Below are 458021 nucleotides of genomic sequence, written 5' to 3'. Positions count from 1 at the left end.
CCGGGCGATGGTCGCCTCGATCTGGTCGGGGGTCATCTCGGTGGGCTGGGCCAGGCGCTTGCTGTTCTTGCCGATGTCGACGCGGATCGGCGACGGACCCCATGCCACGCCGGGCATGTCGGCCATGACTTGGCGGCCGGGGTGGTTGATCTGCATCCAGACCTGCGCCCCGCCGCTCTTGGCCGCCTTGGCCCACTCCCGGAAGGGCTCGATCGGTGAGTTGGCGTCCAGGACGACGCCTGCCGGCCCGGTGAGCGCCTCGGCATGCACCATCACGTTCCCGGTGATGATCAGCCCGACGCCCCCCTCGCTCCAGCGACGGTAGAGCGCGAAGAGCTCCTCGCCCGGGAGCTGCCCGGGGGCGGACATGTTCTCCTCCATGGCGGCCTTGGCGAGCCGGTTGGGAAGCACGGATCCGCTGCGCAGGACGAGCGGGGTGTAGATCGGCGACGACATGGGGCTTCTCCAGTAGTGAATGTTGACAATGTTCACATAGAGTACGAAGCTGCTGTGAGCAGTGTCAACATCGCACCGTAACGAGGAGCACTCATGTCAATCACCCAGCCGGCCGAGAGCGTCACGATTGAGCTCGGGAGACGCACCGTGACCGTCCCGAAGGGCGGCTACTACGACCGCTTCCGGATGGATCCCGACCTCGATCAGGTTGCGGCCGACCCGCGCGTCAGCAACGTCGACTTCTTCCGTGGCCTGTCCAAGACCAAGGTCGGCTCGCCGATCGGCGAGACGTACACGCCCAACTTCTACTACCGGATGTCGTCGGCGCGGCTCACCATGCTCGCCCGCTCCTCGGCGATCCGCTCACGGCTCCCCGAGGAGCTCGAGCCGCTCGAGATCGCGCCGGGCATCGGCCTGGCCTCGGTCATCTTCTTCCGGTACGACGTGTGCGACATCGACTTCTACACCGAGGCTGCCGTCGGCGTCGCCGTCAAGCCTGCCCGCCACGGCGGGCTCGGCTTCCTGGACCTCGTCACCGACCTGAAGAACGACCACCTGCACTCCTACGTCTTCGCCCTTCCCGTGAACACGGAGATCGCCCAGGTCCGTGGCCACGACGGCTACGGCTTCCCCAAGTGGGTGACCGAGCTCGACGTGGACATCGACAACGAGACCACCACCGCGCGCGTCGCCAATGACGCAGGCGGGGTCGACATCGCCTTCGCCGCCCCGACGCCCAAACAGTCCAGGTTCCGCTCCGGCGAGCGGGTCTCGTCCCTGACGTCCTACACGAAGGTCAACGGCATCTGGCAGTCGACGTTCAACCAGACCAACCTGCTCAGTGCCGGCAGCGTCAGCCTGCCGCGTGGCCTCAAGCTCGAGCTCGGCGAGGGCCGGATGTCCGACGACCTTCGTGCGCTCAAGCCGATCAAGACGCTCCGTCTCGATGTGGCGACCGAGGCCCAGGCGGCCCTCCACATGCCCGTAACGACCTCTCTCCGACCGCGTGAGGCCGCGCCCGAGAGCCGCTGACCCGGTCATTCGCAAACCTGTGTCATCAGCGAGGTGCACCGAAACTGGGCGGGCGCGGTCAGTGCGGGGGAGAATGATCGCGATGTCTCCCAGCTCCGCCGCCGCCCCCGCGCGGACTCCGCGCCTCGTCGCGACCGACCTCGACGGCACCCTCATCCGCACGGACGGGTCGGTGTCGGCGTACACGGCCTCGGTGCTCGCGGAGCTCGACCGACGCGACGTGCCGGTGGTCTTCGTGACCGGCCGGCCGCTGCGCTGGGCGCGTGAGGTCTTCGAGTACGTCGGCAGCCACGGTCTCGCGATCGTCACGAACGGTGCGATGGTGTGGGACGTGGCCACCGACGGACCGCGACTGGAGCGGGCGATCCAGCCCGACGTCGCACTGTCCGTCGCGAGCACGCTGCGCGAGTCGATGCCCGACGTGCTCTTCTCCGTGGAGACGGTGGAGGGCTGGTCGGTCGAAGAGGGTCTCGTCCACGGACGCCGGATCGCCCCGGTCCGGGTCGGCTCGCTCGAGGAGATCCTCGCCGGCCCGGTGCTCAAGCTGATGGCGAGGCGCGACGGCGCGAACCCCGACGAGTTCGTCGCCTCGGCGGTCGAGCTGGTGGGGGAGGTCGTCGAGGTGACGCACTCGTCCTTCCCGCTGCTCGAGATCAGCGCCCGTGGCGTCACCAAGGCGTCGACCCTGGCCATGCTCTGCGAGGACCTCGGCATCGCCGCAACCGACGTCGTCGCGTTCGGCGACATGCCCAACGACCTGCCGATGCTGACGTGGGCCGGGCTCTCCTACGCGATGGCCGATGCGCATCCCGATGTCGTGTCGTGCGCCTCGCGCCTCGCGCCCGGGCATGACGACGACGGCGTGGCCACGGTCCTCGCGGAATTGCTGGGTCTGTGAGGATGGGCGCCATGCTCCGTCGTCTACTGGCCCTCCTCGTCCCGAGCGCCGCGCTCGGGATGCTGGTTCTCGTCGCGCCGGGCATGGGCGGCGTCGCGAGCGCGGCGCCCGCCGCCTGTGCGAAGCCCCTCCCGGCCGCGGCCATGGACCGGGCCTCGGCGGTCTTCACGGGCGTCGTCGCCTCGAGCACGACCAACGCCGACGGATTCGTCTCCACCGTCAATGTCGACCGCGTCTACAAGGGCACAGTCGCCAACGCCTCCGTGCTGGTCACGACCCCTGCCGGGCGGTGCGGCCTCGGCAAGCTCACACCTGACGAGCGCTACGTGCTGATGGTGACCGTCAAGGGCGACCGCCTCGTCGCCGGCGCCGCCTCCGGCAGCGCCCTGGCGAGCGACCAGCTCCTCGCCCGCGTGCAGGCGGTCCTCGGTGCGGGCGAGCCTGTCGGTGCCACGCCCGCCGCCCCGACGGTTGAGCTGAAGCGCGTCGGCGAGGCCAATCCCACGCCGTTCCTCAGGGCTGCGGCACCCGGCCTCGCGCTGGCGCTGGTGGGGCTCCTCGGCTGGGCCGCCGCCCGCCGCTACGCCCACTGACCCCGCCGAATCCGGGCTCTCCCACCGTCGAACTTTGGGCTCAGGTCGTGAGCAGGAGCTTTCCGGTGTGGTCACCGGACTCCATGTGCCGGTGGGCCTCAGCTGCCTCTGCCAGCGGGAACGTCCGGCTCACCTGCTCCTTGACCCGGCCGGACTCGATGAGCGGCCAGACGTACTCGACGACCTCGGCACAGATGGCGGCCTTGCCACGCGGTCCGTCGGTCGGGCGTGAACGGAGGGTGGTGCCGATCACCGCCGCCCGCTTCCGCATCAGCGCGTTGATGTCGAGCTCGGCCTTGGCCCCACCCTGCAGGCCGATGATCGCGAGCCGACCGCCGTCAGCGAGGGCCTCGACGTTGCGCATCAGATACTTCGCGCCCATGTTGTCGAGGATGACGTCGGCCCCGCCGAGCCCCTGGGCGATCTCGACGAAGTCCTCCTCGCGATAGTTGATCGCCCGCTCCGCACCCAGACTCTGGGCGTACGTCGCCTTGTCGGCCGATCCGACGGTGGTGATCACCCGCGCACCGAGGGCGGAGGCGAGCTGGATGGCGAAGGAGCCGATCCCGCCTGCCCCGCCGTGCACGAGGAACAGGTCGCCCTGCTCGAGGCCCGCATGCATCACGATGTTCGACCAGACCGTGCACGCTACCTCGGGCAGCGCGGCAGCCTCGACGAGGTCGACACCGGCCGGGACGTGCATGACCTGGCCCGCAGGCACTGCCACCGTGGTCGCATAACCGCCCCCAGCCAGGAGGGCGCAGACCTCGTCGCCGACCTGCCAGCCGTCGACGTCCTCGCCGACCGCGGAGATCCGGCCGCTGCATTCCATGCCGATGATGTCGGAGGCGCCGGGCGGAGGTGGATAGAAGCCCTGGCGCTGCAGCAGGTCGGCGCGGTTGAGCCCGGCGGCGACGATCTCGATGACGACCTCACCGGCGCCTGGCGCCGGATCGGTCACCTCCTGGACCTCCAGCACCTCCGGCCCACCCGGCTCCCGCGCGATCACAGCCCGCATGAGCTCCAACCTAGCCTCACTACAGTGGGCGGCATGAGCGAGCAGCCGTCGTACGCCCCGGACGTGACCATCGTCGAGCCGCAGTCCCCCGGCAACTCCACCCAGGCGGAGGAGTCCGAGGAGAAGTCGATCACCGACCTGGTGGAGCAGCCGGCGAAGGTGATGCGCATCGGGTCGATGATCCGTCAGCTCCTCGAGGAGGTGAAGTCGGCTCCACTCGATGAGGCCAGCCGCGCTCGGCTGAAGGAGATCCACGAGTCGTCGATCAAGGAGCTGGAGCAGGGCCTCGCCCCCGAGCTGGTCGAGGAGCTCGACCGGCTCGCGCTGCCGTTCTCCGAGGAGGCGCCGAGTGAGGCCGAGCTGCGGATCGCCCAGGCCCAGCTCGTCGGTTGGCTCGAGGGGCTTTTCCACGGCATCCAGACCGCGATCTATGCGCAGCAGGTCGCTGCTCGGGCGCAGTTCGAGCAGATCCGCCGCGGCCTGCCGCCGGGCGTGAGCCTGCAGGGCGGGGCACCCGACGGTGAGCAGCCCGCCCCCGGGCAGCCCAGCGGGATGTACCTCTGACCGCTGGTGTCAGGCCTCGTCGAGGTCGCGCAGGTCGGTCCAGGTGTCGATGTCGCGGTGCTCGTCGCCGACGGCCGGGACGTCGGCGAGCGAGAGCGGCGACAGCAGGGCGTGCAGCGCCATCGAGTGCTGTGCCTCGTAGCTCGGCCGCACCTCCAGCAGCCGGTCGCGTCGCAGCACCATCGCGAGCTGGCGCCGTCCGGTCGGGTCGACGAGGGCCGCTCCGTCACCGCCCGCGGACTCGGCGGCGTCCGTCAGACGTCGCATCGTGCCCATGGTCAGGTGCGGCATGTCGACCGCCAGCACGCCGACGTACGCCGGGCGACGGAGCAGCGCGTCGACACCGGTCAGGAGGCCGGCCACGGGCCCGCCGAAACGTGGTGACTCCCGTGTGAAGGTCACCGGCCGGTCGGTCGGCACATGTTCGCCGACGACCACGACCTCGGAGGCGTCGATGCACGCGTCGAGGCTCCATTCGAGCATTGTCCGGCCGGCGATCTCGATGCCGGCCTTGTCGACGCCGTCAAGGCGGCTTCCGCGTCCACCGGCGAGGATGATCGCCGCCCACGTCTCGAGCACCACGTCACACTAGTGAGTTCTAGGCTGGACGTCATGGGGTGGGAGAAGCTCGATGTCGCACTGGTGCAGGCCGCCTCTGGTCTCGACCCTGCCGCGAACACCGCCCGGCTCGCCGAGCTGACCCCCGCCGGCGCCGACCTCGTCGTGCTGCCGGAGGTCTTCCAGCGCGACTTCGGTCCGGTGACCGACTCCCTGATCCCGTACGCCGAGCGGCTGGACGGTCCCTTCGCGACCGAGCTCCGCCGCGTGTCCTCCGAGAGGGCGACCACGATCGTCGCGGGCATGGCCGAGGCGACCGACGGGCCGCCGTACAACACCCTCCTCGTCGCCGACGGCGTCACGCCCGCGACCGGGCACTATCGCAAGATCCACCTCTACGACTCCTTCGGCTACAAGGAGTCCGAGCGGCTCAGCGCCGGCCCGTTGACGCCGACCGTCGTCGAGGTCGCGGGCGCGAGGGTCGGGCTGATGACCTGTTACGACCTGCGCTTCCCAGAGCTGGCCCGCGCCCTCGTCGCCGCCGGCGCGGAGGTGCTGGTCGTCCCGGCGGCCTGGGTCGCCGGCGAGCGGAAGGTCGATCACTGGCGCACCCTGGCCCGCGCCCGGGCGATCGAGAACACCGTCTATGTGGCGGCGTGCGGCCAGCCGGCGCCGCGCTACTCCGGGCACTCGGTCGTCGTCGACCCGCTCGGTGACGTCCTCGCGGAGGCCGGCGACGGCGAGGAGACGATCACCGCCACGCTGGCCGCCAGCCGCCTCGCCGAGGCCCGCGCGACCAACCCCTCGCTCGCCAATCGCCGGCTCTGAGCCCGTGACCCGCCGCGGTAAGGTCACCGACCGTGAGTGAACCTGGGGGACGTCGCCGCGCCGCAACGCCGGCGCCACGTTCCAGCAGGCGTCCGAAGGGCGGCAAGCGCGCTGCGCGACCGGCCGACACGCAGTCGATCCCGGCGTTCGTGGAGCACGATGACGGCATCCCGACGCCCGCCCCTGCGCCCGCTCCCGCCCCGGAGCCCGTCGTCACGCGGGAGCCGACCCGCATCCCGAGCGCGGACACCATCACCCGCGGTGTCCCGCCCCTGGCGCCGGCCACGCCGCGTCGACAGACCGCCCTCGAGGGCCCGACCCCGATGGCGGTCGAGCCGACCCACACCCCGAAGGCGCCGCTGGTCGAGATCGTCCTGTGGGTCGTCGTGATCCTCGTGGGCGGGGCCGCCCTCGTCCTGGGCAACGGCCTGGATCGTGGCCCCGAGTGGCTCGGCGGCGCCGGCAGCGTCGTCATCGGTGCCGCCTACGTGTGGGTGCTCTCCGCCCGCACGGGTGGCCGGCCCCTCGTCTTCAGTGTGCTGACTGCGGTGGCCGGGGTGGTCACCCTGGTGGCCGACCGGCCCGTGCTGGACACGGGAGCGGCCGCCGTACTGGCAGCGATCGCCTCGGTCCTCGGCGTGGTGATCACCGTCCCGGCGGTGCGGGTGCTCGCGGCGGTCCGGGAGACCTGCCTGGCCATCGTGGTGGCGGCCGGTGGCGCCGTGGCGGCGCTCGGGTTCAGACCGCAGGTCGACGTCGACCGCTTCGGATACGCCGTCCTCGTCCTCTCCCTCGTCTGCGCCTTCACCCTGGTCTACCGGCTTGGCGCGGGCCTGCACGGGCTCGGTCGACGCGGCGTCGTCATCGTCCTGGTCGGGGCGATCGTGCTCGTCGCGACGCTGCTCTACGCCGAGGCACTGCGCCGCTATGCCGACTCCGGACTCGTCGAGAGCGGTCTTGACCTCGTCCGCTGGTGCCGTGACCACGTCGGCGCCTTCCCGCGCCCGGTCGAGGCGCTCCTCGGCGTACCGGCCCTCGCGTGGGGCACCCACATGCGCGCCCGCCGCCGGCAGGGCTGGTGGGTCTGCGCGTTCGGCACGGCCGGCACCGCGGCGGTCGCCTCCTCGCTCATGAACCCCGGGATCGGCGTCATCGAGGTCGTCCTCTCCGTCGGCTACGGCCTCGTGATCGGCCTCATCCTCGGGTACGTCGTCATCCGACTCGACCTCGCGCTCACCGGCACGACCGCCGGTCGCAGGGCGGTCGGCCGTCGCGGCCGTCTCCTCGAGGAGCGCGAGAAGGCTGTGCGCCCGGAGCCCAAACGCACCGGCTCATTGTTGTAGGAAACGTGCACGCCCCCGCGGTGGGCGCGGACCTAGCGTCGGAGCATGTCCAGCACCTCCAGGGGCCAGCGTCCCGTCGCGGCCGAGCTCGTCGCCGTCGTCCTCGCCGTCGAGGTGACCGAGGGGCAGCGGGTCGAGGCGGGGGAGACCCTGGTGCTGCTGGAGTCCATGAAGATGGAGATCCCCGTCCTGGCCGAGGCGCCGGGCGTCGTCGAGCTGGTCAAGGTCACCCCGGGTGACAAGGTGCAGGACGGCGACGTCCTCGTCGTGCTTGCCTGAATCGCCGCCTCGACGCCGAGCCCGATATCCTCTGCGGGTTCAGGGTGGTTGGCAGAGTGGTCGATTGCGTCGGTCTTGAAAACCGAAGTTGTGAAAGCAACCGGGGGTTCGAATCCCTCACCACCCGCGTGTCTGACAGCGCTGCCGAGATGACGTACTACCGCCTCGCCCCCCAGGTCCGGGTGCGGTTCATCGGCCTCTACCTCGTGGCCCTCGCGATCGTCGTCTTCGCGTTGACGGTGGTGTTCGTCGCCGCCGATCTCACCCCCGACGTCATGATCGTCATCGCGGTCCTCGGTCTGATCGGCCTCGGCGTCCTCGCGTGGTGGCTCTCCAGCCGTGCGTACGTCGTCAGGGCCACGCCCGACGCCTACGAGGTCCGCCTCGTACGCGGCGCCGGGACCCGTTCGGCCCGCTGGGCCGCCGTCGAGGACGCGGTGACGACCTCACCGCACGGCATCGACTGCGTCGTGCTCCGCCTCAAGGACGGCACGACGACGACCATCCCGGTCGAGCTCCTCGCGGTGCAGAAGGACGAGTTCGTCCGCCAGCTCCAGGGCTTCCTGCAGCAGGGCCAGTTGCGTCGGTAGGGACCGGGTCCGAGCCCGATTGGTGACCGGGGCCACCGGCCCGGTAACCTCGGACGCGCTGTCGTGGAGGTGTCGCCTAGTCCGGTCTATGGCGCCGCACTGCTAATGCGGTTTGGGGTAACCCATCGCGAGTTCAAATCTCGCCACCTCCGCCAGCACGATGGAGATCAGCACCATCGGCGAGGCCCGGATCCGCTCACGCGGGTCCGGGCCTGCGGCATTTCGCGGATCCGCTGAGATCAGGCGACGGCGTGCTGCGCACGGCCGGCCGACTTGGCGGCGTACAGCGCCTTGTCGGCGCGGTCGAGCAGCTCGCGACCACCCTCGCCGCCCTGGTGCACGGCGATGCCGATCGAGCAGGTCTGGGCGTCAGGGACGTCGACGAGGATCTCCGACGCCACGGCCTGCGCGGCCGGGAGGTCGGCGCCGATCAGCGCCACCGCGAACTCCTCGCCGCCCCAGCGGGCCACGAGGTTGCCGGGCCCGGCGACGGCCGTCAGGCGGTGGCCGAACTCGCTGAGCAGGTCGTCGCCGGCGAGGTGTCCGTACCGGTCGTTGTACTCCTTGAAGTGGTCGAGGTCGACGAGGAGGACGGCGAAGGGCCGGCGACCGGTCGAGAGCGCGGCGATCTCGGTGTCCCACTCGCGGCGGTTCGGCAGGCCGGTGAGGGCGTCCGTGGCGGCCAGCTTCACCAGCGACCGGCGAGCCTCGGCGAGGTTCGCGATCAACCAGGCCGGCAGCTCGGAGACCGACAGCCAGACCACGATGCTGAGCGAGAGTCGTACCGCCAATTGGTCCAGAGGCAGGTCGACGACGAGGCAGTAGGCCACGATCGCCACGGGAAGCTTGACGAGCGACCCTCCGCGCGGCTGGGTGAAGCCGACGTAGAGGAAACCCACGGCCATCGCGGCGATCGAGAGGACCGCGGCCGTGGGGGCGAGCCGGGAGGCGCCGATCATGCCGAGGCAGTCGAGCAGTGGCCAGACGTAGAGCATGGGTCGCCTCAGCCAGCGGAGGCCCAGCAGCCAGACGAGGACGATCGCCGCGAGGCTCGCGAGGTAGTACGTGGTGACCTCGCCGGAGACCTCGGACGTCGTGAACGTGGCGAGGTAGCAGATCGAGGCGACGATGCAGAGACCGACGGCGCCGCGGAAGTGCCACTGGCGGACGTCGAACTCCATGGGCCCCACCCCTCTTCGCGATCGCGTCGTCACCAAGCCTGCCATGCCGCGCTGCGACAGACCGACTTTATGCGTCAGATCTCACGACGAGGCCTGCACCATCACGCTGGTCGCCTTCACGACGGCGGTCGCCGGTACGCCGGGCTCGAGTCCGAGCTCCTCGGCGGCCTCCCTGCTCATCAGCGAGACGACGCGGTAGTCACCGCAGGCAAGCTCGACCTGGGCCATGACACCGTCCTTCGTGACGGCGACGACGATGCCCTCGAAGTGGTTGCGCGCACTGGTGCCGCGCTGTGTCGGCGCGAGGGAGGCTTTGAGCTCACTCAACCGGTCCGCGGGCAGCACGCGCTGGTTTCCGCGCCGCTCGAAGGTGACCCGGCCCTCGACCTCCCATCGGCGCAGCGTGTCGGGGCTGACGCCGACGGCCTTCGCCACCTCGCCGATCCGCAGGTATTCCATGGGCCGAATCCTAAGACCGGCTTTCTGCTTAGGTATTTCCTAACTATGGTGCGGACATGAAATCGCTCGCAGTGATCGCCGCCGGCCTCGTTCTGTCGCCCCTCCTCGCCGCCTGCGGCAGCAGCTCCGACACCGGCGCCACGGAGGGTGATCTCGCCGGCACGATCACGGTCTTCGCGGCCTCGTCGCTCACGGGGACCTTCACGGAGCTCGGCAAGGAGTTCGAGCAGGCGCATGACGGTGCCAAGGTCGTCTTCGAGTTCGGGTCGTCCGGGGATCTGGCCACGAAGATCACCGAGGCCGGGGGCGCCGACGTCTTCGCGTCGGCGGCTCCGAAGAACATGGACGCCGTGGTCGCTGCCGACCTCGTCGCAGGCACGCCGGAGACCTTCGCCGGCAACACGGCCGAGATCGCGACCGCCCCGGGAAATCCGAAGGGCATCACGTCACTGGCAGACCTGGCTGAACCCGGTGTGAAGCTCGCGCTCTGTGTGACGACTGCTCCCTGTGGTGCGCTCGCAACACAGCTCGCCACTGACAACGGGCTCACCTTCACGCCGACCGCATCAGAGCCGGACGTGAAGTCAACGCTCGCCGTCGTCCAGTCGGGTGAGGTCGATGCCGGCATCGTCTACGTGACCGACGTCAAGGCGGCAGGTGACAAGGTGACGGGCGTGCCGCTCACCGAGGCGCAGGCCGAGGGTGCGACGACGTCCTATCCCATCGCTACGCTCAAGGACTCGAGGAAGTCCGCGCTCGCGAAGGCCTTCGTCGCCTTCGTCCGCGGAAAGGCCGGTGTCGCGGCACTGACCGAGGCGGGCTTCACCACACCATGAGACCGTGATGCCGACTCGTCCCCCATGGATGCTGCTCCCGCCGGCCCTGCTGGCGGCGCTGGTCCTCGTCCTGCCCACCGTCGCGCTGCTCATCCGGGCGCCGTGGGCGGATCTGCCGACGATCTACGGCCATGCCGACTCCGCGGACGGCGTGGATGTGGGCGCCGCCGTACGGCTGTCGCTCATCGCGGCGGCGATCACCACGGCGATCGCCGCAGTCCTCGGGGCGCCTCTGGCCTGGTTGCTGGCGCGGATCTCCTTCCCGGGCCGTGGCCTCCTCCGCGCTGCCGTAACCCTGCCGATGGTGCTGCCGCCCGTCGTCGGCGGTCTCTCGCTGCTGCTGGCCTTCGGTCGCCGCGGCGTCTTCGGCCAGTGGCTCGACCAGTGGTTCGGCATGTCGCTCGCCTTCACACCGGCGGCCGTCGTGCTGGCCCAACTCTTCGTCGCGATGCCCTTCCTCGTCGTCACCCTGGAGGGGGCCTTCCGGGTCGGCGACCGGGTGCACGAGGAGGCGGCCGCGACGCTCGGCGCCAGCCGGATGCAGGTCTTCCTCCGGGTCACGGTGCCGATGGCGCTGCCCTCACTCGGCGCCGGCATGGTGCTCTGCTGGTCGCGAGCGCTGGGGGAGTTCGGCGCGACCGTGCTCTTCGCGGGCAACGTCATCGACCACACCCAGACCGCCCCCACCGGTGTGCTCACGGCCTTCCAGTCCAGCCCCGAGGAGGCGATCGCCCTGTCGCTGCCGATGATCCTGATCGCCGTGGTCGTCCTCGTCGCGCTGCGCGACCGCTGGCTACGGGCACTCCTCCGCTGACGCCGTAACCTGTACGCATGGCCACCGTGACTGTCCGCTACTTCGCGGGGGCGAAGGCGGCGGCCGGCGTCGAGAGCGAACAGCTGGTGGCCTCGACGCTCGCCGACCTGAAGGCCGAGCTCTCGTCGCGGCCCGACCTCCGCGGTGTCTGCATGGCCAGCTCCTTCTTGGTCAACGGCGCCCAGGCGGAGGCCGATCAGCCGCTGCCGGACGGGGCCGAGGTCCACGTACTGCCGCCCTTCGCCGGCGGGTGAGGAGCCCCGGACTCGACGGTAGGAGACCCCGGATTCGGCGTCAGGGAAGCCGGGATTCGACGAAGCGGCGGAGGTCCTCGGGGGTGTCGAGGTCCGTGGCGACGCCGGGAACCTCGATCTCGTCGACCAGGTCGGGATGGGAGGCGAGGAAGCGTCGGGCGCCCTCGTCGGGACCAGCGAGACTGAGCGCCTCGTGCCACTCGTCGATGGCCATCACCACGGGGTGGACACGGCGACCCTCGATCGTGCCGACGCTGACGCGTCCGGGTCGCCAGGCGGAGACCACCGAGCGGGTGCCCTCGACGGTCAACCCCGGCTGGTCGACGAGCATGACGGCGACGATGCCCGGCCCGCAGCCGTCGGCCGCCTCAACGCCGATCTGCAGGCTCGAGCGCAGTCCGTCCTCGGGGTCCTCGTTGTGGAAGACCAACGCCTCCGGATAGGCGAAGGACGCCTGCCCGACGACGATCACCGGATCGCATCCGGCCTCCTCGAGGAGGCGTACCGCCCGGTCCATCAGCCGCTCGCCGTCGACGACGAGCTCCGCCTTCGGACCGCCCATCCGTCGGCCGAGACCGGCGGCGAGCACCAGCCCGGTGACCTCGGGGAAGTCGTCGTCCGCCACGACCGCCACCCTAGGCCGCGCGCCGTCGACGGGACCGCGAAATGGAAGCGACCCGCAGACCGTGCCTGGCGGCTTCACCGAGGACGATGCCGGTGCGTCTGCGGGTCGGGTGACTGCGGTGGATTCGCTGACGCGAACCTCGGCAGCCGGAGCTTCCGGGATGCGCTAGCGCGCAGCCACCTCACTCGTCCGAAGAGAAATCATGCTTCGGATCACCTCCTTTCCGTGTCCTACGAAGGTACGCCCGCTGACCCCATCAGCCAACGGGTTTTCGTCGTCCGCAGCCGGTCGCTGTGCACGACGCCCTAGGCTCGTCCCATGCGGGAGGTGAGCGAGGCGCTGGCGCGGTGGAACGCCGACCGCACGGCGTACGCCCTCGCCCGCGTCGTCGAGACCTGGTCCTCCGCCCCTCGCCTCCCCGGCGCCGCGATGGCGGTGAGCGCGGACGGCGAGGTGGTCGGCTCCCTCTCCGGCGGCTGCGTCGAGGGCGCGGTCATCGAGCTCGCGCAGCAGGTGCTCGTCACGGGTGAGGCCGTGCTCGAGACGTACGGCGTCACCGACTCCGACGCCTTCGCCGTCGGCCTGACCTGTGGCGGTGTCATCAGCGTCCTGGTCGAGCCGGTGACCGACGACCACGTGCTCCGTGACCCCGCGGTGCTCGCCACCCTCGCCGAGGGCCGCGACCTGACCCTGCGCACGACGCTGGCCGACGGACTGATCACGACGACCGCCGCACAGCAGGTGGGTGAGCCCACGGGAACGACCGACGGCGTCTTCGTGCACGCCGTCCCCGCGCCGCCTCTCATGGTCCTCACTGGGGCCAACGACTTCGTCCGGGCGGTCGCCGGCCAGGGGAGGGCGCTCGGCCACCGCGTCGTCGTCGTCGATCCGCGGCCCGCCCTCGCGACGCCCGAGCGCTTCCCCGACGCCGACGCGGTCGTCGTCGACTGGCCGCACCGCTATCTGGAGCAGATCGAGCTCGACGAGCGCTCGGTGATCTGCGTGCTGAGCCACGACCCGAAGTTCGACGTCCCCGCCTTGCAGGTGGCGCTCGCCAGCCGCGCCGGATACGTCGGCGCGATGGGCAGCCGACGGACGGACCGTGAGCGCCGCGAGGCGCTGGCATCCGCAGGTGTCTCTGCGCAGGACCTGGAGCGACTCAGCTCCCCGATCGGCCTCGACCTCGCCGCTGCGACTCCGCAGGAGACCGCGGTGGCCATCGCCGCCGAGATCGTCATGCTCGCCCGCGGCGGCACGCCGCAGCGACTGATCACGACCACCGAGGCGATCCACCGATGACCGGGCTCCTCGACACGTTCGGCCGGCGGGCCACCGACCTGCGCGTCTCCCTCACCGACAAGTGCAACCTGCGCTGCACCTACTGCATGCCGGCCGAGGGCCTCCCGTGGCTGCCCAAGGACGAGCTGCTGACCGACGACGAGATCGTGCGGCTGGTGCGCATCGCGGTCCAGGACCTCGGTGTCAACGCGATCCGGTTCACCGGTGGCGAGCCGCTGATCAGGCCCGGGCTGCCCGACCTGATCCGGCGCACTTACGAGCTCGGTGACGACCTCGACCTCTCCCTGACCACCAACGGACTCGGCCTGGAGCGCATCGCCCCCGCGCTCAAGGAGGCCGGGCTGCGGCGTCTCAACGTCTCGCTGGACACCCTCGATCGCGCCCGGTTCCATCAGCTCACGCGACGGGACCGGCTGGACGACGTACTCACGGGGCTGGAGGCCGCCCAGAGTGCCGGCCTGACGCCGGTGAAGGTCAACGCCGTGCTGATGCGAGGAGTGAACGACGACGAGGCGCCGGCACTGCTGAGGTTCGCGCTGGAGCGTGGGTACGAGCTGCGCTTCATCGAGCAGATGCCGATCGACGCCGACCACCAGTGGACGCGCGACAACCTGATCACGGCCGACGAGATCCTCGACAGCCTCCGGACGGAGTTCGAACTCTCGCCGAGTGTGGCTCCTCGTGGCAGTGCCCCGGCGGAGCGATGGCTGGTCGACGGCGGCCCCGCGACGGTGGGCGTGATCGCGTCGGTGACCCAGCCCTTCTGCCGCGCCTGCAACCGCACCCGGCTGACCGCCGACGGCCAGATCAGGGACTGCCTCTTCGCCACCACGGAGACCGACCTGCGGGCGCTCCTGCGCGACGGGTCGGATGACGCCGAGATCGCGGGGCGCTGGAGAACCGCGATGTGGGGCAAGGCTCGGGGCCATGGCCTGGACGAACCGGTCCGACTGGAGGAGTTCGCCGCGGCGAGCCGCTCCATGAGCGCGATCGGCGGCTGACCACCCGAGGTCTTGGACTGCAACTTTGTGCAATGCAAAGATATGAGGGACTAAGGTCCTAACTCGGCCTCTTGCGCACTCGGCAGACTTCTCGTTGCAGGCACCACCACTCGGGACCCACGACAACCGCACTAGCAAGGACACCATCATGAAGCTCGCACGGATCATCGCGGTCACGGTCGCCTCGGGCGCCGTCAGCCTCGGCCTGCTCGGTCTCACGTCACCGGCGGCCCACGCCAAGGACTACAGCTGGGGTTACAGCGTCCCCACGGCTCCGGTGAAGACGCTCAAGTGAGCATCTGACACCGTTTCTGGAGCGGTCACGCCCACCGCCCCCCACTGGTGGGGCCGCTCCAGCGAGAAAGGCAGCGGATACTCGGATCCGCTGCCTTTCGCGCATTTGTCAGTCGGTGGAGAGCGAGTCGGGCGTGATGCCCTGCTGGCCGATCGTGTACCCGAGCTGGAAGCGCGTCTCCGCCTCGAACTCCTCCTTGAGGTCCGAGATGTAGCCGGCGTACGTGCGAGGGCTGACCCCGAGGCGCTTTGCCGAGACCGGGTCCGAATAGCCCTCGATCAGCATCCGCATCGTCATCGCCCGCTGCTCCACCGCGATCTGGCGTACGGCCTGGTCGTCGCGGGCGTTGAACGGCCGCGCCCGCTCCCACGAGCGCAGGAAGACGTCGACGAGGTAGGCCACCACGGTCGGCTCTCTCACCGCCATCGCGACGGAGAGGTCGTCGGGAGCCGGGATCACGGCGATCCGGCGGTCGACGACGATGATCCGGTTGAAGAACTCGTCGAGCGTACGGATCTCGCCGCCGAGCTCGGTGACCGCGGCGACGTACTCCCGCGTGGCCGAGCTGCGCCGGGCGCTGTGCTGGTAGAGCGTCAGGAGCTTCGCGCCGCGGGCGAGCAGGTCACGCTCACCCTGCGCGACCTGGACGGTATAGCTCGGGCTGGTGTCGCGGCCGGTCTGCGGCTGCGCGGTGAGCAGTTCCTCCTGGCACTCTGCGACGAGGCTCTCGAGGTAGGGCCCGATCGCCCGTCCGCGCATGTAGGTGAACGGCCCGCGCTCGTCAGCGGCGGAGGAGGAGCGCCAAGCCTGCGCCAGCGACGAGAAGCCCCGCGTCCAGTGCGACGACTCCTCCAGGAGTCGCGCACCCTCGATCGACATCGGGCTGACCACCCGCGCCTGCGCCGCTGTCGGGTCCTCCGGGAGCCAGCGGCCCGCCTCCTCGTCGAGGTGGACGAGGCTGAGCTCCGCAAGCAGGTCGAACGCCGGCCGGGCGCTGCTTCCCGCCACGAGCCGCGGATCATCCGTCTCGATACCGCCCTGCGCGACGATCTCCTCGTAGAGCGGAATCGATTCCGCTTCGAAAAGGGCGCGCTGATCAGCGGAGTAGTCTCCCACGTCCGCCTCCTCCCACCGTCGAGGTCCCCACGACCGAGACCATGATCCCATACCTGCAATGACCGGCTCGTGTCCCGGATTTCGGGAACTCCTCGACTGTCCGCTACTCTCTTCGAGTCCACGTGACACGCGGCTGTAGCTCAGCTGGATAGAGCATCTGACTACGGATCAGAAGGTCTGGGGTTCGAATCCCTACAGCCGCACATTCAGAAGGCCCTCGCAGACGCGGGGGCCTTCTCTCATGGGAGCGACCGCAGCGCCGACTGGGCGGCGAGCATCCCGGACATGCCATGCGCACCGGCTCCGGGCGGCGTGGCGGCCGAGCAGAGGTAGGCGCCGGGCGCGCCGGTGAAGTACGGGTCGAGGCCCGCCCGGGGGCGGAAGACGATCTGGCGCAGGTCGGCGGCGCCGGTGGCGATGTCGCCGCCGACGTAGTTCGGGTTGTGCTGCGCCATCGCCGTGGCCGAGCGGACGTACGTCGCCCGGACGATGTCCCGGAATCCGGGAGCGAACCGCTCGAGCTGTCCGATGATCGCCTCCGTCGCGTCGCCCCGGAAGCCGGCCGGCACGTGGGCGTAGGTGTAGAGCGGGTTGAGGCCGTCGGACGGTGAGGCAGAGCGGGTCGGGTCGGCGACGTACTGCTGTCCGACGAGGACGAACGGTCGCTCGGGCATGACGCCACGCGCCACCGCCGCCTCGCTGGCCGCGATCTCGTCGAAGGTGCCGCCGAGGTGCACCGTGCCGGCGGAGCGGGCGGGCTCGAAGGCCCACGGCACGCCGCCCTCGATCGCGAAGTCGACCTTGAACGCTGCTGGGCCGTGGCGGTAGCGCCGGTAGGCGCGGCGGGCGCGGGCGGACTGGCGGCCCCCGAGGATGCCCGCCGCGGCGCCGGGGGCGGTGTCGAGCATGAGCAGGTCGGGCTCCCCGAGCTCCGAGGCGGAGGTGACGGTGCGGCCGGTCTCGATCCGCACGCCCAACGAGGTCAGGCGTGCGACCAGCGCAGCGGCGATCGCCTGCGAGCCACCTTCGGCCACCGGCCAGCCGTAGCGGTGGGCGGACGTGGTGAGGGCTACGCCGATCGCCGAGGAGAAGGGCAGGTCGAGGCGGGTGAACCCGTGCGCGGCGACCCCGCCGAAGAGACCCTTCGCCTCCTCTCCGGACCAGCGACGGGCGAGTACGGACGCCGGGAGGGCGGCGTATGCACCGAAGCGGGCGAGGTGGATGGGGTGGCGGGGGACGTGGATGACGGGCTGGAGGAACTCCTCGGAGATCGTGTCGAAGCGCTCCGTCAGCGGGCCGAACATCCGGCGCCAGCTGGCGCCGTCGGTGCCCAGCCCCTCGGCCGTCACGTCGACGGACCGGTCGAGCACCGCGCCCCGGCCGCCGTCGAGCGGGTGGGCCAGCTGGTGGGGCGCCCAGCGCCACGTGACGTCGTGATCGAGCCCGGCGGCGAGGGCGAAGGGCGAGGAGGTCGCGAACGGGTGGAAGCCCGAGCACTCGTCGTGCAGCAGTCCCGGCAGGGTCAGCTCGGCCGAGCGCACGCCGCCGCCCACGACGTCGGCCCCCTCGATGATCGTCACCGAGACGCCGGCCTCGGCGAGGGTCAGTGCGGCAGCGAGCCCGTTGGGCCCGCTGCCGACGACGACGGCGGTCACCCCTGCATTGGTCACGGGTTCACGGTAGGGGCAGCGACCGAAGCTGTCGCGGGTGCCGCCCCTACCGGCGCGGCGGGCCGCCACGTGACGGTGAGCGGGATCGGCCCGTTCGGCAGCCACGGCTGCTCGGCGACGGCGTCGTCGACCCGCCACGTGCCGCGCTCGATGACGCCGAGGGCGGCGTCGATCACGCGGTAGGACTGGGTGCCTCGGTGGATCGGCTGGGACTCGGCGTACACGACGACGAGCTCACCGGGCTCGAAGCCGATCCGCTCCTGGACGGCGGCGACGAGACGCTCGTCGTGCAGGTGGCCGTCGCCGAAGTTCCAGCCGCGGATGAGGTTGACCTGGAACTCGCCCTCACGGATGGTGCGCTGCTCGATGTCGTCGAGCTGCAGGAGTCGGGAGTAGAGCCCACGGCCCTGGCTGTGCATGGAACGCCACGAGCAGATCAGGCTCATCGCCAGTTCGGCGGTGTCGTGGTCGTACTTGAGCAGGTCGCGCATCTGCGTCGTCATGTCCTCGACCGGGAGGCCCAGCTTGGCGAGCTTCGCCTCGGCGCCGGGAGCGTAGGCCCAGACCGAGGTGGCCCAGTTGCCGGCGTACTGCCGCATGGAGGGGAGGAACGAGACCAGGTCCGGTCGGAGGTTGCCGAGCACCGGGAAGAGGACGAGGCCCGCGGCGATGGGGATCAGCGCCCACGGGTGCGAGAAGTCCGCGAGCGCCCAGCCGTCGCCCGCCGCGTGGCCGACGAAGAGGTAGACCGCGAGGAAGCCGAAGAGGACGTTCCACTCCAGCGGCACGGCCAACGGGAAGGCGACGGTGATGAAGGCGTGAAAGACGACCATCAGGATGACGGCGAGGACGACGACCGTGCGGTTGGTGGTGAAGAGCAGCACCAGCGGGGTGAGGATCTCCACGGTCGTGCCACCGACGTGGGCCATGAACCAGGCCAGGCCGGAGGGCCGCAGGTCGCCCTCGGCGACGTTGCGGTAGTGCAGGCGGCGGACCGTGCGGCCGGGAGTGAACGGGCCGTTGGAGATCATCGCCGGGACGACGTTGACGAAGTGGTGGCCGAACTTCGAGCAGCCGGCGCCGATCCAGACGACGACGATGATGAGCTTGGCGGCGATGATCAGGTCGGTCTCGCCGAGGATCACGCCGAGGATCATGGCCGGGACGTACTGCTCCCCTCGGCCGGCGAGGAAGATGATCGAGTCGCGCAGGCCGTTGAGGGCGAAGAGGACCACCGGCAGTGCGAGCAGCCACGGCCGCACCATGCCGTCGTTCGGTGGCGCGACGAGCGCAGCGACCAGCGACAGCAGCAGGGCGGCGTAGAGGGCGACGTCGACGCCGCTGCGTCGGGTGTCGCCGGTCAGCGGAAGACGCCACGGTGCCACCCGGATCGTGCCGGTGCGAAGCCAGTAGCGCGCGCCGCCGGTCATCGGCTTGAAGTGCCCGCAGAGCGGCCCCCAGGCGCCGCCGATCCCGACCACCTCGATCAGGGCGGTCCAGACGATCGCCTTCTGGTAGACCACCGTCTCCTTCCACCAGTCCCCGATGTGCCACACCGAGCCGACGTCACTGGTCAGGCCGATGACGAGCAGTCCGAGGGCGACGTACAGCACGAGGACCTTGAGGATGTAGACCACGTGGACGTAGCGGGGCGTGCCGAATCCCTCGTCGGCCCAGAAGGTGCTGCCGATACGGAGTCGCTCCCGCAGGGGCAGTGCGTTGAAGGCGGCCGGGTCGACGTCGGGGAGGACGGGGTTGAGGAAGGGCATCTCAGGCTCCTGTGGTGACAGTGCTGGTGAGGGTGGTGAGGCGGGCGCGGAGCGCAGGCTTGTCGACCTTGCCGACCGGGTTGAGCGGCAGGGCGTCGAGGATCTCGATCCGGGTCGGGAGCTTGACCCGGGTCAGGTGCTGCGAGGCGGTGCGCAGCAGGTCGTCCTCAGTGACGGAGGCATCGGGACGGATGGTGACGAAGGCGACCGGCACCTCGCCGTACACGGGGTCCGGAGCGCCGACGACCGCGGCGGCCACGACGCCCGGGTGGGTGGTGAGCGCGGCCTCGATCTCCTTGGGATAGAGGTTCTCGCCGCCGCGGATGATCATGTCCTTGATCCGGTCGACGAGCGTGAGATAGCCGTCGTCGTCGAGTACGCCGACATCGCCGGTGTGCAGCCAGACATCGCCGTTCGCGTCGGGCCGGAGTGTCCCGGCGGTGGCGTCCGGCCGATTGAGGTAGCCGCGCATGACGGTCGGTCCCTGGATGACGACCTCACCGCGTTCGCCTGTCGGGGCGAAGGTGCCGTCCTCCCGCATGATCGCGACCGTCTGGCCGGGCAGGGCGACGCCGACGGTGCCGAGCTTCCGCGGTCCGTGCAGGGGGTTGACCGTGCTGGCACACGTGCCCTCGGTGAGGCCGTAGCCCTCGATCAGTCCGATGCCGAAGGTCTCCTCGACCGCGGTGAGCAGCTCCCTGCTGGCCGGCGCGGCACCGCAGATCGCGAAGCGGAGGGAGCTGAAGTCGGCCTGCACGGTCGCGGCCTGGGCGACGAGCATCTGGTAGATCGTCGGGACGCCGGAGAAGTACGTCGGCCGGATCTCGCCCACGCGCTGCAGGAACTCGGTCGGGTGGAAGCGGCCCATGATCGTCAGCCGGCCGCCCGCGCGGATGGGGGTGAGGAAGCTGACGAAGATCGCGTTCGCATGGAAGAGCGGGAGGATCAGCAGGCAGTGGTCATCGGGTGTGATCTCCATGTGGTCCGCCATCTGCGACGACATCGCGTCGAGGTTGGCGTGGGTCAGCTCGACGCCCTTCGGCCGCCCGGTCGAGCCGCTGGTGTAGATCAGCATCGCCAGCGCGTCGGGGTCGCTCGGCGGCTCGGGGAGCGCGCGGGTGGCGAGCGTCCCCGGCTCCGGCAGCTGGGCAGCGTCGTCGATGACGAGCACCGCGCCCGAGTCGGTGATCTGATGGCCGGCCTCCGTCTCCGTGAAGGCGGGGTTGACCGGCGTCGCGGCGGCCCCGAGGCGCCAGGCCGCGAGGATCGTGATGAGCAGCTCGATCCGGTTCGGCAGCCTCACCGCGACCACGTCACCGGCCGTGACGCCGCGCTCCGCGAGCTCCGCGGCGGTGGCATCGACCCACCGGGACACCTGGTCGTAGGTGAGGGCACGGTGGTCGTCGCTGACGCAGTCGCGGTCGGCGTACGTCGACGGCCACTGCCACGGGAGATAGGTCATGGGGCTTTCCTTTCAGCTCTTGACGCCGACGCTAGGACCGCGATGTGATGCCCGTCACTGTGTTGGGAGCACGAAAGATCGCGAGGAACCTGTGATGGCGACCCGTCAGGAGTCGATCGGGACTGGTTCGACGGCCCAAGAGGCGGCCGACGTCGTCGCCGAGGTCGGCCGCGAGCTCAGCCGACGGCTGACCGAGCTCACGGTCTTCCTCAAGGCGGACATGGAGGGCAGGATCCCCGAGCTGCAGGAGGCGCCGGACTTGACCGGGCTGCTGAGCGCAAGCGTCGAGAGCAACCTCGAGGCGGTCTCGTTGATGCTGCGCGGACAGCTGGACCGCGAGCACATCGCGGCGCCGCAGGGTGCGCGGGAGTATGCGCGCCGGCTCGCCCAGCGCGGTATCGCGCCGACGGCGCTCGCACGCGCCTACCGACTCGGCCACCAGCGGATCATGGACTGGGGCCTGCGGTTGATCCCCGAACTCGTCCCCTCACCGGAGATGACCGGTGAGGCGTCGTGGTTGATGGCGGAGATCGCGTTCGGCTACATCGACGAGGTGAGCGAGCAGGTGCTGCGGGAGTACCAGGCCGAGCGCGACCGCTGGCTCGCGCTCCGCAACGCGGCCCAGGCCGACGTGATCGAGCAGCTCCTGAGCGGGACGGGGGTCGCCGATCTCGGTGCGGCGGAGAGGACCCTCGACCACCGGCTCGGTCAGCACCATCTCGGCGCCGTGATCTGGACGAGTGAGGAGGCCGCCGACCTCTCCGCGCTCGAGCACGTGGTCGGCGCGCTGGCCCGGGCGGTGGGGTCCCGGGGCCGGCCGCTCTTCTGGCCCGCCGACCTCACGACGGGCTGGGTGTGGTTCGGGCTCGGCACTCGCACCGACCGGCCGGACGTCGACTGGTCGGCCCTCGAGAGCGCGGTCGCTGACGCGCCCGCCCCGGTCCAGGTGGCGTTGGGCTCGCCGGGTCGGGGCATCGAGGGTTTCCGCTCCTCACACCTGGAGGCGCTGCGCGTGCAGGGTGTGGCGCGACTCGGCGGCGGCGCAGCCCGGGTGACGTCCTTCGGTGAGTCCGACGTCCGCGCCGCGGCCCTCCTGGCCGTCGACCCCGAGGAGACCCGTCGGCTCGTCGCCCGCACGCTCGGCCCTCTGGGTGCTGACACTCCGGCGCTCGAAGCGCTCCGCCAGACCCTGCTCCTCTTCGTGCAGACGCAGGGCTCGTACGTCGCCACCGGCGAGCGACTCCACCTGCACAAGAACACTGTGAAGTACCGCGTCGACAAGGCCCTCGCACTCCGCGGCCGGCCGTTGGAGGACGATCGGCTCGACCTCGAGCTCGCCCTCATCGCCTGCCAGCGACTCGGGGTCCGCTCATGAGTGCGCTCGTCATCGGGGAGGCCTTGGTCGACCTCATCCGCCGCGCCGGAGAGCCTGACGACGCACGGGTCGGCGGCAGTCCGCTCAACGTGGCCGTCGGGCTGGCGCGCCTCGGGGTGGAGGCCACCCTGGTGGCGCCCGTGGGCGGCGACGACCACGGCCGGCTCGTGCGCGACCACCTCGCGGAGAACGGGGTCGAGCTCGTCGGCGCCTCCTCCGACGTGCGTACGTCGACGGCAGTGGCCACCATCCAGCCCGACGGCTCCGCGCTCTACGACTTCGACATCGCCTGGTCGACCCCTCTGCTACCTGCCGGTGGTGCGGCCACGCTCGTCCACACCGGCTCCGTCGCGGCGGTGCTCGGTGCGCGTGAGCTGCTCCCGCTCCTGACCGGGCTGCGGGAGGACGCGATCGTCTCCTACGACCCGAACGTCCGGCCGCAGCTGCTCGGCCCGGTCGGCGACGCGGGGCCGGTGATCGAGGCGTTCGTCGCCTCGGCCGACGTGGTGAAGGCGAGCACCGAGGACCTCGAGTGGCTCCATCCCGGACGCCCGCTCGGCGAGGTCGCCGAGGAGTGGCTGGCCCTCGGTCCGGCGATCGTCGCCGTCACCGACGGTGGGCGGGGTGCCTTCGCGATGTGCGGGGCGGGGCGGGTCGACGTACCGGCGGTAGAGGCGGAGGTGGTGGACACGATCGGCGCTGGCGACTCCTTCATGGCAGGGCTCCTCGCGGCGCTCTCCGGTGTCAATCGCGAGGAGCTGCAGCGGATCGACCGCGTCGGCCTCGAGCGGGCACTCGGATTCGCGGCCCGCTGCGCGGCGGTGACCGTCTCCCGGCCGGGCGCGGATCCCCCGTACCGTGGGGAACCATGAGCACCGCGTGGTGGCAGGACGCCGTCGTCTATCAGGTCTACATCCGCTCCTTCGCCGACGGGAACGGCGACGGCATCGGCGACCTTGCAGGCCTCCGGTCCAAGATCGACTATCTGGCCGGACTCGGCGTCGACGCGCTGTGGATCAACCCCTGGTACCCCTCGCCGCAGGCTGATGCCGGTTATGACGTCGCCGACTACCGCGACATCGAGCCGGACTACGGCACGCTGGCCGAGGCCGACCAGTTCCTCGCCGAGGCGCACGCCGCCGGCCTCAAGGTCATCCTCGACATCGTCCCGAACCACACGTCGTCGGAGCACGCATGGTTCCGCGCCGCGCTCGAAGGTGACGAGGCGGCGCGGGCGCGCTACATCTTCCGGCCGGGTCGCGGAGAGGCCGGCGAGGAGCCGCCGAACGACTGGGAGTCCGTCTTCGGAGGACCGGCCTGGCGGCGTACGACGAATGCCGACGGCACGCCCGGTGACTGGTATCTCCACCTCTTCGCGCCCGAGCAGCCCGACCTCGACTGGTCCAACCCGGAGGTGCGCCGCGAGTTCGAGGACATCCTGCGGTTCTGGTTCGACCGCGGAGTCGACGGGTTCCGGATCGACGTCGCGCACGGCATGGTCAAGGCCGACGGCATGCCCGACGCGGGGCGCCGCGACAGCCTCAGCAACAACACCGAGCCGCACCCGGCGTGGGACAACGATGGCGTCCACGAGATCTACCGCGCCTGGCGTGAGGTCGCCGAGGAGTACCCGCACAAGCCGATCTTCGTGGCCGAGGCGTGGGTGCCGAGCAACGAGCGGCTCGCGCTGTACCTCCGTCCCGACGAGCTTCACACGGCGTTCCAGTTCGACTTCCTGCGGGCGCCTTTCGAGGCGGCGTTCATGAAGGAGACCGTCGACGACGCGCGCTCGGCGGTCGCCGCGGCCGGCGGCGTCAGCACGTGGGTGCTCTCCAACCACGACGTCGTCCGCCACGTCACCCGCTATGCCCGCTCGCAGCCGGACGGGCCGGTCGAGTCGGTCTGGGACCGCCTTCGGTGGTCGTCCGAGCCCGCCGAGCTCGAGCTGGGCGTACGCCGGGCGCGGGCCGCCACGCTCTTCGTCCTCGCCCTGCCCGGGACCGTCTACCTCTATCAGGGCGAGGAGCTCGGCCTCCCCGAGGTCGAGGACATCCCCGATGAGGCTCGGCAGGACCCGATCTTCCTGCACGCCACCAACGGCGACGTCGGCCGTGACGGCTGCCGGGTGCCGCTGCCCTGGGGGTCCGGCACCTCGGCCGGGTTCAGCCCCGTCGGCGCGGCCACGGAGCCGTGGCTGCCGCAGCCCGACTGGTGGGCTTCGTACGTCGCCGACGGCCAGTCCGCCGATCCTTCGTCGGTGCTCAACCTCTATCGCGCGGCGCTGGCGCTGCGCCGCGCGCGGCTGGGCGAGGACGACACGTTCGAGTGGGTCGCCGGTGGCTCGCCCGGGGATGGATATGTCGCGTTCCGCCACGGTGCGGTCGAGTGCTGGATCAACACCGGCAGTGCCGTCGTACCGCTGCCGGCCGGCGACGTGCTCCTCGCCTCGTCACCGCTCGGTGCCGACGGAAGCCTTCCGGCCGACACTGCCGTCTGGTTGATCAGGGGCTAACTGAGCGCGAGCACCAGGCCGACGATGCCGGGGATCGTGCCGAGCAGGAGCCACGGCGCGTGCCGCCGGTCGAACGGCGGCTTCCGGTGGATCGCGATCCCGGCGGCGACACCGAGGATGCCGAAGACCATGGCGATGATGTTCAGGCCGATCCGCGCGGCCGTCGCGTCGTCGTTGACGAACTGTGCGGCGATCGCGACGCCGACCGCGAGGTGGGCGATCGTGAAGACGACCAGCACCGAGAAGACCCAACGCTGCACGTTGGTGAGGCTGCGGTCGTTGACCGGTCGCTGCAGGTTGTTCGGGTCCATCAGGTGACGCGGGCGCTTCACCGGCCGCGCTTCCACCGACTTGCCCGCTGACTTGGACGTCACCCCTTCAGTGTGGACCTTGCGGCCAGTCGCGCCCCAATCGGCTCCATCAGCCGCGGCATCATCGGGCCGACGACGGCAAGGATGAGGACGTACGCCGCCGTGGTGGTGCCCAGCTCCGGCGTGACCGCTCCGGCCACCAGCCCGGCGACGATGATCGAGAACTCTCCCCGGGGCACGAGGGCGGCTCCGGCCCGCAACCGCGCCCGGGGTGTGACCTTCGCACGTCCGCCCGCGAACCAGCCGGTCGCGATCTTGGTCAGGACGCCGACGATCGCCAGCAGGACCGCGGGGAGCAGGACGCCGGGCAGCTTGCTCGGGTCGGTCGAGAGCCCGAAGAAGACGAAGAAGACCGCGGCGAAGATGTCGCGCAGCGGCTCGAGCAGGCGGTGGACCGTCTCGGCGATCTCGGAGGAGAGGCCGATGCCGAGGAGGAAGGCGCCGACGGCGGCGGAGACGTGCGCGGCCTCGGCGAGCCCCGCGACGAGGAGCGCCAAGCCGACGACACGCAGGAGCATCACCTCGTTGGTACCGCCGGTGACGAGTCGGGTCACCTGGGCGCCGTACCGCAGCGCGACGACCAGCACGACGGCCAGCACCGCGAGGGCGATGGCCACGGCCCTGATCGTCGACCAGCCGCCGGAGGCGGCGGCGAGCGCGGTGATCAGCGGCAGGTAGACGGCCATCGCGAGGTCCTCGAGGACGAGCACGCCGAGGATCGCGGGCGTCTCCCGGTTTCCGAGTCGGCCCATGTCGGTGAGGACCTTGGAGATGATGCCCGAGGAGCTCACGGCAGTGACCCCGAACATCGCGACCGCCGCGGTGGTGCCCCACCCCAGGACGATCGCGAAGAGCGCGCCCGGCAGGCCGTTGAGGACAAGGTCGACGAGGCCCGACGGCGCCTGGGTGCGCAGGTTGTCGACCAGGTCCTCGGCGGTGTACTCGAGCCCGATCAGGAGGAGGAGCAGCACGACGCCGATCTCGGACCCGGTGTGGAAGAAGCCCTCCGGTGCGTCGAGCGGAACCAGTCCGCCGTGGCCGAAGGCGAGCCCCGCCAGGAGGTAGAGGGGGATGGGGGAGAGGCCGAAACGCCCGGCGACACGGCCGAGCACGCCGAGCGCGAACAGGACGGCGCCGAGCTCCAGCAGGAGCTGCGCTGTGGGGCTCACGAAACCGGGGCTCAGGCTTCGAGGATGGCGGAGGCGGCGCGTACGCCGTCCTCCGTGCCGACGACGACGACCTTGTCGCCCTGGCGGAAGACGAAGTCGGGCGTAGGCGAGGGCGTCACCTCATCACCACGGAGGATGGCGACAATCGAGGCGCCGGTCCGGCTGCGGATCTCGGCGTCGCCGAGCGTCCTGCCGGCGAGGGAGGCGCCGAGGGGAATGCCCGCGGTCTTGATCCCCTCGACCTGCTCGGCCAGTTTCGCCAGCCGCTCGATGACCCGAGGAGCACCGAGCAGCTCGGCCAGCACACTGGCCTCCTCATGGTCGAGCTCGATGCTCGCCTTGACCGCGTCCTCGTCGTCCTCCCGATAGATCGACAGGTGCCGGGAACCGCTCTTGGTCGAGATCACACCGATCCGTCGACCGGACGCCGTGACGAAGTCGTGGCGTAGTCCGACACCGGGCAATTTCGTCTCTTCGACCTCCATTTTTCGACCCTATCCCGGCCTCTCGACGCTTGGATCGATCCACTGGCCCTCGACGTGACGTACCACTCACGCTGGGTCATGGACCGCACCTCAACAGCGTCGTTGAGTCAGGTAGCGTGCCGGAACATGTCCGCAGCCCCGAGGGGTGATGGCGGATGCCGGGTGAATCTGTGAAGGGCGTTTTTGATGGTTGACGTGGACAAGGTGCTCGACGAGGCAGGGCTGACGAATCCCCATGTGCGGGAGTTCGTCGCGCAGTGGGCAGCGATCACCACGCCCGACCGGATCCAGGTCGTGAGCGCCGAGGACGACGCGCGGCTCCTCAAGGAGTCCGTCGACGCGGGCGAGCTGCTCCCCGTCAGCGGTGACCGCTACTACAGCCGCTCCTACTACAAGGACACCGCCCGCTCCGAGGAGCGCACCGTCGTGGCGACGTCCAACCCGGCCGACAAGGGCATCTACAACAACTGGAAGCCCGCGGAGGAGACGGTCGCGACGCTCACCGAGCGCATGACCGGCGCCAGCAAGGGCAAGACGATGTACGTCATCCCCTACCTGATGGCCCCCGCCGGCTCGCCGCTCGAGGCCTGGGCAGCCGGCGTCGAGCTCACCGACTGCCGCCCGGTCGTCCAGCAGATGATCCGGATGGCCCGCGTCGGCATCGACCACATCAACAACCTCGCCGACCCGTCGTCCTTCGTGAAGGCCGTCCACGTCACCGGCGACCTGCCCAACCTCGGTCAGGGCACCGAGAACGACCAGCGCCTCTTCGCCACCGTGGCCGACCAGCGCACGATCCTGCACTTCGGGTCGTCGTACGGCGGCAACGCACTGCTCGGCAAGATCGCCCACGGCCTGCGCCAGGCCTGCTACGACGGCAAGGCGAGTGGCAAGTTCCTCGCCGAGCAGTTCCTCCTGCTGGGCATCAAGGACAAGGAGACCGGCAAGACGTTCCACGTCGTCGGTGGCTTCCCGTCGGCCTCGGGCAAGACAAACCTCTCGATGACGCTGGCGCCCGACGCGCTCGGCGACCGTTACGAGGTCACCTTCTACGGCGACGACATCGCATGGCTGTGGGTCGACGAGGACGGCAAGATCCGTGCCTTCAACCCGGAGAACGGCGTCTTCGGTGTCGCCAAGGACACCAACGAGGAGACCAACCCGGGCGCCGTGAAGGCGATCCTGCCCGGCTCGGGCGCGATCTTCACCAACGTCGCCTACAACGAGAAGACCCAGGACGTCTGGTGGGAGGGCAAGACCAAGCACCACCCCGACGACCTCGACGGCTGGCTGGACTGGAAGGGCGAGCGTCTCTCCGAGCGCAACCCCGACGAGCTCAAGGAGCCGTGGGCGCACCCCAACAGCCGCTTCACCACGACCATCGCGAACGTCCCGAACGCAGCCGACGACTACAACGACCCGGCCGGTGTCGTGATCAACGCGATCATCTTCGGTGGCCGCACCCGTGACCGCGAGCCGCTGATCCGCGCCATCACCGACATCGCCGAGGGTGTCTACGACGGCATGACGCTCGGCGCCGAGGCGACTTTCGCCGCCGAGGGCGTCGAGGGCCAGCTCCGCTACGACCCGATGTCGATGCGCCCCTTCATGGCCTACGAGGAGGGCGACTACGCCCAGCACTGGCTGGACATCATCGGCTCCTCCACGAAGCCCCCGGTCTTCGCCCACGTCAACTGGTTCCAGCGTGACCCGGAGGACGGCCACTTCCTGTGGAACGGCTACCGCGACAACGTGCGTGCGCTGCTCTGGCTGCTGCAGTTCCAGGCCGGTGAGGTCGAGGGCAACCCGACCGCCGTCGGCATCCTGCCGAAGGCCGACGAGCTCAACCTCGAGGGCATGTCCTTCAAGGACGGCGACCTCGAGAAGCTGCTCTCCATCGACGCCGACCGCTGGCGCCAGGAGATGAAGTTCCGCGAGGAGCACCTCTCGCAGTTCAAGCTGCCCGAGGCGATCTGGGAGGCGCACCGCCGCGTGGCTTCCGACCTCGACAAGGCGTGAACCTCGCCCTGACGTAGTCAGGTAGTGGCCATGTGACCGGACCTAGCGTCCGGCGCATGGCCACTCGTCATTTCGCAGCGCCGAAGGTCCCCGAGATCTTCGCGCTCTTCTGGATCATCAAGCTGCTCACCACCGGCATCGGCGAGACAGCCTCGGACTTCATGGGCACCAAGAGCCTTGTGCTGGCGGGCGTCGTCGGAGTCGGCGGGTTCTTCCTCGCGCTCGCCTGGCAGCTGCGGTCGTCGACGTACCACCCGGTGAGGTACTGGCTGACGGTCCTCATGGTCGCCGTCTTCGGCACGATGATCGCGGACGGCCCGCACGTCGCGCTGGGGACGCCGTACTACGTGGACTCGGTGATCTACGCCGTGCTGTTGGTGGGGCTGCTCACCTGGTGGCGTCGCTCAGAAGGCACTCTCTCGGTGCACTCGATCGTGACGCCGCGACGCGAGCGGTTCTACTGGGGCACGGTCCTGCTCACGTTCGGGCTCGGCACGGCACTGGGCGACACGACGGCCGAGAACCTTGGCCTTGGCTTCTGGCCGTCGGCGTTGATCTTCGGCGTCCTGATCCTCGTCCCGCTCGCGATCTGGGCGGCGGGCCGTCGCCGGACCAGGGGAGAGGTCCGTGCCGTGATCTGCTTCTGGATCGCCTACGCCTTGACCCGCCCACTCGGGGCGAGCGTCGCCGACGGTCTGGGCTCGCATCACCACGACGGCCTCGGGTTCGGCACCGGACCCGTGACGGCGGTCGGGCTGCTCGTCTTCGCCCTGCTCGTCGCGTACGTCGGTGTTACCCACTCCGACGAGGGGGGTGCCCACGCGCGGCATCGGCTCGAGGGTGCCGACGGTGGTGGGAAGCCGGACGAGAACGAGTTCGTTGTCGACGCGGTGATGGACTGACGCGGGTCGCGGTGCGCCCTGCGAAGCCTGACGCTTGCGCGGCTCCGTCCGCAAGCCGCCGGATGGTCGGAGGCATTCCTCCGGCAGTCCGACCACGTCGGCGCTCTGATCTCCAGACCCGCCAAGCCCTGGCGCCTCTAGCTCGGGTTTCGACAAAAGTCGACGACGAATAGTCAAAAGCGGTTGCGCCTTCTTGGCCTTGCTGATAGGATCGGCGAAAGCGCAAGCAACCACGCCGACCTCGGGAGAAGCGATGGCAGACACCCCCACCACGGACGACATCCGCGGCTTCGGGATGTCCATCGCCGGGCCGATCGACGGCGACCTGGACAGCATCTGCACCGAACTGGGCGAGCTCGAGACCCTCAAGCACCAGATCGAAGCCCGCCAAGCACGCTTGGCTCTCGCAGTCGACCGATTGATGCGCGAACGCGCTGCCGCGCAGGGTGTGCCCGTCGAGCGGCAGGGCAAAGGCGTCGCTGAGCTGGTGGCTCGCTCGCGTCGGATCTCACCCGCCCACGGCCGGACCGTGACGGCCCTGGCGAAGCAGCTCCGGGCGCTGCCACAGACGTTCGCCCGCTACACAGCCGGTGACCTGTCGGAATACCAGGCCACGTCGGTCGCGCGTGAAGCCTCCATCCTCGAAGGCCACGATGTCTCGGCGTTCGACCAGCGGTTCGCCGCCACACCGGGGTTGAAGGAGCTGGGCAACCGCAAGACCGCCCACCGCGCCCAGGCCATCGCGCTCGCCCTCGACGAGGAGGCGGTCGTACGGCGTCGGGACAGGGCCGTCGCCGACCGTCACGTCTCCATCCAGCCCACCGACCGTGGCGACGGGATGGGTTGGCTCAAAGCACTCATGCCCATCGAGCAGCTCGCGGCTGTCAAGGACAGTCTTGGTGCTGCTGCGGACACCGCGATCGCGCTGGGGGTCGATGCGACCCGGAGCCAGGTCATGGTCGACACGTTGATCGCCCGCCTCACCGGTGCTGGCAGTGGCACGCCCGCCACGGTGGCGTTGGAGCAGCCGGCCCACCCAGTGAGCATCGGCCTCCTCATGACCGACAGGGCACTCCTCGACGGCGACCACACCCAGCCCGCCCTGCTCGCCGGACACGGACCCATCCCTACCGCGCTGGCGAAGCGACTGATCCAGACCGCGGTGCTCGATGTGCAGAAGGTCGAACTCCGTCGCCTCTTCACCGCCCCTGAGACCGGGGAGCTGGTCGCGATGGAGTCCAAGGCCAGGCTCTTCCCCAAGGCCCTGGCCCAGTTCATCCGACTCCGCGACCAGCTCTGCCGAACACCCGGCTGCGGTGCCACCATCGCGCACATCGACCACATCACCGACTGGGCCTCAGGCGGTCAGACCTCAGCAGTCAATGCCCAGGGCTACTGCCGGCAGTGCAACTGGGCCAAACAGGTCATCGGCAACCAGCCCAGCCACCCACCACCACTGCTCGGACCCTCGGCCTCGACCGGCCCCGCCATCCCGCGACGGCCCCACTTGGTCATCGGCTACGACGCCGACCTCGAACTCGCCGCCTGACCGGACACGGGCAGGCGGAGGACGAACTCCGTCTCTCGGCCGTTGCCGTCTCCGTGACGGGCGAGGGTGACGTCACCGCCGAGCGAGCGGGCGATGCGGCGGCTGATGCCGAGCCCCAGCCCGGTGCCCTCACCGGCCGTGGTGCCCGGCTCGAAGAGCGTCGCCTGCAGGGCCGCCGGTACGCCGGCGCCGTCATCACGGACGACGAGCTCGACCCCTCCTTCGGTACGTCGTGCGGTCAGTGTCACGGCGCTGCTGGCGTGACGGCCGGCGTTGTCGATGAGCGGAGCAAGGGCTCGAACGACCAGCTCCGTCGGGGCTGCGACCTGAGGCAGACCAGCCGCGAGATCGGCGCTGAACCGGACGTGCGGCGGCACCAGCACCTCGAGCGCCGGGGGGACCTCGTACAGGCTGCTGGATCCGGCGACGGTGCCTCGGCGCGCCAGCTCGAGCAGGGTGGTGATGGTGTCGGACATCCGGGCGGCCGCCGTCGCGATCTCGGCGAGGTCGTCGCGCAGCTCGCGGTCTGCGTCGGCGCCGAGGCGGAAGAGCGCAATCTCGGCCGAGCCCTGGATCGCGGTCAGGGGCGTGCGCAGCTCGTGGGCGAGTTCGGAGGTGAGCCGTTGTTCGTCGCGTATCGCCTGGGCGACACGGTCCAGCAGGTGGTCGAGCGTCTGTCCCAGTTGGGCGAACTCGTCGACCGGCGCACCGAGCGCGAAGCGATGGCCGAGGTCGCGGGCCGACCACTCCTCGGCGCGCTCGGCCATCTGCCGCACCGGGTCGAGCACGCGTCGGGTCGTGACCCATGCGACGACGCCGACGAGGGCGACAGTCACGGCCGCCATGACGAGCATCGTGTAGAAGACGTGGTCGGAGGCGTACTTGCGCTGCTCGCCCTCGGTCAGCTCCAGCGCGACCCGCAGGACGAGGACAACGCCCACCATGACGGCACCGACCAGCAGGACGGTGGACAGCACCAGCCGGGTGCGGAAGTTCCTCATCTCAGCTCGAAACCGACACCGCGCACGGTGGCGAGCTCCAGTGGCGAGCCGACCTCCTTCAGCTTGCGGCGGATCCGCGCGGCGTAGGCGTCGATGGTGTTCTCGGCGACGATCGCCCCATCTGGCCAGGCAGCGGCGACGACGGCGCGGCGGCGTGCGACCTCGCCGGGACGTGACGTGATGGCGGCCAGCATCCGGAACTCCGTGGGCGTCAGCTTCACCTCATGCTCGCCGCAGCGCACCGCGTGGCGACCGGGGTCGAGCACGAGCTCGTCGCCGGCCGTCGTCGGAGGCTGGGCCGAGCGGCGCCGGGTCAGCGCCTCGACCCGGGCGACGAGCTCGGCGACGGAGAACGGCTTAGCGAGGTAGTCGTCGGCTCCCGCCGCGAAGCCCGCCAGCCGGTCATGGAGCTGCCCAAGGGCGGTGAGGAAGAGGATCGGCGCGGGTTGTCCGTTGCTCCGCAGCGCCAGGGCGACGTCGCGGCCGTCCGCGTCGGGCAGTCCGATGTCGAGGATCAGGGCGTCCAGGGTGAGGTCGTGGGAGAAGCGGCGGACGGCTTCGCCGCCGTCGTACGCCGTGACCACCTCATGCCCGTGGAGGCGCATCCCCTCGGCGACGACGCGCCTGATCGCAGGGTCGTCCTCACACAGTCCGATGCGCGCCACGGACTCCAGTCTCGTGCTCGAACCTGACCGCAGCCTGACCAAACCCGTGATTCGTCCACAGTTCAGTAAAAATCGGCGAAGTTGCGGGACGTCGGCGTGGGCGAGGTCTACTGTTCTCGTCAGACCCCCTGCTGACCCGAGACGGCAGGGGGTCTTTCCATGTCCGCTCCCTCTCCGGCTGCAGTCGTCCAGTCATTCAGGTTGCGGTCAGCAGCGCGTCACTACGTTCCGCCGTATGACAGAACCCATTCCCCTGGCGGTGGACGCGGAGCGGCTCGTGAAGTCCTTCGGCAACGTCCGCGCAGTCGACGGCGTCTCCTTGCAGGTGTCGCCCGGAGAGGTCTACGGGATCCTCGGGCCGAACGGCGCCGGGAAGACCACGTTCCTCCGGATGCTCTTCGGTCTCATCCGGCCCGATGCGGGCACGCTTCGCGTCCACGGTCGCGAGTGGGCCACCGAGGGCACAGGCGTGCTCGACGGCGTCGCGGGCTTCATCGAGGCGCCCCGCTTCTACCCCTACCTGACCGGCCGCCAGAACCTCGAGAGTATGGCCCGGCTCGACGGCAACACCCGCCCGGGCCTGATCGACGAGGTCCTGTCCACCGTGGACCTCCTTGACCGTGCTGACCGCAAGGTCGGGGGCTGGTCCTACGGCATGCGGCAGCGCCTCGGCGTGGCCGCGTCGCTGCTGCGCGAGCCCAAACTGCTTGTGCTGGACGAGCCGGCCAACGGTCTCGACCCGGCCGGCATCCGCGATATGCGTGCACTGGTGAAGGACCTGGCCTCCAGCGGCCTCACCGTCCTGCTCTCCTCGCACAACATGGAGGAGGTCGAAGAGATCTGCGACAACGTCACGATCATGAAATGCGGCACGGTCGCCTTCCACGGCTCGATCGCCGACCTACGGGCGATGGCTCCCGACCCCGGGCACGTGCTCGACACCACCTCCAACCTGCAGGCCCTGTCCGTCGCCGCGGGGCGGCCGGGCCTCGTCGTGGACCTCGACGAGTCTGGCCAGCTCCATGTCGTAGGCGCGGAGGAGCCGGTGGCGGCGTACGTCGGCGCGCTGGTGCAGGCGGGGATCGGGCTGCGTCAGCTCACGCCCACCCAGACGCCGCTCGAGTCGCTCTTCTTCCTGCTGACCGACTCGGGCCTGCCCGAGAATGAGGGAGCTGCGGCATGAGGACCCTCGGCTTCGAGCTGCTCAAGCTCCGTGCCCAAGTCCGCACGCGCGTGCTGCTGATCAGTGCGCTGGTCGCGCCCATCCCGATCGCGTTCGCGATCCATGCCCAGGGCAACCCGCCCAAGGACACGCTCTTCGGCCGCTACGCGACGACCAACGGCTTCGCACTCGGCCTCCTGGTTCTGGCGTTCGCCGCCCAATGGATCCTGCCGCTGCTGACGTCGATCGTCGCGGGGGACATCTTCGCCAGCGAGGACCACCACGGGACGTGGAAGACGATCCTCACCCGCTCGGTCAGCCGCTCGTCGATCTTCATCGCGAAGACCCTTGCTGCACTGGGGTTCGGTGTTCTCGTACTCATCGTTCTAGGGATCTCGACGATCGTCGCGTCGGCACTGGTGGGCGGTCGCGGCGCCCTGATCGGCCTGACCGGTCAACTCATCCCCGCTGCACATGCGTGGCGTTTCGCCGCACTCGCATGGCTCACTGCCATTCCGCCGGTCATCGCCTTCACCTCGCTCGCAGTGCTGCTCTCGGTGTGGTCGCGCAATGTCGCCGTCGGCGTCGCGACACCGGTCGTCCTCGGCATGGTGATGCAGCTGGTCGGCGCCATGGGCGGAGCCGAGGCGCTCCGGCCCTACCTCCCCACCACCGCCTTCGAAGCGTGGCACGGGCTCTTCGCCTCCCCCTCCTTCCTCGGACCCTTCGTCACCGGGCTGATCACCTGCACAGCCTGGACCGCGGCCTCACTTGGTCTGGCCTGGTCCATCCTTCGCCGTCGCGACATCACAGGAGGCTGACATGCGACGAATCATCCTGACCCTTCTCCTCTCCGTCCTGGTGGCCGTGGGCCTCGGCGGCGTCGCTGTCGCCACCTCGAGCGGGAGTCCGCTCACGCAGGCTCGCCTCGAGCGCTCGGTCACCGCATCCTTCGCCAACGTCTACGCCCAGCAGGCGGCGATCCTCGGCCATGAGGGCGTCACTGCGGCGTCGGCCGCACCGAAGGCCATGTGTGACAAGGGGCCCGGTGTCACGCAGAGCGGGCCGGGCACGAGTTGGAACTGTCTGATGTCGTGGAGCGACCCCAACGTCCCGATGCCGTCGACCGGCTACGGAAAGTTCGAGATCACCCTGCACAGCAACGGCTGCTACACGGTGGGCTCGCCCTCGACGCTGGTCGGGTACCAGACGATCACCGACCGCCGGGGCCGCACGGTCAGCAACCCGGCGTACGAGTTCGACGCCTGCCTCGACCCGAAGTCACCAGACACGCCGACGGGGGTGAGCTTTCCGTCGGCCGTCGCCATCACCACGACGACGGCCACTCCCGCCGCCGACGGCACACTCTCCGACGGGCTGGCGTGCGGTGTCGGCAGGGGTGGATGCGTCGGGACGATCACAGCGGTGGCCACAACGCCGAGCGGCGACGTGCCGATCGGAGAGGGGTCGTTCCGGATGAGCGAGCAGGCGACGCGCAATGTGCCGATCTCCGGCACGCTGCCGGCCGGGGCGACCCGGGTGACCTACACGGTCGACACGACGACCGGTGTCGCGCCATCGCCCCTGACGGTGCCCGTCGCCCGATGACGATCCGGCTCGTAGTCTCGGCAATGTGAAGCGTCTGCTCCTCGAGGGCGCCGGCTGGATCCTGGTGGCTGCAGGGATCGCGGCGCTGGTCCTGCCCGGCCCGGGCCTGTTGATGCTCTTCGCTGGACTCGCGCTCCTCTCCCGCCAGTACACGTGGGCCGAGAAGCGGGTCGAGCCGGTCAGGTTGCGGGCGCTGCGCAGCGCCGCCGACGGTGTCAGCACGAACCTGCGGGCAATGATGTCGACGCTCTTCGCACTCGCGCTCGGCGCAGTGGGCGTCCTGTGGATCGTGCAGCCGCCGGCTCCGAGCTGGTGGCCGCTGCGGAGCGCCTACTGGCTCCTCGGCGGAGCGTGGACGGGTGTGACCCTGCTGATCTCGGCACTCCTGGCCCTCGCGCTCGTCGGCTACTCCTACCGTCGTTTCCACGGCCATCCCGAAGCGGTCGCAGAGCTGCGAGGAGAGATCCGCGCCGCCGATGACGCCGACGAGTGACGGGCGTCTCCCTCGGGTCGGTAAGTCCGCCCACATCCGATCCACACTTAGGACCGGGACGATGTCCCGGAAAATCCGCGCCACCTGCGGAAACGCTGCCCTGTTACCGGATTGTGGATCATCCACGGTGCTTCTGATGCGGGCCAGAATCTCCGTCTGAGGGGGATTCACATGGGAGACAGCTCTGCTCTGGGCCCGCGCGTGAGTGTCGTTGTACCGGCACTCAACGAGGCCATGAACGTGCACTTCGTGCTCCGGCAGTTGCCGACGGTGCACGAGGTGATCCTCGTCGACGGAGGATCCGTCGACGGCACGGTCAGCGCCGCCCGCCAGGCGTGCCAGCACCTGACCGTCATCCGTCGCCTCGGCGCGGGCAAGGGCGCCGCGCTCGCCGCCGGCGTGACCTCGGCGACCGGCGACGTCATCGTCACCCTGCCGGTCGACGGCACCGTGGACCCGTCGACCATCCCGGCGCTGGTCGGTGAACTGGTCGCAGGCGCGGGCTTCGTCGCAGGCTCCCGGCGACTGTCGGGCGGCGGCTCCGCGGAGATGACGGCGCTGCGTGCGCTCGGGGACCGCCTCGTCAACCTTCTCGCCAATCGGCTGTACGGCAGTGGTACGACCGACATCGGCTTCGGCTTCTACGGGTTCTGGGCCGACCGGCGCGACGTGCTGGACCTCCCGGTCGCCAGCCAGGGCCGATGGGCCGACGGGGATCAGATCGACGTGCTCCTCACCGCCCGCGCCGCCCGCGCGGGGCTGACCGTGGCCGAGGTGCCGGTCGTCGAGCGCTTCCGGATCTTCGGTGAGCAGCCACGCACCGGCCTGCGGGACCTGGTGAACGCGCTGCGTGCGCTGTGGTCGGAGCGGCGCCGTCCCGTGTCCGTCGCGCAGAGCATCGAGGTGCATCCGGCGCATGCGCTGCAGATGCTCGAGCGAGCACTCGCGTCGTAACGCCGTGCCGGCTGTCGGCGCGGGCAGATAGGTTGCGACGGTGGTCCTCCACCTCCATCGCGCCGCGCGTTCGGACCTGCTCGTCGCAGGTCTGGCGGAGCTGCTCGCCGTGCCCGGGGAGGACCCCTTCGCGACCGAGGTCGTGGTCGTTCCGGCCCGCGGGGTCGAGCGTTGGCTCTCGCAGAAGCTGTCGGACCGCCTCGGTGTCTGTGCCGGCGTCGACTTCCGCACCGCACCCTCGCTGATCGCGGAGATCCTGGGGACCGGTGACGAGGATGCGTGGGCCCCCGAACGCCTCACCTGGCCGCTGATGTCGGTCATCGACGCCACCCTCGGTGAGTCCTGGGCGTCGCCGTTGGCCCGTCACCTGGCCCAACCCGGTCGTCGCCTCGCGCTCGCCCGTCGCCTCGCCCGCCTCTTCTCCTCGTACGCCGGCCAGCGTCCGTCCCTCGTCGCCGACTGGACCGCGGGCGGGTCGTCGGACGGCCTCGGCGGGGTGGTCCCCGAGGACCTCGCATGGCAGCCCGAGCTGTGGCGGCGCCTGGTGGCGTCGGTGCCGGTCATGGCGCCGCACCTGCGGCAGGCTGCGGTGGTCGCGCATCTGCAGGACGGTCCCGCCGGCGACCTGCCGTCGCGCGTCTCGCTCTTCGGCCACACCCGGCTGTCCGCCTCGGAGATCGAGCTGCTCGGCGCGCTCGGTGAGCACCGCGAGGTGCACCTGTGGTTGCCGCATCCCTCGGCCCCCTTGTGGGCGGCGCTCGACGATCTGGGCGGGCCGGTCGTGCGGGCCGAGGACCGCTCACACGAGCACGTCGGGCACCCGCTGCTCGCCTCACTCGGGCGCGACGTACGGGAGCTGCAGCGGTCGCTGTCCCGGGTGGAGCTCGTCGACGAGCCGGTCGCGGCCGGCGTCGAGGCTCCGCCGACGCTGCTCGGCTGGCTGCAGTCGGACCTGCGGGCCAACGTCGTCGAAGTGACCTCGGATCGGGTGGTGGCCACGGGCGACCGGTCGGTGCAGCTGCACGCCGCCCATGGGCCGGCGCGCCAGGTCGAGGTGCTGCGCGAGGTGGTGCTCGGGCTGCTCGCCGACGACCCGACGCTCGAGCCACGCGACGTCCTCGTGATGTGCCCCGACATCGAGACCTATGCACCGTTGTTGGAGGCCTCCTTCGGGCTCGCCGACGTGGTCGGCCCTGAGGGACATCCGGCGCACAAGCTGCGCGTTCGCCTGGCCGACCGCTCGCCCGAGTCGACCAACCCGCTCCTCGGCATCGCCTCGACGCTCCTCGACCTCGCGGGTGGCCGTGCGGGTGTGGGTGAGGTGCTCGACCTGGCCCATCTCGAGCCCGTGTGGCGGCGGTTCGGACTGCGCGACGACGACCTCGAGCAGCTGGCGACCTGGGCCGCGGAGACCGGCATCCGCTGGGGTTTCGATGCGGCGCACCGCGAGCCGTTCGGCCTCGGCGACTACGCCGCCAACACGTGGGAGTTCGGCCTCGACCGGCTCCTGACCGGCGTTGCGCTCTCCGACGACGCCGGCGCCTGGCTCGACGCCACCCTGCCCCTCGACGACGTCGGCAGCGGCTCGATCGAGCTGGCGGGCCGGCTCACCGAGCTCGTCCACCGCCTCCGTGACGTCACCGACCGTCTCGTCGGTGAGCACCCGCTCGGGCACTGGCTCGACGCCCTGGTCGAGGGTGTCGATGCGCTCACCTCCGTGAAGGGGGACGACGGATGGCAGTACGGCCAGCTGGTCCGCGAGCTCGGGCGGATCCGCGCCGCAGCGGACGGGGTGGATGCCGGGACGCTGGGCATCGCCGACGTGCGTGCGCTCCTCGCCGACCGCTTGGCCGGGCGGCCCACGCGTGCGAACTTCCGCACCGGATCACTCACGGTCGCCACGCTGGTGCCGATGCGCTCGGTGCCGCACCGGGTCGTCGCCGTACTGGGACTCGATGACGGCGTCTTCCCGCGCGCGCGGGCCGTCGACGGGGACGACCTGCTCGCCCGGACACCGATGACGGGGGAGCGCGACCTGCGCACCGAGGACCGGCAGCTGTTGCTCGATGCGATCCTCGCGGCGAAGGACACCCTCGTCGTCACCTGGACCGGTGCTGACGTCTACTCCGGCCAGCCGCGCCCGCCGGCCGTGCCGCTCGGTGAGCTGATCGACGCCCTCGACCTGACGGCCACCGCTCCCGACGGGCGGCGGGTCTCCGAGGTCGTGACCGCGCGACATCCGCTGCAGCCGTTCGACGCCCGCAACCTGACGCCCGGAGCGCTCGTGCCCGGCCAGCCGTTCACCTTCGACCGCTCCGCGCTCGCCGGCGCCCGCTCCGCCCTCCAGGAGCGGACTCCGGTGCCTCCGTTGCTCGATGCGCCCCTGCCCGTCGCCGGCGACCGTGACGTCGGACTGGAGGAGCTGCTGGCGTTCTGGAAGAGCCCTGTGCGCGGGTTCTTCCGGCAGAGCCTCGATCTCGCCCTGCCCCGGGACGAGGAGTCGCTCGACGACGGGTTGCCCGTCGAGGTCGACCAGCTCGTGCAGTGGGGTGCGGGCGACCGCATCCTCGGCGACCTGCTCCGCGGCTTGCACCCCGACCAGGCGCGCCAGCGGGAGTTCCGCCGCGGCGTGGTGCCGCCCAAGTGGCTCGGCTGGCGGCTCCTCGACGAGGTCGTCGCCAAGGCGAAGCCGATCGGCGCCGAAGGCCTCCGGCTCCGCGGCAGTACGCCGTCGCGGACCGTCGACATCGATGTGGACCTGGGCGGCGGCCGCCGCCTGCGCGGCACCGTGGGTGACCTCTTCGGCGACCGGATGGTCACCGTCCACTACAGCCGGTTGGGTGCGTCCCACCGGCTCCAGTCGTGGATCAGGTTGCTCGCCCTGGCGGCGACCGACGAGGACCGGGCTTGGTCGGCGCTGACCCTCGGGCGAGCCGGCGGCGCGCGCGGCGCGGCCTTCTCGCTGTCCCAGCTCGGCCCACTCGACCACACCGCGCGCGCCGTGCTCCGCGACCTCGTCTCGCTGCGCGAAGAGGGGCTCGCGATGCCGTTGCCACTGCCGCTGAAGACCTCCCTCACCTACGCGCGCCATCGCCGCACCGGCATGGATCACGACGGTGCCCTCGAGAAGGCCGGCTGGGACTGGCGCGACGGGAAGTTCCCCGGCGAGCAGTCGGCGGCCGAGCATGCCCGCGCCTGGGGCGCCCGGGCGCCGCTGCCCGAGCCGGATCGCTTCGCCGATCTCGCGCTGCGGCTCTGGAGCCCGTTGCTGGTGGCAGAGCAGGGGTCGTGGTGATGGTGCCCTTCGACCTCGCCGGGCCGCTGCCGACCGGCACCACGCTGCTCGAAGCCAGTGCCGGCACGGGCAAGACCTTCGCCCTGGCCACGCTGGTGACCCGCTATGTCGCCGAGGGCGTCGCGACGCTGGACCAGATGCTGGTCATCACCTTCGGCCGGGCCGCGACGCAGGAGCTGCGCGAGCGGGTGCGCGAGCATCTCGTGGTGGCTTCTCGCACGCTGGAGGATCCGGTCCAGCGAAGGCGGGTGCTCGACGCCCTCGCCTCCTTCGACGGCGCGACGATCGCGACCACGCACCAGTTCTGCCAGATCGTGCTCCGCTCCCTCGGTGTCGCGGGTGACTCTGATCCCGGCACGACCCTCGTCGACTCGGTGGACGACCTCGTGGTCGAGATCGTCGACGACCTCTACCTCGGACGCTACGGCTCGGTGAACGCCACTCCGCCGATCTCGCGCGACGTCGCCCTGACCGTGGCGCGGGCGGCGGTGGAGGATTCCCAGTCGGTGCTGGCGCCCTCGGCCGGCGATGCCCCTGGCGAGGCTCGGGTCTCCTTCGCCTGCGCGGTCCGTGACGAGCTCGAGCGCCGCAAGCGCCGCCTCGGCATCCTGTCGTACGACGACCTCCTCTCCCGTCTCGCCGACGCACTGTCCGACGAGCACTCGCCGGCCCGGCTGCGGATGCGGGAGCGCTGGCGGATCGTGCTCGTCGACGAGTTCCAGGACACCGACCCCGTGCAGTGGCAGGTCCTCTCCCGGGCCTTCGACGGGCACGCGACGCTGGTGCTGATCGGTGATCCGAAGCAGGCGATCTACGGCTTCCGCGGTGGTGACGTCGCGACCTACCTCGCTGCGGCTTCGACCGCAACCACGCGCGCCACGCTGGCGGTCAACTGGCGCACCGACGCCGACCTGATCTCCTCGCTCCGCGTCGTCCTCGACCAGGCGCAGCTCGGCGACCCGGAGATCGCGGTGCTGCCGATCGAGGCCTCACGGCCGGGCACCCGCCTCGTCGGGGCGGGCGCACCATGGCGGATGCGGCAGGTGCGTCGCGAGGGTTTCAAACTGCGCAAGGGCGACATCGCGGCCGCTGACGCCCGCTCCTTCGTCGCGCGTGACTGCGCGGCTGACATCGCCCGTGTCCTCTCCGAGGGTGCGAGCTGGGACGGCGAGCCGGTCCGCGCGGGGCAGATCGCGGTCATCGTCTCCCAGCGGGCGCACGGCGCCCTGGTCGCCCGGGCGCTCGCCGCACGCGGAGTGCCGGCCGTGACGACCGGCGGCGGTGACGTCTTCCAGACCGAGGCAGCTGATGCCTGGTGTGCACTCCTCGAAGCCCTGGAGTCACCGCACCGCACCGGCCTCGTCCGGGCCGCGGCTGTCACGCCGTTCTTCGGCCTCCGGGCGTCCGAGCTGGTCGCCGGCGGAGAGTCGCTCACCGCCTCGCTCGCCGACACCCTGCGCGGCTGGGCCCTCCTGCTTCGCGGCCGTGGTGTCGCCGCCCTCGTCGAGGCCGCCGAGGAGCGAGGACTGACGGCCCGGATCCTCGGGCAGGTCGACGGCGACCGGCTGCTGACCGATCTCCGCCATCTGGGGCAGTTGCTGCACGACGTACAGACGACGGAGGGGTTCGGGCTCACCGGGCTGCTGGAGTGGTTCCGCGACGAGCGCCGGCGGGTGGCGGCGACCGAGCGGCCGCGGCGGCTCGACTCCGATGCGGCGGCCGTGCAGATCGTGACGATCTGGGGAAGCAAGGGGCTGGAGTACCCGATCACCTATCTGCCCTTCGCCTACGACAACTGGGTCAATGACCGGCCCGACGTCGTGCGCTTCCACGACCGCGACGTCTCCGGTCTGCCGGTGCGCTCCCTCGACGTGTCCGGCTCGGGTGCACACCTGGCGGCGCACCTCAGTGAGGGCCTGGGCGAGGAGCTGCGCACCCTCTATGTCGCGCTCACCCGGGCGCAGTCACAGGTGGTCACGTGGTGGGCGCCGACCTTCAACACGCCCCCGTCCGGCCTGCATCGACTGCTCTTCGGCCGTCGACCCGGCACGGCCGAGGTGCCGGAGCGGATGGACCTCCGCGACGACGACGGCGCCGCCGCGGTCTTCACCGCATTGGCGCAGATGGGCGGTCCCTCTCACGAGATCGCGGCGATCGCACCGGCGTCGGCCCCTGCGGTCCGGGCACCGGTCCCCGAGCTGGCCGTGCGCCGCTTCGACCGCTCCATCGACCTCGACTGGAAGCGGACCTCCTACTCGGCCCTCATCCGGGTCGAGGAGACCGTCCCCTCGATCGGCTCGGAGGCGCCCGAGGCCGGCAAGGACGACGAGCCCGACCCCGCCGAATCGGCGGTCCCCTCCCCTCGAGTCGGGGAATCCCTGCTGCCGAATCCGGACCTCCCTGACGACGAGCTGGGGCTGAGGTCGCCGATGGCCGACCTGCCGGCCGGGGCCGGCTTCGGCTCACTCGTGCATGCGGTGCTCGAGCACGCCGACCCCGAGGCGCCGGACTTCCGCGCCGAGCTGGTCCGCTGCCTCGAGGAGCAGCTGCGCTGGTGGCCGGTCGACGCGTCGGTCAACGAGCTCGCCGACGGGCTGCTGCCGCTCAACCAGACCTCCCTCGGCCCGGTGGCCGGCGGGTTGTCGCTGCTCGGGATTCCGTTGCGCGACCGGCTCCGAGAGCTCGACTTCGAGATCCCGCTCACCGGCGGCGACGAGACGCGCAGCGAGGTCCGGCTGCGCGACCTGGCGGGTGTGCTGCGGCAGCACCTGCCCGCGGACGATCCGCTGTCGTCGTACGCCGACAGGCTGGAGAGTCCGGCGCTGGGCGACCAGCTGCTGCGCGGCTATCTCTCGGGCTCGATCGACGTGGTCCTTCGCCTTCCCGGTGATGACGGCGGGCGCTTCGTGATCGTGGACTACAAGACCAACTTCCTCGGCGAGACGGTGGGCGACTACACGCAGCCCAAGCTGGCCGAGGCGATGCTGCACTCGCACTACCCGTTGCAGGCGATGCTCTACGGCGTCGTGCTGCACCGCTACCTCTCCTGGCGACTTCCTCTCTACTCACCTGAGCGTCATCTCGGCGGGGTGCTCTACCTCTACGTCCGCGGCATGGCCGGTGCCGAAACGCCAGTGCTCGAAGGGGATCCGACCGGTGTCTTCCGCTGGGAGCCGCCGGCGTCGCTGATCGTCGCGCTCTCGGAGCTGATCGAGGGGGAGACGCCGTGATCGAGACCTGGGAGCCGGTCGATGCCTTCGACGCGCGCTACGCACGCGGCACCGTCGGGGCGTTGCGGGTGTTCAACGAGGCGGGCGTGCTCACCGCCGCCGATGTGCATGTGGCGGCGCGGCTGGGCGAGCTGGTCCGCGAGCCTTCCGATCAGGCGCGGCTCGCGCTGGCACTCGCTGTCCGCGCGGCGCGGCAGGGATCGGTGTGTGTCGACCTCGCGGCACTGATGGCCGAGGCACCCGAGCTGCCGTGGCCCGTCGCGTCTGGGGAGGAGTGGCTGGAGCTGTGTCGCGGGTCCAAGCTCGCCGAGCAGGTCCTGCGCTTCGAGGACGGCCTGCTCTACCTCGACCGCTACCACCGCGAGGAGGGGCAGATCCGCGACGACCTCCTGGCGCGACTGTCGGCGCCCGTCCGCGAGGTCGATGCCGCCCAGCTGGAGGCGAGTGCGGCACGGATCTTCCCCGGTGAGGGGTACGCCGACCAGCGGGCCGCTGCGCTCTCGGCCGCTCGCCAGTCGACGACCGTGCTGACGGGTGGGCCCGGCACCGGCAAGACGACGACCGTCCGTGGTCTGCTCGAGCTGCTCGAGGAGCAGGCCGCTGCTCCTCTGCGCATCGCCCTGACAGCACCGACCGGCAAGGCGGCGGCGCGGTTGCAGGAGTCGGTCGGCCGGACTGACCTCGTCGCCTCGACCCTGCACCGCCTGCTGGGCTGGCGACCGGGCTCGTCGACGCGGTTCCGGCACCACCGCGGAAACACCCTGCCGCACGACGTGATCATCGTCGACGAGACGTCGATGGTGTCGCTCACCATGATGGCGCGGCTGCTCGAGGCCGTGCGGCCCTCAGCGCGGCTGGTGCTGGTCGGGGACGCCGACCAGCTCGCGTCGGTCGAGGCGGGAGCCGTGCTGGCCGACCTGGTCGAGGGCCTGCGGAGCCGTGCGCCGGAGGCGGTGGCGGCGCTCCGCACGTCGAAGCGGTTCGGCGCGGAGATCGGTGCCCTGGCCTCGGCGCTGCGAGCAGGTGACGCCGACACGGCCCTCGAGCTGTTGGGCTCCGGCTCTGCGGCGCTCTCGCTCATCGACCCGGAGGACGCCGTGGCGATGGGTGTCCTGCAGGCGCGGCTGACCGCCCACGCCGTCGGCCTGCATGAGGCCGGCGCGCGCGGAGACGTGGCGGGAGCGCTCACCCTGGCCGACGAGCACCGGCTCCTCTGCGCCCACCGCGACGGCCCGGCCGGAGCGGCCTTCTGGAACCGCCGCATCGAGCGCGCGCTGGCCGATGCGCTCGGGCTCGTGCACCTGCCGGAGTGGTATCCCGGACGACCGATCCTCGTCACTGCCAATGACTACGGGCTGGAGCTCTTCAACGGCGACACCGGCGTGGTGGTCTCGTCGTCGACCGGGTCGAAGCTCGAGGTGGCGATGTCGGGCGCCCACCCGTCGACGTACGCACCGTCGAGGCTGGCCGAGGTCGAGACCCTCCACGCGATGACGGTGCACAAGTCGCAGGGCTCCCAGGCCCGCGCCGTGACGGTCCTGCTGCCGCCGGCCGACTCGCCGCTGCTGACCCGCGAGCTCTTCTACACGGCTGTCACGCGGGCGCAGGAGCGGGTCACGGTGGTGGGTTCGACCGACTCGGTGAGGGCGGCGATCGAGCGTCGTGCGCAGCGGGCGACCGGTCTGGTCCAGCGGCTCCGATGACCGTGGGCGTGACGCGGGAGAAGTGTCTCCGTCACACCCATCCGGTAGGTTCGTTCGGTGCCTTACCTGCTGCGCGTCGAGCTTCCCGACGTCCCCGGCTCGCTCGGTCGACTCGCCTCGGCGATCGGTGAGGCCGGCGGCGACATCGAGGCGATCGAGATCGTCGAGAAGTCCCACGAGGGATGGGCGGTCGACGATGTGCTCCTCGAGACGGCGCCGGGATCGATGCCGGACTCCATCGTCTCGGCGTGCAACCAGCTCGACGGCGTGCGGGTCATCTGGATCTCGCGGTACGCCGCCGGCGGCAACCTCTTCCTCGACCTCGAGGCCGTCGAGAGCCTGACCGAGGAGCCCGCCCAGGCGCTCACGCGTCTGGTCGAGGTGCTGCCCCACACGTTCCGCTCCGACTGGGCGGTCCGGATCCACCGGGCGAGCGGCACGATCGACACCACCGAGTCGGCACCGCAGGACCTTCCGTTCGTCGAGATCGAGCGGGCCTGTGCCCTCGAGATGGACGTCGACGACGAGCATCCCGACGACGAGGCGATCTACGCCGGGGCCCGCATCGACGGCAACGAGATCGTCGTCATCGGCCGCCGCGGGGGACCGGACTTCCTTGACTCCGAGCTGGCGCGGCTGGGGCACCTGGTCAGCCTCGCGGCCTCGATCGCCCGGCCCTAGTCACTGGTTCCTCGTCACCGGCCCTCGACGACCTGGAAGGTCGCCAGCGTCGGGTCGGCGGCATAGGCGATCCGTACGCCGGCCGCGGCTGCGGCCTGCAGCAGGTCGATCGTCGACGCCGTGATCTCCTCGCCCGGCACGAGGACCGGGACGCCCGGGGGATAGGGCGCGATGACCTCCGCGCTGATCCTGCCGATCGCGTCGGACGCCGGGACTGTCGACGTACGGGCGAAGAAGGCGTCGCGCGGGGTCATGGGGGCGGGAGGAAGCGCCCATTCGGCGGTGAGCGACTGCCCTTTCGGGCGTGAGGGAGTGCCCTTTCGGCGGAGGACGACCTCGACGAGGCGCTCGATGTCGGAGGGGCGGTCCAGCAGGGTGAGGATCGGGATGAGCGTCGTCTCGTCGGCCTGCTCGGGAGCGAGTCCGGCAGCGATCAGGTCCTGCTCGATCTCGAGGCCGCCGCCGGGGAGGCGGATGACGAGCTTCGTCGGGTCGATTGAGTGGGTGTCGGGGCCCGGGACCTCGAGCCCCGCGGCCCGCAGTCGGGTGCGGGCGGCGGCGACGGACTCGACGAGCTCGCCGAGGAGACCGCGACCGATCTCGCTGTCGAGCAGCGTGACCGCGGCATCGGTGGAGGCGAGGATCGATCCGGCCGGGCTCGTCGTGAACGAGAGGTCGAAGGCCCGCTCGAGCCGGTCGGCCGAGAGTCGCTCGGTCCGGGCGAGCACGAGGGAGGCCTGCGAGTAGGCGGGCAGGTTCTTGTGGGCGCTGGTGACCAGGGCGTCGGCGCCCAGGGACAGCGCATGCGGCGGCAGCGAGGGATGGAAGCCGAGGTGGGCTCCCCACGCCTGGTCGACGACCACCGCGAGTCCCGCCGCGTGGGCGATCTCGATGAGGGACTCCCGGTCCGACAGTGTCCCGAGGTACGACGGCTCGACGAGGAAGAGTGCGCGCGCGGCGGGCCACTCGGCAACGGCCGAGCGCAGCTGGGCGGGCGTGATCCCCGTGATCAGCCCGTCCGTCACGGCGGGTGAGATCCACCGCGGCGTCAGGCCCGCGAGGAGGAGCCCGGAGAGCACCGACCGGTGAGCGTTGCGGGCGACCAGCACCTCATCGCCCGGCGATCCGACCGCGAGCGCCAGCACCTGGTTGGCGTGCGTCGACCCGCCGGTGGAATAGCGGCACCAGTCCGCGCCCCAACGGACCGCGGTGCGGGCCTCGGCCGTGGCGAGCGCCGAGACGGCGGTCTTCACCGGAGCCAGCCCGCCGAAGAGCGGGACGTCACCCTGGTTGACCTCGCCGAGCTCGGGCCAGATCTCGCCTGAGCGCTGCTTGTGGCCGGGGATGGTGAACGGGTGTCCGGGCCTGGACACGAAGCGGGACCACGCGTCCAACAGCTCGGAGTGCATGGCGTCAGTATTCTCGAAAGCATGACCTCCTCTGACTACATCCCCAGCCCCGCCGAGTGGGTCCGCGACCAGGTCGAGGCGTTCGAGGCCTCCAACGGCGCTGAGGCCAACACACTGCGCGACACCGGCGACCCGATCATCCTGATCACCAACCGTGGCGCGAAGACCGGCGCGATCCGCAAGACCCCGCTGATGCGCGTCGAGCGCGACGGCAAGTACCTCGCCGTGGCCTCCAAGGGTGGCGCCGACGAGAACCCCGTCTGGGTCAACAACTTCCGCGCCTACCCCGACGTCGAGCTCCAGGACGGAGCGACGAAGAAGAAGTACGTCGCCCGCGAGCTGTCCGGTGACGAGCGCGCGGAGTGGTGGGACTACGCGGTGCAGACGTGGTCGACGTACGGCGAGTATCAGAAGAAGACCGAGCGGCAGATTCCGCTTTTCCTGTTGGAGCCCGTCGGCTGACCTCCGCGTCGGGCCGATAGCCTCGCAGGCATGAGTGCGATCGAAGGCGTCAGCGAGATCTTCGACCCGGCGGACTGGGACGTGGTGCCCGGCTTCGACGACCTGACCGACCTCACCTACCACCGGGCTCGCGCGCATGGAACTGTCCGGATCGCCTTCGACCGCCCCGACGTGCTCAACGCCTTCCGGCCGCACACCGTCGACGAGCTGCTGCGCACCCTCGAGCACGCGCGCCAGTCGGCCGACGTCGGGTGCGTGATCCTGACCGGCAACGGACCGAGCGCCAAGAACGGCAAGTGGGCCTTCTGCACCGGCGGGGATCAGCGCATCCGCGGTCGCGCCGGCTACCAGTACGAGGACAAGCTGATCGGCGCCGACGAGACCGGAGGCGAGGAGCCGTCGGTGATCGACAAGGCCAGGCTCGCGCGGCTGCACATCCTCGAGTGCCAGCGACTGATCCGCTTCATGCCCAAGGTCGTCATCTGCGTTGTCCCCGGCTGGGCCGCTGGTGGCGGTCACTCACTCCATGTCGTCTGCGACCTGACGCTGGCCTCGAAGGAGCACGCGCGGTTCAAGCAGACCGACGCCGACGTCGGCTCGTTCGACGGTGGCTACGGCTCTGCCTATCTCGCCCGGCAGGTGGGCCAGAAGTTCGCCCGCGAGATCTTCTTCCTCGCCGACGAGTACACCGCGCAGGACATGCACGACATGGGTGCGGTCAACCGTGTCGTCGAGCACGCGCAGCTCGAGAAGGTCGCGCTCGAGTGGGGCCGGAAGATCAACGGCAAGTCGCCCACCGCGCAGAGGATGCTCAAGTACTCCTTCAACCTCCTCGACGACGGCCTCGTCGGCCAGCAGCTCTTCGCCGGCGAGTCGACGCGCCTCGCCTACATGACCGACGAGGCCCAAGAGGGTCGCGACCAGTTTCTCGAGAAGCGCGAGCCCGACTGGAGCCCGTACCCCTGGTACTACTGATCAGCGGGCTGCGCGGGCGTCGCGCAGATCACCAGGCGACGCTGAAGTACTGCGTCTCGGTGAACTCCTCGAGCCCGGCTCGAGCGCCCTCGCGTCCGAGGCCGCTCTGCTTCACACCGCCGAACGGGGCGGCGGGGTCGGAGACGAGGCCGCGGTTGACGCCGACCATGCCCGCCTCGAGCCTCTCGGCCAGGTGGAGTGCGTCGCCGAGGTCACCGGCGTAGACGTACGCCGCGAGGCCGAGTTCCGTTCCGTTGACGAGTTCCAGGAGCTGGTCGGTGTCGGTCCAGGTCACGATCGGAGCGACCGGGCCGAAGATCTCCTCCTGGACGACGTCGGCGTCAGGGGGGACGTCGGCGAGCACGACCGGACTGTAGAAGTGTCCGTCGGCGGTGGCGGCTGGAGCACGGTGGGCGATGCGCGCGCCGCGGGCGAGTGCATCGTCGACCAGACGGGCCACTCCGTCGACGGCCTGCTTCGAGATGAGTGGGCCGATCTCGGCCCCTCCGTCTGCAGGGCCGACGGTCAGCGCCTCGACCCGGGCCCCCAGCTGGGCGGTGAACTCGGCCGCGACGTCGGCGTGGACGTAGAACCGGTTCGCCGCGGTGCACGCCTGGCCACCGTTGCGGAACTTCGCGATCATCGCCCCCTCCACTGCCGCCGGTACGTCGGCATCGGCCGTCACGACAAAGGGAGCGTTGCCACCCAGCTCCATCGAGGTGTTGACGACCCGGTCGGCCGCCTGGCGGAGCAGCAGTCTGCCCACGCGGGTCGAGCCGGTGAAGGAGAGTTTGCGGACCCGCGGGTCATCCAGCCAGGCCGAGACGATGGCACCCGCGTCGGTGCCGGGGACGACGTTCACGACGCCGTCGGGCACGCCCGCTTCGGAGAGGAGGCGGGCGATGGCCAGCGCCGTGAAGGGGGTCTCGGCGGCCGGTTTCAGCACGACGGTGCACCCCGCCGCCAGGGCGGGTGCGATCTTCCGGGTCGCCATGGCGGCGGGGAAGTTCCACGGCGTGACCAGCGCGGCCACGCCGACGGGTCGGTGGGTCACGATGGTGCGCGTCCCACCGGCCGGCGAGGAACCGAAGTCGCCACCGGGGCGGACGGCCTCCTCGGCGTACCAGCGGAAGAACTCGGCGGCGTAGACGACCTCGGCCTTCGCGTCGGCGAGGGACTTGCCGTTCTCGGCCGCGATGAGGGCGGCGAGGTCATCGGCGTCGCGCAGCATGAGCTCCCGGGTTCGCGAGAGCAGCTCGCTGCGCGTCCGTGGCGGCACCACCGCCCATCCCGGGAAGCGTGCGTCGGCCGCATCCACGGCTGCGATCGCGTCGCTGCGGTCGGCGTCGGCGACGTAGCCGAGGACTTCGGTGGTGGCCGGGTTCTCCACTGCGAAGACCCCGGAGCCGCCGGAGCGCCACAGGCCACCGACGAGGAGACCGGTGTCGGGTTCGAGCGCTTCGATGAGCCCCGAGATGGGGGAGATGTCGGTCACGGGTAGAGCCCTCGCAGTTCGTGTGCTCGATAGACGCGCTCCACCGCCATGCACGTGGCGGCGAGGCGCAGGGACAGGTGCTTGCTGTCGGCGTAGGCGACGACGTCGTCCCAGGCCTTGTTCATCCGGCCGACGAGGCGGTCGTCGACCTCCTCCTCGCTCCACCAGTACGACTGGTTCGCCTGGACCCATTCGAAGTACGAGACGACGACCCCGCCGGCGTTGGCGAGGATGTCCGGTACGACGAGGACCCCCTGCTTGGAGAGGATGCCGTCGGCCGCGGAACTCACGGGGCCGTTGGCGCCCTCCACGATGACCTTGGCCCGGACCGCGGCGGCGTTGTCGGCGTGGATCACGCCCTCGATCGCCGCCGGGACCAGCAGGTCGACCTCGAGGGCGAGGAGCTGTTCGCCGTCGATCGGCGCGGAGCCCGGAAATCCGACCACCGTCCCGGTGGCGTCCACATGTGCCTCGAGGGCCGCGATGTCCAGCCCTTCCGGCGCGTGCACCGCTCCGTCGACGTCGCTGACCGCGACCACGGCGAGGCCCGCCTCGGCCAGGAACCGCGCGGCACCGCGGCCCACCTTGCCGAAGCCCTGCACCGCGGCGGTCGCGCCTTCGGGCGCGATGCCGACGTGACCGAGCGCACGCAGCGCCACCGCTGCGACGCCGCGCGAGGTCGACGAGGCACGGCCCAGGGAGCCACCGGCGTCGATCGGCTTGCCGGTGACGACACCCAGGACCGTGTAGCCCATGCCCACCGAGTAGGTGTCCATCATCCAGGCCATGGTCTGCTCGTCGGTCCCGACGTCGGGGGCGGGGATGTCCTGGTTGGGACCGATCAGTGGCGAGATCTCCGACGTGTAGCGACGCGTGATGCGCTCGAGCTCAGCCCGGCTGTAGGCGCGCGGGTCCACCCGTACGCCGCCCTTCGCGCCGCCGTACGGCACGTCGAGCAGGGCGCACTTCCAGGTCATCCACATCGCCAGGGCGCGGACCTCGTCGAGGTCGACACGTGCGTCGAACCGTACGCCGCCCTTGCCCGGACCACGGGAGTAGTTGTGCTGCACGCGGTAGCCCCTCAGGACCTCCACCGTGCCGTCGTCACGTCGCAGCGGAATCGAGACGCTCAACTCCCGACGGGGCTCGGCAAGAAGGGCGTGCACGTGGGGACGGAGGCCGAGGACCTCGACCGCCTGGGCGAGCTGCTCGCGGGCATCGTCGAGCGGGGAACGGGTCGACGCAGGGGTCGACGCGGCGGTCGGCACGACGGTGTCGCTCATCGCGCGGCCTCCAGTCCTGCGGCGACCACGTCGATTCCCTCGTGGAGGAGCGCATCCGAGATCGACAGAGGCGGGAGGAAGCGCAGGACGTTGCCCCAGGTGCCACAGGTCAACGTGATGACGCCCTCGCCGTGGGCGTACGCCGCCACGGCCCTCGCCAGCGCGGCATCCGGGTTGCCGCTCGTCGGATCCACGAGCTCCACGGCGATCATCGCGCCGCGACCGCGCACGTCGCCGATCCGGGCGTCCGCCTCCTGCAGCTTGCTGAGCCGCTCGCGGAAGACCGACTCGATCTCGCGGGCGCGGCCCAGGTATCCCTCGCCCTCGATCGTCTCGATCACGGCCAGCGCGGCGGCGCAGGCCAGCGGGTTGCCGCCGTACGTGCCGCCGAGACCGCCGGCATGGACGGCGTCCATGATCTCGGCGCGACCGGTCACCGCGGAGAGCGGCAGGCCACCGGCGATGCCCTTGGCGCTCACGATCAGGTCGGGCACCACGTCCTCGTGCTCGATCGCGAACCAGGTGCCGGTCCGGCCGAAGCCCGACTGCACCTCGTCGGCGACGAAGAGCACGCCGTTGGCCCGGCACCACGCAGCGACGTCCGCCAGGAACCCCGGTGCGGGGACGATGAAGCCGCCCTCGCCCTGGATCGGCTCGATGATGACGGCGGCGAGGTTGTCGGCGCCGACCTGGGCCTCGACCATGGCGATCGCCCGGCGGGCGGCCGCGGCGCCATCGACGTCGGCGACGTCCCGGAACGGGTAGGACATCGGTGCGCGGTAGACCTCACCGGCGAACGGACCGAAGCCATGCTTGTAGGGCATGTTCTTCGCCGTGAGCGCCATCGTGAGGTTCGTCCGGCCGTGATAGGCGTGGTCGAAGGCGACGATCGCGTCCTTGCCGGTGAAGGCGCGGGCGATCTTGACGGCGTTCTCCACGGCCTCGGACCCGGAGTTGAAGAGGGCCGAGCGCTTCTCGTGGTCCCCCGGCGTGAGCCGAGCCAGCTGCTCGGCCACCGCGACGTAGCTCTCGTAGGGGGTGACCATGAAGCAGGTGTGCGTGAACGACCTGACCTGGTCCACCACCGCGTCCACCACGAGAGGCGCGCTGCTACCGACGCTGGTCACGGCGATACCGGAGCCGAGGTCGATGAAGCGGTTGCCGTCGATGTCCTCGACGATGCCGCCCTCGGCGCGGCGGGCGAAGACGGGCATGGTGGTCGCGACGCCGGCGCTCACCGCGGCCTGCTTGCGTGACATCAGGGCCTGGGAGCGCGGTCCCGGAACGGCCGTCGCCAAGTGGCGAGTCTGGGGGAGAGAAGTCATGCCTCCACCATGCTCCCGCGACAGCTATGACGTCCAAGACTTGTTCGGCACTAGAATCATGCCTTGTGAGCATGGATCTACGCCTGATCGATTACTTCGTCGCGACGGCGGACCACGGGTCGGCGACGGCGGCCGCAGCGGCGCTGCACCTCACCCAGCCCTCGTTGTCCCGACAACTGCGCCATCTCGAGCGGCAGCTCGGCGTGACCCTCTTCGACCGCGATGAGCGCAGGCTCGTCCTGTCCCGTGCGGGAGAGCAGTTGCTGCCTCTCGCCCGTGAGCTGCTGACCCGCGCGGACGCCTTCGTCACGGCCGGCGCCGACCTCGCGGCGGGACGGCTGCAGCAGGTCCACCTGGCGGTGCCTACCACGACGTTCACCGACGTCGTCGCGCCCTTCCTGGCCACGCTCGGTGATGATGATCCGGTCGCCGTCGTACGCGAGCTCGACCCGCGCGGTGCGGAGGCGGCCATCGCCTCGGGCGCCGACCTTGCCATCGTCGGCAACCCGCCGGGCCGGCAGGTGCGGTCACTGTCCTTGGCGCGCCTCCCGATCTGGGCCTACGTCCGACCCGACGATGAGTGGAGCGGGCGTGCCTCCGTGGGTCTGGCGGACCTGGTCGCCAGACCGCTCGTGCTGATGAGTGAGCAGTTCCGCCCTCGCGTGCTGCTGGACGCCGCCGTCTCCGGAGCCGGGCTCGCCTACACCGAGGTCGTCGAGTGCGGGAACGCCCAGATCGCGCAGGCCTTGGCGGCGGCCGGCCGGGGCGTCGCGGTCGTGTCGGACGACCCTCGCTTCGACCTCGTCGCGGTGCGGGTGGAGGCCCCCGAAGGGGACCTCCGGCTCCGGTTGTACGCCGCCTGGGACCCGCGCCACCACGCCGCGGAGGCCCTCGCGACACTCGCGGGGCGCATCGCCGCCTTCTGTGCCGAGCGCTACGGCGCCGTCGGCGCCGTGTAGACGCACTCGCCGCCGACCCAGGTCTCCAGGACGTCGATCTTCGCGAGCGACTCCGGCGCACAGGTGACGGGGTCGTCGGCCAGCACCACGAGGTCGGCGAGCTTGCCCGGCGTCAGCGTGCCGCGGTCATCGTCGGCATGCACGGCGTACGCGCTGCCGACGGTGTAACCGCGCAACGCGGTGACGACGTCGATCGCCTCCTCCGGCATCCAGGGCTCGCCGCCGTCGAGCGGCGCACGGGTGACCGCGCACTGGATGCCGACCAGGGGCTCCATCTCGGCGACGTTCCAGTCACTGGAGAGGGCGAGGACCGCACCGGTCTCAGCCAGGGAGCGCAGCGGCCAGGCCTGGTGCCAGCGCTGTTCGCCGATGGCGTCGGCCCACGCATGACCCGGCCCGGCGATCTCGGGGCTGGCGTGGCGGGGCTGCATGCAGGCCACCACGCCCAGCTCGGCGAAGCGGCCGACATCCTCGGTCCGCAGGCACTCGACGTGCACCACCTGGTGACGGGCGTCGCGCGGACCGTTCACCGCCTGTGCGCGGGCGACGGCATCGAGCACCGTGGTGATCCCGCGGTCGCCCGTGGCATGCACGAAGAGCTGGAACCCGTCGGCGTCCAACGTCGTGACCAGCTCGGCGAACTCCTCGGCCGGCACGTAGGTCGCGCCCAGGTGCCCCGGCTCGTTGGCGTAGGGCGCATGCAGTGCCGCGGTGTGTGGCTCCACGACGTCGTCGATGTAGAGCTTGAGCGGCCCGACGCGCAGCCGGTCGTCGGCGTACGTGCGGGCGAGCTCACTGAACTCGCGGCGGTCCTCCTCCGTCGTGCCCGGGCCGTGGAACATGGCCAGGACCAGGCGTGAGCGGAGTCGCTGCTCCGTGCGCGCTCGCAGGAAGAGAGCGAGGTCGTCGGGGGAGTTCTGCGGCTCGACCACGGTCGTGATGCCGCACGCGATGGCGTGGTCCAGGCTGGCGGCGAGACGGCCGTACTGCCGGCCGGTGTCGGCCCAGGGCAAGCCTCGAGCCGCGAGCCCGGCCAGGCCGGCACGGGAGAGGCCCTTGACCGCGAAGTCGGCGACGAAGCCGGTGGGCCGTCCGTCCGCGTCGAGCTCGGCGGTGCCGAACGGCAGCTCGGCGCCGTCCACCCCGAGCGCCGTGAGTGCGGCGGAGTTCAGCCACAGCGTGTGGACGTCGTAGCTGAAGACGACGGCCGGGAGGTCGGGCACCAGCGCGTCGAGCTGGGCGGCGGTCGGATGGGCACCGTCGGCCAGTCCCGTGTAGGAGTACCCCTCGGCCTCGACCCAGGTGGCGTCCGGGTTGTCGGCTCGCCACGCCTCCAGCCGTGCGCCGATCTCCTCCATGGAGGACGCTCCGGCCAGCTGTGCGCACGCAGCGTCGGAGCCCAGCCGGACGTGGTTGTGCGCGTCGACGAAGCCCGGCACGACGGTCCGGCCCTTGAGCGGGATCACGCGTGTCGCGTTCCGCACGGCCTCGGGCGCGTCCTCGTACCTCCCGGTCCAGGCGATGCGGTCACCGGTGAGGGCGATGCTGTCGGCGTGTGGCGTGGCCGCGTCGAGCGTGTGCACGACGCCGCCGGTGAGGAGTACGTCGATGCTCACTGGTCGTCCCGGGCGTCGACGAGGAACCGGGTGGTGCCGCGGGGGCGGAGGTAGCCCACGTAGTAGACCAGCGCGAGCACGACCAGCGCGCCCGTGATGAGGAGGTCCGACCACGCGGACTCGAACAGCGCATAGCCCACCCCGACGATGACCAGGATCGGCGCGGCAGGCCACAGCGGCATTCGCCAGCCGGCGTGCGGACGCCGTCGGACGACGAGCGCGGAGGCGGCCAGCGTCAGGTAGACCGCCGACACGATCACGGACGTGATGCCCAGCAGCGACTCGATGTTGACCAGGTAGGCGAGCAGTGCACCGGGGAGTGCCACCGACAGCGTGGCGACCACCGGGGTGGACAGCCGAGGGTGGAGGGTGCTGAGGGCCTTGTTGACCGGGGCCGGCCATGCCTGGTCGCGGCCGGACGCGTAGATGACGCGGCCGTTCTGGAGCACCATGACGATGACGGCGTTGAGGATCGCGATGGCGATGCCGACGCTGATCGCCGCCGAGACGCGTGAGCCCGCCCACTCGGAGACGAAGTCGGGGAACGTGTGGTCTGCGAGCGACTCGATGCTTCCGGCGCCCAGCACGGTGGCGATGGTGGGGACGAGGATGATCACGGCACCGAAGAAGAGGGACCCGAAGACGGCCTTCGCGACGTTGCGACGGGGGTCGATGATCTCCTCGGCGAGGTAGGAAGCGGTGCCGAACCCGTTGACCACGAAGGTCGCCACGGCCAGACCCGAAAGGGCCACGCCCGCGGTGAGCGGCGTCAGGCCTGAGCCGTCGAGGACCTGGGGATGCCAGAGCGACTCGACTCCCCGGTGGGCATGGGAGAAGCCGAGGTAGGCGACGACCGCGGCCGCCACCGTCTCGACGGCGAGGAAGCAGCTGGTGACATAGGCGTTGGACTTGATGTCCAGCAGCCCAGTGACGGTCGCGAGCAGCATCACCAGGGCACCGGTGGTGGGTCGGTCGAGGTTGATGACCGGGGCGAGGTAGTCGGCAGTGCCGAGGGCGATGACCGGGGGAATGACGATCAGCGTGGCGGCGGTCAGCACGAAGGTGATCCAGCCCATCGCGCGGCCGAGGGTGTGGGTCACCATCACGTACTCGCCGCCGCTGCTCGGCGTGCGCGTGCCCAGCTCGGCGTAGCAGGCTCCGACACCGATCGAGATGACGATGCCCGCGACGAGCGCGAGAACCACGCCCGAGCCCTGACTCGCCAGCAGCTCGGGAACGATGATGAAGAGACTCGAGGCGGGAGTGATGCAGGAGATCGTGAGCATGATCGCGGCCGCGACGCCGAGCACGGGTTGGAGGCCCGCGGGCTTTCCGGGCGCCGTCAGGTCCTCGGCGACGGCAGGGGCGGACTCGCCGGACAGTGTGGGCAATGTGGACACCTCGTCGTGTGATTTGAACAACATACAAAGTTAGATCTGCAGCACTATGACCCCGATCACGTCTAGGGTCAAGGGGTGGGTGAGATGCAGCGACGGAACCGGCGGCTGGACCGCCCGCGCGAGCGGGTCCTCGAGGTCGCATGGGAGCTCCTCGTCGAGAAGGGTCTGGCGGATCTGACGCTCGCCGAACTGGGCCGCCGGGTTGACACCAGCGCGAGCCACCTCCTCTACTACTTCGGCAGCAAGGACGAGCTCCTGCTCGAGGTCCTGCGCTGGAGCGAGACGCAGCTGTGGACCCGCTGGCAGCGGATCCTTGCCGAGGAGAGCGACCCGGTGGAGCGCATACGCCGGTTCTGCGCGCTGTATCTCCCGCCTCGCGCCAAGGATCCCCGGTGGTTGCTGTGGATGGAGATCTGGCCGCGAGTCCTGCGCCTGGAGGTCCTGCGCGAAGCGCACGCCGGACTCGACGAGCGCTGGCGCGTCTCCCTGGCCGGTCTCCTGGTCGATGCCGGCGTCGCCGACGCAGGGCCGCTGGCGCGCCGCATCTGCGCCCTCCTCGACGGCCTCTCCGTCGCCCTCACCCTCGATGAGGCCGGGCTGACGATCAAGGAGGCATGTGACCACGCGATGGCGCTGCTTCCGAGCGAGACGCGCGCGCTCGACTGACGGCTCGTTTGCGCAATGTGATCGGCACCACTACTTTTGAACAACGTTTTGAGTGACGTTCAAAAGTGAGGAGGTCGACCATGTGGTCGATGCCTGCCGAGACAACCCGGCATGACGCCACCTGGATGGCGTGGCCGGCGGGGTCCTACACCTTGGGTGAGACCACCGCCGAGGCCGACGAGGCGCGCGGGACCTGGGCGGCGGTCGCGAACGCGATCGCTGGCTACGAGCCGGTCCACATGCTCGTGCCGCCGACGGAGCGGGACGCGGCCCGCCGGCTGCTGAGTTCCGCCGTGACGTGTCACGAGGTCCCGCTGGACGACGCGTGGTACCGCGACATCGGCCCGACATTCGTGCTCGGGCCCGACGGCAGGGGCGGGCAGCTGCTGGGTGCCGTGAACTGGACCTTCAACGGCTGGGGTCAGCAGTCGTGGGCCGCCTGGGAGCACGACGCCGTCGCCAGTGTGGTGGCGACCGAGGCGAGCGGTGCGGTGCGGATCGACTCCGCCATGGTGAACGAGGGTGGCGGCATCCACACCGACGGTGCCGGGACGTTCCTCGTGACCGAGACCGTCCAGCTGGACCCCTGGCGCAACCCCGGATGGACGCGGGAGCAGGTCGAGGCCGAGCTCACGCGCACCGTCGGCGCGGAGCGGACGATCTGGCTCGACCGGGGCCTGACCCGTGACCACGAGCGCTACGGCACCCGCGGGCATGTCGACATCGTCGCGACCTTCGCCGACCGCGGCCTGCTGCTGGTGCATGACCAGCGCGACCCCGCCCATCCCGACCACCTCCTCTGCCGCGACACGGCGCAGGTGCTCGCCGGTGCCGAGGACGCGGACGGCAAGCCGGTCGACGTCGTCTACCTGCCGGCGCCGACCGTCCTCCGTGACGACGAGGGCTGGGTCGACTTCAGCTACGTCAACCACTACATCTGCAACGGCGCCGTCATCGCCTGCGCCTTCGACGACCCCACCGACGCCGAAGCGCGCGCCGTACTCGCCGACGCCTATCCCGGCCGTGAGGTCGTCCAGGTGGACGCCCGCCCGCTCTTCGCCCGCGGCGGCGGCATCCACTGCATCACCCAGCAGCAGCCCTCCGTCCCCGGAGCAAACCCGGAAGGAACCCGATGAAGCTCATCTCCGCCCCCGCGCCGGAGTCACTCGCCCGCGTCACGCCCGGCCCCGGCCGACGGCTCAGCGTCGGTGTGGTCCAGATGCACTGGCAGGCCGATCCGGCCACACACGCCGCCACGCTCGCAGAAGGCATCGGGCAGGCGGCCTCGGCCGGTGCCCAGGTCGTCTTCCTGCCAGAGCTCACTCTGTCGCGCTACCCCGCGGACACCCGGCCGTCCGGCCGCCCCGCGGACCTCGCCGAGCCGCTCGAGGACGGGCCGACCCACCGCTTCGCAGCTGCTGCGGCCGCGGAGCACGGCGTCTTCGTGCACGCCTCGCTCTATGAGCGGGCCGAAGGGCCGCGCGGTGAGGACGGCCTCGGCTACAACACCGCCGTCCTGGTCGCGCCTGACGGCCGGATCGTGGCGCGGACCCGCAAGCTCCACATCCCGGTGACCGAGGGCTACTTCGAGGACCTCTACTTCCGGCACGGTCCGGCCGACGAGCCCTACCCGGTCCACGAGGTCGACCTCCCCGGCCTGCCTCGTCTCGGGCTGCCGACCTGCTGGGACCAGTGGTTCCCCGAGTTGGCCCGGGCCTACTCGCTCGGGGACGCCGAGGTACTGGCCTACCCGACGGCCATCGGCTCCGAGCCCGACCACCCCGACTTCGACACGCAGCCGCTGTGGCAGTCGGTCATCGTGGGCAACGGCATCGCCAACGGCCTCTTCATGGCCGTCCCGAACCGGTGGGGCGAGGAAGGACGGATCAGCTTCTACGGCTCCTCCTTCATCTCCGACCCCTACGGCCGGATCCTGGCGCAGGCGCCGCGCGAGGGTGACCACGTCCTGGTCGCCGAGCTCGATCTCGACCAGAGGCGGGAGTGGCTGACCCTCTTCCCGTTCCTGGACACCCGGCGTCCGGACACCTACGCAGCGCTGGCCTGAGCCCGCCCCACCAGACACCTCCCCAAGAAGGATTCGAAAGAGATGACCAGCTCGTACGACACCGTGGTCGTCGGCGCAGGCGTGACCGGCCTGATGACGGCGTACCGACTGACACAGGCGGGCCAGCGCGTGCTGGTCCTCGAGGCACGCGACCGGGTCGGGGGTCGGCTCCGCACCGAGAGCCACCACGACTCCGACTTCGAGATCGGCGGCCAGTGGGTCTCGCCGGACCAGACCGCGCTCATCGGCCTGCTCGAGGAGCTCGGCCTGGAGACCTACGCTCGCTACCGCGAGGGTGACTCCCTCTACGTCGACCGGGCCGGCGCGGCCCTCCGCTTCGCCGGTGAGGACCTCCCTCTCGAGGAGCGGACCGCGAAGGAGATCGACCGGCTCATCGGCGTGCTGGACGAACTCGCCGCCGACATGGACCCCGACCGGCCGTGGAACCACCCCCGGGCCGAGGAGCTCGACCACGTCACGTTCGGTCAGTGGCTCGAGCAGCAGTGTGACGACCCCGAAGCACGGGACAACGTGGCGCTCTACATCGGCCCCGCCATGCTCACCAAGCCGGTCTGGTCCTTCTCCGCCCTGCAGGCGGTCCTCATGGCGGCCAGCGCCGGCTCGTTCACCCATCTCGTCGACGCGGACTTCATCCTCGACCGACGCGTCATCGGCGGCCTCGCCTCCGTCCCGGCCGCGCTCGCCGACCGTCTCGGCGACCGGGTCCGCCTGGGTGCCGACGTCGAGCGGATCGAGTGGGACCCCACGGCCCCGGACGCCGGCGCCGACGTGCAGGTCGGCGGTGAGAGGATCCACGCCGACCGGGTCGTCCTCGCGCTGCCGCCGACCCACGTGCAGCGGATCAGGATCGCTCCCGAGCTGCCCGCCGAGCACCGGCACGCCCGCGAGCACCAGTCCTTCGGCCTGGTGATCAAGGTGCAGGTCGAGTACGCCACGCCGTTCTGGCGCCAGCACGGCCTCTCGGGCACCGGTTTCGGTCCCTATCAGCTCGTCCACGAGGTCTACGACAACACCCTCCATGACGCGACGAAGGGCACCCTCGTCGGCTTCGTCTCCGACGTGCGCGCCGACGAGGTCGGTCGGCTCGACGCCGGTGAGCGGCAGGAGCGGATCCTCGCCTCCCTCGCCGCCTACTTCGGTGAGGAGGCACTGCACCCGATCACGTACGTCGAGAGCGACTGGCAGCACCAGGAGCTGACCGGCGGCGCCTATGCGACGAGCTTCGACGTCGGTGGCCTGACGCGCTACGGCGCCAGGCTGCACGAGCCCGTCGGCCCCCTGGAGTTCGGCAGCAGCGACATCGCCGGTCTCGGCTTCCAGCACGTCGACGGCGCCGTCCGCATGGGCGAGCGGCTCGCCGCCCGCGTGCTCGGCGACCCGACCGCCGTCTGAGGAGGAGGACACGATCATGATCGCCAACGTCATCGACGGCCGGCTCGTGGAGGCGGCCGACGGTCGCACCAGCGAGGTGGTCGACCCCAGCACCGGGAAGACCTACGACGTCGCCGCACTCTCGGGCGCGGCCGACGTGGATGCGGCGTACGCCGCCGCCGAGCGCGCCGTCCGCGAGTGGCGCCGCACCACACCGGCAGAGCGGCAGCGACAGCTGTTCGCACTCGCCGACGCGCTCTCCGCTCGACTCGACGACCTCGTCGAGGCAGAGGTCGCGAACACCGGGAAGCCGGTCTCCCTCACGCGGTCCGAGGAGATCGAGGTGGGCATCGACCAGCTGCGCTACTTCGCCGGTCTCGCCCGCTCGCTCGAGGGAGCGGCTGCGGGGGAGTACCTGACCGGGCACACCTCCTACGTCCGACGCGAGCCGGTCGGCGTGATCGGTCAGGTGGCGCCCTGGAACTACCCGTTCATGATGGCGATCTGGAAGATCGCGCCCGCCCTCGCGGCCGGGAACACCGTGGTGCTCAAGCCGTCCGACACGACGCCCGCATCGGCGGCGCTCGTCGGGGAGATCGCCGCGTCGGTGCTGCCACCCGGCGTGCTGAACGTCGTCTGCGGCGACCGTGACACCGGGCGTCTCGTCGTCGCCCACCCCACCGCGGCGATGGTCTCGATCACCGGCTCGACGGCGGCAGGTCGCCAGGTCGCCACCGCTGCCGCGGCGGACGTGAAGCGGGTCCACCTGGAGCTGGGCGGCAAGGCGCCTGCACTGGTCTTCGCCGACGCCGACCTCGACGCGACGATCGAGGGAATCGTGACCGGCGCGTTCTTCAACGCCGGCCAGGACTGCACCGCTGTCACGCGGGTGCTGGTCGCCTCAGAGATCACCGAGCTGTTCACCGAACGGCTGGTCGCCGCCGTCGCGGACATCCACACCGGCCCGCCGGTCGACGAGTCGGCCTTCTACGGCCCGCTCAACAACGCCGATCAGCTCGCCCGCGTGACGCACATCGTCGACTCACTGCCCTCCCATGCCCGCGTGCTGGCGGGTGGTCACCGAGTCGGGGAGACCGGATTCTTCTATGCTCCGACGGTCGTGGTCGGCGTACGGCAGGACGATGCGATCGTGCAGCAGGAGACGTTCGGGCCCGTCGTCACGGTGCAGACCTTCGACTCCGAGCAGGAGGCGATCGAGCTTGCCAACGACGTCGACTACGCGCTCGCCGCAAGCGTATGGACCCAGAACCATGGCGTCGCGCACCGGTGCTCGGTCGAGCTCGACTTCGGCTGTGTGTGGGTCAACACCCACATCCCGCTCGTCGCCGAGATGCCGCACGGTGGTTTCAAGCAGAGCGGGTATGGCAAGGACCTGTCACGCTACGGGCTCGAGGACTACACGCGCATCAAGCACGTGATGCACGCCTTCGGCTGAGCTCAGGGCGGCGCGAGATCGCGATGAATCCCCAGGCCAGCAGCAGGGCGACACCGAGGATGACGACGACGTACGCACTCACGCCGAGCCAGCCGAGATCGCCTCGGCGGTCGAGGAAGTCGTAGGGGACACGGGACGTGCCGTGCGGCCGCTCGAAGCGCGGGTTGCTCACCTCGGCGCGCACCAAGGTGTAGATCAGCCAAGCGATCGCCCAGGCGAGGAACCACCACGACCGTGGACCGAGCCACGTGCGCGGGCGCGCCAGGAGGAAGCCGAGGACGGCGAGCACCGGGATGACCTGGTGCAGGAGCGCGTTGTAGACCACGTCGATGCCGTGCAGGTCGACCGTGCCGGCCAGCAGCAGGTTGAAGACCACGCCGGTCACGGTGATGCCGACCAGTCCTGCCAGCCGCAGGGCCTCGAAGAACGGGCCCCGGCGGAGCGGATCGAGCGCCACCAAGAGTGCGCCGACGCCGACCAGGATGTTGGACTGGATGGTGAAGAAGCTGAACGTGTTGGCCAAGCTGCGCCCGACGTGGATGTTCTGCACGACCTGACCGACGATCGCATAGGTCACGAGCACGGCGACCACGGCATGCCAGCCGCGGACCACTCCGTTGTGGTTCGGCATGGGCACACCCTAGGGCTGGGCTAGGTTCGGGCCGTGCACCGAATCTTCGCCACGCCCTTCTCCGACGTCTATCCCCACTTCGTCACGAAGGTGGAGAGGAAGGGCCGGCCGATGGAGAAGGTCCTCCGGTGACCGGGAAGGAGCCGGCGGACGCTGAGCCGAAGAACCGCACCGGTGAGAACCGCCTTCCGCCGGCAGCAGCGGTCGTCGTCGCGATCGTCGTCTATGCACTGCTGCCCAGCTCGCTCCTGCTGACCGGGCGGCTGCTCACCCCGATCGTGGAGGCGCTGCTCCTGATCGCCCTCATCGCGACCAACCCGCGCCGGATGAATCGTGAGACCCGCTGGTCGCGCGGCGCCTCGATCGCCCTGGCGGCGATCATGATCCTCACCAACCTGGCCTCCCTCGGACTGCTGGTCTCCGCCATCACCGGGTCGAAGCCCGACGGGGCGCGCCTGCTCGTTGCGGCGGTCCAGATCTGGGGGACGAACGTCATCGGATTCGCCCTCATGTACTGGGAGATCGACCGCGGAGGCCCGGTGGTCCGGGCGCGCCGCAAACGGTCCGACCTCCCGCTCGCGGACTGGCGCTTCTCCCAGGACGAGGACCGCGACACCGTGATCGAGGTGCAGCGCGGCTCCAGCGAGACCAGCGGGTGGCTGCCGACCTTCGTCGACTACCTCTACGTGTCCCTCACCAACTCCAGCGCCTTCAGTCCCACGGACACGATGCCGCTGAGCCCGCGCGCCAAGCTCCTGATGGGCACCCAGGCGTCGACTGCCCTCTTCACCTCACTCGTGCTGGTGGCGTTCGCCGTCAGCTCACTGGGCGGCTGAAGAGTGACCCTCCCTAGGTCTCCAGCAGTGCGCGCCGGGCGGCATCGGCGTGCAGCTCGGCGATGGCCTGCTGCTGATCGCGCGCCTGCTGGGCCAGCCTCTCCAGCTCGGCGCGGTCCAACCGAGGTTCCTGGTCGACGATCGCGAGCAGCGATTCCCACCCGGCCAGCTTGCCGGCCAGGGCGACCCGCATCGTCTCGAGCTCCACGTGCTCGGTGCCCGAGCGGTCGTACACGAGCCGGGCGAGCGACCGGACGCGGCTCACGCGCTCGCTTGCGCTGGCGGCCATCACGCTGATCGGGTTCTCCCGTACGCCGACGGCGGCCATCATCCGGCGCAGCGTGGCCCGCTCCTCGACCAGCTCGCCGTGGATTCGCCGGATGACGTCGGACGCGCCGCCGAGGTGCTCGTCGGCCGCCCGGTCGAAGAGGCCGACGCCCGCGGTCGAGCCGGCCAGGTGGGTCCGCATGTAGTGCGCGAGGTGGGACATGGTGAGGCGGTACCCCGCTAGGTTCGGGACATGACGGCGTCCCGGGAGCCGGTCACCGCTGAGCTGACCACCTATCGCTACGTGCGGTTCGCACTACTCGCCCTCCTGCTGGCGCTGGCGATCTCGGTCGCGGCCGAGACGGTGCGTGACGGCTGGCAGACCTCGATCAGCGCCTACTACTACACCGCCGCCGGTCCGGTCTTCATCGGAGCGCTCACGGCGATCGGCGTCTGCCTGATCGCCTTGCGTGGCTTCACCGACGCGGAGGACGTCTGCCTCAATCTCGCCGGCATCTCCGCGCCGATGGTCGCGTTCGTGCCGACGCCCGAGGAGGGGCGCAGCCCCGACGTGCACGCGATCGTCAACAACGCCTCCACCTTCCTGGCCGTCCTCGCGATCGGATACGTCGTCGTGCTGGTCGCCCTCGCGCGGAAGCCCACGCGGCCCAGTCGATGGGCTGCCCTCGGCCTGGTCGCTACGGCCGTGGCGTGGGGCGTCGGGGCGATCTGGCTGGCGAGTGACCGCGACTTCTTCGCGGCCCACGCCCACGGCCTGGCCGCCGTCTTCACCTTCGTGCCGTTCGCCGGCGTCGTACTGCTCAACACCGACTGGGGTGTCCGTGTCCTCGCCACGGAGGCGGACGCGAGCCGCACCCGCTTCGACGGCGCCTACTGGGGCGTGATCGCCGCCATGGCCGTGGTCTGTGTCGGAGCGCTCGCGCTCCACAGGTGGGAGTTCGTGCTGCTCGCCACCGAGGTCGCCCTGCTCAGCCTCTTCGCCCTCTTCTGGCTGCTGCAGAGCATCGACCTGATGGACCCGCGCCGCGATCAGGCGTCGGCGAGCAGTCGGTAGATCGCCTGGCGGGCCGTCTTGACCGCGGCCACGGCCTGGTCGGTCAGCTCGTCGTTGTCGGTGAGGCCGACCTGCTTGACCGCGAGATGCAGCTGGGCGAGCTCCGTGCGGAGCTGGTTGCCCGCGCCACCGCGGCCTTCGGCGAGCCTGTCGAGGGCGGAGGCATCGGCCTCGGCCGTGCCGGACTCGGTGAGGACGAAGGTCTTGCGGCCGCCGTCCTCGGTCGAGGAGATCAGGCCCTCGTCCTCGAGCTGCTGCAGCATCGGGTAGACCGAGCCGGGGCTGGGGCGCCAGCGTCCCTCGGCCTTCTCCTCGAGCCGTTTCATCAGCTCATAGCCGTAGGCCGGTCCCTCGATGAGGCCGGCGAGCAGCAGGGGACGGATGTCGCCGCGTCGGCGCCGCCCCCCCATGCCGCCCATGCCTGCCATGCCGCGCGGTCCGTCGGGTCCGCCGCGACGACCGCGGCCCTCTCCGTGACCACCGGGGCCACGTCGGCTCTGTCGGTTGCGTCCGGGGCGCTGACCCCAGTCCATGTCGTTTCGTGATTCCACGATGAGCTCCTTTCATTGATGCTCGAATGAACCGTATCACGATATATCGCGATAGTTCAAGAGGGAGGGACCCGAGTGAATCGCCGTGGAGGTCAGGCCCTAACCTGAGGAGGGTGATCGTCTTGGCCAGTGACGCCGCCACCGACCTGAGCACCTGGGCTCGTGGGTCGGGGCTGGAGATCGTCCTGTGGATCACCGGCGCCGTCCTCTTCGCCCGCTTCGTGACCTGGGTCGGCGAACGTCTCGAGGCGCGCCTCGAGGTCGATGCGAAGGGCCCCGACAACCTCGTCCGTTCCGAGGAGGCCAAGCGCCAGCACGCGCTCGCGCAGGTGATCACATGGGTCCTGGTCGTCCTCTTCGACATCCTCGCCGCCGTCAAGGTGCTCGAGGCCCTGGGCGTCGAGCTCTCCGCCGTGGTGCCGGCGGCGACCGTCGCCGGCGTCGCCCTCGGCTTCGGCGCGCAGAAGATCGTCGGCGACCTGCTCTCGGGCTTCTTCCTGCTGGCCGAGCGGCAGTACGGGTACGGCGACCTCATCCGCGTCTCGGTCGTCGGCCTCGGCACGCCGATGATCGGGACGGTCGAGGACGTCAGCCTGCGCATCACGACGATCCGCACGCCCGCGGGTGAGGTGGTGATGACGCCGAACGGCCAGATCGCCCAGGTCACCAACCTCTCGCGCGGCTGGGCGCGCGCGGTCATCGACGTGCCGATCCCGGTGACCGTCGACGTCAACCGCGTCACGGACATTCTGCGCGAGGTCGGCGCGAACGCCTTCCGCGACGCCGACCTGCGCCCGCTGCTCCTCGACAAGCCTGCGGTGATGGGCGTCGAGTCGATCGAGGTCGACCAGTTCCAGGTCCGCGTCGTCGCCCGGACCCTTCCGGGCCGGCAGTTCGACGTCGGCCGCATGCTGCGCCAGATGATCACCCGTGCCCTGCTCGCCGAGGGAATCCGACTGCCGACCCAGCTCGCGACGGGAGAGCCGACCAGCTCATGACCGAGACGTCCCGCATGACCTGGCCCGCCTGGGCGCCGCGACCGTCGACGGTTGTCCTCATGGTGGTCTTCGTGGCCGCCCTCGTGACGTGGCTCTTCGTCCGGCCGCCCACGTCCGACACCGGGGGCACGCCCCAGCCGGCGGTGACCTTCACGCCCAAACCGACAGCCACCCCGACCCGGCAGCCGTCGCGGACACCGACGCCGAGCGCCGGGGTCACGCCGAGCAGTTCGCCGATCCCGGTGCCGACCACCACCACGGCGGCCCCGGCTCCCGGTCACACCGCGAGCACGACGCCGAGCGTCCCCGTGACGACGACGCCGCCGGCCACGACGCCTGCGCCGACGACCACGGCGCCACCGGCCGTTCAGGACACGACCGCACCCGCGCCGACCGACACCGCCACGCCTTGACCGTCCGCGGCCGCCGGACGCGGGAATACATACGTGCCCTATCGAGTTGCGCCCCCACGTGACCACCGCCGAGACCGTCTCCCGTAAGTCCGTCGGCCTGCGCAGCGAGCGGGGTCCGATCCTCCTCGGCGTGATGCTCAGCGTCGGGCTGGTCGCGATCGACTCGACGATCCTCGCGACCGCGGTGCCCAGCGTGGTCGACGACCTCGGCGGCTTCACCCAGTTCCCGTGGCTCTTCTCGATCTACCTGCTCGCGCAGGCGGTGACGGTCCCGATCTACGGCAAGCTCACCGACGTCCTCGGACGTAAGCCCGTCATGCTCGCCGGCATCGCCGTCTTCCTGCTGGGCTCCCTGCTCTGTGGCCTCGCTTGGGGGATGGTGCCACTCATCATCTTCCGCGCGCTCCAGGGCCTCGGCGCCGGCGCCGTGCAGCCGACCGCGATGACGATCATGGGTGACATCTACACGCTCGAGGAGCGGGCCAAGGCGCAGGGTTACATCGCCTCCGTGTGGGCCGCCGCCAGCCTCATCGGCCCGACGCTGGGCGGTGTCTTCTCCGACTACGTCAGCTGGCGTTGGATCTTCTTCGTCAACCTGCCGCTCGGCCTCGTCGCGATGTTCCTGATCAACCGCGACTTCCACGAGTCCTTCAAGCGTGCTGCGCACAAGTTCGACCTCGGCGGCGCCGCCCTGCTCACCGGCGGCGGTGTCCTGCTGCTCCTCGGACTCCTCGAGGGAGGCCAGCGCTGGGCGTGGGACTCGACCATGGGCGTCGGGATCTTCGTCGTGGCCGCGGCCATGCTCGCCGCCTTCGTCTGGGTCGAGGCCCGCGTCGCAGAGCCGGTGCTGCCGCTCTGGGTCTTCCGTCACCGCACCCTCAACGGCGCCAACCTCGGCAGCTTCGCAGTCGGCCTCGTGATGCTCGGCCTGTCGTCGTACGTGCCGCTCTTCTGTCAGGGCGTGCTCGGTGCGGGCGCGATCGTGGCTGGGCTCGTCCTCGCGGCGATGACGATCGGCTGGCCGCTCGCGGCCAGCAACTCCGGACGCTTCTACCTCACCGTCGGCTTCCGGGCGACCGCCACCGTCGGTGCCCTCTTCGTGATGGCCGGCGGACTCCTGCTGCTCACGATCGACCAGCACAGTCACCTGTGGTGGGTCGCGGTGCCCAACTTCCTGATGGGACTGGGCTTCGGCTCACTGGCCAGCCCCGGCCTGGTCGCCGCTCAGAGCAGCGTCGGACGGTCCGAGCGCGGCGTGGCGACCGGGGCCAACATGTTCGCCCGTAACGTCGGCAGCGCCGTCGGCGTCGCCATCTTCGGTGCGGTCGCCAACGGCGTCGTCAAGCACCGCACCGGTTCGGTGCCGACCAGCCTCGAGCACCTGCCCGCCGACGTCCTGAGTCCTGCCATCCATGAGGTCTTCCTCGTCGCGGCCGTGCTGACCGTCCTGCTGCTCCTCTCCGCGCCACTGCTCCCGAAGCGGGTGACCGCGGCCGAGTAACGGCGAGTAACGTCGCCGGCATGACGTGCCAGCACGAGTCGGCGTACACCATCGACGCCTCCCGCGTGACGTTCGGCGAGGGCGCACTGCGCGAGGTGGGGGAGCGTCTGCGGCAGTACGCCGGCGAGCGGGTCGCCCTCGTCACCGACCCCCGCGCGGGTGAATGGACCTGGCACCCCCAGGTGCTCGAATCACTCACCTCCGCGGGCTTCGACGTGGTCGAGTTCAATGACGTCGAGGTCGAGCCGACCGACCGCTCGATGCAGGCCGCCGTCGAGTGGGCCCGCGACGCCGAGCCGGACCTCTTCGTCTCGCTCGGTGGTGGCTCCGTCATCGACACCGCGAAGGTCGCGAACCTCCTCTCGACCCACGACGGCGAACTGATCGACTACGTCAACGCACCACTCGGCGGCGCCCGCCCCGTGCCCGGCCCACTGAAGCCGCACCTCGCCCTGCCCACCACGTCGGGCACCGGCTCGGAGGTCACCGGCATCGCGATCTTCGACCTGCTCGACATCCACGCCAAGAGCGGTATCTCGTCGGCCGCGCTGCGCCCGACCGAGGCCATCGTCGACCCCGCCGTGACGGAGACACTGCCGCCGGCCGTCGTGGCCTCGAGCGGTCTCGACGTGCTCTGCCACGCGCTCGAGTCCCTGACCGCACGGCCCTTCACCGCCCGCCCGGTGTCCTCGCCGGCCACGAGTCGGCCTGCCAGCCAGGGCCACAACCCGTGGAGCGACCTCGGCTGCCGCGAGGCCCTCACGCTCATCGGCCGCCACCTCCGCGACGCCGTGGCCGGTGACCCTCACGCCCGCCACCAGATGATGTGGGCCGCCACCCTGGCCGGCATCGCCTTCGGCAACGCGGGCGTCCACGTCCCGCACGCGATGGCGTACGCCGTCGCCGGCCGGATCCACGACACGAGCAGCTACCGCCCCGAGGGCTATCCGGGCGACGAGGCCCTGGTGCCGCACGGCTTCGCGGTGGCGGTGAACGCTCCGGCCGCCTTCCGCCTCCTCGCGGAGACCAGCCCCGAGCGACACCTCGAGGGTGCCCGCCTGCTCGCACCCGCCCACATCGCCGACGCGGCACCGTCGGAAGCAGGAGAGGTGCTCTCCGAGACCCTGGCCACCCTGATGCGCGACGTCGGCGCGCCCAACGGTCTCAGCGGCGTCGGTTACACGACGGACGACATCCCGGGTCTGGTCGAGGGCGCGAGTCCCCAGCGCAGGCTTCTCGACAACGCCCCCGCACCGATCCACGACGACGAGCTCACGCAGATCTTCGAGCAGGCAGTGAGCATCTGGTGACCGCCGACAGCACCGCAGGCAGCAGCTCCGAACGCGCAGACACCGAGCGCGCCGTCATCCCGACCCTCGCCGACTACCCCCACCACATGGCCCTCCAGACCCGCTGGATGGACAACGACATCTACGGCCACGTCAACAACGTGACCTACTACAGCTACTTCGACACGGTCGCCAATGCCTGGATGGTCGCCCACGGGCTCGACATCCAGGACGGTCCGGTCATCGGTGTCGTGGCCGAGTCGACCTGTCGCTACCACCGCGAGATCGCCTTTCCCGACGCCCTCATGCTGGGTCTGAGGATCGACAAGCTGGGCAACCGCGCCGTCACCTGGGGCATCGGCATCTTCCGTGAGGGCGAGTCGCAGGCGGTCGCCCATGGCACCTTCGTGCACGTCTTCGTGGGGCGGGACGACCGACGCCCCGTCGTACCCCCGGAGCCTCTGGCCACGGCGCTCAAGGAGCTGGCCGAGGCGTCAGGTCGGGGGAGCGATCCGGGGAGGGTTACCGGCCGGTAACTTGCTGACGTAGACTCGACGGTATGGCACTCAAGCGCGACATCTACACCGAGGATCACGAGGACTTCCGGGCCTCCGTGCGTCAGTGGCTCGAGCGTTCGGTCATCCCGAACTCCGAGCAGTACATCGCCGACAAGGCGCTTCCGCGCGAGTTCTGGCTCGAGGCCGGCAAGAACGGCTTCCTCGGCCTCGCCCTCGACGAGGAGTACGGCGGCGCCGGCGACTTCCGCTTCAATGCGGTCCTCGCCGAGGAGCTCGCCAAGGTCAACGCGGCGCTGCCGACCTGCGTGGGCATCCACTCCGACATCACCGCGCCCTACATCAACGAGCTCGGCACCCCGGAGCAGAAGGAGCGCTGGCTCCCGGGCGTCGCCGCCGGCGAGATCCTCCTCGCGATCGGCATGACCGAGCCGTCCGGCGGCTCCGACCTCGCCGCGCTGAAGACCACCGCCGTTCGCGACGGTGACGAGTGGGTCATCAACGGCTCCAAGACCTTCATCACCAACGGCTTCTCCGCCGACCTCGTGGTGACCGCGGCCCGCACCGACCCGGAGAAGGGCCCGAAGGGCATCACCCTCTTCGCGATCGAGGCGACCAAGGAGGGCTTCAGCCGCGGCCGCAAGCTCGACAAGGTCGGCATGGAGGAGTCCGACACCGCCGAGCTCTTCTTCGAGAACGTCCGGGTCACCGACGCCGAGATCATCGGTGAGCTCAATATGGGCTTCATCCACATGATGCAGAAGCTCCAGCAGGAGCGCCTCTCCTGCGCGGTCGCCAACCTCGCGCACGCCAAGCAGATCCTGATCGAGACGCTGCAGTACACCAAGGACCGCAAGGCCTTCGGCCAGTCGATCGGCCAGTTCCAGCACAACAAGTTCCTCCTCGCCGAGCTCTTCACGCAGGTCGAGGTCTCCGAGGCGTTCCTCGACCGCTGCGTTCTCGAGCACTCGAAGGGCAACCTCTCCCACGTCGAGGCGTCCAAGGCCAAGTGGTGGACGAGCCAGGTGCAGAGCGAGGTGCTCGACCACTGCGTCCAGCTCCACGGTGGCTACGGCTTCATGAACGAGTACCGGGTGGCCCGCGCCTGGCGCGATGCCCGCGTCACGAAGATCTGGGCCGGTTCCAACGAGATCATGAAGGAGCTCATCGGCCGCGATCTGGGCCTCTGACGCTCGCTGTCCTCTCCTTCGGCAGTACGACGCCGCCCACTTCTCCGGGAGCGGGCGGCGTTGCCGTTCCGTGACCAAAATTTGCCTTACGCGGCGACGTTCCGCCATGGCACCATCCCGAGCACGTGTGGTGCGCCCGCACCCCACGAATCTCGGGAGTATTCGTGAACAAGTTGACACGTCTGTCTGTTGCCGCGCTCGCGGCAACGACACTCGGCGCCGGAGCACTGATCGTGCCGGCCCTCGCACCGGCGGCCTCGGCCGCGCCCCTCACCCACAAGCAGGGCGACTTCGTCGCCTCGACGGGGATGGGCAAGTCCGTCGCCGTCAGCAAGTACGACAGCTATGTCGTGCTGCTCAAGTCGGATCCGCTGCTCGGTAAGTTCTCGAAGGACCAGCTCGACACCGAGGCGGCGAGCAAGGCGCAGGCCGCGATCGTTGCGGACCACGACGCGGTCCTCGAGGACGCCGGCGTCGCCACCTCCACGGTCACGCAGGACCTGACCGTCGCCGCCAACGGCTTCGCCGTCGCCGGCGTCGACCACGCCGACGCCCTCCGACTGGCCGCCGACCCGAAGGTCGCGGCCGTCGTACCGAACGAGCTCCGCCAGGCCGAGGACTCGACCGCGGCGCCGGCCTCCTTCAAGGCCGGCCCGGTCCGGAAGCACGACCGTGAGCAGACGACCCTCCCGAGCAGCACGCAGAAGACCCGCCCCGGCGGGACCAAGGCGCCGTCGGCGTACACGCCCACGGCGAAGGGGAAGGTTCCGACCGAGGAGCAGTTCCTCAACCTGACCGACAAGGGCGAGGCCTACGCCTCAGGCATCAACGGCGAGGGCGTCCTCGTCGGTGTGATCGACACGGGCATCTGGCCCGAGCACCCGAGCTTCGCCGACGACGGCACCTTCCCCGCCGCGCCGGACCTCGGCCCGGACTCCTGCCAGTTCGGCAACACCGCCGCGAACCCCAACGACAAGCCGTTCACCTGTAACAACAAGCTGGTCGGTGCGCGCGACGAGACCACGACCTATCGCGCGGTCGAGGGTGCGGAGCCCGACGAGTTCGTCTCCGCACGTGACGACGAGGGCCACGGCACGCACACCGCCTCGACCACCGCCGGCGACGCCGACGTCAAGGCCTACATCCAGGGCCGGTACGTCGACACCACGACCGGCATCGCGCCGCGGGCGCAGATCATCGCCTACAAGGCCCTCGGCAACGGCGGCGGCTTCACCTCCGACCTGTCAGCCGCGATCGACCAGGCCGTCGCAGACGGCGTGGACGTGATCAACTACTCGATCGGTGGTGGTGCGAACCTCCTCGGTGCCGACGCGGTCTCGTTCCTCTTCGCGGCTGACGCGGGCGTCTTCGCCTCCGTCTCCGCGGGCAACTCGGGCCCCGGCCCGGAGACCATCGGCGGCCCCTCCGACAGCCCGTGGGTGACGTCGGTCGCCGCCGGCACCGAGCCGCGGTTCTACCAGGGAACGCTCAAGCTCGGCAACGGCCGGACCTACACCGGCGCCTCCGTGACGGCCACGCTTCCGTCGAAGCCGATCGTCGACGCCGCTGACCTCGGCAACCCGCTCTGCCTCGTCGACACGTCGTTCACCGCCAGCGTGAAGGGCAAGATCGTGGAGTGCCACCGCGGCTCGAACGGCCGCGTCGAGAAGAGCCTGACCGTCTCCAACGCCGGTGGCGTCGGCATGATCCTCGCCAACGTCGACACCCCGGAGCAGGACAATCTCTTCACCGACACCTTCTTCGTGCCGACCGTGCACGTCGACCAGTCGGTGGGCGACAGGATCACGGCGTACATCCACTCCGCCAAGGGCACGGCCACGGCCGCGATCACGGAGACCTCGACGATCGTGACGGAGCCGTGGAAGGCGCCGTCGGTGACGGTCTTCTCCTCCCGCGGTGAGTCGCCGACGGCGGCCTCGATCATCAAGCCCGACATCACCGCACCCGGCATCCAGGTGCTGGCCGGTGCCTCGCCGTTCACCGATGAGGGCTTCGTCCAGGGTGAGACCTTCCAGGCGATCGCCGGCACCTCGATGGCCGCTCCGCAGATCGCGGGCATCTACGCGCTGCTCAAGCAGGCCCACCCCGACTGGAGTGCGGCCGAGGCCAAGTCGGCGCTGCAGACGACCGCCTCGCTCGACATCCGGGACAACGACCGTACGACGCTCGCGGGCCCGTTCGATCGCGGTGCCGGGGAGGTCAACCCGGGCGTGCTCACCAAGCCCGGCCTCTTCAACCCCGGCCTGGTGTACGACGCAGGCTTCAACGACTACCTCGGCTTCTACTGCGACGCGGCCCCCGGCCTCTTCGCCGACGCGGCCAAGACGTGCGGATCCCTTGCGGCGGCAGGTGTCCCGACGAAGACCGAGGACCTGAACCTGGCCACGATCGGCGTCTCAGCGCTGGTGGGCTCGGAGACGGTGAAGCGCACGGTCACCAACGTGAGCTCCAAGTCGATCACGGTCACGGCCGACACGTCGGGTGCCCCGAAGGGCTACGCCCTCGCGGTCTCGCCGTCGACGCTGACCGTCGGTGCGGGGGAGTCGGCCTCCTTCGAGGTCACGATCACCAACACCGGCTCGGCTCCTGAGGGTGAGTGGCGCTTCGGGAACCTGACCTGGAACGGCTCGGGCTACCGGGTCAACAGCACGATCGCGGTCAAGGCCTCCGCGCTCGGCACGGAGGCGGCCGTCTCCGGGTCGGGTGCCTCGGGCACCGCCGAGATCCCGGTGAAGTTCGGTGACACCGGCACCTACTCGGCGGTCGCGTCCGGCCTGGTGGCCTCGGCGCCGCTCACCGGCTCCGTCGCGCAGGACCCGGACCAGACCTACCCGAGCTCGGACGACGATCAGGGCGGCGTGGTGAAGGTCCCGGTCACGATCGGTGACACGGCCTACTGGCGGATCGCCTACGCGGTGCCCGGCGAGGACGACATCGACCTCTACCTCCTCGGTCCCGACGGCACGGTCGTCGCGAAGTCGACCAACGGCGGCACCGACGAGGAGATCGACCTGTCCCACCCGGCGGCGGGCGCCTACACGCTGGTCGTCCACGGCTGGCAGGTCGGCGCGGCCACGCACGAGTTCTCGATCGACAACTGGATCGTGCCCACCGCTGGCGGCAGCCTGACCGTCACCTCGGCACCGGCCTCGGCGACCGTCAACACCAGCGGCACCGTCGGCGTCAGCTGGAGCGGCGCCTCGCCGGCCGGTGAGTACCTCGGCGTCGTCGATCACACCGACGGTTCGAGCGTCCTCGCCCAGACGGTCGTGGACGTGACCGGCACCGACTGATCGGGTCGCGGTCGACGTACCGACTAAGCCCCGCCTTCGTGGAATCTCCACGGAGGCGGGGCTTACTGTTCCGGCATGGCGGAGCTGATCGATCTCCACGAGCACGCGCACGGCGATGTCGGCGAGGGGCTCAGCAACAGACTGAACTGGCTTCGGGCCGGTGTCCTCGGGGCCAACGACGGCATCGTGTCGGTCGCGGGCATCGTCATGGGTGTCGCGGGCGCCACCAGCAACCGCAGCGACATCGTGATCGCGGGTGTCGCGGCACTGGTCGCCGGTGCGCTGTCGATGGCGGCCGGTGAGTACGTCTCGGTCTCGACCCAGCGCGACGCCGAGCTCGCGCTCATCGACGCCGAGAAGCACGACCTCGCGCACATGCCCGAGGAGGAGTTGCATCACCTCACGCACATGCTCGAGGAGCGCGGCCTCACGCCCGAGACCGCCGCCAAGGCCGCTGTCGAGCTGACCGAGTGGAACGACCTGCGTGTCCACGCGAAGCTCGAGTTCAACATCGACGTCGACGACGTGACCAACCCATGGGGCGCGGCGCTCGCCTCCGCCGTCTCGTTCACGATCGGCGCGCTGCTGCCGGTCCTCATGATCCTGCTCCCGGCCGGTGTGCGCATCTGGGCCACGCTGGCGGCGGTCGCGGTCGCGCTCGCCATCACCGGATGGGTCTCCGCCAAGGTCGGCTACGCCAAGCCCGGCCGCGCACTCGTTCGCAACGTCGCCGGGGGAGTCTTGGCGATGCTCGTCACCTGGGGGATCGGCCACCTGCTCGGCACCACCGTCGTCTGACGCATGAGGGTCTTCGCCGCACTCGTCCCGCCCGCTGACGTCATCGAGCACCTCGATGACTTCCTGGACGTACGCCGTGAGCACGGTGATCTGCGCTGGGCCGGGGCCGAGCAGTTCCATGTGACGCTCGCCTTCGCCGCCTCCACCTCGGAGACCGTGGTCGACGACTGGGCCGAGCGCCTGTCTCAGTCGCTGGGTCGACGTACACCCTTCGAGGCGGCGCTCGGCGGAGGCGGCGCCTTCCCCGACGCGGCCCGCGCCAAGGTCCTGTGGGTCGGCGTCACCGCCCCCGAGGGCGCGGTGGAGGCGCTGGCCGTCAACGCCCGCAACGCCGCCAATGCCTCGGGCATCGCCGTCGACGGAGCCCGGTTCCGCCCACATCTCACCGTCGCGCGACTCGGTTTCCCGATCGACGTCACCCGCTGGATCCGGATCCTCGACTCCTACGAGGGTCCGGCCTGGACCGTCGACACCGTCACGCTGCTGCAGTCGCACCTCGGCGAAGGCCCCCGCCGCCGCCCCCGCTACGAGCCCCTTGCCGAGCTCCCGCTCGGCGGTTGAGGCCTACTCCGCGAGGCCGTAGAGGCGGTCGCCGGCATCGCCGAGACCGGGGACGATGTAGCCCTTCTCGTTGAGCCGCTCGTCGACGGCGGCGGTGACGACAGTGACGGGCACCGACACCCCGGCGAGGCCGGACTCGAGCGCGGTCAGGCCCTCGGGGGCGGCGAGCAGGACGATGCAGGTGATGTGGTCGGCGCCCCGGTCGACGAGGAAGCGGATCGCCGCGGCGAGGGTGCCGCCCGTCGCCAGCATCGGGTCGAGCACGTAGCACTGGCGACCCGTCAGGTCGGCGGGAAGGCGCTCGGCATAGGTGATCGCCTCGAGCGTCTCCTCGTTGCGCGCCATGCCGAGGAAGCCGACCTCGCCCGTCGGCACGAGCCGCATCATCCCGTCGAGCATGCCGAGGCCGGCCCGCAGGATCGGTACGACGAGGGGCGTGGGTGATGACAACTTGGTGCCCGTCATCGGGGCGACCGGGGTCACGACCTGGACCGGCTCGACACGCACCTCACGCGTCGCCTCGTAGGCCAGGAGGGTGACCAGCTCGTCGGTCAGGGAACGGAACGTCGGGGAGTCGGTGCGCTCATCGCGGAGCGTGGTGAGCTTGTGGGCGACGAGCGGATGATCGACGACGACGGTCTGCATAAGCCAGACCCTAATAGGGGTTTGTTTCCCTTGGCTTGTCTGCGACGCTGGACCACATGGCAGGGAGCGCTGACGACATCGAGGGCATCGACTTCGCCCTCGCGGTCTACCGCGAGGAGGGCGCCTGGCAGGTGGCCGAGCTGGCCCACGACCTGCTCAACGACGTCGAGTCGTTGACCGCCGCCCTGCGCCGTTTCCCCGGTGACGGCGGTGCCGCCGGCCTGATCGGCGTCGACGAGGACTTCTTCATCGTTGCCCGCGTCGCGGGCTCGAGCGTGCGACTCCTGCTCAGTGACGTCACCGCCGCCGAGGACTGGGAGCTGGCCGAGTCCGTCCTCGACCACCTCGGCCTGCCCGACCCGGATGACGACGAGGATCCCCAGCCCGCCGGCGATCTCGGCATCTTCGCCGACGCCGGCTTCTCGGCCATCGACATGGGCATCCTGCTCGACGACGACCTCTACCCCGACGAGGCCCTCTCGGAGATCGCCCGCAAGGTGGGCTTCGGGGAGCTCTTCGACGACGCGGTCGGCCTGACCAACGCCTGACACCTTGCCGCTCTCCGACGTCGACGCGATGGGCCTGGCCCTCGACGAGGCACGCCTGGCCCTCGCGACGGACGACGTCCCGATCGGGGCGGTCGTCGTGTCGCCGTACGGCGAGGTGATCGGGCGCGGACGCAACATCCGCGAGGCGACCGGCGACCCGACGGGGCACGCCGAGGTCGTCGCGATCCGGGAGGCGGCGGCCACGCTCGGGGAGTGGCGCCTCGCGGGCTGCACCCTCGTCGTGACGCTGGAGCCCTGCACGATGTGCGCCGGCGCGATCGTGCTCTCCCGCGTGCAGCGCCTCGTCTTCGGTGCGTACGACGACAAGGCCGGTGCGGTCGGCAGCCTGTGGGACGTCGTCCGTGACCGCCGGCTCAACCACCGCCCGGAGGTCCACTCCGGGGTCCGCGCCGACGAGGCGACCGGGCTCCTGACCGACTTCTTCACCGCACAGCGGGCGGCCGGCGGCTCAGGCCAGGGTTGAGGCCCGGGCGACCAGCTCCGGAGTGAAGACCACCTGCTGGTGGTGGTGATGGATGTTGGTGGCTTCGTCGATGACGAGCTCGGAGGCGACCCTGCCCAGCTCCTGACGCGGCTGGCGGACCGAGGTCAGCGGCACGGCCGCTGCTGCGGCGAACTCGATGTCGTCGTAACCGACGATTGCGAGCTGTTCCGGCACCCGCAGGCCGGCGGTGGTGGCCTGCTGAAGGATGCCGAGGGCGACGAGGTCGTTGGCGCAGAAAGCCGCCGTGGGCCTGCGTCCCGACGGGATGCCGGTCAACCGCTCGCCGGCGGAGCGCCCCGCAGCGACGGTCAACGACTCGACGGCGATCAAGGTCAGGTCCTCAGGGGCGAACCCGGCGGCAGCCCAAGCCTCCTGGGCGCCCTGATAGCGGTCGGCCACCTGGCCGATGCTCAACGGTCCGCCGACGAAGGCCACACGTTGGTGGCCCCGGTCGATCAGGTGCTCGACGGCCAGCCGCCCGCCCAGGATGTCGTCGACGGCGACCGAGCAGAACTGCTCACCCTTGCGGATCCGGTCGACGATCACCAGCGGCGTGCCGCGCTCGGCGATCGCGTCGAGCGCGGCACTCTCCGGATCGACCGGTGTCATCAGGATCCCCTGGACCCGCTGCGCCTGAAGATGGTCGACATGGGTCGCCTCGCGGACGGCTCGGCCCTGGCTGTTGCACAGGAAGAGCGAGAGCCCCGCATCCTCAGCAGCCTGCTCGATGCCCTGGGCGACATCGGTGAAGAAGGGGTTGCCGGCATCGAGCATCACGTAGGCGAGTGCGCGGGTGCGACCCGCCCGCAGAGAGCGGGCCGACTCGTTGCGGACGAACCCGAGGTCAGCCATCGCACGCTCGACCCGCTCTCGGGTCGAGGCGGTGACCCGGTCTGGCCGGTTGAGGACGTTCGAGACGGTGCCGAGGGAGACGCCGGCGGCAGCGGCGACGTCCTTGACGGAGACGGACGCGGGCGGACGGGCCATGCCACCTCCCTCTCGAATTGAAATGAATTGAAACGGTTCAGGCACTGACGTGTCAACACGGCCGTAGAAAATGTAGACGCAAAAGACGCCGAAGTGCTTGACGAGTGTGAGGTTCGTCACATACGTTCTGTCCGTCGTATTGAAACGTTTCAAAGGAGCGAGTATGCCGGACACGGCCGCGAGCCCTGTGGTGCTGGAACTGCGGGACATCGCCAAGTCGTTCGGGGCGGTCACCGCCCTCCGCTCGGGCAGCCTCGTCGTCGAGCGAGGTTCCATCCACGCCCTCGTCGGTGAGAACGGCGCGGGCAAGTCGACGCTGGTCAAGATCGTCGCCGGTGTCCATCGCCGCGACTCCGGGGTGTTCCGCTTCCTCGGCGAGGACGTCGACTTCGCGTCCACCGCCGCCTCGAAGGCGGCCGGTATCGCGGTGATCTACCAGGAGCCGACGCTCTTCCCTGACCTCTCGGTGGCGGAGAACATCTTCATGGGCCGCCAGCCTCTGGGGACGGCACGCCGGATCGACTACACCACGATGTACGACGACGCCGAGCGTCTCTTCACCCGCCTCGGCGTGCGGATCGATCCGCGTCGACCGGCGCGCGGGCTCTCGATCGCCGACCAGCAGGTCATCGAGATCGCGAAGGCGATCTCGCTCGACGCCACGCTGCTCATCATGGACGAGCCGACTGCCGCCCTGAGTGGTGTCGAGGTGGAGCGCCTCTTCTCGATCGCACGGAGCCTGCGCGACGAGAACCGCGGGCTGGTCTTCATCTCGCACCGCTTCGACGAGGTCTTCGCGCTCTGCGACACCGTCACCGTGATGCGCGACGGCGCCTACATCTCCACCGACCCGATCGCCTCGACCACCGTGGACGAGATCGTCGCCCGCATGGTCGGCCGGGAGGTCTCCGAGCTCTTCCCGAAGACAGCCGCCCCGATCGGTGAGGTCGTCCTCGACGTCCGAAGTCTCGGCTCCGCGGGCCTCTTCCACGACGTCTCCTTCCAGGTGCGCGCGGGGGAGATCGTCGGTCTCGCCGGGCTCGTCGGCGCCGGCAGGTCGGAGATCGCCCGCGCCGTCTTCGGCGTCGATTCGTACGACGACGGCTCGGTGCGCCTCGATGGCAGGGACGTGCCGCGGCGCAATCCGAGAGCTGCGATCCGCGCCGGTATGGCCTTCGTGCCGGAGGACCGCCGCAGCCAGGGACTGGTGATCGACGAGTCGGTCGCACGGAACATCGGCTCGGTGATCCGCCGCGGGCTGGGCCGGGCCGGCCTCCTGACCGCGTCCGCGGAGAACCGCGCCGCGGCCCCGTGGGCCGGTCGGCTCGAGGTCAAGACCTCGGCGCTCGACATGCACGCGGCCACCATGAGCGGCGGCAACCAGCAGAAGGTCGTCATCGCCAAGTGGTTGGCCACCCAGCCCAAGCTGCTCATCATCGATGAGCCCACCCGGGGCATCGACGTGGGGACCAAGGCGGAGGTGCACCGGCTCCTCTCCGACCTCGCGGGTCAGGGCCTCGCCATCGTGATGATCTCCAGTGAGCTGCCCGAGGTCCTCGGGATGGCCGACCGGGTGCTGGTCGTCTGCGAGGGCCGGATCACCGCCGAGCTCGACCGCGAGCAGGCCACCGCCGAGTCGGTGATGCGCGCCGCGACCCGCACGGCCGCCGAGCTCGCCTCCCAGGGAGCGGAGGTGCCGGCATGAGCGAGCTCTTGATCGAGCCGAGCCGGACCTCCCCGGCTCGCCGGATCCTCGGGACGCTGCTGCGCTCCCGCGAGATCGCTGTCGCCGTCGTGCTCCTGCTCATCGTGCTGCTCACCACCCTGAAGAGCCACAGCTTCCTCATGAGTTCCGACGGCTGGCGCAACCTCTGGGTCAACCCGTCGCTGCTGCTGGTGCTCGCCGTCGGTCAGGCAGTCGTCATCGTGACCAGGAACGTCGACCTGTCGGTAGGCTCGACGCTCGGCCTGACGGCGTACCTGGTGGGCAAGATCTTCATCGCCCAGCCGCAGCTCCCCGTGCCGCTGATCTTCCTCATCGGGCTCGCGTTCGGTGCGGGGCTCGGTCTCGTCAACGGGGCCCTCGTCGCCTACGGGCGGGTGCCGGCCATGGTGATCACGCTCGGCACGCTCTACATCTACCGCGGCATCTTCCTGACGTGGGCCGGCAGCAACCGGGTGAACGCCTCGGACTTCCCGAGCTCGTTCAACAAGCTCGGCACGAGCGAGATCCTCTCGCTCCCCGTGCTCACCCTGATCGCGCTGGCCGTGATGGCGCTCGTGGGCTACTACCTGCGTACGGCGCGCAGCGGTCGTGAGCTCTACGCGATCGGCTCCGACCCCGCCGCGGCCGAGCTCTACGGCCTGCCTGTGACCCGCCGGGTCCTCGTCGCCTTCGCCTTGAGCGGCGCCATGGCCGGACTTGCCGGAGTGATCTACGCGGCCCGCTACGGCACCGTCTCCTCGGGAGCCGGCTCGGGCATGGAGCTGCAGGCCGTCGGCGCGGCCGTCATCGGTGGCGTCGCCATCGCGGGCGGCGTCGGCACCGTCTGGGGCGCGGCGCTCGGCGCACTTCTGCTCACCACCATCAACCAGGCGCTGCCGATCGTCGGCATCTCCGACTTCTGGCAGCGAGCCGTCGTCGGCGCCCTGATCATCGCCGCCATCGTGCTGGACCGCGTGCTGGCCGCACGCCAGCAGCGCCAGCTGGTCGCCGCCCGCGACCGCGTCCGACGCGAGACCGTCCGGCGCGGCCCGGCCGACGCCGTACACCAGGCAGGGAGCCCCGCATGAGCAACGCCACTCTCCTCCAGCCCGATGCAGCCCCGGCCCGCACGTACGCGGCGTATTCACGCCCGCTCTGGCGTCGTGCACTGCTCACGCGGGAGTTCGCGATCATCGCCCTGCTGCTGGTCGTGTACTTCTACTCGCTGGGCAATGTGCCGAACTTCGACGGCCCGCTCACGCTCTACTACCTCTTCCTCGACATCGCCCCGATCCTGCTGATCGCGCTGCCGATGGCGATGGTGATGATCACCGGCGAGATCGATCTGTCGGTGGCCAGCGTGGTCGGCCTGTCGAGCGTGCTCGTCGGCCTCCTGCATCAGGACGCGCACCTGTCGATCCCGGCCGCTGCGCTGGTCGCGATCGTCGTCGGGGCCGTCTGCGGAGCCGTCAACGGATTCCTGGTCGCCTACGTCGGCCTGCCGTCACTCGCGGTCACGATCGGCACGATGGCGCTCTATCGAGGCATCGCGGTCGGTCTCCTCGGGACCCGTGCCGTGACGGACTTCCCCGAGAAGTGGACCGATCTCGCCAAGCAGCGCATCTTCGGGGACGGCACCAGCTACCCGATGATCCTCATCCCGTTCCTGGTGCTGCTCGCTGTGTCGGTGTGGCTGCTGCACTTCTCCGGCTTCGGACGGGGAGTCTTCGAGATCGGGCTCAACCGCGAGGCGGCGCACTTCTCCGGTGTCAACGTCGAGCTCACCAAGTTCTGGCTCTTCGTGATGGCTGGCGCCGTCTCCGCCTTCGCCGGGGTCTACTACACGTTGCGCTACGGCAGTGCCCGAGGCGACAACGCGACGGGACTCGAGCTCCAAGTGATCGGTGCGGTCGTGCTCGGCGGCATCTCGGTCTTCGGCGGCCGCGGCGCCCTGCACGGGGTGATCGCCGGGGTCATCCTCATCGGCGTCATCTCCAGTGCGATGCGCCTCGAGGGCCAAACGGTCAACGTCATCAACATCGTCATCGGCGCGCTCCTGATCGCCTCGGTGATCTCCTCCAGTCTCCTCGCTTGGGCCACTCGGCAGCTCCAGGCCAGGTCGCGGGGCCTCGGCTCCGCCTCACGCCGGCGTGCGGTCGCCGCAGGCATCCAGAGTGAAAGGGAAGAACAATGAAGTTCCGGAATGGGCGGATCACCGCGCTTGTCGCGGTGGCACTGTCCGCCAGCCTCGGCCTGACCGCATGTGGCGGCAGTGACAGCAAGAGCAGCAGCGACGGGAGCAGCAGCTCCGGCGGGGACGTCTCCGTCACCTTCCTGCCCAAGAACCTCGGAAACGCGTACTTCGACACCAGCGACGCGGGTGGCAAGAAGGCGGTCAAGGAGTTCGGCGGGACGTACGCCGAGGTCGGTCCCGACGCGGCCAGCCCCGACGCGCAGGTGCCGTTCATCAACACCGCCGCGCAGCAGGGCGTGAAGGCCCTCGTGATCTCGGCCAATGACCCCAAGGCGATCTGTGACGCGATCGACGAAGCGCGGGACGCGGGCACCAAGGTCGTGACCTTCGACTCCGACACCAGCGCGGACTGCCGTGACCTGTACATCAACCAGGCCACCGCAGAGGGCATCGCCAAGGTGCAGGTCGACCAGATCGCCGAGCAGATCGGCGACTCCGGTGAGGTCGCCATCCTCTCTGCTGCGGCCAACGCGACGAACCAGAACGCGTGGATCGAGCTCATGAAGAAGGACCTCGCCGCCGACCACCCGAACATCAAGCTCGTCGACACCGTCTACGGCGACGACGACGACCAGAAGTCGTTCGACCAGACGGCGGCACTCCTGCAGAAGCACCCCAGCCTCAAGGGCATCATCTCGCCCACGACCGTCGGCATCGCCGCCGCAGCCCGCTACCTCTCGACGTCCTCGTCGAAGGGCAAGGTGGCGCTCACCGGTCTCGGCACCCCCAACCAGATGCGCGACTACGTGAAGGACGGCACCGTCACGTCCTTCGCCCTCTGGAACCCGGAGGACCTCGGCTACCTGGCGGCCTACGCCGCCAAGGCCCTGGTCGACGGTGACATCACCGGCAAGTCCGGCGACACCTTCACCGCCGGCTCCCTCGGAGACTTCACGGTCGGCGACAACGGCGAGGTCCTGTTGGGCGACCCGTTCGTCTTCACCAAGGACAACATCGACCAGTTCAACTTCTGACCGGACCGGTGCCTGCCAGGAACCTCCTCGCCTGGCAGGCACCTCGGAAGGAACCAACGACATGACGGACGAGATGACGCGAGTCTGCTTCCAACTGCAGGTCCGGCCCGACCGGATCGACGAGTACCGAAGGCGGCATGCCGCCGTATGGCCCGAGATGCTCCAGGCCCTGCACGAGACCGGTTGGCACAACTACTCGCTCTTCCTCCGCCCGGACGGACTCCTCATCGGTTATCTCGAGACACCGTCCCTCGCCGAGGCCCAAGCAGGCATGGCCGCACGCGAGATCAACACCCGCTGGCAGGCCGAGATGGCCGAATTCTTCGTCGACCTCGGCGATGCCGCACCCGACACCGGGTTCGTGGAGCTGCAGGAGGTCTTCCACCTCGAGGACCAGCTCTCCTCGACTATTCGCGAGACAGAAGTGAAGTGACATGACACAGGCAACACGGTTCGACCGGATCGCGCCGTTCCTCGACGGCCAGGCCATCGAGGTCCCCTCGTGGGCCTACGGCAACTCCGGGACGCGGTTCAAGGTCTTCGGCTCCGCCGGAACGCCTCGCACCGTCGAGGAGAAGATCGCCGACGCCGCGGCCGTGCACCGCTTCACCGGCCTCGCACCGGCGGTCGCCCTGCACATCCCCTGGGACAAGGTCGACGACTACGCCGCCCTGCGGCGGTACGCCGAGGATCTCGGCATCCGGCTGGGCACGGTCAACTCCAACACGTTCCAGGACGACGACTACAAGCTCGGCGCCCTCACCCACACGGATCCGAAGATCCGGCAGAAGGCGATCGACCATCACTTCGAGTGCCTCGACGTGATGGACGCGACCGGCTCGCGCGACCTCAAGATCTGGCTCGCCGAGGGCACCAACTATCCCGGTCAGGGCGACCTGCGCGGACGGCAGGACCGCCTCGCCGAGTCGCTGGCGACCATCTACGAGCGGGTGGGCGAGGAGCAGCGGCTGGTCCTGGAGTACAAGTTCTTCGAGCCGGCGTTCTACCACACCGACGTCCCGGACTGGGGTACGTCGTACGCCCATGTGGCCGCGCTCGGCGAACGTGCCTTCGTCTGCCTCGACACCGGCCACCACGCACCCGGCACGAACATCGAGTTCATCGTCGCCCAGTTGCTGCGGCTCGGGAAGCTCGGCTCCTTCGACTTCAACAGCCGCTTCTACGCCGACGACGACCTCATCGTCGGTGCCGCGGACCCGTACCAGCTCTTCCGGATCCTCTTCGAGGTCATCCGCGGAGGCGGCTTCGGGCCGGAGGCGACTGCGGACGTCGCCTTCATGCTCGACCAGTGCCACAACATCGAGAAGAAGATCCCGGGCCAGATCCGCTCGGTGCTCAACGTGCAGGAGATGACCGCACGGGCACTGCTGGTGGATCGCGACGCGCTCACCGCGGCGCAGGAGGCGGGCGACGTACTGCTCGCCAACGAGATCTTCATGGACGCCTTCTACACCGACGTCCGACCGCTCCTCGCTGCATGGCGCGAGGAGCGAGGTCTGCCCGCCGACCCGATGCGGGCCTACCTCGCCAGCGGCTACCAGGAACAGATCGAGGCCGACCGTATCGGCGGCACCCAAGCAGGATGGAACTGAACACATGAGTACGACGGCAGCAGAGCTGATCGCTCGATCGAACCGTCTCGGCGCTGACCCGAAGAACACCAACTACGCGGGCGGCAACACCTCGGCGAAGGGCACGGAGACCGACCCCGTGACAGGGGAGCCGGTGGAGCTGGTCTGGGTCAAGGGCTCCGGGGGAGACCTCGGCACCCTCAAGGAGTCCGGGCTCGCCGTGCTCCGCCTCGACCGGATGCGTGCCCTGGTCGACGTCTACCCCGGCGTGGAGCGCGAGGACGAGATGGTCGCCGCGTTCGACTACTGCCTGCACGGGAAGGGCGGCGCTGCCCCGTCGATCGACACCGCCATGCACGGCCTCGTCGACGCTGCGCATGTCGACCACCTTCACCCCGACTCCGGCATCGCCATCGCGACCGCCGCCGACGGAGAGAAGCTGACCGAGCAGATCTTCGGCGACAAGGTGGTCTGGGTGCCGTGGCGCCGTCCGGGCTTCCAGCTCGGCCTCGACATCGCCGAGATCAAGGCCGAGAACCCGCAGGCGGTCGGTTGCATCCTGGGTGGCCACGGCATCACCGCGTGGGGCGACACCAGCGACGAGGCCGAGAAGAACTCGCTCTGGATCATCGACACCGCCGCCGCCCACATCGCCGAGTACAGCAGGGCCGAGCCGTTCGGACCGGCGCTCGACGGGTACGCCGCCCTTCCCGAGGCCGAGCGTCGCGCCAAGGCCGCCGCCCTGGCGCCGACGATCCGCGGGATCGCGTCGGCGGACCGTCCGATGGTCGGTCACTTCACCGACTCCGACGTCGTGCTCGACTTCCTCGCCTCCGCCGAGCACCCGCGCCTCGCCGCGCTGGGGACGTCCTGCCCTGACCACTTCCTGCGGACCAAGGTGAAGCCGCTCGTCCTCGACCTGCCCGCCTCGGCGAGCGTGGAGGAGTCGATCGCCCGGCTCAAGGAGCTCGCCGTCGCCTACCGCGAGGACTACCAGGGCTACTACGACCGCAACGCGACGCCGGAGTCCCCGGCCATCCGTGGCAAGGACCCGCTCATCGTGCTGGTCCCCGGCGTCGGCATGTTCAGCTACGGCAAGGACAAGCAGACCGCCCGCGTCGCGGGTGAGTTCTACGTCAACGCGATCAACGTGATGCGCGGTGCTGAGGGACTGTCGACGTACGCGCCGATCGACGAGGCCGAGAAGTTCCGCATCGAGTACTGGGCGCTGGAGGAGGCGAAGCTCCAGCGGATGCCGAAGCCGAAGCCGCTCGCGACCCGCATCGCCCTCGTCACCGGTGCCGCCAGCGGCATCGGGAAGGCGACCGCCGCCAAGCTCGCGGCCGAGGGCGCCTGCGTCGTCATCGCCGACCTCGACCTGGCCAAGGCCGAGTCAGCCGCCGCCGAGCTCGGCAGTGCCGACGTCGCCGTGGGTGTCCAGGTGGATGTCAGCGACGCGGCTGCGGTGCAGGCGGCGGTCGCCGCCGCCGTACTCGCCTTCGGCGGTCTCGACCTGGTGGTCAACAACGCCGGCCTGTCGCTGTCCCGGTCCCTCCTCGAGACCACCGAGCGCGACTGGGACCTGCAGCACGACGTGATGGCGAAGGGCTCGTTCCTCGTCGCGAAGGCGACTGCCAAGGTGATGATCGAGCAGGAGCTGGGCGGCGACATCGTCTACATCTCCAGCAAGAACTCGATCTTCGCCGGCCCGAACAACGTCGCCTATGGTGCCGCCAAGGCCGACCAGGCCCATCAGGTCCGGTTGCTGGCCGCCGAGCTCGGCGAGCACGGCATCAAGGTCAACGGCGTCAACCCCGACGGCGTCGTGGCGGGCTCGGGCATCTTCGCCAGCGGCTGGGGAGCCAACCGTGCCGCGGTCTACGGCGTGGAGGAGAAGGACCTCGGCAAGTTCTACGCCCAGCGGACGATCCTCAAGCGTGAGGTGCTCCCGGAGAACATCGCCAACGCCGTCTTCGTGCTCTGCTCGCCGGAGCTCAGCCACACCACCGGCCTGCACATCCCCGTCGACGCGGGCGTGGCGGCGGCCTTCCTGCGATGACGTCCGACCTCCGGCTCGCGGCCGTCGACCTGGGTGCGACCAGTGGCCGCATCATGGCGGCGGTCGTGGGCCCGGACCGGCTCGAGGTCACCGAGGCGCACCGCTTCCCCAACGGGGCGGTGCGGGTCGGCGGCGAGCTGGTCTGGGACGTGGTCGGCATCCACCGCGAGATGCTCGCCGGCATCCGGAAGATCGCGGCGGAGGGGCCGATCCACGGCATCGGCATCGACTCGTGGGCCGTCGACTACGGCCTGCTGGACCGTGACGGGCGGCTCCTCGGCAACCCCGTGAGCCATCGCGACCAGCGGACCAAGGGGGTCGCCGACCGCGTCCGCGCCGTCATTCCGGCCGAGGAGATGTACGCCGTCACCGGGCTCCAGGAGCTGCCCTTCAACACGGTCTACCAGCTCGCCGCGGCCGAGGGCACCGCAGCGCTCGAGGCCGCCGAGACCATGCTCCTGCTCCCGGACCTGCTCGGCTACTGGCTCACCGGCCGGATCGGTGCCGAGCGGACCAACGCGTCGACGACCGGCCTCTACGACGCCACGCGGCGCGAATGGGCGCTCGACCTCGCCACGCGGATCGGCCTGCCCTGGTCGATCCTGCCGCCGTTGCGCAACCCGGGTGACGTCGTCGGCTCGGTCGCCCCCGCGGTCGCGACCGAGCTCGACCTGGACCACGACGTGCCGGTCATCGCCGTCGCCTCGCACGACACCGCCTCGGCGGTGGTCGGGGTCCCAGCCGACACCGACTCCTTCGCGTACATCTCCTCGGGCACCTGGTCCCTCGTCGGCCTCGAGCTCCCCCGGCCGGTGCTGACCGAGGAGGCGCGGCAGGCCGACTTCACCAACGAGGCCGGCCTCGACGGCACCATCCGGTTCCTCAAGAACGTGATGGGCCTGTGGGTCCTCTCCGAGGCCCTGCGCACCTGGCGCGAGCGTGGCGAGGACGGCCTCGAGCTCGGCGACCTGCTCGCCGAGGCCGCCGATGAGCCGGCACTGCGCACCGTGGTCGACGTCAACGACCCCCGCCTGCTCGGCCCGAGCACCGCGGCGGATCCCATGCCGGAGCGGCTCCTCACGCTCGCCGCCGAATCCGGCGAGCCGGAGCCCGAGGGCACGACCGCCCTGGTGCGCTGCATCCTCGACTCCCTCGCCCTCGCCTACCGGCGTCACGTCCGTACGGCCGCGGAGCTCGCCGGCCACGCGGTGGACGTGGTGCACGTCGTCGGTGGAGGGTCCCAGAACGCCTTGCTCTGCCAGCTCACGGCCGACGCCTGCGAGTTGCCCGTCCTGGCCGGCCCGACCGAGGCCGCAGCGCTGGGCAACGCCCTCGTCCAGGCACGAACGCTCGGTGCCGACCTGCCCGACCTGGCGGCGATGCGGTCGCTCACCCGGCGTACGCATCCCACTGTCCGCTACGACCCGCGGCCGGGGCTCGACTGGGAGGCCGCGGAGCGACGCCTCGCGTCCCAGCGGGCAGGATGGTGAGCATGCGGGTCGCGCTGATGGTGACGTGTATCAACGATGCGCTGTATCCCGGGACGGGGAAGGCGGTCGTCGCACTGCTGCGCCGACTCGGTGTGGAGGTCGACTTCCCGGCCGCACAGACCTGTTGTGCCCAGCCGATGGTCAACACCGGCTATCTCGACGAGGCCGTCCCGGTGGTCCGCACCTTCGTCGACGCCTTTGCCGGGTACGACGCCGTGGTGACTCCGTCCGGGTCCTGTGCAGGCTCCGCGCGTCATCAGCACGGACTCGTGGCCCGACGCTCCGGCGACGCCGGGCTGGCCGCAGCCGTGGCGGAGGTGTCGCCACGGGTCTACGAGCTCTCGGAGTTCCTCGTCGACGTCCTGGGCGTGACGGACGTCGGCGCCTACTACCCGCACACCGTCACCTACCACCCGACGTGCCACTCCCTGCGCATGCTCGGGGTGGGCGACCGTCCTCGCCGACTGCTGGAGAGCGTCCGCGGCCTGACGCTGATCGACCTTCCCGGCGCAGACCAGTGCTGTGGCTTCGGCGGGACCTTCGCCGTCAAGAACGCCGACACGTCCGTCGCGATGGGGGCCGACAAGGTCCGTCACGTCCGTGACACCGGGGCCGAGGTGCTCGTGGCCGGCGACAACTCTTGCCTGACCCACATCGGCGGTCTGCTCTCACGCCAACGGGCCGGCGTGCGCACCGTCCATCTCGCCGAGATCCTCGCCTCCACCGAGAGCGCCGTGCTGCGGGCCGGAGCTGGCCGATGAGCGGCACCTTCGTCGGCATGCCTGCGTTCCCCACCGGCGCGCGTGCAGCGCTGGCCGATGCCCAGCTGCGCCACAACCTCGCGCACGCCACCGGCACGATCCGCGGCAAGCGAGCCCGTCTCGTCGACGAGGTCGACGAGACCGGCGACTGGGAGGCCCTGCGGCTGGCCGGCGCGGGGGTGAAGGAGTCGGCGCTTCTCACCCTCGGTGTCCAGCTGCGCCGCCTCGAGGAGATGCTCGTCGCCAACGGCGCGATCGTGCACTGGGCGCGTGACGCCGGGGAGGCCAACCGGATCGTCGCCGACCTCGTGAAGGCGCACCGCGTTGACGAGGTGGTCAAGGTCAAGTCGATGGTCACCCAGGAGATCGGCCTCAACGAGGCGCTCGCCGCCGAGGGCATCGCCGCGTGGGAGACCGACCTGGCCGAGCTCATCGTCCAGCTCGGCGACGACCTGCCCTCCCACATCCTCGTGCCTGCGATCCATCGCAACCGGGCGGAGATCCGGGAGATCTTCCTCCGCGCGATGAAGGAGGTCGGCAGGCCCGCGCCCGAGGATCTCACCGATGAGCCGGCCGTGCTCGCGGCCGCGGCCCGGGCGCACCTGCGCGAGAAGTTCCTGCGTGCCAAGGTCGGCATCTCGGGCGCCAACTTCGCGGTCGCGGAGACAGGCACGCTCGTGGTCGTCGAGTCCGAGGGCAACGGCCGGATGTGCCTCACCCTCCCCGAGGTGCTCATCTCGGTCGTCGGTATTGAGAAGGTCGTCTCGTCGTGGCAGGAGCTCGACCCCCTACTGCGGCTGCTTCCGCGCTCCTCGACGGGGGAGCGGATGAACCCCTACACCTCGATGTGGTCAGGCGTCACGCCCGGCGACGGGCCGCAGGAGGTTCACGTCGTGCTCCTGGACAACGGCCGCACCAACGCGCTGGCCGACGAGGTCGGCCGGCAGGCGCTGCGCTGCATCCGCTGCTCCGCCTGCCTCAACGTCTGCCCGGTCTACGAGCGCACCGGCGGGCACGCCTACGGCTCGGTCTACCCCGGCCCGATCGGCGCGATCCTCAATCCGCTGCTCCGCGGTGTCGGCCGACCCGGCGCCGAGGGTGAGCAGCTGGACTCCCTGCCGTACGCGTCCTCGCTGTGCGGGGCCTGCTTCGAGGTGTGCCCGGTGCGGATCGACATCCCCTCGGTGCTGGTCGACCTGCGTGCGCAGGTCGTCGACGCGCATCGCGGTGGGATCCCCAAGGCCGGCCACCGGGCCGAGATGCTCGCCATGAAGGGCGCGGCTGTCGGGCTGGGTGACGCTCGCAAGCTGGCGTTCGGGGAGCGCTTCACCAAGGTCGGCCTCCGCCTCGCCACGCGCTTCGCCGGCTTGGCGGGCGTGCCCGGCCTGTCGAAGTGGGGCTCCGCGCGCGACCTGCCCTCCGCGCCGCAGGAGTCGTTCCGGGCGTGGTGGAAGCGGACCGACGGAGGACGAGATGAGTGAGTGGCGAGGCGGGTCGAGCTCGCGCGAGGAGATCCTCGGTCGGGTCGACCGGGCGCTGGACGGCGTCGGCCCCGTGGCCGCACCGCCTCTGGCACCGCGCCGTGCGCAGCTCGTGGGACCTGAGGCGCTCGTCGAGCTCTTCGCCGAGCGGGTGGCCGACTACCGCGCCACCGTCGTCCGCGCCGACCCGGACACGGTCGCCGACGCGATCGCCGCCGCGCTGGTCGGCGCCGAGTCCGTGATCGTGCCGTCCGGGCTGTCGGTGGATCTCGCGGGCGTCGTACCGCAGGTGATCGTGGACGACGCCACCCTCGGCGCCGCGGAGCTCGATCGCATCGACGCTGTCGTCACGGACGCCACCCTCGGCATCGCCGAGACGGGCACCATCGTGCTCGACCACGGCCCCGGACAGGGCCGCCGTGCGATCACCCTCGTGCCCGATGTCCATGTCTGCCTCGTCCGTGTCGACCAGGTCGTGACCGACGTCCCCGACGCGGTTGCGGTCCTCGGTGACCCGGTCCGCGGCGGCAGCCCCCTCACCTGGATCAGCGGCCCCTCGGCCACCAGCGACATCGAGCTCCATCGGGTCGAAGGCGTCCACGGACCTCGCCACCTCACCGTGATCCTGATCGGCCCGGCTGACCGCTGAGCCGATTTCTTCACGACCCGACGGCTCCGGTAACGTTCCCCTCGGTGTCGTGTCCGAGCGGCCTAAGGAGAACGCCTCGAAAGCGTTTGTGGGTGTGAGCCCACCGAGGGTTCAAATCCCTCCGACACCGCGTGTACGGCCCCGCTGGTCCCGACCGGCGGGGCCGTTTCCCTTTCCCGCCAACGCGGTTAGCGGCGCCTGTCCTCCTCGAGCAGCCGGTCGACCGCCCAGGTGACGACGGTGATGACAAGTGCGCCACCGACCGCTGTCCCGAGGCCCTCGACGTGGAAGCCGATGCCGAGACCGCCGGCGAGCCATGAGGTCAGCTTGAGCATCAGTGCGTTGATGATCAGCAGGAAGAGGCCGAGCGTCAGGATCACGACCGGCAGGCTGATGAAGGTGAGCACGGGCCGCACGATCGCGTTGACCACGCCCATCACGATCGCCACACCGAGCAGCGGCAGCAGCTTGTGGCGGATCTCCGCCATCCCGGAGTCGGGCCCGTCGAAGGCGATGCCGTCGAAGAGCTGCGCGGCGACGGCAAGGGCGACGGCGTGGGTGAGGAGCCAGGCGAGGAAGCGCACACCACATTGTTACCGCGTTGCACGGTCGTGTTCGACCGTGACATGAGTGACTGCTGGTGCAAGATTCCCCTGTGCCTCGCGCCCTCGCCCTTTCCGCCATGCTGGTGGCGCTGCTCGTGGCGACCGCATCGCTGGCGGGTTGCGGAGATGCACGGCCGAAGGCGGACGCATCCCCGACCATCATCACGGCGAGCCAGCAGCAGCCGCTCGTGTACGTCGCCCTGGGCGACTCCTACACCGGGGCACCGAAGCTCGGCACGACGCTGACCCGTGCGTGTCGGCGTACCGACCAGAACTATCCGCACCTCGTGGCGGCGGACATGGGGCTCACCCTCGTCGACGTCAGTTGTGGCGGGGCCAAGGTCCGCGACCTCTCGCACCGCCAGAAGGCCGGCGTACCGGCCCAGGTCGACGCCGTCCGGTCCGACGCGGACCTCGTCACCGTCTCGGTGGGCGGCAACGACGTCGGCATCGTGAAGGTCGTCTCCTCCTGCGTGGCCGCCCCGGCCGCATGCGACGGCGCGGTGGCCGCCGTCCACGGTGGTGTCCGGCAGATGCGCGGGCGGCTCACGCGCGTGCTCAGGCGGATCGGCAGGGTCGCGCCGCACGCCCGCCTCGTCGTGATCGGCTACCCGGAGATCCTCCCGGCCAACGGACGCTGCCTCGGCGCCGACCGCGCGAGAGTGAAGAAGGCCGCGAAGGCGCTCAGGCTGATCGCCACCGCGCAACGGCAGGCCGCATGGAACGCCGGTGCCACCTTCCTCGACGCGCGGAGCTTCACCCGGGGCCACGGTCTGTGCACCACCGCGCCGTGGATCGCCCGGCGCACCACGGCGACCAGCAAGCGCTACCACCCGGAGGCGCCGGAGCAGCGCGCCATCGCCACTGCGCTCGACGGAATCGTCTCCACCCTGCGCTGAGCAGGGCCCCGGTGCCGGCGTGACCCGCGCCTTCTCCAATTTTTTGCTCTCGGTATCGCAGGCCCTGCACCGTCGCGCCGATAGGGGGCCCGTGAGCACACGGGTGGCTCACGCAAGGAGGCCCCCATGGAACGGATGCGACGTTGGTGGGGTATGCCCACGACTCACCGCCCCGACGCCGTACGTCGACAGCTCGATGAGGTCACGGGGCTGCCGCGCTACAGCCCGGCCGACGGGTCCCTCGCGGCGAGCGCGACAGGGTCGGCCATCGTCATCGAGGTCGACGGCTATCTGATGACCTCCCAGATCAAGGGCTTCCGCAGCGCTGAGAGCCTCCTGATCGACGCAGCCTCCTGCGTCGCCGCCGTGGTCGAGCCGGTCGAGGGCCGGGTGCGGCGGATGACCGGGCCGCAGCTCGTGGTGCTCCTGCCGACGCGGGACCCCGAGATGCTGGCTGACCTCGCGAGCCGGCTCGCCCTCGTCGACGACCGCCCGACGCCGGCCTACCGCACCGGCCTCACCCTCGGCTACGCCGTGAGCCCGGTCGGTGGACGGGATGTCCCGGCGCTGGTGCGCTCCGCGATCGTCGCCCTGGCCCACGCACGGCGCGAAGGCGCCGGTTCCGCGGTCGCCTTCCAGGAGGGCTTGGCCGACGACGCGCGCGAGCGCTTCGCCTTCGCCCGGGTATCCCGGGCCGCGGAGCGCGACGTACGGGAGCCCTCGCCCCTCTGAGGCGCCCTGACCGCGGCGGGGTCAGGAGGCGCGACGGCGTCCGCGGGCGGCGATCCGCGGCGCGAACTCTGCGGCCGCCTCCGGCCAGCGCGCCTCGAGCTCGGCCATGGCCTGTGCCAGGACCGCGCGGTCGAGGAGCTCCGGATGGTCGGTCGAGGTGAACAGCAACGTCTCGATCGACTCCACGAGTGTGTGGAAGTCCTCCTCCTCGGCACGCTCGGCGGCGTCGGGACGAGACTGCGGCCGCGGGATGAGCAGTGACAGGGCGTTCACGTCGGGGTCAACGACGGCCCCCCGCGGGCGGTTACGGTGATCTGGAGCTCGCACCCGCTTGAGCGGAAACATTCGTCTGGCACCCTGTGGACATGTCGATCAAGGTCGCTCTGGAGCACCGGACCACCTACGACTTCGCCCATCCGGTCGCGGTCGCCCCTCACGTCGTCCGCCTGCGGCCCGCGCCGCACAGCCGCACCCCGATCGAGGCCTACAGCCTCAAGGTCGAGCCTGAGAACCACTTCCTCAACTGGCAGCAGGATCCCTTCGGCAACTGGATGGCCCGGCTGGTCTTCCCCGAGAAGGTCTCGAAGCTGGACATCACCGTCGGCCTGGTCGCCGACATGATGGTGATCAACCCCTTCGACTTCTTCGTCGAGGAGTACGCCGAGACCTTCCCCTTCGACTACGAGCCCTCGCTCCTCGCCGATCTGGCGCCCTACCTCCGTCCGGTCGAGAACTCGGCGGCTGCGGCGGAGTGGAAGGCGGCGCGCGACGCCAGGGTCGCGGCCACTCTGCCCGAGGGCGGGGTCCCGATCGTCGACTTCCTGGCCGGCCTCAACTCCGCGGTCTATGCCGACGTGGCCTACGACGTCCGGATGGAGCCGGGCGTGCAGACGCCCGACGAGACGCTGACGCGCGCGATCGGTTCGTGCCGCGACTCGGCCTGGCTGCTGGTGTCGTTGCTGCGCCAGTACGGCCTGGCGGCGCGCTTCGTGTCGGGCTACCTGGTCCAACTGGCGGCCGACCAGGAGGCGCTCGACGGGCCCTCGGGTCCGGCAGCTGACTTCACCGACCTGCACGCCTGGTGTGAGGTCTTCATCCCCGGCGCGGGCTGGGTCGGCCTCGACCCGACCTCGGCGCTCTTCGCGGGAGAGGGTCACATCCCGCTCTCGGCCACGCCGCATCCGTCCTCTGCCGCGCCGATCACGGGGGCCACGGAGCCGGTCGAGGTGACCTTCTCCTTCCACAACGAGGTGCGCCGGATCCACGAGGACCCGCGCGTGACCAAGCCCTACACCGACGAGGCCTGGGCACGGATCGACGCACTCGGCACGTCCGTCGACGAGCGGCTCGCCGCCGGTGACGTGCGGCTGACCATGGGCGGCGAGCCCACCTTCGTCTCCCTCGACGACCAGGTCAGCCCGCAGTGGAACACCGAGGCCGACGGACCCCAGAAGCGGGAGCTGGCAACCCGACTGGCCGAGCGGCTGCAGGCGGTCTATGCCAAGGGCGGCGTCGTCCACCGCGGTCAGGGCAAGTGGTATCCCGGCGAGCCGCTCCCGCGCTGGAACATCGCGCTCCAGTGGCGCACCGACGGCGAGGCGCTCTGGGACGACCCGTCGCTGCTGGCCGACCCGTGGGCGAGCGATCACGGGGGTGCGCACAGCGAGGTCGCCGAGCGGCTGGCCCGCGAGCTCACCGCGGTGCTCGGCCTGCCGGAGGAGCAGCTGTTGGCGGCGTACGAGGACCCGCTGGCGATGCTGGCCGCTGAGGTGCGCCAGCCGCAGGGTGAGCGTCCGAAGGCGGCGATCGACGAGATCACCGCTGACTCGCTGAGGGAGATCGACGGCGACGTCCAGACGCCGACCGGCTGGGTGCTGCCGCTGACCACAGGTGAAGAGTGGACCAGCCCGTCCTGGTCGTTCCGGCGTGGCCGACTCGTCCTCCTGCCGGGCACGTCGGCGGCGGGGTTGAGACTGCCCTTGGATGCGATCAGCTGGGTCGACCCGGAGTTCACCGGCGAGCCGTCGTACCTCGAAACCGGGCCGCCGCTCGTCCCCGAGGTGCCGACCGTCGAGGTCGTCGACCCCGAGGGAGCTCCGACCACCGCGGTGGCGGTCGAGGAGCGCGGCGGATACGTCCATGTCTTCCTGCCGCCGATGGACCGGCTCGAGGACTACACCTCGCTGCTGAAGGCGATCGAGCTCGCGGCCGTCCGCGCCGGGACCACCCTCGTCATCGAGGGCTACGGCCCGCCGCCGGACGCGCGCCTCACCCAGCTCGTCGTCACGCCCGACCCCGGAGTGATCGAGGTCAACGTCCAGCCCACCGCCTCGTGGGCGGAGCAGCGTGAGCTGACGACGACGCTCTACGAGGAGGCCCGCCTCGCCCGCCTGAGCACGGAGAAGTTCGACCTCGACGGCCTCCACACCGGCACCGGTGGCGGCAACCACCTCACCCTCGGCGGTACGACGCCCGCCGACTCCCCACTCCTGCGCCGGCCCGACCTGCTCGCCAGCCTGATCACCTACTGGCAGCGACACCCCTCGCTCTCCTACCTCTTCTCCGGCCGCTTCATCGGACCGACGTCGCAGGCGCCGCGCTTCGACGAGGGCCGGCCCGAGGCGGTCTACGAGATGGAGATCGCCCAGCGCGAGCTGGCCCGCCTGACGAGGGAGCAGGAGGAGCTCGACCTCGAGCCGCGACCGTGGCTGGTCGACCGGCTCTTCCGCCACCTGCTCACCGACCTGACGGGCAACACCCACCGCAGCGAGTTCTGCATCGACAAGCTCTACTCACCCGACTCCTCGCGCGGACGACTCGGGCTGCTCGAGCTGCGCGGCTTCGAGATGCCGCCGCACCCGCAGATGGCGCTGCTGCAGGCCCTGCTCGTGCGCTCCATGGTCGCGATGTTCTGGGAGAAGCCGCTCACCGCACCGCTCGTGCGCTGGGGCACGACGCTGCACGAGGACTTCCTCCTGCCGCGGGGCTGCATCAACGACATCCGGACCGTCGTGGCGGACCTGCGGGCCGCCGGGATCCCCTTCGAGGAGTCCTGGCTCGACCCCTTCACGGAGTTCCGCTTCCCGCGGATCGGCTTCACCCGGGTCGCGGGCATCGAGCTGGAGCTGCGTCAGGCGATCGAGCCGTGGCATGTCCTCGGCGAGGAGGCCACAGGCTCCGGCACGTCACGCTACGTCGACTCCAGCGTCGAGCGGATCCAGGTCCGCGTCACCGGCCTGGACCCCGCACGGCACCTCGTCACCTGCAACGACGTGCCGCTGCCACTCACCGCGACGGACACTCCCGGAGAGTTCTACGCGGGTGTCCGTTACAAGGCGTGGGCGCCCTGGAGTGCACTGCATCCGACGATCGAGGTCCACTCACCGCTGCATGTGGATATCGTGGACACCGTGTCGGAGGTGAGTCTGGGTGGGGCGACGTACCACGTCGTGCACCCCGGTGGCCGCTCCTACGACACCCCGCCGATCAACGCCAACGAGGCCGAGGCCCGCCGGGCCGGGCGCTTCGAGCCACGTGGCTTCACCGCCGGTCGACTGGACGTCGCCGCGATGACGGAGCGTGGACGGCAGGCCGTCTCCGCGGAGTACCCGCACATCCTCGACCTCCGTCGCGCCTGACCCCGCTCCTCCCAGCCGTACATGACGATTCCCATGCGCCACTCGCACGCCGCCATCCGGGCCTCGCTCGCTGGCGCGGGCCGCCTGCGGCGGCCGGTTCCCTCGCTCGCCGCGCGCACACGCGCAAGCGCGGTGCGGCGGCTCGCTCAGTCACAGCCCTCGTGTCCTCCGGCGGCGGCTTCGTGACGATCTTCCGCGACTACGCAGCGTCCGTCGCCCAGCCCATGCTCGGCACGGGCGAGGCGTCGGCACGCTTCGACGAGGTCATCGCTCCGGACGGCTCCTTGCGGCCGGCGTGGAAGGGCATGGCCGAGGTCGCGGTCTCGATCACCGAGGCGGACCTGCAGCGGGTCAGCGGCGACATCGCCCGCTTCCTCGCCGACGACGGCGTCTCCTACGCCCGACCGGGGGAGGGCGTCGGCCCGTGGCGCCTCGACCCGATGCCGCTGGTCATCGACGCTGCGCAGTGGCAGCCGCTCGAAGTCGGACTGGCCCAGCGCGCCGAGCTGCTCAACGCCATCCTCATCGACCTGTACGGCGACCAGCGGCTCCTCTCCGAGGGGATCGTGCCGGCGCCGGTCGTCTTCGGTCACCCGGGCTTCAACCGGGTCGTGGCCGGCCTCGGGCCGCACCGCGCCGACCCGCGTCCCCTGGTCCTCGCCGCGACCGACCTCGGCCGCAACGCCGACGGTGAGTGGCTCGTCCTCGGCGACCGGGCCCAGGCACCGTCCGGCATCGGTTACGCGATGGAGAACCGCCGTGTGATCTCGCGCGTGCTCCCCGAGCTCTACCGCGAGGCCGGCCTGCACCGCATGGAGCCCTACTTCTGGGCGCTCCGCTCGGCCCTCATCCAGTCCGCCCAGGGCGACCGCTCGGACCCGCGCGTCGTCGTACTCAGCCCGGGCACGCACTCCGAGACCGCCTACGACCAGGCCTTCCTCGCCTCGACCCTCGGCTTCCCGCTCGTCCAGGGCGGCGACCTCACCGTCAAGGACGGCTGGGTCTACCTCCGCACCCCCGGCGGCCGGCTCGAGAAGGTCGACGTGATCCTGCGCCGCGTCGACGCCAGCTGGTCGGACCCGCTCGAGCTCCGCGGCGACAGCCAGCTCGGCGTCGCGGGACTCGTCGAGGCGGTCCGCCGCGGACGGGTCCGGGTGGTCAACGGCTTCGGCGCCGGTGTACTCGAGAATCCCGGCCTGCTCCCGTACCTCCCCGCCGCCAGCGAGGCGCTCCTCGGTGAGTCGCTGCGACTGCCGAGCGTTCCGACGTGGTGGGCCGGCACCGCCGACGGGCTGGTCGCGATCCTCGACAGCATTGGCCACGACAACTTCATGGTCCGCACCCTCGACGGCCCTGCCCAGAGCCTCGCCGGCCTCTCCCGCGACGAGCTGCACACCCGCGTCCAGGCCGAGCCGTGGCGGTACGTCGGCCAGCAGCTGCCCCTCCTCTCGCAGGCCCCCACGTGGTCGACCACCGGCGCGATCGCGCGGCCGGTGACGCTGCGCACCTTCACGCTCCGCTACGGCTCGGCCTATCGGCCGCTTGTCGGTGGCCTGGCGTCGGTCCGTGACGCGGCGCCGCTGAGCAAGGACGTCTGGGTGCTCAAGCAGACGCCCGGCGAGCCGGATCAGGGGCTGTCCGACGTCCTGCCGATGACCCACGCCCGCTCGACGACGGTGCTGGTGCCACGTGCACTCGAGGACATGTTCTGGTCGGGGCGCTACAGCGAGCGGGCCGAGGACCTGCTCCGGCTCATCCTCGCCACCCACGTCATCGCGGAGGACTACCGCACCCGACCGCGGTCGACCGGTGGCGCGGCGCTCGGCGTCATGCTGACCGTCATCGCACGACTCTCGCCGTGGGCACCGCCGGGGACGGACGAGCTCGACCGCCTGGACGAGGACTTCCGCTCGCTGCTCCTCGACGAGCATCGCGGCGGCTCCGTCGCCCAGTCGATCGAGGGCATGCGCGAGGCCTTCGCCGGTGTCCGCGACCAGCTCTCCAGCGACATGTGGCGGATCTTCGGCTCGACCGACCGCGCCGCCGGCGAGCTCCGCGACAACCCGTGGAGCCACCAGATCGAGGAGTCCGCCGGCCGCATGCTCACCGGCATCCTCGCGATGCAGGGCGTCACGGCGTCGATGATCCGCGACGCCGGCTGGCACTCGATCCGCACCGGCCGCTTCCTCGAGCGCTCGCTGCAGCTGTGCCACCTGCTCCGCACCACCGCCACCGTCCGCCGCGGCATCGACGTCGACCGCGAGGTGCTCAACGCGGTCCTCGCCTCCTCGGAGTCCTCGGTCACCCACCGCCGGCGCTATCGCGGCTATGTCCGCCCCGCCAACGTCCTCGAGCTGCTCCTGCTCGACAAGGAGAACCCGCGCTCCCTCGCCTTCAGTCTCGCCGATCTGAAGCGGCACCTCAGCGCCCTTCCCGCCTCGACCGGGTCGTCGCGGCCCGAGCGGCTCCTCGACGACCTGATCGCCACCGTCGAGAGCGCCGACATCGCGGCCCTGGTCGCGATCGGTGGCTCCGGACGCCCGAACCTCGAGGCCTTCCTCGACCACGTCCTCTACGGCCTGGAGCGGCTCGCCGAGGCCATCGGCGAGGTCCACTTCGCCTCGGGCCCGGCACCCCGTCCGCTCAACGCCATGGCGCGGAGCGCAAGGCCCGTCGCATGAAATACCTCGTCACGCACCGCACCATCTACACCTACGACGACGACGTCACCGACTCCCTCGGCATCGCCCACGTCGTGCCGCGCTCGCTGCCGTGGCAGCACGTCACGGACCCGGCGGTCACGGTCTCGCCGGTCCCGGCCGATCAGTCGAGCGATGCCGACTTCTACGGCAACACCGTCACCTACTTCCAGGTGCTGACGCCGCACAAGGAGCTGGAGGTCGACGCGGTCTCCCACGTCGAGGTCTCGGCGCCGGCGTACGACGACAGCGGGTTCACCCAACCGTGGGAATCCGCACGCCCGCTCGACGATCCGTCCCTTCCGGGCGCCTGGCGTGCCTGCGACATGGCAGTCGTCTCGCCACTGATCGAGCACACCGCCGAGGCCGCCGCCTATGGCGCGGAGTCCCTCACGCCGGGGCGTCCGCTCGTCGAGGCGGCGGCCGAGCTGATGCATCGGATCCACGCCGACTTCGCCTACGACAAGACGGCCACGACGGTGACGTCGACGATCGACGAGATCTTCTCGGCACAGGGTGGGGTCTGCCAGGACTTCGCCCACCTGATGATCGCCTGCCTGCGCACCCACGGGCTCGCCGCCCGTTACGTCTCCGGTTACCTCGCCACCACGCCGCCGCCGGGCACGCCGCGCCTGGTCGGCGCGGACGCGTCGCATGCCTGGGTCGCCGTCTGGGTGCCCGCCCCGGTCGGTGAGGGCGAGTGGGTGATGCTCGACCCCACCAATGACCAGTGGGTCGACGAGCGGTACGTCACCGTGGCGTGGGGCCGGGACTACGCTGACGTCCCTCCTGTGAAGGGCGTGATCTTCACCGAGGCCAAGAAGTCCACACTCGCCGTCTCGGTCGACGTCGCCCCGGTGGTCTGAGCCGGCCCTTGCGCCCGCTGCCATGATCGGCCTGTGAAGGCCTTCCGCTGTCGCGCCTGCGACAACCCGCTCTACTTCGAGAACTCCGTCTGTGTCTCCTGCGGCACCTCGCTCGGCTTCTCGAGGGCGGAGCGAGCCATCGTCCCCGTCGATGAGACCGGTCGGTACGTCGACGCCCAAGGCCTCGTCTGGTGGGTCTGCTCCAACCTCAACCTGTCGGGCTGCACGTGGCTCGCAGCCGTCGAGGGCGGCCAGTGCGAGGCCTGCGACTTCACCCGCACCCGGCCGGCCGACGAGGACACCACCGCCCTCGCCGCCTTCCTCCAGGCCGAGCAGGCCAAGCGCTACCTCCTCGTCGAGCTCGACACCCTCGGCTTCCCGATCCGTTCGAAGGTCGAGGACCCGGAGCAGGGACTCTGCTTCGACCTGCTCGCGAGCGCCAACCTCGACGGCGCCGACTCGGACGAGAAGGTCGTCATCGGCCACGACAACGGCGTGATCACCATCGACCTCGCCGAGTCCGACCCGGTCTACCGCGAGAAGGTCCGGGAGTCGCTCGACGAGCCCTACCGCACGATGCTCGGCCACTTCCGCCACGAGGTCGGCCACTACATCGAGTGGCAGTACGTCGTCGGCGACCTGATCGAGCAGGCCCGCGAGCTCTTCGGCGACGAGCGCGAGTCGTACGCCGACGCGATCGAGCGCCACTATGCCGAGGGTGCCCCGGCGGGATGGGAAGCGAGCTACCTGTCGACGTACGCGACGATGCACCCCTTCGAGGACTTCGCCGAGACCTTCGCGCACTACCTCCACATCTCCGACACGATCGAGTCGGCAGGGGAGTACGGCCTCACCGCGGTGGCGCCCGTGACCGCGTTCAGCCAGTTCCGCGACGTCGTGACGGGCATCTGGGTGCCGCTCTCGATCGCGCTCAACGTGATCAACCGGTCGATGGGCAAGGGCGACCTCTACCCGTTCGTCATCCCGCCGCCGGTGCTGGACAAGCTGGACTTCGTCGCCGCCCTCGCCCCAGGAGCAAGCCATGAGTGACCACACCCCGTCGTACGTCGAGAAGGGCAAGTCCTTCGAGCGCGACATGACGTACATCCCCGACCGGATCACCGCTGATGGGGGAGCGGCGGTCGACCAGCCGTCCGATGCGCCGACGTGGCCGGTCGAGCCGGGCCGCTACCGCCTCATCGCGGCCAGGGCGTGCCCGTGGGCCAACCGGGCGATCATCGTCCGGGAGCTCCTCGGTCTCGAGGAGGTCATCTCCTGGGGTGCGCCCGGCCCGACCCACGACGCCCGCTCATGGACCTTCGACCTGGACCCCGACGGCGTGGACCCGGTGCTCGGCATCCACTTCCTGCGCGACGCCTACAACGCCCGGATCCCCGACTACCCGCGCGGCGTGACCGTGCCGGCCATCGTCGAGGTCTCGTCCGGCGAGGTCGTCACCAACGACTTCCCGTGGATCACGCACGACTTCTTCTTCGAGTGGCGCGAGTTCCATCGCTCCGGTGCTCCCGATCTGTGGCCCGAGGACGTGCGCGACGAGATGGAGACCGTGATGAAGCGGATCTTCACCGAGGTCAACAACGGCGTCTACCGCTGCGGCTTCGCCGGCTCGCAGGAGGCGTACGACGCCGCGTACGACCGGCTGTGGGCCGCGATGGACTGGCTCGAGGAGCGCCTCGCCGATCGCCGGTATCTGATGGGGGACGAGATCACCGAGGCCGACGTACGCCTCTTCACGACCCTCGCCCGCTTCGACCCGGTCTACCACGGCCACTTCAAGTGCAACCGCAACAAGCTGACCGAGATGCCCAACCTCTGGGGCTACGCCCGCGACCTCTACTCGATCCCCGCCTTCGGCAACAACACGGACTTCGACCAGATCAAGGCGCACTACTACGTCGTCCACAGGGACATCAATCCCTCCGGCATCATCCCGAAGGGCCCCGACCTGTCCGGCTGGACCGCACCCCACGGCCGCGCCTGACCCGCCGAAAGGGCCCTTCCTCACCGCCGAATCCGGGCTTTCCTCCCGCCGAATCGGGAGTTTCCTTCCGTCGAGTCCGGGGTTTCCTCTCGCCGTAGCGCGCTGCGCGCTCAGGCGTAACGCGCGGCGCGGTCGGCCGGGCTGCCCGGCCCCTTCTGCCGTACGCCGGTCAGCTCGTGACCAAGGGCTTCCGCGATGCCGGTGAGGAAGGCCTCAGGCTCGTCAGCCGCGTCGGGCATCTCGCCGATGACCCGGTCGACGATGCCGAGCTCGGCAAGGTCGATCGCCAGCACACGTTGGGTATTCGCGATCTCAGCGGCATGTTCCGTGTCGCCGTGGACGATCACCGACGCGCCTTCGGGGGGCAGTGGCGTGAGCCAGGCGTTCTCCGCCGCGATGATGCGGTCGCCGGGGAAGAGCGCCAAGGCTCCGCCGCCGTTGCCCTGGCCGAGCATGAGGGTGAGGGTCGGCGTACGGACGGCGACGAGGGCTGCCAAGGTTCGGGCGATCTCACCGGCGATGGCGCCGTTCTCGGCGGCGCCGGAGAGCTCGGCGCCGGGAGTGTCGATGACGGTCAGGAGGGGCAGCCCCAGGGACTCGGCCAGGGCGATGCCGCGCTGGGCCGTGCGCAGCCCGGCGGGACCGAACGGGCGCTTCGACTGAGCCGCGCGGTCCTGTGCCACGACGACGCAGGCCTCCTCGCCGAATCCGGCCAGCGCGAGGAGGATTCCGCTGTCCCGCTCTCCCCGAGTGGTGCCCTGCAGCGGGACGACCGTCGACGCATGTCCCAGGAGCTCACGGATCCCCGGTCGCTCGGGCCGACGCGTCCGCTCGATCCTCGTCCAGGCATCGACGTCCCGCCCCCCCACGGTCACCGTGACGCTTTGCGAGGTCGGTGACCCTTCGGAACCGTCACTTTCACCGCCAACGGTCACGGTGACCCTTTGCGTGCGCCGGGCCAACAGGTCCAGCACCTGGGTCGCCACGTCACGGAGCTCCTCGGGGAGGAGGACGCCGTCGATGATGCCGTTGGTGCCGAGGTTCTCGGCCGTCTGTACGTCGGGGGGCAGGGGCGACCCCGTGACGAGCTCGACCACCTTCGGGCCCAGGAAGCCGAGCAGGGCACGGGGTTCGGCCACCGTGATGTGTCCGAGTGAGCCCCAGGTGGCCATCACTCCGCCGGTCGTGGGGTGCCGGAGATAGACGAGATAGGGCAGGCCCGCGGCCTTGTGCGCGAGCAGTGCCTCACCGATGCGCACCATCTGGACGAAGGCCGGCGTGCCCTCCTGCATGCGTGTCCCGCCGGAGGAGGGAGCACCGATCAACGGCAGCCCCTCGTGCGTGGCCCGCTGGATCGCTGACACCAGCCGGTCAGCGGCGTCCCGGCCGATCGAGCCGGCCAGGAAGCCGAACTCGCTGATCAGCACCGCCACGCGGTGGCCGTTGATCGAGCCTGCGCCGGTCAGCACTGACTCGTCGGTGCCGGCCTTCTCCTGCGCGGCGGCGAGCTCGGCGGCGTACGTCTCGCTGATCCCGACCCTCGCCGGCGGGGTGTCCCACGACTCCCAGCTGCCCTGGTCGAGGACGAGGTCGAGCAGCTGTCGAGCATTCAGGCGCGCCACGTCGGCACCCTATCCGCAGGAAACGCCCCATTCGGCGCGAGGAAAGCGGACTCGGCGGGAGGGAAGCCCTATTTCGGCGAGGTGGGGCTCATCAGCCAGCGGGTCATCAGCGGTTGCAGGTCCACCCCGGACTGCGTGGAGAGCCACGAGAGATAGTCGGCGCGGGTCACTGACGTCCCCGAGCGCGCGGCGGGCCAGTCGCGGACGAGCTTCCAGAACTCGGTGTCGCCCACCCGTCGACGTACGCGGTCCCACATCAATGCGGGCCCGGCATAGACGTTGTCGTCGGCGAAGTGGTCCGGCTTGTAGTCGCCCGGTGGCCCGGCCTTGCGGCGGTCCTCGGCCTCGAAGAGCCCGAAGTCGCTGAGCGAGTCCCCGGGCGAGCGGTCCCAGGCTTCGTCGGTCCAGGTCAGTTGGAGGTACGTCGCCATCCCCTCGTTCATCCACACGTCGCTCCAGTCCGCGGGCGTGACGAGGTCGCCGTACCACTGGTGTGCCATCTCGTGCAGGAGCGTGTCTGCGGAGTAGTCGTCGGGGAGGTCGCCGAGGGTGAGCGTCGTCTGCGTCTCCATCGACGACTCGGCCGGCACGATCACCATCGACAGCGAGTCGAACGGATAGGGACCGAGCCGTTTCTCCAACCAGGCAAGGAGATCCGGCGTCTTCTCGAGGTCCTTGAGCGGCTGCTGGTCGTCGGTCGGGACCCAGTAGGTGAGCGGCACGCCGGAGGCCGACGTGGCGTGGGTCGGCGTGTACCGGCCCACCGCCAGGGTGGTGAGGTAGGACGCCATCGGCGCCGACGAGTGCCACCGCGTGGTGGTCGTCGTGCTTCCGGACGGTCCCTCGACGAGAGTGCCGTTCGAGATGCCCACCATGCCCGCGGGCACGGTGATCCGCACGTCGTAGAGCGCCTTGTCCGACGGGGTGTCGTTGACGGCGTACCAGGTGAAGGCGCCGTACGGCTCCTGCATCGTCCAGAGGCCGCCCTCGGGCGTCCGGGTGAGCCCGAGCGGCTGGACGTCGGACCGGCGGGACGGATCAGGGACGGGCTGCGCCGTGCCCGTGTAGCTCAGCGACAGGGTGTGGCGGGTGTCCGCCTCGACCGGGTGGGCGAGGGTCAGCGTGTCTCCGGTGTGGCTCGACTCGACGGGCGTCCCGTCGAGCATCACGGCCCCAGGCGTGAGCGCGGACCCGAGGTCGAGCGAGATCCTCGCGGACGCCCGGCTGGCCCGGAACTCCAGGGACTCCTCGCCGCTCAGCGTGGTGCCGTTCCAGGTCAGGTGGAGCTCGTAGTGCAGGGCATCGACCTCCGCGTGTCCGTGCTGCGGGTAGACGGAGTCCGGCTGCGGGGTCGAGACCGCGTCGTCGTACGCCGCCACCGCGCTGCCCGACACCGCGGGGGAGTGCTGCGGGGTGGTCGAGGCGTGGCCACCACAGCCGCTCAGCAGCGCTGCACTCAGCGTCGCTGCGGCCGTCAGGAGAGGGAGGCGACGCATGCCCCGATCATGCCGCCCCGAGACCCACGGTGAGGGCCAACACCCAGGCAGGATCGTCCAGTCGGTCGCCGTACAGCTCGCGCAGCTGACCCATCCGATAGCGGACGGTCTGCGGGTGCACGAAGAGCGCCGCGGCCACGTCGTCGCGACGGCCCTGGTGGAGCAGCCACGAGCGGAGCGTCTCGACCAGCTTCTCGGCGGTCGACGGACGGACGTCGGAGAGCGGATCGAGCACGGCGGCGCGGAGATCGCCGAGTGCGTCGGGGTCGGCGCCGAGGACGAGCGCCACGAGGTGGTCCTCGGTGTCGCCCGTCCAACCGGCCTCATGGACACGGACCGCCCGGAGGAAGGAGAGCCGGGCCTCGCGCCACGGTTTCGGTGGGCCGACGATCGCGCCCCGTCGGACCGCCGCGGAGAGGAGGGACGCGCGACGGTGCCCCTCGACGTCGGGGACCAGCAGCGTCGTCATCCCGTCGAGACCGGCCTGGCTCTCCAGCTCCAACGTCGCCTGCGGGATGCCCGAGAGGACCGGCGCGAGCTGCGGCGTGGGCACGAGCGCGGCGGTCAGAGTGGTCGGCGCGGTCCACTCGGCCTGCGCGGCTGCGTTCTCGAGCGTCTCCGAGGTCGCGCCGTCGACGAGCAGCTGCCCGAGCCGGGCGAGCAGGCGCCGCCGGACACGTCCTGCCGAGGCGAGCTCCTCGGCATGCCCGGCGACCGACGCGTCGGAGACCTCGTCGATCCACGCGAAGACCAGCGCCGCGAACTCGACCAGCGCCTCCGGTGGCAGCCCGGCCTGCAACGCCGTCGAGGAGAGCTCACGCCACGCGGTGCGGGCGCCGATCCGGTAGGCCGCGAGGAGCGCCTCGGGCGTGCGGCCGCTACGGGCCTCGCCGCGGCCGAGCTCGAAGGCGCCCTCGAGGGCCTCGGGCGTGGCGGAGGCGAGCTCGGCGAGGTTGCCCGACGCGACCGACAGGAAGCCGGACAGGGCGACCTCCACGGCGGTCTGGATGACCTGCGCCATGTTCCCGTGGGCCCAGGCGTCCTGGTAGCTGGGCACCTCGGCGATGACGGCGTTGACCACGTCCTCACCGATGGTCGGCAGGATCTCCTCGAGGCTCGCGACGATGCGCGGGGTGAGCCTGATCTCCGGCGTGGCAGTGGAGCGACGAGGGAACATCCGGGCCATCGCGAGTCCTTTTATCCGATCCGAACAATTCGGATGCGAATCTTCACGTCCGACGCACATGAGTTTAGCCCTGAAAGCAGTCACGATGGTGGGGTGAGCACATGGATCTCGGAGCGTGCCGGCCAGGTGGCCGCGCTGCTGGCGACCCCGCTCGTCCCGGACGACTACCTCGACCTCTTCCACCCCCTGCGGAAGGGCGCCGCCCTGCGCGCCCGCGTCGTCGAGGTCCACCCGGAGACGGCCGACGCCGCCACGCTGCTGCTCAAGCCCGGTAGGGACTGGGTCGGCCACATCCCCGGCCAGTACCTCCGCATCGGCGTCGACGTCGACGGCGTTCGGCACTGGCGGGCGTACTCCCTCACCCACGGGCCGCGCCGCGACGGCCTGATCTCGATCACGGTCAAGGCGGTCGCCGACGGCAAGGTCAGCCCCTATCTCGTGCATGGGACGAAGCCCGGCACACTGGTCCACATCGAGCAGGCCCAGGGCGACTTCGTGCTGCCCGCGGCGCTCACCGACCAGAAGTTCCTCTTCGTCACCGCCGGCTCGGGCATCACGCCGGTCATCGGCATGCTCCGCAACCTCTTCCCCGCCACGGACGCCGGCGTGGTCAACCACCACGATCAGCTCGACATCACGCTCGTCCACCTCGCGCCGAGCCACCCCGACACGATCTTCGTCAAGAACCTCGAGGCCCTCGCCGAGTCCGGCGCGATCCGGCTCATCAGCTGGTACGACGACGAGCGCGGCACCTTCGACATCGAGAAGCTCGACGAGCTGGTGCTGGACCTGCACGATCGCGAGACCTTCGCCTGCGGGCCGACCGGCCTCCTCGACGCGCTCTCCCTCCACCACGCCGAGCGAGGCAAGGAGCTGCACACCGAGCAGTTCCGCACCTCGACCGTCGTCATCGGCGACGGTGGCACGGTCACCTTCGACGGCGTGGCCAACGCCGGCACCGCGGTAGACGTCGACGCCTCCACCTCCATCCTCGACGCCGCCGAAGCCGCCGGCGTCCTCATGCCGAGCGGCTGCCGGATGGGCATCTGCTTCGGCTGTGTCCTGCCCCTCAAGGAGGGCGCGGTCCGCGACCTGCGCAACGGCGACCTCATCGTCGCCGTGCCAGGTGAGACCGACGGCCTGAACGTCCAGACCTGCATCAGCGCGCCCGCGGGCGCGTGCGTGATCGACCACTGATTCGGAGACCCCACATGACCATCGCCGATGACCCCACCCTCGCCCTCAAGAACGACCCCCACAACCCGATCGCCCACCTCTCCCGGGAGGACATCGAGGCGATCGGCGCGGAGCTCGACGCGATCCGCGCCGACGTCATGTCCTCCAGGGGAGCCAGGGACGCGGCCTACATCCGCAGGGTGATCAAGACCCAGCGCTACCTCGAGCTGGGCAGCCGCGCCGTCCTGCTGGCGTCGGTCTTCCCGCCGGCCTTCATCGCGGGCACGCTCGGCCTGAGCGTCGCCAAGATCCTCGAGAACATGGAGATCGGCCACAACATCCTCCACGGCCAGTGGGACTGGATGCGCGACCCCAAGATCCACTCGACCACTTGGGAGTGGGACAGCGCCGCGACCGCCGAGGGCTGGAAGAAGAGCCACAACGAGGAGCACCACACCTACACGAACATCGTGGGCATGGACAACGACCTCGGCTGGGGCCTCGTCCGTGTCGACGAGGCGCAGGAGTGGTCGCCCAAGTGCCTCTACCAGCCGGCGTACAACTTCCTGAACATGCTCTTCTTCGAGTACGGCATCGCCGCGTACGACCTGAAGCTCGGCGACTTCCTGCGCACGCCGAAGGAGGAGCGCGACCCGGCCCAGCTCCGCGACGTCAAGGCGACGCTCGCCAAGGTCAAGAAGCAGGCGCTCAAGGACTACGTGATCCACCCGATCCTCTCGGGCCCGTCCGCCCCGTTCACCCTGCTCGCCAACGTGCTGGCCAACATGGGCCGCAACGTCTGGTCCCACGCCGTGATCATGTGCGGCCACTTCCCCGAGGGCGTCGAGACCTTCGAGCTCGACGAGATCCCGGCCGACGAGACCCGCGGTGACTGGTACCTCCGGCAGATGCTCGGCTCGGCCAACATCTCCGGCTCCAAGGCGGTCCACCTCATGAGTGGCAACCTGTCGCACCAGATCGAGCACCACATCTGGCCGGACCTGCCCTCCAACCGCTACGCGGAGGTCGCCCCGAAGGTGCGCGACCTCTTCCAGCGCTACGGCCTGAGCTACAACACCCGTCCACTTCCGCTGCAGGTCGCCAGCGCCTGGCACAAGACGATCCGGCTCTCCTTCCCCAACGGCTGGTGGGAGAGCACCACACCGCGCAACCTGCCGAGCCAGCTCCGGGTCCTGGGCCGCGTCGTGAAGGCCAAGGGCAAGGACCGCCTCCGGATGCTCAAGGAGATCGAGGCGCGCGCAGCGACTCGCTGACCGGCGCCCGCCGGCGGGACGTGTTTTGGAACGCGTTCCTAGGCTCGACGCATGCGTCATCTCGGGACGACGCTGAAGGGCGTCCTCGCCGTCGTCGCAGCGCTTGGGGTCTGCGCGGCGATCTTCGTCGTGTCGGGAGTCCTCGGCGGTGACGGCACGTCGTCGCCGTACGCCGGCACGGGGCTGCCTCCGAGTCAGAGCCCGGCCTCGGCGGTGCCCGAGCTGGACCCCTCGGCCGCCGGGAGCGTCGCACCGACCCGCGGCCTGCCGCCCGAGCGTCAGGCCCAGCCCCGTCCTGAGACGGCGGCCGGCTCCGGTCCGGTCGACACCGGGCTGAGCCGACCTGTCCATGGCGCAAAGGCGGTCTCCGAGCTCGGCACCAGCCTGCCCGCGGTCGCGACCAACGCCGGCCTGACGTCCGCGCAGCTCGAGGGCGTGCTCAGGAGCGACCCGACGGCCTGGGTCAGCCGGGACGGCCGGGTCTTCTACAAGGAGGAGGTGCCCACCGCCCCGAAGCCGGTCGCCGGCCTCAGCAAGACCGCCGGCACGGCGCAGGCGCCCTATCCGCTGAGCAGCACGTTCGCCCTGCACAGCCTGCCCGGCTCCCACCACACGCTCTTCCTCGACTTCGACGGCGTCTCGGTCCTGAGCACGAACGCGTGGGTGACGCAGGCCGGCGTGACGGCCGGCACCTATGCCGGCTGGGACCCGGCCGGCAACGGTGCCGGCTTCACCGACGACGAGCGCGCCGCGATCCAGGGGATCTGGGCGCGCGTCGCCGAGGACTACAGCGCGTTCGACATCGACGTGACGACGCAGGACCCGGGCAGCGCCGCGCTGTCGATGAGCACGGCCACCGACGTCGACTTCGGCACCCACGTCGTCGTCACCGACTCCGCCGCCCCGGAGACCGCGATCTGCGGGACCGGTGGCTGTGGGGGTGTCGCCTGGACCAACGTCATCGACTCGCCCGTCTCGAAGTGGGGCGGCGCCGCCGACCTCAACGAGATCGCCTGGATCTTCCCCAACTCCCTGACCGACATGTCATCGAGCGTCGCCGAGGCCGCGGCGCACGAGGCGGGGCACACCTTCGGCCTGGTCCACGACGGCAACAGCGCCACGGGCGACAGCTACTACGAGCCGGACAATGGTGACGGCAGCAAGGTCTGGGCGCCGATCATGGGCGCCTCGTACTACAACGCGATCTCGCAGTGGTCGAAGGGCGACTATCCCGGCGCCACCAACTGGGGCACCAGCTCGCTCGGGAAGTCGATCCAGATCGCCAAGCAGGACGACGTCGCCCTGATCCGCGCGATCGCCGGCACCCGGGCGACACCCACGAGCTCGATCGCCTCGCCCCTCGCCGTCGATGGCACCACCCGTTACCGGACCCGCAGCACCGACACCGACACCTACCTGCTCGGCGCCTGCGGGGCCGGCGCCACGATCAGCGCCAACGGTGCCCTCGTCGGGCCCGACGTCGACCTTGCGCTCAGTGTCGTGGACAGCTCCGGACGGCCCGCTGCCGGCACCAGCCTGGACACGAACCCCACCACCACCCAGGCACTCGCCGCCGATCCGGATCCCTGGAACCGCTCGTACGGCGTCGAGGTCCCCTCCGGGGCGAGCTCGTCGATCACGCTGGGCTCGGCCGGCGGTCCGTACTTCGCCGTCGTCCGGCCCGGCGGCAACCTCGGTGGCGTCTGGGCCTCGGGGGGCTATGACGCCTACGCCAGCCTCGGCGCGTACGTCCTCACCCAGAGCGGCTGCAGCGCCGCAGCGGCCGCGTCGTCCGATGCCGGGACCACGTCGTCGGCCGCGCCGTCCACCACGCCGTCCACGCCGTCCACACCGGCGACGTCCGTCTCGTCAACGGTGGCCGCGACGACGCCCGGCTCCATGACCACGGCACCGAACGCGGCGCCGGTCACCTCGTCGTCCGCCCCGATCGGCGCCCCCTCGGTGACGCCCCGCGTCCCGGCGACGCCGGCCGCCGCCATCCGCCCGGGCCGTCCGGGCGGCCGCCGCACCGTCGTCGTCTCGTGGGTCCCCGGCGCGAGTGGCACCCGTCCGATCAGCACCTTCCGGATCACGCTGTACGTCGTCCGCAACGGTCACACCCGCGTGCTGCGACAGTGGGTGGTCGGGCCGACGCTCCGCCGCCGCGAGCTCCGTCTCGCCGCCGGCGGCAGGCGGTACGCCGTCAGCGTGACGGCCGTCAGCGCCGTGGGCTCGAGTCCTCCCAGTCGCCGTACCCGCGCCGCCGCTCCGCGTTGATCTCATATTTTCCGCACGCCGGCCGTAACCTCCTGATGTGAAGCTGCCCGGTCGCCTCGGAATGGGTATCGCCGCGCTCGCCATCACCGTGACCGGTGCGGCGACCCTGGCGTCCGGATCGGAGCACTCAGCCACCGCTCACAGCGGCCTGGCGCAGGCCACTGTGACCACTCTGCAGCCCGTCGTCCCGGGCATGGAGCTCTCCACGAACGCTCCGACCTCGACCTCGACCGCTTCCGCGTCGGGGACGCCCGTGCGCCCGACGCCGGTCTCCACCGGTCTCGAGAAGCCCACGCACGGCCATGCCGCCGTGGAGGCCCTGGGCGCCGCGCTCCCGGCCGTGGCCGAGAAAGCCGGGCTCTCGTCCGTCGAGCTCACCGGCGTGCTGGACTCCGACCCGACCGCGTGGGTCAGCCCGGCCGGTCGGGTCTTCTACAAGGAGGAGGTCCCGACAGCGCCGACGCAGGCCTCGAGCTTCGTCGCCGATCCCACAGACACGCCCTATCCGCTCGCCGACACCTTCACGCTGCACAGCCTGAAGGGATCGAAGCACACGATCTTCCTCGACTTCGACGGCGTGGACCTGTCATCGACCACCGGCTGGGCCGCCGACGATGACCTCGCTGCGGGGCCTTACGGGGGCTGGGATCCTGCCGGCGACGGGTCCACCTTCAACAACCAGGAGGAGGCGGCGGTCCAGGAGATCTGGGCGCGCGTCGCCGAGGACTACAGCGCCTTCGACGTCGACGTCACGACCGAGGACCCGGGCGACGCTGCGCTCGAGCGGACCAGCACGGGCGACCAGACCTTCGGAACCCGCGTCGTGGTGACCGACTCGCAGCTGCCGATGCTCGTCATCTGCGACAACCCCGCCACCCGTGCCCTCGACGGGGAGTGCGGCGGCGTCGCCTGGACCGGCCTCATCGACCTCCCGACCAGCGAGATGTCGGCGGCCCAATGTGGCGCGGCGGACTGCAACCAGATCGCCTGGGTCTTCCCGAGTGCGCTCAGCGACATCCCCTCGTCCATCGCCGAGGCGGCCGCTCACGAGGCCGGCCACACCTTCGGCCTGGTCCACGACGGTGACAGCACCACGGGCGACAGCTACTACGCGCCCGGTGAGTCCGACTGGAGCAAGGCTCGCGTCTGGGCACCGATCATGGGAGCCAGCTACTACAACGCCGTCAGCCAGTGGTCCAAGGGCAGCTATCCCGGCGCGACGAACTGGAGTGACGGCGAGCGGATCGCGCTCCAGGACGACGTCGCGATCATCCGCTCGATCGCCGGCACGAGGTCGACCGAGACGGGCACGCTCGCCAAACCGCTGGAGGTCGACGGCGCCACCCGATACATCACCGCCTCCAACGCCGCGGCCTACTACTCCTTGGGGTCCTGCGCCGCCGGTGCGACCGTCAGCACCGACGTCGCCCGCATCGGCCCGGATCTCGACGTGGACCTCACGATCGCCGTCGCAGGGAGTGGCGCGCCCGTCCAGTCCGCCGACCCGACGACGACGCAGTCGCTCGACCAGGCGACCTGGACCCCCGTCACCACCGGGCAGGGCAGCAGCGTGACGCTCGACTCGGCGGGCGGCCCCTATGTCGCGATCGTGCGCGGCGGCGGCAACCTCGGCGGCAACTGGGCCTCGGGCGGCTACGACGGCTACGCCAGCCTCGGCGCCTACTCACTGACCGTCGCGGGCTGTGACGCCGCCGGCGACCAGGCCGCCCAGGTCCGTGGCCTCTCGGCAGCGGTCACGCCCCGCTCCGGCCAGATCTCCGTGAGCTGGAAGGCGCCCGCCAAGGACACGGTGAGCAGCTACGACGTCGTCCTACGACGCGGGTCGACCCTCGTCGCCGAGCATGACGGCCTGACCCCGTCGGCGACCAGCGCGACCTTCACCGGTCTCCCGGCTGCGACCTACTGGGTGATGGTCATCGCCCACTCCGACGCCGGAACCAGCACCACCGCGGTCAGCACCGTCCTGCCGGCGTACGTCGTCCCGCGGGTGCCGAGTGCGCCGCGGGCCGGGATCCGGGCCGGCCACAAGGGGGGACGGAAGACGGTGGTCCTCTCGTGGGCGCCGGGATCGGCCGGGACGAAGCCGGTCACGGGCTACCAGCTCACCGTCTACGCCATCCGGAAGCACCGCGCGACGGTGGCTCGCCGCCTGGCGGTCCGCGCCTCGGTCCGGGCGACCGAACTCGCCCTCAAGGCCAGGAAGGGCGTGACCTATGCGGTCGCCGTCCAGGCTCGCAACGCGGTCGGCTGGAGTCCGTTGAGCGCGCGGACCAAGGCAGTTACTCCCAAGTAACTTACGGCTAGACTCGAGCGCATGGCTCTCGTCACCTGCACGATCACCGACGGCATCGCCCACGTGCGCCTCGCGCGCCCGGAGAAGCTCAACGCCCTCACGCTGCCACTCCTCGAGGAGCTGACGGCCACCGCGCGCCGCCTGGCGAAGGACACCACGCTCCGCGCCGTCGTCCTCGCCGGTGAGGGTGACGCCTTCTGCGCCGGCCTGGACTTCGCGAGCGTTCTGAAGAAGCCGGCCGCCGTCGCCAAGGCCTTCACGCCGCGCCCGTGGCGCAAGGCCGGCACCAACACCTTCCAGGCCGCCGCCTGGGCGTGGCGGGAGGTGCCCGTTCCCGTGATCGCGGCGGTCCACGGCCACTGCCTCGGCGGAGGTGTGCAGATCGCGCTGGGCGCCGACTTCCGGATCGCGACGCCGGACTCGAGCTGGTCGGTGCTCGAGGGCAAGTGGGGGATCATCCCCGACATGTCGGGCATCCAGTCGCTCTCCGAGCTGATCGGCATCGACCGCGCCAAGCTGCTCACCATGACCGCCGAGACGATCAGTGGCACCGAGGCCCACGAGCTCGGCCTCGTCACGCAGCTCGACGCCGACCCCGTGACGGCCGCCACGGCGCTCGCGCAGAAGCTCGCCACCAAGTCGCCCGACGCCCTCGCGGCCGCCAAGCGCCTCTTCGACGACACCTGGGGCCGCTCGCCCCGCCGCACCTTCTCGCGCGAGCGGATCGAGCAGCTGCGCCTGCTCTTCAGCACCAACGCCAAGATCGCCCGGGAGGCCGCTTTCAGCCGTACGCCGGCGGCGTACCGCCCGCGCGCCAAGCGCTGATACTCAGCGGTTGAAGCGTGGCTTCAGCCAGCGGTCGACCATCGGGAAGCCGTGCTTCGTGAAGCCGAGACGGAGGCCGTAGACGGCCCGCACGGGTGACCGTCGTGGGTTGAGCGGCGCGTCGCAGGTCTGGTACCGGTGTCGACACGTCCACGCATGGAAGTAGACGAGCAGATTCTTGCCGTTCGTGACGACGTCCGCGCCGCCCGGGCCACACAGCCCCTGCTTGCTGGTGCTGAGGAAGAGGTGGGCGGCCTGGTGCTGCCAGCTCGTGAGCGGGCTCTTCGAACGTCGCCACACAGTGCGGTAGCTGCACGTGGCATAGCTGCCCTCGGAGGTGAGCAGGTACCAGAAGGGGCCGTGCCGGAAGATCACGGGATTCTCGACCACGCCCGATGAAGTGAGGAGCTGGCGGCTGGCCGCGGCCGCGTGGAGGCCGTCACCGCTCAACGGGAGCAACCGGATCGTCGAGGGCGATCCGTCTGTCTTGTAGAGCAGGTAGGAACGTCCTCCGAGGATGGTGAACGATGGGTCGATCGCCCCATGTGCCGTGGCTGGGTTGGACGTCGTCGCGCCCGGGGTGTCGATGAACTGGTCCTCGGCCGGCGGAGTGTCGAGCCCGGCCGGGCAGACCAGTGGCGCGTCGTCCAGCGGCGTGAAGGTGCCGTCGGGTCGGGCGCCGGTCGCGACGCCGATGCAGTGGCTCGAGGACTTCCCCCCGCGCACCGGCGCGGCGAAGTAGAGCACCCAGCGGGCGCCGCGCTGAACCAGGTCCGCGGCCCACATGCCGACGCCGCGCGCCCAGGCGGGCGCCCGGGTGAGGGCCGGAGCGGCGGCCTTGAAGGCCAGGCCGTTGCGGGACGTCATCCGGGGCAGGTTGGGACCGGTGCCGACGACGACGTAGCCGTTGGACGTCTTGACGACGCTCGGATCGGGAAAGTCGTTCGTGGTCAACGACCGCGGTGGCTTGGGCCCGTGCTTCTTGTGCTTCTTGGCAGCCTCGGCGGGCTGCATGAGGCCGGCGAGAAGCACGGCGGTGATGAGAAAGAGAAGGCCCGCCCGGTACCCGCGGATGCGGGCTGCCGGACGGGCCGCTCGTGGTGCTTGGGATCTCAGAAGATGTCCTCGCTGAACTCCATGAGCGAGTTGTCGACCGCCTCCGCGATCGCTCGCTCGGCGGCAATCTTGGGGAGAGTGTAGGAAGCGAAGAACTTCGCCGCGGCGACCTTCCCCTGATAGAACGCTGTGTCCTTCTGGGAGGCACCTGTGGCAAGCGCGTTTGCGGCGATTTCCGCCTGCTTGAGGAGTAGCCAGCCGATCACGACGTCACCGATGCTGAGCAGCAGGCGCGAGGTGTTCTGCGCGACCTTGTAGATGTTGTTGATCTCGTCCTGGGCGGACATGAGGTCGGTGAACATGTGGCCGACGATGCCCTCGACGTCCTCGAGGCCCTTGGCGAGCAGGTCCTTGGATGCCTTGAGCTCCGCGTTGCCGTCCTCGGCGAGGAAGGCCTTGATGTCGGCGGAGAGTTGGCCGATGGCCTTGCCCTGGTCCTTGACGATCTTGCGGAAGAAGAAGTCCTGGCCCTGGATCGCCGTGGTGCCCTCGTAGATCGAGTCGATCTTGGCGTCACGGACGTACTGCTCGATCGGGTACTCCTGCAGGAAGCCGGAGCCGCCGAAGGTCTGGAGCGACTCGGTGCCCAGGAGCGTCCACGCCTTCTCCGAGCCGTAGCCCTTGACGATCGGGAGCAGCAGGTCGTTGACCGCGACGGCCAGCTTGGCCTCCTCGGAGTCCGTGGTGCCGTCGGCCTTGTGCTGGAGGATCTTGTCCTGCCACGAGGTGGTCAGGTAGATGAGGGCGCGCATGCCCTCGGCGTACGACTTCTGCACGAGTAGGGAGCGACGCACGTCGGGGTGGTGGGTGATGGTGACGCGCGGGGCGTCCTTCGCCGGGTTGGTGAGGTCGGCGCCCTGGACGCGGGTCTTCGCGTACTCGAGTGCGTTGAGGTAGCCGGTCGACAGCGTCGCGATCGCCTTGGTGCCGACCATCATGCGAGCGTTCTCGATGACGTCGAACATCTGGCGGATGCCGTCGTGGACCTCGCCGAGGAGCCAGCCCTTGGCCGGCTCGCCGCCACCGATCTGCGGGTCGCCGAAGGTGACCTCACAGGTGTTGGAGACCTTGATGCCCATCTTGTGCTCGACGTTGGTGACGTACGCACCGTTGCGCTCGCCGGTCAGGTCACCGGTCTCGTGGTCGAAGTGGTACTTCGGGACGAGGAAGAGCGAGAGGCCCTTCGTGCCCGGGCCGCCGACGCCCTCGACGCCGCGCGGACGCGCGAGCACGAGGTGCATGATGTTCTCCTGCAGGTCCGACTCGGCGCTGGTGATGAAACGCTTGACGCCGGAGATGTTCCAGGAGCCGTCCTCGTTGGGGGTGGCGTAGGTCTTGCCGGCGCCGACGTCGGAGCCGGCGTCGGGCTCGGTCAGCACCATGGTGGCGCCCCAGAGCTTCTCGACCATGATCTCGGCGATGCGCTTGTCGCGCTCGTTGCCGTTCTCGAAGACGACGCGAGAGAAGAAGGGGCCGGCGCCGTACATCCAGATGGGGGCGTTGGCGCCGCAGATCATCTCGGCCGTGGCCCACACCAGGGAGGACGGGGCGGGGGTGCCGCCGATCTCCTCGGGGGCCTGCAGGCTCCAGAAGCCCGACTCCATCCAGGTGTCGTAGGACTTCTTGAAGGACGCCGGGACGGGCGCGGTGTTGGTCGTGGGATCGAAGACGGGCGGGTTGCGGTCGCTGTCCTCGAAGGAGGCCGCAAGGTCCTCGCGGGAGATGCGCTCGACCTCGGCGAGGATCTCCTTCGCCGTGTCGATGTCGAGCTCGGCCCAGGGACCGGTGCCGAGCAGCTTGTCCGTGCCGAAGACCTCGAAGAGGTTGAACTCGATGTCTCGCAGGTTGCTCTTGTAGTGGCTCACGGGAACATGCTACCCGTCGGTAACTTAACTGCCTAGCGGCAGGGCACGCTCATGGCCGGATCACGGCCAGGCGAGGCAGGTGACCTCCTCCGAGAGGCTCCAGAGGCGTGCTGCGGCGTCGGTGTCGTGGGACAGCCTCGTCGACCGGACGATCCTCGGAGCGCCCGCGATCTCGGCGGGCCCGCCCGGGCCGACGTAGGTGCCGCCGGGGAGTTGCGCGGTCGCTGCCATCAGGGTCGGCCGGGCGCCGCCGGCGGCGTCCTGGGCCATGATCCGGTAGGACTTGTTGAGCATCCGGGAGAGCGGCCCGAAGGTCTTGCCGTTCGCGACGATGTGCGTGTGCGCGAAGCCGGGGTGCGCCGCCAGCGCCGTGACCGTGCTGCCCTTCGCGCTGAGCCGTCGGTCGAGCTCGTAGGTGAAGAGCAGGTTGGCCAGCTTGGAGCGGCCGTACGTCGGCCAGCGGTGGTAGCCCGGGATGTCGGCGCGCGGGTCGTCCAGCGGCGGCGTCCTGACGAGCGTGTGGGCGAGGCTCGCGACAGTGACGACCCGTCCCGCCGGTGCCGCCTCGAGCTGCGGAAAGAGGAGCCCCGTGAGCAGGAAGGGACCGTAGTGGTTGGTGCCGATCTGCTGCTCGAGACCGTCCTTCGTCCGGCCGTGCGGTGTGGCCATGATGCCGGCGTTGTTGAGCAGCAGGTCGATCGGCCCGAGGGCGGCGAGCTCGCCGGCCGCACGACGTACGGACTCGAAGCTCGTGAGGTCGAGGGTCGTCGCGGTGAGCTGTGCCGCGGGGGCTTCGCGCCTGATCGCCGCCGCCGACTCGTCGAGCTTCGCCTGGCTGCGGCCGGCGAGGATGACGTGCGCGCCCTTGCGTGCGAGCTCGAGGGCGGTGAAGTACCCGATGCCGCCGAGGCTCGGGCCGGTGATCACGGCGACCCTCCCGGTGAGGTCTGGGATGTCGGCGGGGGTCCACTTCGCGGCGGTCATGCGCCGCACGGTAGCGGATCAGGAATAGAACGTGTTCTGATATCGGCATGACGGTGGAGAGCCTTCCCGCAGCGATCATCTGGAACGCCCCCAACGACCCCCATCCTGCGCGGACGGCCTCGCAGCGCTCCTACGCGGCCGTGGCGCGCGGCGACCTCGCCGAGTGGCTGACGGTGTACGCCGAGGACGCGGTGCTCGAGGACCCCGTCGGTCCGTCGATGTTCGACCCCGAGGGACGCGGCCACCACGGCCACACCGGGATCTCCGCCTTCTGGGAGGCGGCGATCGCGCCGATCGACTCCTTCGAGTTCCGGATCAACGACTCGTTCGCGAACCCCGGCTCGAACACCTGCGCCAACATCGGCCAGATCCGGACCGCCTTCGCCGACGGCTCCTTCACGGTGACGGACCTGATCATGGTGTACGTCGTGAACGACGAGGGCCGGGTGACCTCGATGCGGGCGTACTGGGAGCCGGAGCGCACGATGGGATCGTTCACCGCTGCTCCCTGAACCATCGGAGGTATCCCCATGGCCGCCCTCAAGGCGCTGCTCCTCGCGCTGACCGTCTCGTCCGCACTTGTCGTCTCCGCTCCGGCGCACGCCAGCGGCTCGGGCGCCTTCAAGCCCCGCAAGGAACAGAATGCGAAGGTGATGAGGGCCTACCGCGCTGAGATCCTGCGCCTGGTCAACCGGGAGCGCACGAGCCGGGGGCTGCGGGCCCTCCGGCCCCTCAAGTGCGCCAACCGATTCGCGGCCGAGCTCGCGAACCAGATGGACCGGGAGAACAGCTTCCACCACTCCAACCTGGCCAGCCTGCTTCCGCGCTGTGGTCTTCAGGAGGCCGGCGAGAACATCGAGATCGGCGCCCGTTCGGCGAAGGCGACCGTCCGTGCGTGGATGCACAGCCCCGGCCACCGCGCCAACATCCTCACGGCGTCGTACCGGCTGAGCGGCATCGGCCTGGTCTACGACAACTCGCGGCGTCGCTGGATCGCGGTCCAGGACTTCGGGGCGCGCTGACGCCGGAGGCTGTCGTATCCCGCCGGTTGGTGCGGGATGCGAGACTACGGCCTCATGATCTTCAAGACGTTCGGCTGGGCCTTCGGCATCACGGTGCTGGGGCTCGTCGCCGCCGCCCTCTATGGAGGCGTGACCGGCCTGACCGTCACCGCCATCCTCATCGTGCTCGAGGTGTCCCTCTCCTTCGACAATGCGGTCGTCAACGCGCGCGTGATCGAGCGGATGTCGGCGTTCTGGCAGAAGTTGTTCCTGACCGTCGGCATCGTGATCGCGGTCTTCGGGATGCGCCTGCTCTTCCCGCTCGTCGTCGTCGGTATCACCGCGCACCTCTCGCCGCTACGGGCGTGGAACCTGGCGATGGAGAAGGGCGATCCGGACGTACCGGGCACCTACGGCCACATCCTGCATGACGCACACCCGTCGATCGCGGCCTTCGGCGGCATGTTCCTCTTGATGATCTTCCTCAACTTCGTCTTCGACGATGAGAAGGAGTTGCACTGGATCGACCCGGTCGAGCGGGTGCTGCAGAAGTTCGGATCGCTGGAGGAGGCATCCATCCTGGTCGCGCTCGCGACACTCTTCGGCTTCGCGCTCGGCTTCCGTGAGCACGCCGAGGACGTGCTGCTCTCCGGCGTGGTCGGCCTCATCACCTACCTGGTCGTCAACGGGCTGGGGAACTTCTTCGACGTCGAGGAGGAGCTCGACCACGCCACATCGGGTGCCAGTGCCGGCCAGACGGCCATCGCGGTCGGCAAGTCCGCCTTCTTCCTCTTCCTCTACCTCGAGGTCCTCGACGCCAGCTTCAGCTTCGACGGCGTCATCGGCGCCTTCGCCATCACGTCGGACCCCGTGATCATCGCGCTGGGCCTCGGCGTCGGCGCGATGTACGTCCGATCACTCACCATCTACCTCGTCCGCAAGGGCACCCTCGACGACTACGTCTTCCTCGAGCACGGTGCGCACTGGGCGATCGGTGCCCTGGCGATCCTGCTCCTGGTGACCATCGGCCACGAGATCCCCGAGGTCGTCACCGGCCTCGTCGGCGTCGGCTTCATCGCGGCCGCCTTCTTTTGGAGCGTCCGGCACAACAGGCGTCAGGAGACCGGCGACCTGTCGTCGAGCCAGGCGATCGAGTCGTAGCCGAAGGCCACGCACGCGCTGCGCACCGAGTCGGCGGAGTCCAGCTCGGTGCGCAGCGCGATCTCGCCGCGCACCTGGTAGAGGCTCACCGCCGCCAGCGCAACGCCGTCCGTGGCGGCGTCGAGCGGCGCCTCGACCCGGGCGCCGGCGTGCGTGGTGATCACGAGCGTGCCGTTCCAGTGGACCGGCGTCCGTGAGGCGGAATGTACGACGACCAGCAGCCGCTCGACGTCGTGGATCTGGCGCAGGTCGACCGCGATCCGGCCGAAGCGGCCCCTGCTCCCCACCAGGACCGGCAGCATGGCTCCCTGCGGGGCGGTCGGCTTCCCGCTGTCGACGTTGAGGAACGACGAGAGCCCTGAGGCGAGCTGGTAGGCGCACCCCACATGCACGTCCCCCAGCTCCGGCGAGATCGCGGCCTCGATCGTCAAGGTCCCGATGCCGCTCGCCACGCGGGAGAGCACGACGCTGGGCGTCGCCGGGGCGAGGAGGACTCGACCGCTCGTCTCCGGCAGCCGCCTGCCGGGCAGGCTCGGCAGGGCGGTTCGCGAACTCCGGGCTGCGACGGTCGGTGCGGTGGGCGCTGCAGAGGGCAGGGCATCGAGGTCGAGCACGGACGATGCGGCGCTGACCGGCGTCGGCGTGGATGCGGGGCCGGGCGCGTCGTCGAGGTCGAGGAGTGACGAGCCTGATCGGAGTGGGGCTGCCGGCACGGCGGGTGCAGCCGGAGCGGCCGGAGGCGGCGGCGTGCGCGACGAGCGGACGGTGAGGAATCCGAGGTCGGGCCGAGGTCGGGCGCGTGCCGGGTCCAGTGTCATACCGAGAGTCCGAAGTCCCTGGCCATGGCGCTCACGCCGCCGGCGTACCCCTGCCCGAGCACCTTGAACTTCCAGCCCCCGTCGTGGCGGTACATCTCGGCGAGGGTCAGGGCGGTCTCGCTGGTGAGGGCGGGCGCGAGGTCCTCGGAGCGGACCAGCTCGGCACCGTCGGCGGCGTTGAGGACCCGCACCTCACAGGAGCGCAGCTGCCCGAGGGTACGTCGTGGGCCCGGCCCCTCGTTGACATAGACAGCCACGACGATCCGACTGATGTCGTCGGGCACGCCGGCGAGGTCGATCTCGACCTGCTCCGTATCGCCGTCGAGGGCGGTCTCTCGTTGGCTGACCGACTCGTCGGGGCTGGTGAGCTGGTTGAAGAAGACCAGGTGCTCCTCCGACGGCACGTGATGGGGCCGGTCGCAGAGCAGGGTCGCCATGACGAGGTTCCGGTCGAGCGCGGTCTCGGCACCGGCGTTCCAGCGGACGCCGATGACGACGCCGGTGAGGGACGGCACCTCCCGGGTGAGCGCGACATTGGCGCCGCGTTGCATCAGGGCCATCAGAGGTCCAGGTCCGATCCGGAGAACTTGGTGCGCAGGAAGTTGCCCTGGGTGAGGAGGTCGTCCGCGTCGCGGCTCCGGGTCGCCGTCAGCACCTCGTCGGCGGCGAGGGCGAGTGCATCGAGCTGCTCGGTGACCTGCTCGGCATGCTCGGGATCCGGCTGGAGCGCGAGGTACCGGTTGAGCGTGGTGGGCAGGTAGTCGCGCACGATGCCCCGGACCGACACGATTGCCTGGATGTCGGGATCCTGATCGTCAGCGAGGCTCTCGAGGATGTCGTCGACCAGATCGGTGACCCGCCGTGCAGCCACGACGGCCGCGACGGGTAGGCGCCCTGCATTGCGGTTGATCATCCTGACGAGCTCGGCGTGCGCGGCCTCGAGTGCCTCGGGACTGTCGGGATCAGGCTCCGTAGCCACCGACTCGGTGTTCGCGCGGTGGCGGAACCAGGACCTCATGGCGCCAGTATCGCAAGGCTATGAACGTGCCTCGCCGGCGCGGGTGCGCTCGAGGTAGGGCCGCGCCCGCTGGATCTGGCCCTCGAGGGCGTTGACCGTCTCGGCCATGCTGTCGACCGCCTGAGCGCGGAACGTGTCGAGGGCGTCCATGGTCGCGAAGACGTTGTCGAAGGCGGCCTGAAGCTTGGCGATGTCGATCGTGCTCGACGCGGCCTGCTGGTTGATCTGAGCGCCCTGCATCTTGAGCTGCTGTGAGGTCGACTCGATCAGGTTCGAGGTCGTCGTGTTGAGGGCGTTGATCTGGTCGAGGACCAGCTTCTGCCGCGACAGTGCCTGGGAGACGATGACCGCCGTACGGAGTGCTGCGACGGTGGTGGTCTGGGCCCGGTCGACGCCCTTGATCAGCTCGAGGTTGTTGCGCCGGATCAGGTCGAGGGCCATGTAGCCCTGAACCGAGACGGCCAGCTGGGTCAGGATGTCCTGGTGCCGCTGGCGGATCGCGAAGAGCACGTCGGAGCGCATGGTGTTCGCGTCGTCCGTGCGCCCCGCGGCCTCGAGCTGCGCGATCTTCTGCTCGACGGCGCCATCGAGAGCGGAGGCGAGGGTCTGGTACTCGTTGAGCCTGCCCATCGCGGCCCACATGTTGGCCTTCTCGGTCTCGATCGCCGCGTTGTCCTTGCGGAGCTCGTCCTGGCCGGACGCGAGCGACTTGATGATCCCGTCGAGGTGGCTCTGGGCGGACTCGTACTTCGCGAAGTAGCGCTGCACCTTGTCGCCGCCGGGGATCCACTTGAGGACCTTCTTCACGCCGGTGAGGTCGGCGCGGTTGGGGTCGAGCTCCGTGACGGTGTTGCGCAGGTCGACCAGGGTGTTGGAGACCCGCGTCTGGGCGTCGCCGCTGGGTGTTCCCTTGGCGCCCTTCACGATGGCGGCCGGACGCTCGAGCATCCGGTTGGAGACGCTCGCGGTCGCGCGAATGTCCTTGTCACCCATCGAGGTGATCGACTCGACCTTCTTGGTGAACTCCGGGCTCCGGGTGTCCATCGCCGCAAGCTCCTCGGCGAAGGCCGCAGCCCGGGCCTGGAGCTCCGTCTGCTTCGCCGGGTCGACGGGAACCGAGCCGGCGGCCTGCTCGGGCTCGACCACGGCGACCGGAGCCGGCGGTGCGAGCACGAGGTTGCTCGTGGCCGCCTGGGCGGGCGGCGTCAGCGGGATGCCGGCCGCCGCGGGGGCCGGCGTCGTGACGTCGAGGTCGAGCTCGTCAGACATGAGAATCCTTGGTTCAGAGGGACGGCTGGATGGCCGGGAGCAGGTCCTTGAACGTGCGTCCGTTGGCGATGTTGCCGATCGCCGTCATCGACCAGCCTGCACCCTCCCGGCTGACCTTGGCCATGACCTGGGCGGTGTGCGTACCGGAGCCGGTGAGCTCGTACTTGGCGATCTCGGTGCGGGTCGTCTCGTCGACCAGCCGGCAGAAGGCGTTCTCGATCTGGCTGAAGTTCTGGCCGGTGAAGGAGTTCACGATGAAGACGATCGTCTGGACCTGGGCGGGCAGCCGGTCCAGGAAGACGGTGATCGACTCGTCGTCACCCTCGCCGGCGCCGGTCAGGTTGTCGCCGCTGTGTTGCACGGCGCCGTCCTTGCTCTTGAGCTGGCGGAACCAGACCTGGTCGACGACGTTCTTCGCCGCGTCGTAGAGGACGGCGCTCGCGTCGAGGTCGATCGACTGCGACTTCGAGCCCCCGAAGAGGCCCTTCTTCTTCACGGCGTCCCAGCCGAGGCCCATCCGGACGTGCGTGAGGCTCCCGCCGTCCTTCTTGGCGAGAGAGACCGTCTGGCCCTTGGAGAGTGAGACTGACATGCGAGAGCTCCTAGTGTGGTGGCTGGTCAGCCGAGGTTGACGCCGTAGTCGGTCACGATGCCGACCAGGCCGGAGGCATAACCCTGGCCGACGGCCCGGAACTTCCAGTCTGCCCCGTTGCGGTAGAGCTCACCGAAGATCATGGCGGTCTCCATCGAGGCGTCCTCGGAGAGGTCGTAGCGGGCGATCTCGTTGTCATCTGCGCGGTCCACGACGCGGATGTAGGCGTTGGAGACCTGGCCGAAGTTCTGCCCCCGCTGCTGGCCCTCGTGGATCGTGACGGCGAAGATGATGCGCTCCGACTCGGGCGTGAGGGACGAGAGGTCGACCTCGATCGCCTCGTCGTCGCCGGCCACGGCTCCGTCGCGGACGTCACCGGTGTGGCGGACGGTCCCCTCGGGCGAGGTCAGGTTGTTGTAGAAGATGAAGTGGGCGTCGCTGAGGACCTTGCCGTTGGCGCCGAGCACGAGGGCGCTCGCGTCGAGGTCGAAGTCCTGGCCCGTCGTCGTACGGGCATCCCAGCCGAGTCCCACGGTGACATTGGTCAGGCCCGGCGCCTCCTTCGTGAGGCTGACGTTTCCACCCTTGCTCAGGGAGACGGGCATGGTTCCTCCTCGTTGCCGCAACTATCTGCGACCGTGGTCCGTTCTGGGTGTGGGACGGCGCGATCGGGCGTCCATCCCCACGATGGTTGTATACCCCATGACCGGGTAGCCAGGAGGAAGAGATCTCCCATGCGGCACTTCGAGTTCCTCAGTCCGCCCGAGGCTGAGACCCTCTTCGCCGTCCCTCCGGTGGCGTTCGACCGGGCGGCCGACCGGGAGACCGTGGCGGACGCACTCGGCGCGACCCTCTACTCGCCCGCCACGCGGCCCAGGCTCGTCGACGACCTGGTCCGGTCGAGGGCGCGCGGAGTGGTCAGCTCCGTCGTCTGCCTCGAGGACTCGATCCGGGACGCCGACGTCGAGTCGGCGCTCACCCACCTGGTCACGGTCCTCTCGGCGTTCGCCGGCCGGGCCGACGAGGCGCCGCTCGTCTTCGTCCGTGTCCGCTCGCCCGAGCAGATCGACCACATCACGCGCGAGCTGGGGGACTCGGCGGATGCGCTCGTCGGGTTCGTGCTCCCCAAGTTCGCCGAGGACTCGGGCGGCGACTACCTCCGGGCGGTCGAGTGCGCTTCCGAGCGACTGTCCCGTCGGCTCTGGGCGATGCCCGTCATCGAGACCCCCGAGGTGATGTACGCCGAGTCCCGCTCGGAGGCGCTGGGCGGCATCGCACGCGTGCTCCGTCACCATCGCGACCACGTGCTGGCGGTGCGCACCGGCGCGACGGACCTCGCGGCGGTCTACGGTCTGCGCCGCCCCCGGGAGCTCACGGTCTACGACGTCCGGGTGGTCGCCGCGGTGCTCACCGCCGTGGTGAACATGCTCGGGCGGCCCGGCGACGAGGGCTTCGTCGTGACCGGACCGGTCTGGGAGTACTACTCCGACTCCGAGCGCCTCTTCAAGCCCCAGCTGCGGGAGACGCCGTTCCTCGGTCGCGACGACCGCGCGCTGCGGGCCCAGCTCATCAGCGAGGAGCTCGACGGCCTGATCCGCGAGGTCGTCCTCGACCGGGCCAACGGCCTCGTCGGCAAGACCGTCATCCACCCCAGCCACGTCCCGGTCGTGCATGCGCTCTCGGTCGTCTCGCACGAGGACCACAGCGATGCGGTGGCCGTCCTCGGTGCCGACGCCGGGGGAGCGTTCCGATCGGAGTACGGCAACAAGATGAACGAGACCAACCCGCACCGCGCCTGGGCCGAGCGGACCGTCCGGCGCGCTCGGGCCTTCGGTGTCGCGGCTCCCGGCGTCTCGTTCGTGGACCTCCTCGCTGCGGTCGACCGTGGCTGACCTCGTCGACTCCTCGCTCTGGTCGGCGGAGTGGGTCGCCGAGCGGCTGGGCGTGCGGTTGCTCGACCATCCTGACTCGGAGCTCAGTGTGGGCGAGCTGGCCGGGCTGGCCGTGCGTCGCAATCCGCGTCGGGCTCATCTGATCGTCTCGCCCGTGCTCGGCAAGCACGTGCCGGTCGATCCTCGGCTTGCGCGGGAGACGGCCGAGTCGTTGGGACGCCGGGTCGTCGGCGTACTGGAGGCGGAGGGGGTGGTTGTCGGGACGGCCGCGGTGATCGGGTTCGCGGAGACCGCGACCGGGCTCGGGCACTGCGTCGCCGACGTGCTCGGTGCGCCCTATCTGCACTCGACTCGGCGGGTGCCCGCCGGGTGGTCCTCGCTGCTCGTATTCGAGGAGGCGCACAGTCACGCGTCCTCACACCACCTGCTCCCGAGGGATCCCGCGGTCTTCGACGGGTCGGGGGCGATCGTGCTCGTGGACGACGAGCTGACCAGCGGCGCAACCGTCGCCAACATCGTCCGCGCGCTGGAGCAGCGGAGCCACCGCGGTCTGTACGTCGTCGCCGCACTCCTCGACCTGCGGCCCGCCGCTTCTGTTGCCGAGCTCGATCGTTGCGCGGCCGAGCTGGGCGTGCGGATCGAGGTGGTGTCGCTCGGGCGCGGCGAGGCAGAGCTGCCTGACGACGTACTCGAGCGGGGGCAGGCGCTGGTTGCCGGCCTGGACCCGCCTGCTCCGGTCGCCAGTGTGGGCGGGGTGACTCGGCGCGTCGAGTTGGCTCCCGTTGCCGGCGTCGCGCGGCAGGGTGGTCGGCACGGCTTCGACGCTGCTGACCGGGCCGCGCTGGACGGGGCCGTGCTGGAGTGGGCGCGAGCACTTGCGGAGCTCTTGGTTTCGGGGCTCGCTGGCGCTCGCACCTCGACCAGTGACCGCGTCCCTACCATTCACGTCCTCGGGACCGAGGAGCTCATGTACCTCCCGCTGCGTCTCGCGCGTGAGCTCGCCGAGCTGCTACCGGAGTCGACGCTGACCTTCTCGTCCACGACCCGCTCGCCGATCGCGGTGGTTGACGATCCGGGATACGCGATCCGGAGCCGGGTCACCTTCACCGGCCATGACGGCACCGACGACGCACCCCGGTTCGCCTACAACCTGGGCGCCGGACGGTTCGACCACATCGTCGTGGTCCTCGACAGCGCTGCCGACACGGCCGAGGCCTCCGCTCCCGGTGGCCTCCTCGACGCGCTCGCGTCGGTGACCGACGATGTGGTCGTGGCCGTGCTCCCTCCCGAGGCGGTCCTGTGAGCCAGGAGCCGCTGCGCGGCCCGTCCTTCGGGAGCTACCGCAGCGATGAGGTCGGCTGGCTGCTCAAGGACCTCTCAGACGTGGCCCTCGAGGCACCGACGGAGGAGCGCGAGGAGGCGATCCAGTCGGGGCGCGGGCACTACGCGGAGTCGCTGCCGATCGAGTTCACGCCCGATGCCGCCTATCGCGCGCTCTTCGAGGAGTCGCTCCACCAGGCGGCCAGGCGGGTGGCCGTGTGCGCGGCCGTCGTCACGGAGCTGGTGCTGGAGGCGCGGGGGTCGACGGCGGTACTGGTCTCGCTGGCGCGCGCAGGCGTGCCGGTCGGCATCCTGATGCGGCGCTGGGCCGCCCACCGGCACGGATATCTGGCCCCCCATTACGCGATGTCCATCGTCCGTGGCCGTGGCATCGATCGCGTCGCGCTCGAGTGGCTGGCTGCGCACCACGACCCGGTCGACGTCATGTTCATCGACGGCTGGACGGGCAAGGGCATGATCACGCGCGAACTCGCCGACGCCGTCGCGGCGGCCAACTCGGCGCTCGGAACCTGTTTCAGTGACCAGATGGCCGTCCTCGCCGACACGGGCCACTGTGTCGACATCTTCGGGACGCGGGATGACTTCCTCATCCCCTCGGCCTGCCTCAACTCCACCGTCTCCGGGTTGGTCTCGCGCACGGTGCTCAACGCCGACCACCTCGGGCCGGGGGAGTTCCACGGCGCGAAGTTCTATGCGTCGTTGGCACCTGATGATGTCTCGGGTCTGTTCCTCGATGCGGTCTCGGCACACTTCCCGTCGATCGATGCGGAGGTCGACACGCAGGTCGCGCTGCTGCGCTCGGCTGATCGGAGTCGGACGTGGAGCGGCCGCGCGATCGTGAAGCAGATCGGGTCGGCGTACGGGATCGGGGAGGAGAACCTGATCAAGCCCGGCGTCGGGGAGACCACGCGGGTGCTGCTACGGCGGGTGCCGTGGCGGGTGCTCGTGCGCGAAGGTTCCCTGCCCGAGGTCCCGCACATCGTGCGCCTGGCCGAGGCGCGCGGCGTACCGATCGAGGAGGTGCCCGGCCTCGGGTACACGACCGTCGGCCTGATCCGGCCGCGGGAGCTCGCATGACCCGGGTCGTGGCCAGCGACCTCGACCGGACCCTGATCTGGTCGGCTGCCGCCGGCGGGAACGTGAGTGGCGCCGTCTGTGTCGAGGAGTACGACGGCGCCCCGCTCTCCTATGTGAGTCCTGCTGCCGCGGCGGATCTCGCGTTGCTCGTCTCGGCAGGGCTGGTGGTGCCGGTGACGACCCGCACGGTGGTGCAGTACCAACGTGTCCGGCTGCCCGGCGGCCCCGCGTCTTTCGCGGTCTGCGCGAACGGCGGCCGAGTCCTGGTGGACGGCGTCGAGGACGAGGCGCACCGGGGCGAGGTGCGGGCCGCGGTCGTGCTGTCCGCGACGCTGGAGGAGGTCATGGCCGTCTTCGGCTCCTGGTGCCTCGCGTCGACGGTCGCGGGCGCTGGTCACTTCGCGCCGCGACTGCGGGATGCCGAGGGCCTCTTCTGCTACGCCGTCTTCCCCGACGGGGCACCGGGCGGTGATGAGGTGGCGGAGCTCGTCGGGACGCTGGAGCCGCTCGGCTGGCGCGTCTCCGTCCAGGGGCGCAAGGTCTACTGCGTGCCCTTCAGGCTCTCGAAGGAGGCGGCGCTGGAGTACCTGGCGGCCTCCCACGGCCTCGAGGTGGTCGGCTCCGCCGGCGACTCCCTGCTCGATGCCGGCATGTTGCGCGCCCATCCCGTCGGGTGGATGCCACGTGACTCGGAGCTGCTCCGCAACGGCTGGTCCGCTCCTGGTGTCTCGATCACCGCGGGTTCCGGCCTCGATGCAGGCGAGGAGATCGTGCGGGGCTTCCGGGACCTGTTGGGCGTTTAGACCGCCGCGTGCTCGGCGATCCAGTCCGTCACCGGGCGGATGGCACGCCAGTCCTTCCGGACGAGATCGAGGAGCTCACCGGTATGGATGACGGGCTCGAACCCGATCATCCGGCCCAGCGTCAGTGACTTGTGCTTGAGCAGCTCGATGCGAGGGTGGTCGGCGTCGTACCCCCGCGGCTTGGTCTTGAGCCGGTCCCCGCCCACCTCGTAGCCCTTGCGCACGGCGGTCTTGAGCAGCTTCTCGAGGTCCGGTCCGAAGCGGTCGTGGTCGATCGCCTCGCGAAACGCGGCCAGCCGCGGCGGCTCGAACCAGTAGCAACCGCCGCCGGTCCGTACGCCGCGTGGCGACACCTCGATGTAGAACCCGGTCTGCGGGGCGACCGCGACGAACGCACCCTGGTGCGTCTTGTACGGCGTCTTGTCCTTGGAGAACCGCACGTCCTTGTAGGGCCGGAAGATCTTCGCCGTGCCGAACTCCATCTCGAGCGCGCCGGTGAGCTCCTTCATCGGCGCGAGCACCGACTCCTTGTAGATGTGCTGGTGCGCCTCCCAGAAGGACTTCGTGTTGTCGACCTCGAGGTCGTCGTAGAAGTCCAGTGCTGCAGCGGGAAAGCCCTCGAAACTCACGGCGCGAGCCTACGTCGGCACTCGGCTGGGTGATGCGGCACCGGCAGTAGCGTCAGCACCGCCACGATCACACAAATGCACGGTTACGCGCCGCGCGGCGGGCCGAGCGCCCGCGCGTAACCGCACAAGTGCGCGGTTCGATGGAGGCGGAGGGGCGGATGGAGCCTGCTACTGGCTGATCGCTCCCCAAAGTCTGTCAGCGAGCGACCCGGTCCAAGAACCTCGTCATCAGCGCGGTGACGGCCTCGGGCTGCTCGACCGTGCTGGAGTGGCCGGCCGCGGGGACGACCTCGTGCTGGGCTCCGGGGATCCCGCTCGCGATGGCGGCGGCCTTGGCCGGCACGGTGGCGGCGTCCTCGGCGCCCACGATGACGAGGGTCGGGGTCGCGATCTGGGCGAGCAGGTCGGCGACGGCCGGGCGGTGACACACGCCGAGGATCGCCTGCTTCATCGCAGCGCGGTCGACGCCCGTCATGGCCTCGACCAAGGAGGAGACGATCTCGCCCGCGCGCGGCCCGGCGAGGCTGGTGGAGCCGAACATGATCTTCGCCACCGGCTTCATCAACGGCCGCATCCCGACCAGGCGGTAGACCGCGGCGAGCAGCTGGTACTCGCGGACGTTGCCCGGCTCCTCCGGGTCGGCACTGGTGTCGAGCAGCGTGAGCGAGGCCAGGCGCTCGGGATGGCGGGCTGCGAGTCGGATGCCCACGAAGCCACCCATGGAGAGGCCGGCGTAGTGCACCGGCCCGGCGTCGAGTGAGTCGATCAACGCGACCGCGTCTTCGGTGAGGGCGTCCATGTCATAGCGGCCGTCGGGCGCAGGGCCGGAGCGGCCCTGCCCGCGCCAGTCGATCGTGACACAGCGGTAGCGGTCGCGGAGCGCGGCCACCTGGGCCTTGAACATCCGGCCGCTGAAGAGGAGGCCGTGCCCGAACACGATGGTCTCGGCCTCGGGTGTCGGAGCCCCGGTGTCCTCGATGAAGACCTGGGCGCCAGTGGAAAGTGTCGTCAGCACATCGTGAGTGTGCCGCACATGGACGGTGGTGGAGCGGATGACGAGGCTCGAACTCGCGACATTCAGCTTGGGAAGCTGACGCTCTACCAACTGAGCTACATCCGCAGTGCGGTGACACCATACAGCGGTGGGAACCTTCAGAGGCAGTCGGGGCCAGCGGATGGCGATGCTCGTGATGGGCGTCGTCCTGATGGTGGCGGGATGCGCGAGCTCGGGTGGCGAGGCGGGCCCCGCCGCCTCCTCCTCGGTGATCCCGTCGGCTACGCCGAGCTCGCCCGGCGCGACCATCACGTCGACGCCGACCCCGTCGCGCACGCCCACGCCGACCGGCCCGCCGCTGCAGGTCAACAGCATCGCTCCGCTGGACGGGAGGACGGTCGGCGTGGCGATGCCGATCTCGATCGTCTTCACCCATCCGGTCGCCGACTCCGCCCGGGCGAAGATCGAGAAGCGGCTCACCGTCACAACCTCGACGCCGGTCACGGCCGCGTGGCACTGGTTCAGCGAGCGCCGTGTCGACTTCCGGCCGCAGTCCTACTGGACGCCCGGGACGCAGGTGTCGCTGGTGGCCGACCTCCTCGGCGTCGGTGACGGGCACGGACGGTACGGCAGGAAGAGCTACACGCGGCACTTCACCATCGGCGCCGACGTCCGCACCCACGTCGACGTCAAGCGCCACCGGACCACCGTCACCCGTGCCGGCAAGGTCATCCGCACCATGCCGAGCGACGCCGGCAGCCCCGACTGGCCCTCGTGGGACGGGACGATGGCCGTGGTCAACAAGTCGCCCACCGTCCGGATGGACTCGTGCAGCGTCAACATCAGCTGTGACAGGAACAGCCCCGACTACTACGACCTCACCCTTCCGTGGGACGTCAGGATCACGTGGTCAGGCACGTTCCTGCACTACTCGCCCGCCGATCCGCAGCCCGGCACGAGCTACGGCTCGCACGGCTGCGTCCATCTCTCGCTGGCCGACGCGAAGTGGTTCTACAACCTGGCGAAGGAGGGTGACCCGGTCACCATCACGGGCTCGCCGCGCGGCAAGGCCGACGGCGACAACGGGTACGCCGGCTACAACCTGTCGTGGGACAGGTGGGTCCGCGGCAGCGCCACGGGGCAGTTCGTGACGGCTACGCCAGCGGCGTGAGGGTCGGGTACTTGGCCGCCCCGGTGAGGTCGGGCGCGGCCCGGCGGAGGCGTCGTCCGACCCACGGTGCGAGGTGGTTACGGGCCCAAGCGAGGTCCTCGGCGCGCTGCTGCCGTCGGCTCTTGGGCGGCCCGTCGGGAAGCGCGTAGGGCACCAGGTCGTGCTCGATCCCGAGGGTGTTGAGCACGTTGATCGCGACGCCCTGGTGGCCGATCGAGTTGAGGTGCAGGCGGTCGTCGGCCCAGACCCGCAGGTCATGGCCGTCCTTCAGTCGCCAGTTGTCGACGAGGACGATGCCCTCCGGGCCGAGCGGCCCGTCGGCGATGAAGTCGCGGACCAACTCGTTGAAGATCGCGACCCGTCCACGGATGGCGCCGAAGACGCCCGAGGAGCCGCCGTCGCCCTGGGTGAACATGATGACCGTCGCACCCTGCGCGCGGAACTCGTCGACGGCCGCTCCGATCCCGGCGACCAGCTTGTCGATGTCGACCTTCGGGCGGATCAGGTCGTTGCCGCCGGCGTGGACGGAGACCAGGTCGGGCCGCAGGGCGAGCGCGGGCTCCAGCTGGTGGCCGAGGATGTGGTGGGTCTGGGCGCCGCTGGTCGCGAGGTTGGCATAGCGGAAGTTCGGGTTGTGGGTCGCGAGGACCTCCGCGACCCGGTCCGCCCAGCCGCGCCAGCCCTGCGGTCGCGCGGGGTCGGCATCGCCGACTCCCTGCGTGAACGAGTCACCGATCGCGACGAACCGGTCGAAGCTCATGCGCCCACAGCCGTCCAGTCGGGGAAACGAGGGCTGAGGCTGTCGCCCGACGACGTACCGGTCAGGCGCCGCTTCACCCAGGGCGCGAGGTGCTCCCGGGCCCAGGCCCGGTTGTGGGCGCGCTGCTCCCGCGGCGAGAGGACGGGATACGCGAGCGGCGCCGGCGCGTCCGCCGCGTGCGGGACGCCCAGTACGTCGAGGACCTTGTGGCTCATCAGCTCATGCCCCGCCGAGGACATGTGGAGCCGGTCCACGTCCCAGTAGCCCCAGTCGTCGAACTCGTCCATCCGCCAGTAGTCCACCAGGCGCATGTCCGCACCGCTCGCTGCATGGCGATCGTGGATCTCGCGCACGCACTCGTTGTAGTAGGCCCAGCGTCCACGCAGCATTGCGAAGAACCGGGACTTCTTGGCAGCGAAGGCGGTGAACATGACGACGGTGGCGCCGGTGGCGGCCAGATTTGTGATGGCGTCGTCATACCGCGCCATGAGCACGTCGATGTCGACGGAAGGGCGGAGCATGTCGTTGGCGCCGGCGTAGATCGTCACGAGGTCCGGCTCGAGGGCGAGGGCGGGTGCGAGCTGCTCGTCGAGGATGGCGGGCAGCTTGCGACCGCGGATCGCGAGGTTGGCGTAGCGGAACGTCGGGTCTTCGGTGGCGAGCACCTCGGCCACGCGATCGGCCCAGCCGCGGACTCCGTTGGGCCGGCTCGGGTCGGTGTCCCCGACCCCCTCGGTGAACGAGTCGCCCAGGGCGACGTACTTTGCAAAGGCCACGAATGCATTCTGCGACTCTCGGGACGCACCCGGCGAAGCGGGGTCACCGATAGGGTGCCGACATGCTGCTCAGCGACCGCGACATCCTCGCCGAGATCGAGTCGGGCCGGATCGCCCTCGACCCGTGGGATCCGCAGATGCTGCAGCCGTCCTCGATCGATGTCCGGCTGGACCGCTTCTTCCGCGTCTTCGACAACCACAAGTACGCCGCCATCGACCCGTCCGCGGACCAGTCCGACCTGACACGCGAGGTCGAGACGATCGACGACGAGCCGTTCATCCTGCACCCGGGGGAGTTCGTGCTGGGGTCGACGTACGAGACCGTGACGCTGCCGGCTGACATCGCCGCGCGCGTCGAGGGGAAGTCCTCGCTGGGCCGTCTCGGGCTGCTCACCCATGCCACCGCGGGCTTCGTGGACCCGGGCTTCTCGGGGCATGTGACGCTCGAGCTGGCCAACGTCGCGACGCTGCCGATCCTGCTCTACCCGGGCATGAAGATCGGGCAGTTCTGCTTCTTCCGCCTCACGAGCGAGGCGGAGCACCCCTACGGTTCGGAGAAGTACGGCAGCCGCTATCAGGGGCAGCGTGGCCCGACGCCGTCACGCAGCTTCCAGAACTTCCACCGCACCAGCATCTGAGGGCCGCGGTCGGCCCAGCCGGCGTCGCACCCACGAGTCGAAGACCAGCCCGATCCCCAGGAGGGCAAGGGCGACGATGCCGTCGAGCCACCAGTGGTTGCCGGTGGCCGCGACGGCGTACATCGTCAGCGGCAGGTGGAGGAAGACCATCCAGCGGAGCCAGCGCCACCGGCCGGTGGCCGTCGCCAGGACGCCGAAGGCGACGACGGCCGCCCATGCGACGTGGATCGACGGCATCGCCGCGTACTGGTCGCTGACGCCGGCGCTCGGATCGCTGCCGTAGACCGCGAACCCCATCCGCGAGGCGAGGTCGACGAAGTGCAGTTCGGGCAGGAAGCGCGGGGGCGCCACGCGGACGAACCGGATGATCAGGCAGCCGAGCGTCACGTAGGCCAGGCCGTTGCGCCAGTGCGGGTAGCGGTCGCGCTGCCAGATCCACAGCCAGACGAGGAAGGCGATCAGGAAGGGCACGTGCACGGTGCCGTAGTAGGCGTTCGCGAAGTGCGCCAGCCACTCGTGCCGGAGGGCGAAGTGCTGCAGCCCGATCTCGCTGGGGAGATGGAGATGGTGCTGGAGGCGATCGATCTCGCGTGCCCGCCGGATCGCGCCGTCCTCGTGGGTGAACGGTAGCTCACGGGCGATCCGCCAGATCGAGTAGAGCGCCGAGATGAGCGCGAACTCGAGGAGTGCCGCGGACGACGTGAGGCTTGCGCGCGACGGTCGCAGTCGGCGTACGGCGACCCCGGCTGTGACCGCGACGACGGAGGCGATCGCCGCCTGGTCCCAGGACGGCCACGGGAGCTCGTCCCAGACCGACATCACGCCCATGGGCCGATCCTAGGAGTGCGCCTTGGTGCTCGGTGGGCGGGGCGCAGCCGCGGAACGGGGAGTGGCCGTCGGACCGAGGATCGGTTGCGCAACATCGCGTCGATATGGTTAGGCTGTACTTACTTAGTGTTACCTAACAAGAGAGACGGGTTCCCGTGTCCCCTCGCAGCCTTCTTCGCGCCCTGGCCGCCGTCGTGGCGGTGCTGCTCGCCGCCGTGGCCCTCGCGTCCTGCAGCACCGGCTCCACCGACGCCGACGACAAGCCGTCATCCGGCTCCTCGGTGACGGGTGGTGTGGACGCCGACGCGTTCCCGGTGACGATCAAGCACGCCTTCGGCGAGACCAGGATCGAGAAGGAGCCGAAGCGGATCGTCTCGATCGGCTCCAGTGACCAGGACATCCTGCTTGCGCTCGGCGTCGTGCCGGTCGGGATCCAGAAGGTGACCTGGGGTGGCAACGAGCAGGGCACCACGCCGTGGTTCGACGCCAAGCTCGAGGAGCTCGGCGGCGCCACGCCCACCCTGATCGACGAGACCGACGACATCCCGGTCGACGAGGTCGCCAAGCTGAGCCCCGACCTCATCCTCGCCACCCTCTCCGGGATCACGCAGGAGCAGTACGACAAGCTCTCCAAGATCGCCCCGGTCGTCGCCTTCCCGGGCAAGCCGTGGATGACGACGTGGCAGCAGTCGCTGGAGCTGACCGGCAAGGCCGTGGGTCGCTCGACCGCTGCGACCGACCTCGAGAAGCAGGTCGACGACGAGTTCGCCAAGGCCCGCGAGGACTACCCCGAGCTCCAGGGGAAGACCTTCATCTGGGGCGCTCTCGAGACCTCCGACCTGTCGCAGCTGTATTACTACACGCCGACCGACCTGCGCCCGGTCTTCCTCACCTCGATCGGGATGAAGAACGCCCCGATCATCGAGAAGATCAGCCCCAAGGACGCCTTCTACGGCCAGATCTCGGCCGAGCGCGCTTCGGAGCTCGACTCCGACTTCTTCTTCACCTATGCGGTGAAGGAGACCGACGCGAAGACCTTCGCCGACGACAAGCTGATCGGTCAGATCCCCGCGATCAAGGCCGGCCACATGTGGGCCTCCACCGACAACATCGCCTCCAACGCCGCGGGCGTCCCCACGCCGCTCTCGGTGCCCTACGCGATCGAGCACTTCGTCCCGAAGGTCGCTGAGGCGGTCGCCGGCAAGTGAATGGCTCCCTCACGGGTGCCTCAACCCCCGCACGTGCCCCGGCCCGGAACGCCACGCCGGGCCGGGGTCCGAGGGTGCACGCCGCCGCATGGTGGCTGCTCCTCGGGCTCCTTGCCGTCGCGATCGTCACCTCGGTCCTGCTCGGATCGAGGCTCGTCGCACCCTCGGAGCTCTTCCACGACGGCAGCAGTGGCCAGGCGATCCTGCAGACTCGCCTCCCGCGCACGGCGCTCGGGTTGCTCGTCGGCGCGGCGCTCGCCCTCGCCGGCGGCTGCCTGCAGGGCCTGACCCGCAACCCGCTCGCCGACACCGGGCTGCTCGGTGTCAATGCCGGTTCCTCCTTCGCCATGGTCCTCGCGGTGTCCGCCTTCGGAGTGAGCTCGCTCCACACCTACGTGTGGTGCGCCCTGCTCGGTGCTGCGGTCGCGGCCGTCGGGGTGCACGGGATCGCCTCCTTCGGCCGTGACGGTGTCACCCCGGCGAAGCTCGTCCTGGTCGGTGCCGCCGTCTCGGCGGGTGTCGCCAGCTGGACCAGCGCCGTGCTGCTCACCGACAAGGAGACCTTCGACGTGATCCGGCGCTGGCAGGTCGGCACCATCGGCGGCCGTGACTGGGACGTCGTCCTCACCGGCCTGCCCTTCCTCGCCGTCGGTGCGCTGCTGGCCCTCGCCGGCGCACGCACCCTCGACACCCTCGCCCTCGGCGACGACCTCGCGGCGGGCCTCGGCCGTCGCACCGCCGTCGACCGCGCCGTCATCGGCCTCGCCGTCGTCCTCCTCGCCGGCACCGCCACCGCGCTCGCCGGCCCGATCGCCTTCGTCGGCCTGATCGTGCCGCACGCGGTCCGCGTCCTCGTCGGCAGCGCCTACACCCGGGTGCTCCCGCTCTCCATAGGGTACGGCGCCGCGCTGGTGCTCCTCGCCGACGTGATCGGACGTGTCGTGCTGCCTCCGACCGAGGTGCAGGTGGGGATCATGACCGCGGTCGTCGGTGTCCCCGTCTTCTGCTGGTTCCTCCGACGCGGACGGATGGCGGGCCTGTGACCGCGCTCGAGGCGCCCCGGCCGGTCGACGTCGTACGACGTGCGCGGAGAGTCCCGCAGCGCCGGCTCGCCCTCGTCGTCGGCGGACTCGTCGTCGTGCTGGTCGCGGTCTTCTTCGCCCGCGTCCTCGGTGGCGACTACACGATCACCTTCCCCGACTTCCTCCGGATCCTCGGCGGCAAGGACATCCCCGGCGCGACCTTCATCCTCAAGGAGTCGAAGCTGCCGCGGGCGGTCATGGGTCTGCTCGTCGGCGTCGCGTTCGGCACCGCGGGTGAGATCTTCCAGAGCACCCTGCGCAACCCGCTCGCCAGCCCCGACATGGTCGGCGTGAGCATGGGCGCGAGCGCGTCGGCCGTCTTTGCGATCGTCGTCCTCGACCTCTCGGGCACGTCGCTGTCGATCGCCGCGGTGATCGGAGCAGTGCTCACCGCGGCGGCGATCCGGCTCGTCGCCGGACCGGACGCCACCTACCGTCTCGTGCTCGTCGGCGTCACCGCCGCCGCCGCGCTCATGGCGGTGATCGAGTATCTCTTCACCCGTGCCGACGAGTACGACGCCCAGCTCGCGCTGCGCTGGCTGACCGGCAGCCTCAACGCCGCCGACTGGCCCGCGATCCGGAGCCTCACGCTCTTCCTCGTCGTCCTGCTGCCGCTCGTCGCGTGGGCCGCGCAGGCACAGCGCTCCCTCGAGCTCGGCCGCGACGTGGCCTCGGGGCTCGGCGTCAGTGTGGCCTACGCCGACGGACTGCTGCTCGCCGCGGTGCTGCTCACGGCACTCGGAGTCGCCGCGGCCGGCCCGGTCGCATTCGTCGCCTTCGCCGCCGGCCCGATCGCACGCACGCTCAACGGAGGTCGCTCGACGCTGCTCGGCGCGGCCCTCGTGGGCGCCACGGTCGTGGTCGGGGCCGACTATCTGGCGGCGTACGGAATCCCGGACGTGAACCTGCCTGTCGGCGTCGTCACCGGCGCGTTCGGCGCGCCGTTCCTGCTTTGGCTGCTCGCGAGCGGCCGCACCGGAAGGAGATCCGCATGAGGCTCGAGGCTGAGGGCGTCACACTCGGCTACGGCGGCGCTCGGAGGCATCGCACGATCGTCGACGAGGTCACGCTGGGCATCCCCGACGCGGCGACGACCGTCATCGTCGGGCCCAACGGCTGCGGCAAGTCGACGCTGCTGCGGGGGATGGCACGTCTGCTGCGTCCCCTCGACGGCGCCGTGCTGCTCGATGGTGAGGCGGTGCACACCCGGCCGACCAAGGAGGTCGCCAAGGTCCTCGGACTGATGCCGCAGTCGCCGATCGCACCGGAGGGCATCACCGTCGTCGACCTCGTGGGTCGTGGCCGGCAGCCGCACCGCAGTGCGCTCTCGCGGTGGAGTTCGGCCGACGAGCAGGCGGTCGCCGAGGCGCTCACCCTGACCGGGACGCTCGAGCTCGCCGAGCAGGTGGTCGACGAGCTCTCCGGCGGCCAGCGGCAGCGGGTCTGGGTCGCGATGGCGCTCGCCCAGCGCACCGACCTGCTCCTGCTCGACGAGCCGACGACCTTCCTCGACGTCGCCCATCAGATCGACCTGCTCGACCTGCTGTACAGCCTGCGCGCCGACCGCGGCGCGACCGTGGTGATGGTGCTGCACGACCTCAACCTCGCCGCGCGGTACGCCGACCACCTGGTCGCCATGCGCGACGGCCGGATCGTCGCCGAAGGTGCGCCGGCCGATGTCGTGACGGAGCAGATGGTCGCCAACGTCTTCGGTCTGGCCTGCCGGGTCGTCCCCGATCCGGTGTCCGGCACGCCGCTGGTGGTGCCGATCAGCCGCCACCACACCGCCCCCTCGACTGCCACTCCACCAGAGGAGAACTCCTGATGCTGCTCACCCGACTCGCCGTCACCGAGATCACCCGGCCCTCACCGTCCTTCGCTCGGATCGTGCTGGGCGGTCCGGAGTTGGCCGACTTCGGTGTCGACGGACCGCTCTTCGACCAGCGGATCAAGCTGCTCTTCCCGGGGCCCGCCGGCCTGCCGGAGCTGCGTCCGGAGTCATGGTGGACGGACTTCACCGCGCTGCCGGAGGAGACCCGCGGATGGGTCCGCACGTACACGATCGCCGATGTCCTGGGCTCGGACGAGGAGACCCGGATCGTCGTCGACTTCGTGCTGCATCCCGGCGCCCATGGCCCCGGCTCCGGCTGGGCCCTTGCCGCCGAGGCCGGGGACGAGCTGCTCGCCGTCGTACCGCGGCGAGGCACGCCGATGGGTGGGATCGAGTTCGCCCCGGGGGGCGCCACCCGGGTGCTGTTGATCGGCGATGAGACCGCGCTGCCCGCCATCGTCCAGATCCTGCGTGAGCTGCCGGCGGGTATGGCCGGCTCTGTCTTCATCGAAGTGCCGTTGGACGGTGACTGCGTGGAGCTGCCGCGCGTGCCGGAGGTCGAGGTCACGTGGCTGCCGCGCAACGGTGCGCCGATCGGCGAGCTGGTGGTCGAGGCCGTCGGCGCCCATCTCGGTTTCGCGGCCACCCCTGAGGAGGTCGTCGGGCTCGAGGTCGATCCCGATCTCTGGGAGACGCCGGTCCACTCATCGTCGGGGGAGGAGCTTGTCTCGGAGCCCGTCGACGATCGCTATGCCTGGATCGCGGGGGAGTCCTCGCTCGTCGCGCGGCTCCGTCGGCATCTCGTCGGTGAGCTCGGCCTGCCCCGTGCGCAGGTTGCGTTCATGGGCTATTGGCGTGAGGGCGTCGCGATGAGGGGTTGAATGATCCACCGCGCGGGAACACTCGATTCATGACTCAAACTGAATCAGGGCATGGCGTCGTACGGATCGCCTCCGTCGCCGCCTTGGGCGGGCTCCTCTTCGGGTACGACTCCGCGGTGATCAACGGTGCGGTCGACGCCATCGACAGCCGCTTCGACATTCACGGTTACACTTCCGGGTTCGCCGTCGCCTCAGCCCTGTTGGGTGCCGCCGCCGGCGCCATGTACGCCGGCCGGGCGGCCGACCGCTTCGGCCGCATCTTCGTCATGAAGATCGCCGCCGTCGCCTTCCTGATCAGCGCGATCGGCGCGGCCGCTGCGCCGAGCCTCTGGCTCCTGATCGTCTTCCGACTCGTCGGTGGTGTGGGCGTCGGGATGGCGTCGGTCATCGCGCCGGCGTACATCGCCGAAGTCGCCCCTGCCGGCATCCGCGGCCGGCTCGCGTCGCTGCAGCAACTGGCGATCGTCCTCGGCATCTTCCTCTCGCAGCTGGTCAACTACCTGATCCAGCAGATCGCCGGCGGCGCGGATGCCGACCTCGCGCTGGGCATGGACGCGTGGCGCTGGATGTTCCTCGTGATGGCCGTGCCGGCGGTGGTCTACGGCGTGCTCTCGTTCACGATCCCGGAGTCTCCGCGTTTCCTGATCGCCAACGGCGACGTCAGCACGGCGCGACGGGTGATCGCACGGCTCTTCGGCACCGCCTCGGTCGACATCAGTGTCGCGCGCATCGAGAAGTCCGTCGCACGCGAGACGCCGCCGTCGTGGCGTGACCTGCTCAACAAGGCCGGCAAGGTCCACCCGATCGTCTGGGTCGGCCTGGCGCTGTCGATCTTCCAGCAGTTCGTCGGGATCAACGTGATCTTCTACTACTCCAACTCGCTGTGGCAGGCCGCCGGCTTCTCGGAGTCGGACTCGTTCCTCATCTCCATGATCACGTCGGTCACCAACATCGTCACCACGTTCATCGCCATCGCGCTCGTCGACCGCTTCGGCCGCCGCCCGCTGCTGCTCATCGGCTCCGCCGGCATGGCCGTCTCCCTCGCGGTTCTGGCCGCTACGTTCGGTACGGCGACCATCGACTCCTCCGGCGCCCCTGCACTCAGCGACACCGCGGGTGTGGTCGCACTCGTCTCCGCGAACGTCTTCGTCGTGGCCTTCGGAATGTCGTGGGGCCCGATCGTCTGGGTCCTGCTCGGCGAGCTCTTCCCGAACCGTTACCGCGCCGCCGCGCTCGCCTTGGCCGCGGGCGTCCAGTGGATCGCCAACTGGGGCGTGACGGTCTCGTTCCCGGGGCTGTCGGACGCGTCGCTCCAGTTGCCCTACTGGCTCTACACCGGCTTCGCCGTCCTCTCCCTGGTCTTCGTCTACCGCTTCGTGCGTGAGACGAAGGGTCGTGAGCTGGAGGACATGGACGAGACCCTCGCCGCCTGAGGCGACGCCCGAGGTGCCGACTGGGCGCGGGTCAGGTTACGGGAGCACTACGGCATCGGTCGCGAGCGCTACCCACTCGGCTCGGCAGTCGGTCGAGGTTGTGACCGATGAGTCAGTGCTGCGACCCAAGGAGGTTCCGGGGCCGAGGGTCGGTCCCCAGACCGACAACGCAGTGGGTCATGGTTCTGACCCATGCGTCAGTGTCGCGTGCACAACGAACAGTGCGGTGGATCCGGATCAGGTGACCCGAATCCACCGCACTATCGGTGGTGCTTCTGCCTAGAGGTCGAAGAGGCTCTCGGCGCCGTGGATGTCGACGTCCGTGCGGGGCTCGTGCGTGGCGCCCGAGGACTCACCGATCGTCACCGACGGCGTCGACGGCGTCGACGGAACCGGGGCGGCGGGTGCCTCGTCGGACTCAGCAGGCTCGGCGTCCGCCTCCGACACGCCAGCCTCCGGCTCGGCAGTCGGCGTGGCCTCCGTCGCCGGAGCCTCGGCCACCCCGGCGGCCTCGGTCGCGGCCGGCTGTGCCGCGGCCTGAGCAGTCTCAGCGGGCGCTGCCTGAGCGGGTGACGTGACGGCCGCGGGGGCCGAGCCGGGCTCGACACTGACCGCACCCTCGGGGGCGGGGATGTCGAAGAGGCTGGAGACCTCGTCGATCTTCACGTCGCTGTGCGGCACGGAGGCCGTACCGGACGACGGACCGGCCGGAGCGGCCGAGACCGGCGCGGCCGGAGCCTGCGGCACCGTCGCCTCGGTGGCCGGGGCCTCCGAGACGACGGCCGTCTCGGTGGCGACCGGCGACGTCGTGCCGGTGGACGTGTCAGCGTCCTCGACGACCGTGTCGACCGTCGGTGCCTCGGGCGCCGCCGGGGTGGTGGCCTCGGTCGCAGGCACCTCGGAGACGTCCGCGGCTTCGGTCGCCACAGGCGTGTCGCCACCGGACGAGTCAGCCGTCGCCGGGGGAGCTGCGCCAGCGGCCGCCGCCGGTGCGACCGTTCCGGCCGCGACAGAAACGGAGCCCGACGGAGCTTCGATGTCGAACAGGCTGGAGACCTCGTCGATGTTGACGTCCGTGCGCGGCTCCGACGCGGTGCCCGACGGAGCGGCCGCGGGCGCGGGCGCGGCGGGAGCCTCCGGCGTGACTGCCTCGTTTGGCGCAACCTGCGCCTCCTCCGCGGGACTCGCCGACGCTGCCGGCGTGTCGGCCTCGGAGTCCGCAGGAACGGACGCCCCGGCGGGTTTCGCGGCGGCTGGAGCAGCAGCGGTGGAAGCCTCGGCCGCAGGAGCAGCCTCAGGCGCCGGCGTGGCCGGGATGTCGAAGAGCGAGCCGCCGGCGTTCAGGTCGACGGCTGGCTCCGCCGGGGCAGCCGGAGCGGCCGGCTCTGCAGGAGCAGCCTTGGCCTCGGGTGCAGCCTGAGCAGCTGGCTCGGCCGGAGTGGCGGGCGCTTCACCCGCGGGGATGTCGAAGAGCGAGCCCCCCGAGCCGAGGTCAGGCTTCTCGGTCGCAGGCGGGGCGGCCTCGGCGGGAGCGGCCTTGGCTTCGGACGCCGCAGGCGCCTCAGCCTCGCCACCGACGTCGAAGAGTGAGCCGCCGGAGCCCAGGTCGCCGTCCTGCTTCGGGGCCTCGGCCGGAGCAGCCTTCGCCTCCGGCTCGGACGGAGCCGGGGTGTCGAAGAGTGAGCCGCCCGACGTACCGCCGGAAGCAGGCTCGGACGGAGCCGGGGTGTCGAAGAGGGACGAGGCGTCGTCGGGCGCCTTCTCCTCGGTGGACGCCGGAGTGTCGAACAGACTGCCGGCGGAGCCGGACGTAGAGGAGCCGCCGGAGGCCTTGGCCGCCGGACCGACGTCCTCGGTGTCGACGACGGTGTCGCCCTGGGCCGTCACGTCACCTGCAGACGGCTCAGCGGCCGTCGCGACGGCGGCGGCGTTGGCCGCACCCGCACCGGGAGCGAGCTTGGTGGCCTGCTCACCCTTCACCGAGGCGAGCAGCATCTGCGCGACGTCGAGGACCTCGACCTCCTCGCGGGCCGAGCCGGCGGCCTGCGCCGCCGTAAGCCCGTCGGAGAGCATGACGCGGCAGAACGGGCAGCCGACGGCGATCTGGTCGGCGCCGGTGGCGACGGCCTCGTCGGTGCGGTTCTGGTTGATCCGGGAGCCGAGCTTCTCCTCCATCCACATCCGGGCACCACCGGCGCCACAGCAGAAGGACTTCTCGGAGTTGCGGGGCATCTCGACGTACTCCGCACCGGGGAGCACCTGGAGCAGCTCCCGCGGCGGGGTGTAGACGCCGTTGTGGCGACCGATGTAGCAGGGGTCGTGGTACGTGATGGAGCGCTTGTGGGCGCCGGCGCCGTCGTTCACGGGAGTGAGGCGGCCCTCGCGCACGAGCTTGTTGAGCAGCTGCGTGTGGTGCACCACCTCGAGCTCGATGCCGAACTCCTTGTACTCGTTCTTCAGCGTGTTGAAGCAGTGAGCACAGGTGGTGACGGCCTTCTTGACCTTGAACTCCTTGAACGTCTCGACGTTCTGCTGGGCAAGCCCTTGGAAGAGGAACTCGTTGCCGGCCCGACGGGCGGAGTCACCGCTGCAGGTCTCGCCGTTGCCGAGCACGCCGAAGGAGATGCCGGCGATGTCGAGCAGCTCGGCGACAGCACGCGTGGTCTTCTTCGCGCGGTCCTCATAGGCGCCGGCGCAGCCGACCCAGAAGAGCCAGTCGACCTCGTCCAACGACTCGATGTCCTCGCCGACGACCTTGACGTCGAAGTCCAACCCCTTGGCCCAGTCCATCCGGGCCGTGGAGGACATGTTCCACGGGTTGCCCTTGTTCTCCAGGCCCTTGAAGAGGCCGTTGAGCTCGGACGGGAAGTTCGACTCGACGAGCACCTGGTAGCGGCGCATGTCGACGATGTGGTCGACGTGCTCGATGTCGACCGGGCACTGCTGCACGCAGGCGCCACAGGACGTGCAGGACCACAGCACGTCCTCGTCGATGACGAACCCGCCGTCTTCGGGGTTGTAGAACCAGTCGAGCACCTCGGTCGAGGCGCCGGACTCGGCAGGCTTGTCGGTCTTGCCGATGAGCGGCTTGGTGAGTACGTCGCCCTCTGGCGCTTCACCGTCGGCGAGCATGTAGGGCGCCGCGGCGTAGGCGTGCTCGCGCAGGCCCATCACGAGGAGCTTCGGGGAGAGTGGCTTCTCGGTGTTCCAGGCCGGGCACTGCGACTGGCAACGCCCACACTCGGTGCAGGTCGTGAAGTCGAGGATGCCCTTCCAGGAGAAGTCCTGGATCGAGCCGGCACCGAGCTTGGCGTCCTCGTCGAGGTCGTCGACATCATCCAGGGTGATGACCTTGCCGTCGGAGATCAGCGGCTTCAGTGCACCGAGCGCGAGAGTCTTGCCGTCGGTGTCGCGGCCGACCGACTCACGCTTGTAGAAGATGTTGAACCACGCGGTGAAGCGGTGCCACGCGACACCCATCGTGAGGTTGGTGGAGATGACGATCAGCCAGATCATCGCCGACGCGATCTTGAACGCGGCGATGGCGTAGATCCACTGCTCGCTGCCGTGCTGACTCGTGGGGAACAGGTGGCTGAAGTACTGCGCGAGCGGGAAGTGGAACGCGTCCGCGTGCTCCGCATGCTCGCTGGCCTTGGTGTAGTTGTACTCCGCGCCGCGGATGAACAGGATCGCGCACGACTCGAGGAGCACCATCGCCTCGACGAAGAACGCCTGCCACATGGTCGAGCCGAAGAAGCGGGTCGTGCGGCCCTGGTCCTTCGGCATGTGCGTGAGCCGGTAGATGATGAGCGGGATGATGCCGAGCGTGCCCAGCAGGCCGAGGCCCTCGCCCAGCCACTCGTAGACGAACCACTTGCCGATGATCGGCCACGCGAACTCCGGCGAGAAGAGCTGGAAGTACGCCGACGCGACGGCCGTGCTGAGGAAGAGGAACGCCGCGAAGGCGAACCAGTGCAGGATGCCGACCCATGTCCACTGCAGCATGCGGGTGTGGAGGACGGTCTCCTTGAGCATCGTCGCGAGACGCCTGCCCGGGTTGTTCGTCCGACCCACCGCGGGCTGGCCGAGGCCGAGCACCTGGAGCATCGAGCGCACGGCCCGGACGGTGAGCGCGACCGCGACGACCGTCAGGGCGAGACACAGCACAATGGCGATGACCTGCAGCATGTGCGCGATCCTACCCACCAGTTACCGGCGAGTAACCTCCCCGTGTCAGGTGCGGTGCGCGGATCCACCCTGTCGGCCTCGCGGAAGGTGTCCTCCTGCTTGGCCTCCTCGAACATCGAGGAGTCTCGGGCCTGACGGGCCTGCTCCTCGGCACGCTCGGCCTCGGCACGGGCGAGCTGCGCCTTCGCCTCGGCCTCTTGGGCCTGGCGGCGCTGCTCGTCCAGGTCCTGCTCCCGCTGCGCCGCCTCGGTGCGGAGCTCGGTGGCGTGCTCGACGAGCTTGTGTTCGCGGCGACGGCGCGCCAGTGCGACGAGGACGCCGACGAGGACCGCCACGATGATGACGGCCACGATGATCCAGATGATGGTGCTGGTGTCCATGAGAGATCCCTTCCCTTTCTTGCGGAAGGGCGTACCCACGTGAGGCGTGGTTAGCCGGTGGTCAGCCCACGGGACGTTCGTGGCGCAGTGGCACCAGGCCGATCGCGACGAGAGGGAACGCCGCCGCGAGGGTGAAGGTCCATGGGAAGCCGACCGCTCCGACGAGGGCGCCGCCCAGCGGCGGCACGAGCGAGCTGGTCAGGAACTGGGCGGTGTTCTGCACGCCCATCGCGCGCCCGCTCCAGAAGGGTCCCGCGCGCTCGGCCACGGCAGTGAAGGCCAGTCCGTTGTCGGCCACCGTGAGCACGGTGGCCACCAGCATGAGGGGTACGGCGACCCACCAGTCGGCCTTCGCCGTGAGGCCGAGCAGCGCCATCACCACTCCCGCTCCGATCGCCACCCAGAGCAGCGGACGCATCCGGCTGCCGACCATGTCGGAGAGCTGTCCGGCGGCGATCCGCCCGAAGGCGCCCGCCACCTGGGCGACGGCGACGAGCGTGCCCGCGGCCGCCGCGGACCAGTGCCGGTCCTGTTCGAGCCACACCAGCGAGAAGGTCCACACCACGAACTGCGGCACGACCAACAGGACCGAGACGCCGTGGATGCGCGCGAGGAAGCTGTTGCCCCGATAGGGGTTGGCGCTGTGCTCGACGGTCCTCTCCGGACGCGGCGGATCCATGACGACGAGCGCCACGGCCACTGCGGCAAGGGCGCAGGCGATCGTGGGGATCGCGATCGCGGCACGGATCCCGTGGGCATCGGCCGTGACCGCCATCGAGATGGCCGCGATGCCGACGCCGACGGGCTGGGCCATCTGCCGGATCCCCATCGCGAGGCCGCGCCGGTGGGGCGGGAACCAGCCGACCACGACCCGCCCGCTCGCCGCGGGTGTGCTGGCCGCAGCGGCACCTGCCACGCCGATGGCGATCGTGAAGAGCACCAGCGAGTGGGTGCTCATGGCGACGACGCCGGAGAGGGTCGCGAGCACAAGTCCTGCGAGCAGCACCCGCTTCTCGCCGTACGCATCGGCCAGCGAGCCCCAAGCCACGAGCGCGAGCATCACGCCGGTGGTCGGCGCCGCCGCGACGATCCCCGCCTGACCGAGGGAGAGGTCCTCCTGGCTGTGGAGCGCAGGGATGAGGAACGCCGCCCCGTGCATCATCACCGCGGCGCAGGCCTGCGCCGCGGTGCTCGCGCCGAGCATCGCCCAGCGGCGGGCGGGCGAGACGGCGGGAGGCGAAGCGGCGGTGGTCATGTGACCGTTCTACGCCTCGAGCCGTCCATAATGTGGGACATCTCGTCCCATGGAATGAGACTTTGGAAACAGTCAGACGACCGGCTTGTCGGCGTCCGCGTCCGTGGTGTCGACAGCGTCCTTCTTGGCGTCGGCGTACGCGTCCCGCCAGGCGGCCTTGATCTTCTCGGCGTCACCGACCGCGGAGAGGGCGCGCTGGAAGCCCTGCCACGGCTTGGTCTCGCCGTAGGTGCAACCTGTCCCGCAGTCCTCCGCGGCGAGGGCGACGTTGTGCCCGGCCACAGCAGCGGCACGCGCGCGGCGGGCGAGGGCGACGAGTGCGTTGTTCCGTGCGACGAGGGCGTCGGGCGAGTTCTCAGGCAGTTTCACGCCGTCGAGCTCACCCACGGCCCGGCCGAGGGCCTGGGACGTGCGATAGAACTTCGTCGTCAGGTCGAACTCGGGCTGCTGGCGGGAGGTGACCTTCGGGAGGCTGGCCCACGCCTTCGTCCAGTCCTTCATCGCGGCGACCACCTTGTCGTTGTACGTCGACAGCGCAGCCTTGTCGACACCGGAGTGCAGCTCGGTCCATGCCTTCATGAGGAGCGTCGCCGCGTCGATCATCTTGTCGACCTTCGCCAGCGGCGCGGTGCTCTGGCCGAGACCGGTGAGCTGCTGCTTGAGCGTCGCGCCGGTGGTCTTCCACTGGTCGAGGTGGTCGCCGTCGATGGTCTTCATCGAGACCAGCGCGGCCACGGCCCGCTGGAGGAGCTGGGCGCGTTCGCCGGACTTCCCGCTCTCGCCGAGGACTGCGCTGGTGTCCTCGGTCGCAACGCGGAGCTGGAAGGCGTCGGCGGCGATCTCGCGGAGGTCTGCGGTCTTCGAGGCGGCGCCGGCCCGGCGTACGAACGTCGTGAGCTGCGAGGTGAGGCCGTCGAGGGCGAGAGGTGCGACGAGGTGGACGACATGGTCGACGGCAGGCGAGGTGTCGGTCGACGGATCGCTGCCCGGGATCGCCTTGCGCGCCTTGGCCACCGAACTCGAGGACCTCTGGAGCGTGGACATCAGGGCCGGGAACTGAGCCGCCGCGTTGTCGGGCGTGAGGGCGTCGAGTGAGCTGAGGGACTGCAGGACGGCGGTCTCGGCGTTGATCAGGACCTGCCCGGCGCTGGTGCCGCCCCGGAGCGTCGCGAACGTCTGGCCGAGGTCGGTGGCCTTGTCTGCGGCAGCCGACAGCGAGGCCAGGTCCTTGGAGCCCGTCACCGCCGCGAGCACGGCGGCGTAGGCCTCCTGCTGTGGTGCGACCTCGACGGACGGCAGGCCCGTCGAGGCGCTGGGGGACGGAGTCGGCGCCGGGTCGGAGGCGGAGCGTGCGAGCGGGCCGCGCGTGATCGCCCAGCCGGTGCCGGTCATGAGTGCCAGGACCACGACCGCAGCGACCGCCTTGAGCGCCCAGGCCCGCATGCGTCGGTGGGTCGGTGCCTCCTCGTCCTCCGTCTCCCCGAGCTCGGGTTCGGCCGTGAGCTGCTCAGGCTCGACGTGGGGAAGCGGAGGCTCGATGGCTCCATGAAGCTCTGTCGGCTCGACGTCCTCAGCGGCCTCAGACGCCTCGAGCTCCGCCGGATCCGTGGAGGGCTCCGGCGCCTCGGGCGGGGCGAGGAGGGCCTCGCGTTCGGCCTGCTGGGTGGCGAAGGCCGCGAGTACGGCGGCGGCCGCATCCGTCTGGGGATCCGGGATGACCTTCGGCGGGGGCGGGGGGACGGCGCGATGCGTGTGGGGCGGTGGCTCGGGTGGAGGGGCGTTCTTGTTGCGGAGCTCGGTCGGGCGGGGAGCCGGCCGTGCCGTTGGCTCCATGAGGACCGCCAGCACGTTCGGCGGCACGACCTCGCCGGGCTCCGGGACGATCACGGGCGCCGGAGGGGCGGGCTCCTCCTTGCTCTCGTCCACCTGCTCCGGGATCACGGCTGCGGTGTCGGCGGCCTCCTCGTCCGGCGCTTCGACGACCGGTTCTGGGGCGGCCTCGACAACAGCCTCTGCTTCGGCGGTCTCCTCAGGTGCCTCGGGCTCGGCCGGGGGAGCGAGGAGCGTGTCGACGTTGTCCGTCGGAAGGTCGAAGCTGGCCAGCAGCGCCGCAAGTGCGGCGGGGTCGATCGGTGCAGCCTCCACTGTCACGGGAGCAGGCGGGGCTTCGCCGTCGATCTCGGCGATCGCCGCCGACGCAGCGTCGATGATCGCCTGCAGGTCGGTCAGCTCCTGGGTGGCTGCCGCCGGAGGGGTGACCGGGGAGGCCACGGGCGGGGTGAGCTCGAGATCTGGCGTTGGCTGCGGTTCGGGGACCGGCTCCGGCTCTACCGGCGGCTCGACGACAGGCTCGGGCGCGGTGGCCGGCTCCGGCTCGACCTCAGGCTCGGGCTCGGGAGCCGGCTCAGGAGCCGGTGGTGGCGTGACCATCGGCTTCGCCCGCGGGCGAAGCGGGGGAGGGGTGGTGGGCGGCGCAGGGACGGGGGGCGCAGCGATCGGAGGCGCAGCGATCGGCGGAGCCGCAGAAGGTGGGGGTGGCGGAGGAGGGTCGAGGACCGGCCCGCGAAGGATCGCCTCGAGGTCGAGCGAGGCGGCGGTGGGGTCGGGCGCCGTCGTACCTGTGGCGGCGATCTGCCTGACGATGTCGAGGATGTCTGTGAACGGCTTGAGCGGGTCGCGCACCTCGAGGTTCGAGGGCGCTGCCTGACCACCGCGGTCAGGTTGCTCGGATGACTCAGACACAGGACCTCAACGAAAGACAGAAAGGGGCGTCACGGTCACCGAGCTGACCCTGACGCCCCCATCCTGCCTCAGGGCGTACGCCGACGATCAGCCGAGCTGGGCGATGGCGGCGGCGATCGCCAGCGTGCGTCGGGCCGACTCCACGTGGAGCGACTCGACCATCTTGCCGTTGTAGGTCACCACGCCACCGTTGCCGGAGTTCCAAGCCTCGATCAGGCCGTTGGCTCCTGCGACGGCCTCCTCCGACGGAGCGAAGCCTTCATTCGCGCCGGGCACCTGCGCGGGGTGGATCAGGGTCTTGCCGTCGAAGCCGTACTGCACGCCCTGCAGCACCTCGGCGGCGTACCCCTCCTCGTTCTTCACGTCGTTGTAGACGCCGTCGAGGACGACCTTGCCGGTGGCGCGGGCGGCCAGCACGGCGAGCTGCAGCGACGTGCGCAGCGGCTCGCGACCGGGGACGTGGTCGATGAAGAGCTCCTTGACCAGGTCGTTGGTGCCGAGGACGGCGACGGTCAGTCGCTCCGAGGCGCCGAGGATCTCCTCCGCATGCAGGATGGCGTACGGCGACTCGATCATGGCCCAGAGCTTCGTCTTGTCCGGGGCCCCGGCGGCCTCGAGTGACGCGACCAGGCTCTTCACCGCAGCGGCGCTGTTGACCTTCGGGACGACGATGGCGTCCGGACCGACCGCGGCAGCAGCGCGGATGTCGTCCGCGTGCCATTCGGTGTCGGCGCCGTTGATCCGGATGGTGAGCTCCTTGGCGCCGTACTCACCGGACGCGACGGCGGCGACGGCGTTCTCACGCGCGGTGTTCTTGGCGTCGGGGGCGACGGCGTCCTCGAGGTCGAGGATGAGCCCGTCGGCGGCGATCGTCTTCGCCTTCTCCAGCGCCCGCTCGTTGGAGGACGGCATGTAGAGGACGGAGCGACGGGGGCGGAAGAGCGAGGAGTCGGTCATCAGGCGTCCTCTCCCTCGAGCTCGATGGAGTCGTAGAGCTCCTTGAGCTTGGGATCGATGGCGGCGAGCTCGTCGGCGAGCGACACCAGGACGAGGCACTGCTTCAGGGACGCGTCGTCCTCCATCTTGCCGTCGAGCATGACCGCGCCGGTGCCGTCGCCCATGGCCGCGACGACCCGTCGGGCGTGCTTGATGTCCTCGGCAGACGGCGAGAAGACGCGGTTGGCGATCTCGATCTGCTTGGGGTGGAGCGACCAGGTTCCGACACAGCCCAGGAGGAAGGCGTTGCGGAACTGGTCCTCGGCGGCGACGACGTCTGTGATGTCACCGAACGGGCCGTAGTAGGGGTAGATCCCGGCCGCGGCACAGGCGTCGACCATCTTGGCGATCGTGTAGTGCCACAGGTCCTGCTGGAAGATCGCGCGGTCCCCGTTGATGTCGCCACTGACCGGGTCCTGGCGGACGAGGTAGCCCGGGTGGCCACCGCCGACGCGGGTGGTCTTCATCTTGCGGTCGGCCGCGAGGTCCGCCGGGCCGAGCGAGATGCCCTGCATGCGCGGCGACGCCAGCGCGATGTTCTCCACCTCGGCCACGCCGCGCGCGGTCTCGAGGATGGCATGGATAAGGATCGGACGGGTGATCCCGGCGCGGGCCTCGAGCTGGGCGAGCAGGCGGTCGACGTAGTGGATGTCCTCGGCGCCCTGCACCTTCGGGACCATGATCACGTCGAGCTTGTCGCCGATCTCGGTGACCAGCGTGATCAGGTCGTCGAGCACCCACGGGGAGTCGAGCGAGTTGATCCTGGTCCAGAGCTGGGTGGGACCGAAGTCGGTGCCCTTCGCGATCTGCACCAGCCCCGCGCGGGCAGCCTCCTTGTTGTCCGCCTTGACGGCGTCCTCCAGGTTGCCGAGGAGTACGTCGACCGTGCCGACCATCGCCGGGATCTTGTCGACCATCTTCGGATTCGAGGGATCGAAGAAGTGGATGGCTCGGCTGGGCCGAGCAGGGATCTCACGCAGGGGAGCGGGGGCTCCGACCGCCAGCGGGGCGAAGAACGACTTGGGGCTCTTGAGACTCACAAACCTTGAACCTAACAGCCGTTCCGGAGGGCGGAATATGACCGATTCAACACCGGAACGATCCAATTCAGCGCCGGCGCCGCTGCCACCATCGACGTTTCGGCTGTGCCGCGTCGGCAACCTGCTGCTCGGCGGCTGCGAGCCGCTCGGCCCTCCGCTCCCGCCAGCGCTCCACCTCGCGGTCCACATCGCGCAACTGCGTGATGAACGGCGGCCCCTCGGTGTGCAGCCTCGCGGAGCGGACACGGGAGTTGAACGCCTCGACCGCCTCGCGCACGAGCTTCTCGGCCGCCAGCTTGTCGAGCTGGCCGTCCAGCTCAGCGTCCTCCTTGCGCATCTGCAGCGACGGAGGCAGGACGACGAGCCGTTCACGCTCGATCAGGCGCTTGAGCCACCAGTCCGGGTCGTGCTCGTCGCCGAGGTCGTCGATCGGCTTGCCCGCGCCGCTGAGGTTCTCGAACTCCCCGCGCTCGATCGCCTGACGGATCTGCAGGTCCACCCAGGACTGTTGCTGCTGGATCCGGGCGGCGGCCGCGGCACTGCCCTCGCGTCGCTGCCACGGCGGCACCGGGCGTCCCCGCTCGGGCCTTCCTTCGGGCCACTCCTCGCTCTCGGCCATGGATCCAGTGTGCCGCGGACCTACCAACGGCCGCGGTGCACGACCTCCGCGACCGCCTTCCTCGTACGCCGACGGGGGCTGCCCTGCGCCCCGCCGGTGTCGGGGTGGCCGATCGAGACGACGCCGATCGGGTCCCACTCGTCCGGGATCCCGAACGCCTCCCTCACCTCACCGAGGTGCCGCGGCGGGATGCCGAAGTAGCAGGCGCCCAGCCCCTCGTCGACGACGGTGAGCAGCATGTTCTGCACCGCCATGGCGGTGTCCATGTGCCAGAAGGGCATCGGCCACTTCTCCCGCACGGCGTCGTCGCTCAGATCTGTCCAGCCCTTGTCCGGCTCGGCGTAGCGCGACAGGTAGGCGGCCTTCGACGAGCACGGGATCACCAACACGGGAGCGGTCATCATGCCGCGCAGCCAGCCATCCGCTTCCCACTCGGCGTCGCCGCGGAAGATCTCCCAATACCGGGAGACGTCCTCCGGCGTGGAGAGGACGAGGAACGACCAGCCCTGCGAGAAGCCCGCAGAAGGGGCCCGCACGGCGTTGTCCAGGATGCGCGTCAGCGACGTCTCGGCCACCGGAGAAGCGGTGTAACGACGGACCATGCGGCGACGACGTACGACGTCCTGGAAATCCATGGTGGCTAGTCTGGCGCTATCTCGGAAGGATCTGTTCTGTGCCCCTGAAGCTCCCTGCGCAACTCTCCGCGCTCCGCAAGGAGGAGAGACACCCGGTGGTCGCCGGCCTCATCGCGCTGGCCACCGTTGCTGTCGCGCTCGGCCTCATCGCCGGCCTCTTCGCCTTCGTCGCCGCCGGTGTCTTCGGCCTCGGCGGCGACACGGAGCAGGCGGCCCAGGCAGCCGACGGCCAAGGTGGGGCCTCGCTCTACCTGCCGACGCCGAAGCCGACCGCCTCCGACACCGGGCCGCTCATCACCCTGAGTTCGGAGCCGCTCGCCGACGACAGCGCCACGGCCAGCGAGAACCCGGCCACCGAGACGCCCGCCCAGGAGGTCAAGCAGATCACGCTCCAGGTGGGCTCCAGCACCGTCGGCTCGATGGAGCGGATCGATCTCAGCGGCGCGTACACCGGGGGTGAGGGAGCCGTGCTCCAGGTGCAGCGCCGCGAGGGCGGCAAGTGGACCGACTTCCCGGTGACCGCGAGCGTCTCGGGTGACACCTTCTCGACGTACGTCCAGACAGGGCGCACCGGGAAGCAGGAATGGCGCGTCATCGACACCGACTCCAAGCTGGCCTCCAACTCCGTCACCGTCACGATTGATTGACTGGCGCCTGTGAGCCTTCCCGATCCCGCGCCCGAGCCGGCGCTGCCGCACTACACGGACTACGACACCCGGCTGGCGGCGTACGCGGTGATCGTGCAGGGCGAGGAGGGGAGTGAGCAGATGCTGCTCGCCCTCTGGAACGAGGAGACCCGCAAGCGCTGGACCCTGCCCGGCGGGGGCGTCGAGCTGCACGAGTCGCCCGAGGAGGGCTGTGTCCGCGAGGTGCGCGAGGAGACGGGGTACGACGTCGAGCTGACCGGCCTACTCGGGATCGAGACCGACGTCTTCTCCGAGGAGGAGCGTGCTCGCGGCGAGGGCGCCTACGGCGGCCGCTCGCTCAAGGCGGTCCGAGTCTTCTACTCCGCAGAGATCGTCGGCGGTGAGCTGAGGCCGGAGGTCGACGGCACCACCGACGAGGCGCGCTGGTGGCCGCTGGCAGAGACCGACGAGCTGCCCCGCGTCAGCATGGTCGACACCGGTCTGCGCCTCCTGAGGGGCGCCGGAATAGATCGTTGAACCCTGCGTTAGAGTAAGTGAACGAAGTTGAGTCGGATGGACTCAACTAGAGATCCAAGACTCTGCGGAGGTTTCAACCATGGCACGTGCGGTCGGTATCGACCTCGGCACCACGAACTCGGTGGTCGCCGTTCTGGAGGGTGGCGAGCCCACCGTCATCGCGAACGCTGAGGGCGCCCGTACGACGCCGTCCGTCGTGGCGTTCGCCAAGTCCGGTGAGGTGCTGGTCGGCGAGGTGGCCAAGCGCCAGGCCGTCACCAACGTCGACCGGACGATCAAGTCCGTGAAGCGCCACATGGGCACCGACTGGACCATGGAGGCGGACGACAAGAAGTTCACCGCCCAGCAGATCAGCGCCTTCATCCTGCAGAAGCTGAAGCGCGACGCCGAGGCCTACCTCGGTGAGACGGTCACCGACGCGGTCATCACGGTGCCGGCGTACTTCAACGACGCCCAGCGCCAGGCGACCAAGGAGGCGGGCGAGATCGCCGGCCTCAACGTCGCGCGCATCGTCAACGAGCCGACCGCGGCCGCGCTGGCCTACGGCCTCGACAAGGGCGATGACCAGACCATCCTCGTCTTCGACCTCGGTGGCGGTACGTTCGACGTGTCCCTGCTCGAGATCGGTGAGGGCGTCGTCGAGGTCAAGGCGACCTCCGGTGACAACCACCTCGGTGGTGACGACTGGGACAACGCGATCGTCGAGTGGATGGTCAAGAAGTTCAAGGACGCCAACGGCGTCGACCTGTCGAAGGACAAGATCGCCGCGCAGCGCCTCCAGGAGGCCGCGGAGAAGGCGAAGATCGAGCTCTCCTCGAGCCAGAACACGACGATCCACCTGCCCTACATCACCCACGGCGAGTCCGGCCCGCTCCACTTCGAGGAGACCCTGACCCGCGCCGAGTTCCAGAAGCTCACGCACGACCTGCTCGAGCGCACCCGTATCCCGTTCCAGAACGTCCTCAAGGACGGCGGCGTCGCGATCAAGGACATCGACCACGTCGTCCTCGTCGGCGGCTCGACCCGTATGCCGGCCGTGACCGACCTGGTCAAGGACCTGCTCGGTGGCAAGGAGCCCAACAAGGGCGTCAACCCGGACGAGGTCGTCGCCGTCGGCGCCGCGCTGCAGGCCGGTGTGCTCAAGGGTGAGGTCAAGGACGTCCTGCTCCTCGACGTCACGCCGCTCTCCCTCGGCATCGAGACCAAGGGTGGTGTCTTCACGCCGCTGATCGAGCGCAACACCACGATCCCGACGAAGCGCTCGGAGATCTTCACGACCGCCGACGACAACCAGCCGTCGGTCGAGATCAAGGTCGCCCAGGGCGAGCGCTCCATCTGGGCGCAGAACCAGCCGCTCGGCAACTTCGAGCTCACGGGTCTGCCGCCGGCGCCGCGTGGCATTCCGAAGATCGAGGTCACCTTCGACATCGACGCCAACGGCATCGTCCACGTCTCCGCGAAGGACCAGGCGTCCGGCAAGGAGCAGTCGATGACGATCTCCGGCGGCTCGGCCCTTTCCAAGGACGAGATCGACCGGATGGTCAAGGAGGCCGAGCAGTACGCCGAGGAGGACGCCAAGCGTCGCGAGGCCGTCGAGGTCCGCAACCAGGCCGACTCCCTCGTCTACACGACCGAGAAGTTCCTCGCCGACAACGACGAGAAGATCCCGGCCGACGTCAAGGACGAGGTCAAGGCCGACCTCGAGTCGCTCAAGACCACGCTCGCCGACGAGGAGGCCTCCAACGAAACCCTCCAGGCCGCCATCACCAAGCTCGGTGAGTCCTCGCAGAAGATGGGCGCCGCGATGTACGCCGCCGCCGAGGCCGAGTCGGCCGCCGCCGGTGGTTCCACCGGCGCGACCGGTGAGGCTGACGACGACGTGGTCGAGGCCGAGATCGTCGACGAGGACGAGTCCAAGTGACCGATGAGCCGCTGCCCGACCGTGAGCCGGAGACCCCTGAGGAGGCGGCCCCCGAGGTCGTCTCCTTCGGGGAGGCACCCGAGGCGGACGCTCCGGCCGAGGCCGGCGACGTCGCTGCCGAGCCGTCGGTCGATGACCGGATCTCGGAGCTGACCACCGACCTGCAGCGCCTGCAGGCCGAGTACGTCAACTACAAGCGACGTGTCGACCGCGACCGCGAGCTGGTCGCCGAGAACGCGACGTACAAGGTCCTCGCGCCCATCGTCGAGGTGCTCGACACCATCGACCGGGCGAAGGAGCACGGCGAGCTGGACGGCGGCTTCAAGGCCGTGGCCGACCAGCTCGAGCGGATCGTCTCCGGCCTCGGCCTGTCGAAGTTCGGTGAGCCCGGCGACGCATTCGACCCGCAGGTGCACGAGGCGCTCTCGCATCTGGGCACCGACCCCGAGGTCAGTGAGACCACGGTGAAGGTGCTCGCCAAGGCCGGCTACCGCATCGGAGACCGCGTGGTTCGCGCGGCTCAGGTGCTGGTGGTCGATCCCGAATAAACCCGAGATCCGGGTTCTTGCCCTCCGAGATCCGGACTTTGGTCCGGACACGAGGGCTGGAACCCGGATCTCGAAGGGCAAGAACCCGGATCTCGGGGAGAGGAAGGAGGACGCGTGGCCGACAACGACGGCATCCGGTCGGACTGGGTGAACAAGGACTTCTATGCCGAGCTCGGCGTCGCGAAGACCGCGACGGCCGACGACATCAAGAAGGCCTACCGCAAGCTGGCGCGCGCCAACCACCCCGACTCCAACCCGGGCGACACCGCCAAGCACGAGAAGTTCAAGAAGGTCGCCGAGGCCTACGACGTCATCGGTGACCCGGAGAAGCGGAAGAAGTACGACGAGGTCCGCTCGCTCTACGCCGGTGGCGGATTCCCTGGCGGATTCGGCGGGGCCGGCTTCGGTGGCCGGTCGACGTACGGCAACACCGGCGGGGCCGGTGCTGGCGGTTACAACTTCGACGACCTCTTCGCACAGGCGACGGCCCAGCAGGGCGGCGCCGGCGGGGGAGGCTTCGCCGACATGTTCGGTGACCTCTTCGGCGGAGGCCGTTCGCAGCGGCGGGTTCGTCCGCAGAAGGGCGCCGACATCGAGACGACCGCGACGGTCGGCTTCGTCGACGCGCTCGAGGGTGTGACGATCCAGCTCCGCCTCACCTCCGACGCTCCGTGCCCCGACTGCAACGGCACCGGTGGCAAGCCGGGCACTAAACCCCATGTCTGCAACGTCTGCGGCGGTCAGGGCTCGGTCATCCAGGACCTCGGCGGCTTCCAGGTCTCCGAGACGTGTCCTGCCTGCGGCGGCCGTCAGGTGGTCTACGACGAGGCCTGCCCGACCTGCCACGGCAGCGGTCGCGGGCTCTCGGGCCGCACGATCAGCGCGAAGATCCCGGCCGGGGTGAAGGACGGCCAGCGAATCCGCCTGCGTGGCAAGGGTGCGGTCGGCGAGGCCGGCGGCCCCAACGGTGACCTCTTCGTCGTGGTGAAGGTGACGCCGCACCGCGTCTTCTCCCGCTCGGGCGACAACCTGACGATCGACGTGCCCGTCTCCTTCGACGAGGCGGCGCTGGGCTCCGAGGTCCGGATCCCCACCCTCGGCGGGTCTCCCGTCACGCTCAAGGTCCCTGCCGGAACGCCCAACGGCCGCACGTTCCGCGTGCGTGGCCGTGGCGTGAAGAAGGCCGACGGAACCTCGGGCGACCTGCTCGCCACGGTCGAGGTGCAGGTCCCCGCCGTGCTCTCGCCGGAGGCTCGTGAGGCTCTTGAGGCCTACCGTGCCGCCACCGGCGGAAAGCCGCTGCGCGAAGGGTTGTTCGACACTGCCGCGAGTGAGGCGGCCTCGGCATGAGCACGTCGCCACTGGGTCCGGGCCCCGCGCCTGACGCGGCGGTCTACGTCATCTCGGTCGCGGCCGAGCTCACCGGCCTGCACCCGCAGACCCTGCGCACCTACGAGCGCCTCGGCCTGATCACCCCCGGCCGCACCGGCGGCGGTGGCCGCCGCTACTCCTCGCATGACATCGACCTCCTGCGGTTGATCGCGTCCCTCACGTCTGAGGGCATCGGTATCGAGGGCGTACGCCGGATCCTCGATCTGTCGAACCGGGTCGACGCCCTCGCCGCCCGCAACGCCGAGCTCGCCTCCGAACTCGAGGCGACCCGTGAGGCGCTTCGCCTCGCGACCGCCGGACGCCCCGCCGCTGCCGTGGTCAGCCGTGTCCCCGCGGTCCGGCCTCCCGAGGTGGGTCAGTCGATCGTCGTCTGGCGCCGGCAGTAGTCGAACCGCTCAATTCGTCGTGCCGGCGACTGTGTTGCACGCGAAGCCGGAAGCACCGGTGACTCCGATGCTCAGGTTGGGCAGAGTGATGTCGCCCTGGATCTCCACCGAGTAGAGCTTGCCTTTCAGCCCGCTCAGGGTGCCCTTCGAGGCGTCGATGCCGACCCATCCGGCGCCGTAACCACCGGTGGGAGCGCCCAGCGGATTCGTGTCGAAGGTGCCGCCGGTCTTGGTGGTGGTCATGTCGGCGGTGGCCTGCCCTACCTGATCCTTGCCTTCGAGATTGATGGTCGTGCCTCGGAGTTCAGTCAGGTCGAAGGAAGCGTTGCTGGCGACGATGTCGTCCCCCGCCGCCCCGTTGCCCGAGGTCACCTTCAAGGTCACGTCGAAAAGACCGAGGACATTCTCGGTCTTGGAGACGCAGAAGCCATCGAGTGTTGCGGAGGCGAATCCAGCACGGAGCACCGGCTTGATGGTGCCGTTCACGTCCGACTGCACCATGCCGAAGGCGACGTCCTGCCCCGTGAGCTTCGAGGTGTTGAACTCCGACGGTTTCGACTGGGAGCTGACCGTGACGTAGGCGGCGAGGGCGTTGGTGGTCACCAGCGCCGTCATCGATCCGAGCAACCCGAGGCTCACGCCCGCCACTGCTCCGGCACGCCCCCAACGGATGCCGTAACGAATGGGCTCGGCCGCGGCCCGTGCGTAGCGCGCCATCAGCTGCTGTCCTTCGCCGTGATGAGCGTGTTCGGAAACTGGAATGCGGCGCCGCTCGGGTCTCCACCGGAGGTGTTGTGGGTGACGATGTAGTAGATCTTCAGGTCCATCTGGCGGATGCTGAACGACGAGATGCCGATCGCGTTGGCCAAGCTCACCAGATCTTGGCTGATGTTCTTCACCTGCACCGTGCATGTGCTGCTGCCAGACCCGCCCAACATGCCGCACGTCCCGAGGAAGGAGACCGGCATGTCGTTGATGACGATGGTGCTGTCTCCGTCGACCAAGAGGTCAGTGACGACGTCGCCGCCGCCGAAGACCGCGCCCGCATCGGGCGCCAGTTTCAACTCGTAGCTGCCCACCGTGCCGGCGGTGGTCTTCAACGTGACGTTGGAGGCGGTGGAGTTGATGGTGAAGCCCTTGAAACCCAACTGATAGACGTTCGGGATCGTTGTCCCGTCGGCAATCTTGATGTTCTGAGCCCCCGTCAGCCGCTGCACGCTGGAGATGGTGGCCGAGTTGTCCTTCGCCGGGATCGTCAGCGTGAGTGCCGTGCCGGACAGGCAGGGCTTCATCGCCGTCCCGACCCACGTGGGGCTGCTGCTGATGGAGCCGTTCCACTGACTCACCGACTGGCGGTTCTGGTCGCTCGATCCGCACGAGAACGGCGCGTCGGGAAGCGCGGCGTCAGCCCGGCCGGGACGGCCGTCAAGGCCGGTGGTCAGAAGGCAGGCGATGGCGAGCGCCGCAACCGCCGCGAAGACGCAGGCTCGCTGTAGCCGCGGAGATCGCGTCGGAGTGAGGGTCACCGCTCCTCCGAACTGCGACGCATGCCTCGGGGCCGCTTCTCGCCCCACGACCAGATCATCGACGATCCGAAGATGCCGACGACGCTTCCGATCAGATATCCCCCGAGGTTGGCCATCGGGAAGGCGAGTAGCGACAGCGCCAGGCAGAGCAGGCCCAGCAGGCCGCGGTAGATCGGAGCGAACCACGCGACGAGTCCGAAGAGAACGAGTCCCCCTCCCACCAGGAACCCGGCGATGTAGGGCCAATTGCTGGTCAGGGCGATCCCGATCGAGAAGCGCATCGCCCGGATGATCCACACCCCCGCCAGCATCGTCAGGAGTCCTCCCCAGAACGGACGCGTGCGCCGCCAGGCACGGAAGACCAAGCGGGCCTCACGGAGGATCGCTCGAGCCCGGGTGGGGATGTTCGAGGTCGTCGTGCTGCTCATCATCCGGCCGCCGTCGGGCAGTAGCTCTGCGTCTTGGCGCCGGGCACCACCCGGATCTTCAACTTGGGAAGGACGATGCTCCCCTTGAGTTGGAGCCCGTACCCAGCGGCACCCGCTGGAATGGCAGGGGTGTCGGGGCCGGCCGGGACCCCCGGGACATATGGAGTCCCGGGCACGGTCACCGTCGTCGTGCCCGTGTTGAGCATCCAGTCGGCGATTTGGAGGCGATAGTTCTTGGTGTTGCTGAACGCGCTGAGTGATGCGTCGCTGTTCTCGGTGGATCCGAGGAGTGTGGTCGACGCGTACGGCGTTCGAATCCGGGTGACGGTCAGCCGGTAGTACTTGTATGACGCCGGACTGGAGAGGCTCCTCGTGACTATCGAGTTGTTGCCGCTGAACCCGGCGTCGTCCTGGCCGTCTGTCACCGTCCGGGTGTCCAGCGAAATCCAACCGGTCGGCTGACCGCTGCTGTCGGTCGCGTTCGTGCCCTCGAGCGTCCAGTTGCGCGGGTTGCGGTTCTTGTAGCTCGCTGAGTCCGCGCCGCTCCGCAGGGTGTAGGAGGTCACCTTCGCCGGGTCGTTCAGCACATAGACGACCTGGAAGTTGGGGTTCATGTACGAGACGCCGGAGCCGCTCGTGCTTCCGTAGTCGTTGTAGAACTTGGTCCCGCCGTTCCCGTCCATCAGCATCCGATAGTTCTCGCCGTTGCTTGCGACATAGGAGGCGGACTGAGCTGGGTTGGCGCTCGAGGAGCCGATCACGCCGATGCCATTGAGCTTCCAGTCGGAGAGCTGCAGGCCCGCGGCGCCCGCGTTGTCGGTGATCGCCAACTGGTAGTACTTGTAGTAGCCGGGGGAGTCGACGGTGTAGCTGTTCCACTCTGAGGTCGACGGGTACGAGGCCGCCACCGTGTCGATCGGCGTCCAGGTCGTGCCGTCGTTGGAACCCTTGAGGGTCCACGTCTTGGGTTGGGTGTTGGCGGTCGGCCCCGTCCCGATCTGGTAGGACGTCACCTGCCACTTCTGCGACAGCTGGTAGGTCACGGTCGCGGTCTTCGAGACCGTCACGCCGTTGTTGGTGCTCACCATCCAGTAGGTGTTGAGGTCGCCGTCGACGATCCGGCCGACTTGATTCTTGTAGGTGTTGTCGCTGGCGGTGTTGGCGTATGCGGAGCCGGGCGCGTCTACTGTCAGCCCCACGATGGCGGGTGGCCCGTCGCTGACTCCGGTCTCGTCGTGCGCAGGCACGGCCAGCTGCTCGGGGACCGCCGGCGTCCCCGGGATCATGGGGCTGCCGTAGGTGTACAGCATGCCGCCGGCCAGGTTGAGGTGGTCGACCCGGAGGCCGAACCCGCCCGGGGTCGCATCGGCAGGCGAGGGAGCTCCAAGGCCTGAAGGCCAGGTCACCCCGGCGTTGGGCCCGACGTCCTGGGCGCGTTCGCCGAGGTAGAGACCGTTGACGCGATAGCCGGTTCCTTGGATGGCGCTGGCCGTCAGGTAGAGGTCGGTGGCGGTCACAGCATTGGTCTTCCGGGTCCCCTTGAGCGCCCCGATGTACTGGTCGGCGTCCGAGCCGGCGGTGCTCCACACGTCTGTGCCGGCCGTCCAACCCGTCGGCAGGTAGTAGTTCGGGTCCGTCAGCGCGACGCCGTTCTGGAAGGTCGTCGTCGCGGGCACGGCGTCACCGGAGGTGATCACCACCGAGTAGGCCCCGAGAGACCCCGGCAGCGTCTCGGTCGAGATCATGCACAGGCCGGCGAGCGAGGCCTTCTTGACGCCCAACTCGGCGACGGGGTAGTTCACGCCGTCCTGACGGGAGGTCGAGTTGAGGTAGGCCGCGACCTCTTCGCCCTGGAGGTAGTTCGTGTAGAGCTGGAACGACGAGTTCATCGTGGTGAAGTTGACGGCCAGCACGTTGGCGGAGACCAGTTGATACATGCTCGCCAGGCCGAGGAGTCCGCCGACGGCCATGATGAGCCCGCGCCGCCGGCTTCCGTGTCGAGTCTCCTCGGCGGCAAGGAGCTCATCGCGTCGCCGGCGGTATCGGTCCCGCACGCGCTCGCGGAAGGTTGAGGCGCGGCGACGGGAGGTGCGGTCCTTCACCCAGCCCTCCGCGCGCCCTGGTGGTGGCCCGTCGCTGCACTTTTCGGACTCCGCAGCCTCTTCTCGCCCCAGGCCCAGATCATTGACGAGCCGATGATGCCTGCCACCGAGCCGACGAGGTAGCCGCCGAGGTTGGCCGCGGGAAAGGCGCCGAGGGCGATCAGGAAGGCGGCGATGCCGGCGAGACCTCTGTGGGAGGGCGTCACCCAGGCGACGAGCCCGAACAGGACGAGGCCGCCGCCCATGATGTAGCCGGCCGAATACGACCAGCCGCCCGTGAGGGCGAGCCCGATGGAGAAGCTCATCGCCCTGATGATCCAGACGCCCGCGAGGATGGTCCACAGCCCGCCCCAGAACGGCCGGGTGCGACGGAAGGCGCGGAAGGACAGCCGAGCGTCGTTGAGTGAGCGCGGGATCTCGAAGTGGTGAGCGGCCATGGCTAACCGCACGCGGACTGGGAGATACCGTCGGTCGATCCGAGCCCCCACGGCAGACCGACCACCGAGAGCTTCAGCTTCGGCAGCGTGATTGCGCCGGCGAGGTTGAGCCCGTACGTGTCGCCGTTGAGTCCGGCGACGTTGAGCTGTTGGGCGTAGAGGCCGAAGTTGCCGGCTGTCGGAGTCTGGCTGATGTCGACTCCGGCACTGGCCTCGACCGTGTCGGCGCTCTGGCCGAGATTGAGGCCGCTGATCAGGTTGCCGTAGCCGCTGAGGGCGTCGGCATTGATGTAGAGGTTGGTAGCGGTGATGGCGTTGGTCAGAGACGTGCCTGTCAGCGCGCCGGCCTTCTCATCGGGGCTGTCACCGACCGCGGTGCCTGCGTCGGAGCCGTCGGCGTCAATGGCACGGGTCGCGACGCCGTCGGGGACCGACGTCCCGCTGTACGTCGCCGGGATGGTGTCGCCGGCAGTGATCTTGAGGGCCAGCCCGCCGAGGATGTTGTCCTTGGCGATCGCGCACAGGCCCGCAAGTCGGGCGGACTTGATGCCCAGTTCGGCGACCCCCGCACCCGTGCCGTCCTGGCGTGTGGCACTGGTCAGGAAACCGGCCGCGGACTGGGCGTCGAGGTAGTTGGAGTAGAGCCGGAACTTGTTGTTGCCCGTGGTGAAGTTCACCGCGAGGACGTTCTGGCTCACCGCAGTGAACATGCCTGCCAGACCGAGGAGTCCGGCGACGACCGGAAGCAGGGCACGCTTGCGCGTGCCGCGGCGCCCGACGACCGAGAGGTCGAGCATCGTCTGGTGGCGCTCGGCGACGAGATCGCTGATCTCAGCCGCCTTGTCGCCGGCGCGGCCGATCAGAAGGTCGCGCAGGCCGGTGGCGAGTGAACCGCGTTGCGTCGAGCGTCGCTTGGCGGCGCCTCTGGTGCTCTTCATGGTGGTGCTCCCTCGAATGTGGAGCCTGACCCCCCGTCAGGCTCCGGTGGCGATCAGGCGACTGCGCGTCGCTGACCTCCGTCGCGCAACGCGGCCTTGACCGCCTTGCGCTGTGCCTTGCGCGCGTCCCGATCCGCAAACTTGGCGAGTTGCTTCGGTGAGAACGGCGCCCAGGCGAAGACCATGCCGGCACCGATGATCGACACGACGGTGCCGATGATCAGCCCCCCGAGGTTGGCCAGCGGCAGTGCCGCAACGGCCAGTGCCGTGGCCATGATCGCGGGGAAGTGGCGCTGCGACGGTAGGAACATGGCGACGCCGGCAGCCGCCAGGAGGCCGATGGTGATGAGCACCGGGACGATGCTGCGGACGCCGACGTTGGCATAGGCGGCGAAGCTGCTGCCGAAGACGGGGTTGCCGATCATGTAGGCGCCCCAAGCGAGCAGGATCGCGCCCCAGAACGGACGCGTGCGACGGAAGTGGGCGAAGCGCGCCCAGGCGCGTGACGTGAACGACTTCTTCGCGGGTGTCGCGGCGGAACTCTCGACCGAGTGGAGCATGTCAGTCATGGATGGGTCCTCAGAACGTGAAGGGTGGATGGTGTGGTGGGTGCCGAAGCGTCGAAGCGCCAAGGCACCCACCGGGTGCTCTCTGGAGAGCAGGACTGTCAGTCGGCGTGAACGCCGAGCGATAGGTTGTTCAGGCTCAGCGAGCCGAGTGTGATCGCGTACGCCGTCGAGTCGACGCCCGGGAGCACCTGCGAGCCGGCACCGCCGGACGCGGTGAGCGAGAAGGCGTCGGCCTTGTAACCGGTGTCCTCGTCCTGACCGTCAGTCGAGAAGCCCGCCTCGGACTGGGCCTGGCCCAGCTTCACGGTCGACAGCGTGGCGCCGTCGGTGTCGAGTGTTGCAGCGTTGAGCGCGACGTCGCCGAGGTCGATGTCGGTGTCGGTCGAGCCGATGCTCAGGTGGACGCTGAGGCCGGGGACGATCTGGACGGTGGGCGTCTGGACGTCGAGGCCGTCGGCATGCGAGCCAGCGGCCTCGGCGTAGATGGTCTCCTTGGCACTGTCGGCAGTGCCGACATCGGTTGCACCGGCGCGGACCTTGAGGCTCGACGCGGTGAGGTCGGTTTGCAGTTGGAACCCGTCCGTCGACGACAGCACCGCGCCCACCATGCCGGACATCACTGCGAAGCCCATGCCTGCTGAAGCCACGGCGGCGGGGATGGTGATGGCAGCGAAACGAGTAAGGCGGGTACGACCCTCGCCCTCGATCTTCTTCATTGAATTTGCTCCCTCGTAAGCGCCTCTCCCTCAAGAGGCGATCTAGTGCCACCCGCACAAACGACCGAAGTACGAGATACACGTGTGACGGGTAACACCGTGTCGCAGGTCACACGTTACCGTCAAGTAGCTAACGGCAAAGTCCTCAGACAGGGCGTTGGCCGGTCGACTGTTCGGTCCTCGCCCGGTCGCTACAGTTCCGGCGTGATCACGAGGCATCAACGCGGCTCGGCGGCCGGAATCGTCAGCGGAGTACTGGTTGTGCTTGTTCTCGTCGTCCTGCTTGTCGTCGTCATCGGACTGACGTTCTCTGTAACGGTCAGCGGAGACAGCATGCAGCCCACGCTGCACCCGAAGGATCGGCTCGAAGTCGACCTCCTGCACCGCAAGGATGTCGATCGTTTCGACCTCGTCGAAGCGGTCGAGCCGGGCGAGGCGAAGTTCGGCGGCGGAACCGACATCGTGAAGCGCGTGATCGGCCTGCCCGGCGACCAGGTGTCCATCCAGGGCGGGGCAAAGCCGCGGGTGCTGATCAAGCCGGCCCGGACCGACGAGGTCTTCGAGGTCAGCAACCCCACCTGGCCGTCGCAGATTGGCAGCAGCACCTCGTCGTGCTGCACCGCCACCGGTACGGCGTCGCCCGAGCGGGCATGGAAGACGGTGCCGCCGAACTCCTACTGGCTGCTCGGGGACAACTGGGGCGGCTCGACAGACTCGCGGGTCTTCGGGTTCGTCAAGGAGAGCGCGATCAAGGCCAAGCTCAGCTTCCGGATCCTGCCCAAGGACCGCTTCGGGAAGCTCACCACCGACGCGAAGCTGGTGCCGGCGCAGTAATGAGAAGGAACCCCTCGCGCAAGAAGTGACTTGCGAGTAACCTCCGACCCCGGAGTTAGCGTGTCACGCGTCACACCAACCGTGGGGCGGGGCGCAGGGGGAGAGAGCGTAGGCAATGGGGGAGTTCTTCTCCGACATCAACTGGGTGCACTTCTGGTCGGTCCCGATCTTCACCGCTGTCATCGGCTGGCTGATCAACTGGACCGGCCTGTGGATGCTCTTCCAGCCGATCCACCTGCACGGTTTCCGGATCAAGGGGCTCAAGGAGCTCGCCGGGTCGCTGCCCTACAAGATTCAGGAGATCCCCGGGATCCTGCACGGAACCCTCGGCTGGCAGGGGATCGTGCCAGCTCGCGCGGCGAAGATGGGCTCGATCGCGGTCGACCGCGCGCTCTCACAGATGGCCAGCGCGAAGGACTTCTACGACCACCTCGAGCCCGAGGTCATCGCCGCGCACATCGTCGACGTCTTCACGCCCGAGGTCCCGGCGCTCGTCGAGGAGATCATGTGGCGCGAGCACCCGCGGCTGTGGAAGGACCTGCCCCGCGGCGTACGGGCAACCATCATCGAGCGCGTCCAGGGCCAGCTCCCGACCATCGTCAAGCGGGTCACCGACGAGATCGGCGACCACATCGAGCAGATCCTCGACCCGAAGGTCATGGTCATCGACAACTTCGAGAGGCACCCCGAGATCGTGGTGCGGATCTTCAAGGACTTCGGTGCCCGCGAGCTGCGGATGATGATCATCTTCGGCTTCATCTTCGGCTTCGTGCTCGGCATCCCGGTCGCGTTCGTCGACCAGCTCTTCGGCCAGTGGTGGCTTCTCCCGCTGATGGGGATCGTCGTCGGATGGGCGACCAACAAGCTGGGCATGTGGTTGATCTTCGAGCCCGCAGACCCTTGGAAAATAGGGCCTTTCAAGATCCAGGCGCTCTTCGCGCGGCGCCAGTGGGAGGCCTCCGATGTCTATGGCAAGCACATCGCGATGGACGTCATCACCCTCGAGCGGATCGGCGACCACCTGCTCAACGGGCCGTCGGGCGACCGCACCCGGCAGATGCTGGCCGAGGCCCTCGCGCCCGCGATCGAGAAGGCGATCGGACCCGCCTCTGGTGCAGTCCGCGTCGCCGTCGGCGCGCGGAGGTTCGATGCCATCCGTACGTCGGTGGCGGAGACCGCCGTCGACTACACGCTGACCCCCTTCAAGGACGCGGCGTTCTCAGAGGCCCAGTCCCACAAGATCCGCAGCCTCATCGCCGAACGATGCCGTCAGCTTCCGGCTCCGGTGTTCGTCGAGATGATGCGGGCCGCGATCATCGAGGACGAGTGGCTCCTCTACGCGCACGGCGCGATCATGGGCTTCGTCGGTGGACTCGTCCACCTCTGGATCTTTGGAGTGGGATGAGCATCGCGAGCAATGCAAGGCCTGTTGTACGTCGACGACGCGGCCCTCTTCGCGGGGCACTCGCCAGTCTCCCCGGAGTCGCGCGGATCGGGGCCGAGACCATCGTGCACACCACGACCTGGTCCGCGACGCAGTACGCGAAGGGTGTCGTCCGGGTGGCCCGTTCGGTCGTGGACCCTGACGCAGCGGCGAGTCTCGCCGACGACCTCGCCATGGCGGCGGACTCGATGCTGGAGGTCACGCGGGTCGTGACACGGGGTGGTCCCTTGCTCAGCGCCGTGGGGAAGCTCGCCGTCCCGGCCCTCGAGTCGGTCCGGGACACGCTCGAGGCCAGTGGCACGCAGGGCAAGGAGAGCGAGGAGGAGCGACTGCGTCGCTCCGGCACCGAGCTGCTCCGCCGCAGCCGGGACGTGTGGAGTGACGAGGCGCGCCACCCGGCGTACGAGTCGATCCTGCGCGAGTTGGCACCCGACGAGGCGCGGATCCTGCTGTTGATGCTCAAGCAGGGCCCTCAGCCTTCGGTGGACGTCCGGGCCGCCGGCGTACGCGGCCGCATGCAGCCCGAGGTCGTCGCCCGAGGACTCACGATGATCGGCTCGTGGGCGAGCGTGCGCTTTCCCGAGTCGATCCCGTCGTACCTCAACAACCTCACCCGCCTGGGGTTGATCTGGCAGTCGCCCGAGCCGCTCAAGGACCTGCTCCGCTACCAGGTCGTCGAGGCCCAGCCCGACGTGCTCGAGGCCAAGCGCTCCGTGAGGCGTGCTGCGACGGTGCGCCGCTCGATCCACCTGACGCCGTTCGGCCAGGACTTCGCCCGGATCTGCTTCGCGACGGCGGAGGAGTCGGACGCCGACCTCTTCCCTGGCCACGCGGCTCCGCCCGAGGCGGCGACCATCGAACCCATGGACGACTGAGACTCCTGTCACAGTAACTTCGAAACGCTGTTAGGGTCCGGGCAGGGAGGGACGACCGAAAGGCTGTCTTGCGTGGACTGGCTCATCAACGAGCTGACGAAGTGGGCGGACCAGGTGCACTGGGTCGCCTTCGCGACGATCCCGCTCTTCACCGGCGTCATCGGCTGGCTGATCAACTGGTCGGGCCTGTGGATGCTCTTCAACCCGACGTATTTCAAGGGCGTCGCCGTGCCCGGCATGCGCGAGCTCGTCGGGCTGCTGCCGCGCAAGGTTCAGGAGGTGCCGGGCCTGCTCCAGGGCGGTCTCGGCTGGCAGGGCATCATCCCCGCGCGCGCGGCCAAGATGGGCTCGATCGCGGTCGACAAGGCGATCGCCAAGCTCGGCACGCCGTCGGACTTCTACCAACAGCTCGAGCCGGACAAGATCGCCGAGCACATCATCTCGACGTTCGGCCCGGAGGTTCCCGAGCTGGTCGACCAGGTGATGCGTCAGGAGCATCCCCGGCTGTGGCGGGACCTGCCGCCAGCAGTGCGTGCCGGCATCGTGGCCCGCGTCCAGGCCCAGCTGCCGGGGATCGTCTCCCATGTCACCGACGAGATCGGTGAGCACATCGATCAGCTGTTGGACCCCAAGTACATGGTGATCGAGCACTTCCGTACCCACCCGGCGCTCGTCGTGCGCATCTTCCGTGACTTCGGACAGCGCGAGCTCAACCTCATGGTCGCCTTCGGCTTCATCTTCGGCTTCCTGCTCGGCATCCCGGTCGCGATCGTCGACTCCGTCTTCCACCACTGGTGGGTGTTGCCGGTGCTCGGCGTGGTCGTCGGGTGGGTCACCAACGCGCTCGGCATGTGGCTCATCTTCGAGCCGCCCGCGCCGCGCCGTGTGCTCGGTGTGAAGGTGCAGGGTCTCTTCCCTCGGCGTCAGTCCGAGGCGGCCGAGGTCTACGCGCGGATCATCGCGGACGACGTCATCACGCTCGAGCGGATCGGTGACCACCTGCTCAACGGCCCGCGCGGCGATGCCACCCACAAGCTGCTCGGCGACGCGCTGCGCCCGGCGATCGACCAGGCGGCCGGGCCGATCCGCGGCGCCGTCCGGGTCGCCGTCGGGACCGAGCGGTTCGACTCGATCCGGGAGTCGGTCACGAAGCAGGCTGTCGGTCGCACGCTCGAGCCCTTCCAGGACCTCGCGTTCTCACGGAAGCAGGCCGAGCGGATCCAGGCGCTGGTCGCGGTGCGGACCCGCGAGCTCCACCCCGCCGAGTTCGTCGACATGATGCGCTCGGCGATCAAGGAGGACGAGTGGATGCTCTATGCGCACGGCGCCATCATGGGACTCGCAGGCGGCTTCCTGCACTACGTCATCTTCAGCTTCTTCGAGTGAGTCTTTGAGTGAGTCTTCGAGTGATCGCGAGCACCCATGTCTGACCTGACGCCCCGACGCTCCCGCCTCGGTGGTGGGCTCTCCGTTGTGCCCGGCCTGGCCCGGGTCGGTGCGGGTGCCTATGTCAACGCCCTCGGGTGGGGCGCGCGCACCGCGTTGCGCGGCGGAGCCCGCGTCGCTCGTGCCGCGACCGATCCGGTGGAGGCGGCCGAGCTCGTTCGCGGTGTGCTGCGTACCGCGGAGGTCCTGCGCGACACCGCCGTGGCCGTGGCCAACGGCGTGCCCGTGGGCACAGCGATCACGTCGGCGGGGGAGTCCTTGTCCGAGGCGGCTTCACCGGCCCCCGTCGTCGGGGAGATCACCGCTCGCTCCCTGCGTGAGCGCGGTGCGGACCTGCTCGAGCGCTCCCGTGACGTCTGGTCCACCGACGAGGGACACCCCGCCTTCGCGCGGATCCTGGAGGAGCTGGCGCCGGACGAGGCCCGGGTCCTGCTGTTGCTGCTCCGCGGCGGGCCGCAGCCGTCGGTCGACGTACGCACGGGCGGGCCGCTCGGTGTGATGTCGTCGCAGCTGATCGCACCGGGCCTGTCGATGATCGGCATGCGCGCGGGCGTGCGGCGTGCCGACCACGTGCCGTCCTACCTCAACAACCTCTTCCGCCTCGGCCTGATCTGGTTCAGCAAGGAGCCGATCGCCGACGCCGAGGACTACCAGGTCGTCGAGGCGCAGCCTGACGTCCTGGCGGCGCTCCACTCGGTGAAGTTCGCGAAGGTCGTACGTCGGTCCATCCACCTCACGCCCTTCGGTGAGGAGTTCTGCCGTGCCTGCCTGGTCTCCGAGCGCCAGGCCGCGACGGAGGAGTACCCCGAGCACGCCGACCCCGACGACGGCGACGCGACGGTGCCGCCCACGGTCTGACCGCGTCGCGGAGGTCAGCGGTCAGCGGGCGAGGGCCGTCGACTCCTGGTGCTGCTCGGCGCGGACGGCCTCGACGAGGTCGTCGATGATCCGTTCGCCTGTGCCGTGGACCTCCGATGCCTCCGGGAGAGCCGTGGCTGCCGGGCGGACCGAGTCGAGGAACGCCGTGAGCTCCGTCGGGCCCGTGGCCCTCGGAAGGTCGGCGGTGAAGCCCTCAGGATCGTTGATCAGGATGCCTCCGGGCGGGACGGTCAGCAGCGTCGGGCGGTTGAGGACGGCGTACTCGGCGACGAGGGAGCTGACGTCACTGATGAGGGCGTCGGCAGCAAGCATCGCGGGCGCGGGATCGGGTGACTCGTCGAGGACGACGTTGCCGAGGGTGCGGCAGAGCTCACGGAAGCGGGCGGCAGAGGCTGCGCCCTTCGGCGTGCTCTCGAGCTCCGGCATCAGTCGTGGGTGCGGCCGCACGATCAGGCCCTCCTGTGGCCAGCGCACCGCCCGCTCGAGCAGGAGGGGCGCGAACGTCGCGAAGGTGAAGGTTCCGTCCGCGTCCGGGAAGTGGGGGTTCCAGAGCGTGATGGTCCTGCGCCCGACCCGGCGGCGCAGGCGCTTGGCCTCCTGCTGTGCCGTGCGGCTGCTGAGCAGTCTCTCCTGCTTGGCGTAACCGAGGAACCGGATCCGCTGCCGTGCCTCGTCCGGCTCGTCGTCCGCGAGGGAGCGGAACATCTCGGCCTGCCCGGCGCTGGGAGCGTAGATCCGCCAGGCGGCGTGGTGGAACGGCAGGTCGAAGAGCATCCGCCTGATCTCCGGGCTGCCGTGCAGCGCGAGGGCGTACGGCGACAGCACCACGCGACTTCCCGCCGACACGAGCTCGTGACCCAAGCCGCCGGGCTCCATCCAGTCGCCGAGATAGGGGTCGTGGAAGACCAGCACGTCGAGCATGCCGATCTGCTCCCGCAGCCAGCCCTCATCCCGGAGCCTGACCGTGCCGAGGAGGCGGGCGATCGTCGCGCGCTCGTGCGACTGGAAGTACGACGGACTGTCGACGAGCACGACCTCGGCCTCGACGTCCACATGGGCCCGTGCCGCCTGCACGAGCGTCTCGAAGGCGCCCCACAACTGGACGCGGGTCAGGATGAAGGCGACCCGGACCGGTCGCTCGAGGGTGCTCACGCCGGGACCATCGGCCCGGCCACGTCCGTCCTGAGGACGGACGCCGGACGTTACTGGCCGAGCAGGCCGCCGATGACCGAACCCAGTAGGTCACCACTCTGGGATGCCGCTGCTGTCGGCGAGGATGAGCTGCTCGGAGTGGCAGCGGCGGAACCACTGGCTGTGGCGCTGGGCTTCGTCGTGGAGGGGGTGGTCACGTCGTCGGCCCGGTGCTTGGCCGGCGCCTTGTGTGAGGTGCGGGTCTCCGTGGCCTGGCCGGTTGCGCGATGCTTCGGTGCGGTGAGCGCCGCGGCGGTGTCCGCGATGGTCGGAGTCGCCTCGGTGGTCGTCGTCTGCGTGGTGGCCGACGGCGAAGCGTCGAACGCCGCCGGGCTGATCACGACGGCCTGCTGTGGAGCGCCCGGGGTGATCGTGGCAGCGGGGGTCGGCGTACCGCCGGCCTGGGGGTCCTGGGCGGCGTCCACGCCGACGCGTGCAGTGAGCGCGAGCGCACTGGTCGTCGCGCTCGCCGCCACCAGTACGCCGACGGGGATGACCCGCAGCACGCGCTGGCGCTCGAACGGCCACCGAGGCATGAACGCAGCGCGGCCGGCGCTGTGCTTGCCGGGCCGCGCGACCGCCTGCTCGGTGTGAATGACGTGGGACATCTCGGGACTCCTCGCACCAAGGTGGGATTGATCGGTCTAGACCACCTGAGCACAGTTTGCGTGCGGTGCCCAAATCCGCACAAGCGCCGGGATTGTTCAGAGTTGAGTGGAATGGACTCAACTTTGGATGTGTTCCATCCTGTGACCGGCGCACTTCCCACGCCGCCGGCCCGAGACAGGAGAGCATCACACCCATGAGTCAGTTCGGTCTGGACAAGTTCACCAACCGCAGCCGCGAGGCGATCGAGGCTGCCCAGCTCGCTGCGACGACGGCGGGCAACTCCACCATCGAGCCGATCCACCTGCTCGTCGCCCTCCTCCTCCAGGAGGACGGCACGGCGGCGTCGCTCGTCGCCAAGGCGGGCGTGGACCCGTCCGTGCTGGTCAAGGCCGCCGCCGCCGACCGCGACACCCTGACGAAGGTCTCCGGGGCCACCGCTCAGGCGCCCTCCGCCTCCGGTGCGCTGACCCGGGTGCTGGCCTCGTCGATCGAGCTCGCCGGCTCGATGAAGGACGAGTTCGTCACGACCGAGCACCTGCTCATCGCGCTGGCCACGATCGAGTCGAGCGCCCGCAAGGTGCTCAACTCGGAGGGGCTCACGCACGACAACCTCACCATCGCGCTCACCCAGACCCGCGGCAACCGCCGCGTCACCTCTGCGGACGCCGAGTCGAGCTTCGAGGCCCTCGAGAAGTACGCCGTCGACCTCACCGAGCGCGCGGAGGAGGGCCGGCTCGACCCGGTCATCGGCCGCGACGCCGAGATCCGCCGCGTGATCCAAGTGCTGTCGCGGCGGACCAAGAACAACCCCGTCCTCATCGGGGACCCCGGTGTCGGCAAGACGGCCGTCGTCGAGGGCCTCGCCCAGCGCATCGTCGACGGCGACGTGCCCGACTCCCTGAAGGGCCGGCGCGTGCTGGCCCTGGACCTCATGAGCATGGTCGCCGGCGCGAAGTACCGCGGCGAGTTCGAGGAGCGGCTCAAGGCCGTCCTCGACGAGATCAAGGGCGCCGAGGGCCAGGTCATCACCTTCATCGACGAGCTCCACACCGTCGTCGGCGCAGGCGCCGGCGGCGACTCCCAGATGGACGCCGGCAACATGCTCAAGCCGATGCTGGCCCGCGGCGAGCTGCACATGATCGGTGCGACCACGCTGGACGAGTACAGGGAGTCGATCGAGAAGGACCCTGCGCTCGAGCGCCGCTTCCAGCAGGTCTTCGTCGGTGAGCCGTCCGTCGAGGACACGATCCAGATCCTGCGCGGCATCCAGGAGAAGTACGAGGCACACCACGGCGTGCGGATCACCGACGCCGCGCTGATCGCCGCCGCCTCCCTCTCCGACCGCTACATCACCGGACGCCAGCTGCCGGACAAGGCGATCGACCTCATCGACGAGGCCGCCTCGCGCCTCCGCATGGAGATCGAGAGCTCTCCGGAGGAGATCGACCAGCTCCGCCGTGCCGTCGACCGGCTCAAGATGGAGCAGTTCGCGCTCGAGCGTGAGTCGGACGAGGCCTCGGTCGAGCGGCTCGCCGCGCTGCGCGAGGACCTCGCCAACAAGGAGGAGGAGCTCCGCGGGCTCGAGGCCCGCTGGGAGGCCGAGAAGGCCTCGCTCGAGGGCGAGGGCGAGCTGCGCAAGCAGATCGACGCCCTGCGCGTCGACCTCGACCGCCTCACCCGCGAGTCCATGCTCGCCCCCGAGGGTGAGGAGAAGTGGGCGCTGCTCAACCGGCGCTACGAGACCGAGACGCAGATCAAGGGTCTCGAGGCGCGCATCGAGGCGGCCAAGTCCACTGACTCCGAGCTCCCTGCGGGCGAGAAGCTCGTCGGCGAGGAGGTCGGCCCCGAGCAGATCGCCGAGGTCGTCGAGGCCTGGACCGGCATCCCGACGGGCCGGATGCTCGAGGGCGAGACCGCCAAGCTCCTGCGCATGGAGGACGTCATCGGGGAGCGCCTCATCGGGCAGTCGTCGGCGGTGAAGGCAGTGGCGGACGCCGTACGTCGCTCGCGGGCCGGCATCTCCGACCCGAACCGGCCGACGGGATCCTTCCTCTTCCTCGGCCCCACCGGTACCGGTAAGACCGAGCTCGCCAAGTCGCTCGCCGACTTCCTCTTCGACGACGAGCGGGCGATCGTCCGGATCGACATGTCGGAGTACTCGGAGAAGCACAGCGTCGCCCGTCTCGTCGGTGCCCCTCCCGGCTACGTCGGCTACGACGAGGGTGGCCAGCTCACCGAGGCCGTACGCCGACGCCCGTACTCCGTCGTGCTCCTCGACGAGGTCGAGAAGGCGCACCCCGAGGTCTTCGACATCCTGCTGCAGGTGCTCGACGACGGCCGGCTCACTGACGGTCAGGGCCGCACGGTGGACTTCCGGAACACGATCCTGATCCTCACGTCCAACCTCGGCTCGCAGTTCCTCATCGACCCGCTGCTCGAGGAGACCGTGAAGCACGAGTCCGTCATGGCGGCGGTGCGGGCGAACTTCAAGCCGGAGTTCCTCAACCGGCTCGACGAGATCGTCATGTTCGACGCCCTCTCGAAGGACGAGCTCACCCGGATCGTCGACATCCAGCTCGCGGCGCTCGAGCGTCGGCTCTCGGCCCGCCGGATCTCGATCACCGTCACGCCCGCCGCCAAGACCTGGCTCGCGGAGACGGGCTACGACCCGGCGTACGGCGCCCGCCCGCTGCGCCGCCTGATCCAGTCCGCCATCGGCGACCCGCTCGCCCGGCTGCTGATCGGTGGCGACGTCAAGGACGGCGAGAGCGTCACCGTCGACGCCGGCGCGGACGGCCTCGTCCTGACGACATCCTGACGACCTGACGCCGCTGGACCACAAGAACCCCACCGAGGTGGGGTTCTTGTGCCTTCCGGGTGCGGTCGGACCGCAATCTGCCCACCTGGGTGGGGAAGTGGTCGGCCTGTGGATTGGCTCCGGCGGCGAGAGGCGTTCCGGGGCACACTCCCAGCATGACTCTCGAGGCGATCACCACCCTCGACACCCGCGTCCCGTTCACCCGCGCAGATGCGCTGAAGGCAGGGATCACCGCCTCGCAGCTGCGCTCGTCGGCGTACGTCGCCATGCACCAGGGCATCTATGTCGCGAGCGACGTGGAGGTGACGCCCAGGATCAGGGCGTTGGCCGCGTTACAGGGGTTCCCGGCGGGCGCCTTCGCCTCCCATGCCACCGCCGGTCGGCTGTGGGAACTTCCACTGCCGACTCTGCCCGACGAGCACGTGACGGTGGCTGACCGCAAGCATCGTCGGCGACGGCCCGGGATCGTCTGCCACTCCCCTCGTCGCGCGGTGATCGGCACCAAGGGCGAGGTTCCGTGCACCAGCTCGGCGCAGACGTTCGTCGACCTCGCCGACCAGCTGAGTCTCGTGGACCTCGTGGTCGTCGGTGATCATCTCGTCCGTAAGGGGATCTGCAAGGTCCGCCAGCTCGTCGAGGCGGCAGCGAGGGCGACGGGCTCGAGTGCCGAGCACGCCCGGCTGGCCGCCTCACTCGTCCGTCCCAAGGTCGACTCCCCGATGGAGAGCCGGCTCCGCCTCCTTCTCGTCCTTGCCGGCCTGCCCGAGCCCGACGTCAATCCGCTGGTCAGTACCGATGGCGGCCTGACGATGCGCAAGTACGACCTGTGCTGGTTGAAGGCCAGATTCATCGTCGAGTACGACGGCCGACACCACATCGAGCGCGTCGAGCAGTGGGAGTCCGATCTGACACGGCGGGAGGCGATTGACGACGACGGGTGGCGGATCATCGTCGTGACCGCTGACGGGATCTACAAGAACCCCGGCGAGACGGTGGCGAAGGTCCACCGGCTGTTGCGCGAGCGTCGCGTGCCGGGCACTCCCGTCATGACTGACCCCGGATGGCAACGCCACTTCCCGGGACGCTCCTGAGTCGCAAGAACCCCACCGACGTGGGATTCCGGTCGTCTCCGGCGCCGGCTGGGGCGCAACTTTCCCACCTGGGTGGGGAAGTGGCGACGCCGATGGCCCCGGGGGTGTCAGTGACCGGCGACGGCAGCTGCCTCGGGCGTCGCATCGGCGCCGGCGTAGCCGGCATGCTTGGGCCGCTCGTAGAAGAGCACCGCGATCAGGCCGACCACGAAGAGCCCGGCCGGCAGCATCATCGCCTGGGACATCGAGCTGGCGAATGGGTCCGCGAGCTTCGCGGGCAGCGAACCGCCACCGGTCTCCGGCGAGAAGCCGGTCGGCAGATGGTGCGCCTCGAGCCGGGCGTCCATGAGGACGGCGATGGCGGCCGAGCCGATGACGGAGCCGACCTGGCGCGTGGCGTTGTAGACGCCGGAGCCGGCACCGGCGAGCTGCATCGGCAGGTTGCGCGTCGCGGTCGCCGCCGTGGGGGCCCAGATGAACGCGTTGCCGACACCGATGACCACCATCGACAGGCAGATCAGCACGAGGCTGGAGTCGGGGTCGAGCTGCAGCGCGAGCGTCCCCATGCCGATGAAGCTGGCGGCGAATCCGAAGGACATGATCGCGCGCGGGTGCAGCCGGTCGGTCAGCCCACCGACGAACTTCGCGAGGATGATCGACATCACCGCCATCGGGAACATCAGCAGCGCCGACTGGGTCGGGCTGTAGCCCCGGACGACCTGCGCATAGAGCATCAGCGGGTAACCCATCGAGGCACCGACGCCGCCCATGACGGTGATCGCCACGTTGGAGACCGAGAAGTTCTTGTCGGTGAAGAGCCCCAGCGGCACCAGCGGCTCGCGCCTGTTGCGGGCCTGCCACAGCACGAAGAGGCACATCAGCAGCACGCCGCCGACGATCATCCCGATGATCCAGCCGGCCCAGTGCTTGTCGTGACCCTCCTGGATGCCGAAGGCGATCAGGAAGAGGCCGATGCCCGACAGCGCCACGCCGAGCCAGTCGAAGGAGTGCTCGTGGGTCTCCAGCGCGGGCACCAGGCGCCACGCCAGGACGAAGCCCACGATCCCGACCGGGATGTTGACGAAGAAGATCCATTCCCAGCCGAGCCAGTCGACGAGCACGCCGCCGAGGATCGGGCCGACCACCATGGCCACGCCGGCGGTCGCACCCCAGACCGCCATGGCCTTGCCACGCTCGGCCGGCGCGAAGATGCGCGTGATGATCGCCATCGTCTGCGGCGTGATCATCGAGGCGCCGAGCCCCTGCACGACGCGGGCGATGATGAGCATCTCGATCGAGCCCGTCAGGCCACACCAGAGCGAGGCGAGCGTGAAGACCACGAGACCGGCGAGGTAGAGGTACTTCGAGCCGAAGCGGTCACCGAGTCTGCCGGTGATCAGCACGGGCACGGCGTACGCCAGCATGTAGGCGCTCGAGACCCACACGACCTGGTTCACGCTGGCGTCCAGCTTCTCCATGATCGTCGGCACGGCGACCGTCACGATGGTGAGGTCGACCAAGATCATGAAAAAGCCCAGGACGAGCGCGAAGAGGGCAGGCCAAGGCCGGATGTTCTGGGTCACGGAAACATCCAACACCAATGCACCGACAATAGATTCCATGACCTCTCACCAGGACCTCATGGCCGGCCCGCCGCCCACCCTGCTCCCCGTCGACCCCGCCGCGGAGGAGATCGCTGCCGGGACCGACCCGGTCGACGTCGTACGACGTCATCCGGCCTCCCCCGCGGCTTGGGCCGCGCTCGCCGCCGCAGCCAAGGAGCAGGGCGTCGACGAGGTGACCGTCTACGCCTACGCCCGAGTCGGCTACCACCGCAGCCTCGACATGCTCCGCCGCAACGGCTGGAAGGGTCACGGCCCGGTCCCGTGGGAGCACAAGCCCAACCGCGGCTTCCTCTCCTGCCTCGCCCTGCTGTCGCTGGCGGCTGAGGCCATCGGCGAGACCGACGAGGCCCAGCGCACCGCGGAGTTCCTCAAGGACTCCAGCCTTGAGGCCTACGCCGAACTGCTCAGCTGAAAGACGAAGGACCCCGCCGAGGCGGGGTCCTTCTCAGTTCAGATGGCTCAGCCGATGGTCTTGCCGGCCGAACCGAGGTGCTGGGTGGCCTCGACGACGCGAGCGGCCATGTTCGCCTCGGCGACCTTGCCCCAGGTGCGCGGGTCGTAGGACTTCTTGTCACCGACCTCGCCGTCCACCTTCAGGACCTTGTCGTAGTTCGACAGCATGTAGCCGGCGATCGGGCGGGTGAAGGCGTACTGCGTGTCCGTGTCGATGTTCATCTTCACCACGCCGTAGGAGACCGCGGCGGCGATCTCCTCCTCCGACGAGCCGGAGCCGCCGTGGAAGACCAGGTTGAACGGCTTGGAGCCCTCGGCGAGGCCGAGCTTGGCGACGACCGCCTCCTGCGCGTTCTTGAGGATCTCCGGGCGCAGCTTGACGTTGCCCGGCTTGTAGACACCGTGCACGTTGCCGAAGGTGAGCGCCGTCAGGTAGACGCCGTCCTCACCGAGGCCGAGCTTCTCGACGGTGGCGAGGGCGTCCTCAGGGGTGGAGTAGAGCTTCTCGTCGATCGCACCGACGATGCCGTCCTCCTCACCACCGACGACACCGATCTCGACCTCGAGGACGACCCGCGCAGCCTTCGCCTTGGCCAGCAGCTCCTCGGCGATCTCGAGGTTCTCGTCGAGGGGGACGGCCGAGCCGTCCCACATGTGCGACTGGAAGAGTGGCTCCTCGCCGCGTCCCACCCGCTCCGCCGACAGGTCCAGCAGCGGACGGACGAAGCCGTCGAGCTTGTCCTTGGGGCAGTGGTCGGTGTGGAGCGCGATGTTGACGTCGTACTTCTTCGCGACCTCGCGGGCGTACGCCGCGAAGGCGACCGAGCCGCTGACCATGTCCTTGATCGTCGGGCCGGAGAGGTACTCCGCGCCGCCGGTCGAGACCTGGACGATGCCGTCGGAGCCGGCCTCGGCGAAGCCGGCGAGCGCTGCGTTGAGCGTCTGCGAGGACGTCACGTTGATCGCGGGGAAGGCGAAACCCTTCTCCTTGGCTGCCGCCAGCATCTCGGCGTACTTCTCTGGGGTCGCGATAGGCATGGGGCGGAGACTACCCACGCCATGTAGCAGCCGAGTGAATGTCTGCGTGCTGAACGATCCAACTGTGCATGGCGATGGCAGCGGCCGCGGAGGCGTTGATCGAGCGGGTCGAGCCGAACTGGGCGATCGAGAAGGTCCCGTCCACGACCTCGCGGGCCGATTCGGAGAGGCCGGGGCCCTCCTGCCCGAAGAGGAAGCAGACGTCCCGCGGGATCGCCATCGTCTCCAGGTGCTCCGAGCCCGGCAGGTTGTCGATGCCGAGCAGACGTACGTCGCGCTCGTGCAGATAGGCGGCCAGGTCGGCGACCGAGGCGTGATGCCGGATGTGCTGGTACCGGTCGGTGACCATCGCGCCGCGACGGTTCCACCGGCGGTTGCCGACGATGTGGACCTCGGCGGCGAGGAAGGCGTTCGCGGTCCGCACGATCGTGCCGATGTTGAAGTCGTGCTGCCAGTTCTCGATGGCGACATGGAACGCATGGCGGCGCAGGTCGAGGTCAGCGACGATCGCCTCGAGCGTCCAGTAGCGGTAGCGGTCGACCACGTTGCGCCGATCGCCCGCCTCGAGGAGGGTCGGGTCCCACTGCGGACCGGTCGGCCACGACGTACGACCGCCCGGCCACGGGCCGACGCCGACCTCCGGCTGCCCGTGCGGCATCGGGTCGTACGGCGCCCGCGAGTCCTCCTCGCCCTCTGATTCCATCGGGATGAACGGTAGTCACCCTCCGTTCAGGCGACGGCGGATAGGGTTGGTCCGTGCACGACCTCATCGCCGCAGCGGCGACCCAGCTGGCGCCACTGCTCTCGGTGCACGACTTCACGCAGTGGCTCAGCCCCGACTTCCTGCTCGGCAAGTTCGGTGCGGCCCTCTTCTGGGTCGGCATCGTCGTGCTCTTCGTCGAGTGTGGTCTCTTCTTCCCGTTCCTGCCGGGTGACACCCTGCTCTTCGCGATGGGCCTCTTCATCGCCGAGGGCAAGGTCGAGATCATCCCGGGCGGCCACTTCACCAACCTGGTCTTCGCACTGATCGTCTACGTCATCGCCGCGTTCGCGGGCAACGTCGTGGGCTACGAGATCGGGGCCCGGATCGGCCCGCGGATCTATCACCGCGACGGCAGGATCATCAAGCGGAAGTACCTCGACCAGACCTCGGACTTCTTCGAGAAGCATGGCTCGCCGGCCTTGGTGGCGGGACGGTTCGTACCCTTCGTCCGGACCTACATCACGCTGGTCGCCGGCGTGACGCGGATGGACCGGCGCAAGTTCTTCGTGTGGAGCGCGCTGGGCGCGGCCTTCTGGGTCGTCTCGATCACGCTGGTGGGCTACGTCCTCGGTAAGACCTTCCCCTCGCTCGGCAAGTACATCGACCTGCTGACCTACGGCCTGCTCGCCGTGACGGTGGTCGTGCTGGGCATCGAGTTGCTGCGCAAGCGCCACGAGGACGACCCGGGTCTGCCGGCGGCGTACCGGGACGAGATCGGCGCCGACGACGACAAGGCTGCTGACCACAGCCGGTGAGCGGCCTCTGAGCGAAGCTCAGGACTGCGCGACGGCGTCCAGCTCAGCCTTGGTGAGCACAGGCCGGATCTCGAGGTCGACATCGCGCAGCGACTCACCCGTGACGGGGGAGCGGTCGATCGCGCAGACGACGGTGTCGATGACCGCGCCGGCCGGGCGGAGCTCGTTGACCGCGTCGCGGACCGCGCCGCCTGAGGTGATGACGTCCTCGATGAGCGTGACCCGCTTGCCGTCGAAGGAGGGCCCCTCGGCGAGCTTCGCGGTGCCGTACTCCTTGGCCTTCTTGCGGATGAAGAGCACCGGGATCCCCGTCTTCGCGCTGACGATCGTGGCGATCGGGACGCCACCGAGCTCCAGGCCGCCGAGGAGCTCGGTGCCCTCGGGAAGCAGCTCGACCATGCGGGTCGCGATCCGGTCCAGCAGCCGAGGGTCGGACTCGAAGAGGTACTTGTCGAAGTAGGTGTCGCTCACCTGGCCCGAGCGGAGCGTGAAGGTGCCGTGCAGGCGGGCGACGGCGTCGATGTCTGCGGCAAGTGTCGGGTCGAGATCGGGATCGGTCACGGTGACTAGGTTATGGCCATGGTGGCTTCCCGGTTGAGCGGCATCCCGCCCACCGTCTTCGGCGAGATGTCGGCCCTCGCGATGCGCACCGGTGCGATCAACCTGGGCCAGGGCTTTCCCGACGTCGACGGCCCGAGCGAGGTGCTGGATGCGGTGGAGCGTGCCCTCCGCTCCGGCAGTGCCAACCAGTACCCACCGGCCCGCGGCATTCCCGCCCTGAGGTCTGCGATCGCCGCCCACCAGGAGCGCCACTACGGCCTCGCGCTCGATCCCGACACGGAGGTCGTCGTCACCACCGGCGCGACCGAGGCGATCGCCGCCGCCCTCCTCGGCCTCGTCGAGCCGGGGGACGAGGTCGTCGTCCTCGAGCCGTTCTACGACAGCTACCCCGCCGTGCTGCAGATGGCCGGCGGCGTACGTCGACCGGTGACGCTGCACGCTCCCGACTTCCGTCTCGACGTGGACGCACTGCGTGCCGCGGTCACCGACCGCACCCGGTTCGTGCTGCTCAACACCCCGCACAACCCGACCGGAGCCGTGCTGACCCGCGGTGAACTGACGGCCGTGGCCGACCTGGCGATCGAGCACGACCTGGTCGTGATCAGCGACGAGGTCTACGAGCACCTGACGTATGGCGAGGCGACGCACGTGCCGATCGCGACGCTGCCCGGCATGCGGGAGCGGACGCTCACGATCTCCAGCATCGGCAAGTCCTTCTCCTTCACAGGCTGGAAGATCGGCTGGGCCAGCGGCCCCGCTCATCTGGTCGACGCGGTCAACAGCGCCAAGCAGTGGCTGACGTTCGTCTCCGGAGGACCGTTGCAGCCGGCGGCGGCGTACGCCCTCGATGAGTGCGACGCCTGGCCTCGCGCGCTCGCCGCCGACCTCCGTGAGCGACGCGACCTGCTCGTCGACGGCCTCAACCGGGTCGGCCTGTCGACGCGCTCGCCGGAGGGCACCTACTTCGCCATCAGTGACGTGAGCGGACTGGGCTGGCGCGACGGGCTCGAGCTCTGCCGCGCGCTGCCCGAGCGGGCTGGCGTGGTGGCCATCCCCCTGCAGGTCTTCTACGACTCCACGGCCGGCGACCAGCTGATCCGCTGGGCCTTCTGCAAGCGTCCCGAGGTGCTGGGCGAGGCGTTGGAGAGGCTCGCTGGCGCGGATCTGAGGTGTGGTCAGCGACAATGACCGGGTGACCCCAGCTCGACCCCGCCAGATCACGATCGCCGCGTGGCTCATCATCGCCGGCTCGATCTTCACCGTCCTCACCATCGCCGAGCAGTTCCAGAGCCTCGGCTCGATGCAGATGGACGACGCCATCGAGCGTACGCTGGGCCGGCCGCCGTTCGACACGCTGGACGTGAGCGTCGACCAGATCGAGTCGATGATGCGTGTCCTCGGGATGGTCGCGGCGGCGTGCGCGACGGCCGCGGCGATCCTCGGCTGGCAGGTCCTCCAGCACCGCTCGACCACCGCGCGGCTGTGGCTCTCGATCCTCGCGCTCCCGCTCCTCGTCGCGGGATTCGCCAGCGGCGGCTTCACCTCCACGATGGTCGTCGTGGCGACGGTGATGCTCTGGCTGCAGCCTGCCCGCGACTGGCTCGCCGGGACGTGGAAGCCCGCCCCCGCTCCCGCCGAAAGGGCGGTCCCTCACCTCCGAGAGGGGACTTCCTCGCCGCAAGCTCCTGCCCATTCGGACGTGAGCGAGCGCCCTTTCGGCGAGAAGGCGGGCCCGGAGAGGCCGACGGCGCTGCTGAGTGCGGTGATCCTGACGTGGATCTTCTCCCTCCTCGCGGCGGCCGGATTCGTGCTCGCCGCGGGCGTCCTGATCGCCGACCCGGGTTGGGTGATCGACCAGCTCGAGCGGACCAACCCTGACCTGATGGCTCAGGAGGGCATGACCGAGCGCCTCATCCAGGTGATCTTCGTGCTGATGTCAGGCGTGGTCTTGGCGTGGTCGATCAGCGCCTGTGTGCTGGCCTTCCTGGTGCTCCGCCGCGTCGCCTGGGCGCGCATCGTCCTCATGGTCTGCGCCGGCTGCGCGGGGCTCGTCCTCATCGTCGGCGCGGTCGCCAACCCGCTGCTGATCGCGCCGCTCGTCGCCTCGGCCGTCACGATCGGGCTGCTCGCCCGCCGCGACGTGGCCGACTACCTCAGGCGCTGAGCAGGTTCCTGACAGTCCCGTCGCCCAGGGCGAGGAAGAGGGTCGGGAGACGCGGGCCGCGCTCGGCGGCGACGAGCAGGTCGTAGAGCAGCGCGAAGAAGGCCTTCTGGTCGGCCTTCACCTCGTCGGTCGGCTGGTCCTCGAGTGCGAAGCCGCGGGCGAGCTTGGGTACGCCGTAGATGACGGTCGTCAGCTCCTCCAGCGTGTACGTCTCCGGCAGGTGCTCGAGCAGGAGTGAGATCCACTCCGACTCCTGCGGCGTCAGCTCCTGGAGGCGTGAGGCGGGCGAGAGCCGCACGGTGGTGCGGTCCTCGGCGGGGACGTACTCAGACATCCACGCCATCGCGCGGCGCAGTCGCGGCTCGAGGTCATCGGCTGACGTCACGGAGTAACCGGAACCTGCGACCACCGACGTGATCACGTCGACGTTGCCCGCGGTCACGTCGGCGACCGACGACAGCAGGCGGAAGGGCGTGACGACGGCGGGCGTCGGCAGCGTGCCCGCGGCAGCCGTGGAGGAGGCGCGCTCCCACGCGAGCACAGCCGCGTCCCGCTTCTCCGGATTCGCAGCCTTGCGAGTGAGCGAGTCCCACTCGTCGTACAGCCGCACGACCTCGGGACCGAAGTCGATGTTGAAGGCCTGCTTGGGCTGCCGGCGCACGTAGAGCCAGCGCACCATCGGCGCCTCGAGGATCTTGAGCGCGTCCGCCGGGATCGGAACCCCGCCCGCGGACGACGACATCTTCTGCCGGCCGGCGAAGCCGACGAAGGCATAGGCGACGTACGACGGCGCCTTACCGTCGAAGATCTCGGCGACGAGCTCCTTGCCGACGGTGTAGGACGAGCCGGGGGTGGAGTGGTCCAGGCCACCGGGTTCGAAGTTGACGCCCTCGTAGGCCCACCGCATCGGCCAGTCGACCTTCCAGACCAGCTTGCCCTCGAACTGCGTGCGGACGTTGGTCACGTGGGACTCACCGCACGAGTCGCAGGTGTAGGCCAGATCGGTCGTCTCGTCGTCGTACGCCGTGATGGTGGTGGTGTCCTTGCCGCAGCCGCGGCAGTAGGGCTTGTAGGGGAAGCGCGCGAAGTCACCTGCGCCAGCCGACTCCTCGTCGGCGGTGACGGAGTCAGCCAGCGCCTCGGCCTCCTGTTCGGACTCGGCAGCCACAGGCTTGGTCCGGTAGCGGGACAGCACGTCCTCGATCCGGTCGCGGTGGGCGATCGCGTGCAGCACCTGGTCGACGTACGCGCCGGCCTGGTAGCGCTCGGTCTGGGAGATCTCCTCCATCTCGACACCCATCTCCGCAAGGGCGTCACGGAGGGGAGCCTTGAAGTGATCCGACCAGTTGGCGTGGCACTCCCACGGATCGGGGACGGCGGTGAGCGGCTTGCCGATGTGCTCGACCCACTCGGCGGGCACGCCCGCGGGCACCTTGCGGTAGCGGTCGTAGTCGTCCCAGCTGTGCAGGTGCCGCACCTCGACGCCACGACGGCGGAGCTCCTCGGCGACGAAGTGCGGGGTGAGGAACTCGCGCAGGTTGCCGAGGTGGATCGGACCGCTCGGAGAGGCTCCGGAGGCCACGGTCACCGGCTTACCCTCGCCGGCGTGGCGGATGGCGTCGTCGGCGGCGCGGGTGACCCAGTCGATCGGGTCCTTCTGAGGAGCGGCAGGCATGGGCGCAAGGCTATCGAGAGCCCCGGGAAGGCCACGATTCAGTAACGTGCCGCCCATGGCCATGCGGTCGTCCCAGACGCTTCTCACAGCGCTCGGCTTCTCGCGCCCGGTCGCCCATCTCTACGAGCGCATCCTGATGATGGACGGCCGCCCGGTGGTGGAGGTCGCAGGCAGCTTCGACCTGACGGTCGACCAGGTCACCGAGCGGCTCGGGCCGCTGCTCGAGGCCGACGTCGTCGCGGTCTCCGACGGACGCCTGCTCGTCCGCCCGCCTGCCGAGGTGGTGGGGAGACTGCTCCAGACCGCGGCCGCCAATGCCACCCTGGCCAGTCAGCGGCTCCAGGAGATCGCGGGCGCGCTTCCGCACCTGGCGGGCGTGCAGGGGCTCGAGCCCGCCGACGAGGCCGAGCCGATCGACGGTGAGGTCCAGTCCGGGCCGGACGGCCCCATGATCGCGCGGACCATCATCCGACAGAGCAGCGGGGACCTGCTCTGGCTGCGGCCCGACCAGTGGAAGCTCCCGTGGGAGGACGAGATGTCCGCCGCCGTGGCGCAGGCGATCCGCGACGGACGTCAGTGTCGCGCGCTCTATCCGGTCCGGGTGCTGGTCGAGGCGCCGGACGTCGTACGCCACCGGCAGTCGATCGGCGAGGAGATCCGCCTCCTGCCCGAGCTGCCGACGCGGATGATCGTGCTGGGCACCTCGCACCTGCTGCTGCCCGAGCCGCTCGGCTACGAGAACACGCCGCGCTCGATCATCCGCCAGCGCGGGCTGATCGAGCTCGCCACGCTCTACTTCGACGCCCTCTGGGCCGAGGCCACTCCGGTCGCCGATGAGCCGGCGGCCGACCCCGACGAGCTCCGCCGCTTCCTCCTCGCCGAGCTGGCCCGTGGGGCCCAGGACGAGCAGATCGCACGGCGCCTGGGCATCAGCCTGCGCACCGTCCGGCGCCGTGTCGCCGAGGTGATGGACGAGCTGGGCGCGCAGTCGCGCTTCCAGGCGGGCGTCGAGGCCGCTCGCCGCGGCTGGCTCTAGATGGGCATCTCCGGGAGTTCGCCGGTAAGGTGCCGTCAGTGCCAGCTATCGCGATCATCGGTGCCCAATGGGGCGACGAGGGCAAGGGCAAGGCGACCGACCTGCTCGGTTCGTCCGTCGACTACGTGGTCAAGTTCAACGGCGGCAACAACGCCGGCCACACCGTGGTCATCCCGCAGCCTGACGGGTCCACGGAGAAGTTCGCCCTCCACCTGCTGCCGTCCGGCATCCTGACGCCCGGCTGCACGCCGGTCATCGGCAACGGAGTCGTGGTCGACCTCAAGGTCCTCTTCGAGGAGATCGACGGCCTCGAGGCCCGGGGCATCGACACCTCCGACCTCAAGCTGTCGGCCAACGCGCACGTCATCGCGCCCTACAACCGCGAGATCGACAAGGTGACCGAGCGGTTCCTCGGCTCGCGTCGCATCGGCACGACCGGTCGCGGTATCGGGCCGACGTACGCCGACAAGATGAACCGCATCGGCATCCGCGTCCAGGACCTCTTCGACGCCTCCATCCTGCGCGGCAAGGTCGAGGGCGCCCTCGAGCTCAAGAACCAGATCCTCACCAAGGTCTACAACCGCCGCGGCTTCACGGTCGACGCCATCGTCGAGGACCTTCTCTCGTACGCCGACCGGGTGCGGCCCTACGTCTGCGACACCGCTCTGCTCCTGCATGACGCGCTCGTCGCCGACAAGACGGTGCTCCTCGAGGCCGGTCAGGCGACGCTGCTCGACGTCGACCACGGCACCTACCCGTTCGTCACGTCCTCGTCGGCCACCGCCGGCGGTGCCTCGACCGGCTCCGGCATCGCACCGGCCCGGATCAACCAGGTCATCGGCATCGTCAAGGCCTACACGACCCGCGTCGGTGAGGGCCCGTTCCCGACCGAGCTGCATGACGACAAGGGCGAGTTCCTGCGCAAGGCGGGCTGGGAGTACGGCACCACCACCGGCCGCCCGCGCCGCTGCGGCTGGTACGACTCCGTCGTCGCCCGCTACGCCGCCCGGATCAACGGCGTCACCGACTTCGTGCTGACGAAGCTCGACTGCCTCACGGGCCTGGAGGAGGTCCCGATCTGCGTCGCCTACGAGGTCGACGGTGTCCACCACGACGAGATGCCCGTCAACCAGAGCGACTTCCACCACGCCGTGCCGGTCTACGAGTACCTCCCCGGCTGGTTCGAGGACATCTCCGGCGCCCGGTCCTTCGACGACCTGCCCGAGAACGCGAAGGCCTACGTCGAGCGCTGCGAGGAGCTCTCCGGCTCCCGCATCTCCGTCATCGGCGTCGGCCCCGGCCGGCACGAGACCGTCGTCCGCCACCCCCTGATCTGAGGGCCCGTGAAGATCCTCGTCATCGGCACCGGCGGCCGTGAGCACGCGCTCGCCCTCAAGCTCCAGCGCGACGGCCACGAGGTCCACGCCGCGCCCGGCAACCCCGGTATCGGGGAGGTCGCCACGCTGCACGCCGTCGACCCGATGAACCCGGTCGGCGTCGCCGAGCTGGCTCGGTCGATCCGGGCCGAGCTGGTCGTGGTCGGGCCCGAGGCGCCACTCGTGGCCGGTGTCGCCGACGCCGTCCGTGACGCCGGTGTCCGTGTCTTCGGACCGGGCCGGGAGGCCGCGCGGCTCGAAGGCTCCAAGGCTTTCAGCAAGTCCGTGATGGAGGCGGCGGGCGTGCCGACCGCCCGCGCGATCGTCGCCCGCTCGCGCGAGGAGGCGGCTGCCGCGCTGGACGAGCTCGGGGCGCCGTACGTCGTCAAGGATGACGCGCTCGCCGCCGGCAAGGGCGTCGTGGTGACCAACGACCGCGACGAGGCGCTCGCCCACGCCGACACCTGTGACCGCGTGGTGATCGAGGAGTTCCTCGCCGGCCCCGAGGTCTCGCTCTTCGTGCTCTGCGACGGCTCGACCGGACGGCCGCTGCAGCCGGCGCAGGACTTCAAGCGGATCTTCGACGGCGGCCGTGGTGCCAACACCGGCGGTATGGGCTCCTACTCGCCGCTGCCGTGGGCCGACCCGACGCTGGCCGACGTGGTGATGGAGCAGGTCGTCCAGCCCACGCTCGACGAGATGGCCCGCCGTGGCGCGCCGTTCGTGGGCTGTCTCTATGTGGGCCTCGCCCTGACCGACAAGGGGCCGCGCGTCATCGAGTTCAACGTGCGCTTCGGAGACCCGGACATCCAGCCCGTGCTGGCGCTCCTGGAGTCCGACCTCGGTGAGCTGCTGCTCGCTGCCGCGACCGGGCGCCTCGCCGACGTACCCGCGCCCACGTTCGCCTCCGGTGCCGCGGTCACGGTCGTGCTCGCCTCCGCCGGCTATCCCGAGTCGTCCTCGAGCGGTGACGTGATCCAGGGCGTGGACCGCGCCGCGGCGATCCGCAACGTCGATGTGATCCACGCCGGCACGAAGCTCGTCGACCACTCACACGCCGATGAGCCCGACCACTGGCATCTCGTCACCGCGGGTGGCCGGGTCCTCGCCGTACGCGCCACCGGCTACGACATCGACGACGCCCGTGCCCGGGCCTACCAGGCGGCGGACCTGATCACCTTCCCCGGACTGCAGAGGCGCTCGGACATCGCCGCCGAGCCGCTCGGAGTCGTGGAAGGTGCAGCGGTTCTGGGAGACTGACCGTCGTGCCGAACAACACCGTGCCCAACGTTCTCGCCGGTCGCTATGCCTCGGAGGAGCTCGCGCAGATCTGGAGCCCCGAGCACAAGATCGTGCTCGAGCGGCAGCTCTGGATCGCGGTGCTCAAGGCGCAGCGGGATCTGGGGATCGACGTCCCCGACGGTGTGATCGAGGCCTACGAGGCCGTCGTCTCGCAGGTGGACCTCGCGTCCATCGCCGCCCGCGAGAAGGTCACCCGCCACGACGTGAAGGCCCGCATCGAGGAGTTCTCGTCGCTGGCCGGGCATGAGCACATCCACAAGGGCATGACCTCGCGCGACCTCACCGAGAACGTCGAGCAGCTCCAGATCCTCTCCTCGCTCCAGCTCGTGCGCGGTCGTGCCGTCGCCGCGCTGGCCCGTCTCGCGCGCCTCGCCGTCGAGCACGAGACCACCGTCATGGCCGGCCGCTCCCACAACGTCGCCGCCCAGGCCACGACGCTCGGCAAGCGCTTCGCGACCGTCGCCGACGAGATGCTCGTCGCCTTCCAGCGACTCGAGGAGCTCATCGCGCGCTACCCGCTGCGTGGCATCAAGGGCCCGATGGGCACCGCGCAGGACATGCTCGACCTCCTGGACGGTGACGCCGACAAGCTCGCCGCGCTCGAGACCTCGGTCGCCAAGCACCTGGGCTTCGAGCACGTCTTCACCTCGGTCGGTCAGGTCTACCCCCGATCGCTCGACTTCGACGTCGTCGCCGCCCTCGTCCAGCTCGTCAGTGGGCCGTCCAACCTGACGACCACGATCCGCTTGATGGCCGGCAACGAGATCGTGACCGAGGGCTTCAAGGAGGGTCAGGTCGGCTCCTCGGCGATGCCGCACAAGATGAACTCCCGCTCCTCCGAGCGCGTCAACGGTCTCGCCGTGGTGCTCCGTGGCCACCTGTCGATGATCAGCGAGCTCGCCGGTGACCAGTGGAACGAGGGCGACGTCTCCGACTCCGTCGTACGCCGCGTGGCCCTGCCCGACGCCTTCTTCGCGACCGACGGGCTCTTCGAGACGTTCCTGACGATCCTCGACGAGTTCGGTGCCTTCCCGGCGGTGATCCAGCGCGAGCTCGACCGTTATCTGCCGTTCCTCGCCACCACGAAGGTCCTCATGGCCGCCGTGAAGCAGGGCGTCGGACGCGAGGTCGGGCACGAGGCGATCAAGGAGGCCGCCGTCGGCACCGCCCTCGACATGCGCAAGGGCCAGGCTCAGAACGACGTCTTCGAGCGCCTCGCCGCCGACGGCCGCCTCGGGCTGTCCCTCGACGAGCTGCATGCGCTGGTGAAGGAGCCGATCGAGTTCACCGGCGCCGCCGTCGCCCAGGTGCAGCTGGTCGCCTACCAGGTCGAGGAGGTGGCCGCGCGCTACCCCGACGCGGCGACGTACACACCCGGCGACATCCTCTAGACCGGATCGAGGCTCAGCCGCGCGAGCGACGCAGGTCGCGCACCGCCATCGTGAGCGAGGCGGCGAGCAGCACGAGACCGACGCCCATCGCGAGCCGGAGCGCGGCGGCCGACGAGACATGGGCCGCGCCGAGCGAGAAGGTCGTCATCACCAGCGCGGAGCCCACCGAGGCGCCGATGCGCTGGCTCGTCTGCACCGCACCGCCTGCGGCACCGCCCATGCGGGGCGGGACGTCGGCGAGCGTCAGCGTCATGTTCGGGGAGACCACGGCGCCGCTGCCGAGCCCGGCGACCACCAGCGCGGCCACCAGCAGCACGACGTCGACTGTGCCGTGCCCGGGGGCCAGCAACGCCACGAGGCCCATGCCGATGAGCATCACGGAGAGTGCGGCGACCGTCACCCGGCGGCCGATGACGCTGACCGCCCGGCCCGAGAGCGAGGCGGAGAGGGCGGCCGCCGCGGCATTGGGTGCGAGCAGCAGGCCGGTCTGGAGCGGGCTCAACCCACGCTCGTCCTGCAGGAAGAACGACAGCACGAGGATGAGGCCGGTGTAGCCGGTGAAGTACAGCCCGCCGATGACCAGGCCGCTGGCGTAGCCCGAGACCCGACGCAGCAGTGCGATGTCGAGCAGCGGCGCACGACCCGAGCGGACCGTACGTCGCTCCCACCGGATGAAGGCAGTGGCGAAGACAGGGGCGAGGAGCAGCAGGAGCAGCCGGAGGTCGGCGCCGGTCTCCAGGCTCACCACCGGGTAGAGCACCGTCAGTACCAGCAGGCCGAGCAGCAGCGCCCCGACGACGTCGATGCTGGACCCCCCACTGCGCACGCTGCGTTGCGGGATCAGACGAGCGACGAGCACGAGCGCGACCAGGCCGATCGGCACGTTGATCAGGAACAGGTAGCGCCACCCGTGCTCCTCCCCGGCCACAGCAAGGATCAGGCCACCGAGCACCGGCCCGATCGCCGAGGAGGCAGAGACGGTGAGGCCGAAGAAGCCGAAGGCCCGGGCCCGCTCCGGGCCGCGGAAGAGATGCTGGATGAGGCCCGAGTTCTGTGGGGTGAGCAGGCCCGCCGTCGCTCCCTGCGCCAGCCGAGCGGCGATGAGGACGGTGATGTTCGGCGCGAGCCCCACAGCCGCGCTCGTCGCGATGAAGCCGACCAGCCCGACCAGCATCAGGCGTCGCCGGCCATAGGCGTCACCCAGGCGTCCGCCGGCCACCAGCGTGAGGCCGAAGGCGAGGGTGTAACCGGAGACCACCCACTGCACCGTCCCGGTCGAGACGTGGAGCCCCCGCTGCATCGAGGGCAGCGCCAGGTTGACCACGGAGACGTCGAGGAGCGCCATGAAGCCGATCACCAGCGAGACGGTCAGTGCACGCCAGCGCCGCGGGTTGGGCACGTAGTCGTCCGGCATCGCCGCGAGCCTACGGGGCCGGTGTGGAGGGCCTGACGCGTAGGGTCTGGGAACCATGGCGGCTGAGGCAACGGGTGACGGGGCCGGACACCTCGTGATCACAGTCGCGGCCGTCGTCTTCCGCGACGGTGCGGGCCGCCTGCTCTCGGTCCGCAAGCGGGGGACCAGTCGCTTCATGCTCCCCGGCGGCAAGCTCGAGCCCGGCGAGGCGCCGGTCGACACCGCGGTCCGCGAGATCGCGGAGGAGCTCGGCCTTCGGTTGTACGCCGACCGGCTGGTCGTCCTCGGCGAGTTCGAGTCCGACGCGGCCAATGAGCCGGGCCATCTTCTGCGCAGCACCGTCTTCACCTGGCCCGACGTGATCGCCCATGACGCACCTCAGGTCGCGGCCGAGATCGAGGAGCTTCGCTGGGCGACCCTCGAGGAGCTCGAGTCCGATCCGCGCACGGCACCGATGACCGCCCTCAACGTGATCCCACTGCTCCGCTGAACGTTCCTCTAGGTAGGCAGCGAAACGCGCGCATCCCTAGCGGAGTTCCACGAGGGAAGTGAGCATCTGCCCGCCTACCTAGGTGAACGTACGTCGGCGTCCGCCCCGCCCCGCGACGGCTAGGCTCGGGCACATGGCAGTCGTGAAGATCAACGCGATCAAGGTCCCCGAAGGCGCTGGCGCCGAGCTCGAGAAGCGTTTCGCCGCGCGAGCCGGCACGGTCGAGAAGTCCCCGGGCTTCCTCGGCTTCCAGCTCCTGCGCCCCACGGCCGGCGACGAGCGCTACTTCGTCGTCACGCAGTGGGAGTCCGAGGAGGCCTTCGCCGCCTGGCGTGACGGGTCGGCCGCCGCCGCCCATGCGGCGCCCGAGGGTGAGGCCCCGCGCAAGCCTGTCGCGACCGGAGCGGACCTGCTCGAGTTCGAGGTCGTCCTCGACGTCAAGCCTGCCTGAGTCACGGCACGGACTTGATCCGGTAGACCATCAGCGCACCCACGACGGCGAGCACTCCGGCCATGCCGAAGAGCCAGCCGTATCCGCCGACGGTGATCAGGCCGACGGCGACGAGCGGGCCGAAGGCCTGCGGACCGACGGAGCCGATGTTCATGATGCCGAGGTCCTTGGCGCGATCGGCCGCATCGGGAAGCACGGCGGTGATGAGCGCCTGGTCGACCGCCATGAACATCCCGTAGCCCGCACCGGTCAGGGCCGAGGTCACGACCGCGGTCCCCATCGAGGGCCAGAAGGCCAGGAGGAAACCGGCGACGGCCTGCAGCACCACGGCCAGCGCGACGAAGAACCGACGACGGCCGGTCCGGTCGGAGAGCAGGCCGCCGGCGTACGTCGCCGTGAGGGTGAAGACGAGGTAGACCAGCGTCAGGACGATCAAGGACTGGTTGGCATCGGACTCCGACTGCCCGAGTCCGTCCTTGAGGAAGAAGAAGAGCTCCGTCGTGCCGAGTGCGTTCGACGTGTTGACCAGCAGGCGGCCGCCGAAGCCCCACGCGAAGTCGGGATGCGTGCGCGGTGAGATCCACAGTCCGGCCGCGACCGCCCGCCACGACAGCGACGAGCCCGACGGCAGGGGCGAGAGGTCGCGGTGACGCAGGAGGTACGGCAGCGCAAAGGCCAGCAGGAGCAGTGCCGTCACGAGGTAGCGCGGAGACGTCGACAACCCAGACACGATCACCAGCCCGACGATGATGCCGACCGCCTGCGGACCGTAGATCGCCGCAGAGACCAGTCCTCGTTGGGATTCGGGCACCTCGTCGGCGATCACCGCGGTCAGGCCCGCGTTGATCATCGTGTAACCGAGCGTCACCACGACCCACCCGGCGCCGAGCACCACCACGGAGCCGGCAGCACCACACAGCACCAGGCCGACGACGAAGACCGCGACACCGGCCGCAGTCCAGACATGACGCCGCCCGAGCCGCGACCGCGTCCTGTCACACAGGGCCCCGAAGACCGGCAGCGCGAAGATCGACACCAGTCCGCCGACACCGTTGATCAGCCCGAAGGCGAGCACCTTGTGCTCCGGCACCAGATCGGACAGCTGATCCGGCAGTGCCAGTTGGATCGGCACCAACCAGGCGAGCCAGACGCCCAGCCAGATCAGGCTGAAGAGCGTCGTCCAGCCACGCGTCACCGGGGCCCGAGGAGGCGTCACGACGGTGGTCATGGCGTCACCCTCCCACGGGCGGCGTAGGTTCGGCCGCATGACCGCGACACCCGTGCGATGGGGGATCCTCGCCACCGGCAAGATCGCCCACCAGTTCGCCGCCGACCTGCTCCTCGTCCCGGATGCGCGCCTTGTCGCGGTCGGCTCCCGGAGCCTGGAGAAGGCGCAGGCCTTCGCCGATCAGTACGCCGACCACGGCCCGGTGCGCGCCCACGGCTCCTACGAGGACCTGGTCAGCGACGAGGACGTCGACGTGGTCTACATCGCGACCCCGCATGCCCTCCATCTCGATGACACGAAGCTCGCGCTCGAGGCTGGCAAGCACGTCCTCTGCGAGAAGCCCCTCACCCTCCGGACATCTGACGCCGAGGAGCTCTTCGCCCTCGCGGCCAAGCAGGAACGCCTCCTCATGGAGGCGATGTGGACCGCCTGTCACCCGACGATCCATGCTCTGGCTGCCCGCCTGAAGAAGGGGGAGTTCGGCACCCCACGTCACCTCCACGCCGAGCTCGGCTTCGTCGTGCCGCCCGACCCGACGAGCCGGATGCTCGACCCCCGACTGGGCGCAGGAGCCCTGCTGGACATGGGGATCTACCCGTTGACCTTCGCGCACCTCATGCTCGGCGAGGCCGAGCAGCTCACCGGGCTCGCCGACGTGGTCCACACCGAGCACGGCGACTACGACAACAGCATCGTGATGACCGGCCGCTATCCGGGCGGCGCCCTCGCGACGATGGTCGCGAGCATGACCTCCTGGTCGAGCCGCCGCGCCGCGATCGCCACGGATCAGGGGAGGATCGACGTCGACGACTTCCACCACCCGAGCCGTGTCACCTTCACGCCGAACACCGCGAAGGCGGAGTGGACCGACCCCGATGACGCTGCCGGCGCTCCGGTCCTGATCGAGCCCGAGACTGCGGTGATCGGCCGCGGCTACGCCCACGAGGCGATCGAGGTCAACGCCTGCCTCCAGGCCGGAAGGACCGAGAGCAGCCAGGTACCCAGTCAGCAGACGCTGACGATCATGCGACAGATGGACGCGCTCCGTGAGGAGACCGGCATCGTCTATCCCGAGGCATGACGCCGCCGGCGTACCTCACGAAGGTCAGTGCTTGAGGATCCGGTCCAGGAACTGCTGCGTCCGCGGGTGTGACGGGTTGTCCAGCACCTCTTCCGGAGCGCCGGACTCGACGACCACGCCGCCGTCGAAGAAGACCACGTGGCTGGCAACCTGACGGGCGAAGCCGAGCTCGTGCGTGACGATGACCATCGTCCAGCCCTCGGCGGCGAGGCCGCGGATGACCGAGAGGACCTCGCCCACGAGCTCGGGGTCGAGTGAGGACGTCGGCTCGTCGAAGAGGATCAGTCGCGGCTTGAGCGCGAGCGCCCGCACGATGCCGACGCGCTGCTGCTGACCGCCGGAGAGCTCGTGCGGGTAGGCGTCCTCCTTGCCGACCAGTCCGACGCGAGCGAGCAGCTCGCGAGCCGCCGCCTCGGCAACAGGACGAGGAACCTTCTGCACCTGCACGGGGCCTTCGATGACGTTCTCGAGCACCGTCTTGTGGGCGAAGAGCTGGTGCTGCTGGAAGACCATCGCCGACTGGTCGCGCAGCCGGAAGCGGACGGCATCGGGCAGCGGATGGGAGAAGTCGATCTCGACGACGCCCGGCACCCGCACCACGCCGGCGTCGGGCGTCTCGAGCCCGTTGAGCGAGCGGAGCACCGTGGTCTTGCCCGAGCCTGACGGGCCGAGCAGCACGACGACCTCGCCGCGGTGGACGGTCAGGTCGATGCCCTTGAGCACCTCGTTGTCGCCGAAGCGCTTGTGCAGGCCACGGGCCTCGAGCACGACCTCACGGCCGACGGCGGGGGACTCAGATTGCGACTCCACGCTCCAGCCTCCTCTCCAGCTTGTCCTGCCCGAAGGACAGGAGGGTGCAGATCACCCAGTAGACGACGGCGGCCTCGGAGTAGAGCAGGAGGAACTCGCTCGTCGAGTAGGCGATCTTCTGTGCCTCCCTCGTCAGCTCGGTCACCAGGACGATGGCCGCGAGCGAGGTGTCCTTGACGAGCGAGATGAAGGTGTTCGACAGCGGCGGCACCGCCACCCGCATCGCCTGGGGCAGCACGATCCGGGTCAGGGTCTGGGTGGAGCTCAGGCCGATGGTGTACGCCGCCTCCCGCTGTCCCTTGGGAACCGAGAGGATCGCCGCGCGGATCACCTCGGCCGCATACCCGCCGACGTTCAGCGAGAACGCGATGATCGCGCTGGGCCACGGTGAGAGGGTCAGCCCTAGGTTGGGCAGACCGAAGAAGATGATGAAGAGCTGCACCAGCAGGGGAGTGCCCCGGATGATCGAGACGTAGGTCCGGCCGAGCCACTGCAGCAGTCGGTTCTTCGAGATCCGCATCAGCGCGATCCCGAGGGCGATCGCCAGCCCGAGGGCGAACGAGATCAGCGACAGCGGGATGGTCCCGAGCAGCGCTCCTCGCACGATCGGCCACAGCGAGTGGAGGACGAGGTGGCTCTTGCTCTCCACCTCCACCTCCCTCGCGAGGCCGGCGACCGCCAGGTGGATCACTTCGAGATGTCCTCGCCGAAGTACTTCTCGCCGATCGACGCCAGGGTGCCGTCAGACTTCAGAGCGTCGAGCGCCGTGTTGATCTTCTCGAGGTCCGCCTCCTTGCCCTTGCGCAGCAGGAAGGCCTGCTCCATCGTCTCCGGCGACGTGGCGACGATCTTGATGTTCGCGTCGGGGTTCTTCTTCAGGTAGTCCAGCACGGCGAGCTTGTCGTTGACCGCGAGGTCGACACGGCCGGTCGCGATCGCGTCGGCGGCCAGCGCCCACTCGTTGACCGGCTGGATCTTGGCGCCGGCCTTCTTGGCCTCGTCGGCCCAGTTGCTGGTCAGCGACTGTGCGGCCGTATGGCCCTTGATGTCGTCGAAGGACGTGATGTCGGTGTTGTCCTTGGCCACGACGAGGACACCGGTCGAGACGGAGTACGGCGTCGACATCAGGTACTTCGCCGTGCGGTCGTCGTTGATCGTCACCTCGTTGGCGACGGCGTCGAAGCGGCCGGCGTCGATGCCGGCGAAGATCGAATCCCACTGGGTCTGCTTGAAGGTGAACGTCAGGCCCGCCTTCTTGGCGACGGCCTTGGCCACGTCGATGTCGTAGCCGGTGAGCTTGCCGTTCTCCTGGTAGGAGAACGGGGCGTAGGTGCCTTCGGTCGCAACGACGAGCTTGCTGCTGCCGGAGCCTGCCTTGTCGTCGTCGCCACCCTTCGCGACCAACCAGATCACGAGGGCGGCGAGGATCACGACGATGACGCCGCCGATGATCCACGGCGTCTTCGACCGGGACGAGCCGGCGTTGCCGCCGGGGGTGTTGGAGAGGACGGTGTCGGACATGGGCTGTGCTCCTCGTTGAGTCAGATCCGGGTCATGAAGGCGACCCGGAGGATGTCCACCAGTCTCGTGGACAATTCGGCGATCTCAGGAATCGAGACGTCGCAGCAGCTGGTCGAGCTTGGCCTCCAGTCGTGCGATGTCGGCCTGCGTGGCGCTCTCGTACTCCGGCTTGAGCGTGGCGACGAGGGAGCCGCCGGGCTCGATGGTCAGCTCCTTCACCTCCTCGACCTTGTTGGCTCCTTGGCGCCGCAGTGCCGCGTCGACGTCGGCTCGCCGCAGACCCTCATCGGCCATCCCGCGGTCGTCCCACTCGCCGTCGCGCACCAGCGTCGTCGGCGTACCCTCGAAAAGGCGGGCGATCCGGTTGTGTCGGCGGATGAGTCGTACGACGACGGAGTTCGCTGCGACGAGTACGACGGCGCCGATCGCCCCGCCGAGGAAGGAGTTGTCCGGGCCGATGATCGCGTTCTGCACGACGTTGGAGAGCAGCAGCATGACGACCAGGTCGAAGGTGTTGATCTGCGCCAGATCGCGCTTCCCGACCAGCCGCAGGATGATCACGAGCACGGCGTAGACGAGCACGGTCCGGAGCACCTTGTCGGCCAGTGACACCTGGACGTGCATGAGGTCGTTCCACATGCGGCCAACTCTGGCACCGCCCGACGGCCGATAGTCTGAGGCTCGTGCTCAACATCCCGGAAGCCCCGGCCATCGCAGGCGCCACGCATCTCCACTCCGGCAAGGTCCGCGACCTCTACGAGATCACCGACGGTCCGCACACCGGCGAGCTGCTCATGGTGGCCAGCGACCGGATCAGCGCGTTCGACCACGTCCTCGAGAGCACCATCCCTGACAAGGGCGAGATCCTCACGCGGATGAGCCTGTGGTGGTTCGAGCAGCTGGAGCCGCTGGTCGCCAACCACGTCATCTCGACCGACGTCCCGGCCGAGGTCGCAGGTCGCGCGCTGATCGTGCAGAAGCTCCAGATGTTCCCGGTCGAGTGCGTCGCCCGCGGTTACCTCACGGGCTCGGGCCTGATCGACTACGACCAGACCGGAGAGGTGTGCGGGGTCCCGCTCCCGCACGGTCTCGTCGACGGCAGTCGCCTGCCCAAGCCGATCTTCACGCCGGCCACGAAGGCCGAGCTCGGCGACCATGACGAGAACGTCTCCTACGAGGCCGTCGCCAAGCAGATCGGCCCAGATGATGCGTCGATGCTCCGTGAACTCACGCTCGACGTCTACGCACGCGCCGACGAGATCGCCCGCGGCGTCGGCCTGATCCTCGCCGACACGAAGTTCGAGTTCGGCGTGCGCCACGACGACCTCGGAACCCGGACGATCGTGCTCGCCGACGAGGTCCTCACCCCTGACTCCTCGCGTTACTGGAGTCTCGATGAGTGGGTGCCGGGCGGCACGCAGCCGTCGTACGACAAGCAGATCGTCCGAAACTGGCTGCTCTCGCCGGAGTCGGGCTGGGACAAGGGCAGCGACGCGCCGCCCCCCGCGCTGCCCAGCGAAATCATCGAGCGCACCCGCGCGCGGTACGTCGAGGCCTACGAGCGCCTCACCGGCACAACGTTCTGATCGAACCGCGCCTGATCGCACCACCTGATCGAGTCACGATCTATCTGCGACGCCTGTCTCAGACAGGGGCGGTATGTTGTGGCTCACACCACCCATGACGTGTTGGAGGACACCCGTGCCGTCGTACAACCTTGCCTCGCTCCTCGAGGACTCCGCCGCCAAGTATCCCGAACGCACCGCGCTCGTGATGGGCGAGACCCGGATCAGCTACCCGCAGCTCAACGGGGCGGCCAACCAGGTCGCGAACCTGCTGGTCGAGCGTGGCCTCCAGCCCGGTGACAAGGTGGCGCTGATCAGCCCGAACCTGCCGTACTTCACCGTCATCTACAACGGCATCCTCAAGGCGGGTGGCGTGGTGGTCCCGCTCAACGTGCTGCTCAAGTCGCGCGAGTTCGCCTACCACTACGACGACGCAGACGTCCGGTTCGTCTTCGCCTTCCAGGGAACGCCGGAGTTGGCGATCGGCGCGGAGGCGCATCTGGCCTTCCAGCAGACCGACTCCGTCGAGCACTTCTTCCTCGTCACCGCCGACCCTGCAGCCCCGAGCCCGATCGAGGGGGCCGAGACGTTCGGTGCGGCCGTCGCCGGCAAGGCGCCGACCTTCGAGACCGTCCAGACCGACGAGGACGACACCGTCGTGATCCTCTACACGTCGGGCACGACCGGCCAGCCGAAGGGTGCCGAGCTGCGCCACCGCAACCTGCGCGACAACGCGCTCGTCGGCACGGAGCTCTTCGGCGCCGACGCCGAGCGTCCCGACACCTACCTCGCGGTGCTGCCGCTCTTCCACACGTTCGGCCAGACCGTCATCCAGAACAGTGGCCTCGCGTTCGGCGGCACGATCGTCTTCCTGCCGCGCTTCGAGCCGGCCGCCGCGATCGCGACCCTGCTCAAGGAAAAGGTGACGTTCTTCGCGGGGGTCCCGACGATGTACTGGGGCCTACTGGGCGCGCTCGACGAGACGGTCGACGTCGCCGAGATCGCCCGGAACCTCCGTGTCGCGGCCGCCGGTGGCTCCGCGCTGCCGGTCGAGATCCACCGCGAGTTCGAGAAGCGCTTCGGCGTGATCATCCAGGAGGGTTACGGCCTCTCCGAGACCTCGCCCGTCGCCGCGTTCAGCCCGGCCGGCCAGCCGGTCCGCGCCGGCTCGATCGGCCAGGAGATCCCCGGCGTCCAGCTCAAGCTGATCGACCCGGCGAGCTGGGACGAGATCGAGTGGTCGCCCGACGCGATCGGCGAGATCGCGGTCAAGGGCAACAACGTCTTCAAGGGCTACTACAACCGTCCCGAGGCCACGGCCGAGGTGCTGCACGAGGACGGCTGGTTCCGCACCGGCGACCTCGCCAAGCGCGACGAGGACGGCTGGTACTACATCGTCGACCGGGCCAAGGAGATGATCATCCGCGGTGGCTTCAACGTCTACCCGCGTGAGATCGAGGAGGTCCTCCTGACCCACCCGGCGATCTCGCTGGCCGCCGTGATCGGCGTGCCCCACGAGTCCCACGGCGAGGAGGTCAAGGCCGTCGTCGTACTCAAGCCGGGTGCCTCGGCCACGCCCGAGGAGCTCGTCGAGTGGTCGAAGCAGAACATGGCGGCGTACAAGTACCCGCGCATCGTCGAGATCGTCCCCGCCCTGCCGATGACGGCGACCGGGAAGATCCTCAAGCGCGAGCTGAAGTAGCCGGCAGCACCGCCGGACCCCGGGCGCCTCAGGCGAAGGGGTTCGGCAGTGCCCCCGGCAGGCCGGCCAGCAGCTCGCGCGCCTGGGCGGCCACCTTGTGCTCCACGAGCACCTCGTACTTGGTCGCCACCACCTGGGTGACCGACGAGAAGTCGCGCTGCCCGCGCGTCGCCGCGTAGCCGACGAGCGCCCAGATCAGCCCGAAGAGTGCACCGAAGACCATGGTGCCGAGGATCTGCCCGAGCACGCTGCCGCTCGTGAACATCGTGAAGAGGATGCCGATGAAGAGGCCGAGCCAGAGTCCGGAGAAGGCGCCGGCGAGCGCGACCTTCCCGGTCGTGAGGCGACCCGTGATCCGTTCGAGCTGCTTGAGGTCGGTGCCGACGATCATGCAGTTCTCGACGGGAAAGTGGTGGTCGGAGAGGTGGTCCACCGTCTTCTGGGCCGCGGCGTAGTCGTCGTACACGGCCAGGGACTGGGGGAACTGGAGCTTGAACTGCGCAGCGGCGAGCGCTTGCACCTGTGGATTGCTCATGGTCCCCAGTGTGCCCGGTAGGATCACGCCGTGCCTCGCGTCGTAGTTGATGTCATGCCCAAGCCGGAGATCCTCGACCCCCAGGGCAAGGCCGTGCTCGGTGCGCTGCCGCGTCTGGGCTTCACGGGCGTGGAGTCGGTCCGCCAGGGCAAGCGCTTCGAGCTCGAGGTCGAGTCCGCCGACGATGCGACGCTCGCCAAGGTCAACGAGCTCGCCGAGACCTTCCTGGCCAACACGGTGATCGAGAACTTCACCGTGCGGATCGAAGGCTGATCCCCATGCGTGTCGGTGTCATCACCTTCCCGGGCACGCTCGACGACGTCGATGCCGCCCGCGCCGTCCGGCTGACGGGCAACGAGCCCGTGAAACTGTGGCACGGCGACCACGACCTGCAGGACGTCGACGCCGTCATCCTGCCCGGCGGCTTCTCGTACGGCGACTACCTCCGCTGCGGTGCGATCAGCCGCTTCGCGCCGATCATGACGGAGGTCATCGCGTCGGCGAACGCGGGGATGCCGGTGCTCGGCATCTGCAACGGCTTCCAGATCCTCGTCGAGTCCCACCTCCTGCCCGGCGGGCTCCTGATGAACGAGTCCCTCAAGTTCGTCTGCCGTGACCAGACCCTGCGGATCGAGAACACCTCGACCGCTTGGACGTCGGCGTACGAGAAGGATCAGGAGATCGTCGTCCCCCTCAAGAACGGCGAGGGCCAGTACGTCGCCGACTCCGAGACGGTCGCCCGCCTCGAGGGCGAGGGCCTCGTCGTCGCGCGCTACCTCGGCTACAACCCGAACGGCTCGGTGAACGACATCGCCGGCATCACCAACGAGCGCGGCAACGTCGTCGGCCTGATGCCCCACCCCGAGCACGCGGTCGAGGCCCTGACCGGCTCCGGCACCGACGGCGCCGGGTTCTTCACGAGCATCTTGGAGTCGGTCCTTTCCTGATCTGTGTAGCTCCAGGGTCACCAGGTGACTCTGGCCCTACACGGTCGGCGGTCGGATCGCGCAGGTCGGGCCGCACGACGTCGGGACGGTCCGCCACCCGCGTGCCCAGAGCGCCCTGGCCAGGAGGCGAGCAGTCTCGCAGGACTGGACCATGACTTGGGTCCACCTCAGCCGGAGGACCGTCCCACCCTCGGCGACGTCGGCGAGGTCGCGGCCCGCGTCACGGTTCCCTGCCGTCCATGACTCGTGGTTGAGGCGGCCGTCGAGTTCGACGACTAGCCCGAACTCCTCGTAGTCGAGGTCCCTCCTCTCCGCGCCATCGCGGCGGACCGCTTGCCGAGTCGGAGTGGGAAGGCCGTGCGGCCGTTCCACCCGATTCAGGAAGCCGTGTTCGAGCACGGACTCCGTCCCGCCCTCGATGTCATCGAGCAAGGCGAGGACGAGGCGCCGTCGGGGGACTCGGGGATGTCGTTCGAGAGCGCGTCGCACTGCCGCCGCGGTGGTTCCGAACCGCCCGACCGTATCGGCAAGCATTCCCACCATCTCGGTCTCGTCGCGGGCCGCGGCCAGTCTGATGGCCAGATCGTCCTCGAGCGTGAGACGCGGTGGGCTCGTGTTGACCCGGATCATGGTGTTCAGGCCTGCCACTCGGTGGACGGTCACACCACTCGGAGGCGTCAACGAGCGGGCACGGTCGATTGCGACATGCACGGTTGTCGCCCCAGCGGGGACGCCGGTGAGCGATTCCAAGCAGAGTGCCGCGGGCTCGGCCCAGAGCACAGCTGCCCATGCGCGTTGTTCCGGCGAGAGAGGTCCGGTGTGGTCGACGTAGACGCGCGGATACACGCGGACCAGATCCCGTCGACGTACGGCTCGACGAACTTCGGATCGGGTCCAGCCGCCGCCGAGGAGCTGTGCCCACGTGAGCACGCCGGACTGCCGGGTGCGCTCGAACTCGAGCTGTTGCTTGAAGATCGGGACGAGCTCTGGCTCCATGGTCGAACCTCACCAAAGGTCGGGAGGCGCGACAACCCGCGTGCGAGGAGCCTGTGGACAACCGATCTGTGTAGCGGCGGGGTCACCAGGTGACGCTGGCGCTACACGGTGCAACTGGAGTGGTTGGTGCACCGGACTCAGCGACGACCGGCCGCGAGGGCCTTCCACTGCACCGGGCCGAAGTCACCGCGCGAGACCCCCGCGCGCTTGCGCCACGCCTTGACCGCGGCGAGGGTGCGGCTGTCGAAGGAGCCCGTCACCGCCAGACGCACGGTCGGTGCCGAGGCGTTGAGGGCGCGCTGCAGGTCGCGGACGCGGGTGCCGGTGGACTTCGCGGTGAGCGTCACCTTCGGGCCCTTGGCGAGCAGCCACATCCACTGCGTGGTCGTCCACCGTGCGTTGGCGGCGAGATGGTGCTGCGTGCGCCAGAGCCGCACGAACGCCTGGACTTTCGCGCTGTACGTCGGGCCGACCGGGCCACGGTACTTCGTCCGCTCGCGCAGCAGGCAGGTCAGTGCCCTCACCGCTGCGGCCCGCGGGGTGAACGTCGACGTGGGCCGCCGCAGTTGCTGGTACGTCGACAGGTCGACCTTCACGCCACCGGAGACGAACGTGCAGTGCTTCTCCGGTGCCACGGCCACAGAGGCCGAGGACGCTGCAGTCGACTTGGAGGTTGCGGTCGGCTTCGCCACTGCGGGCTTCGGCGCGGCGGTCGGGGTGGTGAGCTTGAGGTAGTTGCGGTCGATGTTGATCGTCACGCCGCCGTACGTCTCGTTGTGCCCGCCCTGGAACTGCTTGACGCGGTTGCCCTGCCAGCCCGCATCCGAGATGTAGTCGGTGGCGCTGGTGTTGGCCTTGCCGTCGTACCGCGCGAGCCAGAGGACGTCGGGGAGCGTGATCCCGGCGGTGTGGGCCACGCGCGCGGCCTCGACCATCTTGATGCCGGAGCCGGCGCTGGAGTAGAAGCCGGCGCGGTAGCCGAGGGCCTTCACGCGAGCCGACCAGGCGGAGACGAAGCGGAGTGCGGACTCGCGGCAGGCGGTGTTCGTGTAGGTGAAGCCCTCGAGGTCGTAGAAGAGGGTGCTGCCCGGCACGATGCCGATCGCCTTGGCCTCGGCGATGCCCTTCGTGGCCTCGGCCGTGCCCTGCGCGATCGCCGCGGCATAGCCCTTGGTGCTGGACGGGTTGATCGTGACGTCGCCCTTGTAGCGGGGGAAGCGACCGTTGCACGAGGCCTGCGGGCCGAAGTCGATGGGCAGCAGGTGCCAGCCCTTGGCGAGCTGTGTCGCGACCCAGGTGGGGGTGAGGTAGGTCTGCGTGCGGCAGCCGCGCTCGTTGCCGGTGACGTAGATGCCCACTGCGCGGAAGGGGCTCTTCGCGAGCCACGTGTCCATGGAGGACTGGCGCGGTGCCTGGCACTGGTCGAAGCCGAGCCCTGTGTAGACGCCCGGTGTGATCGGGTTGCCGGCAGTGGGCTGGGCGCGGTCGTGGTCGAGCACCTTCGGCAGCGCGAGCAGGGCGACCATGAGCGCCAGCATGGTGGCGGCGATCAGCGGCGTCCGAGGGCTGCGGACCCCGCGGAGCAGCGGGGCGAGGCGCGGTGACATGACATGACTTTAACCTCAGAAGTCACACAGGTCACAGGCCCGCGAGAGTGCGGGACCTGTGACCTGGGTGTGGCCTCGGGCGGTCGCCCGCTGGGGTCAGGCGGCGTCCGGGACGGCCGCCGGTCGACGTACGACCAGGGTGAGGGCCGACAGGCAGCCCAGCCCAGCCAGGATGGCTGCCGTCCAGAAGCCCGCGCGGGCTCCGTGGACGAAGCCGCTCTCGCCAAGGCTCGCGTGCGCGGCGAAGACGCTGGTCACGATGGCGAACCCGATGGCGCCACCGAGCTGCTGCATCGTCTGCAGCAGGCCCGAGGCCGAGCCGGCGTGCTCGGGCTCGACGCCGCGGAGCACGGTCGCGGTGACCGGCATGAACGACAGCCCGATGCCGATGCCACCGACAAGGAGCGACGGCATCACGAACCAGTAGCCGGCATGCGTGCCCAGGGTCGCGAGATGGGCGAAGGCGAGGACGAGGAGGGCCACGCCGGTGGCCATCAGCCGTCCTGCACCGAAGCGCGCGACCAGGCGAGGCATCACGCGGGAGAGGGTGAAGATCGACAGTGGCCAGGGGAGGAAGCCCAGGCCCGCCTGCAGCGCGGAGAGGCCGATCTGGTCCTCGAGGAACTGGACGGTGAGATAGAACATGCCCAGCATCGAGCCGAACATCGCTGCCGCGGTCACGAGGGCCGCCACCCGCGCCTGGTTGCGCAGCAGGCCGAGGCGCAGCAGCGGGTGTGGGTGGCGCTGCTCGGTGAGGACCAGGCCCGTGAAGAGCAGGATCGAGATGACGATCAGCCCGATGGTGCGGGCGTCGCCCCAGCCCCAGTCGGGGGCGTTGACCAGCGCGTAGACCAAGGAGACCGCGCCGCCCGTGGCGGTGATGGCACCGACGAGGTCGAACTTCCCGTGGCGGCGCGGGGTCTCCGCGACGAGCCGGGAGACGCCGAGGATCACCGCGATGCCGATCGGCACGTTGACGAAGAGCGTCCAGCGCCACGAGATGGCCTCGGTGAGGACGCCGCCGAGGATGAGGCCGAGACCGCCGCCACCCGAGGAGACGGCAGCGAAGGCGGAGAGTGCCCGGTTGCGGGCGGCCTCGTCGGGAGCGTTCGTGGTGATCAGTGCGAGCACGCTCGGGGCGGCCAGTGCGGCGCCGACGCCCTGCAGGGCCCGGGCCGCGACCAGCATGGTCGGGTCAGCGGCAAGCCCGCCGACGAACGAGAAGACGGTGAAGACGGCGACGCCGGTGAGGAAGATCCGGCGACGGCCGAGCACGTCGCCGAGTCGGCCGCCGAGGAGCAGCAGGCCGCCGAAGGCGAGGGTGTAGGCGTTGAGCACCCACGAGAGGGACGCCGGGCCGAAGCCGAGGGTGGCGATGTGCGGGAGCGCGACGTTCACGATGGTGGCGTCGAGGACGATCATGAGCTGCGCGAGCAGCACGATGTAGAGGCCGAGGGGCGACTGGGTGCGGGGTGCCGCGGTCGCCGTGGAGGCAGGGGGCATGGAGGTGGTGGTCATGAGGGATGTCCTGTTCTGGCGCGCCGTGCGTCCATGAGTTGCATGAGCGCCGCGCCGACGTAGACTGATGTGGAGAGATGCTCCGGTTAGAACTATATGGAGACGGTCTCCGCTTTGCAACGGTGCTGGAGGAACCCATGACTGTGAGCGCTGACACGCAGGCGCCTCGTCCGCTGCGCGCCGACGCGCAGCGCAACCGCGACAAGATCATCGAGGCGGGTCGCACGCTCATCCGCGAGAAGGGCATCGACGCCACCTCGATGGACGAGATCGCGAAGGCGGCCGGCGTCGGCGCAGGCACGCTCTACCGGCACTTCAAGACCAAGGACGAGCTCTATGAGGCCGCCACGGCCCGGTGGGCCGAGACGGTCAACGGTGCGGCCGACGCGGCGCTGGCGATCGAGGGCACCGACCGTGATCGCCTGATCGCCTGGCTCCGGTCGTACGTCGACTTCCTGACCGCCCACAAGGGCGCGGCATGGCGCATCACCGCCGCGATGGGTGACGAGGAGTCGCCGTACGCGATGAAGTGCCGGACCTACCTCCACGCCAACGAGCGCGTCATCGAGGGCCTCGGCAGCCTGCGCTCGGACGTCGATGCGATGGAGCTGGTGCGACTCGTCGGCGGGATCGCCGCGGTCGTCGACAACAGCGAGCTCAGCGAGGATGCGGTGCGTCCGCTGATCGCCGTGCTCGCAGACGGTCTGCTCAAGTAACTCTCTGAGCCTGCGCGCCGGTAGATTGACGGCCGTGACCTCGGCTCAGATCGCTGCCCTCGACACCGTCTCCGTCGCCGCCGGTGACCCTGACAAGGCACTGCCGTGGGCAGAGCTGGGGCTGAAGGAGGACGAGTACGCCAGGATCCGCGAGATCCTCGGCCGTCGTCCCACCGGCGCCGAGCTCGCGATGTACTCGGTGATGTGGTCCGAGCACTGCTCCTACAAGTCCTCCAAGGTGCACCTCAAGCAGTTCGGTGAGGTGCCGCAGGAGACCCCCGCCGGCCCGCTGCTCGCGGGTATCGGCGAGAACGCCGGCGTGATCGACATCGGTGACGGCTACGCCGTGACCTTCAAGGTCGAGTCGCACAACCACCCGTCGTACGTCGAGCCCTACCAGGGCGCCGCGACCGGCGTGGGCGGCATCGTCCGCGACATCCTCGCCATGGGCGCGCGGCCGGTCGCGGTCATGGATCCGTTGAGGTTCGGGCCGTTGGATGAGCCGGACACGCACCGCGTGCTGCCCGGGATCGTCGCCGGAGTCGGCGGTTACGGCAACTGCCTCGGCCTGCCGAACATCGGCGGCGAGGTCGTCTTCGACTCGACCTATCTCGGCAATCCGCTGGTCAATGCGCTGGCCGTCGGCGTACTGAGGCACGAGGACCTGCACCTGGCCAAGGCCTCCGGCGCAGGCAACCTCGTCATCATGTACGGCGCCCGGACGGGTGGCGACGGCATCGGCGGTGCCTCCATCCTCGCGAGTGTCGAGTTCGACGAGGACGGCCCCGCGAAGCGCCCGTCGGTGCAGGTCGGCGACCCGTTCATGGAGAAGCTGCTCATCGAGTGCACGCTCGAGCTCTTCGCGAGCGGCATCGTGCGCGGCATCCAGGACTTCGGCGCCGCTGGCATCTCGTGCGCCACCTCGGAGCTGGCCGCGGCCGGTGACGGCGGCATGCACGTGCACCTCGAGCGGGTGCCGCTGCGCGACTCGACGCTGACTCCCGAGGAGATCCTCATGAGCGAGTCGCAGGAGCGGATGATGGCGGTCATCGCGCCGGAGGACGAGGCGACCTTCTACGCCATCTGCGCGAAGTGGGACGTCGAGGCCGCGACCATCGGTGAGGTGACCGAGGACGGCCGGCTGGTGATCGACCACCACGGCGAGACGATCGTCGACGTCGACCCGCGGACCGTCGCCCACGAGGGCCCCGTCTACGAGCGTCCCTTCGCGCGCCCCGAGTGGCAGGACGCGCTGCAGGCCGATGCGGCCGAGGCCCTGGCTCGCCCCTCGACGACTGAGGAGCTCCGCGCCACTTGGCTGCAGCTCGTGGCCTCGCCGAACCTGTGTGACAAGACGTGGATCACCCAGCAGTACGACCACTACGTCCGCGGCAACACCATCCTCTCCAAGGGTGCCGAGGCCGGCATGATCCGGATCGCGGAGGACTCCACGGTCGGCGTCGCCCTCTCGACCGATGGCAACGGCCGCTTCGCGAAGCTCGACCCCTACCGCGGCGCGCAGCTCGCGCTCGCGGAGTCCTACCGCAACGTCGCCACGGTCGGGGCGACGCCGCTCGCCATCTCGGACTGCCTCAACTTCGGCTCGCCCGAGGACCCCGACGTGATGTGGCAGTTCGCCGAGGCGTGCCGCGGCCTGAAGGACGCCTGCCTCGCGCTGGGCGTCCCGGTCACCGGCGGCAACGTCTCGCTCTACAACCAGACGGGCGACGTGGCGATCCTGCCCACGCCGGTCGTCGCCACGCTCGGCCGCATCGATGACGTGACCCGTCGCATCCCGTCGGCCTTCGTGGCCGAGGGAGAGCGGATCTTCGTGCTCGGAGAGACCCGCGAGGAGCTCTCGGGCTCGGAGTGGGCGCACGTCGTCCACGGCCACCTCGGCGGGTTGCCGCCACGCGTGGACCTCGCCGCCGAGCAGCGCAACGCCTCGCTGTTGCGTGACGCCCGCGACCTGATCACCTCCGCCCACGACCTCTCCGACGGCGGCCTCGCCCAGGCGTTGGCCGAGGCCAGCTTCGGCCGGGGCGTCGGCGCCGAGATCGGGGTCTTCGAGGACCCGTTCCTCGCCCTGTTCAGCGAGAGCGCCGGCCGGATCATGGTGACCACGCACCTGCACGACGGCGAGGCCTTCCTCCGCGCCGCCTCCGCTGCTGGTGTGGCGGTCACCGAGATCGGCATCACCGCGGGCGAGACGCTCACGCTCGAGGGCCAGTTCGAGATCCCCGTCGCCGAGCTCAAGCAGGCCTGGCAGGCCACCCTGCCTCAGGCCCTCGACGGCGACACCACCGTCGTCGCGATCCAGCACTGACCCCCGCGCTTTTAACTGCTGGTCAACGGTCGCTCCTGACGGTTTCCGGGACCGGTTGACCAGCAGTTAAGCGAGCGGTCGTGCCAGACACGTCACGTCAGTCCCAAACCGGACCGTCGTGCGTGTCCGACGAACAGCCAGGGCGCGGCACTCCACAACCCGGCGCGGAGGCTGGTCGCACTACTCCCCGACGGTGCGAGCCTCCCCGTCGTGCATCCAACAGCCCTCCATCCGAGCCGCGGCGTCTGGATCCAGCCGCCGCCGTACGTCGACCCGCAGCCGTTAACTGCTGGTCAATCGGCCTCGGGGAAGCGCCCGAGACGGTCTTCACCAGCAGTTAAGTCAGTGGAGCAGGCCACGGCGTTGGCGGTCATGCGTGCCTGGCAACCGGTGCTGCCCGAGGGCGCCGCGTTCACCGGGTTGTCAGCCGCCCAGGCGCATGGGCTGTGGACGCCCCGCCTGCCGACCGACATGCCAGTCATGACTGCCTTGGCCCGTCGCCAGTATGAGACCACTCCGGTTCGCGACGGACTCCTGGTCATTCGCCATCCTGTGGCGCCGGCCTCAGTGGATGTGGACGGTGTCCGGATCGTCACGATCGGGGAGACGTTGGTCTGTTGTTGCCGCTACCTCGGTCTGCTCGACGCGGTGATCCTGATCGACGCTGCCCTCCACTTCGAGCTGTGCACGAGGGCGGAGTTGGAGGGGATCGGCCGCCGGAAGCGTCGCGGCGTGGTCCGCTTCCGCGAGGCGTTGGCCCTTGCGGACGCGAGATCGGAGTCACCGTGGGAGACGAGGCTGCGGTTGCTGCATGTCTCGGCAGGCCTGAGCGTCACGCCCCAGGTCGAGATCCTCGACGAGTTCGGCCGGTTCGTTGCCCGAGCGGATCTTGTGGTCGACGCGACCGGGCAGATCCAGGAGTACGACGGCGCACAGCACCGCGCTGCCGAGGTACAGCGGAAGGACCTGGTGCGCGACCGGCAGCTTGCGGACCTCGATCGTCCGCGGCGGGCCTATGTCTCGAGGGATCTGCTCGACTCCCCGCAGGAGGTCCTGCGGCCGATCGAGGCGGTGCTGGGTCGGAGTCTCGATCCCTGGCCGTGGGTCCATCTCCTGACCGCAAGCCTTCACCGAGGAGCCGGGCGCCGGGAGTTCGAGCGAAAGTTGGGCCTCGGGCCGCTCGCGTGGGCTTAACTGCTGGTCAACGAGCCCTCGAGAGGGCCTCGGGCGAGCGTTGACCAGCAGTTAAGTGAGGGGTGGCGACGAGGAGGGTCACTCCTGGCCGATGTTGACCATCCACGGGATGCCGTACTGGTCCACGAGCTGGCCGAAGATGTCACCCCAGACCTGCTTCTCCAGCGTCATGTGCACGGTGCCGTCGGCGGCGAGTGCGTCCCAGTAGCCGCGGAGCTCCGCCTCGTCGGCGAGTGGGCCGGAGAGCGAGATGGTGATGTTGGAGCCGGGCGTGGTCGTCATGCCCGGCGGGGTGTCGGAGGCGAAGAGCGTGTAGCCGCTCGGCGTGACGAGCGAGGCGTGCATGACGAGGGTCGCGGTCTCGTCCTCGGCGCCCATGTCGCCGAAGGTGAAGACGTTGAGCTCGCCGCCGAAGATGGACTTGTAGAACTCCATCGCGTCGCGCGCGGTGTTGGTGAAGGAGAGGTACGGGTTCAGTTTCGTGGCCATGCCACCGAACCTAGGCCGCCATCCTTTCGACGCGCCAGACCGCCGGCCGCGGCACCGACCTCACGGAGGTCGACAGGGTGGGGATGAGGGCGACCCCGACGAGCAGCAGCGCCATCACCAGCACCGAGTCCCGTCCGCCGAAGTGCGTCAACAGCCCACCGGCAACCAGGGGCGCGAGCGGCATCGCGGACATCGAGACGAACTGCATCGCCGACCGCGTCCGCCCGAGCAGCTCGCGTGGCGTGATCGCGGTCCGGTAGGCACCGATCCCGGCATTGCCGGCGGGGTTCACCAGCAGCACCAGCACGAGCATGGCCCCGACGACGATCGGCGAGTTCCAGAAGGCCAGCGGCACGAGCAGCGGCACCGAGAACCACGCGAGCACGACGGAGAGCATCCCCGTCGGGATCCGCTCGATCAGCCACGGCGCGATGACCGCACCGAGGATGCCGGCGACCCCCGCCGCAACCTCGACGAGCGCGATGGTCGCAGGCGCCGTCCCGGCCTGCACGAGACGGAGGATCGCCAGCAGGGCAACGGCGTTGGCGACCAGGTTCATCAGCGGCGCCCACACCATGAGGACGCGGAAGAACGGCGTCGACCAGCTGAAGCGCAGCCCCTCGGCGACGTCCTGCAGCGGCCCCGAGGTTCCTGTGGCGAGGCCCGGCAGGGGAGTCCGCAGCCGGTGCAGCAGCACCCACATGAAGGCGTAGGAGAGCGCGTCGGCGAGGAACGGCAGCCACCGGGCGACGCCGTAGAGCACCCCTCCGATCGGACCGCCGAGCAGGGAGGCGATGTGCTCGCGCGCCTGCATCTGGCTGTACGCCGTCGGCAACTCCTCATCGCTGACGAGCGATCGGATCGCCGAGGACTCAGCGGGCTCGAACAGGCCGGTCGCCACGCCCGCCGCCAGTGCGGCGACGAGCAGGTGCGGCGTGGTGAGGTGACCCGAGACTCCTGCGACGGTCACCGAGGCGTACGCCGCAAAGCCCAGCAGGGTGGAGGTCCGCATCAGCCGTGCGCGATCGAGGCGGTCGGCCCAGAGACCACCGGGCAGCAGCATGCCGACGATGCCGAGGAGATGGACCGCCTCCACGCTCGCCGCCCAGAAGGCGCTGCCGGTCAGCGCGAAACCGATGATCGGGAAGACGAAGCTGCTCATCCGCGCCCCGAGCTCGGAGACCGTCTGCCCGATCCAGAGCACGCTGAAGTCGTGGTTGCGAGCGAGCTCCCGGAAACCGGCCATATCCCGCACCATAGGTTGCGCAAGAGATGTTGCGCAATACAGCGTGCGGATTCCTTTAGGATGAGTCCTGTGACGACGTACGACGACCCGCGCATCCTCCGCGCGATCGCGCACCCGACCCGCAACCGCATCCTCGCGGAGCTCGGTGCAGCCGGGACGAGTCGCGCCGCCGACCTCGCGCAGGCCCTCGACATCCCCGCCAACCAGGCCAGCTTCCACCTCCGGCAACTGGCGAAGTACGGACTCGTCGAGGAGGCCCCTGAGGAGGCGCGCGACAGGCGCGACCGGGTCTGGCGCCTGGCCGACGAGTCCGGCATCAGCTTCCGCACGAAGGACGTGCTCAGCCAGCCTGGCGGTGCGGCTGCGGTGGAGGTCTTCCGCCGCAGCGCGAGTGCCCGTGGTCACATGCTGGTCGAGTCGGCCTACGCGGACACCGAGGAGAAGGACGTCGAGCGGGTCATCACGGAGGAGGCCGTCCGGCTCACCGTCGAGGAGATGATGACGATGACCCGCGAGCTCGCCGACCTCGTGGAGGCGTGGCGGCGCCGGGCCCGCGAGACGGACGCCGAGCGGTCGACGTACTCCGTCTACCAGCTCATCCAGCCCTATCCCGATGTCCTGGCGGACGTCCCGGAGCCGACGCGCGTCCAGGGCTTCAGCACGCCGGAGTGAGGTGAATGGATCCCGCACCCAGGGGTGCCCGGATCATTCACCCCAGCGTCCTCAGGAGCCGAGGTTGCGCAGCAGCAGCGCTTCGGCGAGCAGCACCCGCTCGAACTCCGCGAGGTGCAGGCCCTCGTTCGGGCCGTGGGCACGGGTGTCGGGGTCCTCGACGCCGGTGACGAGGACCGACGCCTCTGGGAACGCCTCGAGGAACTCCGCGATGAACGGGATCGAGCCGCCGACGCCCATGTCGATCGGGGCCGTGCCGTCCCAGGCCTCGGTGAAGGCGGAGCGCGCGGCGTCGTACGCTGGCCCCTCGGCCTTCAGCGCGATCGGCTCGCCCGCGTCGACGACGGTGGTGGAGAGCGAGGCGCCCCACGGCAGGTGCTTCTCCAGATGGGCCTGGAGCGCAGCCACCGCGTTGGCCGACGTGTCGCCCGGCGCGATCCGGATCGTCACGCGGGCTCGTGCGGAGGGGACGAGCGTGTTGGACGCACCAGCGACCTTCGGGGCGTCGAGGCCGGTGACCGTGATGGCCGGCTGGGTCCACATCCGCTCGACCGCCGAGCCGGTGCCGATCCACTCCAGGCCGGGCAGCGCACCGGACTCCGCCCGCAGCCGCTCCTCGGGATAGTCGACCGGCGCGGCCGGGCCCGACACGAGCCCGGAGACGGCGGGCGAGCCGTCCTCGTTCCACAGCGAATTGAGGAGTCGGACGAGAGCCATGAGGCCGTCGGGCGCGAGACCGCCCCACATGCCGGAGTGCACGGCGTGGTCCAGGGTGGAGACCGAGACATCGACGCGGATCAGGCCACGGAGCGAGGTGGTGAGGGCGGGCACGCCGATGTCCCAGTTGCCGGAGTCGGCGATCACGATGACGTCGGCGCGCAGCTCCTCCTGGTACTGCGCGAGCAGCTGGGGGAGTGTCGCCGAGGCGACCTCCTCCTCGCCCTCGATGAAGAGCCGCACGGTCACGGGCAGGTCGTCACCCAGGACCCGCAGTGCAGCGACGTGGGTGAGGACGCCTGCCTTGTCGTCGGCGGCACCGCGGCCGTAGAGCCGCCCGTCGCGCTCGGTCGGCTCGAAGGGGGCGGAGTCCCAGTCGGCCGGGTCGTTCTCCGGCTGGACGTCGTGGTGGGCGTAGAGCAGCACCGTCGGGGCGCCGGCGGGGCCCTGCTTGGAGCCGATGATTGCCGGCGGGGCGCCGTCGAAGGCACGCACGATCCGGGCCTCCACACCCTCGGCGCGGAAGAGCTCGAGGGTGGCTGAGGCCGACTTCTCGACCTCGGTCAGCCGCTCGGGGTCGGCTGAGACGGACTGGATCCGCACCAGCGCCTTGAGGTCCTCGAGGACTCCCGGCAGAGCGGCCTGGATGCGGGACTTCAGCTCGTCGGTGCTCAGCATGCGGACAAGCCTAGTCAGGCCACATGGCAGGCTTGACGGGTGCCTGCCCGCCTCAAGCCCGCCGATCCGGGGGCCGTCACGGAGGCCCTCACCCGCTTCCGCGCCGACGCTGCGGAGAGGGCCGATCTCAAGCTGCTGACCAAGCACTTCCTCGCCCTCCTCGAGTCCCGCGCACCCGGCCGTAGCGTCGAGGTCCGCGTCCCCCCGTACGCCGCCATCCAGTGCATCGAGGGGGTCAGGCACACGCGTGGCACCCCTCCGGCGGTCATCGAGACCGATGCGATCACGTGGATCCGCGTTGCCACCGGCGAGCTGGACTGGTCCGACACCGGCCCCGCGGTGCGGGCCAGCGGTGAGCGCACCGACCTGTCGGCGTACCTGCCCCTGAGCTGAGTCCGCGGGTGAATGGTTCCGGCAGCCATCGCTGCCGGAACCATTCACCCGCGGGCTCAGGGCGCGAGCGGCAGGTTGATCCGCACGGTGGTGCCCACGCCGAGCTCGGAGGCGAGCATCACCCGGCCGCCGTGACGCGCGGCGATGCGCGAGGCGATCGGCAGGCCGAGCCCGGAGCCAGGCAGGCCCAGGGCGTTGCCGCCTCGGTGGAACTCGTCGAAGACACGCGACTGGTCCTCGACCGGAATCCCGATGCCGGTGTCGCGGATCGTGATCTCGGCCTCCGCCGCACCGCGGGCGACGGTGACGGCCGCCGAACCGGCAGGAGTGAAGCGCACGGCGTTGGAGACGACGTTGAGCAGCATCCGGGTCAACTCGGACTCGTCGCCGCTCACCAGGGGATCGACGCCGTGCACGCGCACGGTCAGGGCGAGCCCGTCGCGCTCGGCCATCGGGGCGATCAGGTCGACGGCCCGCCGCGCGACGGAGGTGAGGTTGACCGTCTCGACCTCGCGCGAACGCCGAGGGTCGGTGACGCGGGAGAAGAAGAGCAGATCGTCGACGAGCTGGTTCATCTCCTGCACGTCCTGGTCGATGCCGGAGACCTCGTCGGCATCCGGCGTGACCGGGAGCGTCTCGAGCTGGCTCTGGATCCGGCCGAGCGGTGCGCGGAGCATCGTCGTCACCGTGCTCACCAGCTGGTCCTGATAGGCGTCGATCGCCTGTAGTTCGGCGACGAACTTCGCCTGCTGATCGAGTGTCCGCCGGGTGAGGATGACGAGGCCGAGGTCGGCCCCCAGGGCGGTCGCCCCCTGCAGCTCGGTCTCGCTCCACTCGTGGGCGCCCGCGCGTCGGCTGATCACGAGAGTGCCGAGGAGCTCCTCACCGGCGCCGATGGGGACGAGCAGGACCGAGCCCACCCCGCCCCGTTCGAACCAGCTCAGGATCAGCGCCTCGACGTCGCCGCCGAAGCCCGCTGCGGCTACGGTCGCCGGGCTGATGACCTGCACCTCCCCGCGCGCCCAGGCAGCTCGCCCGCGGGCCGTCAGGTGGTCGAGGGCCGCCGGCACGTCGATCGCCGCGGCATGGGTCGTGGCGATCCGCCACCCGCCGTCCGCCCTCACGCTGTGCACGAAGACCTCGTCCGCCTCGTAGGCCTCCGCGACCTGGCTCAGCACCCGCGGCCACTCCGCATCCAGGTCGTCAGCGTTGGCGAGGGCCCGTACGGCGGCGCGGCTGTTGTCCGACACCCGGATCTGCCGCAGGTCGTCCCGTAGGCCCAACGAGACGCGGATGGCCGTCCCGGCCTGGGCGGCGTATCGGCGGACCAGGTCGACCTGGGCGGGGGTCGGCGTTCCGGCAGGCATCACGGCGGTGAGCATGCCGACCGTCTCGTGCGACTCGTCCCACAGCGGGAGCTCGAGCGGGCGAAGCCCGAGCCCGTCGTCGGGCGGATCACCCGCCGTGGCCATCACGACCATGCGGTCGCCGTCGCGCAGGCTGATGACGCACTGCTGGAAACCGAGCAGTTCCGCCACCGCATCCGCGGTGAACTGGAGGAACGGCAGCAGTCCGGTGTGGACCTTCAGCAGCGGATGCCGGTCAACCATCGAGCTGCCCGTCGGGGTGGGTGTCATCGGGATGCGTGTACAGCGGCAGCCCGACCCGGAAGGTGCTGCCGACGCCGACCTCCGACTCGACCTCGATCGTGCCGCCGATCCGGCGGACGATGCGTGCCGCGATCGTCAGCCCGAGACCGGTGCCGGGGCGATCACGCGCGTTGGTCCCGCGGAAGAACTCGTGGAAGAGCCGCCTCTGGTCCTCGGCCGGGATGCCGATCCCGGTGTCGCGCACGGTGAACTCGGCCGAGTCGGCCTCGGTCCGCAGCGTGACCTCGACCAGACCACCGGTGTCGGTGTACTTCACCGCGTTGCTGATCAGGTTGACCACCAGCCGGTCGAGCGAGCCGGTGTCCCCGGCCACCAGCACCGGCGCGGAGGGCGTCCTGACGCGCAGCCGCAGGCCCTGCCCGCGCGGGTTCACGAGGTAGCACGCCTCGCGCACCATCAGGCCGAGGTCGTTCGGCCGGGAGAGGGCGTGCTCACCGGAGGCCTGGGTGAGGGTGGTCAGGTCATCGACGATCCGGGCCATCCGCTGGCTCGCCGCCTGCATCCGCGTCACCGCGGAGTCGGCCTCGGGGGGCTCGAGCCCGCCCATCTCGAGCAGCTCGAGGTTACCGCCGATGATCGTCAGCGGGTTCTTCAGCTCGTGCGCGACCGTCCGGACCAGTGTCGAGCGGAGCATGTCGAGCTCACCGAGCTCCCGGGCGAGCATCTGCTGCTCCTGCGCGAGGTGGGCGTTGATCAGCACCCGGCCGAGATCGCGACAGATCTCCTGCAGCGCGACCTGCTCGACCTCCGACCACAGCTGCGTGCGACTGTCCCGGATCAGCGTGATCTGCCCGAGCGACTCGTCCCCGACCCCGATCGGCGCCGCCATGAACGACCCGGCGCCCATCGCGTCGAGATAGCCCTGGATCCGCTCCCACACCTCCGCCGGTACGTCGCCGGCCCGCTGCTCCGCGGAGACGACCAGTGTCTGCTGGAGCTCCCACAGCATCCGCCCGGTCTCCTCGGAGCGCTGCGCGACCAACTGGTGGGGGATCGGGGCGATCCGCCCGTGGTTCAGGAACGTCACCGGACCGCCGTCACGGTCGTGGATGGTGATCCACACGGCGGTGAGGTCGAAGAGGCGCATCAGTCGCCCCGACAGCGACTCGAAGTCGTCCTCGAGCGGAGCGCTGACGGTCGCCTCGTTGACCAGCACCCGCGCGGCCTGCGCGAGACGCGCCTGCTCGGTGTGCCGGCGGCGCTCGATGGCCGCCACGATCGCCCGGCTCGCCTGCTCCGCATAGCGGTTGAGCAGGTCCCGCGTCGCCTGCCCCGGACGCCGCCCGTCGAGCGGAAGGTCGAGGCTGAGGGTGCCGATCGGTGTGCCGGCGTCGTCGTACAGAAGGGCGAGCAGGACGTCGAGCGGGTGCCAGGCTTCGGGGTCCGGGCTGGCGTCGATCGGAGGGATCCACCCCCAGTCCTCACCTCCCTCGGTCTCCGCGCCCGAGACGAACGTGAAGCGGCCCCACTGCTCGCCGCCGCGGAGCGCGTCCAGCACGGTGGTGAAGGGCGTCCGCAGCGTCCGGATCTCGCCCTCCTCCTCGGGAGTCGCACCGCCGACGGCGGCCGCGTGCAGGGCGCCGTCCTCGCGCAGCACCGAGACGACGGCCATCCCGAAGCCGGCGAACTCGATCAGCCCGTCGACGAAGACCTTGAGCGACATCCGGGTCAGCTCGTCCGGCCAGGAGGACGTCGCAGGCGGGGTGACGTAGGGCGTGGCCGGGAGACGCGGCAACAGGTCGGGCACGGGGCACCTTGGGGTTCGGTGGGTCTTGCCTGTGGAATCGGTGTATCCCGGCGGCGACCGTAGACTAATCGACGTGTGCGGCGTATTCGGCGTATGGGCGCCGGGCGAAGAGGTCTCCAAGCTGACGTACTTCGGGCTCTACAGCCTGCAGCACCGTGGTCAGGAGTCCGCTGGCATCGCGGTGAGCAACGGCCGACAGATCCTCGTCTACAAGGACATGGGCCTGGTCTCCCAGGTCTTCGACGAGACCACGCTGGACTCGCTCAAGGGCCACATGGCCGTGGGTCACGCGCGCTACTCCACCACCGGAGCCAGCACCTGGCAGAACGCCCAGCCGACCTTCCGCCCGAGCTCGCACGGCTCGATCGCGCTCGGCCACAACGGCAACATCGTCAACACGCACGAGCTGCGCGAGATGGTCGACCTGCTGCCCTCGCCCGCTGACGAGCTGGAGATGCAGCGCTCCAACGGAGCCGGCGCCGTTTCCACCAACGACACCAGCCTCCTCACCGAGCTCCTCGCGCACCACCCCGACGAGTCCGTCGAGGAGCGCGCGATGGCGCTGCTCCCGCAGATCCGCGGCGCCTACTGCCTCGTCTGGATGGACGAGGACACGCTGTACGCCGCCCGAGACCCCCACGGCATCCGGCCGCTCGTCCTCGGCCGACTCGACAACGGCTGGGTCGTCGCCTCCGAGGACGCCGCCCTCGCGACCATCGGTGCCAGCGTCGTCCGCGAGGTCGAGCCCGGCGAGCTGATCGTGATCAACTCCGACGGTCTGCGCTCGCGCAAGTTCGCCCAGCCCGACCGCAAGGGCTGCGTCTTCGAGTACGTCTACCTCGCCCGCCCCGACGCGGACATCGCCGGCCGCGGCGTCCACGAGGCCCGCGTCGAGATGGGCCGCCAGCTCGCCCGTGAGTTCCCGGTCGACGCCGACCTGGTCATCCCGGTCCCTGAGTCCGGCACCCCCGCCGCCACCGGGTACGCCGAGGAGTCCGGCATCCCGTTCGGGCAGGGCTTCGTCAAGAACTCGTACGTCGGCCGCACGTTCATCCAGCCCTCGCAGACCCTCCGCCAGCTGGGCATCCGACTCAAGCTCAACGCGCTCGAGCACATGATCCGCGGCAAGCGCATCGTCGTGGTCGACGACTCGATCGTCCGCGGCAACACCCAGCGTGCCCAGATCCGGATGCTGCGCGAGGCCGGTGCCGCCGAGGTCCACGTCCGGATCTCGTCACCTCCGGTGAAGTGGCCGTGCTTCTACGGGATCGACTTCGCCACCCGGGCCGAGCTGATCGCCAACGGCCTCGAGGTCGACGAGATCGCCTCCTCGATCGGCGCCGACTCGCTGGGCTACATCTCCCTGCAGGGCATGGTCGACTCGACCCGGCAGCCGAAGTCGTCGCTGTGTGCCGCCTGCTTCACCGGCGAGTACCCCGTCCCGCTGCCCGACGAGAGCCAGCTCGGCAAGCACCTGCTCGAGGTCTCGCTCCAGTCCCCGACGATGGGCAAGGCCCTTCCCGTCCTCAACAACCCGTGATCTCGATACGCGCTGCGCGCTACTCGATCGACGAAAGGCCCAGCCAGTGACGAATGCCTACGCCCAAGCCGGTGTCGACATCCACGCCGCGGATGCGGCGATCGAGATGTTCAAGGCGGCTGTCGCGAAGACCCGGCGGCCTGAGGTCATCGGCGGCCTGGGCGGCTTCGCCGGCCTCTTCGACGCCAGCGCGCTCAAGCGCTTTGACAAGCCGGTCCTGGCGACCAGCACCGACGGCGTCGGCACCAAGGTCGCGATCGCGCAGGCCCTCGACCTCCACGACACGATCGGCTTCGACCTGGTCGGCATGGTCGTCGACGACCTCGTCGTCTGCGGCGCCGAGCCGCTCTTCATGACCGACTACATCGCGACCGGCAAGGTCGTTCCCGAGACGATCACCGCCATCGTCACCGGCATCGCCGACGCCTGCGCCGAGGCCGGTGTGGCCCTCGTCGGCGGCGAGATCGCCGAGCACCCCGGCCTGCTCAAGCCGGGGGAGTACGACGTCGCCGGCGCGACGACCGGTGTGGTCGAGGCCGACGGCATGCTCGGCCCCGACAAGGTGCAGTCGGGCGACGTCGTGATCGCGATGGCCTCCAGCGGCCTGCACTCCAACGGCTACAGCCTCGTGCGGCACGTCCTGCTGACCAACGCGCAGATCCCGCTCGACAAGCACATCGACGAGCTCGGCCGGACCCTCGGCGAGGAGCTCCTCGTGCCGACCCGGCTCTACACCAAGCCCTCGCTCCGCCTGGCTCGCGAGACGGCCACGCACGCGATGAGCCACGTCACCGGTGGCGGCCTGGCCAACAACCTCGAGCGCGTCCTGCCGACGTCCGTGAGCGTCACCATCGACCGCTCCACCTGGACCCCGGGTGCGATCTTCGACCTCGTCCGCCGCACCGGCGACGTGCCGCAGCCGGACATCGAGGCGACGCTCAACATGGGTGTCGGCATGGTCGCGCTGACCGCGCCCGAGGCGGTCGAGCAGGCGCTCGGCGTACTCAAGGAGAGCGGTATCGACGCCTGGGTCGCGGGCGAGGTCACGACGGCCTCGAACGGCCTCGAGGGCCGCGTGACGCTCACCGGCCAGCACGCCGGCTGGTAGTTCTTTGTGATGTAGAACACGTTCGAGCGTTACTTTCGCCAGAGGCGAACACAGATTCGGACGTCGGTGTGCGTTGGTGGCATCCGAACAGGTACCGTGGGCCTCACGAAAATACTGTGATCGTCCGGGAGCCTGTGGCCCCGGCCTACGTGCGAGGGGGCTGACCCTATGGGGCGCGGCCGAGCGAAAGCCAAGCAGACGAAGGTCGCACGCGACCTCAAGTACCGCACTCAGGACACCGACTTCGGTGCCTTGGCGCGCGAGTTGCACGGCGGAAGTGAGCATCCTGTAGAGAGCGAGCAGGACGTCGACTACGGCGTCTGGTCGGATTACTCGGAGGACTCGCGCGACTGAGGTGGCTCGCGGACGTGCGCGGAACGTTCCGTCACACGTCTGTTGCAGAACCTTCACGCGGTCGTCGTGAATTTCCTTCGCCGGGATGGTTTGCATTCGGGTCGACATTGGTAGGGTCGTTCATGCAACAGGTGCAGTTCCGTCGTTTGGCGAAGGCAGCATGAGTTGTGAGGCTGCCGAAGCTGGCAGTCTCTCGCCCAAACGAAGGAGAACAGAGCACATGGCTCAGGGCACCGTTAAGTGGTTCAACGCTGAGAAGGGCTTCGGCTTCATTGCGCAGGAGGACGGCGGCGACGACGTCTTCGTGCACTACTCGGCCATCCAGACCAATGGCTACAAGTCCCTCGACGAGAACCAGAAGGTCGAGTTCGACGTCACGCAGGGCCCGAAGGGTCCGCAGGCGGAGAACGTTCGCGCCCTCTGATCTCATCTGAGACGACGAAGGCCGGTGTCCCCACGGGGGCACCGGCCTTTGGCATTTCCTCCTGTTGTCCCTCCGTTCGGTGTTTGCGCACCGTCGGAATGGGGTAGACAGGTCCCCGTGACCGAGTCGTTCGACTCCTCGCTCGAGGACACTGAGTTGATGCATGAGGTGGAGCTCACCACCAACCTGATCGTGGCCGCCTCAGAGACCGACGAGCACCTGTCCCAGAGCGAGATCGACGAGATCCTGGGGCTCGCGCGCTGACCTCAGCACGACGCCCACAACACGGGGCCGCTGGAGAGGTCGGACAGGACCGACTGGCCCTTCTTCGGCTTCAGGTCCATGGTGACGCGGGAGCCGTGCGCCTCGACCCGGCCGAGCGTGAAGCGGTCGCGGAAGCTGCCGCCCTGTCCGGGCGCATCCCCTGAGGCGAGCGTGGCACGGGCGTCGGCGTTGTGCTTGGCGACGTCGTCGTTCTCGAACTCCATCGAGACCCGCGCGTCCCCGTCGGGTGCATAGGCGAACGCGAAGGCGTCGATCGGATCGACGGTCCCGGCGGCCTTGAGCAGCACGCGTGCCTGGGCCTGGTCGACGTCGTCGGCCTGGCTCATCGCGAGGTGGCCGCAGGTGTAGTCGCCGCTGAAGACGACGCCGGCGACCGGGGAGTCGAGGCCCTTCGCGGCCTCGACCATGGAGGCCGAGGGCGGGATGAAGTCCTGGTCGGCGACCTTCACCGCGTAGTCGGGGTTGTCGCTGGCGACCAACACGTCACCGCGTCGCGTCACGTAGGTGAGCTCGGGCGTGAGGTCCAGGTCGGGAACGACGTTGGAGCCGTCGTACACGCCTCCGGACTTCGTCCACCCGGCCTGTGCCAGGCGCGACTCCCAGCGCGAGGCGTCGGCGAGGTGGAGGAGCTCGACCGCGCCGTCGTCGGCCTGGGCGAAGAGCTCCCAGTCGACGTCGGTGAGCGGCAGGCCGAGCTTGTCGAGGGCCGGCGCCGAGGTAGTCAGCGCCGAGACGGCGGAGAGGTCGGCGTCGTACGCACGCGACAGGACCCCCTCCGTGCCGCCCTTGGTGCCGACGGAGTCGGTGACGGCGGACCAGTCGGTCCAGGAGACGCGCTGCGCATCGCCCGGCACCAGCGACAGGCCGCGCACGAGCTGCGAGCGGTGCGCGGCACTCCACCACGAGGCGCCGCCCCAGATCAGCAGCAGCACGACGACCGCGGCCACGACGACCGCCAGCCGGCGCCGCGCCTCCACAGTCCTGAGCATGATCAGACACACTATTGGGGTGACGCTGCGGAAGACGGACATCATCGCGGCCGGTGCGGTCGTGTTCCGCCCCGGCAGCAAGGGTGGCGAGGTGCTGTTGGTGCACCGCCCGCGGTACGACGACTGGTCCTTCCCCAAGGGCAAGCGCGACCGTGGCGAGCTCGCGGTGGCCGCCGCGGTGCGCGAAGTCGAGGAGGAGACCGGGCTCCGGATCCGACTGGCGCGCCCCCTCGCCTCCCAGCGCTATCGCACGAGCCGGGGGATGAAGCAGGTCTTCTACTGGATCGGCCGCGTCCGCCCCGACAACGTCGTCGACATCGACGACTACGTGCCCAACGACGAGATCGACGAGGTCGCCTGGGTCCCCGTCGACAAGGCGCGACGCCGGCTCACCTATCCGCACGACCGCGCCACCCTGAGCGAGGCGCTCGTGCAGCCCAAGCGCACCGAGACCGTGATCGTCGTCCGGCATGCGCTCTCCCGTGCGCGCCGGACCTGGCACGGGGACGACCGGCTCCGACCCCTGCTCGCGACCGGCCGCGTCCAGGCCGCCCAGCTCGTCGCCGTCCTCGAGGCGTACGGCGTCGCCCGACTCGTCACGAGCCCCAGCACGCGTTGCGTGGAGACCTTCGCGCCCTACGCCGGCGCTGCCGACCTCCCGATGGAGCGCGAATCCGCGCTGACTGAGGAGCTCGAGGACCCCACCGCGATCCACCAGCTGGTCGCGACGCTGCCGGGCCGGAGGCCCGTGGCGGTCTGCAGCCACCGGCCCGTCCTCCCCGAGGTCTTCCGTGCTCTGGGGATGAAGGATCCCGGCCTGGAGAAGGGGGAGGTCGTCGTCGTACACCTCCGAAAAGGCGTTGTATGCGCCACCGAGCGGCTGTGAGTCAAGGTCCCGGCTGCCTTGTTCACGTGAGCTTCGCCGCGCCTCCCGCTCGCCGTTACTGAGACGGCATGCCCGGTACACCTCCCGTTCACCTTGGCCTTCCGTGAGGTCATCTCGGCTACCTACGGTCAGCCGCGACAACCTCGAAAGATCTAGGAGTCCCGAAGTGACCACCACTTCCCTCCGCCGGGTGCTCATCCCCGGCGTCGCCGCCCTCGCGGCCGTTGCCAGCCTCGCCGCCTGCGGCTCCTCCGACGGCGATTCCGCCGGTGACTCGGGTTCCGGCTCGTCGGGCCTCTCGGGCACGGTCGCCGCTGGTGGCTCGTCCGCGCAGGAGAAGGCCCAGGAGGCCTGGCGTGCCGGCTTCGGTGCCGACAACCCCGACGTGACGATCACGTACGACCCGGTCGGTTCCGGCACGGGTCGCGACAACTTCTACTCCGGCGCCTACAAGTTCGCCGGTTCCGACTCCGCGATCCCGGACGAGGACATGTCCAAGGCCACCGCCGCGTGCGGCGGCTCGGACCCGATCGAGGTCCCGGTCTTCGTGTCCCCGATCGACATCGCGTTCAACCTCACGGGCATCTCCACGCTCAACCTCGACGCCTCGACGATCGCGAAGATCTTCGCCGGCCAGATCAAGACGTGGAACGACCCGGCGATCACCGCGCTGAACCCTGACGCCAAGCTTCCGGCCACCGCCATCTCGCCGGTGCACCGCAGCGACTCCTCGGGCACCACCGACAACTTCACCGACTACCTGTTCAAGGCGTCGGGCGGTGCCTGGAAGACCGAGCACAGCAGCGACTGGCCCGTCCAGACCGGTGAGGCCGCTGAGGGCACCTCCGGTGTCGTCGGCGCCATCCAGGACGGCGAGGGCACCATCGGCTACGCCGACGACTCCGCCGTGGCCTCCACCAAGCTCGGCAAGGTCTCGGTCAAGGTCGGCGACTCCTTCGTCGCCCCGTCGGCCGACGGGGCTGCCGCCGGTCTCGCCGCGTCGACCGTCGTCGACGGCGCCGACTCGCAGCTCGTCTACGACATCAAGCGTGACGGCACCGACGCGTCGGTCTACCCGGTCTTCCTGGTGTCCTACCTGATCGCCTGCCCGACGTACGACGACAAGGCCACCGCCGACATCGTCAAGGGCTTCGGCGAGTTCGTCGTCTCCGAGACGGGTCAGAAGGCGGCTGCGGCCAACGCCCTCTCGGCTCCGCTCCCGTCGGACGTGGCTGACAAGGCCAACGCGATCCTCGAGAAGATCGCTGCGAAGTGACCACCGCGCCAACCGTTGACTCCACCGAGCTGACGGCTGGCGGGTCCTACGGCAAGGGCGACCGGGTCTTCTCCCGTGTCGCCCTTGCCTCCGGCCTGACCATCCTCGTCACCCTGGCAGCGGTCTTCATCTTCCTTGCCATCAAGGGTCTTCCCGGCTTCGCGGCCGATTCCGAGGTCTATGGTCCGTCCTCCACGAACGCGTGGGGGTACGTCGGCCGGCTCCTGTTCGGCACCACGCTCGCGGCGCTGATCGCGCTGGTGATCGCGGTGCCGTTCTCCTTCGCCCTGGCGCTCTTCATCACGCACTACGCGCCGAAGCGGATCGCGACTCCTGTCGCCTACATCATCGACCTGCTGGCCGCCGTGCCGTCGGTCGTCTTCGGCCTGTGGGGAGCCCGCTCGCTCGCGGTCTCCTCACAGCCCGTGCAGCGCTGGCTCGACGACCACGCCGGCTGGCTGCCGTTCTTCAAGGGCCCGGCCTCGTCGACGGGCCGCACCATCCTCGTCGCCGGCATCGTGCTGGCGATCATGTGCATCCCGATCATCACCGCGATCAGCCGTGAGGTCTTCCTGCAGACGCCGCGCCTCAACGAGGAGGCGGCGCTCGCGCTCGGCGCGACCCGTTGGGAGACGATCCGGCTCGCGGTCTTCCCAAACGCCCGCTCCGGCATGATCGCCGCCGTGATGCTGGGCCTGGGCCGCGCACTCGGCGAGACGATGGCCGTGGCGATGGTCCTGTCGGCGACGCCGATCGTGACGCTCAACCTCATCTCCTCGACCAACCCGGCGACGATCGCCTCCAACATCGCGGCGAACTACAAGGCCGAGGACAACCGCATCCAGACCGTGCTGCTCGCCACCGGTCTCGTGCTCTTCCTCTTCACCTTCCTCGTGAACTTCTCCGCCCGCTTCATCGCCTCGCGGAGGGATGCCCGATGACGACCTCGCAGCTCTCCCCGACCGCCACGCTGGGCGGCGCCCGGCTGCCGGCGTACGCCATCTGGCTCGCGCTGATCGCCTCCTTCGCGGTGGCCGGCCTGCTGGCGCTGCTCCTCGGCTGGGGCCCGGTGCCCTTCGTCCTCATCGGCGGCCTGATCACGCTGGTCGTGATCCCGCTGTGGGCAGGCATCGTCGAGAACCGCCGCGCCGCCATGGACCGCTTCGTCACCGCCGTCATCTGGGCGGCCTTCCTGGTCGCCCTGGTGCCGCTGATCTGGTTGCTCTACACGGTGATCAAGAACGGCGTCCCCGGCGTCAACACCGACCTGCTGACGCACGACATGGTGCAGCGGCTCAACCCCGAGACGGGCAAGCTCGAGGTGGGCGGCGGTCTCTATCACGCCCTGATCGGCTCGCTCATGGTCACGCTCGGCGCGATCGTGATCTCGGTGCCGATCGGTCTCTTCACCGCCATCTACCTGACCGAGTACGCCGGCAGGAACCGGATCGGCCGGATCATCACGTTCCTCGTCGACGTCATGACGGGCATCCCGTCGATCGTCGCCGGTCTCTTCGCGCTGGCGCTCTTCTCGCTGGTCTTCGGTGTCGGCACGCGGATGGGCCTGATGGGCTCGATCGCGCTGTCGCTGCTCATGATCCCGACGGTCGTCCGCTCGGCCGAGGAGATGATGCGGCTCGTCCCGGCGGACCTGCGGGAGGCGTCGTACGCCCTCGGTGTGCCGAAGTGGCGGACGATCACCAAGGTCGTCATCCCCACGGCGTTCGCCGGCATCGTGACCGGCATCGTGCTCGCGATCTCGCGTGTCATCGGCGAGACCGCGCCGCTCCTGGTGGCGGTCGGCACACTCGAGCAGGTCAACTGGAACCTCTTCGACGGCCGCATGATGACCCTGCCGGTCTTCATCATGACCCAGTACTCGACGGCTACCCCGCAGGGCTACCAGAACGCCTGGTCCGCGGCCCTGATCCTCATCGTCATCGTGATGCTGCTCAACCTCGTGGCCCGCATCATCTCATCGATCTTCGCTCCGAAAACCAAGCGCTGACGAAGCGTCAGAGAAGGACTCCTATTCCATGGCCAAGAGCATCGACGTCTCCGACGTCAACATCTACTACGGCGACTTCAAGGCCGTCGAGGGCGTCAACATGACGATCAAGGCCAAGTCGGTGACGGCCTTCATCGGCCCGTCCGGCTGTGGCAAGTCGACCTTCCTGCGCACCCTCAACCGGATGCACGAGGTGATCCCGGGCGCCCACGTCCAGGGCAAGATCACCGTCGGTGGCCAGGATCTGTACGACGACGCCGTGGACCCGGTCGCGGTGCGCCGGATGATCGGCATGGTCTTCCAGCGGCCCAATCCGTTTCCGACGATGTCGATCTACGAGAACGTGCTCGCAGGCAACCGGCTCAACTCCAAGCGGCTCTCGAAGGCCGACGCCGACGCCATCGTGGAGAAGTCGCTGCGGGGCGCGAACCTGTGGAACGAGGTCAAGGACCGGCTCAACAAACCGGGCATGGGCCTCTCCGGTGGTCAGCAGCAGCGGCTGTGCATCGCCCGCGCGATCGCCGTCGAGCCCGAGGTGCTCCTGATGGACGAGCCGTGCTCCGCGCTCGACCCGATCTCGACGGCTGCGGTGGAGGACCTGATCCACGAACTGAAGTCCGAGTACACGATCGCGATCGTCACGCACAACATGCAGCAGGCTGCGCGGGTGAGTGACGACACCGGGTTCTTCAACCTCAAGGCGACCGGCGAGCCGGGGCACCTGGTCGAGTTCAACCCGACCAAGAAGATGTTCACCAACCCGGACAACGAGGCGACGGAGCAGTACATCTCCGGCCGCTTCGGATAATCGGGGACCTTCCCCTAGTGTTTGCCGGGTGCGATTCCGAATCCGCCCGGTCGACACCTCGTTCTACGACCTCTTCACCGAGTCGGCCAACCACCTTCTGGTGGGAGTGGCACTGCTGGCCGAGATGCTCAGCGAGACCGCTGACCGCGAGGACGTCGCGCGCCGCATGCGGGAGGCCGAGCATGCGGCCGATGAGACGACCCACGCGATCGTCAAACGGGTCAACTCGGTCTTCGTGACACCGTTCGACCGCGAGGACATCTACGCGCTCGGCGGCGGTCTCGACGACGTCATGGACGAGATGGACGAGGTCGTCGACATGATCCTCGTCTACGGCGTGAAGGTCCTGCCGGCCGAGCTCGGAGACCAGGTCGCCGTACTCCAGCGGTGTGCGGAGCTGACCGCAGCGGCGATGCCGAAACTGCAGTCGATGAAGTCGCTCGAGGAGTACTGGATCGAGATCAACCGCCTCGAGAACACCGGCGACAAGAACCACCGCCGGATCCTGTCCCAGATCTTCTCCGGTGACTTCAAGGCCGTCGAGGTGCTGAAGCTCAAGGACATCGTGGAGAAGCTCGAGTCGGCGATCGACGGCTTCGAGCGGGTCGCCAACACGATCGAGCAGATCGCACTCAAGGAATCCTGAGTTGACTCTCGCGATCGTCATCGCGGTCGTCGTCGTTGCGCTCGCCTTCGACTACACCAACGGCTTCCACGACGCCGCCAACGCCATCGCCACCTCGGTGTCGACCCGGGCGCTGACCCCTCGCGTGGCACTCATCCTCGCCGCGGTGATGAACTTCGTCGGCGCGCTGCTCGGCCAGGAGGTCGCGCACACCGTCTCGGACACGCTCTCGCTCTCCGCCGCGGACGCGCGACATGCGCTCGTGATCATCCTCGCGGCCCTGCTCGGCGCGATCGTATGGAACCTCATCACCTGGTACTTCGGGCTGCCGTCCTCCTCCTCGCACGCCCTCATCGGGGGACTGGTCGGCGCAGCTCTCGTCGCCGGCCCGGACGTCGCGTCGGTGCACTGGAAGACCATCGTCGACAAGGTCATCATCCCGATGGTCGCCTCGCCGATCGTCGGCTTCTGCGCCGCCTTCCTCGTCATGCTCGCGATCATGTGGCTCTTCCGCGGCCGGCCGGCGGTCCGCGTGCTGCGCGGGTTCCGGATGATGCAGACCGTCTCCGCCGCGGCGCTGGCCCTCGGCCACGGGCTGCAGGACGCCCAGAAGACGATGGGCGTGATCTTCCTGGCCCTCGTCGCCTCGGGTCACGCCTCCGAGTCCGACGGGTTGCCGCTGTGGGTGATCATCGGCGCGGCGAGCGCGATCTCGCTCGGCACCTACTCCGGCGGCTGGCGGATCATGCGCACTCTCGGTCGCCGCATCATCGCCCTCGACCCGGCCCGCGGCTTCTCCGCCGAGGCCGTCGGTGCCGCGGTGCTCTACACGACCGCCTTCGCGTGGCACGCCCCGATCTCGACCACCCACACGATCACCTCGGCGATCATGGGTGCCGGCGCGAGCAAGCGGCTCAACGCCGTGCGCTGGTCGGTCGCCGGCAACATCGTCTTCGCCTGGGTCTCGACCTTCCCCGCCGCCGGTCTCGTCGCCGCCCTGATGTACGAGATCCTCCACTTCATCCTGCTCTGACCTGCTCTGACCGGGTTGTGAGTGGCTGGCCACGCCCTGGCATGGCCAGCCACTCACAACCCGGCGGGCTGAGGGGGCTGTGGATGAGTCCCGACGCGAACTCTGGCTGTGGGGCACCCTGTGGGACATGAGTCTGGCGTCGGCGAGAGCGGAGAGATGGCGGATGACCGCCACCGGTCAGGCAGGTGTCATCACTTTCGCTCAAGCCCGTGCGGCGGGTCTCACCTGGTCTGCCATAGCCAACCGCATCAGGAGTGACCGGTGGCAGAAGCTGTCCTCCACGGTGCTGTGCACATCCACGGGGCAGCTGACGCTCGAGCAGCGGAGATGGCTCGGCGTCCTGAACGGCGGCGACGGAGCGATGCTCGGAGGACTCACGGCAGCTGCGGTTGCAGGACTCCAGCGCTGGGACCGTGATGAGATCACGGTGGTCGTCCCCTACAAGGCCGAGGTGCCGCCTCAGGTCGCTGGTGTGAGATACGTGCGCTCACGCCGGGCGATCGAGACGATGCGCAGTCCGGCCGAGGGCGTGCCACGCATGCTCATTGAACCCGCGGTCCTCCTCTTCGGAGCTGCTGACCGTTCCGAACGCACCGCTCAGGGCGTCCTCGCGGCCGTGATCCAGCAGCAACTGACCACGCCCGACGACCTCGTCAGGTGGGTCCGGCTGCTCAAGCCGCTGAAGCGATCCAAGCTTCTCCACGTGGCCCTGTCCGAGATGGCTGGCGGTGCGCAGTCGCTCGCCGAAATCGACATCCGCCGGCTCTGCAAGCGCTTCGGCTTCCCGCCACCGAAGGGCCAGGTCAAGCGCAAGGACAGCGAGGGCCGCACCCGCTTCACGGACTGCGAGTGGCGGCTGCCGAGCGGGCAGATCCTGATCCTCGAGGTCGACGGCCTCTTCCACCTGGACGTCGAGTCCTGGGAGGACGATCTGGCTCGTCAACGTGCTCTGAGCGAGCCCGGCCGAATCATCATCCGCTGTACTGCGCGCGAACTGCGCGATGATCCTGACCGGATCGCGCGCGATCTGATCAAGCTCGGTCTTCCTCGCGCTGCCTGACCGGGTTGTGAGTGGCTGGCCACGCCAGAGCGTGGCCAGCCACTCACAACCGGGAAAGGCAGAGGGTCAGCGCTTGCGGCGCTGACGCTCGACGAGCTCCTCCTGCAGGTCGATCGTGCCGTCGTTGAGCGTCCACTCACCCCTCGAATCGAGCACCCACGCCTTGGTCGTCGGTGCGAAGGCCTCGTCGAGGAGGTCGCTGAGCGCCCGGACATGATCCTCCAGCGGGATCTTCACGAGCACCTCGACGCGGCGGTCGAGGTTACGGTGCATCATGTCGGCCGAACCGATCCAGGCGACCTGCTCGCCACCGTTCTCGAAGGTGAAGACCCGCGAGTGCTCCAGGAAGCGGCCGAGGATCGAGCGGACCTCGATGTTCTCCGACAACCCCGGCACACCGGGCCGCAGGGCGCAGATGCCGCGCACCAGCAGTTGCACGGGCACGCCTTCTTGGGACGCGAGATACAGGGAGTCGATCACGGCCTCGTCGACGACCGAGTTGGCCTTGAGCCGGATCCGCGCGGGCCGGCCGGCGCGGTGGTGGGCGATCTCGGCGTGGATCTGCTCGATCAGGCCGGAGCGCACGGAATCGGGCGCCACCAACAGCTGGCCGTACTTCGCCTGTCGCGACCAGCCCGAGAGGTTGTTGAAGAGGTGCGCGACATCCTCGCCGATCGCCTCGTTGGTCGTGATCAGGCCGAAGTCCTCGTAGAGGCGGGACGTCTTCGGGTTGTAGTTGCCGGTCCCGATGTGGGTGTAGCGCCGGATCCCGCCCCCATAGGTGCCCTCGTCCCGGACGACCATCGCGAGCTTGCAGTGCGTCTTGAGGCCGACCAGCCCGTAGACCACATGGCAGCCGGCCTGCTCGAGCTTGCGCGCCCAGCGGATGTTGGCCTGCTCGTCGAAACGCGCCTTGATCTCGACCAGCACGAGCACCTGCTTGCCCGCCTCGGCCGCGTCGATGAGGGCATCGATGATCGGTGAGTCACCCGACGTCCGGTAGAGGGTCTGCTTGATCGCCAGCACGTGCGGGTCGGCGGCGGCCTGCTCGATGAAGCGCTGTACCGACGTCGCGAAGGAGTCGTAGGGGTGGTGCAGGAAGATGTCGCGCCGTCGGGAGGCCTTGAACACGTCGACCGGCGCCGCCGACTCCACGTCAGCCAAGCGGTGGTGGGTCGTCGGCACGAACCCGGGGAATTTCAGCTCGCCACGGTCGATGTCGGCGATGGCGTGGACGCCGCGCAGGTCCAGCGGGCCCGGCAGGCGGAAGACCTCGGCCTCGGAGATGCCGAGCTCGGAGACCAGCAGGGAGAGTACGTCGTCAGAGATCGTGGCCTCGACCTCGAGCCTCACGGGAGGACCGAACCGACGGCGGAGGAGCTCCTTCTCCAGCGCGGCCAAGAGACTCTCGGCGTCGTCCTCCTCGACCTCGAGGTCCTCGTTGCGGGTCACGCGGAAGGTGTGCACCTCGAGGATCTCCATCCCGGGGAAGAGCCGCTTGAGGTGCTCGCCGATGACGTCCTCGAGTGGCACGAAGCGCTCGTTGCCCAGCGGCACGAACCGTGTGAAGTTCGAGGGCACCTTCACGCGCGCGAAGTGCTCCTTCTCGCTCTTCGGGTCGCGCAGCAGCACCGCGAGGTTGAGCGAGAGGCCGGAGATGTAGGGGAAGGGGTGCGCAGGATCGACTGCCAGCGGAGTCAGCACCGGGAAAATCCGCTCCTTGAAGAGCTTCTTGCAGTGCTTCTGCTCGGCCTCGGACAGGTCGGCCCAGCGGACGAGCTCGATGCCCTCCTTCCACAGCGCCGGCATGAGCTTGTCGGTGAAGGCGGCCGAGTGCCGCTCGGAGAGGACACGCGTGGTCGACCAGATCTGCTCGAGGACCTCGCGCGGCATCAGGCCGCTCGCAGCACGCACGGCGAGGCCGGCGGCGATCCGGCGCTTCAGGCCGGCGACGCGGACCATGAAGAACTCGTCGAGGTTGGACGTGAAGATCGCCAGGAAGCGCACCCGCTCCAGCAGCGGCACGCGCTCGTCCTCGGCCAGCTCGAGCACCCGCTGGTTGAACTTCAGCCACGAGAGCTCGCGGTCGAGGAAGCGGTCCTCGAATCCTTCGACCGCCGCGAGGGCCTCGTGGTCGGGGACGTACGGCGGCTCCACGTCGTACGAGCCGACCTCGTTCTGCCCAGCCTCGGTCTCCGGTACCTCCAGCGTCATAAGGCTAGGTTAGTGGGGTGAACCTCCTCTCCAAGCCCGGCGAAGTGGCCGGTTCAGTCGTTGGCGGCACGCTCTCCACCGCAGAGCGGGTCACGTTCACCACCTCCGTCGGGCTGCCCGATCCGGTGCTCCGTCGACTGGTCGGGCGTCCGATCGTCGTCGACGGGCAGACACTGGCGCCCGACGTACAGATGATGCTCAAGCTGGCGAAGGTCGCCGGCCCCGCGGTCGAGTCGCTGCCGATCGAGAAGGGTCGCGTCGCGCTGCTGCGACAGTCGCTCCTCGCCGGCGGCGAGCAGCGGATCGGAAAGGTCCAGACGGTCGAGACCGACGGCGGCAAGGGCCGGCTCTACACGCCCACGTTCGTCGATGAGACCCAGCCGGGACCGCTGCTGGTCTTCTTCCACGGCGGCGGCTTCATCTACGGCGACCTCGACTCCCACGACGCCGCGGTGCGCTTCCTCTGCGAGCAGTCGGGGGTCCGTGTCCTCTCCGTCGACTACCGGCTCGCTCCGGAGGATCCCTTCCCTGCGGCGTACGACGATGCCGTCGCCGCCTTTCGCTGGGCGGTGAGCCACGCCTCGGCCTTGGGTGCGGACCCGACCCGGATCGGTGTCTCCGGCGACTCCGCGGGCGGCAACCTCGCGGCCGGTGTCGCGCTGGCAGTGGGCAAGGACTGCGCCTTCCAGTTGCTGATCTACCCCGTCACGGAGCGGACCGACGCGACCACCGCGTCGCGCAAGGCGTTCGCGGAGGGCTTCTACCTCACCGGGACGTTCATGGACCTTGCGTCGCGCAACTACGTCGACCCGGCCGCCGGCCACGACCCCGCCGACCCACGGCTCGCCCCTCTGTACGCCGACATCCCGGCCGACACCGCCCCCGCGTTCATCGCGACGGCCGGCTTCGACCCGCTCCGCGACGAGGGTGAGGCCTATGCGCGCAAGCTCGCCGACGCCGGTGTCGCGGTCGAGTCGTGGCGCTACAGCGACCAGATCCATGGGTTCTTCAACACGATCGTGCTGCGCTCCTCACGCGCCGCCGTGGCGGATCTTGCCGCGGCGCTGAAGAGCGCGCTCGCCTGAGTCGTCCGGGACGACCCGACCCGGTCGCTGGCTCGCAGCCGGGTGATCTCGTCCCGGACGCACTGCCGGCACCGCCCGCACTGCCAGAGCCGCGCGGCGGTCAGAGGTCGGTGCGCCAGCGACTGAGCTCGCGGGTGAACTCCTCGGCATCGGTCACCCGGGCATCCACGGTGGCCTGGCCGCGGCCGTCGGAGAGCTCGACCTTCCATTTCCTTTGGCCCGGGCGGCCCTGCATCTTCACGCTGGTTGCCCGGTCGTAGAGGTCGAACGTCTTGCCGTCGGGCAGTGTCAGGAGACCGTCCTCGGAGACGCTCAGCTCGCCGATCGCACGACTCTCAACGGGCGCGCTCGACGTCTCGGCCCTCTCCTCGGTCCCGGCGCCGGCCCCGGTCCCCGCCCCAGCCCCGGCGCCCGCTCCGGCAGAGGTCCCGCGGCCGAACTCCGACGCGGTCCGGTCCCACTGCGACTTGATCCACCGGTCCTGCGCGGAGCCGACGCCCGGTGGGGGAGAGTCGACGACCGGCGCCGCGAACGCCGAGACGACCGGGATGGAGCCGGTGTGGTCGAACGCCTCCACCGACTCGGTCACCGCAGGCGTCGTCAACGCGGACGGGCGGTCGACCGCCTCCTGGAGGGCGGAGAGGGAGCGCTTCGAACCACGGTCCTTGAGCGCGTCCACGACAGCCCCGCGCAGGGCGACGAGCTCGGTTGCGAGCGCCGCTGCCTTCTGCTCGGCGGCGACCCGCTCGGCCAGGGCGGTCTCGACGAGCTCGGTGTTGTGCCGGATCGAGGACTCGATCGCCTGCCGGTCGATGGCGACCTGGGCGGCCTTGTCCTCGGCCTCGACCCGCAGCCGGTGAGCCTCGGCCGCCTCCGCCGCGGCCTGTTCGACCTGGGCGAGCGCAGCCGCGGTCCGGGCCTCGGCCTGCTCACGCGCGACCACCGCGGCCATGGACTCCTCGACCCGCGACTTCGCGGCCTGCTCGGCCGCCTCGCGGGAGGCCTGCGCGATCATCGCGGCCTCCTCGGCCTCGAGTCGTGCAGTGAGGGCCTCCATGACCTTGCCGCTCGCGGCGCGGGCATCGGCGAGGGCCGCCTCGCGCGCCCGGTGAGCCTCCTCGGCAGACGCGTGTGCGGCGGCCGCGCTCGCAGCTGCCTCGTCCACGCGGGCCAGCGCCGCCCGGGTCTCCTCCTGCGCGTGCTGGGTGAGGGCCGAGTGCTTCTGGACGGTCTGTTCGGCCTCCTCGCGCAACGCGTGCGCGCTCTTGGCAGCTGCGGCCGCCGTACGCGCCATCGCCTCGGCCCGGGCGCGGAGCTCGTGCGCGGCGTGGGCCGCGTTGGCCTGCTTACGGGCAGCCTCCTCGGCCTCCTGGCGGGCGAGAAGCGCCTCGGCGGCCGTCGACTCGGCCGCGGTGCGGTGGGTGACCGCCTCAGCCGCGGCCTGCTCGGCCAGGATGCGGGCGTCCTGCGCGAGCCGGACCTGCTCGGCCCGCTCGTAGGCCACCCGCTCGGCCGCTTCGCGATCGGCGTGCGCCTGGACCGCCGCCTGGGCGTGCTGGGCGCCGGCCGTCTCCGCCTCGAGCCGCGCGTGGTGGGCGGCGTCGGCGTCCTTGGCCGTCACCGCGCCCGCCTCCTCGGCGGCGAGGCGCGCCTGGTGCGCGGCATGTACGGCGGCCAGGGCCTGTGCCGTCTGGTTCTCCGCCTCGGCGCGGGCGGAGGCGTGCTGCGTGACGAGCTCGTCCGCCTCGACCCGAGCTGCCGCGGCGGTGGCCAGGGCCTCCTCGCGGTCGGCGTGCGCACGCGCCGCGATCTGCTCGCGCTCGGCCGTGGCGCGCGAGGCGGCGTCCTCGGCTTCGACCCGCTTGGCGTACGCCTCAGCCGCGGCCTCGCTCTGCGAGCGGGCCTCCTGCTCTGCCGCTGCGCGGGCCTGATGGGCGGTCGCCGCCTCTTCAGTGCGGAGACGGATGCGCTCCTCGGCCTCCGCGACGAACGCGTTGTAGGTCTCCTCGAGCGCCGTCCGCGCCCCGTGCGCCTCGCTCAACTCCTCGGCCCTCGCGCGGGCCGCCTCCTCGGCCTTGAGGCGCAACTCGTGGGCGGCGATCGCGGTCTCGAGGTTGAGCGTCGCGGTCTTCTCCAACTCGGTCCGCGTTTCGACGAACTCGGCGAACTTCCGGTCCGCCTCGCTGTGCGCCTGGACGCTTGCCGCCGCCGCGGCCTCCGCGATCTCGCGCGCCTCTGCGATCTTCTCGGCCGCCTCGGTACGGACCTGCTCGTGCTGCTGGGTCGTCTCCTCGCGGAGACGGTCGTGGAGCTCTGCGGTCTCGGTGAGGCGGGCGGTGTGGAGGTCGGCGGCTTCGGTGCGGAAGGTGTCGTGCTGCTCTCGCGTCTCGCCGCGGACGCGGTCGTGCTGTTCGGCGGTTGCACGACGGAGCGTGTCGTGCTGTTCGGCCGTCTCGCGGCGCATCGTGTCGTGGAGGGCCGTGGTCTCGCCCATGACCCTGGCGTGGTGCTGGGCAATCTCGTCGCGGACGGTCTCGTGCTGCTCTGTTGTCTCGGCGCTCAATCCCTGGTGGTGCTCGGCGAAGGCGCGCTCCATCGCGGCTTGGTGCTCGGTGATCTCGTTGCGGACGGACTCGTGCTGCGTGGTCGTCTCGTCGAGGAGGGCGCGCTGCTGCTGCTCGATCTGTTCGCGAACGCTCTCGTGCAGGCCGGTCGTCTCGGCCATGAGCCCTTGGTGGTGCTCGGCGATCTCGGCCCGCAGGTCGTGGTGCTGGCGAGCGGTCTCCTCGCGCAGGGTGTCGTGCTCGCGGGCGATCTGGGCGCGCAGCGCCTCGTGGTGCGCGTCGGTCGTCGCTTGGAGCTGTGCGTGCTGCTCCGCGGTCTCCTCCCGAAGCTCCGCGTGACGGGCCGCCGTGTCCCCGGCCAGACGGGCGAGCGTCTCGGCGGTCTCCCCGCGCAATTCGACGTGCGTCTGCTCGGTCTCCTCGGCCAGAGCCTGCAGCCACGCCTGGTGGGCGTCGCCGGCGTCGGCGAGCTTGGTGAGCTGCTCCTCGTGCAGGGCGACGGTCGCCTCGGTCCGCTCGGTCAGCTCTCCGAGGTACGCCGCCTGCGCGGCCGTGAGCTCCGCTCGGAGCTCCTCGTGCGTCGCAGCCGTCTGGTCGGCGAGTGCCTTGAGCGACGCGTGGTGCGCGTCGTGGGCATCATCGAGGGACTGGCGGTGCGACTCGTGAATCCCAGCGGCCTCGGCGGAGAGCTGCTCGAGGCTGTTGCGGTGGTTCTCTTGAGCGGCCGCGAGACTCGAACGCTGACTCTCGTGGAGCGCTGCGGTCTCGGTCTGCGCCTGCTCGAGGAGGGCACGGGTCTGGTCGTGCAGCTGCTGGGTGTCACCCATCGCCTCGGCCCGCAGCGTCGCCGCGGCCTGCTCGGACTCCTCCCGAATGGCTGCCGCCCGCTGCTCGGACTGGCTCCGGATCTCGGCCAGCTGACGCTCGGTCTCGGCATGGGCCAACGCGATCTGCTGCTCGGCCATGCGCCGCGCCTGGGCGATGGCCTCCTCGGCAGCGATCCGTGCTTTCGTAGCCGCCTCGGCCTGCGCTGCCGCCGCCGCCAACCGGCGCTCGGTCTCCTCGCCGACGGCCGCCAACCGCGAGTCGGTCTGGTCGAGCGCGCTCTGCAGCCGCTCGGCTCCTTCGTCGTGTGCGGCCGCCGCCGACTGCTCGGCCCTGACGCGGGCGCGGTGCGCATGCTCCGCCTCGGCGGCCGCCGTCTGGACGCGCGTGAATGCCTCGGTCGTAGCCTCGTGCGCCAGCTGCTCGGCCTCCGCCCGGGCGGCGTAGGCGGCTGCCGCGGCCGCGGCGTGCTCGACGGCCTGTGCCTCCGCCTCGTTCCGGGCCTCGTGCGCCGCTCGGATCGTGTCGGCCATGCTGCGGGCCGACTCCTCGGCCGCTACCCGCGCCTCGGTCAGCTCGGCCAAGCTCCTCCGCAGCTTGGCCTCTCGCGCTTGGGCCGACTCGACCGCCTCCTGGTGGCGCCGACTCGCATCCGCCGCCGCCACGTACTGCTGCGCCGCCCGCTGCTCCGCCTCACTCCGCGCCCGCTCGGCGTTCTCCACCGCAGATTGGGTGTCCGCGTGGCGCCGCAGCACGACCGCGAGTGCCTCTTCGGCCTGGGTACGCGACGCGTGGGCCTGGGTGGCAGCGTCCGCATGCTGTACGGCGCGCCCGTGCGCCTCCGTTGCAGCTTGGTGTGCCTTCGTCGCAGTCTCCTCGGCCGCGATCCGCTCGGCTGCCTGCATGGCGGCTGCTTCTTCGGCGAGGGCACGGAGTTGGTGAGCGGCGTCGGCCGAGGATTGCTCGGTTCGTTCCCTTCGCTCGGGCATTCCGCGGTCGCGGTTGGCCGGAGGCTGCGGAGCGTTTCCGGATGGGTCGGTCGGTGCTGTGGGAATCGGGGCGTTGGCAGGCTCAGCAGGACCGGCGGGCTCGGCGGGCTCGGCAGGTCCGGTGGGCGCGGCAGGGCCGGCCGGGGCGGCAGGCTCCGCGGGGCCCGTGGGCGCGACGGGCCTGTGCTGAGACGACGGGGACTGGGCGTTTGCGCCGCTGACGGCATCGTCGCGGGCATCCTTCTCGGTGCTCTCGGGTGCCGCAGGGCGGTTGTCGTCGGCACTGTCGGCGCTGCGTCGGAACCAGCGGCGATCACGCGAGGGGAAGGAGTCAGACATAGCGCGCCGAGTCTATCCGCGCAGACCCTGCCTCGCGGCCGCCTCGGAGGCGCCGAAATGGACTGACGCATCGGTCGAAACCGTGACCCACTGCGGACTCCCGGCCGAGCCACTCCGACCGCCCGACCGGGCCTACTTGGCGCCCGACTGACGCATCGGTGACGCTCTTCACCCACTGCGCGCCGAGTGGGTAGCGGTTGCGACCAATGCAGCAGTCGCCACGGCCACCCTGCACCGGACTGCCGGGGAAGTCCGGGCAGCCGGATCCCGTGCTGGCCGCCGCCCCTCCGGGCTCGCGCGATCCGGGCTCGCCCCCTGCTGCCGGGCATGCGCGACCCCCGGGCCCGGGCCCCTGCGGCGGCTGCGCCCTCTCCCGGCTCGCGCGCCCCGGACCGCCCCGCTGCCTGACCCGGCCCCTGCGGGGCACGCGCGACTGCGGTCCCGGGCCCTTGCCGGGCACGCGCGACTGCGGTCCCGGGCCCTTGCCGGGCACGCGCCCGGGTTATCCACAGCAACGCGACACGCCCCTCGCGGAGGAGCCCACATCGGCCTACGGTCCGGCCATGCTCATCACTCAGACCGAAGCAGTCCGCCGTCTCGTGAGCGCCCACGGCATGGGACCGGGGCGTGCGCGAGAGGCGCTCATCTCCGGCCTGGCCGGTCCCGAGACCAGGGTCGGACAGGCTCGGCTCTTCGCCTCGGAGGCGGTCGCGGAGCTGGAGATGCGCAAGACCTGGACGTCAGCCGACGCCCGTAGGGCCATGCCGGAGGGCGTGATCGTCGTCCGGGTGAATCCACAGCGCGCGCTCAACATCGCAGACGACTGGGCCGACCAGGTGGCGACGGTCGGCAGTGGGTGGCGCTTGGGTCAGATTCCTCGGATCGTTGTGCACGCAAAGGTCAGGAGGAAGGGCATCTATCCCTTCATCGCCACGGTGTCAGGCTTCCCGGCGGTCTGCGCCAACGCCACGGCCATCTCAACCGAGAGGGTGCGAGGAGAGATTCGCTGCTCGTTCGCCCTGAAGAGCCCCGGAGCGTGGACCCTCGCGTTCGACAAGGTGCGGCTCGCGCTGGGGTCAGGCCACGAGGCCGTCGTGCTCGACCCTTCGGTAGCGGACGGGATCTTCTCTCGCGCCAACCAGCGCAGTGCCTGAGCACTCGGCCGCGGTGGCGCCTAGCGCAATGGCCGCACGTGCAGCCCGACCTCCGGGTCGACGAGGATCTCCTGCGAGACCGGCATCCCGTCGACCGAGAGCAGAGCCGAGACATCGACGTTCCGCTTGACCAGGCCGAGCGCGATCGGGCCGAGTTCGTGGTGCCGTGCCGACGAGCCGACGAAACCGACCGGCCGCGCGGCAGGCGCACCCGCCGCCGAGTCCACGACGGCATCCGACGCGCCAGCCGCCTCGTCCGCAGCAGCCGACCCACCAGTGTGCACGTCCGTTGCGAGATAGATCGGCGACCCCTCAGCAGGCAACCGGTTCTCCGAACCGTCGAGATGCAGCAGCGTCAGTCGCCGCGGCGGGCGGCCGAGGGTGTGGACCCGCGCGACCGTCTCCTGCCCGCGGTAACAGCCCTTGTCGAGGTGCACCGCCGACACCGGTCCGCCGGGCAGCCAGCCGACCTCGTTCGGGATGGTGCGCTCGTCCGTGTCCACGCCGAAGCGCGGTTCTCCGCGCTCGATGCGGAGGGCGTCGTACGCCCACGTGCCCGCGGGGTCACCGAGGGCGGCGGGCATGGAGGGCAGCTCGGAGCGGGGGACGAACATGGTGCCGGCCGGGCGCCACACCACGGCGGTCGCGGGCTCGAGCGTGACCGTCACGTCGGACCAGAACTTCATGCGGTCGAGGAAGGCGACAAGAACAGCGCCGCGGCCGGGCTCCGTCCATGCAAGGAAAGACGTGCCGTCGTCGACGCCGGAGAAGAAGTGCTCGACGTGCCCCTGCGGCGACAGGATCAAGGCGGAGGTCCAGACCCCCGGAGCAAGACCTTCGAAAGCCTGGGAGGTCAGCGAGTGCAGCCACGTCAGCCGGTCCGGACCCGACACCCGCAGCACGTCGCGGTGGGAGAGGTCGACAAAGCCCTCGCCCGAGACAAGCCGCCGCTGCTCGGCGTTGAACGACCCGTAGTGCGCCGGCACCGCAGCATCGATGCCGGAGCCGGCGACCGCGCCCGGCAGCGAGAGCAGCGGGCTAGTGGTGGTGGGCGTGCTCATGCGTTGACTCCTCGGGACACGTCGGCGTGTGGATGCCGAAGATCGTCAGGTGCGCGACGTCCGCCTCGAAGCCGAACCCCTCGCGCAGCGAGCCGACGAATTCGGCGGCCCTCTCCTCGTCAACGGAGATCACCTGCTGGCAATTCCGGCAGGAGAGGTGGAAGTGGACGGGGCCGGTGGTGACGGAGTGGTACGTCGGCGCGCGATCGGACAGATGCAGGTGCCGCACCAGCCCCAATGATTCGAGCACCTCGAGGGTCCGATAGACGGTGGAGATGTTGATCGCCGACGACTCCGCGGAGACACACGCGAAGATCTCGTCCGGCGTCGCATGTCCGAGCCGCTCGACGGCGCCGAGGATCAGCTCGCGCTGCGGGGTGAGTCGGTACCCCCGCGCGCGCAGCTCCTCGCGCCAGTCGCCCATGTCAGGCCCGCTTCAACCGTGCCCAGAGGTGCGGCTGCAGCGGCTGCCCGACCGCCTCCATGTCATAGGCGTAGAGCAGGTCGCCCTCGACGTTGCCGTAGATCCGCTTGCCGGAGGTGACCTCCTTGGCCGTCTCCGTGTGGGCGACGCCGGCGGTGTGCATCTCGATCTTGCCGTCGGCGGCGAGGCCGTACCAGATCTCGATGATGCCGGTGTTGTGCGTCAGCACGAACTCCAGCGCGGCCGACCCGGTCTCCGGGCCCGGCTTGCACCGCAGGAAGCCGGTCTCGATAGCGCCGTCGCGGACCTTCTCCTTGGTCTCCGGATCGATCACCCACGCGCGGCTCATGTAGTGGAAGAACGGCCGACCGTCGTGGGTGAAGATCAGCTCCTGCCCGTACTCGAACGCGTCGATCGTCGGGTAGTCCCCGTGCCCGTTGCCGCGCCAGGTGCCGAGCAGCCACGCCACGGGGCCACAGTCGGGGTGCAGGTTGTCGGGGAGTTCGAAAGCCACCCCCCGAGTCTATGGGCGCACGAATTGCACGTGCGTATCCACCGGGGAGTGGGTGAAGCCGAGCGATTCATAGAGCCGTGCGGCGGCGACGTTGTCCGACTCCACATAGAGATGCACCTCGTCGAGCTCCCGCATGTGCTCCAGGCCGGCGACCGTCAACAGGCGCCCGAGCCCCCGGCCCTGAGCGGCGGGATCGACCGCGACGACGTACACCTCGCCGAGGCGATCATTGTGCCGCTTGGTCCAGTGGAAGCCCAGGAGCGTCTCGCCCTCCCACGCCTCGATGAGTCCCTCCGGCTCGAACCACGGCTCGCTCATCCGTTCCTTGAGGTTGGCCAGGTCCATCGAGCCCTGTTCGGGGTGCCAGGAGAACGCTGCGGCATTGACCCGCACGATCTGCTCCTCGTCCCCGGCCCGAAACCCCCGGATCTCGACGCCGGGGGAATGATCCGGGAGCCCAGGGGTGCCGGATCCATTCACCCCCGCCGAGCGGCGCCGCATCACCCACAGCTCACGCTCCGCCACGAACCCGAACCGTGCCGCCAGGGCACGTGCAGCGGGAGAGTCACCGTGCATCCACGCCGTCAGCCGCCCGGGGGCCAGATCGTGGAGGAGCGCTGCAGTGACCGAGCCCCCGAGCCCGCGCCCGCGCGCCGTAGGGCGTACCACCACCGCCACCTCCGTCCCGAGGAGCAGGGCGAACCCGTCGGGACGCACCTCCGCCGAGATCGACTCCGGCCGGTTGCGCAGCGCCAAGAGCCACGCCTCGTCGAGCGGTGCCACCCCATCGACAGCTTCGGCCGCCCCCGCGATGGCGAGGACGGCCGAAACGTCAGTCAGGAGCAAGGGAGACTCAGACGGTCTCGTCGACCCGGGGGGAGACGATACGGGCGTCGGCCTCGGCGGACGAGGCGGTAGAGCCCTTCGTGGGAAGCACGAACCGGTAGCCGACGTTGCGCACGGTGCCGATGAGCGTCTCGTTCTCGGGGCCGAGCTTGGCGCGCAGGCGACGTACATGCACGTCGACGGTGCGAGTGCCACCGAAGTAGTCGTAGCCCCACACCTCCTGCAGCAGCTGCTGGCGGGAGAAGACGCGACCCGGGTGCTGGGCGAGGAACTTCAGGAGCTCGAACTCCTTGAAGGTGAGATCCAAAGGACGCCCGCCGACCTTGGCGGTGTACGTCGCGTCATCGACGACGACCTCGCCCGACCGGATGACGTGAGCCTCGGGGTCGGCAGCCTCGCGCAGGGCCGCCAGGCGACCGATCGAGAGCTTGATCCGAGCCTCGAGCTCGGCCGGACCGCAGGTGTGCAGGACGACGTCGTCCATGCCCCAGTCGTGGGAGACGACCGCGAGGCCACCCTCCGTGACGACCAGGATGACAGGAACATCGGAGCCCGTCGTACGGATGAGACGGCACAGGTCCCGGGCGTGAGCCAGGTCGGACCGGCCATCCACCAGCAGCAGGTCGGAGTCAGGCGCCTCCAAGAGCGCCGAGCCCTCCGCGGGCAGGATGCGAACGTTGTGACCGAGCAGGGAAAGCCCGGGCAGGACCTCGACCGAGGGCTGCAGGGCGCTGGTCAGCAGAAGCAGGGTGCTCATGGCGAAACCTCCGTTGCCATTCAGGAGCACCAAGACGCAACGCTGAGCCTCGGTGTGTTGATCGTGCGGCCACTCTACCGAAACACCGAGGTCACATGGCTAGAACCGTTTCACTCCGTGACCTTTCGTTCAGCGTTACGTTGTGGGTCATGTCACAGGCGCACCGCCAGGGTGGGCCCGAAGGGAGAGAAAATGACCACCGCACTCAAGCGGTTCGTGGGGGTGATGGTCGCGCTGTTGCTCGCGATCGGCGCACTCAGCACGTTCACCACCGGCTCGGCTCAGGCCGCGACCAACTGCACGGCCCAGGACAACGCGGCCAAGTCCGCCGGCTCCAACTACGCCAAGGCCACGGCGGCCAAGGAGAAGGCGGCCAGGAAGGTCAAGAAGGCCAAGAAGAAGTACAGGAAGCACCACACCAAGGCCAACAAGAAGCGCCTCAAGAAGGCGAAGCGTAGGTTGCGCCGTGCGAACGCGCGCAACGCGGCGTGGGCCAAGGCCTACGGCGACGCCTACAACGCCTCGAAGAGGTGCCACGCCAGCACCACCACCGGCGGTGGCAGCACCGGCGGCGACACGACCACGCTGCCCTCGAGCCCCGCTGACCTGCTCGCGCTCCTGACGGACCCGACCCAGCTGGCCTCGCTCGCCAGCCTGCTCGACCCGTCGACGCTCAGCTCGCTCGGCAGCCAGTTCGACGCGAGCCAGCTCGCGGAGCTGCTCGACCCGAGCCAGCTCAGCACGCTGACCGATCTGCTCGACCCGTCGCAGCTCACGGCTCTCTTCGGCAGCTTCGACACGTCACAGCTCAGCGGCGTCGCCGACCTGCTCAGCGCCGACCAGCTGACGGCACTGCTCGACCCGAGCCAGCTCAGCACGCTGACCGACCTGCTCGACCCGTCGCAGCTGACGGCTCTCTTCGGCAGCTTCGACACCTCACAGCTCGACACCACGCAGCTCGGTGTGCTGACCCAGCTGCTCACGAGCCTGCTGGGCAGCTGAGGTTCCACGTCAGGAATCACTGAGTCGGCGCCCGCGTTGACCCCACATGATCGGTGTGTGGGTTGCCGCGGGCGCCGTTCTCTTTGCCGTGGCTTTCGGTCTCTATCGCGCTCGCACCGACGGGCGCTTCCGTACGTCGACGCCGGCTCCTCCGGCCGCCTGGCACGGCCACGAGCTGGGTGAGCGCGCGACGCTCATCCAGTTCTCCAGCGCCTTCTGCGCCCCGTGCCGCGTGACCCGCCGCATCCTCGAGGATGTCGCCGCGACGGAGGAGGGCGTCGTGCACGTCGACATCGACGCCGAGGCGGAGCTGGCTCTCGTCCGCGAGCTCGGCATCGTCCGTACGCCGACCACACTGATCCTCAACAGCGCCGGTGAGGAGATCGCCCGCGCCGCCGGCGCTCCGCGCAAGGAGCAGGTGCTTTCAGCACTGCCCCACCCCTCCTGATCTCACATACTGGATCTGCGTCCACATGTTGGGACGCGGCCTTGGTGGCCCCCTCGCGCCGCCCTACGGTTACAGCCATGTCCACTTCCGGAATCGACCCTCGCGGGCCGCGGTTCACGGCCGCGGTGACGGTCGTCCTGGTCCTCGCGGCTCTCGTGACGCTTGACTCGGCTCAGCCGGTCGCGCTGGTCATCACCGCGCTGCAGACGCTGCTCTTCGCGATCGGCGCCGTCCGCGGCGTGCAGCACACGCCGACGGCGTACGTCTTCAGGACCGCGGTCCGGCCGCGCCTGCAGAAGCCGGACCACCTCGAGGACCCGGCTCCGCCGCGCTTCGCGCAGACCGTGGGTCTGGTCTTCGGGGCAGCAGCCCTGATCGGCATCGTCACGGGCCTCGCGCCGCTGGCCTACGTCGCCCTCGCCTTCGCGCTCATCGCCGCGATCCTCAACTCCGCCTTCGGCTTCTGTCTGGGTTGCGAGCTGTACCTCCTCGGAAAACGCCTCAACCCCGCCCACTGATCACAGATCTCTCAAAGAAGAAAGAGAACACACATGACTCGCGAGAACTCGCTCGTCTCCGCCCAGTGGGTGGAGGAGAACCTCACCAATGACAAGGTCGTCCTCATCGAGGTCGACGAGGACACCACGGCCTACGAGAAGGGCCACATCAAGGGTGCGATCAAGCTCGACTGGTCGACGGAGCTGCAGGACCAGGTCCGTCGCGACTTCGTCAACAAGCAGCAGTTCGAGGCGCTCCTGAGCAGCAAGGGCGTCAGCAACGACGACACCGTCGTGCTGTACGGCGGCAACAACAACTGGTTCGCCGCCTACGCCTTCTGGTACTTCAAGCTCTACGGCCACCAGGACGTCAAGCTCCTCGACGGCGGCCGCAAGAAGTGGGAGCTCGACTCCCGCGAGCTGACCGACGAGGTCGTCGAGCGCCCGGCCACCACCTACACCGCGCAGGAGCAGGACCTGTCGATCCGCGCCTTCCGCGACGAGGCCGTCAACGCCATCGGCAAGGAGAACCTCGTCGACGTGCGGAGCCCCGACGAGTTCGCCGGTCGCCTGCTGGCCCCGGCCCACCTCCCACAGGAGCAGGCGCAGCGTGCCGGCCACATCCCGACCGCGGTCAACGTGCCGTGGAGCAAGGCGGCCAACGACGACGGCACCTTCAAGTCCGACGCCGAGCTGAAGGCCCTCTACGAGGAGGCCGGCATCGACTGGAGCAAGGACACGATCGCCTACTGCCGCATCGGCGAGCGCAGCTCGCACACCTGGTTCGTGCTCAAGGAGCTCCTGGGCCAGGAGAACGTGAAGAACTACGACGGCTCGTGGACCGAGTACGGCAGCCTCGTCGGCGTGCCGGTGGTCCTGGGCGACGAGCCCGGGGAGGCCTGACATGTGCGGAGCCACCACGGGTGGTCTCTCCCTCGCCGGCGTCGACGTCGCGAAGGAGGCCATCATCCAGGGCCAGGTCACGCGCTCCGGTGAGCCGGTGAGCGGCGCCTACGTCCGCCTGCTCGACAAGACGGGGGAGTTCACCGCCGAGGTGCCGACCAGCGCGACCGGCCACTTCCGGTTCTTCGCCGGCGACGGCCAGTGGACCCTGCGCACCCTCGCTCCTCGGGCTGAGGTGACCGACCGTCAGGTTGTCGCCCAGACCGGCGAGATCGCCGAGATCGAGATCGCCCTCGCCTGAAATCGTGCCGCAGAGTGGCGCCCAGTCCCTGAGGGACTGGGCGCCACATTTATTTCTTGCCGCGGCCGTAACGTGCTCCGCCCTCCACGGTTAGGCATGCGTAGGCCCATCTCGGGGCCGCGGCCAGGCCACCTCACCTCAACAACTGGTCTAGACAAGGGACTAAGGTCCCAAGAAATCTGATGTCATTGAGCCCCGACAGCTCACGCCACATGGGGACCGTTGGCGAAGAAGGAGATTCCATGATCAAGAAGTTCATCGCCACTGCGGCGGCTGCGGTCGTCCTCGGCTCGGGCGCTGTGGCCCTGAATGTCGGCGAGGCGAACGCTGCGTACGGCCCGCCCACCCCGAGCCCGATCCATGGCCTGCCGAAGAAGAAGACGATCAAGCACATCAAGGGGCTCGCCAACAGGCCCGGCAAGCTGAACATCAAGCAGTCGGCTCGCCTGATCCGCAAGATCGACGCGCTCTACGCCGCCGGCGAGATCACGTTCACGCGCCACCGTCGCCTGATCACCTACGTGCTGACCCACTGAGCACTGCCTCGCAGAGGCGTGAAACGGGCCCCGGTCTCGACCGGGGCCCGCTTCCTTTGCCCGAGTGACCACGTGGGACCAGTGACCCCAGTCACGTAGCCCGAACGGGCGGTCTAGACAGGTCGGTGAAGTCCCGGTTTCCGACTGGGGGAATGTCGCCCGTCGATGTGCATTCGGCGCCGATCTCTGATCTGATAAGGACTCGACCAGCGATGCTCGGGTAGGGGATCGGGCACAGGAGGAGAAAACCATGATCAAGAAGTTCGTCGCCGCTGCTGCGGCCACCGCAGTCCTGACCACCGGCGGTATGGCTCTCGGTGCCGGCGAGGCGCACGCGGCCTACGGCCCGCCGTCGCCGTCGCCGATCCAGACGCCGCCGAAGAAGCCCACCATCGGCCACATCAAGAACCTCGGCAACAAGTCGGGCAAGCTCAGCAAGGCCAAGAAGCGCAAGTTCATCGCTCAGGTCAAGGCGCTCCGTGCCGCCGGCCTGATCACCAAGAAGCGCAAGAACAACCTCATCCGCTTCATCAAGTCTCACTGAGCCTCGTTCCCCACATCGCTGGAATGGGCCCCCGGTCTCATGACCGGGGGCCCATTCTTTCTGTGACATGAGTGACCCCCCGTTGGTGACGTCGCGTTGCTAGGGTCGGCGGGTCCCTGTGGATGACGGAAGAGGGTCCTTGTGCGAGTGCAACACCCATGGCGTTGGAGTATCGGCGTCCTGATCGTCCTCGCAGTCCTGGTGGCTGCGTACGCCGGCTGGCTGGCCTGGAGCACGGCGAGAAGCCTCGGCTCGGCCGCTGATGAGGCCCGCGCGTTGAAGGCTGCGGCTCTGGCCGGCGATGACGCCGCCACCCGCAAGGCCTTCAACGACTTCGCGGCCGACGCCTCCACGGCGCATTCCCGCACGAAGTCTCCGGTGTGGTCGCTGGTGACCAAGCTGCCGGGCTACGGCGACGACGCCCACGGTGTCCAGACGGTGAGCCGCGTCGCCGACGAGCTCGCCTCGAGCGGCCTCGGCGAGCTGATCAATCACGTGGGCGGTCTCGACGCCCTGCTGCCGAGCAGCGGTGGCATCGACCTCACCCAGGTCAAGGCGCTGCAGGCCCCCGTCGCGGCCAGCAACAAGGCGTTCGCCAAGGCGCAGAAGGACCTGGAGTCCGAGGACGCCAGCCACTTCGTGGACTCGGTGAAACTGAAGTTCCGGGACCTCCAGTCCCAGATCGACTCGGCGGCCGGCTCGATGAGCTCGGCCGACAAGGCGCTGGCGGTACTGCCGGCCATGCTCGGCGGCGAGGGCAAGCGGAACTACCTGCTCGTCATGCAGAACAACGCAGAGATCCGCGCGACGGGCGGCCTGCCCGGCGCGGTGGCGGAGCTCCAGGCCGACAATGGCAAGCTCCTGATGATCAACGAGCGGTCAGGAGCTTCCTTCGGGCAGGCGCCGAAGCCGGTGTTGCCGCTCAGCGACGAGGAGACGGCTCTTTTCGGTGAGAACCTCGGCCGCTACTTCCTCGACGCGAATCTGACGCCCGACTTCCCGCGTAGCGCCGACCTGTGGAAGGCCCGCTGGGAGCAGGAGGTGCCAGGCGACATCGACGGTGTCCTCTCGATCGACGCCGTGACGCTCTCGTATCTCCTCGGGGCCTATGGTCCGGTGACGGTCGACGGAATTCAGCTCACTCAGGACAACGTGGTCGACGAGCTCTTGAGCAAGGTCTACGCCCGGGTGAAGGACCCTGACGCGCAGGACCTCTTCTTCGGCAAGGTGACGGCGGCGATCTTCGACGAGGTGACCACCGGGAAGGCCACCCGCTCGGCCCTGCTCAACGCGCTGACCAAGGCGACGAACGAACGTCGCATCCTGGTCCACGACTTCCACGACAGTGAGCAGGCCAAGATCGCCGGCACGACGATCGCCGGCGAGCTCACGGCTGCGGCGAAGACCACGCCACAGGTCGGTGTCTATTTGTCGGATGGCACGTTGAGCAAGATGTCCTACTACTTGCGTTACAAGTCCACCGTCAACGCGACCTACTGCCGAGGAGGGGTGCAGGGCTTGCGCGCCACCATGACGATCACGTCGAACGCGCCCGCGGACGCAGCGACGTCGCTGCCGGATTACGTGCTGGGCGACCAGACAGGCGTCGTCCCGAAGGGGGACCAGCTGGTCTACATCATGTTCGTCGCGCCCGTCGGCGGCACAGTCTCGACCATTGACATCAACAGCTTGAACTACCGCCAGGACAGGCTGACCATCGATGGCCGCACCGTGCGTCGCACCTGGATCCAGCTCAAACCGGGTGAATCCGTCGACATGAGTTGGCGAATGACCACAGGGCCCGGCCAGACCGGCGATGCCCGCGTCAACTTCACACCCAGTATCGACCCCGGTGCCCCGACCAGCGCCACCGTCACGTCCGCCTGCTAAAGGGAGAGCACCTGTGGAACTCGCTGATTACCTCAAAATCCTTCGCCGACGCTGGATCTCGATCCTGATCATCGCTGCGATCTGCGCCGGTGTCGCATTGGCTCTAACTCTGACGCAGACCAAGCAGTATGCATCCACCGCGCGCCTCTTTGTCTCGGTGAACACTGCAGACGACACCGCCCAAATCGCACAAGGCGGCCAGTTTTCTATCGCGCGAGTGCAGTCATATGCGGACTTGATTTCGAGCCGCGAGCTCGCCTCCAGCGTGATCGGCGACTTGGACCTTGCGATGGGTCCCGAGGAGCTGGCGGGAAAGGTGACCGCTCAGGTTGCTGCTAACACGGTGAACCTGAGCCTTCGGGTTACCGACCCGAACGCACACCAAGCGCAGCAGATCGCCCAGAGCTACGCCAGCAATTTGGTGGATATGGTCCGCCAACTGGAGACGCCTCCGGGCAAGACTGTAGCGCCGGTGAAGGCGACGATTGTGGACCAAGCCAGCTTCTCGGATACGCCGGTGAGTCCTCAGCCAAAGCGTAATCTCGCCCTGGGTCTGGTCCTGGGTCTGCTACTCGGTTTCGGTCTCGCAGTTCTCCGCCAAACCTTGGATACCCGGATCAATTCAGCCAACGACATCCAAGAGATCACTGACCGGCCGATCCTAGGCACGATTGGGCTCGATTCCACCGCCAAGGACACACCCTTGGTCACCGCGATCCCTTCCCACTCGCCTCGCGCCGAGGCTTTCAGGGTGCTGAGGACCAATCTGCAGTTCGTCGATGTTGATACGCCGAACAAGGTCTTCGTTCTGTCCAGCGCCGTGCCCGAGGAGGGCAAGACCTCGACCGCGATCAATCTCGCCCTGAGCATGGCCCAAGCTGGCGTCAAAACGCTCCTCATCGAAGGCGACCTTCGGCGGCCGCGGGCCGCGATCCGTCTCGGCCTTGACGGTGCGGTCGGCGTGACCAGCGTTCTCGTGGGCAAGGTGAAGTTCGATGATGCGCTGCAAAACGACGACACAACGGGGCTCGACTTTCTTGCCTCAGGCCCTGTGCCGCCGAATCCCGCCGAGCTATTGCAGAGCCGGGCGATGCACGAGCTACTCGCTCACCTTCGCTCGATCTACGACGTCGTGATCATCGACGCCCCGCCGCTCCTGCCGGTGACCGACGCCGCGCTCCTCGCAACTCACGCGGATGGGGCCATCATTGTCGTCCGGCACGGAAAGGTCACGAAGGACCAAGTGCGCCTGTCCAAGGACCGACTTGAGCAGGTCGATGCCCGCCTTGTTGGTGTAGTGATGAACATGGTCCCGACCAAGGGCCGAGGCTACGGCTACGGCTACGGCTACGGCTACGGCTACGGCTACGCGCCCGACATTGGAAAGCGGAAAGCGGAGTGAGCGTCGTCCTGCCTCCTGGGGCGCTCGCGATCGGCCTCGGCTGCAGCAGGCTCGGCTCCGTGAATGGTGCATCGTGGGACGAGGCGCGGGTGTTGCTGAAGCGCGCCCTCGACGAGGGCATCCGATTCTTCGACACCTCCAACATTTACGGCCAGGGCGACAGCGAGCGGCTGTTGGGCGAGGTCCTGGGACGCGAGTCGGATGCGGTAGTGGCGTCAAAGGCAGGCAAGTACGTCGCGTGGCACCGCCGGGCGCTGGTACCGCTGAAGGGCGTCGTCCGCGCCTCGGTCCGGCGCTCCTCTTCTGCCAAGCAGGGTGTGGCGTTGGCCCGCTCTAAGCCGATGCCGACCCGCTGGGATTCTGCCTACATCACTCGCAGCCTCGAAGGCAGCCTGAAGCGGCTGAAGCGCGAGCAGGTGCACCTCTTCATGCTGCACAGCCCGCCGGCCGAGGTGATCCGCACCGGCGATGCTGTCGGAGCCTTGGAGCAGGCCCGGCAGGCTGGAAAGGTCGACGTAGTCGGCGTCTCGGTCGATGACGTCGACACAGCACGAGCGTGCTTGGCGGACGAGCGCGTCCGGGCACTCCAAGTCCCGTTGCATCCCGGCGACCGGAGTTACGACGACGTACTCGAGTCCGCCCACACCTCCGGCGTCATCATCATCGGCCGGGAGCTCCTGGGCGGGATCGGTGTCGCCGTGTCGCGGCCCGATCCAGGCGCTTTTGCGAAGGAGTCCATCCTGGCGGCCGTGCGGAACCCGCGAATCTCGATCCCCCTCGTCGGCGCAACCCGCGTGACGAGTCTGCTTGCCACGGTCGAGGCGGCACGCCTGGCCAGGTCGCACGACGCATGATTCGCAGGGAAGGGCCGGAGTGGTGTCGCCGGCTGTGATCGAGGCATCGGTACGCGCAGGGTTGCGGCTCTCGCCGCGACAGCTCGCCTACCACGTCAAACGCAAAATCCGGAACGTCGCCGCACGACGGTTCCCCGCGCTCTACGCGAGGCATGTGGATCGGGTTGCGGCCTCCATCCCGCCGCTGACCGTCCAGGGCTCGGGACCTGAGTTGCTCGCCCTCGCCGAAGCCGTCACGCCCTTCTACTTCGAGGAGTACCTCGCGCATATCGACGACGTCGCGGAGGGGCGCTTCACCTTCTTCGGGCAGACTGCGGACTTCGGCTCGCCGTCCGCCGTCGACTGGCATCATGAGGTCCCGGCTGAGAGTGACTTCCATCTCTGGCGGATGAAACTCGCGCACATGGGCTTCGTCGGCCCGATGCTCATGGCTGGCGACGACGAGCACCTCAACGCGGTTGGCCACCTGCTCAAGTCCTACCGTGAAAGCTCGGACTTCGGGGTCTCGGGTTGTTTCTCGTCGTACTGGTTCCCCTACAGCGTCTCGCACCGCGTGCTAGCCATCCTGAGCGCATATGTCGTGGCCGCGGAGGCGGGGAGAAGGATCCCCGAGTCGCTTCGCGACGAGATCGAGTCGTTCCTGCGATGGAACGTCGGTTTCATCCTGGTCAACGTCGAGCACGAGCTGCGAAACAACCATGTCGAACGGAACCTGGCCGCGTTGTGCCTCTACTTCAGCTTCGCCGAGTCCGTTCCGCGGAGGATCGGGCGGCGCCTCGATCGCGAGGTGCGGCGCGTGATCAGCGCCTGCCTGCTGCCAGACGGGCTCATCGCTGAGCGGTCGGCGATGTACCAAGGACTGGCCGTGATGGCCGCCGACGTCTTCAGCCGTGCACCGTTCCTATCGAGCGGCACCCGTGCGCTAGCCGGCGCGATGCATGAGAAGGCGCTTTCGGCGTGGCTGACGATGACCCACCCAGATGGCCAAATCGCCCTATTCAACGACAGTTGGTTCGGCGAGGTTCCGGTGGCCGGAAAGATTGCCGGCGGCACTTCGGCGCGACCCGTCAGCCTGCTTCCCGACGCAGGGTACGTGCGATTCGAAGCTGACGGAGTCTTCGTCCTGATGGACGCGGGGCCCATCGGGCCGCGATGGAATCCTGGCCATGGGCACGCTGACTTCCTGTCGGCCGAGATGGACGTGATGGGCCAGCGTTTCCTGGTCGACCCGGGGACGTACCAGTACTCCACCGGGCCGCGTCGGGCGTTCGAGCGTTCTGCTGCCAGCCACAACGGCCCGGTCAGAGACGGGGTGGAGCCGGTGGACTATCTCGGCTGCTTCCGGGTCGGTCGCCTGCGTGACGCTGAGATCCTAGAGCACGTTGCGTCCGGGTCGGGAGGCATGGCCCGAGGCCGCCTCTCTCTGCCCGGGGGCGGCGAGTTGCGCCGGACGGTGGAGGTCTCGCCCGGCCTCGTGATCGTCACCGACGAGTGGGTGGGAGAGCCGTCAGGCGCTCGTGTCGGCCTCACCGTGCCCGGGGATTGGCAGCTCGAGCACGTCGACGCCGGTCGAGCTGTCTTCGACCAAGAGGGCGTCCGAGCTGAGATCCGTGTCACCGAGGGGCTCATTGCGGATAGTACGGCGGGAGAGTGGTCCTGCAACTACCTTGAGAGCCGCGGGGCGAGCGTCCTCGACCTGCGTCCGGCCGAGGTGGACGACACGTACGGCCGGGTGGTGTGGGAGGTTCGTGCGGGAACGCCCGCCGACGAGATGAGGAGCGAAGACTCGTGAAGATCGCGGTGGTCGGGTGTGGATTCGTGTTCGATATTTACATGCGAACCTTCAGAGCCCATCCCGAGCTGGAGCTTGTCGGTGTCTTCGACCTCAAGGCGGAGCGCATGGCGGCAGTCTCGGGGCACTACGGTCTTCGCGCCTACGACAGCTACGAGCAGTTGCTCGGTGACCCCGAGGTGGAGGCCGTCGTCAACCTCACGACGATCGGCTCGCACTTCGAGGTCTCGCGCCGCGCGCTCGACGCCGGGAAGCACGTCTATTCCGAGAAGCCCCTCACCACGAGTGTCGATGAGTCCCGCCAGCTGTTCGAGCTTGCGGCCGCACGGGGCGTCCGGCTCTACGGTGCGCCGTGCAACATCTTCAGTGACAGCGTCCGGACCATCTTCCAGGCCGTGGAGCAGGGCGCGATCGGCAAGCCGCTCTTGGTCTACGCCGAGCTCGACGACAACCCCATCCACTTGATGGGTTTCGACAAGGTCGTCAGTCCCACCGGCGCCCCGTGGCCGTTGCGCGAGGAGATTCTCGAGGGCTGTACCTACGAGCACCTCGGCTACCACCTCGTGTGGATCTGCGGACTCCTCGGCCCGGCGGTCTCCGTCACCGCCTTCTCGAGCGAGCTGATCGAAGACAAGATGGCGGGGCTGCCGGCCCGCGTCGGGACGCCCGACTTCTCGGTCGCCAACCTTCAATTCGCCAACGGGGCCGTGGCGCGCATCACGTGCAGTGTCGTCGCTCCGAGAGATCACCGGATGCGGGTGATCGGGCGGGCGGGCGAGATCTCGACCGACAGTTACCGGCAGTACCGGGCACCCGTCTTCCTCGAGCGCTTCAGCGCGGGAAGCCTCAACGCGAGGAAGTTCCAGAGCCTTCGCGCACGCCCGAGCCTCGGCCGACGTTTCGGGATCGGCGGGCGGAGGCTCCGTCTCGCCCGCAACTGGAAGTCGGGGGCCGTGGAGAGGAACCTGCTGGTGCGGCCCTCTCTGAAGGAGCGCATCGTTGGCGCCCTCCGCAGACGTGAAGTCTACGCCCAGGACAAGTTCGCAGGCATAGCCGAGATGGCTCGTGAAATCCGCGACGGCCAGGCGCAGTACCTGTCGCCTGACTTCCTTATGCACATCAACGAATTGACCCTCCTCGTGCAAGGCGCCGGGCCTGACGGCGTCGCGACCAAGCCGGCCACCACTTTTACCCCACTGGGGCCGATCCCCGGGACCCACGGAGGAGGTGCTCCGTACGGCGGCGCCCCCAAGCCGTTGGAACGGCTGATACGGCACCAAGGCTGAGTCCGCATGACCAGGAGGAGTGTTGTGACAGGAGCCCAAGCGGAAATGGGGAGAGAATCGATAGCCAAACAGGATTCGGGTCTGAAGTGGACGCTGCGTGTTCTGACGGTAACTCTCGCCCTGATCTCATTGTTGACGCTTGATGAAAGTCTTGGCCTTCTTATCAGCGCTTCACTCATTGTTTTCGGGGAATTGATCTTGGCCTTCGGTTTCGTCGCCGTCCTCGCCGGAACCGCTCTGCTGGCCTTTCCCCCTGGCGCGCTCGCACGTAGCGGGACGGCGTTCGTTGCGTCGGCGATTGTCATTGCGTTGGCGCCCCTGTTCGTCAAACCTGATCATCGAGAAACGAAGGCATCGAGGGCGATCGCGCTGGCTCCGGTGGCTGTGACGCCAGCACTGTTCCTCTCCGGCTCCGCAGGCTCAGAACTCTTGGTTTTGGTTGCATTTCTGTCCGTTCCGACATACGAATTCTCCATTCGCCAGCAATTGGCAAGACGAATACTCGGGTGCATCTCGTGGTTGGTCGTCCTTGAGTCGTGCTCGTTCGTCGCGTCCTTGGTTGGAGGAGGATTCAGCGGGGCGCCTGATCGCGTAATTTTGTTTGCGAACGGAAATATCTGGAATATATTCTCGCCCTTCACGATGACATGGTTTGGCACGCGCGTATTAGGCGGTGAACACAGCATCCCGCGTATCGTTGTTTTCACGCAGGAGCCTGGATTAAGCATCTTCTCCTTAGCGATCGCGGCCTCATATTTCTTCTTGAGGAAGGGGGCTTTCAACCGGTTCGGTTTCCTAATGGTCATCGTCGTAGGCGTGGCCTCCCAGTCTTTCGGTGTTTATCTGAGCACGCTTGGAGGTGTGGCCGCAGCGGCGGTGGTTTTCATGTGGCGGCGGGGCCGGCGCCTGGCAGCGATTGTCGCGGTGGCGGCAGGATCAGCGAGCCTTCTCTTCATTGCGAAGGCGGCCGTGGCATTTCGGGTCGACAATTCGGTCAACACCGTCCATGATCGAGGACTCGGCGGTGGCGACACGCTCGCGGCAGGCAATGTCAATATGCTGGTTGGAATCCAACATTACAAATTCGAGACAGCCGCATTGGCGGTCGCAATCGTACTGGCCTGCGTATTCTTGGCGCGAAACTTTTCCGTTCCCGCAGTGTTCCTTCTCGCTGCTAGTATATGTACCGCGGCTTTCAACGAGCCTCTGCAGTGGCAGTTCGGCATATGGATACTGTTCGCGCTTCAGACGGTCGCGTATGCGCCGGACCGATCGAGTTCCGGCGTTCGTGACATCAATGGCCTCGAGGACGATCGGTTGAACAAGAAGACGGAACTGGTACGGCCTAGGAAGTCGAGCGAGTAGGTCGTAGGGTGGGCGAAAGGCGATTAATAGATGATTAGAAAACTAGTAAAGTTGATGCTGGCGATATACGACCTTCCCACTAAAATCGGGCAACACGTCGCCTTCAAGCGGAAGGCAAGTCACTGCACCCTTGGACCTGGTGCGCGCTTGCTCGCAGCCAGCGAGATCCATAATCCCCGAGGCAAAGCCAACATCTACGTAGGGGCCGGGAGTATCGTGGCAGGCCAACTAAACACGTTCGGGCACGGCGGGAAAATCAAGATGGGCGAGAGGTGCTTCATGGGAAAAAACTCGCGGATCTGGTCGGCAGAGATGGTCACGGTCGGAAACAACGTCCTCATCTCGCACGACGCGAACATACATGACACAATTTCGCACTCGCTCTCCGTCGCCGACCGGCGGGATCACTTTGACAGTATGTTCTCGGAAATCGGGCACCCCACCTCACTTCCCAACGTTCCTTCGGCGCCCGTGATTATCGAAGATGATGCTTGGATCGGGTTCGGTGCGGCTGTCATGAAGGGTGTCACGGTTGGCCGAGGAGCCGTCGTGGGCGCACACGCAGTTGTCACGAAGGACGTGCCCCCGTATGCGATCGTGGTGGGAAACCCAGCTCGGATAGTCGGAACTGCTCGTGGCTAGGTTTCGATGCGGATGAACGCGATTCGGCAGGATGGACTCCCGCCGGCGCAAAGTGTCGACCGATAGCATGCATACCGGCGGGTACCGAACTGCCCGCACCGACGATAGCGAAAGGCCGGCTCCATGGAAATGAAGTGGTGCGAATGACGACCGTGTTGGTAACCGGCGCATACGGATTCATCGGCCGTCACGTTGCCCGCGAGGCCGCGAGCCGTGGACATAGGGTTGCTGGCATCGGCCATGGGTCTTGGACGCGGCAGGAACAGAGCGATTGGGGCCTCAAATCGTGGCGCGAGGCGACGGTGTCGCTGGACGCACTCCGCGACTTGGATAGCCTTCCGGACGTTATTATCCACTGCGCGGGAGGAAGCGACGTTGGCCACTCGATGACGCGCCCATGGAACGACTTCAAGAGAACCGTCGACTCCACCGCGGATTTGTTGGAATTCATTCGTGCTGATGCTCCAGACTGTCGGCTGGTCCTGACCTCAAGTGCCGCGGTCTACGGTGACGCCGCGGATCTTCCGATCCGGATCGACAGCACCCTGAAGCCCATCTCGCCGTATGGAGTCCACAAGAAGCTCGCGGAAGACGTTTGTCGCGAGTATGCCGAGCATTTTGGAGTGACCGCCTCGATCGTCCGTCTGTTCTCCGTCTACGGCGTCGGCCTGCGCAAGCAACTGCTGTGGGACGCGTGCGGCAAATGGAAGCGTGGTGAATTCGCTTTCGGCGGCACGGGGGAAGAGGTACGCGATTGGATTCACGTCGATGACGCGGCAAGATTGATTGTCAGTTCAGCGGATTGCGCTTCAACGTCCGCTCCACTTGTCAACGGCGCGTCCGGAGTAGGCTTAAAGATCCGAACAGTGGTCGAGGCGCTGGCTCAAGTATTGCCCAAGTGTCCACCACCTGAGTTCACTGGGGTGGCTCGTAGTGGTAACCCTTCACGGTTTATCGCCGACATCACCCAAGCTGCCGAGTTGGGATGGCGACCGGAGCGTAGCTTCTCGGACGGAGTTGCGGAGTATGCCCAGTGGTTCCAAGGATTAGATCTGTGAAGCGCGTCGCAGTCTTCCTTGATCCGGGTAATGGTTGGCAGGGGGGCATCAGTTACCGACGTAACTTGGTGTCCGCCATCTATGCCGGCGCCGCCGATCGGATCACCCCTGTCTGCTTCCTCCCGACGGACGCTAGTATGCCTTCGGGATTTCCCGATGCGGAAGTGATTCGTTTCGACCCGGCGATTTTCTCGGGTCTGGGGGGTTTAGTTGGCAAGGGATCCCGCGCGTTGCTCGGGCGCAATATCGCCGTCGAGCGCCTTCTCTCTCGCAACGGAATCGACGTGATGTTCCATACCGTCGCCATCGGAACGCGGAGTTCCGTCCCAACGATTAGCTGGATACCAGACTTCCAGCACGTGCGTATGCCTGATCATTTCCCGACCGAGGAACGGAAGAAGCGTGACGGATACTTCAAGCGGTTGGTTCGCGACAGCCAAGCGATCGTGCTGAGCAGTTACTCGGCGAGGGACGACTTCGACAGATTCGCGCCCGGAAACGCCGAGAAGGCGCGTGTCTTGCGATTTGTTTCCTGGTTCGGCGATGACATCGCCGAGACCGAGGCCGTCACACTGCGGAATAGATACGACCTTGAGGGCCCATACTTTCATCTGCCAAATCAGTTCTGGCGGCACAAGCGGCATGACCTTGTGCTGGACGCGTTGGAGCAGATGAAGGACCGCGGTTTCAATCCACTGGTGGTCGCCACTGGCTCAACTGCGGATTACCGCAACCCCGACTACTTCCGGTCGTTGATGGCGCGTGTCAGCGCGCACGGGCTGGACGGGAATTTCAAGGCACTTGGCGCCGTGAGTCTGTCAGATCTCGTCGCGCTCATGCGGAATGCGCAGGCGATTCTCAACCCTTCCGACTTCGAGGGCTGGAGTACTTCGGTTGAAGAGAGCAAATCGCTCGGGATACCGATTGTACTTTCGGACATCGAGGTACACGCGGAGCAGGCCCCCACGTTGGGAACCTACTTCAGTGCTGGGAATGCGGCTTCTCTGGCGGACAAGCTTGAGCTTCTGCTGCTTCAGTCCGATGATCAGGAGCGTCGCCGAGAACTACGCGAGAGGGCAGAAAGGGAATTGCCGGAGCGGATTGCCCGTTTCGGCAGTGAGTTTGCCGATATCATTGATTCCGTCTGAGGACGGAGGTTCTGTATCAGTCGGTCTCTTCGATCTCTCGTATGACGCGGGCCGGATTTCCTCCAACGATCGTGTAGGGCGGAACGTCCCTTGTCACCACGCTTCCCGCGCCGATTACCGCACCCTCCCCGATCGTGACGCCGGCGAGAATGATCGAATTGAATCCGATCCAAGCCTTATCGTTTACGACGATCGGCGCGACTTTGACGTTGGTCCAGTCCTTGGGACGACCTCTGTATTCGTCCCGGACGTCAAGGCTCCGATGTGCCCACCTGACAGCATGTGAGTGGTGATCGTCGAGCGTGCAGCCCCACGAAATGAGGACGTCGTTTCCGATAGTCACAGAAGAGGCGCAAACTATTCGGGAACTTCCGACGTATGTGTTCGTGCCGATCTTAACTTCGCTACCTGCCCTATCCGAGGCAATCCACCCGCCGAATATTGTGCCTTCGCCGATGGACACAGTACACCCCTTGAGCCGGGCAAGCCGTCGGAAGGATAACCGGGCGCTTGGGTGAATATCTATATTGGTCGCCCTCCGGATGGCAAATTTGTAGAACAAATTAACGCCGTGTCGCAGCCAATTCATAGGATTAAAAGACATTAGATTGCCTCCGCTCCGTGTTTCGTCGGAGATAGACAAGTGTAGGAATCCCCGCGAACGCGATGTATGCAATCACGGTACACCATGGAGTGACGGCCAATCCCAGGTGAGGGATTAATAGGATCTTGGACGCTAGAGAAACGATCCCTGTAGCGATGGCAATCGTGACTTGAAAGCCGATGGCGTGCATCCCGTTGAGGTACATTGCAGCTGCGCTCGCGGTCGAATCGACGACGCGCCAAAGCGCAAGGCCTGCCAGCAGAGCGAACGGAACATCCAAGTCTTTTCCAATCCAGAGGCGGACGAGCGGGTGGGCGAGCAATAAGAGCAGGCTGCACATGACTCCGGAGAAGGCGAGTGAGGCCCATGTCGCGCGCCTCAGGGCTCGTTTAGCCCATGCATGATCGCCGCGCACCATCGCTTCGCCGAACGCGGGCCACAATGGTAGAGCCGCCAAGGAGACTAAAATCGAGGCGGTGGAAAACATTCGGTCGGGGATCGAAAAACTTGCAACGTTATCGCTTCCAAGCAAGCGGGCGATGACAAAATTATCAGAAAGGAATGTTGCTGAAACTGAGACCTGAAGTATGAGAAAGAGGAATCCGATTGAAAATAGCTGGCGACACTGAGTCTTCGAGAAGAGTTTCAAAGCGGGTGAAAATTCAGAGTTCTTTAGAAAAAATAGAATTGTATTTATGAACCCTACGAACACAGGGGTTCCCACTAAAGCCGCCACCAACACCGGCAGGTCGGCTCTCAAATAGATCGCGACAAGGACAGAAAGTAAGGTTGCGAGACTTGAAACGCACTGCCAGAAACTAGCGATAAATCCCAGTTGCAGTCCCATTTGTACGCGCTGAACCACGGTGACAGGGAGGGAGGCACCGAAGCAGATGACGAAGACTGCGACACTCGGTCCGGCTTCGGATGAGGCTTCCGCAGATTTCACGTTGAAAAATGACGCCCAACTTATCGAGGCGTAAGCCGAGAAGAAGATCGCTAGCAAGGCAATGGCGATGCCGGTGAGCATGACGACCGCACTGGAGATGTAGCCGCGGATCTCCGCCACGTCCTCCCTGCCGTGAGCCCGGGAGACCGCGGAGAGGAGCCCGCTTCCCAGCCCCAAGTCGGCAAAAGTAAGCATGGCGGTAAATGTTGTCACTGTCATCCACAGCCCGTACCGCTCGGTCCCAAGGTAGTGCAGCGTCAGAGGGACTGTAATGAGCGTCGTTCCCACCGCGACGACTTTGGCCAAGATGCTGACAACGGAGGCGGCGAGGATGCGGAAGTTACGGCCTTTGGCCCTTTCTTCTTCGCTGCCGGTCATCGGCCCCGTGATGCTGCCAGCCCATGCACGAGGTCGAAACGCCTCTCTCATCTACTTGGTCCTCTCACGGCACGAGATTCCGATGGATTCATCCCGACGTGACGAGCTGTGGATCTTCGGTGGCGCAACTTCAAAGCTGGGCGTTCGATCAGGTACCAAGAGCCGGCTGCGAGAGGGAGGGTCGCGAGGAACGCGACAACTCCGAAGATAAGGGGCGGGAGGTCTCCTATCGATGTGCCAGCGAGAATTTGCTGCACTGGAAAGGCGTAGATGTACACGCCGTACGACCAATCGTTGCGACGGAACTCCAGTCGCGGCGACGTGACGTACGTGCTTGCGCATATGAGTCCGTAGGCGAAAGGAAGGGCGCCGACCACGCGGTAGTCCGGCAGTAGCATTGATGCTGCGACGATGGCGAAGGCGCCTAGCACGAGTGGCAGTCTCACTGGGATTCGACTTCGGAAGAGAAAGACCAGGCAGCCGGCCAGGAACATGGTCCCGAACCGGGCGGTGTTCGTCACCCACCAGCTGTCGATGTGCAGCACGATCACGATCCCGACCAGAACGAGCATCGCAACGAACGCAGCGACCATGAAGGAGCGTTTGCGCAGCAGTCCCAACATTCCGAGGGCGAGAACGGCTAAGTAGCAGAGGAATTCCCAAAAGAGCGTCCACAAGGACCCGTTCCATGCTTCCGGATAGGGTACGGCGTCGGGCGTCCCGGCGATCTTCAGTTGCCCGATATACAGTAATGAGTTCTTGAGGAGATAGGTGACCCCCGAATCCGGATATCCGGAGGGCCACGTTCCTGCTCCGACGAGGATGCCAAGCGGCGCGAGCACCAAGACTGTCGCGAGGAGACAGACGTAGAACCCAGGAAAGATACGAAGCGTTCTGGATCGAAGATAGTCCCGCCAATCCGGGCGCCGCATCCAACTCATGGTAATCAGAAAGCCCGAGATCGCGAAGAAACCGTCGACTGAGAAGGATCCGGCGAACTGCCGTAGCGGCGCTGAGCCGATGACGTCTCCGGTCAGCGGATATGAGTGCGTGAAGATCACGCCAGTGGCCAAGATGATTCGAAAGAGGTTGAGGCCGTTGCGGGCTGTGAACCTAGATTCCAGCGTGTCACGCATCATGGCGACCACGATCCTTACGTCGAAGAGCGCGATCGATGCGGCGTACAGCATTGAAGGCGCCGCCGGACCTGGGGTATTTCCACCTTACGAGCATCAGTGACTGGTGGAGGTTGAGGCGCAGGAGCCGCCAACGGACAGCGCGCCACGCTCGTCGCGGAAGGTAGGTCTTGAGTGCGCGAGTCAACGGCAGCAGTGGCAACAGGTAGGAGGCGCGACCGATGAGGCCGGGCTCCCGCACGAAGTGGCGGTCGTATCGCTCGAAGTACTTTCCTGGCGGGTTGGCCGTGCGGACCAGTTCGACGCTGGGTACCTCGATGCTGTCGCCCTCGAGCATGGCGAGGCCGACGACCAGCCAGTCGTAGCCGAAGACGTTTACGTCCGCCGGGTAGGCGCGCTTCAGGCGCTCGGTCCGGTAGACACCGAAGAGGCGGCAGCTGTCCCGCGGATTCAGGAAGTAGGCCCTCACGCGGTCGGTCGGCGTGCCGGTGATGGTGAAGGTCCCCCTCGCGCGCTCACGGGAACCGTCGGGGGAGAGGAACTCTGCCTCGGTACAGGCCAAGGCGGCGTCGGGATGGGCGTCGAGGGCCTCGATGCAGTCCGCGGCGAAGCTCGGCCCGCGTACGTCGTCATCGGTCGCCCACATGAAGAGCTCGGTCTCGGCGGCGAGCAGCACACCCCGGAAGTTGGCGCTCTGCGGGATCGTCTCGGGATGACGCACATGGCGCACACGAGGATCCGCGGAGGCGTACTCCTCGCAGATCTCGCTCGTCCCGTCGGTGGAGGCGTTGTCGAAGATGAGCAGCTCCAGGTCGGTGAACGTCTGGGCCAAGATGCTGTCCACGGCGCGCCGGATGTGCGCGGCGCCGTTGTAGGTGATGAGTCCAACGGTCAGGCGGGGCACCGGTCGCTCACACCTCCTGCAGGAGGGCCTGCATCAGGCGCCTCGTGGTGTCGCTCACGCTCTGGGTCCCGTCGGTGATGGCCGAAAGACTGGTGTACTCGAAGTCGTCGCCCGCCGTGCGGCCGCTGGGCGGCATGCGTGTGATCGCGCAAGGGATGCCGGTGAGCTCCTCAGAGAGCGAGGCGCAGAGCTCGGCGAACTCGTAGACCGTCGCTGAGAGCTGCCCCAGCGGATTGAGGGCTCCCCACCCGCCCGCGTTGCTCCCGAGCCAGCGGGTGCCGCAGGCGGCGATGTCCTCTGTGCCGACATAGTTCCGCCGCTGCTCACCGGTCGACCTGATCACGATCGTGTGGTCGCGCACTGCATCGCGGGCGAACGAGAACGGGATGAGCGACCAGCGGCGGAACTGGCTCGCGTCGGGGAGATCGCCGAAGACAGCACACGGTCGCAAGGCAACGCCTGCGACGCCCTCCTTTACCTGCCGCCGGAAGACCTGCTCGGTGGCGAAGTGGGCGATGGCGTAGTCGGAGACAGGGTTGATAGGTGTCGACTCGTCGACCTTTCCCACGAAGGGACCGTAGGAGTGCGCCGAGGAGACGTAGACGAGGTGGGTCGCGCCAGAGGCGACGGCTGCCTTGACCAGGGCGTCGGCGCCGAACACCGCCATCCGCAGGGCCGCTTCGGGATGGTCGCGGAAGTCCTCGTCGACCACGCCTGCACAGTGGACGAGCGCGTTCACCTCGCCAAGGTCGAGTGCGGCAACGGCACTGGGGTCGGAAAGGTCCACCTGGATATCCGCTGTGGCGCGGCGGCCGAGGGTGATCACCTCATGTTCGGAAGAGAGATGGCGGGCCATGGCCGACCCGATGAGGCCGGAGGACCCAGTCAGGGCAATGCGCATGGCGTCAGGACTCTCGGCCCAAGTGCCACACCGGATCGAAGTCCGGGGCGCCGGCGTCCTTGTCGGAGATGATCGCCGGCTTGGCAGGAAGGGTCACATCGAACATGGGATCGTTCCACCGCACACAGCGCTCGGCCGCAGGGTCGTAGTAGTTCGACACGAAGTACTGCATCTCGACGTCCTCGGTCATCGACATGAAGCCGTGTGCGCAGCCGCGAGGGATGTAGATCATCGTCCGGTTCTCTGCCGAGAGAGTCACGGAGGTCCATTGCCCGAAGGTCGGAGAGCCGTCCCGCAGGTCGAGGACGAAGTCCACGAGCTCACCGCGGATGACCTTGACCACCTTCACTTCGGCGCTCGCACCGAGCTGGTAATGCATGCCGCGGAAGGTGTGCTTGATCCGGCTGAATGAGGTGTTGAACTGAACGTAGTCCGTCTCTAGGCCGTGCTCAGCGAACTCGCCGACGTCGTACATCCGGGCGAAGAAGCCTCGGTCGTCGCCCCTGGGCTCTAGATCAATGGTGAAGACGCCCGGAAGGCTGGTCTCGGTGAACTTCACTGGGAAACTCCCAACTGGTCGGTGCTCAGGAGCTCTTCGTACTGCCGGATCTGTGCGTCGACCGCCGCCTCCGCGGACTCGCCGCCGCGGGTGGCCCGGATCCAGTCGGCGGTCCACTCGACTGCCTCGCGACCGGTGAGCCGCGGGCGCCATCCGATGGCCCGATTAGCCAGCGATGCGTCCAGAGTCAGGAGCTTCATCTCGACGGGCTGGGCGCCCTCCGCAAGGAGCCACGGGTGCTCGATCCCCATGGCGTCACCCAGCGATTCCGTGACCTCGCGGACCGTCATGGGACTGTCGGGCACAGGGGCGAAGTTGAGCGCCCGGGGCAGCGTGGCCCACTGATCGGTGGTCATGGCTTCGACATAGTCGAGATAGCCGCTGACCGGGTCGAGTACGTGCTGCCAGGGGCGGACGGAGTCCGGGTTGCGGAGAACAACGGCCTCACCTCGATCCATGGCGCGCCAGATGTCGGGGATGAGTCGGTCCTCCGACCAGTCGCCGCCACCGATGACATTGCCAGCACGCGCCGTAGCGAGGCGGACACCCTTCTCGTCGTAGAAGCTCTGGCGATAGGAGGAGACGACCTCCTCGCACGCTGCCTTCGAACTCGAATACGGGTCGTGCCCACCGAGGCGGTCCTCCTCGACGAAGGCATGACCCGAGTTGTCATTCGCGTACACCTTGTCGGTGGTGATGACAAGCACGGCCTTGAGGCTCGGGGCGTGGTGGCGGAGCGCCTCCAGCACATTGAGCGTACCCATCACGTTCGTGGCGTACGTCGCAGCCGGCTCGCGGTAGGAGAGCCGCACCAGCGGCTGGGCCGCCATGTGGATCGCAATGGTCGGGTCGCAGGCCGCGACCGCGGCCGCCAACGGCTCGGGGTCGCGGATGTCGCCGATCACCGAGGTCAGGCCCGGTGTGTCCAGGAGCGGGAACAACGCCGGCTCGGAGTCGGGCGCCAGGGCGTAGCCGGTCTGCGTCGCGCCCAGCTTCGACAACCAGCGGGAGGCCCAGCTCCCCTTGAAGCCGGTGTGGCCGGTAAGGAAGACGCGCTGGCCGGCCCAGAATTCTCGAGTCGGCATGCTCAGTCCCAGATCTTCCAGGGAGCGTCGCCCTCGGTCCACAGTTCCTCCAGGTGCATCTTGTCCCGCAGGGTGTCCATCGGCTGCCAGAAGCCGTTGTGTTCGAAGGCGGCGAGCTGGCCGTCCTGGGCCAGCCCCTCGAGTGGCTCGCGCTCCCAGATCGTGTGGTCACCCTCGATCCGATCGAGAACGTGCGGCTGGAGCACAAAGAATCCGCCGTTGATCTGAGCGCCGTCGCCGGCCGGCTTCTCTTCGAACTTCTGCACCCGTCCGTCGGTGATCACGGTCGAGCCGAATCGGCCCGACGGACGGACCGCGGTCAGGGTCGCGTCCAGTCCGTGCTCCTTGTGGAAGGCGATCAGAGCTGTCAGGTCTACGTCGGCCACGCCGTCGCCGTACGTCATGCAGAACGGCTCATCATCGGGGAGGTAGGGCCGGACGCGTTTGAGCCGCCCGCCGGTGAGGGATTCGGCACCGGTGTCGATGAGCTGGATCTTCCAGTTAGGGAGGTCCCCTTCAGTGAGATAGCTGACCGATCGGTTCTTGATGTCGACCTCGATCGAGGAGTTGTGCATCGCGTAGTTCACGAAGTACTCCTTGATGTAGTAGCCCTTGTAGCCGAGGCAGACGACGAAGTCATTCAGCCCGTGGGCGGAGTACATCTTCATGATGTGCCAGAGGATGGGGAACCCGCCCACCTCCACCATGGGCTTCGGTCGGACGGACGTCTCTTCGGCGAGGCGCGTTCCCAAGCCGCCGGCGAGAATGACCACCTTCATGGTTGTTCACCTTCCTCGTGCACTGTTACACCAAGTTGTCTTCTGCGGTCGGGTCGAGCAGCGAGGCGAGCAACTCACCGCGCTGGGCCCACGAGAACTGCGAGTCACAGTCTGTGAAGGCGCGCTTCTGGACGGCGTCGAGCTGCTCTGGCCTGTCGACTGCCTGGCAGACGAGCTCGACGAGCTCGACGAGCGTCGGGGCCGCCAGGTATCCCTCGCCCTCGGGCGTGGGGAGGCCGTCGATTGCATCGCTGAGGCCGACGATCGGCAGGCGCTGGAAGACGTGGGAGAGGAGCCTGAGCTTGAAGCCACTGCCGAGCGTATCGACGATCAGGCCCGCTCGCGCCTCTGCGATGAGCTCATCGAGATGGTCGGTGAATCCCAGTACGACGACGTCGGGGTAGGTGCTCTCGACGCGAGTGCGCAGGTCGTCGGGGATGTCGCCGACGACCACCACCTCGATCCCAGCGGTACTGATCGCCTCGTTGCTTACGGCGAGCCAGTCGAGCAGAACCTGCTGCTTCTGCTCCGGGCGGCGGCCTCCGAGGATCAGCACGCGGCGAGGAACGGCATCGGTGATGTCGCGGTCGGCCGCCACCGGGCCCGAGTAGCCGGGCAGGACGGTGAGGTACTTCCGGGAGGCGTCGATCCGCCGGAACGGCTCCAGATCGGAGGGGTTGATCACGGTGACAATGTCACTGCGCCTGATCAGCGCCTCCTCCCAGCGTCGGACCTTGGCCAGGTCCAGCGTCGCGGCGAACCGCTTCACCCTGCTCATCTGGTATGAGTCGTACTTGCCGGCGCGAGTGGGATACTCCCACTCGATGGAGACGTAGACGATCCGCGTATCGGGATGCTGCCGGCGGTACGCCTCGGCCTTCGGCAGTGCGTGGGTGAGCCCGAGGTTGTCGAGCACGATGGCGTCCCAACCGGGATCCTGCAGCAACTCGCCGAGCTTCTTCCGATACTGGCGTGTGGCGCCCTTCCACGCGATCAGCGGGAAGCGCGACGGCACCGAGGCCGCGCGGCCCGAGCGCTGGGGACCGACGATGTGCCACGCGACCTCGTCGGTGCCGACCGAGGGGTCAGCACCGCTGTCGGCGCAGAGCACCGTCAGGTCAGCGAAGGCCGACCACGCTTCGATGATCCCTTGGCTGTAGACCGCGTCTCCGGCCACGGCGGGAGGGTAGGGAAACACCTGGCTCAGGTAAAGAACGCGCGGCCGCCGCTCGGAAGTGGGCACTCTAAACCCTATCGTGACTTCGCCGGCGACCAGGTGACGAAAGTCTGCCCCCGCGCCGCCTTCAGGACGCCGATGAGCGTGGCGAGCAGAGCCAGCACGGTCTCCGTGACAAGGCCGGCCGGCCCGTTGTGGATGCGCGAGCCCGCGAATGCCGCTGCTGCCAGAACCACGGCGAACCCGAGTCCCGCCCAGGGCGAGAATGTGGCAGCGAGGAGGAACGCGGAGAGGGCTCCCACAATGAGGAAGAGTCCCCCGAACCAGCGGACCAGCTTTCGCGAGCGGTACTTGAACTTGTCGAGCCTGCCCATCGCCCGCAGTTGCGGTCGGAGGTAGAGGTGGGTGTGGAAGGCGCGGGCGGCGATGCGCACCTTGCGAGCGAATTCGTCCTGTCTTCCGGAGACCAGACGCTCGAACGCGACAACGTCATCGACCTTCAGAAGGCGCCTACCCGCGAAGACGGAGGCCATCGACACCGTAAGGTCGTCGAGGACTGTGTCGGGAAAGCTCGGGTACAGCTCGCGGCGCAAGGAGAAGATGGAGCCGTCGGCGCCCATCACGTTGCCGGTGCGAGACTCGAGCGCTTTCAGCTTCTCCTCGAGCCGCCAGTAGGCGCCCCCCACCGAGGCGGTCGCGCTCTCACCCGGGTTGATGTAACGCAACGTCCCGCACACGCCGCCTACCTCGGGGTCCTCGTACCAGGCGAGCAGCCGGTCGATCGCATCGTCCTGCAGGAGGACGTTGGCATCGGTGAAGACGAGGATGTCTCCGGTGGCCATCGCGGCAAGCCGCTTCATGCCATGCGCCTTGCCGGTGCGGCCGGCGCCGTCGATGACCTGGAGCAGGTCGGGCCGGGAGGCGAGCATGTCGCGGGTGTGATCGGTCGAGCCGTCGTCGTAGGCCAGCACCTCCAGACCGGGGTGCCGTTCCTTGAGGACCTCGATGTTGTCAAGCTTCTCCTGGAGCACGGCGCCCTCGTTGAAGGCACAGAACTGCAGTGTCACAGTCGACGGGAGCACGCCGGATGGCTGGATGTCGGCTCGGGGAAGGAGACGAAGGATGAAGGGGTAAAGAGCGTAGGGGTAAATGACCAAGGTCCAGCACAGAAGAGTGATCATGGCGAGCGCAATCTGCCACGTGGTCGCTCCCACCTTCCCCCCTCCGCCGAACGGTCGCTTGCCGATAAGGGAGCCTAGCGGTCCGGTATCCCCATGGCGCGCTCGGTGGGAGTATGTGAAGAAGACCACTCGGCGCTCGATGCAACCTCATGCCACGCGCGCTGCGTCGCTATCATCCCTCCATGACATCGAAGCGGGCTCTTATCACGGGCATCACGGGCCAGGACGGCCAGCACCTGTCCGAGTTGCTGAATGAGAAGGGTTACGAGGTCTTCGGATTGATCCGGGGCCAGCGGAACGCTCGAAGGGAGGCCTTCGTCGCGGAGTTTCCGTTCGTCCACCTTGTCGAAGCAGATCTCACCGACCCGAGCTCGCTCTTGGGGGCTCTCAAGACCTCCGACGCCGACGAGGTTTACAACCTCGGTGCGATCAGCCACGTCGGTTACTCCTTCCGCAATCCGCAACTGACTGCTGACATCACAGCCAAGGGCGTGCTGAACCTCCTCGAAGCGATTCGCCAGACGGGACGTGCGGAGGAGGTGCGGTTCTACCAAGCTTCGACCTCGGAGATGTTCGGTGGCCTTGACTACAACCGGCCCGGCAAGGGTTACAACGAAATGTCTTTGTTCCACCCACGCAGTCCGTACGGCGTGGCCAAGCTCTATGCGCACTGGATCGCCAAGAACTACCGAGAGTCCTACGGCATGTTCGTCGCGTGCGGCATCCTCTTCAACCACGAGGGCGAGCGCCGCGGAGTCGAGTTCGTGACCCGCAAGATCACCGACGCCGTGGCGCGCATCCACCACGGGCTGCAAGACCACATCGAGCTCGGAGACCTGTGGCCGAAGCGCGACTGGGGCTACGCGGGCGACTATGTCCGTGGCATGTGGCAGATGTTGCAGCACGACGAGGCCGACGACTTCGTGCTCGCGACCGGCGAGACCCACTCCATCGAGGAGTTCCTGACCCTCGCGTTCGAGGAGATCGGCGTCGATGACTGGCGTCCCTACGTTCAGCAGAACCCTGAGTTCATGCGTCCCGCCGAGGTGGACATCCTCCTCGGCGACCCGACCAAGGCCGAGACGGACCTCGGCTGGAAGCGCGACGTGGACTTCCCGGGCTTGGTCTCCCGGATGGTGCAGCACGACTTGAAGGTCACGGATCCGAATCGATGAGGGTAGCCGTCACCGGCGCGAGCGGGTTCGTCGGTCGGCACCTAACCCACGAGCTGGTGGGCGCTGGTCACGAGGTCCTCGGGGTCGGTCGAGAGCCGGAGGGGCCGGAGGGCGCCTCCGGGTATGTCCGGGCCGACTTGATCGAAGGCTGGCCGGCCGCGGAGGTGGGTCACGTTGACGCGGTCGTCCACCTCGCGGCCCTGGCGGCAGTAGGTCCATCCTTCGACGCTCCCCAGCGTTATCTCGAGGCGAACAGCGCTCCCGTCACGTCGCTCTGTGAGGCGCTGCTCGTCGGCGGTAGGCCTGTCCGCCTGCTCAATGTCTCGACGGGTGCGGTCTACGCACCTGGCACCGGGATCGCTGAATCCGCGCCGACCGTCGCGTCCTCGCCCTACGTCGTCTCCAAACTCCTCACGGAGTTGCAGGCTTCCTACTACCGGCGTCGGGGACTCGACGTCGTGACGGTGCGGCCGTTCAACCACATCGGGCCGGGGCAGGGGGTGGGCTTTCTGTTGCCCGACCTGGTCGGCTCGGTGACCGCCGCGCGTAAGTCCGGCGGGGCTGTGACGGTCGGAAACCTCGACACGCGGCGCGACTACACCGACGTACGCGACGTCGTGCGGGCTTACCGGCTGCTGTTGGAGGCTCCGTCCGTCGACGCCGAGATCGTCAATGTATGTTCAGGAGCTGCTGTCTCCGGTCGATCGATCCTCGAGTCCGTTCTGCTTGCGATGCCCGGGTCGGACGTTTCGGTCGAGGTCGACCAAGCTCGGGTCCGACCGAACGATCCTGCGGAGATCAGCGGTGACTCCTCGCTGTTGCACTCGCTGACGGGCTGGGCACCGCGGATCAGTCTCGAGGAGACGGTCCGCGACTTCGTGGCCGCGCTGGGATGAGCGCGCCCGCCCTCCACCTGCTCAGCGGCGGCCCAGGACGATGACGCTTGCGATGAATAGCGTGACGGACCAGCAGCCGGCGATCAGGAGGTCGTCGACGTGGACGCCATGTGTTGCGGAGAGGCCGAAGAGGACTGGCCCGGACAGGCGCGACGTGCCGGCGACGCCATACACCGCCATGACGGTTGCGCAGACCATCAGCGTCGCGGCGGCGAGGATGCGAAGCGGCACTGCGTGAGGGTAGCGCTCAGCCGTTGATCATCCCGGCACCGACGGTGACGCCGGTGGCCTCGTCGATCAGGATGAACGAGCCCGTGGTGCGGTTCTTCGAGTAGGGGTCGGCCAGCAGCGGCAGGGTGGTGCGCAGCTGGACGCGACCGATCTCGTTGAGGCCGAGCTCATGGGTGTCCTGGTCGCGGTGGAGGGTGTTGACGTCGAGGCGGTACTGCACGTCCTTGACCAGCGCGCGGGCGCTGCGGGTGGTGTGCTTGATCGCCAGCTTCTGCCGGGGCTGCAGCGGCTTCGTCGTCATCCAGCAGACCATGGCGTCGATGTCCTGGGTCGCCTCGGGAGCGTTGTTGACCCGGGCGATCATGTCGCCGCGGCTGACGTCGACGTCATCCTTGAGCCGGATCGTCACCGACATCGGCGGGAAGGCCTGCTCGACCTGCTTGTCGAAGAGGTCGATCGCCTCGATCGTGCTCGTCATGCCGGAGGGCAGCACGATGACCTCATCACCCGGACGAAGGACGCCGCCGGCCACCTGGCCCGCGTAGCCGCGGTAGTCGTGGTGCTCGTCGGACTTCGGGCGCACGACGTACTGCACGGGGAAGCGCACGTCGACGAGGTCGCGGTCGGAGGCGACGTGGACGTTCTCGAGGTGGTGGATGAGCGTCGGGCCGCTGTACCAGTCCATGTTCGTGCTGCGCTCGACGACGTTGTCGCCGGCCAGCGCGCTGATCGGGATGACCTCGAGGTCTGGCACGTTGAGCTTGGTCGCGAAGGCGGTGAAGTCACTCTTGATCTGCTCGTAGACCTTCTCGTCGAAGTCGACGAGGTCCATCTTGTTGATGCAGAGCACGAGGTGGGGGACGCGCAGCATCGACAGCAGGACGGCGTGGCGGCGGCTCTGCTCGGTGAGCCCGTGGCGGGCGTCGACGAGCACGAGGCCGAGGTCGGCCGTGGAGGCACCGGTGACCATGTTCCGCGTGTACTGCACGTGGCCCGGGGTGTCGGCGATGATGAACTTCCGCTTCGGTGTCGCGAAGTAGCGGTAGGCGACATCGATGGTGATGCCCTGCTCGCGCTCGCTGCGGAGGCCGTCGGTCAGCAGGCTGAGGTCGGTGTAGTCGTGACCCTTCGCCTCGCTGGTGCGCTCCACGGACTCGAGCTGGTCGTCGAAGATCGCCTTGCTGTCGAGCAGCAGGCGGCCGATGAGCGTGGACTTGCCGTCGTCGACGGAGCCGGCGGTGGCGAAGCGCAGGAGGTCCATGTCGGTGCTGAGCACGGTGTTGGTGGCCATCAGAAGTAGCCCTCCTTCTTGCGGTCTTCCATGGCCGCCTCGCTGAAGCGGTCGTCACCCCGGGTCGCGCCGCGCTCGGTCACCCGGGCGGTCGCGACCTCGGCGATGATCTCGTCGATGGTGCTGGCGGTGGACTCCACGCAGCCGGTGAGCGTCAGGTCGCCGACGGTGCGGAACCGGACGGTGCGCTCCTCCGCGAACTCGCCGGGCCTGCAGGGGTTGAACTCGCTCTCCGTGAGGAGCATGCCGTCGCGCTCGAAGACGCGGCGCTGGTGGGAGAAGTAGATCGACGGGATCTCGATGCCCTCACGGCCGATGTAGTCCCAGATGTCGAGCTCGGTCCAGTTCGAGATCGGGAAGATCCGCATGTGCTCGCCCTCGTGGAGCCGCCCGTTGTAGAGCGACCAGAGCTCGGGGCGCTGGTTCTTCGGGTCCCACTGGCCGAACTCGTCACGGTGGGAGTAGACGCGCTCCTTGGCGCGGGCCTTCTCCTCGTCGCGGCGGCCACCGCCGAAGGCGGCCGTGAACTGGCCCTCCTCCAGCGCGTGGAGCAGGGTGCCGATCTGATGGCGGTTGCGGCTCGTCTTGCCGTCGTCGACGACGATGCCCTTCTCGAGGGCCTCCTCGACGGACGCGACGATCAGCTTGACGCCGAGGCGCGAGACCCACCGGTCGCGGGTCTCGAGGACCTCGGGAAAGTCGTAGCCGGTGTCGACCTGCAGGACCGGGAACGGGATCTTCGCGGGATAGAACGCCTTCTCGGCCAGGCGCATCATCACGATGCTGTCCTTGCCGCCGCTGAACATCAGCACGGGTCGCTCGAACTCCGCCGCAACCTCGCGGAAGATGTGGATCGACTCCGCCTCCAGCTGGTCCAGCTGGGAGAGCCTGTAGTTCGTAGATGTCATCGCCGCAGGAGTCTACGTTCAGTCGCGACCATAGATGTCACGGGTGTAGACCTTGTGAGACACGTCGTCGAGGACGTCCGTACGTCGGTTGGCGATGATCACGTCGCTGCGGGACTTGAACTCGTCGAGATCTCGAACGACCTCGGAGTTGAAGAAGCTCTCCTCGGGGAGGTTGGGCTCGTAGATCACGACCTCGACGCCCTTGGCCTTGATCCGCTTCATCACGCCCTGGATGGAGCTCATCCGGAAGTTGTCGCTGCCCGCCTTCATGATCAGGCGGTAGACGCCGACCGTCTGCGGCCTGCGGCGCAGGATGTCCTCGGCAATGAAGTCCTTACGCGTCGTGTTGGCACTGACGATCGCGCTGATCAGGTTCTGCGGGACGTTCTCGTAGTTCGCCTGGAGCTGCTTGGTGTCCTTGGGCAGGCAGTAGCCGCCGTACCCGAAGCTCGGGTTGTTGTAGTGGCTGCCGATCCTCGGATCCAGGCCGACGCCCTCGATGATCTGGGAGCTGTCGAGGCCGTGCACCGCGGCATAGGAGTCGAGCTCGTTGAAGTAGGCGACCCGCAGCGCGAGGTAGGTGTTGGCGAAGAGCTTGATCGCCTCGGCCTCGGTGCTGCCCGTCAGCAGAACGGGCACGTCCTTGTCGATCGCGCCCTCGACCAGGAGCTCGGCGAACTGCTTGCCCTTCGCCTGGCCGTCGGCGTCGAGGTGTGCGGAGCCGACCACGATCCGGCTCGGGTGGAGGTTGTCGTAGAGCGCCTTGCCCTCACGCAGGAACTCCGGGCTGAAGACGATCTGCGCACCCGGGTGGCGGTCGCGGAGCTCCTTCGTGAAGCCCACGGGGATCGTCGACTTGATCACCATCGTCGCGGACGGCTCGATCTCCAGTACGTCGGCCACGACGCTCTCGACGGAGCGGGTGTTGAAGTAGTTGGACTTGGGGTCATAGTCCGTCGGTGTTGCGATGACGACGAAGCTGGCTCCGCTGTACGCGGCCTGCTTGTCGAGGGTCGCGGTGAGGTTGAGCTCCCTGTGGGCGAGGTAGTCCTCGAGCTCGGCATCCTCGATGGGGGAGACCTTGTTGTTGATCTTGTCGACCTTGGCCGCGTCGAGGTCCAGCGCCCACACCTCATGGTGCTGCGCGAAGATGACAGCGTTGCTCAGTCCCACGTAACCGGTGCCGGCGATGGCGATCTTCACGAGGTGAGTCTAGGGGGATCGATAGGGTTCGTCCGTGCCTGACTTCACCTCCGACCACGATCTCGCTGCCTGGCTCGCCGGGCAGGCCGGTGAGCGACTCCTCCACGTCCGCGCCTCCTCGGGGCTCGAGGGAGCCGAGTTGAAGGACGCCGGCGACGAGGCGGCCCAGGAAGTGCTGGCTGGGCTCCTCTCCGCCTTCGCGCCGACTGACGCCGTCCTGTCGGAGGAGGCTGCGGACTCCGCTGCGCGCCTCTCGGTCGACCGGGTCTGGATCATCGACCCCCTCGACGGCACACGTGAGTTCTCCGAGCCGCCTCGGGATGACTGGGCCGTGCACGTCGCTCTCTGGGAGCGGGATCGCGGGCTCACCGCCGGGGCGGTTGCGCTGCCAGCCCGCGACCAGGTCTTTCACACGGGGCCCGGTGGTTTCGAGGCTCGCTCCGCTCGCACCTCAACCGTCGGGGGAGCCGACGAGCCGCTGCGCCTGGCCGTCTCCCGCTCCCGCCCTCCGGCGTTCGTGACGCCGCTGCAGGAGGCCCTGGGTGCCGACCTGGTGCCGATGGGTTCGGCCGGGGTCAAAGTCATCTCGGTCGTCGACGGGACGACCGACCTCTACGTGCACGCCGGTGGCCAGTACGAGTGGGACTCGGCCGCGCCGGTCGCTGTCGCGCGCGCAGCCGGGCTCTTCACCAGCCGCGTGGATGGCTCTGAGCTCGAGTACAACCGCGAGTCGCCGTACCTCCCCGACCTCGTCGTCTGCCGCCCCGAGCTCGCGGACCGAGTGCTCGAGATCCTCAGCGGCCTCGAGCTCTAGGAGCGGGTGCGGTCGACCTTCCAGGCCGATCGGTTCTCGTCGAAGGCCGGCAGGCCTGCCAGTTGGCGGATGCCGCCCCACACGAGTGGGCCGAGCAGGAGCATGCCGCCACCGATGATGCCGACCCAGGTGGGGGAGACGCCGAGCATCTTCAGGCCGGTCAGCGTCAGCACGATGACGATGCCGCGACGGATCACGCTCTGGTTGATCCATGCCGAGATCCGCGCGCCGAGGTAGGTGCCGGGCGTGCCTCCGAGGATGAGCGGGATGAGCACGTGCCATTCGACGCCGGTGTTGAGCACGTGGCCGACCGCAGCGCTGAGCACCAGCGGGACGGCCTGGATCAGGTCGGTCCCGACGAGTCGGACCGCGCTGAGGGTCGGGTAGAGGATCAGGAGCGCCACCATGATCAGCGATCCCGAGCCCACGCTGGTGATGCCGACGAGGAGGCCACCGACCGCGCCGACGATGAACGTCGGCAGCGCCCGCACCGTGATCTCGCTCGTGGTCACGTTGCCGGCTGCGAGCCGGCGCTGCTGGAGGAGGATCCGGCCGGTGTAGGACGCGGCCGCGGCGAGCAGGGCGATCCCGATCAGGGTCATCAACGTGTCGTCGGAGTGATCGGGCCCCATCGCCTTGACGATGAAGCCGCCCGCGAACGCGAACGGCACCGAGCCGGCGATCAGCCAGCCCGCCAGCCGGAGGTTGGGGGAGCCCTGCCTCCAGTGCACCGCAGCGCCGACCGACTTGTTGATGCCCGCGGCGACCAGGTCATTGGCCACCGCGGCGGTGGGGTTGATGCCGAGGAAGATCAGCGCGGGCGTCATCAAGGCGCCGCCGCCCATGCCCGTCAGCCCGACGACGATGCCGACACCGAAGCTCACGATCAGCACGGACAGCGCGTCGGTCGTCAGAAGGTCACCCATGGTCGCAGGAGTCTTCCAGACAAATATCCGGCAGAAACGCTCAGGTCGGTCCTTCGGGCTCCGAATGTGCAGCCATGATGATGCTCCTCGCCGGTGCCGTAGGCGCCTGGATCGCCACCTCGTTCGGGGTCGGCACTGTGGTGGGCCGCGCGCTCGCGCGTCGCTGACCTCTGCTCCCTCGCGGAGTGCGACGTGGCTCACGTCTAGACCACGAGACCGTTTTTCCTCGCGCTTAACGTTCGCGGAGCAGACTTCCGGCCATGCGCTGGTATCGGAAGTGGCGTCGCAAACGCGACTGCCGCAGGAAGTACGGGGATCGCGCTGTCCCCACCTCGAGAGACACTCGTCGAAGCGCCCTGATGGGCTGCCCCCCGTCATGCCCCCTGTGATGCCGTCGCCCCGCAGTGAGCCCAACCTCACGCCAAGGCCGGCAGCACAACCTTCAACAGACGCGTGATCTGGTCGGCGCACACCCGCGCCGCCTCAGGACCCCGTCGGTAGGGGTCCGCGACGTCGCTCTCCACGCCGGAGGCCCCCCGATTGGTGGCCAGGTGCGCGAGTACGCCGTCGCGGCCCGCCCCTGTCTCCAGCCGCTCGATCGCCGCAGCTGCCTGGCCGAGGGTCAGCACCTTCCGGAAGAGGGCGGGGTGGTCGTCGAGGATGTACGCCCGGTGCGTCGCCTCAGCCGTCAGCACGAGATCGGCGTCCTCCAGAAGCGCGCGGGTGATCGGCTTGCTCCGGAAGTTGCTCGCGTCTGCGGTGGCCAGCGTCGCCGCCATCTCGTCATCCATCGGCCTGCCGTCGAACCCATGCGTCCCCGCCGAGTCGAACTCGAGGCCGGCCAGCCGCATCGACTTCGCGGTCAGCTCCATGAACGCACTCCGGCAGATGTTGGCCCTGCAGACGAAGAGGATCTTGAACCGCTTCACCTCGTTGGTTGAGGTGCGAGCGAAGCGAGCCTCGAAACCACCGAGCACCTCTACGACCGGCTCGAGTGCCTCCTCGATCGTGATGCCCGTCGTGTCGACGACGACGTCTGCGTCCTCAGGCACCTCGTACGGACTCGAGATCCCCGTGAACTCAGGGATCTCACCCGCCCGCGCCTTGGCATAGAGCCCCTTGCGGTCCCGCCGCTCACACTCCGATAGCGGCGTCGCCACATGCACGAGGACGAACCGTCCGCCGGCCTCTTCTACCATGCGGCGGACATCCTTGCGGGTCGCATCGAACGGCGCGATCGGGCTGCACACCGCCGTGCCGCCGTTGCGGGCGATCTCCGCCGCGACCCATCCAATCCGCCGGATGTTCGTCTCGCGATCCTCCTTCGAGAACGTCAGCCCGGCCGACAGATTTCGTCGTACGACGTCCCCGTCGAGCGAGGTGTAGAGCCGCTGCTCCGCGTCATATCGCTCCATGAGTGCCCTCGCCAACGTCGACTTTCCGCTGCCGGACAGGCCCGTGAAGAAGACAACCAGGCCGCCGCTCGGCTTCGGCATTGCCTGGACGACTTCGGGATCGCCCAAGCGGGCCAGGACGTCGGGGAGCCGAGGATCGTCCGGCCGGATCGGCAGCGCCGTCGTCCGCTCCGGAAGTCCGGCAATCGTCGCCCGCCGATCCCGCAGGTGTCCCACCAGCGCGACGTGCTGGGGTTCGGTCGGGATCGGCATCAACGTGAGGGGTGCGCCCTCCTCGTCGACTAACTCGAGACCTTCGGTGCCGGGCACCGGTCCCTCGATGAGCCCAGCGGCGGCAAGGGTGAGGTCGTCGATGGTCGACTGGTCCGGGTGGATCTGCTGCACCCGGCTGATCTTAGGGTGGGCGCATGGCTGAGGTGCTGGCGGAGATCGTCCGGTCGGGGTTCGTCGAGGGGCATCACTACGGATCAGCGGTGACCCTCTCGGCCGACGGTGACATCGAGACCGCGTTGGGTGATCCTGGTGCCGCCTTCCTGCCGCGCTCGGCCAACAAGCCGCTGCAGGCGCTGGCGATGCTGGGGCTGGGCCTGGGGGCGATTGCGGTGGAGCCGGGGCATCTCGCGATTACGTGTGCGTCGCACTCGGGGGAGGAGATTCACCTCAGGGCGGTCCGTGAACTGCTGGGCGAGGCCGGGCTCTCGGAGCAGGCGCTGGGCAACATCGTCGACTGGCCCCTGGACCCGGCAGTGCGCGACGACTGGGTGCGCGCCGGGCGCAAGCCCAGCCGAATCGCGCAGAACTGCAGTGGCAAGCACGCCGGGATGCTGGCGACCTGCGTCGCCCGTGACTGGCAGCTGTCCGGTTACTTCGAGCACGATCACCCGCTCCAGGTCGGCATCAAGGAGGGCTTCGAGCGGATCACGGGGGAGCCGGCGGCGGTGACGACCGACGGCTGCGGGGCGCCGCTGCTGTCGGTGTCCCTCGTGGGCCTGGCGAAGGCCTTCCGCTCGATCGCACTCGCGGGCGATGGGGACGAGTGGAAGATCGCCTCCGCCATCCGCTCACGCCCCGAGCTGGTGTCTGGGACGGGACGCGATGAGTTCCGCCTGCTCACCGCCCTTCCGGGGACGATCGGGAAGCTCGGTGCCGAGGCGGTCTATGTGGTCGCGCTTCCGGACGGCCGCACCGCGGCACTCAAGATCGACGACGGCGGCGACCGTGCGCGGCCCGTAGTGATGGCGGCACTGCTGCGCTCCCTCGGGGTCGAGAGCGACGAGGTGGACGCCTCCGGCAAGCACGTGCTCCTCGGCGGCGGAGTGCCGGTCGGCGAGATTCGTGCCGTCGTGCCTTAATTTATCGCTGTTTCGGTGTGACCACCGCCGCCCAGTGGCCTGCTTGCAACAGTTAGCACCGGGCAAGCAGACTGGTACGTATGGTCAAGAGCAAGGGCATCCCCGTCGCCGCGACGGCGCGTGCCCTGGGGGAGTACCTCAAGGAGCAGCGAGTCACAGCGCATCTGTCGCTGCGCCAGCTTGCGGATCAGGCTGGGGTTTCCAACCCGTATCTCAGTCAGATCGAGCGTGGACTGCGCAAGCCGTCCGCCGAGGTGCTCCAACAGATCGCCAAGGCTCTGCGGATCTCCGCTGAGTCGCTCTATGTCCGTGCCGGATTCCTCACGCCCGAGGCTGGGACGGACGGCTCAGTCGAGCTGGCCGTGCTGGGAGATCCGAGGCTCACCGAGCGGCAGAAGCAGTCGTTGCTCGATGTCTATGCCTCCTTCCTGGCGCTGAATGACGATCACCTCGATCGTCGTCATCAACCACAAGGAGATAGCAATGCCGAAGTTCACCCTGCTTGACGTCAAGCTCCCGAAGATCAGCCTCCCCGAGGTGAAGCTGCCGAAGGTGACCCTCCCGGAGGTCAAGCTGCCGGAGGTCAAGCTGCCCGAGGTCCGGATTCCTGCGCTCAAGCTGCCCGAGTTCAAGAAGCCCGATGTGAAGCTGCCGGACTTCAAGCTGACGATCCTCACCGAGTCGGCCCTCGTGAAGCGTGGCGAGGCTGTCGTCGCCAAGATCCGCAAGACCGACGGCGTCAAGGTCGCGGCGACCGTGACCACCACGCCCGCCAAGAAGACCACTGCGAAGAAGGCTCCCGCCAAGAAGGCGCCCGCGAAGACCACGGCCAAGAAGGCGCCCGCCAAGAAGGCCGCTGCGAAGAAGGCCTGACTTCGGCCTGATTCGTCAGATCGATGAAGAACGCTCAGTAGGATCCCCTCCATGGATCTGCTGGGCGTTCCTTCATTTGTCTCGCTGATCGTCTATTTCGTCCTGCTGGCCGTGAAGCTTTACGCGTTCGTGAACTCGCTGCTCTGGACGCCGGAGCACTACCGCGCGGCCGACAAGTGGAACAAGCAGGGCTGGTCGATCACGCTGGGCTTCGCTGCGGCTCTCCAGGTGCTGCAGTGGTTCGTCTACATCCCCGGTTTGGTCAACCTGGCGCTCACGATTGTGGCGTTCGTCTACTTGGCCGATGTGCGTCCGGCGCTGGCCTCACTCCGGCGTCGCTGAGCCGTTAGGCTCCCCGGCATGATGGGTGACAACGTCGGCGACTCCGACGAGCGGCCGTGGGGGACCTGGGAGGTCCTCGCGATGGGCGACGGCTACAAGGTCAAGCGAATCAGGGTGAAGCCCCAGTCCCGCTTGAGTTATCAGACTCATGAGCACCGCGGCGAGCACTGGGTGGTCGCGAGTGGTTACGCCACCTGCGTGGTCGAGGGATCGACCGTCACAGCAGGTGTCGGTGAGTGCATCGACATCCCTGTCGGCGTGCCCCACCGCATCGGTAACGCCCAGGACGAGGAGCTGGTCATCATCGAGGTGATGCGCGGCTCGTATGTCGGTGAGGACGACATCATCCGCCTCGAGGACGACTTCGGTCGGGCTGACGCCTAGTCTTTCAGAAGGTCCAACAGATAAGCGCCGTAGCCGCTCTTGACGAGCGGCTGCGCGAGGCGCTCGAGCTCCTCGTGAGAGAGCCAGCCCATCCGCCAGGCGATCTCCTCCGGTGCGCCGACCTTGTTGCCCTGGCGGTGCTCGATGGCGCGGATGTAGTTGGCCGCCTCGTTGAGGTCTTCCACCGTTCCGGTGTCGAGCCACGCGGTGCCGCGGGGCAACACTTCGACGGAGAGGGTGCCCGCCTCGAGGTAGATCCGGTTGAGGTCGGTGATCTCCAGCTCGCCGCGGGCGCTCGGCTTGAGTCCCGCTGCGTGCTCGATCACCGAGTTGTCGTAGAAGTAGAGTCCCGGCACGACGTAGTTGCTCTTGGGCTTCTCGGGTTTCTCCTCAAGGGAGATGGCGACGTTGTGCTCGTCGAACTCCACGACGCCGTACGCCGTCGGGTTGGCCACCCGATATCCGAAGACTGCCGCGCCCTCGAGTGACTCGAAACGCCGCAGCTGGGTGCCCATGCCGGCTCCGTAGAAGATGTTGTCGCCCAGCACGAGGCCGACTCGGTCGTCGCCGATGTGGTCGGCACCGAGGATGAACGCTTGGGCGAGTCCGTCGGGCGACGGCTGCTGGGTGTAGGTGATATTGATTCCGAGCTGCGAGCCGTCCCCCAGCAGCCGTGAGAAGGCTTCGGCGTCGTGCGGCGTCGTGATGATGAGGATGTCGCGGATCCCCGCGAGCATCAGCGTCGAGAGCGGGTAGTAGATCATCGGCTTGTCGTAGACCGGCATCAGCTGCTTGCTCACCCCTAGGGTGATCGGATGCAGACGGGAGCCGGTGCCACCGGCGAGGATGATTCCCTTCACGACGATCCATCCTAGGGAGCGCCCCCGTTAGACTCGCGCCTCGTGCGCAAGATCCTCGTGACCGGCGGCGCCGGCTTCATCGGGTCCAACTTCGTCCACCACCTCGTCAACCACACCGACGACCACGTGACCGTGTTGGACAAGCTGACGTACGCCTCGACGGAGGAGTCTCTTGTGGGACTTCCCAAGGACCGGATTCACCTCGTCGTCGGCGACATTGCCGACGCGGCCACGGTCGACCCGCTGGTCGCCGAGGTCGACGCAGTCGTCCACTACGCGGCCGAGTCGCACAACGACAACTCATTGTCGGACCCGCTGCCGTTCCTGCAGACGAACATCATCGGGACCTACACGCTTCTCGAGGCGGTGCGAAAGCGGGAGAAGCGCTTCCATCACGTCTCCACCGACGAGGTCTACGGCGACCTCGAGCTCGATGATCCCGAGCGGTTCACCGAGTCGACGCCGTACAACCCGTCGTCGCCGTACTCCTCGACCAAGGCGGGCTCGGACCTGCTCGTGCGCGCATGGGTGCGTAGCTTCGGCGTGCAGGCGACGATCTCGAACTGCTCCAACAACTACGGGCCGTGGCAGCACGTGGAGAAGTTCATTCCGCGTCAGATCACCGAGATCCTGGAGGGGCGCCGCCCGCGGCTCTACGGCGATGGCCTCAACGTCCGCGACTGGATTCACACGGAGGACCACTCCTCAGCTGTCCTCACGATCCTCGAGACGGGGCGGATCGGTGAGACCTACTTGATCGGCGCCGACGGCGAGAAGAGCAACGTCGAGGTCGTCCGCGCGATCAACACCTACCTCGGTCGCGACGCCGAGGACATCGAGTGGGTCAAGGATCGGCCCGGCCACGACCTGCGCTACGCGATCGACTCCACCAAACTGCGTGAGGAGCTCGGCTGGACGCCGTCCTTCCAGGACTTCGAGCAGGGGATCGCCGACACCATCGACTGGTACCGCGAGAACCAGGCCTGGTGGGGTCCGCACAAGCACGAGACCGAGGCGAAGTACGCCGCGAAGGGGCACTGAGGCCTCGATGAACTCGACCAACGAAGTGAAGATCGACACGACGCCGATTCCGGGCCTTCTTGTCGTCACGCTGCCCGTCCATGGCGACGCCCGCGGCTGGTTCAAGGAGAACTGGCAGCGCGCGAAGATGACGGCGCTGGGCCTGCCGGACTTCGGGCCGGTGCAGAACAACATGTCGTTCAACGCCTCGCGCGGGGCGACCCGCGGCATTCACACCGAGCCGTGGGACAAGTTCGTCTCCGTGGCCTTCGGGCGCGTCTTCGCCGCGTGGGTCGACATGCGTGAGGGTGACTCCTTCAGGCAGACGTTCTCTATCGAAATCGGTCCCGAGACCGCCGTCTTCGTGCCCCGCGGTGTCGGCAACTCCTACCAGGCGCTCGAGGACAACACCGTCTACTCCTACCTGGTCAACGACCACTGGCAGCCCGGGCCGGCGTACCCCGCGCTCAACCTCGCCGACCCGACCGCGGCCATCCCGTGGCCGATCCCGCTGGACTCGGACGAGGTGGAGATCTCGGAGAAGGACCGCAACAACCCGCTGCTGGGCGACGTCACGCCGATGAAGCCGAAGAAGACCCTCATCATCGGTGCCAAGGGCCAGCTCGGCCGTGCCCTCGCTGTCGTCTTCCCTGAGGCTGAGCAGGTCGATCTGGACGAGTTGGACATCTCCTCGGCCGCCGCTGTCGAGGCGTGGCCGTGGAGTGACTACGAGGTCGTCCTGAACGCGGCGGCGTTCACCGCGGTCGACCTCGCCGAGACGCCGGAGGGACGCGCGACCTCGTGGGCCGCCAACGCCGTCGCGCCGGCCCTGCTCGCTCGGGCGGCGACCGAGCACCGCCTCACCCTGGTCCACGTCTCGAGCGACTACGTGTTCGACGGCACCGCGGCGTCCCACACCGAGGATGAGCGCTTGTCGCCTCTCGGGGTCTACGGGCAGTCCAAGGCCGCTGGCGACATTGCCGTCGCGACGACTCCGCGCCACTACATCCTGCGCACGTCGTGGGTGATCGGTGAGGGGAAGAACTTCGTCCGCACGATGCAGACGCTCGCGGGCAACGGCGTCTCGCCATCTGTCGTCTCCGACCAGATCGGGCGCCTCACCTTCGCCTCGACGCTGGCGGATGCGATCCGGCACCTGGTGACCTCGGGGGCCGAGTTCGGCACCTACAACGTCACCAACGACGGCGAACCGATGTCGTGGCGGGAGATCGCCGCCGAGGTGTTCGCTTTGCTCGGCCGTGACCGCGACGACGTGATCGGTGTAAGTACCGAGGAGTACTTCGCAGGCCCCTTGGCGGAGGGCAAGCCGGTCAGCCCGCGTCCGCTCCAGTCGACGCTCGACCTGTCGAAGATCAAGGCGATCGGATTCCAGCCGGACGACCAACTCGGGGCGCTGCGCGCCTACCTCGGTCAGTAAGCGCCCTTGGAGCCGACGACAGCGCCGACGGTGCGCGCCAAGATCGAGAGGTCCTGCGTCATCGACCAGTTGTCGACGTAGTAGAGGTCGAGACGGACCGATTCCTCGACGGAGAGGTCGTTGCGACCCGAGACCTGCCAGAGGCCCGTCATGCCCGGACGGACGTGCAGGCGACGGCGGAGGGCGTCGTCGTACAGGGCGACCTCGCGGGGGACCTGTGGCCGAGGGCCGACGAGGCTCATGTCACCGAGGAAGACGTTGAAGAGCTGCGGGAGCTCGTCGATCGAGAAGCGACGGAGCCAGCGGCCCGGGCGCGTGATGCGCGGGTCGTTCCTCATCTTGAAGAGCAGTGCGTCGACGCCCTGCTCCTCCTGGAGTTTTGCGACCAGGGACTCAGCGTTCACGACCATGGTCCGGAACTTGAAGCAACCGAACTCCTTGGCGTCCTTACCGACCCGGGTCTGTCGGAAGAAGACGGGACCGCGGTCGTGGAGCTTCACAGCCAGCGCGGCGTAGATCAGGATCGGCGCGCACATCAGGATCAGCACGCCGGAGCCCATCAGGTCGAAGGTGCGCTTGGCCCAGCGGCCGGCGAACTCGTAGCGCGGCGACTCCATGTGGATCATCGGGAGGCCGCCGACGGGACGCGTGCGGACGCGCTCGGCCGCGAAGTCGGTCATCGCCGGGGCCATGACGAGCTGGGTGTCGTGGCTCTCGAGCTCCCAGACGATCTTGCGCAGGTCGGCTGCGGAGCGCTGTGAGCCTCCTGTGAAGAAGATGACGTCGACGTCGTCCAGGCCGGTGACGTCGTCGTGGCTGTCGGCGTCACCGAGGATCGGGATGCCGGAGGCGGTCTCCGTTCCGGCGACGCCGCCGGAGACCAGCGCTCCGACCAGGTGGTAGCCGAGCCACTTCTCACGCCGGAGCACGTTGGCAACGTCATCGATCTGCGCACGACCACCGGCGATCACAGCCCGCTGCAGGAGGGAGCCGCGGACTCGCGCGGCGTGCAGTGCCCGCCGGAGGAGGAACCTGCCGACGAGGAGGAGGACAGTGCCGACGATGAAGGCGAGCAGGAAGAAGCCGCGAGAGAGGGAGAACTTCATCAGGTAGCAGCCCACGCCCACCAGCGCGGCGGCGAAGAGGGAGGCGTTGAGCACGCGCTTGAACTCGTCGGTCCCCTCACCGAAGACGGAACGCCGGTAGCTGCCCATGGCGCCGAGCATCAGCAACCAGCCCAGCGCGAGGAATGGGGCGACGACGTTGGCATCGTGAGCGATGTTGTGAGGGTCGTGGAAGAGGTCCAGCTTCGCGCGGCCGACCACCGCGACGATAGTTGAAACCAGGATCAACCCGGTATCCATGACGAAGGCCGTCGCCGGAAGCGCCTGCAGCGCGCGGCTCGGCGCGCTCGCCACCAGATGGCTTCTGCGCTCCGACAGAATCGTCACGTGTGCTCCCTCGACTTGTCCGGCAGCCCGCATCCAGGGCGCCGAGTCTCACTGTAGGCAGCGACATGTCTCCCTGAGATTTCCTCAGGGAAAAAAGTCCCGCCCTAGGACCTAACTCACAGTGCCCCCGAGCAGCATCGGTATAACGACGTGTCAGTTTCCTGGTCACGCCCTGTGTCTGAACGGAGGGTAGCTCAGCCCTTCGGTGCCGACGCCCAGGCGGAGGCGACCATGTCGGAGAGCGAGTGCCGCATGGCCCAGTCCAGGTCGCGCCGGGCGAGCTCGCCGGTGGCGACAATCCGAGCGGGGTCGCCGGGACGGCGCGGTCCGACCTCGGGCGTGAAGTCGATGCCGGTGACCTCACGGACCGCATCCATGATCTGGCGGACGGAGACACCGTCGCCCGAGCCGAGGTTGTAGACGGCCTCGAGCTGGTCACCCTGTGCCAGCCGCCGGGCGGCGACGACATGGCTGTGGGCCAGGTCGCTGACGTGGACGTAGTCACGCACGCAGGTGCCGTCGGGCGTCGCGTAGTCGTCGCCGTTGATCCGCGGGGTTCTGCCCTCGGCAAGAGCGCGGAAGATCAGCGGGAAGAGGTTGTGCGGGCTCGAGTCGTAGAGGCCCTCACCACCCGAACCGACGACGTTGAAGTAACGCAGGCTCGTGTGCGTGAAGCCGGGGCGCGCCTTGGCCACGTCGCGGAGCAGCCACTCGCCGATCAGTTTGCTCTCGCCGTACGGGCTCTCCGGGCTGGTCGGCGTCGTCTCGGTGACCAGGTCGACGTCGGGGGTGCCGAAGGTCGCGGCGCTGCTGGAGAAGACCATCCGGTCGACGCCGGTCTCGCCCATGGCCTCGAGGAGGGTGGCGGTGCCCTGGACGTTCTGCGCGTAGGTGTGCAGCGGGCGCTCGACCGAGACGCCGGCGTACTTGAAGCCGGCAAGGTGGATGACCCCGGTGACCTCGTGGCGCTTGAGGGTGTCGATCATCGTCCCGAGGTCGAGGATGCTGGCGTTGACCAGCTCGACACCGGCCGGGACGAACTCCGCGTGGCCGGAGCTGAGGTCGTCGACGACGACCGGCGTGAGCGCGTCGTCGCCGGTGTCGACGAGCGCCTTCACCACGTGCGACCCGATGTAGCCCGCTCCGCCTGTCACCAACCACGTCATGGGGGCAGGCTAACTTGTCCGGCGTGACCGGGATCGCGACCTATCGGTGGAGCGACTGGTCGCTCTCCGCGCTGGTCGAGCTGAAGCGGTCGTCGGGTACGTCGGTGTCACTGGTCGTGCCTGCCCGCAACGAGGCCGCCACGGTGGGCTCGGTGGTCTCACGGGTGCGCGCTGCGCTGATGTCGACCGTCGACCTGATCGACGAGGTGGTCGTGATCGACTCCGACTCCTCCGATGCCACGGCGGCCGTGGCTGCGTCGGCCGGCGCTTCCGTCTTCTCCTCTGCTGCGGTGCGGCCGGACCTCGGCTCCTTCCCCGGCAAGGGCGAGGCGATGTGGAAGTCGCTCTTCGTCACCTCGGGGGACGTCATCGTCTTCATGGACGCCGACCTGGTCGAGTGGGACACCCACTTCATCCCCGGCCTGCTCGGGCCGCTGTTGTCCTCTCCGTCCTGTGAGCTGGTCAAGGGGTTCTACGAGCGGCCGGGGGAGCACGGCCCGCTGGACGGCGGCCGCGTCACCGAGCTCGTCGCCCGGCCCGCTTTGTCGTTGTGGTGGCCGGAGCTTGCCGGTCTGGTCCAGCCGCTGGCGGGGGAGTGGGCCGTACACCGCTCGCTCTTCGAGGAGCTGTCGGTGCCGGTGGGCTATGCCGTCGAGATCGCGGCGCTGATCGACACACTTGAGTCCCGTGGCGTTGAGGCAATTGCGCAGGTTGATCTGGGGGAGCGGAGTCACAGTCACCAGCCCCTGTTGGATCTGGGTGTGATGTCGGCCCAGCTCATGGCGGCTATGGCGGCGAGGTCGGCTCGGTTTTCTTCGCCCTCCGAAGAAAGCCGGGTCGACCTCGTTCAGTGGCGGCGCGTCGAGTCCGGTGAGATCGAGGCGGTCGTGCGCGACGTACTGACGCATGAGCGGCTACCGGCGAACTCGGTCAGTAGGGTCGAACCATGATGCGGCTGGGGCGGCATGCGTTCGCCGAGGACGCGACGCTGATGATGGCGATCGTCAACCGCACGCCGGACTCGTTCTTCGACAAGGGCGCGACGTGGGACGAGTCCGCGGCGCTGTCGCGGGTGCGGGAGGTCGTCGCCGAGGGCGCGGAGATCGTCGACATCGGCGGGATCAAGGCGGCGCCCGGCGCGGTGATCTCGGAGGCGGAGGAACGGTCCCGGGTCGTGGACTTCGTGGCAGCGGTGCGGTCGGAGTTCCCGGGTCTGGTGATCTCGGTGGACACCTGGCGGGCCGGCGTGGCTGATGCCGTCTGTGCTGCTGGGGCGGATGTGATCAACGATGCGTGGGGTGGCGCGGACCCGGAGCTCGTCTCCGTGGCGGCTGCGCGGGACGTCGGGCTGGTCTGCACCCACACCGGCGGCGCGACGGTCCGGACGCGGCCGTATCGGCGGGAGTATTCGGACGTGATGGCGTCTGTTGTTGCTGACGTCATGGGTTATGCGTCGCGGGCCTTGGAGGCGGGCGTGTCCGCGGAGTCGATCGTGATCGACCCGGCGCATGACTTCGGGAAGAACACCTTCCACTCGTTGGAGGTGACGCGACGGCTCTCGGAGATGGTCGGGCTGGGCTATCCGGTGCTCGTGTCGCTGTCGAACAAGGACTTCGTGGGGGAGACGCTCGATCTGCCGGTCGGCTCTCGGCTCACCGGCACCCTTGCCGCTACCGCTGTGTGCGCGTTGGCCGGCGCGCAGATCTACCGCGTCCACCAGGTCGCGCCCACCCGCGAGACGGTCGACATGGTCTGGTCGATCGCCGGCCGTCGGGCTCCCGCCCGGGCGATCCGGGGGCTGCAATGAGAGTCGTGCTCGTGCCGGGGGTGCTGGCGCTGAAGGCTGAATTCGCTTCCTTGGTGGATCCCGTGGCTGACCTGCGGGCTGCTGTCGTCGCGGCGCTGGCGTGGGTCGGCTCGGGTGCGCGCGTGGTGGGTGACTCGCACGGCGTCGTGGCCGGCCTGCTCGAGGCGCAGGAAACTCCGGATTCGGTGGCAGGAGACCCCGAACTCGGCGGGGTGGTCGTCGTGGCGAACGGGTCGGCGACGCGGAGTGAGAAGGCGCCGGGGCACCTGGACGAGCGGTCCCATGGGTTCGACGACTGGCTGCGTGAGGCGCTGACGGTGGCGCCGTCGGAGCTGCGGCGGATCGACGTGGCGCTGGCCGAGGAGCTGTGGGCGGATGTCTCCGCGCTTCCCGAGCTGGCCGACCTGCTGTGCGGCCCGAGGCCGGCGGACTTCGCGCCGGTCGAGACCGACCCCGGTCCGGTGGCGAAGGGGGCGCGGTTGGTGTCGGTCGACTACGACGACGATCCGTACGGCGTGAAGTACTGGGTGATGCGATGGGAGATCGACGATGAGTGACGCTCTTTCCGCTCTCTCGGGGATCCGGGCTCTGGTGGGGGAGGCGTCGTGGGACTGGCCCGACGGTCCGTGGCTGCGGGTCAACATGGTCTCCTCGCTCGACGGAGCCGCCGCCGGGTCTGATGGACGAGCGGGCTCGATCAACAACCCGGCCGACCAGGCCGTCTTCCACGAACTGCGGGCGGGCGCCGACGCGATCATCGTCGGCGCTGGCACGGCTCGGGCCGAGGGCTACCACCCGGCGGGCAAGCCGCTCATCGTCGTGGGCCGGGAGCTACCTCCGACCCTGGTGGACGGTCCGGGGGTCCGGCTGGTGCCCGGCGGTGACTTCGATGCTCTGCGGGGGATGGTCGAGGGGCTGCGGGCAGAGGGGCTCACGCGACTGCTCTGTGAGGGCGGACCGACCCTGCTGGGCTCGATGTTGCGGGCCGGCCTCGTCGATGAGCTCTGCCTGACCTTCACACCGATGATCGTGGCGGGGGAGGCCCCGCGGATCGTGGCCGGCCAGCCGGTCGACGTACGGATGGAGCTGAATGCGCTGGTGGACGTCGACTCGACGTTGATCTCGCGCTGGCTAGTCTCACGTCCGTGACCGATCTGTCTGGGAGTCCTGAGGTGGCCGAGGTGACCGACGAGCTGCTCATCGAGCGCGCCGACGGCGTGGTGACGGTGACGTTCAACGCGCCGGCGCGGATGAACGCGTTCAGCTTCGCGATGTACCAGGGGCTGCACGACCTGTGCGACTCGCTCGCGGCCGACGAGTCCGTCAAGGTGCTGGTGCTGCGCGGAGCCGGTGGGCGCGCCTTCGCCGCCGGGAACCAGATCTCGGACTTCCTGTCTCGGGATGCGGTGGAGTACGAGGGCTGGCTCCAGGCACTCTTTGCGAAGATCCAGCGGCTGCCTCAGGTCTCGATCGCGGTCATCGACGGTGTCTGCGTCGGTGGCGGTCTCGCCGTCGCGACGCACTGCGACCTGCGCCTCGCGACGCCGTCCTCGCGGTTCGGGTACCCGATCGGTCGGACGCTGGGCAACGCGCTCTCCTCGGGCGTGCTCTACCGCTGCGCCGCGATCTTCGGCGAGGCCCTCACGCGCGAGATGCTCCTCGCGGCCCGGCTGGTGGGTGCGGACCGTGCCTATGCGGTGGGTGCGCTGGCCTATGTCGGGCCGGCTGTCGAGGAGGAGGTTGCCTCGATCATCGCCTCGGTGCAGGTGATGTCGGGCGTGACGATCGGCCACACCAAGACCCAGCTCGCGCGGCTGGTGGACCAGTTCGAGGGTGCGCCGGAGGACGAGGACGCCGCCCTGCGCGAGATCTACACCGGCCCCGACTTCAACGAGGGCGTGCGCGCGTTCCTGGCCAAGGAGAAGCCGGCCTTCCCCTCCCGCGGGTGAATGCTTCCGGCACCTCTGGGTGCCGGAACCATGCACCCTCGGGCTAGAGGATGCCCGCCGCGCGCGCCGGCTCTGCGTACTTCGCCGCCAACGTGGCGACCGTCTCGTGGGCGTTGAGGCCGCTGGGGTTCGGCACGACCCAGATCTCGGCGCCGCCCCACTCCTCGGTGACGCCCGGAGGCTGCAGGCCGGGCAGTGCCGTGGGCAGCCGGAACGCCGAGCGGTAGGCGCCGATCCCCGCGATCGCGACCACCGGGACCTCGATCCGGCGGACCAGCTCCTGCAGCCGCGCGCCGCCGTCGACGTACTCCTCGCGGGTGAGCTCATCCGCCCGAGCGGTCGCGCGGTGGACGACGTTGCTGATCCCGATGCCGCGCTCGATCAGGTGCTCGCGATCCGCGTCCGTCATGCCGGTGGACGGGATGTCGCGCGAGATGATCCCGGCCATCCGCAGCGCGGGGTAGAAGCGGTTGCCCGGGTGCGCGAAGTGGGTCTGCGTCGCCGCGGTCCACAGGCCCGGGTTGATCCCGACGAAGAGCAGCTTGAGACCGGGACCGATCAGGTCGGGCACCTCGGCGTCTCGGAACTTATCCAGTTCAGCTCTGGTGAAGGTCCGGGCTAGGGTCACGGGACTATGAAACACCGTCGTTTCCTGGCCCTGATCACCCTGCCCCTCGTGCTCTCGGTCGGGGCGTGCGGCTCCTCCGGCTCGGGCTCCGGCGGCTCGCAGGACGATTCCGCGGCGACGTCCTACAAGGTCCTGGACCTGGTCTCGGCCAAGGGCGCCGGCGGTACGGCGGCCTCGGCCCTGACCTGGCTGCAGACGCCGGCCTCGCGCGACGAATACGCCGCGCAGTTCACGGGCCCACTCGAGGCCAAGCTCTCGGCGGCCTTCGCGTCGGCCAAGCCAGCGGCCGGCCAGGACCTCTTCGCCTCGATCGTCTCGGTCGGCTGCGGCGCACCGACCGACGCTGTCGTCTTCCACTCCTTCGACGGCGTCGTGGTCCAGGCCTCGCCCTCGCCCGATGCGTCGGGCTGCACGACCCCGACGACCACCGTCGCCGTTGTCGCGGGTCCGCCGCCGGAGTAGGCGCCTGCCCGATTAGGGTCGTCGTGTGCAGACCAACACGTTCATCGAGGGTGACAACCTCGCCGTGTTGAGCGGTTTTTCCGACGGCTCGTTCGACCTGATCTACATCGACCCGCCCTACAACACCGGCAACGGCTTCGCGTACGTCGACCGCCACTCCGACTGGGTCGGGATGATGCGTCCTCGCCTCCTCGAGGCGCGTCGCGTACTCGCGGAGTCGGGGGCGATCGCGGTGTCGATCGACGACAACGAGCAGGCCTCGCTGCGGCTGCTGATGGACGAGGTCTTCGGTCGCGGGAACTTCCTCGCCCAAGTCGTGGTGAACCTCAACCCCAAGGGCCGCCAGCTCGGGCGGGGCTTCGCGACGTCGCATGAATATCTCCTGGTCTTCGCTCGCTCGGCCTCGGTGTGTGCGCTGGAGGCGTCGTCGGCCTCCTTGGTGGATGAGGCTGATTTCCCTTATCTGCAAGGCGATCGGCGCTATCGGCACCTCCCGCTCCGCAACACCAACAAGCGCTTCAACCCGATCTCCGCGCCGACGTTGCACTTCGCGATCTGGGGCTCGCCTGATTCCGGGCGGGTCTCGGTGGAGCCGTTCGAGGGAGCGGTCGAGATCAAGCCGGTCTTCGGTGATGGTGCACCGGCCGTGTGGCGCTGGTCGGCTCCGTTGATCTCGGCGCGCGCCGAGGATCTGGTCTGTCGTCGGATCACCGGAGTGCTCGGTGAGCGGGTGGACGTCTTCCAGAAGGACTGGCTGGAGACCGCCCATGGCGGTGGTCCGCGCCGCAAGAAGATGCGCACCATCTGGCTTGCGTCGGAAGTGGGGTCGACGGACTCGGCCGTGGCGGAGCTCAAGGCAATGTGCGGTCACATCTTCGAGACACCGAAGCCGACCGGGTTGATCCTTCGGTTGCTCGACACCATGCCGAGCGACTGCCGGGTGCTGGACTTCTTCGCCGGCTCGGGGACGACGGGCCATGCGGTCGCGCTGGCCAACGCCACCGACGGCGGCACGCGGACCTGCGTCTCGGTGGATGTCGGGGTGCCGGTGCGGGCGGGCTCTCGCGCCGCGACCGCCGGACTCGCCACCGTCGCCGACATCACGCGCACCCGTCTCCGGGCGGTCGACGCGACGATCGGTGGCGGACTGGAGGAGCGGTTCTGCGGACCCATTGGTGATGCCGGGGACGGAGTGACATGAGCGCATCGAAAGTCGTCCCAAGGGCCCGGCGGGCAACAATCGGTCCGCGGTGGCGGCGGGCAGTCGCGCGCTGGCGGGCCCGCCGGTGGCAGGTGGCGCAGTGTGCCGTCGCGGCCGGCGTGGCGTGGCTCGTCGCGCACGAGCTGTTGCAGCACAAGGCACCGGTCTTCGCGGCGGTGGCCGCAGTGGTCTCGCTCGGCACGTCCTACGGCCAACGCCTCCGCCGGGTCGCGGAGGTCACTCTGGGTGTCGCGCTCGGGGTGCTGCTCGGTGACCTGCTGGTCGCCTGGCTCGGCGCCGGCGCGTGGCAGATCACGCTGATCGTCGCGCTGGGGATGTCGATCGCGCTCTTCGCCGACGGCGGTCAGCTCTTCGTCAACCAGGCGGCGGTGCAGGGCATCTTCGTGACCGCGATGGTGCCCGGCTCCGGCACCGCCTGGACCCGCTGGACCGACGCGCTCGTCGGTGGAGCGGTGGCTCTCGTGGCGGCCACGATCGTCCCGGCGGCACCGTTGCGGCGTCCCCGGGAACAGGCGGCTGTCGTCGTACGGAAGATGGCGACGCTGCTCACGGCGGCTGCGGACGTGATGCGGGATGCGGACGCGGTGCACGGCATGGCCGTGTTGAAGGACGCGCGCTCCACCGACCCGCTGGTCCGTGAGCTGCACGCGGCGGCCGACGAGGGCATGGCGGTCGTGGCCTCCTCACCCTTCCGGCTGCGACACCGCGGCCACGTCCGGGCGATGAGTGAGATGGTCGAGCCGCTCGACCGTGCGCTGCGCTCGACCCGGGTCCTGGTGCGTCAGGTCGCCGTCGCGGCCTATCGGGGGCAGCCGGTCCCGGAGGCGTATGCGGAGCTCGCCGACCGCCTCGCCGTCGCGACCCGGCATGTGGCGCAGGAGTTCGCCGAGAACCGGATGCCCGAGGGTGTCCGTGACGAGCTCCTCGCGATCGGCCAGGACACCGCAGAGGTCGGCCGCACCGAGGTGATCAACGCCGAGGGTGTGCTCCTGCAGATCCGAGCCGTCACCGTCGACCTGCTCCAGATGACCGGCATGGGGCAGTTCGAGGCGACCGACGCCCTCCCGACCCTGCGCTGACCCCCGCTTGGGTGAATGGTTCCGGCACCCATAGCTGCCGGAACCATTCACCCAAGCGGGCCTGTGGATGGCCGTCAGCTCGAATCCGAAGATTCATGCACCCTTTCGGCCATGGAGAAGGCCTCTGAGACGTGGCGGAGCATCGCGAAGGCACAGGGCGGGCTGATCACCCGACGCCAGCTGACGCAGGCTGGGCTCGCCCCGCACGCTGTCCTCCATCGCGTTCGCTCCGAGAAGTGGCAGTTCGCTGGCCCCAAGGTCATCGCCACATTCACCGGTGAGCTGACCCACGAACAGCGGCTCTGGCTCGGCGTGCTGCACGGCGGGGAGGAGTCACTGATCGCCGGAGTCCATGCCGCCACGCTGGGTGGCCTCCGCAATTGGGACAGGGACGTGATCACGGTGTTGGTGCCGTACTCGCGCAACTTGCCGCGACGGCTCGAGGGCTATCGGTTCGTCCGCTCCAAACGCGACCTGCCCAACCTCCAGTCGACCGAGATCGACGTGCCCACCTGTCGACCGCGCGCGGCGGTGCTGCTCTTCGCGGCCGAGGAGCGGAGCGAGCGATCCGCCCTCGGAATCCTGGCTGCGACGATCCAGCAACGGCTCGCGACTGCGCCCGAGCTGCTGACGGAGCTCGAAGCACTCGGGCGGATCCGCCGTGCGCCGGTGATGCGCCGGGCCTTGGAGGAGTTCGGCGGCGGGATCCAGTCAGTGTCGGAGCTCGACGTTGCGCGTCTCTGCAAGAAATTCGGGATCACCGAGCCGCTTCGCCAGGTGAAGCGGCGGGACGCCGATGGCCGGGTCCGCTTCACTGACTGTGAATGGCCGCTGTCGGACGGGCGGATTCTGGTCCTCGAGGTCGACGGCGCCTTCCACATGGAGGTCGAGCAGTGGGAGGACGACCTCGCCCGTCAGCGCGCCCTCAGCGCGGACGGACGGGTGATCATCCGCTGCACGTCCCGGGAGCTGCGCGACACACCCGAGGTGATTGCGCGGGATCTGAAGCGGCTTGGGGTCCCCCTCGCTGCTTAGGAGCGTGGTGGGTGAATGGTTCCGGCACCCAGGGGTGCCGGAACCATTCACCCCCGGAGGGTCAGCTCTTCTGGAGGTTGGCGTAGAGGGAGAACATCGGCAGGTAGAGCGCGATGACCATGCCGCCGATCACCACGCCGAGGACGACGATCATCAGCGGCTCGATGCTGGCCGAGAGCTGGTCGGCGGCGGTCTCGACCTCCTTGTCGTAGAAGTCGCCGATCGAGTCCATCATCTGGCCCAACGAGCCCGACTCCTCCCCGACGGCGGCCATCTGGGCGACCATGCTGGGGAAGACGGGGTGGCTGGCCAGCGGGGCGGAGAAGGAGCGGCCGCGCGACATGGAGGAGCGGACGTCCTCGACGGCGGCGGCGACGACCGTGTTGTTCGCGGCCTGGCCGACCACGGCGAGCGCCTGCAGCATGGGCACGCCCGCGCTCAGCATCATGGAGAGGTTGCGGGCGAAGCGGGAGATGGCGATCTTCTGGTTGAGCGAGCCGAAGACCGGCAGCCGCAGCTTCAGAGGATCGATCCGGCGGCGTACGGCGTCGTCGTAGCGGTGCCGGGCCCACCAGATGCCACCGCCGACGGCCGCCACGATGAGCAGCGGCAGCACCCACACCATGCTGTGGGAGACCGCGATCAGCATCCGCGTGGGCAGCGGCAGGGCGGCGCCCATGCTGTCGAACATCCGCTCGAAGACCGGCACGACGAAGAGCATCATCACGATCACGGCCACGGCGGCGACGCAGGCGACTACGACGGGGTACGTCATCGCGCCGCGCACCTTCTGGCGCAGTTCGACCTCGCCGGCGAAGGTGTCGGCGATCGATCGCATCGAGCGCGCGAGGAAGCCGCCCATCTCGCTGACGCGGACCATGTTGATCATCAGGGGCGGGAAGACCCGCGTGTGGCGGGCCAGGGCCGCGGAGAAGGAGGCGCCGCCCTCGACGTCGGCGTGCACGGTGGTGAGGGTCTCCTTGAGCCGCTCGTCCTCGGTCTGCTCGGTGACGACGGACAGTGCACGCAGCAGTGGCAGCCCCGCGTCGAGCAGGGTGGAGAGCTGACGGGCGAAGACGGCGAGCGACTTCGTCTTCACCCCACGCTGGAGGCCGGGGATCTTGATCTCCATGTTGAGGCCGGTCCGGGAGACCGGTGCCACGCGGAGGGGGATCAGGCCCTGGTTGCGGAGCTTGTGCGCGACGGCCGAGGAGCTGGGCGCCTCCATGGTGCCCTTGATCGCCGATCCGCCCTTGGTGGTGACCGCCTCATAGCTGAACTCGAGCGTGCTCATCGCTGCCTCACCAGCGCCGCGAGGCGTCGCCTGCCGGCTCGGCCCACTCGTCACCGAAGGCGGCGCTCGCCCGCCCGCCTATGCCGAGCAGCGCCGAGGCGTCGACCATCACAGCGGCCGCCTCGTCGCGGTCCAGCCGTCCCTCGCCGACCAGGCGCCGCAGGTCCTGGTCGAGGGTGTGCATCTGCAGCGCCGACCCCGTCTGGACCACCGAGTAGAGCTGGGCGACGTCGCCCTCCCGGATGAGGTTGGCCACCGCGGTGGTGCGCACCATCACCTCGGTCGCCACCACCCGGCCGTGCCCACCGGCGTGGGGCAGGAGGGTCTGGCTGATCACCCCCTGGAGGGTGTCGGCCAACTGGATCCGGATCTGCGCCTGGTGGTCGCCGGGGAAGACGTCGATGATGCGGTTGATCGTGGAGGCGGCGCCCTGGGTGTGCAGCGTGCCGAGCACCAGGTGGCCGGTCTCCGCGGCGGTGAGGGCGATCTCGATCGTCTCGCGATCGCGGAGCTCACCGATGAGGATGACGTCGGGGTCCTGGCGCAGGACCCGGCGCAGGGCCTCGGAGAACGAGCGGGTGTCGCTGCCGACCTCGCGCTGCGTGACCAGCGCCTTCTTGCTGCGGTGCAGGTACTCGATCGGGTCCTCGATCGTGACGATGTGCACCGCCTTCTCGCGGTTGACGATGTCGACCATCGCTGCCAGCGTCGTCGACTTGCCCGACCCGGTCGGGCCGGTGACCAGCACCAGGCCGCGCGGCTGCAGCGCGAGCGTACGGGCCACCTCGGGGACACCCAGCTGCTCCAGCGCCGGCAGGCTCGTGGGGACCAACCTGAAGGCGGCTGCGACGGTGCCTCGCTGACGGTGCACGTTGACCCGGAAACGGCCGGTGCCGGCCAGCGAGTACGGCATGTCCAGTTCGCCGGTGTCGACGTACTCCTGACGCTGGTGGGCGGTCATCGCGCCGATCAGCTGCTCCTCGAGCCACGCCGGCTGGAGGGTCGCCTCCTCCCAGCCGCGGACCGGGGTCAGCGCACTGTTGAGCCGGACCAGCGGCGGCGTACCAGCGACGAAGTGCACGTCCGAGGCGCCCTCTCGTGCTGCCTCGGCCAGGATCGCGTCCAGGTCAGTTTGCGACACGGAGTACCTCCTCCAGTGTGGTGATGCCGTCGAGCACCTTGCCGAAACCGTCCTCGCGCAACGGCACCATGCCGTCCTCGATGGCGGTCTTGCGCAGCTCCGCCGATGGAGAGCGCAGGATGGCGAGCCGTTCGATCTCGGGGGTGAGCGTCATGACCTCATGCAGGGCCACACGGCCCCGGTAGCCCGTACCGGAGCAGAACGTACAACCCACCGCCCGGTACAGGACGATGTCCTCGTCGCGCGGCACCGAGAGACCGACCGCCTCGAGCACCTGGGGCTCAGGGGCGTACTGCTCGCGGCATCGCATGCAGAGCCGGCGGGCGAGCCGCTGGGCGACGACGGCGTTGAGCGAGGTGCCGACGAGGTACGGCTCGACGCCGATCTCGGTGAGTCGGCTGATCGCGCTGGGCGCGTCGTTGGTGTGCAGGGTCGACAGGACCAGGTGGCCGGTGAGTGAGGCCTCCACCGTGATGGTGGCGGTCTCGCGGTCGCGGATCTCCCCGACGAGCAGGATGTCGGGGTCCGACCGCAGGATGGCCCGCAGCGCGTTGTCGAAGGTCAGGCCGGCTTTCGGATTGACCTGCATCTGGTTGACGCCGGCCAGCCGGTACTCGACCGGGTCCTCGACGGTGATCGCGTTGAGCTCCGGCTTCGCGATCTCAGCGAGTGTCGTATAGAGCGTGGTCGACTTGCCCGAACCCGTCGGACCGGTCGCGAGGATCATGCCGAAGGGCCGGTTGATCGCCTCGGTGTAGCGCTTGAGGTTGGACGGCGAGAGGTTGAGGTCGCGTAGGCGACGGGCCTCGCTGGAGTGGTCGAGGATCCGCATGACCACCTTCTCGCCCCACACGGTGGGGAGGGTGGCGACGCGCAGGTCGACGGTGCGTCCCTCGTGCTTGACCGAGAGCCGGCCATCCTGCGGCTTGCGTCGCTCGGCGATGTCGAGCTCGCTCATGATCTTGAGCCGGCTGATGACGCCGTCCATGATGCTGCGATCCGCGCTCTGCATCTCGTGCAGGACGCCGTCGATCCGCAGCCGCACCTTGAGCTCGGACCCGGTCGGCTCGACGTGGATGTCGGAGGCTCGGTCCGAGATCGCCTGGTCGATCAGGAGGTTGACGAAGCGCACCACCGGGGCGTCGGGGTCGTCGGCCGTCTCGTTGATCTCCGTCGGCGCGGCCGACTGCTCGAGGGCGGCCGAGATCTGGGAGAGCTCGGTGTCGGAGCGCAGGTAGCGGCTGATCGCCTGGTTCATGGCGGTCTCGGTCGCCACCACCGGGCGCACGATCAGCCCGGTCACGCTGGCGACGTCGTCGATCGCGAGGATGTCGCTGGGATCGACCATCGCGAGCGTCAGCCGGTCGCCGGTGCTGGCCACCGGCATCACCCTGCGTCGGCGGCACAGCGCCGGCGGAACGATCCCGACGACCCGGGGATCCAGGGTCAGCGCGGCGAGGTCGACGAAGATGAGCCCGTGCTGGTCGGCAAGGGCTTGGGCGAACTGCAACTCGGTGACCCGGCCGTGGCCGATCACGTGCTGGCGCAGCCGGTCGCCGTCGCCGTACTGGCGGGTCAGCTCGTCGATGTCGGCGGGCAGCATCAGACCGCCACGACGCAGGACCTGGGCGACGCCTCTCACTGTGCCGCCCCCGTCGCGAAGACCCGGCCCTCGACCGTCAGGGTCGAGCTGCCCTTGCCGCCGCTCCCGGCCCCCGACTTCAAGGTCGCGTGGTCGATGGCGAACAGGCGCGGGCCGGAGCGCAGCTTCTCCATCACCTGCGTGGCGTCGGCCGGCTTGCCGAGTTCGACCACCAAGGTGACGGGGATCGATTGGAACGCCGAGCCCTGCGCCGCGGCGCCGGTGTCTGTGGTGGGCGCCTGTGCGGTCCCGTTGCTCTCCGAGCCCGGGGAGATCGAGCGCAGGACGGCGCCGGCCGGCAGCTGGGACGCGACGTCGATGAGCTGCTCGAGGTGGGGACCGGTCGCGATCTGCTGTTTGAGATCGGCCACCTCGGCCTGCAGGGCCGGCAACTGGGCGCGCTGCTTGGCGTAGACCGAGATCAGCGTCTGCTGCGTGTCGTTCTGCATCGCCACGGTGTCGCGCTCCTGGTGACTCTCGCTGGCCTCGTGCAGCCGGGGGAGTACGCCGAGGAGGAGCCCGACGAGGAGGATGACCGCGACGACGAGGCCACCGAGCAGGTTGATGGTCTGCTTGGTCATCCGGCCTTCTCCGCGTACTTGTGGGACAGGATGCTGTCGTCGAAGAAGACGGTCGTCGTCGAGCTGTAGCTGGCGCTGGACTCCGAGGACAGGTCGGCCATCTCCACGCCGAGCACGCCCGGTACCCGAGTGAAGCTGGCGACCACAGCCTTCTGGTCCATCGGCAACATGCTGCTCACCTGCACGGTGAAGGTCGCAACAGTGCCGCTCGGTGCGGTCGCGGCGAGTGTCGCGCCGCCGCCCGTCGCGCTCGTGGCTGCCGCGGAGGCGGCGGCGCCCACGACGGCATCGAAGCCGTCGATCCGGGCACCGTTCGGGAGCGCGTCCTGCAGCGCGCCCAGCGCACGACCCCAGCTCACGTCCGAGGTCATCACCTGGGTGCGATACGCCTCGTAGGCGGACTTGTCGCGCGTCGCTGTGGCCACATCGCGATTGGCGGCGAGTTGGCGGGCCAACGCCGTCGTCCGGGCCTGTTCGGCCTGGAGGTCACCATCGGCCGAGCGCACCAGCAGTGCGGTGACGGCCACGGCGAGCACCACCAGTGCGGCGGCACCGACGGCGATGAGGCCCCAGCGGCGCGCGAGCGCAGCCTGCTCACGCCGTTCCCGCTCGGCGGGCGGCAGAAGGTTGACGCGCGGCGGGGCGCCGTAGACCAGCGCCGCGGACCTGCCCAGCATCATGTTCCGCTCCGCAGGGCCAGGCCGACAGGAGTGACGAAGCTCAAGAAGCCGGCGCCGTCCTTCAACGACTTGTCGGTGCCGACCACCTCACCGACGCTGAGATGCTTGCTCGGGATGGCGACGATCCGGTCGAGTGCGGGCAGGATCTGCTGGTGGCATGCGCCCTCGCCGCAGACGTAGAGCTCGTCGATGGAGTCGTCAGGGTGACGGCCGACGTAGAACTCCACGGTGCTGCGCACGCGCAGCGCGAAGTCGTCCACCATCCGCGCCTCCGCCACCGCCTCCGGTGTGCCTGCCCGTGGGCCACCGACCGGCAGCGGCTCGTCGATCTCGGCGCGGTGCCGACCCAGCTCGCTCTCCCTCACCGGGACGCCACCCGGCACGATGCGCACCAGCACGGGCGCGCCCGCACGCATCACGACCATGTAGCTGGTGTGCGCGCCGATGTGGGTCACCATCACGGTCCTGTCGGAGTCGACGCGGTGGCTCGCGGCGCGGACGAGCCCGAACGGCGCCAGGTCCACGGCATCCACCTTCAGCTTCGCCTTGTGCACCGTGTCGATCAGCTCGGTGACCATGTCGGCGACCGCCACCACCAGCAGGCCGCGTACCTCCTCGTCCTCCTCGGCGAGGGGGTAGAAGTCCAGCACCGCCTCCTCGACGGGCACCGGCAGCATGTCTTGGACCTGGAACGGAAGGGCACGCCGGATCTGGTCGAGCGGGAGCGGCGGGACCGTGTGGTCGCGCACGAGGATCCGGCGGTTGCCCAGGCCGAGCACGACCCGCTTGGTGGAGAAGCCGGCGTCGGCCCACAGCTGTCGCAGGGCGAGCGCGACCGCGTCGGAGTCGATGATCTCCGAGTCACCAGCTGCGCCGGGTGGCAGGGGCACCTCGCCGTACCGGACGAGGATCGGGTTCTTCGACGAGGGGCGGCGCACCTCGGCCGCGCGCACGCACTCCTCGACGATCGTCAAACCCACGACCGTGTCAGCCATGTCGCCTCCTCCCTGCTGCTCGCCTTGGTATTCGCCGGGTCATGCCAGCCCGCTCACGCGCAGGTAGCCCGTTGCCACAGGAGTGCCCATCACCAGTCCGACCCATCCGCCTGCCAACATCCACGGCCCGAACGCCACGCCGGAGCGGCGGTGCGCTCGGTGGGCCGCGAGGAGGACGACTGCGTAGCAGCCGGCGAGCAGGAAGGCGGCGAACGCGCCGACTGCCAGGGCCGCCCAGCTGACATACCCGGTGACGAGTCCGACCAGGCCGGCCAGCTTCACGTCACCGAAGCCCATCCCGTCGGGGCGCACCATGTGCACGGCGTAGTAGCCGCCGCCGAGCAGCACCAGGCCCGCCGCCCCGCGGACGAGCGCCGGCCAGTCGCCGGTCATCGCTGAGGTGACAGCCAAGAGGGTGCCGCAGAGCACGTACGCCGGGCCGACGACCGCGTCCGGAAGCCGATGCGTCTCCGCGTCGATGAACGCGAGCGCGATGCTGGTCGCGGCGAAGAGGGCGAGCGCGGCGGCCAGCAGCCATCGCCCGCCGCCGTCGAGAGTCCCGATCCGCGGCATCCAGACGGCGATCCCGACGAAGGTGACTGCGGTGAGCGCCTCGACAAGCGGGTAGCGCACCGAGATCCGCGCATCGCAGTCGTGGCACCGGCCGCGCAGCACCAGCCACGACACCACCGGCACGTTGTGCCGGCCTCGGATCGGTGCGGTGCACGCGGGACAGTGGCTGGGAGTGAGCAGGGACTCACGGCGCGGGACACGGGCGATGACAACGTTGAGGAAGCTGCCGATGGCCAGCCCGAGCAGCGCCGCGGCGACGACGATCACGGGCTCCATGACGGCTCCGTCTGCTGGGCTGCGGTGTCGGCGACGGTGCCGTAGGAGATGGTCGGGGCTGGGGCGACCGCCCCGGGTGCCGAGACCTGCACCGTCCCGCCGCCACTCGCCGTGGCGCCCGGGATGCCGATCGGCGTGTAGGTGATGGTGGCGTTGCCGCCGGCGGGATTCGGATAGCCGGCGATGAGTTGTCCGCGCCAGTTCACCGTGCCGATCGCCAAGGTGCACGGGGAATACGCGAGACCTGAGATTCCCGTGCCCATGGTGGCGCCATAGATGGTGGAGCTCTGCGAGCCGCTGGGGCACGAGGGCGCGTTGTCACCCGCACTGGCGTCGGGAACGATGAGGTTGAAGGTGTGCGAGCCGGCGTCGCTGGCAGTGATCTTGATGTTCTGTGCGGAGTTGAACGCCTTCGCAATGAAGGTCACGTCGGTCTTCAGGCTGAACGTCACGCCGTAGAAGTTGAGCCCGTTCGTTCCGCAGGCGGAGGCGTCGATGACGGTCGGCTGGGTCAGGTTGTTCACCGCCGTGACCAACGCGGAATTGCTCTGGTAGTTGCAGTTGCTGGCACCGGCCGTGACTACCGTCCAGCCGGACTTTGTCCAGGTGTCCGGACTGGTTGTCGTCCAGGGCGCCTCGAGCCAGTTGGCGTAGCCGATCTGCTTCGGGTTGGTGAAGTCGACCTTGGCCAGGTTGGTGACGCCCACTTGTGGTGTGGGCGTCGCGGTGCACGGGCTGCAACTACCCGCCAGCTTGATCGTGGACGCGGTGACCGCCCCGACCCCGCCGATGGAGGTGGACCCGCTCCCCGTGGCGGTGATCGACCCGGTGACGGTGGTCAGGTCCATCTGGCACAGCGCTCCGCCGATCTTGACGCTGCCGCCGATGCTCTTGCTCGAGCTGCTGCTCCCGGTGAAGGTCGAGCCGGTCGCGCTATTGCCCTTGCAGTCGGTCGCGCCGTTGCCGCGTGCGATCACGTCGCCGATGACGTGAACGCTGTTGTTGAGCTTGACTCCGCCGTCGGCCTCGATGCTGCCGCCGACCTGTGCACCCTCGACGCGCACGGTGCCCCCGGTCGAGATGACGTCGCCGCCGATCTGATTCGTCAGGTTGTGCACGTAGATGTCGTCCTTGGCGACGATGCTGCCGGTGACCTTGCACGTGTTGGAGAGGTCCACCGAGCCAGTAGTCAGGACCAGGTCGCCGTCGATGACTGTGCTGCCGTTGCAGTCCAGGTTGCCGGCTCCCAAGATGAGATCACCCTTCACCGTGACGCTTGGGAGGTTCATCGTGGTGGATCCGCCCTCGATGATCGCTCCGTCGGCCGCCGTGAGGGTGGAGCTCGTGCCGCCGCTGCTGCTGGACTCGACCTTGGCGTCGTACTTGTACCAACCGAAGACGGATTTCGAGGTCTTCCCGTTCGCTGAGAGGCCCTGCGATGCGATCCCGATGTAGCCCTGAGTGGCATCGGACGGCGGGCATGCCAGGGTCGCCGCCGCTGGCGGTGAGTTGGACAGTTTCGTGGGGTCGGTCTCAGCGCTCCAGAACGTTCGAGCACGGTAGGACCCGGTCGCCAGCTTCTGCCAACTCACGTCGATCGTGCCGGTGCACTTCTGCATGAGCGAGGCCAAGGTCGCGTCACGTCCGCCCTCGGCGGCGGCGAGCGCCTGGACCCGCGCTTGGTCGCCGACAGTCTGCACACTGGCTGTCATCGTCGCCGCGGCGACTCCCATGGCGACGGTGGCAGAGAGCACGACGAGGATCGCGACGAGCACCATCGCCGCGCCCCGGTCATTTCGCTGGCGGATCAGCACGAGCCGCTCGCCGGATCCGGGTTGCGTTGGACGACGCGGCGGTCGATGACGACGCCGCGGTGACTCGTTGTCCCGCCCATGGTCAGCACGTAGCGGAGCTCTTGGCCGGTCTTGGTCAGAGCGAGGCTGTTGACTTCACGGGCCAGAACACCGGTGGTCGAGCCGGTGGCGTTGTGGGAGCTGACCTGCAACATGTTCGGTGCCGCCCCGGGAGCGGCCTGCGGGTCGGAGACCACCTTGAAGTCTCGCCAGACGGTCCCGGCACTGTCGGAGCAGACCTTGAGCTCGGTGCTGCTTACTCTCGTGAAGCGAACGGCAGTGCGGATCGCGGGGTCGAGCACCGCAGAGACGGCCTGCGCGCGCGTCAGTGCCGCCGTGTTGCCGGCGACGGTCGTCTGCGTCAGGAGCGTGTTGAACAGCACGAACATGGCCAGAAGCCCGACGACGGTGCCCAAGCTGATGCCGATGATGAGCTCCACCATCGTGAAACCCCGTTCGCGGTCCTTGGGCTCGCTCATGTCGGCACGTAGATCATGGTCGTCGCGGCCGTCACGCAGGGCCCGGTCGTTGCGTTGGAATCACAGGTCGCCGTCGTCCGGGTGGCTCGCACCGTGACGGTGACAGCCGCCGGGCCGCCGGTACAAGGCGCGGTCATTGTGACCGAGATCGGGCGTCCCGCGGCGTCGGTGAAGGTGGGCAGGTTGGCGGCGTAACTCTGCAGCGCCTGACATGCCGCGGTCGGCGAAGCCGCCGCCTTGGCGCGTGCCTGCTCCAGCACGGAGCTCACCGCCGCGGTGGCCGTGGTCGTCGAGGCGTCGGCTGCCGTGATCCGCAGTCCGGTGGCGAACATCGGCAGCGCGCCGACGGCGAGGATGCCAAGTAGCACCATCGCCACAATCACCTCGACCAGGCTGAAGCCGTCCTCCATGTCCGGGATCGGCTCCTCGGTCGGTCTCATTCCTCCACCTCCGGCGCGTCTGACACCGAGGTCCGGTCGACGAGATCACCTCGCCGACCGGACCAGGCGATCGTTAGCAGCCCGGACCGGACTTCGCGGTCTTCCCGTCCTTGCTGGTGGCGGTGACACAGATGTCGTCGGTCGAGCCCGCGGTCGCTCCGCCGGTGGCCGTCACCGACGTGACGTCGTCGCTCGTGAGCTTGGTGAGCTTGGGGTACGCCTTGCCGTTGGCGTCAGTGCCCGAGATGTCACCATTCACGATCGTGGCCCCGTCGGCGACGGCAGCGACGGCTTGGCTGGCGCCGTTGGAGGCCGCCGACTTGAGCGCCTTGTCCCGGGCGTTGCTCTGGATGTTGTTGTAGACCGGGATGGCGATCGCGATCAGGATGCCGAGGATCACGATCACGATGATCAGCTCGATGAGCGAGAAGCCTCGTTCGGCTCCGGCCTTGCGGTTGAGTCGGTTGATGAGCGGTTGGATCTGCTTCATGGGTTTCTCTCCTCGATGAGGGGTCGAGGGGCGAGTACCCGTTCGCCGCGAGATATGCGCAGCCGGGAAGTAAAGCGTTCAGGTGAGCTTCTTGGGCATCACGTACTTCGCGCCGGCCGCGATGATGTCCTGGTAGCGCGAGCCGGTGAACTTCTGGAAGTTGTGGATGATGTGCGCGTCGATGCCGACGAGCACGCGGGCCTGGTTCTTGAGGATGCCCTTGACGATGATGTCGGCCGCCTTCTCCGGGGTCATCCGGGCGAGCTTCTCGTCGAAGAGCTTCGCGACCTGCGCGGCGTCGTCCTTCGACGAGACGCGCGCGGATCGGGCGACGGCCGTTTTGATGCCACCGGGGTGGACGCTCGTGACACCCACAGGATGGCGGTCGATGAGCATCTCCTCGCGGAGCGCCTCCGTGAAGCCACGGACGGCGAACTTCGCGGCGTTGTAGAAGCCCTGGTCGGGCATGGCGAGCAGGCCGAAGAGCGAGGAGATGTTGACGATGTGTCCGTCGCCGGAGTCGATGATCGCCGGCAGGAAGAGCTTCGTGCCGTGCACGACGCCCCAGAAGTCGACGCCCATGATCCAGTCGATGTCCTCCCACTCGAGGTCGTTGATCCGACCGTTGAGCGCGACACCGGCGTTGTTGATGACGACGTTCACCGTCCCGAAGTGCTCGATCACGCTGTCGGCGTACGCGGTGAAGGCGTCGCGATCGGCGACATCGAGCTTGGCGGAGATGACCTCGGCGGCACCGGCGGCCCGCGCCTTGCCGACGGTCTCGGCGAGACCCGCCTCGTTGACGTCGGAGAGCGCCAGTTTCGCGCCGCGGCGGGCGAGGTTGAGCGCGAGGCCGCGGCCGATGCCGGAGCCGGCGCCCGTGATGACGACGACCTTGTTCTTGAGGGACTTCATGCGGAAACGAGCTCCTTGGTGGCGGGGGCGGTGACGACGTACCTGTCGACGTCGAAGGTGTGCAGCAGGTGACGGAAGAGGAAGGTGAAGGACGGCCACAGCGTGGTGTTGCGGCCCTCCTCGTCGAGGTACCACGAGGCGCAGCCGCCGGTCGACCAGACCGAGCGCGCGAGCTGCTTCTGCAGGACGGCGTTCCACTCCCTGAAGGCGTCCTCGGTCGGCTCGACGGTCCCGAAGTCGTTGACCCGCATGGTGCGGATCGCGTCGCGCAGGTACTGCACCTGCGACTCGATGATGAAGACCATCGAGCTGTGGCCCAGACCTGTGTTGGGCCCGATGACGAAGAAGAGGTTGGGGAAGCCGGGCACCGTCGAGCCCTTGTACGCCGCCGCGCCGGTGCGCTTGAAGCGGTCGGCCATCGACTCCCCGCCGCGGCCTCGCACGTGGTGGGCGATCGGGATGTCCGTGGCCTCGAACCCGGTCGCGACGATGAGCACGTCGATCTCGCGCTCGGTCCCGTCGGCCGTGACGATGCCGGTCGGCGTCACTCGCGCGATGGGGTCGGTGACGAGCTCGGTGTTGTCGGCGTCGAGCGCGGGGTAGTAGCGGTTCGAGATCAGGATGCGCTTGCAGCCGATCTCGTAGTCCGGCGTCACCTTGGCGCGCAGCTCGGGATCCTTGATCCCCTTGCGGATGTTGCGGAGCGCAAGCTGCTTGGCCGGTGCAGCGAGCTTCGGCTGCCACGCGAACGCCGGCACGTAGGCTTCGCGACCCCAGTAGATCGCGAGGCGCGCTGCCTTCTGCAACCCCGGGACGCGGCGGAACGCCAGCTTCTCCAGCCCGGAGTAGCGGTGCTCGTTGCGCGGGATCACCCACGGCGCCGTGCGCTGGTAGACGTCCAGATGTCCTGCGACCGGCTGGATCTCCGGCACGATCTGGATCGCGCTCGCGCCGGTACCGATGACCGCGACCCGCTTGCCGGTCAGGTCGACGTCATGGTTCCACCGGGCGGAGTGGAAGACCTCGCCCTCGAAGTCCTCCAGCCCGTCGATCGCAGGGAGCTTCGGCTCCGACAGGGGCCCGGGGCCCACGATGAACGTGCGGGCGGCGTACGTCGTCTGTCCCTCCGCCGAGGTGGTGGTGACGAGCCAGCGCTGGGTGGCCTCGTCCCAGTCAGCACCGGTGACGGTGGTGTTGAAGACCATCCGGTCGCGGACGCCGTAATGGCGCGCGACCTGGCGGATGTAGTCGTGGATCTCCGGCTGCGGGGAGAAGCTCATCGACCACTCGGAGTTGGGCGCGAACGAGTAGCTGTAGAGCTGGCTCGGGACGTCGCAGGCCGCACCAGGGTAGGTGTTGTCGCGCCACGTGCCGCCGACGTCGTTGCCACGCTCGATCACGACGAAGTCCCGCTCGCCGTCCTCGTCGAGCTTGATCGCGGCGCACAGGCCGCCGAAGCCCGCGCCGACGATGAGGTGGTCGACGGTGACCAAGTCGGTGTTCGTGCTCATGTCCTCGAGGCTAGGCGCGTTATTGAATGAGCGTCAATAGCGTTGTTGAACATTTTTCAATAGAGTGTGCGACATGACGGAGCGACCGGGGCGGACCCGCCTGACGTCGGAGGAGCGGCGCTCGCAGCTCCTCGACCTGGGCGTGCGGCTCTTCTCGCGCCGGTCGCTGCCCGAGATCTCGATCGACCTCCTCGCCGAGACCGCGGGGATCTCCCGCGGCCTGCTCTATCACTACTTCGGCGGGCTCGCGGGCTTCCAGGAGGCCGTCGTACGCCGTGCCGCCGATGACCTGATCGCCCGCACCGCCCCTCCCGCCTCCGGCGATGCCATCTCCCGGCTGCTCACGTCGATCGATGCCTATGTGTCCTATGTGGATGAGCACTACGAGGGCTACCTCTCACTGGTCGCGGGCGCCCGGAGCGGCAACGAGACGCTGCGGCGGATCTACGACGAGGGACGCTCGGCGCTGACCGACCGGATCTTCACCTCCGACACGGACAATCTCCTGCCCGACAGCCCGACGGCGCGGCTGCTCGTGCGGGGGTGGGCCTCGATGGCGGAGGAGATGGTCCTGGAGTGGAAGGCCTCCGGAGGAGGTGACGGGGGAGCGGTGAGTCGGGACGAGCTGCTCCGGCTGATCACCGCCGCCCTGCCCGCCCTCGCCTCCGAGTTGAGCGGCTGACCACGCCCTGGTGTGGTGGACCGCTCACAACTCGTAGGAATTCCTCACGCCGATTTCAGGGAGCCGGCGCATGCTGTGGGGCATGAGCGAGACGAACCCCACTCCCTCCGGCGCCTCGGCAGAGCCGCCGACCTGGCAGCCGGCGCCGCAGCCGACGCCAGCCGCTGCGGCCGCGCCGGCGGCTCCTACGACGACAGCTGCCCCGCGCCAGCCGTTCAAGTCCCGCGTCGTGAAGCTGTGGCACGCGCTGATCGTCGCCGTCGCCTGCCTGATCGTCGGACTCGGAGTCGGAGGTGTCTTCGGCGGCCTCGTCGGGTTCGTCGTCGGACATCACGATCGTGGCACCGTGCGTCAGTTCAACCCGCCCGGCCTCGGGAACAGCAACGGCCAGTTCAACGGGCCCGGCTCGACCAACCGCCTGCCGCAGGGTGCCCCGCAGCGGCCGGGCAGCTCCAGTGGTTCGGGTGGCTCGACCACGCCGTCCGCGCCCGCGAGCCCGCAGAGCAGCGCCCCGACCAGCTGACCCACACCCCACCGACCCGGTGACTGCTGGTGGATCGGCCGGGGGCTGCTCCCCGCCCGGCCGGTTCACCAGCAGTTATCCGCTGGACGGTCCGCCTAGACTTGGCCGGTCATGTCCGAGCCGTTGCAGATCACCTATCCGGATCTGCCGGTCAGCGCGGTACGTGACGAGATCGCCGAGGCGATCCGCGATCACCAGGTCGTGATCGTCGCCGGTGAGACCGGGTCGGGCAAGACCACCCAGCTGCCGAAGATCTGCCTCGAGCTCGGTCGCGGCCTGGGTGGCGCCGACGGCACACTGATCGGCCACACCCAGCCCCGACGCATCGCCGCGCGCTCCGTCGCCGAGCGCATCGCGGAGGAGTTGGGCGCTGACGGGCTCGGCGACGGCGTCGGATCCTTGGTCGGCTATCAGGTCCGTTTCACCGACCGCACCTCACGCGCGAGCCGTGTGAAGCTCATGACCGACGGCATCCTGCTCGCCGAGATGCAGCGCGACCGCGACCTGCGGCGCTACGACACCCTCATCATCGACGAGGCCCACGAGCGCAGCCTCAACATCGACTTCCTGCTGGGCTACCTCAAGCAACTGCTCCCGCGCCGGCCCGACCTCAAGGTCATCATCACGTCGGCGACCATCGATCCGGAGCGCTTCGCGGCCCACTTCGCCGAGCCCGACGGCAGCCCCGCCCCGATCATCGAGGTGAGCGGCCGGACGTTCCCGGTGGAGATCCGCTACCGGCCGTTGATGGAGCTGTCGGAGGAGGACGACGAGGGCGAGGTCGTCGTACGCGACCAGACCGAGGCGATCGTCGACGCAGTCAAGGAGCTCAGCGCCGAGGGGCCGGGCGACATCCTCGTCTTCCTGCCGGGCGAGCGGGAGATCAGGGACACCTCCGACGCGCTCAACAGCGCGTTGAAGGTCGACCCGCGGCGGGGCAACCTCGAAGTCATCCCCCTGTTCTCCCGGCTCAGCGCGGCCGAGCAGCACCGCGTCTTCTCCTCCCACACGGGTCGCCGGATCGTGCTGTCGACCAACGTCGCGGAGACCTCACTGACGGTGCCGGGGATCCGCTACGTGATCGACACCGGCGTCGCCCGTATCTCCCGCTACTCCGCCCGCACCAAGGTGCAGCGCCTCCCCATCGAGCCGATCTCGCAGGCCTCTGCCAACCAGCGCTCGGGCCGGTGCGGCCGCGTCGCCGAAGGCATCGCCATCCGCCTCTATTCCGAGGAGGAGTACGACGCCCGCCCGGAGTTCACCGACCCCGAGATCCTCCGCACCAACCTCGCCAGCGTCATCCTCCAGATGGCGAGCCTCCGGCTCGGCTCGATCGAGGACTTCCCGTTCGTCGAGCCCCCCGACCGCCGCAACATCGCCGCCGGCGTCGATCTGCTGGAGGAGCTCGGCGCCCTCACGAGCACAACACCGGACTCGGCGGCAGGAAACCCCCGACTCGGCGGTAGGAAAGACCGGATTCGGCTGACGAGGTTGGGTGGGCGCCTCGCCCGCCTGCCGATCGACCCGCGGCTGGGGCGGATGGTGCTGGAGGCCGAGCGCCGTGGGTGCCTGCGCGAGGTGATCGTGATCGCGGCGGCGATGTCGCTGCAGGACCCTCGGGAGCGGCCCGGGCCTGACGATCCCGCGGGCCAGGCCAGGGCGGACCAGTCGCACGCGCGGTTCAAGCACGAGCGCAGTGACTTCATGGCGTGGCTCAACCTGTGGCGCTACCTCAAGGAGCAGCAGCGCGAGCTCTCCTCCTCCGCCTTCCGCCGGATGTGCCGGGCCGAGCACCTGCACTACCTCCGCGTCCGCGAGTGGCAGGAGTTCGAGAGCCAGCTGCGGCAGGTCTGCAAGGAGATCGGCCTGACCCTCGGCCAACCCGCCGACAGTCCTGACGAGGACGGCATCCATCAGGCGCTGCTCTCCGGCCTGTTGAGTCACATCGGCGCCCTCGACGTACGCGACGAGAAGCCGAAGGGCCAACAGAACAAGGGGAAACGGCCCGGTCCACGCGAATACCTCGGCGCTCGGGGCACACGGTTCGCGATCTTCCCGGGCTCGTCGCAGAGCCGGAAGAACCCGCAGTTCCTGATGGCCGGCGAGCTGGTCGAGACCGGTCGGCTCTGGGCGCGACAGGTCGCGAGCATCAAGCCCGAGTGGGCGGAGAACCTCGCGCCGCACCTGGTGAAGCGCTCCTACACCGAGCCGCACTGGAGCCGCCGTCGCGCCGCCGTGATGGCGCACGAGAAGGTCACCCTGTACGGCGTCCCGCTGGTCGCCGACCGGCTGGTCAACTTCGGCCGCGTCGATCCCGAGGTCGCGCGCGAGCTCTTCATCCGGCACGCGCTCGTCCAAGGGGAGTGGCAGAGCAACCACGGCTTCCTCCGCCGCAACGCCCGCCGCCTCGAGGAGGCGCGCGAGCTCGAGCACAAGGCGCGGCGACGCGACATCGTCGTCGACGAGCACACCCTCTTCGACTTCTACGACGCCCGCGTCGGCAAGGACGTCGTCAGCGGCGCGCACTTCGATAGCTGGTGGAAACGCCAAGAGAACAAGGCGATCCTCGACTTCGATCCCTCACTGATCGCACGTGAGGTCGACGTCTCCGACTTCCCGAGCGAGTGGCACGACTCCGGCGACGGTGGTCTGACCTTCACCCTCAACTACCACTTCGAGCCGGGCTCGCCCGAGGACGGGCTCACCGTCGACATCCCGGTCGAGACGCTCAACCGGGTCGACGACAGCGACTTCTCGTGGAACGTCCCGGGCAACCGTGAAGAGATCGTCACCACCCTGATCCGCGGCCTGCCCAAGAACCTCCGTGTCCACCTCGTGCCGGCCCCGGACCGCGCCCGCGAGTTCCTCAGCAGCACTCCGCCGGGGGAGGAGCCGCTCCTCGATGCGCTCGAGCGGTGGATCCGCTCCACGGTGGGCATCGTCGTACCACGCGAGGCCTGGGCCCCGTTGCCGGAGCACTTGCGGCCGACGTACCGCATCCTCGATCCGAAGGGGCGGGAGCAGGCCCGGGGCAAGGAGCTCGATGCGCTCAAGGCGCCGCTGCGCGGCCAGTTCCGACGAGCGATCAACGAGGTCGCCGCCTCGGCCGGCCTGACGGCGACGGGCCAGACGACGTGGACCTTCGGCAGTGTGAGCCCGACCGTCACCGAGAAGCGCGCCGGCCACGAGGTGACCGTCCACCGCTGCCTCGACGACGAGGGCAGCACGGTCGGGCTCGTGGTGGTCGGCACCGCCGACGAGGCCGAGGCGCGCCACCGGCTCGGCGTCGCGCGGCTGCTCATGCTCGGCACCGATCCGCGGCTCACCAAGCGCATCGTCGACTCGCTCGACATGACCGCCAAGCTCGCTCTGGCCGCGACGCCCTATCCCGACGCGGCCGCCGTGATCGCCGACTGCCTGGCCGCCGTGGCGCGCCAGGCGGTCGACGCGCATCCACCGGTCCGCGACGCCGACGCCTTCGCCGCGCTGCAGAAGGCCTTCGCCACCGACCTGGAGGCGCACGTGCGGGCGACACTCGACGACGCGCTCCGCGCCCTCGCCGCCCAGCGCGAGGCCGAGAAAGCGCTGACCGGCCGGGTCGACATCTACCAACTGCCCGCGGTCACCGACATGCGCGCCCAGCTCGCCCGCCTCACCGAGCGCGGCTTCATCGCCGAGGCGGGGCAGCACCTGCGCCGCTATCCGACGTACGTCCAGGCGATGCTCCGCCGCCGCGAGCGTCTGGGCGACGCCGCAGGGCTGCGCCGCGACGCCGACCTGATGGGTCAGTACGCCGACCTGCAGGAGCGCTACCTCCAGGCCGTCGCGGCACTGCCTCAGGGACGCCCCGCGGGGGCGAGGCTGCGTGAGGTCCGCTGGCTCCTCGAGGAGTGGCGGGTCGGGCTGTGGGCACAGCAGCTCGGCACCGCCGTACCGGTCTCCGACGCCCGGATCCGAAAGGTCCTCGACTCACAGGTTTAGGCCGCGCGGGCGAGGGTAAAAAAACTCCATCGGCCCCGAGGTCGACGGAGGTGTACGGGGATCTCCGTCGGTTCCGGGGCCGATCTGCGTCGAAAGGGCCCTCGCCCACCGCCGCGTCTGGGCTCTCCTGACCTTGAGTTCGGGGTTTCCTGACGTCGAGTCAGGGCCTTGGGAGGCGAAGACTAAGACACGCCGAGCCGGGAGCGCCTCACGGCGCAAGGCCGCTCTAGGCGGCTGATTTTGGGACCCGGGGCTGCCGCGACCCGGCGTGCGAGATCCATTGTAACGAGCCGTTCGAGTCCCGCAGGAGAACTTCCACACCCGGTTAGGCTCGCCGGGTGACACGCCAGCACCACCGACCCATGCAGCCGGGTGACCGTTTCTTCGAGGGGATCGAGACCGGCGGCGACCCTGCCCGCATCCGGGAGGCGGGCGACCAGGCGGCCACCATCCTCGTCCGCGGGGCCCGCGCCTCCACCGATCCGGCCGTGGCCGATCGACTGCTCCGTCTGGCCGAGAGCGAGGGTATCGAGACCATCGCCGAGGCCTGGTCGGGTGCGCCGGCCGACACCTTGGCTGGTTGTCTGTGGCGCCTCTTCCTGGTGCGGCAGTGGGTGTACGCCGACCCCGCCGGTGCCGCGGCGGAGTTCTCCGCCGGCAGGTCGGCCCAGGTCGCTCGCGTGGTGGCGGGTGTCGCTGACCCTCCAGGTCCCGACGAGGTCCGCGCGATGATCGACGAGGTATTGCGCGGCATCGTGTCCGGGGACTTCGCCGACGTACTCTTCCGAGCCGCGGCCTTCACCCGGGTCGTCGCCGTCGGCCGCTCGCACCTCGACCACGAGGCGAGTCGGATCCTGTTGCTCTCCGAGCAGCTCGAGCACGCGGCGCACGCCGAGCTGGCGCACCCGCTGACCTGAGCCCCGACTGGGCGGTGGCTAAGGTAAGGCGCGTGCTGAAACAGGTTGCCGCGGCGTGCGCCGCCGTACTGCTGCTGGCTGCCTGTGGTTCCTCCGACGACACGACGCCGGCTCACACGCCGAGCCCCACGCTGACGCCGGTCAACGACCCGGCCAAGCTCACGCTCGGGGTGTGGGGCAACTCGACGATGGTCGGCGCGTGGAACCAGGCGGTGCAGAACTACAACGCCACCACCGACCTCGCCGATGTCACCGTGAAGTCGTGGGCGGACGACGCGTCGATGGTCGCCTCGTTCGCCGACCCGAGCACGCCGGTGCCCGACGTCTTCCTGATCTCACGCGGCGACCTCGAGCAGCTCGAGGCCGACAAGCGCGTCAATCCCGTCGACAACGACCTGGACGCACGCAACGTCGACATCGGCGACCAGTACTCGCGCTACGCCCTCGAGGCGTTCAGCAGCGACCACCGCCTCCAGTGCATGCCGTACGCCGCGTCCCCGCAGGTCGTCTACTACAACACCGACCTGGTCGACTTCCCGCGGATGCAGGCGCAGGGCATCGACGTCCCGAGCATCACGAGCTCCAAGTCGTGGACGTGGGACCAGTTCCAGCTCGCGGCCCAGGAAGCGAGCAAGGTCGCGGCCACGAAGACCGGCGCCCATGCCTTCGCCGTGACACCGTCGCTCTCCGGCCTCGCACCCTTCCTGCTCTCGGCCGGCGGCCAGCTCGCGCAGCCCGACTCGACGGCGCTCTCGCTCTCCGACGACCAGACCCTCGACGCGCTGGGGAAGGTCCTCCCGGTGCTGGCGAACCCGACGCTGACCACCACGGCTCCGGCGGCCAAGCAGCTGAAGTGGTTCCGCCAGGGCAAGCTCGGGATGATGGTCGGCGACCGTTCGCTCGTCCCCGAGCTGCGCAGCAGTCCCAACCTGCGCTGGGATGTGCTGCCCATTCCCACCGTTGACACCGCCGCGACGACCGGTGACTACACGGCTCTCTGCATCTCCTCGAAGTCCGAGCGCTCCGAGGACGCCGCGGACCTGCTCGTCGCGCTGACCTCCGAGGCGGGGATGAAGCCGATCACCAACACCGGCTACATCGTGCCGGTCAACCAGCAGGTCGCACTCTCGGACGAGTTCCTGCAGACCGAGTCCTCGCCCCTGCACGCGTCGGTCTTCGTGAACTCGGTCCGCAACATGCAGATCCTGCCGCTCACCCATCAGTGGAGCGCACTCGAGACCGCCGTGACGGCGCAGGTCGCCAGGCTCTTCGTCCCCGGGCAGCTCCCGGTCGCGATCGACCAGATCGCCCAGCAGATCGACGAGGCGTCCAAGACGATTCTGGGTGCCGCGACTCCCTGACCGTCCTCCTCAATGTAGAGTGAGTCACTAGGTTATCTGGTGAAAGGCTCGGCATGGTTGGGGATGGACAGGTCCGCTCGAGGCTGCGCGAGGTGTGCGTCACCGACCTCGAGGAGATCGCTGCCGCCCATCGGACGCTCTACCGCTTCGATGTGCGCACGTCCTGTGAGTACGCCGCCGGCCACCTGCCCGGGTTCGCCCATGTGCCGGTCGCGAGGCTCGTGGGCGAGATCGAGGCCGTGGCGCCGGATCGCTCCGCGCCGGTGCTGCTGAGCGACGACGACGGTGCTCGGGCGACGCTGGTTGCGGCCAGGTTGGAGTCGACCGGCAGGGACGTCTGGGTCGTCGCCGCGAGCCCTGCGGACCTGTTCGAGCGGGGTGCTTGATCAGCCCTGGTCGGCGGTCAGGACGGCGGTGGTGATCAACGGGGCGGTCAGCGCGATCTGCCAGCCGCGCGCACCGAGCCCGGCGAGCAGGTCGGCGACGCGGTCGATCAGGTCGCCCGGGTCACGCGTCGCCGGCGGAGCCCAGAGGGCCCGGCGGAGGTAGTCCGGGGTCAGCAGGTTCTCGACCGGGACGTTGTGCTCCTCGGCCAGGGTCGTCATCGCCTCGCGGGCGATCTCCAGGCGCTTGGCGGCGACGGGGTCACGCTCGGCCCAGGCCCGCGGGGCGGGAGGGCCGTCGCCGCGAGGCGGTCGGCCGGGAAGCTCGCTGTCGGGCAGGTCGATCGCCCGGCGGATCGCGCTCAGCCAGCGGGCGGCGTACCGCGCCGAGCCCCGGCCGTGGAAGCCCTTGAGGTTGAGCAAGGAGCTGCGGTCGGTCGGCAGTGCCGTCGCCGCGGCGATGATCGCCACGTCGGGCAGCAGCCGTCCCGGGGTGGTGTCCTTCTCCGCCGCGATCGCGTCGCGCTCGAGCCACAGCTCCCGTACGGCGGCGAGGTGGCGTCCACGCATCCGCTGGCTGCCCGACACCCGGCGCCACGGCTCGACCCGCACCGTGGGCTCGAAGGAGCGCAGTGCGTCGAACTCCTGGCGGGCCCACTCGTCCTTGCCCTGCTCGACGAGCTCGGCGAGCAGGGCCTCACGCAGCTCGGTGAGGACCTCGACGTCGAGGGCGGCGTACTCGAGCCACGTCTCCGGGAGGGGGCGGGTCGACCAGTCGGCGGCCGAGTGCTCCTTGAGCATCCGCCGCCCCAGGACCGCCTCGACGAGGGTGCCGAGCCCGACACGCGGGTAGCCGAGCAGTCGCCCGGCGAGCTCGGTGTCGAAGAGGGCGGAGGGGTACAGGCCGAGCTCGGCGAGGCACGGGAGATCCTGGGTCGCGGCGTGGAGGATCCACTCGACCCCGTCGAGGGCGTCGATGAGGGGCTCCATCGTGGAGAGCCCGATCGGGTCGATCAGCCAGGTGCCGGCGCCCTCGCGGCGCAGCTGGATCAGGTAGGCGCGGTTGGAGTAGCGGTAGCCCGACGCACGCTCGGCGTCGATGCCGACGGGGCCGGTGCCGGCCTTGAGGGCGGCGGCCGCCTCGGCAAGGCCCTCGTCGGTGTCGATGACCGGCGGCAGGCCGTCGCGCAACGTCAGCAGGGGAGCGGGAGTGGCCTCGACGGGGCTTTCATCGCTCACCGACTCGACCAACGGATCGGGGTCGGTCATGAGCCCCGCTGCCCACGTCGACTGGGCATGATCGCGACACCCTCGGGCACGGGCGGGAGGCCCGCGGCGGTGCAGAGCAGCTCGCCCCACGCCTCGACGTGGGGACGCAGGTCGAAGACGCCCTCGGCATCGGTGACAGGGGTCCACGAGGCACGGATCTCGATCTGGGCAGTGCCGCCGTCGTCGGCCATCGCGCCGAAGCTCTCCGTGGCCACGCGCGTGACCGTGCCCGAGGCGGCGACGTAGGAGGCGTCGTTGGTCTCCAGCGCCTCGGTGAGCCACGACCACCCGACGCCGCCGAGGAGGGCGTCGGTGATCATCTCCGGGTCGATGTCGGCGCGCGCGTAGGCGACGCAGCGGAACGTGCCACCGGCCCACGCGTCGTTGCCGTCAGGGTCGTGCAGCAGGATGATCCGGCCGGTGCCGACGTCCGTGCCGTCGACGGTCACGTCGGCGGACAGGGCGGCGGCGTAGGGCGCGATGCGCTGGGGTGCCGGCATCTCCTCGCAGAGGATCTCGGGCCGCAGCACCGCGGAATGCATAGCTGCGACGGCCGCCTCGAACTCGCGAGGCTGAGCCTCCTTCCGCATGACCACCTATTCAAGATAATCCTGAGACAAGCCTGAAATGTGCACCCACGCCGGAACGGGTGGGACGATCCGTCGGTGACCTCAGACGTGACGTCCCTGCAGTCGAGCCCGTTCCTGACCGCCGCTCGTGGGGGGACCCCCAGCCACACCCCGGTGTGGTTCATGCGTCAGGCCGGGCGCGCTCTCCCCGAGTATCACAAGGCTCGCGAGGGCGTCGCGATGCTCGACGCGTGCATGAACGCCGATCTGATCACCGAGATCACGCTCCAGCCCGTGCGTCGGTACGGCGTCGACGCGGCGATCTTCTTCAGTGACATCGTCCTTCCGCTCAAGCCGCTCGGCCTCGACCTCGAGATCAAGCCCGGCGTCGGTCCCGTCTTCGGCTCGCCCGTCCGGACGCTCGAGGACGTCGAGGCGATCCCCGACCTCACGCCGGAGCACCTGCCCTTCATCACGCAGGCCGTGCAGAACCTCACCGCCGAGCTCGCGTCGATCGGTGCGCACGGGACGCCGCTGATCGGTTTCGCCGGCGCTCCGTTCACGGTGGCGTCGTACCTCGTCGAGGGCGGGCCCTCGAAGGAGTACGCGAAGACGAAGGCGCTCATGTTCGGCGCCCCGGACATCTGGGACGCGCTGATGCGCAAGATCGCCGGCATCTCGGCGACCTTCCTCGAGGTCCAGGTCGCCGCCGGCGCCTCGGCCGTGCAGCTCTTCGACTCGTGGGCCGGAGCCGTGCACCCCAGGGACTACGAGCGCTTCGTCATGCCCTACTCGCGTCTCGTGCTCGAGCGTGCGGGCGCACTGGGCGTGCCGCGGATCCACTTCGGCGTGAACTCGGCGTCGCTGCTGACGCTGATGGGTGAGGCCGGAGCTGACATCGTCGGCGTCGACTGGCGCACGCCGCTGGAGTTCGGCATCGCCGCCGCAGGCCCGGACCGCGGTGTCCAGGGCAACCTCGACCCCGCCCTCGTCTTCGCGCCGACCGAGGTCATGACCGCCCGTGCCGCAGAGATCATCGAGGCCGGCAGGGCTGCCAAGGGTCACATCTTCAACCTCGGCCATGGCGTCATTCCGAGCACGAACCCGGATCAGCTCAAGGCGCTCACGGACTTCGTCCACTCCTACGAGATCGTCCAGTGAGTCGACCGCCTTCATAGCGCCGGCCTGAGTCGCCAGCGGACGGGTCACCTAAGCCTCCCTCGCCTTGTCTCATTCTGTGGGATCCGTTTATTGATAAAGACGATCAAATCTATGGTCTTTCTTGTCAATCGGTGACGGTGCCGGTTCTTCACCTGAAAGTGAGGCCTCATGTCCATCTCGTTCAACAAGCTCACGGCCCACATCGGCGCTCGGGTCTCGGGCGTCGACATCACCACTGATCTGTCAGACGCAGAGATCGAGGAGATCCGGGCGGGGCTCCTCGAGCACAAAGCGCTCGTCTTCGATGCACCCGGCCTGACGGTTGCGGGCCAAGAAGGGTTCGCCGGCCGGTTCGGGCCGATCACCACGTCTCACCCGACGGTGCCGGGAGACCCGACCATCAACATCCTCGATGTGGACTCGGCCTCCAGCAAGGCGAACGAGTGGCACACCGACGTCACCTTCGTCCACACGCCGCCTGCGATCACGACGCTGCGCGCCGTCACCCTGCCGCCGTACGGCGGGGAGACGCTCATCGCCAACAGCGCCGCCGCGTACCGAGCGCTTCCTGCGGAGCTCAGGGCCTTCGCCGACACGCTGTGGAGCGTCCATAGCAACCTCTACGACTACGCCGACGTCGCCGCCGACCGGGAGCTCTCGGAGCAGGCCAAGAGCTATCGCGACGTCTTCGAGTCTCTCGAGTTCGAGACCCGGCACCCGATCGTCCGGGTTCACCCGGAGACGGGGGAGAAGGGCCTCTATATCGGAGGCTTCGTCCGCCGGATCGAGGGGTTGTCCGGAAACGAGTCGCGCGACATCCTCCGGATCCTGCAGAGCTATGTCACCCGCCCCGAGCACATCGTCCGTGTGCACTGGCAGGCCGGTCAGTTCGTCGCGTTCGACAACCGCATCACGCAGCACTACGCGATCGACAACTACGACGACCTGCCCCGCAAGCTCACCCGGGTCACCGTCGCGGGCGACGTCCCGGTCTCCGTGTCGGGCGAGCGCTCGACGATCATCAAGGGCGATGCGAGTCACTACACGCCGGCCGACTCGGCGGTGGCGGCATGACGATCGCCAGCGTCTCCGCAGGAAAGGCGGTCGGGGCAGAGCCGCGCGTGGTCTCACGCGGTGAGCGTGACGTCTTCCTCCCGACCAACTCGCGTGGCACCGGCCTGCTCGGTCCCCTTCGCCAGAAGCTGCGCTGGCCCCTGGGGATCTACACCACGCCGCTGCTCCTCGCCGCGGTGTGGGAGGTCGCCTCCCGGGCCGGGCTGCTCTCGGAGAAGTACGCTCCGGCGCCGACGACGATCTTCCACGCCGGCGTGGAGCTCTGGCAGATCGGCGAGCTCGGACCGGACCTCGCGATCTCACTCCGGCGTGCCGCACTCGGCCTCGCACTCGGCCTCGCGATCGGCATCGTCGCCGGTATCGTCGGCGGCCTGCTCAAGTCGGGAGAGTATCTCTTCAACGGCGTGGTCTCGATCCTCAACACTATTCCCCTGCTGGCGATCCTGCCGCTCATGATCGTCTGGTTCGGCATCGACGAGCTCACGAAGGTCCTGTTGATCTCCTTCGGTGCAGGTGTCCCGATGTACCTGAACCTGTTTTCGGCCATCCGTGGCGTCGACAACCGCCTGATCGAGATGGCGCGCTCGAGCGGGGCCGGCACTGCCCGCTTGATCGGTCGCGTGCTCCTGCCCGGCGCCCTGCCCGGCTTCCTCGTAGGACTGCGGTTCTCGCTCGCCTACAGCGTGCTCGGCCTGGTCGCCGCCGAAACGGTCAACTCGAACGCCGGCCTGGGCTACATGATCACCCGTGCGCAGACCTTCCTGCGGACCGACCAGGTCTTCGTCGGCCTTGCGATCTACGCGATCATCGGCCTCACCGCCGACCAGGCCGTCCGTCTGCTCGAGAAGGGCCTGCTCGCATGGCGGCCCAGCTTCGAGGCGTCATGAGCGCCGTCGCCGCCGCACCGCGGCAGACCTCGGGGGTGCTGGTCGACAAGGTCGTACGTCGCTTCGACGAGCGTGTCGTCCTCGACGAGCTCGATCTCTCCATCGCCGAGGAGGAGCTCGTGGTCCTGTTGGGCCCTTCCGGCTGCGGCAAGAGCACGCTGCTGCGTCTCCTCGCCGGCCTCGATGCGCCTGACGGCGGCACCGTCGAGGTGCCGAAGAACCGGGCGATCGTCTTCCAGGCCGACCGACTGCTGCCGTGGCAGCGCGTGCTGAAGAACGTCACCGTCGGCCTCTACGGTGCCGACGCCGATGAGCGTGCTCGCAAGGCACTCTCCGAGGTCGGCCTCTCCGGCCGGGAGCGGGCATGGCCCAAGCAGCTCTCGGGCGGCGAGGCCCAGCGGGTCGCACTGGCCCGTGCCCTCGTCTCCGAGCCTGAGCTCGTGTTGCTCGACGAGCCGTTCGCGGCCCTCGACGCGATCACCCGCCTGCGAATGCATGACCTGATCCGCGAGCTGCGACGCAAGCATCACGCAGCCATGCTGCTCGTCACGCACGACATCGATGAGGCCATCGCGCTCGCCGACCGCATCCTCGTCATGGGCAGCGGCCGGATCAGCAACGAGCACCGCGTCGCGCTCTCGGCAGCCGATCGGGAGGCGAGCGTCGCCCGCGAGGAGCTGCGCGCCGAGCTGATCGCCGATCTCGGTATCGCCCTCCACTGACCTAGCCAGCATCACCGCATCACCCCTCACCGTCATCAGTTCAGGAGTCCCACATGTCCCGTAAGACCTTCGGCATCCTCGGAGCCGTCGCCAGCCTCGCTCTCTCCGGCATCCTCGCCGGATGCGGCGCCGGCTCCGAGGTGATGGCCTCCGGCGAACACCCCGAATGGGGCGACCTCACGATCACCATCGCCGACAACGGCGGCGACGGCAGTGAGGAGCTCTCCAAGGCCTCCGGCGTCTTCGACGATGCCGACTACAAGGTCAAGTTCGCCCGGTTCGACTTCGGTCCGCCGCTCGTGGCCGCTGCCCAGACCGGCGACATCGACCTCGGCTACGTCGGCAACGTCCCGCCGATCACCGGGGCGGCGAAGGATCTCGACTTCCGCGTCGTCGGAACCACGCGATCGCTCAACCCTGACCAAGCGTCGGAGAACATCATCGTTCCGAAGGATTCCCCGATCAAGACGCTGGCCGACCTCAAGGGCAAGAAGCTCGCGATCCCGCAGGGAAGCTCAGCCCATGGCCTGGCTCTCAGCGCGATCCAGAGCGTCGGTCTGACCACGGACGACGTCCAGTTCGTCTTCCTCGACCCGGCAGCAGGCCAGACGGCCTTCTCCACCGGCAAGGTCGACGCCTGGTCGATCTGGAACCCGCAGTCCGCGCTGGCGGTCGAGGCCGGGGCGCGCGTCATCGCTGCCGGGCTCCCGCCGATCGACCAGACCAGCGCCTACTACGTGGCGTCGAAGAAGTCGCTCGACGACCCGACCCGCCGCGCCGCGGTGACGGACGCCTTCAAGCGGCTCGCGAAGGCCTTCGCCTGGGGCAACGCACACACCGATGACTTCGCCAAGGCCATCAGCAAGGAGACCGGCATCTCGCTCGACGACGCCAAGTCCACACTGCCCTCGTTCCAGCGACGGACCCAGCCCGTCCTTGACTCCGACATCGAGGCGCAGCAGAAGCTCGCAGACAACTTCTACAACGCCGGCGAGATCACGACCAAGGTCGACTTCAAGCAGATCGTCGACAACCTCCTGCCCGCCGACTACAACGTCGGCTGACGGATCTCACGGGAAGCACACCATGACCGACAAGCGCGAGCTGCATCTCAATGCTTTCCTGATGGAGGTCGGGCACCACGAGGCCGCCTGGCGCCTGCCGGAGAGCGACCCGCGTGCCGACTTCGACATCGACCACTGGATCCGATTGGCGAAGCTGGCCGAGGCGGCGAAGTTCGACGCCCTCTTCCTCGCCGACGGCCCGGCGCTCGTGGGCACGGGGGAGTTCCGGCAGCCGGGGCAGATCGAGCCGCTCACCCTGCTGACCGCTCTGTCCCAGGTGACCGAGCGGATCGGGCTCATCGCCACCGTCTCGACGACGTACAACTCGCCGTACAACCTCGCCCGGCGGGTCGCGAGCATCGACCAGGTCAGCCGCGGCCGTGCGGGCTGGAACATCGTCACCTCCGCCGGCGCGGCCGAGGCGGCCAACTTCGGCCTCACCGAGCGTCCCGACCATGCCACCAGGTATGCCCGTGCCGACGAGTTCCTCACCCTCACCAAGAAGCTCTGGGACAGCTGGGAGAGCGAGTCGCTCGTCACGGACAAGGCGACGGGCCGGTACGCCGACCCCAGCCGGATCCACCGGGTCGACCACGAGGGGGTCTTCTACTCGGTCGCCGGACCGCTCAACGTGATCCGGCCGCCGCAGGGTCATCCGGTGCTCGTCCAGGCGGGTTCGTCGCAGGACGGGAAGGACTTCGGTGCCAAGCACGCCGAGGCGATCTTCACCGCCCATCAGACCTATGAGCGCGCAGCCGACTTCTATGACGACCTCAAGACACGGGTAGCACGGGCTGGGCGCAACCCTGACCACGTGGTGGTGCTGCCGGGCATCGTGCCGATCATCGGTTCCACTGAGGCCGAGGCGCAGGCGCGGGCCGAGGAGTTCGACGAGCTGCGGATTCCGGAGTTCGGCCTGCTCCAGCTTGCTTCGAGCCTGGAGGCCGATCCCTCGGACTTCGCGCTCGACGAGCCCCTTCCCGAAGCGATCGTCAACCGTCGCCGCGAGGGGTCACAGAGCCGCGCCGAGCTCATCATCGAGCTCGGCCGTCGAGAGAGTCTCACCGTCCGCCAGATCCTCTCCCGTCTCGGTGGTGGACGAGGTCACTTCACTGTGGTGGGGACGCCCGATCAGGTCGCTGACACGATCGTCGACTGGTTCGAGGGACGTGCCGCCGACGGGTTCAACATCATGGGGGCCGCCCTTCCGGCAGACCTGGAGAGCTTCATCGAGCACGTGCTTCCGATCCTTCGTGGTAAGGGCCTCTTCCGAGAGGAGTACACCGGGACGACGCTGCGGGAGCACCTCGGCCTGCCGGTGCCGGCCAACCAGTTCCATCACCCGGGCACGTGATGACGGCGCTGTCCGTCCGTGGCCTCGTCAAGCGGTACGACGGGGGCTTCCTCGCCCTCGATCGCCTGGACCTCGACATTCCGGACGGGTCGCTCTTCGGCCTCCTCGGACCGAATGGCGCAGGCAAGACGACGCTGATCGGGTCGATCTGCAACCTGGTCCGGCCCACGGACGGCAGTATCGAAATCTTCGGGCTCCCGCACGAGTCGCGGGCGGCCCGTCAGCTCGTGGGACTGGCGGAGCAGGAGATCAACGTCGACCGGTTCCTCTCCATCAGGCAGGCATTGATCTATCACGGGGGCTACTTCGGACTTGGTCGTCGCGACGCAGCCGCCCGTGCCGACGAGGCACTCGAGCTGCTGGGCCTGGCGTCCAAGTCCAAGCAGTCCGTCGGTGATCTGTCGGGAGGCATGCAGCGGCGCCTGGTCCTCGCCCGGGCGCTGCTGCATCGCCCGCGTCTCCTGATCCTCGATGAGCCGACCGCGGGCGTGGACGTCGATCTGCGCAGCGAGATCTGGCACCTGGTACGCACTCTGAATGCGGCCGGCACCACGATCCTGCTGACGACGCACTATCTCGAGGAGGCTGAGTCCCTGTGCGATGAGATCGCCCTCATTCGCCAGGGGCGGATCGTCGACCGCGGGACCTCGGGCGACCTGCGGCTGCGCTACGAGGTCGACACGATCGCGGCACTCTACGATCGTGTGATCCGCGAGCCGGTGGCCTCGTGAGCAGCCTCCTCCTCGGCCCCGCCTCCTCAGATCTCGGCTATCGCGCGGAGCGGTCGCCGTTCCTGTGGCTGCTCGAACGCGAGGTGCTCCGCTACCTGCGGATCTGGAAGTACGCCCTGCTCGGGCCGGTGCTGTCAACGATCCTCTTCGTCGTCGTCTTCGGGCTCGTGCTCTCGCGCCACGTCGACGGGCTCGGCGACATCTCCTACGGTCAGTTCATCCTGCCCGGCCTGATCGCGCAGACGGTGGTCAACGTCGGCTTCTTCAACGGCACGACGTCGCTCTTCGACGCCCGGCGCGACCGCTACCTCAATGACGTTCTCGCCAGCCCCATCCGGTGGTGGGAGCTCAACCTCGCCCTCGTGCTCGCTGCGACGTTGCGCGGGCTCGTCTGCGGCGGTGCTGTCCTGGCATTCGCGGGGCCGCTGGTCCACGTCCACATCGCGCGCCCGGGCTACCTCGCCGTTGCGACCCTCGCGCTCCTGCTCTTCTCCGCACAGTTCGGAATCCTCGTCGGAGCACTGGTCCGCATGATCGACCAGATCTACGCGATGGAGTCGCTGGTCATCCTGCCGCTGGGCTTCTTCGGCGGCATCTTCTACTCCCTCGACCAACTGCCGGGCGGTTGGCAATGGATCAGCTACGCCAACCCGTTCTTCTGGCTCGTCCAGTCGATCCGCGAAGGATTCATCGGTGCCTCCGACGTGGCCTCATGGTCCTCACTCCTCCTCCTCTGGCTTGCCGCCCTCGGCTTGACCGCCGCCGTGGCGTGGCTCCTCGCCACCAGTCGCAAGATCAAGCCCTGACCCGCCCACACCGGCCGTTCCTCCAGCGAAAGGCGCCACCCATGACTGAGCACGACGCACTCCTCACCTCCGACGTCCTCGTGATCGGCGGCGGCCCGGCCGGCACGTGGGCCGCGATCAAGGCCGCCCAGGCCGGGGCGTCCGTGGTCCTGGTCGACAAGGGCTACACCGGCTCGAGCGGCGCGACCGCCTCGGCGGGGACCGGCATCTGGTACGTCGACGACGCCCCCGAGCTGCGTGAGGAGGCAATGGCGAGCCGCTTGGCGCCGGGTGGCTACCTCGCCGAACGAGCCTGGATGCTGCGCGTCCTGGACGAGACCAAGGCGCGCATGGACGAGCTTGCCGAGGTCCAGCGTTATCCCTTCCCCGTTGACGCCGCGGGCCGTTCGATGCGTGGCGGCCTGCAGGGGCCGGAGTACATGCGCCGCCAGCGGCTGCGGGTGCAGCGCCTCGGGGTGAAGATCCTCGACCACACCCCGGCCCTCGAACTTCTCCGGGAGGCCGACGGCACGGTGTCCGGTGCCCACGCGCTGGATCGCCGTACCGGTGACGTCGTCCGCGTCGAGGCGGGCGCCGTGGTCCTCGCTGCGGGCGCATGCGCCTTCCAGTCGAAGTCGCTCGGCACCGACGTCGACACCGGTGATGGTGCGCTGCTGGCCGTCGAGGCCGGCGCTGTCCTCTCCGGCATGGAATTCTCCGCGCCCTACGCCATCGCGCCGAAGAACACCTCGCTCACGAAGACCGCCTACTACTCATGGGCGAACTTCTACCGAGCGGACGGCACGCTCATCGAGGGCGCCGGCAGCACCAAGGGCCGCTCGGTGATCGCCAGGACCCTGCTCTCCGAGCCGGTCTTCGCCCGTATCGACCAGGCCACGCCCGAGGTGCAGGCGCAGATGCGCCTGGGACAGCCCAACTTCTTCGTCTACTTCGACCGCCTCGGCATCAACCCCTTCACCGACCTTTTCGAGATCACGCTGTTGCTCGAGGCCACAGTGCGCGGCACCGGAGGCGTGCGCCTCGCCGGCTTCGACTGCTCCACCGACGTGCCCGGTCTCTACGCGGCGGGGGACACCGCCACCCGCGAGCTCATCTGCGGAGGATTCACCGGAGGCGGGAGTCACAACGCGGCTTGGGCAGCCTCCTCGGGAAGCTGGGCCGGTGAGGCGGCGGCCCGCTTCGCCCAGGCGCGTCACGGCGTCTCGGGTCCTCTGGTCGGGACCGGCACCGCCGGTCTTCGCCCGACCGCGAGCCCGTCTTCCCTCGACTACCGCGAGGTCGTCACCCAGGTGCAGCGGCTCGTGCTCCCCTATGACCTCAACTACCTGCGTCACCCCGACAAGCTGGTGCCCGCCTTGGCCACGCTCGACGCGACCTGGGAGGAGGCACGTGCTGGCCTGACAGGGACAGGGGAGTCGATCTTCCGTTCCCGCGAGGCAGCCGCGATGGTCGCCCACGCCCGCTGGATGTACACCGCGGCACTCGCCCGTACCGAGACCCGCGGCATGCACCGCCGCCTCGACCGCCCCGACCTCGACCCTGCCCAGCAGCACCGGTTGCTCGTCGGCGGCCTGGACGACCTCTGGGTGCGCCCCGAGACGGCCGTCTTCTCGCTGGACGGGGCAGCGGCATGATCGAGGTCCTCGTCGAAGAGCGCTGCATCTCGTGTGACAAGTGCATCGATGTCTGCCCGACCCGCGTCTTCGACCGCCGCGAGGACGGCGTTCCCATCATCGCCCGGCATGACTCGTGCCAGACCTGCTTCCAGTGTGAGGCGTACTGTCCGACGGATGCGCTCTTCGTAGCGCCGCTGACGACACCCGCCCCTGAGGGCTCGACCTTCCTCGACGCCGACGTCCTGGTCGCGACGGGACAGGTCGGAAGCTACCGCCGCGAGTTGGGCTGGGGCGGGGGACGGTCTCTCGGCGCGCGGGAGGCGCACGGCCCGGAGATCCCGACCGGCTGAGCCGAAGGCTTCCGTGGCTCGATTCGCACTCAAGTAAGTCCAGTGATTAAGTAGTGATAGCGGCCGATCGCATGAAATTCCAAGGAGTGGCGCCATGACCGAATTGAAGTTCCACTGGTTCATCCCGACCAACGGCGGCGACGGCCGCTCCGTTGTCGGCGGAGGTCACGGTGTCACGGCGGGCGCCGCCGGCCGTCCGGCCTCGGTGCCCTATCTCGGCCAGATCGCCCGCTCGGCGGAGCAGGTCGGGTTCGAGGGCGCCCTGATCCCGACGGGCCCGTGGTGCGAGGACGCCTGGGTCACCTCGGCCATGCTCACCCAGGCCTCCGAGCGGCTGAAGTTCCTCGTCGCCTTCCGGCCCGACGCGGTCGCCCCCTATGTCGCCGCCCAGATGGCCGCGACCTACGTGAACCTCACCGACGGCCGGCTGATGCTCAACGTCGTCACCGGCGGCGAGGACCACGACCAGCGCATGTACGGCGACTTCCTGAACAAGGAGGAGCGCTACGCCCGCTGCGACGAGTTCCTCACCATCGTCCGCCGGCTGTGGGCAGGCGAGACCGTCGACTTCACCGGCCGTTATCTCTCAGTGGAGGACTCGAGTCTGCAGAACCTGCCCGACGAGATCCCTGCGATCTATTTCGGTGGCTCCTCGGCCGGCGGGATCGAGGTCGCGGCCAAGCACGCGGACGTCTATCTGACGTGGGGCGAGCCGCCAGCCGCCGTACGAGAGAAGATCGAGCGTGCACGCGCCGCCGCTGAGCGCCATGGCCGCGAGCTCCGGTTCGGCGTACGCCTGCACTCGATCGCGCGAGAAACCGCAGAGCAGGCGTGGGCAGAGGCGGCGCGGCTGCTCGACCACATCAGCGACGACGAGATCGCGCGGATGCAGGCCGGACTCCGGCAGAGCGGCTCCGAGGGGCAGCGCCGGATGCTCGAGCTCAACGGCGGCTCCAAGGACAACCTCGAGATCCACCCGAACCTCTGGGCCGGCGTCGGCCTGGTCCGTGGCGGGGCGGGCACGGCGCTTGTCGGGTCGTACGCCGAGATTGCGGACCTGATCGAAGCCTATGTCGACGCCGGGATCAGTGAGTTCGTGCTGTCCGGGTATCCGCACTTGGAGGAGGCCTACTGGTTCGGCGAGGGCGTCCTGCCCGAACTGGAGCGGCGCGGTCTGTGGAGCAACCCGGTGAAGGTCGCCGTGCGACCTTCGACGCCGTTCGGGGCGGGTGTCACCTTCGGCGGTGCCAAGGAGCCCAGCCCCGTAGGCTAGCGGCCCTCGCCGGTCGCCACAGGGAGGTCGAGGTTGCTCCACTGGCTCCACGAGCCGGGATAGAGGGCGGCGTCGATCCCGGCGATCGTGAGCGCGGCGATCTGGTGCGCGGCCGTCACGCCCGAGCCGCAGTAGGCCGCCACAGCCACGCCGTCCTCCGCACCGACTGCAGCGAACCGGGCACGGAGCTCGTCGGGTGACAGGAAGCGGCCGTCCGGGTCCAGGTTGCCGCCCGTGGGAACGTTGCGCGCCCCGGGGATGTGGCCGGCCTTGGGGTCGACCGGCTCGGTCTCTCCGCGGAAGCGCTCCGGCGCCCGGGCGTCGAGCAGTACGCCGTCGCCGGCGGTGAAGCCCTCCACCTCCTCCAGCGGGAGGACCGGCAGGTGTCCGTCGCTCAACGTCACGGAGCCCGGCTCCGGGATCACGTCATCGGTGGCGAGCTCCAGTCCGGCGGTGCGCCAGGCACCGAGGGCGCCGTCGAGGAGTCGCACGTCGGCCAGACCGGCCCAGCGCAGCAGCCACCACGCCCGCGCCGCGGCCTGGTCGCCGTTGTCGTCGTACGCCACGACGGTGGCGTCGGGGTCGATGCCCCACCGTCGCGCCGCGGCCTGGAGGTCCTCGAGGGAGGGCAGGGGGTGCCGGCCGTCGGTCGGCTCGCCGTGGCTGGCGAGCTCGGTGTCGAGGTCGACGAAGACGGCGCCCGGGATGTGGCCCGCGAGGTACTCCTCGTGTCCGGGAGGGCCGCCGAGCTGCCAGCGCACGTCGAGCACGACCGGCGGCGTCGGGGAAGCGAGGAGGTCGGCGAGTTCGTCGGCGGTGATGAGCACGGGTGAGGTCACAGGTGGAGCCTTTCGGGGAACGCTGAGGGTCAGGAGGCTGGGGTCCAACCGAGGGCCGGCGCGACGGTGGCGGCCAGGTCGGCGAGGAGTGGGACGTTCTCGGTGAGCCCGAAGGCTGGCGGCAGGAAGAGGACGAGTTCGTCGGCGAGGGCGAGGCCGGGATCGGCCAAGACCGCCTCGGTCACCTCGTCGGGGGAGCCGTGGTAGACCGGGCTCATCCGCATGCCGGGCGGCAGGTCGGCACGCCCCGCGGGTGCGAGGGCACCCTTGGGCCGGGACGCGGCCGGACCCTGCGTCCGTCGTTCGAGGTCGTACGCGGCGTAGGACTCCCGCCGTTCGGGCGTCGTGCCCGGCAGGATCGAGGCGGCCACGGCCACCGGAGGGGGCGTCGTGCCGTGTGTGGCCGTCCAGGTCTCCCGGTAGGCGGTGATCAGTCGTGCCTGGTGCGCCGGGAACTCGTCCTGGCTGTCGGCGTCGTGGAGGATCGTGCCGGTGATCAGGCGCAGTCCCTGTTCGGCGGCCTTGGTGGCCGAGGCGATCGAACCGGAGCCATACCAGATCCTGCTCCGCAGACCGGGGCTCTGCGGGGTGACCTTGAGTTCGGTGCCGACGGCCGGGCCGATCGGCTTGGCGTCGGTCACGGTGTGCAGGGTGTCGCCCGAGATGGCCGACAGGAAGCGGGCGAGTCGTCGCTGACCCTCGGTCCGGGCGTCGGTCTCCACCCCGCCGAAGACCGCATCCCACTGGTCGGTGCCGCTGCTGAACGCGATGTGGAGGCGGCCGTCGACGAGGAGGTCGGCCGTGGCGGCCGACTCCGCGAGCAGGACAGGCTCCTGGTAGCGGGCCGGCAGGACGGCGCTCCCCAGCGTGATGCGCGACGTGTGCTGGCCCGCCGCGGCGAAGAAGGGGATCGGTGAGGAGAGGTAGTGGTCGAAGTGGCGCTGGTAGGCCCATCCGGACTGGTAGCCGAGCTCCTCGGCGGCCTTGAAGAGCTCGATGCCGTCGCGCAGGCCCTTGGCCGGTCCGTCGTCATCGTTGAAGGAGACCCGGGTGTTGAAGCCCAGACGGGCCTTCGGGCGGAAGCCGGCGGTGTCCCCGTCGGCGACGGTCGTGGCGGTCTCGGTGCTGATGTTCGTGAGCGTCATGGTCAGACCGCCACACTCTGCGCGGCACGGTCAGCGGCGAAGACGACCGCGGGGTCGGCGTACCCGAGGTGTCGGGCCTGGAGGTCGCTGCGGCGGCCGGTCGCCTTGCGGTGGGCGAGCTCCTGGCGCACGAGCGGCAGCACCTCCTGGCCGTAGGTGCGGACGTCGTTCAGGGTGTCGTAGCCCTTGATCGAGACGACCGAGGCGCCTGCGTCGATGTAGTCGACGATGGCGGCCGCCACCGTCTCGGGAGTGCCGACCAGCCCGGCCGACGCGGCGCCGAAGCCGCCCGTGGCCCGGGTGAAGCCGAACCAGGTGGCACGGTCGACCCGCTCGCTCGCGGCGGCGTACTCACGGGCGCGCCGCTGTCCGACGGCCTCGGGCGTGATCGTCGCCGGGTCGGCCTTCGTGAGGTCGAGGCCGAAGGCCTTTGCGAAGGCCTGACTGCTCAGACTGAGCTTCGCGGCGTAGTCGTGGGCCGTCTCCCAGGCCTTCTCGGGAGTGGAGGCGACGACCGGCCGGAAGGTCACCCAGAACCGAGGCGTCGGTCGTCCGGCGGCTGACGCGATCTGCGCGACCCGGGCGAAGTCGAGCCGGGTCTGCGCCAGCGAGGCGCCCGAGTTGAAGGCGAACCAGTCCGCCTTCGAGCTGCCGACGTCGTACGCCGCGTCCGACTCGCCCCCGATCGAGATCGGGATGGGCTCCCCGCTGTAGGTGGGGAAGCCCGGACCGAAGTCATCGAACCTGTAGAACTCGCCGTCGTGGCTGAAGGGCGCCTTCTCCGTCCATGCGGCGCGGAGGAGGTCGATGTATTCGCTGGTCCGGGCGTAGCGGCGGTCCTTGGGCTCGTAGTCACCCTGCTTGCGCTGCTCGGCGTCGTTGCCGCCCGAGATGAGGTGCAGCACCGCGCGGCCTTGGGTGAGCTGGTCGAGCGTGGCGAGCTTCTGGGCGGCCACCAGCGGGAAGGTGTGGTTGGGCCGCAGCGCCACGACGGGCTTGATCCGCTCCGTCACGGCGCCGATCGCAGCCGCGAGCACGAAGGACTCCGGGGAACTGGAGAAGTAGGGCACCAGCGTGTAGTCGAAGTCGCCCTCCTCGAGGGCCTTCGCGTACTCGCGGACATAGGCGCGGTCGAGGCCGCGTGCCGGAGGCGCGGTGTCGATCTCGCGGCTGGTGTTCCAGTTGATCTGGCTGACGAACTCGACCTCGGGTGAGGCGGTCGCGGGGATGGTGGTGTCGAAGTCGGGGGTGGTCATGGCTGCTCTCTGATCGTGTGGGTTTCGGCGTGCTCAGGGGTGTCAGGCGTGTGAGGCGCTCAGGCGGAGACCTGGTCGGCGAGTGCGGTGAAGGTCGGGTCGGCATAGCCGAGGTGCTCGGCCTGGAGCGTGCCCCGCCGGCCGGTCGTCTGGCGGTGGGCCAGCTCCTGACGGATGAGGGGGAGGAGGTACTGGCCGTACTTCTTCACGTCCTCGATGCCGTCGTAGCCGCGCACCGAGACGATGTCGGCGCCGGCGTCGATGTAGTCGAGGATGGCCGCGGCCACCGTCTCGTAGCTGCCGACGAGGGCGGTCGAGGCGCCACCACCGCCCGTGGCGGCCGCGGTGGGCGTCCACAGCGCACGGTCGTAACGGGCCGACGCGCTGGCGAACTCCAGCGCCCGCTGGGAGCCCTTGTTCTGCGGAGCTGCGCCACCGGAGTTGCGGAGGAACCGCTGGGCGACGTCGTTGCCGGCGGCGAAGCGCTCGGTGAGGACGCCGAGGATCTCACCGGCGTGCTGCCAGGCGAGCTCGTCGGTGGCGGCGATGATCGGCCGGAAGGTGACCCAGATCCTCTGGCGGGGGCGTCCGGCGGCGTCGGCGATCGCGTGCACCCGGTCGATCTCGCGACGTACCTCGGCGAGGGGCTCGCCCCAGAAGGTGAACCAGTCGGCCTTGGTGCCGCCGACCTGGAAGGCCTCGTCGGACTGGCCACCGATGGAGATCGGGACCGGCTCGCCGGAGTACGTCGAGAAGCCGGGGCCGAAGTCGTCGAACGTGTAGAACTCGCCGTCGTGGCTGAAGGGGGCCTTCTCGGTCCAGGCAGCCCGCAGGAGGTCGATGTACTCGCTGGTGCGGGCGTAGCGCTTCTCCTTCGGGAGGTAGTCGCCCTGGCGGGCCTGCTCGGAGTCGGCGCCGCCGGAGATGAGGTGGACGACGGCGCGTCCCTCGGTGAGCTGGTCGAGGGTGGCCAGAGACTGGGCCGCGACCAGTGGGAAGACGGTGTTGGGGCGCAGCGCCACGATCGGCCTGATCCGCTCCGTGAGCTGCCCGGTCGCCGAGGCGACGATGAAGGAGTCGGCGAAGCTCGAGCTGTAGCCGTTGAGGGTGTAGTCGAAGCCGGCCTCCTCGAGTGCGTCGATGTAGGTGCGGTAGGCGGGCAGGTCGATGTTGGACCCGGTGGGGTGGAGCTCGGAGCCACCGCTGTAGCTGGTGGCGCTGACGAACTCGACGGTGCGTGCTGCCGTGGAGGGGATCGAGGTGTCGAAGGTGCTGTCAGTGACGGTCATCGGGAGGCCTTTCAGAGGGGTGTGCGGGCTGTGCTGCGCTGCCAGGCTCCGACGAGTCCGGCGTAGGGGCCGTCCTGCTCGAGCAGCTCGTGGTGCGGGCCGTCCTGGACGAGGCGTCCGTCGTGGAAGACGAGGACCCGGTCCGCGGTGGCGGCGGTGATCATGCGGTGGGCGATGGACACGGTGGTGCGCCCCTCGGAGAGAGTCCGCAGGGCGGTCTGGACGGCGACGTCGGTGGCCGGGTCGATGCCGCTGGTGGCCTCGTCGAGCACGACGAGGTCCGGGTCGGCCAGGGCGGTCCGGGCCAGTGCGACCAGCTGGCGCTCACCGACGGAGAGCCGCTCCCCGCGCAGCCCCACCCGCGTCTCGAGGCCGTCCGGCAGGATCGCGAACCAGTCGGCGAGTCCGAGCGCGTCGAGCCCCGCGATCAGCTCGTCGTCGGTCGCGTTCCTTGCGCCGAGACGCAGGTTGGCGGCCAGCGTCCCGTCGAAGAGGAAGGGGTCCTGCGGCACGATGACGACCCGCCCCGGTGTGTCGGCGAGCTCACCGATCGGGATGCCGCCCAGGCACAGGTCGCCATCCGCGGGGTTGATCCGGCGGGTGAGCAGCTTGGCGAAGGTCGACTTGCCGCTGCCGGTCCGGCCGACGACGGCGATGTGCTCTCCGGGGTGGATGTGGAGGCTGACGCCTTCGAGGACGAGCGGGCCGTCGCCGTACCGTGCGGAGACCTCGCGCAGGTCAACGGCCACTGGTCCGGGCGGCAACTCGCGTCCGTCGACGACGGTCCCGCTCGGCGTGGCGACCACCTCGAGTGCCCGGCGCCAGCCGGTGAGCGCGTTCTGGGCCTCGCCGAGGCTCTGCACCATGAACTGCAGGGGCCGGACGAAGAACGTGACGAGGAAGACCATCGCCACCAGCTGTCCACTCGTGAGGCGGGGCTCGGCGGGTGAGCCGAGCAGCGCCCACCAGACTCCGCCGAGGATGACCACGGTTGTGATCGTCGAGATCGCCATCTCGCCGAACGACGTGTTGGCGTGCAGCGGTCCCAACGAGCGCAGCTGGCTGTCGCGGGCACGGTCGACCGCCTCGTCGAGCCGGGCGCGGGTCCGCTCGTCGGTGCCGGTCGACCGGATCACGGGAGCGCCGATCACCGCCTCGGCGACGACGCTCTGCATGCGGGCCAACTCGACGCGCACCAGCGCGAAGCGGCGGGCGATCACCTTCTGCACCGTGAGCATGACGACCACCAGCAGCACGGCAATGGCGAAGACCGGCAGCGAGAGCACCCACGAGTAGACCAGCAGGAGGCCAGCTGAGATGAGCAGCTGGGCGAGGTTGGTGACCATCTGCAGCCCGCCGCCCTGGACGTACGTCGTCACCTGGTCGAGGTCGCTGGTGAGCCGTGCCACCAGGTCGGCGCTGGGTGTCATGTCGGCGGTCGTGGCCGGCATGTCATGGATCCGCGCCAGGCCGTCGAGCCGCAGCTTCGCCAAAGCAGCCTCCACCCGGGACTGGAGTCGTCGGTTGAGCCGCAGCGACGACGCCCATGCGACCACCAAGGCGATCGTGCCGACGAGTACGGCGCGGTCGACCACAGCGGCGGCGAGGTGCGCGTCGATCGCGTGCTGCACGGTCAGCGGGGCCACGATCCGGCCGGCGCCGCCGAGCAGGGCCAGCAGCAGCGTGAAGGGGAGACCGGAGGCCAGGACCGGGGTCGCTCGGATCGACGCGGCGACGAGACGCCGAGGGCCGACGTGGGAGAGGTCAGCAAGCGACATGCTCGTCCTCCCCGGCGTGCAGGGCTTCGGGGGTGGTGTCGTAGGCGGTCACGATCCGGGCGTACTCCGGGGTGGTCGCCATCAGGTCGGCGTGGCTGCCGACCGCGGCGATCCGGCCGGCCTCGAGGAGGACGACCTGGTCGGCGATCGCGACGGTCGAGGGCCGGTTGGCGACGATGAGGACCGTGGGGCCGCCGGCGCGGGCGAGCCGGTCCAGATCGCTGAGCACCTGCCGCTCGACGCGCGGGTCGAGGGCTGACGTCGCGTCGTCGAGGACGAGGAGCCGCGGCTGGCGGACGATCGCCCGGGCGAGGCAGATCCGCTGGCGCTGGCCGCCCGAGAGCGTCGCCCCGCGCTCGCCGACCACGGTGTCGAGGCCATCCGGGAGTCCGCGGACGATCTCGGCCGCGGAGGCGACCTCGAGGGCGGCCCACAGCTCGGCCTCGGCGTAGGGACGACGAGCACGCGGATGTCCGCTGAGGGAGAGGTTGTCCCGGATCGACTCAGCGAAGAGGAACGGTGACTGGGAGACGTGGGCGACGGTGCTCGGCACCACGCCACGGGCCAGGTCACGGACGTCGACGTCGTCGAAGGCCACCTGGCCGGAGGTGGGGTGGAGCTGCCCGCCTGCGATGTCGAGGAGCGTGGTCTTCCCGGAGCCGACCGCCCCGACCACGGCGGTGATGCTGCCGGCGGGCAGCGTGAGCTCGTCGATGTGGAGCAACTCCTGCCCGTCGCGCACCACGGTGGCGCCGCGGAGCGAGACCTCGAGAGGGCCCGGCGCCAGCAGCGCCTGGTCACCGAAGCGGAGCACGTCGGGGTGGGACAGGATGCCCTCGACCCGCTCCCGTCCGGCGCTCGACATCGGCAGGATGGACAGGAACCGGCTGATCACGTTGAGCGGAATCGAGATCGTGAGGAGCAGGTAGACGACGCCCACCAGGTCGCCGACGGTCAGCTCTCCGGCTGCGATCCGCGGGGTGCTCGCAGCCAGGACGGCCAGGATGGCGGCGGTCGGGAGCAGCTCGAGCAGGGGATCGAAGACCGAGCTCACCCGGGCGATGCTCAGGTCGGCGCCTTCGAGGCCTCGCACGCCCGGTGAGAACCGGGCGAGCTCCTCGGTGACCAGGCCGAGGCTGCGCACCACGGGAGTGCCCTCGATCGACTCATGCGCGACCGAGCCGACCACCGCCCGGGCCGCTTGCGCGGCACGCGCCTGCGGGATGAGGAGACGCTGGTAGGCCGTGTTGATGCCCAGCACCAGCGCGACGAGGACGACGGCGATCAGCCCGAGTGTCAGGTCGCGCAGGAACAGCTCGACGAGCGCGAAGAACAGCATGAAGACCATGCCGCAGGCGAAGTAGGCCCACTGCATCGGTGACCAGAGCGCATCGACGTCGGAGACGGCATGGGCCAGGAGCTGGCCCGGCGAGCGACGCCGGTGCCATGCGGGGTCGAGCTCGAGATAGCGGCGTACGACGGCGCGCCGGGTCTCGGCCTGGGCGCGGTGCTGGACACGCCCGGTGGCGATGCCGCGGACGAAGATGGTCGTCCAGCGCACCGCGGAGATACCGAGGATGAGCAGCGCGCTGATCGCCCAGTCGGAAGTGGTCACGTGGTGGCCGCCAAGAGCGGGGACGACGAGGTGGTCGGTGGCCCAGCCGACCGCGACCGCGCCGACCACCATGGTCGCGCCGTTGAGCACTCCGCTCAGCAGGGCGACGAAGGCAGGGAGGGGGTGGTCGAGTGCGCCGCGGACCTGGGCGCCGAGGGTACTGCGCTGCAGCGCGCCCCTACTCATCAGCGGCAGCGGCGAGCAGGGCGGCGAAGGTCCGCTGATCGGCGAGATGGGGTGCGCCGAGAAGCTCCTGAAGTCGGCGGTTGAGAGGCGCCGGAACACCGTACGTGCGGGCCAGCAGGGTGATCTCGCCGTTGAGATAGTCAATCTCGCTGGAGGCGCCGCGGGCGAAGCTCTGCCACGTGGAGCCCCGCGGCGTGTAGCCGGGCACCGTCTGGACCTGGAGGTTGGTGCCGCGGTGGTCGAGCTCGTTCCCCGGCGGGAGCGCAACGCCGGCGGCGGCGAAGACGGCCACCGCCTCCTCCCGCAGCAGCCGCGCGGCCTCGGCCTTCTCCTCCTCGGGGCCCTCCAGCAGCGCCAGGCCGTTCCAGGCCAGGTTGCCGAGCAGCTTGGCGGCCTTGTGCGCGGCGAGGTCCGTCACCGGCCAGGCCGCGGTGCCCGCGGCGGTGAGGTCGTCGGCGATCTCCTCGGCGAGCTCGTCGTGCCCGTCGGGGTGACGTCCGACCCAGACGAGCGCGGCCGGGTCGAGGGACGGTGAGACGATCTCGCCGGGAGTGACGAAACCGGCCGCGACGCTGATCGTCGCGCCGAGAACGTGGTGGAAGCGCCGCAGGGCGAGATCCTCGGTCGCCCGGCCGTTCTGGAAGGTCACGATCGGGAGGTCCGTGGCAGCCGACCCGACGACGGATCCCGATCCGTCGTGGACCGGCTGCCAGGCCCAGTCTGCGAGGGTGGCCTCTGCGTCCTGGGTCTTCACGGTGAGGAGCAGGACGTCGCCCCGCGACAGGGGTACGTCGTCGGGTCCCTCGGCCACGACGACGTCGATCACTTCGGTGCCGGTCGGGCGCAGCACGCGCAGCCCGTCGGTCGCGATCCGCTTGCCGTGCTCGCCACGAGCGACCAGGACCACGTCGAACCCGGCGGGCACGAGCTGTGCGGCCAGGGCTCCGCCGACGGCGCCGGCGCCGATGATCACGTAGCGCTTCTCAGACATGGATCTCCTCAGTGGTGGTGACGAACGGCGGTGGGCCATAGGCGCGGACGGGAGGAACCTCGCCGGCGTGCCGGGTGACGGCGACGAGGACGTGCGCGCCGGTGTTGGACTGGGTGAGCGCCGAGGTCGGGGCGTCGCGGGTGAGCACGTTCACGTTGCCGTTCACGCAGTCGGCCACCTCGGGCGAGCTGGGGTCGAACCAGGCGCCGGTGTGCATCTGGACGACGCCCGGCAGGAGCGCGTCGCTGATCCGCACGCCGGCGAGGAGGCTTCCCTGAGGGCTGCGCACGAGGACGACGTCGCCGTCCTCGAGCCCCCGCGCGGTGGCGTCCGCGGGGTGGATCCGCAGTGGCTCACGGCCGGAGACCTTCGTCGACTGGCTGGCCTCACCCATGTCGAGCTGGCTGTGCAGGCGGTGGCTGGGCTGGTTGGCCAGCAGGTGCAGGTCGAACTCGGCGGCCAGGGGTGAGCCCCACCACTGGGTCGGCTCCAGCCAGGCGGCATGACCGGCGATGTCGGGCAGGTCCAGGTCGGCGATGGTCTGTGACCACAGCTCGATCCGACCGCTCGGCGTGTGGAGCGGGTGGGCCTCGGGATCGGTCCGGAACGCGCTGAAGACGGAGCTCGCGGCGTCGTACTGCGTTGTGGGCAGGTCGACGCCGCCCTCCGTCCAGAACTCCTGGAAGGGTGGCGCCTCCGGCGACGTCTCCCGGCTGCGCCACTCCTCGTAGATCCGCTCCAACCACTGGCGCGAGTCGAGCCCCTCGGCGACGTCGCGCCGAGCCGGCGGCCGAGCTCGGTGTAGATCCACAGCTCCTCGCGGGCCTCACCCACGGGCTCGGTGACGCGAGGCATCGCCCGCAGTCGGGCGTCGCCGGCACCTGCCGCGATGTCGTCGCGCTCGAGCGTGCTGGCCACCGGCAGCACGATGTCGGCGTGTCGTGCGGTCGGCGTCCAGTGCGTCTCGTGGATGACGAGGGTGTCGAGCTGGGCAAGGGCGCGCTGCAGCCGCCGCAGGTCCTGGTGGTGATGGAACGGGTTTCCGCCCGCCCAGTAGGCGAGGCGGATCCGCGGGTAGGTGACATGCCGGCCGTCGAACGGGATCGTCTCGCCCGGGCGGAGGAGCAGATCGCTGATCCGGGCGCACGGGATGAAGTCCGGGACCGGGTTGGCTCCTTGGGGGAAGGTGGGCAGCGGGACGGGCAGCACCCCGACGCCGTAGTCGCCCATCGAGCCGAAGCCGTGCGTGAAGCCGCCGCCGGGCAGACCGATCTGGCCGAGGAACGCCGCCAGCGTCAGCGCCGCCCAGACCGGCTGCTCGCCGTGCTCGCCGCGCTGGACCGCGTAAGCGACGTTGATCAGGGTGCGTCCGGCGGCCATCTCGTGGGCCAGTCGCGTGATCCGCACTGCCGGGGTGCGCGTGATCGCCTCCGCCCATTCCGGGGTCTTGGCGATCCCGTCGGTCTCGCCGAGGACGTAGGCGCGCACCCGCTCCGCACCGACGGTGTGGGTCGCGAGGAAGGCGTCGTCTGCGAGGCCGTCGGCGACGAGCACATGGATCAGCGCGAGGATGAGGGCTGTGTCAGTGGCCGGCATGACGCCGACCCACTCGGCGGCGAGGTCCTCGAACGCGTCGTCACGCTGCGCGCTGAGCGAGACGACACGGGTGGTCCGCCCAACCTCGCGGGCCCGACCGGAGGCGGTGTGGCGGTCGTGGCCGCCCGGCACCACCCAGGTGTTGGAGCGGCGCATCCCGCCGAAGGTGACGAGCAGGTCGGTGTGCTCTGCGATGTGGCGCCACGAGACCGGCGCGAAGCGCAGCGCCATCATCCCCTCGTGGCCGACGAGGTAGGGCAGCAGCGCCATGCTGGCTCCGCGGCTGTAGTCACCGACCGAGCGGGTGTAGCCCCCGATCAGGTTGAGGAACCGGTGCAGCTGACCCTGGGCGTGGTGCAGCCGCCCGGCGCTGCTCCACCCGTAGGAGCCGCCGTAGATCGCGCTGTTGCCGTCCGTGGTGCGGATCCGGTCGAGCTCGCCGGCGACGAGGTCGAGCGCGGTGGACCAGTCGACCTCGACGTACGACGACGAGGGCTCGCCCCGCGACGCATCGGGCCTCGGTCCTCGCTCGAGCCATGCCCTGCGCACCGCCGGTCGCAGCACGCGGCTGCGGTGCCGATGACCCGAGACGACGTTGCCGATGGCAGGGGAGGCGTCCGGGTCATCGGCGTGGGGGCGGGCGTCGGTCAGGACACCGTCCTCGAGGGTGAGCTCGAAGGTGCCCCAGTGCGCGCTCGACTCGACCACTGTCATGCGGTCGCTTCCTGCGGCTCCTCGGTCAGCGCCAGCTCGCGGCCTGGGATGGCGGCGATCAGCTCACGGGTGTAGTCGGTCCGCGGGTTGGCGAGAACGCGCTCGACCGGCCCCTGCTCGACGATCCGGCCCCGGTTCATCACCGTGACGGTGTGGGCGATCTGCTTCACGATCGCGAGGTCGTGGGAGACGAAGACATACGTGAGGCCGAGCTCCGCCTGGAGCCGGACCAGGACGTCGAGGATGTCAGCCTGCACGCTCACGTCGAGCGCCGAGGTCGGCTCGTCGAGCACGATCACGTCGGGCTTGAGCACCAGGGAGCGCGCGATGGCCACCCGCTGGCGCTGGCCGCCGGACAGATTGGTCGGCCGTCGGTCCAGGAGGTGTTCGGCGAGGCCGACGTTGGCCACGGCCTGGCGGACACGCTCGCGCCGCTCGGCGCGGGTGCCGACGCCGTAGCGGTCGAGGGGCTCGCGGATGATCCGCTCGATCCTCCAGCTCGGGTCAAGTGAGGTGAACGGGTTCTGGTAGACGAGCTGGAGCTGACGACGTACGTCGCGCAGGTCGGCGTGGGAGCGCCCGCTGACGACCTGGCCGTCGATGAGGACCTCGCCGTCGCTCGGCGTCTCCAGGCCCAGGAGGAGCCGGATCGACGTGGTCTTCCCCGACCCGGACTCGCCCACCAGCGCATGCGTCGACCCCGGAGCGATCCGGAAGGACGCGTCGTCCACCGCGGCGATCTCGTGTCCGTCCACGGCGAACTCCTTGGTCACCGAGCGGAACTCGATCTTCGGCGCCGTGGTCGGGTCGCGGGGCGCGGCCGCGTCGCGGAGTTCGCGATAGCGGTCGGGGTTGAGAGCCGGGACGTCGGCGTGGAGCCGCCGGGCGTACGCCGACCTCGGCGCGGTGAACACAGCCGCCGTGTCGCCGGTCTCCTCGATGTGGCCGTCCTTGAGCACGACCAGCGAGTCGGTGCGGTCGGCCGCGATGGCCAGGTCGTGGGTGATCAGCAGCAGGCTGATCCCATGCTCTCGCTGCTGCTCGGCGAGCAGGTCGAGGATCCGCTTCTGGATCGTCACGTCGAGAGCCGAGGTCGGCTCGTCGGCGACGATCAGCCGCGGCCGCGGAAGGACCGTCAGGCCGATCAGGACCCGCTGGAGCATGCCGCCGGAGAGTTCGTGCGGATAGGACTCGAAGACCCGTTTGGGGTTCGGGAGGCCGACCTGGTGGAGCGTCTCGAGGATCAGCTCGCGTCCCTCGGCCCTGGTCAGCTTCTCGTCCAGCAGGTCGACCGCCTCGCGCGCCTGCGCACCGACGGTGCGCACATGGTTGAGGGAGTTCTGCGGATCCTGTGGCACGAAGCCGATCTGACGACCGCGCAACGGCCGGAACTGCCGCTCGGGCAGGTGGAGGACCTCCCGGCCGTCGAACCGGACCTCGCCCGACGTACGACCGAGGTCGCGCGGCAGAAGCCGGAGGATGGCGCGGGCGATGGTCGACTTGCCGGAGCCGGACTCGCCGATCAGGGCGAGGCTCTCGCCCTGGCCGAGGGTGAAGTCCACGTCGGTGACGACCTCGGTGTGGCCATAGGCCACGTGCAGCCCGGTGACGCTCAGCAGTGGGGCTGTGGGCTGGATGCTCATGCGGTCCTCCGGAGCCAGCGGCTGATGCGGTTGATGGAGAGAACGGTCACGACGATCACGATCGACGGCCAGTAGATGAGCCACGGCGCGAAGGTGAACTTCTCGCCGTCGGCGATCAGAAGTCCCCAGTCCGAGGCCGGGGGCGGATCGCCGTAGCCGAGGAAGGCGAGGCCGGCGATGACCAGGATCGCCAGCCCGAACTGGAGGACGGCAAGCGGGATGATCGACCGCGTCGCGTTCGGCAGGACGTGGGTGAGCAGCACCCGCCAGCGCGACCCGCCCTGGAGGTAGGCGGCCTCGATGAAGGTGGCATCACGGACCTTGATCACCTCCGCACGCATCACGCGGGCGAAGACGGCGATCGCGGTGACGCCCGTGGCGATGGCGGCGTTGATCGTCTTGAAGCCGAGAGCGCTGACGATGGCAATGGCGAAGAGGAAGCCGGGAAAGGCCAGCATGACGTCGATGAACCGGGCGAGGACGGTGTCGATCCAGCCTCGCCAGAAGCCCGCGACGAGACCGATCATGCTGCCGATCACGACACCGATCGCGACCGCCACGAGGGCGCTGGTGACCGAGCTGCGGGCGCCGTGGACGACGCGCGCATAGAGGTCGCGGCCGAGGTCGTCGGTGCCGAACCAGTGGGCGCCACTGGGACCCTGGAGCTTGTCGTCGGGGACTCCAGCAGCGAAGTTCTGGTGTGCGAAGACGCCGGGTGCGAGTGCCCAGAGGACGACGACCGCCAGCACGATGAAGGAGAGCACGACGGTCGGCGGGACGGCCAGGCGGAATCGCCGGTCGCGCACGAGGCTGCCGGTCCGCGGCGAGCGGCCGATGGCGAGGATCGTCATCTCAGGCCTCCGCGGAGGGGGTCAGGGCCGAGGGGACGAAGCCGCCTCCGTCGCGCGGAACACGGCCCGGCGCGGGAAGGCTGGGCTCTCGCCGTGCCGTGCCGCGGACGCGGGGGTCCAGGAAGGGATAGGCGAGGTCGGCCGCGAGGTTCACGACCACGAAGATCGCCGCTGCGAGGACCACCATCGCCTGGACCACCGGGGTGTCCTGGGTGGAGACCGACCGGATCAGCAGGGTGCCCATCCCATCCCGGCCGAAGAGCTGCTCGGTGATGATGGCGCCACCGAGCAGCTCGCCGACGATGAGCGCGATCACCGTGACGACCGGGATGGACGACGGCTTGAGCAGGTGGGCGAGGAACAGCCTGCCCTTGGTGAGGCCGCGGGAGCGTGCCACTGAGGCGTACTCCTGGTCAGCCTCGTGGTTGAGCGTCGCGATGACGACCTCGGCGAGCTGTGCCGAGACCGGGATGCCCAGGGTGAGACCGGCGAAGAGCGTCGCCGTGACACTCTCCGGCTCGACGACCGAGAAGAGGTTGAGGTTGAAGGAGAAGAAGAGGAGCACCAGCAGACCCACGACGTAGTTCGGCACCGCCAGGAAGAGCGACGGGAACGAACGGAGCGCGTCGCGCCCCGCCCACTTCGGCAGGGCGTAGGAGCCGTAGCCGACCGCGAAGGCGACGATGAGCGCCACGACGAGGCCCACGCCGGCGAGGGCGAGGGTGGACTTCGCCACCTGCGTGATCATGTGCGTCACCGGCTGCTGGGTCCCGTAGGAGATGCCCAGGTCGCCCGAGACGAACCGGGAGATCGCGCGGGCGAGCTGCACCCACGTCGGGTCGTCCAACTTGAAGTAGCTGATGATCTTCGCGACCTGGTCGGGGGTATAGCCGTTGTCCGGGTTGTTGAGCACCGTCGAGATCGGATCACCCGGCAGGATGCTGAGCACCAGGAAGGTCGCCAGATAGGCGAGCACGATCACGACCAGTGCCTGTCCGATCCGCCGGGCGGCGAACCAGAGGTAGGTGCTCCTCTTCATCTCCGCGGCCTCACTCGCTCAGCGTGGCGTTGTTGAATCCCACGAAGGTCGTGGAGTCCTCGACGATGTCCTTGAGCTTGGGGGACGTCACCAGGGGGCGCTGCACGATCTGGTAGATCGGGATGTAGTACCCCTGGTCGATGACGTACTTCTGCAGCTCGGCCAGGGCCTTGTCGCGGGCGTCCGGGTCGGTGGCGCCGATGATCTCCGGGCGGAGCTTCGCGATCGTGGCGTCCGATGTGCCGAGGTGGAACCAGTCCTCACCCTTGTCGGCGCTGGTGAAGACGCTCGCCGCTGTCGAGGCGTCACCGATCGAGCGCGACTGCTCCTGGATCTGGAGGTCCTTGGCGCCGATCAGCTTCTGGTTGTAGGTGACGACGTCGTACGCGACGATCTTGGTCTTGATGCCGAGTTTGGCCAGCTGGTTGGAGATGAGCTGGTCCACCTGCTTGGTCGCCACCACATAGGGGCTCGCATAGAGCGTCAGCTCGAGCTCCTTGCCGTCCTTGGCAAGGACGCCGTCGCTGTCCTTCACCCAGCCGTCCTTGGCGAGCAGGGCCGCTGCTTGCGCCTGGTCGTACTGGAAGTCCGCGCTGACGTCGGTGACGCCGGGGACGGAGTTGTTGAAGAACGAGATCGCCGGCTTCCAGTCCGGTGTGTAGACCGTCTTGATGATCTCGTCGCGGTCGATCGCGTGCTGGAGTGCCTGGCGCACGGCGGTCGAGTTGAGCGGGAAGACCGACGTGTTGAGCACCCAGCCGTAGGAGAAGCCGAGGTAGACCGGCGTGTAGACGTTGAAGCCGGCCGCCTTCACCGTGGAGATCTGCTGCGGGGTGGGGTTGTAGGCGATCTGGGCCTGACCGGACTGGACCGCCGCCACGCGGACCGACGGGTCGGTGCTCACCTTGAAGGTGATCTCGTCCAGGTGGGCGGGACCGGTGTTGCCCGTAGCGGCCGCGCCCCAGTTGTAATCCTTGCGCTTGACCAGGACGACGTTGTCGTTCACCTTCCACGACTTCACGGTGTACGGGCCGGAACCGATCTCCTTCGACAGGTCCGCCTGGTCGGTGGCCGAGCCCTCGAGCGTCTTGGGCGCGTAGAGGATGGTGCCGCCGTAGCCCAACGTCTGGATGAAGCCCAGCGTCGGTGCGGAGAAGTCGACCTGGACGGTCGCGTCGTCGACCGCTGTGGCGCTCTTGAAGGTCTTCGGGAAGAGGCCGACGGGGGCGATGCCCTTGGTCGAGTCGCCCTGGGCCCAGAAGGTGAGGTTCTTGGCCACGGCGGCGGCGTCGAGCTTCTCGCCGTCGGAGAAGGTCACGCCCGTCTTGAGATGGAGGGTGAACTTCGTGTAGTCGGCGTTGTTCTCCCACGACTCGGCGATCCATGGCGAGACCTTGCCGTCGTTGTCGACGTACACGAGCTTGTCGAACACGTTGCGGTAGACGTTGCCCTCGAAGCTCGACCACGCCGAGCTGTTGGTCTTGAAGCTGTTGAGGGCGTCGATGAGGAAGGTGACCTCGCCGCCGTCGGTCGAGCCGGAGCCTCCGGCCGACGCGCTCTCGCCACCGCAGGCGGCGAGGCTGAGGAGTGTGGTCGCCGCCACGGCTGCGAGGGCAGTCTTCTTGAGGGTGAGGTTCATCGGATTCCTTCTGTGTTCTCGGGTGGTAGTGCGCGGGATGAGGGAAGAGCTGCTGGTCAGGCTCCGAGGACTCGGCGCCCGTCCTGGATGAGCGCGAAGTCCTCCTGTGGCGGGTGGACCCGCACGCAGAGGGCGTCGCGCAGGTGCCGCTCCAGGGCGTTGCTGCGGGTCAGGCCGGGGTTGCCGAGCGCGGAGACGGCGGTCTGGGTCGCGTTGATCACCGCACGGGCGAGCGCCACCTTGATCACGGAGAGCTGGGGCAGCAGCGACTGGTCGCCGGCCTCGAGTCGACGCAGCGAGCCGAAGGCGAGGGTCTCTGCCGTCGCGATCTGCAGGTCGATCTCTCCGGCGACCGACTGGATCCTCTCGGTCTGGGCGATCGGCTTCCCCAGGGCGCTCGGCACACGGGTGCGGGCGAACTCGGCGAAGGCGCTGCGAGCCGCCCGGGCCACGCCGATGTAGAGGGCGGCGTGGGCGAAGCTGCCCGGACCGGCCTGGGCGGCCGGGTCGCGGTAGCTCCCGTCGGGCTGGCGGGGGATCTCCCGGAAGGCCTCCAGAGGCAGCTCGACGTTGTCGTAGACGACGTCGTGCGTGTTCGAGGCGCGCAGGCCGAGGTGGTCCCACGACTCGACCCACGTGATGCCGGCGAGGTCGGCCGGCACGGAGATGTGACCGACGCGGGGCCGCTCCGGGTCGCCGTCGGGCTCGACGGCGGTGACCCAGACGGTGTGATAGGTCAGTGCGGCGCCGCCGGTCGCGTAGGCCTTGTGTCCGTTGAGGACCCAGCCGCTCTCCGTCCGGGTCACGGTCGTCTTGGGGATGCCGCCTCGCGCGGGAGCGCCCAGCTCGGGCTCGGCGCGGATCGCGTTGACGAAGGCGGGTGCCTCGAGTGAGCGGCGCAGGAGGTCGTGGTAGTGCTCGGGCCACCAGGAGTCGAAGGCCGCCTGGCCGGAGTGCGACATGAGGGTGTTGGTCACGATGAGGGCGACCGACGGGTCGCCCTCACCGAGTGCCGCCACGATCCGGGTCGCCTCGAGCGGGCCGAGTCCGGGGCCGCCGTACTGCTTCCCGACGGTCGCGGTGACGAGACCCGCCCGCCACGCGGCCTCGAGGCCCTTGGCGGGGTTCGCGCCGGTCCGGTCGTACTCCGCGGCGTACTGCGCGATCTCGGCGGTGACACGGGCGAGGGCCTCGTCGGAGAGGTCGGGGACCGGCAGGTCGAACGTCGTTTGAGCCGTGTCGGTGCTCGCGCTGTCCGTGGTGATGCTCACGCCTGACCTGCTGTCGCCAGAGTGCGGTACTCCTCGGTGTAGTTGCCGAGGTGCTCGCCCTGGAGGCGCCCGCGCTGGCCCGTCGCCTTGCGGTGCGCGAGCTCCTGCCGGACGAGCGGCAGGATGTGCTTGCCGTAGTCGATGACGTCCTCGTAGGTGTCGTAGCCGCGGATGGAGACGTGTGTTGCGCCCTGGTCGACGTAGTCCAGGATCGCGGCCGCGACGGTCTCGGGGGATCCGACGAGTGCGGTGGACGCGCCGAGCCCGCCGGTGGCCGCCGCGGTCTTGGTCCACAGCGCCCGGTCGTAGAGCTCCGAGGCGGCGGCGAACTGGAGGGATCGCTGGGAGCCCTTGTTCTGCGGGCCGTTCGGGTCCGCGTTGCGGAGCAGCCCGAGGTCCTTGACGAGCTGGTGGGTCTTGCCGATCTTCGCGACGTACTCGTGGGCCTTCTCCCACGCCTGCGCGTCCGTCGGCGCGATGATCGGCCGGAAGGTGACCCAGATGTTCGGGTTCGGCCGGGCCGCCCCGGCGGCGATGGCGTTGACCCGGTCGATCTCCGTGCGCAGCTCCGGAAGCGGCTCGCCCCAGAAGGAGAAGATGTCGGCCTTGGTGCCGCCGACCTGGAAGGCCTCGTCGGACTGGCCGCCGATGGAGATCGGGACCGGCTCGCCGGAGTACGTCGAGAAGCCGGGGCCGAAGTCGTCGAACCTGTAGAACTCGCCGTCGTGGCTGAAGGGGGCCTTCTCGGTCCAGGCAGCCCGCAGGAGGTCGATGTACTCGCTGGTGCGGGCGTAGCGCTTCTCCTTCGGGAGGTAGTCGCCCTGGCGGGCCTGCTCGGAGTCGGCGCCGCCGGAGATGAGGTGGACGACGGCGCGTCCCTCGGTGAGCTGGTCGAGGGTGGCGAGCTTCTGGGCCGCGACGAGTGGGAAGACCGTGTTGGGCCGGAGTGCGACGATCGGACGGAGGTTCTCGGTCAGCACGCCGACGGCGGTCGCGGTGATGAAGGAGTCGGCGCTGTTCGAGCCGTACGGCAGCAGTGTGTAGTCGAAGCCGTACTGCTCCAGGGTCGCGAAGTACCTCTTGAAGAACGCGACGTCGATCCCGTGCGGCACCTGGACCGGGTTGAGCTCGGTGGACGGGTTGAGGTGGGAGAGACTGATGAACTTCACGTCCGGAGCGGCGGTCTCCGGAATGTGGGAGTCGAAGACGGGGGCGGTGATCGTCATGGTTCTTCCTGTCCTGCGAGCGATCGGGCATGCATAAAGTCGACTGACTTACTCGAGAATTGTGATGATCTGGCCCGCAGGCGTCCAAGAGCAAACCCGGATGGGTTCGCTTTGCTCTGGCTTATGTGTCCCGGCTCAGGCGTTGTGCACGAGGGCGAGCGCGGGGCGCCCGGCGAAGAAGGCGATCCCCGCCTCCAGGGCGGCCGCCTCGACCTCGGGCGCGACGCCGCGGCGTCCGAGCAGGCGCAGGTGTACTGCGCCGGCGTCGGGCAGGTCGTCCCGGACGACGACGCCGTGCGGCCGGCCTCCGACGCTCGGCAGGAGCGCCGCACCCAGGCCCGCGCGTACGCCGGCGAGCACTCCCTCGAGGGTGGTCGAGGTTGCGGTGACCTCGACGCGGCGTCCCTCGGAGAAGAGCAGCGCGAGCGCGCGCTCGCGCAGGCCGCACGGCTCCTCGAATGCCGCGAGCGCGAAGCCCTCGGCCTCCGGCTCCCAGCCGGGGGCGGCGTACCACTGGAGGGGGAGGACGCCGACCTCGTGGCCCGCACCCCGCCCGCTCGGGTCGAGCACGAAGGCCAGGTCGACGGCGCCCTTGGCGACGTTGTCGTAGAGCTGCGTCGACCGGCCGATCTCGAAGCGGGTGCGGCTGCCCGGAAAGGCGGTGGTGAGCGCGCGGAGCATCTCGGGGAGCACCTGCTCGACGGCGTGCTCGACGCAGCCGACCACGATGGTGTCGGGCTGGGCCGCGTCGAGCAGCCGCAGCGAGGAGTCGTGGGCCTCGAGGATCTTGCGCGCCTCTACGAGGACGCGCTCGCCCTCGGACGTGAACCGCATGACGCGACCGTCCTTTTCGAAGAGCTTGCGCTTCAGGGCGCGCTCGAGCAGGCGGACGTGCTGGCTCAGGGCAGGCTGGCTGACATGGCGGACGGCGGCAGCCTTGCTGAACCCGCCGCACTCCGCGATCGCCACGAGGGTGCGAAGGTGCTCAATGTCCAGCGAGTTACTCATGTTTGTAGGCTAACTCATCACGATCCCCGATCGATGCACTGAGCAAAGTCGTCTTGGACGCCGAGACGACTCCGATCCGAGCATGGGAATCATGACGACCACCCTCCTTCCCGATGCCGCCGCCACGAGCTGGAACGAGCCGGAGGGCGTCGCGCCGCGCGGCACGCTGCTCCTCCTCACCGGGCGTGGGGACACGGCCGCCTCCTACACCCGCTTCTCGCGACGTCTCTCGGCCGACGCCTACAGGGTGCGCCTCGTCGAGGTCGACCTTGACGACCTCGACGGCGCGCGCGCCGCGGTCGAGGCACTGTTGGCCGATCCGGAGCTGCCTTCCCCGCGTGTGCTCGTCGGCTCCGACACCGGCGCCACCTTGGCCGGCCTACTGGTCCACGAACTGCAGGTGGATGCTGCCATCCTGGCCGGAGTGGCCCTGCGGGAGTCGGGCGACGACGCTCCGGGCGACGAGACGTGGGAGGGCGAGCTCGAGGCACGCAGTGCCTGTCCGGCGTACCGCAAGGTGATCAGCGAGGACGCCACCTTCGAGCGCGGTGCGCTCACCCGGGACCTGCCGTGGAAGTCGGTCCAGCTCTCGGTGCCCACGCAGCCGCTCCTCATCCTCCATGGCCGCGACGACCAGGTGACGCCCGTCGGCGACGCCCTCCGGCCGTGGGTGGGCGCCGCCTCGGTGCTGCAGTACGTCGTCGAGGGCGGGCGGCACGACATCCTCAACGACGTCACCCATCGCTCGGTGGCGGCCACGATCGTGCTCTTCCTCGAGCGGCTCAAGCTCGGCGCCGACCTCCCCGTGATCGTGCGCGGGGTCGGCGCGTGAGCCTGCCCGAGGGGTTCCTCTCAGCCTTGGACGCGGCCGTCGAGGACGTCTCGACCGACCCCGTCGCGCTGGCGGCGGCGGCGCTCGACCGTTCCGGTGTCGTGCCCGAGAGTCCGCCGTCGGTGCTGGTCCGGCCGGTCACCGTCGATGAGGTGCGGGAGACGCTTCGCCTTGCCTCCCACTATGTCGTGCCGGTCGTCCCGCGTGGCGGCGGCTCGGGCGTCGCGGGGGCCGCGGTGGCCGGGCCGGGCCAGGTCGTGCTCGACGTGAGCGGCCTCGACCAGATCAAGGAGATCGACGCCGTCGACCAGATCGCGATCGTCGGGCCGGGAGTGGTCACGGCCACCCTCGAAGCCGCCGCGGGACGGGTCGGCCTGCGCTACGCGCCCGATCCTGCGTCGGCGGCGATCTCGACCATCGGGGGCAACATCGCCACCAACGCCGGTGGTCTTCGGTGCGTCAAGTACGGCGTCACGCGTGACGCGGTGCTCGGGCTCGACGTGGTGCTCGCCGACGGCACTCTCCTCTCGACCGGTCGCCAGACCCTCAAGGGCGTCGCCGGTCTCGACCTCACAAGTCTCTTCGTCGGCTCGGAGGGCACCCTCGGCGTGGTGGTCGGCGCGACCCTCCGCCTGCGACCCCTGCCGGAGCAGACCCTCACCGTGGCGGCCGCCTTCAGCGACGTCGAGGCGGCCGCGCGCGCCTGCGCCGCCGTGGCTGCAGCCAGGCGCGAGCCCTCGATGCTCGAGCTGCTCGACGAGCGGACCCTCCGCGTCGTGGACCGGGCCCAAGGCACGACATACTCGCAGCGGGGCGGTGCACTCGTGATCGCCCAGGCTGACGGACCGGCTGCCGGGCTTGAGATCACCGCCATTGCGGAGGTGCTCGGCAAGGAGGCGACCTGGGTCGAGCAGGGTGTCGACGAGGAGTCGTCGGCGAGGCTCGTCGAGGCGCGCCGGCTCGCGCTGCCGTCGATCGAGGCCTTCGGCTCGGTCCTGATCGAGGACATCTGCGTGCCGCGCTCCCGCCTCGCGGAGGCGTTCCGAAGGGTGGCCGAGATCGGCGACCGGCATGGTGTCCGCATCTACTCCTTTGCCCACGCCGGCGACGGCAACCTCCACCCGCTGGTCGGCTATCCGCGGGGGCCCGTCCCGGCAGGCGTCGTGGCTGCCGGCGACGAGATCTTCGGTCTCGCGCTCGAGCTGGGCGGCACCGTGACGGGCGAGCATGGGGTCGGACTGCTCAAGCGGGACTGGCTGGCGCGTGAGATCGGCCCTGAAGCGCTCGCCGTGCACCGGACCCTCAAGGCGGCTCTCGATCCCGTGGGCATCCTGAACCCGGGGAAGGGCTACTGACTGACGGGAGGTCGACCGGACGGGCACTCGTGGAGGACCGCGGCAAGCCTGTCGGCCGAACGTCATTCACGGGCTAAAGTCAGAGCGGCTGACTAGACAAAGTCTAGTAAACTAGTATAGTTAGAGGGTGATGTCAGTGCCTCCAGTGGAACCCCTTCAGGACAAGGCCGTCGCGGCCGTTCCGGTGCTCACCGCCGACGAGGCGCTGGCCGAGGCCTCGCGTCTCGCCGCCGAGTTCGCGACCGGTGCCGGCGTACGAGATCGGGAGCGGATCCTGCCGCGCGACCAGCTCGCGCAGCTCGCCGCCTCGGGCCTGCTCGCCATCACGGTGCCCGCCGAGTTCGGGGGCGCCGACCTGCCGTTCTCGGTCGTCGCCGAGGTGATCCGGCGAATCAGCGTCGCCGACCCGAACATCGGGCAGATCCCGCACTCGCACTTCGTCTACGTCAACCAGCTCCGCATCCAGGGCTCGAAGGCCCAGCAGGCGCTGCTCTTCGGCGAGGTCCTGGCCGGCAAGTGGTTCGGCAACGCCCAGTCCGAGATCGGGACCAAGCACATCCGCGAGTACCGCACGACGCTCTCCGAGGTCGGTGACCACTGGCACCTCAACGGCACGAAGTTCTACTGCACGGGCGCGCTCTTCGCCGACTGGATCCCCGTCCTCACCCACCTCGGCGTCGACGGCCCGATGCACGTCGCCTGGGTCTCCAGGCTCGCCAAGGGCGTCGAGATCATCGACGACTGGGATGCGGTCGGGCAGCGGACGACTGCGTCGGGCACGGTGAAGTTCACCGAGGTCGAGGTCACGCAGGAGTGGATCACCAACTACTCCGACACCTTCACCGGTCCGACCACGTACGGCTCCTACGCCCAGCTGATGCACTCGGCGATCGACGTCGGCATCGCGCGCGCCGCGATCGAGGAGGCCTCGAAGTTCGTCACCACGAAGTCGCGGCCCTACCCCGACTCCGTGGCCATCTACGGCATCGACCGCGCCGCCCAGGACCCGCTCATCGTCCAGGCGTTCGGCGAGATGGAGCTGGCGGTGCGCGGGACCGAGGCGCTCCTGGCCGAGGCCGGCCGGGCCGTCGATGCCGCGACACTCCATCTGACCGAGGAGGCCGCCTCGGAGGCCACGCTCGCGGTGGCTGCCGCCCGAGCCTCCTCCACGCAGGTCTCCGTCGAGGTCACGACCCGACTCTTCGAGGTTGCCGGCACCCGTGCCGCGCTCACCGCGGAGAACCTCGACCGGCACTGGCGCAACGCGCGCGTGCACACCCTCCACGACCCTGCCGCCTGGAAGGTCCAGCACCTCGGTCGCTGGGCCGTCGAGGGCCTTCAGCCTCCCCGACACGGACAGCTCTGATGACGATCTCCTCGTTCCCGACCAACCAGGACCTCGACCCCTCGCGACTGCGCAAGGCCTTCGGGATCTTCCCCTCCGGAGTCGTCTCTGTCGCGGCGGTCATCGACGGCGTACCCGTGGGGCTGGCTGCCTCGTCCTTCCGCTCCGAGAGCCTCGACCCTCCGTTGGTGTCGTTCTCGATTGCGGCGAGCTCGAAGACCTGGCCCGACCTGCGGCGCGCGACGCATCTCGGGGTGACGGTCCTCGCCTCCCACCACGGCGACGTCGCGCGGCAGCTCGCCGGCGAGCCGGAGACCCGTTTCAACGGGCTCGCGGTCTCGGTCTCCGACAAGGGCGCCCTCGTCGTCGATGACGGCGTCGCGCACTTCGACACCACGATCTATCGCGAGGTCGAGGCGGGCGACCACATCATCGTCCTGCTGCAGATCCGTGCCGTGGAGCACCCGGAGGCCGGCTCGCCGCTGGTCTTCCACCGGTCGGCCTTCGGCCGGCTCGCGGACTCCGCCTGAGCCCGCCCCTGATCGGCCCCGGCTGTGAGGCGCACCCCCTCACGGCCGGGGTCACCCTCTTGGGACACTGGGACCATGAGGGTCGTCGTGATCGGAGCGGGTGTGGCCGGGCTCGTGGCGGCACACGACCTGGCCGCAGCCGATCATGACGTCACCGTGCTGGAGGCGTCGTCGTACGTCGGCGGCAAGCTGCGCCTCGCCTCCGTCGCGGACGTCATGGTCGACGTGGGTGCCGAGGCGATGCTGGCGCGTCGACCCGAGGGCATCGCCCTCTGCGCCGAGCTCCGCGTCCCGATCGTGCATCCGACCGCCGCGACGTCGCGGATCTGGACCGACGGCGCCTTGCGACCGATGCCGCCCAGCCTCATGGGCGCCCCGATGGACGTCGACGCACTCGAGGCCTCCGGAATCCTCAGCGACGCCGGCATGGAACGGGTGCGGGCCGAGGCGGCCCTGCCGACGGACGTCGAGCCTCGTGAGTCCGAGGCGACCGTCGGCGACCTGATCGATGCGCGCTTCGGCCCGGAGGTCACCGACAAGCTGGTCGAGCCGCTCCTCGGCGGCGTCTATGCCGGCCGGGCACGCCGGATCAGCGTGCGCGAGGCAGTGCCCCAGCTCGCGACCCTCCTCGAGCGCGGACCGCTGACGCCCCAGCTCGCGGCCATTCCGCGCGGCTCCGACGCCCCCGTCTTCGCGGGCATCAAGGGCGGCATGGGCCTGATGCCACAACGCCTGGCCGAGGGGCTCGACGTCCGCACCGACACCGTGGTCGAGCTCGTCACGCGCACCGGCGACGGATGGAGGGTCGAGACCGCCGACGAGCGGCTCGACGCCGATGCCGTCGTCCTCGCCGTCCAGGCGTCCTTCGCCGCCCGGATGCTCGACCGGCTCGCCGCCGGCAGTGCCGTGACGGAGCGGCTCGCGCAGGTGGAGTACGCCGACGTCGCGGTGATCACCCACGCCTTCCGGGCCGACGACCTCGATGACGAGCCGCTCGACGGCTCGGTCTCCGGCTTCCTCGTGCCGCCCTCGGAGGGCAGGTTCATCAAGGCGTCCACCTTCAGCTTCGCCAAGTGGGACTGGGTCCGTGAGGCCGGAGAGATGGCGGGCGTCCGTCATCTGCGGACCTCGGTCGGTCGGGCGGGCGACGCCTCGTGGGCGCGACTGCGCGACGACGAGCTCATCCGCGGTTCGCTCGATGACCTCGCCGACGCGACCGGGCTCGGGGCTTCGCCCGTCGACACGCACCTCCAGCGCTGGTCCTCCGGGCTGCCGCAGTACCCGGTGACACACGTCGAGCTCCGCCGAGCCCTCGAGGAGGCGCGCCGGTCCGTCCCGACGCTCGCGGTCGTCGGTGCCTTCACCGACGGCGTGGGCATCCCGGCCGTCATCGCCGGCGCCCGCCGCGCCGTCGCCGGGATCACCCGCGCCGGGTAGCGCCCGCCCGCGCGGCCTGCCGGACGAAGACCTCACGCAGCGCCCGCGCCTGGCCCGGAAGGGTGATCGAGCGCCGCTCCAGCAGCACCAGCCGCACGGCGGGGCTCGGGCCGGCGAGCGGCCGGCGTGTGATCAGGCCGGCGGTCTCGAGCGGGTCGTCGCTGACGCTGAACTCGGGCAGCAGCATGACGCCGAGCCCCTGGGCGACCATGAGCTTGCCGATCTCGCCCCCGTCCGCGGTGTGGCAGGTCTCCGGGAGCCGGCCCGCGAAGAGCCGGTGCGCGAAGCGATGCATGAGGAAGCCCGAGCGCATCATCACGAACCGCTCGGCGCGGAGCTGGTCGGCGGTGATGGTCTCCTCAGCCGCCAGTGGGTGGTCCGAGGGCAGCACCACGCACGGGTGCGAGGACATCAGGGAGGTCCCGCGCAACGTCGCCGGGAGGTCGTCTCCCTCGAGCACGTTGATCAGGCCGAAGTCGAGGGAGCCCTCCTCGAGGTGCTGCAGGATCTCGGCGTGGGCGAGGGCGATCAGCTCTACGCCTGTCGTCGGGTGCGTCTCCTGGAAGCTGCGCAGGCCCGGCGCCACCACGGTGGGCGTGGCGGTGTTGACGGTGCCGATGCGGACGACCGAACTGTTCGTCGACTGCTGGCCGGCGGCCCGGCGCAGGCGTTCGGCGACGTCGAGCAGCTCGGTGATGAGGGGAAGGAGCTCGCGGCCCTGCCGGCTCATCCGGGCGCCCGAGCGCTTCCGGTCGAGGAGGCTCACGCCGAGCTCGCGCTCGAGCCGGGAGATGGCCTCGGAGAGGGCCGGTTTCGAGACGTGCAGCTGCTCGCTGGCCTGGCGCAGTGAGCCTGTCCGGGTCACCGCGGCGACGTACTCCAGCTGCTCCAACCTCATGGTGACCCCTCGGTGTCGACGGAAATGGTGGGCGGGAAGTCCGACCACAGGTTCGGCGAAACGCGGTCACGTGGCACTTGCACCCTCCCACCCTAAGGCAGCAGTCTCTTATGTCTAGTGAGTTAGTTCAGTAAATGAGGAGATTGACGTGACCGGCCTGCGATTCCACTGGTTCCTGCCGACCAACGGCGGTGATGGCCGGGACATCGTCGGAGGCGGTCACGGGGTCGAGGTGCTCGGCGACAAGAGCAGGCCGAGCTCGGTCGACTACCTCGGCCAGATCGCGCGCAGCGCGGAGCAGCTCGGCTTCGAGGCGGCGCTCACGCCGACCGGCTCGTGGTGCGACGACGCGTGGGTCACGACCGCGATGATCGCCAGCGTCACGAAGAAGTTGGGTTTCCTGGTCGCCTTCCGCCCCGGCCTGATCTCGCCCTACCTCGCTGCGCAGATGGCCGGCTCCTTCCAGAACCTCAGCGGCGGTCGACTGCTGCTCAACGTCGTCGCGGGCGGGGAGGACCACGAACAGCTGATGTTCGGCGACGACCTCGGCAAGGTCGACCGCTATGAGCGCACCGGCGAGTTCCTCGAGATCGTGCGACGGCTCTGGACCGGCGAGACCGTGGACTTCCGTGGCAAGCACCTCTTCGTGGAGGACGCGGTCCTGCAGAAGGTCCCCGACCCGATCCCCGAGCTCTACTTCGGCGGCTCCTCTCCCGAGGCGCTCGAGGTCGCCGCGAGGCACGTCGACGTCTATCTCACGTGGGGCGAGCCGCCTGCGGCCGTCGCGGAGAAGGTCGAGCGCGTCCGCGCCCTGGCCGCCGTGGAGGGGCGCGAACTCCGCTTCGGACTGCGCGTGCACTCGATCGCCCGGGCGACGTCCGAGGCCGCGTGGGCCGAGGCCGACCGCCTGCTCGAGGCGATCTCGGACGAGGAGATCGCGACGGTGCAGGAGGGCCTGAAGAAGAGTGCCTCCGAGGGCCAGCGGCGGATGCAGGAGCTGCACGGCGGCCGCCGTGACTCCCTCGAGATCCACCCGCACCTGTGGGCCGGCGTCGGACTCCTGCGCGCGGGCGCCGGCACCGCCTTCGTCGGCAGCTACACCGAGATCGCCGACCTGATCGAGGAGTACGCCGCCGTCGGGATCTCCGAGTTCGTCCTCTCCGGCTACCCACACCTCGAGGAGGCCTACTGGTTCGGCGAGGGCGTCCTGCCCGAGCTGGCGCGCCGCGGTGTCTGGGAGCGCCCCGCATGAGCCGCGCCGCCCGCGACGTCGAGGGCCGGCGGGTCGGCTGGGTCGACCGTCGTCTCGAGTCCGCCGAGTCCGGCGCCGGCTCGCGCACGTGGTACGGCGGCCTCATCGCCGCGCTCATCGTGCTGGCCGTCTGGTGGCTCGCCTCGGCGTCCGGCCAGTTCAGCGAGTTCCTCCTGCCGAGCCCGGTCAAGGTGTGGCACGCGTTCCTCCAGTCCGTGACCACGCACGATGGCGTGAAGGGGCTCTCGGGCGACTACCTGTGGGTCCACCTCGGCGCGAGCCTGAAGCGGGTCCTCATCGGCCTGGTCTGGGCGACTGTCGTCGGTGTCCCGTTGGGCCTGCTGATCGGCCTCTCCCGCGTCGCCGACCGGATCCTCGGTCCGGCCGTGGACTTCCTCAAGGCGCTGCCACCGCTGGGCTACTTCCCGCTGCTGATCCTGTGGTTCGGCATCGAGGACAGCTCCAAGATCTGGCTGCTCTTCCTCGCCGCCTTCGCCCCGATCACGATCGCCACGGCCGCCGGTGTCGGCAACGTGCGGCACGAGCGCGTCAACGCGGCACTCGTCCTCGGCGCCGGGCGCTTCGGCCTGATCCGCACGGTCGTGCTGCCGTCGGTCGCCGGTGACATCGTCACCGGGCTGCGGCTCGCCTCCGGCTTCGCCTGGACGACCATCGTCTCCGCCGAGACGGTCAACGGCATCCCCGGCCTCGGCGGGCTCGCCTGGTCCTCGCAGAAGGAGCTCCGCGCCGACGTCGCGATCCTCGCCGTCATCGTCATCGGGCTCACCGCCATCGCGATCGACGCCGTCCTCCGGCTCGTCGAGCGCCGCGTCGCGCCTTGGCGCGGCCGCGCATGACCCGCGCCGACCACCCGTCCCAGATGTCCCGAGAACCCCGAGAGAAAGTGATCCACCCATGACCCGCACCTCCACGCTCGTCCGCCTCGTCGCGGCCGGCGTCCTCGCCACGACCACGTTGGGCCTCTCGGCTTGCGGCGGCTCCGACGACTCCGACTCGACCGCCTCGGGGCAGCCGAAGGTCATCCGCATCGGCTACCAGCTCATCACCAACGGCGACCTCGTCGTGAAGAACCAGAAGCTCCTCGAGAGGGCCTTCGGTGACGACGTGAAGATCGAGTGGAAGCAGTTCGCCTCGGGCGGCGACGTCAACACGGCGATCGCAGCCGGCAGCCTCGACATCGGCCTCGCCGGCTCCAGCCCTGTCTCACGGGGCCTCTCGACCAATCTCCCCTACGAGGTTCCGTGGATCTTCGATGTCATCGGGGACGCCGAGGCGCTCGCCGCCAAGCCGGGCATCACGTCGATCGCCGACCTCAAGGGGAAGACGGTCGCCACGCCGTTCGCGTCGACCTCGCACTACAGCTTGCTCGCCGCGCTGAAGAACGCCGGCGTCGATGTTTCCAGCGTCAAGATCATCGACGCCGAGCCGGACGCCATCCTCGCCTCATGGAAGGCCGGCAAGATCGACGCGGCCTACGTCTGGAACCCGACACTCGCCCAGCTCGACGGTGCCACCACGCTCGTCACCAGCGCCGAGCTCGCGGCCAAGGGCCAGACCACGTACGACCTCGCCGTGGTCGCGACCGCGTTCGCGAAGAAGTACCCCGACGCCGTACAGACGTGGGTGAAGGCCGAGGACGAGGCGGTCAAGCAGCTCAACGCCGGCGACCAGAAGGCTTACGACTCGATCGCGGCGGAGGCCAACATCACGCCCGAGGACGCCGAGGAGCAGGCCAAGGGATTGATCTTCGTCGACGCCGCCGACCAGGCCGGTGACGACTACCTCGGCAAGACGCTGCCGGACAACCTCTACGCGGCCGCGCAGTTCAACAAGGACCTCGGGCAGATCGACAGCGTGGCGGACGAGCAGTCCTACCACGACGCGGTGGTGCCGACCTTCGCTGCGGCGGTCAAGTGAGCGACACCGTCGCCGCCGGTGTGGCCGACCTCGTCCTGGACGGGGTCGGCCACACCTACCGCTCGCGTGGCGCCGAGCCGGTGCACGCCCTCACGGAGACGAGCCTGACCATCGGGGCGGGCTCCTTCGTGGCGCTCGTCGGACCGTCGGGCTGCGGCAAGTCGACCCTGCTCGAGATCCTCGCCGGACTGCGGCCGCCGAGCCACGGATGTGTCCTCCTCGGCGATGCCGTGGTGGTCGGGCCGGGTCGTCGGCGCGGTGTGGTCTTCCAACAGTCGTCGTCGCTGCTGCCATGGCGTTCCGTCGCCCGCAACGTCGAGCTCGGCGTCGAACTCCAGGGGCTGCCGCGGGCCCAACGCCGGGAGATCGTCGCCCGTGAGCTCGCCCGCGTGGGGCTCTCGGACTTCGCGGGCCGGCAGGTCTACGAGCTCTCCGGTGGGATGCAGCAGCGGACCCAGATCGCCCGAGCCCTCGCCGCCGACCCGGAGGTGCTGCTGCTCGACGAGCCCTTCGGCGCGCTCGACACCTTCACCCGCGAGCGCCTCCAGGAGGAGCTCCGGACGATCTGGAAGCAGACCGGCAAGACCGTCGTCCTCGTCACCCACAGCGTGGAGGAGGCCGCGCTGCTCGCCACCCGCGTCCTCGTGATGAGCCCGCGGCCGGGTCGCGTCATCGACGACCACGCCATCGACTTCACCCGTCGTGACGCGAGCGCCGCGGAGTTGCGTGCCGACCCCGACTTCGTCGCCTTCGCCGCGCGCGTGCGCAGCTCGATCGGGGTCGACGCAGGGTCGAGCTGAGCGCGACCGATAATGGTCGGGTGACCGAGACCAGCAACGACCCGCAGGCCCACCTCAAGTCCAACGCGGCGCGGATCAACGAGCTCAACGAGACCCAGCGCTTCACGATGTGGTCGGTCTTCCGCCTGGAGCGGGCGATGGGCGCCGACGAGGTCACCCGGACGTCCGAGACCGCTGAGCTCGAGCAGTTCCTCGCCGACCTCGAGGCCCGTGACGTGAAGATCCGCGGCGTCTACGACGTCGCCGGTCTCCGTGCCGACGCCGACGTGATGATCTGGTGGCACGCCACGACGTCCGACGAGCTCCAGGAGGCCTACCACGCCTTCCGCCGCACGGCCTTCGGTGGGCGGCTCGCCCCGGTCTGGTCCCAGATGGCGATGCACCGACCGGCCGAGTTCAACCGGAGCCACCTCCCGGCGTTCCTCGCCGACGAGCGCGCGCATGGGTACGTCGCCGTCTACCCCTTCGTCCGCTCGTACGAGTGGTACCTGCTCGAGGAGACCGAGCGCCGACGCCTCCTCGCCGAGCACGGCCAGATGGGCCGCGACTACCCCGACGTCCGCGCCAACACGGTGCAGTCCTTCGCGCTCGGCGACTACGAGTGGATCCTCGCCTTCGAGGCCGACGACCTCGGCCGGATCGTCGACCTGATGCGCCACCTGCGCGGCTCCGAGACGCGCCGCCACGTGCGCGAAGAGGTGCCGTTCTACACCGGCCGCCGGATCGACGTCGCCACGCTGCTCGCGCAGCTTCCCTGACGCTGCCTCGGCTCAGGCGGCGTCCGGGAGGACAACCGCCAGGCCCATCTGCTGTGCCGCCTCGGCCATCCGGTCGTCGTACGTCGCCATAGCCTGTGCGCCGATCAGAGCGGCCATCGTGAGGTGGAGGGCGTCGAGTGACCTGACGAGAGGATCCGGGTACATTCCGGCGCCGCGAAACGCGGTCTGGGCGACATCGAAGAGGTCGAAACGCGCCAGCAGAGCTGTGGCAGCAGTCTGCTCGATACCTTCTCGTGCCGCGACGCGTCGGATCTCCGTTTCCAGCAGGCGGCTCGAGACGAAGGTGAAACCACTCTCCTCCAGCCATTTCTTGATGCGGGCTGTCTCCGTCTCCTGCAGGAGGACCTTCGCCGCGCACGACGTATCCACATAGACGAGGTACATCAGACCCGCTCCTCTCGCAGTTCGTCCAAGATCTCCTTCGACGGCCTGCTCGCCGTGTGGCTCACCAGGTCGGTTGCGCGCACGCTCGGATCGCGGGGCACGGCAATCGGCAGGAGCGGGCTTCCGGGCGGCATCAACTGAGCGACCGGACGCCCGTTGTTCGTAATGATGAAGGTCTCGCCGGCCTCGACGTCGCGGAGGACCTGCGCGCTGTTGTTGCGCAGCTCCCGGTGCGAGATGGTCCTTGGGCCGTGCTCATGCGGAAGCGCCGACATGTGGTCACCGTAGCACGCGTGCTACGGCCGGTGCGCCCTAGTTTGTCCGCCATGACCGAACCCGCCACCGCCCGCCGTATGTGGGCCCTCCTCGAGCCGATCCACGTCGTCTGCTACTTCGCACCCGAGGCCTTGTCGGCGCTGAAGGAGGTCGGTTACAAGGGCTACTGGATGGGCTACTTCGCCCAGCGCTCGGCTCCTTTGGGTGCGGCGTCAGCCGAGGTCGTGCAGGCGCTCTTCTACAACTTCGCGCCCGAGCACGTGGCCAAGGCGTTGCCCGACGCGTGGTCGTTCGCGCCTCCCGAGGTGGCATTGACGGCGCGGCTCCAAGGGTCGACGGCGGCGCTGGCGCGCCACGCCGCGGAGCTCACCGGCGGCCCCGTCCCCGACCTCGAGCGCGCCGCCGAGCTCGCCCTCCGGGCAGCGCTCGCCGCCCCGCTCGAGGGGCGCGCACTCTTCGCCGCCCACCGCTCCGTCCCGGTGCCCGACGATGTCCTGGGCCGGTTGTGGCATGCCGCGACCCTGCTCCGCGAACACCGCGGTGACGGTCACGTCGCGGCGCTCCTGGCCCATGGCATCGAGGGCCGGGAGTCGCACGTCTTCCACGCCGCGCAGATCGGTCTGCCGGCCAAGGCCTACGAGAGGACCCGGAACTTCACGCCCGAGGAGTGGGCCGCATGCCAGGCCGCCCTCACCGGGCGCGGCCTCCTCGACGATGACGGGTCACTGTCCACGCGCGGGGCCGAGGTGAAGGCCGAGATCGAGGACGCCACGGACAGCCTGGCGGCGTCGGCGTACGACGTCCTGAGCGAGGCGGAGATCGAGGAGCTCGTCGAGCAGGTACACCCGTTGCGCGCGGCGATCGTCGCGAGTGGTGAGCTGCCCAACCCGACACCGACGGGCCTGGATCTCAACGCCTTCTGACGCCTGCCGAAAGGGTGAACGGTCCGAGCACCCGGAGGTGCCCGGACCGTTCACCCAAGCGTCGGCGATCAGCGGATCCCGTGGTTGGCGACGAAGACGCCCTCGGGGTCGATCGACGTCACCGCGCGACCGAGTCGCAGCCGGTCGTCAACTGCTCGGCGACCTCACGCCAGTCGGTCGGCTGGCTGGCGATGACCTCGTCGTGTGCCGGGTGGTCGAGCCCGGTCGCGGACAGGTAGGCCGCGTAGAACGGCTCATCGACGACGCTGCAGTCCGGTCGGTTCTCGAAGGCGCGCATCATCGCGGTGGAGAGGTTGCGAGGCCTCGACCACATCGCGATGCGCATGCCCTGACGTTAGCGGCACGGCGTGCCGCGGGGCTCACTCCGCGGTGTTGAGCTTGAGGCTGATCGAGTTGATGCAGTAGCGGTCGCCGGTCGGCGTGCCGTAGCCGTCGGGGAAGACGTGGCCGAGGTGGGAGCCGCAGTTGGCACACCGCACCTCGACGCGCTTCATGCCGTGGCTGTTGTCCTCGATGTACTCGATCGTGTCGGTGATCGGCTGGTAGAACGACGGCCAGCCACAGCCGGAGTGGAACTTCGTGTCGGACTCGAAGAGCGCGGCGTCGCAGGCCTTGCAGACGTACATCCCGCGGGTCTCGGTGTCGGTGTACTCACCGGTGAAGGCACGCTCCGTGCCGGCCTGACGCAGCACCGCGTACTCCTCGGGCGAGAGCTCCTCGCGCCACTCCTCGTCAGACTTCTCCACGTTGTATCCCACGCCCTCTAGGTTAGGCCTCATGGCCAAGCGAGATGACGCCGCATACCTCTCCGTGGGAGAGCGCGAGGTCCGGATCTCGAGCCCGGGTCGGGTGATCTACGAGGCGACCGAGCGGACGCCGGAGGTCACCAAGCTGATGGTGGCGGAGTACTACGCCACCGTCGGCGATCCGATGATGCGCTCGATCGGGCTCCGGCCGTGTGCGCTGGAGCGCTGGCCGGACGGCTGGCGCGAGGGCATGCAGCTCGCGACCCCGATCCGAGACGGCCGCCCGGAGTACCACGGCCCCAAGGCCACGGCCGGTGACGGCTTCTTCCAGAAGGTGCTCCCCAAGGGCGCGCCCGACTATGTCGAGACCGCTCACGTCACCTTCCCTTCCGGCCGCACCCAGGACGAGCTCTGCCCGACCGAACCCGCCGCCCTCGTCTGGGCCGCGCAGATGGGCACCCTCACCTTCCATCCGTGGCCGGTCCGACGAGGTCCCGACGCCGCGTCGCTGGACCACCCCGACGAACTGCGCCTGGACTTCGACCCCTATGGAGCCACGGGGTTCGCCGACGCGAAGCGGGTGGCCGTGGCCGCGCGCGAGCTGTTGGCCGAGCTCGGTGTGACCGGCTATCTCAAGACCTCCGGCAACCGCGGGCTCCATCTCTATGTCCGGATCGAGCCCGCGCACTCCTTCGAGGACGTCCGCCACGCGGCGATCGGCATCGGCCAGGAGCTGTCGCGGCGAGACCCGGACGGCGTCACCGTGAACTGGTGGAAGGAGGAGCGCGGCGACCGCATCTTCATCGACTTCAACCAGAACAACCGCGACCGCACCATCGCCTCGGCCTACTCGCTCCGCGCCAAGTCCGGTGCGCCGGTCTCGACGCCGATCACGTGGGACGAGCTCGAGTCGCTCGCCGATCCCAAGGAGCTCAACCTCGTCACCGTCCCCCCGCTGGTCTCCGAGCGTGACCCGTGGCAGGGGATGGACGACGTACACCACGACCTCGAGCCGCTGATGGCCCTCTGGGACGGCGTCGAGACGAACTTCCCGCCCGACTACCCGAAGATGCCCGGCGAGCCCCCGCGCGTCCAGCCCAGCAAGAAGCGCGCCGACCACTGGGACGACGAGGGCAACCGGATCGGCACATGACGTGAGGGCCTGACGATCCCCCGATCATCAGGCCCTCACAAGGCACTAGTGGTCCCGCATCCCCCGATGCGAGACACCCCCACTAAGCGAGCCTGTCGGCCCGGTGCGCGGCACCGAGCCTAGCAGCGTCAGACGCCGGTGATGCCTTCGCCCTCGCCGGCCTGCTCGTCGAAGTTCTCCCGCTCGAGCAGGTGCAGCACGGGCACATCGAGGGCGCGCCGGGCCTGGTGTGTCCAGTCGACGTGGAAGAACTCCGCCACCACGTGCGGCGCGGTCAGGACGATCGCCTCGCGGCCGTCGACCTCGGCCACCTTCGCCTTGAGCGCCTCGACCGGGACCGCGTCGACGACCTGGCCCTCGGCGGTGGCGCCCACGCCGCGCAACGCGGCGAGCGACTTCTGCAGGGCGGCGTTCGCCTCGTCCAGGCACTCACGACGTACGTCGTCGAAGTCGACGGAGTCGAGCAGCAGGGACGGTGAGCCGACCATGCCGCCGCCGGACAGCGTGCCGAGCGAGGCCTCGATCCGGGCCGCGGCGTCCTCCATCGGCAGCAGCACGTGGTACACCACGGGCCCTTCGCCCTCGTCCGCGATCTCCTGGTGGAGCGAGCACACCTGGGTGGCGTCGGCGGGGGAGAGGGCCTGTTCGACCAGCAGTACGACGTCGTAGCTCATGTCCCGAAACCTACTCCTCGAAGACGGTGGAGAGGTCGAAGGCGGTGACCGTCTCGAGCTGGTCGTAGTCGCACGACGTCGGATCCCGATCCGGCCGCCAGCGCTTGAACTGCGTCGTGTGCCGGAAGCGCCGCCCCTCCATGTGGTCGTAGCCGACCTCGACCACGCGCGTCGGCGCGAGAGGCACGAAGGAGAGGTCCTTCCCGCCGCTCCAGCGCGACTGCGTCCCCGGCACCCGGTCGGGGTTGGCGATGGCACCCTCACCCATGAACGACCACGGGTGTCCCTCGATCGGCACCTCCAGCTCGGAGAGCTCGGCCCACAGCTCGGCACGCCTCGCGTCGGTGAACGTGGCGCAGACGCCGACGTGCTGCAGGCCGCCGGCGTCGTACAGGCCCAGCAGCAGCGAGCCGAGCAACGGTCGCTCGTCGGTGGAGGTCTTGTGCGGGCGCATCCCGGCGACCACGACGTCGGCAGTGCGGGCGTGCTTGACCTTGATCATCGTGCGCTGGTTGGGCGCGTACGGCGCATCGAGCGGCTTGCCGACGACCCCGTCGAAGCCCGCGCCCTCGAACTCCCGGAACCACCGCTCCGCCTCCGCGGGGTCCTCCGTCGTCCGCGCCAGATGCACCTGTCCGGTGGGGGAGAGGTCGGAGAGTACGCCGGCCAGCGCCGCCCGACGCTCGCGGAAGGGCAACGCCATGCAGTCCACGGTGTCCAGCGCCAGCAGGTCGAAGGCGACGAACGAGGCCGGCAGCTCGACGGCGAGCTTCTGCACCCGCGAGGCCGCCGGGTGGATGCGCTGCTGCAGCAGCTCGAACTCCAGCCGGTCCTGGAAGGCCACGAAGAGCTCTCCGTCCACGACGCACCGCGTCGGCAGGGCCGTGCGCAGTGACTCGACCAGCTCGGGGAAGTAGCGCGTCAGCGACTTCGCGGTCCGCGACGCCAGCTCGATCTCCTCGCCGTCACGGAAGACGAGACAGCGGAACCCGTCCCACTTCGGCTCGAAGGCGATGCCCCCTGAGGTGGGCACCTTCGCCTGCGGCTTGGCGAGCATCGGCAGCACGGGGGGCATCACCGGAAGATCCATGATTTTCAGACTAGGGCGATAGCCTGACCTGCGTGAGTGACTCGACCGGCGCCCAGAGCGGGAAGATCATCGGCTACGTGCCGGGCGTCTTCGACCTCTTCCACGTCGGGCACCTCAACATGCTCCGCCAGGCCCGCAGCCGCTGCGACGTCCTCGTCGCCGGCGTCGTGTCGGACGAGATGTGCGAGCTGGGCAAGGGCATCCGGCCGACGGTTCCGCTCGAGGAGCGCGAGGCCATCGTCGATGCCATCGGCATCGTCGACGCCACCTACGTCGAGACGAGCCTGGACAAGCGCGACGCCTGGCGCGATGTGCAGTTCCACCGGCTCTTCAAGGGAGACGACTGGAAGGGCACGCCCAAGGGCGCGAAGCTCGAGGCGGAGATGGCCGAGGTCGGCGTCGAGGTCTGCTACTTCCCCTACTCCATCCAGACGTCCAGCACCGCGCTGCGCCAGCACCTCAAGCGCGCCGCTGAGGCCGCTTCTTGATCGACGACCAGGGGCTGCACCTTCCGGGTGTGAAGGCGGGCGCCCCGGCGGTCATGGTCTTCTTCGACGACCGCCACATCTGGTCCTTCCGCCCGACCGGCCGCAAGGTCGAGTGGCCCGACGTGCTGCGCCCGTTCCTCGACGGCACGACGCGGGTCCGTGCCGCGACGCATGACGGTGAGACGTTCCTCGACGAGGAGTACACCTTCGGTACGCCGTCCGACGCGGCGACGCGGGTCGCGTTCGTCGACAGCGACGGCCTGCCGTACGCCATCGACCGGATGGGCCACCTCACCCGCTCCTTCGCGTCGACCGCGCAGGAGATCAAGGACGAGATCCTCGAGGGCACGAAGACGGTCATCGCCGCGCTCAACGAGCAGTGCGGCGTCGCGGCCTGGCTCGGTTACGGCGCGCTCCTCGGTGCGGTGCGCGAGGGCCGGATGCTCGGCCACGACTCCGACACCGACGTCTGCTACACCTCGCGCCACACCGCTCCCGCCGACATCATCGCCGAGACCTTCCGCATCGAGCGGACCCTCAAGGGGCTCGGCTGGGACGTGCTCCGCATGTCCGGCGGCGACCTCAAGGTCATCTGGCCGCTCTCGGACGGCCGCAACTGCCACATCGACGTCTTCTCCTCGTTCTGGATCGGGGACTGGTTCTACGTCCTCGGTGAGCACGGCGGTCCGTACGACGCCGCCGACCTGTGGCCGCTGACGACCGTCACGCTCGACGGCCACGAGCTCTTAGCCCCGGCGAACCCGGAGGCGATGCTCGCCTACCTCTACGGCCCGACGTGGCGGGTCCCGGACCCCGGCTACACGCCGTACATCGACCCGCTCATCATGACCAGGCTCGACGGCTGGCTGCGCGGCTTCCGCGACCGCATGGGCGACTGGACGATTCTGCTGCGCGGCACTGCCGGCCGGAAGTCCCCGGTGCCGACGACCGGCTCGGACTTCGCCGAGTGGGTGCACCGCCAGATCCCGGCCGACGCGGCCGTGATGGAGCTCGGCGCCGGCAACGGTCGCGACGCCGTGTGGTTCGCGCTGCAGGGCCACCGGGTCCGCTCGAGCGACTACTCGCGTCGGTCCAAGGTCGAGACCATGGCGCTCAAGAAGCGCCTCGGTGCCTCGCCGAAGCTGCTCCCCAACCGGCACATGTCGCAGGTGATCATGAACGAGAGTCGCCAGGTGCTCCACCTGATCGCGATCCTCGCGCGGGAGCCCCGCGAGATCTACTCCCGTCAGTTGCTCGGCTGCCTCGACGACGCCGCGCGTGACAACCTCTGGCAGATCGGCAGGACCGCGCTGCGGCGCGGCCAGAGCATGTGGCTGGAGTTCTCCGCGTCGAGCGGCCTGGTGATCGACCCGGAGCCGCGGCCCCTGGTGAAACGGGTCGATGTCGGCGTACTCACGAAGGAGATCGAGGCGGCGGGCGGCACCGTCGCGCATGTCGAGATCGCTCCGGGCGTCGACATGTTCGATAATCCAGATCCAGCGGTGGCGCGGATGCGTGTGGTGTGGCCGCAAACGAAGGAGATTGTGCGATGACCGAGACGCCGGCGAAGGACTTCGCCCGGAAGGTCCGCGAGAAGGTGCGCGGCACCAAGGTGTTCGACCGCAGCCTGCATGGGCGGGTGCTCGCGCTGGAGAAGGAGCTCGAGGCCGACCGCCAGCTCCACCGGCGGATCGCCGAGCTCTCCGACGTCGTCGCCGAGTTGCTCGTCCCGATCCAGGACCGTGACGAGACGCAGGTCCGCGAGATCCTGTCGCAGTATCGCAAGACGATCTGACACACGCCCTCATGACCACCGCGGTGATCGACACCGACGGCATCTGGCTCTCCGACCCACCGGCCGAGCCGGTCGTCGTGCAGTTCGACGGACGCTACATCTGGTCCTTCACGCCGGCACGGGACGGGATCCTGCGCGGCTTCAGGACACTCGTCCCCTGGCCGCCCAACCTCGTCCGCTTCCTCGAGGGCGTGACGCAGGTCCGGCTCCAGGACGTCTCCGGCGACCGTGTCTGGTTCGAGCAGGAGCACCGCTTCAGCGACGCCGACCAGCGTGTGGCCGTCGTCAACCGGCTGGGCCAACTGCTCTCGGTCGACAAGGTCGGCCACCTCGGCCGGGCCTTCACCGAGACGCCCGAGGAGGTCCGCCGCGAGCTCCTCACGGCGACCTACGAGGTCCTCGACGTACTCCGTGAGAAGGCCGGCGTCGATGCCTACCTCTGCTACGGCGCCCTTCTCGGTGCGGTCCGCAACGGGAAGATGATCGGCCACGACACCGACGTCGACGTCTGCTACTACAGCCAGCACGGCGTGCCGGTCGACATCATCCGCGAGAGCTATCGGATCGAGCGGATCGTGCGCGCCCAGGGCTGGATGGTCACCCGGATGTCAGGCGGTGACATCAAGGTGGTCCGGGTCCTGTCGAGCGGGATGAAGTGCCACATCGACATCTTCGGCGCCTTCACCGTGCAGGGCACCTTCTACCAGTTCGGCAACCGATCGGGCGCCTTCGATGCTCAGGCCGATCTGCTGCCGCTGGGCACGGTCACGCTCGAGGGCGTGGAGTTCCCGGCCCCCAAGCATCCCGAGGCGATGCTCGCTTTCGTCTACGGACCGCACTGGAAGGTGCCCGACCCCAGTTTCGTCCACCGCGACAACCCACACGGGATCGAGCGGCTCAACGGCTGGTTCCGGGGATTCCGCGACGAGCTGCCGCTCTGGAACGACGTCTACGACCAGCGTGCCCGTGACCTGAACCGCGAGCCGACCGCCTTCGCGATGTGGGTCGAGTCGCAGATCGGTCCGGACGACAAGGTCGCCGATCTCGGTGCGGGCAACGGCCGCGACACCCGCTACTTCGCCGAGCGGGGGCACCGCGTGCGCGCCGTCGACTTCTCGCGGCGCTCCTACGCCCGGACCCGTCGGATCAAGAGCGACCTGGTGCGCTCGGACCAGACGATGTTCAACGAGCTCCGTCGCGTGCTCGTTCTCGGCGCGCGACTGTCCCGCAATCCCCGCCACCTCTACGCCCGCGAGCTCCTCGGCTGCCTCGACGAGGAGGCCCGCGCGAACCTCTTCCGGATGGCGTCGATGTCCCTGCGTGGCGGGCAGGCGATGTTCCTCCAGTTCGCCGCGACCGCCCCCGGCGCTCCCGAGCCGACCCCGGTTCCGCTCGTACGTCGACTCGATCCCGACCTCATCGCGCGCGAGATCGAGGCCGCCGGTGGTCGGATCGACTACCGTGAGCTCGTCGTGGGTGCCGACATGTTCGATCTCCCTGACCCGGCCGTGTGTCGCATGCGTGTGACCTGGCCCAGCAACGTGAAAGTAGGCAACTGATGGCCGCGGTGGAGAGCCTGCGTGAGCGGGTGGCCCGTCTGGAGCAGGAGGTCGCGGACAACCGCGTCCTGCGTCGTCGTGTGGAGGAGTTGACCGACCAGGTCGCACAGATCCTCGTCGCGATCGAGGACAAGGACCACGCCCGCGTCGACGCCCTCGTGGCCGCGCTGCGCGAATCGGTCTGAGGTGGCGCGGGCCGACATCGACCGCGAGGGACTGGTGCTCCACGGAGCACCCGACGAGCCCTTGCTGGTCTTCTTCGACGACCAGTACGTCTGGTCCTTCACCCCGTCCCGCGACGGTTCGGTCTCCGGCGCGGTCGCGACGGTGTCCTGGCCGCGGGTGCTCCGCCCCTTCCTCATCGGCTCGACGCGGTTGCGGTTGGCGACGTACGACGGCGGCGTGGTGGTCCACGACGACGAGGTCGCCTTCAGTGGCTCGGCGGAGCGGGTCGCGTTCGTCGACGAGTCGGGGTCGCCGTACTCCATCGACAAGGTCGGCCACCTGACGCGCTCCTTCGAGGAGACGTCGGCCGACATGAAGGCCGAGCTGCTGGCCGCGACGCAGACCGTGCTGCGCGAGCTGCACGAGCGTTGCGGGGTGGAGGCCTACCTCTGCTACGGCGCGCTGCTCGGCGCCGTGCGGCAGGGCACGATGCTCGGCCACGACTCCGACGTGGACCTCTGCTACTACTCCCGGCACGGGACGCCGGCGGACATCATCGCCGAGAGCTACCGCGTCCAGCGGGCGCTCAGCGAGCTCGACTGGACCGTGCTGCGCATGTCGGCGGGCGACCTCAAGGTGATCTGGCCGCTGTCGGACGGCAGCAACGCCCATATCGACGTGTTTTCGGCCTTCACGATCTCCAGTTCTCAAGGGGACGTCTTCTACCAGTTCGGCAACCGCAACGGCCTCTTCGACGTCGATGCCCACCTGCTGCCGCTGGGCACCGTGACGCTCGAGGGCCAGGAGTTCCCCGCGCCGAAGGACCCCGAGGCGATGCTCACCTTCGTCTACGGCCCGAAGTGGCGCGTCCCCGATCCCGGCTTCCGCTACCAGGACAACCCCTTGGGCGTACGTCGACTCGACGGCTGGTTCCGCGGCCTGCGGGCCGAGGTGCCGCTCTGGCTGTCGGTCTTCCAGCCGCCCGCGCTCGACCGGGTACCCGAGACGCCGTCGTCCTTCGCGCAGTGGGTGTCGGAGCAGTTGGCGCCGGACGCCGCGTTGGTCGATCTCGGGGCCGGCACGGGACGTGACGCACTCTGGTTCGGTGCCTCCGGCCGGAAGGTCCTTGCGATGGACTACTCCCGACCCGGGCTCCAGTTGATGCGTCGTCGTCGAGCCGCCGCCGGGCTCACCGAGGAGCAGGTGGCCGTCGAGATCATCGTGCTCAACGACCTGCGACTGATGATGTCGCTGCTCTCGTCGTTGGCGCGCGAGCCGCGCGATCTCTATGCACGCGGGCTGATCGGCTCCCTCGACGAGGACGCCCGCCACCAGCTCCTCCGGCTCGCCTCCGCGACGCTGCGAGGACGCGGCCATGCGCTCTGGCTGGAGTTCTCCGCACAGGTCGACGGCGCCGGCGATGTGCCGCTGCCCGAGCCGCGGCCGCTCACCCGGCGCTTCTCACCGCACTGGCTCACCGGCGAGATCGAGTCGCACGGGGGCACGGTGGAGTTTCTCGAGATCGGTCCCGGGACCGATATGTTCGACCAGCCGGATCCCTTCGTCGCCCGCATGAAGGTGGTCTGGCCGCATCCTCGACAAGCGTGAGGACGCGATCCCCAGTTGGTCTGCCGGCAGGGCCCGCCTGACTTTGAATCAGGATTAGCGACGATGGTTCGACTCCATCCTGGGGAGCAGAGGAGGATGGGGAGTGGTGCACGGCGCTGACCCGTGTGGGGATTCGCGGCTTGCTCGTGAACCCAGCGACTGCCGCATCGGTCGGAACCGCAACCCACTCCGCCCGCAGTCGGTGATGGCTGTGGCCGATGCGTCAGTGCGCTCTGATTCGTCGGTTCCGCGCCGCTGCTCGCGCTCCGGCCTGCCGCCGCAGTGGGTAGCGGTTCCGACCGATGCGTCAGTCACCCCGCACGGCTGGCCGGCTCCGGGCAGATGGCCGAAGCCGGTGACGGTGGTTCGACTCCGCACCGTTATCGAACGTTCACCGTGCCGGGTGTCTGGCGAGACCGGGCGTCGCTAGCGTGCACGGGTCCTCACCCCACCCAACCATTCTCGGGAGTCTCTCGTGGTGTCTCTACGCCGCGGCCTCGCAGCCGCCGCATGCTCAGCCCTGGCCGTCACCGGCGCCCAGTTCCTCATCCCTGCCACAGCCTCCCCGGCCGGTGAGGCGCTCGTCATCAGCGAGGTCTACGGCGCCGGCGGCAACAGCGGCGCGGTCTACAACGCCGACTTCGTCGAGCTCTACAACCCGACCGCCGCTCCGCTGAGCCTCTCCGGCCTGGCGCTCCACTACCGCTCCGCCGCCGGCAGCTCCGGCGGTGCCCCGTTCGCCCTCTCCGGCACGGTCCCGGCGCACGGCCACTGGCTGGTGAGCATGACGCCCGGCACCACCGGCGCCGCGCTGCCGACCGCCGACCAGACCGGCCCCTTCTCGATGGCAGCGGCGGGCGGCCAGGTCGCCCTCCAGCAGGGCACGACCGTCATCGCGACGTCGAGCGACACCTCCGCCACCGCCGGCATCGTCGACTTCGTCGGTGCCAGCGGCGCCGCCAGCTTCGAGGGCGCGCCCGCCGGTGCGGCCAGCGCCACCAAGTCGCTGCAGCGCTCGGCGACCGGTGCCGACACCGACAACAACGCCGTCGACTTCACGCTCGCGGCACCGACGCCGGAGAACTCCGGCACGACCGGCGGCGGCACGCCCACCGACCCGCCGACCGAGCCCCCCACGGAGCCCGCGCCGACCACGGTGACGATCGCCCAGCTCGAGGGCACGACCGACACGTCGCCGTACGTCGGCAAGGCGGTCACCACCAGCGGCGTGATCACGGCCGTCTACTCCGGCACCGCCTCGCTCAGCGGCTTCTACCTCCAGACGCCGGGCGCCGACACGACGCCGGACTCCTCCGACGCCGTCTTCGTCTACGGGTCGCAGGCCGTGGCGCAGCTCGCCACCCTCGGCCTCAAGGCCGGCGACTCCGTGCAGCTGACCGGCAAGGTGAGCGAGTACAACGGCCTCACCGAGCTCAGCGTCAATACCCCCGTCGCCGACAACATCACGGCGCTGCCCAGTCTCGGCACCGTCACCCCGCTGGCCCTGACGAGCTGGGACCAGCTCGACACCGACGCCGAGAAGGAGGCGCACGAGGGTGAGCTGATCGACCCGACCGCACTCGAGTTCACCGTCAGCGACAACTACGACGTCAATGTCTCGGCCACGCTCGGCCTCGCTTCCGGCGACCACGCCTTGGTCACGCCGACCGAGGTCGCCGACGCGCAGGACGCGGCCGCCGTCGCCGCCGTGACCGCCGACAACAAGGCCCGCGCGATCGCGCTCGACGACGGCTCGGCCGCGGACTTCTACACCAACACCACCGGCAAGAACACGCCGCTGCCGTGGCTGACGAAGGAGAACCCGGTCCGCGTCGGCTCGGCCGTGACGTTCCACCAGCCGGTCATCCTCGACATCCGCAAGAAGGAGAGCAGCGGCGTCGTCGCCGGTGACCCGACGCAGTGGACCCTCGAGCCGACCACCCCGGTGACCGGCGACGGCCACGAGGTCGCAACCTTCGAGGACACCCGCGCCCAGAACCTCGCCCCGGCTGCGGTCGGCGGCGACGTCCGACTCGCGACATTCAACGTGCTCAACTTCTTCCCGACCACGGGCGAGGAGTTCGTCAACGACCTCGGTGGCTCCTGCACCTGGTACACCGACCGTGAGGGCAACCGGATCGCCGACAACACCTGCACCGGCGGCCCGTCGCCGGCCGGTCTCGGTCCGCGGGGTGCGGCGACCGCTGAGTCCCTCGCCCGCCAGCAGGCGAAGATCGTCAACGCGATCAACACCCTCGGGGCCAGTGTCGTCAGCCTCGAGGAGCTCGAGAACTCGGTGCACTTCGGCAAGGACCGCGATTCCGCGATCTCCTACCTCGTCGACGCGCTCAACACCGCCGCCGGCTCGAAGGTCTGGGCCTACGCGCCCTCGCCCGCTGCGGCCGACCTGCCGCCGGTGGCCGACCAGGACGTCATCCGCACCGGCTTCATCTACAAGCCGGCCGACGTCGCGCTCGTCGGCACCTCCCACGTGCTGACCGGCTCCGACGCGTTCGCCAGTGCCCGCGAGCCGCTCGCCCAGGGCTTCAAGCGGGCCGGCGCCGCCGACTCCGACGCGTTCCTCGTCGTGGTCAACCACTTCAAGTCCAAGGGCTCCGGTGTCGACGACGGCACTGGCCAGGGCAACTCCAACCCCGACCGGATCGCCCAGGCGCATGCGCTCCTGGACTTCGCGTCGGCGCAGGAGACGGCGCTCGGGACCGACAAGGTCTTCTTCACCGGTGACTTCAACGCCTACTCGGCGGAGGACCCGATCCAGGTCATCGAGGACGCGGGCTACACCGAGCTCAACGGCACGTTCAACCACGGGGAGTCGACGTACTCCTTCGACGGTATGGACGGCAGCCTCGACCACGTCTTCGCCAGCCCGGCGGCACTCGCCTGGGTGACCGGCGTCGACGTGTGGGAGATCAACGCCCAGGAGTCGGTGGCGTTCGAGTACAGCCGCTATAACTACAGCGTCTCCGACCTCTTCGACGAGTCGCCCTTCCGCGCCTCCGACCACGACCCGGAGATCGTCGGTCTCGACCTGCCGGAGCTCATCCCGGCGTGGACCGCCACCAAGGTCTACAACACCGGTGACACGGTCTCCTACGCCGGCTCGACCTGGCGTGCCCAGTGGTGGACGCAGAACCAGAAGCCGGGCGACCCGAACGGTCCCTGGGAGGAGATCCGCACCGCACCTGACGGCACCGCCATCTGGACGCCCAGCCGGGTCTTCGACGCCGGTGACGTCGTGCTCTACAACGGTGTGAAGTACACGGCGCAGTGGTGGACCCGCAACCAGGTCCCGGGCACGAAGAGCGGTCCCTGGAAGAAGAACTAACGCGGCTGAGGGCGACCGAAGAGGTAGCCCTGCACCAGGTCGTAGCCCAGTCTTTTCAGGACTGCGGCCTGGTGCGCCGTCTCCACCCGCTCGGCGAGGACTCGAACCCCGAGGCTGCGCGCCATCGCCACGATCGCCTCGAGGATCGGGGCCTCGTAGGTGTCGGGCCGGATCGCCTCGATGAGTGAGCCGTCGACCTTGATCAGGTCGATCGGCAGCTCTTCGAGGCGGCCGAGCGAGGAGTAACCGGCGCCGAAGTCGTCGATCGCGATCCCGACACCCAGCTCCCGCAGGCCGCACAGGTTCTCGAGGACCAGCGGGTCGTCGAGGTCGAAGACGCTCTCGGTGACCTCGACGACGAGGAGGCGGCCGGGCATCTGCCAGCGCCCGAGGACCTCGGCGACACGCTCGAGGTAGGAGTCGGTGCGCAGCTCGTGCACCGAGACGTTGACGCCGATCCTGCGGCGCGGGCCGGCGCAGGTCATCGTCAGTCGCGCGGCCTCCTCGAGCACCCAGGCGCCGAGCGAGTGGATCGCTCCGGTCCGTTCGGCCTCGGGCACGAAGTCCAGTGGCGGGATCAGCCCCTTCGTCGGGTGCCTCCACCGCACCAGCGCCTCGTAGCCCGTCACCTCGTCCGTCGAGAGCTGCACGACCGGCTGCAGATGGAGGACCATCTGGCCGTCCTCGATCGCCTGTTCGAGCTCGCTCGCGGAGCGGTCGGGGTCGCCGTGCGCGACGGTACGGTCACGCCCGGTGGTCTTCGCCTCGTAGAGGGCCACGTCGGCACGGTTGACGAGGGTCGACCCAGAGTCACCCTGCTGGGCGGCGGCCACGCCGGAGGAGATGCGGACGCCGTACGGCGACAGCGAGCGCAGCTCGTCGGCGAGATCGGCTGCGGGGCCGAGCGGGAGACCGGGAAGGAGGAGGGCGAACTCGTCGCCGCCGTACCGCGCCAGCGAGGACCCCTCGGGCACGACGGGTCCCCAGACGCGTGCACACTCGACGAGGACACGGTCGCCGCGGTCGTGGCCACCCTCGTCGTTGATCGTCTTGAAGTGGTCAAGGTCGAGCACGACGACCGACAGGTGCGAGCCGGTGCGGTGGAAGCAGCTGAGCTCCTCCTCCAGGCGGCGGTCGAAGCCCCGGCGGTTGAGCAGCAGCGTGAGTGGATCCTCCTCGGCGGCCTGCGCGGCACGGCTCAGCCAGCCCACGGACACGGCGACGACGACCGAGCTGCCCGCGATGACGACGATGTCGCCGACGGGAACGCCGACGATCGCCAGGCTCGCGGCGCAGGCAACCTCAGAGAGGGCGATCTGCATCAGTGCCACACGCAGGGTGAAGAGCAGGATCGCGTCGATGACGCCGAACAGGTAGACGGTCGACAGGGCGACCGAGGTCTCGCGGCCGTCGGCGAGTATCACGGCCGCGCTGACCATCAGCGTCCCGAGCATCACGGCGGCGTGGTAACCCTGTCGGGGAAGGTGCTGGCCGAGGGCGAGGATGCCGAGGCCGCTGATCGCGCCGAGCAGGCCGATGCCCGTGACCGTGACGCGTGCGACGCCGTCTCCGTCCATCGTCAGGGCGGCGAAGATCCCCAGGATGCCGCCGGCGAAGAAGAATCCTCCGGTCGAGAGACGCAGGGCTCGCATTCCGGCGACGGACGGGGCCTGGGCGAGGGCGCGGTCGAACTGCGACACCTCCATGCTCACCCCTCCTTCATCGGCCACTTTCCACTGACCTGCGTGATAGTCGCCCGAAGCGCCGAGATCATGCGCGAGGTCCGCCACCTAGACTCACCAAGCGTGACATCCCAGAACGAGTTGACCGTCGTCGTCCTGGCCGCCGGGGGAGGGACGCGGATGAAATCGCGGACCCCCAAGGTGCTCCATGCCGTCGCAGGCCGCTCGATGATCGGCCACGTCCTCGCCGCGGTCCGGGCACTCTCGCCCGCCCGTGTCGTCACCGTCGTCGGGCACCAGCGGGAGCTCGTCGGCCCGCACGTGACGTCCCTGCTGCCGGAGGCCGTGCTGGCCGTCCAGGAGGAGCAGCTCGGCACCGGCCACGCCGTCGCCGCCGCGCTCTCCGCTGCGCCCGTCGACACCGGCACCGTGCTCGTGGCGTACGGCGACACCCCGCTGCTCCAGTCCTCGACGCTCTCCTCGCTGGTCGCCGACCATGAGGCATCGGGTCGCGCCGTCACGATCCTGACCGGCGTGGTCACGACTCCTCGGGGCTACGGCCGCATCGTCCGTGGTGTCGCAGGCGACGTGACGGCCATCGTCGAGGAGAAGGACGCCTCGGAGGAGCAGCGCGGGATCACCGAGGTGAACTCGGGGATTTATGCCTTCTCCGCGTCGTTCCTCGCGGCAGCGGTCGGGCGGATCGGCAACGACAACGCCTCGGGTGAGTTCTACCTGACCGACGCGGTGGCGCTGGCCGTCGGTGACGGTCTGACGGTCGGTGCCCTGGTGGTCGAGGACGTCGCCGAGATCGAGGGCGCCAACGACCGCGCCCAGCTCGCCGCCCTCGGACGGGCGCTGAACACGCGCATCGTCGACGGGTGGATGCGGGAGGGTGTGACGGTCGTCGACCCGCTCACGACCTGGATCGACGCGGAGGTCGAGCTCGCCCCCGATGTCACGGTGCTGCCCGGCGTACAGCTGCAGGGAGCCACGCGGGTGGAGGCCGACGCGGTCATCGGCCCGGACTCCACGCTGAAGGACACCGAGGTGGGGGAGGGCGCGTCGGTGGTCCGCACGCACGCCAACCTGGCCGTGATCGGCGCGGGAGCCGAGGTCGGACCCTTCACCTACCTGCGTCCCGGCACCGTGCTCGGTGCGCGCGGCAAGATCGGCGGTTTCGTCGAGACCAAGAACGCGACGATCGGTGAGGGTGCCAAGGTGCCGCACCTGAGCTACGTCGGGGACGCGGAGATCGGGGAGGGCACGAACATCGGTGCGGGCACGATCTTCGCCAACTACGACGGCGTCGAGAAGCACCACACGGTCGTCGGCCGGCACGCGCGGACCGGCTCCAACAACACGTTTGTAGCGCCCGTCACCATCGGCGACGGCGCCTCCACCGGTGGCGGCACGGTCGTGCGCGAGGACGTCCCGCCGGGAGCGCTCGCCGTGTCGGCCGGCCCGCTGCGTGTCATCGAAGGTTGGGCGTCCGCCAAGCGTCCGGGAACGAAACAGGCCGATGCGGCCGAAGCCGCCTCGGATCGATAGGATCGCCCCGTGACTGACGTCAAGAAGACCACCGAGAAGCACCTGATGGTCTTCAGTGGCCGGGCCCACCCGGAGCTGGCGTCTGAGGTGGCGGACCTGCTCGACACGCCGCTGGTGCCGAGCCAGATGTTCGACTTCGCCAACGGCGAGACCTACGTCCGCTTCAACGAGTCGGTCCGCGGCTGCGACGCGTTCGTGCTGCAGAGCCACACGACGCCGATCAACAACTGGATCATGGAGCACCTGATCATGGTCGACGCGCTGAAGCGCGCCTCGGCCAAGCGGATCACCGTCGTGATGCCCTTCTGGGGGTACAGCCGCCAGGACAAGAAGCATCGCGGTCGCGAGCCGATCTCGGCCCGTCTCATCGCCGACATGTTCAAGATCGCCGGCGCGGACCGCATCATCACCGTCGACCTCCACGCCGACCAGCTCCAGGGCTTCTTCGACGGCCCCGTCGACCACCTCTTCGCGCTGCCGATCCTCACCGACTACATCCGCGAGAAGTACGGCGATCGCGACCTTGCCGTCGTCTCGCCGGACGCCGGCCGGATCAAGGTCGCGGAGAAGTGGGCTGCCCGGCTCGGCGGCGTACCGCTGGCCTTCATCCACAAGACCCGCCGGACCGACGTCGCCAACGAGGTCGTCGCCAACCGCGTCGTCGGCGACATCAAGGGCAAGGTCTGTGTCCTCACCGACGACATGATCGACACCGGCGGCACGATCGTGAAGGCTGCCGAGGCCCTGATGAAGGACGGCGCCGCCGGCGTGATCATCTGCGCCACCCACGCCATCCTCTCCGACCCCGCCGTCGACCGGCTCAAGAACAGCCCGGCCGTCGAGGTGATTGTCACCAACACGCTGCCCATCCCCGACGACAAGCGCTTCGATAAGCTGACCGTCCTCTCCGTCGGCCCCGTCGTCGCCCGCGCCATCCGCGAGGTCTTCAACGACGGCTCGGTCACCTCCATGTTCGACGGCCACGCCTGACGCTCGCTCCGACCGCGAGGCACGCGGCCACCCCTCCTCCGCCGCCGCGCCCGCCCCGAAGCCACACCCGCCCCGACCGCACATTTGTGGGGTTACACGCCGGCGGTCGGCCTGCGGGTCGGCGCGTAACCGTGCATTTGTGTGACCGTTGCCGTTGCCGGTGGGGGTGCCGGTGCGGCAGCCGTATCACGCCGCCGCGCGTTCGCTGAAGTGCGCTCGCCAGGTGTTGGCGACGGTGTGCCCGTCCCGGAGCAGGCCAGCGGCGACGAGAGCGGTCGCGACACGCTCGAGGGTGGCTGCAGGTGTGCCGTAGATGTCCGCCGACACCAGCACGAGCATCGTCCAGCCGTCTGCCTCGATCTCCTCACGGCGGCGCAGGTCGGCGACCCACTGCTGCTCGCGCTCGATGTGATGGCGACCGTCGTACTCGACGATCACCTTGACCCCGCGCCATGACAGGTCGAAACGGCGGCGTACGCCGGCCACCAGCTGTTCCTGGTTGACCTCCGGCTCGGGCAGCCCGGCGAGCACGATCAGCATCCGTGTCCGCGTCTCCATCGGTGACTCGACGCCGTTCCGCACATAGGTCGCCGCGGCACGGGCGGCAGTCGCCCCCGGCCCCTTCGCCTTCTGGCAGTAGGCCCTCAACCGGCCGAGTGTGCTCAGCCCCTTCTTCACAATGTGGTCGCCGACCACGACCAGGTCGACCAAGGGCAGGAGAGTCGCCATCTCCACGAACGTCTGTTCCGGGGACGAGACGTAGACACCGTCCTTGAGCTTCACGCGGGGCCGACCCTTGGTGTGGTGGCAGCGCACGCCCGGCCGTTGGCGACGGTGCTTCAGAGCGCCCACAGTCACGTGCTCGTCGGGGAGCATGGGGATCGGGAGGCCCCACAGGCGGGCCGCGGTGCTGTGGCTCGCGAAGCCCGGTTTCCCGATCGCTGCAAGGGCCGCCGCGGCCGCGATCAGAGGCGTGGTGGGGATCTGGTGAGCGATGTAGATGCCCCGGTGGAGGGATCGATAGGCCGACGACCTCAGCTCCGTGGTGGAGATCCCGGCTCTCAGCGCATCAGTCCGCGTGAAGGGCTTCGTCGTCACGAGCTTCTGGCGAGTCATGGGCGCAAGCGTGGACGACTCCGGCCGGAACCGTCGGCGTCCATCCACAGCCCGCCGCCCAACCGCACATTTGTGGGGTTACGCGCCGGCGGTCGGCCTGCGGGTCGGCGCGTAACCGTGCATTTGTGTGATCGGGGTAGGCGCTGCCGAGCCGACCGCCTTCACAGGCAGCGCGGATTGGCGCTGGGCGGCGCCGGCTGCCTAGACTCTCTCAGTCGCTTTGGCGAGGGAGGATTGACTCCGTGATCGACTGGGCTGGCAGCTGGACAGGTCTCTGTCCATCACGCCGCGCCGAGTCCAGCGCGGCGTTTGTCGTCTCTCGGCCAGAGCGCTGACATCCCGACAGACCCAGAGACTTCCCCAAGGAGTACGACATGTCCACCGAGCAGATCATCGCTGAGACCCGCACCGAGTTCGGCAAGGGCGCCGCCCGCCGCATCCGCCGCGAGAACAAGATCCCCGCCGTCGTTTACGGCCACGGCTCCGAGGCCACCCACATCACCCTCCCGGGTCACGAGACCATGATGGCGCTGCGCCACCACGGCACCTCCGCCGTCCTCGAGCTCGTCATCGACGGCAAGCCGCAGCTCGCCCTGACCAAGCAGGTCCAGGTCGACAGCCTCCGCCGCCTCATCGAGCACGTCGACTTCGTCGCCGTGAAGGCCGGCGAGAAGGTCACCGCCGACGTCGCGGTCACCATTGTCGGCGACACCGCCCCCGACACGCTGCCGACCCTCGAGGCCGCCACCATCTCCGTCGAGGCCGAGGCCACCCACCTGCCCGAGGGCATCGAGGTCAACGTCGACGGCCTGCAGGCCGGCACGACGATCACCGCCGCCGAGGTCACGCTGCCCGCCGGCGTCACGCTGGTCACCGACGCCGAGCACATCGTCGTCCACGTCGGTGGTGCGCCGACCGCCGCCCAGGTCGAGGCCGAGCTGGAGGCCGCTGAGGCCGAGGTCGGCATCGTCCACGAGGAGTCCGACGCCGAGATCGAGGCGGCCGCCGAGGCCGCTGACGCCGACACCGAGGCCACCGAGGCCGAGTGATCCATGAGTGACGAGGCCTGGCTCGTCGTCGGCCTGGGCAACCCCGGGCCGACGTACGCGGGGAATCGTCACAACATCGGCTATCTCGTCAACGACGAGCTGGCCACCCGGCTGCGAGGGACCTGGAGGTCCCACAAGGCCGGGCGCTCCGACATCGTCGAGGGCCGCCTCTCCATAGGCGGCCCTCGTGTCGTTCTCTGCCGCCCGAAGTCGTTCATGAACGAGACCGGCGGCCCGGTCAAGGCGACCGCGCAGTTCTACAAGATCGCGCCTGACCACCTCATCGTCATCCACGACGAGCTCGACATCGACTTCGACACGATGCGGGTGAAGTACGGCGGCGGCGACAACGGCCACAACGGCCTCAAGTCCATCCGAGGCAGCCTCGGCACGGGTGACTTCTACCGGGTGCGCGTCGGCATCGGCCGACCCCCGGGCCGCCAGGACGTGGCGGACTTCGTCCTCAAGGACTATTCGGCCGCCGAGCGGAAGGTGCTTCCGTTCCAGGTGGACACGGCCGCCGACGCCATCGAGTGCCTCATCTCCGAAGGCCTCGAGAAGACGCAGTCACGCTTCAACTCCTGAGCTGTCCGCGCGGTGTCCATGCCGCTGAACCTGGGTGAACAGCGCCCGAAATCCGCCATGATCCGAGGCGCTCGGATTCATACTCTCCGCTCAGGATTTGTCATCCCACGGGCGGGGGCTGTTCACCTCTCGTCCACCGTCTGCGACGGATCTGGTCGTCTGCTTTCTTGAAACTCACTCCGTTTGCACGCCATCTCGGGCTGTATCAAGAAAGCCAACGGTGACCTCTCTTCCTGTGCCCGACGCCAGCATTGCCGGCGCCGAGCCTCGCCGCATCTCCCGTCGGCCGTCTGGTGCGGACGCGGTCTTCGTCAACGTCTCTCGCGTCGTCGCCGCCTCGGTCCTCGTCGTCACGGGCGGCATCGGGATCTTCCTCGCCTACCAGTCGCTGCCGACGCTGCGGCACTACGGGTTCAAGTTCTTCACGACCCAGGCATGGAACCCGGAAGCCGACACCATCGGTATCGCGGCGATCATCGTCGGCACCTTCGAGGTGGCGCTGGTCGCGATGGTCATCGCCTTCCCGCTAGCCATCTCCATGGCGCTCTACATCACCGAATACGCCCCGCCCAAGCTGCGTTCCATTCTCGTCGCCGCCGTCGACCTGATGGCCGCCGTGCCGTCGATCGTCTACGGCCTCTGGGGTTTCTTCCTCATCCAGCCGCATGCCGCGCACTTCGCGCTGTTCCTGCAGAAGCACTTCGGTTGGTTCCCGCCGTTCCACGTGGGCGCAGACCCGAACGCGGCGGTGCCCGACGCGACGCGTTACCAGGCCAGCGCCTTCATCGCCGGCGTCGTCGTCTCGATGATGGCGACCCCGATGGCCTGTTCGATCATGCGCCAGGTCTTCAGCCAGACACCCGAGGGCGAGAAGGAGGGCGCGCTCGCGCTGGGCTCGACTCGCTGGGGCATGATCCGGGCCGTCGTCCTGCCGTTCGGCCGCGGCGGCATCATCGGCGGCACCATGCTCGCGCTGGGCCGCGCCCTCGGCGAAACGATGGCCGTGGTCATGATCATCAGCCCGGAGTTCCTGATCAAGGGCCGCATCCTCGAGATCGGGAGCGACACCGTCGCGGCCACCATCGCGCTCCAGTTCGGTGAGGCCAACGGCATCCAGCTGTCGGCGCTGCTCGCCGCCGGCTTCGCGCTCTTCGTGATCACCCTGCTCGTCAACACCCTCGCCGCCATCGTCGTGAGCCGCAGCCGCTCAGGAGCGGATAACTGATGACTGCGACCCTCAGCCCGTCGACCACGACGACGCACACCCACATTCCGGCCAAGGCGGACGGGCATCCGGCTCCACGGACGAACCTCGGCCAGCTTCCGGCCGACGAGCGCTTCCTCACCTGGGGCGCTCGCATCGCCGCGCTCCTCTTCGCGTGGGTCGTCGTCGATCGTCTTCTCCCGATCCACGGTCTCGGTTGGTTCGTCGTCGTGTACGGCGTCACCAACCTGTTGATCCTGGTCGTCGGCACCGCGATGACCAACAACAACGTCAGGGTGGCGGACCGTGTCGCTCAGTGGTTCGTCTCCGCCGGCACGCTGATCGTCCTGGTCTCCCTGGCCTCGGTCCTCATCTATGTGGTCGCACGGGGCTGGAGCGCCCTCATCCACCTCAACTTCTTCACCGACGACATGACCGGTGCCGGCACGAAGGCTCCGCTCGACCAGGGCGGCATCATCCACGCCATCATCGGGTCGATCGAGGAGCTCGCCCTCGCCGCAGTCATCGCCCTGCCGCTCGGTGTGGGCACGGCGGTCTTCATGAACGAGGTCGGCGGTGGCTTCGCGCGCGTCGTCCGCACTGTCGTCGAGGCGATGACCGCCCTTCCCGACATCCTCGCGGGTCTCTTCATCTACACCGTGTGGATCATCGCGTTCGGCTTCCCCCGCTCCGGGCTCGCCGCCAGCCTCGCCCTCTCGGTGATGATGCTCCCGATCATCGCGCGCGCCTCCGACGTGGTCCTCCGCGTTGTCCCCGGCACCCTGCGGGAGGCGTCGCTCGCCCTTGGTGCCAGCCGCTGGTCGACGGTCTGGAACGTCGTCCTGCCGACCGCCCGGCCAGGTCTTGCGACCGCGCTCATCCTCGCGATCGCGCGCGGTATCGGGGAGACCGCGCCCGTGCTCATCACTTCGGGGAACGCACCCTTCGTCCACCTGAACCCGACGTCCGGCGTCATGAACTCGTTGCCGATCTTCATCTTCGCCTCGGCCCGTAGCGGCATCGATGTCCAGATCCAGCGCGCTTTCGGCGCCTCGACAGTGCTGCTCGTGCTCGTGCTCGGCCTCTTCATCGTGGCCCGCATCGTGGCCCGCCCGCCCTCGGGGAAGCCGTCGCTCCTCCGGCGCCTGATGAAGGCAGCCCGACCCACTCCGACCAAGCCGCACCACCAGCCTGCACCTGACGAGGAAACCCCCTGATGCGCCCCCTGTCCTTCAAGCGCGCCGGCAGCCTTCTGCTGGCGAGTGTGATCTTTCTCGTCCTGGCCCTTCGAAGCGGCCCGGCGATGGCCGAGTACGCCGTCATCGAGGGATCCGGCTCCACGTGGGCGTACACGATCGTCGAGCAGTGGATCGCCGACGTGAGCAAGTCCGGCCTCCAGGCGACGTTCAACAACAACGGTTCCTCGCAGGGCCGTAAGGACTTCGCCAACTACGTGACCGACTTCGGTGACTCCGACATCCCGTACCAGGGCGTCGACCCGGTGACCCACCAGCAGGACTCGTCGGTCCGCCCGTACGCCTATCTCCCGGTGGTCGCCGGTGGCACCGCGTTCACGTACCAGATCAAGGTCGGCGGAAAGAAGGTCGAGAACCTCCGCCTCTCCGGACAGACCCTGACGAAGATCTTCACCAACAAGATCACCAACTGGAACGACCCCGCGATCACGAAGGACAACAACGGGCACGCGCTTCCCTCGTTGCCGATCACACCGGTCGTGCGCTCCGACGGATCGGGCGCGACGGCACAGTTCACCCTCTGGATGGACAAGCAGTACCCGTCGCTGTGGCGCGCCTACAACGGGGCGGCGGGGCTGACGTCGCTCTATCCCCGCAAGGGTCGCCAGATCGCGGCGTCGGGTGACGACGGCATCATGAACACGGTCTCGTCGGCCTCCGGGAACGGCACGATCGGTTACGCCGAGTACTCCTACCCGCTCAACGCCCACTTCCCGGTCGTGTACGTCGAGAACGCCGCCGGCTACTACGTGCAGCCGACCCAGTACAACGTCGCGGTCGCGTTGACGAAGGCGAAGATCGTCGGCTGTGACGCCAACGGGAACTGCAGCCCCTCCGGTCTGGCGCCGAACACCTACCTGAACCAGAACCTCGACGGCGTCTACACCTACAACGATCCGCGGGCGTACCCGGTGTCGTCGTACTCCTACATGATCATCCCGACGAGCTCGACCGACCGGAAGATGACGCCCGCGAAGCGGCAGACCCTCGCGGACTTCCTGACGTACTCACTCTGCGGGGGCCAGGCGAAGGCCGGTCCCTACGGGTACTCACCCCTCCCGCTCAACCTCGTCAAGGCGGCCTTCGGGCAGGTGCAGAAGCTCGGGCCCCAGGCCGAAGGCGGCGCCGTCAGCGGCGTGAAGATCAGCGACCCGAGCACCAACCTCGCGTCCTGCGACAACCCCACCTTCGTCAAGGGCAACCTGGCGGCGAACCACCTGGCCGACGTCGCCCCGCAGCCGCTGGCGTGCCAGAAGGCCGGAGCCGACCCCTGTGGCACAGCTGTCGTTCCGCCCGGCACGACGACCAAGGCCGGCAGCACGGCAGTGGTGCCCGCAGGCGGAGCCACGGTCGCGGCAGTGCCGACCGGTACCGACGCCGTGGTCGGCGGTGGAACGGCCGCCGCACCCGTGGACGGCGGTACGACGCAGCTCACCTCTGCAGGCCTCACCGCGACGGCCAACGCGATCGAGCTGCCGGCCCGCCGCTCCGGTGACGACAACGCCTTCGGGTTCCTCTCGCTGGTGGAGCTCCTGGCCGTCGTACTGACGCCGGGCGTCTTCGCAGCCGTGCGGCGACGAAGCAAGAAGGGGACACTGCAGTGAGGCGCCTCGCACAGATCGCTGCCGCTGACCGGATCGCCCGTCGCCTGGCCGCTCTCGCCGCTGCCCTTGCCGCGGTCCTCACGGGGCTGGTCCTCCTGCCCGGGACGGCGTCCGCTGCGAACGGCTCCGACGGGTCGGCCTTCCGCCAGACGAAGACGCTGACCCGGTCGTTCTTCGACGCCGCCGGCGAGGCGACCACGGCCACCAACACCGTGACGGTGACGGCCAACAAGACGGTCAACCTCCAGACGCGGGAGCGCATCCACATCGCATGGACCGGCGCGCACGCGACGGGGGGCCGAGCGCTCAACCCGTACGGCATCAACGGTGTGACCCAGGAGTACCCGGTCCTCGTCATGGAGTGCCGGGGCCTCGACGACTCGTCGCTGCCCGAAGCCCAGCAGCTGTCACCGAACACCTGCTGGACCAGCACCTACAGCCAGCGGACCTCGAGTGCCGACCCCTCGCACGCCACGTGGCTCTTCGACGCCAAGAGCGAGACTCCGGTGACCGATCCCGCCGACGCCACGCCCAGCGTCTCAGGCGTCGACCCGACCACCCTCGGCGACGACTGCCCCCTCTCGGAGACGTTCGCCTGGCACGTGACGCCGTATGTCTCGGCCCCCACCTCGGCCAACGCGGACGAGCAGACGTACGAGGCGTGCAACGACCAGACGATGCCTCCGTCCGCCTCGAACAACTCGGGTGAGCCGACCAACGAGATCTACGCGTACACGGGCTCCGACGGCAAGGGCTCTGCGGAGTTCGAGGTGCGGACCAAGATCGAGAACGAAGCCCTCGGGTGCTCCGAGACGGTCGCGTGCTCGGTCGTCGTCATCCCCATGATGGGTGTCGACTGCGCCTCCGCCATCGATCCCTGCAACGGCACGGGCAACTTCGAGCCGGGGTCGCTCAACACCGACAACTCCGCAGTCGACGACGCGCTCTCGCCGCTGCTGTGGTGGTCGCCCTCCAACTGGGACCGACGCTTCAGCATCCCGCTGACCTTCGCACCGCCGCCCAACACCTGCTCGTTGAAGGGTCAGGGCACCCCTGTCCCGTTCTACGGGTCGGAGCTGCTGAGCCAGGCCGCGCTCCAGTGGGCGCCGGCGTACTGCCTGAACCCGAAGCGCTTCAACTGGCAGGCGAACTCCATGCCGGACGACGCCGCCACGCAGCTCGTCCTCAACGGCCAGTCGGTCGCCTCGCAGCCGGCAGGACGCGTCGACGGCGACAGCGGCCTCGCCTACGCGCCCACGGCCCTGACCGGGTGGGGCATCGCCTTCAACATCGACAGACCCGACGGCAGTCAGCTCACGTCACTCAAGCTCAACGCCCGGCTCCTCGCGAAGCTGTTGACGGAGTCGTACCCGGGCACCAACTTCACGAAGCATGCCCACACGGATGCCAAGGGGCACCTCGACCTCGAGAACAACCCACTGTCGGTGAACCTTGATCCCGAGTTCCAGGCGTTGAACCCGGGGCTGAACAAGGTGGCCTTCAACGAGGCGGCCTCGACACTCCTCTCACTGTCGACGAGCTCAGCCGTGATCCAGGCGCTGACGTCGTACATCGCCTCCGACCGGGACGCGATGGCGTGGCTCAAGGGCAAGGCGGACAGCAGCGGCATGGTCGTCAACAGCTACTACAAGGGCCTCAAACTGCCGGTGAACACCTGGCCGTTGATGGACCAGTGGGTCCCGACCAAGACCGGTCAGGCCTGCCTCGACGCCAACCCCGCGCCCTACATGCAGAAGATCGCGGCGCCGGTGAGCAGCTTCGCGCTGATCGCCAAGTCCATGCTGCTCAGCTGGCCGAACGTCAGCACGATCTGCGCGCTCGACTCGACCTCCAACACCTGGACCATGGGTCGCGTCGGGCAGCAGGGGATCGGTCGCCGCCTCCAGCTGGGGCTCGTGAGCCTCGGTGACGCCGCCCGCTACGGACTCACGGTGGCCGGCCTCGAGGCGAAGTCCGGCCACTTCATCGCCCCGGACACGGCCGGGATGGAGGCCGCGGTGGGCGTCATGAAGCAGCCGCTCGCCGACAAGCCGTTCGAGTTCCGCCAAGCGGCGGTGCGCAAGAGCACGTCCGCCTATCCCGGCACCATGGTCGTCTACACCGCGGCCAAGGGACGTGGACTGGACGCGGCGTCGGCAGGACATGTCGCCCAGTTCATCCAGGTCTCCACCTCCGAGGGCCAGCAGCAGGGCCGCGGCAACGGCGAGCTGCCGTCGGGCTATGTCCCGATCCTCAACTCGGGCGCGACGAAGAAGCTCTACACCGCTGCCCGCACGGCGGCGAAAGCAATCCTGAAGCAGAAGGGCGTGCCGGGTGACCACGTGGCGGCGGCCGCGACGCCGGTCACTGGCGTTGCCGTGGCTCAGGCCGTGGTCCCGCCCGCAGCGGCCCCGGCGGCCCCGGCAGCTGCCGCCCCCGCGGCCGCTGCGCCCGCTGCCCAGGCCCCTGCTGTCGCGTCGGTCGTCACGACCCAGCTGGTCTCGTCGAAGATCAGCGGCGGCGCCGTTCCGCTGCTGCTCGTGGGCGCCATCGTGTCGCTGCTGGCCTCACTCGTCCTCCGGGTCCTCCTGCTCGGCCGGAGGCTGTCGTGACCGTCGCAGAGACCCAGCGGCCCATGATTCCGCGCCGGCGATCGAAGGGCGAGGCACCGAAGCGGCGCCCGAAGCTGACCGCCCCGAAGTTCGCCCGACGTGAGATCCGTGCCGGGGAGACGGAGGAGATGCTCGACATCTCCTCCTCGGCCCTGACAGTGGTCACGATCCTGTGCCTGTGGCTGGTGTTCCAGCTCCTGTTCCTGGGGATGCTCTCCGAGACGCGGAGCCAGAACCTCCTCTACGAGCAGTACCGCAGCGAGCTCGCCCAGGCGACGGCTCCGACCGGTGCCCTGGACTACAACGGGGATACCGTCGAGCGCGGTGCGCCCGTCGCGATCCTCAGCATTCCGGCGCTCGGCGCCCAGCAGGTCGTCGTCCAGGGCACGTCCTCGCGTGACCTGATGGCCGGACCCGGGCACTTCCCGGGAAGCCCGATGCCCGGACAACAGGGTTCGCCGGTCGTGATGGGTCGTGCCAGCACCTTCGGAGCGCCGTTCCGCGAGCTGACACAGCTCAGGCCCGGTGACCCGATCGTGGTGCAGAACGCCGAGGGCTCGGTCACCTATCACGTCCTGGGTGTGCGGCGGGCCGGCGATCCGGTGCCTTCTGCCCCGACCGGGACGCAGAGCCGGTTGACCCTCGTCACCGCAACCGGCTCAGGCTTCCTCGCATCCCTGGCGCCGCGCGACGTCGTCTACGTCGACGCGCTGGCCGACAAGGGGACGGGCACCGGCGCGACGGCTGCCCCGGCCTCGGTGGACCTGGCGATGGCGCGCGACACGAGCGTGCTGCCGCTCCTCGCCCTGTGCCTGGCCGCTCTCCTCGCGCTCGTGATCGGCATCTGCGTGGCGCGCCGGCACTTCCATGTCCTGCTCGTGTGGCTCGTCGCCTGCCCGGTGGCGATCGCACTGGCATGGGTGACCACGGACCACGTGGTCGCCCTCCTTCCGAACTTGATGTGAATCCACATCGGGAAACAAGAGAGATCAGGGAGCAACTGATGTTTGTTCGCAACAACCGCGCCACGTTGGGCGCAGCCTGCGCGGCTGTGTCTGCGCTGGCCTTCGGCGTCCTGGCCCCGGCCGGTGCGGCGACCACGCTCAACACGACGCTCAACCAGGGCGCTTCGGCCAGCTCGACGCCCGTGGACAACTCGACCGCTGGCACGGGCACGATCGTGTTCGCCGGCTCGGACACGATCCAGTACGTCGTCGCCGACCTGGCCGACGCTTGGAACGCCCGCGGCACCACGGCCAACACGGTCAACAACAAGTCCTACAACATCCTCAGCTACAACGCGCTCGCCAACGACGGCTCCGCGGTCGCCCCGCTGACCGGCTGGAACGGCGTCGACGGCACCACCAGCGCCAGCATCACCACGCCGAACGGCTCGGGCGGTGGCCTCAAGCTCCTCGGTGCCTCGGACGCCAACGGTGGTTCGGTCATCTCCTACGCCCGCTCGTCGTCGGCCCCTGACACCAGCGGCAACCTCGCCGCCGGCAAGAGCAGCGACGCGACCGGGTACCCGTTCGCGCTCGACACCGTCGTGCTCGCCACGTCGGCCAAGAACACGGCGGCCCCGCAGTCGCTCACCGACGCGCAGGTCCTTGCCATCTACAACGGCACCGACACCAACTGGTCGCAGGTCGGTGGTGGGTCCGCCCCGCTGCACCCGCTCACGCCCAAGTCGGGCTCCGGCACGGCGAAGTTCTTCGGCAGCCAGATCAACAAGATCGACACCGCCAACGGCGGCGCCGGCACGGTGTCCGACAGCAACGGCGTCATGACCAGCGCGCCGAACAAGTACAACGGCACGCTGGACGTTCCCGAGCACAGCGGCGCGCCGCTGGCGTTCGACAAGAACGCTGTCGTCCCGATCTCGCTCGGTCGCGCGATCCTGTGGAACCAGACCAACCCGAGCCAGCAGATCCGCGTCCTCGGTGGTTTCAAGAAGCAGCGCGCGCTGTGGCTCTTCGCCCGCAACTCGAGTGTGACCGCCGCCGCGAACGGTCAGACGAAGACCAACGCCGACACCTACGCCGGTGGTGCCGTGACGAACGCCCTGCTCGGCTCCACGGGCTTCTTCTGCAGCGCGGCTGCTCAGGAGATCGTCAAGGCTGACGGCTTCTACCCGCTCTCCGCCGCCTACTGCGGTGTGTCGAAGGCCACCACGGGTGACATCGTGCCGGCCTCGGGCATCGCCCCGGCCAGTATGTACATCGCCAACCCGCTCCTCGTGACGCCGACCAGCAGCACCGGCACCGGCACGAGCACGGGCACGCACACGGTCGTCAAGGTCGCCCTCGGCACCGTGAAGGTCTCCGGCAAGGCGAAGGTCGGCAAGAAGGTCACGGCCACCGCGACCGCGACCCGTGGCGCCAAGCTCTCCTACCAGTGGCTCTCCAACGGCAAGGCCATCAAGGGCGCGAAGGCCGCCAAGCTCAAGCTCACCAAGAAGCTCAAGGGCAAGCGAGTCTCCGTCCGCGTGACGGCCACCCTCACCGGTGCGACCCCGGTCACCAGGACCAGCGCCGCCGTGAAGGTCAAGAAGTGAATCTGAGCTGACGCTCATCGGTGCCGGGCGGCCGATCACGGCCGCCCGGCATCACCCTCTCCACACAGCACCACCCAGAACACGTAAGGACACCCGCGTTGAGCGACCAGACCATGGCGATCCCCGTCGCCGGCGACGCCGGCGTCACGCCCGCACTGACGCCGAGCGGTTCACCGCTCGCCACGATCGAGGCGGTGGACGTCTCCTGCTGGTTCGGCGACCGACTGGTGCTCGACCGTGTCTCCCTGACGATGGCCGCGGGCGAGATCACCGCCCTGATCGGCCCGTCGGGATGTGGCAAGTCCACCTTCCTCCGCACCCTCAACCGGATGCATGAGCTCGTCCCGATCGCCAAGTTCGGCGGCCAGGTACTCCTCGACGGCGAGGACATCTACGCGCCGGAGAAGAGGCTCACCGACGCCCGTCGCGACATCGGCATGGTCTTCCAGCGGCCGAATCCCTTCCCAGCGATGAGCATCCGCGACAACGTGCTCGCCGGACTCAAGCTCACGGGCGTCAAGGCCGGGAAGTCCGAGAAGGACGACCTCGTCGAGCGCAGTCTGCGCCTCGGCGGCCTCTGGAACGAGGTCAAGGACCGCCTCGACGCTCCCGGCGGCGGCCTCTCCGGCGGTCAGCAGCAGCGCCTCTGCATCGCCCGCTCGATGGCGATCAAGCCGCGCGTCCTCCTCATGGACGAGCCCTGTTCGGCGCTCGACCCGACCTCCACACGCGTGATCGAGGAGTCGATGAAGGAGCTGGCCCAGGAGGTCACCATCGTCATCGTCACCCACAACATGCAGCAGGCGGCGCGCGTCTCCGACAAGACCGCCTTCTTCCTCGCGAGCCACAACACCCCGGGTGCGATCGTCGAGTACGGCGACACCAAGGCGATGTTCGAGAACCCGCAGGACCCGCGCACGTCCGACTACGTGCACGGGCGGTTCGGATGAGCAGCGCCTCTCCACATATCCTCCAGCAGTGAGACTCCGGGCGACCCTGGCGGGACTCCTCGTCGCCGTGGTCGTCGGGGCGGTCGCCGTACAGGCGGCGCAGCCACGGCGGGCCCTCGAGATCCCCGCCGCTGCTGCCGTGTGTCGACGCCGACGCCGACGGTGACGGCGCTGCGGACCCGCAGGACCTCGACGACGCAGCTCTCGCCGCCGCGCACTATCTCTGTGCCGACGGGCCGCTGACGAGCGGCGCCGCGTGGGCGCGGGCGATCTTCAGCTACAACCACTCCCAGCAGTACGTGAACGACGTCTACGCGGCCGCTCAGGTCTACGCCCAGCGCACGGACTAGCGATCCCGGAGGCTGCGGAGCTATCGGTTTCGCAGGGAGAAATGCTGCAGGTCCTTCAGTGACGTCCAGTAGCCGCCCCAGTTCCAGCCGACCTCGCTGAAGGCACGGACGGCGGGGGAGTTGGCCATGATCATCCCCGGGCGTGGGTTGTTGCGGTCGACGTACGACCGCGCGAGCTCGGGAAGCACCACATCCCCTTTCGTGTAAGGGTTCTGGAACGGATTGACGTCGACGGCGAGCCCGTAGGCGTGCTCGGACCAGACGGTTGTCCCGCGCGCCGGGCGACAGTTGAAGGCCGATGTGTTGTTGCCGTCGCCCGTCGGGGGAGCGTCGCGCTCGGCGACCGTGGTGATGTGCATCTGCTCGAGGGGGAAGTGCAGGTCCCACAGGCCATGGAAGGCGGTCACGATGTGTTTGGCCTGCCCCTTCGCGACCAGCAGCTCACCGGTGTGGCGCTTGTCGTCGAAGCCCCAGAAGGTGAGCCGCACCCACGCCAGCCGCGTCGCCGGCACAGGGCACTCGGCCGACCACGTCGAGCGGGCGATGACGTCCGGCGGCGCGGGCGCCTCGATCACCGACTCGAAGTCGTCACCCGGCAGCTCCGGGAGGACGTCGGGCAACGTGAACGCCCGACGTCGGAGCTCGGGTGGGGTGTTCTGCGGCGGCACGACGCCGTCCTTGCCGACAGGGAGGACCCGGGTGCCCAGCCACGCCGGCGGAGAGCTTCCGGGTGCACCGGTCGGGCTGGCCGAGCCGCCGGAGGTCACCGACGCTGACGGGCTCGGCGACGCCGAGATCGTGCGACCGGTGGTCGGCATCGGCTCGGGCGCGACCCGCTGATCGCTGCACCCTGCGGTCAGGAGGACGACCGCGGCGAGTCCGGTCGCAGTGCCGGCGCCTCGGGTCCTCACGGGCCAACCGTAGACTGGCGACACCCCCGGTCGCTCGATCGTGGGGCCGTTTGTGCTTGCCCAGGAGCTGCTCGTGACCTCTCTCGCCCCGCTCGCCGACGTCGCCGTCGCCGCCCTCGGGGAGGTGCTCGGCGAGGAGCTCGCCGTCCTGGACATCACCGGTCCCGAGGCGTTGCGTCCGTTCCTCGTCACCGGTCTCGCGCGTCAGGGCCACACGGTCCTCGCCGTGACCGCGACGAGTCGCGAGGCCGAGGACCTCACCGCCGTCCTGGCCTGCCTCCTCGACGACCCGTCTCGCGTCGCCTACTTCCCCAGCTGGGAGACGCTCCCGCACGAGCGCCTCTCACCGCGCTCCGACACGGTCGGCAGGCGCCTCGCCGTGCTGCGGCAGCTCACCCATCCGGAGCCGGGCGCGGAGCTGCAGGTGGTGGTGGCCCCGATCCGCTCCGTCCTCCAGCCGCAGGTCAAGGGGCTCGGCGACCTTGAGCCCGTCGAGCTGCGTGCCGGTGACACGGCACCCCTCGACGACGTCGTACGCCGACTGGTCGATGCCGCGTACAGCCGGGTGGACCTCGTGGAGAAGCGCGGCGAGTTCGCCGTGCGTGGCGGCATCATCGACGTCTTCCCCCCGACCGAGGAGCACCCGCTGCGCGTGGAGTTCTGGGGCGACGACGTCGAGGAGATCCGCTCCTTCTCCGTTGCCGACCAGCGCACCCTCGAGGCACGCGAGCGGCTCTGGGCCCCGCCCTGTCGCGAGCTGCTGCTGACGCCGGAGGTCCGCGAGCGCGCTGCTGCGCTGGGGGAGAAGCACCCGCAGCTCCTCGAACTCACCGACAAGATCTCCCAGGGCATAGCGGCTGAGGGCATGGAGTCCCTCGCGCCCGTGCTCGTCGATGACATGGAGCTCCTCGTCGACCTGCTGCCGGCTGACTCGCAGGTCCTGGTGATGGACCCCGAGCGCGTCCGTCGCCGCGCGCACGACCTCGTCGCCACCTCGGAGGAGTTCCTCGGCGCCTCCTGGGCCTCGGCCGCGTCAGGCGGCCAGGCGCCGATCGACCTCGGCAAGGCGTCCTACTGGGAGCTCGGCGACGTCCGCGAGCACACGCTGGCCCGCGGCGTGGAGTGGTGGAGCACCTCGCCGTTCGGGCTTGACGAGGAGTCGGCGACCCTCTCCGCCGACACGGCTGGCGTGCCGGTGCGCAGCCTCGACAGTCGTCCGATCGAGCCCTACCGCGGCGACATCGACAAGGCGACGCACGACCTCGACCAGTGGCGCCTGGCCGGCTATCGCGTCGTCGTCGTACAACCGGCGCACGGGCCCGCCAACCGCACCGTTGAGGTGCTGGGTGAGCACGACGTCCCCGCCCGCATCCTCGACGACAAGGACGTGCTCACCCGCGACGTCGTCAGCGTGCTGATCGGCACGCTCGACCACGGCTTCGTCGACGACGAGGCCCGCCTGGCGGTCGTGACCGGTGAGGACATCAGCGGCCAGAAGTCCTCGACCCGTGACATGTCGCGCATGCCCGCGCGCCGCAAGAAGCAGATCGACCCGCTGGAGCTCAAGCCCGGCGACTACGTCGTCCACGAGCAGCACGGCGTCGGGCGCTTCGTCGAGATGAAGCAGCGCGAGGTCGCCGGCGCGACCCGCGAGTACCTCGTCCTCGAGTACGGCGCCAGCAAGCGCAACGGCCCACCCGACCGTCTCTTCGTCCCGGCCGACGCGCTCGACCAGGTGACCCGTTACGTCGGCGGCGAGTCGCCGTCCCTCGACCGGCTCGGCGGCGCCGACTGGAACAAGCGCAAGGCCAAGGCCCGTAAGGCCGTCCGCGAGATCGCGGCGGAGCTGATCAAGCTCTATGCCGCCCGCCAGGCCACCAAGGGCCACGCCTTCGGACCCGACACGCCCTGGCAGCGCGAGCTCGAGGACGCCTTCCCGTTCCAGGAGACGATCGACCAGCTCTCGACCGTGGACGAGGTCAAGGCCGACATGCGCCGCGAGACGCCGATGGACCGGCTCGTCTGCGGCGACGTCGGCTACGGCAAGACCGAGATCGCCGTGCGGGCGGCCTTCAAGGCCGTGCAGGACGGCAAGCAGGTCGCGGTGCTGGTGCCGACGACCCTGCTCGTCACCCAGCACCTCGCGACCTTCATGGAGCGGATGTCCGCCTTCCCGGTGACGCTCAAGGGCCTGTCGCGCTTCCAGAGCGCGAAGGAGTCGAAGGAGATCATGGCCGGCATGGCCGACGGCTCCGTCGACATCGTCGTCGGCACGCACCGGCTGCTGAACCCCGACGTCCGGTTCAAGGACCTCGGCCTGATCATCGTCGACGAGGAGCAGCGCTTCGGCGTCGAGCACAAGGAGCAGCTCAAGCGGATGCGGACCGCCGTCGACGTACTCTCCATGTCGGCCACGCCCATCCCGCGAACCCTCGAGATGGCGATCACGGGCATCCGCGAGATGTCCACCATCACCACGCCCCCGGAGGAGCGCCACCCGGTGCTCACCTATGTCGGCGGGTTCGAGGAGCGCACGGTGATCGCTGCGATCCGACGCGAGCTGCTGCGCGAGGGACAGGTCTTCTACATCCACAACCGTGTCGACTCCATCGAGCGCGCGGCGTCGAAGCTGCGGGAGCTCGTGCCCGAGGCGCGGGTCGCCACGGCGCATGGACAGATGAATGAGAAGCAGCTCGAGCAGGTGATGCTCGACTTCTGGGAGAAGCGCTTCGACGTGCTCGTCTGCACCACGCTCGTCGAGTCCGGGCTCGACGTCTCCAACGCCAACACGATGATCATCGAGCGCGCCGACACCCTCGGCCTCTCGCAGCTGCACCAGCTGCGCGGTCGCGTCGGCCGGTCGCGTGAGCGCGCCTACGCCTACTTCCTCTATCCGTCCGAGAAGCCGCTGACCGAGACCGCCCACGAGCGCCTCGCGACGCTGGCCCAGCACTCCGACCTGGGCGGCGGCATGGCGATCGCGATGAAGGACCTCGAGATCCGCGGCGCCGGCAACCTGCTCGGCGGCCAACAGTCGGGCCACATCGCCGACGTCGGCTTCGACCTCTACGTCCGCCTCGTCGGTGAGGCGGTCCAGGAGTTCAAGGGCGAGGAGTCCACTGAGCTCAACGAGGTCCGCATCGAGCTTCCCGTCGACGCCCACCTCCCGCACGACTACATCCCGACCGAGCGCCTGCGTCTGGAGATCTACAAGCGCCTCGCCGAGGTGCGCTCGGATGCGGACGTCGACGCGATCGAGGAGGAGCTCAAGGACCGCTACGGCGAGCTGCCGATCGTCGTGCTCTCCCTGTTGCTCGTCGCCCGCTTCCGGGCCCGGGCCCGGGCGGCCGGGATCGGCGAGGTGACGATCGCCGGCAAGAACGTGCGCTTCGCGCCGGTCTCGCTGCCGGAGTCGCGCCAGGTGCGGTTGCAGCGGATGTACCCCAAGTCGCTCATCAAGGATGCGACCGACACGATCCTCGTCCCACGCCCGATCTCGTCCGGCTTCCCGGCCAAGCCGCTCGACGGCATCGCCCTGCTCGAGTGGGCCCGCCAGGTCATCGACGCCGTCATCGACCCGAAGGATTGAGGCCCCGATAGGGTTTCCCCATGACGATGGAGGCGTTCGGGGACGAGTTCGGCGAGGAGCCCACCGGCTGGAACAACGCCGACGCGTGGGACGTCCAGCCCGGCTGGATGAGCGACGAGGAGCTCGCCGCCACCCGCGGCCGTGTCCCGATGCTGTACGTCGAGGCCCTGCCCGTCCGCGTCGACGCGGGTGGCGCCGTGACGTCGGTCGGCCTGCTCCTGCGGGGCTCGTCGACCACCGGCCGGATCGCCCGGAGTCTGGTCTCGGGGCGGGTGCTCCACGGCGAGCAGCTCCGCGACGCCCTCATGCGCAACCTCGAGAAGGACCTGGGCCCGACGGCGTTCCCGGTGCTGCCGACCGCGATCACTCCGGCGGCCGTCGCTGAGTACTTCCCCTGGCCGACCGGCCGCTTCCACGACCCGCGCCAGCACGCGGTCTCGCTCGCCTTCGTCGTGCCCGTCACCGGGGAGTGCCACCCTCGCCAGGACGCCCTCGAGATCAGCTGGGTGACACCCGAGGAGGCGGTCTCCGAGGGTTTCGCCGAGGAGCTCGAGGGTGGTCGTGCCTCCCTCCTCAAGCAGTTGCTGCACCACGTCGGCGCCATCTGACATGGCCGAGCCCGCATCGGGCGAGGGTCTCGTCGAGTTCCTCCAGATGATGCGCACCATGCGCGAGCGCTGCGCGTGGAAGGCGTCCCAGACCCACGAGAGCCTGGCGAAGCACCTGCGCGAGGAGTCCGAGGAGGTCCTGGAGGCCATCGCGGAGGGCGACCCGAAGCACCTCGCCGACGAGCTGGGGGACCTGCTGCTGCAGGTCTACTTCCATGCCGCGATCGCCGAGGAGGCCGGTGAGTTCACGATGGACGATGTCATCGCCGGCCTGACCGCGAAGATGCGCCGCCGCAACCCGCACGTCTTCGACCCGGACGTCGCCGCCGCCGGCCCCTACACGATCGAGCAGATCGAGGAGCTCTGGCAGCAGGCCAAGGCGAGTGAGCGGACGTCAGCTCCCGACTGAGCTGGCACGGCATGTGCTGAAATGCAGCGACACGCCGGGGTCGCCGGCGTGTCGCATCGATCGGTCGCACGAACGGTCAGCCCGCGCACCGAGGCTCAGACGAAGCGCGTCGCCTTCTCCTCCGGCACGCGCGGGAGGCGGCCGAGGTGGGCGTTCTCGCCCGGCTGGCCGATGTTGACGACGAGGAACGACTTCCAGCCACTCTCACCGAAGAACTCGGCGTCGACACCGGCCGCGTCGAAGCCGGTCATCGGACCCGCCGCGAGGCCGACCGCGCGGACGGCGTAGATGAAGCCGCCACCCTGCAGGCCGGCGGAGATCTTGGCGGAGGCCTCGGCGACGTCCGGGTTCGCGGCGAACGTGTCGCGCAGGCCGGCAGCGTGCGGGAAGGTCGTCGGGATGAACTCGTAGTACTCCGGGTCGATCGCGAGGACGGCGGTCGCGCCGGCCGACTCGACCTTGGCCTTGTTGGAGTCGTTGATGTGGCGGAGCAGGCGCTCCTTGCCCTCAGGCGTGTTGACGAAGAGCACACGCAGCGGCTGCGTGTTGGCGGCCGTCGGCGTCCACTTGGCGAGGTCCCAGATCGCGGTGAGCTGCTCGTCGCTGACGGGCTCGCCCGAGAAGTAGGAGACGGTGCGCGCGGAGGTGAACAGATCGGCGACGGCGTGATCGTCGAGCGGCTGCGGCTTGTGGATCTGGATCGTCTCGGTCATGGCCGAATAACCTACCGAGTCAGTGGTCTATTCCGTGACGCGGATCACGTCCGAGGCGCGGCCGACCCCCGCGATAGGGTGACGGTCGTGTCTGTGATCGAAGCAATCGGCGCCCGTGAAATCCTCGACTCCCGTGGCAACCCCACGGTCGAGGTGGAGATCCTGCTCGAGGACGGCACGTTCGCCCGTGCCGCCGTCCCCTCCGGCGCCAGCACCGGCGCGTTCGAGGCGGTCGAGCTCCGTGACGGTGGTTCGCGGTACGCCGGCAAGGGCGTGCAGAACGCCGTCGAGGCGGTCCTCGACAGGCTCGCGCCGGCCCTGATCGGCCTGGACGCCGACGACCAGCGCCTCATCGACCAGACCATGCTCGACCTCGACGCCACGCCCAACAAGGCGACCATCGGTGCCAACGCGATCCTCGGTGTGAGCCTCGCCGTCGCGCGCGCCGCCGCCGACTCCGCCGGCCTCCCGCTCTACAAGTACGTCGGCGGCCCGAACGCCCACGTCCTGCCGGTGCCGATGATGAACATCCTCAACGGGGGTGCCCACGCCGACACCAACGTCGACATCCAGGAGTTCATGATCGCCCCGATCGGCGCCCCGACCTTCCGTGAGGCCCTGCGCACCGGCGCCGAGGTCTACCACGCGCTCAAGGGCGTGCTGAAGGAGAAGGGCCTCGCCACCGGCGTCGGCGACGAGGGCGGCTTCGCCCCCGACCTTCCCTCCAACCGCGCCGCGCTCGACCTGATCGCCGAGGCGGTCAGCAAGGCCGGCTACGAGCTGGGCAAGGACGTCGTGCTCGCGCTGGACGTCGCCGCGACCGAGTTCTGCGAGAACGGCAGCTACACCTTCGAGGGTGAGCAGAAGAGCGCGGCGGAGATGACGGCCTACTACGCCGACCTCGTGGCGTCGTACCCCATCGTGAGCATCGAGGACCCGCTCGATGAGGAGGACTGGGACGGCTGGAGGACCATCACGGAGCAGCTCGGCGACAAGATCCAACTCGTCGGCGACGACCTCTTCGTCACCAACGTCGAGCGCCTCCAGCGCGGCATCGCAGGTGGCCAGGCCAACGCCATGCTGGTCAAGGTCAACCAGATCGGCTCGCTCACCGAGACCCTCGACGCCGTCGAGTTGGCCCACCGAGCAGGTATGCGCAACATGATGAGCCACCGCTCCGGGGAGACCGAGGACACCACGATCGCCGACCTCGCGGTCGCGACCAACTGTGGTCAGATCAAGACCGGCGCCCCGGCGCGCTCCGAGCGGGTCGCGAAGTACAACCAGCTGCTCCGCATCGAGGACGAGCTCGGCGAGGCCGCCCGATACGCAGGCGCAAGCGCTTTCCCGCGTTTCACTGCCTGATCCACGTGCTCGCGTAAGCGAGAATCGACGGGTGGCACAGCAGCGTTCGACGTCCCGAGGTCCGAAGGGGCCCTCGCGACCCGGCCGCAGCGGCGCCGCCCGTCGTGCTGCTGAGGCCCGTGCGGCGGCTGCGGCTGCCGCGGCCCGGCTCAGACGAGTCGACCCGCGCCAGAACCCCAAGCTGACCGGCCGCGCCATCATCCTGGTGCTGGTCTGCGCGGTGCTCGTGCTCTCGTTCGCGTCGAGCCTGCAGGCCTACTTGCAGCAGCGCCGCAGCATCGACGACCTGAAGTCGCAGATCGACACCCGACAGCAGCAGATCCAGGACCTCGAGACCGAGAAGGCGCGCTGGAAGGACCCGGCGTACATCGAGGCCCAGGCCCGGCAGCGGTTCGGCTACGTGATGCCGGGGGAGACGTCGTACGTCGCCCTCGACTCGGACGGGAACCGGATCCAGCCCGCCGGCGAGCTCGCCGATCCGTCGACGGTCGGGGAGAAGAAGGAGTCGCCCTGGTGGGGCACCGTGTGGGACTCCGTCGAGCTCGCCGGGAACCCGCCCGCCGATCCCGACCAGCCCGCAGAGAAGATCACCCAGAAGGGCACGGAGGCCAAGTGACCGAGCAGGACCCGGCCGCGACCATCGACCAGCGCGACATCGACGCGATCGCAGCCCAGCTCGGCCGTCTCCCGCGCGGTATCCGCGAGATCGGTCACCGGTGCCCCTGCTCGCTGCCCGACGTGGTGACGACCGAGCCGCGGCTGCCGGACGGCACGCCCTTCCCGACGACCTTCTACATGACCTGTCCCAAGGCGACCGGCCGGATCTCGACGCTCGAGTCGAACGGTGTGATGAAGGAGATGGAGGCGCGTCTCGCCTCCGACCCCGAGCTCGCCGCCGCCTACCAGCGGGCACATGAGTCCTACCTCGCCGCCAGGACGGCCATCGCCGAGGAGGCCGAGCTCGACGTGCCGGAGATCGCCGGCATCTCGGCCGGCGGCATGCCGACGCGCGTCAAGTGCCTGCACGTCCTGGCCGGCCAGTCGCTCGCCCAGGGCCGCGGTGTCAACCCGCTCGGTGACGAGGTGCTCGCCGCGCTGGGGGAGTGGTGGGCCGACGGCTCCTGCGTCGCCGACCAGCTCGCCGACGCCGAGCACGAGGTCGACCAGTGAGGGCGGCACGTTGACCATCCCACCGATTCGCTCGCTGTGCTCCCGAATCGGCGGGGACCCCGGATGAAGGTCGCCGCGATCGACTGCGGCACCAACACGATCAAGCTCCTCGTCGGCAGTGTTGACGGCGGAGCCCTGACCGTCGAGGTCAAGGAGGCCCGCATGGTCCGCCTCGGCGAGGGGCTCGACCAGTCCGGAGTCATCTCCGAGGGTGCGCTGAAGCGCGCCTTCACCGCCCTCGACGAGTACGCCGACCTCATCCGTGACCACGGCGCCGAACGGATCCGCTTCGTGGCCACCAGCGCCACGCGCGACGCGGCCAACGCCGACGTCTTCACCGCCGGAGTGCGTGAGCGTCTCGGCGTCGAGCCCGAGGTCGTCGCCGGCACCGAGGAGGCGGCGCTCGCCTTCGACGGGGCCGTCCGCAACCTCCGGGCACAGCCCGCCCAGCCGGTGATGATCATCGACATCGGCGGCGGCTCCACCGAGCTGATCTACGGTGCCGACGACGCGTTCAGCATGCAGATCGGCTCGGTCCGCCAGCACGAGCGGCACCTGCGCTCCGACCCTCCGACGATGGAGGAGATCGCCGCCTGCGTCGCCGACATCGATGACGCCCTCGACGCCTCGCCGGTCTCCGCAGCAGGGGCCGCGAGTGTCATCGGGGTCGCCGGCACGATCACGACCATCGCGGCTGGAGTGCTCGACCTGCCGGCGTACGACCGTGAGGCCATCGACCAGGCGGTGCTTCCCGTCGGCGAGGTGCATGCCCTCGTCGACCGGCTCGTCGCGATGACGGTGAGCGAGCGGCTCACGCTTCCGTGGATGCACCCCGGTCGCGCCGACGTGATCGCGGCGGGCGGCCTGATCCTCAGCCGCATGCTCCGCCGCGCCCCCGTGGACGAGCTGCTGATCTCCGAGGCGGACATCCTCGACGGGATCGCCTGGTCACTAGCCTGAAGTCTGTGAGTGGGGCCGCCCCCACCGCGGCCCCAATCACCCGATCGGACGTCGGAGCGATGATCTGAGAAGACCGCGGACCACGGCCTGCTGGCTTCAGCGTTGTCAGATCCAAGGATCGGGAAGTTCGATTTCGTACAGCGCCGCTACGGAGCGAACGGCGTCGCGATGCTCCACCACTTCGCTGCTGAGTGCTTCGACACGAAAGGCGACTTGAACTTTGTCGTAGAGCGCCCAGCAGGTTTCGCTCCCGTCCAGGCGCGATGCATACCGCAGTCCGTCCACATCGTCGTACCACTCGAAGACGGCGCGTGAAACGGCCTGTGTGATCGGTCTGCCGATGGGACCGGCAAGCTTGACCACCCCTGAGTCCAATCGCGCGGGATTCGCCGCGCTGCCAAGTCTGGAGCGGTCGAGTGCGTTGCGAACCACTGGGTGCTTGTCGAGTGCAACAAGTGACTCCGGTGCGTCTACATCGATGATTGTTGGCTTTGCCCCGAGGAGGGTGCAGTGGCCGACCTGCTGTCCGGCTAGCCATTCGGACAACCCAACACCGCGGGTCGGGTCCTCGTCCCCTTCTTCAATGCCTCCAACATCAGCGAGCAACGTCTCCACCTCCGGGGCTGGGCGGAACCGGGACATCGTCTCGACCAGACACCCGCGCAGGGTCGTAGCTAGGTATCGAACTGAAAAGCTGCCCTGCGGATCGTCGAAGCGAGACATCGAAGCGGGGTCCAGGTCGTAAGGGGGCCGCCTCAGGGCGGCGGGGTTCCAATGAACCCTGAGGAATTCCCGCGGCAACGCCGCCACGACCTGAACCTCCGGCATCTCATCCCTCCAAGAACGCCCGAGTAGCAGCAAGCAGGCGTCCCTGCACTTCCTCTGAATCGCTCTTGCGAAGGACCATCAGTGGCACCTCGTCGTCAAGCTGTGGGTTCGACGAGCGAAGGAACAGCGCCGCGACAGTGCCCCCTTGGGTCTCGGCGATCGCATACGCGACCCGATAGAGGAGGCTCAAGCGACCGAGAACGGCGTGCTCGCGGGGCACGGTCTCTCCCCGACTCCATGCCTTCAGTTGCCTCGCATCCGCAAGCCCGAGGGCGGCCGACGCGACGCGCGGGCCGATCGTCCTCAACAGGTACTCGGCTTGTTCTCCCGGCGCCGTTGTGAGTGCCTGCTTGTAGGCCTTCTCCCACACCTCCGCCATATCGACGTGGAGGGTGTTGCGTTCATAAGTCATGCGCACCTCTCATCTCTACTTCGAAGCCGAAGCGGTCAGACTACGCCTGCTGCGCGCCAGTTGCGCGCCTTATTGCCGATCCTAATGCTAGGACTGTTGAGCGCTGTGGATCGCGAACTGCGCGAGTCTCGATGGCGCTGTGCGCGCGCTCTTGGCCTGCTTCTGTCGGCCTGGACGGCGCCGAATTCCGGCGGTCCCACTAGGTGCGGGCGATGGGATTCGAACCCACAAATTCGACAGGACTTTTAAGGTCCCCGGCTCACCGTTGGCCTACGCCCGCTTGATGTTCCTGCCGCGGTAGGTGCTCGTCTGTGCGTGGCAGTTGGGACAGAGTAGTTCGAGGTTCTCGAGTGCATTGTTGTCGGGGTTGCCATCACGATGTTCGAGCTCAAGCGCAATCGGCCTTCCTAGCCACTCCGTCAGGCCGCAGCGGTTGCACTTCGCCTCGAAGACCCCTTCGCTGATGAGGCGCAGCCTCAGTTGGTGTGAGCCGACGCGGTGGCGATTGGAGAGGTAGTCCTCGAGTCGTCGCCTCGGGCCGAGGGAGCGGCCCCTGCTCCATGCCTGGCCGCGGAAGTGCGACGTATCCAATCCAGCGGCGGTAATTGCTCTGCGGATGGTGGCATAGTTGCCGCCGGCTGCCCGGAGCCCGAGGCGCGCGATGACCTGCGCCAAGGACGATGAGGCGAGTACGGCAGTCTCGAGGTCAAGTTCAGTCCACGTGCGGTTCCGCATGCCATCAGCATCACGCATACCTCCGACGGAACTTTGGACCCGCGTTCAGCGTTCATACTGGTGAGCCGGTAGGGAACCGGCCACCCCCGGCCTCACAGGAGACCACGATGCAGAGCAACAACCCGGTGTTCAACCGCTCCGAGGGCTTCAACGGCCGCCCGTACGCCGGTTTCGGCGACGGCCCGGTCATGACGAAGCCGCAGACGACCTATGGCAGCGGCCTGATGACGATCGACTCCGTCGTGCAGCGCACCGCGCTGTCCGTCGGCGTGGTCATCGTCGCCGCCCTCGCCACGTGGGTGCTCACGCCCGACCTCAACGACTTCACCACCGATCTCGGCCCGCTGTACGCGGCCCTGATGATCGGCGGCATCGGGGCCTTCGCACTCTCGATGATCAACAGCTTCAGCCGGGTCATCAACCCCGTGCTGGTGCTCGCCTTCGCCGCCCTCGAGGGCGTCGCGATGGGCGCACTGTCCAAGCTCATGGATGCCCAGTTCGGCGGCAGCGTCATCTCCGGCGCGGTGATCGGCACCTTCGCCGCCTTCGCCGGCACGCTCGCGGCGTACAAGTTCTTCAACATCCGGGTCGGCAACAAGTTCCGCACCATCGTCACCGCCGCGATGTTCGGCATGGTCGGCCTGGCCCTGATGGAGCTCGTGCTCAGCCTCTTCGGCAGCTCGCTCGGCCTCTTCGGCTTCGGCACGCTCGGTCTCCTGACCGCCGTCGCCGGACTCGTCCTCGGCATCTTCATGCTGGTGATGGACTTCGACTTCGTCGAGCGCGGCATCGCTGCCGGCCTGCCGGAGCGCGAGTCGTGGCGTGCCGCCTTCGCGATGACGGTCAGCCTGATCTGGATCTACCAGAATCTGCTGCGTCTCCTCGCGATCCTCAGGGACTGAGTCCTAGGACTGCACCACAGGGCGCTGCAGCGCCGTGACGACCTCGTCCACCAGGACGAGGGAGACCCTGCAGTAACCGGCCGCGCTTGGATGGAACCTGTCGGGTCCGAAGAGCGCGGCCGGATCTGCGTAGAACTCCGGACCGAGCAGCGAGCCCAGCGAGACCGCGTGGCCGCCGGCGACCTCCGTCGCGACCGCCTGCAGGGTCGCGAGGTGGCGCGACATCGTGCGCAGCACGTCGCGCAGCGGCGGAAGGATCGGCTTGATCGTGCCGAGGTCGGGGCAGGTGCCCACCACGACGGTCACCCCGGACCGGCGCAGCGCGAAGACGGCGTCCTTCATGTAGCGCGCCGCGCGCCCCGGCGGCACCAGGTGGGTCACGTCGTTGGATCCCACCAGGAGTACGGCGACATCCACCCCGTCCTCCAGCGCCAGGGCGACCTGTGTGGCGAGGTCGAAGGAACGGGCGCCGACGACGGCGTACGAGCGGAGCCGGACCGGGACGGACATCTTCGCGGCGAGGCCGGCGGCCATCACCGAGCCGGGCGTCTCCTCGGGCTGATGGATGCCGTAGCCGGCGGCGGCCGAGTCGCCGATGACGGCGAGTCGGATCGTCTCGGCGGGATCGCCGTCGCCATAGACCCCGTCGGCCACAGGGACGGCGTGGATGGCCCGGCCGATCCGGTTGCGCGCCAACCGCGCCTCAGCGACCAGGAGTGCCAGGAGCCCTGCTCCTGCAAGGCCGACGCCGCCTCCGCCATTGCCGGCAGAAGCGACTCTCCAAGCCGTGCGCAGCGTTCCCATGTCGGTGCACAAGCCTACGGCACGGCGCTTGTGAAAGTTTGCACAAGCGCCCGAAAAGGAGCATGGTGGAGAACGTGGATAGCGTCCTCGACCTCGCTCGGTGGCAGTTCGGCATCGTTACCGTCTACCACTTCTTCTTCGTGCCGCTCACGATCGGCCTCAGCTTCCTCGTCGCGGTGATGGAGACCATCTGGCTCCGCACCCGGCGCCAGGAGTGGCTGCGGCTGACCAAGTTCTTCTCCAAGCTCTTCCTCATCAACATCGCGATGGGGGTGGTGACCGGCATCGTGCAGGAGTTCCAGTTCGGCATGAACTGGAGCGACTACTCGCGCTTCGTCGGTGACGTCTTCGGCGCACCCCTGGCCGTGGAGGCGCTGCTCGCGTTCTTCCTCGAGTCGACCTTCATCGGGTTGTGGATCTTCGGCTGGGACAAGCTCCCACGCGGACTGCACGCAGGCTGCATGTGGATCGTCCACCTCGGCACGCTCGCCTCGTCCTGGTTCATCCTCGCGGCCAACTCCTGGATGCAGCACCCGGTCGGCTACCGGTTCAACCCCGACAGCGGGCGCGCCGAGCTGACCGACTTCTGGGCGGTCATGTTCAACAAGGTCCAGCTCGGCACCTTCCCGCACGTCATCGGGGCGGCGTACATGACCGGTGCCGCCTTCCTCATCGGCATCAGCGCCTGGCTCTACGTCCGCGGCAAGCGCGAGGACCAGCCGCTCTACCGCCGGTCGATCCGACTCGGCTCGTGGGTGCTCTTCATCGCCGGCATCGCCGTCGTCATCAGCGGCGACGTGCAGGGCAAGATCATGACCGAGGTCCAGCCCATGAAGATGGCGAGTGCCGAGGCGCTGTGGCAGACCTCCGACAGCTGCGCCCCGTTCTCGATCCTCACCATCGGCACCCGCGACGGCCAGCACAAGAAGTGGGCGCTCGAGGTGCCCTGCGTGCTGTCGTTCCTCGGCACCGGCACCTTCGACGGCAAGGTGCAGGGCATCTACAACCTCCAGGAGGAGTACCGGGAGAAGTACGGCGCCGACCGCGACGCCGTCACCTCCGACTCCGGCGACTACACGCCGATCATCCCGGTCACCTACTGGAGCTTCCGCTGGATGATGGGGCTCGGCGCGGCCGGGGCCGCGGGTGCGGCGCTCATCCTCTGGCTCACCCGCAAGGGGCGTACGCCGACCTTCCGCTGGTTCGCGCCGCTGGCGATCTCCGTGCCGCTCTTCGTGCTCCTCTCCAACTCGGTGGGGTGGATCTTCACCGAGATGGGGCGACAGCCGTGGGTGGTCTTCGGGCTGATGACGACGAGCAACGCCGTCTCCCCGGGAGTGAGCGCGTGGGAGGTGTGGACGTCGCTCATCGGCTTCACGCTCGTCTACCTCGTCCTCGCCATCGTCGAGGTCGGCCTCCTCATCCGATTCGTCAAGAAGGGCGTCGACGCGTTCGTCGAGCCGCCCGAGCCGAAATGGCGACGGGATCCGGATGAGCCCGACGATGCCGACCGTCCGCTGAACTTCGCGTACTGAGAGGGGCGATCATGGAGCTCACCACCGTCTGGTTCTGCCTCATCGCCGTCCTCTGGATGGGGTACTTCGTCCTCGAGGGCTTCGACTTCGGCGTCGGCATGCTGTTGCCGGTGCTCGCCAAGGACGGCCGCGAGCGGCGCGTCCTGATCAACACCATCGGCCCGGTCTGGGACGGCAACGAGGTGTGGGTCCTCACGGCCGGCGGTGCGACCTTCGCTGCCTTCCCGGAGTGGTACGCCACGTTGTTCTCCGGCTTCTACCTGCCGTTGTTCCTCATCCTCATCGCGCTGATCCTGCGAGGCGTGGCCTTCGAGTACCGCCACCAGCGGCCGGGCGCTGCGTGGGCCGGCTGGTGGGACCGCGCCGTCATCGTCGGCTCGTTCGTGCCGGCCCTGCTGTGGGGCGTCGCCTTCGCGAACATCGTCTACGGCGTACCCATCGATGCGGACAAGGAGTTCACCGGCTCGCTGCTCACCCTGCTCCACCCGTTCGGGCTCCTCGGTGGGCTCATGACGCTGACCCTGTTCCTCACCCACGGTGCGATGTTCGTGGCGCTCAAGACCGACGGCGACATCCGTCACCGGGCCCGCGCGCTCGCTGTGAGGCTCGGGCTCGTGGCCGCCGTCCTCGCCGTGGTCTTCCTCGTCTGGACGCAACTGCACACCGGCAACGCCGGCTCCGCGGTGCTCTTCACGATCGCCGCCCTGGCACTGGTCGGCGGCCTCCTCATGGCGGCCCGTGGCCGGGAGGGCTGGGCCTTCCTCGGCACGTTCGTCACCCTGGCCCTCGCCGTGGCCGGCCTCTTCGTAGCGCTCTTCCCCGACGTCATGCCCACGACGCTCGCCGACGGTGTCTCGCTCACGACGACGAACGCCTCGGCGACGGGCTACACGTTGAAGGTGATGACGATCATTGCGGCGATCTTCACCCCGTGCGTGGTCGCCTACCAGGCCTGGAGCTACTGGGTGTTCCGCAAGCGGATCGCGGTGCACCACATCCCGACCGAGGAGCTGAAGGAGTCCAGCAGGGCGGAGATCGGCATGGATCCCGACCCGGCGGGCGTGCTGGATGCGTCCGAGTGACCCCACGGCCGACTGACCCGGCGGTGCGGCGGGCGCTGGCGCCCGCCGCCCGCCCCCTCGCGGTCGTCGTCGGCTGCGGGATCGTGGGTGCCCTGCTGCTCATCGCTCAGGCCTTCGCGCTCTCGCGGCTGATCCTCGCGGCCATCGGCGCCGGGGCAGTGCTGCCCTGGGCGATCGTCGTGGTGGCCCTCTTCGCCGGTCGCGCGGCGGTCGGCTGGGTCTCCGACGTCGCGGCGGCACACGCGGCGGGACGGGTCGGCGGCGACGTACGGCGACGGGTGATGGGCACCCTGCTGGCCGGCTCCTCGGAGTCGGTCGGTGCGGCGTCGGCCCTGGCCACCCGTGGAGCGGCGTCGGTCGAGCCGTACCTAACGCGCTACGTGCCGGCGCTCGTGCTCGCGGTCGCCCTGCCGCCACTGGTACTGCTCGCGATCGCGACCCAGGACCTGTGGTCGGCGCTCGTCGTGGTGCTGACCCTGCCGCTGATCCCGGTCTTCGGCATCCTCGTCGGTCTCGCCACCCGCGACGAGGCCGCCGGGCAGTGGCGGGCCATGGCCGATCTGGCCGGCCACTTCCTCGACGTGATGCGCGGCCTGCCCACACTGGTCGCCTACCGCCGGGCGCGCGCCCAGTCGGCTGTCATCGGCGCCGTGACCGAGCGCTACCGGACGCGCACGATGCGCACGCTCCGGATCGCCTTCGCCTCCTCCGCCGTCCTTGAGCTGGTCGCCACCCTGTCGGTCGCCCTGGTCGCGGTGACCATCGGCCTGCGCCTCGCCAGCGGGTCCGTCGCGCTCTCGGCGGCCCTGCCCGTCCTGCTGCTGGCGCCGGAGGCGTACTGGCCGCTGCGCCGCGTCGGTGCCGAGTTCCACGCCTCCGCCGAGGGCCTCGCCGTCTTCGCCTCCCTGCCGGCCCTCCCGCCGAATCCGGCCCTTCCTGACACCGAGTCCGGGGTCTCCTGCCGCCGAGTCCCGGGTTTCCTGCCTGGCGAGGAGATGACCGTGTCGCCCGGCGGCACGGCGCACGGAGTGATCCGCCTCGAGCACGTGAACGTGACCTACCCCGGCCGCGTCACGCCGGCCCTGGCCGAGACGTCCGTCGACATCTCCGGGCCGGGTGTGACGGCGCTCGTCGGGCCGTCGGGCTGCGGCAAGTCCACCCTGCTGGCCGTTCTCGCTGGCGAGCTGCCCCCGACGTACGGCGCCGCCCGCTGCGGCAGCGTCACCCTGACCGATCCGCAGTGGCGGTCGCAGGTGTCCTGGCTGCCCCAGCGACCGGTCTTCGTCGCCGGGTCGGTCGCCGACAACCTTCGTCTCGCGTCGCCGGAAGCGACGGATGCGGAGCTGCGCGGGGTGCTCGCCCGAGTCTCCCTCGACCACCGCATCACCGACCTCGACGCCGAGGTCGGCGAGGACGGACTCGACCTCTCGGCGGGGGAGAGGGCTCGCCTGGCGCTCGCCCGAGTGCTTCTTGCCGACCGCCCGTGGGTGCTGCTCGATGAGCCCACCGCGCATCTCGATCCGGAGACCGAGCGAGTGGTCGCCGACGTCGTCGAAGAGCTCGGCCGTACACGCGGGGTCGTCCTGGTCGCACACCGACCCGCGCTCGTCCGTCTCGCCGGTCGCGTGCTCGACCTGGGTCGCGAGGAGCTACCGGTCCACGCCCTCGTGTCCAGCGATTCCGTCGCGGCCGCTGAGGAACACGACGCAGTGGTGACGCAGTCGGCCGGCGACGTACGGGCAACTCAGCGGCAGAAAACCCCAGACGCGGCGGCAGGAGGCCCCGAACTCGACGGCAGGAACGACCCGATTCGGCGGGGATGGGGCTGGGTGCTCGAAGGGCTGGCGAGCACGAGCGGGGTGGCGCTCACGGCGACGGCGGGGTGGCTGATCGTGAAGGCCAGCGCCGAGCCGGCCGTGCTGACACTGCTCGTGGCGATCGTCGGGGTGCGGACGTTCGGCATCGCGCGGCCCGTCCTGCGGTACGCCGAGCGGCTGGTCTCGCACGACCGGGCGCTGCGACTGCTGGCCCAGACCCGCGTGGGTGTCTTCGACGCGCTCGTCCCGCTCGTGCCCGGCAGGTTGCCCCGGCGGCGCGGCGACGTGCTGGCCAGCGTGGTCGACGACGTCGATGTCGTGCTCGACCGGGAGCTCAGGCTGCGCGTGCCGGTCAGGGGCTTCATGCTCACCGGTGCGATCGCCACGGCCGTCACCGCGGTGATCGACCCCCTTGCCGGCGTCGCCACCGCTGCCCTCACCGCCGGTGCCGGGACGGCCGCCTTCCTCCTCGCCCGGCATGGCGCGCGAGAGTCCGAGCGGCAGGCCGTCGCCGCCCGCGCGCGGATCAGCGAAGAGGTCACCGACGCCGTCCAGGCTGCCGCCGAGCTGCGCCGCTGGCAGGCGACCGATCGAGCCCTCACCGCCGTGAGCGATGCCGGGGCCCAGGCCGCGGCCGCCACCACCACCAGCGCCCGATGGCTCGCCTCCGCGCGGGCACTCACCCTCCTCTCCGCCGGTGCGATGGTGGCCCTCACCGCCGCCGTCCTCGCCAGCCGTGGTGACCACAGCGATCCGGTCGCCGCGCTCCTCATCCTCACGCCGCTCGCCCTGGCCGAGCCGCTCGCCACCATGGCGGATGCGGGGGCGGTCGCGGCCAGGGTCGCGGCCGCACAGCAGCGCCTTGACGGACTCCTCGACCAGCCGCCCGCGGTGACCGACCCGGCGGAGCCGCGACCGATCACGGACACCACCCTGGGGATCGACCACCCGGCGGTCACGCGTGACGGCCGGACCGTCCTGGCCGGCCTCGACCTCACCCTCACGCCGGGCCAGGTGCTCGCGATCAGCGGCCCCAGCGGGTCGGGCAAGTCCACGCTGGCCGCCCTGTTGATGCGGTTCCTCGACCCCAGCAGCGGCCGGGTCGCCCTCGGGCACACCGACCTGCGCGAGGCGGCCCCGGACGACGTACGCCGTCATGTCGGCCTCGTGGACGACGACCCGCACCTCTTCGCGAGCACGGTCGCCGAGAACATCCGCTTCGCCCGGCCGGGCTCCACGGACGCGGAGGTCGCGGCGGCACTCGCCGAGGCTCAGCTCGGAGAATGGATCGAGGCGCTCCCGGACGGACTCCAGACCCGGCTCGGTGACGGCTACGCCGAGGTCAGCGGCGGCGAGCGGGCACGCTTGGCGATCGCCCGCAGCCTCCTCGCCGACCATCAGGTCCTCGTGCTCGACGAGCCGACTGCTCACCTCGACACGGCGACGGCCGATCGGCTCCGCGACGAGGTGCTGACGGTGATGACCAAGTCGGCGGAAATGCCGCGGAGCATCGTCTGGATCGGCCACCATGGTCACCCGGAGGGGGCCGACGTGAGGATCGAACTGGAGGAACTGCGCCGATGATGCCTGCGGTCAATGACCCTGTGCACCTGGCGGACGAGGAGGGTGAGGAGCTTCCGGGTTTCGTCCTGCAGGTCGAGGGCGACCACGTCTTCACGGTCCGGCTCGACGAGGGACAGGTCGGACAGATCGGCAGCAACTACGACCTGGTCTGGGCCGCCGACGGATCGGCCGTCCAGCAGGTTCGGGTGGTCGTCGTCGAGCGGCTCCTGATCGATGGGATTCCGGTGGCCCGCGTCCACCCGAACGGCGAGGTCCGGCGCGTCCAGCGGCGCCAGTACGTGCGCGTGCCCGCGCAGCGCGAGGTCCGGCTCATGCTCGACCCCATCCCGCTCGACCCGGAGCTCCTCGGCGTCCCGAAGAACATCGTCGGGCTCACGCTCGACATCGCCGAGGCGGCCGTCCGCTGCTCGGTGAAGCCGCAGGACGCGGCGGCGTACGGCGTCGGCACCGGCGTTGAGGCGCACTTCTCCCTCGGAGCGGAGACGTTCGTGATCCGCGGCGAGATCGGTCGGGTGCGGGAGATGACCGACCTCGAGCCGCCGCGCGTCGAACTCGTCCTGATGATCGAGGAGGAGGAGTCGGTGCGGACCGCGATCCGACGCGCGCTTTTCGCCGAGCAGGTCCGCCTCCGCGCGGGCGCGCGCTGAGCCTCTAGGCGCTGAGGACGTCCAGGCCGCGGCTGGCGAGGTCGGCGAGCAGCAGCTCGGCACTGGCCGGACGGCCCAGCAGGTAGCCCTGTCCGAGCTCGATGCCCAACGCCTTGACCGACGCCAGCTGCTCGTGCGTCTCGATGCCCTCGGCCAGGGAGAGCACTCCGAGGTCGGCGAACATCCGCGCCGTGTGGGTCATGACGATCTGCTCGGTGCGGCCGTCGCTGGCGATGAGCTGACGGTCGAACTTCACCAGGGCCCACTGTGGGTGGTGCAGGAAGGTCAGCCGGGCGGCGCCCGCACCGAAGTCGTCGAGCGCCAGCATGATGTCGTGGTCGTTGAGCGAGCGCGCGGCCTCGGCGTAGTCGTCGTGCCAGAGGTCCTGGCCCCGCTCGGTGATCTCCAGGATGAGGCGGGTGTTCTCCGGCCAGGGCAGCTCGGCGATCTTGTCGAAGAGTGGGTTGTCCCGGCGCAGCTGCTCCAGCTCGACGTTGACGCTGACGATCAGCGGGACGTCGACGATCCTGGACACCGCACACAGCGTCGCGTGGGCATGGCTGACCACGCGCCACGTCAGCTCGTTGAGCAGCTCGTGGTCGCGGGCCGCCTCGACGAGATCGAGGGGCGAGTACGTCGTGGGATCCGGCGCGTAGCGGGCGAGCGCCTCCCAGCCACAGATCCGGCCCGAGGCGAGATCCACGATCGGCTGGTAGACCACGCCGATTCCGCCACTCATGAGCATGTGCTGCATGGCGATGTGAGTCCCCAACGGTTGCGCGAGCGCCGCGACGGTAGGAGGACGTCGCTGTGACGGCATCGCCACCTGAGGAAGAAGTTCAGCATCACCCGAGGACACCGGGCCATTGTTGCGCAGCGGTCCGGAAAGGTGTGTAACGCTGGCCCCGTGATCACGGTTTATCTGCTCGACGACCACGCCATCGTGCGCGACGGACTGCGCACGCTGCTCGAGGCGTCCGGGCAGATCGAGGTCATCGGCGAGGCCGGCACCGCGGCCGAGGCGGTGGCCCAGATCCCTGTGCTGGCCCCGCAGGTCGCCGTGCTGGACAACCGCCTTCCCGACGGTTCGGGCATCGAGGTCTGCCGCGACATCCGTGCCGCCAACAGTCAGATCCGGGCCCTCATCCTGACGTCGTACGACGACGACGAGGCGCTCTTCAGCGCGATCATGGCCGGTGCGTCGGGCTATGTGCTGAAGGAGATCGGCACCGCCGACCTCGTCTCGGCCATCCGCTCGGTCGCCGAGGGACTGTCGCTCATCGACGTCTCGCTCACCCAGCGGGTGCTCGACCGGGTCCGCAACGGACCCGCCGTCGCGCCCGAGCTCGAGGCGCTCAACGACCAGGAGCGCCGCATCCTCGAGCTCGTCGCCGAGGGGCTGACCAACCGCCAGATCGCCGAGCAGATGTACCTGGCGGAGAAGACCGTGAAGAACTACGTCTCGATCATGCTGAGGAAGCTCGGCCTGGAGCGACGGACGCAGGCCGCCGTACTGGCGAGCAAGCTGCTGACGCGGAGGTAGGGCACCTCAGCGCGCCAGGGGGACCTGCCAGAGGAACTCGGTGCCGCCGCCCGCACGGGGCCTGAGCTCGAAGGTGCCGCCGAGCTCATGGGCCCGGCGTTTGAGGTTGCGCAGCCCCGACAGCGGCTCGCCCTCCGTGACGCCGACGCCGTCGTCGAGGATCCGGAAGGAGACCGACCCCGGCTCCACGGACAGCTCGAGCTCGGCGCTCTGGGCGCGCGCGTGGCGGGAGATGTTCGAGAGCCCCTCGCGCATGACGGCGACCAGGTGCTCCCGGATCGGGCCCGGGACGGCCGTGTCGAGCGGACCGGTGATCCGTACGGTCGGCGTGAAACCGAGGATGCCGATGTAGGTGCGCAGCACCTCGCGGATCTCCTTGCGCAGGGAGGAGCCACCCCGGTGCTCGAGCTCGAAGATCGTGGAGCGGATGTCGCGGATGGTCTGGTCGAGCTCGTCGACGGCCGCGGCGACCTGCTCGGCGATCTCGGGCGCCTTGAGGGCGACGCCCTGCAGGCGCAGGCCTGTCGCGAAGATCCGCTGGATCACGTTGTCGTGCAGGTCGCGCGCGATCCGTTCGCGGTCCGAGAGGACGGCGAGGTCGGCACGGTCCGCGACCGCCTGTGCCCGCTCGATGCCGACACCGGCGGCGGTGGCGAGGGTCTCGGTGAGGGTGATGTCCTCCTCGGTGAAGCCACCCTCCTTCTCGGTCAGATAGAGGTTTCCCCAGATGGTGCCGCGGATCCGCACGGGCACACCGAGGAAGGTCTTCATCGGCGGGTGGTCGTCCGGGAAGCCTGATGTCTCCGGATGTGCCTGGATGTCCTGCAGCCGAAGCGGCCGCGGGTGCCGGATCAGCAGCCCGAGGATGCCGTGGCCGCTCGGCAGGTCGCCGATCCGCTCCTGCTCGTCGGGATCGATGCCGTAGGTGACGAAGTCGTCGAGCACCCCGCCGGCGCCGATGACGCCCAGGGCGCCGTACTTGGCCCCGGTGAGTGTGGCGGCGGACTCGACGATCCGGGCCAGGACGGAGTGCAGCTCGAGATGGCTCGACATCGCGATGACGGCCTCGAGCAGGACCTTCGCGGTCGTGTCGGAGGCCCGGATGTCCTGCAGCGGAGCGTTGGCCTCGGGCCCGGCCGTCTCGCCGTGCTCGGCGCTCACGACAGCTCCCCGTCCAGGTAGAACCAGCGGCCGGCACGCTGCTGGAAGCGGCTGCGCTCGTGGAGCTGGCCGGCACCGTCGGGCGCGACGTACGTGGCGACGAACTCGACGTGCTCGTCGTCCTCGCTGCGGATCTCGAGGCCGGTCCAGGTCAGGCGGCCGTCGAGCTCGATCTCGTCCGGGCGCGTGCTCGGGTGCCACGTCCGCCAGACGTAGTCGGCATCGCCGACCGCATAGGCGCTGTAGCGACTGCGCATCAGCTCGACCGGGGTCGCCGCCTGCTCGGCTCCGCGATGCAGGCGCCCGCAGCAGACGCCGTACGTCGTCAGCGAGCCACACGGGCAGGGCCGATCGTCTATCCCGAACATCGAAATCACCCTATAGAAGGCTGTTCCGTCGGTTGCCACCGTGAGTAGCGTGAAGAGGTGACACTCTCCGGTTCCGCCTCTCCCGCTCCTTCGGCCGCGACCGTCGGCGAGCTCCGTGCCTCCGGGCACGTGCAGCGGACGCTGCGCGAGGAGCTCCGCTCCAACCTCCTGCAACGGCTCGCTGCCGGCGAGGACCCGTGGCCCGGGCTGCACGGCCTGTCGGACACGGTGCTGCCGCAGTTCGAGCGCGCGATCATCGCCGGTCACGACATCGTCCTGCTCGGCGAGCGCGGCCAGGGCAAGACCCGGCTGCTGCGCACCCTGGTCGGGCTGCTGGACGAGTGGACGCCCGTGATCGCGGGGTCCGAGCTGGGCGAGCACCCCTACGAGCCGATCACGGTGACCGCGCTGCGCCGGGCCGAGTCGATGGGCGACGACCTCCCGATCGAGTGGCGTCACCGCTCGGAGCGCTATGCCGAGAAGCTCGCCACGCCCGACACCTCGGTGGCGGACCTGATCGGTGACGTGGACCCGATGAAGGTCGCCGAGGGCCGCTCGCTCGGTGACCCCGAGACGATCCACTACGGCCTGATCCCGCGCTCGCACCGCGGCATCGTCGCGATCAACGAGCTGCCCGACCTCGCGGAGCGGATCCAGGTGGCGATGCTGAACGTGATGGAGGAGCGCGACATCCAGATCCGCGGCTACATCGTGCGGCTGCCCCTGGATGTCCTGGTGGTCGCCTCCGCCAACCCGGAGGACTACACCAACCGCGGCCGGATCATCACGCCGCTCAAGGACCGCTTCGGTGCCGAGATCCGCACGCACTACCCCCTCGCTCTTGAGGATGAGATCGCTGTCATCCGCCAGGAGGCCGACCTCGTCGCGACCGTGCCGGACGTGCTCGTCGAGATCCTCGCGCGCTTCACCCGTGCACTGCGCGCCTCGTCGGCCGTCGACCAGCGCTCCGGCGTGTCCGCCCGGTTCTCGATCGCGGGTGCGGAGACCATCGCGGCCGCGGCACTGCGTCGTGGCACGGTCCACGGCGAGCCCGCGGTCGCCCGGCTCGTCGATGTGCAGACGGCGGTCGACGTACTCGGCGGGAAGGTGGAGTTCGAGACCGGTGAGGAGGGGCGCGAGGCCGAGATCCTGACGCACCTGCTCCGGACGGCCGTGGCCGAGACCGTGCGCTCGCGGCTGCGTGGCATCGACTTCGCCCTGCTCGTGGACGCGATCGAGTCCGGCGCGATGGTGACGACCGGTGACCACGTGACCGCCCGGGAGTTCCTCGAGGGCCTGCCACGGATCGGTGAGTCCGCGATCTACGACGAGATCTGTGAGCGCCTCGGCGCCACTGACGACGGTGAGCGCGCGGGCGCGATCGAGCTCGCCCTCGAGGGTCTCTACCTCGCCCGCAAGATCGGCAAGGACACCGACGGCTCGGAAGTGATCTACGGGTGAGATATCGGAAGTACGACGGCGGCGACCCGCTCGCCCCGCCGGTGGACCTGGCCGAGGCGCTGGACGCCATCGGCGAGGACGTCATGGCGGGGTACTCGCCCGAGCGGGCGATGCGTGAGTTCCTCCGCCGAGGCGGCCGCGACCAGGCCGGGCTCGACGAGCTGGCCCGCCGTGTCGCCGAGAAGCGCCGTGAGCTGTTGGATCGGCACAACCTCGACGGCACGCTGCGCGAGGTGCGCGAACTGCTGGACAAGGCGGTCCTGGAGGAGCGCAAGCAGCTCGCCCGCGACGCGATGATGGACGACGCCGACCGCGCGTTCCGCGAGATGCAGCTCTCCAACCTCTCTCCGAACACGGCGGCTGCCGTCTCCGAGCTCGGCTCCTACGACTGGCAGAGCCGGGAGGCGCGCGAGGCCTTCGAGCAGATCAAGGACCTGCTCGGCCGCGAGCTCCTCGACCAGCGCTTCGCCGGCATGAAGCAGGCCCTCGAGGGAGCCACCGAGGAGGATCGCGCCGCGATCAACGAGATGCTCTCCGACCTCAACTCGCTGCTGGAGAAGCGGGCCTTGGGGGAGGACACGCCTGAGGACTTCGCCGAGTTCATGGCCAAGCATGGTGACCAGTTTCCCGAGAACCCGCAGAACCTCGACGAGCTGCTCGACTCCCTCGCCGCCCGTGCCGCTGCCGCGCAGCGGATGCTCAACTCGATGACTCCGGAGCAGCGCGCCGAGCTGATGGAGCTCTCGGCGCAGGCCTTCGGGTCGCCGGCGTTGATGGAGCAGTTGTCGCGGCTCGATGCCAACCTGCAGCAGCTGCGACCCGGTGAGGACTGGGCCGGTGGAGAGGAGTTCGGCGGCGGGGAGGGCCTCGGGCTCGGTGACGGCACCGGCGTGCTGCAGGACCTGGCCGAGCTCGACCAGCTCGCCGAGCAGCTCTCCCAGTCGTACGGTGGCGCCCGGATGGACGACCTCGACCTGGACGCGGTCTCCCGCCAGCTCGGCGAGGAGGCGGCGGTCGATGCCCGGACGCTGCAGGAGATCGAACGTGCCCTGCGCGACTCTGGCCAGCTCGAGCGAGGCTCCGACGGCGACCTGCGCCTCACGCCGAAGGCGATGCGCCAGCTTGGCAAGGCGCTTCTCAAGGACGTGGCCACGAAGCTCAACGGGCGTCAGGGCGCCCGCGACACCCGCCGGGCGGGAGCGACCGGCGACCTCACCGGCTCCACCCGTCCTTTCGAGTTCGGCGACACTGAGCCCTGGGACCTGCCGCGCACCATCCTCAACGCCCAAGTCCGATCCCCCCGAGATCCGGGTTCTGGCCCCGCGAGATCCGGGTTGCAGCTGCGGCTCGAGGACATCGAGGTCCAGGAGACCGAGGACCGCACCCAGGCCGCCGTGGCCCTCCTGGTCGACACCAGCTTCTCGATGGCGATGGACGGCCGCTGGGTCCCCATGAAACGCACCGCGCTCGCCCTCCACACCCTCATCCGGTCACGGTTCCGCGGCGACGACCTCCAGCTGATCGCCTTCGGCCGCGCGGCCCAGACCATGGAGATCGAGGAGCTCACCGCGCTGGATGCCCGCTGGGACAAGGGCACCAACCTCCACCACGGGCTGCTGCTGGCCAACCGCCACTTCCGCAAGCACCCCAACGCCCAGCCGGTGCTGCTGATCGTCACCGACGGCGAGCCGACGTCACACCTCGAGGCGAACGGCGAGGTCTCCTTCGCCTACCCGCCCTCGATGCGCACCATCGCGCTCACCGTCAACGAACTCGACAGCGCCCGTCGCATCGGTGCCCAGGCGACCTTCTTCCGGCTCGGTGACGACGCCGGCCTGGCACGCTTCGTCGACCAGATGGCCCGCCGCGTGGACGGCTCGGTCGTCGCGCCGGAGCTGGACGACCTCGGGGCCGCCGTGGTCGGGTCCTACCTCGGACGGCGGTCGGGGTCGGCGTACGGCGGCGATGCGGGCTTCGGGAGTATGGGCGGCTGGGGCGGCCGCGGCTGGTGGGCCGGCTGATCCCTACGCTTGCGACGTGCCCGACGTCAGCCTGACCGCCCTGCTCCTGCTGGGGCTGGCAGCGCTGGTCGCGGGCTACATCGACGCGGTCGTCGGCGGAGGCGGACTGATCCAGCTGCCCGCGCTCCTGGTCGCGTTCCCGGGCGTCGCCCCCATCCACCTGCTCGCCACCAACAAGCTCTCCTCCATCTGCGGTACGTCGGCCGCCGCCGTGACCTACGCCCGCAAGGTCCGCCCCGATCTCCGGACATCGATCGCGCTCGTGCTCTGCGCCTTCGGCGGCTCCGCCGCCGGATCGGCGGTCGCGAGCCACGTGCCGCGTGACGTCTTCGACCCGATCGTGCTGGTGGCGCTGGTGCTCGTCGGCGCCTGGGTGGTCGCACGCCCGACGCTCGGTGGGCACACCGCCCTGCGCTGGCACGGCTGGCCCGAGCTCGTCGCCCTCGCCATCATCGGCGCGGTGATCGGCTTCTACGACGGAGCCCTCGGTCCGGGCACCGGCTCGTTCCTCACCATCGCCCTGGTCGGCATCGTCGGACACTCGTTCCTCGGCGCCACCGCGCGGGCGAAGCTCGCCAACTGGGCGACCAACTTCGCGTCACTGTGCGTCTTCGTCCCGCAGGGCGCGGTGATGTGGCGCCTCGGGCTCGTCATGGGCGCCTGCAACCTGCTCGGCGGCTGGCTCGGTGCGCGCACCGCGCTGCGGGTCGGCACCGGCTTCGTCCGCGTGGTCTTCGTGCTGGTCGTGGCCTGCTTCGCGATCAAGATCGGCGTCGGCCTGCTCTGAACCTCGATCGACGGCGTTAGGTTCGGACGGTGACCCGCTTCGTCTTCGCCACCGCGACCTCACTCGACGGTTTCCTCGCCGATGCCGACCACTCGCTCGAATGGCTCTTCGCCGTCGACGGGGGAGACGACGCGATGTCCGAGATGGCCGCGTTCGTCGAGGGTGTCGGGGTGCTGGTCATGGGGTCGACGACGTACCGCTGGGTGGTCGAGCACGAGAATCTCGTCGAGAAACCGGAGACGTGGACGTCGTACTACGGCGATCGTCGTACCTTCGTCTTCACCTCGCGGCCTGAGGAGATGCCGGTGATCCCCGGGCCGGTGGGCGAGTCGATCGAGTTCGTCGGTGGATCGGTCGCTGACCACCTCGATCCGATCCTCGAGACCGCCGCAGGCAAGGACGTGTGGGTCATGGGCGGGGGAGACCTGGCCGCCCAGTTCGCCGACGCCGGGCGTCTCGACGAGCTCCAGCTCTCCATCGCTCCGGTGACCCTGGGCTCAGGTGCGCCGCTCTTCACCGGCCGCCTCGAGTCCGATCGCCTCCAGCTGGTGAAGGCACATCAGGTCGGCCAGTTCCTCCAGGCCACCTATCGGGTGACCGGCCCCTGAAGCGACGGGTCGAGCTCGGCGTACCGCGCGAACCACGGCCGTGCCTCCTCCAGTTGGGCGGCGAGGCGCAGCAGCAGGCCGTCGGAGGCGAGCGGCCCGACGAACTGGACCCCCAGCGGGAGACCGGCAGCCGTCCAGTGCATCGGGACCGAGATCGCAGGCCGGCCGGTGAGGTTCGCCAGTTGGGTGTAGGGGACCCAGCCGAGGTTCTCCGTGATCAGCTGGTCGAGGATGCCCGTGGCCGCGAGGAGCTTCCCGGCACGGAGCCGGGCGATGACCCGAGAGGCGCTCTGCAACAGTGGGGCGGTGGCGATCGAGCCGACTGCGAGCGGGGGCTTCGCCAGCGTCGGCGTGAGGAAGAGGTCGTAGCGCTCATGGAAGTCCTCCAGCGCACGGGTGTGCGCGTGGACGTTGTCCAACGCGCCGAAGAGTGCACCGACGCCCGCGGCACGGCCGATCTCCGCCACCGCGAGCGAATCGGCCTCGAAGGCGCTGTCGGGTGCGCCGAGGCGCTTCTTGATCTCGCTGATCTGACCGTGGAGCTGCGCGAACCAGATGGTGAGGAAGTCGCGGGCGAGTGCCTCGTCGTCGTGCGGCGGCGCCACCTCCTCGACCTCGTGGCCGAGCTCGGCGAGGAGGGCGGCCGTGCTCTCGACGGCGGCGACCGCCTCCGGGTCGGGTGAGGGGTTGATCGCCGACGCGCTGGAGAAGCCGATCCGCAGCCCGCGCGGGCGCTCATCCAGGGAGGCGAGGAAGGAGTCGGGACGCGCGGCGACGTACGCCGCGTACCGGCTCGGCGCACCGGCCACGGCGTCGAGGAGTCCCGCGCTGTCGCGGACGGTGCGCGAGACCACGCCCTGCGTGACCATGCCGAACATCGACTCACCGGTCTGCGGTCCGTACGCCGTGTAGCCGCGGCTCAGCTTGAGGCCGACCAGTCCGTTGCAGGCCGCGGGGATCCGGATCGACCCCCCGCCGTCGTTGGCGCCGGCCGCCGGCACGATGCCCGCTGCCACGGCCGCACCTGAGCCGCCGGAGGAGCCGCCGGGCGTGTGGGCGAGGTTCCACGGGTTGTGCGCGGTGCCCAGCAGTGAGTCCTCGGTGATGCCCTTGGCGCCGAACTCCGGGGTGTTGGTCTTGCCGAAGACGACCAGCCCGGCGTCGAGGAAGCGTTGCGTGATCACCGCGTGCTCGTCGGCGACATCGTGCGCCAGGGCGCGGGAGCCACTGCTGGTCGGGAAGCCGGCGTACTCCTGCGCGAGGTCCTTCACCAGGAAGGGCACCCCGGCGAACGGCCCCTCCAGCGAGGAGGCCGCACGCTCGTCGGCGACCTCGTCGAGTGTGGCGACGACCGCGTTGAGCTGGGGATTGACCTGGGCCGCCCGCTCTCGGGCGAGCGCGAGCAGCTGGGCCGGCGTCACGTCGCCTGAGGCCAGGAGGCCGGCGAGCGTGGTGGCGTCGGAGGTGAGGTAGTCGGCGAGCTTCACGATCGCAGCGTAGTGTGCGCGGTGTCACACTGGCGGGCATGCACGCACCTCGCGCCCTCGCGGCCTTCAATCGGGTCGTCACCAACCCGATCCAACGCCGGTGGGCCGGGCGGATCCCGCTGCACGCGATCATCGAGCACACCGGCCGCCGCTCGGGCAAGGCGTTCCGCACGCCGGTGCTCTGCTTCCGTCGCCCCGACGGGCCAACGGGCTTCGTCTTCCTGATCGGCTACGGCCGGCAGTCGGACTGGGTGCGCAACCTGGTCGCGGCCGGCGGCGGCCGGGTCGAGCACCGCGGCACGACGTACGACGTCAGCAATCCGACCGTTGTGCAGGCCCCTCAGGGCCGCGACCTGCTGCCGCGACCGCTCCGACTCCTGACGCGCCTGGTCCGTGAGGGCGATGTCCTGACGGTGGACGCTGCCGCGGGTGAATGACTCCGGCAGCGGGAGGTGCCAGATCCATTCACCCCAGACGGTCAGGCGGGATGGCCCGCCGTGATGTCGTCCGCGTCCTGTAGCGTCAGCGCCTGCTCGGAGGAGTCGACCGACTCGGAGACCGGCTCCAGGAGATGCCCGACGTGGTCACCGAAGGGGGTGCGCGAGAGGACGCGGCCCACGACGTAGCGCGGCAGGTCGTCGAGCAGCGGGACGCCGTCCGGCCCGGGATGCCATGGCACACCAGCGAGCTTGTCGACCTCGTCGCCCGTCTCGCCGCCGAAGTGCTCGGCCAGCCCATGCTGGTCGGCAGCGAGCACATGCACCGCAAGGAACTCCGTGCCCTGCGCGACACGGAAGGTTCGGTTCGCCACAGAGAGGCAGACGAGCAGCCGCGGCGGGTCGATGCTGGCCTGCGTCGCGAAGCCGACGAGGCAGCCGTCGGCCTCCTCGCCGGAGGACGCGGTCACCACGAAGACCGGGTAGTCCAACCCCTCGATGAAGGGGTCGAACTCCTCGGTCGTCAGCGCTCGCATCGGCTCACGCGCCTGCAGGGAAGGCGATGCCCGTCGTCGCGTGGCAGCGGTAGCCGTTGGGCACCCGGTCGAGGTACTGCTGGTGCAGGGGCTCGGCGGGGTAGTAGTGCGGAGCCGGCAGGACCTCGGTCGTGATCGGGTCGAAGCCGCGACGCGCCAGCTCCTCGCCGTACACCTTCGTCAGCTCCTCGGCGGTCGCCCGCTGCTCGTCGGTCGTGTAGTAGATCGCCGAGCGGTACTGCGTGCCGACGTCGTTGCCCTGGCGCATGCCCTGGGTGGGGTCGTGGACCTCGAAGAACGTCTTCACCAGGTCGGCATAGCTCACGATCGAGGGGTCGAAGACGATCCGCACGGCCTCGGTGTGGTTGGTCCGCCCGGAGCAGACCTCCTCGTACGTCGGGTTGGGCGTCGTTCCGCCCTGGTAGCCGACGGACGTCGTGTAGACGCCGGGCTTCTGCCAGTAGATCTCCTCGGCGCCCCAGAAGCAGCCGAGGCCGAAGTAGGCGACTTCCATGGTGGCCGGGGTGTCGCCGACGCCGGGCTCGGCGTCGAGCGGGGTGCCGAGCACGCGGTGGCGTGCGGGCAGGTTCCAGCCGAGCGAGTCGCGCCCGGCGAGGGTGGCGTCGGCGGGGAAGAGACTGGTCGGACGACCGAACATGGTGACCTCCTGAGGATGGTGGTGGCACCTGGTGCAACCACGAGGATGACCGATGCGTTCCCGGTTACTCTCGCACGCATGAGCGACGAAGGCGCCGCGCCGGAGCGAGCGACCCGGGAGGACACCGAGCGCTTCGCGCGCCGGCTCTTCCAGCAGTGGAGCCATCTGCGCGAGGAGCGGCAGGCTCAGCTCGCCGCACCGGTCCCGCCGGTGGTCGCCGGACGTCCGGATGTGCCCTGGGGTGTCGAGCTGGCCGCGGCATGGGCGTGGCGCTTCCTCGTCATCGGCGCGGCCGGCTATGTGCTCTTCCGCGTCCTCGGATTCCTGGGCGTCGTCGTGGTGCCGCTGGTGGTGGCGCTCTTGATCGCCGCGCTGACCGCGCCGCTCGTCAATATCCTCGGTCGCGCCGGCGTACGTCGTGGGCTTGCTGCTGTGCTCGTCGTGGTCGGTGGCATCGTGTTCATCGCGGCGCTCCTCACCTTCGCCGGTCACCAGGTGGTGAGTGGCGCCCAGGACCTCGCGGATCAGACTGTGCAGGGCCTCGACGAGATCAAGGACTGGCTCAAGACCGGGCCGCTGCACGCCAGCGAGAGCCAGATCAACGACTACATCGACAAGGTGCAGAAGGCGATCTCGAAGGGCAGTTCCGACGGCAAGGTCCTCGGGCACGTCACCGAGGTCGGCACCGCGATCACCCACGTCTTCGCCGGGCTGTTCATCGTCCTCTTCGCGACGTACTTCTTCCTCGCCGACGGCGCCGGAATCTGGGCGTGGATCGTCAGGATCGCTCCGAAGGCAGCGCGTGAGGCCGTCGACAGCTCGGGCCGCGTGGCGTGGATCAGCCTCACGCAGTTTGTCCGTGCCACCGTGATCGTCGCGGCGGTCGACGCGATCGGCATCATGATCGTCGCGGCGATCCTGCGGGTGCCGTTCGTCGCGGCGATCGGGGTCCTGGTCTTCCTCGGAGCCTTCGTGCCGCTCATCGGCGCCACCGTCGCGGGCTCGGTCGCGGTCCTCGTCGCGCTCGTCGACCACGGTTTCGTCACGGCCCTGCTCATGCTGGCCGGTGTCATCCTCGTCCAGCAGTTGGAGGCCCACGGGCTGCAGCCCTTCCTGCTCGGTCGCTGGGTCTCGGTGCATCCGCTCGGCGTCATCATCGCCATCGCGGTCGGTGTCCTCGTGGCCGGTGTCGCGGGTGCCCTCGTGGCGGTCCCGTTGGCGGCGGCGCTCAATGCCGTCGTCCAGCATCTGGCCTCCGGCGGTGGCCCCGTCACGGAGGAAGAGAAGGACCAGATCGAGGGTGACTTGATAGACTCCTCTGGTCCGCAAGACGAAGCAGGAGTGAACTCCCATGACCCAGCAGACTGAGACCCCGTCCTCCTCGACGGTGTGGTTGAGCAAGGACGCGTATCGTCAGCTCACCGCGAAACTCGAGGACATGAAGGGTCCCCAGCGCGACAAGATCGTGGCCGAGATCAGCGCTGCACGCGACGAGGGCGACCTCAAGGAGAACGGCGGTTACCACGCCGCACGCGAGGCCCAGGGCCGCCTCGAGGGCGAGATCGCGGCGCTGCATGCGTTGCTGCTCAAGGTGGACACCACCGAGCCTGTCGACGACGGCATCGTCGGCCCGGGCAAGATCGTCACCTTCAAGTTCGAGGGCGATGACGACGACGAGGCCGAGACGCGGCTGATCGCCTCCATCGAGATGTCGGACTTCGCCGACGGCATCGAGATCAGCTCCCCGCAGTCGCCCGTCGGTGAGGCCCTCCTCGGCGCCACCGCCGGTGACGTCGTCACCTTCGAGGGCCCGCGTGGTCCCCTCAAGGTCGAGGTCCTGAAAGTCGTACCCCTCAGCTGACGATCTGGGCCGCGACGCGTGCGGCCGCAAGGCGCCGCCGCGAAGGCGGCCTTTGAGCGGAGCGGCCGTCGAGCGGCGTGCAACGCCGCGGACGCTCCGTCGCGGCCCAGATCAACGAGCGTCGTTCTGGTTGTGGGCGGTGCAACCGATCGACTCGACCGAGGTCGCCGTCCGCTCCGTGCGGATGGCGACCTCGTTGTTTCCGTCATGGGGGACGAAGGACTTCTCACCGACGGTGGTGTGGTCCTCGGCGGTGGCCCGCAGGAGGCAGGTCGGGTTCTTCGCGCCCGAGTCGAGCTGCACGCTGACCTTGGCGGTGACGGAGTGCTCGTCGACGACCTTCCAGGTCACGAGGTTGGACGTGACCGCGGGGTTGACCTTCAGCCAGATCACCCAACCCAGCCACACCAGGAGTCCGGCGAAGATGACGACGCCGATGGCGAGGAAGACCTTCGGCCACGGTGACGGGTGGGCCGCGTAGCGCTCGCGGAGACCGGACTGCTCACTCACCCCCTGATCCTCCCACCTAGACTGAGGCCCATGGCGCAGTGGGCTGGTCTGAGGTTGATGCACGTACACGCCCATCCCGACGACGAGTCCAGCAAGGGTGCCGCGTCGACCGCGATGTACGCCGACAACGGCGTCGAGGTCCACGTCGTGACCTGCACGGGCGGTGAGCGCGGCTCGATCCTCAACCCGAAGATGGACCGCCCCGGCATCCTGGAGAACATCCACGAGATCCGCCGCCAGGAGATGGAGCGTGCCCGCGACATCCTCGGCGTGACCCAGGACTGGCTCGGCTTCGTCGACTCGGGCTGGCCCGAGCCGGACGAGGAGGGCAACAAGCCTCCGTTGCCCGAGGGCTGCTTCGCCACGGTGCCCGTCGACGAGGCGGCCGTGCCCCTGGTGAAGCTCATCCGCGAGGTCAAGCCGCACGTGCTGACGACGTACGACGAGAACGGCGGCTATCCGCACCCCGACCACATCCAGTGCCACAACGTGTCCGTGCGTGCCTACGAGCTCGCCTCCGACCCGGAGTACCGGCCCGACCTCGGGCCGGCGTGGCAGGTCAGCAAGCTCTACTACCACCACGGTTTCAGCCGGCCGAAGGCGGTCGCGCTGCACGAGGCGCTGCTCGCCCACGGGCTGGAGTCGCACTACGCCGAGCGGCTGGAGAAGTGGACCCGCGACGAGTCCTGGGACAGGCGCGTCACGACGAAGGTGCCGTGCGCCGACTACTTCGGAGTGCGCGACCAGGCGCTGCTCGCCCATGCCACGCAGATCGACCCGGACAGCTGGTGGTTCGCCACCCCGCGCGAGCTGGAGACCGAGGTCTGGCCCACCGAGGACTTCGAGCTGGTCTCGGCCCACCTCGAGGGCTTCGAGCTGCCCACGTACGACAATCCGGAGAACGACCTGTTCGCCGGCATCACCGCAGAACCCGCTGAGAGCAAGGCCTCCTGATGATCGACACCCTCCTGATCCACCTCACCGACGCCACGCCGAACCCCAAGGACGTGAAGGCGGGATGGACGGCGTTCGTGATCTTCCTGCTGATGTTTGCGGCCGTGGTCGCCCTCGGCTTCTCGATGGCCAAGCAGTTCCGCAAGGCCAAGCGCAACCGGGAGGCGGGCGTCCTGCCGTCGACGGCGAGGCCGGCGCCGCAGATCCCGGTCGCGGGCCCCAAGCAGGACTGAGGAGAGTCAGACCGCGCTGGGCTCGTAGCTCCTGAGTAGCCGCGCGTAGGAGTCGAAGCAGTGCTGCTCGTTGAGCCGCTGGCGGTGACGCGCGAGTCGCTCGACGTGCTCGTCCTTCGCGGCGAGGGCTTCGCCCCAAGCATGCGCGATGTCGCGGGGCTCGTGGGTCGTCACCAGCCGCGGGTCGCCGACCATGAGGGCCGCGTCCCCGACGTCGGTGGTCACCGGCACCGCCCCCGAGGCCATGCCCTCGAGCAGGCAGAGCGGCGCCGCCTCGCCGTAGGCTGAGGTGAGCGCGACCAGGTCCGCGGCGTTGTAGAGCGGCGCCATCTGGGGCTGGATCCCCAGCGCGTGCACGCGCGAGCGGAGCCGCAGCGTCAGCAGGCGCGTCAGATCGGGATTGTCGGTCGTCATGCCGGCGCCGCAGAGGATGAAGTGCGCCCGCGGGTGGTGGCGCAGGAAGAGGCGCGCGGCCCGCAGGAACGTGGGGATGTCCTTCATCGGGTCATTGCGCGCGGCGATCAGCACGACGGGCGCGCCGGCCGGGATCCCCAGCTGCTGCCGTACGTCGGCGCCCCGCTGGGCGTTCGGCGCGAAGCGATAGAGGTCGACACCGTTCGGGATCACCGGCAGCTTCGTCAGCGGGATGCCGGTCGCTGCGTGGTAGGCCCGCTGGGTGGCGTGGGAGCAGCAGACGGCCGCACTCAGCAGTCCCTGGCGGTGCACCTCGACCAGTGAGCCGAGCGCCGCTCCGGAATGCTCGGGGTCGCTCCGGTGGAGTGCGGTGACGAGGGGAGTGCCCCGCGTGCCGACCCTCAGGAGCGCGTCGAGCGGCTGCTCCTTGAGGGAGAACAGCACGTCGGCGTACCGGATCTCGCGGGCGATGAGGTGCAGGTCGTAGGCCTTCAGCGGGTCGGTCGGCCCGCGGTCGAGGGCACGCACCGGGATGCTCGCGCTCACGAGGCGGCGATAGGACGTGTCGGTGTCGATCGCCTGGATGGTGAACTCGCGCGTCACACGGTTGGTGAGGCTGAGGACGCGATGGTCCTGGTCGGTCGTGGCGTGCAGGTTGCGCACGACCGCGGTGTGCAGGATCCGCGCCCCGCCCGCGAAGAACCCCTCGTAGAGAGACAGCACCCTCGTCATGGACCGAACCTAGGCAGGGGTGCCGGCGCCCCCAAGGACCGCGAAGTGAAAGCCCGGTGACGCGGAGATGACTCAGTCGGTGACGGTGAAGGTGATCCCGGCGGCCTCGAGGCGATCGATCAGCGGCTGGCCCATGGCGACCGCCGTGGTGACCTGCCCGGTCGTCGCGGGAACGTCGTCGAGCGCGAGGCAGAGTGCCGACTCCGCCAGCATGATGGCGGTGCCGGTGTAGCCCGGGTCCGGGCCGGCCACGCGTGCGTTGACGACGCGACCATCGCCCTCGGCGCGTAGGTCGACCGTGAACCAGGACTTCTCCCGGCGCTTCTCACTCGGGCCGGTGCCCTGCGGGATCTTCGTGCCGAGCCACCGGCGCAGCGGCGGCACCTGGGCGGCGGCCATGAGGCCCGCGACCGCGACCGTTCCGCCGGCGGCGTACCGCAGCGTCTTGGTGCCGGCGTAGTGGCCGTAGGTGAACTCGGACCCGTAGCCGGGCAGGACGCGAGCGCTGCGCAGCACGATCATCGGGTCGATCGTCGGCAGCGGGAGCAGCCAGTAGCCGAGCTTGCCGTCGCGCAGCGGCGTGGGCGCGGCACCGTGCGCCCGACGTACGGCGCCGCCGGCCGCCTTCTCGACGCCGGCCCGCTCCTTCACCGCCTGGGCCATCGGGCGGGCGCGGCTGAACTGCGTCAGCGCCGAGTGGAAGGTGCCGCCGGAGAGCGTGCCGTTGCTGCGTACGACGCCCCGAGCCGTCACGGGGCCGGTCGCGTCGAGCGCCTTCACCGCGAAGAGCACGCCGAGGTCGTGGGGGATCGAGTCGAAGCCGCAGGCATGGACCAGCCGGGCTCCGGTCCGCTTCGCCGTCTCGTGGTGTGCGAGGTAGATCCGGTCGACGAACTCCGGCTCCCCGGTCAGGTCGAGGTAGTCGGTTCCCGCCGCCGCGCAGGCCGCGACGAGCGGCTCGCCGTACTCGAGGTAGGGGCCGACCGTCGTGACGACGATCCGGGTCCGCTCGGCGAGCGCTGTCAGGGAGGCAGGGTCGTCGACGTCCGCCTGGATCAGCTCGAGGTCGTCGCGCCCGAGACGGGCTTTGACCGCCTCGAGCTTGCCGAGGTTGCGGCCGGCCAGGCCGAGCCTCAGCTCTGCCGGCGCGTGCTCGGCGAGGTAGTCCACCGTCAGCCCGCCCGTGAAGCCCGTGGCCCCGAAGACGACGACGTCGAGCTCTCGCTCACGGGTGGGTCCAGGCGTGGATTCCATGGTCGATCCGGTCATGGTGCCGACGTTAGCGGGCTCCCGGCGACTCGGGCCCGTCCTCCTCCGGCCGTGAGGCTCGGCCGCGGACGAGGATCTGACCGTGCTCGGGCGTCGGCGCCGATCGGTCACCGCCGTCGATCAGGTTGAGCAGCCGCATGACGGCCTCCCAGGCGAGGGCCTCGGGCTGGAGGTCGACGGCGCTGATGGGAGGGTCGGCGCTCCGGAGGACGGCGGAGTCTGAACCGCCGAGCAGGAGTACGTCGTCCCGCCCGTGGGCTCGGAGGGCCTCCTGGAGCCCGACGGCATGATCGGCTGTCAGCACGTAGACGGCGTCGACCTCGGGATGGTGCGCGAGAAGCTCTGCGGCCGCCCGGTGGCCGGCGGCGACGCCGTCCTCCTCGGGCTGCTGGAGCACGATCGGCTCCTCGCCCCGGCCCTCGGCCCAGGCCCGGTAGTGGAACTCGGAGTCGAGGGTCCACGCGTCGCGATGGGTGCCGACCATGATCGCCACCCGCGTCGCGCCGCCGTCCAGGAGATGCTCGACGGCGCGCATGGTGATGAGCTCGGTGGCGATGTCGACGACGGTGGCGTCCGCCACCCCGGAGGAGGCGTCGTGGCTGCGGCCCGGGTCGCGTCCGACGGTGACGTAGGGGATGCCGTGGTGGTCGAGCATCGCGAGGAGAGGGTCGTCCTCCAGCGGCTCGGTGAGCAGGAATCCGTCGCAGGCCAGCGCGGCGCTCGGCGCGGCGTTGTCAGAGGGGTCGGCGACGAACATCAGCGCGAAGCCCTGATCGACTGCGGCGAGCGCGGCGGCGCCGGCGAAACGCAGGAAGTAGTCGACCCCGAGGACCCACCGGGTCACGTCGGCCATCAGGCTCCGCTCGACCAGCGCGACGGCACCGAATCGGCTGCTCCGAAGGCCACGCGCAAGCGCATCGGGCCGGTAGCCGAGCGCGCTGGCGGCCTCGCGCACGCGCTTCTGCGTGGCGGTGGCGACGAACCCGTTGCCGCTGAAGGTGTGCGACACGGTCGTGGCCGAGACGCCCGCCTTGCGGGCGACGTCCTGGATCGTCGCGCGACGCACCGTCATGGCCGGCAGACTACCCATTGTCCAAATCGATTTGGATATCTACGCTCCGACGCGAGTGAGGCCACGAGGGCCGCAGTGAAAGGTGAGCGGGACCATGACAGACGCCGCAGCAGACATCCCAGCCGACTGGCCGCACCCCGGTGCGGGGCTCTCGATCGAGAGCCACGGCATCGACGCGATCCCCGAGTCCGAACGCTACGGCCGCGCCTCGAGCCTCTTCGGGGTCTGGGCGGCAGCCAACGTCAACTTCCTCGGCTTCATCATCGGCACGGTCCTCGTCCTGATGGGGCTGAGCCTGTGGCAGGCCATGGCGGTCGTCCTCGCCGGCAGCCTCTGCTCCCTCTTCACCGGGACAGTGGCCGGCAGCGGCCCGGCGGCCGGGACGCCGAGCGAGGTCATCACCCGCACGATGTACGGCGTGCGCGGCAACCGGGTCAACGTCGCGCTGACCGGCTGGCTCGTGAGTGTCTGCTACTTGGCGTTGAACTGGTCGGCGGCGTCGTACGTCGGCTTCAGCCTCGTCGAGCGCGCCGGGCTCTCCGCGACGACGCCGGTCAAGGTGGCCGTGATCGTCCTCATCGCCGCCGCGACCCTCGCGATCAGCGTCTACGGGCACGGCTTCATCATGCGGATCTACCAGCCGATGGCGCTGGTGCTCACCGCGATCTTCGCGGTCATGATCGTCTACGTGGTGCGGGGCGCCGACTGGAACTACACGCCGGCGACCCACCTCGGCGGGACGGAGCTCTGGGCGACGCTGGCGGCCGCCTTCGCCCTGGTCGCCTCCGGGCCGCTCTCCTACACCAACAGCGCCGACTTCGCGCGCTACCTGCCGAGCGCCACCCCGGTCGCGAAGGTCGCCTTCTGGACCGCCCTCGGCTGCATCCTTCCGGGCCTGGTCGTCACCGGGGCCGGTGCGCTCGCCGCCACGGCCGTCGACGCCTCCGACGCCCAGGCGGCGGCCGAGGGGCTGCTGCCGTCGTGGTTCGCCCCGATCTTCCTGGTCGCCGTGATCGTCGCGACCATCGCCAACAACGCCATGACCGCCTACAGCTCCGGCCTGGCGCTGCAGTCCATCGGCATCCGCATGCGCCGCTCCCGCACCGTCGTCCTCGACGGCATCGTCGGCACCGCCATGACCCTCTTCGGCCTGCTCGTGTGGAACTTCCTCGACAGCGTCTCCAACGCGATGCAGCTCATCGCCGCCGTGCTGGCGCCGGTGATGTCGATCTATGTCGCCGACATGTGGCTGCGCCGCAACCGCTACGACGGCGTCGAACTCGGCGACCAGCGGCCGGGCAGCCGGTTCTGGTACGCCGGCGGCGTCAACCCGGCCGGGGCGATCGCTCTCGTCGGAGGGATCGCGCTCGCGCTGCTCTGCAGCGCCGCGCCGGTCTACACCGGCCCGATCGCCGACGCGATCGGCGGTATCGACATCTCGGTCCCGGTGGGCCTGGTCGTCCCGGCGGCCGTCTACCTCCTCCTCATGCGGACCTGGGTCGAGCGGGAGGTGACCCGATGAGCCGCGTGCACTATCGAGGTGGCCGGATCTTCACGGCGACCGAGCAGGAGTGGGCGTCCTCCCTCGTCGTCGACGACGACACCCTCCTCCACGTCGGCTCGACCGAGGATGCCGAGCGGATCGAGGGCCTCACCCGGACGGTCGATCTCGAGGGTGCGCTGGTCCTCCCGGGCATCGTCGACGCCCACGCCCACATCGTCGGCCTGGGCGAGGCGCTCGGGCAGATCGATCTCGCCGACGCAGCGGACCTGGCCGAGATCCAGGACCGCCTCCGTCGTACGGCGGCGGCCGACCCCGACGCCCCGCGGCTCTGCGGCTTCGGCTGGCTCTTCGCCGCCCTCGACGGGCAACTGCCCACCCGGCAGATGCTCGACCAGGCAGTGCCGGACCGGCCGGTCTACCTCGCCGCGTCGGACCAGCACTCGGCCTGGGTCAACACGGCGGCCCTGGCCGAGCTCGGTATCGGCCCTGAGACGCCGGACCCCCTCAGTGGCGAGATCGCCCGCGACGCCGACGGAGTCGCCACCGGGATGCTCTATGAGCGAGCTGCGCTCGGCCTGATGCGCGACGTGCTCGACGGCCTGACCACCGACGCCGACCGGCTCGCGGCTCTGCAGAGCGCCTTCGAGCACTACCTCGCCGCCGGCGTGACGGCAGCGGTCGACATGGGCCTGGGCGACCCGGAGCTCACCGCTCTGGAGTCGGCGCTCGAGGCCGGCGAGGGACGCCTGCCGCTCCGGGTCGCCGGCCACTGGATCATCAACCGCCATGGTGATCACGCCGAGGAGCTTGCCCAGGTCGACCGGGCCATCGCACTGTCGCAGCGCCACCAGGGCCCGTGGCTGCGGGTCGCCGGCATCAAGATCTTCGTCGACGGGGTGATCGACAGCTGTACGGCGGCGATGGTGCACCCGTTCGCGGACGGCCGCCATCCCGACGCGATCTGGGACGCCGACTCGCTCAACGCCGTGGTCGCACGGGCCGATCGGGCCGGGCTCCAGGTGGCCATGCACGCCATCGGCGACCGCGCGTCGGCGCTCGCTCTCGGTGCGCTCGAGCACGCGTGCGAGGTCAACGGCGACCATCCGCGACGCCACCGGATCGAGCACCTCGAGACCGTCACCCCCGACGTGATCGGGCGGATGGGCAAGCTGGGCGTGATCGCCTCGGTCCAGCCGGTGCACGCCGACCCGGCGATCCAGGAGAACTGGCGGGAGATGCTCGGCGACACCCGCGTCGCCCGCGGCTTCCCGTGGACCGAGCTCGAGGAGGCCGGCGTGCGACTGGTCATCGGATCGGACGCGCCGACGGCGCCGTACGCGCCCCTGCCGAACCTGTACGTCGCCACCACCCGACGTTCGGCGTCCCGCTCAGACCTGCCGGCCAACCATGCGGGCTACGCCATGACGCTCGAGACCGCACTGCTGCGAGCGACCCGGGAGGCCGCATGGGCGGCCGGGTGGGAGGGCGTCACCGGGCGCCTGGAGTCCGGGCTGAGCGCCGACTTCATCGTGCTGGATCGGGATCCCTTCCAGGAAGGGGTGGAGAGTCTGCTCGAGGCCCGTGTGACGACGACGGTGGTTGCCGGACGGGAGGTCGGCGGTCTCACGCACGGGCGGGAGCCGGTGCTCGCCGTGTGACTGTGAGGAGGAGCGCTACCACCCAGAGGGTCATGACGACCGGCGCCGCCATGGTGCCGAGCTGGTCGGCGAGATCGGCCACCGGGTTGGCGAGGCCCAGTCGCGCGGTGAGCCAGCCGACGGCAGCCAGCCCGGTGACCGCCGCCGCAGCGACCCGGAGCCGGCCGTAGTGGTCCGAGCGTGCGATGAGCACGAGTGGTGGCAGGACGAGGACGACGACGATCAGCTGCATGGCCTCGATGCCGAGGTTGAACCCGAGCAGGGCGAGCACGAGGTGGGTGCCGGTGAGGTGGAGTGCTCGGAGGGCTTCGGAGAAGGCCAGTCCGTGGACGAGTCCGAAGGCGGCGGCGACCAGCGCCTCACGGCCTGGGAACAGCGGCCGGATCGCATGGACGGCGGCGACCAGGATGCTGGCCGCGATCGCCGCCTCCACCAACTGCTGAGGAACGGGCACGCCGAGCGCCCCGAGCGCGAGGGTGAGGGAGTGGCCGAGCGTGAACGCGAGCGTGACGGCCGTGATCCGGCGTACGGCCCGACGACCGCCGACGGCTCGGCCCCAGCGCCGACCGGCCGCCAGCAGGGGAGCGGGGAGCAGGAGGGTGAGCAGGAACAACTGGTGGTCGGTGCCCTCCTTGATGTGCTGCATCCCGAGCTTCACCATGTCGCCGAGAGCCGAGGGTGAGCTGCCGGAGCCGAGCTCGACGTGGAGCTCCTCGACCTTGTTGGTGACGGTGTCCCGCTGGACCGTCCCGACCTCGTAGGCCCCGCTGAAGCTCTTGTCGGTGGTGTCAGAGGCCACGGTCACGATCACGGTGTGGGTCGCGACCTTCTCGACGACGGCGTCGTAACCGAGATCGAAGGAGCTCTCCTCCTCGGCGATGTCGCTGCCGGCCGGCGGAGTGAGGGTGAAGGTCGTCTCGACTTGATCGTAGATTCCGGTGGTGGCGGCATCTCCTGCGCTGTCGACGGTGAGCGTCCCCTCCGTGACGGTCCAGGCGTCGCCGTCATCGCTGGTCGGGGCGAAGTGGGTGAGCAGGTAGTCCTTGAGGGCGTCGGCCTGGGAGTCGATGTCCGCCTGCGTCTCGTCGCCGAGATCGAGGCCGGTCGCGGCCTCGAGGTCGGACAGCGGGATGTCGACGGTCGCCACGACGTTGCTGGCCGTGACGGCGAGCTGGATCGTCGAGGTCGGAAGGACGTGCGCCGACGCCGGCAGCGCCATCGCCACCACGGCCACCAGGGTGGCGACCGCGGCGGCGAGGACGGCAGCCAGTCGGCGTACGGCGACGACCATCAGCTCTTGGTGCCGCCGTAGTCGGTGGTCCGGTCACGCCACACCGAGTGCGGGTGGTTGCCCTGCAGCACGATGCCGTTCTGCATCGAGAACTCGATCCACACCGACGGCCCGTCGATGCGGACGTAGTCGTTCTTCTCGGTGAGTGCGGTCGTCCCGGAGTAGGCGACGTAGGTGTCGTCGAGCTCGCTCGCGTAGCGGGCGAGGATCTTCGCGGCGTCGTCGTCTGCGATGTCGTCGACGTACGTCGCCATGGCGGCGAGCACGAGCTTCTTCTGAGCGGTCGACAGGCCGGAGACCTGCACACCTTCATGGTCGGTGGGGAACGCCCAATCCTTGCCCGGGCCGAGCACGAGGTCGCTGTAGACATCGGACAGCTTGGCGCTCGCGAGCTGGTCACTGGACAGGCCGGCGAGGAGCGCGGTGAAAGCGCTCTCCTTGACCTTGAGCGCGTTGTAGCTCTTGCCGTCCTGCGTGAAGTCGCCGTTGGGCTCGATCCCGCGGAAGGACGGGGTGGCGCCGGTGAGCACGCCGTCGACGTACGTGTTGGCGACGGCGAGGTGGTGGCCGCCGAACTGGAACTCCCACGTGCCGCTGTCCTGGGGACTGCCGAGGAGGGCGACGTAGAAGTTGCTGCGGCCGTAGGTGTCCCCGCCTCCGTTGGCGCTGAGGTAGTCGTCGGCGGCGAGATGTGCGGTGATCTCCGCATAGCCGAGGCCGGCCTTGGTGCCGGTGGCCGCCTTGAGCAACGCGTCGAACGCAGTCAGCTGGTCGTCGCTGAGTGTGCCGAGGTTGATCCCGACCCGGCTCTGGCTGCTGCTACCTGTGCCGGCCGCGGCACCGCCACCACTGCTGCTGTCGCCGCTGTCGCCGGGAGCACCGCTGGGCGGCGTGCCGCCTGAGGCGCCGCCGGGTGGGGTGCCGCCTGAGCCACCGCCGGGAGCGCCTCCACCGGAGCCACCGCCCGCGATCAGGCCCTGCGGCAGGTTCGACCACCGCGCGGCGTTGCTGAGGCTGTAGTCCAGCAGGGTGGCGGTCTTCTGGTCATCGTCCAGCGTCGCGTAGAAGGCCTGGGCCAGTGCGGCGACCGATCCGGCGGCGGCTGCGCCGTCAGCGGTGGCGGTGCTCGAGGCGGTCGCCGTGGCGCTGCTCGTGCCGCCGGAGGACGAGGTCGACTCGGAGCCGCAACCGGCCAGCACGAGGCCTGCCGCTGGCACGCCGGCCAGGAGCCATCGCCGTGACAGGGTCCGCCGGGGGAGAGGAATGGGTGTCGTCATGCCGACGAGACTACGGACACCGTCTGATACCAGGGAACAGGTTTGGCTGAGGGCCCTCTGAGATGAGCGGAGCTGCCTTGTGGGCGTTACTTGGACGTCCTAGTATTTTGAACATGCCCGAGAACCCTGTGCGCCTCGTGACCGCGAGCAGCCTCTTCGACGGTCACGACGCCGCGATCAACATCATGCGGCGGATCTTCCAGTCGCAGGGCTGCGAGGTGATCCATCTCGGGCACAACCGGTCCGTCCTCGAGGTCGTGGAAGCGGCGATCGAGGAGGACGTCAACGCGGTCGCGGTGTCGTCGTACCAAGGCGGACACGTCGAGTACTTCGAGTACCTCGTCCAGCTCCTGCGCGAGCGCGGCGCCGGCCACATCCGGGTCGTGGGAGGGGGAGGAGGCGTGATCGTGCCCGAGGAGATCTCCCGTCTCAAGGAGAGTGGCGTCACGATCTTCTCTCCCGAGGACGGACAGCGGCTCGGCCTGCCCGGCATGGTCGGCAGCGTCGTCTCGACGGCGGACGTGGACCTCTGGGAGCTTCGCTCGACCTCCGCCGACGAGGTGCTCGCAGGTGATCGCGGAGCGCTCGCGCGGGCGATCACCGGCGCCGAGACCGGCGCGCTGCCGCCGGAGATGCTGGCGCGGCTCGGCGAGGCGGCGGCCGCGCGTGTCGTGCCCATTGTCGGCATCACCGGCACGGGTGGCTCCGGCAAGTCGAGCGTCACCGACGAGTTGATCCGACGACTCCGCGTCGACCAGGAGGACAAGCTCCGCGTCGCCGTCCTCGCCATCGACCCCACGCGTCGCCGCGGCGGTGGCGCGCTGCTCGGCGACCGGATCCGGATGAACTCCATCGGCGGAGACGCGGTCTACTACCGCTCGCTGGCGACCCGCGGCGCGCACGAGATTCCCGAGCACCTCTCGGACGTGCTCACCGTGATCAAGGCGGCGGGCTTCGACCTCGTGATCGTCGAGACGCCGGGCATCGGCCAGGGCGACGCCGGCATCGTGCCGTACGTCGACCTCCCCGTCTACGTCATGACGCCGGAGTTCGGCGCGGCCAGCCAGCTCGAGAAGATCGACATGCTCGACTACGCCGACGTCGTCGTGATCAACAAGTTCGAGCGTCGTGGAGCTGCCGATGCGCTGCGCGACGTGGCCCGCCAGATGGTGCGCAACCGGGAGTCCTTCGACCTGGCTCCGGAGGACATGCCGGTCTTCGGCACGTCGGCGGCGACCTTCAACGACGACGGTGTGACTGCGCTGTACCAGGAGCTGCGGTCGCGTTTGCGTGAGCTCGGGGTGTGCTTCAACGAAGGGGTGCTCGCGCCGGTGTCGGTACGGCACTCGTCCGGCGCGGCCGGGATCATCCCCGGCGAACGCGTCCGCTACCTCGCCGAGATCGCCGCCACCGTGCGCGACTTCCACGCCGAGACCGAGCGCCTCGCCGGCCTCGCGCGCAGGGCCCAGGCCTTCGAGATCGTCGCGGCCGAGGAGACGAGCCTCGGACGCAAGGCCCAGGAGCTGCGCGACGCACTCCCGACCGACGTGAGCACGCAGTTGGCCGCGTGGGACGAGACGAAGTCGACGTACGGGGAAAGGACGCGGACGTCGCTCAGCGGCACCGAGGTGCCGATCGTCGCCCTGCCGCGCACCGACGACTGGCCTGCGCTCGTGCGCTTCTGGCGGCGCGAGAACCTGCCGGGACGTTTCCCCTTCACCGCCGGCGTCTTCCCCTTCAAGCGCGAGGACGAGGATCCCGCGCGGATGTTCGCGGGGGAGGGCGACCCCTTCCGCACCAACCGCCGCTTCCACCTGCTCGCGGAGGGCCAGTCCGCCACCCGGCTGTCGACCGCATTCGACTCGGTGACGCTCTACGGCCGTGATCCCGGTGAGAGCCCCGACGTCTACGGCAAGGTCGGCACGTCCGGCGTCTCGGTGGCGACGCTGGACGACATGAAGGCGCTGTACGACGGCTTCGACCTGCTCGCGCCATCGACGTCGGTCTCGATGACCATCAACGGGCCTGCGCCCACGGTGCTCGCCTTCTTCCTCAACACCGTGCTGGACCAGGCGGCCGCGCAGGGGATCGAGCCGGCCGAGGCGCTCGCGCGGGTGCGCGGCACCGTGCAGGCCGACATCCTCAAGGAGGACCAGGGGCAGAACACCTGCCTCTTCTCCACCGAGTTCTCGCTGCGCTGCATGGCCGACATCCAGCAGTGGTTCATCGACCACGAGGTCCGCAACTTCTACTCCGTCTCGATCTCCGGCTACCACATCGCCGAGGCCGGGGCGAACCCTCTCTCGCAGCTTGCGTTCACGCTGGCCAACGGCTTCACGTACGTCGAGTCCTACCTCGCCCGCGGCATGGACATCGACGACTTCGCGCCGAACCTCTCGTTCTTCTTCTCCAACGGGATGGACCCCGAGTACTCGGTCATCGGCCGGGTCGCCCGCCGGATCTGGGCCGTCGCCATGCGGGACCGCTACGGCGCGGGAGAGCGGTCCCAGAAACTCAAGTACCACGTGCAGACCTCGGGGCGGAGCCTGCACGCGCAGGAGATGGACTTCAACGACATCCGCACCACGCTGCAGGCGCTGATCGCGATATACGACAACGCAAACTCCTTGCACACCAACGCCTACGACGAGGCCGTCACGACGCCGAGTGCTGAGTCGGTGCGTCGGGCGTTGGCGATCCAGTTGATCATCAACCGCGAGTGGGGTCTGGCGATGAACGAGAACCCGCTGCAGGGCTCCTACATCATCGACGAGCTGACCGATCTCGTGGAGGAGGCGGTGCTCCTGGAGTTCGAGCGGATCTCCGAACGCGGTGGCGTGCTGGGTGCGATGGAGACCGGCTACCAGCGCGGTCGGATCCAGGACGAGTCGATGCTCTACGAGCGCCGCAAGCACGACGGCTCGCTGCCGATCATCGGCGTCAACACGTTCCGTCGCCCCGACTCTGAGGTCGAGGACGGCACGGTCGAGCTCGCGCGTGCGACGGAGGACGAGAAGCGCTCGCAGCTCGAGCGGGTGCGGGACTTCCAGGCGCGGCACCGGTCGGAGTCTGCGGCGGCCCTCGAGCGGCTGAAGGCTGCTGCCGCTTCTGAGGAGAACGTCTTCGCGGTGCTGATGGAGGCCGCGCGGGTCTGCTCGCTCGGCCAGATCACCGAGGCGTTCTTCGAGGTCGGCGGCCAGTACCGGCGGAACGTCTAGGAGTCGCCGAGCACGGCGCGGAAGCCGCTCAGCTGCGTGATCAGGGTCGCGACGTCCTGATGGGAGGGGCCGGGCTCGTTGAAGACCGCACTGTTGAGCGCCTCCGTCGCCTCCTCGACGATCTTCCGGCCGGAGTCGGTGATGGTCGCGAGGACGACGCGCTTGTCGGTCTCGCTCGGCGTACGTCGGGCGAAGCCCTGCTCCTCGAGGCGACTCACCGCCGAGGTCACGGAGGTCGGGTGCACCTGGAGGAGTGAGCCGAGCTTCGACATCGGCAGCTCGCCCTTGCTGGTGAACGCGAGCAGGCGGAGCGCCTCGAAGCGCGCGAAGGTCAGCCCGAACGGCCGCAAGGTCGCGTCGATCTGCTCCATGAGGAGTTGGTGCACGCGGACGATCGACGTCACGAGCGTCATGCCGTCGGCCGCCGCCTCCCATCCGTGGGCGCGCCACTGCCGCGCCGCCTCGGCGATGGGATCGGTCTCGCGCACAGGCCACAGGCTAGGTCCAGCCGGTCCGTCTCTTGTGTAGGGCACGTCCGCGAGCCTGCGGGCCCGCTGCCAGAATGACTGGAGAAGACATCCAGGCACGGTGAATGGGGCAGCTGATGGCATCCACGGGGCGCGTTGCGCTCGCGCTCGGCTCGGGCGGGGCGCGCGGCTATGCGCACCTGGGTGCGGTCGAGGAGATCCGGTCGCGGGGTTACGAGATCGTCGCCGTCGCCGGCACCTCGATGGGCGCGGTGGTCGGCGGCCTGGTCGCTGCCGGCAAGGACGAGGAGTTCGCCGACTGGGCGTCGTCGCTGCGGCAGCGGGACATCCTGCGGCTGCTCGATCCCAAGTGGCGCGCGGGCGGAGCGATCAACGCCAGCGGTGTCATGGCTGAGCTGAGCGGCCTGGTCGGAGACCAGACGATCGAGGATCTGCCCATCCCGTTCACGGCGATCGCAACGGACCTCGAGTCACGGCGTGAGGTCTGGTTCCAGAGCGGGCCGCTGGTGAAGGCGATCCGTGCGTCGATCGGGATCCCCGGCATGTTCGTGCCGGTGGCGTGGAACGGGCGCGTGCTGGTCGACGGCGGCCTGCTCAACCCGCTTCCCGTCGAGCCGGTCGTGGGAGTCGACGCCGACTTCACCGTGGCGGTCTCGCTCCAGGGCGCTCGAGCCGGACGCGGCAACAGGGGAACGGTCGTCGAGGATGCCGGTGAGGTCACCGCCGATGAGGACGGCACCGGAGTCCTGCACCGCCTGCTCGGCGCCTTCGGCCGCTCCGCCACTCCCGATGACCAGATGGAGGACGCCGACCTCACCACCGAGACCCGCCCCGTGACCGATCTCCGCGTCACGGACGTCCTCGCCCTGTCATGGGACGCGATGCAGGAGATGATCGCCCGCTACCGGCTGGCGGGCCAGCCGCCCGACGTACTCGTCTCTGTGCCCGCCGATGCGGCACGCACCCTCGACTTCCACCGCGCCGCCGAGATGATCGACCTCGGCCGCAAGCTCGCCGCCGAAGCGCTGGACGCCACGGGTCACTGACGCTCAGCGGCGGCTGCGGCGCGCCCAGAGGTACGACGGCTCGCGCAGTCGTCGCACCACGGGGTATTGATCCAAGCCGGGCATCTGGTGGAGCAGCGGGTCGAAGGAGATCTGCGGGTCGCCGTGCGGTTCCCCGAGGTGGAGCACGGCGAACTGGTGCCAATCGCTTTTCGGTCGGGCCCATGACAGCTCGACGGTGTCGTCGGATTGGTGGTCCGCCAGGAGGAGGAGTGGGCCGCTCGGGCTGCGATAGGGGAGCAGGGTGCTCATCGGGCGCGTCTGCGGGCCGCGGCTCGGCAGCAGGACGAACCGTCCGATCCTGCTCGTCCCCGTCGTCGCGAAGAGCAGATCGGCCGGGCCATCATCGGTCGGCACGCGCATCGCGAGCCCATGGATGTCCGGCACGCCGTCGGGCAGCCCGATCGCCTTCGAGAGCCGTACGACGACCTCGTCCTCACCTGCCTCGTCGATCCACGGCACCTGGGTCGGATGGAGCACACCCGTCCCGAGCCGCTGCAGGCGCCCGGTCAGCACCGTCCCCGCGGGATGCAGCGGCTTCGCGCTCGGTCGGAGAGCCGCGACCCCGCGCGTGGCAGCGGCCAGCGCCGTACCGCCCGCGGCGGCGACTCCCTGTGCGGTCGTCTTGATGGTCTCGTTCATGGCTGGTGCAGTACCCATGCCGGCTCATCCCATGGGTGGTCACATGGTTGGGCTCCCGTCGGGTAAGTGCCAGTCATGGAGACGGTGATCAGCCTGACGGTCGACGGCATCGCACGCGAGGTCACGGTCGACACCCGCACGACCCTGCTCGACGCCCTCCGCGAGCGACTCGGCAACACCTCGCCGAAGAAGGGCTGCGACCACGGGCAGTGCGGGTCCTGCACGGTGCTGGTGGACGGCCGTCGGCAGCTCACGTGCCTGGCGCTCGCGGTCTCGTACAACGGCGCCGAGCTGACTACGGCGGCCGGCCTCTCGGCTGGCGGGCCGGATCCGCATCCGATGCATCGGGCCTTCCTCGACCACGACGGCTACCAGTGCGGCTACTGCACGCCGGGCCAGGTGTGCTCGGCCGTGGGCATGCTGGACGAGGTCGACCGCGGGCATCCCAGTCACGCGACCGAGAACCTCGAGGAGCCCGTCGGTCTCGAGGGACTCACCGACACTGAGATCCGTGAGCGGATGAGCGGCAACCTCTGCCGCTGCGGCGCGTACGTCGGCATCCTCGACGCCGTCCGCGAGGTGGCCGGGGCATGAGGCAGCTCGAGTACGTCCGCGCCTCCGCTCCGGTCGAGGCGGTCGCTGCGGTCTCCGCCGACCCGGAGGCGCGCTTCCTCGCGGGTGGGACCAACCTCGTCGACCACCTCAAGCTGGGCATCGCGACGCCCTCGACGCTGGTCGACGTCAGTCACCTGCCGCTCGATCGCATTGAGGAGATCGAGGGCGGTGGGCTGCGGATCGAGGCGAACGTGCGGAACAGCGACTTCGCCGCCGACCGACGCGTGCGGTCGGGCTGGCCTGTCGTGAGCCGTGCCCTCCTCGCCGGCGCGTCGGGCCAGATCCGCAACCAGGCCACGACGGGCGGCAATCTGCTGCAGCGCACGAGGTGCGTCTACTTCCAGGACCTGACCACGCCCTGCAACAAGCGCGAGCCCGGCTCGGGCTGCTCGGCACGGGAGGGATATGCCCGTTACAACGCCATCCTCGGCGCCAGTTCCGACTGCGTCACCGTGCATCCCTCTGACCTCGCTGTCGCGCTCGCCGCCGTCGACGCCTCGCTCGTGACGCTGCGCTCGGACGGCGAGCGCCGCGTGCCCGCCGACGAGCTGCACCGCCTCCCGGGTGACCAGCCCGAGCGCGACACCGTCCTCGACCACGGCGAGCTCATCACGGCCGTCGAGCTGTCAGCCTCTCCGGTCTACCGCCGGTCGACCTACGTCAAGGTCCGCGACCGGGCGTCCTTCGCCTTCGCCCTGGTCTCCGTGGCTGCGGGCCTCGACGTCGATGACAGCGGTGTCGTGCGCGACGTGCGCATCGCCTGGGGAGGGGTCGCCCATAAGCCCTGGCGTGCGCATCGTGCCGAGGAGGCGCTGCGCGGCGTGAGGCTCACCGAGGAGGCGGTCCGCGCGGCCGCGGAGGTGGAGCTCGAGGCGGCGGAGACGACCGAGGAGACGGCGTACAAGGCGACGATGGTGCGCAACGCAACGGCACTCGCCTTCCGGCGGCTGGCACCGGAGCTGGGGGAGGAGGAGTCGTGACCGAGGTGCTTCCCAGCCCCATCGCAGCCCGGGCGATGGGCACAGACCTTCGTCGCGTCGACGGCCTGGAGAAGGTCACCGGAGAGGCGTCGTACGCCGCCGACCAGCGCGTCGACGAGGCGCTGTCGTGCTGGCTGGTGCCGTCGACCGTCGCGCGCGGCCGCGTCACGCGGATCGACGCCACCGAGGCGCTGGCCCATCCCGGCGTCGTCGCGGTGCTCGACCACACCAACGCGCCACGCTTCGCGAGCACTGAGGACGGTGAGCTCGCCATCCTCCAGGACGACCGGATCCACTTCCGCGGCCAGATCGTGGCTCTCGTGCTGGCCGAGACCTCGGAGGCGGCGCGGGAGGGCGCGCGGCTGGTACGGGTGGAGCAGCAGGCAGAGTCGTTCGAGGCCGAGCTGCGCACCGACAACGCGACGTACCGCCCCGAGAAGGTCAACCCCGACAAGGAGACCGACACCGACGAGGGCGACGTCGACGCCGCACTCGCCACCGCCGACGTCGTGGTCGAGCAGACCTATCGCACCGCCTACGAGCACAACAACCCGCTCGAGCCGCACGCCACGGTCGCGTGGTGGGGCAATGATGAGAGCGAGGACGGCTCCGAGACCCTGACGCTCTACGACGCGAGCCAAGGCGTGCACGGGGTGGCCCAGGCCTTGGCCGATCTCTTCGGCCTGGAGAAGGCGCAGGTGCGGGTGATGGCGCCGTACGTCGGCGGCGGCTTCGGCAGCAAGGGCGTGGCGCACGCGCATGTCAGCGCGGCGGCGCTCGCCGCCCGGACGACCGGCGGACGGCCGGTGCGGATCGCGATGACGCGTCAGCAGATGTTCGCGCTGGCCGGCTACCGCACCGCGACGATCTCGCACTTCCGGCTCGGCGCTGCCGCGGATGGGCGGCTCGTGGCGATCGAGCATGCTGCGCAGGAGCAGACCTCGGCGCTCAAGGAGTTCGCCGAGCAGACCGCGTCGCCGACACGGATGATGTACGCCGCCCCGAACCGCCGCACGAGCCACCGCCTCGCCGTGCTCGACGTCGCCGTGCCGTCGTGGATGCGGGCGCCGGGCGAGATGCCCGGGATGTATGCGCACGAGGTCGCGATGGACGAGCTTGCCGAGGCGTGCGGCCTGGACCCGGTCGAGCTGCGTCGGCGCAACGAGCCGAGCACCGATCCGGAGACCGGTCTGCCCTTCGACAGCCGGCGTCTGATGGACTGCTTCGACCGTGGCGCGGAGCGCTTCGGGTGGGCCGACCGCCCCGTCGCGCCTCGCTCGACGCGCGAAGGGGAGTGGTGGGTCGGCACGGGAGTCGCGTCGGCGACGTACCCCGCCATGCGCCAGCCGGGCAACGTCGCCCGCATCGAGTCGCTGGACAACGGCTGCTATGCGATCTCGATCGGGGCCGTGGACATCGGCACGGGCGCACGGACCGTGCTCACGCAGATCGCGGCGGACGCACTGTCGGTCGACGTGCGTGCCATCGACCTCCGGATCGCCGACTCCTCCCTGCCGATGGCCACCGTCGCCGGCGGCTCCTCCGGCACCAGTTCGTGGGGCTCGTCGATCGTCGCCGCGGCCCAGCAGTTCCGGGCCGACCACGGTGACGCACCCGACCCGGGGCTGCGCTCGGAGGCCTCAGCGATCCGGGGTGAGGAGGAGCAGAAGTTCTCCTTCCACTCCTTCGGTGCCGTGTTCGCCGAGGTCCACGTGCACCGCGACACCGGTGAGCTCCGTGTGCCGCGACTGCTCGGCGTCTACAACGTCGGGCGCGTGATCAACCCGACCACGGCGCTGTCGCAGTTCCGAGGCGGCCTGATCATGGGCCTCTCGGCCGCCCTCTTCGAGGAGAGCGTGCGCGACCCCCGGTTCGGTCACGTCGTCACGCAGGACCTCGCGACCTACCACGTTGCGGCACACGCCGACGTCCTCGGCGTCGACGCCGAGTGGCTCGACGACGAGACCGAGGTCTTCACCCCCATGGGGTCACGCGGCATCGGTGAGGTCGGAATCGTCGGCACCGCTGCCGCGATCGTCAACGCTGCCTATCACGCCACCGGCGTGCGGGTCCGGGACATCCCGCTCACCGCCGACCGGCTGCTTCGATGATCGGGGCTGCCTGTGCCCGTCCTCGCCGAGCAGGCCTGACGGGGGCGGCTCACGCCTTTCGTGGAGCGCGAGCCGGCAGGCGGTGCAATCTGACGTCCGCCAAGCTTCCGGCGTCGGCCACAGCAGTCATGTAGGTGCAGTGTGGCTGCCGCCGACGGTCGGTGGGCGAGCCGGGATTGAGCAGCCTCAGCCCCGATTCCGTGGTCGTGTCCCACGGGATGTGACTGTGTCCGAAGACCAACACGTCGAGGTCGGAGAAGCGGTCACTGCACCTGCGCTCGCGGCCCTGCGCGGGGCCCGTCTCGTGCACGACGCCCAGGCGCACGCCGTCCACGTCAGCGCGGGCGACCTCGGGCAGGCGCTCACGCAGAACGCCGTGGTCGTTGTTGCCGTGCACTCCGAGGAGTCGTCGTGACCGTCGCTCCAGTTGGTCCAGAATGCTGACGTCGACCCAGTCGCCAGCGTGGATCACGACATCGGCCTCGTCGACCGCTGCCCAGACCTCGGCCGGCAGATCGCGAGCGCGGTGGGGCACGTGGGTGTCGGACATGATCAGCAACCGGGTGGACACGGTCTTAGTCAAGCGCTGGGGCCAAGGTTCGTCACTCCTGCCGTGCGCGCCCTGAGATGTGCCGCTCCTGCTGAGCGTTCGTATCACTTGGGCGCCGTCCTGAGGACCTCCGCTGGCCTTTGGTGCGCTTGTAGGCGTCGACGGCCTTGCGGCTGCTGCGCCAGGTTCCGTCGGTTCCTTGGTAGGCCTCGAGCCGGCCGCGTTGGGCAGCCTGTCGGAGTGCCGACAGGGTGAAGTCATTGCTGACCAGGGCCGCGAGGGAGACGAGTCGTGCGGGGCCCGCGAGGTTGGGGACGATGAACCGGTTGAGGTTGTCGTACATCGCCCGAGCGAGTAGCTCGCCGAGTGGGCCGTAGTCTCCGTTGTCTGCGCGTTGCATCGCCGACAGGTACTGCGGGCGGTGCTGCTTCAAGATGACGATGGGCGGGTAGCCGAGCCGGACGAGCAGCAGGTTGAGGACCAGACGTCCGGTTCGCCCGTTGCCGTCGATGAACGGGTGGATGCACTCGAACTCGTTATGGATGACAGCCAGCTCCTCTGGCCACGGCCGCGAGGTCTGTCGTGAGTGCAAGACCTCCGCGTGGTCGTTCACGCGCTGGACCCAGCCGTCGAGCTGCGCAGGCACGAGAGGCCACGACGGCGGAGTCATGCCGCCGTCGAAGGGATGGATGTCATGTTCGCGGAAGTTGCCGGGTGACCCGCGCTCAGTCGCCTCCGGATGTGGTGCAACTCCCCATACCGGTGTCATCGCGACGGAGTGAATGGTGCGGACCTCGTGCATGCTGACCAGGTTGCCGGCGTGCCAGTGCGAGGGCTCGAGCGTCTGGTTGTAGACCCACTGAGCCGCCTGGCCGTAGCCCTGGACCTCCATGTACTCCTTGAGTGGCTTGGCGCCGACGGCTCGGCCCTTGTCCAGCAGCGCCTCGACTTCACGGAGGACGAGCGTGTTGCCCTCCAGGGCCGTGGAGTGATGGGCTTCGAGGTGCCAGATGTCCGACCAGATGAACTGGGACTCGTTCGGCGAGGGGAGCCCGCCGAGGCGGCTGTTCAATTCCGTGACGCCGGCTTCCAGGCGCGCGTACACGGTCTCCCGTGACGGTCGTCCTCGGCCCATGGCGGGGGCGCTCCTGCAAGTTGAGTAGGCGATCCGTTGTCTAAACGATCTACTCAGTATGCGCCGTCCAGCGGAAGTTGAGTAGCCAGATTCCAACCCAATTGATCTACTCGACTTGCAGGCCGCTCAAGGCCTCCGCGTGGCGTCAATCCGGCACCGGGCTGGCGGTCTGACGCGGATCGGCCACGGCCATGAGCCATTCACGTCGTTGAGGAGTTCCTAGACCACGCTGAGGTCGGTGCCGACGTTCGACAAGGCGTCGACTGGACCGCCGAGGTGCTGCGCGACCCAGGAAGTGTCGAGCGGGCCAAGTTGGCCTTCGACACGTTCGTTGACCCCGCCGAGATTGTCAGTGCGTTCCGATTGTGGCGAGGCGCTTGGCCGCGCTGATTCACGAAAGCAGGGACGCGTCGATCCGGCTCCCCTCTGTTGTCAACCCGCGTTCTGAAGTGCCACAGGTGTTGGAGTGTTCCGAGAGTGTGATGCAGCGGCGTAGCGTCGTGCGGGCGGGTCCGGGAGTGGCTGATCCGAAGTGCCGATACGCGGGTGGAAGTCGGCCGCGCTGGATGTGAGTGACGCCCCGCAGTGCCCTCCCGGGTCCGCGCCCTGCGCGAGCTGGGCATCAGCCACGAGCTGACGGTAGATGGCGTCGGACAGATGTCGCTTCAGAGAGCGAATCGCTTCCTTCTGCTTCTTCCCTGAGGCTCTCTTGCGCCGGTAGTAGGCCCGGCCCTCGGTGTCGAGGCGTAGCTGGGTGACCGCGGCGATGTGGATCATGTGGTTGACCCGCCGGTTCCCCGCCCGGGACAGGCGGTGCCGGTTCTGCTCACCCGAAGAGGCATCGAGCGGTGCAGTGCCGGTCCAGGAGGCGAACCGATTGCGGTCGGCGAACCGGGCCACGTCACCGACGTCGGCGAGGATCCGTGCCGCCACCACTGGGCCGATGCCGTGGAGGTCCATGAGGTGTGAGCCGCGGGCTTCGACCATCTCTTTGAGTTCCATCGTGGACTTCTTGATCTTGGTCTCGACCGTTGTGAGTTCGGCCAGTTCCTCGGCGGCCAGACGTCGTCGGGTCTTACCTGCGACGTCGCGGGGCCGCACGCTGGCGAGCATCTTCTTGGCCTGCAGGACAGTGATGTCGGCCTTGCGTTGCCCGGGCAGGAGTTCGGCCAGGAGTGCCTGGAGTCGGCAAACTGTCTGGACCCGACGACGGGTCAGCGCTTCGCGTCGTTCGATCAACATCCGTAGGGCTTCGAGCTCGCCGTCGATCTTGAGCACCCGCAGTTCCGGGGTACGGACGGCGACGATGGCGATCGCGTGGGCGTCATGTGCGTCGGTCTTGCGGTTGTGACCGGTGTCGAAGAGCCGCACTCGGGCTGCGAGCTTGGCGGGCACGTCGAGGACCTCCTCGCAGGACTCGAGAAGGCGTTGGGCCAGTGGTCGGCCAACGCCATTGGCCCCTTCGACGGCCCAGATCCGCTCTGGCCAGGCGCGGGCGTACTTCCGCATTGCGGCGTAGCCGGCCTTGTCGGTGGTGAAGCGGCCATTGCCGAGCTTGCGCTCGTCGTGGTCGACGACCTCGATGGTTGCGGAGAGTTTGTGGGGATCGACCCCGATGATCACCTGTGTCATAGAGATGCTCCTACCTGCGCTCGTACCGATCGGAGGGCGAGGTGGGCAGTGCTACTACGAGCAGGGCAGTCCCCTCTGGAGCCACGCCTCGTCACGGCACCCGGCGGGCCGCAGACCGGAAGAGAGCCACAGTCCGAACCGAACTGGGCAGCCCAGAAGAGAGCGAGCCCGCCAGATACCTAGACCGAGTCTGGCCAGACACCGGCCCTGCTAGAAGTCTCTAGTAGCCCAGACTGACGCGTGTTGGGCCCACCGCCCACCGCCCACCGCCCACCGGCGAGACTGGCGCGCTGCCCAGGTGATCCGCTTCTATCGCGTCGCAAGCCTTACCTACCGACTAAGCCGGCAAAGACTCCGGACGACTGCGGGTCTTCGGTCGGCGGTGCGTCTTGGCGCAGGTAGGCCTCCAACACCACTCGGCCATTCGCGGAGATGAACTGCTGCCGCTCGCGTTCGTCCTCTATCTGCTGGGCGTAGGAGAACATCATCTTCAACGCCACGGACAGGTCCGTGTTGCGCTGCCGATTGCGATCTCGCACTCGCGACCGCGTTAACAGCACGCCAGCTAGAGTTCCGAGCGCAAGAGCGGCCGTGACATGGATACTTACAAGTTGCGCCTGAGAAAAATCTGGGCCTTTCCCCGTGAAAAGTTTGAAGTAGTGGGCAACGAGGGGAAGCAATGAAACCGTCGCGGCTCCAACAACAACGCCGACGCCAATCTTCCACGCGCTCTTCGCTTCGGTCTTGCTAGCCGCGGCCTCCGCCTCGAAGTGACTCGACGCTTCCGCGTTGGTGGTCTGGGTCATGAACGAAGCAAGATTTGTCGCCTGCGCACTCACTCTGGTCCTGATCGCCTCCATCTCAGCACTCAAGGCTCCCGCGCGCGCATTGATGTCCTTCGCGAGCTCAGATATTGATACCGAATTATGCTGGGCCGACTCCACGGCGGACGCCCAGCCCTGAGGAGTAATTGGAGCAAACCAGGGAAACGGTGCCTGGATCATTGCAGCAAGTGCGGCTAGATCATTAGAATTGCTGTAATTGAGCACCTGACTTACCGGATCGATGACGTTAATTCCGTGAAGCGAGGCCAAGCGGGCAAGTTCATAGCCCTGTACTCGCAGACTTGGATCATTAATCATATTCGGCACGACGTAGGATGCGGCTTGCGGTATGCCCGCCTCAATCGCCCCGCGCGCGTATTGCACTGCCTCCCTCCAGCCCGGCTCCCCTTGTTGATGAAGAAACCAGGCAAGCAAGAGTTGGCCTATCGGGTCGCCCGCATCTGCATAAGGCCGGATCGCCTGCTTAGCTGGCTCGTGCTGCCCCGAGTTCCACTGCTGGACAGCCTGCGCGAGGATCTGCGGCTCAATTCGCGGCTGACCCGTGTTCGTTGAAGAGGTTTCGGTCACGTGCCGATTGTGTACCGCGCCTCTGACGTTGAGCCCCACTTGCCACGCCTAGCCCCGCGGATACCTCGGAATAGATGCGACTCGCTCGGGTCCACTCGCCGCTTGGGCTGGCGGAACAGGTCGGTCACGGTCAGCTCTTGCCGTTCGGGGGCGGCGAGATCGTCCAGCGCCGCTTCGGCCAGCGCCATCCGCTTCTCCTCCCACGTAGGCCTCGCCGTCCATGTCGGGCCGGCGTTCGATATCGACGGCGCCGCGCTCGTCGTGGCGGGCGACGAACAGCATCGCGAGACCGCTGCCCTCGGCGAGGTAGTAGTCATCAGACCGGGAGCGGTCGCCTCGACGTAGTGCGCGCGGCCGCGGCGGCGCCGCGGTAGACCTTCATGCCGCCGTGCATTGAAACCGCCTCCATCAACAACCGTCGACAACCACATATCAGCAGGTCAGCGTGCATTTTCGGCGCGCTGGGTTACTACTTTCGTAGCATGCGCGCCGACTCTAGGGGCGAGTGAAGAGGGCGATCTGGATGGCGGATCAGAGAGCCGCTAATGATCATGAATGGGTGCGGAGGGCCGGGACGGCGGCAGAAGCGCAGAATGTTGGTGAGCTGCGGGATGCAGGCGTCGGGTTCCATGGGCGGGTCTGTCCCGACCGTAGAGGGTTCCTACCAGTCGGCCGCGTCCGTGGCGCCCAAGCGCATGGCTTCATTGATCAGCGCCGTGAGGTCCGGTGCGGGGTTCCCTTCACGCAGTTTGGGAACGATCTCCCGGAGGTAGTGCCCGATGGCCCACTGCGGCCCGTTGGTGTTCTTCAGGAGATGAGTCAGAAGGCGAGCCCAGTCGCTTGCTTCTGCCGCAAGATCCAAGTCCTGGAGGCAGTAGAGGAATCCGCCGTGGTCGTCGACGCCCGCCTCGGATCCCAGGACAAGGTCGATTGCCTGGTTCCGCACGCCGGGCAGCCCGACGACCCAGCCGGCCGTCGCAGATGCCTCGGCGCGTGTGAATGGCAGCGGAACAGACTGATTGCGACCGGACCAGTAGGCACGCATCCATCGATCCCACTGAGCGGGTGCCTCGCCAGGTTCAAGTTGCGCCAGGGCGCGCCCGACTTCCTGAGCCCAGGAGACTCGTAGATCCTCTGACGCGTCGACCACGAAGCGTGTCAACCACGTCGCCGGTTCAACCGGGGCAAACATCGCGATCGATGTCAGATGGACCGCTAACTGACGGCGGATGTTGTCGGGCAGCTCCTCGGCGTGCGTCGTGGTCGCCACATAGGCGTCGAGCAGTCCTGCTTTGAGCAGCCCGTCGTTCCAACGCCCCCATGTCAGGAAGCCTTGCCATGCGCCTCTCGACTCCACCTCATTCGTCCAATCGAACAGTGGAAGAAGTCGGTCCTCGCACCACTCACGGTCGGCGCCAAAGAAGAAGTGCAGCTGGGAGGCCAGGAACGTGCGTGCCAGGAGCCCGTTACGATCGACGTCCGACACCAGTCGATCGATCTCGGTGGCGACTGACTCAGGAAGACCTTCCCAGGTCGACTCGTTCTCGGTCCATTCCCACTGGACGACCTTCGTCCAGAACTCGGCAAGGTCCCCTGCGGGGTGATTGATCGCCTCCATAACGATGTCTGCCCCGCTGACGATTGCTCCGTCCACAACGCCCGTGGGCCAGAGATTGGATGCCAGCGTCCGAGCTGGCTCATGCTGGTGCCAGGCAGTGGGGTGTTCGGGGTCTCCACCATTCGAGAGCATCGACGATGCGGGTCGGCGGATCTCATCGTGATCCCAACCGGAGACGATCGCGAGGACTTGCTCGATCTGAGCCGCATCAAGCGCGGCATCATCCCAGCCGTAGATGAGAGACGCCCTGATGTCCCTGTCACCGTCCTGTAGCGCGGCTGCGACCCGCGCCCCATCCTGGGGGTACATCGAAACGCATGCTTGAAGGGAGCGGAGTGCGCCGGTCCGAGTCGGACCGCTGAGTGCGTGTGTTTCAGTCTCGAACGCGCGAAGGCTGGCCAGCGCCGCAGCCGGGTCTTCGCAGACCATCTCGTGGAACTCTGTTGCGGAGAACGGAGGTGCATCTTCGACCACGCCGGAGGTCGCATAGCGGTTCAGATCTGGATGCTCTCTCTGGCCGTATTCGGGGTGGGCAGCCTGCGCCTGCTCAAAGGCGGACGCTGCCATCCGGAGTTCAGGTGCGGAGGACGCGAGCCAACCGAGCAGGTTGTAACTCCGGTACGGCGAGTGCTCATCGTCATTCCCCGGAGGGCCGGCGATAGCGGCTTCAATGAGCCTCCGAGTTACATCGGCGCTTGCGCCCGGGAGGGCATCTCGGATCAGTTGAAAGACTTCGTGCTGGAGCAGCAGATCCCAGAGCAGGTCCTTCGTGAATAACCAGTCCAGCTTGGCATCTGGGCCAACGTCGCTCCGCACTCGCCAGCCGTGGACGGCGAGGCGTCGGAGGATCGTGCAGGGTGAGGAGCTCCAGACCTCCAGATACCCCTCGCCAGTGGGAACGGATTGGGAGAGAGCTGCTTCGATCGAGTCGCGCGCCGCATCGATGAGGACGTCGATGGGGTCGCGATGGGCGTCTTGCTCGTGGGGTTCGATGGCTGACCGCGAGAACGAGATTGGATCAAAGGAACCTTCAGGATCCAGTCCGCGCAGGCTTCGGTAGACCCGCGAGATCTGCTCTGTTGTCAGGCTGAGGAATTGGGCGAAGTGCTGGTCGACTACCGGTAGAAAGATCTTCGTCCAGTTGTCGGTGAGCCAATGCTCGTCGCCGCAGAGATCTACCTCAAAGCGCGGCTGGTCGGACGATCCGCCAAGGTCAAAGGCTCGCTTCAGATGTGGACGGGTCCGATCCTCGAACACCATGAGGGCGAGATCGAAGTTCGTGGACCAGTCCTTGTCGACAAGCATCATGTCGAGGAGGTCATGCTCGCGGGTCGGGGCGTTCTGAAGAACAAGCTGAAGCCATGGATTGAGCCACTTCGGGAACGTGCCGCTGAAAGAGAAGATCGCCTGCGTGATGGCGTACCAGGTGTCGGATGGCCAGGGCCTATCCCTGAAGGCGCGCAGTGCCATCCCGGAGCCTTCCTCCGTGAGGATGTACCGGTCGGCGATCCACCACATGAGCGTGCGAGAAGTCGGCTCGCCGGCCGCGTCCTGCGAGAACAGGGCCAGGAAAGCAGGGCGGGCTTCCATCCAAGCGAACCACCGCTGGCTGCGGTCCGCGTCATCAAACTTCGCCTTCTCCGCGAAGTACCTGACCCACTCCGGGTGGGCGAGCGCAGCCTCGACGTACGAGACTTCTTCAGGGATGGTGGGCGGTGCCGCAGAAAGGAGACCTGCAAGTCGTGCCCAATGCTCGACTTGCCCCATTGACGCCAAGGCTCGCCACCGCTCGAGCGACGCTGGCAAGGCGGCGTAGTTCCCTGCATCATTCGGATACGAGATCGGTTTCAGCCCGAGGCGGCGCCACTCTGCGTTTTGCTCATCATCGGTGAGTACGTATCGATGCTGATCCGGGCCGAGGGAACGAGCCAAGTACTGCATCACGACGTCGCCATGGCTATAGCCGATGAAGACGACCGTGAATTTCGAGAACATCCTCTCGAGGAACCTGGCTGCCCACGCCTCCCGGAGGTAGGCGCGGCCGAAGTCGGTGTCCGTAACAACCAGCCAGCGGCTCGGTTGTGACAACGACCCGTGGAGGTGCACCACACCCTCGAAGTCATCTCCCACGGGTAAGGCAGGAGCTTCGTAAACGTCGCAGGGAAGCCGCGGTCGCGGACGAGGTGAGGTGCCGGTCGTAATTGGTGGTCACTATCCGCGGACTCGGATACGCAAGTGCAAGTCCCATGATCGCCTGGTGAAGGGCGTTCGGCTGCGATCCAGGCAGGTCAATTGCATTCGCCACCAGCTGATGCACGTCGTTACCGTTGTCTTGAAGCTGGCCCAGAAAGACATCGGGGTGGCGGACTTCATCGTCCGTCGGTTCGCGCCCGACGAGTGCGCCAATGTTGCGCACCAGTTGCACGAAGTCCGGCAGGTCGGCTGGATGTGCGCGCGACGCACCAGCTCCCACGAAGAGAACAAGCGTGCCTGCCTCTGCAGCGTCGAGTACGGCCTGAGGTACATCGATGTCACCGATCCACATACGTCAGGCCACGTCGCTCGGCACAGCAGTCTGCTTGATGTGCTGGAGGGTGTCGACGATGACCTCGACATCGACATCAGGGAAGAAGTAGTCGGGGCCTGTCGGGGCATGATCCGTGTACGGCGACTCGAAGAGACGAGCCGGCTCCATGACGCCGTTCCTGGTGAGCTCGTCCACGATGAGATTGACGAAGCGGATCTGGTCGGCGGAGAACCGGGTGCCGTCCAGATAGTTTTCGAATGCCTCCACGGCAGCCGGGCGGTCGAGTCCGACCAGGCTGCGTACGAAGATGCCAAGACCGCCGCCAGACTCGGTCGCCCAGGCGATGTCGACCTGCTGACCGCCCGAGGCGACGAGCATCTGCTCCAGCTCCGTCAGATCCTCGGGCGTGAGCTGCTTGTTCCGGCGCAGGCGCTGGAGGGCGAGATTGTCGAGGTGCTCGCGCAAGTACGCCTCGGCCTTGGCCCGGAAGCGCTCGAAGTTCGTGCCGGGCGTGACGCGGGGGAGCACGACCTCCACGCCTTCGCCGATGGTGTCCTCGAAGTCGGTGTAGATCGGGTTGCGGGGCGTCTTCTCGATGAACCGCGCGAGGCCGCGGATGCGCAGCCGCGCGAGCTCCAGCATCGGGAGCGTGACGTCGATCCACCACTCGTCTCCGGCCACCGACTCCAACAGGACGGCCTGCTCGGCGACGCTCGGGATGGTGGTCTTGCCGAGCAGCGCAGCGGCGATGCGCTGCACAGTCTCGCGCAGCCGTTCGGCCAGGACGGCGTCGCCGTCGAGTTGGGCAAGCTGGCGGCGCAGGATGAGCAGGTCGAAGCGTTTTGCGTCCTCGTCGTCGTCACGGACGGACGACGGGAGACCAGCGAGCGTGAGCAGCCCCTCGGAGTCCTCCGGCACGATGCTGCTCCAGGCCTCCGCCGACGCATACTTCTCGACCATTCGGCGGTGCGGGCGGACCACGAAGTTGTCCAGGTTCATGCCGGCGACGACCTCGTGCAGGGTCTCCTTCGTGGACGACCGGAGCTCAGGCTCGGCGTCGCCGAGGGCGATGACGAGCCCAAGCCGCGCCTCGAAGAGCCGCTGGGACAGTGACTTCTGGGTCTGCCCCTGCGAACCGGGCAGGTCCTGGCTGAAGTATTCGAGGTTGCCGCAGAAGTCGAAGACGAGGAAGTCCTCCTTGTCCTCGCCGGGGCCGAACAGGTCCGGACACAGGCGCGTGCCGCGGCCGATCATCTGCCAGAACTTCGACTTGGAGCGCACCATCTTGAAGAACACGAGGTTCACGACCTCGGGTACGTCGATTCCGGTGTCGAGCATGTCGACGCTGATGGCGATGTGAGGCGCTTTGTCCTTGATCGAGAAGTCGTCGATCAGGGACTGGGCGTACGGGGTGCCGTGGGTGATGACGCGGGCGAAGTGGCCAGCGAGCTCGGGGTAGGCGAGGTTGAACCGCTTCTCGATGAACTCCGCGTGCTTCTGGCTCTTGGCGAAGATGATCGTCTTGCCCAGCCGGTCCCCGCCGGCGACCTTGTAGCCCTGCATCATCAGGGTTTCGAGGACCTTGTCGACCGTGTCCTCGTTGAATAGGAACCGGTTGAGCTCCTCGGCGCCGACCTCGTCCGGCGGACCGTCCTCACCCCAGTCCAGCGCATCCCACTGGTCCTTCTCCTCCTCGGTCAGGTCGTCGTACTTGATGCCCGAACGAAGGAACTGAGTGCCCACGCTGATGCCCTTGGGCGGTACGAGATAGCCCGCATCGACGGCCTCGTCGAGCGAGTAGTTGTCGGTGGGGACGCCGTCCTCGAGATGGAACAGCCGGTAGGTGTTGTGGTCGACCTCGTCCTTCGGCGTCGCGGTCAAGCCGACGAGCATGGCGTCGAAGTAGTCGAAGATCGCACCGTACTTGGCGTAGACCGAGCGGTGTGCCTCGTCGATGACGATCAGGTCGAAGTAGCCGGGACCGAACCGCCGCAGGCCGCCGTCGACCTCGTTGATCAGGTTCATCATCGTCGGGTACGTCGACACGTAGACGCGGCCCTCGCCGGCCTTCTCAGTCACCAGATTCACGGTCGTAGAGCCGGGCAGATGCTCCTTGAACGCGTTGGCGGCCTGGTTGACCAAGGCGGTGCGGTCCGCGACGAAGAGCACTCGCTTGGCCCAGTTCGCCTTCTGCAGCAGGTCGACGAGCGCGATGGTGGTGCGGGTCTTGCCCGACCCTGTCGCCATCACCAGCAGCGCCGCGCGCTGCTTGCGGTCGAACGCGTCGCCGACCGCCTTGATCGCACGCACCTGATAGGGCCGACCGGCGATGTCGGTGTTCACCGGAGCACTCGACAGAGCCTGCTTGGTCCGGCGGCGCTGGATCAGCAGCTCCAGCTCGTCGTGGGTGTAGAAGCCCTGGGTCTCTCGGGGCGGGTAGCCACCGGCGTCGTCCCAGATCCGGTGCTCGTAACCGTTGGTGTAGAAGATCACCGGACGACGGCCGAACTGCTTCTCCAGACAGTCGGCGTACAGATTGGCCTGCTGCTGGCCCACCTCCGGTGACTTCGCGGTGCGCTTTGCCTCCACCACGGCCAGCGGCAGGCCGTCTGCGCCCCACAGGACGTAGTCGACGAATCCCTTGCCCTCGGCGTTGGGCATGCCCGCAACCTCGTACTCGCGATCGCGCTCTTCAGAGAGCTCCCAACCGGCCTCGTGGAGCAGAACGTCGATGAACAGGTCCCGGGCGGCAGCCTCGTCGTAGTCGCGGGTGTCCGGCGCGGCAGCAGCTTGAGCCGCGGCAATCTGCGCCTTCAACTCCGCGATCTCGGCCTCGTGGGCAGCGAGACGCTCGTCCTTCTCGGCCAACTCTCGGGCGTGGGCCTCGTCCTGCTCCTTGAACTTCGCGGCCAGCCGCGCAACCTCCTCGCGCGACAGCGGAGCGGCCTTGTCGGCGAGGGCTGGGTCGAACTGGTCCTGCAGCGGCACCACGTCGGGGGACGGTGAGTGATGATACGACGTCCACACCACGACGTTGAACAGCTCGCGCAGCACCGCGAGCGACACATCTGGCCGGATCTGGCGGTTCTCGTGCACCGCGGTGTTAGCGATCCGGC

General features: G+C 69.2%; 425 protein-coding genes, 7 tRNA genes and 2 pseudogenes (2 of these 434 running past the window's edge). 254 read left to right on the top strand and 180 right to left on the bottom strand.

Annotation, left to right across the window (positions count from 1 at the left end; genetic code table 11):
• Window positions 1-456: the 5' portion of an NADH:flavin oxidoreductase/NADH oxidase family protein gene (locus tag LH076_RS14985; RefSeq protein ID WP_227781555.1), read on the bottom strand. 789 nt of this gene lie to the left of the window's left edge; the window shows 456 of its 1245 coding nt (coding positions 1-456); the start codon lies at window positions 454-456; its stop codon lies beyond the left edge, outside the window.
• Between the two features lie 93 nt (window positions 457-549).
• On the opposite strand from LH076_RS14985, the gene LH076_RS14980 reads away from it, so the two are divergent.
• The 3 genes from LH076_RS14980 (at window position 550) to LH076_RS14970 (ending at window position 2979) form a co-directional block, all read left to right on the top strand.
• A complete protein-coding gene (locus LH076_RS14980; protein WP_227781554.1) occupies window positions 550-1488 on the top strand; it encodes an acetoacetate decarboxylase family protein in 939 nt (312 codons plus the stop codon).
• A gap of 82 nt (window positions 1489-1570) precedes the next feature.
• Window positions 1571-2386 (top strand): HAD family hydrolase, encoded by an 816-nt coding sequence (locus LH076_RS14975; RefSeq protein ID WP_227781553.1) that lies wholly within the window; start codon window positions 1571-1573, stop codon window positions 2384-2386.
• Between the two features lie 11 nt (window positions 2387-2397).
• The gene (locus LH076_RS14970) at window positions 2398-2979 is read left to right on the top strand and encodes a hypothetical protein (RefSeq protein ID WP_227781552.1); all 582 of its coding nucleotides are present in this window, start codon (window positions 2398-2400) and stop codon (window positions 2977-2979) included.
• A gap of 40 nt (window positions 2980-3019) precedes the next feature.
• On the opposite strand, the gene LH076_RS14965 is transcribed toward LH076_RS14970, so the two are convergent.
• Entirely contained in the window at window positions 3020-3997 is a 978-nt protein-coding gene (locus tag LH076_RS14965; protein ID WP_227781551.1) for an NAD(P)H-quinone oxidoreductase, read from the bottom strand.
• 33 nt (window positions 3998-4030) lie between these two features.
• Between LH076_RS14965 and LH076_RS14960 the strand changes: the two genes are divergently transcribed.
• Window positions 4031-4561 carry a bacterial proteasome activator family protein gene (locus LH076_RS14960; protein WP_321573715.1) on the top strand — a complete coding sequence of 177 codons (531 nt, stop codon included), beginning with the start codon at window positions 4031-4033 and terminating at the stop codon, window positions 4559-4561.
• Window positions 4562-4570: 9 nt separating this feature from the next.
• On the opposite strand, the gene LH076_RS14955 is transcribed toward LH076_RS14960, so the two are convergent.
• Window positions 4571-5140 (bottom strand): molybdenum cofactor guanylyltransferase, encoded by a 570-nt coding sequence (locus LH076_RS14955; RefSeq protein WP_227781550.1) that lies wholly within the window; start codon window positions 5138-5140, stop codon window positions 4571-4573.
• 33 nt (window positions 5141-5173) lie between these two features.
• Between LH076_RS14955 and LH076_RS14950 the strand changes: the two genes are divergently transcribed.
• The 6 genes from LH076_RS14950 to LH076_RS14925 all read left to right on the top strand — a co-directional run bounded on the left by LH076_RS14950 (window position 5174) and on the right by LH076_RS14925 (window position 8314).
• Window positions 5174-5947, top strand: coding sequence for a carbon-nitrogen hydrolase family protein (locus tag LH076_RS14950; RefSeq protein WP_227781549.1), 774 nt, complete (start codon window positions 5174-5176; stop codon window positions 5945-5947).
• A gap of 32 nt (window positions 5948-5979) precedes the next feature.
• A complete protein-coding gene (locus LH076_RS14945; protein ID WP_227781548.1) occupies window positions 5980-7290 on the top strand; it encodes a hypothetical protein in 1311 nt (436 codons plus the stop codon).
• Window positions 7291-7335: 45 nt separating this feature from the next.
• Window positions 7336-7569: a biotin/lipoyl-binding carrier protein gene (locus LH076_RS14940; RefSeq protein WP_227781547.1), complete on the top strand. Its 234-nt coding sequence runs from the start codon at window positions 7336-7338 to the stop codon at window positions 7567-7569.
• 42 nt (window positions 7570-7611) lie between these two features.
• Window positions 7612-7696, top strand: a tRNA-Ser gene (locus LH076_RS14935).
• A gap of 1 nt (window position 7697) precedes the next feature.
• Complete coding sequence (locus LH076_RS14930) at window positions 7698-8159, top strand: hypothetical protein (protein WP_227781546.1); 462 nt, start codon at window positions 7698-7700, stop codon at window positions 8157-8159.
• A gap of 65 nt (window positions 8160-8224) precedes the next feature.
• A tRNA-Ser gene (locus LH076_RS14925) sits at window positions 8225-8314 on the top strand.
• 84 nt (window positions 8315-8398) lie between these two features.
• Here the strand turns inward: LH076_RS14925 and LH076_RS14920 are convergent.
• Together LH076_RS14920 and LH076_RS14915 are read right to left on the bottom strand one after the other, a co-directional pair.
• Window positions 8399-9340, bottom strand: coding sequence for a GGDEF domain-containing protein (locus LH076_RS14920; protein WP_227781545.1), 942 nt, complete (start codon window positions 9338-9340; stop codon window positions 8399-8401).
• Between the two features lie 81 nt (window positions 9341-9421).
• Window positions 9422-9799 (bottom strand): TOBE domain-containing protein, encoded by a 378-nt coding sequence (locus tag LH076_RS14915; RefSeq protein WP_227781544.1) that lies wholly within the window; start codon window positions 9797-9799, stop codon window positions 9422-9424.
• Between the two features lie 56 nt (window positions 9800-9855).
• On the opposite strand from LH076_RS14915, the gene modA reads away from it, so the two are divergent.
• The 3 genes from modA to LH076_RS14900 are packed head-to-tail and all read left to right on the top strand — an operon-like array spanning window position 9856 to window position 11703.
• Window positions 9856-10635 (top strand): molybdate ABC transporter substrate-binding protein, encoded by a 780-nt coding sequence (modA, locus tag LH076_RS14910; RefSeq protein WP_227781543.1) that lies wholly within the window; start codon window positions 9856-9858, stop codon window positions 10633-10635.
• 7 nt (window positions 10636-10642) lie between these two features.
• Window positions 10643-11449: an ABC transporter permease gene (locus tag LH076_RS14905; RefSeq protein WP_227781542.1), complete on the top strand. Its 807-nt coding sequence runs from the start codon at window positions 10643-10645 to the stop codon at window positions 11447-11449.
• Window positions 11450-11466: 17 nt separating this feature from the next.
• Window positions 11467-11703: a MoaD/ThiS family protein gene (locus LH076_RS14900; RefSeq protein ID WP_227781541.1), complete on the top strand. Its 237-nt coding sequence runs from the start codon at window positions 11467-11469 to the stop codon at window positions 11701-11703.
• Window positions 11704-11743: 40 nt separating this feature from the next.
• Here LH076_RS14900 and LH076_RS14895 read toward each other — a convergent pair whose 3' ends face one another.
• Window positions 11744-12328 (bottom strand): NTP transferase domain-containing protein, encoded by a 585-nt coding sequence (locus LH076_RS14895; protein WP_227781540.1) that lies wholly within the window; start codon window positions 12326-12328, stop codon window positions 11744-11746.
• Window positions 12329-12646: 318 nt separating this feature from the next.
• Between LH076_RS14895 and LH076_RS14890 the strand changes: the two genes are divergently transcribed.
• From LH076_RS14890 to LH076_RS14880, 3 genes are all read left to right on the top strand, one after another.
• Complete coding sequence (locus LH076_RS14890) at window positions 12647-13627, top strand: XdhC family protein (RefSeq protein ID WP_227781539.1); 981 nt, start codon at window positions 12647-12649, stop codon at window positions 13625-13627.
• Window positions 13624-14628: a GTP 3',8-cyclase MoaA gene (gene moaA / locus LH076_RS14885; protein ID WP_227781538.1), complete on the top strand. Its 1005-nt coding sequence runs from the start codon at window positions 13624-13626 to the stop codon at window positions 14626-14628. Before LH076_RS14890 ends, moaA begins: the two co-directional genes overlap by 4 nt.
• A gap of 148 nt (window positions 14629-14776) precedes the next feature.
• The gene (locus LH076_RS14880; RefSeq protein ID WP_227781537.1) at window positions 14777-14923 is read left to right on the top strand and encodes a hypothetical protein; all 147 of its coding nucleotides are present in this window, start codon (window positions 14777-14779) and stop codon (window positions 14921-14923) included.
• A 108-nt stretch (window positions 14924-15031) separates the two neighbouring features.
• Here the strand turns inward: LH076_RS14880 and LH076_RS14875 are convergent, their stop codons facing one another.
• Entirely contained in the window at window positions 15032-16039 is a 1008-nt protein-coding gene (locus tag LH076_RS14875; protein WP_227781536.1) for a LuxR family transcriptional regulator, read from the bottom strand.
• Between the two features lie 129 nt (window positions 16040-16168).
• On the opposite strand from LH076_RS14875, the gene LH076_RS14870 reads away from it, so the two are divergent.
• Window positions 16169-16242 (top strand) — tRNA-Arg (locus LH076_RS14870).
• Between the two features lie 36 nt (window positions 16243-16278).
• On the opposite strand, the gene LH076_RS14865 is transcribed toward LH076_RS14870, so the two are convergent.
• The 3 genes from LH076_RS14865 to LH076_RS14855 are packed head-to-tail and all read right to left on the bottom strand — an operon-like array spanning window position 16279 to window position 20940.
• On the bottom strand, window positions 16279-17709 hold the full coding sequence (locus LH076_RS14865) for a phytoene desaturase family protein (protein ID WP_227781535.1): 1431 nt from the start codon (window positions 17707-17709) through the stop codon (window positions 16279-16281).
• The gene (locus LH076_RS14860) at window positions 17706-19478 is read right to left on the bottom strand and encodes a DUF3556 domain-containing protein (protein ID WP_227781534.1); all 1773 of its coding nucleotides are present in this window, start codon (window positions 19476-19478) and stop codon (window positions 17706-17708) included. The genes LH076_RS14865 and LH076_RS14860 overlap by 4 nt, the downstream gene beginning before the upstream one ends.
• A 1-nt stretch (window position 19479) precedes the next feature.
• On the bottom strand, window positions 19480-20940 hold the full coding sequence (locus tag LH076_RS14855) for a class I adenylate-forming enzyme family protein (RefSeq protein ID WP_227781533.1): 1461 nt from the start codon (window positions 20938-20940) through the stop codon (window positions 19480-19482).
• A gap of 94 nt (window positions 20941-21034) precedes the next feature.
• Between LH076_RS14855 and LH076_RS14850 the strand changes: the two genes are divergently transcribed.
• From LH076_RS14850 to LH076_RS14840, 3 genes are read left to right on the top strand one after another with little or no spacing between them, the layout of a single operon-like run.
• On the top strand, window positions 21035-22315 hold the full coding sequence (locus LH076_RS14850; protein ID WP_227781532.1) for a PucR family transcriptional regulator: 1281 nt from the start codon (window positions 21035-21037) through the stop codon (window positions 22313-22315).
• Window positions 22312-23187: a carbohydrate kinase family protein gene (locus LH076_RS14845; protein WP_227781531.1), complete on the top strand. Its 876-nt coding sequence runs from the start codon at window positions 22312-22314 to the stop codon at window positions 23185-23187. Before LH076_RS14850 ends, LH076_RS14845 begins: the two co-directional genes overlap by 4 nt.
• Window positions 23184-24827: a glycoside hydrolase family 13 protein gene (locus LH076_RS14840; RefSeq protein ID WP_227781530.1), complete on the top strand. Its 1644-nt coding sequence runs from the start codon at window positions 23184-23186 to the stop codon at window positions 24825-24827. Before LH076_RS14845 ends, LH076_RS14840 begins: the two co-directional genes overlap by 4 nt.
• Here the strand turns inward: LH076_RS14840 and LH076_RS14835 are convergent.
• The 3 genes from LH076_RS14835 to LH076_RS14825 are packed head-to-tail and all read right to left on the bottom strand — an operon-like array spanning window position 24824 to window position 26852.
• Window positions 24824-25201, bottom strand: a complete 378-nt coding sequence (locus tag LH076_RS14835) for a hypothetical protein (RefSeq protein ID WP_227781529.1) — start codon at window positions 25199-25201, stop codon at window positions 24824-24826. The two genes, LH076_RS14840 and LH076_RS14835, sit on opposite strands and share 4 nt — an antisense overlap.
• On the bottom strand, window positions 25198-26367 hold the full coding sequence (locus tag LH076_RS14830) for a cation:proton antiporter (protein WP_227781528.1): 1170 nt from the start codon (window positions 26365-26367) through the stop codon (window positions 25198-25200). Before LH076_RS14830 ends, LH076_RS14835 begins: the two co-directional genes overlap by 4 nt.
• 11 nt (window positions 26368-26378) lie before the next feature.
• Window positions 26379-26852: a cation:proton antiporter regulatory subunit gene (locus LH076_RS14825; RefSeq protein ID WP_227781527.1), complete on the bottom strand. Its 474-nt coding sequence runs from the start codon at window positions 26850-26852 to the stop codon at window positions 26379-26381.
• A gap of 186 nt (window positions 26853-27038) precedes the next feature.
• On the opposite strand from LH076_RS14825, the gene LH076_RS14820 reads away from it, so the two are divergent.
• The 3 genes from LH076_RS14820 (at window position 27039) to LH076_RS14810 (ending at window position 31322) form a co-directional block, all read left to right on the top strand.
• Entirely contained in the window at window positions 27039-28871 is a 1833-nt protein-coding gene (locus LH076_RS14820; protein ID WP_227781526.1) for a phosphoenolpyruvate carboxykinase (GTP), read from the top strand.
• A 56-nt stretch (window positions 28872-28927) separates the two neighbouring features.
• The gene (locus LH076_RS14815) at window positions 28928-29773 is read left to right on the top strand and encodes a hypothetical protein (RefSeq protein WP_227781525.1); all 846 of its coding nucleotides are present in this window, start codon (window positions 28928-28930) and stop codon (window positions 29771-29773) included.
• 253 nt (window positions 29774-30026) lie between these two features.
• The gene (locus tag LH076_RS14810; protein WP_227781524.1) at window positions 30027-31322 is read left to right on the top strand and encodes an HNH endonuclease; all 1296 of its coding nucleotides are present in this window, start codon (window positions 30027-30029) and stop codon (window positions 31320-31322) included.
• Here LH076_RS14810 and LH076_RS14805 read toward each other — a convergent pair.
• Both LH076_RS14805 and LH076_RS14800 read right to left on the bottom strand, forming a co-directional pair.
• Window positions 31292-32323, bottom strand: a complete 1032-nt coding sequence (locus tag LH076_RS14805) for a sensor histidine kinase (RefSeq protein WP_227781523.1) — start codon at window positions 32321-32323, stop codon at window positions 31292-31294. The genes LH076_RS14810 and LH076_RS14805 overlap by 31 nt on opposite strands.
• The gene (locus LH076_RS14800; protein WP_227781522.1) at window positions 32320-32988 is read right to left on the bottom strand and encodes a response regulator transcription factor; all 669 of its coding nucleotides are present in this window, start codon (window positions 32986-32988) and stop codon (window positions 32320-32322) included. Before LH076_RS14800 ends, LH076_RS14805 begins: the two co-directional genes overlap by 4 nt.
• 235 nt (window positions 32989-33223) lie before the next feature.
• Here LH076_RS14800 and LH076_RS14795 point away from each other — a divergent pair, with 235 nt between their 5' ends.
• The 9 genes from LH076_RS14795 (at window position 33224) to LH076_RS14755 (ending at window position 46114) form a co-directional block, all read left to right on the top strand.
• Window positions 33224-34171 (top strand): ABC transporter ATP-binding protein, encoded by a 948-nt coding sequence (locus tag LH076_RS14795; RefSeq protein ID WP_227781521.1) that lies wholly within the window; start codon window positions 33224-33226, stop codon window positions 34169-34171.
• The gene (locus LH076_RS14790) at window positions 34168-34971 is read left to right on the top strand and encodes an ABC transporter permease (protein ID WP_227781520.1); all 804 of its coding nucleotides are present in this window, start codon (window positions 34168-34170) and stop codon (window positions 34969-34971) included. Before LH076_RS14795 ends, LH076_RS14790 begins: the two co-directional genes overlap by 4 nt.
• 1 nt (window position 34972) lies before the next feature.
• Window positions 34973-35758 (top strand): hypothetical protein, encoded by a 786-nt coding sequence (locus LH076_RS14785; RefSeq protein WP_227781519.1) that lies wholly within the window; start codon window positions 34973-34975, stop codon window positions 35756-35758.
• Window positions 35759-35783: 25 nt separating this feature from the next.
• Window positions 35784-36251, top strand: a complete 468-nt coding sequence (locus LH076_RS14780) for a PGPGW domain-containing protein (protein WP_227781518.1) — start codon at window positions 35784-35786, stop codon at window positions 36249-36251.
• Between the two features lie 201 nt (window positions 36252-36452).
• Complete coding sequence (locus LH076_RS14775; RefSeq protein WP_265333824.1) at window positions 36453-37205, top strand: glycosyltransferase family 2 protein; 753 nt, start codon at window positions 36453-36455, stop codon at window positions 37203-37205.
• Window positions 37206-37245: 40 nt separating this feature from the next.
• Window positions 37246-40500 carry an exodeoxyribonuclease V subunit gamma gene (gene recC / locus LH076_RS14770; RefSeq protein WP_227781516.1) on the top strand — a complete coding sequence of 1085 codons (3255 nt, stop codon included), beginning with the start codon at window positions 37246-37248 and terminating at the stop codon, window positions 40498-40500.
• Window positions 40500-43730, top strand: a complete 3231-nt coding sequence (locus LH076_RS14765) for a UvrD-helicase domain-containing protein (RefSeq protein ID WP_227783651.1) — start codon at window positions 40500-40502, stop codon at window positions 43728-43730. Before recC ends, LH076_RS14765 begins: the two co-directional genes overlap by 1 nt.
• Window positions 43727-45433, top strand: coding sequence for an exodeoxyribonuclease V subunit alpha (gene recD, locus LH076_RS14760; RefSeq protein ID WP_227781515.1), 1707 nt, complete (start codon window positions 43727-43729; stop codon window positions 45431-45433). Before LH076_RS14765 ends, recD begins: the two co-directional genes overlap by 4 nt.
• 57 nt (window positions 45434-45490) lie before the next feature.
• Window positions 45491-46114 (top strand): ACT domain-containing protein, encoded by a 624-nt coding sequence (locus LH076_RS14755; RefSeq protein WP_227781514.1) that lies wholly within the window; start codon window positions 45491-45493, stop codon window positions 46112-46114.
• A gap of 14 nt (window positions 46115-46128) precedes the next feature.
• Here LH076_RS14755 and LH076_RS14750 read toward each other — a convergent pair whose 3' ends face one another.
• A complete protein-coding gene (locus LH076_RS14750) occupies window positions 46129-47523 on the bottom strand; it encodes an aminotransferase class I/II-fold pyridoxal phosphate-dependent enzyme (protein ID WP_227781513.1) in 1395 nt (464 codons plus the stop codon).
• Window positions 47524-47544: 21 nt separating this feature from the next.
• On the opposite strand from LH076_RS14750, the gene LH076_RS14745 reads away from it, so the two are divergent.
• Both LH076_RS14745 and LH076_RS14740 read left to right on the top strand, forming a co-directional pair.
• On the top strand, window positions 47545-47985 hold the full coding sequence (locus tag LH076_RS14745; RefSeq protein ID WP_227781512.1) for a nitroreductase family deazaflavin-dependent oxidoreductase: 441 nt from the start codon (window positions 47545-47547) through the stop codon (window positions 47983-47985).
• Window positions 47986-48015: 30 nt separating this feature from the next.
• Window positions 48016-48960 (top strand): 1,4-dihydroxy-2-naphthoyl-CoA synthase, encoded by a 945-nt coding sequence (locus LH076_RS14740; protein WP_227781511.1) that lies wholly within the window; start codon window positions 48016-48018, stop codon window positions 48958-48960.
• A gap of 28 nt (window positions 48961-48988) precedes the next feature.
• On the opposite strand, the gene LH076_RS14735 is transcribed toward LH076_RS14740, so the two are convergent.
• From LH076_RS14735 to gabT, 3 genes are all read right to left on the bottom strand, one after another.
• Complete coding sequence (locus LH076_RS14735; protein WP_227783650.1) at window positions 48989-50383, bottom strand: NAD-dependent succinate-semialdehyde dehydrogenase; 1395 nt, start codon at window positions 50381-50383, stop codon at window positions 48989-48991.
• Between the two features lie 68 nt (window positions 50384-50451).
• The gene (locus LH076_RS14730; RefSeq protein ID WP_227781510.1) at window positions 50452-51738 is read right to left on the bottom strand and encodes a Glu/Leu/Phe/Val family dehydrogenase; all 1287 of its coding nucleotides are present in this window, start codon (window positions 51736-51738) and stop codon (window positions 50452-50454) included.
• Window positions 51735-53063, bottom strand: a complete 1329-nt coding sequence (gabT, locus tag LH076_RS14725) for a 4-aminobutyrate--2-oxoglutarate transaminase (protein WP_227781509.1) — start codon at window positions 53061-53063, stop codon at window positions 51735-51737. Before gabT ends, LH076_RS14730 begins: the two co-directional genes overlap by 4 nt.
• Before the next feature lie 71 nt (window positions 53064-53134).
• Between gabT and LH076_RS14720 the strand changes: the two genes are divergently transcribed.
• Window positions 53135-54022 (top strand): LysR family transcriptional regulator, encoded by an 888-nt coding sequence (locus LH076_RS14720; RefSeq protein WP_227783649.1) that lies wholly within the window; start codon window positions 53135-53137, stop codon window positions 54020-54022.
• On the opposite strand, the gene LH076_RS14715 is transcribed toward LH076_RS14720, so the two are convergent.
• Together LH076_RS14715 and LH076_RS14710 are read right to left on the bottom strand one after the other, a co-directional pair.
• A complete protein-coding gene (locus LH076_RS14715; RefSeq protein ID WP_227781508.1) occupies window positions 53998-55638 on the bottom strand; it encodes an amidohydrolase in 1641 nt (546 codons plus the stop codon). The genes LH076_RS14720 and LH076_RS14715 overlap by 25 nt on opposite strands.
• On the bottom strand, window positions 55635-57038 hold the full coding sequence (locus LH076_RS14710) for an APC family permease (RefSeq protein WP_415753135.1): 1404 nt from the start codon (window positions 57036-57038) through the stop codon (window positions 55635-55637). The genes LH076_RS14715 and LH076_RS14710 overlap by 4 nt, the downstream gene beginning before the upstream one ends.
• 84 nt (window positions 57039-57122) lie before the next feature.
• Between LH076_RS14710 and LH076_RS14705 the strand changes: the two genes are divergently transcribed.
• The 5 genes from LH076_RS14705 to LH076_RS14685 all read left to right on the top strand — a co-directional run bounded on the left by LH076_RS14705 (window position 57123) and on the right by LH076_RS14685 (window position 62617).
• Window positions 57123-57704, top strand: a complete 582-nt coding sequence (locus LH076_RS14705) for a TetR/AcrR family transcriptional regulator (protein WP_227783648.1) — start codon at window positions 57123-57125, stop codon at window positions 57702-57704.
• A gap of 89 nt (window positions 57705-57793) precedes the next feature.
• Window positions 57794-58840, top strand: coding sequence for an agmatine/peptidylarginine deiminase (locus LH076_RS14700; protein ID WP_227781506.1), 1047 nt, complete (start codon window positions 57794-57796; stop codon window positions 58838-58840).
• Window positions 58837-59769, top strand: coding sequence for a nitrilase-related carbon-nitrogen hydrolase (locus LH076_RS14695; protein WP_227781505.1), 933 nt, complete (start codon window positions 58837-58839; stop codon window positions 59767-59769). The genes LH076_RS14700 and LH076_RS14695 overlap by 4 nt, the downstream gene beginning before the upstream one ends.
• Before the next feature lie 42 nt (window positions 59770-59811).
• A complete protein-coding gene (locus LH076_RS14690) occupies window positions 59812-61182 on the top strand; it encodes a flavin monoamine oxidase family protein (RefSeq protein WP_227781504.1) in 1371 nt (456 codons plus the stop codon).
• Window positions 61183-61198: 16 nt separating this feature from the next.
• Complete coding sequence (locus tag LH076_RS14685) at window positions 61199-62617, top strand: gamma-aminobutyraldehyde dehydrogenase (RefSeq protein ID WP_227781503.1); 1419 nt, start codon at window positions 61199-61201, stop codon at window positions 62615-62617.
• Here LH076_RS14685 and LH076_RS14680 read toward each other — a convergent pair.
• Complete coding sequence (locus LH076_RS14680) at window positions 62589-63248, bottom strand: Pr6Pr family membrane protein (RefSeq protein WP_227781502.1); 660 nt, start codon at window positions 63246-63248, stop codon at window positions 62589-62591. The genes LH076_RS14685 and LH076_RS14680 overlap by 29 nt on opposite strands.
• A 33-nt stretch (window positions 63249-63281) precedes the next feature.
• Between LH076_RS14680 and LH076_RS14675 the strand changes: the two genes are divergently transcribed.
• Both LH076_RS14675 and LH076_RS14670 read left to right on the top strand, forming a co-directional pair.
• Window positions 63282-63380: a DUF2200 family protein gene (locus LH076_RS14675; protein ID WP_227781501.1), complete on the top strand. Its 99-nt coding sequence runs from the start codon at window positions 63282-63284 to the stop codon at window positions 63378-63380.
• On the top strand, window positions 63377-64084 hold the full coding sequence (locus LH076_RS14670; RefSeq protein ID WP_227781500.1) for a hypothetical protein: 708 nt from the start codon (window positions 63377-63379) through the stop codon (window positions 64082-64084). Before LH076_RS14675 ends, LH076_RS14670 begins: the two co-directional genes overlap by 4 nt.
• Before the next feature lie 13 nt (window positions 64085-64097).
• On the opposite strand, the gene LH076_RS14665 is transcribed toward LH076_RS14670, so the two are convergent.
• Complete coding sequence (locus LH076_RS14665; RefSeq protein WP_227781499.1) at window positions 64098-64574, bottom strand: hypothetical protein; 477 nt, start codon at window positions 64572-64574, stop codon at window positions 64098-64100.
• A gap of 30 nt (window positions 64575-64604) precedes the next feature.
• Here LH076_RS14665 and LH076_RS14660 point away from each other — a divergent pair, with 30 nt between their 5' ends.
• The gene (locus LH076_RS14660; protein ID WP_227781498.1) at window positions 64605-65426 is read left to right on the top strand and encodes a hypothetical protein; all 822 of its coding nucleotides are present in this window, start codon (window positions 64605-64607) and stop codon (window positions 65424-65426) included.
• Here LH076_RS14660 and LH076_RS14655 read toward each other — a convergent pair.
• Window positions 65402-65977: a PadR family transcriptional regulator gene (locus LH076_RS14655; RefSeq protein WP_227781497.1), complete on the bottom strand. Its 576-nt coding sequence runs from the start codon at window positions 65975-65977 to the stop codon at window positions 65402-65404. The two genes, LH076_RS14660 and LH076_RS14655, sit on opposite strands and share 25 nt — an antisense overlap.
• A 113-nt stretch (window positions 65978-66090) precedes the next feature.
• Here LH076_RS14655 and LH076_RS14650 point away from each other — a divergent pair, with 113 nt between their 5' ends.
• The 9 genes from LH076_RS14650 to thpR all read left to right on the top strand — a co-directional run bounded on the left by LH076_RS14650 (window position 66091) and on the right by thpR (window position 76556).
• Window positions 66091-66975, top strand: coding sequence for a mechanosensitive ion channel family protein (locus LH076_RS14650; protein WP_227781496.1), 885 nt, complete (start codon window positions 66091-66093; stop codon window positions 66973-66975).
• Entirely contained in the window at window positions 66972-67388 is a 417-nt protein-coding gene (locus tag LH076_RS14645; RefSeq protein WP_227781495.1) for a hypothetical protein, read from the top strand. Before LH076_RS14650 ends, LH076_RS14645 begins: the two co-directional genes overlap by 4 nt.
• Before the next feature lie 58 nt (window positions 67389-67446).
• Complete coding sequence (locus LH076_RS14640; protein WP_227781494.1) at window positions 67447-68889, top strand: MDR family MFS transporter; 1443 nt, start codon at window positions 67447-67449, stop codon at window positions 68887-68889.
• A 20-nt stretch (window positions 68890-68909) separates the two neighbouring features.
• Window positions 68910-70199, top strand: a complete 1290-nt coding sequence (locus LH076_RS14635) for a hydroxyacid-oxoacid transhydrogenase (protein WP_227781493.1) — start codon at window positions 68910-68912, stop codon at window positions 70197-70199.
• Window positions 70196-70714 carry an acyl-CoA thioesterase gene (locus LH076_RS14630; protein ID WP_227781492.1) on the top strand — a complete coding sequence of 173 codons (519 nt, stop codon included), beginning with the start codon at window positions 70196-70198 and terminating at the stop codon, window positions 70712-70714. The genes LH076_RS14635 and LH076_RS14630 overlap by 4 nt, the downstream gene beginning before the upstream one ends.
• A gap of 23 nt (window positions 70715-70737) precedes the next feature.
• Complete coding sequence (locus LH076_RS14625; RefSeq protein WP_227781491.1) at window positions 70738-71883, top strand: acyl-CoA dehydrogenase family protein; 1146 nt, start codon at window positions 70738-70740, stop codon at window positions 71881-71883.
• Window positions 71884-72047: 164 nt separating this feature from the next.
• Complete coding sequence (locus LH076_RS14620) at window positions 72048-75197, top strand: S8 family serine peptidase (RefSeq protein WP_227781490.1); 3150 nt, start codon at window positions 72048-72050, stop codon at window positions 75195-75197.
• A 75-nt stretch (window positions 75198-75272) separates the two neighbouring features.
• Window positions 75273-75995, top strand: a complete 723-nt coding sequence (locus LH076_RS14615; RefSeq protein WP_227781489.1) for a VIT family protein — start codon at window positions 75273-75275, stop codon at window positions 75993-75995.
• A gap of 3 nt (window positions 75996-75998) precedes the next feature.
• Complete coding sequence (gene thpR, locus LH076_RS14610; RefSeq protein WP_227781488.1) at window positions 75999-76556, top strand: RNA 2',3'-cyclic phosphodiesterase; 558 nt, start codon at window positions 75999-76001, stop codon at window positions 76554-76556.
• Window positions 76557-76559: 3 nt separating this feature from the next.
• Here the strand turns inward: thpR and upp are convergent, their stop codons facing one another.
• Window positions 76560-77201 (bottom strand): uracil phosphoribosyltransferase, encoded by a 642-nt coding sequence (gene upp / locus LH076_RS14605; RefSeq protein ID WP_227781487.1) that lies wholly within the window; start codon window positions 77199-77201, stop codon window positions 76560-76562.
• Window positions 77202-77257: 56 nt separating this feature from the next.
• On the opposite strand from upp, the gene LH076_RS14600 reads away from it, so the two are divergent.
• Both LH076_RS14600 and LH076_RS14595 read left to right on the top strand, forming a co-directional pair.
• Entirely contained in the window at window positions 77258-77749 is a 492-nt protein-coding gene (locus LH076_RS14600; protein WP_227781486.1) for a tRNA adenosine deaminase-associated protein, read from the top strand.
• A 28-nt stretch (window positions 77750-77777) separates the two neighbouring features.
• Complete coding sequence (locus LH076_RS14595; RefSeq protein WP_227783647.1) at window positions 77778-78233, top strand: nucleoside deaminase; 456 nt, start codon at window positions 77778-77780, stop codon at window positions 78231-78233.
• Here the strand turns inward: LH076_RS14595 and LH076_RS14590 are convergent.
• Window positions 78219-79241: a LacI family DNA-binding transcriptional regulator gene (locus LH076_RS14590; RefSeq protein ID WP_227781485.1), complete on the bottom strand. Its 1023-nt coding sequence runs from the start codon at window positions 79239-79241 to the stop codon at window positions 78219-78221. The two genes, LH076_RS14595 and LH076_RS14590, sit on opposite strands and share 15 nt — an antisense overlap.
• Before the next feature lie 163 nt (window positions 79242-79404).
• On the opposite strand from LH076_RS14590, the gene LH076_RS14585 reads away from it, so the two are divergent.
• The 12 genes from LH076_RS14585 (at window position 79405) to LH076_RS14530 (ending at window position 92336) form a co-directional block, all read left to right on the top strand.
• The gene (locus LH076_RS14585) at window positions 79405-80946 is read left to right on the top strand and encodes a sugar ABC transporter ATP-binding protein (RefSeq protein ID WP_227781484.1); all 1542 of its coding nucleotides are present in this window, start codon (window positions 79405-79407) and stop codon (window positions 80944-80946) included.
• On the top strand, window positions 80943-82034 hold the full coding sequence (locus LH076_RS14580; protein WP_227781483.1) for an ABC transporter permease: 1092 nt from the start codon (window positions 80943-80945) through the stop codon (window positions 82032-82034). Before LH076_RS14585 ends, LH076_RS14580 begins: the two co-directional genes overlap by 4 nt.
• Window positions 82031-83140 (top strand): ABC transporter permease, encoded by a 1110-nt coding sequence (locus tag LH076_RS14575; RefSeq protein WP_227781482.1) that lies wholly within the window; start codon window positions 82031-82033, stop codon window positions 83138-83140. Before LH076_RS14580 ends, LH076_RS14575 begins: the two co-directional genes overlap by 4 nt.
• Window positions 83137-84174 carry a rhamnose ABC transporter substrate-binding protein gene (gene rhaS, locus LH076_RS14570; RefSeq protein WP_227781481.1) on the top strand — a complete coding sequence of 346 codons (1038 nt, stop codon included), beginning with the start codon at window positions 83137-83139 and terminating at the stop codon, window positions 84172-84174. Before LH076_RS14575 ends, rhaS begins: the two co-directional genes overlap by 4 nt.
• Window positions 84175-84235: 61 nt before the next feature.
• Window positions 84236-84607, top strand: a complete 372-nt coding sequence (locus LH076_RS14565) for an L-rhamnose mutarotase (protein WP_227781480.1) — start codon at window positions 84236-84238, stop codon at window positions 84605-84607.
• Between the two features lies 1 nt (window position 84608).
• Complete coding sequence (gene rhaI / locus LH076_RS14560; protein WP_227781479.1) at window positions 84609-85787, top strand: L-rhamnose isomerase; 1179 nt, start codon at window positions 84609-84611, stop codon at window positions 85785-85787.
• A gap of 4 nt (window positions 85788-85791) precedes the next feature.
• Window positions 85792-87825 (top strand): bifunctional aldolase/short-chain dehydrogenase, encoded by a 2034-nt coding sequence (locus LH076_RS14555; RefSeq protein WP_227781478.1) that lies wholly within the window; start codon window positions 85792-85794, stop codon window positions 87823-87825.
• A complete protein-coding gene (locus LH076_RS14550) occupies window positions 87822-89315 on the top strand; it encodes a rhamnulokinase (RefSeq protein ID WP_227781477.1) in 1494 nt (497 codons plus the stop codon). The genes LH076_RS14555 and LH076_RS14550 overlap by 4 nt, the downstream gene beginning before the upstream one ends.
• A gap of 2 nt (window positions 89316-89317) precedes the next feature.
• On the top strand, window positions 89318-90076 hold the full coding sequence (locus LH076_RS14545; protein ID WP_227781476.1) for a (Fe-S)-binding protein: 759 nt from the start codon (window positions 89318-89320) through the stop codon (window positions 90074-90076).
• Window positions 90073-91557 (top strand): lactate utilization protein B, encoded by a 1485-nt coding sequence (locus LH076_RS14540; RefSeq protein WP_227781475.1) that lies wholly within the window; start codon window positions 90073-90075, stop codon window positions 91555-91557. The genes LH076_RS14545 and LH076_RS14540 overlap by 4 nt, the downstream gene beginning before the upstream one ends.
• Window positions 91550-92206, top strand: coding sequence for a LutC/YkgG family protein (locus LH076_RS14535; RefSeq protein WP_227781474.1), 657 nt, complete (start codon window positions 91550-91552; stop codon window positions 92204-92206). The genes LH076_RS14540 and LH076_RS14535 overlap by 8 nt, the downstream gene beginning before the upstream one ends.
• Before the next feature lie 43 nt (window positions 92207-92249).
• Window positions 92250-92336, top strand: a tRNA-Ser gene (locus tag LH076_RS14530).
• Between the two features lie 58 nt (window positions 92337-92394).
• On the opposite strand, the gene LH076_RS14525 is transcribed toward LH076_RS14530, so the two are convergent.
• Window positions 92395-92790 carry a phage holin family protein gene (locus tag LH076_RS14525; RefSeq protein WP_227781473.1) on the bottom strand — a complete coding sequence of 132 codons (396 nt, stop codon included), beginning with the start codon at window positions 92788-92790 and terminating at the stop codon, window positions 92395-92397.
• A gap of 71 nt (window positions 92791-92861) precedes the next feature.
• Between LH076_RS14525 and LH076_RS14520 the strand changes: the two genes are divergently transcribed.
• Together LH076_RS14520 and LH076_RS14515 are read left to right on the top strand one after the other, a co-directional pair.
• Window positions 92862-93710, top strand: coding sequence for an SGNH/GDSL hydrolase family protein (locus LH076_RS14520; protein ID WP_227781472.1), 849 nt, complete (start codon window positions 92862-92864; stop codon window positions 93708-93710).
• Between the two features lie 126 nt (window positions 93711-93836).
• Complete coding sequence (locus LH076_RS14515; RefSeq protein ID WP_227781471.1) at window positions 93837-94442, top strand: hypothetical protein; 606 nt, start codon at window positions 93837-93839, stop codon at window positions 94440-94442.
• 21 nt (window positions 94443-94463) lie between these two features.
• On the opposite strand, the gene LH076_RS14510 is transcribed toward LH076_RS14515, so the two are convergent.
• The gene (locus LH076_RS14510) at window positions 94464-94715 is read right to left on the bottom strand and encodes a hypothetical protein (RefSeq protein ID WP_227781470.1); all 252 of its coding nucleotides are present in this window, start codon (window positions 94713-94715) and stop codon (window positions 94464-94466) included.
• Window positions 94716-94807: 92 nt separating this feature from the next.
• Here LH076_RS14510 and LH076_RS14505 point away from each other — a divergent pair, with 92 nt between their 5' ends.
• From LH076_RS14505 to LH076_RS14485, 5 genes are all read left to right on the top strand, one after another.
• Entirely contained in the window at window positions 94808-98080 is a 3273-nt protein-coding gene (locus LH076_RS14505; RefSeq protein WP_227781469.1) for a DUF2126 domain-containing protein, read from the top strand.
• A gap of 182 nt (window positions 98081-98262) precedes the next feature.
• The gene (locus LH076_RS14500; protein ID WP_227781468.1) at window positions 98263-100761 is read left to right on the top strand and encodes a circularly permuted type 2 ATP-grasp protein; all 2499 of its coding nucleotides are present in this window, start codon (window positions 98263-98265) and stop codon (window positions 100759-100761) included.
• Window positions 100758-101645, top strand: coding sequence for a transglutaminase family protein (locus tag LH076_RS14495; RefSeq protein WP_227781467.1), 888 nt, complete (start codon window positions 100758-100760; stop codon window positions 101643-101645). Before LH076_RS14500 ends, LH076_RS14495 begins: the two co-directional genes overlap by 4 nt.
• Window positions 101646-101678: 33 nt before the next feature.
• On the top strand, window positions 101679-102695 hold the full coding sequence (locus LH076_RS14490) for a putative zinc-binding metallopeptidase (RefSeq protein ID WP_227781466.1): 1017 nt from the start codon (window positions 101679-101681) through the stop codon (window positions 102693-102695).
• Entirely contained in the window at window positions 102688-103647 is a 960-nt protein-coding gene (locus tag LH076_RS14485; RefSeq protein WP_227781465.1) for a glutathione S-transferase family protein, read from the top strand. Before LH076_RS14490 ends, LH076_RS14485 begins: the two co-directional genes overlap by 8 nt.
• Before the next feature lie 110 nt (window positions 103648-103757).
• Here the strand turns inward: LH076_RS14485 and LH076_RS14480 are convergent, their stop codons facing one another.
• The 3 genes from LH076_RS14480 to LH076_RS14470 form a co-directional block, all read right to left on the bottom strand.
• Window positions 103758-105269 carry an acetyl-CoA carboxylase carboxyltransferase subunit alpha/beta gene (locus LH076_RS14480; RefSeq protein ID WP_227781464.1) on the bottom strand — a complete coding sequence of 504 codons (1512 nt, stop codon included), beginning with the start codon at window positions 105267-105269 and terminating at the stop codon, window positions 103758-103760.
• Between the two features lie 68 nt (window positions 105270-105337).
• Entirely contained in the window at window positions 105338-106765 is a 1428-nt protein-coding gene (locus LH076_RS14475) for a M1 family metallopeptidase (protein ID WP_227781463.1), read from the bottom strand.
• 7 nt (window positions 106766-106772) lie between these two features.
• A complete protein-coding gene (locus LH076_RS14470) occupies window positions 106773-107951 on the bottom strand; it encodes a PucR family transcriptional regulator (protein ID WP_227781462.1) in 1179 nt (392 codons plus the stop codon).
• A 93-nt stretch (window positions 107952-108044) separates the two neighbouring features.
• On the opposite strand from LH076_RS14470, the gene LH076_RS14465 reads away from it, so the two are divergent.
• The 5 genes from LH076_RS14465 to LH076_RS14445 are packed head-to-tail and all read left to right on the top strand — an operon-like array spanning window position 108045 to window position 115817.
• Complete coding sequence (locus tag LH076_RS14465; RefSeq protein WP_227781461.1) at window positions 108045-109148, top strand: ferredoxin reductase; 1104 nt, start codon at window positions 108045-108047, stop codon at window positions 109146-109148.
• 14 nt (window positions 109149-109162) lie between these two features.
• Window positions 109163-110401 carry a fatty acid desaturase family protein gene (locus tag LH076_RS14460; RefSeq protein WP_227781460.1) on the top strand — a complete coding sequence of 413 codons (1239 nt, stop codon included), beginning with the start codon at window positions 109163-109165 and terminating at the stop codon, window positions 110399-110401.
• 51 nt (window positions 110402-110452) lie between these two features.
• Window positions 110453-112678 (top strand): fibronectin type III domain-containing protein, encoded by a 2226-nt coding sequence (locus LH076_RS14455; protein ID WP_227781459.1) that lies wholly within the window; start codon window positions 110453-110455, stop codon window positions 112676-112678.
• A gap of 37 nt (window positions 112679-112715) precedes the next feature.
• Entirely contained in the window at window positions 112716-114992 is a 2277-nt protein-coding gene (locus LH076_RS14450) for a fibronectin type III domain-containing protein (protein ID WP_227781458.1), read from the top strand.
• A gap of 21 nt (window positions 114993-115013) precedes the next feature.
• Window positions 115014-115817, top strand: coding sequence for a crotonase/enoyl-CoA hydratase family protein (locus LH076_RS14445; protein WP_227781457.1), 804 nt, complete (start codon window positions 115014-115016; stop codon window positions 115815-115817).
• A gap of 3 nt (window positions 115818-115820) precedes the next feature.
• Here LH076_RS14445 and LH076_RS14440 read toward each other — a convergent pair whose 3' ends face one another.
• The 3 genes from LH076_RS14440 to LH076_RS14430 all read right to left on the bottom strand — a co-directional run bounded on the left by LH076_RS14440 (window position 115821) and on the right by LH076_RS14430 (window position 119782).
• Window positions 115821-116849, bottom strand: coding sequence for a family 43 glycosylhydrolase (locus LH076_RS14440; protein WP_227781456.1), 1029 nt, complete (start codon window positions 116847-116849; stop codon window positions 115821-115823).
• A gap of 80 nt (window positions 116850-116929) precedes the next feature.
• Window positions 116930-118798, bottom strand: coding sequence for an acyl-CoA dehydrogenase (locus LH076_RS14435; protein ID WP_227781455.1), 1869 nt, complete (start codon window positions 118796-118798; stop codon window positions 116930-116932).
• A gap of 60 nt (window positions 118799-118858) precedes the next feature.
• Window positions 118859-119782 carry an oxidoreductase gene (locus LH076_RS14430; RefSeq protein WP_227781454.1) on the bottom strand — a complete coding sequence of 308 codons (924 nt, stop codon included), beginning with the start codon at window positions 119780-119782 and terminating at the stop codon, window positions 118859-118861.
• 47 nt (window positions 119783-119829) lie between these two features.
• Between LH076_RS14430 and LH076_RS14425 the strand changes: the two genes are divergently transcribed.
• The 3 genes from LH076_RS14425 to LH076_RS14415 are packed head-to-tail and all read left to right on the top strand — an operon-like array spanning window position 119830 to window position 121944.
• The gene (locus LH076_RS14425) at window positions 119830-120294 is read left to right on the top strand and encodes a nuclear transport factor 2 family protein (protein WP_227781453.1); all 465 of its coding nucleotides are present in this window, start codon (window positions 119830-119832) and stop codon (window positions 120292-120294) included.
• A gap of 18 nt (window positions 120295-120312) precedes the next feature.
• Window positions 120313-120804 carry a CAP domain-containing protein gene (locus tag LH076_RS14420; RefSeq protein WP_227781452.1) on the top strand — a complete coding sequence of 164 codons (492 nt, stop codon included), beginning with the start codon at window positions 120313-120315 and terminating at the stop codon, window positions 120802-120804.
• A gap of 54 nt (window positions 120805-120858) precedes the next feature.
• Window positions 120859-121944 carry a DUF475 domain-containing protein gene (locus LH076_RS14415; RefSeq protein ID WP_227781451.1) on the top strand — a complete coding sequence of 362 codons (1086 nt, stop codon included), beginning with the start codon at window positions 120859-120861 and terminating at the stop codon, window positions 121942-121944.
• On the opposite strand, the gene LH076_RS14410 is transcribed toward LH076_RS14415, so the two are convergent.
• From LH076_RS14410 to LH076_RS14385, 6 genes are read right to left on the bottom strand one after another with little or no spacing between them, the layout of a single operon-like run.
• Entirely contained in the window at window positions 121899-122762 is an 864-nt protein-coding gene (locus tag LH076_RS14410) for a hypothetical protein (protein WP_227781450.1), read from the bottom strand. The genes LH076_RS14415 and LH076_RS14410 overlap by 46 nt on opposite strands.
• On the bottom strand, window positions 122759-123322 hold the full coding sequence (locus tag LH076_RS14405) for a TerD family protein (protein WP_227781449.1): 564 nt from the start codon (window positions 123320-123322) through the stop codon (window positions 122759-122761). The genes LH076_RS14410 and LH076_RS14405 overlap by 4 nt, the downstream gene beginning before the upstream one ends.
• Entirely contained in the window at window positions 123322-123780 is a 459-nt protein-coding gene (locus LH076_RS14400; protein WP_227781448.1) for a hypothetical protein, read from the bottom strand. Before LH076_RS14400 ends, LH076_RS14405 begins: the two co-directional genes overlap by 1 nt.
• Before the next feature lie 18 nt (window positions 123781-123798).
• A complete protein-coding gene (locus LH076_RS14395; RefSeq protein ID WP_227781447.1) occupies window positions 123799-125049 on the bottom strand; it encodes a toxic anion resistance protein in 1251 nt (416 codons plus the stop codon).
• A gap of 13 nt (window positions 125050-125062) precedes the next feature.
• Entirely contained in the window at window positions 125063-125641 is a 579-nt protein-coding gene (locus LH076_RS14390) for a TerD family protein (RefSeq protein WP_227781446.1), read from the bottom strand.
• A gap of 26 nt (window positions 125642-125667) precedes the next feature.
• Window positions 125668-126246, bottom strand: coding sequence for a TerD family protein (locus tag LH076_RS14385; RefSeq protein WP_227781445.1), 579 nt, complete (start codon window positions 126244-126246; stop codon window positions 125668-125670).
• Window positions 126247-126375: 129 nt separating this feature from the next.
• Here LH076_RS14385 and LH076_RS14380 point away from each other — a divergent pair, with 129 nt between their 5' ends.
• Genes LH076_RS14380 through LH076_RS14365 form a run of 4 tightly spaced genes read left to right on the top strand, consistent with a single transcriptional unit; the run spans window position 126376 to window position 130754 of the window.
• On the top strand, window positions 126376-127533 hold the full coding sequence (locus LH076_RS14380; protein WP_227781444.1) for an HpcH/HpaI aldolase/citrate lyase family protein: 1158 nt from the start codon (window positions 126376-126378) through the stop codon (window positions 127531-127533).
• On the top strand, window positions 127526-128836 hold the full coding sequence (locus LH076_RS14375) for a phosphoribosyltransferase family protein (protein WP_227781443.1): 1311 nt from the start codon (window positions 127526-127528) through the stop codon (window positions 128834-128836). The genes LH076_RS14380 and LH076_RS14375 overlap by 8 nt, the downstream gene beginning before the upstream one ends.
• Window positions 128833-129951, top strand: coding sequence for a cysteine protease StiP family protein (locus tag LH076_RS14370; RefSeq protein WP_227781442.1), 1119 nt, complete (start codon window positions 128833-128835; stop codon window positions 129949-129951). The genes LH076_RS14375 and LH076_RS14370 overlap by 4 nt, the downstream gene beginning before the upstream one ends.
• Entirely contained in the window at window positions 129948-130754 is an 807-nt protein-coding gene (locus LH076_RS14365) for an HAD family hydrolase (RefSeq protein WP_227781441.1), read from the top strand. The genes LH076_RS14370 and LH076_RS14365 overlap by 4 nt, the downstream gene beginning before the upstream one ends.
• Here LH076_RS14365 and LH076_RS14360 read toward each other — a convergent pair.
• From LH076_RS14360 to LH076_RS14350, 3 genes are all read right to left on the bottom strand, one after another.
• Window positions 130751-131383, bottom strand: coding sequence for a DUF2461 domain-containing protein (locus LH076_RS14360; RefSeq protein WP_227781440.1), 633 nt, complete (start codon window positions 131381-131383; stop codon window positions 130751-130753). The genes LH076_RS14365 and LH076_RS14360 overlap by 4 nt on opposite strands.
• Before the next feature lie 196 nt (window positions 131384-131579).
• Window positions 131580-132398, bottom strand: a complete 819-nt coding sequence (locus LH076_RS14355) for an alpha/beta fold hydrolase (protein WP_227781439.1) — start codon at window positions 132396-132398, stop codon at window positions 131580-131582.
• A gap of 29 nt (window positions 132399-132427) precedes the next feature.
• Window positions 132428-132503: transfer RNA gene (locus LH076_RS14350), tRNA-Gly, on the bottom strand.
• 22 nt (window positions 132504-132525) lie between these two features.
• Here LH076_RS14350 and LH076_RS14345 point away from each other — a divergent pair.
• Window positions 132526-133548 carry a L,D-transpeptidase gene (locus LH076_RS14345; protein WP_227781438.1) on the top strand — a complete coding sequence of 341 codons (1023 nt, stop codon included), beginning with the start codon at window positions 132526-132528 and terminating at the stop codon, window positions 133546-133548.
• Here LH076_RS14345 and LH076_RS14340 read toward each other — a convergent pair.
• Window positions 133532-134308 carry an SGNH/GDSL hydrolase family protein gene (locus LH076_RS14340; protein WP_227781437.1) on the bottom strand — a complete coding sequence of 259 codons (777 nt, stop codon included), beginning with the start codon at window positions 134306-134308 and terminating at the stop codon, window positions 133532-133534. The genes LH076_RS14345 and LH076_RS14340 overlap by 17 nt on opposite strands.
• Complete coding sequence (locus tag LH076_RS14335) at window positions 134305-135084, bottom strand: SGNH/GDSL hydrolase family protein (RefSeq protein ID WP_227781436.1); 780 nt, start codon at window positions 135082-135084, stop codon at window positions 134305-134307. The genes LH076_RS14340 and LH076_RS14335 overlap by 4 nt, the downstream gene beginning before the upstream one ends.
• Window positions 135085-135146: 62 nt before the next feature.
• Between LH076_RS14335 and dcd the strand changes: the two genes are divergently transcribed.
• The gene (gene dcd, locus LH076_RS14330; protein WP_227781435.1) at window positions 135147-135722 is read left to right on the top strand and encodes a dCTP deaminase; all 576 of its coding nucleotides are present in this window, start codon (window positions 135147-135149) and stop codon (window positions 135720-135722) included.
• Here dcd and LH076_RS14325 read toward each other — a convergent pair.
• A complete protein-coding gene (locus LH076_RS14325) occupies window positions 135684-136550 on the bottom strand; it encodes a phosphatase PAP2 family protein (RefSeq protein WP_227781434.1) in 867 nt (288 codons plus the stop codon). The genes dcd and LH076_RS14325 overlap by 39 nt on opposite strands.
• Before the next feature lie 155 nt (window positions 136551-136705).
• On the opposite strand from LH076_RS14325, the gene LH076_RS14320 reads away from it, so the two are divergent.
• The 6 genes from LH076_RS14320 to LH076_RS14295 all read left to right on the top strand — a co-directional run bounded on the left by LH076_RS14320 (window position 136706) and on the right by LH076_RS14295 (window position 142985).
• Window positions 136706-137758: an iron-siderophore ABC transporter substrate-binding protein gene (locus LH076_RS14320; RefSeq protein ID WP_227781433.1), complete on the top strand. Its 1053-nt coding sequence runs from the start codon at window positions 136706-136708 to the stop codon at window positions 137756-137758.
• Window positions 137759-137832: 74 nt separating this feature from the next.
• Window positions 137833-138801 (top strand): FecCD family ABC transporter permease, encoded by a 969-nt coding sequence (locus LH076_RS14315; protein WP_227781432.1) that lies wholly within the window; start codon window positions 137833-137835, stop codon window positions 138799-138801.
• A complete protein-coding gene (locus LH076_RS14310) occupies window positions 138798-139835 on the top strand; it encodes a FecCD family ABC transporter permease (RefSeq protein WP_227781431.1) in 1038 nt (345 codons plus the stop codon). Before LH076_RS14315 ends, LH076_RS14310 begins: the two co-directional genes overlap by 4 nt.
• A complete protein-coding gene (locus LH076_RS14305) occupies window positions 139832-140665 on the top strand; it encodes an ABC transporter ATP-binding protein (RefSeq protein ID WP_227781430.1) in 834 nt (277 codons plus the stop codon). The genes LH076_RS14310 and LH076_RS14305 overlap by 4 nt, the downstream gene beginning before the upstream one ends.
• On the top strand, window positions 140665-141552 hold the full coding sequence (locus LH076_RS14300) for a siderophore-interacting protein (RefSeq protein ID WP_227781429.1): 888 nt from the start codon (window positions 140665-140667) through the stop codon (window positions 141550-141552). The genes LH076_RS14305 and LH076_RS14300 overlap by 1 nt, the downstream gene beginning before the upstream one ends.
• Window positions 141553-141581: 29 nt before the next feature.
• Window positions 141582-142985: a sugar porter family MFS transporter gene (locus LH076_RS14295; protein WP_227781428.1), complete on the top strand. Its 1404-nt coding sequence runs from the start codon at window positions 141582-141584 to the stop codon at window positions 142983-142985.
• Window positions 142986-143264: 279 nt separating this feature from the next.
• Here LH076_RS14295 and LH076_RS14290 read toward each other — a convergent pair whose 3' ends face one another.
• The 8 genes from LH076_RS14290 to LH076_RS14255 all read right to left on the bottom strand — a co-directional run bounded on the left by LH076_RS14290 (window position 143265) and on the right by LH076_RS14255 (window position 154840).
• Entirely contained in the window at window positions 143265-147173 is a 3909-nt protein-coding gene (locus LH076_RS14290) for a (Fe-S)-binding protein (protein WP_227781427.1), read from the bottom strand.
• A complete protein-coding gene (locus LH076_RS14285) occupies window positions 147134-147553 on the bottom strand; it encodes a hypothetical protein (RefSeq protein ID WP_227781426.1) in 420 nt (139 codons plus the stop codon). Before LH076_RS14285 ends, LH076_RS14290 begins: the two co-directional genes overlap by 40 nt.
• Before the next feature lie 61 nt (window positions 147554-147614).
• A complete protein-coding gene (locus LH076_RS14280) occupies window positions 147615-148808 on the bottom strand; it encodes an MFS transporter (RefSeq protein ID WP_227781425.1) in 1194 nt (397 codons plus the stop codon).
• Between the two features lie 72 nt (window positions 148809-148880).
• Window positions 148881-151550 carry a hypothetical protein gene (locus LH076_RS14275; RefSeq protein WP_227781424.1) on the bottom strand — a complete coding sequence of 890 codons (2670 nt, stop codon included), beginning with the start codon at window positions 151548-151550 and terminating at the stop codon, window positions 148881-148883.
• Between the two features lie 87 nt (window positions 151551-151637).
• Window positions 151638-152507 (bottom strand): HpcH/HpaI aldolase/citrate lyase family protein, encoded by an 870-nt coding sequence (locus tag LH076_RS14270; RefSeq protein WP_227781423.1) that lies wholly within the window; start codon window positions 152505-152507, stop codon window positions 151638-151640.
• Window positions 152507-153586 (bottom strand): HpcH/HpaI aldolase/citrate lyase family protein, encoded by a 1080-nt coding sequence (locus LH076_RS14265; RefSeq protein ID WP_227781422.1) that lies wholly within the window; start codon window positions 153584-153586, stop codon window positions 152507-152509. The genes LH076_RS14270 and LH076_RS14265 overlap by 1 nt, the downstream gene beginning before the upstream one ends.
• Before the next feature lie 67 nt (window positions 153587-153653).
• On the bottom strand, window positions 153654-154205 hold the full coding sequence (locus LH076_RS14260) for a DUF1992 domain-containing protein (RefSeq protein WP_227781421.1): 552 nt from the start codon (window positions 154203-154205) through the stop codon (window positions 153654-153656).
• A 20-nt stretch (window positions 154206-154225) separates the two neighbouring features.
• Window positions 154226-154840: a nitroreductase family protein gene (locus LH076_RS14255; RefSeq protein WP_227781420.1), complete on the bottom strand. Its 615-nt coding sequence runs from the start codon at window positions 154838-154840 to the stop codon at window positions 154226-154228.
• Between the two features lie 38 nt (window positions 154841-154878).
• On the opposite strand from LH076_RS14255, the gene LH076_RS14250 reads away from it, so the two are divergent.
• The 6 genes from LH076_RS14250 (at window position 154879) to LH076_RS14225 (ending at window position 160250) form a co-directional block, all read left to right on the top strand.
• Window positions 154879-155487 carry a hypothetical protein gene (locus LH076_RS14250; RefSeq protein ID WP_227781419.1) on the top strand — a complete coding sequence of 203 codons (609 nt, stop codon included), beginning with the start codon at window positions 154879-154881 and terminating at the stop codon, window positions 155485-155487.
• Between the two features lie 9 nt (window positions 155488-155496).
• Entirely contained in the window at window positions 155497-156003 is a 507-nt protein-coding gene (locus tag LH076_RS14245) for an NUDIX hydrolase (protein ID WP_227781418.1), read from the top strand.
• Between the two features lie 79 nt (window positions 156004-156082).
• Window positions 156083-157924 (top strand): molecular chaperone DnaK, encoded by a 1842-nt coding sequence (gene dnaK / locus LH076_RS14240; protein ID WP_227781417.1) that lies wholly within the window; start codon window positions 156083-156085, stop codon window positions 157922-157924.
• Window positions 157921-158472 carry a nucleotide exchange factor GrpE gene (gene grpE, locus LH076_RS14235; protein WP_227781416.1) on the top strand — a complete coding sequence of 184 codons (552 nt, stop codon included), beginning with the start codon at window positions 157921-157923 and terminating at the stop codon, window positions 158470-158472. The genes dnaK and grpE overlap by 4 nt, the downstream gene beginning before the upstream one ends.
• Before the next feature lie 114 nt (window positions 158473-158586).
• A complete protein-coding gene (locus LH076_RS14230) occupies window positions 158587-159822 on the top strand; it encodes a DnaJ C-terminal domain-containing protein (RefSeq protein ID WP_227781415.1) in 1236 nt (411 codons plus the stop codon).
• On the top strand, window positions 159819-160250 hold the full coding sequence (locus LH076_RS14225; protein ID WP_227781414.1) for a heat shock protein transcriptional repressor HspR: 432 nt from the start codon (window positions 159819-159821) through the stop codon (window positions 160248-160250). The genes LH076_RS14230 and LH076_RS14225 overlap by 4 nt, the downstream gene beginning before the upstream one ends.
• A gap of 9 nt (window positions 160251-160259) precedes the next feature.
• Here the strand turns inward: LH076_RS14225 and LH076_RS14220 are convergent, their stop codons facing one another.
• The 8 genes from LH076_RS14220 to LH076_RS14185 form a co-directional block, all read right to left on the bottom strand.
• Entirely contained in the window at window positions 160260-160967 is a 708-nt protein-coding gene (locus tag LH076_RS14220) for a DUF6230 family protein (protein WP_227781413.1), read from the bottom strand.
• Window positions 160967-161776 (bottom strand): hypothetical protein, encoded by an 810-nt coding sequence (locus LH076_RS14215; RefSeq protein ID WP_227781412.1) that lies wholly within the window; start codon window positions 161774-161776, stop codon window positions 160967-160969. The genes LH076_RS14220 and LH076_RS14215 overlap by 1 nt, the downstream gene beginning before the upstream one ends.
• A complete protein-coding gene (locus LH076_RS14210; RefSeq protein ID WP_227781411.1) occupies window positions 161773-162204 on the bottom strand; it encodes a DUF6114 domain-containing protein in 432 nt (143 codons plus the stop codon). The genes LH076_RS14215 and LH076_RS14210 overlap by 4 nt, the downstream gene beginning before the upstream one ends.
• The gene (locus tag LH076_RS14205) at window positions 162204-164306 is read right to left on the bottom strand and encodes a DUF6230 family protein (protein ID WP_227781410.1); all 2103 of its coding nucleotides are present in this window, start codon (window positions 164304-164306) and stop codon (window positions 162204-162206) included. Before LH076_RS14205 ends, LH076_RS14210 begins: the two co-directional genes overlap by 1 nt.
• Window positions 164303-164743: a DUF6114 domain-containing protein gene (locus LH076_RS14200; protein ID WP_227781409.1), complete on the bottom strand. Its 441-nt coding sequence runs from the start codon at window positions 164741-164743 to the stop codon at window positions 164303-164305. Before LH076_RS14200 ends, LH076_RS14205 begins: the two co-directional genes overlap by 4 nt.
• 2 nt (window positions 164744-164745) lie before the next feature.
• Window positions 164746-165681, bottom strand: coding sequence for a DUF6230 family protein (locus LH076_RS14195; RefSeq protein ID WP_227781408.1), 936 nt, complete (start codon window positions 165679-165681; stop codon window positions 164746-164748).
• Window positions 165682-165734: 53 nt separating this feature from the next.
• On the bottom strand, window positions 165735-166250 hold the full coding sequence (locus LH076_RS14190) for a DUF6114 domain-containing protein (protein ID WP_227781407.1): 516 nt from the start codon (window positions 166248-166250) through the stop codon (window positions 165735-165737).
• 98 nt (window positions 166251-166348) lie between these two features.
• Window positions 166349-166966, bottom strand: a complete 618-nt coding sequence (locus LH076_RS14185; protein ID WP_227781406.1) for a DUF6230 family protein — start codon at window positions 166964-166966, stop codon at window positions 166349-166351.
• Window positions 166967-167227: 261 nt separating this feature from the next.
• Here LH076_RS14185 and lepB point away from each other — a divergent pair, with 261 nt between their 5' ends.
• The 5 genes from lepB to LH076_RS14160 all read left to right on the top strand — a co-directional run bounded on the left by lepB (window position 167228) and on the right by LH076_RS14160 (window position 172423).
• On the top strand, window positions 167228-167800 hold the full coding sequence (gene lepB / locus LH076_RS14180) for a signal peptidase I (protein WP_265333823.1): 573 nt from the start codon (window positions 167228-167230) through the stop codon (window positions 167798-167800).
• A gap of 115 nt (window positions 167801-167915) precedes the next feature.
• The gene (locus LH076_RS14175) at window positions 167916-169205 is read left to right on the top strand and encodes a TIGR03750 family conjugal transfer protein (RefSeq protein WP_227781404.1); all 1290 of its coding nucleotides are present in this window, start codon (window positions 167916-167918) and stop codon (window positions 169203-169205) included.
• A 104-nt stretch (window positions 169206-169309) separates the two neighbouring features.
• Window positions 169310-170119 carry an Abi-alpha family protein gene (locus LH076_RS14170; RefSeq protein WP_227781403.1) on the top strand — a complete coding sequence of 270 codons (810 nt, stop codon included), beginning with the start codon at window positions 169310-169312 and terminating at the stop codon, window positions 170117-170119.
• Window positions 170120-170191: 72 nt separating this feature from the next.
• The gene (locus tag LH076_RS14165; RefSeq protein ID WP_227781402.1) at window positions 170192-171505 is read left to right on the top strand and encodes a hypothetical protein; all 1314 of its coding nucleotides are present in this window, start codon (window positions 170192-170194) and stop codon (window positions 171503-171505) included.
• A 36-nt stretch (window positions 171506-171541) separates the two neighbouring features.
• The gene (locus LH076_RS14160) at window positions 171542-172423 is read left to right on the top strand and encodes an Abi-alpha family protein (RefSeq protein ID WP_227781401.1); all 882 of its coding nucleotides are present in this window, start codon (window positions 171542-171544) and stop codon (window positions 172421-172423) included.
• A 21-nt stretch (window positions 172424-172444) separates the two neighbouring features.
• Here the strand turns inward: LH076_RS14160 and LH076_RS14155 are convergent, their stop codons facing one another.
• Both LH076_RS14155 and LH076_RS14150 read right to left on the bottom strand, forming a co-directional pair.
• Window positions 172445-173596, bottom strand: a complete 1152-nt coding sequence (locus LH076_RS14155; RefSeq protein ID WP_227781400.1) for a CDP-glycerol glycerophosphotransferase family protein — start codon at window positions 173594-173596, stop codon at window positions 172445-172447.
• Window positions 173597-173646: 50 nt separating this feature from the next.
• Window positions 173647-174243 (bottom strand): hypothetical protein, encoded by a 597-nt coding sequence (locus tag LH076_RS14150; protein WP_227781399.1) that lies wholly within the window; start codon window positions 174241-174243, stop codon window positions 173647-173649.
• Between the two features lie 194 nt (window positions 174244-174437).
• On the opposite strand from LH076_RS14150, the gene clpB reads away from it, so the two are divergent.
• Entirely contained in the window at window positions 174438-177062 is a 2625-nt protein-coding gene (gene clpB, locus LH076_RS14145) for an ATP-dependent chaperone ClpB (protein WP_227781398.1), read from the top strand.
• Between the two features lie 155 nt (window positions 177063-177217).
• On the top strand, window positions 177218-178153 hold the full coding sequence (locus tag LH076_RS14140) for a DUF559 domain-containing protein (protein WP_227781397.1): 936 nt from the start codon (window positions 177218-177220) through the stop codon (window positions 178151-178153).
• A 107-nt stretch (window positions 178154-178260) separates the two neighbouring features.
• Here the strand turns inward: LH076_RS14140 and LH076_RS14135 are convergent, their stop codons facing one another.
• A complete protein-coding gene (locus LH076_RS14135) occupies window positions 178261-179775 on the bottom strand; it encodes a DHA2 family efflux MFS transporter permease subunit (protein WP_227781396.1) in 1515 nt (504 codons plus the stop codon).
• On the opposite strand from LH076_RS14135, the gene LH076_RS14130 reads away from it, so the two are divergent.
• Window positions 179774-180190, top strand: a complete 417-nt coding sequence (locus tag LH076_RS14130; RefSeq protein ID WP_227781395.1) for a DUF3151 domain-containing protein — start codon at window positions 179774-179776, stop codon at window positions 180188-180190. The two genes, LH076_RS14135 and LH076_RS14130, sit on opposite strands and share 2 nt — an antisense overlap.
• 47 nt (window positions 180191-180237) lie before the next feature.
• Here LH076_RS14130 and fbaA read toward each other — a convergent pair whose 3' ends face one another.
• Both fbaA and LH076_RS14120 read right to left on the bottom strand, forming a co-directional pair.
• Window positions 180238-181269 (bottom strand): class II fructose-bisphosphate aldolase, encoded by a 1032-nt coding sequence (fbaA, locus tag LH076_RS14125; protein ID WP_227781394.1) that lies wholly within the window; start codon window positions 181267-181269, stop codon window positions 180238-180240.
• A gap of 10 nt (window positions 181270-181279) precedes the next feature.
• Window positions 181280-181972, bottom strand: coding sequence for a TrmH family RNA methyltransferase (locus LH076_RS14120; protein WP_415753134.1), 693 nt, complete (start codon window positions 181970-181972; stop codon window positions 181280-181282).
• Between the two features lie 53 nt (window positions 181973-182025).
• Between LH076_RS14120 and LH076_RS14115 the strand changes: the two genes are divergently transcribed.
• Window positions 182026-182787, top strand: coding sequence for a DedA family protein (locus LH076_RS14115; protein ID WP_227781393.1), 762 nt, complete (start codon window positions 182026-182028; stop codon window positions 182785-182787).
• Between the two features lie 18 nt (window positions 182788-182805).
• Here the strand turns inward: LH076_RS14115 and pyrE are convergent, their stop codons facing one another.
• Window positions 182806-183348 (bottom strand): orotate phosphoribosyltransferase, encoded by a 543-nt coding sequence (gene pyrE, locus LH076_RS14110; RefSeq protein ID WP_227781392.1) that lies wholly within the window; start codon window positions 183346-183348, stop codon window positions 182806-182808.
• Window positions 183349-183366: 18 nt separating this feature from the next.
• Between pyrE and LH076_RS14105 the strand changes: the two genes are divergently transcribed.
• Both LH076_RS14105 and LH076_RS14100 read left to right on the top strand, forming a co-directional pair.
• Window positions 183367-184536, top strand: coding sequence for a pyridoxal phosphate-dependent aminotransferase (locus LH076_RS14105; RefSeq protein ID WP_227781391.1), 1170 nt, complete (start codon window positions 183367-183369; stop codon window positions 184534-184536).
• A 4-nt stretch (window positions 184537-184540) separates the two neighbouring features.
• Window positions 184541-185512: a hypothetical protein gene (locus LH076_RS14100; protein WP_227781390.1), complete on the top strand. Its 972-nt coding sequence runs from the start codon at window positions 184541-184543 to the stop codon at window positions 185510-185512.
• Here LH076_RS14100 and lysS read toward each other — a convergent pair.
• Window positions 185502-187187, bottom strand: a complete 1686-nt coding sequence (lysS, locus tag LH076_RS14095) for a lysine--tRNA ligase (protein WP_227781389.1) — start codon at window positions 187185-187187, stop codon at window positions 185502-185504. The two genes, LH076_RS14100 and lysS, sit on opposite strands and share 11 nt — an antisense overlap.
• A gap of 55 nt (window positions 187188-187242) precedes the next feature.
• Between lysS and LH076_RS14090 the strand changes: the two genes are divergently transcribed.
• Genes LH076_RS14090 through purB form a run of 4 tightly spaced genes read left to right on the top strand, consistent with a single transcriptional unit; the run spans window position 187243 to window position 192292 of the window.
• Window positions 187243-188223, top strand: coding sequence for a helix-turn-helix transcriptional regulator (locus LH076_RS14090; RefSeq protein ID WP_227781388.1), 981 nt, complete (start codon window positions 187243-187245; stop codon window positions 188221-188223).
• 38 nt (window positions 188224-188261) lie between these two features.
• Window positions 188262-189560 (top strand): adenylosuccinate synthase, encoded by a 1299-nt coding sequence (locus LH076_RS14085; protein ID WP_227781387.1) that lies wholly within the window; start codon window positions 188262-188264, stop codon window positions 189558-189560.
• A 6-nt stretch (window positions 189561-189566) separates the two neighbouring features.
• Window positions 189567-190859 (top strand): phosphoribosylamine--glycine ligase, encoded by a 1293-nt coding sequence (gene purD, locus LH076_RS14080; protein WP_227781386.1) that lies wholly within the window; start codon window positions 189567-189569, stop codon window positions 190857-190859.
• 5 nt (window positions 190860-190864) lie between these two features.
• A complete protein-coding gene (gene purB, locus LH076_RS14075; RefSeq protein WP_227781385.1) occupies window positions 190865-192292 on the top strand; it encodes an adenylosuccinate lyase in 1428 nt (475 codons plus the stop codon).
• Window positions 192293-192305: 13 nt separating this feature from the next.
• Here purB and LH076_RS14070 read toward each other — a convergent pair whose 3' ends face one another.
• Complete coding sequence (locus LH076_RS14070) at window positions 192306-193706, bottom strand: MFS transporter (protein ID WP_227781384.1); 1401 nt, start codon at window positions 193704-193706, stop codon at window positions 192306-192308.
• A 55-nt stretch (window positions 193707-193761) separates the two neighbouring features.
• Between LH076_RS14070 and LH076_RS14065 the strand changes: the two genes are divergently transcribed.
• Both LH076_RS14065 and LH076_RS14060 read left to right on the top strand, forming a co-directional pair.
• Entirely contained in the window at window positions 193762-194196 is a 435-nt protein-coding gene (locus LH076_RS14065; protein ID WP_227781383.1) for an NUDIX hydrolase, read from the top strand.
• A gap of 133 nt (window positions 194197-194329) precedes the next feature.
• Complete coding sequence (locus LH076_RS14060; RefSeq protein WP_227781382.1) at window positions 194330-194647, top strand: antibiotic biosynthesis monooxygenase family protein; 318 nt, start codon at window positions 194330-194332, stop codon at window positions 194645-194647.
• Between the two features lies 1 nt (window position 194648).
• Here the strand turns inward: LH076_RS14060 and LH076_RS14055 are convergent, their stop codons facing one another.
• Entirely contained in the window at window positions 194649-195875 is a 1227-nt protein-coding gene (locus tag LH076_RS14055; protein ID WP_227781381.1) for an MFS transporter, read from the bottom strand.
• 37 nt (window positions 195876-195912) lie between these two features.
• Between LH076_RS14055 and LH076_RS14050 the strand changes: the two genes are divergently transcribed.
• The gene (locus LH076_RS14050) at window positions 195913-196956 is read left to right on the top strand and encodes a Gfo/Idh/MocA family protein (protein WP_227781380.1); all 1044 of its coding nucleotides are present in this window, start codon (window positions 195913-195915) and stop codon (window positions 196954-196956) included.
• A 24-nt stretch (window positions 196957-196980) separates the two neighbouring features.
• Here the strand turns inward: LH076_RS14050 and LH076_RS14045 are convergent, their stop codons facing one another.
• The 4 genes from LH076_RS14045 to LH076_RS14030 all read right to left on the bottom strand — a co-directional run bounded on the left by LH076_RS14045 (window position 196981) and on the right by LH076_RS14030 (window position 199926).
• The gene (locus tag LH076_RS14045) at window positions 196981-197724 is read right to left on the bottom strand and encodes an amino acid ABC transporter ATP-binding protein (RefSeq protein ID WP_227783645.1); all 744 of its coding nucleotides are present in this window, start codon (window positions 197722-197724) and stop codon (window positions 196981-196983) included.
• Window positions 197725-197749: 25 nt separating this feature from the next.
• Window positions 197750-198457, bottom strand: coding sequence for an amino acid ABC transporter permease (locus LH076_RS14040; RefSeq protein WP_321573712.1), 708 nt, complete (start codon window positions 198455-198457; stop codon window positions 197750-197752).
• Window positions 198454-199287: a transporter substrate-binding domain-containing protein gene (locus tag LH076_RS14035; RefSeq protein WP_227781379.1), complete on the bottom strand. Its 834-nt coding sequence runs from the start codon at window positions 199285-199287 to the stop codon at window positions 198454-198456. Before LH076_RS14035 ends, LH076_RS14040 begins: the two co-directional genes overlap by 4 nt.
• An 84-nt stretch (window positions 199288-199371) precedes the next feature.
• Window positions 199372-199926, bottom strand: a complete 555-nt coding sequence (locus LH076_RS14030; protein WP_227781377.1) for a DUF421 domain-containing protein — start codon at window positions 199924-199926, stop codon at window positions 199372-199374.
• Between the two features lie 44 nt (window positions 199927-199970).
• On the opposite strand from LH076_RS14030, the gene LH076_RS14025 reads away from it, so the two are divergent.
• Both LH076_RS14025 and LH076_RS14020 read left to right on the top strand, forming a co-directional pair.
• Window positions 199971-200873, top strand: a complete 903-nt coding sequence (locus LH076_RS14025) for a phosphoribosylaminoimidazolesuccinocarboxamide synthase (RefSeq protein ID WP_227781376.1) — start codon at window positions 199971-199973, stop codon at window positions 200871-200873.
• Window positions 200874-200988: 115 nt separating this feature from the next.
• On the top strand, window positions 200989-202554 hold the full coding sequence (locus LH076_RS14020; RefSeq protein WP_227781375.1) for a long-chain-fatty-acid--CoA ligase: 1566 nt from the start codon (window positions 200989-200991) through the stop codon (window positions 202552-202554).
• Window positions 202555-202582: 28 nt separating this feature from the next.
• Here LH076_RS14020 and LH076_RS14015 read toward each other — a convergent pair whose 3' ends face one another.
• Window positions 202583-203089, bottom strand: coding sequence for a general stress protein (locus LH076_RS14015; protein ID WP_227781374.1), 507 nt, complete (start codon window positions 203087-203089; stop codon window positions 202583-202585).
• 30 nt (window positions 203090-203119) lie between these two features.
• On the opposite strand from LH076_RS14015, the gene purS reads away from it, so the two are divergent.
• Window positions 203120-203362 carry a phosphoribosylformylglycinamidine synthase subunit PurS gene (purS, locus tag LH076_RS14010; RefSeq protein ID WP_227781372.1) on the top strand — a complete coding sequence of 81 codons (243 nt, stop codon included), beginning with the start codon at window positions 203120-203122 and terminating at the stop codon, window positions 203360-203362.
• Window positions 203363-203367: 5 nt separating this feature from the next.
• Window positions 203368-204036, top strand: coding sequence for a phosphoribosylformylglycinamidine synthase subunit PurQ (gene purQ, locus LH076_RS14005; RefSeq protein ID WP_227781370.1), 669 nt, complete (start codon window positions 203368-203370; stop codon window positions 204034-204036).
• Window positions 204037-204072: 36 nt separating this feature from the next.
• Here purQ and LH076_RS14000 read toward each other — a convergent pair whose 3' ends face one another.
• The 3 genes from LH076_RS14000 to LH076_RS13990 all read right to left on the bottom strand — a co-directional run bounded on the left by LH076_RS14000 (window position 204073) and on the right by LH076_RS13990 (window position 208157).
• Entirely contained in the window at window positions 204073-205032 is a 960-nt protein-coding gene (locus tag LH076_RS14000; protein WP_227781369.1) for a type IV toxin-antitoxin system AbiEi family antitoxin domain-containing protein, read from the bottom strand.
• Between the two features lie 137 nt (window positions 205033-205169).
• Entirely contained in the window at window positions 205170-206639 is a 1470-nt protein-coding gene (locus LH076_RS13995; protein WP_227781368.1) for a glycoside hydrolase domain-containing protein, read from the bottom strand.
• A 96-nt stretch (window positions 206640-206735) separates the two neighbouring features.
• Window positions 206736-208157, bottom strand: coding sequence for an MFS transporter (locus LH076_RS13990; protein WP_227781367.1), 1422 nt, complete (start codon window positions 208155-208157; stop codon window positions 206736-206738).
• A gap of 143 nt (window positions 208158-208300) precedes the next feature.
• Between LH076_RS13990 and LH076_RS16960 the strand changes: the two genes are divergently transcribed.
• The 3 genes from LH076_RS16960 (at window position 208301) to LH076_RS13975 (ending at window position 212393) form a co-directional block, all read left to right on the top strand.
• Window positions 208301-208873 (top strand): helix-turn-helix domain-containing protein, encoded by a 573-nt coding sequence (locus tag LH076_RS16960; protein ID WP_321573711.1) that lies wholly within the window; start codon window positions 208301-208303, stop codon window positions 208871-208873.
• 34 nt (window positions 208874-208907) lie between these two features.
• A complete protein-coding gene (gene purL, locus LH076_RS13980; RefSeq protein ID WP_227781366.1) occupies window positions 208908-211199 on the top strand; it encodes a phosphoribosylformylglycinamidine synthase subunit PurL in 2292 nt (763 codons plus the stop codon).
• Between the two features lie 372 nt (window positions 211200-211571).
• On the top strand, window positions 211572-212393 hold the full coding sequence (locus LH076_RS13975) for a hypothetical protein (RefSeq protein ID WP_227781365.1): 822 nt from the start codon (window positions 211572-211574) through the stop codon (window positions 212391-212393).
• A 78-nt stretch (window positions 212394-212471) separates the two neighbouring features.
• Here LH076_RS13975 and LH076_RS13970 read toward each other — a convergent pair whose 3' ends face one another.
• Both LH076_RS13970 and LH076_RS13965 read right to left on the bottom strand, forming a co-directional pair.
• Window positions 212472-212882, bottom strand: a complete 411-nt coding sequence (locus LH076_RS13970; RefSeq protein WP_227781364.1) for a VOC family protein — start codon at window positions 212880-212882, stop codon at window positions 212472-212474.
• Window positions 212883-212892: 10 nt separating this feature from the next.
• The gene (locus LH076_RS13965) at window positions 212893-214128 is read right to left on the bottom strand and encodes an MFS transporter (protein ID WP_227781363.1); all 1236 of its coding nucleotides are present in this window, start codon (window positions 214126-214128) and stop codon (window positions 212893-212895) included.
• 69 nt (window positions 214129-214197) lie between these two features.
• Between LH076_RS13965 and LH076_RS13960 the strand changes: the two genes are divergently transcribed.
• Window positions 214198-214800, top strand: coding sequence for a winged helix-turn-helix domain-containing protein (locus tag LH076_RS13960; RefSeq protein ID WP_227781362.1), 603 nt, complete (start codon window positions 214198-214200; stop codon window positions 214798-214800).
• A gap of 51 nt (window positions 214801-214851) precedes the next feature.
• Here LH076_RS13960 and LH076_RS13955 read toward each other — a convergent pair whose 3' ends face one another.
• Window positions 214852-216195: a dipeptidase gene (locus LH076_RS13955; RefSeq protein ID WP_227781361.1), complete on the bottom strand. Its 1344-nt coding sequence runs from the start codon at window positions 216193-216195 to the stop codon at window positions 214852-214854.
• Window positions 216196-216234: 39 nt separating this feature from the next.
• On the opposite strand from LH076_RS13955, the gene LH076_RS13950 reads away from it, so the two are divergent.
• The gene (locus LH076_RS13950; RefSeq protein WP_227781360.1) at window positions 216235-216588 is read left to right on the top strand and encodes a sterol carrier family protein; all 354 of its coding nucleotides are present in this window, start codon (window positions 216235-216237) and stop codon (window positions 216586-216588) included.
• Window positions 216589-216644: 56 nt separating this feature from the next.
• Here the strand turns inward: LH076_RS13950 and LH076_RS13945 are convergent, their stop codons facing one another.
• Together LH076_RS13945 and LH076_RS13940 are read right to left on the bottom strand one after the other, a co-directional pair.
• A complete protein-coding gene (locus LH076_RS13945; protein ID WP_227781359.1) occupies window positions 216645-218225 on the bottom strand; it encodes a sensor histidine kinase in 1581 nt (526 codons plus the stop codon).
• Window positions 218191-220005, bottom strand: coding sequence for a sensor histidine kinase (locus LH076_RS13940; RefSeq protein ID WP_227781358.1), 1815 nt, complete (start codon window positions 220003-220005; stop codon window positions 218191-218193). Before LH076_RS13940 ends, LH076_RS13945 begins: the two co-directional genes overlap by 35 nt.
• A gap of 67 nt (window positions 220006-220072) precedes the next feature.
• Here LH076_RS13940 and purF point away from each other — a divergent pair, with 67 nt between their 5' ends.
• The 5 genes from purF (at window position 220073) to LH076_RS13915 (ending at window position 223695) form a co-directional block, all read left to right on the top strand.
• On the top strand, window positions 220073-221545 hold the full coding sequence (gene purF, locus LH076_RS13935; RefSeq protein ID WP_415753355.1) for an amidophosphoribosyltransferase: 1473 nt from the start codon (window positions 220073-220075) through the stop codon (window positions 221543-221545).
• 46 nt (window positions 221546-221591) lie between these two features.
• Window positions 221592-222653 (top strand): phosphoribosylformylglycinamidine cyclo-ligase, encoded by a 1062-nt coding sequence (gene purM, locus LH076_RS13930; protein WP_227781356.1) that lies wholly within the window; start codon window positions 221592-221594, stop codon window positions 222651-222653.
• Window positions 222654-222821: 168 nt separating this feature from the next.
• Window positions 222822-223007, top strand: a complete 186-nt coding sequence (locus LH076_RS13925; protein ID WP_227781355.1) for a DUF3073 domain-containing protein — start codon at window positions 222822-222824, stop codon at window positions 223005-223007.
• 220 nt (window positions 223008-223227) lie between these two features.
• Window positions 223228-223431 (top strand): cold-shock protein, encoded by a 204-nt coding sequence (locus tag LH076_RS13920; protein WP_227781354.1) that lies wholly within the window; start codon window positions 223228-223230, stop codon window positions 223429-223431.
• Between the two features lie 117 nt (window positions 223432-223548).
• A complete protein-coding gene (locus LH076_RS13915; RefSeq protein ID WP_227781353.1) occupies window positions 223549-223695 on the top strand; it encodes a hypothetical protein in 147 nt (48 codons plus the stop codon).
• 2 nt (window positions 223696-223697) lie between these two features.
• On the opposite strand, the gene LH076_RS13910 is transcribed toward LH076_RS13915, so the two are convergent.
• On the bottom strand, window positions 223698-224705 hold the full coding sequence (locus tag LH076_RS13910) for a hypothetical protein (RefSeq protein WP_227781352.1): 1008 nt from the start codon (window positions 224703-224705) through the stop codon (window positions 223698-223700).
• 19 nt (window positions 224706-224724) lie between these two features.
• On the opposite strand from LH076_RS13910, the gene LH076_RS13905 reads away from it, so the two are divergent.
• The 8 genes from LH076_RS13905 to LH076_RS13870 all read left to right on the top strand — a co-directional run bounded on the left by LH076_RS13905 (window position 224725) and on the right by LH076_RS13870 (window position 232401).
• Window positions 224725-225591 carry an NUDIX hydrolase gene (locus LH076_RS13905; RefSeq protein ID WP_227781350.1) on the top strand — a complete coding sequence of 289 codons (867 nt, stop codon included), beginning with the start codon at window positions 224725-224727 and terminating at the stop codon, window positions 225589-225591.
• A 166-nt stretch (window positions 225592-225757) separates the two neighbouring features.
• Window positions 225758-226867 (top strand): phosphate ABC transporter substrate-binding protein PstS, encoded by a 1110-nt coding sequence (pstS, locus tag LH076_RS13900; RefSeq protein WP_227781349.1) that lies wholly within the window; start codon window positions 225758-225760, stop codon window positions 226865-226867.
• Complete coding sequence (pstC, locus tag LH076_RS13895; protein WP_227781348.1) at window positions 226864-227808, top strand: phosphate ABC transporter permease subunit PstC; 945 nt, start codon at window positions 226864-226866, stop codon at window positions 227806-227808. Before pstS ends, pstC (LH076_RS13895) begins: the two co-directional genes overlap by 4 nt.
• Entirely contained in the window at window positions 227805-228875 is a 1071-nt protein-coding gene (gene pstA / locus LH076_RS13890; protein WP_227781347.1) for a phosphate ABC transporter permease PstA, read from the top strand. The genes pstC (LH076_RS13895) and pstA (LH076_RS13890) overlap by 4 nt, the downstream gene beginning before the upstream one ends.
• Before the next feature lie 28 nt (window positions 228876-228903).
• Window positions 228904-229683, top strand: coding sequence for a phosphate ABC transporter ATP-binding protein PstB (gene pstB, locus LH076_RS13885; protein WP_227781346.1), 780 nt, complete (start codon window positions 228904-228906; stop codon window positions 229681-229683).
• A gap of 28 nt (window positions 229684-229711) precedes the next feature.
• Window positions 229712-230329, top strand: coding sequence for a DUF47 domain-containing protein (locus tag LH076_RS13880; protein WP_227781345.1), 618 nt, complete (start codon window positions 229712-229714; stop codon window positions 230327-230329).
• 1 nt (window position 230330) lies between these two features.
• Window positions 230331-231341 (top strand): inorganic phosphate transporter, encoded by a 1011-nt coding sequence (locus LH076_RS13875; RefSeq protein ID WP_227781344.1) that lies wholly within the window; start codon window positions 230331-230333, stop codon window positions 231339-231341.
• A gap of 163 nt (window positions 231342-231504) precedes the next feature.
• Window positions 231505-232401 carry an endonuclease domain-containing protein gene (locus tag LH076_RS13870; RefSeq protein ID WP_227781343.1) on the top strand — a complete coding sequence of 299 codons (897 nt, stop codon included), beginning with the start codon at window positions 231505-231507 and terminating at the stop codon, window positions 232399-232401.
• Between the two features lie 66 nt (window positions 232402-232467).
• Here the strand turns inward: LH076_RS13870 and LH076_RS13865 are convergent, their stop codons facing one another.
• Complete coding sequence (locus tag LH076_RS13865; protein WP_227781342.1) at window positions 232468-234615, bottom strand: RNA degradosome polyphosphate kinase; 2148 nt, start codon at window positions 234613-234615, stop codon at window positions 232468-232470.
• A gap of 17 nt (window positions 234616-234632) precedes the next feature.
• Here LH076_RS13865 and LH076_RS13860 point away from each other — a divergent pair, with 17 nt between their 5' ends.
• Window positions 234633-235700 carry an alpha/beta hydrolase gene (locus LH076_RS13860; RefSeq protein WP_227781341.1) on the top strand — a complete coding sequence of 356 codons (1068 nt, stop codon included), beginning with the start codon at window positions 234633-234635 and terminating at the stop codon, window positions 235698-235700.
• Window positions 235701-235800: 100 nt separating this feature from the next.
• On the opposite strand, the gene LH076_RS13855 is transcribed toward LH076_RS13860, so the two are convergent.
• Window positions 235801-239994, bottom strand: coding sequence for a hypothetical protein (locus LH076_RS13855; RefSeq protein WP_227781340.1), 4194 nt, complete (start codon window positions 239992-239994; stop codon window positions 235801-235803).
• Between the two features lie 986 nt (window positions 239995-240980).
• Between LH076_RS13855 and LH076_RS13850 the strand changes: the two genes are divergently transcribed.
• Window positions 240981-241571, top strand: coding sequence for a hypothetical protein (locus LH076_RS13850; RefSeq protein WP_227781339.1), 591 nt, complete (start codon window positions 240981-240983; stop codon window positions 241569-241571).
• A gap of 20 nt (window positions 241572-241591) precedes the next feature.
• Here LH076_RS13850 and LH076_RS13845 read toward each other — a convergent pair whose 3' ends face one another.
• Genes LH076_RS13845 through LH076_RS13825 form a run of 5 tightly spaced genes read right to left on the bottom strand, consistent with a single transcriptional unit; the run spans window position 241592 to window position 245173 of the window.
• Window positions 241592-242632 carry a YgfZ/GcvT domain-containing protein gene (locus tag LH076_RS13845; RefSeq protein ID WP_227781338.1) on the bottom strand — a complete coding sequence of 347 codons (1041 nt, stop codon included), beginning with the start codon at window positions 242630-242632 and terminating at the stop codon, window positions 241592-241594.
• Complete coding sequence (locus tag LH076_RS13840; protein WP_227781337.1) at window positions 242610-243056, bottom strand: Fur family transcriptional regulator; 447 nt, start codon at window positions 243054-243056, stop codon at window positions 242610-242612. Before LH076_RS13840 ends, LH076_RS13845 begins: the two co-directional genes overlap by 23 nt.
• 1 nt (window position 243057) lies before the next feature.
• A complete protein-coding gene (locus LH076_RS13835; RefSeq protein WP_227781335.1) occupies window positions 243058-243570 on the bottom strand; it encodes an FABP family protein in 513 nt (170 codons plus the stop codon).
• 9 nt (window positions 243571-243579) lie between these two features.
• Complete coding sequence (gene mshD, locus LH076_RS13830) at window positions 243580-244416, bottom strand: mycothiol synthase (RefSeq protein ID WP_227781334.1); 837 nt, start codon at window positions 244414-244416, stop codon at window positions 243580-243582.
• Between the two features lie 7 nt (window positions 244417-244423).
• Complete coding sequence (locus LH076_RS13825) at window positions 244424-245173, bottom strand: response regulator transcription factor (protein WP_227781333.1); 750 nt, start codon at window positions 245171-245173, stop codon at window positions 244424-244426.
• 192 nt (window positions 245174-245365) lie between these two features.
• Here LH076_RS13825 and LH076_RS13820 point away from each other — a divergent pair, with 192 nt between their 5' ends.
• The 16 genes from LH076_RS13820 (at window position 245366) to LH076_RS13745 (ending at window position 260841) form a co-directional block, all read left to right on the top strand.
• On the top strand, window positions 245366-246175 hold the full coding sequence (locus LH076_RS13820; RefSeq protein ID WP_227781332.1) for a hypothetical protein: 810 nt from the start codon (window positions 245366-245368) through the stop codon (window positions 246173-246175).
• 88 nt (window positions 246176-246263) lie between these two features.
• A complete protein-coding gene (locus LH076_RS13815) occupies window positions 246264-246623 on the top strand; it encodes a thioredoxin family protein (RefSeq protein WP_227781331.1) in 360 nt (119 codons plus the stop codon).
• Between the two features lie 77 nt (window positions 246624-246700).
• Window positions 246701-247141: a DUF4395 domain-containing protein gene (locus LH076_RS13810; protein WP_227781330.1), complete on the top strand. Its 441-nt coding sequence runs from the start codon at window positions 246701-246703 to the stop codon at window positions 247139-247141.
• A gap of 33 nt (window positions 247142-247174) precedes the next feature.
• Complete coding sequence (locus tag LH076_RS13805; RefSeq protein ID WP_227781329.1) at window positions 247175-248023, top strand: sulfurtransferase; 849 nt, start codon at window positions 247175-247177, stop codon at window positions 248021-248023.
• Between the two features lies 1 nt (window position 248024).
• Entirely contained in the window at window positions 248025-248324 is a 300-nt protein-coding gene (locus LH076_RS13800; protein ID WP_227781328.1) for a DUF1416 domain-containing protein, read from the top strand.
• A gap of 242 nt (window positions 248325-248566) precedes the next feature.
• Entirely contained in the window at window positions 248567-248860 is a 294-nt protein-coding gene (locus LH076_RS13795) for a hypothetical protein (protein ID WP_227781326.1), read from the top strand.
• Window positions 248861-249110: 250 nt separating this feature from the next.
• The gene (locus LH076_RS13790) at window positions 249111-249404 is read left to right on the top strand and encodes a hypothetical protein (RefSeq protein ID WP_227781325.1); all 294 of its coding nucleotides are present in this window, start codon (window positions 249111-249113) and stop codon (window positions 249402-249404) included.
• A gap of 141 nt (window positions 249405-249545) precedes the next feature.
• The gene (locus LH076_RS13785; RefSeq protein ID WP_227781324.1) at window positions 249546-251294 is read left to right on the top strand and encodes a DUF4012 domain-containing protein; all 1749 of its coding nucleotides are present in this window, start codon (window positions 249546-249548) and stop codon (window positions 251292-251294) included.
• A 13-nt stretch (window positions 251295-251307) separates the two neighbouring features.
• A complete protein-coding gene (locus LH076_RS13780; RefSeq protein ID WP_227781323.1) occupies window positions 251308-252696 on the top strand; it encodes a polysaccharide biosynthesis tyrosine autokinase in 1389 nt (462 codons plus the stop codon).
• Entirely contained in the window at window positions 252693-253550 is an 858-nt protein-coding gene (locus LH076_RS13775; protein ID WP_227781322.1) for an aldo/keto reductase, read from the top strand. Before LH076_RS13780 ends, LH076_RS13775 begins: the two co-directional genes overlap by 4 nt.
• 154 nt (window positions 253551-253704) lie before the next feature.
• The gene (locus LH076_RS13770; RefSeq protein ID WP_227781321.1) at window positions 253705-255342 is read left to right on the top strand and encodes a heparinase II/III domain-containing protein; all 1638 of its coding nucleotides are present in this window, start codon (window positions 253705-253707) and stop codon (window positions 255340-255342) included.
• Window positions 255339-256628 (top strand): Gfo/Idh/MocA family protein, encoded by a 1290-nt coding sequence (locus LH076_RS13765; protein ID WP_227781320.1) that lies wholly within the window; start codon window positions 255339-255341, stop codon window positions 256626-256628. Before LH076_RS13770 ends, LH076_RS13765 begins: the two co-directional genes overlap by 4 nt.
• A 6-nt stretch (window positions 256629-256634) precedes the next feature.
• Window positions 256635-257993, top strand: a complete 1359-nt coding sequence (locus LH076_RS13760; protein WP_227781318.1) for a hypothetical protein — start codon at window positions 256635-256637, stop codon at window positions 257991-257993.
• Between the two features lie 30 nt (window positions 257994-258023).
• Window positions 258024-258635, top strand: coding sequence for an acyltransferase (locus LH076_RS16985; RefSeq protein ID WP_415753133.1), 612 nt, complete (start codon window positions 258024-258026; stop codon window positions 258633-258635).
• A 143-nt stretch (window positions 258636-258778) separates the two neighbouring features.
• Complete coding sequence (locus LH076_RS13750; protein ID WP_227781317.1) at window positions 258779-259693, top strand: NAD-dependent epimerase/dehydratase family protein; 915 nt, start codon at window positions 258779-258781, stop codon at window positions 259691-259693.
• Window positions 259690-260841: a glycosyltransferase gene (locus LH076_RS13745; RefSeq protein ID WP_227781315.1), complete on the top strand. Its 1152-nt coding sequence runs from the start codon at window positions 259690-259692 to the stop codon at window positions 260839-260841. Before LH076_RS13750 ends, LH076_RS13745 begins: the two co-directional genes overlap by 4 nt.
• A gap of 40 nt (window positions 260842-260881) precedes the next feature.
• Here the strand turns inward: LH076_RS13745 and LH076_RS17025 are convergent.
• From LH076_RS17025 to LH076_RS13695, 10 genes and pseudogenes are all read right to left on the bottom strand, one after another.
• Window positions 260882-261031, bottom strand: a pseudogene (locus LH076_RS17025) (DapH/DapD/GlmU-related protein); the annotation flags it as partial.
• Between the two features lie 403 nt (window positions 261032-261434).
• Complete coding sequence (locus LH076_RS13735) at window positions 261435-262772, bottom strand: oligosaccharide flippase family protein (protein ID WP_227781313.1); 1338 nt, start codon at window positions 262770-262772, stop codon at window positions 261435-261437.
• Between the two features lie 47 nt (window positions 262773-262819).
• Window positions 262820-263962 (bottom strand): acyltransferase family protein, encoded by a 1143-nt coding sequence (locus tag LH076_RS13730; RefSeq protein WP_227781312.1) that lies wholly within the window; start codon window positions 263960-263962, stop codon window positions 262820-262822.
• Window positions 263901-264812 (bottom strand): glycosyltransferase family 2 protein, encoded by a 912-nt coding sequence (locus LH076_RS13725; protein ID WP_227781311.1) that lies wholly within the window; start codon window positions 264810-264812, stop codon window positions 263901-263903. Before LH076_RS13725 ends, LH076_RS13730 begins: the two co-directional genes overlap by 62 nt.
• 7 nt (window positions 264813-264819) lie before the next feature.
• Complete coding sequence (locus tag LH076_RS13720; protein ID WP_227781310.1) at window positions 264820-265713, bottom strand: NAD-dependent epimerase/dehydratase family protein; 894 nt, start codon at window positions 265711-265713, stop codon at window positions 264820-264822.
• Window positions 265714-265717: 4 nt separating this feature from the next.
• Entirely contained in the window at window positions 265718-266272 is a 555-nt protein-coding gene (gene rfbC, locus LH076_RS13715) for a dTDP-4-dehydrorhamnose 3,5-epimerase (protein WP_227781309.1), read from the bottom strand.
• Entirely contained in the window at window positions 266269-267357 is a 1089-nt protein-coding gene (gene rfbG / locus LH076_RS13710; RefSeq protein ID WP_227781308.1) for a CDP-glucose 4,6-dehydratase, read from the bottom strand. Before rfbG ends, rfbC begins: the two co-directional genes overlap by 4 nt.
• A 2-nt stretch (window positions 267358-267359) precedes the next feature.
• Window positions 267360-268136, bottom strand: a complete 777-nt coding sequence (gene rfbF / locus LH076_RS13705; RefSeq protein ID WP_227781307.1) for a glucose-1-phosphate cytidylyltransferase — start codon at window positions 268134-268136, stop codon at window positions 267360-267362.
• Between the two features lie 25 nt (window positions 268137-268161).
• Window positions 268162-269313: a hypothetical protein gene (locus LH076_RS13700; protein WP_227781305.1), complete on the bottom strand. Its 1152-nt coding sequence runs from the start codon at window positions 269311-269313 to the stop codon at window positions 268162-268164.
• 74 nt (window positions 269314-269387) lie between these two features.
• The gene (locus tag LH076_RS13695) at window positions 269388-270395 is read right to left on the bottom strand and encodes a glycosyltransferase (RefSeq protein WP_227781304.1); all 1008 of its coding nucleotides are present in this window, start codon (window positions 270393-270395) and stop codon (window positions 269388-269390) included.
• Window positions 270396-270676: 281 nt separating this feature from the next.
• On the opposite strand from LH076_RS13695, the gene LH076_RS13690 reads away from it, so the two are divergent.
• Entirely contained in the window at window positions 270677-271669 is a 993-nt protein-coding gene (locus LH076_RS13690; RefSeq protein ID WP_227781303.1) for a GDP-mannose 4,6-dehydratase, read from the top strand.
• Window positions 271666-272565 carry an NAD-dependent epimerase/dehydratase family protein gene (locus LH076_RS13685; RefSeq protein WP_227781302.1) on the top strand — a complete coding sequence of 300 codons (900 nt, stop codon included), beginning with the start codon at window positions 271666-271668 and terminating at the stop codon, window positions 272563-272565. The genes LH076_RS13690 and LH076_RS13685 overlap by 4 nt, the downstream gene beginning before the upstream one ends.
• A 21-nt stretch (window positions 272566-272586) precedes the next feature.
• Here the strand turns inward: LH076_RS13685 and LH076_RS13680 are convergent, their stop codons facing one another.
• Genes LH076_RS13680 through LH076_RS13665 form a run of 4 tightly spaced genes read right to left on the bottom strand, consistent with a single transcriptional unit; the run spans window position 272587 to window position 276198 of the window.
• The gene (locus LH076_RS13680; protein ID WP_227781301.1) at window positions 272587-272796 is read right to left on the bottom strand and encodes a hypothetical protein; all 210 of its coding nucleotides are present in this window, start codon (window positions 272794-272796) and stop codon (window positions 272587-272589) included.
• 16 nt (window positions 272797-272812) lie between these two features.
• A complete protein-coding gene (locus tag LH076_RS13675; RefSeq protein WP_227781300.1) occupies window positions 272813-274087 on the bottom strand; it encodes a sulfate adenylyltransferase subunit 1 in 1275 nt (424 codons plus the stop codon).
• The gene (gene cysD / locus LH076_RS13670) at window positions 274087-274995 is read right to left on the bottom strand and encodes a sulfate adenylyltransferase subunit CysD (protein WP_227781299.1); all 909 of its coding nucleotides are present in this window, start codon (window positions 274993-274995) and stop codon (window positions 274087-274089) included. The genes LH076_RS13675 and cysD overlap by 1 nt, the downstream gene beginning before the upstream one ends.
• Window positions 274996-275013: 18 nt before the next feature.
• Window positions 275014-276198: a nucleotide sugar dehydrogenase gene (locus tag LH076_RS13665; protein WP_227781298.1), complete on the bottom strand. Its 1185-nt coding sequence runs from the start codon at window positions 276196-276198 to the stop codon at window positions 275014-275016.
• Window positions 276199-276232: 34 nt separating this feature from the next.
• Here LH076_RS13665 and LH076_RS13660 point away from each other — a divergent pair, with 34 nt between their 5' ends.
• The gene (locus tag LH076_RS13660; protein WP_227781297.1) at window positions 276233-277012 is read left to right on the top strand and encodes a 3'(2'),5'-bisphosphate nucleotidase CysQ; all 780 of its coding nucleotides are present in this window, start codon (window positions 276233-276235) and stop codon (window positions 277010-277012) included.
• On the opposite strand, the gene LH076_RS13655 is transcribed toward LH076_RS13660, so the two are convergent.
• Window positions 277009-277938: a sulfite exporter TauE/SafE family protein gene (locus LH076_RS13655; protein ID WP_227781296.1), complete on the bottom strand. Its 930-nt coding sequence runs from the start codon at window positions 277936-277938 to the stop codon at window positions 277009-277011. The genes LH076_RS13660 and LH076_RS13655 overlap by 4 nt on opposite strands.
• A 416-nt stretch (window positions 277939-278354) precedes the next feature.
• Window positions 278355-279737, bottom strand: coding sequence for an adenylyl-sulfate kinase (gene cysC, locus LH076_RS13650; protein ID WP_227781295.1), 1383 nt, complete (start codon window positions 279735-279737; stop codon window positions 278355-278357).
• A 23-nt stretch (window positions 279738-279760) separates the two neighbouring features.
• Between cysC and LH076_RS13645 the strand changes: the two genes are divergently transcribed.
• The 5 genes from LH076_RS13645 to LH076_RS13625 all read left to right on the top strand — a co-directional run bounded on the left by LH076_RS13645 (window position 279761) and on the right by LH076_RS13625 (window position 282304).
• A complete protein-coding gene (locus tag LH076_RS13645) occupies window positions 279761-280705 on the top strand; it encodes an asparaginase (protein WP_227781294.1) in 945 nt (314 codons plus the stop codon).
• Between the two features lie 80 nt (window positions 280706-280785).
• On the top strand, window positions 280786-281211 hold the full coding sequence (locus LH076_RS13640) for a helix-turn-helix domain-containing protein (RefSeq protein ID WP_227781293.1): 426 nt from the start codon (window positions 280786-280788) through the stop codon (window positions 281209-281211).
• Complete coding sequence (locus LH076_RS13635; RefSeq protein ID WP_227781292.1) at window positions 281189-281578, top strand: hypothetical protein; 390 nt, start codon at window positions 281189-281191, stop codon at window positions 281576-281578. Before LH076_RS13640 ends, LH076_RS13635 begins: the two co-directional genes overlap by 23 nt.
• Window positions 281579-281629: 51 nt before the next feature.
• Window positions 281630-281920, top strand: coding sequence for a DUF2516 family protein (locus LH076_RS13630; protein WP_227781291.1), 291 nt, complete (start codon window positions 281630-281632; stop codon window positions 281918-281920).
• An 18-nt stretch (window positions 281921-281938) separates the two neighbouring features.
• Window positions 281939-282304, top strand: coding sequence for a phosphomannose isomerase type II C-terminal cupin domain (locus LH076_RS13625; protein ID WP_227781290.1), 366 nt, complete (start codon window positions 281939-281941; stop codon window positions 282302-282304).
• Here LH076_RS13625 and rfbA read toward each other — a convergent pair.
• Window positions 282301-283164 (bottom strand): glucose-1-phosphate thymidylyltransferase RfbA, encoded by an 864-nt coding sequence (rfbA, locus tag LH076_RS13620; RefSeq protein WP_227781289.1) that lies wholly within the window; start codon window positions 283162-283164, stop codon window positions 282301-282303. The genes LH076_RS13625 and rfbA overlap by 4 nt on opposite strands.
• A gap of 42 nt (window positions 283165-283206) precedes the next feature.
• On the opposite strand from rfbA, the gene rfbB reads away from it, so the two are divergent.
• Together rfbB and LH076_RS13610 are read left to right on the top strand one after the other, a co-directional pair.
• A complete protein-coding gene (gene rfbB, locus LH076_RS13615; RefSeq protein WP_227781288.1) occupies window positions 283207-284205 on the top strand; it encodes a dTDP-glucose 4,6-dehydratase in 999 nt (332 codons plus the stop codon).
• 7 nt (window positions 284206-284212) lie between these two features.
• Window positions 284213-285622: a sugar nucleotide-binding protein gene (locus LH076_RS13610; RefSeq protein WP_227781286.1), complete on the top strand. Its 1410-nt coding sequence runs from the start codon at window positions 284213-284215 to the stop codon at window positions 285620-285622.
• On the opposite strand, the gene LH076_RS13605 is transcribed toward LH076_RS13610, so the two are convergent.
• Both LH076_RS13605 and galE read right to left on the bottom strand, forming a co-directional pair.
• Window positions 285616-287073 carry a sugar transferase gene (locus LH076_RS13605; RefSeq protein ID WP_227781285.1) on the bottom strand — a complete coding sequence of 486 codons (1458 nt, stop codon included), beginning with the start codon at window positions 287071-287073 and terminating at the stop codon, window positions 285616-285618. The two genes, LH076_RS13610 and LH076_RS13605, sit on opposite strands and share 7 nt — an antisense overlap.
• Before the next feature lie 194 nt (window positions 287074-287267).
• Window positions 287268-288239: a UDP-glucose 4-epimerase GalE gene (galE, locus tag LH076_RS13600; protein ID WP_227781284.1), complete on the bottom strand. Its 972-nt coding sequence runs from the start codon at window positions 288237-288239 to the stop codon at window positions 287268-287270.
• Between the two features lie 23 nt (window positions 288240-288262).
• On the opposite strand from galE, the gene LH076_RS13595 reads away from it, so the two are divergent.
• The 5 genes from LH076_RS13595 (at window position 288263) to LH076_RS13575 (ending at window position 291995) form a co-directional block, all read left to right on the top strand.
• Window positions 288263-289189, top strand: coding sequence for a glucosyl-3-phosphoglycerate synthase (locus tag LH076_RS13595; RefSeq protein ID WP_227781283.1), 927 nt, complete (start codon window positions 288263-288265; stop codon window positions 289187-289189).
• Window positions 289186-290046, top strand: coding sequence for a dihydropteroate synthase (folP, locus tag LH076_RS13590; RefSeq protein ID WP_227781282.1), 861 nt, complete (start codon window positions 289186-289188; stop codon window positions 290044-290046). The genes LH076_RS13595 and folP overlap by 4 nt, the downstream gene beginning before the upstream one ends.
• 62 nt (window positions 290047-290108) lie before the next feature.
• Window positions 290109-290603 carry a hypothetical protein gene (locus LH076_RS13585; RefSeq protein ID WP_227781281.1) on the top strand — a complete coding sequence of 165 codons (495 nt, stop codon included), beginning with the start codon at window positions 290109-290111 and terminating at the stop codon, window positions 290601-290603.
• Window positions 290596-291195 (top strand): dihydrofolate reductase family protein, encoded by a 600-nt coding sequence (locus LH076_RS13580; protein WP_227781280.1) that lies wholly within the window; start codon window positions 290596-290598, stop codon window positions 291193-291195. The genes LH076_RS13585 and LH076_RS13580 overlap by 8 nt, the downstream gene beginning before the upstream one ends.
• The gene (locus LH076_RS13575; protein WP_227781279.1) at window positions 291192-291995 is read left to right on the top strand and encodes an enoyl-CoA hydratase-related protein; all 804 of its coding nucleotides are present in this window, start codon (window positions 291192-291194) and stop codon (window positions 291993-291995) included. The genes LH076_RS13580 and LH076_RS13575 overlap by 4 nt, the downstream gene beginning before the upstream one ends.
• Before the next feature lie 43 nt (window positions 291996-292038).
• Here LH076_RS13575 and LH076_RS13570 read toward each other — a convergent pair whose 3' ends face one another.
• Window positions 292039-292566 carry a mismatch-specific DNA-glycosylase gene (locus tag LH076_RS13570; protein ID WP_227781278.1) on the bottom strand — a complete coding sequence of 176 codons (528 nt, stop codon included), beginning with the start codon at window positions 292564-292566 and terminating at the stop codon, window positions 292039-292041.
• Between the two features lie 63 nt (window positions 292567-292629).
• Between LH076_RS13570 and LH076_RS13565 the strand changes: the two genes are divergently transcribed.
• The 4 genes from LH076_RS13565 (at window position 292630) to LH076_RS13550 (ending at window position 296421) form a co-directional block, all read left to right on the top strand.
• Complete coding sequence (locus tag LH076_RS13565; RefSeq protein ID WP_227781276.1) at window positions 292630-293085, top strand: hypothetical protein; 456 nt, start codon at window positions 292630-292632, stop codon at window positions 293083-293085.
• Window positions 293086-293110: 25 nt separating this feature from the next.
• Window positions 293111-294286: a site-specific DNA-methyltransferase gene (locus tag LH076_RS13560; protein WP_227781275.1), complete on the top strand. Its 1176-nt coding sequence runs from the start codon at window positions 293111-293113 to the stop codon at window positions 294284-294286.
• Window positions 294283-295386 (top strand): FUSC family protein, encoded by a 1104-nt coding sequence (locus LH076_RS13555; protein ID WP_227781274.1) that lies wholly within the window; start codon window positions 294283-294285, stop codon window positions 295384-295386. The genes LH076_RS13560 and LH076_RS13555 overlap by 4 nt, the downstream gene beginning before the upstream one ends.
• Before the next feature lie 63 nt (window positions 295387-295449).
• Window positions 295450-296421: an endonuclease domain-containing protein gene (locus tag LH076_RS13550; protein WP_227781273.1), complete on the top strand. Its 972-nt coding sequence runs from the start codon at window positions 295450-295452 to the stop codon at window positions 296419-296421.
• A 61-nt stretch (window positions 296422-296482) separates the two neighbouring features.
• Here the strand turns inward: LH076_RS13550 and LH076_RS13545 are convergent, their stop codons facing one another.
• The 13 genes from LH076_RS13545 to LH076_RS13485 all read right to left on the bottom strand — a co-directional run bounded on the left by LH076_RS13545 (window position 296483) and on the right by LH076_RS13485 (window position 309291).
• Window positions 296483-297715 (bottom strand): type II secretion system F family protein, encoded by a 1233-nt coding sequence (locus tag LH076_RS13545; RefSeq protein ID WP_227781272.1) that lies wholly within the window; start codon window positions 297713-297715, stop codon window positions 296483-296485.
• A 7-nt stretch (window positions 297716-297722) separates the two neighbouring features.
• Window positions 297723-298856: a type IV pilus twitching motility protein PilT gene (locus LH076_RS13540; protein WP_321573708.1), complete on the bottom strand. Its 1134-nt coding sequence runs from the start codon at window positions 298854-298856 to the stop codon at window positions 297723-297725.
• Window positions 298843-300498, bottom strand: a complete 1656-nt coding sequence (locus LH076_RS13535; RefSeq protein ID WP_227781271.1) for a GspE/PulE family protein — start codon at window positions 300496-300498, stop codon at window positions 298843-298845. Before LH076_RS13535 ends, LH076_RS13540 begins: the two co-directional genes overlap by 14 nt.
• Entirely contained in the window at window positions 300495-301079 is a 585-nt protein-coding gene (locus tag LH076_RS13530; RefSeq protein WP_227781270.1) for a hypothetical protein, read from the bottom strand. The genes LH076_RS13535 and LH076_RS13530 overlap by 4 nt, the downstream gene beginning before the upstream one ends.
• A complete protein-coding gene (locus LH076_RS13525) occupies window positions 301076-301759 on the bottom strand; it encodes a hypothetical protein (protein ID WP_227781268.1) in 684 nt (227 codons plus the stop codon). The genes LH076_RS13530 and LH076_RS13525 overlap by 4 nt, the downstream gene beginning before the upstream one ends.
• Window positions 301756-302754, bottom strand: coding sequence for a pilus assembly protein PilM (gene pilM / locus LH076_RS13520; protein ID WP_227781267.1), 999 nt, complete (start codon window positions 302752-302754; stop codon window positions 301756-301758). The genes LH076_RS13525 and pilM overlap by 4 nt, the downstream gene beginning before the upstream one ends.
• 39 nt (window positions 302755-302793) lie before the next feature.
• Window positions 302794-303603, bottom strand: coding sequence for a prepilin peptidase (locus LH076_RS13515; RefSeq protein WP_227781266.1), 810 nt, complete (start codon window positions 303601-303603; stop codon window positions 302794-302796).
• On the bottom strand, window positions 303591-305417 hold the full coding sequence (locus LH076_RS13510) for a FapA family protein (RefSeq protein WP_227781265.1): 1827 nt from the start codon (window positions 305415-305417) through the stop codon (window positions 303591-303593). The genes LH076_RS13515 and LH076_RS13510 overlap by 13 nt, the downstream gene beginning before the upstream one ends.
• Window positions 305411-305935, bottom strand: coding sequence for a type II secretion system protein (locus tag LH076_RS13505; RefSeq protein WP_227781264.1), 525 nt, complete (start codon window positions 305933-305935; stop codon window positions 305411-305413). The genes LH076_RS13510 and LH076_RS13505 overlap by 7 nt, the downstream gene beginning before the upstream one ends.
• Window positions 305932-306375, bottom strand: a complete 444-nt coding sequence (locus LH076_RS13500) for a type II secretion system protein (RefSeq protein WP_227781263.1) — start codon at window positions 306373-306375, stop codon at window positions 305932-305934. The genes LH076_RS13505 and LH076_RS13500 overlap by 4 nt, the downstream gene beginning before the upstream one ends.
• A gap of 73 nt (window positions 306376-306448) precedes the next feature.
• Window positions 306449-306865, bottom strand: coding sequence for a prepilin-type N-terminal cleavage/methylation domain-containing protein (locus LH076_RS16980; protein WP_321573707.1), 417 nt, complete (start codon window positions 306863-306865; stop codon window positions 306449-306451).
• Window positions 306866-306943: 78 nt separating this feature from the next.
• Window positions 306944-307780: an SDR family NAD(P)-dependent oxidoreductase gene (locus tag LH076_RS13490; protein WP_227781262.1), complete on the bottom strand. Its 837-nt coding sequence runs from the start codon at window positions 307778-307780 to the stop codon at window positions 306944-306946.
• On the bottom strand, window positions 307777-309291 hold the full coding sequence (locus LH076_RS13485) for a flavin-containing monooxygenase (RefSeq protein ID WP_227781261.1): 1515 nt from the start codon (window positions 309289-309291) through the stop codon (window positions 307777-307779). Before LH076_RS13485 ends, LH076_RS13490 begins: the two co-directional genes overlap by 4 nt.
• A 73-nt stretch (window positions 309292-309364) precedes the next feature.
• Between LH076_RS13485 and LH076_RS13480 the strand changes: the two genes are divergently transcribed.
• From LH076_RS13480 to LH076_RS13455, 6 genes are all read left to right on the top strand, one after another.
• Entirely contained in the window at window positions 309365-309973 is a 609-nt protein-coding gene (locus tag LH076_RS13480; protein WP_227781259.1) for a TetR/AcrR family transcriptional regulator, read from the top strand.
• A gap of 82 nt (window positions 309974-310055) precedes the next feature.
• Entirely contained in the window at window positions 310056-310496 is a 441-nt protein-coding gene (locus LH076_RS13475; protein ID WP_227781258.1) for a hypothetical protein, read from the top strand.
• A 111-nt stretch (window positions 310497-310607) separates the two neighbouring features.
• Window positions 310608-314477 carry an ATP-dependent RNA helicase HrpA gene (gene hrpA, locus LH076_RS13470; protein WP_227781257.1) on the top strand — a complete coding sequence of 1290 codons (3870 nt, stop codon included), beginning with the start codon at window positions 310608-310610 and terminating at the stop codon, window positions 314475-314477.
• A gap of 338 nt (window positions 314478-314815) precedes the next feature.
• On the top strand, window positions 314816-315394 hold the full coding sequence (locus LH076_RS13465; protein WP_227781256.1) for a hypothetical protein: 579 nt from the start codon (window positions 314816-314818) through the stop codon (window positions 315392-315394).
• A gap of 32 nt (window positions 315395-315426) precedes the next feature.
• Window positions 315427-316755, top strand: a complete 1329-nt coding sequence (locus tag LH076_RS13460; protein WP_227781255.1) for an extracellular solute-binding protein — start codon at window positions 315427-315429, stop codon at window positions 316753-316755.
• Window positions 316756-316808: 53 nt separating this feature from the next.
• Window positions 316809-317141 carry a rhodanese-like domain-containing protein gene (locus LH076_RS13455; RefSeq protein ID WP_227781254.1) on the top strand — a complete coding sequence of 111 codons (333 nt, stop codon included), beginning with the start codon at window positions 316809-316811 and terminating at the stop codon, window positions 317139-317141.
• Here the strand turns inward: LH076_RS13455 and LH076_RS13450 are convergent, their stop codons facing one another.
• Together LH076_RS13450 and LH076_RS13445 are read right to left on the bottom strand one after the other, a co-directional pair.
• A complete protein-coding gene (locus LH076_RS13450; protein WP_227781253.1) occupies window positions 317142-318407 on the bottom strand; it encodes a ribonuclease D in 1266 nt (421 codons plus the stop codon).
• Window positions 318404-318997: a DUF3000 domain-containing protein gene (locus tag LH076_RS13445; protein ID WP_227781252.1), complete on the bottom strand. Its 594-nt coding sequence runs from the start codon at window positions 318995-318997 to the stop codon at window positions 318404-318406. The genes LH076_RS13450 and LH076_RS13445 overlap by 4 nt, the downstream gene beginning before the upstream one ends.
• Window positions 318998-319072: 75 nt before the next feature.
• On the opposite strand from LH076_RS13445, the gene hemE reads away from it, so the two are divergent.
• The 11 genes from hemE (at window position 319073) to LH076_RS13390 (ending at window position 330014) form a co-directional block, all read left to right on the top strand.
• Window positions 319073-320137, top strand: coding sequence for a uroporphyrinogen decarboxylase (hemE, locus tag LH076_RS13440; protein WP_227781251.1), 1065 nt, complete (start codon window positions 319073-319075; stop codon window positions 320135-320137).
• Window positions 320138-320305: 168 nt separating this feature from the next.
• Window positions 320306-321211, top strand: a complete 906-nt coding sequence (locus tag LH076_RS13435) for a TauD/TfdA dioxygenase family protein (protein WP_227781250.1) — start codon at window positions 320306-320308, stop codon at window positions 321209-321211.
• Window positions 321208-322098 (top strand): ABC transporter permease, encoded by an 891-nt coding sequence (locus LH076_RS13430; protein WP_227781249.1) that lies wholly within the window; start codon window positions 321208-321210, stop codon window positions 322096-322098. The genes LH076_RS13435 and LH076_RS13430 overlap by 4 nt, the downstream gene beginning before the upstream one ends.
• Window positions 322071-322820 carry an ABC transporter ATP-binding protein gene (locus LH076_RS13425; RefSeq protein WP_227781248.1) on the top strand — a complete coding sequence of 250 codons (750 nt, stop codon included), beginning with the start codon at window positions 322071-322073 and terminating at the stop codon, window positions 322818-322820. Before LH076_RS13430 ends, LH076_RS13425 begins: the two co-directional genes overlap by 28 nt.
• A 53-nt stretch (window positions 322821-322873) precedes the next feature.
• Window positions 322874-323884 carry an aliphatic sulfonate ABC transporter substrate-binding protein gene (locus LH076_RS13420; protein ID WP_227781247.1) on the top strand — a complete coding sequence of 337 codons (1011 nt, stop codon included), beginning with the start codon at window positions 322874-322876 and terminating at the stop codon, window positions 323882-323884.
• A 22-nt stretch (window positions 323885-323906) separates the two neighbouring features.
• Window positions 323907-325238, top strand: a complete 1332-nt coding sequence (locus LH076_RS13415) for an LLM class flavin-dependent oxidoreductase (RefSeq protein ID WP_227781246.1) — start codon at window positions 323907-323909, stop codon at window positions 325236-325238.
• Window positions 325238-325969: an ABC transporter ATP-binding protein gene (locus LH076_RS13410; protein WP_227781244.1), complete on the top strand. Its 732-nt coding sequence runs from the start codon at window positions 325238-325240 to the stop codon at window positions 325967-325969. Before LH076_RS13415 ends, LH076_RS13410 begins: the two co-directional genes overlap by 1 nt.
• Window positions 325966-326775, top strand: coding sequence for an ABC transporter permease (locus LH076_RS13405; RefSeq protein WP_227781243.1), 810 nt, complete (start codon window positions 325966-325968; stop codon window positions 326773-326775). Before LH076_RS13410 ends, LH076_RS13405 begins: the two co-directional genes overlap by 4 nt.
• A 41-nt stretch (window positions 326776-326816) precedes the next feature.
• A complete protein-coding gene (locus LH076_RS13400; protein WP_227781242.1) occupies window positions 326817-328409 on the top strand; it encodes an FAD-dependent oxidoreductase in 1593 nt (530 codons plus the stop codon).
• Window positions 328406-328741 carry a ferredoxin family protein gene (locus LH076_RS13395; RefSeq protein WP_227781241.1) on the top strand — a complete coding sequence of 112 codons (336 nt, stop codon included), beginning with the start codon at window positions 328406-328408 and terminating at the stop codon, window positions 328739-328741. Before LH076_RS13400 ends, LH076_RS13395 begins: the two co-directional genes overlap by 4 nt.
• A 94-nt stretch (window positions 328742-328835) precedes the next feature.
• Complete coding sequence (locus tag LH076_RS13390) at window positions 328836-330014, top strand: LLM class flavin-dependent oxidoreductase (RefSeq protein ID WP_227781240.1); 1179 nt, start codon at window positions 328836-328838, stop codon at window positions 330012-330014.
• Here LH076_RS13390 and LH076_RS13385 read toward each other — a convergent pair.
• The 16 genes and pseudogenes from LH076_RS13385 to LH076_RS13310 form a co-directional block, all read right to left on the bottom strand.
• Window positions 330011-330853: a sulfurtransferase gene (locus tag LH076_RS13385; RefSeq protein ID WP_227781239.1), complete on the bottom strand. Its 843-nt coding sequence runs from the start codon at window positions 330851-330853 to the stop codon at window positions 330011-330013. The genes LH076_RS13390 and LH076_RS13385 overlap by 4 nt on opposite strands.
• Window positions 330854-330882: 29 nt before the next feature.
• The gene (locus LH076_RS13380) at window positions 330883-331998 is read right to left on the bottom strand and encodes an LLM class flavin-dependent oxidoreductase (RefSeq protein ID WP_227781238.1); all 1116 of its coding nucleotides are present in this window, start codon (window positions 331996-331998) and stop codon (window positions 330883-330885) included.
• Window positions 331999-332000: 2 nt separating this feature from the next.
• Entirely contained in the window at window positions 332001-333254 is a 1254-nt protein-coding gene (locus LH076_RS13375; protein WP_227781237.1) for an LLM class flavin-dependent oxidoreductase, read from the bottom strand.
• Between the two features lie 59 nt (window positions 333255-333313).
• Window positions 333314-334543 (bottom strand): LLM class flavin-dependent oxidoreductase, encoded by a 1230-nt coding sequence (locus LH076_RS13370; protein WP_227781236.1) that lies wholly within the window; start codon window positions 334541-334543, stop codon window positions 333314-333316.
• An 11-nt stretch (window positions 334544-334554) separates the two neighbouring features.
• Complete coding sequence (locus tag LH076_RS13365) at window positions 334555-336321, bottom strand: ABC transporter ATP-binding protein (protein WP_227781235.1); 1767 nt, start codon at window positions 336319-336321, stop codon at window positions 334555-334557.
• The gene (locus tag LH076_RS13360; RefSeq protein ID WP_227781234.1) at window positions 336308-338122 is read right to left on the bottom strand and encodes an ABC transporter ATP-binding protein; all 1815 of its coding nucleotides are present in this window, start codon (window positions 338120-338122) and stop codon (window positions 336308-336310) included. Before LH076_RS13360 ends, LH076_RS13365 begins: the two co-directional genes overlap by 14 nt.
• Window positions 338115-339113, bottom strand: coding sequence for a ketopantoate reductase family protein (locus LH076_RS13355; RefSeq protein ID WP_227781233.1), 999 nt, complete (start codon window positions 339111-339113; stop codon window positions 338115-338117). Before LH076_RS13355 ends, LH076_RS13360 begins: the two co-directional genes overlap by 8 nt.
• A complete protein-coding gene (locus tag LH076_RS13350) occupies window positions 339106-339924 on the bottom strand; it encodes a molybdopterin dinucleotide binding domain-containing protein (protein ID WP_227781232.1) in 819 nt (272 codons plus the stop codon). The genes LH076_RS13355 and LH076_RS13350 overlap by 8 nt, the downstream gene beginning before the upstream one ends.
• Window positions 339925-339959: 35 nt before the next feature.
• Window positions 339960-341423: pseudogene (locus tag LH076_RS13345) on the bottom strand (molybdopterin-dependent oxidoreductase); the annotation flags it as partial.
• Window positions 341420-343066, bottom strand: a complete 1647-nt coding sequence (locus tag LH076_RS13340; RefSeq protein ID WP_227781231.1) for a dipeptide ABC transporter ATP-binding protein — start codon at window positions 343064-343066, stop codon at window positions 341420-341422. The pseudogene LH076_RS13345 and the gene LH076_RS13340, both read right to left, overlap by 4 nt.
• Window positions 343063-343917 carry an ABC transporter permease gene (locus LH076_RS13335; protein WP_227781230.1) on the bottom strand — a complete coding sequence of 285 codons (855 nt, stop codon included), beginning with the start codon at window positions 343915-343917 and terminating at the stop codon, window positions 343063-343065. The genes LH076_RS13340 and LH076_RS13335 overlap by 4 nt, the downstream gene beginning before the upstream one ends.
• Before the next feature lies 1 nt (window position 343918).
• The gene (locus LH076_RS13330) at window positions 343919-344956 is read right to left on the bottom strand and encodes an ABC transporter permease (protein WP_227781229.1); all 1038 of its coding nucleotides are present in this window, start codon (window positions 344954-344956) and stop codon (window positions 343919-343921) included.
• A 10-nt stretch (window positions 344957-344966) separates the two neighbouring features.
• Entirely contained in the window at window positions 344967-346595 is a 1629-nt protein-coding gene (locus LH076_RS13325; protein ID WP_227781228.1) for an ABC transporter substrate-binding protein, read from the bottom strand.
• 56 nt (window positions 346596-346651) lie between these two features.
• On the bottom strand, window positions 346652-347866 hold the full coding sequence (locus tag LH076_RS13320) for an acyl-CoA dehydrogenase family protein (RefSeq protein WP_227781227.1): 1215 nt from the start codon (window positions 347864-347866) through the stop codon (window positions 346652-346654).
• A complete protein-coding gene (locus tag LH076_RS13315) occupies window positions 347863-349092 on the bottom strand; it encodes an LLM class flavin-dependent oxidoreductase (protein WP_227781226.1) in 1230 nt (409 codons plus the stop codon). The genes LH076_RS13320 and LH076_RS13315 overlap by 4 nt, the downstream gene beginning before the upstream one ends.
• A gap of 135 nt (window positions 349093-349227) precedes the next feature.
• Window positions 349228-350100, bottom strand: coding sequence for a LysR family transcriptional regulator (locus LH076_RS13310; RefSeq protein ID WP_227781225.1), 873 nt, complete (start codon window positions 350098-350100; stop codon window positions 349228-349230).
• Between the two features lie 91 nt (window positions 350101-350191).
• Between LH076_RS13310 and LH076_RS13305 the strand changes: the two genes are divergently transcribed.
• The 5 genes from LH076_RS13305 to hemG all read left to right on the top strand — a co-directional run bounded on the left by LH076_RS13305 (window position 350192) and on the right by hemG (window position 355599).
• A complete protein-coding gene (locus tag LH076_RS13305; protein ID WP_227781224.1) occupies window positions 350192-350932 on the top strand; it encodes an alpha/beta hydrolase in 741 nt (246 codons plus the stop codon).
• The gene (locus LH076_RS13300) at window positions 350929-352287 is read left to right on the top strand and encodes an FAD-binding oxidoreductase (RefSeq protein WP_227781223.1); all 1359 of its coding nucleotides are present in this window, start codon (window positions 350929-350931) and stop codon (window positions 352285-352287) included. Before LH076_RS13305 ends, LH076_RS13300 begins: the two co-directional genes overlap by 4 nt.
• Before the next feature lie 136 nt (window positions 352288-352423).
• The gene (locus LH076_RS13295) at window positions 352424-353653 is read left to right on the top strand and encodes an SfnB family sulfur acquisition oxidoreductase (protein WP_227781222.1); all 1230 of its coding nucleotides are present in this window, start codon (window positions 352424-352426) and stop codon (window positions 353651-353653) included.
• Window positions 353653-354162, top strand: coding sequence for a flavin reductase family protein (locus tag LH076_RS13290; RefSeq protein ID WP_227781221.1), 510 nt, complete (start codon window positions 353653-353655; stop codon window positions 354160-354162). Before LH076_RS13295 ends, LH076_RS13290 begins: the two co-directional genes overlap by 1 nt.
• Before the next feature lie 75 nt (window positions 354163-354237).
• Entirely contained in the window at window positions 354238-355599 is a 1362-nt protein-coding gene (hemG, locus tag LH076_RS13285) for a protoporphyrinogen oxidase (protein WP_321573706.1), read from the top strand.
• Here hemG and LH076_RS13280 read toward each other — a convergent pair.
• A complete protein-coding gene (locus LH076_RS13280) occupies window positions 355583-356497 on the bottom strand; it encodes a LysR family transcriptional regulator (RefSeq protein WP_227781220.1) in 915 nt (304 codons plus the stop codon). The genes hemG and LH076_RS13280 overlap by 17 nt on opposite strands.
• A gap of 148 nt (window positions 356498-356645) precedes the next feature.
• Here LH076_RS13280 and LH076_RS13275 point away from each other — a divergent pair, with 148 nt between their 5' ends.
• The 5 genes from LH076_RS13275 to hemQ all read left to right on the top strand — a co-directional run bounded on the left by LH076_RS13275 (window position 356646) and on the right by hemQ (window position 361245).
• Window positions 356646-357749, top strand: a complete 1104-nt coding sequence (locus tag LH076_RS13275) for an LLM class flavin-dependent oxidoreductase (protein ID WP_227781219.1) — start codon at window positions 356646-356648, stop codon at window positions 357747-357749.
• Window positions 357746-358606 (top strand): ABC transporter permease, encoded by an 861-nt coding sequence (locus tag LH076_RS13270; RefSeq protein WP_227781218.1) that lies wholly within the window; start codon window positions 357746-357748, stop codon window positions 358604-358606. Before LH076_RS13275 ends, LH076_RS13270 begins: the two co-directional genes overlap by 4 nt.
• Window positions 358607-358664: 58 nt before the next feature.
• Window positions 358665-359687, top strand: a complete 1023-nt coding sequence (locus tag LH076_RS13265; RefSeq protein WP_227781217.1) for an ABC transporter substrate-binding protein — start codon at window positions 358665-358667, stop codon at window positions 359685-359687.
• Window positions 359684-360487: an ABC transporter ATP-binding protein gene (locus LH076_RS13260; protein ID WP_227781216.1), complete on the top strand. Its 804-nt coding sequence runs from the start codon at window positions 359684-359686 to the stop codon at window positions 360485-360487. Before LH076_RS13265 ends, LH076_RS13260 begins: the two co-directional genes overlap by 4 nt.
• Window positions 360488-360594: 107 nt before the next feature.
• Window positions 360595-361245, top strand: coding sequence for a hydrogen peroxide-dependent heme synthase (gene hemQ / locus LH076_RS13255; protein ID WP_227783643.1), 651 nt, complete (start codon window positions 360595-360597; stop codon window positions 361243-361245).
• 12 nt (window positions 361246-361257) lie between these two features.
• Here hemQ and LH076_RS13250 read toward each other — a convergent pair whose 3' ends face one another.
• The gene (locus tag LH076_RS13250; protein WP_227781215.1) at window positions 361258-361650 is read right to left on the bottom strand and encodes a type II toxin-antitoxin system VapC family toxin; all 393 of its coding nucleotides are present in this window, start codon (window positions 361648-361650) and stop codon (window positions 361258-361260) included.
• Window positions 361650-361925, bottom strand: a complete 276-nt coding sequence (locus tag LH076_RS13245) for a type II toxin-antitoxin system Phd/YefM family antitoxin (protein WP_227781213.1) — start codon at window positions 361923-361925, stop codon at window positions 361650-361652. The genes LH076_RS13250 and LH076_RS13245 overlap by 1 nt, the downstream gene beginning before the upstream one ends.
• A gap of 51 nt (window positions 361926-361976) precedes the next feature.
• Between LH076_RS13245 and LH076_RS13240 the strand changes: the two genes are divergently transcribed.
• Window positions 361977-362849 carry an SCO6745 family protein gene (locus LH076_RS13240; protein ID WP_227781212.1) on the top strand — a complete coding sequence of 291 codons (873 nt, stop codon included), beginning with the start codon at window positions 361977-361979 and terminating at the stop codon, window positions 362847-362849.
• A 118-nt stretch (window positions 362850-362967) separates the two neighbouring features.
• On the opposite strand, the gene LH076_RS13235 is transcribed toward LH076_RS13240, so the two are convergent.
• Window positions 362968-363195 (bottom strand): hypothetical protein, encoded by a 228-nt coding sequence (locus LH076_RS13235; protein WP_227781211.1) that lies wholly within the window; start codon window positions 363193-363195, stop codon window positions 362968-362970.
• 34 nt (window positions 363196-363229) lie between these two features.
• Window positions 363230-363628, bottom strand: a complete 399-nt coding sequence (msrB, locus tag LH076_RS13230; protein ID WP_227781210.1) for a peptide-methionine (R)-S-oxide reductase MsrB — start codon at window positions 363626-363628, stop codon at window positions 363230-363232.
• A 19-nt stretch (window positions 363629-363647) separates the two neighbouring features.
• Here msrB and LH076_RS13225 point away from each other — a divergent pair, with 19 nt between their 5' ends.
• Window positions 363648-364769, top strand: a complete 1122-nt coding sequence (locus LH076_RS13225; protein ID WP_227781209.1) for a DNA polymerase domain-containing protein — start codon at window positions 363648-363650, stop codon at window positions 364767-364769.
• A gap of 128 nt (window positions 364770-364897) precedes the next feature.
• On the opposite strand, the gene LH076_RS13220 is transcribed toward LH076_RS13225, so the two are convergent.
• Window positions 364898-365443, bottom strand: a complete 546-nt coding sequence (locus LH076_RS13220; protein ID WP_227781208.1) for a hypothetical protein — start codon at window positions 365441-365443, stop codon at window positions 364898-364900.
• A gap of 10 nt (window positions 365444-365453) precedes the next feature.
• The gene (locus LH076_RS13215) at window positions 365454-366533 is read right to left on the bottom strand and encodes an ATP-dependent DNA ligase (RefSeq protein ID WP_227781207.1); all 1080 of its coding nucleotides are present in this window, start codon (window positions 366531-366533) and stop codon (window positions 365454-365456) included.
• Window positions 366534-366565: 32 nt separating this feature from the next.
• Between LH076_RS13215 and LH076_RS13210 the strand changes: the two genes are divergently transcribed.
• The 8 genes from LH076_RS13210 to LH076_RS13175 all read left to right on the top strand — a co-directional run bounded on the left by LH076_RS13210 (window position 366566) and on the right by LH076_RS13175 (window position 375494).
• Complete coding sequence (locus LH076_RS13210; RefSeq protein ID WP_227781206.1) at window positions 366566-367021, top strand: adenylyltransferase/cytidyltransferase family protein; 456 nt, start codon at window positions 366566-366568, stop codon at window positions 367019-367021.
• Window positions 367018-368574 (top strand): class I SAM-dependent methyltransferase, encoded by a 1557-nt coding sequence (locus LH076_RS13205; RefSeq protein WP_227781205.1) that lies wholly within the window; start codon window positions 367018-367020, stop codon window positions 368572-368574. The genes LH076_RS13210 and LH076_RS13205 overlap by 4 nt, the downstream gene beginning before the upstream one ends.
• Window positions 368571-368816, top strand: coding sequence for a DUF6752 domain-containing protein (locus LH076_RS13200; RefSeq protein WP_227781204.1), 246 nt, complete (start codon window positions 368571-368573; stop codon window positions 368814-368816). Before LH076_RS13205 ends, LH076_RS13200 begins: the two co-directional genes overlap by 4 nt.
• 11 nt (window positions 368817-368827) lie before the next feature.
• Window positions 368828-370375 (top strand): class I SAM-dependent methyltransferase, encoded by a 1548-nt coding sequence (locus LH076_RS13195; protein WP_227781203.1) that lies wholly within the window; start codon window positions 368828-368830, stop codon window positions 370373-370375.
• The gene (locus LH076_RS13190; RefSeq protein WP_227781201.1) at window positions 370375-370560 is read left to right on the top strand and encodes a DUF6752 domain-containing protein; all 186 of its coding nucleotides are present in this window, start codon (window positions 370375-370377) and stop codon (window positions 370558-370560) included. Before LH076_RS13195 ends, LH076_RS13190 begins: the two co-directional genes overlap by 1 nt.
• A 1-nt stretch (window position 370561) precedes the next feature.
• Window positions 370562-372148 carry a class I SAM-dependent methyltransferase gene (locus LH076_RS13185; RefSeq protein WP_227781200.1) on the top strand — a complete coding sequence of 529 codons (1587 nt, stop codon included), beginning with the start codon at window positions 370562-370564 and terminating at the stop codon, window positions 372146-372148.
• An 8-nt stretch (window positions 372149-372156) separates the two neighbouring features.
• Window positions 372157-372235, top strand: a tRNA-Gln gene (locus LH076_RS13180).
• A 391-nt stretch (window positions 372236-372626) separates the two neighbouring features.
• Window positions 372627-375494: an ExeM/NucH family extracellular endonuclease gene (locus LH076_RS13175; RefSeq protein WP_321573704.1), complete on the top strand. Its 2868-nt coding sequence runs from the start codon at window positions 372627-372629 to the stop codon at window positions 375492-375494.
• Here LH076_RS13175 and LH076_RS13165 read toward each other — a convergent pair.
• Complete coding sequence (locus tag LH076_RS13165; protein ID WP_227781199.1) at window positions 375491-377200, bottom strand: putative bifunctional diguanylate cyclase/phosphodiesterase; 1710 nt, start codon at window positions 377198-377200, stop codon at window positions 375491-375493. The two genes, LH076_RS13175 and LH076_RS13165, sit on opposite strands and share 4 nt — an antisense overlap.
• A gap of 99 nt (window positions 377201-377299) precedes the next feature.
• Here LH076_RS13165 and glmU point away from each other — a divergent pair, with 99 nt between their 5' ends.
• Together glmU and LH076_RS13155 are read left to right on the top strand one after the other, a co-directional pair.
• Window positions 377300-378727: a bifunctional UDP-N-acetylglucosamine diphosphorylase/glucosamine-1-phosphate N-acetyltransferase GlmU gene (gene glmU, locus LH076_RS13160; protein WP_227781198.1), complete on the top strand. Its 1428-nt coding sequence runs from the start codon at window positions 377300-377302 to the stop codon at window positions 378725-378727.
• A 9-nt stretch (window positions 378728-378736) separates the two neighbouring features.
• A complete protein-coding gene (locus LH076_RS13155; protein ID WP_227781197.1) occupies window positions 378737-379717 on the top strand; it encodes a ribose-phosphate diphosphokinase in 981 nt (326 codons plus the stop codon).
• Between the two features lie 186 nt (window positions 379718-379903).
• Here LH076_RS13155 and LH076_RS13150 read toward each other — a convergent pair whose 3' ends face one another.
• Window positions 379904-380833, bottom strand: a complete 930-nt coding sequence (locus tag LH076_RS13150; protein ID WP_227781196.1) for a DUF559 domain-containing protein — start codon at window positions 380831-380833, stop codon at window positions 379904-379906.
• Between the two features lie 374 nt (window positions 380834-381207).
• Between LH076_RS13150 and LH076_RS13145 the strand changes: the two genes are divergently transcribed.
• From LH076_RS13145 to LH076_RS13100, 10 genes are all read left to right on the top strand, one after another.
• A complete protein-coding gene (locus LH076_RS13145) occupies window positions 381208-381882 on the top strand; it encodes a 50S ribosomal protein L25/general stress protein Ctc (protein ID WP_227781195.1) in 675 nt (224 codons plus the stop codon).
• Window positions 381883-381885: 3 nt separating this feature from the next.
• Window positions 381886-382467 carry an aminoacyl-tRNA hydrolase gene (gene pth / locus LH076_RS13140; RefSeq protein WP_227781194.1) on the top strand — a complete coding sequence of 194 codons (582 nt, stop codon included), beginning with the start codon at window positions 381886-381888 and terminating at the stop codon, window positions 382465-382467.
• A 220-nt stretch (window positions 382468-382687) separates the two neighbouring features.
• The gene (gene pstC, locus LH076_RS13135) at window positions 382688-383692 is read left to right on the top strand and encodes a phosphate ABC transporter permease subunit PstC (protein WP_227781193.1); all 1005 of its coding nucleotides are present in this window, start codon (window positions 382688-382690) and stop codon (window positions 383690-383692) included.
• Window positions 383692-384888 carry a phosphate ABC transporter permease PstA gene (gene pstA / locus LH076_RS13130; RefSeq protein WP_227781192.1) on the top strand — a complete coding sequence of 399 codons (1197 nt, stop codon included), beginning with the start codon at window positions 383692-383694 and terminating at the stop codon, window positions 384886-384888. The genes pstC (LH076_RS13135) and pstA (LH076_RS13130) overlap by 1 nt, the downstream gene beginning before the upstream one ends.
• Entirely contained in the window at window positions 384888-386531 is a 1644-nt protein-coding gene (locus tag LH076_RS13125) for a substrate-binding domain-containing protein (protein WP_227781191.1), read from the top strand. The genes pstA (LH076_RS13130) and LH076_RS13125 overlap by 1 nt, the downstream gene beginning before the upstream one ends.
• Complete coding sequence (locus LH076_RS13120) at window positions 386528-389143, top strand: hypothetical protein (protein ID WP_227781189.1); 2616 nt, start codon at window positions 386528-386530, stop codon at window positions 389141-389143. The genes LH076_RS13125 and LH076_RS13120 overlap by 4 nt, the downstream gene beginning before the upstream one ends.
• Window positions 389140-390108, top strand: coding sequence for a class E sortase (locus LH076_RS13115; protein ID WP_227781188.1), 969 nt, complete (start codon window positions 389140-389142; stop codon window positions 390106-390108). Before LH076_RS13120 ends, LH076_RS13115 begins: the two co-directional genes overlap by 4 nt.
• Window positions 390109-390146: 38 nt before the next feature.
• Window positions 390147-391700 carry a substrate-binding domain-containing protein gene (locus LH076_RS13110; protein ID WP_227781187.1) on the top strand — a complete coding sequence of 518 codons (1554 nt, stop codon included), beginning with the start codon at window positions 390147-390149 and terminating at the stop codon, window positions 391698-391700.
• Window positions 391701-391798: 98 nt separating this feature from the next.
• Window positions 391799-392650, top strand: a complete 852-nt coding sequence (locus LH076_RS13105) for a phosphate ABC transporter ATP-binding protein (protein ID WP_227781186.1) — start codon at window positions 391799-391801, stop codon at window positions 392648-392650.
• 28 nt (window positions 392651-392678) lie between these two features.
• A complete protein-coding gene (locus tag LH076_RS13100; RefSeq protein ID WP_227781185.1) occupies window positions 392679-392816 on the top strand; it encodes a hypothetical protein in 138 nt (45 codons plus the stop codon).
• Between the two features lie 204 nt (window positions 392817-393020).
• Here the strand turns inward: LH076_RS13100 and LH076_RS13095 are convergent, their stop codons facing one another.
• Entirely contained in the window at window positions 393021-393911 is an 891-nt protein-coding gene (locus LH076_RS13095) for a M15 family metallopeptidase (RefSeq protein WP_227781184.1), read from the bottom strand.
• Window positions 393912-393978: 67 nt separating this feature from the next.
• On the opposite strand from LH076_RS13095, the gene mfd reads away from it, so the two are divergent.
• The 3 genes from mfd to LH076_RS13080 are packed head-to-tail and all read left to right on the top strand — an operon-like array spanning window position 393979 to window position 398517.
• Window positions 393979-397500 carry a transcription-repair coupling factor gene (mfd, locus tag LH076_RS13090; RefSeq protein ID WP_415753352.1) on the top strand — a complete coding sequence of 1174 codons (3522 nt, stop codon included), beginning with the start codon at window positions 393979-393981 and terminating at the stop codon, window positions 397498-397500.
• A 20-nt stretch (window positions 397501-397520) separates the two neighbouring features.
• Window positions 397521-398108 (top strand): DUF4916 domain-containing protein, encoded by a 588-nt coding sequence (locus LH076_RS13085; protein WP_227781182.1) that lies wholly within the window; start codon window positions 397521-397523, stop codon window positions 398106-398108.
• A 1-nt stretch (window position 398109) separates the two neighbouring features.
• Complete coding sequence (locus LH076_RS13080) at window positions 398110-398517, top strand: MazG nucleotide pyrophosphohydrolase domain-containing protein (protein ID WP_227781181.1); 408 nt, start codon at window positions 398110-398112, stop codon at window positions 398515-398517.
• A 95-nt stretch (window positions 398518-398612) separates the two neighbouring features.
• Here the strand turns inward: LH076_RS13080 and LH076_RS13075 are convergent, their stop codons facing one another.
• Entirely contained in the window at window positions 398613-399230 is a 618-nt protein-coding gene (locus tag LH076_RS13075) for a malonic semialdehyde reductase (protein WP_227781180.1), read from the bottom strand.
• An 87-nt stretch (window positions 399231-399317) separates the two neighbouring features.
• Between LH076_RS13075 and eno the strand changes: the two genes are divergently transcribed.
• From eno to LH076_RS13055, 4 genes are all read left to right on the top strand, one after another.
• Window positions 399318-400595, top strand: a complete 1278-nt coding sequence (gene eno, locus LH076_RS13070) for a phosphopyruvate hydratase (RefSeq protein ID WP_227781179.1) — start codon at window positions 399318-399320, stop codon at window positions 400593-400595.
• A 31-nt stretch (window positions 400596-400626) separates the two neighbouring features.
• On the top strand, window positions 400627-401211 hold the full coding sequence (locus LH076_RS13065) for an FtsB family cell division protein (protein WP_227781178.1): 585 nt from the start codon (window positions 400627-400629) through the stop codon (window positions 401209-401211).
• Window positions 401208-401765, top strand: a complete 558-nt coding sequence (locus LH076_RS13060; protein WP_227781177.1) for a DUF501 domain-containing protein — start codon at window positions 401208-401210, stop codon at window positions 401763-401765. Before LH076_RS13065 ends, LH076_RS13060 begins: the two co-directional genes overlap by 4 nt.
• A 63-nt stretch (window positions 401766-401828) precedes the next feature.
• Complete coding sequence (locus LH076_RS13055; protein ID WP_227781176.1) at window positions 401829-402725, top strand: Ppx/GppA phosphatase family protein; 897 nt, start codon at window positions 401829-401831, stop codon at window positions 402723-402725.
• A gap of 105 nt (window positions 402726-402830) precedes the next feature.
• On the opposite strand, the gene LH076_RS13050 is transcribed toward LH076_RS13055, so the two are convergent.
• The 4 genes from LH076_RS13050 to LH076_RS13035 form a co-directional block, all read right to left on the bottom strand.
• Window positions 402831-403448 carry an RES family NAD+ phosphorylase gene (locus LH076_RS13050; RefSeq protein ID WP_415753132.1) on the bottom strand — a complete coding sequence of 206 codons (618 nt, stop codon included), beginning with the start codon at window positions 403446-403448 and terminating at the stop codon, window positions 402831-402833.
• A 106-nt stretch (window positions 403449-403554) separates the two neighbouring features.
• On the bottom strand, window positions 403555-403965 hold the full coding sequence (locus LH076_RS13045) for a hypothetical protein (RefSeq protein WP_227781174.1): 411 nt from the start codon (window positions 403963-403965) through the stop codon (window positions 403555-403557).
• A gap of 204 nt (window positions 403966-404169) precedes the next feature.
• A tRNA-Leu gene (locus LH076_RS13040) sits at window positions 404170-404245 on the bottom strand.
• Entirely contained in the window at window positions 404236-404700 is a 465-nt protein-coding gene (locus tag LH076_RS13035; RefSeq protein WP_227781173.1) for an HNH endonuclease signature motif containing protein, read from the bottom strand. The genes LH076_RS13040 and LH076_RS13035 overlap by 10 nt, the downstream gene beginning before the upstream one ends.
• A gap of 107 nt (window positions 404701-404807) precedes the next feature.
• Between LH076_RS13035 and LH076_RS13030 the strand changes: the two genes are divergently transcribed.
• Entirely contained in the window at window positions 404808-405602 is a 795-nt protein-coding gene (locus LH076_RS13030; RefSeq protein ID WP_227781171.1) for a Bax inhibitor-1/YccA family membrane protein, read from the top strand.
• 3 nt (window positions 405603-405605) lie between these two features.
• Here the strand turns inward: LH076_RS13030 and LH076_RS13025 are convergent, their stop codons facing one another.
• A complete protein-coding gene (locus LH076_RS13025) occupies window positions 405606-406406 on the bottom strand; it encodes an SGNH/GDSL hydrolase family protein (RefSeq protein WP_227781170.1) in 801 nt (266 codons plus the stop codon).
• 74 nt (window positions 406407-406480) lie between these two features.
• Between LH076_RS13025 and LH076_RS13020 the strand changes: the two genes are divergently transcribed.
• Genes LH076_RS13020 through LH076_RS13005 form a run of 4 tightly spaced genes read left to right on the top strand, consistent with a single transcriptional unit; the run spans window position 406481 to window position 413071 of the window.
• Entirely contained in the window at window positions 406481-407941 is a 1461-nt protein-coding gene (locus tag LH076_RS13020; protein WP_227781168.1) for a cytochrome ubiquinol oxidase subunit I, read from the top strand.
• 11 nt (window positions 407942-407952) lie between these two features.
• Window positions 407953-409023, top strand: coding sequence for a cytochrome d ubiquinol oxidase subunit II (gene cydB, locus LH076_RS13015; protein WP_227781167.1), 1071 nt, complete (start codon window positions 407953-407955; stop codon window positions 409021-409023).
• Window positions 409020-412424 carry a thiol reductant ABC exporter subunit CydD gene (gene cydD, locus LH076_RS13010; RefSeq protein WP_227781166.1) on the top strand — a complete coding sequence of 1135 codons (3405 nt, stop codon included), beginning with the start codon at window positions 409020-409022 and terminating at the stop codon, window positions 412422-412424. Before cydB ends, cydD begins: the two co-directional genes overlap by 4 nt.
• On the top strand, window positions 412421-413071 hold the full coding sequence (locus LH076_RS13005; RefSeq protein WP_227781164.1) for a hypothetical protein: 651 nt from the start codon (window positions 412421-412423) through the stop codon (window positions 413069-413071). The genes cydD and LH076_RS13005 overlap by 4 nt, the downstream gene beginning before the upstream one ends.
• Before the next feature lie 4 nt (window positions 413072-413075).
• Here the strand turns inward: LH076_RS13005 and LH076_RS13000 are convergent, their stop codons facing one another.
• Window positions 413076-413825: an EAL domain-containing protein gene (locus tag LH076_RS13000; protein WP_227781163.1), complete on the bottom strand. Its 750-nt coding sequence runs from the start codon at window positions 413823-413825 to the stop codon at window positions 413076-413078.
• Between the two features lie 153 nt (window positions 413826-413978).
• On the opposite strand from LH076_RS13000, the gene LH076_RS12995 reads away from it, so the two are divergent.
• The gene (locus tag LH076_RS12995) at window positions 413979-414614 is read left to right on the top strand and encodes a response regulator (RefSeq protein ID WP_227781162.1); all 636 of its coding nucleotides are present in this window, start codon (window positions 413979-413981) and stop codon (window positions 414612-414614) included.
• Between the two features lie 6 nt (window positions 414615-414620).
• Here LH076_RS12995 and LH076_RS12990 read toward each other — a convergent pair whose 3' ends face one another.
• Both LH076_RS12990 and LH076_RS12985 read right to left on the bottom strand, forming a co-directional pair.
• Window positions 414621-415775, bottom strand: a complete 1155-nt coding sequence (locus tag LH076_RS12990; protein WP_227781161.1) for a GAF domain-containing protein — start codon at window positions 415773-415775, stop codon at window positions 414621-414623.
• Window positions 415772-416143, bottom strand: a complete 372-nt coding sequence (locus tag LH076_RS12985) for a YchJ family protein (RefSeq protein ID WP_227781160.1) — start codon at window positions 416141-416143, stop codon at window positions 415772-415774. Before LH076_RS12985 ends, LH076_RS12990 begins: the two co-directional genes overlap by 4 nt.
• A 57-nt stretch (window positions 416144-416200) precedes the next feature.
• Here LH076_RS12985 and LH076_RS12980 point away from each other — a divergent pair, with 57 nt between their 5' ends.
• Genes LH076_RS12980 through LH076_RS12965 form a run of 4 tightly spaced genes read left to right on the top strand, consistent with a single transcriptional unit; the run spans window position 416201 to window position 421020 of the window.
• Complete coding sequence (locus tag LH076_RS12980; RefSeq protein WP_227781159.1) at window positions 416201-417604, top strand: sigma 54-interacting transcriptional regulator; 1404 nt, start codon at window positions 416201-416203, stop codon at window positions 417602-417604.
• Window positions 417601-419625: a vWA domain-containing protein gene (locus LH076_RS12975; protein ID WP_227781158.1), complete on the top strand. Its 2025-nt coding sequence runs from the start codon at window positions 417601-417603 to the stop codon at window positions 419623-419625. The genes LH076_RS12980 and LH076_RS12975 overlap by 4 nt, the downstream gene beginning before the upstream one ends.
• Window positions 419626-419641: 16 nt before the next feature.
• Window positions 419642-420412: a TSUP family transporter gene (locus LH076_RS12970; RefSeq protein WP_227781157.1), complete on the top strand. Its 771-nt coding sequence runs from the start codon at window positions 419642-419644 to the stop codon at window positions 420410-420412.
• A gap of 29 nt (window positions 420413-420441) precedes the next feature.
• Window positions 420442-421020, top strand: coding sequence for a dihydrofolate reductase family protein (locus LH076_RS12965; protein WP_227781156.1), 579 nt, complete (start codon window positions 420442-420444; stop codon window positions 421018-421020).
• On the opposite strand, the gene LH076_RS12960 is transcribed toward LH076_RS12965, so the two are convergent.
• Window positions 420999-422507, bottom strand: coding sequence for an amidase (locus tag LH076_RS12960; RefSeq protein WP_227781155.1), 1509 nt, complete (start codon window positions 422505-422507; stop codon window positions 420999-421001). The two genes, LH076_RS12965 and LH076_RS12960, sit on opposite strands and share 22 nt — an antisense overlap.
• 38 nt (window positions 422508-422545) lie before the next feature.
• On the opposite strand from LH076_RS12960, the gene LH076_RS12955 reads away from it, so the two are divergent.
• Complete coding sequence (locus tag LH076_RS12955; protein ID WP_227781153.1) at window positions 422546-422944, top strand: nitroreductase family deazaflavin-dependent oxidoreductase; 399 nt, start codon at window positions 422546-422548, stop codon at window positions 422942-422944.
• A gap of 41 nt (window positions 422945-422985) precedes the next feature.
• On the opposite strand, the gene LH076_RS12950 is transcribed toward LH076_RS12955, so the two are convergent.
• On the bottom strand, window positions 422986-423480 hold the full coding sequence (locus LH076_RS12950) for a flavin reductase family protein (RefSeq protein ID WP_227781152.1): 495 nt from the start codon (window positions 423478-423480) through the stop codon (window positions 422986-422988).
• Between the two features lie 4 nt (window positions 423481-423484).
• Entirely contained in the window at window positions 423485-424138 is a 654-nt protein-coding gene (gene msrA / locus LH076_RS12945; RefSeq protein ID WP_227781151.1) for a peptide-methionine (S)-S-oxide reductase MsrA, read from the bottom strand.
• Window positions 424139-424216: 78 nt separating this feature from the next.
• Here msrA and LH076_RS12940 point away from each other — a divergent pair, with 78 nt between their 5' ends.
• Together LH076_RS12940 and greA are read left to right on the top strand one after the other, a co-directional pair.
• Window positions 424217-425506: an AI-2E family transporter gene (locus LH076_RS12940; protein WP_227781150.1), complete on the top strand. Its 1290-nt coding sequence runs from the start codon at window positions 424217-424219 to the stop codon at window positions 425504-425506.
• Window positions 425490-425999 (top strand): transcription elongation factor GreA, encoded by a 510-nt coding sequence (gene greA, locus LH076_RS12935; RefSeq protein WP_227781149.1) that lies wholly within the window; start codon window positions 425490-425492, stop codon window positions 425997-425999. The genes LH076_RS12940 and greA overlap by 17 nt, the downstream gene beginning before the upstream one ends.
• 111 nt (window positions 426000-426110) lie before the next feature.
• Here greA and LH076_RS12930 read toward each other — a convergent pair whose 3' ends face one another.
• Window positions 426111-426509 carry a DUF4307 domain-containing protein gene (locus tag LH076_RS12930; RefSeq protein ID WP_227781148.1) on the bottom strand — a complete coding sequence of 133 codons (399 nt, stop codon included), beginning with the start codon at window positions 426507-426509 and terminating at the stop codon, window positions 426111-426113.
• 30 nt (window positions 426510-426539) lie between these two features.
• On the opposite strand from LH076_RS12930, the gene mca reads away from it, so the two are divergent.
• The gene (mca, locus tag LH076_RS12925; protein WP_227781147.1) at window positions 426540-427463 is read left to right on the top strand and encodes a mycothiol conjugate amidase Mca; all 924 of its coding nucleotides are present in this window, start codon (window positions 426540-426542) and stop codon (window positions 427461-427463) included.
• The gene (locus LH076_RS12920; protein ID WP_227781145.1) at window positions 427463-427696 is read left to right on the top strand and encodes a hypothetical protein; all 234 of its coding nucleotides are present in this window, start codon (window positions 427463-427465) and stop codon (window positions 427694-427696) included. Before mca ends, LH076_RS12920 begins: the two co-directional genes overlap by 1 nt.
• A 6-nt stretch (window positions 427697-427702) precedes the next feature.
• Here the strand turns inward: LH076_RS12920 and LH076_RS12915 are convergent, their stop codons facing one another.
• The 3 genes from LH076_RS12915 to LH076_RS12905 form a co-directional block, all read right to left on the bottom strand.
• Window positions 427703-428842 carry a glycosyltransferase gene (locus LH076_RS12915; protein ID WP_227781144.1) on the bottom strand — a complete coding sequence of 380 codons (1140 nt, stop codon included), beginning with the start codon at window positions 428840-428842 and terminating at the stop codon, window positions 427703-427705.
• 72 nt (window positions 428843-428914) lie between these two features.
• Window positions 428915-430111, bottom strand: a complete 1197-nt coding sequence (locus LH076_RS12910) for a saccharopine dehydrogenase family protein (RefSeq protein ID WP_227781143.1) — start codon at window positions 430109-430111, stop codon at window positions 428915-428917.
• Window positions 430112-430121: 10 nt separating this feature from the next.
• Entirely contained in the window at window positions 430122-431183 is a 1062-nt protein-coding gene (locus LH076_RS12905; protein WP_227781142.1) for a LacI family DNA-binding transcriptional regulator, read from the bottom strand.
• Between the two features lie 94 nt (window positions 431184-431277).
• Between LH076_RS12905 and LH076_RS12900 the strand changes: the two genes are divergently transcribed.
• Together LH076_RS12900 and LH076_RS12895 are read left to right on the top strand one after the other, a co-directional pair.
• Window positions 431278-432705, top strand: coding sequence for a purine-cytosine permease family protein (locus LH076_RS12900; RefSeq protein WP_227781141.1), 1428 nt, complete (start codon window positions 431278-431280; stop codon window positions 432703-432705).
• Window positions 432702-434345: an amidohydrolase gene (locus LH076_RS12895; RefSeq protein ID WP_227781140.1), complete on the top strand. Its 1644-nt coding sequence runs from the start codon at window positions 432702-432704 to the stop codon at window positions 434343-434345. The genes LH076_RS12900 and LH076_RS12895 overlap by 4 nt, the downstream gene beginning before the upstream one ends.
• Here the strand turns inward: LH076_RS12895 and LH076_RS12890 are convergent.
• Both LH076_RS12890 and LH076_RS12885 read right to left on the bottom strand, forming a co-directional pair.
• Window positions 434311-435636 (bottom strand): HupE/UreJ family protein, encoded by a 1326-nt coding sequence (locus LH076_RS12890; RefSeq protein ID WP_227781139.1) that lies wholly within the window; start codon window positions 435634-435636, stop codon window positions 434311-434313. The genes LH076_RS12895 and LH076_RS12890 overlap by 35 nt on opposite strands.
• Window positions 435636-436913, bottom strand: coding sequence for a DUF3500 domain-containing protein (locus tag LH076_RS12885; protein ID WP_227781138.1), 1278 nt, complete (start codon window positions 436911-436913; stop codon window positions 435636-435638). Before LH076_RS12885 ends, LH076_RS12890 begins: the two co-directional genes overlap by 1 nt.
• 113 nt (window positions 436914-437026) lie before the next feature.
• Between LH076_RS12885 and icmF the strand changes: the two genes are divergently transcribed.
• A complete protein-coding gene (gene icmF / locus LH076_RS12880) occupies window positions 437027-440131 on the top strand; it encodes a fused isobutyryl-CoA mutase/GTPase IcmF (protein WP_227781137.1) in 3105 nt (1034 codons plus the stop codon).
• On the opposite strand, the gene LH076_RS12875 is transcribed toward icmF, so the two are convergent.
• Window positions 440128-440619, bottom strand: a complete 492-nt coding sequence (locus tag LH076_RS12875) for a MarR family winged helix-turn-helix transcriptional regulator (RefSeq protein WP_227781136.1) — start codon at window positions 440617-440619, stop codon at window positions 440128-440130. The genes icmF and LH076_RS12875 overlap by 4 nt on opposite strands.
• 116 nt (window positions 440620-440735) lie before the next feature.
• On the opposite strand from LH076_RS12875, the gene LH076_RS12870 reads away from it, so the two are divergent.
• Window positions 440736-441665 carry a patatin-like phospholipase family protein gene (locus LH076_RS12870; RefSeq protein WP_227781135.1) on the top strand — a complete coding sequence of 310 codons (930 nt, stop codon included), beginning with the start codon at window positions 440736-440738 and terminating at the stop codon, window positions 441663-441665.
• A gap of 3 nt (window positions 441666-441668) precedes the next feature.
• Here the strand turns inward: LH076_RS12870 and LH076_RS12865 are convergent, their stop codons facing one another.
• Window positions 441669-442325 (bottom strand): hypothetical protein, encoded by a 657-nt coding sequence (locus tag LH076_RS12865; protein WP_227781133.1) that lies wholly within the window; start codon window positions 442323-442325, stop codon window positions 441669-441671.
• Window positions 442326-442400: 75 nt separating this feature from the next.
• Here LH076_RS12865 and LH076_RS12860 point away from each other — a divergent pair, with 75 nt between their 5' ends.
• Genes LH076_RS12860 through LH076_RS12850 form a run of 3 tightly spaced genes read left to right on the top strand, consistent with a single transcriptional unit; the run spans window position 442401 to window position 446031 of the window.
• Window positions 442401-442919 (top strand): 2Fe-2S iron-sulfur cluster-binding protein, encoded by a 519-nt coding sequence (locus LH076_RS12860; protein ID WP_227781132.1) that lies wholly within the window; start codon window positions 442401-442403, stop codon window positions 442917-442919.
• The gene (locus LH076_RS12855; protein ID WP_227781131.1) at window positions 442916-443920 is read left to right on the top strand and encodes an FAD binding domain-containing protein; all 1005 of its coding nucleotides are present in this window, start codon (window positions 442916-442918) and stop codon (window positions 443918-443920) included. Before LH076_RS12860 ends, LH076_RS12855 begins: the two co-directional genes overlap by 4 nt.
• A complete protein-coding gene (locus tag LH076_RS12850) occupies window positions 443917-446031 on the top strand; it encodes a xanthine dehydrogenase family protein molybdopterin-binding subunit (protein ID WP_227781130.1) in 2115 nt (704 codons plus the stop codon). The genes LH076_RS12855 and LH076_RS12850 overlap by 4 nt, the downstream gene beginning before the upstream one ends.
• 49 nt (window positions 446032-446080) lie before the next feature.
• Here LH076_RS12850 and LH076_RS12845 read toward each other — a convergent pair whose 3' ends face one another.
• From LH076_RS12845 to LH076_RS12810, 7 genes are all read right to left on the bottom strand, one after another.
• Entirely contained in the window at window positions 446081-446602 is a 522-nt protein-coding gene (locus LH076_RS12845; protein ID WP_227781129.1) for a metallophosphoesterase family protein, read from the bottom strand.
• Between the two features lie 31 nt (window positions 446603-446633).
• A complete protein-coding gene (locus LH076_RS16950; protein WP_321573703.1) occupies window positions 446634-447653 on the bottom strand; it encodes a Fic family protein in 1020 nt (339 codons plus the stop codon).
• Between the two features lie 495 nt (window positions 447654-448148).
• On the bottom strand, window positions 448149-449339 hold the full coding sequence (locus tag LH076_RS12830; RefSeq protein ID WP_227781128.1) for an IS110 family transposase: 1191 nt from the start codon (window positions 449337-449339) through the stop codon (window positions 448149-448151).
• Window positions 449340-449674: 335 nt separating this feature from the next.
• Window positions 449675-450760 carry a hypothetical protein gene (locus LH076_RS12825; protein ID WP_227781127.1) on the bottom strand — a complete coding sequence of 362 codons (1086 nt, stop codon included), beginning with the start codon at window positions 450758-450760 and terminating at the stop codon, window positions 449675-449677.
• A gap of 661 nt (window positions 450761-451421) precedes the next feature.
• A complete protein-coding gene (locus LH076_RS12820) occupies window positions 451422-454508 on the bottom strand; it encodes a DUF4020 domain-containing protein (protein WP_227781126.1) in 3087 nt (1028 codons plus the stop codon).
• Window positions 454498-454923, bottom strand: a complete 426-nt coding sequence (locus LH076_RS12815; RefSeq protein ID WP_227781125.1) for a hypothetical protein — start codon at window positions 454921-454923, stop codon at window positions 454498-454500. The genes LH076_RS12820 and LH076_RS12815 overlap by 11 nt, the downstream gene beginning before the upstream one ends.
• A 3-nt stretch (window positions 454924-454926) precedes the next feature.
• Window positions 454927-458021, bottom strand: partial view of a DEAD/DEAH box helicase family protein gene (locus LH076_RS12810; RefSeq protein ID WP_227781124.1) — the 3' portion only. Its footprint extends 256 nt past the window's final position; only the last 3095 of its 3351 coding nucleotides appear in the window; the start codon falls outside the window, past its right edge — the gene reads right to left on this strand; it ends in the stop codon at window positions 454927-454929.

It is taken from the genome of Nocardioides sp. Kera G14, assembly GCF_020715565.1.
In the GTDB taxonomy this organism is placed as follows: Bacteria; Actinomycetota; Actinomycetes; order Propionibacteriales; family Nocardioidaceae; genus Nocardioides.
This window is presented reverse-complemented; position numbering and strand designations above follow the sequence as displayed.

What these genes read in the sequence shown, in the direction of transcription:
- LH076_RS14980 (WP_227781554.1), top strand. Translation starts at nt 550, where the DNA reads ATGTCAATCACCCAGCCGGCCGAGAGCGTCACGATTGAGCTCGGGAGA.
- LH076_RS14975 (WP_227781553.1), top strand. Translation starts at nt 1,571, where the DNA reads ATGTCTCCCAGCTCCGCCGCCGCCCCCGCGCGGACTCCGCGCCTCGTC.
- LH076_RS14970 (WP_227781552.1), top strand. Translation starts at nt 2,398, where the DNA reads ATGCTCCGTCGTCTACTGGCCCTCCTCGTCCCGAGCGCCGCGCTCGGG.
- LH076_RS14965 (WP_227781551.1), bottom strand. Translation starts at nt 3,997, where the DNA reads ATGCGGGCTGTGATCGCGCGGGAGCCGGGTGGGCCGGAGGTGCTGGAG.
- LH076_RS14960 (WP_321573715.1), top strand. Translation starts at nt 4,031, where the DNA reads ATGAGCGAGCAGCCGTCGTACGCCCCGGACGTGACCATCGTCGAGCCG.
- LH076_RS14950 (WP_227781549.1), top strand. Translation starts at nt 5,174, where the DNA reads ATGGGGTGGGAGAAGCTCGATGTCGCACTGGTGCAGGCCGCCTCTGGT.
- LH076_RS14940 (WP_227781547.1), top strand. Translation starts at nt 7,336, where the DNA reads ATGTCCAGCACCTCCAGGGGCCAGCGTCCCGTCGCGGCCGAGCTCGTC.
- LH076_RS14920 (WP_227781545.1), bottom strand. Translation starts at nt 9,340, where the DNA reads ATGGAGTTCGACGTCCGCCAGTGGCACTTCCGCGGCGCCGTCGGTCTC.
- LH076_RS14915 (WP_227781544.1), bottom strand. Translation starts at nt 9,799, where the DNA reads ATGGAATACCTGCGGATCGGCGAGGTGGCGAAGGCCGTCGGCGTCAGC.
- modA (WP_227781543.1), top strand. Translation starts at nt 9,856, where the DNA reads ATGAAATCGCTCGCAGTGATCGCCGCCGGCCTCGTTCTGTCGCCCCTC.
- LH076_RS14905 (WP_227781542.1), top strand. Translation starts at nt 10,643, where the DNA reads ATGCCGACTCGTCCCCCATGGATGCTGCTCCCGCCGGCCCTGCTGGCG.
- LH076_RS14900 (WP_227781541.1), top strand. Translation starts at nt 11,467, where the DNA reads ATGGCCACCGTGACTGTCCGCTACTTCGCGGGGGCGAAGGCGGCGGCC.
- LH076_RS14890 (WP_227781539.1), top strand. Translation starts at nt 12,647, where the DNA reads ATGCGGGAGGTGAGCGAGGCGCTGGCGCGGTGGAACGCCGACCGCACG.
- moaA (WP_227781538.1), top strand. Translation starts at nt 13,624, where the DNA reads ATGACCGGGCTCCTCGACACGTTCGGCCGGCGGGCCACCGACCTGCGC.
- LH076_RS14880 (WP_227781537.1), top strand. Translation starts at nt 14,777, where the DNA reads ATGAAGCTCGCACGGATCATCGCGGTCACGGTCGCCTCGGGCGCCGTC.
- LH076_RS14860 (WP_227781534.1), bottom strand. Translation starts at nt 19,478, where the DNA reads ATGCCCTTCCTCAACCCCGTCCTCCCCGACGTCGACCCGGCCGCCTTC.
- LH076_RS14855 (WP_227781533.1), bottom strand. Translation starts at nt 20,940, where the DNA reads ATGACCTATCTCCCGTGGCAGTGGCCGTCGACGTACGCCGACCGCGAC.
- LH076_RS14850 (WP_227781532.1), top strand. Translation starts at nt 21,035, where the DNA reads ATGGCGACCCGTCAGGAGTCGATCGGGACTGGTTCGACGGCCCAAGAG.
- LH076_RS14845 (WP_227781531.1), top strand. Translation starts at nt 22,312, where the DNA reads ATGAGTGCGCTCGTCATCGGGGAGGCCTTGGTCGACCTCATCCGCCGC.
- LH076_RS14840 (WP_227781530.1), top strand. Translation starts at nt 23,184, where the DNA reads ATGAGCACCGCGTGGTGGCAGGACGCCGTCGTCTATCAGGTCTACATC.
- LH076_RS14825 (WP_227781527.1), bottom strand. Translation starts at nt 26,852, where the DNA reads ATGGAGGTCGAAGAGACGAAATTGCCCGGTGTCGGACTACGCCACGAC.
- LH076_RS14820 (WP_227781526.1), top strand. Translation starts at nt 27,039, where the DNA reads ATGGTTGACGTGGACAAGGTGCTCGACGAGGCAGGGCTGACGAATCCC.
- LH076_RS14815 (WP_227781525.1), top strand. Translation starts at nt 28,928, where the DNA reads ATGGCCACTCGTCATTTCGCAGCGCCGAAGGTCCCCGAGATCTTCGCG.
- LH076_RS14810 (WP_227781524.1), top strand. Translation starts at nt 30,027, where the DNA reads ATGGCAGACACCCCCACCACGGACGACATCCGCGGCTTCGGGATGTCC.
- LH076_RS14805 (WP_227781523.1), bottom strand. Translation starts at nt 32,323, where the DNA reads ATGAGGAACTTCCGCACCCGGCTGGTGCTGTCCACCGTCCTGCTGGTC.
- LH076_RS14795 (WP_227781521.1), top strand. Translation starts at nt 33,224, where the DNA reads ATGACAGAACCCATTCCCCTGGCGGTGGACGCGGAGCGGCTCGTGAAG.
- LH076_RS14790 (WP_227781520.1), top strand. Translation starts at nt 34,168, where the DNA reads ATGAGGACCCTCGGCTTCGAGCTGCTCAAGCTCCGTGCCCAAGTCCGC.
- LH076_RS14785 (WP_227781519.1), top strand. Translation starts at nt 34,973, where the DNA reads ATGCGACGAATCATCCTGACCCTTCTCCTCTCCGTCCTGGTGGCCGTG.
- LH076_RS14765 (WP_227783651.1), top strand. Translation starts at nt 40,500, where the DNA reads ATGGTGCCCTTCGACCTCGCCGGGCCGCTGCCGACCGGCACCACGCTG.
- LH076_RS14750 (WP_227781513.1), bottom strand. Translation starts at nt 47,523, where the DNA reads ATGCACTCCGAGCTGTTGGACGCGTGGTCCCGCTTCGTGTCCAGGCCC.
- LH076_RS14745 (WP_227781512.1), top strand. Translation starts at nt 47,545, where the DNA reads ATGACCTCCTCTGACTACATCCCCAGCCCCGCCGAGTGGGTCCGCGAC.
- LH076_RS14740 (WP_227781511.1), top strand. Translation starts at nt 48,016, where the DNA reads ATGAGTGCGATCGAAGGCGTCAGCGAGATCTTCGACCCGGCGGACTGG.
- LH076_RS14730 (WP_227781510.1), bottom strand. Translation starts at nt 51,738, where the DNA reads ATGAGCGACACCGTCGTGCCGACCGCCGCGTCGACCCCTGCGTCGACC.
- gabT (WP_227781509.1), bottom strand. Translation starts at nt 53,063, where the DNA reads ATGACTTCTCTCCCCCAGACTCGCCACTTGGCGACGGCCGTTCCGGGA.
- LH076_RS14720 (WP_227783649.1), top strand. Translation starts at nt 53,135, where the DNA reads ATGGATCTACGCCTGATCGATTACTTCGTCGCGACGGCGGACCACGGG.
- LH076_RS14705 (WP_227783648.1), top strand. Translation starts at nt 57,123, where the DNA reads ATGCAGCGACGGAACCGGCGGCTGGACCGCCCGCGCGAGCGGGTCCTC.
- LH076_RS14700 (WP_227781506.1), top strand. Translation starts at nt 57,794, where the DNA reads ATGCCTGCCGAGACAACCCGGCATGACGCCACCTGGATGGCGTGGCCG.
- LH076_RS14695 (WP_227781505.1), top strand. Translation starts at nt 58,837, where the DNA reads ATGAAGCTCATCTCCGCCCCCGCGCCGGAGTCACTCGCCCGCGTCACG.
- LH076_RS14690 (WP_227781504.1), top strand. Translation starts at nt 59,812, where the DNA reads ATGACCAGCTCGTACGACACCGTGGTCGTCGGCGCAGGCGTGACCGGC.
- LH076_RS14685 (WP_227781503.1), top strand. Translation starts at nt 61,199, where the DNA reads ATGATCGCCAACGTCATCGACGGCCGGCTCGTGGAGGCGGCCGACGGT.
- LH076_RS14680 (WP_227781502.1), bottom strand. Translation starts at nt 63,248, where the DNA reads ATGCCGAACCACAACGGAGTGGTCCGCGGCTGGCATGCCGTGGTCGCC.
- LH076_RS14665 (WP_227781499.1), bottom strand. Translation starts at nt 64,574, where the DNA reads ATGTCCCACCTCGCGCACTACATGCGGACCCACCTGGCCGGCTCGACC.
- LH076_RS14660 (WP_227781498.1), top strand. Translation starts at nt 64,605, where the DNA reads ATGACGGCGTCCCGGGAGCCGGTCACCGCTGAGCTGACCACCTATCGC.
- LH076_RS14645 (WP_227781495.1), top strand. Translation starts at nt 66,972, where the DNA reads ATGACCGAGACGTCCCGCATGACCTGGCCCGCCTGGGCGCCGCGACCG.
- LH076_RS14635 (WP_227781493.1), top strand. Translation starts at nt 68,910, where the DNA reads ATGACGTGCCAGCACGAGTCGGCGTACACCATCGACGCCTCCCGCGTG.
- LH076_RS14625 (WP_227781491.1), top strand. Translation starts at nt 70,738, where the DNA reads ATGGCACTCAAGCGCGACATCTACACCGAGGATCACGAGGACTTCCGG.
- LH076_RS14615 (WP_227781489.1), top strand. Translation starts at nt 75,273, where the DNA reads ATGGCGGAGCTGATCGATCTCCACGAGCACGCGCACGGCGATGTCGGC.
- thpR (WP_227781488.1), top strand. Translation starts at nt 75,999, where the DNA reads ATGAGGGTCTTCGCCGCACTCGTCCCGCCCGCTGACGTCATCGAGCAC.
- upp (WP_227781487.1), bottom strand. Translation starts at nt 77,201, where the DNA reads ATGCAGACCGTCGTCGTCGATCATCCGCTCGTCGCCCACAAGCTCACC.
- LH076_RS14600 (WP_227781486.1), top strand. Translation starts at nt 77,258, where the DNA reads ATGGCAGGGAGCGCTGACGACATCGAGGGCATCGACTTCGCCCTCGCG.
- LH076_RS14595 (WP_227783647.1), top strand. Translation starts at nt 77,778, where the DNA reads ATGGGCCTGGCCCTCGACGAGGCACGCCTGGCCCTCGCGACGGACGAC.
- LH076_RS14590 (WP_227781485.1), bottom strand. Translation starts at nt 79,241, where the DNA reads ATGGCCCGTCCGCCCGCGTCCGTCTCCGTCAAGGACGTCGCCGCTGCC.
- LH076_RS14585 (WP_227781484.1), top strand. Translation starts at nt 79,405, where the DNA reads ATGCCGGACACGGCCGCGAGCCCTGTGGTGCTGGAACTGCGGGACATC.
- LH076_RS14580 (WP_227781483.1), top strand. Translation starts at nt 80,943, where the DNA reads ATGAGCGAGCTCTTGATCGAGCCGAGCCGGACCTCCCCGGCTCGCCGG.
- LH076_RS14575 (WP_227781482.1), top strand. Translation starts at nt 82,031, where the DNA reads ATGAGCAACGCCACTCTCCTCCAGCCCGATGCAGCCCCGGCCCGCACG.
- rhaS (WP_227781481.1), top strand. Translation starts at nt 83,137, where the DNA reads ATGAAGTTCCGGAATGGGCGGATCACCGCGCTTGTCGCGGTGGCACTG.
- LH076_RS14565 (WP_227781480.1), top strand. Translation starts at nt 84,236, where the DNA reads ATGACGGACGAGATGACGCGAGTCTGCTTCCAACTGCAGGTCCGGCCC.
- rhaI (WP_227781479.1), top strand. Translation starts at nt 84,609, where the DNA reads ATGACACAGGCAACACGGTTCGACCGGATCGCGCCGTTCCTCGACGGC.
- LH076_RS14555 (WP_227781478.1), top strand. Translation starts at nt 85,792, where the DNA reads ATGAGTACGACGGCAGCAGAGCTGATCGCTCGATCGAACCGTCTCGGC.
- LH076_RS14550 (WP_227781477.1), top strand. Translation starts at nt 87,822, where the DNA reads ATGACGTCCGACCTCCGGCTCGCGGCCGTCGACCTGGGTGCGACCAGT.
- LH076_RS14545 (WP_227781476.1), top strand. Translation starts at nt 89,318, where the DNA reads ATGCGGGTCGCGCTGATGGTGACGTGTATCAACGATGCGCTGTATCCC.
- LH076_RS14540 (WP_227781475.1), top strand. Translation starts at nt 90,073, where the DNA reads ATGAGCGGCACCTTCGTCGGCATGCCTGCGTTCCCCACCGGCGCGCGT.
- LH076_RS14535 (WP_227781474.1), top strand. Translation starts at nt 91,550, where the DNA reads ATGAGTGAGTGGCGAGGCGGGTCGAGCTCGCGCGAGGAGATCCTCGGT.
- LH076_RS14515 (WP_227781471.1), top strand. Translation starts at nt 93,837, where the DNA reads ATGGAACGGATGCGACGTTGGTGGGGTATGCCCACGACTCACCGCCCC.
- LH076_RS14505 (WP_227781469.1), top strand. Translation starts at nt 94,808, where the DNA reads ATGTCGATCAAGGTCGCTCTGGAGCACCGGACCACCTACGACTTCGCC.
- LH076_RS14495 (WP_227781467.1), top strand. Translation starts at nt 100,758, where the DNA reads ATGAAATACCTCGTCACGCACCGCACCATCTACACCTACGACGACGAC.
- LH076_RS14485 (WP_227781465.1), top strand. Translation starts at nt 102,688, where the DNA reads ATGAGTGACCACACCCCGTCGTACGTCGAGAAGGGCAAGTCCTTCGAG.
- LH076_RS14475 (WP_227781463.1), bottom strand. Translation starts at nt 106,765, where the DNA reads ATGCGTCGCCTCCCTCTCCTGACGGCCGCAGCGACGCTGAGTGCAGCG.
- LH076_RS14470 (WP_227781462.1), bottom strand. Translation starts at nt 107,951, where the DNA reads ATGGCCCGGATGTTCCCTCGTCGCTCCACTGCCACGCCGGAGATCAGG.
- LH076_RS14460 (WP_227781460.1), top strand. Translation starts at nt 109,163, where the DNA reads ATGACCATCGCCGATGACCCCACCCTCGCCCTCAAGAACGACCCCCAC.
- LH076_RS14455 (WP_227781459.1), top strand. Translation starts at nt 110,453, where the DNA reads ATGCGTCATCTCGGGACGACGCTGAAGGGCGTCCTCGCCGTCGTCGCA.
- LH076_RS14445 (WP_227781457.1), top strand. Translation starts at nt 115,014, where the DNA reads ATGGCTCTCGTCACCTGCACGATCACCGACGGCATCGCCCACGTGCGC.
- LH076_RS14430 (WP_227781454.1), bottom strand. Translation starts at nt 119,782, where the DNA reads ATGACCGCCGCGAAGTGGACCCCCGCCGACATCCCAGACCTCACCGGG.
- LH076_RS14425 (WP_227781453.1), top strand. Translation starts at nt 119,830, where the DNA reads ATGACGGTGGAGAGCCTTCCCGCAGCGATCATCTGGAACGCCCCCAAC.
- LH076_RS14420 (WP_227781452.1), top strand. Translation starts at nt 120,313, where the DNA reads ATGGCCGCCCTCAAGGCGCTGCTCCTCGCGCTGACCGTCTCGTCCGCA.
- LH076_RS14415 (WP_227781451.1), top strand. Translation starts at nt 120,859, where the DNA reads ATGATCTTCAAGACGTTCGGCTGGGCCTTCGGCATCACGGTGCTGGGG.
- LH076_RS14410 (WP_227781450.1), bottom strand. Translation starts at nt 122,762, where the DNA reads ATGACACTGGACCCGGCACGCGCCCGACCTCGGCCCGACCTCGGATTC.
- LH076_RS14405 (WP_227781449.1), bottom strand. Translation starts at nt 123,322, where the DNA reads ATGGCCCTGATGCAACGCGGCGCCAATGTCGCGCTCACCCGGGAGGTG.
- LH076_RS14400 (WP_227781448.1), bottom strand. Translation starts at nt 123,780, where the DNA reads ATGAGGTCCTGGTTCCGCCACCGCGCGAACACCGAGTCGGTGGCTACG.
- LH076_RS14395 (WP_227781447.1), bottom strand. Translation starts at nt 125,049, where the DNA reads ATGTCTGACGAGCTCGACCTCGACGTCACGACGCCGGCCCCCGCGGCG.
- LH076_RS14390 (WP_227781446.1), bottom strand. Translation starts at nt 125,641, where the DNA reads ATGTCAGTCTCACTCTCCAAGGGCCAGACGGTCTCTCTCGCCAAGAAG.
- LH076_RS14385 (WP_227781445.1), bottom strand. Translation starts at nt 126,246, where the DNA reads ATGCCCGTCTCCCTGAGCAAGGGTGGAAACGTCAGCCTCACGAAGGAG.
- LH076_RS14380 (WP_227781444.1), top strand. Translation starts at nt 126,376, where the DNA reads ATGCGGCACTTCGAGTTCCTCAGTCCGCCCGAGGCTGAGACCCTCTTC.
- LH076_RS14365 (WP_227781441.1), top strand. Translation starts at nt 129,948, where the DNA reads ATGACCCGGGTCGTGGCCAGCGACCTCGACCGGACCCTGATCTGGTCG.
- LH076_RS14340 (WP_227781437.1), bottom strand. Translation starts at nt 134,308, where the DNA reads ATGAGCTTCGACCGGTTCGTCGCGATCGGTGACTCGTTCACGCAGGGA.
- dcd (WP_227781435.1), top strand. Translation starts at nt 135,147, where the DNA reads ATGCTGCTCAGCGACCGCGACATCCTCGCCGAGATCGAGTCGGGCCGG.
- LH076_RS14325 (WP_227781434.1), bottom strand. Translation starts at nt 136,550, where the DNA reads ATGGGCGTGATGTCGGTCTGGGACGAGCTCCCGTGGCCGTCCTGGGAC.
- LH076_RS14305 (WP_227781430.1), top strand. Translation starts at nt 139,832, where the DNA reads ATGAGGCTCGAGGCTGAGGGCGTCACACTCGGCTACGGCGGCGCTCGG.
- LH076_RS14300 (WP_227781429.1), top strand. Translation starts at nt 140,665, where the DNA reads ATGCTGCTCACCCGACTCGCCGTCACCGAGATCACCCGGCCCTCACCG.
- LH076_RS14295 (WP_227781428.1), top strand. Translation starts at nt 141,582, where the DNA reads ATGACTCAAACTGAATCAGGGCATGGCGTCGTACGGATCGCCTCCGTC.
- LH076_RS14290 (WP_227781427.1), bottom strand. Translation starts at nt 147,173, where the DNA reads ATGCTGCAGGTCATCGCCATTGTGCTGTGTCTCGCCCTGACGGTCGTC.
- LH076_RS14285 (WP_227781426.1), bottom strand. Translation starts at nt 147,553, where the DNA reads ATGGACACCAGCACCATCATCTGGATCATCGTGGCCGTCATCATCGTG.
- LH076_RS14280 (WP_227781425.1), bottom strand. Translation starts at nt 148,808, where the DNA reads ATGACCACCGCCGCTTCGCCTCCCGCCGTCTCGCCCGCCCGCCGCTGG.
- LH076_RS14270 (WP_227781423.1), bottom strand. Translation starts at nt 152,507, where the DNA reads ATGACCGACTCCTCGCTCTTCCGCCCCCGTCGCTCCGTCCTCTACATG.
- LH076_RS14260 (WP_227781421.1), bottom strand. Translation starts at nt 154,205, where the DNA reads ATGGCCGAGAGCGAGGAGTGGCCCGAAGGAAGGCCCGAGCGGGGACGC.
- LH076_RS14255 (WP_227781420.1), bottom strand. Translation starts at nt 154,840, where the DNA reads ATGGATTTCCAGGACGTCGTACGTCGTCGCCGCATGGTCCGTCGTTAC.
- dnaK (WP_227781417.1), top strand. Translation starts at nt 156,083, where the DNA reads ATGGCACGTGCGGTCGGTATCGACCTCGGCACCACGAACTCGGTGGTC.
- LH076_RS14225 (WP_227781414.1), top strand. Translation starts at nt 159,819, where the DNA reads ATGAGCACGTCGCCACTGGGTCCGGGCCCCGCGCCTGACGCGGCGGTC.
- LH076_RS14220 (WP_227781413.1), bottom strand. Translation starts at nt 160,967, where the DNA reads ATGGCGCGCTACGCACGGGCCGCGGCCGAGCCCATTCGTTACGGCATC.
- LH076_RS14210 (WP_227781411.1), bottom strand. Translation starts at nt 162,204, where the DNA reads ATGAGCAGCACGACGACCTCGAACATCCCCACCCGGGCTCGAGCGATC.
- LH076_RS14200 (WP_227781409.1), bottom strand. Translation starts at nt 164,743, where the DNA reads ATGGCCGCTCACCACTTCGAGATCCCGCGCTCACTCAACGACGCTCGG.
- LH076_RS14195 (WP_227781408.1), bottom strand. Translation starts at nt 165,681, where the DNA reads ATGAAGAGCACCAGAGGCGCCGCCAAGCGACGCTCGACGCAACGCGGT.
- LH076_RS14190 (WP_227781407.1), bottom strand. Translation starts at nt 166,250, where the DNA reads ATGACTGACATGCTCCACTCGGTCGAGAGTTCCGCCGCGACACCCGCG.
- LH076_RS14185 (WP_227781406.1), bottom strand. Translation starts at nt 166,966, where the DNA reads ATGAAGAAGATCGAGGGCGAGGGTCGTACCCGCCTTACTCGTTTCGCT.
- LH076_RS14175 (WP_227781404.1), top strand. Translation starts at nt 167,916, where the DNA reads ATGGGGGAGTTCTTCTCCGACATCAACTGGGTGCACTTCTGGTCGGTC.
- LH076_RS14160 (WP_227781401.1), top strand. Translation starts at nt 171,542, where the DNA reads ATGTCTGACCTGACGCCCCGACGCTCCCGCCTCGGTGGTGGGCTCTCC.
- LH076_RS14150 (WP_227781399.1), bottom strand. Translation starts at nt 174,243, where the DNA reads ATGTCCCACGTCATTCACACCGAGCAGGCGGTCGCGCGGCCCGGCAAG.
- clpB (WP_227781398.1), top strand. Translation starts at nt 174,438, where the DNA reads ATGAGTCAGTTCGGTCTGGACAAGTTCACCAACCGCAGCCGCGAGGCG.
- LH076_RS14140 (WP_227781397.1), top strand. Translation starts at nt 177,218, where the DNA reads ATGACTCTCGAGGCGATCACCACCCTCGACACCCGCGTCCCGTTCACC.
- LH076_RS14130 (WP_227781395.1), top strand. Translation starts at nt 179,774, where the DNA reads ATGACCTCTCACCAGGACCTCATGGCCGGCCCGCCGCCCACCCTGCTC.
- LH076_RS14135 (WP_227781396.1), bottom strand. Translation starts at nt 179,775, where the DNA reads ATGGAATCTATTGTCGGTGCATTGGTGTTGGATGTTTCCGTGACCCAG.
- fbaA (WP_227781394.1), bottom strand. Translation starts at nt 181,269, where the DNA reads ATGCCTATCGCGACCCCAGAGAAGTACGCCGAGATGCTGGCGGCAGCC.
- LH076_RS14120 (WP_415753134.1), bottom strand. Translation starts at nt 181,972, where the DNA reads ATGGAATCAGAGGGCGAGGAGGACTCGCGGGCGCCGTACGACCCGATG.
- LH076_RS14105 (WP_227781391.1), top strand. Translation starts at nt 183,367, where the DNA reads ATGGTGGCTTCCCGGTTGAGCGGCATCCCGCCCACCGTCTTCGGCGAG.
- lysS (WP_227781389.1), bottom strand. Translation starts at nt 187,187, where the DNA reads ATGCCTGCCGCTCCTCAGAAGGACCCGATCGACTGGGTCACCCGCGCC.
- LH076_RS14090 (WP_227781388.1), top strand. Translation starts at nt 187,243, where the DNA reads ATGGCCATGCGGTCGTCCCAGACGCTTCTCACAGCGCTCGGCTTCTCG.
- LH076_RS14070 (WP_227781384.1), bottom strand. Translation starts at nt 193,706, where the DNA reads ATGCCGGACGACTACGTGCCCAACCCGCGGCGCTGGCGTGCACTGACC.
- LH076_RS14065 (WP_227781383.1), top strand. Translation starts at nt 193,762, where the DNA reads ATGGCGGCTGAGGCAACGGGTGACGGGGCCGGACACCTCGTGATCACA.
- LH076_RS14060 (WP_227781382.1), top strand. Translation starts at nt 194,330, where the DNA reads ATGGCAGTCGTGAAGATCAACGCGATCAAGGTCCCCGAAGGCGCTGGC.
- LH076_RS14055 (WP_227781381.1), bottom strand. Translation starts at nt 195,875, where the DNA reads ATGACCACCGTCGTGACGCCTCCTCGGGCCCCGGTGACGCGTGGCTGG.
- LH076_RS14050 (WP_227781380.1), top strand. Translation starts at nt 195,913, where the DNA reads ATGACCGCGACACCCGTGCGATGGGGGATCCTCGCCACCGGCAAGATC.
- LH076_RS14035 (WP_227781379.1), bottom strand. Translation starts at nt 199,287, where the DNA reads ATGTCCGACACCGTCCTCTCCAACACCCCCGGCGGCAACGCCGGCTCG.
- LH076_RS14030 (WP_227781377.1), bottom strand. Translation starts at nt 199,926, where the DNA reads ATGTGGAACGACCTCATGCACGTCCAGGTGTCACTGGCCGACAAGGTG.
- LH076_RS14015 (WP_227781374.1), bottom strand. Translation starts at nt 203,089, where the DNA reads ATGAGCAATCCACAGGTGCAAGCGCTCGCCGCTGCGCAGTTCAAGCTC.
- purQ (WP_227781370.1), top strand. Translation starts at nt 203,368, where the DNA reads ATGCGTGTCGGTGTCATCACCTTCCCGGGCACGCTCGACGACGTCGAT.
- LH076_RS14000 (WP_227781369.1), bottom strand. Translation starts at nt 205,032, where the DNA reads ATGGAGCCAGAGCTCGTCCCGATCTTCAAGCAACAGCTCGAGTTCGAG.
- LH076_RS13995 (WP_227781368.1), bottom strand. Translation starts at nt 206,639, where the DNA reads ATGTCACCGCGCCTCGCCCCGCTGCTCCGCGGGGTCCGCAGCCCTCGG.
- LH076_RS13990 (WP_227781367.1), bottom strand. Translation starts at nt 208,157, where the DNA reads ATGACCACCACCTCCATGCCCCCTGCCTCCACGGCGACCGCGGCACCC.
- LH076_RS13975 (WP_227781365.1), top strand. Translation starts at nt 211,572, where the DNA reads ATGCGTGCCTGGCAACCGGTGCTGCCCGAGGGCGCCGCGTTCACCGGG.
- LH076_RS13970 (WP_227781364.1), bottom strand. Translation starts at nt 212,882, where the DNA reads ATGGCCACGAAACTGAACCCGTACCTCTCCTTCACCAACACCGCGCGC.
- LH076_RS13965 (WP_227781363.1), bottom strand. Translation starts at nt 214,128, where the DNA reads ATGGCCGGTTTCCGGGAGCTCGCTCGCAACCACGACTTCAGCGTGCTC.
- LH076_RS13955 (WP_227781361.1), bottom strand. Translation starts at nt 216,195, where the DNA reads ATGCTGAGCACCGACGAGCTGAAGTCCCGCATCCAGGCCGCTCTGCCG.
- LH076_RS13945 (WP_227781359.1), bottom strand. Translation starts at nt 218,225, where the DNA reads ATGACACCCACCCCGACGGGCAGCTCGATGGTTGACCGGCATCCGCTG.
- LH076_RS13925 (WP_227781355.1), top strand. Translation starts at nt 222,822, where the DNA reads ATGGGGCGCGGCCGAGCGAAAGCCAAGCAGACGAAGGTCGCACGCGAC.
- LH076_RS13920 (WP_227781354.1), top strand. Translation starts at nt 223,228, where the DNA reads ATGGCTCAGGGCACCGTTAAGTGGTTCAACGCTGAGAAGGGCTTCGGC.
- LH076_RS13910 (WP_227781352.1), bottom strand. Translation starts at nt 224,705, where the DNA reads ATGCTCAGGACTGTGGAGGCGCGGCGCCGGCTGGCGGTCGTCGTGGCC.
- pstA (WP_227781347.1), top strand. Translation starts at nt 227,805, where the DNA reads ATGACGACCTCGCAGCTCTCCCCGACCGCCACGCTGGGCGGCGCCCGG.
- pstB (WP_227781346.1), top strand. Translation starts at nt 228,904, where the DNA reads ATGGCCAAGAGCATCGACGTCTCCGACGTCAACATCTACTACGGCGAC.
- LH076_RS13870 (WP_227781343.1), top strand. Translation starts at nt 231,505, where the DNA reads ATGACCGCCACCGGTCAGGCAGGTGTCATCACTTTCGCTCAAGCCCGT.
- LH076_RS13865 (WP_227781342.1), bottom strand. Translation starts at nt 234,615, where the DNA reads ATGACGCTGGAGGTACCGGAGACCGAGGCTGGGCAGAACGAGGTCGGC.
- LH076_RS13855 (WP_227781340.1), bottom strand. Translation starts at nt 239,994, where the DNA reads ATGCAGGCAGCCGAGCGGATCGCGGCCGAGGAGACTGCGACGAAGGCA.
- LH076_RS13850 (WP_227781339.1), top strand. Translation starts at nt 240,981, where the DNA reads ATGCTCATCACTCAGACCGAAGCAGTCCGCCGTCTCGTGAGCGCCCAC.
- LH076_RS13845 (WP_227781338.1), bottom strand. Translation starts at nt 242,632, where the DNA reads ATGAGCACGCCCACCACCACTAGCCCGCTGCTCTCGCTGCCGGGCGCG.
- LH076_RS13840 (WP_227781337.1), bottom strand. Translation starts at nt 243,056, where the DNA reads ATGGGCGACTGGCGCGAGGAGCTGCGCGCGCGGGGGTACCGACTCACC.
- LH076_RS13825 (WP_227781333.1), bottom strand. Translation starts at nt 245,173, where the DNA reads ATGAGCACCCTGCTTCTGCTGACCAGCGCCCTGCAGCCCTCGGTCGAG.
- LH076_RS13820 (WP_227781332.1), top strand. Translation starts at nt 245,366, where the DNA reads ATGACCACCGCACTCAAGCGGTTCGTGGGGGTGATGGTCGCGCTGTTG.
- LH076_RS13810 (WP_227781330.1), top strand. Translation starts at nt 246,701, where the DNA reads ATGTCCACTTCCGGAATCGACCCTCGCGGGCCGCGGTTCACGGCCGCG.
- LH076_RS13805 (WP_227781329.1), top strand. Translation starts at nt 247,175, where the DNA reads ATGACTCGCGAGAACTCGCTCGTCTCCGCCCAGTGGGTGGAGGAGAAC.
- LH076_RS13800 (WP_227781328.1), top strand. Translation starts at nt 248,025, where the DNA reads ATGTGCGGAGCCACCACGGGTGGTCTCTCCCTCGCCGGCGTCGACGTC.
- LH076_RS13795 (WP_227781326.1), top strand. Translation starts at nt 248,567, where the DNA reads ATGATCAAGAAGTTCATCGCCACTGCGGCGGCTGCGGTCGTCCTCGGC.
- LH076_RS13790 (WP_227781325.1), top strand. Translation starts at nt 249,111, where the DNA reads ATGATCAAGAAGTTCGTCGCCGCTGCTGCGGCCACCGCAGTCCTGACC.
- LH076_RS13760 (WP_227781318.1), top strand. Translation starts at nt 256,635, where the DNA reads ATGACCAGGAGGAGTGTTGTGACAGGAGCCCAAGCGGAAATGGGGAGA.
- LH076_RS16985 (WP_415753133.1), top strand. Translation starts at nt 258,024, where the DNA reads ATGATTAGAAAACTAGTAAAGTTGATGCTGGCGATATACGACCTTCCC.
- LH076_RS13750 (WP_227781317.1), top strand. Translation starts at nt 258,779, where the DNA reads ATGACGACCGTGTTGGTAACCGGCGCATACGGATTCATCGGCCGTCAC.
- LH076_RS13735 (WP_227781313.1), bottom strand. Translation starts at nt 262,772, where the DNA reads ATGACCGGCAGCGAAGAAGAAAGGGCCAAAGGCCGTAACTTCCGCATC.
- LH076_RS13730 (WP_227781312.1), bottom strand. Translation starts at nt 263,962, where the DNA reads ATGCTGTACGCCGCATCGATCGCGCTCTTCGACGTAAGGATCGTGGTC.
- LH076_RS13720 (WP_227781310.1), bottom strand. Translation starts at nt 265,713, where the DNA reads ATGCGCATTGCCCTGACTGGGTCCTCCGGCCTCATCGGGTCGGCCATG.
- rfbG (WP_227781308.1), bottom strand. Translation starts at nt 267,357, where the DNA reads ATGCCGACTCGAGAATTCTGGGCCGGCCAGCGCGTCTTCCTTACCGGC.
- rfbF (WP_227781307.1), bottom strand. Translation starts at nt 268,136, where the DNA reads ATGAAGGTGGTCATTCTCGCCGGCGGCTTGGGAACGCGCCTCGCCGAA.
- LH076_RS13690 (WP_227781303.1), top strand. Translation starts at nt 270,677, where the DNA reads ATGACATCGAAGCGGGCTCTTATCACGGGCATCACGGGCCAGGACGGC.
- LH076_RS13685 (WP_227781302.1), top strand. Translation starts at nt 271,666, where the DNA reads ATGAGGGTAGCCGTCACCGGCGCGAGCGGGTTCGTCGGTCGGCACCTA.
- LH076_RS13675 (WP_227781300.1), bottom strand. Translation starts at nt 274,087, where the DNA reads ATGGCCACCAACACCGTGCTCAGCACCGACATGGACCTCCTGCGCTTC.
- cysD (WP_227781299.1), bottom strand. Translation starts at nt 274,995, where the DNA reads ATGACATCTACGAACTACAGGCTCTCCCAGCTGGACCAGCTGGAGGCG.
- LH076_RS13655 (WP_227781296.1), bottom strand. Translation starts at nt 277,938, where the DNA reads ATGGGTGACCTTCTGACGACCGACGCGCTGTCCGTGCTGATCGTGAGC.
- LH076_RS13645 (WP_227781294.1), top strand. Translation starts at nt 279,761, where the DNA reads ATGGCTGAGGTGCTGGCGGAGATCGTCCGGTCGGGGTTCGTCGAGGGG.
- LH076_RS13640 (WP_227781293.1), top strand. Translation starts at nt 280,786, where the DNA reads ATGGTCAAGAGCAAGGGCATCCCCGTCGCCGCGACGGCGCGTGCCCTG.
- LH076_RS13635 (WP_227781292.1), top strand. Translation starts at nt 281,189, where the DNA reads ATGCCGAAGTTCACCCTGCTTGACGTCAAGCTCCCGAAGATCAGCCTC.
- LH076_RS13630 (WP_227781291.1), top strand. Translation starts at nt 281,630, where the DNA reads ATGGATCTGCTGGGCGTTCCTTCATTTGTCTCGCTGATCGTCTATTTC.
- LH076_RS13625 (WP_227781290.1), top strand. Translation starts at nt 281,939, where the DNA reads ATGATGGGTGACAACGTCGGCGACTCCGACGAGCGGCCGTGGGGGACC.
- LH076_RS13610 (WP_227781286.1), top strand. Translation starts at nt 284,213, where the DNA reads ATGAACTCGACCAACGAAGTGAAGATCGACACGACGCCGATTCCGGGC.
- galE (WP_227781284.1), bottom strand. Translation starts at nt 288,239, where the DNA reads ATGACGTGGTTGGTGACAGGCGGAGCGGGCTACATCGGGTCGCACGTG.
- folP (WP_227781282.1), top strand. Translation starts at nt 289,186, where the DNA reads ATGATGCGGCTGGGGCGGCATGCGTTCGCCGAGGACGCGACGCTGATG.
- LH076_RS13580 (WP_227781280.1), top strand. Translation starts at nt 290,596, where the DNA reads ATGAGTGACGCTCTTTCCGCTCTCTCGGGGATCCGGGCTCTGGTGGGG.
- LH076_RS13565 (WP_227781276.1), top strand. Translation starts at nt 292,630, where the DNA reads ATGAAACACCGTCGTTTCCTGGCCCTGATCACCCTGCCCCTCGTGCTC.
- LH076_RS13555 (WP_227781274.1), top strand. Translation starts at nt 294,283, where the DNA reads ATGAGCGCATCGAAAGTCGTCCCAAGGGCCCGGCGGGCAACAATCGGT.
- LH076_RS13545 (WP_227781272.1), bottom strand. Translation starts at nt 297,715, where the DNA reads ATGAGCACGCTCGAGTTCAGCTATGAGGCGGTCACCACCAAGGGCGGA.
- LH076_RS13530 (WP_227781270.1), bottom strand. Translation starts at nt 301,079, where the DNA reads ATGACCAAGCAGACCATCAACCTGCTCGGTGGCCTCGTCGTCGCGGTC.
- LH076_RS13525 (WP_227781268.1), bottom strand. Translation starts at nt 301,759, where the DNA reads ATGATGCTGGGCAGGTCCGCGGCGCTGGTCTACGGCGCCCCGCCGCGC.
- pilM (WP_227781267.1), bottom strand. Translation starts at nt 302,754, where the DNA reads ATGGCTGACACGGTCGTGGGTTTGACGATCGTCGAGGAGTGCGTGCGC.
- LH076_RS13515 (WP_227781266.1), bottom strand. Translation starts at nt 303,603, where the DNA reads ATGGAGCCCGTGATCGTCGTCGCCGCGGCGCTGCTCGGGCTGGCCATC.
- LH076_RS13505 (WP_227781264.1), bottom strand. Translation starts at nt 305,935, where the DNA reads ATGAGCGAGCCCAAGGACCGCGAACGGGGTTTCACGATGGTGGAGCTC.
- LH076_RS13500 (WP_227781263.1), bottom strand. Translation starts at nt 306,375, where the DNA reads ATGAGACCGACCGAGGAGCCGATCCCGGACATGGAGGACGGCTTCAGC.
- LH076_RS16980 (WP_321573707.1), bottom strand. Translation starts at nt 306,865, where the DNA reads ATGAAGCAGATCCAACCGCTCATCAACCGACTCAACCGCAAGGCCGGA.
- LH076_RS13490 (WP_227781262.1), bottom strand. Translation starts at nt 307,780, where the DNA reads ATGAAGTCCCTCAAGAACAAGGTCGTCGTCATCACGGGCGCCGGCTCC.
- LH076_RS13485 (WP_227781261.1), bottom strand. Translation starts at nt 309,291, where the DNA reads ATGAGCACGAACACCGACTTGGTCACCGTCGACCACCTCATCGTCGGC.
- LH076_RS13480 (WP_227781259.1), top strand. Translation starts at nt 309,365, where the DNA reads ATGACGGAGCGACCGGGGCGGACCCGCCTGACGTCGGAGGAGCGGCGC.
- LH076_RS13475 (WP_227781258.1), top strand. Translation starts at nt 310,056, where the DNA reads ATGAGCGAGACGAACCCCACTCCCTCCGGCGCCTCGGCAGAGCCGCCG.
- hrpA (WP_227781257.1), top strand. Translation starts at nt 310,608, where the DNA reads ATGTCCGAGCCGTTGCAGATCACCTATCCGGATCTGCCGGTCAGCGCG.
- LH076_RS13455 (WP_227781254.1), top strand. Translation starts at nt 316,809, where the DNA reads ATGGTTGGGGATGGACAGGTCCGCTCGAGGCTGCGCGAGGTGTGCGTC.
- LH076_RS13450 (WP_227781253.1), bottom strand. Translation starts at nt 318,407, where the DNA reads ATGACCGACCCCGATCCGTTGGTCGAGTCGGTGAGCGATGAAAGCCCC.
- LH076_RS13445 (WP_227781252.1), bottom strand. Translation starts at nt 318,997, where the DNA reads ATGCGGAAGGAGGCTCAGCCTCGCGAGTTCGAGGCGGCCGTCGCAGCT.
- LH076_RS13435 (WP_227781250.1), top strand. Translation starts at nt 320,306, where the DNA reads ATGTCCATCTCGTTCAACAAGCTCACGGCCCACATCGGCGCTCGGGTC.
- LH076_RS13430 (WP_227781249.1), top strand. Translation starts at nt 321,208, where the DNA reads ATGACGATCGCCAGCGTCTCCGCAGGAAAGGCGGTCGGGGCAGAGCCG.
- LH076_RS13425 (WP_227781248.1), top strand. Translation starts at nt 322,071, where the DNA reads ATGGCGGCCCAGCTTCGAGGCGTCATGAGCGCCGTCGCCGCCGCACCG.
- LH076_RS13420 (WP_227781247.1), top strand. Translation starts at nt 322,874, where the DNA reads ATGTCCCGTAAGACCTTCGGCATCCTCGGAGCCGTCGCCAGCCTCGCT.
- LH076_RS13415 (WP_227781246.1), top strand. Translation starts at nt 323,907, where the DNA reads ATGACCGACAAGCGCGAGCTGCATCTCAATGCTTTCCTGATGGAGGTC.
- LH076_RS13410 (WP_227781244.1), top strand. Translation starts at nt 325,238, where the DNA reads ATGACGGCGCTGTCCGTCCGTGGCCTCGTCAAGCGGTACGACGGGGGC.
- LH076_RS13400 (WP_227781242.1), top strand. Translation starts at nt 326,817, where the DNA reads ATGACTGAGCACGACGCACTCCTCACCTCCGACGTCCTCGTGATCGGC.
- LH076_RS13395 (WP_227781241.1), top strand. Translation starts at nt 328,406, where the DNA reads ATGATCGAGGTCCTCGTCGAAGAGCGCTGCATCTCGTGTGACAAGTGC.
- LH076_RS13390 (WP_227781240.1), top strand. Translation starts at nt 328,836, where the DNA reads ATGACCGAATTGAAGTTCCACTGGTTCATCCCGACCAACGGCGGCGAC.
- LH076_RS13380 (WP_227781238.1), bottom strand. Translation starts at nt 331,998, where the DNA reads ATGACGCTCACGAACATCAGCACCGAGACCGCCACGACCGTCGCCGAC.
- LH076_RS13375 (WP_227781237.1), bottom strand. Translation starts at nt 333,254, where the DNA reads ATGACCACCCCCGACTTCGACACCACCATCCCCGCGACCGCCTCACCC.
- LH076_RS13370 (WP_227781236.1), bottom strand. Translation starts at nt 334,543, where the DNA reads ATGACCGTCACTGACAGCACCTTCGACACCTCGATCCCCTCCACGGCA.
- LH076_RS13365 (WP_227781235.1), bottom strand. Translation starts at nt 336,321, where the DNA reads ATGTCGCTTGCTGACCTCTCCCACGTCGGCCCTCGGCGTCTCGTCGCC.
- LH076_RS13360 (WP_227781234.1), bottom strand. Translation starts at nt 338,122, where the DNA reads ATGAGTAGGGGCGCGCTGCAGCGCAGTACCCTCGGCGCCCAGGTCCGC.
- LH076_RS13355 (WP_227781233.1), bottom strand. Translation starts at nt 339,113, where the DNA reads ATGTCTGAGAAGCGCTACGTGATCATCGGCGCCGGCGCCGTCGGCGGA.
- LH076_RS13340 (WP_227781231.1), bottom strand. Translation starts at nt 343,066, where the DNA reads ATGAGCATCCAGCCCACAGCCCCACTGCTGAGCGTCACCGGGCTGCAC.
- LH076_RS13335 (WP_227781230.1), bottom strand. Translation starts at nt 343,917, where the DNA reads ATGACGATCCTCGCCATCGGCCGCTCGCCGCGGACCGGCAGCCTCGTG.
- LH076_RS13330 (WP_227781229.1), bottom strand. Translation starts at nt 344,956, where the DNA reads ATGAAGAGGAGCACCTACCTCTGGTTCGCCGCCCGGCGGATCGGACAG.
- LH076_RS13325 (WP_227781228.1), bottom strand. Translation starts at nt 346,595, where the DNA reads ATGAACCTCACCCTCAAGAAGACTGCCCTCGCAGCCGTGGCGGCGACC.
- LH076_RS13315 (WP_227781226.1), bottom strand. Translation starts at nt 349,092, where the DNA reads ATGACGATCACCGCCCCCGTCTTCGACTCCCACATTCCGGAGACCGCC.
- LH076_RS13310 (WP_227781225.1), bottom strand. Translation starts at nt 350,100, where the DNA reads ATGAGTAACTCGCTGGACATTGAGCACCTTCGCACCCTCGTGGCGATC.
- LH076_RS13305 (WP_227781224.1), top strand. Translation starts at nt 350,192, where the DNA reads ATGACGACCACCCTCCTTCCCGATGCCGCCGCCACGAGCTGGAACGAG.
- LH076_RS13290 (WP_227781221.1), top strand. Translation starts at nt 353,653, where the DNA reads ATGACGATCTCCTCGTTCCCGACCAACCAGGACCTCGACCCCTCGCGA.
- hemG (WP_321573706.1), top strand. Translation starts at nt 354,238, where the DNA reads ATGAGGGTCGTCGTGATCGGAGCGGGTGTGGCCGGGCTCGTGGCGGCA.
- LH076_RS13280 (WP_227781220.1), bottom strand. Translation starts at nt 356,497, where the DNA reads ATGAGGTTGGAGCAGCTGGAGTACGTCGCCGCGGTGACCCGGACAGGC.
- LH076_RS13270 (WP_227781218.1), top strand. Translation starts at nt 357,746, where the DNA reads ATGAGCCGCGCCGCCCGCGACGTCGAGGGCCGGCGGGTCGGCTGGGTC.
- LH076_RS13265 (WP_227781217.1), top strand. Translation starts at nt 358,665, where the DNA reads ATGACCCGCACCTCCACGCTCGTCCGCCTCGTCGCGGCCGGCGTCCTC.
- hemQ (WP_227783643.1), top strand. Translation starts at nt 360,595, where the DNA reads ATGTGGTCGGTCTTCCGCCTGGAGCGGGCGATGGGCGCCGACGAGGTC.
- LH076_RS13250 (WP_227781215.1), bottom strand. Translation starts at nt 361,650, where the DNA reads ATGTACCTCGTCTATGTGGATACGTCGTGCGCGGCGAAGGTCCTCCTG.
- LH076_RS13245 (WP_227781213.1), bottom strand. Translation starts at nt 361,925, where the DNA reads ATGTCGGCGCTTCCGCATGAGCACGGCCCAAGGACCATCTCGCACCGG.
- LH076_RS13240 (WP_227781212.1), top strand. Translation starts at nt 361,977, where the DNA reads ATGACCGAACCCGCCACCGCCCGCCGTATGTGGGCCCTCCTCGAGCCG.
- LH076_RS13235 (WP_227781211.1), bottom strand. Translation starts at nt 363,195, where the DNA reads ATGCGCATCGCGATGTGGTCGAGGCCTCGCAACCTCTCCACCGCGATG.
- LH076_RS13225 (WP_227781209.1), top strand. Translation starts at nt 363,648, where the DNA reads ATGGCCAAGCGAGATGACGCCGCATACCTCTCCGTGGGAGAGCGCGAG.
- LH076_RS13220 (WP_227781208.1), bottom strand. Translation starts at nt 365,443, where the DNA reads ATGAGCTACGACGTCGTACTGCTGGTCGAACAGGCCCTCTCCCCCGCC.
- LH076_RS13215 (WP_227781207.1), bottom strand. Translation starts at nt 366,533, where the DNA reads ATGGATCTTCCGGTGATGCCCCCCGTGCTGCCGATGCTCGCCAAGCCG.
- LH076_RS13200 (WP_227781204.1), top strand. Translation starts at nt 368,571, where the DNA reads ATGACCGAGACGCCGGCGAAGGACTTCGCCCGGAAGGTCCGCGAGAAG.
- LH076_RS13195 (WP_227781203.1), top strand. Translation starts at nt 368,828, where the DNA reads ATGACCACCGCGGTGATCGACACCGACGGCATCTGGCTCTCCGACCCA.
- LH076_RS13190 (WP_227781201.1), top strand. Translation starts at nt 370,375, where the DNA reads ATGGCCGCGGTGGAGAGCCTGCGTGAGCGGGTGGCCCGTCTGGAGCAG.
- LH076_RS13165 (WP_227781199.1), bottom strand. Translation starts at nt 377,200, where the DNA reads ATGGAGGTGTCGCAGTTCGACCGCGCCCTCGCCCAGGCCCCGTCCGTC.
- LH076_RS13150 (WP_227781196.1), bottom strand. Translation starts at nt 380,833, where the DNA reads ATGACTCGCCAGAAGCTCGTGACGACGAAGCCCTTCACGCGGACTGAT.
- LH076_RS13145 (WP_227781195.1), top strand. Translation starts at nt 381,208, where the DNA reads ATGTCCACCGAGCAGATCATCGCTGAGACCCGCACCGAGTTCGGCAAG.
- pth (WP_227781194.1), top strand. Translation starts at nt 381,886, where the DNA reads ATGAGTGACGAGGCCTGGCTCGTCGTCGGCCTGGGCAACCCCGGGCCG.
- pstA (WP_227781192.1), top strand. Translation starts at nt 383,692, where the DNA reads ATGACTGCGACCCTCAGCCCGTCGACCACGACGACGCACACCCACATT.
- LH076_RS13125 (WP_227781191.1), top strand. Translation starts at nt 384,888, where the DNA reads ATGCGCCCCCTGTCCTTCAAGCGCGCCGGCAGCCTTCTGCTGGCGAGT.
- LH076_RS13110 (WP_227781187.1), top strand. Translation starts at nt 390,147, where the DNA reads ATGTTTGTTCGCAACAACCGCGCCACGTTGGGCGCAGCCTGCGCGGCT.
- LH076_RS13085 (WP_227781182.1), top strand. Translation starts at nt 397,521, where the DNA reads ATGACGATGGAGGCGTTCGGGGACGAGTTCGGCGAGGAGCCCACCGGC.
- LH076_RS13080 (WP_227781181.1), top strand. Translation starts at nt 398,110, where the DNA reads ATGGCCGAGCCCGCATCGGGCGAGGGTCTCGTCGAGTTCCTCCAGATG.
- LH076_RS13075 (WP_227781180.1), bottom strand. Translation starts at nt 399,230, where the DNA reads ATGACCGAGACGATCCAGATCCACAAGCCGCAGCCGCTCGACGATCAC.
- LH076_RS13055 (WP_227781176.1), top strand. Translation starts at nt 401,829, where the DNA reads ATGAAGGTCGCCGCGATCGACTGCGGCACCAACACGATCAAGCTCCTC.
- LH076_RS13050 (WP_415753132.1), bottom strand. Translation starts at nt 403,448, where the DNA reads ATGTCTCGCTTCGACGATCCGCAGGGCAGCTTTTCAGTTCGATACCTA.
- LH076_RS13045 (WP_227781174.1), bottom strand. Translation starts at nt 403,965, where the DNA reads ATGACTTATGAACGCAACACCCTCCACGTCGATATGGCGGAGGTGTGG.
- LH076_RS13035 (WP_227781173.1), bottom strand. Translation starts at nt 404,700, where the DNA reads ATGCGGAACCGCACGTGGACTGAACTTGACCTCGAGACTGCCGTACTC.
- LH076_RS13030 (WP_227781171.1), top strand. Translation starts at nt 404,808, where the DNA reads ATGCAGAGCAACAACCCGGTGTTCAACCGCTCCGAGGGCTTCAACGGC.
- LH076_RS13025 (WP_227781170.1), bottom strand. Translation starts at nt 406,406, where the DNA reads ATGGGAACGCTGCGCACGGCTTGGAGAGTCGCTTCTGCCGGCAATGGC.
- cydB (WP_227781167.1), top strand. Translation starts at nt 407,953, where the DNA reads ATGGAGCTCACCACCGTCTGGTTCTGCCTCATCGCCGTCCTCTGGATG.
- LH076_RS13005 (WP_227781164.1), top strand. Translation starts at nt 412,421, where the DNA reads ATGATGCCTGCGGTCAATGACCCTGTGCACCTGGCGGACGAGGAGGGT.
- LH076_RS13000 (WP_227781163.1), bottom strand. Translation starts at nt 413,825, where the DNA reads ATGCAGCACATGCTCATGAGTGGCGGAATCGGCGTGGTCTACCAGCCG.
- LH076_RS12985 (WP_227781160.1), bottom strand. Translation starts at nt 416,143, where the DNA reads ATGTTCGGGATAGACGATCGGCCCTGCCCGTGTGGCTCGCTGACGACG.
- LH076_RS12955 (WP_227781153.1), top strand. Translation starts at nt 422,546, where the DNA reads ATGCACGCACCTCGCGCCCTCGCGGCCTTCAATCGGGTCGTCACCAAC.
- LH076_RS12950 (WP_227781152.1), bottom strand. Translation starts at nt 423,480, where the DNA reads ATGCGAGCGCTGACGACCGAGGAGTTCGACCCCTTCATCGAGGGGTTG.
- msrA (WP_227781151.1), bottom strand. Translation starts at nt 424,138, where the DNA reads ATGTTCGGTCGTCCGACCAGTCTCTTCCCCGCCGACGCCACCCTCGCC.
- LH076_RS12940 (WP_227781150.1), top strand. Translation starts at nt 424,217, where the DNA reads ATGAGCGACGAAGGCGCCGCGCCGGAGCGAGCGACCCGGGAGGACACC.
- greA (WP_227781149.1), top strand. Translation starts at nt 425,490, where the DNA reads ATGACCCAGCAGACTGAGACCCCGTCCTCCTCGACGGTGTGGTTGAGC.
- mca (WP_227781147.1), top strand. Translation starts at nt 426,540, where the DNA reads ATGGCGCAGTGGGCTGGTCTGAGGTTGATGCACGTACACGCCCATCCC.
- LH076_RS12920 (WP_227781145.1), top strand. Translation starts at nt 427,463, where the DNA reads ATGATCGACACCCTCCTGATCCACCTCACCGACGCCACGCCGAACCCC.
- LH076_RS12915 (WP_227781144.1), bottom strand. Translation starts at nt 428,842, where the DNA reads ATGACGAGGGTGCTGTCTCTCTACGAGGGGTTCTTCGCGGGCGGGGCG.
- LH076_RS12910 (WP_227781143.1), bottom strand. Translation starts at nt 430,111, where the DNA reads ATGACCGGATCGACCATGGAATCCACGCCTGGACCCACCCGTGAGCGA.
- LH076_RS12905 (WP_227781142.1), bottom strand. Translation starts at nt 431,183, where the DNA reads ATGACGGTGCGTCGCGCGACGATCCAGGACGTCGCCCGCAAGGCGGGC.
- LH076_RS12900 (WP_227781141.1), top strand. Translation starts at nt 431,278, where the DNA reads ATGACAGACGCCGCAGCAGACATCCCAGCCGACTGGCCGCACCCCGGT.
- LH076_RS12895 (WP_227781140.1), top strand. Translation starts at nt 432,702, where the DNA reads ATGAGCCGCGTGCACTATCGAGGTGGCCGGATCTTCACGGCGACCGAG.
- LH076_RS12890 (WP_227781139.1), bottom strand. Translation starts at nt 435,636, where the DNA reads ATGGTCGTCGCCGTACGCCGACTGGCTGCCGTCCTCGCCGCCGCGGTC.
- LH076_RS12885 (WP_227781138.1), bottom strand. Translation starts at nt 436,913, where the DNA reads ATGACGACACCCATTCCTCTCCCCCGGCGGACCCTGTCACGGCGATGG.
- icmF (WP_227781137.1), top strand. Translation starts at nt 437,027, where the DNA reads ATGCCCGAGAACCCTGTGCGCCTCGTGACCGCGAGCAGCCTCTTCGAC.
- LH076_RS12870 (WP_227781135.1), top strand. Translation starts at nt 440,736, where the DNA reads ATGGCATCCACGGGGCGCGTTGCGCTCGCGCTCGGCTCGGGCGGGGCG.
- LH076_RS12865 (WP_227781133.1), bottom strand. Translation starts at nt 442,325, where the DNA reads ATGAACGAGACCATCAAGACGACCGCACAGGGAGTCGCCGCCGCGGGC.
- LH076_RS12860 (WP_227781132.1), top strand. Translation starts at nt 442,401, where the DNA reads ATGGAGACGGTGATCAGCCTGACGGTCGACGGCATCGCACGCGAGGTC.
- LH076_RS12855 (WP_227781131.1), top strand. Translation starts at nt 442,916, where the DNA reads ATGAGGCAGCTCGAGTACGTCCGCGCCTCCGCTCCGGTCGAGGCGGTC.
- LH076_RS12815 (WP_227781125.1), bottom strand. Translation starts at nt 454,923, where the DNA reads ATGTGGATCGGTGACATCGATGTACCTCAGGCCGTACTCGACGCTGCA.